Genomic DNA, 408,068 nt, shown 5'->3' with positions numbered 1-408,068 from the left:
GGCGTCGATCATCACGGTCTTCTCTTCGCCGTGGTCAGCCGCCAAACCAATAAGCATTTCGGCGAAGATGCCCTTTTCGCTCCATCGTTTCCAACGATTGTAGAGCGTCTTGTACAGCCCGTATTCACTGGGCGCATCCCTCCACCGTAAGCCATTGCGATTGATGAAGATAATACCACTCAAGACGCGCCGGTCATCGACACGGGGCTTGCCGTGGGACTTGGGGAAGAAGGGTTCAAGACGCGCCATCTGGGCGTCGGATAGCCAGAAAAGATCAGACATGTTCACCGCTCGATTTTCGACCCGTGAATCATGCAACCAGTCGAAAATCAATGGGTCCTGACCCTACAAGAAACCTGTTCATTCAAAGATTTTGACTGATCTTGCCAAGGATCCTAATTTTGATCTCGCCCAGTTCAAATCAACTTCTTCACGTTGGGTGCTATATCAAGAGTTTATGTCCTCCCTATATGATCGCGAGGCAGAAAAGAGAAACAGAAGTGATATCTCTACCAAGAGGAGGAGAACATTTATCGGTGACCTAGCTCTTTGGCTCTGGTTGGATAAAAATGCAAGTATCTCTTTTTCTTCTCACCAAATTCCGAAACAGCTTTATGGTGACATTGAGAGAGACGATGAGGATGACCTTGTGCCTCTTTGTCGTGAATTGCTGGTTGGCTCAATTCTTGAAAAGAAGTCTGGTGATACATTTTATTTTGGTCATCGATCATTTGCTGAGTTTATCGTAGCGGACAGAATGATCAACCGTCCACCAGAGCCAAAAGATCACGAGCGATACTCTGGTGTTTTCCGCGATGGCGTTCGCGAGTTCCTGATAGATTCTGGCAGCGCTGAAAACGTTAAAGCGTGGGCGAAAACCTTCTCCTATTCGACGGGTAGAATATCACAGGCATATATCGATTTCCTATCGGAACCTCACGGCGGGGTAGAGAGTTTTTCCAAGTCGCTTTACAGCAATTCTGTATGGAGAAAAATACTTGAGCCGTTCAAGACGTCTCTAATTCCGAATAGAACGAACTATCACACAGCATTGCAGTCATTGATTGACGCTGAAAGTCTTCCTTGGGCCTGGAGATACTGCTGGCTTACCCAATTGGATGGAGAGGGATGGAGTAACGCCGGTGGAGTCCGCGGTATGGGCTCCACCTCATTTGACCAACAGATTGCGATCAGCTTGCTTAATTCGCTTTTTCATAACATGCGAAAAAATCACAAAAATCTCTTCGTTACAGCAAAACATGTTGGCCTGCGTAAAATTTGTCACGAGGCATTAAAAACCTTTTAATTCGACGGAAGGGCTGAATTCGAGTTATCCCATCGGGTTCTCGGTACAGCTTGTGTTCGTGAGCTTAAGAGATACGGCATCGATTGGGACGGAGATCAAACATGGAGCGAACGATTGTTCACGATAAACACCGACGAAATATTTAAAAGACTATCACGACCTGCGCAAGACAACCTCCTGCTCTATTTGCAAGACGTTAGAAGCTGGAACAGCATCACTGAACGAAATGATGGAAACAACAGTCGGCGGGAGGTTAATCGTCCACAAAAGCCGTCGAAAGGCAAGGCTTTTCATGCTCCGCGCAACCGGGATCGACGTGGGTAACCATGTACGTTCCTTGGAAGGATGTGCACTTCACAGGACTGCGATGCCGAACTATACGGAGTCGACATCAGTATCGCCATCACTATCCACTTGGCTGAGCCGGGATCGAATGCGGAGCGACCGGCTCCAGTCGTCCGTTCCAGTTGACATGAATGTCGGCTCAGGGCCGCCTTGCGGAGCGGATACTTAGATTGAAAATTTCGTAGAGCTATCCCTAGCGACAAACACTTGTCGCCAAGGATGGTTCTTTCGGGAGTTCGAACAGTGCGTAGTTTAGTTTATACTGCTTTAGCGTTTATTTTCAACATCGTCGCGCGTTCTCTGGAGCTCCTTAAGCAGTATTTCCCAACGGCCCAGTTCCCTGAAGAGTGAGTTCGAGCTTATTCCGTTTAGGTGCCGATTTACGAGCGGCGCAGTTCTTTGTCGTTCTTGCATCTCGCTAGATGCTGCCATACGTCGCCGGCTTTCAGGCAAGGACGGGCGGCAGGGCCATTCAGCGGTTCGTCGTTGATGGGCGCGTGTCCGTAGATGTTCGTCAGGGCGTTGCGTTCGGCCCCTGTTAGGCCTTTCATCACCATCGGTCCAAGCAACAGGCTTTCGCTCAGGCATCCGTTGGCGAAGATGACCTCGTGGCGGTCGCAGGAAAAATGTGTCCAGGCGAAGGCTTTCCTGCCGTGCATGTGTCGGATGTGGCGCAAGGCAGCCAAGGATTTTGCCGGAACGAAAGCCTCGGTGTCGAACCGAGAGGCCAACTGTCTGCCGCCGACAAGCATGCGGTGTTGTGGTGACACGATCAGATCTTGTGTCGGCAGTCCGTTGCCCAGCGCACCGGCGGCGATCAGCACGGGCTTGTCAGTCGGTTTTGCGTCCTCCAGCGGATGGGCGCCGCGGTAAAGCCAGCGGATGGGTTGCGGGCCGTTGTCCAGCGTCATCACCAGATCACCAACTTGCAGATCGTCGATCAGGACATCGCCATCGGGCGTGCGGATGACAGTGCCGGGCGCAAAGCAGGCCACACCGGTGTTTTCGGTCGTGAAGCTGGAACTGTCGGCGGATGCGTCGGTGAAGGTGATCGAACCTTTGCCGAACCGGGTGTTGTCGGAATAGTCGGTCTTGCCGCCGTTCAGGTTTGTCGTGTTCGACTGGTTCAGGATGCCATCGTCAGCCTGGTCCGCGTGCAGATCCCAGATATCGTCGTAATAGCCGCTGAGGTCGATGAAGTCGTTGTTTTGGCTGTTCCCGTCCGAGAGGGTGCCGGTGTTGCCGGTGTTGAAATCCGTGATCGTGTCGTGACCGTCGCCTGGCGCATAGTCGAAGGTATCGGTGCCATCGCCACCCGAAAGCTGATCGTCGCCCGTGCCGCCGCTGATCCAATCGTTGCCACCGTCTCCGGCAAGGACATCATTGCCGGCTCCGCCGTCCACAGCGTCGTCGCCGTCACCTCCCGAAATGGTGTCATGGCCTTCATCGCCGCCCAGATAATCGTGGCCATCACCACCAAGCAAACTGTCATCGCCGATACCGCCGACGATCTCGTCGTCGCCCGTGCCACCATCGATCGTGTCGTTGCCGTCATCGCCGCTCAGGGCGTCGTCACCGGCATCGCCCCGGATGCTGTCATTGCCCTCGCCGCCGGTGATCCAGTCACTGCCACCGCCGCCATCGATAAGGTCGTCGCCCGCGCCACCATCGATCATGTCGTCGCCGGCATTGGCGAGGATCGTGTCATTGCCGGTCCCGCCATCGATCTCGTCGTGACCCGCGCCGGCCCGGATGTAATCGTTCCCGCTGCCACCGGTCACGAAGTTGTTTCCGTCGAGCGCGTAGATGGAATCGTCACCGGCATCGCCGTGCATGAAGTCGTTGCCGCCGCGATCCACAAGCAGGTCTGCGCCATCGCCACCCGAAAGGGTATCGTTGCCGGCAGCGCCGTTCAGCGTATCTCTGCCGGCCCCGCCTTGCAGGCTGTCGTCGCCCATGCCGCCGTCAAGCCTGTCATCGCCCGCACCGCCCAGCAGGGTGTCGTTGCCATCCTCGCCATAAAGGCGGTCAGCGTTATCGCCGCCGTCGATCCTGTCGTTACCCGTGCCACCGGAGAGGATATCGTTGCCGGACCCGCCGAAAAGGCTGTCGTTGCCGCCTTGCCCTTCGACGCGGATTCCGGTCGTATCGGCCGTGCCATCCACGATATCGGCCTGATCGGTCAGGACGACCTGCTCGATCTCGGTGAAGTTCAGCGTCGACGCGCCGTCGGTGATCGTTGGCGCCTTGCCGTCGCTGTAGGTGACCGTGACCGGGCCGGTCAGATTGGCCAGGTCGATGGTGTCGTGGTTGAAGCCGCCTTCGCCGCCGATAATGGTATCGCTGCCAAAGCCGTCGTCGATGACAAACGTGTCGCGGCCATCGCCGCCGGACATCAGGTCGTTGCCGCCCCCGCCTTCCAGCCGGTCGTCGCCTGCACCGCCGTCGATCGTGTCTTGACCCTGGCCGCCCTTGATCGTGTCGTCTCCGTCGCGGCCGTCGATCTGCATCCCGGCTGCATCGTCGCGGCCATCGACCAGATCGGAGTGCTCGGTCAGGACGATATGCTCGATCTCCGAGAAGGTCAGCGTCGAGGTGCCGTCGGTAATCGTGCCCGCCTTGTCGCCGGTATAGGTGACGGTAACCGGCGCGGTCAGTGCGCTGAGGTCGATGGTGTCGTGGTTCGCGCCGCCTTCGCCCCCGACAATCGTGTCGCTGCCAAAGCCGTCGTGAACCGCGAAGGTGTCGCTGCCGTCCCCGCCGATGAGGCTGTCGTCGCCGCTGCCGCCGCGCAGGCTGTCGTCGCCGGCCCCGCCATCCAGCCTGTCGTTGCCGTCCCCGCCGCCCAGGGTATCATTGCCGCTGAACGCCGCGATCGTATCGTTACCAGTGCCGCCCTCAAGACTGTCCTGGCGTTTGGTCCCGGCGATGGTGTTGTCGGGAGATTGCTCATATTCCTGCGCATCGAAGCTGGAATAGCTGGCTTCGGCGGCGCCGTTGGGTTGATAGGCTTTGGTCACCTTGTAGTTCGCGCCCGGCTGAATCGGGGCATCCGCCGCATAGCCGACCAGTGTGTTGTCGACATAGATGGCATGGACGGTCACCGTGGCATTGTCCGGGCCGATAAGTTCAAAGGCATGTTCCGCGAAGGCATAGCCGCTGGCGATGGGCGCGCCCGAGTGGCTTGTCACCACCGCCGTTTGCTGCGACCTGTCATCCACGTTGGTCTCGGCCGGATCGCCACTCAGCTTGGGGTCGTCATCGGTTACCGTCATGGTGCGCGCATGGGTCGAGTTCGACCAGTTCGCGTCAAGCCGGAATTCGTCGCCGGCGTTCGGGAACGCCCCGGCAGGGCCGGGAGTGGTCAGATTGGTCACATCCCACGGCGAAAGAAGGGTCACGGTATGGGTGGTCATCGGGTCCCCTGATCAACTGTTCGGCGATATGCACCAGCAGAAATCAGGAGGGACGCTATGCGTTAAATGCGAAGATGCCGTTAATCCTGCATGGCGGGCAGTGCAGGATTCATCGCCAGCCCTGGATCACTGGCCAGAAAAAAGCCGGTTCGCGGCGATCGGCCACGCACCGGCTATATATCGGGGTGGCTGCGACGCCCGTGATCGCGGGCGTTCCCGCCTATGCCGGTTTGCGCGCCAGCATGGTGGCAAACTGCAACTGGGCGCCGTTGTGCATCGTGCCGAGATCCTCGTTGTACTTGAGCATCTCCCACCCCTGGTAAAGCGCGCCGAGCTGGCCTTCGTTCAGGGTGAACGGAAACGCGATCGGGCAGGGGTGCGCCGTCGTATCCATGGCACATACGATCAGGTTGGCACCCCCGGGCACGGTATGGGCCTGCATGTCGGCGATCACTGTCTCCACGCGCCCGGGATCAAGAAACATCAGGGTAACGGTGCAGGAAATGAACCCGAAGTCAGCCTGCAACGCGGCCTGGTTGATGTCGTACACCTGTGCATCGACATTGCCGATGCCTTCCTGCGCGACGATGGATTGCAGCATGCCGATGGCATTGGCGTTGCTGTCCACTGCGGTGACGTTGAAGCCCTGCTCGCCCAGGTACAGGGCGTTGCGGCCGTTCGAGCACCCCATGTCCAACGCGTCGCATGGCGCGATGTGCTGGCACGCGTTGACCACTTCGCTGTGGGGCGGGTTCAGGCCGTGACGGCGGTTCAGATCTGTCATTTCCATCTCCGGTAGGGGCAAGACCTGTTCAAGATGCCTGGCACTGCGGGCATCCAACCGGCCGGCAGCGTGGGTTCATGGACAGAACGTCGATCACGCGTCGGGTATCAAGTCACAAGCGTAACGGCAACCTGCGATCAGGCACCTGCCGCGCAGGCGCGCGCCGGGCGGGTGCGGGAACGACACGGGACGCCCATGCGTTTGGCCGCAAGGAGGACAATCATGACCCTACGCTTTAAACAGATTTTGGCCGACGGGGTCGCCGAATGCTCTTACCTGCTCGGCGACGATTCGGCCCACACCTGCGCCGTTGTCGATCCGCGCCCCGACGTCGACATCTATCTTGAAACCGCGCGCCGCTTCGGCCTTGCCATCACCCATGTCTTCGAAACGCACATCCACGCCGATTTCCTGAGCGGCGCGCGCGAATTGGTGGACAGGCTTGGCGGGCAGGCCCGGTTGCACGTCAGCGCCGAGGCGGGTGCGCAATACGGTTTCGACCATGAACCGGTGCGCGACGGTGACGAATTCACCTTCGGCGACATGCGGATGAAGGCCCGTTTCACCCCCGGCCATACGCCCGAACACATGTCCTATCTCTTGTTCGACGCTGACACCGAGACGCCTTGGGGTGTTCTTTCGGGCGACGCCTTTTTCGTCGACAGCGTGGGCCGCCCCGACCTTCTGGGCAAGGACGAAACCGAGGAACTGGCCGAGCAGCTTTTTCATACCGTGCAGGACGTCTTCATGGCGCTTCCCGATGACGTCATCATCTATCCCTGCCACGGCGCCGGGTCGGCCTGTGGGCCGGACATCGGTGATCGGATGTCATCGACCATCGGGTACGAGCGGCGGTTCAACAGCTATGCGCAGATCAATGATCCGGAGACGTTCAAGCAGGCGATCCTGGGCGACGCGCCTCCGGTGCCGACACATTATCCGCGGACGAAGAAGGTGAACGCGGCCGGACCCGAGGTGTTGCGCAACCTGCCGCGAATCCCGCCGCTGACGGTCGCGCAATTCGGCAAGGCCGCCGAGGCTGACGCGCAGCTTCTGGATGTGCGCGATATGCTGGACTTCGGCGCGGGCCACGTGGGGGGCAGCATCAACATCGGCGCGCGGCCCGAACTGTCGGTTTGGGCGGGCTGGCTTCTTGATCCGGACAAGCCGATCTACCTGGTCCTGCACGATGACCGCGACCTGCCCGATGTCCTGCGCTTGCTCTGGCGCACGGGCTTTACCGACTTCGGCGGCTATCTTGCCGGCGGCATGGCGGCCTGGCGCGAAGCGGGACAGGAATTTGCCCAGATCCCCCAGATTTCGGTGCATGATTTGAAGCGGGCGGGGGATTTGCAACCGCTTGACGTGCGCAAGCCTGCCGAATGGAAGGACGGGCACGTCCCCCACGCCCGTCACGCCTTTCTCGGAGAGTTGCGGAACCGGATGACCGATCTCGAGCGTTCGGCACCCTATGCGACCTATTGCGCCAGCGGTTTTCGCGCCTCGATCGCCGCGAGCCTGCTGAAAAAAAATGGCTTTGATCGGGTGCACAACGTTCCGGGAAGCTGGAAGGCTTGGCAAGCCGCCAACTATGAAGTCGAAAAGCCAAGCTGAGGAGGACAAGATGCAAGATACCGTTCAGATCAATGACCGTTTCACGATTGCCAAGTTCGTGCCCGACGCCGAACAGATCCGGCAGGCGGCGCAGGAAGGCTTCAAATCGCTCGTCAACATGCAGACCCGTGATGAGACGGCGAAGCTGAAAATGAAACCGCAAGAAGAGGGGCAGGAGGCCGAGGACGCCGGGTTGGCATATCTCCATGAGCCGGTGGATGGAGCGGACCTGTCGGACAGCGTGGTTGACGAGTTCCGCCGGAAGGCGGCCGAGTTGCCGGCGCCGATGCTGGTGCATTGCGCGTCGGGCAAACGCTCGGGCGCGATGGTGATGATGCATGTCGGTTGCGAGCAGGGCATGACCGGCGACGAGGTCATCCAGAAGGCCGAAGAGATGGGCTTTGAATGCGACACATCGCAGCTCGAGAACTTCGTGAAGACCTACGTGGACAATCACAACGGACGATGACCCGGGCGTGCAGAAACCGGCCACGCCGCACCCTTGAAACAGGAAACGCCCCGGCATTGCAGCCGGGGCGTTCGGTCTGAAAAAGCGGCCGGGCGGTCAGTTGCCCGCGATCAGACCCAGCGATTCCAGCTTCAGCAGAACCTGGTGGGCGCAGTGATCGACATCCGTGCTTTCCGTCTCGATCCGCAGTTCCGGGTTCTCCGGCACGTCATAGGGGTCGGAAATGCCGGTGAATTCCTTGATCTTGCCCTCACGTGCCAGCTTGTAAAGGCCCTTGCGGTCGCGACGTTCGCATTCCTCGATGCTGGTGGCCACGTGCACTTCGACGAAGGCGCCGAAGGCTTCGACATCCTCGCGCACCGCGCGCCGGGTGGCGGCATAGGGGGCGATGGGTGCGCAGATCGCGATGCCGCCGTTCTTGGTGATCTCCGAGGCGACATACCCGATCCGGCGAATGTTCAGATCGCGGTGTTCCTTCGAGAAACCCAGCTCCGACGACAGGTTCTTGCGCACGATGTCGCCATCCAGAAGCGTCACCGGACGTCCGCCCATCTCCATCAGCTTGACCATCAGCGCGTTGGCGATGGTGGACTTGCCCGAGCCGGAGAAGCCGGTGAAGAACACGGTAAAGCCCTGTTGCGCGCGCGGCGGCTTGGTGCGGCGCAGTTCCTTGACGACTTCGGGGAACGAAAACCACTCGGGGATTTCCAGCCCTTCCTGAAGACGGCGGCGCAGTTCGGTGCCGCTGATGTTCAGGATCGTGACGTTGTCCTTGTCCTCGATCTCGTCCATCGGCTCGTATTGGGCGCGTTCCTGCACCCAGACCATGTGTTTGAAATCGACCATTTCGATTCCCATCTCTTCCTGATGGGTGCGGAACAGGTCCTGGGCGTCATAGGGGCCATAGAAATCCTCGCCGGCGCTGTTCTTGCCGGGTCCGGCATGGTCGCGTCCGACGATGAAATGGGTGCAGCCATAGTTCTTGCGGATCAGGCCATGCCAGATCGCCTCGCGCGGGCCGCCCATGCGCATCGCCAGCGGCAGCAATGACATGGTGGTGGTGGCGGCGGGATACTTGTCGATCACCGCTTCGTAACAGCGCACGCGCGTGAAATGGTCGACGTCGCCGGGTTTCGTCATGCCAACCGACGGGTGGATTAGCAGGTTCGCCTGGGCTTCCTTGGCAGCACGGAAGGTCAGTTCCTGGTGCGCCCGGTGCAGCGGGTTGCGCGTCTGGAACGCCACGACGCGGCGCCAGCCCATCTTGCGGAAATAGGCGCGCAATTCGTTCGGCGTGTCACGGCGGGCACGGAAATCGTAATGCACCGGCTGCTGGATGCCGGTGACGGGACCGCCCAGATAGACCTTGCCGGCCTGGTTGTGCAGATAGTTGACGGCGGGATGGGCGACATCATCGGCACCGAACACACCCTTTGCTTCGGCCGATTTGTTCGGCACCCAGTTGTCGGTGACGGTCATCGTGGCAAGAATCACGCCTTCCTGGTCGCGCAGCGCGATGTCCTGACCGGCGCTCAGCCCCTCGGCGAACTTTTCCGACACGTCCAGGGTGATCGGCATCGGCCACAATGCACCCGACGTCAGGCGCATGTCCTTGACCACGCCGTCATAGTCGGCCTCGCTCATGAAGCCCTTGAGGGGATTGAACCCGCCGTTCATCAACAGCTCGAGATCGCAGATCTGGCGCGGTGTCAGATCCCACGAGACCAGGTCGGCGGCCTCGGACTTCATCTTCTGAGCTGAATCGTAGGAGACGAAAAGCTCGGGAATGGGCACAAGATTGGGATTCTGCATAATGGATCTCGGTCAGGTCAGGGGTAAATGTAAGGGGGCGCGGACGCAGGGGTGCCCTAGCGAAGAAGATCACCGGTTGGCAAGCGCGCCGGAATCGATGTGCCGCGAAATCGGCGAAAAACCCACACAAGGGGCGGGTTTTCGCACGATCTCATCCCGAATGCAGTGCGGCTATGCGATCGCTGCAACGGTGGTGTCGGGCTGTGCCAGGTCTTCTTCGAGGAATCGCTGCGCATCCAGCGCGGCCATGCAGCCCATGCCGGCGCTGGTGACGGCCTGCCGATAGACGTGATCGGTCAGGTCGCCGGCGGCGAAAACACCCGGAATCGATGTTTCGGTGCTGCCGGGTTTGACCACGACATATCCGCCGTTGTGAGTTTCCAGCTGGTCCTTGACCAGTTCGGAGGCCGGCGCGTGACCGATGGCGACAAAGAACCCCGTGCAGCGGACTTCCGTGATCTCGCCGGTCTTGACGTTGCGGGCGCGCACGCCTTCGACGCCCAGCGGTTCCGCCGCACCGATGACGTCCTCGATCTGGTGGTCCCACAGGATTTCCACCTTCGGGTTCGCGAACAGCCGGTTCTGAAGGATCTTCTCGGCGCGCAATTCGTCGCGCCGGTGGATCAGCGTGACCTTCGATGCGAATTTCGTCAGGAACAGCGCCTCTTCCACGGCGGTGTTGCCGCCACCGGCCACCACGACCTCGGCGCCGCGATAGAAGAAGCCGTCGCATGTGGCACAGGCCGACACGCCGAAGCCCTTGAACTTCTCTTCCGACGGCAGGCCCAGCCATTTGGCCTGTGCCCCGGTCGCAAGGATCAATGCGTCGGCGGTATATGTCGTGCCGCTGTCGGTTTCGGCGGTGAACGGTCGTTTGGACAGATCGACCGAGGTGACGTAGTCCGACACGATCTCGGTGCCCATTTCCTTGGCGTGGGCCTCCATGCGCACCATCAAGTCAGGGCCCAGAACCGTTGCATCGCCCGGCCAGTTTTCGACATCCGTGGTGATGGTCAGCTGGCCACCCGGCTGCAGACCCTGGATCAGCACGGGTTCCAGCATGGCGCGGGCCGCATAGACGGCGGCGGTATATCCGGCCGGACCGGAGCCGATGATCAGAACCTTGACGTGGCGCGTCGTGGCCATGGGGTATCCCTTCGTTTTCTGTCGTGGCACGCATATAATGCGCGGCGTCGGGGATCGAAAGCCCCGACAGCGTTGCATACGTCGGAGCAGCGCACGCATTAACGATATTGCGCGCGGTTGAAATATAATTGCGTGTGGTTCAGTTCAGGCGTAAAGATCGCGACTTCACCACCCGGAGGCTTCCATGTCCGTTCACAAGCTGGATTCGATTGATCGCAAGATCCTGGCCGAACTTCAGGCCGACGGGCGCATGACCAATGTCGAACTGGCGCGCCGCGTCGGCATCTCGGCGCCGCCCTGCTTGCGTCGGGTGCGCACGCTCGAGGTATCGGGATATATCCTCGGATATCATGCGCGGGTCGATCCGCGGTCCTTGGGATTCGAGGTGCAGGTGTTCGCCATGGTCGGGCTGCAAAGCCAGGCCGAAGCGGACCTGAGCGCATTCGAGGCGCGCTGCCGCGACTGGCCCCTGGTGCGCGAGTGTCACATGTTGAACGGCGAGGTCGACTTCGTGCTGAAGTGCGTGGCACCCGACCTGTCGACGTTCCAGACCTTCCTGACCGAACAACTGACCGCGGCGGCCAACGTCGCCAGCGTCAAGACGTCGTTGGTGATCCGGGGCGCCAAGGATGAACCGGGCGTTCCCTTCGACGTGGTCGAACGGCGACTGAACCGCGACGCCTGATCGTTCACGACTCCGTCGGGCGCTCGCGTGTGTCCTGTCGCGGAAAGACAAGCCCGCCAAGGTCGGTGTATTGCCGGATATGCGGCAAGAGTCCCATCAGCAACGGTATTTGCGCGGGCTCCAGCCCCGAGCGGCGAAGCGGGCCGGGGTGCATGCTTTCGACTTCGACACCGTTGGCAAGAAACGTGTGATGGCGGGCAAATCCCAGATGGTAGACCATGATCGGCGAGGCCGGTCGCAACAGGAACACGTTTTCGCCGTCAACCAGGTGGTGCACCGGTTCCAGAACGCCCGTCGCGCCATGATCCGCCTGGGCCGAGCCCGAGCGATTCAGGATCCGTGCGCCGCCCCCCAGCATCAGGTCGGGCATGGGACGGCCCAGGCCCAGTGAATCGGCCGCGATGCGAAACATCGACAACGGTGGGGATTCGGTGTTGGCCGCGCCCGGCACGATGGTCAGACTGCCCACCCAATGCAGGACGGACGGGCCGTCCGAGGTGATGATCGTATCCCCCGGCATGAGGTCTTCGACGGCCACGGGCCCATCGAGGGTCGGAGCCAACGTGCCCCGTGCGAAGGCGGAAAACAGCATGTCGAACGCGGGGATCGCGGGCGCCAGGCGCATGGCATCCTGGACCTGTCCGTCATTGTCCAGCCATTGCAGGCTGACGCGCCGGGTCGGGCGTGGCGGCGCGTTCACGGTCGCCGGAGCATTGCGGTTGCGCACGTTCCATTGCGTGCTGACCCGGGGTTGGACGGTCGGGCCAGGTGCGGGACGTGAATACGGCATCGGGATGGACCTTTCGGTTTGACCGCCGTGAATCGGCCCCCACCGAAATTCGCGGCACGGCGACGTTCGACGATGTCAGGCCCACCGCCTTGGCGTAACCGTCCGGGCGGTTTTGCGGGCGGGCATGACGGTGATGGGGTGCCCGCTGCGGCGCGACGGGCCGGACCTTTGGTGGTTCAGGCGGACGCCACGCGGGGCGCCGTGTCGCGCGCCAGACGTGGCGCGGCGTCGGTCTTGGGCCTCTGCCACGGCACCGTCGGCAGCGGTTTCCGGGCTTCCTTCAGCGCACTTTCCAGCCATCGGCGTTTGGGGGGCATGTTGCGTCCTCACTGCTGCGTCACGGCGACAGGTGCCGCCTGGGTTTGCTTGCGTCAGGACGGTTATCGCGCCTGATTGGGGCGGCGGCGTGGCATAATTCAGGTGGGGTCACGGTCTTTTCGCGCAACTGTCACAGCCGGCGGCGGGCGTGGATCACAAGCGGATCGTCGAGATGAGGCGCCCGTAATCGGCCTGTCGCAGATGCACGGACCGGCGATACGAGAAGAACCGGTCGGGGTCGGCATAGGTGCAGTGCCGCGTCCAGGCTGCAAGGGCGATGCCCGCCTTGTTCAGCCGCATCAGCCCGAAACCGGGCAGATCGAAATGCATCCGGTCGCCGCGGCCCTGGGTGAAAAAGCGCGCGTGATCGGGATCGGCGGCGATGAAGGTGTCGACGAAATCCGGCCCGACCTCATAGTTGCGTTGCGAAATCGACGGGCCGATGACCGCGACGATACCGTCGCGCCGGGCGCCGGCGCCGACCATCGCATCGATCGTCGCTTCCAGCACACCGCCAAGCGCGCCTTGCCATCCCGCATGGGCCGCGCCGATCACGCCGCGTTCCGCATCGGCGAACAGAACCGGCTGGCAATCGGCGGTCAGCACCCCCAGCGCCAGGCCCGGGCGGGTGGTGACCATCGCATCGGCCTTCGGCAGCGGGCCATCGTGCGCGCCGTCGACCACGACCACATCGGCCGAATGAACCTGATCGAGACCGATCAGCGCGTCGGGCTGCACCCCCATGGCAGCGCAGACGCGGGCGCGGTTGATCTGCACCACCTCGGCCTGATCGCTTGAGCCGCGGCCACAGTTCAGCCCCGAGAATACCCCCGACGACGCCCCGCCGCGCCGCGTGAAAAAGCCGTGCCGCAGCGGCGCAAGATGGTCGTGGGTGATGGCTTCCAGTGTCATGGCCCTGTTCCCGGTGGCGCCGGTCCGTCCGATCCGAACAATGCCAGCACCTTGAACAATTGTCCCATTTCTTCGGGATGGGTCAACCGCCGATGCGCGGCGATGATCGTATCCGGCGCGCTTGCGGCCAGGCTTTGGGCGCGCTGGGCAATCCCGAGGCGTTCGAGAAACGTGCCTTGGGGGACAATGGCCGCGGCACGGGCCGGCGCGGCGGCGCGCGCCAGGGGGCCAAAGGCGACGTGGGCCGTAAGATCGCACGATCCCGGCGCCTCGAGCGGGCCGACCTGGCGATGTTCGCGCACCGCCTGAAGCGTGTCGCCCAACGACCAGTCGCTGCCGTAGTCGATGATCAGCGCGACGCCGCCGAAGCGGTCGATCCGCTGGCCGATGTCCTGGGCCAGGGCGGTGGCGGGCGCGCAGGTTTCGACCATGCCGCCATCCGGCACGGTATCGGGACGCCCGGTCAGATCGGGTGCCCCGACCGCCGCGGTCAGCCCGAACGCCAGCGCGCCGTCGCGCACGCCAACCACACGTTCGCGCCAGGTGTCGCCGTCGCGCAGGAACTGGCGCACCGGCAGCGCGTCGAAAAATTCGTTCGCCACCAGGAACAGCGGCAGATCGGGCAATCCGGTCACGGCATCGTGCCAGGCGGGGGCGTGATCGCCCAAACGTCGCGCCTGTTCGCCGCGCAGGGGGCGCGACGCTTCGACCAGATGCACCTGCATCGCGGCGTGAAAGCCCGGCACGCCGGCCGTGGCGCGCAGCACGTCGGCCATCAGCGTGCCCCGGCCCGGCCCCAACTCCGCCAGCGCAAAAGGGGTCGGGCGCCCGCGGTCAAGCCAGGCCTGTGCCAGGGAAAGGCCGATCAGCTCGCCGAACATCTGGCTGATCTCGGGGGCGGTGATGAAATCGCCCGCCACGCCCAGTGGATCGCGGGTGGTGTAATAGCCGTGCTCGGGGTGCAGCAGGCAGGCCGACATGTACGACGCCACGCTGATCGGGCCTTCGGCGGTAATCTGGCGGATCAGAAGCTGTTCCAGCGGCGTCATCGACGGGCCGAAGGTCGGATGCGGGCAAACACGATCAGACCGATGCCCAGCGCGATCATCGGCAGCGACAGAAGCTGTCCCATGGACAGGCCGGTTCCGGCGAGTTGCACGACATGGCCCATGGGATTGCCGGAATAGATGAACTGTGCGTCGGCCTCGCGGAAGAACTCGACGATGAAGCGCGCGGTGCCATAGCCCAGCACGAACATGCCCATGATCTGTCCCGGCCGCTTGAGCCATCCGCGCCGATAGACAAGGATCAGCAGCACCATGCCCAGAAGCAACCCCTCGAGTCCCGCTTCGTAGAGTTGCGAGGGGTGGCGCGCGCACAGGCCCTCGACCCCCGGGCAATCCTGCGCCCGCGCACCGGGAAAGACCACGGCCCAGGGCAAATCCGACGGCCGCCCCCACAGTTCGGCGTTGATGAAGTTGGCGATCCGGCCCAGCAACAGGCCGGGCGGGGTGCACAGCGCCATCAGGTCGAACAGGCTGAGCAGCGGGATGCCGCGCCGCGCCGCGAAACCGGCCCCCGCCAGCGCAACGCCCAGCATCCCGCCATGAAACGACATGCCCCCCTGCCAGACCATCGCGATCTCGGCCGGGTTGGCCAGGTAATAGGCAGGTTGATAAAACAGGACAAACCCCAGCCGCCCGCCGATGATGACGCCCAGGATGACCCATGTGATCAGATCGTCCACATCACCGGCCGGCATCGGCGCATGGTCGCGCGGCCACAGCGGGCCGCGTCGCAGGGTCGTCACGGCCAGACGCCATGCCAGCAGGATTCCGACGATATACGCCATGGCATACCAGCGCAGCGCCAGGGTGAAACCACCGATGTCGATCGAGAAGATGTCGGGGCCGATATCGGGGAAGGGCAGGATCATTTGCATGGCGGCAGGAAGGCCGCGATCTGCGCGCGGTGTCAACCTTGAGAATCCTCCGCCGTGCCGCCATATGTTCACAAACTGGAAAGGAACCTTGCCATGCAGACCCGCAACAAGATCGTCGATGACATCTCGCAACTGATGACCAATGCCATGGGCGTCGCCCAGGGCGCGCGAACCGAGGCCGAAACGGCGATGAAGGGCATGATCGACCGCTGGATGGCGGATCGTGATTTCGTCACCCGCGAGGAATTCGACGCCGTGCGCGCCATGGCCCAGAAGGCCCGTGAAGAGAACGAACAGTTGAAGGCCCGGCTGGACGCGATGAGCGCCGACAAGTCATAAGACCGCCCGGCGCTGGCGCTGCACACCGCCGTAGATTGCCTTGTCAGTTGGAAATGTCAGCCGCCAATGCGGCCCAGCCCCGGGGCCGTCACCGAAACCTGCCCCGTTGTCGCGGGCGGCGGAATTGCGCGCAAGCCGTTGAAATCACGCATTTGTGCGCATGTTTTCGCGATTTGGCCGGATTTTGGGCCGAATCATCCCTGTTATCCACAAAAACATCCTTTACAAGTCCGAATCTTTGCGCGCACCATATCTTGTGAGAACGGCGAGGGAACATCGCCGCAACGAGAAAATACACCAAGCTGTGGTGGGGCGGCGGTCCCGAAAACAGCGCGAGCACAGAGGCAGACATCATGTCGTTAGCAGAGCACTATTACGACTCTGACGATCTTCACCCGATCGATATCGTCGAGACACTGGCGGAACATAACGCGTGGGATTTCGACCGCGTCGGAGATGACCAGATCGCCATGGCCGTCGAGGGCCAATGGCGCACCTATTCGATCACGCTGGCCTGGTCGGCGATGGACGAAACGCTGCGCCTGATCTGCACCTTCGAGATGGAGCCGCCCGAAGACCGGCTTTCGGAAATCTACGAGACGCTGAACGCCACCAACGATCATTGCTGGGCGGGCGCCTTCACCTATTGGAATGCGCAAAAGCTGATGGTGTATCGGTATGGCCTGGTGCTGACCGGCGGACAGATGGCGGGCCCCGAACAGATCGACGCGATGATCGCGGCCGCCGTCACTTCGGCCGAGCGGTATTACCCGGCGTTCCAACTGGTCGCATGGGGCAATCGCGCGCCGGCGGACGCGATGCAGATCGCCATGGCCGAGGCTTACGGGCGCGCGTGATTCGGCCGTCTTAACCAAAAGGTTAACAAAAGGTTAACGTGATCGGGGAATCTTGGTATTCTCCGATCCATGCGCCTTGAAATCGAACTTGCGGCGGTCCTGTGCTCCCTCATCCTGGGGGGCGAGACAGAGGTCAGCCACCCCTACAGTGTCGGATATGACCTGCATCGCATCCGCGTGGATTGCGAAACGCCGGATGCCGTCATCGAAGTGGGGCTGGACAAGCGCTCGTCGCTTGACAGCCTGCAACAGGCGCTGTTCGCCGCCTCGCTCACCGGCAAGCGGCCCGTCATCGCGATGATCGACACCGACGGGCGCGAAGGCCCGTTCGAGTTGCGCATCCGCACGGCGGCGGAAATGGCCGGCGTGGATTACACCGTCTATCAGCGCCACGCCCTTATCCGCCTGCAGATGACCTGGTGGTTGCGCACGCTGGGGCGGCAGGCACCGGGAAGCTGACGCCATTCGCGCTTTACCTCGCGGCGTCCCGCGGTAGGGTCGGGCGCAAGGAGGATTCGTTCATGGATATGACTCATGTGCGCGACCGGGGCCTTGTGCTTCTGGGGTGCGGCAAGATGGGATCGGCGCTGTTGCAGGGATGGCTGAACGGCGGATTGCCGGCCGCATCGGTCTGGGTTCTCGATCCCGAGCCGTCGGATTGGCTGCGCACCCGGGAGGGGCTGCATCTGAACGAGGATCCGCCCGCAGACCCCGCGCTGGTGCTGGTGGCGGTCAAGCCGCAGATGATGGGCGATGCGTTGCCGACCCTGCAGGCGATGGGCGGCGGGCCGACCGTGTTTCTTTCGGTCGCGGCCGGAACGCCGATCCGCACGCTCGAGGCAAAGCTGGGCGCGGGCACGCCGGTGATCCGCGCCATGCCCAACACCCCGTCCGCCGTCGGGCGCGGCATCACCGCGCTGGTCGCGAACGACGCGGGGGCGCCATCGCTCGATCTGGCCGATGCATTGATGTCCGCCGTGGGACAGGTCGTGCGGCTGGAGGATGAGGCTGAGATGGATGCCGTGACCGCCGTGTCCGGGTCCGGCCCGGCCTATGTGTTCCACCTGATCGAAACATTGGCGGCCGCGGGCGAAGCCGAGGGCCTGGCGCCCGACCTGGCCCTGCGCTTGGCCAAGGCAACGGTGGGCGGCGCCGGGCAACTGGCCGAGGAGTCCGGCGAAACACCGGCGCAGTTGCGCATCAACGTGACGTCGCCCAACGGAACGACGGCGGCCGCACTCGCGGTGTTGATGAACGAGGATGACGGGTTTCCCGCATTGTTGAAACGGGCGGTGGCCGCCGCCGCCGACCGCGCGCGGGAGTTGGGTGCATGAGCGAGATCACCTATGACGATTTTCAGGCGGTGGATATCCGTGTCGGCGTGATCACCCGTGCCGAACCCTATCCCGAGGCGCGCAAGCCGGCGATCCGGCTGTGGGTCGATTTTGGCGGCGAGATCGGCGAGAAGCGGTCCTCGGCCCAGATCACCCGCCATTACACGCCCGAAGGGCTGATCGGACGCCAGGTTCTGGCGGTCGTCAACTTTCCGCCCCGTCAGATCGGCAAGGTGATGTCCGAGGTTCTGGTGCTGGGGGCCCCGGACGCCGACGGAGAAGTTGTTCTGCTCCGTCCCGACCATGATGTGCCCATCGGCGGGAGGATGTTTTGATGGCCGACCTGTTCATCACCCGCCGCCTGCCCGATGCCGTGCTCGAGCGTGCGGCCGAGCATTTCACGGTGACCCTGCGCGACGACACATCGCCCGTCACGGCGGCCGAGTTTTCCGATGCGCTGGGCCGCTATGACGCGATCCTGCCGACCCTGCGCGATGAATTGACCGCTGACGCCTTTGCCAATGCCGAACGGATCCGATGCCGGCTGCTGGCGAATTTCGGGGTCGGCTATAACCACATCGACGTCGCGGCGGCACGGGCAGCGGGTGTCGAGGTGTCGAACACGCCGGGGGCGGTGACCGATGCCACCGCCGATACCGCCATGGCGCTGATCCTTGCCACCTGCCGTCGCGCCGGCGAGGGCGAGCGGATGGTGCGCGCCGGACACTGGGAAGGGTGGCACCCCACGCAGCTTCTGGGCCAGCACGTCACGGGCCGCACCGTGGGCATCGTCGGGATGGGCCGGATCGGCCAGGCGATCGCGAAGCGGTGTCATTTCGGCTTCGGAATGGACGTGGTGTTCTACAACCGCTCGCAGGTGACGGATCTGCCATTTCCCGCGCGCCAGTTGCAGGGCGTGCAGGAGGTGGCACAGGCCGCGGACATCGTGGTCACCGCGGTGTCGGCAACGCCCCAGACCCACCACATGATCGGCGCCGAGGTGTTCGCGGCGATGAAGCCGACCGGCGTTTTCGTGAACATTGCGCGGGGCGACATCGTCAACGAGATGGCTCTGATCGCGGCACTGTCCGAGGGCCGTATCTTCGGCGCCGGCCTGGACGTCTATGAGTTCGAGCCGGACGTGCCGGAAGAGTTGATCGGCATGGATAACGTGACGCTGTTCCCGCATCTCGGGACGGCGACGCTGGAGGTTCGGACGGACATGGGGATGATGGCGGTCGACAACCTTGTGGCATTCTTCGACGACGGCAGCCTGCCGAACCGGGTGTGACCTGAACGAGGCGCCTGGCGGCGCCGCGCCATGTCCGCGTTTACGCCTTCGGCTGCAACGCGGCTGCGGGCGCTTGTGGCGGGTGTCAGTGCGGGTCGCCCATGGCGTCGCGCCAGTGGCGGCGGCAGAGCGAGACGTAGGTTTCGTTGCCGCCGATCTGGAATTGCGCGCCGGCCTTCGACGGTTTGCCCTCGGCGTCCTTGCGGATGACCATGGTTGCCTTGCGCCCGCAGTGACAGATCGTGCGGACCTCGCGAATCTGGTCGGCCACCGCCATCAGGGTGGCCGAGGCGGGAAAGAGGTTGCCCAGGAAATCGACCCGCAAACCATAGCACATCACCGGGATGCGCAGATCGTCGGCGACGCGCGCGAGTTGCCACACCTGTGCCGGTTCCAGAAAGTGTGCTTCGTCGAGGAACACGCAGTCGATTTTCTTGTCGCTGTCCCGTTGCGTGATGCGACCGAGCAGGTTGTCGCCGGGGGCGAAGGTGTCGGCGCTCTGCGCGATGCCGATGCGGGATTTGATGACGCCCTCGCCGGCCCGGGTGTCCAGCTTGGCGGTCAGCAGATAGGGGGTCATGCCGCGTTCGACGTAATTGTGCGCGGCCTGGAGCAGCAGGGTGGATTTGCCCGCGTTCATGGTCGAAAAGTTGAAATAGAGCTTGGCCATGGGCGCCGAACTAGCCCACGCGCGGCGGGGTGTGCAAGATGTTGATCGGTGCGCCTTGTCGATGTTCGCGGCGTATGACACCGCGCCATCGCGCCCCTGGCGGTTTCAGGCTGAGCTTTGGGTCGTGAAATCGGTCAGGATCCCGGCCAGGGCGGGCCAGTCGGTGAATTCGTGTTCGCCCTGGGCCGGATCGTAGTCGCGATCGCGCAGCACGACGTGACGGACCAGTTGAGCGGCGAAGTAATCATAGCTGCGGGTGCGCACGGCGCCGGCGATCGGCACCTCGGTGGTGGGCGTGAAGCCGGTGCGCATCTCCATCTCGACAAGATAGTCCTTGGCTTCGCGCATACCCTCGGGGAATGCGGCCGACAGGCTGACCGACAGCATGAGGGTGGGGACGCGGTTCAGGTCGTCCTTGCGGGCCGCCAGCAGCACCTCGAATTCGGTGGGGTGGCGGCGTTCGTGAACCGGCGCGGCAAGGATCACGGCATCGGCCCCGTCGATGTCGAGCCGGGCGCTGGGGTTCATCGCGTCCACGGTCGTGACGCTGTGCCCCGCGGCTCCAAGCGTTTCTTCGGCAAAGCGCGCGATCTTGCCGGTCTGGCCTTCGACGGTGGCGTAGAGGATGACGACATGCATGAGCGGCTCTCCTGTGCGGCGGGGCGTTGGAGAAAGACTAGGCAGTGCGCGCGCAAGGGACTTTGCGATGGATCAAGGTCGACGACAGGGCGGGTGGCGTCGCAGGTCGCCAACCGCCCCATGGATGTGAAGACGTCGGCCTGCCGGGTCGTGCGGATGACGGATCATCCGCACACCATAGTTGGCGGGGGGAGCGCCAAACCCTGACCTTGCCGAATTGACGCGATCTGGGGGGCTAAAGTTCGCTCACCCCTGCAACGCCCGCACGTCCAGCTCGCCTTCGTTGCGCGCCTGCATCGCCAGCGCCGCCGCGTGCGAGGCGGCGAGGGTCGTGAAATACGGGATCTTGTCCATCAGGGCGACGTTGCGCATGGTGCGCGAATCATCGACCGCGCGCGCGCCTTCGGTGGTGTTCATGACCAGCGCGATTTCGCCGTCCTTCATGAAATCGACGATCGAGCGGCCGCCTTCATGGACCTTGTTGACCTCGGCCGTTTCGATGCCGTTGGCCCGCAGGAAGGCGGCGGTGCCCTTGGTCGCCGTCAGATCCATGCCGATGGCGATCAGGATGCGGGCGGCTTCGACGAACTGGTCGGTCTTGTCCATGTCCTTGATCGACAGGAAGGCGGTACCGCTGGTCGGCAGGATCACGCCCGCGCCCATCTGGGCCTTCAGGAACGCGCGGGGGAAGGACCGGTCCCAGCCCATGACCTCGCCCGTGCTGCGCATTTCCGGGCCCAGCAGGGTATCGACGCCGGGGAAGCGGGCGAAGGGCAGCACGGCCTCTTTCACCGAGTACCAGGGCATGGCGGGATCGGCCAGGGTCATGGGATCGGCGAAGGGCAGCACGTCGTCGGGGCCGGTGCCGTCGGGATAGGGCGTACGCTGCGGGAAGTTGGCCAGCGGCTCGCCGGCCATCAGGCGGGCGGCGATACTGGCGATGGCGCTGTCGGTGGCCTTGGCGACGAAGGGAACGGTGCGCGAGGCCCGGGGATTGACCTCGAGCACATAGATCACATCGTCCTTGATGGCGAACTGCACGTTCATCAGTCCGACAACGCCCAGTTTCAGCGCCATGGCCGAGGCCTGTTTTTCCATCTCCGCGATGATCTCGTTGGACAGCGAATAAGGCGGCAGGGAACAGGCGCTGTCGCCGGAATGCACGCCGGCTTCTTCGATGTGCTGCATGACGCCGGCGATGTGGGTGTCGGTGCCGTCGCACAGGCAATCGACGTCGATTTCCACCGCGCCCGACAGATAGCTGTCGAGCAGCACGGGGTTGGCCCCCGACACGTTCACCGCGTCGCGGATATAACGGGCCAGGTGGGCGTCGTCGCGCACGATCTCCATGGCGCGGCCCCCCAGCACATAGGACGGGCGGATCACCAGCGGATAGCCGACCTTCTGGGCGATCTCCTGCGCCTCGGCGTCGGAACGGGCGATGCCGTTGACGGGCTGTTTCAGCCCCAGGTCGTTCAGCATGGCCTGGAACCGCTCGCGGTCCTCGGCCAGGTCGATGGCGTCCGGCGTGGTGCCGAGAATGGGAATGCCCGCATCCTGCAAGGCATTGGCCAGTTTCAGCGGGGTCTGGCCGCCGAACTGGACGATGACACCGTGCAGCGATCCGTTCTCCTGTTCGACGCGCAGGATCTCCATCACATGTTCGAACGTCAGCGGTTCGAAATACAGCCGGTCCGAGGTGTCGTAGTCGGTCGACACGGTTTCCGGGTTGCAGTTGATCATGATGGTTTCATAGCCCGTCGCCGACAGGGCATAGCAGGCGTGACAGCAGCAATAATCGAACTCGATCCCCTGGCCGATGCGGTTGGGACCACCGCCCAGGATAACCACCTTCTTGCGGTCGCTTGGCCGCGCCTCGCATTCCACGTCGCCCATGACCGGCGATTCATAGGTGGAATACATGTAAGGCGTCTGTGCCTCGAATTCGGCGGCGCAGGTGTCGATGCGCTTGAACACGGCGGTGACGCCAAGGTTGATGCGCGCGCGGCGCACCTGGTCTTCGTCGCGGCCCGTCAGATGGGCCAGCCGCGCGTCGGTGAACCCCATCATCTTCAGATGGCGCAACCCGTCTTCGGTGACGGGCAGGCCGTCCTTGCGAACTTCGGCCTCGGTGTCGATGATTTCGCGGATGCGCGCCATGAACCAGGGATCGAACTTGGTTGCGGCCAGAATATCTTCATCGGTCAATCCGTGGCGCATTGCCTGGGCGATGATGCGGATGCGGTCCGGCGTCTGGCGCGACAGGGCCGCGATGATCGAGGCATGGTCAGGGGCGCCGGGGATCTCGATCTCATCAAAGCCGGTCAGGCCGGTTTCGAGGGACGCCAACGCCTTCTGAAGCGATTCGTGGATCGTGCGGCCGATGGCCATCGCCTCGCCCACGGATTTCATCGCGGTGGACAGAAGCGGCTCGGAGCCGGGGAATTTTTCGAATGCGAAGCGCGGGATCTTGGTGACGACGTAATCGATCGACGGCTCGAACGACGCCGGGGTGACGCCGGTGATGTCGTTGTCCAGCTCGTCCAGGGTATACCCGACGGCCAGTTTCGCCGCGATCTTGGCGATGGGAAAGCCGGTGGCCTTGGACGCCAGCGCCGACGAGCGTGACACGCGCGGGTTCATTTCGATCACGACCATCCGGCCGTCGGCGGGGTTCACCGCCCATTGCACGTTGGAGCCACCGGTTTCCACGCCGATCTCGCGCAGAACGGCGATCGAGGCGCTGCGCATCGCCTGGTATTCCTTGTCGGTCAGGGTCAGCGCGGGGGCCACGGTGATCGAATCGCCGGTGTGCACGCCCATGGGATCGATGTTCTCGATCGAGCAGACGATGATCGCGTTGTCGGCACGGTCGCGCACGACCTCCATCTCGAACTCTTTCCAGCCCAGCAGCGATTCGTCGATCAGGATCTGGCCGACGGGCGACGCATCCATCCCCGAGCGGCAGAAATGTTCATATTCCTCGCGGTTGTAGGCGACGCCGCCGCCGGTGCCGCCCATGGTGAAGGCGGGGCGGATGATCGCAGGCAGGCCGATCTGTTCGAGCGCATCCAGCGCCAGCGAAACCCCGGCCGCCAGATCCTTCTTGCCGTCCTTCTTCTTGGGGGCGGTGACGATGGTGGCCTTGGGGTTCTCGATCCCGAGACGGTCCATCGCCTCGCGGAACAGCTTGCGGTCCTCGGCCATCTCGATGGCTTCGCGGGTGGCGCCGATCATCTCGACGTTGAATTTCTTCAGCACGCCCATTTCCTCGACCGCCAGGGCGGTGTTCAGCCCGGTCTGGCCGCCCATGGTGGGCAACAGGGCGTCGGGGCGTTCCTTCTCGATGATCTTGGCGACGATTTCGGGGGTGATCGGTTCGATATAGGTGGCGTCGGCCAGGCCCGGATCGGTCATGATCGTGGCCGGGTTCGAGTTGACCAGGATGACCCGATAGCCTTCTTCTTTCAGCGCCTTGCAGGCCTGCGCGCCGGAATAGTCGAACTCGCACGCCTGGCCGATGATGATGGGCCCCGCGCCGATGATCATGACGGACTTGATATCGGTTCTTTTCGGCATGGCCCGGACCCCCAGAGTGCAAATTCTTGGGGGTTATAGGGCTTGTCCGTCCGTACGCAAGGGGTGGTGGCCGGTCAGGGGCGCGGCACCGCGGCAGGTTGCGATCGCAACCGGCCCGTCAGCGACCCGAGGTGGGCCGGGCGCACGACCATGGCCACGGCGAGCAGGGCCATCGCCAGGGCGCCCGTCAGGCTGAGATTGCCGATCATGCTGTCGCCGACCGCCGGCAAGGTTAGCACCGGAATGCTGAGCGGCGCGAAGATCACGATCAGCGAACCGGCGCCCCAGCGTGGCAGGACCGCCGGGGCAAAGGCAACGGCCGCAAGGAAGTGATGCGACCAGGCCAGCGGCGACAGCAGCGACAGCACGATCATCGCGGCCGGCCACAACAGCACCGTGCCATGGCGCGCAAAGGCCCAGCCAAGAGCGCCGAGCGCGCCGATCAGCGCAACCTTGTTCAGCGCACCCCAGAGCGCGCCCTTCGCGACAACGCCGATCAGGCCCACGTCCTCGCCCCAGGATGGAACCGAGATCTGCGGCACCAGGAAATACTCCAACCCCGAGAAGCCACCGATCAGGCTGTCGAGCGAGAACGTCAGCGGCAGGATGATCGCGGTCTGAGAGATGGTGGAAAGCTGGTGCAGGAACGCGGCGTGCAACGGCCAGCCGGTCAACGCGACCGACAGGCCCGCGAGCACGGCACCGACGATTGCGAAACCGGCGACCGCGGCCCATTGACGCCGCGCCAGCAGGAACACCACGAACAGAACCGGAAACACCTTGATCGCGGCGGCGACCGCGAGAAGCGCACCGGCACTGACCTGGTCGTCGGCATGGAGGCGTTCGATCGCCAGCACCGTCAGGAAGGCGACAAGGATCTGCGGCTGGCCCTGGTCCAGTGCGATGGTCCCGATGATCGTGGCGTGAAAGATCAGCGCACCGATGAACAGGAAGATGGACAACCTGACAACACGTCCGGTCGCCCGCCACGCCAGCCAGCTTGTCAGCACACCCAGCACGACGTTCATGACATGCACGATCTGGGTGAAGCCGGCGAAGGTCATCATCTCGGTGACGCGCGCCATGATGGCCGCGGTCAGCGGCGGATAGATGAACGGGAAGATCTGGTTGTCATGGCCCGCGGCCACCGCCATCGGCACCCATTCAAGGGGCGGGCGGATGGTGAACAGCGTTTCCGATGGATAGACCAGATGCGGCACGCCCTCGGCCAGCGACTGACCGGCCAGCCAGAGCGCCAGAAGATCCGCCATGGGCGGATCGCCCAGAAGCGTCAGGACGCACAGCACGCCGACGCCCGCCAGCAACACCAGATCGGTCACGTTCAAGTCAGGTTTCGCCATCACCACCTCCCTGCATGATCGATCCTTGGCAGGTGCCCGTGGCGTGGCCGGGGCAGGTTCGGGGCAGAGTCGTGGCAAATCGGCTGCACTGCCGCCGGCGTCCTCAGCCGCCGGTGTCGCACATGTAATCGCGGGTCAGCGGCACGGCGTCCTTCCTGTGGGTCAGCTGGGTCTGGAACACCACCTGGCGGCCGTGGCGGAAGGTCTGTTCGCATGCCAGCAGATAGAACCGCCACATCCGGCAGAACCGGTCGTCATAAAGGGCGCGGGCCTTTTCGATGTTGGCGCTGAAGCGCTGCTCCCAATGGCGCAGCGTTTCGGCGTAATGCAGTCGCCAGACCTCGACATCGGTGACGTAGAGGTGTTCACGCTCGATCGCCGCAGTCATCTCGGACAGGGCGGGCACATAGCCGCCGGGAAAGATGTATTTCTCGATCCACGGGCTGGTGATGCCGGGCGGGGTGGAACGCCCGATGGTGTGGATCAGCGCGATGCCGTCCGGCGCCAGCAGGTCGTGGACGTGGCGGAAATACTCGCGGAAATGCGGCGCGCCGACGTGTTCGAACATGCCGACCGACACGATGCGATCGAATGTCTGGGTCAGGTGACGGTAATCCTGGATGCGAAAATCCACCTGGCCGTCCAGCCCCGCTGCCCGGGCGCGGGCCGTGGCAACGGCGTGCTGTTCGCGCGACAGCGTCACGCCGACGACCTGGGCGTCGTAATCCCGCGCCAGGGTCAGCCCCATGCCGCCCCAGCCGCAGCCGATGTCCAGCACCCGCATCCCCGGTTCGATCCTGAGCTTTTTGGCGATATGGGCCTTTTTCTGGGCCTGGGCCGCGTCCAGCGTGTCATCCGGATGGCGGAAATAGCCGCAAGAGTATTGCTTGTCGTCGTCCAGAAACAGATCATAGAGTTCGCCGGACAGGTCATAGTGATGCGCCACATTGGCCTGCGCGCGCCCGACCGGGTTCCATTGCCATGCCCATCGCAACCCCTTGCGCGCGCCGATCAGGGGGCGCTGCCACCATGCGGGCCGGCCCGACCACGTGTTGGCCACCGCCGCGTCCATGAAGCCGCGCAAATCGTCGCCCTCAATGATCAGCGTGCCGTCCATGTATCCTTCGCCGACCCCCAGATCGGGGGTGGTGGCGATGCGGCGCAGCAATGTCGGATCGGTTATCGTGACATCGAACGGTGTGCCGGTGCCGTCCCCCACCGTGATCAGGCGCCCGGAAGGCAGCGTGACACGCAGGGTTCCGCGCCGCCACAACTGCCTGAGGAAAGTTTCAAACACCGTTTCCCACATCGGTGCCTCCCGTTGGTTGCATTGCCGACACTTCGATTATCCGCATCCAGACGGCGAAATACAACATTATGCTGGCCGAACGGGTTCCTGCGCGGTGCGCGCTCCCTTGACTTCCCGCCCCATCACGGGTGTATCGGCCCCGAACCCATCGCCCCATGACCGCCCGCCGGAGAACAGCCATGCACGCATTCCGCAGCCATACCTGCGCCGATCTGACCAAAGCGAACGTGGGCGACACCGTGCGCTTGTCGGGCTGGGTCCACCGGGTGCGCGACCATGGCGGCATCCTGTTCATCGATCTGCGCGACCACTATGGCATGACACAGGTGCTGTGCGATCCGGATTCGGCCGCCTTCAAGGACGTCGAGAAGGTGCGCGCCGAATGGTGCATCCGCGTCGACGGCGAGGTGAAGGCGCGCGATGCCGACCTGGTGAACCCCAAGATCCCCACCGGCGAAATCGAGGTCTTCGTGCGCGGCATCGAGGTTCTGGGCGCCGCCGGCGAACTGCCGCTGCAGGTGTTCGGTGACCAGGAATACCCCGAGGAAACCCGTCTGCGGTATCGTTTCCTCGACCTGCGCCGTCAGGATCTGCACGACAACATCGTGCTGCGTTCAAACGTGGTGCGCGACCTGCGCCAGCGGATGTGGGATCAGGGGTTCAACGAATACCAGACACCGATCATCACCGCATCGTCGCCCGAAGGCGCGCGCGATTTCCTGGTGCCGAGCCGCCTGCACCCCGGCAAGTTCTATGCGCTGCCCCAGGCGCCGCAACAGTTCAAGCAATTGATCATGGTGTCGGGCTTCGACAAGTATTTCCAGATCGCGCCCTGTTTCCGCGACGAGGATCCGCGCGCCGACCGCTCGCCCACCGATTTCTATCAGCTCGACCTCGAGATGAGCTTTGTCGAACAGCAGGACGTGTTCGACACGATCCAGCCGGTAATGCAGGGTTGTTTCGAGAAGTTCGGCGGTGGCCGCCCGGTGAACACCGACTGGCCGCAGATCTCGTTCCGCGATTCCGCGCTGTGGTATGGCACCGACAAGCCCGACCTGCGCTGTCCGATCAAGATGCAGGTCGTGTCCGAGCATTTCGCCGGCTCGGGGTTTGCCATCTTCGCCAAGCTGCTGGAACAGGAAGGCACCGAAATCCGCGCCATCCCCGCCCCCAAGGGCGGATCGCGCAAGTTCTGCGACCGGATGAACGCCTTCGCCCAGAAGGAAGGGTTGCCGGGGATGGGGTATATCTTCTGGCGCGATCAGGGCGACGGGATCGAAGCCGCCGGCCCATTGGCCAAGAACATCGGTCCCGAGCGGACCGAGGCGATCCGCCAGCAGCTTGGCCTTGGCGTCGGCGATGCCGCGTTCTTCCTGGGCGGCAAGCCCGCGGCGTTCGAGCGGGTGGCGGGCAAGGCGCGCACGGTGATCGGCGAGGAGCTGGGGCTGACCGATCTGAACCGGTTCGAATTTGCATGGATCGTGGATTTCCCGATGTACGAGGCCGACGAGGAGACCGGAAAAGTGGACTTTTCCCACAATCCGTTCTCGATGCCCCAGGGCGGGATGGAGGCGTTGCAGGGCGATCCGCTGGACGTGCTGGGATACCAGTATGACCTGGCCTGCAACGGCTACGAGCTGGTCAGTGGCGCGATCCGGAACCACAAGCCCGAGATCATGTTCAAGGCGTTCGAACTGGCCGGATACGGCGAAGACGAGGTGCGCAAGCGGTTCGGCGGCATGGTCAACGCGTTCCAGTATGGCGCGCCGCCCCACGGCGGCTGCGCGGCGGGCATCGATCGCATGGTGATGCTGCTGGCGGACGAGGCGAACATCCGCGAGGTCATCATGTTCCCGATGAACCAGCGCGCCGAAGACCTGATGATGGGCGCGCCGAGCGAACCGCAGAACGAACAGTTGCGCGAATTGCGCCTGCGGGTGCTGCCGCCCGAAAGCTGACAGTGACGTGACGGGATGAAAGCGGCGGACCCCGACGGGTTCGCCGCCCCGGTCCGGTTCAATCCTCCAGCGAATCCTTGCGCTTTTCGTCGATCAGCTTGCGTTCTTCCTGCTTGCGCTTGAGAAAGCGGTCGCCGTATCCTTCGATTTCGCTGTCGGGAATGACGTCGCGGGCGCGGGTGAACACGTCCTGCTCCTCTTCGTCGATATGATGCAGGTAATCGTGTTCCAGCGTCTTGAATTTCTGCAGCCATCCCGACGATGACATGTCCATGTCGTTCAGTTCTTCCATCAGGTCATCCAGTTCCTGATGTTCGTGCACCGAATGGCGCGCGGCGTCCTGGCCCCAGGTCTTGGAGATCAGCTTGGAATAGAACGTCTCTTCCTCGGCGGCGGCGTGGGATTTGACGTCGTGATAGAATTTCGACCACGCGCTCTTGCGGCTGTCGCTGTCGCCCGATGTGTCACCGATCGTTTTCAGCAATTCGCGGTGGTCGTCGTGGTCCTGCTTGATGGCGTCATAGATGGATGGCATCCGGCTCTCCTTTGCGGGTGGGTGGGCGCGGCCCGTGGCCGGGGTCCGCGGGAGGATCAGTCCAGGGCGGCCACCATATCGTCGATGATGCCCGAGAAATAGGCGTCAAACCGGGCGTCGGGCTGGCGGATCATGAAATTCTCGGCCACGGGATCGACGGCCTCGGTCGTGCTGCGGGCCAGTTGCTGAATCGTGGCATGGCCGCAGAACGGCACGTAGAATTCGGAATATCCGCCCTCGTGCACCAAAACCACTTTGCCGTCGCACAGGTCATCGGCCAGATCCATCGTGCGTTCGGTCATGGCACGGAAGGTTTCCGCCGTCGCCATCATCCGGGCCAGCGGATCCATCAGCGCCGCGTCGAACCCGCAGGCAACGACGATGGCATCGGGGGCATAGGCGCGCAGGGCAGGCGCCACCAGCCGGTCGAAGGCTTCCAGATACCCCTTGTGGCCGGTACCGGCGGGCAAGGGGATGTTCAGGTTGAAGCCTTCGCCCTTGCCGCGGCCCCGGTCATCGAAGAACCCGGTGTCCTGCGGATAATTCCGGTCCTGATGGATCGAGATCGTCAGCACGTCGTCGCGGTCGTAGAAGATCGCTTCGGTCCCGTTGCCATGGTGCACGTCCCAATCCAGCACGGCGATGCGCTTTGCCTTGCCCTTCGCAAAGGCGTCCTCGATGGCGATGGCGATATTGGCCAGCAGGCAGAAACCGTTGGGCCGCTCGGGCAGGCAATGGTGCCCGGGCGGGCGCGACAGCGCATAGGCGTTGCTCAGCGTGCCATCCAGCACCTGCGCCAGCGCCGCCGTGGCCAGGCCGGCCGACAACGACGCGATTTCGAAACCGCCGGGGCCGAACGGGGTGCGGATGCCGATCTCGCCACCGCCGGAATCCGAGATCCGCTTGAATTCATCAAGGAACGACGTCGGATGGACCCGCAGCAATTGTTCGCGCGTCGCCTCGGGTGCCGATTGGGTCGCCAGTTCATCCCACAGGCCCGTCACCTGCATCATGTTCTTCAGGCGACGCTTGGTTTCGGGGCTTTCGGGCAGGCCGCCGGCCGCCATGGGCTGAACCAATCCGCCCACCGGCAGGTATTGCGCGTAATTGCCGCCGCCGTGCCAGAAACAGCGTTCGTCCCAGAAAAACCCGGTGGTCATGGCTTAGGCTCCTTTGCAATTCCCTCAGCCACCCTAGAATACCCGCATGACAAGTCCAGACCTCAGCCGTCTTGCCGTTCCGGGGGCAAGGATCGCCGTGCGGGTGACGCCACGCGCCGGCCTCACCCGTGTCGTTGATGGCGATCCGGTCAGAATCTACGTCACCACGGTGCCCGAGGACGGCAAGGCCACCGCCGCGGCCATCGAGGTTCTGGCGCGCGCGATGGGGGTGGCCAAGACACGGATCCATCTGGCGCGGGGCGCGAAAAGCCGCGACAAGGTGTTCGGGTTCGACTGAGCGGGCGCGCTCAGCCGTCGTCGCGCAGCCGATAGGCACCTTCGGGCAGGTCCAGCGCCGCGCCGAGATCGCGCAGCATCGCCATCGACAGCGTGATGCGTTGCACGGCCCCGCTGCGCGGATCGACCTGTTCAAGCGTGACGCAATCCTCGAAGGCATTGATCGTCACGTCCTCCTCGCGGTGGGGTGCGGCATCGTCGACCAGGGTCACCACGGTCGCGTCGAAATCGTGTTCTATGGTAAACATCGTTCACAAATCGGAAGGGCCGGGCCCGGTTGCAAGGGCGGATGTCACCGCAATCGGCGGATGCGCCGCCGGTGCATCGCGTAGAGCGCCGGCGCCAGCAGCCGTTCATACAACGCTTCGGACAGGGGGCGCACCATGGGGCGGCGGACCAGTCGCGCCAGCCAGCGCAGTTTCGGCAGCCGGTCCCACAGCGCGGCGAAGGCGGCGACGCCCGACAACAGTTTGCCGTTCTCGATCACATGCAGGCGCCGCGCCGCCGTTTCGGGCGTCAGGCCCCAGGCTGACAGATCGGCAGCGTCGATCCCCTGAAAGGTCAGCGGAAGACCGCGGCTTTCGGCCGTGCGCCGATAGGCGTCGATCTCGCGGCGGCAGACCGGGCAGGTGTGGTTGTAGATGACGATGATGTTTTCGGTCATTGCGTTGACATAAGCGCGAGATCCATGTTGCACAGCAAAAAGTCGCGCCCTGCGGCTGGTTGTCGGGCGCCGAGCGTCTATTGTGCCCCAGCAGCAAGGAGAACGGGCGATGCGTGGTTTTGCGATCCTGATGGTTCTGGCGCTGGCGGCCTGCAACGTCCAGCAACCCGTGGCCGTGCCTCCCGGACCCGTGGGGCAGGTCGTGGCACCCGCACCGGCGCCGCGCCCCGATGGCCGGATGGCGGCGCGCAATTTCATCAGTGTGATCGAAACCGTCGAACCCGTGGCCGAGCGTGAATGCCGGATGCGCACCCGCGGCGTGAATTGCGATTACGTGATCGCCGTCGACAGCCGCCCCGAAAGCCCGCCCAATGCGTTCCAGACCGTCGGCGAAGATGGCCGCCCGATCGTCGGCTTCACCATCGCCCTGATCGCCGAGGCGCGGAATGTCGATGAACTGGCGTTCATTCTGGGCCACGAGGCTGCGCATCACATCGAAGGTCACATCGACCGCGGGCGGCAGTCGGCCTATCAGGGGGCGGTGTTGGCCGGGATCCTGGCCACCGTCGGTGGTGTCGGCCCCGAACAGATCCGCGAGGCGCAGAACATCGGTGCAAGCATCGGCGCGCGCCGATACTCCAAGACGTTCGAACTTGAGGCCGATGCGCTGGGCACGATCATCGCCGCGCGGGCGGGATACGACCCGGTGCGCGGGGCGCAGTATTTTGCCCGCACCCCTGATCCCGGCAATGCGTTTCTGGGAACGCATCCCCCCAACGCGCAGCGGATCGAAACCGTCCGGCGCGTGGCGGCCGGCCTGTAGACTCGTCAACGATTCGAATCTAAGACTGTGGCAAATGACGTAACGTTCTGCATTCGGCTTGGACAGTGTTTTTGAAAGGCGGGTAATGCACGTTCCGATCCCGACATTGTTTCGCCGACCGCTTACAATTCAGGGAAAAAGCGTCACTTGTGCAAAAATTAAGTTGTGAACGCTTCGATACAACTTAGAGTTGTCTCATGCATGACACGAACCGGCCTTGGTCTGGCGAGAGCATGCAAGTCGTAACGAGTGCCCATAGTCCGGGCTTGTAGCGTTCTGCACCGTCACGGTGTCAATCGGCGTGACGGTGCGCCCAGTTTTCGAGGTAGCCATGATTGAAGATCTCAGACTCCACGGCGATCAGATCGGTCGGTTCGGTTCCGTCACGCTCGACCCGTCGGATGGGCCGCACGGCCGGTTGACGGTTCATGATGTGCGGGTTTTCGGTCAGGCCGAGATGGCTTTCATGCTTGAGCAGGAGTGCGCCTCCGATGCTGCGAAACCGGCCCGAACCTATCGGCTGCGCGAGGCCGATGGCGACGTGGTGGCGACCGGGCTGGTTGCGGACGTTCCGATCGATGCCGCCTTGGCCTCGGGGGCCCGCCATATCCTTCTGCGGGCGGGTCGCGAGCGGATCCTGGTCGATCTGAACGGTTTGCCCGGCCGCAAAGCCACGGTCAGCTACGCGGCATCGGGCGAACGCCTGGAATTGCCGGATCTTCGCGGCAAGGTGGCCGCGGTCCGTCGTGTGGCGCAGGTGGAACTGACTTTCGCCGCCGGAACCCGTATCGCCAGCGCCAAGGGCCGCCGCCCGATTGAGGATCTGCGCGCCGGTTCGCTGGTCTGGACCCTTGACCACGGGTTGCGTGCCGTGCGTGACGTGCGCCGCGAGCGGATCAGGTTCGGTGCGGCGAACGGCCATCTTCGGCCGGTCTGTATCTCGGCCTCGGCGCTGGGCCAGGGATGTCCGTCATCCGCGCTGCGCCTTGCCCCCGATCAGCGGGTTTCGGTGACGGGGTGGCGGGCCGAGCTGTTCTTTGGCCGCTCGCAGGCCATGATGCCGGCCAACGCGCTCTTGTCCCTGCCCGGAATCGCGCGGGACGACGAGGTGTCCGACGTCACCTATTGCACCCTCGTCTTCGACGATGCGGCGGTGATCGAGGTCGGTGGCATCCTGGCGGAAGGGACAAGCGTCGGTGTTCAACCCGCGGCCCATCGTCTGGCCCACCGCTCGGGCGCTGTTGCGGGGAACCATTGGCGCGACGACGAAGAACCGCGTGTGATCAACTGGGTCAGCGACTTCGACGAATAGGGCGCAGATCGACGGCGGTGGCGAACCTGGCTGCCACCGTCGACCCCTGGAACGGGGTGGTAGCTCCATGACGCGCAGTGATCCTGCGTCTGTCAGACCAGGCGACCCCAAAGGTCGTATTCATCCGCTTCGTCCACTTCGACCGAAACGATATCACCGGGCTTCAAGGTTTCGAAACCCTCGTCGATGAACAGCGTGCCGTCGATCTCGGGGGCGTCGCCCTTGGTGCGGCAGGTGGCGGCCTCGTCGTCGACGTCATCGACGATGACCTGCATCTGTCGCCCGACCTTTGCCGCCAGCTTGGCCGCGGAAATCCCCTGGGCCTTCTGCATGAACCGGTCCCACCGCTCCTGTTTCACCTCTGGCGCCACATGATCGCTGAGCGCGTTGGATCGTGCCCCGGCGACGTCCTCGTATTGAAAACAGCCGACCCGGTCCAGTTGTGCCTCGTCCAGCCAATCGAGAAGGGTCTGGAATTCGGCCTCGGTCTCTCCGGGATAACCGACGATGAAGGTCGAGCGCAGCGTGATCTCGGGGCAGATCGCACGCCAGGCCGCGATCTCGTCCAGCGTTCGCGCCGCCGCGGCCGGGCGTGCCATGCGTTTCAACGTGGCGGGATGGGCGTGCTGGAACGGGATATCCAGATACGGCAACACCAGCCCCTCGGCCATCAGCGGAATGAGATCGCGCACATGGGGATAGGGATAGACATAGTGAAGGCGCACCCAAGCCCCGAGCGATCCCAGATCGCGCGCCAGATCGGTGATGTGGGCGCGATGGCCCTGGGTTTCCGCGTGCTTCAGATCGACGCCATAGGCGCTGGTGTCCTGGCTGATGACCAGAAGCTCCCTCACCCCGGCCTCCACCAGTCGCTCGGCCTCGCGCAGGACGGCATGGGCCGGGCGCGACACAAGGCGGCCCCGCATGTCGGGGATGATGCAGAACTTGCACTTGTGGTTGCAGCCCTCGGAGATCTTGAGATAGCTGAAATGCCGCGGCGTCAGCGACACGCCGCTGGCGGGCAGCAGATCGATGAACGGATCGGGATCGGGCGGCACGGCGGCGTGAACGGCGTCCAGCACCTGTTCGTATTGATGCGGGCCGGTGACGGCCAGAACCCGGGGATGCGCCCCCGTGATGTATTCGGGATCGGCCCCCAGGCAGCCGGTCACGATGACGCGCCCGTTTTCCGCCAGCGCCTCGCCGATCGTTTCCAGGCTCTCGACCCGGGCCGAATCGAGAAAACCGCACGTGTTGACGATCACCGCGTCCGAACCGGCGTAATCCGGTGAGATGGCATAGCCTTCGGCCCGCAGCCGGGTCAGGATGCGTTCGGAATCGACCAACGCCTTGGGACATCCCAACGAAACCATGCCGATGGTGGGCTGGCGGCGCGGGCGCTTGCCGGCTGGCCGGGCGGGTGCGGGTGCGGCGTCCTGGATACGGGCGCGGGGGGCCAGATCGGGGCGCAGGTCGGGTGGGTTTTGTGACATTGCGCCGCTATATCGCAACTACGGGAGGTTTGGCCATTCCTGACGCAGCGCGCTGATGAAAAATCCGCAGCAGGTGTTGGCGGTGCATGGGCAACCCGCCGTCAGCCACGACCGCCAAACCGCCCGCAGGGCAAATCGCGTGGCGCTTGCGCCGCCTTTGGATCGGTTCGGTTGCGTGTCACCGCAAGATGTTGCGTGCGCCGTCGCGCTTGGACTAGGCTCGCGAAAACGGTGGAGAGTGGCGGATGCGGTGGATTTTCGGGGGGCTCCTGGCCGTTGTTGTCGTCGTCGTGCTGGCATTGGCCGCCCTGTTCCTGGTTCCCGCCGAACGGATCGCCGCGCTGGTGGCCGAGCGATTCGAGACCGCAACCGGCCGCGCCCTGACCATTTCGGGGGACGTGCGGCCGACCCTCTGGCCGGTGCTGGGTGTCACGGCCGATGGTGTCGCGGTGGCCAACGCCCCCTGGTCGGATCGCGGCCCCATGTTTCGGGCGCAACGCCTGAAGGTCGGCGTTGACGCGCTGTCGCTTCTGACCGGTGAGGTTCGCATCACGGAAATCGCCGCAACCGCGCCCGACATCCTGTTGGAGATCGGCCGCGACGGTATCGGCAACTGGACCTTGGGCCGCGTGCAGACCGAAGCGTCGCCCGCGCCCGCGCCGCCGGCAGAGACGACGCCGGCGCGTTGGTCGACCTTCAGTCTCGACAAGGCGGTGCTGCGCCAAGGCAGTCTGCAATTCGTCGATGCACAGGCGGGTGTCGATCGCGTGGTCTCTTCGGTCGATCTGGATCTTGCCGTCCCCGGTGTCGACGGGCGCAGCACCTTCGATCTGCGGGGACTGTCGAATGGTCAGCGTGTCACGGCGAAAGGCCATATCGACGGTTTGGCTGTCTTCTTCGATGGCGGCGCCGTTCCGCTGGCCGTGAACGTCGCTGCCGGTGGCACAAGCCTGTCATTGAACGGTCGGGGTGGTTTGAATCCGCCGGCGCTGGCCGGGCGGCTGGCCGGTGACTTCGGCGACCTGGCCGCCGTCACCCGTGCGCTGGGTATCGCGGATGTCGAATTGCCCACGGGTCTGGGGGCGGAGGCATTCACGGTGCAGGGTGATCTGACCGTCACGCCCGGCACGCTCAACCTGCGCGACACGACGCTGACCCTGGACGCGACCACCTTCCGCGGCGCCGCCGACCTGACGATGGGCGGCGAGCGGCCGGTCCTGAACGCCAAACTTGTCACACCATCCCTGGATCTGTCGCGCACCCTGCGCCGGGTCGATGCGCCACCTGCCGACAAATTCGTCGCCGCCGGTGAACCGGACATCTCCGCCAGCGGCTGGTCGAGTGCGCCCATCGATGTCAGCGCGCTGCATCTGATCGACGCGCGGCTGGCCCTCGTCGCGGACGCCGTGACGCTGGGCGCCACGAAACTGGGGCGTACGGATCTCTTCACCTCGCTGGATCGTGGCCGGGCCGTGGTCGAGATCCGCGAGATCAAGGCCTATGACGGGCGCGTTTCCGGGTCGGTCGTGGTCAATGGGCGCGGCGGATTGTCCAGCCGGGTGGACGTGAATGGGTCAGCCCTGGGCATTTCAGCGTTGCTGTCCGAATTTCTGGGCTTCGATCGGTTGAATGCGCGCGGTGATTTGGCGCTGAACGTTCTGGGTGTCGGCAACTCGATGAAAGCGCTGATGGGCTCGCTTGAGGGCGAGGGCCGTTTTTCGACCTCGGCGGGCGAGCTGATCGGACTGGACCTGGCCGGAATGCTGCGCACGCTGGATCTCAATCACGTCGGCAAGGGGGCGAAGACCATCTTTGACAGGATCTCGGGAAGCTTCACGATACGCGACGGCGTGTTGCGCAACGATGACCTTGCGTTTCTGGCGCCGCTGCTTTCGGCATCCGGTGCGGGGCAGGCGGATATCGGCGAACGCACGCTGGATTACCGGATCGAAGCGCGCCTTCTGGGCGACGACGGTCTGCGCGTCCCGGTGACGGTGCGCGGGCCCTGGGCGGCGCCCAAGGTGCGGCTGGATCTGGAAGCCCTGGCGCGCGAGAACCTCAAGGACGAGGGGCGCGCGCTGGAGGATCAGGCCAAGGCGAAGGTCAAGGAAAGGATCGCCAGGGAACTGGGCGTTCAGATCGGCGAGGATGAGCGGATCGAGGACGTGCTGAAGAAATCGCTCGAGGAGGAGGCGAAGTCGCGCCTGCTGGACCTGTTGCGCGGCAACTGACGCCTAACGTGTCGGCACCGGCGTGTCGCCGCGATAATCATAGAAGCCGCGCCCGCTCTTGCGGCCCAGCCACCCGGCCTCGACGTATTTGGTCAGCAACGGGCAGGGACGGTATTTGGTATCGGCCAACCCGTCGTGCAGCACATTCATGATCGCCAGGCAGGTGTCCAGCCCGATGAAATCGGCCAGTTCCAAGGGCCCCATGGGGTGGTTCGTGCCCAGCTTCATGGCCAGGTCGATGGACGACACGTTTCCGACGCCTTCATACAGGGTATAGACGGCCTCGTTGATCATCGGCATCAGGATGCGGTTGACGATGAAGGCCGGGAAATCCTCGGCCGTCGCGGCCGTCTTGCCCAGCCGCTCGACGACGCCGTGAAGGAGGTCGAAGGTTTCCTTGTCCGTCGCGATGCCGCGGATCAACTCGACCAGTTGCATCACCGGCACCGGGTTCATGAAATGGAACCCCATGAACTTTTCCGGCCGGTCGGTCCGTGACGCCAGCCGCGTGATCGAGATCGACGAGGTGTTCGAGGTCAGGATCGTCGTCGGCTTCAGGTGCGGCACCAGATCCTCGAAAATCGCGTTCTTGACGGTTTCGCGTTCGGTCGCGGCCTCGATGACCAGATCGCTCTGGCCCAGATCGCTGAGCTTCAGCGTCGAGGTTATGCGCGCCATGGCGGTTGCCTTGTCTTCGGCCGTGATCTTTTCGCGCGTGACCTGCCGTTCAAGATTGCCATCGATCAGGGCGCGGGCACGATCCAGCGATTCCTGGCTGATATCGGTCATCAGAACATCATATCCGGCCAGCGCAAACACATGGGCGATGCCGTTGCCCATCTGTCCCGCGCCCACGATGCCGACCCGTTGGATATCCATGTGACTGCCGCTCCTGTTCCGTTCGAGCCGGACTTTAGGGCGCAGGGCCAGCGGGACGCAAGGCGCAAACCCGAGAAGTGTTTGCGTCGAATTGTGCGATTAGCGGATTGGGAAGGAATCGGTGCTAGAAAGACGATGGGTGAGATAAAAATTGGGTGAGTCATGGCTTATGAAAATATGCCAAGGCCGGAGGTGGATTATGCGCCATGCCGGTATGGAAATTCGCGTTTGTCGTTCCGGGGGCCGCGTCAGCGGCTGGATGGCAGGTATATCGCCGTTCTCGGCGGCTCGGAAACCTTCGGAAGATACCTGCGCGATCCCTATCCATCGCTGCTTCAGGCAAAAACCGGGGTCCGCTGTGTCAACTTCGGCTGTGTGAACGCCGGGGTCGATGCCTTCCTGCACGACGAGACGGTGATCGGGGCCTGTCGCAGGGCCGATGCCGTGGTGCTGCAGGTTTGCGGCGCGCGGAATCTGTCGAACCGGTTTTACGGCGTGCATCCGCGGCGCAACGATCGTCTGGTCCGCGCCTCGGCCATGCTGCGGGCGGTGTTCCCCGAGGTGGACTTTACCGAGTTCCACTTCACCGGCCACCTGTTGCGCACGTTGGAAGAGACGTCGCCAACCCGGTTCCGGCTGGTGCGCGATGATCTGCGCCGCACCTGGATCGCGCGAATGAACCTGCTGATGGCACAAATCGGCCGCCCCGTCACAGTGCTGTGGATCGGTCGGCGGGCGCCCGAAGATCCCTGTGACAGCCTGAATGACGGCGAACCTGCCTTCATCGACCGCCGCGCCCTGAACGCGCTGTATGGCCGCATCGACGGTGAAAGCGTGTTCGTGACAGGCCCCGACAGCGGCATCGGTTCGCCCGATGGCAAGACGTTTACGGCCAGCGAAAGGTCGGCGGCGCTGGCGATGCCGGGGCCATCCCTGCACCACCAGATCGCCGACCAACTGGCCAGAACATTGGCGCCACTGCTGCGGGACCAAACGCCGACCCGATACGCCATCTAAGGTGTATCGGACCGGTCCCGGCAACGATCATTCGCCGGTGAAGACACCGCAGGCGATACGGCTTCCGGCGTCACCCGATGGTTGCGAGGCATAGTCGTCAGCCCCCGAGTGGACGATGAAGGCCGCGCCGTCATCGTCCATGACCATATCGGCAATCGACAGGGTGGGATTGAAGTATTCGACGTTCAGCGTGCCGTCGGCGCCGACCGTGGCATTGGGCAGGTCACCCGGATGCGGGCCCGAGGCGGTCATCACGCCATGGTCGACATCACCAGCGATGTGCCCGCCGGCGGATTTGAAATCATCGGCGCTGCAATCCCCGGTTTCGTGCAGATGAATGCCGTGCACGCCTTCGGGCACGCCCGTCAGATCGACGGACACCAGAACCTGCCCCGATGCGGTATCGGCAAGCGTGACCGTTCCGGCAATGCCATCGGGTCCGGACACCTCGGCGGTGGCGGCTGGCGTCATGTCTGTTTGGGCAAAGGCGGGCGCGGCACAAAGTGCGGCGACGGCAAGGATAGGTCTGAGCATGGGATCCTCCTGGAAACGTGTCACCCGTTCAACGTGTCGCCGGCCGGGGTGTTCCGGAAGTGTCGCAAATTCAGACGGGCCCGCCACAGCCGGCGGGCCCGTCCCAAGCAGTATCACAAGCGCTCAGAGCTTGCTTTCAAGCTCCGGCACGGCGTCGAACAGATCCGCCACAAGGCCATAGTCGGCGACCTGGAAAATCGGCGCTTCCTCATCCTTGTTGATGGCGACGATGACCTTGCTGTCCTTCATGCCGGCCAGATGCTGGATCGCCCCCGAGATGCCGATGGCGATATACAGGTCCGGCGCCACGACCTTGCCGGTCTGTCCGACCTGCCAATCGTTCGGCGCGAACCCCGAATCGACGGCGGCACGGGACGCGCCGATGGCGGCACCCAGCTTGTCGGCCAGCTTTTCGACGATGGCAAAGTTCTCTTCGCTGCCGACACCGCGGCCGCCGGACACGACGATTCCGGCGCTGGTCAGGTCGGGCCGGTCGGATTCGGCCACCTTGTCCTCGACCCATTCGGACAGGCCGGGGTTGTCGGCGGGCGTCACGTTCTCGACCGGGGCATCGCCACCGGTTCCCGCCAGTTCAAAGGCGGATGTGCGGATCGACACCACCTTGATCTTGTCCGAGGATTTGACCGTCTGCACCGCGTTCCCGGCATAGATCGGGCGCTCGAATGTATCCGCATCCACGATGGCCGAAACGTCCGTCAGAACCATGACATCCAGCAGGGCGGCGACCCGGGGAAGAATATTTTTGGCGTCGGTGGTCGCGGGCGCCGCGATATGAGAATAATCGCCGGCCAGCGACACCATCAGCGCGGCCACCGGTTCGGCCAGACGGTGGTCATAAAGCGGATCCTCGGCGCACAGCACGCGGCTCACGCCGTCGATGGTCGCCGCTTCCTTTGCGGCCTCGGCGCAGGTCGCGCCACAGCACAGCACCGTGATCTCGCCCAGTGGCGCACATGCGGTCACGGCCTTGGCGGTCGCGTCCATGTTCAGCGTGCCGTCGGTCACTTCGCCCAGAAGAAGAACAGCCATCAGATCACCCCCGCTTCGTCTTTCAGTTTGGAAATCAACTCGTCCACGGATCCGACCATGATCCCGGCCTTGCGCTCGGCCGGTTCGCTGGTCTTCACGACGCTCAGGCGCGGCGTGATGTCGACGCCGAAGTCATCGGGCGTCTTCTCGTCCAGCGGTTTCTTCTTGGCCTTCATGATGTTGGGCAGCGAGGCATAGCGTGGTTCGTTCAGGCGCAGGTCGACCGATACGATGGCCGGCATCTTCACGCGGATGGTTTGCAACCCGCCATCAACCTCGCGGGTGACATTGGCATGATCGCCGTCGATCTCGACCTTGCTGGCAAAGGTTGCCTGCGACCAGCCCAACAGCGCGGCCAGCATCTGACCCGTCGCGTTCATGTCGTTGTCGATGGCCTGCTTGCCACACAGCACCATGCCGACGCCTTCCGCCTCGGCCACCGCCTTCAGGATCTTGGCAACGGCCAGCGGCTCGATATCGCTGTGGACGTCGTCGGTGGCCACCACCAGGATCGCGCGGTCGGCGCCCATGGCCATGGCCGTGCGCAGCGTTTCCTGGCTCTGCTTGACGCCGATGGACACCGCGATCACCTCTTCCACGGCGCCCGCCTCTTTCAGCCGAACCGCTTCTTCGACGGCAATCTCGTCGAAGGGGTTCATCGACATCTTCACGTTGGCCAGATCGACACCGCTGCCGTCCGCCTTCACACGGACTTTCACGTTGTAGTCGATCACGCGTTTGACGGGCACCAGCACCTTCATGGCGTTTCTCCTCAGATTTCGCGCGTCCGCAGACGCCTTCCGTTCCCTGAATACCTAGCGCGCTCCGCGTCGTGGTGACAGCGCAAAATCACACCGCCGGACCCATCCGGCGCACCACCTTCGGCGCGGGCGCCGCGCCCTGCATTTCTTGCCGACGCAAATACTCCCGCCGGAGGCATCCGCACTCGCGTCGGGGCGCGCCCTAACGGTTCGCGCCCGGAACCCAGAGAACATCGGCCTTGCCATCGTCGTTGGAGATGCGCGAGGCGACGAAGAACCAGTCCGACAGCCGGTTGAGGTATTTGACCGCCGCCGGATTCACCGGTTCAACCGACGTCAGTTCGACCGACCGGCGTTCGGCTCGGCGTGTAACGGTGCGGCAAAGATGCAGGTGCGCGGCCAGCGCCGAACCGCCAGGCAGAACGAAGCTGCGCAGCGGTTGCAGGCTGGTATTCATGGCGTCGATTTCCGTCTCCAGCCGCTCGATTTGCGCGGGAATGACGCGCAGGGGGGGGTATTCGGCCGTGGCGTCGTCTTCCATCTGCGGGCGGCACAGGTCGGCCCCCAGGTCGAACAGGTCGTTCTGGATTCGCGCCAGGGCCGCATCGACGTCGCCGGTCGCATGCTGGCGGGCAAGGCCGACCGTGGCATTCACCTCGTCCACCGTGCCATAGGCCTCGACCCGGGCCGAATTCTTGGCGACGCGGGTGCCATTTCCCAAGGCGGTTTCGCCGCTATCGCCGGTTTTGGTATAGATCTTGTTCAGAACGACCATCGGTCAGCCTCCTGTGCCACGGAAAAAGACGAAAACAAGGATCAGAACGATGGCGGCCGCCTGGGCATAGATCCGCCAGCGCATCATCCGGTTCGAGTGCTTTCGGTTGAACTCGCCCCCTTTGCCGAACCCGGCGATGCCCACGGCAAGAATGACCAGCACCAGCAGCGCGGAAACCGCGGCGACGACGAAAAGCGGATCGTTGAACATGGTGCCTCACTCTCGGACTCGGGGTTCGTGTTTCACCTAGCGGGCGACGCCGGAAAAGCGAAGGGGCGCCGTCAATTCATCCGTGCGAAAGGATGCGGTCCATCAGCCTTGCGGGCAGGATCCGGCGGGCCAAGCCCATCGCGTGGGTGGGGCTCGTGACAAAATACCGCGCCTTCGGCGTCGGCGCCTCGAGGGCCGTGATCAGGCGGTCGGTCACGGCGGATGGCGGTTTCTGGAACCGGTCGGCGGCGGGCGCATCATACAAGCGCTTCAACAGGCGGGATTCGTATTGTGCGCGCCGTGGCGATTCGCGCCAGGCGATCCATCGCTCGAAGGGCGGGATGGAGTTCTTGCGGAACGGCGTGTCGATCGGCCCCGGTTCGATCAGCACGATGTGGATCGGCGTGTCGGCCATCTCGATGCGCAGGGTATCGGTCAGACCTTCCAGTGCGAATTTGCTGGCCACATAGGCGCCGCGCCAAGGCGCCGCGACCAACCCCAGGACCGACGAGCAGTTGACGATCCGGCCATGCCCCTGGGCGCGCATGACCGGCAGGGCCCGAACGGTCAGGTCGTGGACACCGAACAGGTTGGTTTCGAACAAGGCGCGCAATCCGTCGCGGGGCAGATCCTCGACCGCGCCGGGCAAGGCGTAGGCGCCGTTGTTGAACAGCGCGTCCAGCGTGCCGCCGGTGGCGTCCAGCACTTCGGCCAGGCCGCTGACGATGGTGTCGGCGTCGGCATAATCGATGCGCGGGCTGGCAAATCCTTCGGCGCGCAGGCTGTCGCAATCCGTCTTTGCCCGGCACGAGGCGAAGACGCGCCACCCGCGGGCCGCGAGGGTGCGCGCGGCATCACGGCCGATGCCGCTAGAACATCCGGTGATCAGGATCGAACGGGGGGCGCCATCTGGCCCGTGGGTTTGCGTCACCCGGCGTCGAGGGGGCTGAGGAACCGGCCGAAGATGAAGCCGCTCTGGCCGTCGTCCGCCGTGCGGATGCGATACCAGCCGTTGGCGGTTTCTTCCAGCATCTCGGCGCGCTGTCCTTCGCGCACGCTGCCCACCACCGAATCCGATGTCGAGGGGCCGGCGCGCAGGTTGACGCGGCTGCCGGTAACGATCCAGAGGTCGTTTTCAGGCGAGGTTGGCGCGGTGGTAGTCCGGGTCGTGCCACCCAGATTGACAGTACGCGGCGGTGCGGCGGCGGGGGCGTCGGGGCTGACGGTCGCGGCCAGGGCGATCTCGATGGCTTTCTGTTCACTGGCCAGCGGCAGATGTTCGCCGGGCTGTTCGGCGGCCGTGGCTTCGTCGATCAGGTTGCCGACGCGGGTCAGCAGACCGGAATCGTCGGAGTTCGTGCGCGTCACCTCGGGCGGGCCGCCGGGATCGCTGCCTTGGGGCAGGTCGGGATTCTGCCCGAAGGCATACATCGTCACCGCGAGTCCCGCGATCAGCAAAAGCGTCAAACGTATCATCCTGCCTGTCCCCGTTGTTTTGCTCTACAATATCACAAATCGAACAACGGTTCCCGATAAAATGTCGTCAAGAGGGCACGGGGTTGCTTTACCCGCAGGGGCCATGCCGCTATCCCCGCACCCATGGACGACATTTCTGACATGCCCGACGCCGCGCCCGACGGCCTGACCGAATCGCTGCGCGATGCGATTGGCGCGCGCTATCTGACCTATGCGCTGTCGACGATCATGCACCGCGCCTTGCCCGATGCGCGCGACGGGCTGAAGCCGGTGCATCGCCGCATCCTCTATGCGATGTCGCGCTTGCGGCTGTCGTCCACCGGCGGCTTTCTGAAATCGGCCAAGATCAGCGGCGACACCATGGGCGATTTCCACCCTCATGGCGACGCCGCGATCTATGATGCCATGGCGCGCCTGGCCCAGGATTTTGCCGTCCGCTATCCGCTGGTCGACGGTCAGGGCAACTTCGGCAATATCGACGGCGACAATCCCGCCGCGTCGCGATACACCGAAGCGCGGATGACCGCGGCGGCCGAGGCCTTGCTGGAGGGGATGGCCGAGAACGCCGTCGATTTCCGCGACAATTACGACGGGCGGTTGCAGGAACCCGTCGTCCTGCCGGCGGCATTTCCGAACCTTTTGGCCAACGGGTCCAGCGGCATTGCCGTGGGCATGGCGACGAACATCCCGCCGCACAACATCCACGAGTTGATCGGCGCCTGTCTGCATCTGATCGAAACGCCCGATGCGCGCGACGACACCCTGCTGAAATACGTGCCCGGCCCCGATTTCCCCACCGGCGGTGTTATCGTCGAGCCGCCCGAGAACATCGCCGAGGCCTATCGCACCGGGCGCGGCGCCTTCCGCCTGCGCTGCAAGTGGGAGATCGAGGAGCTGGGCCGCGGTCAGTGGCAGATCGTGGTGACGGAAATTCCCTATCAGGTGCCGAAATCGCGCCTGATCGAAAAGCTGGCCGAACTGATCCAGACAAAGAAGATCCCGATCTTCGGCGATGTGCGCGACGAATCCGCCGAGGATGTCCGCCTGATCATCGAGCCGAAAAGCCGCGCGGTGGATGCGGATGTGTTGATGAACGCGCTGTTCCGCAATTCGGATCTGGAAACCCGGTTCTCGCTGAACATGAACGTGCTGATCGACGGACGCACGCCCAAGGTCTGTTCGCTGAAGGAAGTGCTGCGCGCATTTCTGGATCACCGGCGCGACGTTCTGCTGCGCCGCTCGCGCTATCGGCTGGCCAGGATCGATCACCGGCTGGAAGTGCTGGAAGGCTTCATCATCGCCTTCCTCAACCTGGACCGCGTGATCGACATCATCCGCTATGACGACGACCCCAAGCGCGCCATGATGTGGGAAGACTGGAGCCGCGCGCATCAGGATCTGACGCCGCGTGCGATGACCGAGGCCGATTACGTCTCGCCCCTGCGCGGTGTCGATATCGACGCCCAGGGCACCGTGGCCGACACCGACGCCACGGACGAGGCAATCGCCGCGCTCGACGGCGAGGCGGGCGATGATCGCAAGGTGCCGCACCGCTATCCCGGCCGCGATCTGAGCGACGTTCAGGTCGAGGCGATCCTGAACATGCGCCTGCGCTCGCTGCGTCGCCTGGAAGAGTTGGAGCTGATCCGCGAACGCGACGCCTTGCAGAAAGAGCGGGCCGACATCGAGGATCTGCTGGCCGACGAGGGCCTGCAATGGAAGCGCATCGCCGAACAGTTGCGCGACACCCGCAAGCAATTCGGCAAGACCGGACCGCGCGGTGGCCGTCTGACCCGGTTCGCCGATGCCGGCGTGGTCGAGGATGTGCCGCTGGAAGCGATGATCGAACGCGAGCCGATCACCGTCGTTTGTTCCCAGATGGGTTGGATCCGGGCGCTGTCGGGCCATATCGCGCTGGACAAGGAATTGAAGTTCAAGGACGGCGATGGCCCGCGCTTCGTGTTCCACGCCGAAACCACCGACAAGATCCTGCTGTTCGGCAGCACGGGCCGGGTGTTCACCATCGCGGCCAGCATGCTGCCCGGCGGGCGCGGCATGGGCGAACCCGTGCGCCTGATGGTGGACCTGCCGAACGAGGCCGAGATTGTCGCGCTGTTCATCCACCGCCCCGGCGCCCGCCTTCTGGTGGCATCGTCCGCCGGGGACGGGTTCGTCGTGGGCGAAGACGACGTGATCGCCCAGACCAGGGCGGGCAAGCAGGTGCTGAACGTGCGCGACGGCGTGCGCGCGGCGATCTGCAAGCGCATCGCGGGCGATCACATCGCCGTGGTGGGCGAGAACCGCAAGATGCTGGTGTTTCCCGTGGCCGACCTGCCGGAAATGGCGCGCGGCAAGGGCGTTCGGATGCAGAGCTACAAGGATGGCGGGCTGTCCGACGCGACGACCTTCGCCCTCGGGGCCGGTCTGACGTGGAAGGATCCCGCCGGCCGCACCCGCACCGAAACGGAACTGTCCGAATGGACCGCCAAGCGTGCGACGTCCGGGCGAATGGCGCCACGCGGCTTCCCCCGCGACAATACCTTCACCTGACCGATGCCGGGCCGTGGGGCCGTGACGATTGCACTGGCCCACGCCCTGCGTTACCACCATCGCTGACGCTGACCGAGGATGCCATTCGATGCCGAACCTTGTCTCCCGCCTGTTTTTCGTCATCGCCCTGTTGGGTCTGGCGGCCTGTTCGAACGTCGATCCCTCTGGGCCGCTGGTGCCGCTGGGCGATTTCCGTCTCGGCTATAACCACGTCATCGCACCCGACGCCCAGGAGGGGCCGTTTTCACGCAACGCCACGGAAGATGAACTGAGCACCGCGCTGGCCGACGCCATCGAGGAACGCTTCGCGCGCTATGACGGCGACGGCTTGTATCATTTCGGCATTTCGATCGGCGGCTTCGTTTTGGCGCAACCCGGCTTGCCGGTGGTCTATACGCCGAAATCGGTGATGATCTTCGACGTGACGGTCTATGACAATGCCACGCAGAAGAAGCTGAACGAGAAACCCTATCGCATCACGGCGTTCGAGGGCTTGCAGAACACCGCGCCACTGATCGGATCGGGCCTGGCGCGCGGCAAGGAAGAACAGCTGCAAAACCTCGCGCGTGAAGGCGCGCGCCAGATCCAGGACTATCTGAAAAAGAACGCCGAGTGGTTCGCGCCCGACCCCGAAACCCCGCGCACGCCGTTCGATCGCACGGCCCAAAAGGCGAAACTGGCCAAGTCGCAGGCCGCCCGCCGTGCCGCACTGGCAGCGGGCGCAGCGGCGGCCAACTGACGCTTGATTTCGATCCCATCGGCGGATAAAGAGCGCGCGATGTTGCAACCGGGCCCGTTTCGGCCCCCCTGACCGACAAGGCGAGGCCACCATGGCAAAGGCAAAATTCGAACGTAACAAGCCGCACGTTAACATCGGCACGATCGGCCACGTTGACCACGGCAAGACGACGCTGACGGCTGCGATCACGAAGTATTTCGGCGATTTCCAGGCCTATGACCAGATCGACGGCGCGCCGGAAGAGAAGGCGCGCGGGATCACGATCTCGACCGCGCACGTGGAATACGAGACCGACAACCGCCACTATGCGCACGTCGACTGCCCCGGCCACGCCGACTATGTGAAGAACATGATCACCGGTGCGGCGCAGATGGACGGCGCGATCCTGGTTGTGAACGCCGCCGACGGCCCGATGCCGCAAACGCGCGAGCACATCCTGCTGGGCCGCCAGGTCGGCATCCCGTCGATGGTCGTGTTCATGAACAAGGTGGACCAGGTCGACGACGCGGAACTGCTGGAACTGGTCGAGATGGAGATCCGCGAGCTGCTGTCGTCCTATGACTATCCGGGCGACGACATTCCGGTCATCCCCGGTTCGGCCCTGGCCGCGATGGAAGGCCGCGATCCCGAGATCGGCGAAGAGGCGATCCGCAAGCTGATGGCGGCCGTCGACGAATACATCCCGACCCCCGAGCGGGCCGTGGACCAGCCGTTCCTGATGCCGGTCGAGGACGTGTTCTCGATTTCGGGTCGCGGCACGGTGGTGACCGGCCGGGTCGAGCGTGGCGTGATCAACGTCGGCGACGAGATCGAGATCGTCGGCATCCGCGACACCCGCAAGACGACCTGCACGGGCGTCGAGATGTTCCGCAAGCTGCTGGACCGCGGTGAAGCGGGCGACAACATCGGCGCGCTGCTGCGCGGTGTCGACCGTGACGGCGTCGAGCGTGGCCAGGTGCTGTGCAAGCCCGGTTCGGTCAAGCCGCACACCAAGTTCGAGGCCGAGGCGTATATCCTGACCAAGGAAGAGGGTGGCCGTCACACGCCGTTCTTCGCCAACTACCGTCCGCAGTTCTACTTCCGCACGACGGACGTGACCGGCACGGTGATGCTGGCCGAGGGCACCGAGATGGTGATGCCGGGCGACAACGTGTCCTTCGGCGTCGAGCTGATCGCCCCGATCGCCATGGAGCAGGGCCTGCGCTTCGCCATCCGTGAAGGCGGCCGCACCGTCGGCGCCGGCGTCGTCTCCAAGATCACCGATTGATCTGACGGTGCGTCCCGGCAATCAGGTGCCGGGACGCACCCGGCAGGACCGCGCGACAGGCCCGATCCGGGCGCGCGGTCTTTGCACGATCAGTGCGATGGTATTTTCCGAGGGCGGCCCGAAGCGGCCGCCCTTTTTCGTCACCCCCGAGACCTGAGACATGTCCGATTTCATTCGTTTCGCCCATGCGCTGGGCCCCGAGCAGAACGGAACGCGGCTGGCCCAGCCGGCCGCGATCTCGGCAGCGCTGGCTGACAGCGAACCGGCGTGGCTGCATCTGGTGGCCGATCATCCGGGGGCCGCGCCCTGGATCGACACGAACCTGGATTATCTCGATCCGTCGATCCGCGCCGCGCTGACACAGCCCGAGACCCGGCCGCGGGCCACGCGGGTGGGTGACGGGCTGTTGGTGGTTCTGCGCGGCATCAACACCGATCCCGGAGCCGACCCCGAGGACATGATCGCGATCCGCATCTGGCTGGATGCGTCGCGAATCGTCTCGTTGTCGCGGCGATCTTTGGCGTCGGTGATGAATGTTTCCGAGAAATTGTCCGACGGGCAGGGGCCGCAGACCTCCGGTCAATTCCTGACGGAACTGATCGAGGAACTGACCGTGCGGATCGAAGGCCAGATCGACGATCTTGACCGGCGGGCGGACAGGCTGGAAGTCTCGGTCGTGGCGGGACCGCAGGAGGGGCAGGGCGAGGCGCTGTCGGACATGCGTCTGGAGATGATCGATCTGCGTCAGTTTCTCGGGCCGCAGCGGGATGCGATCCGCGACATCGTCGCGTCGCCGGCGCCCTGGCTCGACGATGGCGATCTCGCCCGGCTGCGCGAACAGTTGCACCGCATGCTTCGGGTGGTCGAACTGCTGGAAGCTACGCGGGACCGGCTTCAGGCCATTCGAGATGAATTGAACCGGGCGATGGACGAACGGCTTAACCGGAACCTTTATGTCCTGTCGGTGATCTCGGTCGTGTTTCTGCCGCTGGGGTTCCTGACGGGATTGATGGGAATAAACCTTGCAGGAATGCCGGGCGCCAGTTGGCCCCCGGCGTTCTGGATGTTTTCGGCGGGGCTGATCGTGGTCTCCGTCCTCATCGTGTTCGCGTTGTGGTGGTTCCGGCTGGTCAAGCCACGCGATCCACGGTGAGGGGCAGGGATGGGGAGCTTATGCACCCGATCCCCCTAACACGTCAGGCCGCGGATTCATTGACGCCGCCCTTGGTCGCGATTTGCGTCATGTGGCGGTCGCCGTCATAGGTCTTGTCCAGACACTGCTGAAGCACGGCAGCATCACCATCCAGGCCCAGGCGGTTGGCGAAGGCCACCAGGCAGCCGTAGCCGGCCAGCCCGTAGTGCACCATCCGCTGATACTGGGTGATGATCATCGCGTCGCGTGTATCGTCGTCGCCGAACTCCTGATCCAGCGCATGGGCGCGCGCTTCCTTGACCAGCCCTTCCATACCCTTGCAGTGCTCGCCGTTGGGATCGACACCGTGATCGTTGCAGATGCGGGTGATGGCATCCATCCCGTCGCTGATGCCGGTGGTGCCCGCGATCAGGGCCTCGCTCAGCTCCTTGTCGGTGGCGGCGCGCCCCAGCTTTGTCGTCGCTTCCATGGATTGCTTGTTGGCGCTGTAGAGGTCCTGGAGCTGGTCCAGGTAGACGTCCTTGAGGTTGTTCATCGGCATGGTGTGCCTCCGGTTGATTGCTTTGATGCTTGGCGGGTCAACACGACAGCCACGGGCCAAGTTCCGAAGGGAGTTTCGGCGCCGATCTGTCCAAGGGCCCTTGATTTCCGCGCGCAACCGATTTAGGCACATCCCGGTCTAGGGGTTTAGCTCAGTTGGTAGAGCATCGGTCTCCAAAACCGAGGGTCATGGGTTCGAGTCCCTTAGCCCCTGCCAGACCATCCATCACAGTTCGCCGTCATGGTGACTGGAACGTCCGTGTCGCACTTGTTTGCGACGCCGGAGTTGTTTACATGCGGCAGGGCGGGCATCTGCGCGCCCGATCAGCAGCGAGAAAGTTCAGACATGGCCACCAGAACGAATCCCGTTCAGTTTCTTCAGCAGGTGCGCGCCGAAGTGGCCAAGGTCGTCTGGCCGACCCGCCGCGAAGTGCTGTTGACCACGGTGATGGTGTTCATCATGGCGACCATCACGGCGATTTTTTTCTTCGGCGTCGATCTGGTGATCCGCACGGGGTTGAAGGCGGTTCTGGGCATGTTCGGCTGAAATCCATGATCGGCCCTTGAATTCGGGCCTGTGCGGCGTTATCCGAAGCGGCGTTTCCCGAAGCAGGCGTGCCACGATTCGTGCGGCACGCCGATTTGTGTTGGGGCAGGGCGGTGTGATTGCCCGGAATTTAAGACATATCCGGCATGGTGCCGGACAAGGCAAAGGCGACTGGAACAATGGCGAAGCGGTGGTACTCGGTTAGTGTTCTCTCGAATTTCGAGAAGAAGATCGCCGAACAGATTCGCACCGAGGTCGCCGAGAAGGGCCTCGAGGACGAAATCGACGAGGTTCTGGTGCCGACCGAAGAGGTGATCGAGATCCGCCGCGGCAAGAAGGTGCCGACCGAGCGTCGCTTCATGCCCGGTTATGTTCTGGTGCGCATGGAGATGAGCGATCGGGGCTATCACCTGATTTCATCGATCAACCGCGTGACCGGCTTTCTCGGACCGCAGGGGCGGCCGATGCCGATGCGCGATGCCGAGGTGAACCAGATCCTGAACCGCGTCGAGGAAAACGAGAACGCGCCGCGCACCCTGATCGCCTTTGACATCGGCGAAAAGGTGTCGGTGAACGACGGACCCTTCGAAGGCTTCGAGGGCATGGTCGACAGCGTGGACGACGAGAATCAGCGCCTGAAGGTCACGGTGTCGATTTTCGGTCGGGCGACCCCGATCGAGTTGGAATTCACCCAGGTGACCAAGTCATCCTGATGTGCGCCGCCCGGTTCGGGGCGGCGATCGAGGTGGGAGGTGCGGCCGCGGCCGGACCGAACCACCGCAACCCATGATCCTGTCCCGGATCAGTTGTAGGGCAGACCCGGTTCTGCCGCGATAAAGGAGAGGCCAGATGGCCAAGAAGAAGATCGGCAGCCTGAAGCTGCAAGTGAAGGCGGGGCAAGCCAACCCGTCGCCGCCCGTCGGCCCGGCATTGGGTCAGCGCGGCATCAACATCATGGAATTCTGCAAGGCGTTCAACGCCAAGACGCAGGAGCTTGAGCCGGGCGCACCTTGCCCGACGGTCATCACCTATTACCAGGACAAGTCCTTCACGATGGACATCAAGACGCCGCCGGCGTCCTATTTCCTGAAGAAGGCGGCGAAGCTGAAGTCGGGCGGCAAGCTGCCCAGCCGTGAAACCGTCGGCACGATCACCGTCAAGCAGGTGCGCGAAATCGCCGAAGCCAAGATGAAGGATCTGAGCGCGACCGACGTCGAAAGCGCGATGAAGATCATCGTCGGGTCCGCAAAATCCATGGGCATCGAGGTAAAGTAATGGCAAAGCTTGGAAAAAGAATCCGCGCCGCCCGTGAAGCTGTCGCCGACAAGCGCAACCTCAGTGTCGAGGACGCCGTCAAGCTGGTGAAGTCGAACGCCACCGCGAAATTCGACGAGACGATCGAGATTTCGATGAACCTCGGCGTTGATCCGCGGCACGCAGACCAGATGGTGCGTGGCACGGTGACCTTGCCCAACGGCACGGGCAAAAGCGTCCGCGTGGCGGTGTTCGCCCGCGGCGCCAAGGCGGATGAAGCGACCGCAGCCGGCGCCGACATCGTCGGGGCCGAGGATCTCATGGAACAGATCCAGGGCGGCAAGATCGACTTCGACCGTTGCATCGCCACGCCCGACATGATGCCGATCGTCGGCCGTCTGGGCAAGATCCTGGGCCCGCGCAACCTGATGCCGAACCCCAAGATCGGCACCGTGACCATGGACGTCAAGGAAGCCGTCGAGGCGGCCAAGGGCGGTCAGGTCCAGTTCAAGGCCGAGAAGGCCGGCGTGATCCATGCCGGCATCGGCAAGGCATCGTTCGACGAAGCCAAGCTGGCCGAAAACGTCCGCGCCTTCGTGGATGCCGTCGGCAAGGCCCGTCCCACGGGTGCCAAGGGCACCTACATGAAGGGTGTCCACCTGACGTCCTCCATGGGTCCGGGCGTGACCGTCGACGTCGCGAACGCGACCGGCAACTGATGAGATTTGGCGGGCTTCGGCCCGCCAATGGCAGGGCCGTCCGGCCCTGTTCTGTCCGAGACGGAGGGTAGGGGGCAACCCCGCTAAATCCTTCCCGAGATGGGAAGCGAGACGAACTTTCAGGGGGTTTCGACCCTCGGGCGGTTTTGGCCTCGGGACCCGTGATCCGGACCCGATCCTTCGCGCAAGCGGGGGTTAATGAGAGCCGGAGGGGGTGACCCTTCCAAACTTGGAGTGAAACTGTGGATAGAGCCCAGAAAGAGAAAGTGGTCGAGGAACTCGGCCAGATCTTCGAAAGCTCTGGCGTCGTCGTGGTAGCCCACTACGCGGGAATGACAGTTGCCGAGATGCAGGATCTGCGGGCGCAAATGCGCCAGGCAGGCGGATCCGTACGCGTTGCCAAGAACAAGCTCGCCAAGATCGCCCTTGACGGGAAAGCGGTGTCTTCCATCGCCGACCTGCTCACGGGCATGACCGTTCTGTCCTATTCGGAAGATCCGGTGGCTGCCGCCAAGGTGGCCCAGGATTACGCCAAGGGGAATCCCAAGTTTGAGATTCTCGGTGGTGCGATGGGCGAAACGGCACTTGATCCTGCCGGTGTCAAAGCCGTCGCCGCAATGCCGTCGCGTGAGGAGCTTATCGCTTCGATCGTCGGTTGCATCGCTGCGCCTGCCAGCAACATCGCCGGGGCCATTGGCGCGCCTGCAAGCAACATCGCGAGCATCCTCTCGACCATCGAGGAGCGTGGCGAAGCCGCGTAACGCAATTGTCCGAACCGTGTGGGTTGTCAAATCGCACGTTGGAACACATCTGAAAGAACGGAAAGCAAAATGGCTGATCTGAAAAAACTGGCTGAAGAGATCGTGGGTCTGACCCTTCTCGAGGCACAAGAACTGAAAACCATCCTCAAGGACGAGTATGGCATCGAGCCCGCCGCTGGCGGCGCCGTGATGATGGCCGGACCGGCCGACGGTGGTGGCGGTGCGGCTGCTGAAGAGCAGACCGAATTCGACGTGATCCTGAAGAGCGCCGGCGCTCAGAAGATCAACGTGATCAAGGAAGTGCGCGGCATCACCGGTCTTGGCCTGAAAGAAGCCAAGGACCTGGTCGAGGCCGGCGGCAAGGCCGTCAAGGAGCAGGTTTCGAAAGCCGAAGCCGAAGAGATCAAGGGCAAGCTGGAAGCAGCCGGCGCCGAGGTCGAACTGAAGTGATCGTGTCCGCGCCTGCGGGTGCGGCACCGTAAGAAACGGCTGGCTCCGGACATGATCCGGGGCCAGCCGCCCGCGTCTCGGGAAGGGCTGATGCGATCAGCCTTTCCCAAGCCGCGGTTCAGGATCGGGAGGTCACCTGTGGGAAGGTGACCAGGTATTGATCTGAACCCGCTGTTTCGTGAGGGTGTATCGCCGCCGCCCACCGGCGCTGCGCCTGCGAAAAGAAAGGTGCCTACCACATGGCTACGACGTTCCTCGGCCAGAAACGCCTCCGTAAATATTATGGCAAAATCCGCGAAGTGCTGGAAATGCCGAACCTCATCGAGGTTCAGAAATCGTCCTATGACCTGTTCCTGCGCTCGGGCGATCAGGACCAGCCGATGGACGGCGAAGGCATCAAGGGTGTCTTCCAATCCGTCTTTCCGATCAAGGACTTCAACGAGACGGCCGTTCTGGAGTTCGTCAAGTACGAGCTGGAAAAGCCCAAGTATGACGTCGAGGAGTGTCAGCAGCGTGACATGACCTATGCCGCGCCGCTGAAAGTGACGCTGCGTCTGATCGTGTTCGATGTGGACGAGGACACCGGCGCCAAGTCGGTCAAGGACATCAAGGAACAGGACGTCTTCATGGGCGACATGCCCCTGATGACCCAGAACGGCACCTTCGTCGTGAACGGCACCGAACGCGTGATCGTGTCGCAGATGCACCGTTCGCCCGGTGTGTTCTTCGATCACGACAAGGGCAAGACGCACAGCTCGGGCAAGTTGCTGTTCGCCTGCCGCATCATCCCCTATCGCGGATCGTGGCTGGATTTCGAGTTCGACGCCAAGGATATCGTGTTCTGCCGGATCGACCGTCGCCGCAAGCTGCCGGTGACGACCCTGCTCTATGCCCTCGGGCTGGACCAGGAAGCGATCATGGATGCGTATTACGATACCGTGACCTTCACGCTGAAGCAGAACCGCGGCTGGGTGACCAAGTTCTTCCCCGAACGCGTGCGCGGCACCCGTCCGGGGCACGACCTTGTGGATGCCGACAGCGGCGAAGTGATCGCCGAGGCGGGCAAGAAGGTCACGCCGCGGGCAGTCAAGAAGCTGATCGACGACAATCAGGTCAAGAACCTGATGATCCCGTTCGACCAGATCGTCGGCCGGTTCGTGGCCAAGGACATCATCAACGAGGAAACCGGCGCGATCTATGTCGAGGCCGGCGATGAACTGACCTGGGAAGTCGACAAGAACGGCGACGTCACGGGCGGGACGCTGAAGGAATTGCTTGACGCCGGGATCACCGAGATCCCCTGCCTTGACATCGACAACGTCAACCACGGCCCCTACATGCGCAACACGATGGCGGCGGACAAGAACATGGGCCGCGATACCGCGCTCATGGATATCTACCGCGTGATGCGCCCGGGCGAGCCGCCCACCGTGGAAGCCGCGTCGAACCTGTTCGACACCCTGTTCTTCGACCCCGAGCGGTACGACCTGTCGGCCGTCGGCCGGGTCAAGATGAACATGCGTCTGGACCTGGATGCCGAAGACACCGTGCGCACGCTGCGCCGCGAAGACATCGTCGCCTGCATCAAGGCGCTGGTCGATCTGCGCGACGGACGTGGCGACATCGATGACATCGACCACCTGGGCAATCGCCGGGTGCGGTCGGTCGGTGAGCTGATGGAGAACCAGTATCGCGTCGGCCTTCTGCGGATGGAGCGTGCGATCAAGGAACGCATGTCGTCGGTCGAAATCGACACCGTGATGCCGCAGGACCTGATCAACGCGAAACCCGCTGCCGCCGCCGTGCGCGAATTCTTCGGCTCGTCGCAGCTGTCGCAGTTCATGGACCAGACGAACCCGCTGTCGGAAGTGACGCACAAGCGGCGCCTGTCGGCTCTCGGGCCGGGCGGTCTGACCCGCGAGCGCGCCGGTTTCGAAGTGCGCGACGTGCACCCGACCCACTATGGCCGGATGTGCCCGATCGAAACGCCGGAAGGCCCGAACATCGGTCTGATCAACTCGCTCGCGACCTTTGCGCGCGTGAACAAGTACGGATTCATCGAAACGCCCTATCGCGTGGTCAAGGACGGCCAGGTGACGGACGAAGTCCACTACATGTCCGCGACCGAGGAAATGCGTCACACCGTGGCGCAGGCGAACGCCAACCTCGACAGCGACATGAGGTTCGTGAACGAACTGGTTTCGACCCGGCAGTCCGGCGACTACATGCTGGCGCCGTCGGATTCGGTCGATCTGATCGACGTGTCGCCGAAACAGCTGGTTTCGGTCGCGGCATCGCTGATTCCGTTCCTTGAAAACGACGACGCCAACCGCGCCCTCATGGGGTCGAACATGCAACGTCAGGCGGTTCCGCTGTTGCAGGCCGAGGCACCCTTCGTGGGCACCGGCATCGAAGAGGTCGTGGCCCGGGATTCCGGCGCCGCGATCATGGCCAAGCGTGGCGGCATCATCGACCAGGTCGACGCCACCCGCATCGTCGTGCGCGCCACCGAAGATCTCGAGCTTGGCGATGCCGGGGTCGACATCTATGGCCTGCGCAAGTTCCAGCGTTCGAACCAGAACACCTGCATCAACCAGCGTCCGCTGGTGAAGGTGGGCGATACGGTTCAGAAGAACGAGGTGATCGCCGACGGTCCGTCCACCGACATGGGGGAACTGGCCCTTGGCAAGAACGTGGTCGTCGCGTTCATGCCGTGGAACGGTTACAACTACGAGGACTCGATCCTGATTTCCGAGCGGATCACCCGCGACGACGTGTTCACGTCGATCCACATCGACGAATTCGAAGTGGCGGCCCGCGACACGAAACTGGGACCGGAAGAGATCACGCGCGATATCCCGAACGTCGGCGAGGAAGCCCTGCGCAACCTCGACGAGGCCGGTATCGTCTATATCGGCGCCGAGGTCGGACCGGCGGACATTCTGGTGGGCAAGATCACGCCCAAGGGCGAAAGCCCGATGACACCGGAAGAAAAGCTGCTGCGCGCGATCTTCGGGGAAAAGGCAAGTGATGTGCGCGACACGTCCCTGCGTCTGCCCCCCGGCGATTTCGGCACGGTTGTCGAAGTGCGCGTGTTCAACCGTCACGGCGTCGAGAAGGACGAACGTGCGTTGCAGATCGAGCGGGAAGAGGTCGAACGCCTGGCCCGTGACCGGGACGACGAGCTGACGATCCTCGAGCGGAACATCTATGCCCGTCTGCGTGGCATGATCGAAGGCCGGGTCGCGGTGAAGGGTCCGAAGGGCGTCAAGTCCGGCGGCACCATCACGGCGGAACTGCTGGACAACCAGCTGAGCCGTGGCCAGTGGTGGCAGCTTGCCCTCGAGGAAGAGCAGGAAGCCGCCCAGGTCGAGGCGCTGCACACCCAGTTCGACATCCAGAAAAAGGCGCTGGACGCCCGGTTCGAGGACAAGGTCGAAAAAGTGCGCCGTGGCGATGACCTGCCGCCGGGTGTCATGAAGATGGTCAAGGTGTTCGTCGCGGTGAAGCGCAAGCTGCAGCCGGGCGACAAGATGGCCGGCCGTCACGGCAACAAGGGCGTGATTTCCAAGGTGGTCCCGATGGAGGACATGCCGTTCCTCGAAGACGGCACGCCGGTCGATTTCGTGCTGAACCCGCTGGGCGTTCCGTCGCGGATGAACGTCGGTCAGATCCTCGAAACCCACATGGGATGGGCCGCCCGCGGTCTTGCCCTGAAGGTGGACGAGGCACTGGAAGATTACCGCCGCAACGGCGACATGACCCCGGTGCGCGAAGCCATGCGGATCGCCTATGGCGACGACGTGCATGACGAAGTGCTGCACGACATGGACGAGGACCGGATGCTGGAAGCCGCAAGCGCGGTGCGCAAGGGTGTTCCGATCGCCACGCCGGTCTTTGACGGTGCAAAAGAGGCAGACGTGAACGACTCGCTCAAGCGTGCGGGATTCGACACGTCCGGCCAGTCGCGCCTGTTCGACGGCCGCACCGGCGAGGAGTTCAGCCGCAAGGTGACGGTGGGTGTCAAATACCTGCTGAAGCTGCACCACCTTGTCGACGACAAGATCCACGCGCGGTCGACCGGACCCTACAGCCTCGTTACCCAGCAACCGCTGGGCGGCAAGGCGCAGTTCGGCGGACAGCGTTTCGGCGAGATGGAGGTCTGGGCGCTGGAAGCCTATGGCGCCGCCTATACCTTGCAGGAAATGCTGACGGTCAAGTCGGACGATGTCGCGGGCCGCACCAAGGTCTACGAGAGCATCGTCAAGGGCGAGGACAACTTCGAGGCCGGCGTGCCGGAATCGTTCAACGTTCTGGTCAAGGAGGTCCGCGGTCTGGGTCTCAACATGGAACTCCTGGATGCGGAGGAGGACGAGGAATAGGGGCCTTGCCCCGACCCCTCACCTTCGCGCCCATTCCCTTTTCGTAAGGAAAAAAGATGAACCAGGAAATCACAACCAACCCGTTCAACCCGCTGGCGGCCCCCAAGACGTTCGACGAGATCAAGATCTCGCTCGCGTCGCCCGAGCGGATCCTGTCGTGGTCGTTCGGCGAGATCAAGAAGCCCGAAACCATCAACTACCGCACGTTCAAGCCCGAGCGTGACGGGTTGTTCTGCGCGCGCATCTTCGGTCCGATCAAGGACTACGAATGCCTGTGCGGCAAATACAAGCGGATGAAATATCGCGGCGTCGTCTGCGAGAAATGCGGCGTCGAGGTGACGTTGCAGAAGGTCCGTCGCGAGCGGATGGGTCACATCGAACTGGCGTCGCCCGTCGCGCACATCTGGTTTCTCAAGTCGCTGCCGTCGCGCATCGGCCTGATGCTGGACATGACCCTGCGCGATCTGGAACGCGTGCTGTATTTCGAGAACTACGTCGTGATCGAACCGGGGCTGACCGACCTGACCTATGGCCAGATGCTGACCGAAGAAGAGTTCATGGATGCGCAGGACGCGTATGGCATGGATGCTTTCACGGCCAACATCGGCGCCGAGGCGATCCGTGAAATGCTGTCGATGATCGACCTCGAAGCCGAGGCCGACCGTCTGCGCGAGGAGTTGAAGGAAGCCACCGGTGAACTGAAGCCCAAGAAGATCATCAAGCGTCTGAAGATCGTCGAGAGCTTCCTTGAATCCGGCAACCGCCCGGAATGGATGATCCTGACCGTCGTGCCGGTCATCCCGCCCGAGCTGCGCCCGCTGGTGCCGCTGGACGGTGGCCGGTTCGCCACGTCCGACCTGAACGATCTGTATCGCCGCGTCATCAACCGCAACAACCGTCTGAAGCGGCTGATCGAGCTGCGCGCGCCCGACATCATCGTGCGCAACGAAAAGCGCATGTTGCAGGAATCGGTCGATGCGCTGTTCGATAACGGCCGTCGCGGCCGGGTGATCACGGGGGCCAACAAGCGGCCGCTGAAATCGCTGTCGGACATGCTGAAGGGCAAGCAGGGCCGTTTCCGCCAGAACCTTCTGGGCAAGCGGGTCGACTTCTCGGGCCGTTCGGTCATCGTGACCGGACCGGAACTGAAACTGCACCAGTGCGGGCTGCCCAAGAAGATGGCGCTCGAGCTGTTCAAGCCGTTCATCTATTCGCGGCTTGAGGCGAAGGGGCTGAGCTCCACCGTCAAGCAGGCCAAGAAGCTGGTCGAAAAGGAACGTCCCGAAGTCTGGGATATCCTGGACGAAGTGATCCGCGAACACCCCGTCATGCTGAACCGTGCGCCGACCCTGCACCGTCTTGGCATCCAGGCGTTCGAGCCGATCCTGATCGAAGGCAAGGCGATCCAGCTTCACCCGCTGGTCTGTTCGGCCTTCAACGCCGACTTCGACGGCGACCAGATGGCCGTGCACGTTCCGCTGTCGCTGGAGGCGCAGCTTGAGGCGCGCGTCCTGATGATGTCGACCAACAACGTGCTGTCGCCGGCCAACGGCGCGCCGATCATCGTGCCGTCGCAGGACATGATCCTGGGTCTGTATTACATCACGATGCAGCGCGAGGGCATGAAGGGCGAGGGCATGATGTTCTCGGACGTGGACGAGGTGCAGCACGCCCTCGACGCGGGCGAGGTGCATCTGCACGCCAAGGTCACCGCGCGCATTCCGCAGATCGACGAGGAAGGCAACGAGGTGATGCGCCGCTTCGAAACCACGCCGGGACGGATCCGGCTGGGATCGCTGCTGCCGCTGAACGCCAAGGCGCCGTTCGACCTGGTGAACCGTCTGCTGCGCAAGAAGGAAGTGCAGCAGGTCATCGACACCGTCTATCGCTATTGCGGTCAGAAGGAATCGGTCATCTTCTGTGACCAGATCATGACCATGGGCTTCCGCGAAGCGTTCAAGGCGGGCATCTCGTTCGGCAAGGACGACATGGTCGTGCCGGATACCAAGTGGCCGCTGGTCGAAGAGACCCGCGACCAGGTCAAGGACTTCGAACAGCAGTACATGGACGGCCTGATCACCCAGGGCGAGAAGTACAACAAGGTCGTCGATGCCTGGTCGAAGTGTAACGACAAGGTCACCGCGGCGATGATGGAAACCATCTCGACCGCCGGTCGGGATGAAAACGGTGCCGAAAACGAGCCGAACTCGGTTTACATGATGGCCCACTCGGGCGCCCGTGGTTCGGTCACCCAGATGAAGCAGCTGGGCGGCATGCGCGGCCTGATGGCCAAGCCGTCGGGCGAGATCATCGAGACGCCGATCATCTCGAACTTCAAGGAAGGTCTGACCGTTCTTGAATACTTCAACTCGACCCACGGCGCCCGCAAGGGTCTGTCGGATACCGCGTTGAAGACCGCCAACTCGGGGTATCTGACACGACGTCTGGTCGACGTCGCGCAGGATTGCATCGTGCGCCTGCACGACTGCGGCACCGATCGCGCTGTGACCGCCTCGGCAGCCGTCAACGACGGTGAAATCGTGGCCTCTCTGGGCGAACGTGTCTTGGGTCGCGTCGCGGCCGAGGACTTCATCGATCCGGCCACGGACGAGGTGCTGGTCACGCGCAACGAACTGATCGACGAGCGCAAGGCCGACATGATCGAAGCGTCCACTCTCCAGACGGCGCGCGTGCGTTCGCCGCTGACCTGCGAGGCCGAGGAAGGCGTCTGCGCCATGTGCTATGGTCGTGACCTGGCGCGCGGCACGCTGGTCAACCAGGGCGAAGCGGTGGGCATCATCGCGGCACAGTCCATCGGCGAACCCGGCACCCAGCTGACGATGCGGACGTTCCACATCGGCGGCGTCGCACAGGGTGGCCAGGCCTCGTTCCAGGAGGCCGGACAGGAAGGCACGATCGAATTCCGCAACGCCAACCTTCTGGTGAACGATGCGGGCTTTCAGGTGGTCATGGGTCGGAACATGACGATGGTGATCGTCGACGAGCAGGACGTCGAACGGGCCAGCTTCAAGCTGGGCTATGGCACCACGGTCCTGGTCGACGAGGGGATGAAGGTCGAGCGTGGCGCACGCCTGTTCGAATGGGATCCCTATACCCTGCCGATCATCGCCGAAAAGTCCGGCACGGCGCGGTTCGTCGATCTGATCACCGGCCTTTCGGTGCGCGACGATACCGACGAAGCCACCGGCATGACCCAGAAGATCGTGACCGACTGGCGCTCGGCGCCCAAGGGCAACGAGTTGAAGCCCGAGATCCTGATCGCGGGCGAAGACGGCGAGCCGGTGCGCAACGATCAGGGCAATCCTGTCGTCTATACCATGTCGGTTGACGCGATCCTGTCCGTCGAAGACGGGGCCGAGATCAAAGCCGGTGACGTCGTGGCCCGTATCCCGCGTGAAGGCGCGCGGACCAAGGACATCACCGGTGGTCTGCCGCGGGTGGCCGAACTGTTCGAGGCGCGGCGTCCCAAGGACAATGCGATCATTGCGGAAAAGGACGGTTACGTCAAATTCGGCAAGGATTACAAGAACAAGCGTCGCATCGCCATCGTTCCCGCCGAGGGCGAGGGCGAGCCGGTCGAATACATGGTGCCGAAGGGCAAGCACATTCCGGTAGCGGAAGGTGACTTCGTCCAGAAGGGCGACTACATCATGGACGGCAACCCGGCACCGCATGACATTCTTGCGGTTCTGGGCGTCGAGGCGCTTGCCGACTACATGATCGACGAGGTGCAGGACGTCTATCGCCTGCAGGGCGTTAAGATCAACGACAAGCACATCGAGGTGATCGTGCGCCAGATGCTGCAGAAGTGGGAGATCCTGGATTCAGGGGAAACCACGCTGTTGAAGGGCGAACACGTCGACAAGGCGGAATTCGACGAGGCCAACGAAAAGGCCGCGTTGAAAGGTGGACGTCCGGCACAGGGTGAACCCATCCTGCTGGGGATCACCAAGGCGTCGCTGCAGACCCGCAGCTTCATCTCGGCGGCCTCGTTCCAGGAAACCACGCGGGTGCTGACCGAGGCTTCGGTTCAGGGCAAGCGTGACAAGCTGGTCGGCCTGAAAGAGAACGTCATCGTCGGGCGTCTGATCCCGGCAGGGACGGGTGGCGCCACCAAGCAGGTGCGCCGTATCGCGGCCGAACGTGACCTGAAGGTCCTGAAGGCCGCGCAGGCCGAAGCCGAAGCCGCCGCGGCCCTTGCCGCGCCGGCCGAGACGATGGATGCCGGGCCCGACGCCGATCTGGAAATGACGCCGGAAAGCCGCGAAGAATAAGCGCGCGGCCGCAGGAAAACCTTGGAAAACCCCGCTTCGGCGGGGTTTTTTATTGGCGCCCGGATCGGATTTCCGTAAGCGTATCGCCACCCCCACACTTTCGAGCTGACGCTTGATCTGCGATTCAGAGGCTTCTTTGATTTGTGGGGAGTTTCTCGATGGGAGCTACAAGCGAGTTTCTGGCAAGGATGCCGCGCCGGGCTAACGGCAAGCGGAATTGGCCTTCTAAATTGAAGGCGCAGGTGGTGGCGGAGACGTTGATCGAGGGCGAGACGGTCAAGGCGGTTGCCAAGCGGTATGAGTTGATCCCCAGCACGGTGTCTGACTGGCGGCGGATGGCGCGACAGGGCAAGTTGGTTCTGCCCAATTTGGACGGCATGAACTTTGTGCCCGTTGAGATCGAGGCAGCTGCGCCTTTAGCCCGATCTCTGCCTGCCGCGTCCGCCAGCACGATTGATGTGATCAGACACGATGTTACCGTCCGTCTTGATGCGGCAACGCCCGCGGCGCGGATTGCCGAGATCGCGCGGGCCATGGCCACGTGATCATGCCATCCCACACGGTCCGGATCTTTGTGGCCAGCGATCCGGTGGACTTCCGCAAGGGCCATGATGGGCTGGCCGCTTTGGTGCAGAGCCACCTGCGCCAGAAGCCGTTTGATGGGTCGGTCTATGTGTTCCGGGCCAAGCGCGCGGATCGGCTGAAGCTGATCTATTGGGACGGCAGTGGGCTGGTGATGGCATACAAGCGGCTTGAGGATAACAGCTTCACATGGCCCCCGGTCAAGAACGGGGTGATGCGCCTGGAACCGGCCCAGTTTGAGGCGCTGTTTGCGGGTTTGGATTGGCGGCGCGTGCGCCCTTTGGAGGTGGCAGCCCCAGCTGCGGCGGAGTGACTCACGGGGTCGTTTGCGCGGGTCATTCCGCCCTTGTTTTGTTATGAGATGGGGCATGACTGTGCCTGACAAATTGCCCGATGACATTGCCGAACTGAAGGCGATCATCCGTGCGCAGCAGGATCAGAATGCGCGGCTTGAGGCCTTGGTCGCCTCGTTCAAAAAGGCGCTCTTCGGGGCCAAATCCGAGAAGATTGACCCGGCCCAGTATGAACTGGAACTCGAGGATATCGAAACCGCCATCGCGCAGGTGGAAGCCGAGATCGACGCGGACGAGCGGACCGCGCCCGTGCGGCCCCCAAAGCCGCGCCAGACCAATCGCGGATCACTACCCAAACATCTGGAACGGGTTGAGGTGGTCATTGAACCCGAGCGATCCTGCGCCTGCGAAACTGAGCGTCACGTCATTGGCGAGGATGTCAGCGAACGGCTGGACATCATTCCGGCCCAGTTCCGGGTGATTGTCACCCGCCGCCCTAAATACGCTTGCCGGTCCTGCGAGGGCAGGATTGCTCAGGCTCCTGCACCCGCCCACATCATCGCGGGCGGCATGCCAACCGAAGCAACGCTCGCCCATCGCCGCGGGGCACAAACAGAACGATATCGAGCAGCTGCTACCCTGGAATTACTCCAAAACCGTGTGATCGGCGCACCGCTTACGATCGCCCGGCAATACCGATTGTCCTGCCGGCTGCGCCGGTGCTAGATCCCCCGGGGCACCGAGGACACACCATGAGCGATAATCTGCGCGGCGCGCTTTTGATGATGACCTGCATGGTCGCTTTCACATGCAACGATGCGCTGTTGAAAATGGTGCTGGACGACCTGCCGTTGTTTCAGACGCTGTTCCTGCGCGGTCTTCTGACGGCGCTGGCGCTGTTCGCGATCGGATCGGTCGTCGGCGGCCTGTGGCTGCCGCTGCTGCCCCGCGATCGCTGGCTGATCGGGCTGCGCACCATCGCCGAGATCATCGCCGCCTGGCTGTTTCTCAGCGCGCTGTCCAACATGCCGCTGGCCAACGTGTCCGCGATCCTTCAGGTGCTGCCGCTGGTGGTGACGCTGGCCAGCGCGCTGTTTTTCCGTGATCCGCTGGGGTGGCGGCGGCTGGTGGCGATCCTGATCGGGTTTTGCGGTGTCCTGCTGATCGTCCGGCCGGGCACGGACGGGTTCAACACCTATTCACTGTATGCGCTGGCGTCGGTGGTGGCCGTCACCGTGCGCGACCTGTCGGCACGCCGCCTGTCGCGCGGGGTGCCATCGCTGGTGGTGGCTTTCATGACCGCGCTGGGGATCACCGCCGCTTCGGGATTGGCGGCGTTGTTCGAACCCTGGGCGCCGATCGATGCCGAGGCGGCGGGCTTCATCCTGGCGGCCACGGTGTTCGTCATCGTCGGATACCTCTCCAGTATCGCGGCGATGCGGGTCGGCGACGTGGCCGTGGTCGCGCCGTTCCGTTACGTCGGCCTGATCGCGGCGCTGATCCTGGGGTTCGTCGTGTTCGGCGACTGGCCTGCCGTGCCGACGCTGATCGGGGCGGCCATTGTGGTCGGGACCGGATTGTTCACGTTATACCGTGAGCTAAGGCTGGCGCGCCGCGTGCGCCAGGTTGCGGTACTTCCCCCCTCGCGCCCGACATGATGGCCGCCCGGATGGGGCACGGCCAAGACCCGGACCGTCGCTTGTGCGGTCGCGCCTGGGCGCGCCGCTGCTGCCGTTTCGCGGCGGCACCTTGCGCGGTGGCACCGCATGCTGTTGACACCCCCCGCGACTCCTTTTATACGGCGCCCACTTGGAGCGTGCCATGCGTCCACGCGGGGGCTCCGTCACAGAACTGAAGTGGTCATGATCCGGCTGTCGCAGGCCCGATCCTCTGGAAACCCACCGCGTGTTCCCCGTCAGGGCGAGCAGAGCGGTTTTTGCGTTTTGCGGACGCGTGAAGCGCGGAACGATCACCGGGGCGCGCGCCCTACCGAAACTGCCCGTAAGCGACGGGCGCGAACACCGCCTCTGAGGGGCGCAGACCTTAAATGTGTTGCAACACGGGGATAAGACCGGAATGCCAACGATCCAACAGCTGATCCGCAAGCCGCGACAGCCGAAAGTAAGAAGCTCCAAATCCATGCACCTGCAGGGATGTCCGCAAAAACGCGGCGTCTGCACGCGGGTCTATACGACGACGCCGAAGAAGCCGAACTCGGCCATGCGGAAGGTCGCCAAGGTGCGTCTGACCAATGGCTTCGAGGTCATCAGCTATATCGGTGGCGAATCGCACAACCTCCAGGAGCACTCCGTGGTGCTGATCCGCGGCGGCCGTGTGAAAGACCTTCCCGGCGTCCGCTATCACATCCTGCGCGGCGTTCTCGACACCCAGGGCGTCAAGAACCGCAAGCAGCGCCGTTCCAAGTATGGCGCCAAGCGTCCGAAATAATCCGCCGTCATCCTCGGGATTTCCCCGAGGATCTCAAGGCCAGAAGATCCACGGGCCGCCCCCGGGGATGACAGCAAGAGAAAGAGAACCGAAATGTCCCGCCGTCACGCTGCCGAAAAACGCGAAGTCCTGCCTGATGCCAAGTATGGCGATCGGGTTCTGACGAAGTTCATGAACAACCTGATGGTCGACGGCAAGAAATCCGTCGCCGAGCGCATCGTCTACAACGCGTTCGACCGGGTCGAGAGCAAGCTCAAGAAGTCGCCCGTCGAGGTGTTTCACGAGTGTCTCGACAACATCAAGCCGTCGGTCGAAGTGCGTTCGCGCCGCGTCGGCGGTGCCACCTACCAGGTGCCGGTCGAAGTGCGCCCCGAGCGCCGCGAGGCGCTGGCGATCCGCTGGCTGATCGACGCGTCCAAGAAGCGCAACGAGAACACCATGGAAGAGCGTCTGGCCGGTGAACTGGCCGATGCCGTCAACGGCCGTGGTTCGGCCGTGAAGAAGCGCGAAGACACCCACAAGATGGCCGACGCGAACAAGGCGTTCAGCCACTACCGCTGGTAAAAGCGGGCGGCCCCGCGGCCGCCTGTCCCATTCGGTGCGCCCGTGGCGCACAATCCGTCCCATATCCCCAGGAGCAGCTGCAATGCCCCGCGATTATTCCCTCGACCGCTACCGCAACATTGGAATCATGGCGCATATCGACGCCGGCAAGACCACCTGCACCGAACGGATCCTGTTTTACACCGGCAAGAACCACGTTCTGGGCGAAACCCACGACGGTGCGTCCACCATGGACTGGATGGAGCAGGAGCAGGAGCGCGGCATCACGATCACGTCCGCCGCGACGACCACTTTCTGGGAACGTCACATCGACGCCGACGCGGCGCCGATCGAAGGCACGCGCCATCGTTTCAACATCATCGACACCCCCGGCCACGTCGACTTCACCATCGAAGTCGAACGTTCGCTGGCCGTGCTTGACGGCGCGATCTGCGTGCTGGATGCCAACGCCGGTGTCGAGCCGCAGACCGAGACGGTGTGGCGTCAGGCCGACCGCTACAAGGTGCCGCGCATGGTGTTCGTCAACAAGATGGACAAGGTCGGCGCCGACTTCTTCAACTGCGTCGCGATGATCGAGGACCGCACCGGTGCGACCGCCGCGCCGATCCAGATCCCGATCGGATCGGAAAACGACCTGGAAGGCATCGTCGACCTGCTGACCATGGAAGAGTGGGTCTGGACCGGCGAAGACTTGGGCGCGTCCTGGGAGCGTCGCCCGATTCGCGACAGCCTGAAGGCCACCGCCGAGGAATGGCGCGGCAAGCTGATCGAGACCGCCGTCGAAATGGACGACGACGCGATGGAAGCCTACCTGATGGAAGGCACCGAGCCCGACACCGACACCCTGCGGAAACTGATCCGCAAAGGCACGCTGTCGCTGTCCTTCGTTCCGGTCCTGGCCGGCTCGGCGTTCAAGAACAAGGGCATGCAGCCCCTGCTGAACGCCGTCATCGACTATCTTCCGTCGCCGATGGACGTGGTCGACTACATGGGCTTCAAACCCGGTGACGAGACCGAGACGCGGAACATCGCGCGCCGTGCGGACGACGACATGCCGTTCTCGGGTCTGGCGTTCAAGATCATGAACGACCCCTATATGGGCACGCTGACCTTCACGCGCGTCTATTCCGGCAAGCTGGCCAAGGGCGACAACCTGCTGAACTCGACCAAGAACCAGAAAGAGCGTATCGGCCGCATGGTCATGATGCACTCGAACAAGCAGGAAGAGATCTCCGAGGCGTTCGCGGGCGACATCATTGCGCTGGCGGGTCTGAAGGGCACGACCACGGGCGACACGCTCTGCGCGCCGAACGATCCGGTCGTCCTGGAAACCATGACCTTCCCCGATCCGGTCATCGAGATCGCGGTCGAGCCGAAGACCAAGGCCGACCAGGAAAAGATGTCGCTGGGCCTCCAGCGTCTTGCCGCCGAGGATCCGTCGTTCCGCGTCGAAACCGACCTGGAATCCGGCCAGACGATCATGCGCGGCATGGGCGAACTTCACCTCGACATCCTGGTCGATCGCCTGAAGCGCGAGTTCAAGGTCGAAGCCAACATCGGTGCGCCGCAGGTGGCGTATCGTGAGACGATCGGTCGCGAGCTGGAACATACCTACACCCACAAGAAGCAGTCGGGTGGTTCGGGTCAGTTCGCCGAAGTCAAGCTGCTGTTGCAGCCGACAGAGCCGGGCGAAGGCTATTCCTTCGAATCGCGCATTGTCGGTGGTGCGGTGCCGAAGGAATATATCCCGGGCGTCGAAAAAGGCATCAAGTCGGTGCTCGACTCGGGTCCGCTGGCCGGTTTCCCGGTCATCGACTTCAAGGTCGCGCTGCTGGACGGCAAGTTCCACGACGTCGACTCGTCGGTCCTGGCGTTCGAGATCGCAGCGCGGATGTGCATGCGTGAAGGTCTGCGCAAGGCCGGTGCGAAACTGCTGGAACCGATCATGAAGGTCGAAGTGGTCACGCCCGAGGAATACACCGGTGGCATCATCGGTGACCTGACGTCGCGTCGCGGCCAGGTGCAGGGGCAGGACACGCGCGGCAACGCCATCGCGATCGACAGCTACGTGCCGCTGGCCAACATGTTCGGCTACATCAACACGCTGCGTTCGATGTCGTCGGGCCGTGCGAACTTCACCATGCAGTTCGACCATTACGAGCCGGTGCCGCAGAACATCAGTGAAGAAATTCAGGCCAAATTCGCCTGACGGACGGTGCGTGCCCGGCACGCACCCTACCACAACCTGTAGGGTGCGTGCTTGCACGCACCGTTTGAGACAAAAAGGAGCCACACCATGGCAAAGGCAAAATTCGAACGTAACAAGCCGCACGTTAACATCGGCACGATCGGCCACGTTGACCACGGCAAGACGACGCTGACGGCTGCGATCACGAAGTATTTCGGCGATTTCCAGGCCTATGACCAGATCGACGGCGCGCCGGAAGAGAAGGCGCGCGGGATCACGATCTCGACCGCGCACGTGGAATACGAGACCGACAACCGCCACTATGCGCACGTCGACTGCCCCGGCCACGCCGACTATGTGAAGAACATGATCACCGGTGCGGCACAGATGGACGGCGCGATCCTGGTGGTGAACGCCGCCGACGGCCCGATGCCGCAAACGCGCGAGCACATCCTGCTGGGCCGCCAGGTCGGCATCCCGTCGATGGTCGTGTTCATGAACAAGGTGGACCAGGTCGACGACGCGGAACTGCTGGAACTGGTCGAGATGGAGATCCGCGAGCTGCTGTCGTCCTATGACTATCCGGGCGACGACATTCCGGTCATCCCCGGTTCGGCCCTGGCCGCGATGGAAGGCCGCGATCCCGAGATCGGCGAAGAGGCGATCCGCAAGCTGATGGCGGCCGTCGACGAATACATCCCGACCCCCGAGCGGGCCGTGGACCAGCCGTTCCTGATGCCGGTCGAGGACGTGTTCTCGATTTCGGGTCGCGGCACGGTGGTGACCGGCCGGGTCGAGCGTGGCGTGATCAACGTCGGCGACGAGATCGAGATCGTCGGCATCCGCGACACCCGCAAGACGACCTGCACGGGCGTCGAGATGTTCCGCAAGCTGCTGGACCGCGGTGAAGCGGGCGACAACATCGGCGCGCTGCTGCGCGGTGTCGACCGTGACGGCGTCGAGCGTGGCCAGGTGCTGTGCAAGCCCGGTTCGGTCAAGCCGCACACCAAGTTCGAGGCCGAGGCGTATATCCTGACCAAGGAAGAGGGTGGCCGTCACACGCCGTTCTTCGCCAACTACCGTCCGCAGTTCTACTTCCGCACGACGGACGTGACCGGCACGGTGATGCTGGCCGAGGGCACCGAGATGGTGATGCCGGGCGACAACGTGTCCTTCGGCGTCGAGCTGATCGCCCCGATCGCCATGGAGCAGGGCCTGCGCTTCGCCATCCGTGAAGGCGGCCGCACCGTCGGCGCCGGCGTCGTCTCCAAGATCACCGATTGAGGCATTGCCCGGATCGGGCGGCGCGCCGCAGGGGGCGCCACCCGATCCACAGCCGCCGACACACCGGGCCCCGGCCCGCATTAGACGACGAGTTCGAAGTGGGGGTTCCAATCCCGGTGCCTCCACCTCTCAACTTCGAAAGCCGCGAAAGGCAATGACAATGGCAGCCAGCCAAAACATTCGCATTCGGCTCAAGGCGTTCGATTACCGCGTTCTGGACGCCAGCACGCAGGAAATCGTGAACACCGCCAAGCGGACGGGCGCGCAGGTGCGCGGACCCATTCCGCTGCCGAACAAGATCGAGAAATTCACCGTTCTGCGTGGCCCCCACGTCGACAAGAAATCCCGTGATCAGTTCGAAATCCGCACGCACAAGCGCCTGCTGGATATCGTCGACCCGACACCCCAGACCGTGGACGCGCTGATGAAGCTCGACCTTGCGGCCGGTGTCGACGTCGAGATCAAGGTTTAAGGGAGGGCACCGGATATGTTGCGCTCTGGCGTTATCGCAAAGAAAGTCGGCATGACCCGGCTTTTCATGGACGACGGGAAGCAGATTCCCGTGACCGTCCTTCAACTGGACAAGCTTCAGGTCGTCGCACAGCGCACGGCCGAGCGTGACGGCTATACCGCCGTTCAGCTGGGTGCCGGCACGGCCAAGGCCAAGCGGACCTCGCAGGCGATGCGCGGTCACTTCGCGCTGGCCAAGGTCGAACCGAAGCGGAAGATCGCGGAATTCCGCGTCGCCGCCGAGAACATGATCGACGTCGGCGAGGAAATCACCGCCAACCATTACTTCGAGGGTCAGTTCGTCGACGTGGCGGGCACCTCGATCGGTAAGGGGTTCGCGGGCGCAATGAAGCGCTGGAACTTCGGCGGTCTGCGCGCGTCCCACGGTGTGTCGATTTCGCACCGTTCGCACGGTTCGACCGGCCAGTGTCAGGATCCGGGCAAGGTGTTCAAAGGCAAGAAGATGGCCGGTCACATGGGCGCTGCCCGTGTCACCACCCAGAACCTTCAGGTCATCCGCACCGACGCCGACCGTGGCCTGATCATGGTCAAGGGTGCGGTCCCCGGCTCGAAGGGTGGCTGGGTCACGATCAAGGACGCGGTGAAGAAGCCGACGCCCGAGAACGTGATCTATCCCGCCGCGCTGAAGTCCGCCGCCGAAGAAGCCGAACGCCTGGCGCGTGAAGCTGCTGAAGCCGCCGCTGCCGAGGCCGAAGAGGCCGAAAAGGCCGCTGCCGCAGAGGCCGCTGCCGCCGAGGAAGCCGCGCTGAAGGAAGCCGAGGCACAGATCGAATCCGATCGTGACGAAGCCAGCGACCAGAGCGAGACTCTGGACGAGAAGAAGGAAGGCGACCAATGAAACTCGACGTGATCAAACTGGACGGCGGATCTGCCGGATCGGCCGATCTCGACGACGAGATCTACGGTCTGGAACCGCGTATCGACATCCTGCACCGTGTGGTCCGCTGGCAGCGCAACAACGCGCAGCAGGGCACCCACAAGGTCAAGACCCGTCGCGAGACGTCCTATTCGACCAAGAAGATCTATCGCCAGAAGGGCACCGGCGGCGCACGCCACGGTGACCGGAACGCACCGATCTTCCGCAAGGGCGGTATCTATGCGGGTCCGGTGCCGCGCAGCCACGGGCATGCGCTGACCAAGAAGTTCCGCAAGCTGGGCCTTCGTCATGCCCTGTCGTCGAAGATGGCGACCGGGAACCTGGTCATCATCGAGGATGCGGTGCTGGCCGAAATCAAGACCGGCGCACTGGCCAAGCAGGTAAAGAACCTGGGCTGGAAGCGCGCGCTGATCATCGACGGCGCCGAGGTGAACGAGAATTTCGCCCGTGCCGCCGCGAACATCGACGGTCTGGACGTGCTGCCCACCATGGGCGCGAACGTCTATGATATCCTGAAGCGTGACACCCTGGTGATCACGAAGGCGGGTATCGAAGCACTGGAGGCCCGACTGAAATGAGCAAGGCAGAAGCAACCGCGAAGCCGGAGCACTATGACGTGATCCGCAAGCCGGTCATCACCGAAAAGGCCACGATGGCGTCCGAAAACGGGGCCGTTGTGTTCGAGGTGGCGATCGACGCGAACAAGCCGCAGATCAAGGAAGCGGTCGAGACGCTGTTCGGAGTCAAGGTGAAGGCCGTCAACACGACCATCACCAAGGGCAAGGTCAAGAAGTTCCGCGGCCAGCCTGGCCGTCGCAAGGACGTCAAGAAGGCCTATGTGACCCTGGAAGACGGGAACACGATTGACGTTTCCACGGGTCTTTAATACCAGACACCATCGGTTCGGCCCCGGATTCGTCCGGGGCTGAACTTTTTGTCGGATCCGCACCATAAGTGGATCCTCGGGGACCTCCCAAGGGCCCTTCACATCAAGAGCCGGGTCGCAATGACCCGCAAAGCAAACGGAAGACACGAAGCATGGCACTCAAGTCGTATAAGCCGACGACGCCGGGCCAGCGTGGGCTGGTGCTGATCGACCGTTCGGAGCTTTGGAAAGGACGCCCTGTCAAATCCCTCACCGAGGGTTTGAGCAAGCACGGCGGCCGGAACAATACCGGACGGATCACGATGCGTCGCAAGGGTGGGGGCGCCAAGCGTCTTTACCGCATTGTCGATTTCAAGCGGAACAAGATGGACGTCACGGCGACGGTCATCCGCATCGAATATGACCCGAACCGGACCGCGTTCATCGCCCTGGTTTCCTATGACGATGGCGAACAGACTTATATCCTGGCACCGCAGCGTCTGGGCATCGGCGACAACATCGTCGCCTCGGCCAAGGCCGATATCAAGCCGGGCAACGCGATGCCGTTCAGCGGCATGCCGATCGGCACGATCGTCCACAACATCGAGATGAAGCCGGGCAAGGGCGGCCAGATCGCCCGTGCGGCGGGCACCTATGCCCAGTTCGTCGGTCGTGACGGCGGTTATGCACAGATCCGCCTGTCGTCGGGTGAATTGCGCCTGGTGCGTCAGGAATGTATGGCCACCGTCGGAGCCGTGTCGAACCCCGACAACAGCAACCAGAACATCGGCAAGGCCGGACGCAACCGTCACAAGGGCATCCGCCCCTCCGTGCGTGGTGTCGTCATGAACCCGATCGACCACCCGCACGGTGGTGGTGAAGGCCGGACCTCCGGTGGTCGTCACCCGGTCACCCCCTGGGGCAAGCCGACCAAGGGTGCCAAGACCCGAAACAAGAACAAAGCGTCGCAGAAGCTGATCGTCCGCTCGCGTCACGCCAAGAAGAAAGGACGCTAATCCATGACGCGTTCCGTTTGGAAAGGCCCGTTTGTCGACGCTCATGTCCTCAAGAAGGCCGAAACAACCCGCGAGTCGGGCCGCAAGGAAGTGATCAAGATCTGGTCGCGCCGCTCGACGATACTGCCCCAGTTTGTGGGCCTCACCTTTGGCGTCTACAATGGCAAGAAGCATATCCCGGTGAACGTCACCGAGGACATGATCGGCCAGAAGTTCGGTGAATATTCGCCGACCCGCACCTATTATGGGCACGCCGCCGACAAGAAGGCGAAGCGCAAATGAGCAAGGAAAAGAACCCCCGTCGCGTTGCCGACAACGAGGCCCTGGCAAAGGTCCGCATGTTGCGGATCAGCCCCCAGAAGCTGAACCTCGTTGCTGCGATGATCCGTGGCAAGAAGGTTGATCGGGCATTGACCGACCTGACCTTCAGCAAGAAGCGGATCGCGCTGGACGTGAAGAAGTGCCTTCAGTCCGCCATCGCCAACGCCGAGAACAACCACAACCTGGACGTCGATGAACTGATCGTCGCCGAGGCGTGGGTCGGCAAGAACCTGACCATGAAGCGCGGTCGCCCGCGTGCCCGTGGCCGTTTCGGCAAGATCATCAAGCCGTTCGCCGAACTCACGATCAAGGTCCGCCAAGTTGAGGAGCAAGCCTGATGGGAAATAAAGTCAATCCGATCGGCATGCGCCTGCAGGTGAACCGCACGTGGGACAGCCGCTGGTATGCCGACACCAAGGATTACGGTGATCTGCTGCTTGAGGATCTTCGGATGCGCAAGTTCATCCGCAAGGAGGCAGCGCAGGCCGGCATCTCCAAGGTGATCATCGAACGCCCGCACAAGAAGTGCCGCGTCACGATCCACGCAGCCCGGCCCGGTGTCATCATCGGCAAGAAGGGTGCGGACATCGAGACGCTGCGCAAGAAGCTGGCAGGCATGACCAAGTCGGAACTGCACCTCAACATCGTCGAGGTCCGCAAGCCAGAGCTGGACGCCGCCCTGGTGGCCGAAAGCATCGCGCAGCAGCTCGAGCGTCGCGTGTCGTTCCGTCGTGCCATGAAGCGCGCGGTGCAGAACGCCATGCGCATGGGCTCGCTCGGGATCCGGGTGAACCTGTCAGGTCGTCTTGGCGGTGCCGAGATCGCCCGGACCGAGTGGTATCGCGAAGGTCGCGTTCCGCTGCACACCCTGCGCGCCGACATCGACTATGCCGGTTACGAAGCCCAGACCGCCTATGGTATCATCGGGATCAAGGTTTGGATCTTCAAAGGTGAAATCATGGAGCACGATCCGTCGGCGCACGACCGCCGTCATTCGGAGCTTCAGGAAGGCCCCGCCCCCCGTGGCGCCGGCGGCCGGCGTTAAGGAGTAGATCATGCTGCAACCAAAACGCACCAAGTTCCGCAAGGCCCACAAGGGCCGGATCCATGGCGAAGCCAAGGGCGGATCCGACCTGAACTTCGGCACATACGGCCTGAAGGCGATCGAGCCCGAGCGGATCACGGCCCGCCAGATCGAGGCAGCCCGTCGTGCCATGACGCGTCACATGAAGCGTCAGGGTCGCGTCTGGATCCGGATCTTCCCGGACCTGCCCGTCACGTCCAAGCCCGTCGAAGTCCGTATGGGTAAGGGCAAGGGGTCGGTCGATTTCTGGGCCGCCAAGGTCAAGCCCGGCCGGATCATGTTCGAGATCGACGGCGTCAACGAAGACATCGCCCGCGAGGCCCTGCGCCTGGCGGCGATGAAGCTTCCGATCAAGACGCGCACCGTGGTTCGCGAAGACTGGTAAGACTTCGGCGCGTCCCGCTCGCCAGCGCAGGTTGGCCGCGACGTCGCGCGAACCAAGTTGATATCTTCGAACGCCTGCCGGGATCCATTCCGGCAGGCGTTTTCACATGCGGCGTTGCCCACCGCGCTACGCCGTCATGTGGCCGACGAACGATACAAAAGGCCGCCGTGAACCCTATCACGGCGGCCTTTGCATTGGATTATCGCTTGATTGTGCCAATCAGGCGGCCGACAGGCTGGCCCAGATTTCGTCTTTCAGCTTCATGCGCGTTTTGCGCAGTTCCGTGGCATGTTCATCGGTCGTCGGTTCCACGTCGGTCTCGGCGCGATGAACAGCGCGGTTCACTTCGTGATAGCTGTCGCACAGTTTTGCGAAATGCGGATCCGTCGCGCGGAGTTCACGCAATCTCGCCGTATGATCCGGAAATTCTTCGTGCAATTCGTGGGGTGTATGCGACATCTGGGCCTCCATTGGTTCACCCCGACTGATAGGTGCAGCTGGCCGAGGCTGCCATGATCCATATCAATGAAAAGGCGTAACAGAACACTCGCATCGGGGAGCGGACTGGGGTATCAGGCGCCATGACCGATATCGCATCCCTGTTCGTCACCCGCCTGTATCACGCCCAATTGTCCGAACGCGGCAAGCCCATCGACCGTGGCGAGTTGGAGGCGTCGTGCCTGTCGATCGCCGACGACGACGAGGCCGGCCAGGATTGGTGCGAGGAAAACGACTTTCCCGGCTACACCAGCTATGCATCGCTGAGCGATCTCGCGTGGCGGATGCCGATCTTCAAGGCGCTGGTGAAGGTGCTGGACAAGCACGTGGCACGTTTCGCCGAGGATCTTGCCTTCGATCTGGGCGACAAGAAGCTGAAGCTCGATTCGTTGTGGATCAACATCCTGCCCGAGGGTGGGATCCACACCGGGCATCTGCATCCCCATTCGGTGGTCAGCGGCACGACCTATGTGACGATGCCGGAAGGGACCAGTGCCATCAAGTTCGAGGATCCGCGCCTGCCGATGATGATGGCCGCGCCGGGGCGCACCAAGGATGCGCCGCGCAAGCTTCGGCAGTTTCATTACGTCCAGCCGGAGGCGGGCGATGTCCTGCTGTGGGAAAGCTGGTTGCGTCACGAGGTGCCGATGAACATGGCCGAAGAAGACCGCATCAGCGTCAGCTTCAACTACGGCTGGGGCTGACCGCTCAGGGGAACAACTGCGCCATCCGGGCATCGTAATCGGCCCAGGTCATCGACGCCTTGTTGCCGGCGTGGCCGTCATAATACGATTTGCCGGTCGATGTCGGCAGACCCGCCCAGATCTTTGCAAGGTTTTCCATGAACGCGTGTCGGCTGATCCGACCGGCCCCGACATCGTCGAGTCCGGCCTCGCGCAACAGTTCGTCGGCCAGCCGATCCTGTATCGCGGGCGAAAACCTGGTGTCCGCTCCCAGGCCCAAACGGCGGACCAGGCGGCGCAGGGTGGGCGGGATGAACTGGAACTTTCCGATGGCGTGGGGCTGACCGGGCGTCGCGTCGATCCAGGTGTCGATCTGGCCCAAGGTCAATTGGGTCGGGCGATCCGGCGGCTTCACCCGGGCGCCATGTTGTACCGCATCGTATCCGTGACGCCGCGATTCCGCGTGACCGATCAACTGGCGCAGCTTTTCGATCCGACTGCCGTGCAATGCGGGGCCCATGGGGGGCGACAACGCCACCGCCGCCCGCGGCTTGGCGAACAGGCCCGAATCGCCGCGTCCGGTGAACAGGCTTGCGCCGGTGTGTTTCGGCGGTGGCGTCAGCCGGGCTTGCACCAGGGCCCGTGTCGGCGCGAAAATCGACGCCCGCCCGAGGATGCTGACCGCCTCGGCGTGTGATAAGCTGGGCAGAAGCAGGCACAGGGCGAGAAACATCGGAATCGGAGGGACGCGCATCAAATCCTCATCCATGGGAACAGGGCGTGCCCCACTTCTGACCGATTAACGGTTTCCGGACGGTTAAGATTAACCTGATGCCCCGGAAATCGGGCCAATCCGGCGCTTATCGCCGGTATTCGCGGGACAGGGCTTGCGTCGCGCGGCAAGGGGCGTTATGCGGCACGCTCATCATGACTCTCCACCGGAATCAGGGTGACCCTTCGCGGGCCCTCCAGTGATGTTGAAAGGATATGGCGATGGACGCCGCAGAACTGCGTGACAAGACACCCGACCAGCTGAAGGATCAGCTGTCCGCCCTGAAGAAGGAGGCCTTCAACCTCCGCTTCCAGCAGGCCACCAGCCAGCTCGAGAACACCGCGCGCATGCGCACCGTGCGCCGCGACGTGGCGCGCGTGAAGACCATCCTGAACCAGAAAGCCGCCGAAGCGGCCAAGACGGAGGCCTGATCGATGCCCAAACGTATCCTCTCCGGCACCGTGACCAGCGATGCCAACGCCCAGACGATCACCGTCTCGGTCGAACGCCGCTTTACCCATCCGGTTCTGAAAAAAACGATCCGCAAGTCGAAGAAGTATCGCGCCCACGATGCGAACAACACCTTCAAGGCGGGCGACAAGGTGCGCATTCAGGAATGTGCGCCGATGTCGAAAACCAAACGTTGGGAAGTGATCACCGCCTAGGCGATCGTTCCCGTAACATTCGAAACCATGGGGAGAAGGCCTTGAGAGTCCCCCAAAGGTCAGGAGAAACCCAATGATCCAGATGCAGACCAATCTGGATGTCGCTGACAATTCCGGCGCGCGCCGTGTTCAGTGCATCAAGGTTCTCGGCGGTTCGCACCGCCGGTATGCGTCCGTGGGCGACATCATCGTCGTCTCGGTAAAGGAAGCGATCCCGCGCGGTCGCGTCAAGAAGGGCGACGTCCGCAAGGCCGTCGTCGTGCGCACCGCCAAGGAAGTGCGCCGCGAAGACGGCACCGCAATCCGGTTCGACCGGAACGCCGCCGTCATCCTCAACAACAACAACGAACCCGTCGGCACCCGTATCTTCGGGCCGGTGGTGCGCGAGCTGCGTGCCAAGGCCTTCATGAAGATCATCTCGCTGGCTCCGGAGGTGTTGTAATCATGGCTGCGAAACTGAAAAAGGGCGACACCGTCGTCGTGCTGACCGGCAAGGACAAGGGCAAGCAGGGCGAGATCACCGCCGTCATGCCGTCCAAGGGCAAGGCCGTGGTCGCGGACATCAACGTGTCCATCCGCCACACCAAGCAGAGCCAGAACAGCCAGGGCGGCCGCGTCCCCCAGGCGATGCCGGTCGATCTGTCCAACCTCGCCATCGTCGATGGCAATGGCAAGGCAACCCGCGTCGGCTTCCGCATGGAAGACGGCAAGAAGGTGCGCTTCGCCAAGACCACGGGAGACGTGATCTGATGCTGGATACCGCAAACTACACGCCGCGTCTCAAGTCGATCTACAACGACACGATCCGCGCCGCGCTGAAGGAAGAGTTCGGCTACAAGAACGACATGATGATCCCGCGTCTGGACAAGATCGTCCTGAACATCGGATGTGGTGCCGAAGCCGTGCGCGATGCCAAGAAGGCGAAATCGGCCCAGGAAGACCTGACTATCATCGCCGGCCAGAAGGCGCTGACGACGAAGGCGAAGAAGTCGATCGCCGGGTTCCGTGTCCGCGAGGAAATGCCGCTGGGGGCGAAAGTCACCCTGCGCGCCGACCGGATGTACGAATTCCTGGATCGTCTGATCACGGTGGCCATGCCCCGCATCCGCGACTTCCGCGGCGTGAGCGGCAAGAGCTTCGATGGCCGTGGCAACTATGCCATGGGGATCAAGGAACACATCGTGTTCCCCGAGATCAACTTCGACAAGGTCGACGAGAACTGGGGTATGGATATCATCATCTGCACCACCGCCGCCGACGACGCACAAGCCAAGGCGCTGTTGAAGCATTTCAACATGCCGTTCAACAGCTGAGCCTGGGAGAAAACATCATGGCAAAGAAAGCAATGATCGAACGCGAGAAGAAGCGCCAGCGCCTGGTCGAGCAGTATGCCGACAAGCGTGCGGCGCTGAAGGACGTCGCGAACGATGAATCCAAGCCGATGGAAGAGCGTTTCAAGGCGCGTCTGAAACTGGCCAAACTGCCGCGCAACAGCTCGGCCGTCCGTCTTCACAACCGCTGTCAGCTGACCGGCCGTCCCCACGCTTACTATCGTAAGCTCAAGGTCAGCCGTATCATGCTGCGGGAGCTTGGCTATATGGGCCAAATCCCCGGTCTCGTAAAATCCAGCTGGTAAGGAGGGTATGGAATGAACGATCCTCTGGGCGATATGCTGACCCGCATCCGCAACTCGCAGATGCGCGGCAAATCCACCGTCACCACGCCCGCGTCCAAGCTTCGTGCCTGGGTGCTGGATGTCCTGCTGGACGAAGGCTATATCCGCGGCTACGAGAAATCCACGGACCGCAACGGCCACCCGACCATCGAGATCAGCCTGAAGTACTATGAAGGCGCCCCGGTGATCCACGAGATCAAGCGCGTCTCGACGCCCGGTCGCCGTGTCTACGCGGGATCCAAGGATGTTCCGTCGGTGCGTCAGGGTCTGGGTGTGTCCATCATCTCGACGCCGCGCGGCGTGATGTCGGACGCCAATGCACGTCACGCCAACGTTGGCGGCGAAGTGCTCTGCACCGTATTCTGAGGAGAAAGATATGTCTCGTATCGGAAAACGACCCGTCGCGTTGCCCTCGGGCGTCACTGCGTCGCTCTCGGGCCAGAAAATCGAAGTGAAGGGGCCGAAAGGCACCCGCAGCTTCCAGGCCACGGACGACGTGACCCTGACCATCAACGAAGGCGACATCACCGTCACGCCGCGCGGCACGTCCAAGCGGGCGCGCCAGCAGTGGGGCATGACGCGTTCGATGGTGGAAAACCTCGTCACCGGCGTTTCAACCGGTTTCAAGCGCGAGCTTGAGATCCAGGGCGTCGGATACCGTGCTGCCCTTCAGGGCAAGGTTCTGAAGCTGAACCTCGGCTATTCGCACGATGTCGACTTCGAGATCCCGGAAGGCGTGACCGCAACGGTCGCCAAGCCCACCGAGATCGCGCTGGAAGGCATCGACGAGCAGCAGCTTGGACAGGTGGCCGCGAACATTCGCGCCTGGCGCAAGCCCGAACCCTACAAGGGCAAGGGCATCCGCTATAAGGGCGAGTTCATCTTCCGCAAGGAAGGCAAGAAGAAGTAAGGACGCGACAGATGGCAAACAGCAAAAGAGACCTGTTTCTGAAACGCCGCCTGCGCGTTCGGAACAAACTGCGGAAAATGAACCCCGGCCACATGCGCCTGTCGGTTCACCGCAGCAACAAGAACATCAGCGTTCAGCTGATCGACGACGTGAAGGGCATCACGGTGGCTTCGGCTTCTTCCCTCGAGAAGGATCTGGGCATCGTGGGCAAGAACAACGTCGAAGCGGCCGCGAAGGTGGGCACCACCATCGCCGAGCGTGCGAAGAAGGCCGGGGTCGAAAACGTCTATTTCGATCGTGGCGGCTTCCTCTTCCACGGCAAGGTCAAGGCGCTGGCCGAAGCGGCCCGCGAAGGCGGCCTGAAGTTCTGACCCTATCCGCCGCCCCGTCTGGGGCGGCGGCTTTTATACGTGCAGGCGTTCACGCGCCTCGATGATCCGGGAACACCCGTTCACTTGGATCGAACGACACGCCTTCGGGCAGCAATACGGAGCCTTTCATGGCAAGAGATGACAATCGCGGGGGCGGACGCCGCAACCAGCGTGACGAAACACCCGAATTCGCCGATCGCCTCGTCGCGATCAACCGCGTCTCCAAGACCGTGAAGGGCGGCAAGCGTTTCGGTTTTGCCGCGCTCGTCGTCGTGGGCGATCAGCGGGGCCGCGTGGGTTTCGGCAAGGGCAAGGCCAAGGAAGTGCCCGAGGCGATCCGCAAGGCCACCGAGCAGGCCAAGCGTCAGATGATCCGCGTGCCGCTGCGCGACGGTCGCACGTTGCACCATGACACCGCCGGACGCCACGGTGCCGGACGCGTCTTCATGCGCTCCGCCCCCCAGGGTACGGGCATCATCGCCGGCGGACCCATGCGCGCCGTGTTCGAGATGCTGGGCGTTCAGGACGTGGTGGCGAAATCCATCGGCTCGTCCAACCCCTACAACATGATCCGCGCCACGATCGAAGGTCTGGCCGGCGAGGCTTCGCCCCGTTCGGTTGCCCAGCGTCGCGGCAAGAAAGTCGCCGACATCCTGCCCAAGCGGGACGACGCACCCCAATCGTCCGACCAAGTCGTCGAGGAGGCCTGATCCATGGCAAAGACCATCGTCGTCAAGCAGATCGGTTCACCGATCCGTCGCCCCGCCATCCAGCGCGCAACGCTGAAGGGCCTGGGCCTGAACAAGATGCACCGCACCCGCGAGCTTGAGGATACGCCCTCGGTCCGCGGTATGGTTGCCAAGATCTCGCACCTGGTCGAGATCGTCGAGGAGCGCGGCTGAGCCCCGCACCTTCGGCAATACGGAACAATGCAAAGGACGCGCCCATCACCGGGCGCGTCCTTTTGCGTTTGTCGGGCGCTCCGGCCTCGGACTGGCTTGACCGACGGGAATCCCCGGTTAAGGTATAGGTAGGGACAGGAGGGGACAGCTTGGAAGAGGTCGGTGATCCTGAAACCGTTGGTCTGGCGAAATCCGAACGGGTGGCCCAGGCGTTGGCGCGCGAAATCCGCGCCGGTCGTGTCACGCGCGGCGATCAGTTGGACAGCGAAGGCGCCTTGATGCGCCGGTTCGATGTCAGCCGGAACACCGTGCGGCGTGGCCTTCAGATCCTGGCGGGGCAGGGGCTGATCACCACGCGGACCGGGATCGGATCATTTGTCACCTATCGCGGCGATACCATCGACGATCGCAAGGGATGGTCCGTTGCCTTGTCCCATGGACCCGACCGGCTTGAAACCCGCCTGCTGCGGCTGAACCGCGGCGGCTGTGCAAGGGCCGATACCTTCCTGGCGGCGCGCGGCCTGGACACGGCGGGCGACTATCTGTGCATCGATCGGCTGCGGGTATCGCCCGACACCGGGCAGGGCGTGTCGCTTGAGCGGAGCCGTCTGCCATGGCGTGCGGTCTTTGCCGATGTCCCGAGCGACGGTCTGGCCGATGGATCGCTCAGCCGGACGCTGGCGGCGCTGGGTCTGGTGGCTACCACGGGCGAAGAGGTGGCCGGCGTGTTGCCCGCCTTGCCCGCGGCCGATGCCGGCGTGATGAAACGGCCCGCCGAAACCCCCATGCTGCGCCTGCAACGCCTGACCCGGGCGGCGGATGGCACCCTGCTGGAGCATGTCGAAAGCGTGCTGGATCCCGACCGTTTCGGGCTGCGGATGGTGTTCTGATGGATCGCGCCGACATCCTGGATCGTGCCATCGGCGCGCTGTCGGGTGTGGCCCTTGGCGATGCCATGGGCATGCCGTCGCAGACCCTGGATCGCGCGGCGATCCGCGCCGTCTATGGCCGGATCGAAGGCTTTGTCGAACCGATGCCGGATCATCCGGTGTCCCATGGTCTGACAGCGGCGCAGGTGACCGATGACACGGAACAGACGCTGTTGCTGGCCGGTCTGCTGACCCGGCGCGAGGGCTTTGACGCGAACGACTGGGCGCAGGCCCTGTTGGCGTGGGAGGCTGACGTGCGCCGTCGCGGGCTGCGCGATCTGTTGGGGCCGTCCTCGAAGGCGGCGCTTGAGGCTTTGCTGGCGGGCGTGCCCGCGTCCGAAACCGGGCGGTCCGGCACCACCAACGGTGCGGCCATGCGGATCGTGCCGGTGGGGATCGCGACGCCTCACACCGGCAGCTTGCTGATCGATGCGGTCGACTCCGCCTGCCGCGTGACCCACGCGACGGGCGAGGCGATGGCGGGCGCGACGGCCGTCGCCACTGTGGTCAGCCTGGGGGTGGCCGGGGCGCGTTTCGATGACGCGCTGAGCGCGGCGCTGGAGGCTGCGCGCGTCGCCAACGCGCGCGGTGCCGCGGTGGGCGAGCGGGACATGGCCGGACGGATCGCGCTGGCGCTGGAGGTGGCGGAACGGGGCGATGAGGCGGAGCTGGCCGCGCGGATCGGCACCTCGGTCGCCAGCCGCGAATCGGTTGCGGCGGCCTTTGGCGTTGTCCGTCTGGCCGGCGGCGATCCGTGGCGCGCGGCGGTGATCGCGGCGAACATCGGCGACGATACCGACACCATCGGCGCGATTGCCTGTGGCATGGCGGGCGCCTGTGCCGGGGTATCGGCGTTTCCCGATGATCGGCTGACCCAGTTGCAGACCGCGAACGGTTTTGACATGGCCGCCGTGGCGCGCCACCTTCTGGCGGTGCGCGAGAGGGCGGATCCGACATGACCGGCCGGCTGTTCCAGATGTCGGGCATCGTCGTCGACATGGTGTATCGGGTCGATGCCGTCCCGACCCCGGGAACCGAGGCCGACGTCAGATCGGCCGGTCTGTCCGTGGGCGGCGGGTTCAACGCGATGGTCGCGGCGCGACGCGCCGGGCTGGACGTGATGTTCGCCGGAACGCTGGGCACCGGTCCGCTGGCCGACATGGTGCGCGCGGCGCTGAGTGCCCAGGGCATTGCCCACATTGGCGCCGTTCATCCGGGTCTGGACCAGGGATGTTGCACCGTTCTGGTGGATGATGGGGGCGAGCGGACGTTCATCGGCCTGCCGGGCGCCGACGGCTTCGTGACCGCCGCCGATCTGGCCGGGGTGAATCCCGCCCCCGGGGACTGGATCCTGCAATCGGGCTATGCGCTGTCCTATCCGAACAGTGGCGCGGCATTGGCCGATTGGTTGCGACAGCGCCCGGTGGGCGCGCGCGTGGTGTTCGATCCCGGCCCGCGCGTCGCCGCGATTGCGCCGGATATCCTGCGCGCTGCCCTTGGCGCCGCCCTCTGGATCAGCGCAAATGGGGCCGAGGCGGCGGTGCTGACCGGCATCGACGATCCGGCAGAAGCCGCACGGGCCCTTGCCCGTGACCGCAGGCAGGGTGGCGCAGTGGTGCGTGTGGGCGCCGATGGCGCCTGGCTGGCCGAATCTGGCGGCGCACCGCGCCACATCCCTGGCCACCCGGTGAAGGCCATCGACACCAATGGCGCGGGCGATGCCCACATCGGATATTTCATCGCCGGACTTGCCGCCGGACGGCCCGCGCACCGCGCGCTTGAGGCGGCCAATATCGCCGCCGCGCTTTCGACAACCGCAGAAGGGCCGTCAACGGCCCCGCATCCCGCCGAGGTGGACGCGCTGCTGGCGCTTTCCCCTGACCCAACGACCCAACAAGGAGCCGAAACATGACCAGACTTTTCACCACCGCCGCCGCCCTTGCCCTGATCGCGCCCACCCTGCACGCCGCCGAGATCCGGGTGCTGAACTGGCAGGGTTACGGCACCGACATCGAATGGGCCGTGAAGGCGTTCGAAGAGGCGACCGGCAACACGGTGGTCCATGAATACTTCAACTCGGAACAGGAAACGCTGACCAAGCTGCGCACCAATCCGGGCGCCTATGACGTGGTTCTGATCAACTCGTCCTTCACGCCGCAGGTGGTGGCCGAAGACCTTCTGGCGCCCATCGACCCCTCGAAGCTGGAGAATTTCGACGACCTGGATCCGGCGTTCGTCAAGAACAACGGGCTGAATGAAGATGGCGCGCTTTACGGCGTGCCATGGGCGTGGGGCCTGACCGCGATTGCCGTGTCGAACAACGACTTCGACACGCCCCCGACATCGCTGGAAGTCCTGTGGAACCCCGATTGGGCCGGTCGCGTGTCGATCCGCGACGACGCGGTCGAGGCGGTGCAGATCGGCGCGCTGGCCACCGGGCAGGACATCAACGACGTTCAGGATCTAGAAGCCGTGCGTACCAAGCTGGCCGAGCTGATGCCGGCGATCAGCACCTATTGGGGATCGGAAAACGACTGGAACCAATACATGGCGTCGGGCGAATTCGCCGCCGCGACCTATTGGTCCGGCTCGGCGTCACGGTCCATCGGCAAGGGGCTGGACATCACCTTTGTCGTGCCGGACGAGGGCGCGATCGGATGGCTTGACGGCCTGTCGATCCCCAAATCGTCCGAAAACAAGGACGCCGCCTATGCCTTCATCGACTGGATGATCGACCCCGAGTTCTATTCCGGCTGGGACAAGGAAGGCGCGCCCGCCACGGCAAATACCGCCGCCGCCAAGGCATTGCCCGACGACAGCTTCAACAAGGCGGTGCTGGGCGATCCCGAGGTCGTCGCGCGGGTCCAGTTCATGCAGCCCATGACCGACGACAAGCGCGAGGAATACCTCAAGCTGTGGCAAGATCTGAAGGCGGTTCAGTAACATGGCCGGGGGGATTGCACGCACCGACCGTCTGCGGGCCATCGCGCTGCTGTCCCCCGCCTATCTGTGGCTGACGGTGGCGGTGTTCCTGCCGCTGTCGGCCATGGCGTTCTTCAGCATCATCACCGATGTGCCCTTCGGCGATACCGAATGGCACGTCACCGGCGAAAACTATACCGCGTTCCTCGAATCGCCGACCTATGCCCGGCTGCTGCTGAAATCCGTCCTGCTGGGGGTCAAGGTCACCGCGCTGTGCGTGTTGATCGGGTTTCCCTGCGCGTGGGTGCTGGCCAAGATGATCAAGGGCCGCGCGCGCGAGGCGCTGTTCCTGATGGTCATCCTGCCGTTCTGGTCGAACTCGCTGGTGCGGATCTTTTCCTGGGCCATCGTGCTGCGCGGCAACGGCGTTCTGGACAAGACGCTGAGCGCGATCTGGCCCTGGCCCGTCAAGCTGAACCTGCTGTTCACCGAATCCGCCATCGTGATCGGTCTGGTCCATTCATACCTGCCCTATGTCATCCTCACCGCATACCTGGCGCTGCAGGCCATCGACGACAGCCTGATCGAGGCGGCGCGGTCGCTGGGCGCGAAGTGGTGGACGATCCTCTGGCGGATCGTACTGCCGCTGTCTGCCCCGGGCCTGATCGCCGGTGCCGTGCTGGTCTTCGTTCCCGTGGTGGGCAGCTTCATGGAGCCGCGGATCCTCGGCGGTCGCCTCGGCACCTATTACGGCACGGTGATCGAGGATCAGTTCGTCGCCGTCTTCAACTGGCCGCTGGGGGCGGCCCTGTCGTTCATCCTGTTGGCGGTGGTGCTGGCGATCCTGGCCCTGGCCAGCCCGGTCTTGCGAAAGGCGCGGACATGAAGCCGCGCACCCGGTCCCGCGTCACCGGCATCCTTGGCCGTGTCTATCTGGGCGCGATCCTGCTGTTTCTTTACGCGCCGATCCTTGTCATGGCGGCGATGTCGTTCAACGCATCGGAATTCTATCAGCTGCCGTTCACCTTCTCGACCGAGTGGTATGAGCGCGTCTGGCGCAATGACCTGATCCTGAACGCCGCCGCCCGGTCGGTCTGGATCGCCGTTGTCGTGACCGTCGTGGCAACCGTTCTGGGCACCGCGGCGTCGGTGGCGCTGTGGCGGTATGACTTTCGTGGCAAGCGCGCGCTCCAGGTGCTGCTGTTCCCGCCCATCGCGATCCCGTGGCTGATCACCGGCACCGCGATGCTGATCTTCTTCTTCGGCGTCGGCATCGGGCGCGGCACCCCGGCCGTGATCATCGGCCATGTCGCGCTGGCGCTGCCCTATGTGATCGTCGTGGTCACCGCGCGTCTGGCCACCTTCGACCGCACGCTGGAAGAAGCGGCGCGGTCCCTTGGCGCACGGCCCTGGATGGTGACGCGCGCGGTCATGCTGCCGTGGATCGCGCCGGGGGTGATTGCCGGCGCGCTGTTCGCCTTCGCGGTCAGTTTCGATCAGTTCGTGATCTCGTATTTCCTGTCGGAACCCGGCGATTCCACCCTGCCGGTGCTGATCTACACCGCGATCCGCAAGGGCTTCACGCCGGAAATCAACGCGATTTCCACGATCATCATTGCCGTGTCGATGGTGGTCATGTTGATCGCCGCACGGTTCACCAAGTTCGGAGGCGAAAGATGAGCGAAGTCCGGGTCGAGGGCCTGAGCAAGCATTACGGCGCCGCCCGCGCGCTGGACGATGTGACGCTGACCTTTCCCGATGGCGGGTTCTTCGGCCTGCTCGGCCCCTCGGGCAGCGGCAAGACGACGCTGTTGCGTGCCATTGCGGGGTTCGTCGAACCCACTGCCGGTGGCGTGTTCATCGGTGACCGGCCCGTGGTCGATGTGCCGGTCGAAGCGCGTGAGATCGGCATGGTGTTCCAGAACTACGCCCTGTTCCCGAACATGAGCGTGGCCGACAACGTCGCCTTCGGATTGCGGGTGCGCGGCACGGCGCGGGGGGAAATCGACAAGCGGGTGGGCGATGCGCTGGAGTTGGTGCAGCTTGGCCCGTTGGGTGCGCGTCGACCCCATGAATTGTCGGGCGGCCAGCGCCAGCGCGTCGCCATGGCGCGCGCCATCGTCACCCGGCCCCGCGTTCTGCTGCTGGACGAACCGCTGTCGGCGCTGGACAAGGCGCTGCGCGTCGACATGCAGATCGAGCTGAAGCGCATCCAGCGCGAGGTGGGCATCACCACCATCTTCGTCACCCACGACCAGGAAGAGGCGCTGACCCTGTCCGACCGGATCGGCATCCTCAAGGGCGGCCGCCTGATCCGCGAGGGCCGCCCGCAAGAGGTGTATTCCGACCCCGGCGATGTCTTCACCGCCCGCTTTCTGGGCGAGGCGAACGTGATCGAAGGCACCGGCTCGGGCGACTGGCTGGACCTGCCCGGCGCCCGCGTCGCCCGCCCCGAAGGCGCGACCACCATCGCCGTGCGCCCCGAACACCTGAGCGTGACGGTGGATCGGCCGGACGGCCCGAACGCCCTTCAGGCCAGGCTGCGCCAGCGTATCTTCGCGGGGGCCATGGGCACGTGCGTGCTGGACTGGAACGGCCAGATGCTGAAGGCGGTGGCACGGCACGAAGAGTTTTCCGACCTGCCCGAATCCGGCCCCGTCTGGGTGTCCTGGGCGCCGCGCCATGCGCGCGGGCTGAAAGCCGACTAGGCGAACACCACGTCGATCCGGCGGGTCGCGTCGTCGGTCACGTCGGCGGTGTGCAGGATCAGGATGGCGCCATCAGTCGCTGTCTTGAGCGGCCCATCGCCCTGCTGCGCCATTGCCGTTTTGCGCCGGTCCACGCGGATATATCCGGCCGCCGCATCGCGGGGCAGGGTCAGGTGCAACCGGTCGCGGTCGATCCGGACATGGGTGAACCGGCCGCGAATATCGGTTTCCAGCAGCGTGGAACCCTCACGCAGCAGACGCAGGACACCGCCCGCCACATCCACCGTGCACATGCCGCAGGGGGTGGCGACGGGGCCGAGGGTCACGTCATTGCCGTTGCTCAGGCTGAATCCTTCCCACGGCGTCACGTCCGCGACCTCGGCCACCGCCATGGCGGGCATCAGTGCCGACCACGAATAGAAGGTGTCGGTGTCGGGCTGGATCGCCGGATACTCGGGGCCGGGGGCGAAATTCTCGGCCGCATGGCGGTTCGCCTCCCATGGGCCATAAAACAGCGCGTGGCTCTCGCTCGCCAGCGCCGCCGCTTCGGTCGCGCGGTCCATGCGACGCAGGCCCGCCCAGGTGAACCAGTTCATCGGTGGCCACACCCGACCCCGCCAATAGACCTGGTCGCCGAACGCCGGGTCGTCGCGCCGCACCGAAGGCAGGCGCGCGGGGCCGCCAAAGCCCGCGGGATCATGCAGGTGCACCATCAGCCCGTCGATCTGTTCGGGTGTGGGTATGCCCGCGATCATCGGATAAAACGACGTTGGTGCAAGACTGTCCACGAACCGACCGTCCAGCAGGCGGTTGGCGAACACCCGGCGCGCCGGATCCCACAGCCGCGTGCGGATCGCGTCCTTCAGCGCATCGGCCTTCGCGCGCACCGCTGACGCCTGTTCCATCCGTCCCTGCGCGGCCAGCAGATCGCCCAGCATCTCGCCCTCGAGCGCCAGCAGGGCGTTCAAACCAACGTCATAGGAATCCAGCAGACCGGTCGCGGGATCCAGTGTCGCCTGATCGTGCACCGGCGAATTGTCCATCGCGCTTTCGTCCTTGGCGCCCAGCTTGGTGCCGCGATAAAGCCCGTTGCCGATGTCGGACGTGCCATAGCGCACCATCCCCGTGCCGTCGGGGTCACGCATCCGCCACCACCAGTCCCAGCCGCGCAGCAGCACCGGCAGCACCCGCGCGACCAGCGCCGGATCGGGCCAGCGCGCGACGTGCATCGCCAGCACGAACGCTGCGATGGGCGGTTGCGACCTGTCGATCCAGGCGTCGTTGCCGGTCAGCAGGCAGGGCAGGTTGCCCTGTGGCGTCGCCCCGGCGATCACGGCCAGCAGGTTGTCGCGCGCCACCTCGGGTTCCAGCGTCGACGCCAGCAGCGCATTGAACAGCACGTCGTTCAGCCAGACGCCGAAGCCGCCGAACTTGGCCGTGGTCCAGTTGCGCGAAAGGCCGGTATAGGGGCGTCGGTTCACCGGATCGAACAGGGTGTTCCAGCCGATCACGTCGCGCACCGCGTCCAGCGCACCGGCCCCCGCGCCGGTCTGGCCCGGCAGGGTAGCGGGCCGGTCGGGTTGGCGCGCGCGCGCCAGCGTTTCGTCCAGGTCGTCGCCGACGGCGAAGCCGAACCGCGCCGATGCGGCCTCTTCCAGGTTGAACCGCAACGCCAGAAGGGGGGCCGCGTGCTTGCGACTTTCGAGGAAGAAATAGCCGCGGGCCTCAAGCTCATCGGTCAGACCGTCCAGATCCGCGTGCCCTGTCACCATCAGCGGCGCGGGGTCGGGTGCGACGACGCCCCAGCGGTGACCGATGCGGATCATCGCGGCGCCTGCCGTGGTGTCCCAGCGCCATTGACACCCGGCGGGCGCCCCCAGTGCCAGGCAGACCCAGAACCGCAGGCCCCATTCGCCATGGGCGCGGGTCGTCCAGCGGCCCTGGGCCGTAAACGGATCGGGCTTGTCCCATTGCCAATCCAGAACCGTTCCGGCGTGGGTCATACCGGCCTCGATCCGGGCGGCCTCAACGCTGCGCGACCCGAGCCGCAGATCGGGGCCGGCGGGGAAAGCGGTGCTTTTGCCCGTGCTTGCGGCAAAGGCCACAGGTGTCACCGACAGGCCCAGCGGCAGGAACACCATGGCGGCGGGATGATCGGGCGACCATGTGCCAAAGGCACGGTGCGCCGCGATGCCGCCGGATCGGTCGGCCGGCGATCCGGGGTGATCGGGCAGGGGAATCACGCAGCAGACCATGCACTGATGATGGCCGAGGCGGACGCGATTTCGACCTGTTGGTCGAACCGCGTGCGCAGGATTGACAGGGCGGCATCGTGGCCTTCGGGCGATCCGCCGGTCACCGCATCGGCGGCGATGATCACGCGCAGGCCGATGTCGACCGCCTCCATCACCGTGGACAGCACGCAGACATCGGTTTCGACCCCCGACAGGATCAGCGTCGTGATGCCGCGCTGGCGCAAGAGCGGGCGGAACGCCGGGCACGAGAAGACCGAATAGCCGGGCTTGTCCAGCATCGGTGCCGCCGGTGCCACATCGGTCAGGTCGGGCAGGACGTCCAACTGGCCGGGGTCCAGGCGGTCGCGCGTCACGCTGTCCCAGTGGCGATAATATCCGCGCCACATGCCCGGGGCCGTCGCGGCGGACGCGGGCGGGATGAAACGTGCGAAGGCGGCGGTGTCGGGTGCGTGGGTCAACAGCGACAGGATCGGCGGCAGGATCGCGGGAATCGACGTGACCTGCCAGGCCGTCGGTTGAAAGAACAGGTTCTGAACGTCGATCACGACATGCAGGGCGTCGCTGACCCGTCCAAAGGGCAGGGTGTCGGCGGTCAGGGTCATGGTGCGGTCCTCGAGTCGGGGGTGTGGATGGTCATGGATGGAAGAAGACCTCCTCCATCGGCGCCCACCATTCGCCTTTCGCGACGGAATCGAACTTGCGCTGGCAGGGGCCGCAGACCGCCCACCAGTCCTGCGTGACGGGATCCTCGGCCATGCGCGCCGCATCCGCCGCCCAATCGTCGCCGTGGTATTCGAAATGCGCGAACAACAGGTTCTCGGGTTGGCGCAGGTAGATCACGTAATTGCGGATGTTGCAGTCGGTGATCTTCTGCAGGACGGCGGGCCAGGCATCGGCATGGAGCCGCTTGTATTCGTCGATCTTGTCGGGGTGAATTCCGATCACCGCTCCCATCCTGACCATGTCGTTCCCTCTTTCATCCGCCGGTGGGCCCACGCATGCCATGCCGGACCGTTCATCGTTCTGTCCGATGTATGACCCATGCCGAGGGAGTCGGGCAAGGTCGCCGCGGTCCTGTCCGTCGGTCGGACCGCGCGGGCGCTGACATCGGTCCTGCCGTATCCGGCCGAGCGCGCAGAATCAGGTCAGGTGACGTCACCTTGGCCTGTCGTTTTGGAAATTGGTGCGTGCGTGGGCCGCCGGATCGCGGGGGTTGGGCGGGACGGGGCCGTTTGGGGTCTTGAACCGTCATTCCGGCTGGCCTATACGCCCCCGGTGGCGTCATGCGCCATCGATTCATACACGCCGTGGCCGTGCCGCTCCCGTCGCTGGGGGCACGCGTCCGGCAATCAGGAGCAAGCGACATGGTAAAACTGAACGAACTGCACGACAATCCGGGCGCCACCAAGAAGCGCATGCGCATCGGCCGCGGTCCGGGTTCGGGCAAGGGCAAGATGGGCGGACGCGGCATCAAGGGCCAGAAGTCGCGCTCGGGCGTTGCGATCAAGGGCTATGAGGGCGGCCAGATGCCGCTGTATCAGCGCCTTCCCAAGCGTGGCTTCAACGCCCGCAACCCCAAGCATTACGCCGTCGTGAACCTGGGCCTGATCCAGAAATTCATCGACGCCGGCAAGCTGGGATCCGAGATCACCGAGACCGAGCTGGTCGATTGCGGCCTGATCCGTCGCAAGCGCGACGGCATCCGCGTGCTGTCGAAGGGCGAGATCACGACCGCGATCAAGCTGAGCGTCACCGGCGCGTCGAAGTCCGCGATCGAAGCGGTGGAAAAAGCCGGCGGCACCCTGACCGTCGCCGCGCCCAAAGCGGCGGCCGCCGAATAAAAGGTTGTGAGCGGTGATCGTGCCGCTTACATCTTTGCAAGGTAAGTGGCGCCGCGGGTCCGACACCGGATCGCGCGGCGTCTTTCGTCCCGGGAGGGGCGGTGTGATGACAGGTGGCCTCAGGTTCGGACGTCGCGCGTTCGGTGCGCTGACATACCCGTGCTTTCTGTCCTCCCGTCCGTGTTTCCGCGACCCGTCGGCAGGTGCCCCGCGCGCCGCCGCACCGGGCCGCCGCGCAGAACAGTAAAAGGACCGACGTAATGGCATCAGCCGCCGAACAGATGGCCGCGAACATGAGTTGGGGCGCCTTCGGCAAGGCGACCGAGCTTCGGACGCGAATCCTCTTCACCCTCGGGCTTCTCTGTGTCTATCGTCTTGGCACCTACATCCCGGTGCCGGGGATCGATGGCGCCGAGTTGCGCCAGTTCATGGACCAGGCGGCGACCGGTATCGGTGGCATCCTGAACATGTTCACCGGCGGTGCAATCTCGCGCATGGGGATCTTCGCGCTGGGCATCATGCCCTATATCTCGGCCTCGATCATCGTCCAGCTCATGACGGCCATGGTGCCGCAGCTGGAACAGCTGAAGAAAGAGGGCGAACAGGGCCGCAAGAAGATCAACCAGTATACCCGTTACGGCACGGTCCTGCTGGCCACCTTCCAGGCGTTCGGTCTTGCCAAGTCGCTTGAGGCGGGCGGGCTTGTCACCGATCCGGGGCTGTATTTCCAGGCGGCCTGCGTCATCACCCTGGTCGGCGGCACGATGTTCCTGATGTGGCTGGGCGAACAGATCACCCAGCGCGGCATCGGCAACGGCATTTCGCTGATCATCTTCGTAGGCATCATCGCCGAGGTTCCGGCCGCCCTAGCACAGTTCTTCGCATCGGGCCGTTCGGGCGCCATCAGCCCCGCGGTGATCATCGGTGTGATCCTGATGGTGATCGTCGTCATCGGTTTCGTGGTGTTCATGGAGCGCGCGCTGCGCAAGATCCACATCCAGTATCCGCGCCGCCAGGTCGGCATGAAGGTCTATGACGGCGGATCGTCGCATCTGCCGGTCAAGGTGAACCCGGCGGGCGTCATCCCGGCCATCTTCGCGTCGTCCCTGCTGCTGTTGCCGACCACCCTGGCCGCGTTCAACACGCAATCGACCGGCCCGGTCATGTCCACGCTGCTGGCCTATTTCGGCCCCGGACAGCCGCTGTATTTCCTGTTCTTCACGGTGATGATCGTGTTCTTCACCTATTTCTACACGGCGAACGTGGCGTTCAAGACAGATGACGTTGCCGACAACCTGCGCAATCAGAACGGCTTCATTCCCGGCATCCGTCCCGGCAAGAAGACCCAGGAGTATCTCGACTATGTCGTGAGCCGGCTTCTGGTTCTCGGTTCGGGATACCTGGCGGCCGTCTGCCTGTTGCCCGAGGTTCTTCGCGCCCAGTTCGCGATCCCCTTCTACTTCGGGGGAACGTCGGTCCTGATCGTTGTCAGCGTCACGATGGACACGATACAACAGGTGCAATCGCATTTGCTGGCCCACCAGTACGAGGGGCTGATCGAGAAATCGCAGTTGCGCGGCAAGCGGCGCGGCAAGAAAGGAACGGCGAGAAGATGAACATCATTCTGCTCGGACCACCGGGGGCGGGTAAGGGAACCCAGGCGCGCCGGCTGGTCGAAGAACGCGACATGATCCAGCTGTCGACCGGTGACATGCTGCGCGAGGCACGCACCAGCGGCACCGAAATGGGCAAGCGCGTCGCCGAAGTGATGGACCGCGGCGAACTGGTCACCGACGACATCGTGATCGGCCTGATCGAGGAAAAGCTTGAGGGCGACACCCACGGCGGTTTCATCTTCGACGGCTTTCCGCGCACCCTGGCCCAGGCGGATGCGCTGGGCGATCTGCTGAAACGCCACAACACCACGCTGGACGCCGTGATCGAGATGCAGGTCGACGACGAGGCGCTTGTTCAGCGGATCACGGCGCGCTCCACCTGCGCGAACTGCGGCGAGGTCTACAACGACATCACCAAGCCGCAGCCCGCCGACGGCAAATGCGCGGTCTGCGGTCACACCGAATTCAACCGCCGCGCCGATGACAACGAAGATGCGCTGAAGCAGCGGCTGATGGAATACTACAAGAAGACCTCGCCGCTTCTGGGGTATTACTACGCCAAGGGCGATCTTCGCACCGTCAACGGATTGGGCGAAATCGATGAAGTGGCGGCGGCGATCGGCCGGGCCCTGGCCAAATAAGCCGGCGGCCCTTGACCCCCGGCGCGAAGTTTCATAAGTCACGCCATCCCCGACCGGGGAATCGCTGATCCGGGTCGCACCCGGCCGCATCGAACGAAATTCAGGCAAAAGCCCGTGGCCACCGTCGCCTCGGGCTTGCGTTGTGAAAAAAGGTTCCGGCACTACGGAACCGCAACGAAAAGGAAGCATAACTTGGCACGTATTGCCGGCGTCAATATCCCGACTGCAAAGCGGGTTCCAATCGCCCTCACCTATATCACCGGTATCGGCCCCTCGGCCGCGCGGACCATCTGCGACGCGGTCAACATCGATCCGTCGCGCCGCGTCAACGAACTGTCCGACGCCGAAGTCCTGTCGATTCGCGAATACATCGATGCGAACCTGACCGTCGAAGGCGACCTGCGCCGCGAGACGCAGATGAACATCAAGCGTCTGATGGACCTGGGTTGCTATCGCGGCCTGCGTCATCGTCGCAACCTGCCCGTACGTGGCCAGCGGACCCACACCAATGCGCGCACGCGCAAGGGCCCCGCAAAAGCCATCGCCGGCAAGAAGAAATAAGGGAGGACCTGACAAATGGCACGTGATCGTCGCGTTAAAAGGAAGGTCTCCAAGAACATCGCCGCTGGCGTTGCTCATGTGAATTCCTCGTTCAACAACACCAAGATCCTGATTTCCGATGTGCAGGGCAACGCCATTTCGTGGTCGTCCGCCGGCACGATGGGCTTCAAGGGGTCGCGGAAATCCACGCCCTACGCCGCCCAGATGGCCGCCGAGGACGCGGGCAAGAAAGCCCAGGAACACGGTGTGCGCACCCTGGAAGTCGAAGTGCAGGGCCCCGGTTCGGGTCGCGAATCCGCGTTGCGTGCGCTGGCCGCCGCCGGATTCAACATCACCTCGATCCGCGATGTGACCCCGATGGCGCACAACGGCTGCCGTCCGCCGAAACGCCGCCGGGTCTGATCCGACACGAACAATCGCGCAGGCCGTGGATTCCCGTGGCCTGTGCGTTGTCATTTCAACCTCGGGTGTCTGCCGCCGGGGACATGGGCGGCAGACTTGAATTGAGGAGATACGCATGATCCACAAGAATTGGGCTGAACTGATCAAGCCGACTCAGCTTGAGGTGAAGCCGGGCAATGACCGCGCGCGCCAGGCGACCGTGATCGCCGAACCGCTCGAGCGCGGTTTCGGTCTGACGCTGGGCAATGCGCTGCGCCGGATCCTGATGAGCTCGCTCCAGGGCGCGGCCATCACGAGCGTGCAGATCGACAACGTGCTGCACGAATTTTCGTCGATCTCGGGTGTGCGTGAGGATGTTACAGACATCGTTCTGAACCTCAAGGGCGTTGCGATCAAGATGGAAGTAGAAGGGCCCAAGCGCGTTTCGATCTCGGCCAAGGGGCCGCAGATCGTCACCGCCGGCGACATTTCCGAATCCAACGGCATCGAGGTGCTGAACAAGGATCACGTGATCTGTCACCTCGACGACGGCGCCGACCTGTTCATGGAACTGACCGTCAATACCGGCAAGGGTTACGTGTCGGCCGACAAGAACCGCCCCGAAGACGCGCCCATCGGCCTGATGCCGATCGACGCGATCTATTCGCCGGTCAAGAAGGTCAGCTATGACGTGCAGCCGACCCGCGAAGGCCAGGTGCTGGACTACGACAAGCTGACGCTGAAGCTGGAAACCGACGGTTCGGTCACACCGGATGATGCCGTGGCCTATGCCGCGCGGATCCTTCAGGACCAGCTGTCGATCTTCGTCAACTTCGACGAGCCCGAGAGCGCACGCGCGGATTCCGACGACGATGGTCTGGAATTCAACCCGCTGCTGCTCAAGAAGGTCGACGAGCTGGAGCTTTCGGTGCGTTCGGCGAACTGCCTCAAGAACGACAACATCGTCTATATCGGCGACCTGATCCAGAAGACCGAAGCCGAAATGCTGCGCACGCCGAACTTCGGCCGCAAGTCCCTGAACGAGATCAAGGAAGTGCTGTCGGGTATGGGTCTGCACCTTGGCATGGACGTCGAGGAATGGCCGCCGGAAAACATCGAGGATCTGGCGAAGAAGTTCGAAGACCAGTTCTGATTTGATCCACGCGGGGCAGGGTCTGCCTGCCCCGACGACGACCCCGGGCAATTCCGCCCCAACAGAGCGGCAGACACGCATCTGACCGCCGTACAAAGCACAAGTAGGAGACACGAAAATGCGTCACGCACGGGGCTATCGCCGCCTGAACCGCACCCACGAACACCGCAAGGCGCTGTTCGCCAACATGGCCGGATCGCTGATCGAGCACGAGCAGATCAAGACGACCCTGCCCAAGGCGAAAGAGCTGAAGCGGATCATCGACAAGCTGATCACCCTGGGCAAGCGGGGCGATATCCACGCCCGCCGCATGGCCCGCGCCCAGCTCAAGCAGGACATGCACGCCGCCAAGCTGTTCGACGTCCTCGGACCCCGCTATGCCGAGCGTCAGGGTGGATATTGCCGGGTCCTAAAGGCCGGTTTCCGCTATGGCGACATGGCGCCGATGGCGATCATCGAGCTTGTCGATCGCGATCCGGACGCCAAGGGCGCCGCCGACCGGGCCCGCGAAGACGCGGAATGATACCGGCGCCTTCGGGCGGAACGACCGTCGGGCCCGACGGCTTTTCGCACCGCAGGCAGACGCGATAACCTGTGATCTGGCCATCCGCTGGCCAGTCACGTCCCCTCGGTTCGCATGGGGGAGTTGACTGCCTTGTCGGTCGCGCGTGCACGCGTTTGCACCTTGGGGCAATAGCCGTGTTCAATGCGGCGATCCCGCCCTGAAACATCGAGCCCGCGCCCTCCCGCGCCCCTGTTCCAACATCGACATCCACCAAGCGGCTCTCGCAACAGACGTCCGTTTTGTCGGCGCACGTGAACGGGGCTTGGCGCTTGCGCTGCAGCGCGCCCACCGAAGCAGCAGCCCCCCCCCCCGCGCCGCATGCCAACAAATTAAACCTTGAGCGAGACTGCCAGCATCTCGGTCGTTGCGCGCCGTAATGGTGTCGCGCCGAACCTGCTGTATCGTTGACGGCGTCTGATGCTGGAAGAAGGAGCCGTGGCCGTGTCAGGAGACGATGACGTCACCAGCAATCGCGCCGTCCGGCAGATGGAGGATCGCATTCGCGAACTGGAGCGCCAGCTCGGGCGCAAGACGTTGGAGGTCGAGATCCTCGAGGAAGCACTCGACAAGTCACGCTCAAGAAACTGACGTGGCAATTACAGTCGCGGCCCGAGGACGGTTCCTCCCTCTCGGGCATGCAGGCATGCCCTGCCGTGCGCTGGATGAACATCGCGGCCGAAACTGCGGGCGTCTCCAGATCGAACCTGCACGCCCGCGTGACGGGAAGCGCGAAGCCGCGTCGGCGCTATCATAAAGCGCAAGACGGTGAGGGGCGCTGGCCGCAGGCCAAAGGGCGCCGTGAACGTGGTGTCGCTGATCACCGCGCTGGTGGCGGCGCGACCTCGGATATCGTCGCATCACGGCCATCCTGAACCGGCCGTTGCGTGCCACCGGCGCATCGCCCGTAAACCACAAGCGCGTCTACCGCATCATGCGGGCCCAGAACCTGCTGCTGGCGCGCCGCTACAGCGAACGGTCCGATCGCGCCCACAACGGCAAGGTCGCGACCATGCGATCGAACCTGCGTTCGCCAGTGGACGCGAACCAGTGGCGCCTCACTGGCCAATGCTCCGACGGCTTCGGCCCTCTCGGCGATGCAAACATCGCCTGCCGGTCAGCGGTTCACATGCTGGAACGGCGACATCGTGCGCAGCGCGTTCATCATCGACGATGAGCCATTTGTGCGCCATTGGTTCAAGCACAATGGCGAATGACCGCGAGATCATCGCCCGGCACGCCGTGGCTGACGCAGGCATCAGCGGCTCGGACGTGCGCGACATGATACTGGCGGCGGTGGAGGCGCGGTTCGGCGGCCACCGCGCGCCGCACCAGGTCGAGATGCTCGGCGACAATGGCTCGCCCTGCCTCGCCAAGGACACCCGCATCTTCGCCCGCCAGCGCGGCCTGAACCCCTGCTTCACTCCGGTGAAAAGCCCGCAGGGCAATGGCATCTCGGAGGCTTTGGTGAAGACGCTCAAGCGGGACTACGTGAACGTCACGCCGCTGCCAGACGCCGCCACCGTCCTTGGATTGATTGCCGCGTGGTTCGACGACTACAGTCACCACCGCCCCCATTCGGGCCTCGACGGGCTCACCCTGCGGCAGTATCACCAACGGTCAGAAGAAGACCAAACACTGAACAGAGCTAACTCATGAAAGCGGACTCTTGGGGGAGCAGGTCAGCTCCCAAGTCTTTATTGAAGATTTCCATACCCAGTCCCAACAGCTTTGATTCATGTGGGAAGCCTGATGTCCCAAGACGGTGGTAATACAGGACAGTTCGGTACCGAAAAGGTTTTTGAAAACGGTTTCCCGTTCGGGGGGCGCAAGTTTGACGGAGTGCTCGTCAGCACGAACGGTGACGTTTCGTTCATAGATCAGACCATCCCCCATTTGCGGAACGTTCGAGACCACGGATTTCATCAGTCACAGGCGGTGCTCGGCGACGATTTGGTCTAGGCACGCCCTGTCGGAATGGCAGGCCGCAGGAGTGTGACGGCCTGCTATCGCCGCCGTCCTTGGCAGAAATGAATTCGGCCCGGAGAGAATCCGGGCCGAAATCGCGTTCTGGTAGGGCCGGCCTTCAGTAGACGTCGAAGTCCGACACCGTCATCGCGGTCGACAGGCTGTCGATGGTGGTGATCAGTTCGCGACCCGCGGCATCGGACCAGTCCGCATCGTAGTAGACGAAGCTGTCGGTGCCGTTGCTGGCCGCGATATAGGCTTCGACCGCGGCGCCGGTTCCGGATTGCAGTTCGGCACTGCCGCCGTTGGAATACACGACCTGCTGATCGTTGGCCGCGGCCAGATCGCTGAGCATCATGATCGTGTCGAAGTCCATCGCGGACAGATCGCTGTCGCCGCGCGTTGTGGCATCCTCGGACGAATTGGCGAAGCTGATGGCGCCATCGTCCAGCAACGAGATCACGTCCTCGCCCTGGGTGAAGTCGGTGATCCGGTCGGTGCCGGTTCCGGCGTCGAAGTGGAACTCGTCCGCGCCGGCGCCGCCGGTCAGGATGTCGTTGCCGCCAAGACCGCCGAAGATGTCGTCGCCATCATCGCCCGCCAGCGTATCGTCGCCGGTGCCGCCGACGATCAGGTCATCGCCCGCGCCGCCGCCGATGTTGTCGTCTCCGGCGTCGCCGAACAGACGGTCATTGCCGCCCGCGCCGCGCAGGATGTCGTCACCGTCACCGCCATGGGCCTCGTCGTCTGCCATGCCGGTATGGGTGTTCATGAAGCCGTCGTCGCTGTCGGCCCAGGATCCGGTGTGGATCTCGTCGTTGCCCGCCCCGCCGAAGATGATGTCGGACCCATCGGCCGTGGCATCGAAGGTTTCACCGGTGGCGGCCGACGCGCGGCTGTCGGAATCGCCGGTGATGATGTCGTCACCGTCGCCGCCGTTGATCACGTCGTCACCCGCGTCGCCCGCATAGGTGTTGTCGTAATCGGCGGACGTCAGCGCGCCCGACGCGCCGGCATCGGCTGGGTTGGCCGCATTGTTGTCGTCCAGACCCGCATTCAGGATGTCGTCGCCCGAGCCACCGGTCAGAACATCCTGACCGACACCACCTTCCAGCATGTCATCGCCGTTCAGGCCCAACACGAGGTCCGATCCGTCTTCGCCCAGCAGGGTGTCGTCACCGCGACCGCCCTTGATCATGTCATCGTCAGCGCCGCCAGCCACGAAATCATTGCCGTCGCCCGCGAACAGCATGTCATCGCCAACGCCGGAATAGATCACGTCATCGCCGTTGCGGCCGTAAAGCGTGTCGTTTCCGGCCTCGCCGAACATCCGGTCGTCGCCCTGACCACCATAGCCGACATCGTCGCCGTCGCCGCCGACGACGGTGTCGTCACCGTTGCCGCCGCGCAGAATGTCATTGCCCTTAAGGCCGAGGACCATATCGTCGCCATCGCCGGCAACGGCCGTATCGGCGCCGCGTCCGCCCATCAGCGTGTCATTGCCGCTTTGACCGAACAGCAGGTCGTCGCCCACACCGCCCAGGATGCTGTCGTCGCCCGATGCGCCGGCAAGCGTGTCGTCGCCATTGGCACCAAAGTTGGTGTCATCGCCCGGACCGCCGGTGAACCGGTCATCGCCACCCGTCAGCACCGTGACGTTGCTGGCATTGGCGCGTTGGTCTTCCAGGACATCCAGTGCCTGTACCAGATCGACGTTCTCGATCTGCCCGGCGGCGGCGGGCAGGATGCCGACGAACCCGTTCTGGGTGCCGTCCACTTCGCCACCCGTGCCGGCGCCGATGCCCGAGGGAACGGTCACGCCATGCAGCACGATCTCACGCAGTTCCAGCGGAAGGATATCCGCGACGGAATAGTCGTTGCCGGTGACGGGGCTCTGGAAGTTCTGACCGGTCAGAAGATAGCTCTGGATGAAGTTCACCTCGCCGCGGCTGTCCGCAACCGGCATTGCGCCGTCGGCATCGGTCAGCGACAGCAGGATGTCGCCATAGCTCGCGACGCCCTCGAGCACCTCGATCATACCGTCCTGGTCGGTGTCGTCATTCAGGGTCGGCACGCGCGCGTTTGACGGTGCTCCGGATGCGTCGAACGTGCCGTGGATATGCTGGTTCATGGTCTGGTTGGGGGTGAACCCTTGGGCCGAGACCGAAAGATTGAGGTATTGGTTGCCGTCCTCCTCGGTCGAAAGCGCAACAAGGGCGGTGGCGTTCACGCCCGAGTTGTTGAGTGTCGCCAGATCGACGGACCAGATGTCGTCTGCCTGGTTGAGGAAAAGCTCATAGGATGAATAGGATGTATCAAGATGGGCCATGACGATTTACTACCTTTGCTTTCTGTTGCCGCCGTCCTGCTCCCGAGGGGCGCATGTGGACAGTCACGATCCGGGCGAAAGTTTCAGCCGGAGCGATAAAAAGTTAAGAAAGTTCTGCTGATTGATCACCGCCGTGGCGCGGGGCGGGGCATCCGGCGCGAACATGCTGGACAGACGGCACGTGACGCCGCACACTTGGGTGATCAAAGGCAGGATACCCATGCAATTCCAGACTGACACCGGCCCCGTCGATATCGAAATCACCGACCTGATCGTCGCCGGGTGGACCGGGCGCGACACCGCCGCCGTCCAGCATCACATCGACGAACTGGCCGCCATCGGCGTCGCACCCCCGTCGCAGGTTCCGCTGTTCTATCGCACGTCGCGCGGCTTGCTGACCACGGCCACCGAAATCGATGTTCTGGGGCCCGACACCTCGGGTGAGGCCGAGCCGGTGTTGATCCGTCACCGGGGCACGCTGTGGCTGGGGTTGGGGTCGGATCACACCGACCGGCAGCTGGAAACCCATTCGGTCGCCGCATCGAAACAGGCCTGTCCGAAACCTTGCGCGCGCCGCCTCTGGTCCTATGACAGCGTGCGTGACCGGCTGGACGACATCGCGATCCGCGCGTGGATCGAAGAGGACGGGCAGTGGGTGCTTTATCAGCAGGGGACACTGGCGATGATCCGGCCCCTTGCCGACCTGTTGGCGCAGGCGCCGCTTGACGACGGCGGTGCCATGCTGTGCGGCACGTTCAGCGCCATCGGCAGCGTGCGCGCCGCGGCCCGGTTCAAGGCCGAGATGAAAGATCCTGAACGGGACGCGGCGATCTCGTTCTCATACGAGGCACGCGCCCTTCCGATCGTCACCTGAGCGGCGCGCGCCACAAAACCAGCAACGGAGTGGCACGATGGAAGCCTTTGCGAATCCGTGGCGCGGCAGGGGCCTGCCCCGGGATGCCTTGGACGATGCGCCGTTTCCGGCCGACGATCCCCGGGTGCCGCGCGCCCTGCTTGCCAAGTGTCCCAAGGCCGCGGAAACACCGCTGTCTGACGCGCCGGACCTGGCCCGCGATGCCGGTCTGGCGCATCTGTGGATCAAGGATGAACGCGGCCGCATGGGGTTGGGCAGTTTCAAGGCCCTCGGAGCCGCCTACGTCATTGCCCATCTCGCGGACGCGGCGGGCGGCGCGTTGCCCGGACGTACGTTCGTCACCGCAAGCGCCGGCAACCACGGCCTGTCGGTGGCGGCCGGTGCCCGCGTGTTCGGGGCGCGTGCGGTGGTCTACATCGCCCATACGGTGCCCGAAGCCTTTGCCGCCCGTCTTGCCGATCAGGGCGCCGAGGTGGTGCGGGCAGGCGCCGATTATGCCGCCAGCATGGTGGCGGCCGAAGCGGCCGCGGCGGAAAATGGCTGGACCCTGCTGTCCGACAGTTCATGGGCCGGATACATCGATCTGCCGCATCGCCTGATGGAAGGCTATCTGATCCTGTCCGACGAGATCGCAGCACAGATCCCGCAAGTGCCGACGCATATCTTCCTTCAGGCGGGGGTGGGCGGCATGGCGGCGGCGGTGGCGGCCCATGCGCGCCGGATTTGGGGCGCTGCACCGCATATCGCGGTGGTCGAACCGGACCTGGCACCGGCGTTGATCGAAAGCGTGCGTGCCGGTCGCCTGCTCGAAACCACGGGCGCGGTGTCGTGCATGGGGCGGCTGGACTGCAAGGCACCATCGCTGATCGCGCTGGCCGGTCTGGCACGCGATGCCGACAGCTTCCTGACGATCTCGGAAGCCGAAGTGACAGACGCCATGACCCCCCTGGCCAAGGCGGGCTTCGCCACGTCGCCGTCGGGTGGCGCCGGACTGGCGGCCTTGCGGCTGCTGGGTCAGGGCGGCAACGCCGCGCAGCGCGCGCGCGACATCGTCGGGTTGACCGACCGTTCCCGCGTGCTGTGTATCCTCAGCGAAGGCGCGTAAGGCGCGTTGCGGGCGCCTGACCCCTGCACGACCACCCCACCAAAGGCGTTGGCGGTGTGGAATGACGCAATAGCGGTTGCGCGCCACCTGCAGATGCCCGCCAGCCCGCCTCCAGACAAGAAAACACCTGCCCGGGCATCCCCGACAGGTGTTCTTGTCTTGTCGCCGGACCCCGGGCGAAACTGCCGGGGGCCGGTCTGAAACCGCTCAGTCGGCCGCGGCGTCTGCCGCGATCTCTTCGCCGGTTTCCTGGTTCACGATCTTCATCGACAGACGGACCTTGCCGCGATCGTCGAAGCCCAGAAGCTTGACCCAGACTTCCTGGCCTTCCTTCAACACGTCCGAAGGATGGTTCAGGCGGCGGTTCTCGATCTGCGATACATGAACCAGGCCGTCACGCTTGCCGAAGAAGTTCACGAAGGCGCCAAAATCGACCAGCTTGACGACCGTGCCCTTGTAAACCTTGCCTTCTTCCGGCTCGGCCACGATCGAATAGATCATGTCATAGGCCTTCTTGATGGCGTCGGCGTCGGCCGATGCGATCTTGATGATGCCGTCGTCGTTGATGTCGACCTTGGCGCCCGACACTTCCACGATCTCGCGGATGACCTTGCCGCCCGATCCGATGACTTCGCGGATCTTGTCGGTGGGCACCTGCATCGTCTCGATCTTGGGCGCATAGGCCGAGAAGGCCGCGGCGCCGGACAGCGCCTTGTTCATTTCGCCCAGGATGTGGATCCGGCCGTCTTTCGCCTGCGCCAGAGCCTTTTCCATGATGTCGGGCGTGATGCCCGCCACCTTGATGTCCATCTGCAGCGACGTGATGCCGTTTTCCGTGCCCGCGACCTTGAAATCCATGTCGCCCAGGTGGTCTTCGTCACCCAGGATGTCGGTCAGGATGGCATAGCTGCCGTCGTCTTCCAGGATCAGGCCCATGGCCACACCGGCGACGGGCGCCTTCAGGGGCACGCCGGCATCCATCATCGACAGCGACCCGCCGCAGACCGATGCCATGGACGACGAGCCGTTGGATTCCGTGATCTCGGACACCACGCGGATGGTATAGGGGAAATCGGTCGCGGCCGGCAGAACCGCCTGCAACGCACGCCACGCCAGCTTGCCGTGGCCCACTTCGCGCCGTCCCGGAGGGCCGAAACGCCCGACTTCGCCCACCGAATAGGGGGGGAAGTTGTAGTGCAGCAGGAAGTTCGACTTGTAGGTGCCGTGCAGCGCGTCGATCATCTGTTCGTCGTCGCCGGTGCCCAGGGTCGTGATGACCAGGCCCTGGGTTTCGCCACGGGTGAACAGGGCCGACCCATGGGTGCGCGGCAGCAGGCCGGTTTCGGCCACGATGGGACGCACGGTGGTCGTGTCGCGCCCGTCGATCCGCTTGCCGGTTTTCACGACATCGCCGCGCAGGATCGAGGATTCCAGCTTCTTCAGGGCCGAGCCGAGGTTTTCATCGGCCAGCTGCTCTTCGTTCAGCTTGTCCTTGATCGACTGGCGGGCGTTCGCCACGGCGGTCGTGCGGTCCTGCTTGTCGGTGATCGCGAATGCCTTGCGCATCTCGTCTTCGCCGGCGGCCTTCACGGCGTCATACAGCGCCGAGTAATCGGCGGGCTGGAAATCGAACGGCTCTTTCGCACAGTCTTCGGCCAGGTCGATGATCAGGTCGATCACCGGCTGGATCTGGGTGTGCGCAAACTTCACCGCGCCCAGCATTTCCGCCTCGGTCAGCTCGTAAGCCTCGGATTCGACCATCATCACGGCGTCCTTCGTGCCCGCGACGACCAGGTCCAACCGCTGCTCGGGGTTGAGCTTGAGGTTGTGCATGTCGTCGATTTCGGGGTTCAGGACGTAGTCGCCATTGACGAAACCGACGCGACAGGCGGCGATCGGGCCCATGAAGGGGGCGCCCGAAATGGTCAGCGCGGCCGAAGCTGCGATCATCGCGACCATGTCGGGATCGTTGACCAGGTCATGGCTCAGCACGGTGCAGATCACCAGCACTTCGTTCTTGAAACCGGGGACGAACAGCGGGCGGATCGGACGGTCGATCAGGCGGCTGGTCAGGGTTTCCTTCTCGGTGGGGCGGGCCTCACGCTTGAAGAAGCCGCCGGGCACCTTGCCGGCCGCATAATATTTCTCGTTGTAGTGCACGGTCAGCGGGAAGAAATCCTGCCCCGGCTTCTGGGTCTTGGCAAAGGTGACGGCCGCCATGACGCTGGTGTCGCCCAGCGTGGCAATGACGCATCCGTCGGCCTGACGGGCGATCTTGCCGGTTTCCAGGGTGAGGGTCTCTTCCCCCCACTGCATTTCTTTTCGTGTAACGTTGAACATCGGTGTTCCTCAAGTCGGCCCGCGGGCCATTGCGTAGGGGGCGTATTCCCCCTGACTCCGGTATCTTCTATGTCAGGCGCTGGAGTCCGGGCGCCGGCATTCAGATTGGCAGCCCCTACAAGGTTTCGCGGCGGAATGGAAGCCGCGTGATCGTGACCGATTCGGGGTCGCGGTCGGTTGACTTGCCCCATGACCTTTCCATTATTGCCCGATTCGCAACATTCAGGGGGCACCTGCACCATGGCCAACACCGCGCTCGTCACAGGGGCATCGTCGGGGATCGGACGCGAATTCGCCCGTCTGCATGCCAAACGCGGCGGGGACGTCATCGTGACGGCCCGCAACGAAGCGGCGCTGGCGGATCTGAAGGCGGAAATCGAGGCAAAGCACGGCGTGACCGTCCACGTGTTTGCACTGGACCTGGCGGCAGAGGGCGGCGCGCGGGATCTGTATGACCGGATCGTCGCCGCGGGGCTGACGGTCGATATCCTGATCAACAATGCGGGGTTCGGCGGGCAGGGCCTGCATACCGAACGCGATCTGGCCGATGAACACGCCATGATCGACCTGAACGTCAAGGCGCCGGTCGCGCTGACGCGGCTGTTCGGCGCCGACATGGCCCGGCACGGCAAGGGCCGGATCCTGAACGTCGGATCGAGTGCGGGGTTCATGCCGGGGCCATACCAGGCGGTCTATTTCGCCACCAAGGCCTTTGTGCAATCGTTCAGCCAGGCGGTGGATGAAGAGTTGCGCGAAAAAGGGGTGACCTGCACCGTGCTGGCGCCGGGATATGTCGAAACCGGGTTTGCCAAGGCCGCGAACCTGGACGGCACGAAGCTGGTCGCGGGCGGCGGTGCGACCCCGGCGGCCGTTGCGCGCTGCGGCTACAGCGCGATGCTGCGCGGCCGGCTGGTGGCGTTCAACGAAACGCTTCTGTCGGTCGCCATCGGCTGGATCATCCCGCTTCTGCCCCGGCGCACGGTGCTGCGGGTGATTGCCGGGATGCAGCGGAAATGACGCACGGCGCCGGTCTGGAACGCAAAACGCCCGCGCACTGGGGCGCGGGCGTCGGATCGTTGCGGCGGGCTGGCGTCAGCGGCGGATGCCCAGACGCTTGATCAGGTCCTGATACCGGGCCTCGTCCTTGTTCTTGGTGTAGTCCAGCAGCTTGCGGCGCTGGGCGACCATCATCAGAAGGCCACGACGCGAGTGGTTGTCCTTCTTGTGGCTCTTGAAATGTTCGGTCAGCGTGGAAATGCGCGACGTGAGGATCGCAACCTGGACTTCGGGCGAACCGGTGTCGCCTTCCTTGGTCGCGAATTCCTTCATCAGGCGGGTCTTTTCTTCGGGCGTGATCGACATCGGGGTCTCCTTTACGGTGGTTGGTGTGATGGCGCAGGCCGGGATGTCGTCCAGCAAGGCCCTTGGAGATTGGCCGCGATATCGCGACTGCGGGTGCTTAGATCATATCGCCCGGCTTGGAAAGCGGTTTGAGCGATTCCCCGCTTCAGCCGTGAATTGTGACCTCGTGTTGCGGCTCAACCGCGCAATCCCGTTGACGGTCGGGCATTGTTTCCAAGCTGCCCTCAATTCGCCATAAATCCGCCGCAAATCGGCAAATTCCTTTACTTTCAAGGCCTCTATGCCAACTTTCGTTGGGGTGGCGGTGCAGTTGCGCCGGATTTGAGGAGTTTTGAACATGCTTATTCTGGCAGCCGTCTTCGGGGTTCTGGCGATCGGTTTCGTCGTCGACGCCTTTTCGGACGATGACGATAACGAAACGGCGGCCTCGCCGGAGGGCGATCAGGTTCTGACCGGCGGCGACGGCGATGATCTTCTTCAGGGATTCGGCGGCGACGACACCCTCAGCGGCGGCGATGGCGACGACACCCTGCGGGGCGGCGCCGGGCGTGACCTGCTGTTCGGCGAAGCGGGCGATGACGAGCTGCGCGGCGGCAATGGCGACGATACGATGTTCGGTGGCACCGACGACGACCTGATGCGCGGCGGCAAGGGGTCGGACCTGATGGAAGGTCGCAACAATGCCGACACCATGATCGGCGGCGGCGGGTCCGATACCATCGACGGCGGCGACAACCGCGACGACATTTCGGGTGGCGCGGGCGCCGACCTGCTGTCGGGGGGCGAAGGGACCGACACCATGTCCGGGGGCGGCGGCGCCGATACCATCCTGGGCGGTGGCAACGGCGACCTGATGAGCGGCGGTGGCGGCGACGATTCGATGGTCGGCGACGTGGGCGAGGATACCGTCTTCGGGGTCGGCGACGACACGATGTCCGGCGGTAACGGCGACGATACCATGCGCGGCGGTATCTCCGACGACCTGATGACCGGCGATGCCGGCGACGACAGCCTTTTTGGCGAGGTCGGTGACGATACCATGGACGGCGGCATCGGTGACGATGCGCTCGAAGGCGGGTTCGGCGATGATCTGGTGTCGGGCGGGGCCGGCGACGACATGGTGCGCGGCAACCAGGATGACGACACGGTGTTCGGCGGTCTGGGGGCCGATACCCTGATGGGCGGCGCCGGCGACGACGTGATCGTCGGAACCGCGCCGGCCGAAGGAATCGACCTGATCGCGCCGACCGCCGATGCCGATGCTGGCGACAGCATTGACGGCGGCGAAGGCGATGACATTATCTATGCCGGACAGGGCGACACCGTGACCGGTGGCGCGGGGGCCGACACCTTCATCGGTGGCACATGGGCAACGGTCGAGGACAACGCGCCGGTGATCTCGGACTATGACCCGGACGAGGATGCGCTGGTCGTGGCCTATGACCCGGTGCTGTCGCCCGATGCCGTCGTCACCGTGACCTATGCCGAAGATAGCACCGACGCCATTGTCGCGCTGGATGGCGTCACCGTGATGACCGTTGCGAACGCGCCCGATCTGACACCGGACGACATCACCCTGGTCGAACAAACCTATACCGACGCAAGCACCGTCGAGGTCGTGGACGATACGCCGCCCCCGGCCCCCGAACAGCCGGAGGAGGGCGAGGATACCGTTGGCGGTGGCGTGATCGCGCCCAGCTGATCCCGATCGCCGATGCATCGCGACGGCCGCTTTCGGGCGGCCGTTGTCGTTCGCGAAAGAAGGGGTGCGGCCATGGGCTGTCGCGACCATTAACCTCAAATGCATTGTTTTTTCGACACGGGCGGTCAACCCGGCCAGTGTAACACTGGTTGGCAACACAGGTTTCACGGGAGTCGTCGATGTTGGCCGGATTGTTGTTTCTCGGGGTGATCGCCGCATCGGCCATGCCCGACCTGATGGAAATTCTGCGCGGAAGCGCCGACGATACCGACGATGATCCCGACAACGGGGCCGACGGCGACGAAGAGTCCATGCTCGATCATGCCACGCCCCCCGACGACGACCCGGAACAACAGCCGGATGACGGGATCGACCTGTTTGCGGATCCCCGCCCGGGAGTCACGTTGGTCGAGGCGTTCAATCCCGGTGTCGACACGTTGACCGTCACGATCCCCGACAGCGCCCAGGATTTCTCGCTGACCACGGACGACGAGACCAACACGTCGAGCCTGGGGTTTGTCACCGATGACGGGGCCGTCGAAATCCGGTTCGACGGTTTGGATGCCGTGCCGGTGGATGATATCTATCTTCGCGTCAGCGACGCGAGTTCGCCCACCCAGGACGCCGATATCGCCCTGTCCTCGGTCATGGAGGGGATCGAAACGCCCGAAGATCTGGCGCCCATTGTCCTGCAACCGGAAGACCCCGAAGCCGGCGAAGAACCCGCGCCGCCGGCCGACACGGATGCGCCGGCCTTGTCTCCCGAAGATCCCGAGCAGGATGAAGGACCGGCGCCCCCCGCACCCTTTCCCGGCCCCGTGCTGAACCCCGTGATGGATGATGTGGCGCCCGAGCCGGACGCGCTCCGCAACGGCCGGCAGCCGGCCAACGATCCCGGCGATACCGCGGGCTTGCCGGACGGGGAAACGGACGCGCCGTCCGACAGCGACATCCATTGGCTTTACCCGTCCGACACGGGTCCGGACTTCGCCGCGGTCGCGGATTTCAGACCGGGAGAGGACATTCTGCACATCTCGCTCGATCCATCGCAGTCCTCCGAGCAGGGCACGCTGGACATCAGCACATCGGACGACGGGCGCGATGGCGTGGTGCGCATCGACGGCGCGACCGTCGCCATCCTGCTTGGAATGCCCGATATCGGCCCCGGCGACATCATCGTCGATCACCGCACCGACATTTTTGCCTGACGCGCAGACCTTGGCGGCCCTTGCGGTCAAACCGCGAACCTGTAGGCTTCCGGCGCAAGCGCAGACCGGAGTATCTTGATGGCCGATCCGATCCAGACCGCTGCCGAAGCTCTTGAAGCAACGGCAATGCCCCGCGCGCACGCGGTCCACACCGACCCCGAAGCGCGCTGCGCCGAAAACGAGGTGTTGCCCGGCAAGGCCGGACAGAAACCGGTGGATCGAAAAAGCCCGGCGGAATGGGCCTATCAGCGACTGGCGCTCTATATCCGCACGTTCGAGGAACAATTGGACAGCGATCACGAGGTCGCCATGGGGTTTGTCGGTGGCGCGTCGGGCGTGATGCGGATCGAGGGGATGGGATATTACGACCCCGACATCGTCACCTTCTACGGCTCCGACCCGGCCGGGGCCAGAACGCAACTGATCCAGCATGTCGGACAACTGAATGTCATGCTGCGCGCGATCGCCAAGCCCGAACATGCGGACAAGCCAAGCCGCATCGGCTTCCGCCTGACGGCGGACCTGGAAGACGATGGCGCGGATGTGTCGCCGCCTGCAACCTGAAGTCGAAGCCCCGCCGCGACAGTGCGAACGCCCGTGACAGGGCACGCGGAATCGTCTATCCCCGCGATGACACAGTATTATCGAGGATTGCACAAATGGCAGATCACAAGCACGGGACGATGGATGTCGAAGAGCACGAGAAGACCTTCGAGGGTTTCGTCAAGTTCGCCTTCCGAAGCGTTGTCGTCGTCATCGTGACGCTGATCCTTCTTGCGCTCGTCAACGGCTGAACGCGGTTTCATGACTGTTGTCTTGCGCGCCTTCGCGGCGCTGTGCCTTGTCGTGCTTGCCGCCTGTGGCAAGCCCGCTGTCCTGGACCCGATCGAAGAGGTCCAGGCGCGGGCCTACCGCCATCCCGGCCCGGCCTCTTTGACGCTTTACACCGTCATCAACAACACGTCGGGTGCGGGGGCGCATACCGCGCTTCTGGTCAGCGGATCGCAGCGCGCCCTCTGGGATCCGGCCGGCAGCTTCAAGCACCCGCGCGTGCCCGAACGCAACGATGTGCTGTTCGGCATCACCGAAGACGTGCGCAAGGTCTATATCGATTATCACGCCCGCGAATCGCACCGGATCGTGGAACAGGAAGTCACCGTTTCGCCCGAGGTCGCCGAACGTGCCCTGCAACTGATCCAGGCACAGGGCAACGCCGGCGATGCCACCTGTTCCCTGACGACCAGCCGGATCCTGTCGCAACTGCCCGGGTTCGAAGGCTTCCCGGTCAGCTGGTATCCCAACAAGACGCGCGAGGCGTTTGCCCAGCGCACCGGCGTGCAGGGGCGCACCATCACCGACGATGACGTCGACCAGAACCACAGCGGCGTGATCCGCGCGACGCCCGCCGCCCAAGCCGGGTTCTAGGCGGCGTCAGCCCACCAGATACAGCATCGAATACAAGGTCACCGCGCCACCCGCCATCGCCATAAGCGTGTTGCGGGTGGCCAGCCCCAACGCCAGCGCAACCAGCGCGGCGGCGCTGCGCGCAAGGTCGGGCTGGCCGCCGGTCGCGGCGGGCCACAGGACCAGCGGCGCGACCATCCCCGGTATCACCGCGACAGGCGTATAGCGCAGCAGACGCAGCACCAGCGGCGACATGGTGCGCTTCCCGATCAACCCGAGGAACGAGAACCGGATCAGGTAGGTGCCGGCGCCGATCACCAGGATGATGACCCAGATTTCGATGGTGGAATAGATCATCGGCGTCGCTCCGACCAGGTTTCGAACAGCGCGCCGACGACCATCGCACAGGCGGCGGCGATCAGCAGACCCAGACCAGAAGGCACCCAGGTCAACGACAGCGCGACGACAATGGACGTCACCGCCGCCGCCACATGCGCCAGCGTCCTGAGCATCGGCGTGATCAGTGCCACGAACGTGATCGGCAAGGCGAAATCAAGCGCAAAGGCCGGCGGAATCGACGCGCCCACCAGCACGCCGACCAGGGCAAAGGCATACCAGGCTGCCAGAACCGGCGCGGCGGCCCCGACGAAATAGGTCACCTTCTCGGCCAGCGGCATCTCGGGGCGCTTTTCGTATTCCAGCACCGACACGGTATAGGTCTGGTCGGTGTTCATATAGGCGATCAGCGCGCGCTGCCACAAAGGTGCGGCGCCAAGATGCGGCACCAGGGCCGCCGAATACATCGCCATGCGCAGGTTGACCGCCAGGGCGGTGGCCATCACCACCAGCGCGGGGGCGTCGTCGGCCATCAGGCTGACCGCGATGAACTGTGACGCACCGGCCACGACGATGAAGTTGAACCCCATCGCCTGGGTCAGGGTCAGCCCGCTTTCGGCGGCCATCACCCCGAACAACAGCGAGAACGGCGTGACGACCAACAGGAACGGCGCACCGTCCCGGGCGCCGCGCCAGAACGCCGCACGCACCGGATTGCGGACTGCTTCGACTCGCGAAGCCGTCATGTCAGTATTGCTCGGATTGCGATTCATGTCGGTCCTGAAATGTTCTAGGCTCCAACCACCAGTCTCTAGCCGCCCCATACCCGAGGTTCAAATGCCAAATGATCCCTACCTGATCGCGCCCGATCCTACCGGTGGCGGCCTGACGCGCATGGTGCAGGGCGTCGATCATACCGGTGCCGTCGGTCCCGTGTCGGTGGTCGAGGAACGGCCGCTGACGATCTATCTGAACGGGGCCGAAATCGTAACGGCGATGACCATCGGCGATCATCCCGAATACCTTGCGCTGGGGTTCCTGCGCAATCAGGGCATGCTGCGTGACGGTGAAACCGTTCTGGGCATCGACCATGACGACGATCTTCAGGTGGTGGTCGTGCGCACCGACGGCACCACCAGCTTTGAGGAAAAGCTGAAGAAGAAGACCCGCACGTCGGGCTGTGCCGTGGGCACCGTGTTCGGTGACATGATGGAAGGGATCGAGGGGCTGACCCTGCCCGCCGCCGAGGTGCGCACATCTTGGCTCTATGCGTTGGCCGACCGGATCAACCGCACGCCGTCACTGTATCTGACGGCGGGGGCAATCCATGGCACGGTGCTGTGCCGACAGGACGCGCCGCTGGTCTATATGGAAGACGTCGGACGCCACAACGCGGTGGACAAGGTGGCCGGCTGGATGTTCTCGGAACAGGTGCGCGCCGATGACAAGATCCTCTATACCACCGGGCGGCTGACGTCCGAAATGGTGATCAAGACCGCGCTGATGGGCATCCCCGTGCTGGCGTCACGCTCGGGGTTCACCGCCTGGGGTGTCGAGATCGCCAACCGGATCGGGCTGACCCTGATCGGCCGGATGCGGGGGCGGCGGTTCGTCTGTCTGTCGGGCGCCGACCGGCTGGTGCGAGATGCCGACCTTTCGGCGGTACCGGACGAGCCGCGCAAGATGGCCCGCAAGGGGGGCGAGTGATGGAGATCATGGTCGTGCTGATCGGCGGTGCGCTGGCCTTTGTCGGGCTGAGCATCTGTCGCGCCCATTGGTTCCGCCTGGCCGACAGCCTGCATCGGCTGGGCTCCGATGCGCTGCGGCGGCTGGACTGGCCCACCGCCCATCCGTTCAGCAACGTCGATCCCAACGCCGACGGGCAGGGCGGCGCGCTGGGCGTGTTCCCGGTGCGCCGGACCCGGTTGCGGGTTCTGCTGCACGGGCTGCCCGCCGCCGATCTGCCGGCCGATGCGCGCTATCACGAACGGCGGTTTCGGCTCTGGGGGCTGGCTATCCTGATCGGTGTGGCGATTGCCGCGGCGATGATCCATATGATCCTGGGCCTTGCCATCCTTCTGGCGCCCGTCTGCGCGCGGTTGGTCGTGCCGGGATGGCCGGCACTGGAGTTGACGTCATGAAGCAACCCGCAGGTGTGATCCTGGCCGGTGGACTGGCGCGCCGGATGGGCGGTGGCGACAAGGGGCTGTTGCGCCTCGGTGGGCAGACCATCCTGTCGCGTGTGATCGACCGGCTCGAACCGCAGGTGGATGGCCTTGCGTTGAATGCCAACGGCGATCCGGTGCGCTTCGCCGATATCGGCCTGCCCGTGGTCGCCGACAGCATCGACGGCTTCGTCGGGCCGCTGGGCGGCGTCCTGGCCGGGCTGGACTGGGCCGCGGATCGGGGGGCCGACCACATCGTGACCGCAGCCGCCGACACGCCGTTCTTTCCTTGCGATCTGGTCGTGCGCCTGTTGGATGCGGCCGAACGGGGCGCGGTGCCGATCGCCCTGGCCGCGACGCCGGACGGCCGGCAGCCGACGTTCGGCCTGTGGCCCGTCGCCCTGCGCGAGGATCTGCGCGCGGCCCTCGTCGGCGGATTGCGCAAGGTCGTTCTGTGGACGGACCGCCACGGTGCCGCCGAAGCGGTGTTCGATGATGCGCCCGATCCGTTCTTCAACGTCAACACGCCCGAAGATCTCAGCCGGGCGGAGGGCATGATTTGATCGTCTATGGCGTGACCGGCTGGAAGAATGCCGGCAAGACTGGGTTGATGGAACGCTTGGTGGCCGAGTTCACGGCGCGGGGCGTGTCGGTGTCGACGCTGAAACATGCGCACCATGCCTTTGACGTGGACCAGCCGGGCAAGGACACCCACCGCCACCGGACGGCCGGCGCGCGGCAGGTGATGGCCGTGTCCGGCGCGCGCTGGGCCCTGATGACCGAGTTGCGCGAGGCGCCGGAGCCGACGTTGGCCGAACTGCTCGCGCGGCTCGATCCGGTCGACCTGGCGCTGGTCGAAGGTTGGAAGCGCGACCGGCACCCCAAGATCGAGGCGTGGCGCGCCGTCAACCGCCATCCACTGATCGCCGACACCGACGACACGATCCGGGCGGTGGCGTCGGATGCGCCGCTGGAGCTGAACGGACGGCCCCGGTTCGATCTGGACGACACCATCGCCATCGCCGACTTCATCACCCAGGACAGCGGGCTGTGAGAGGGTTCGACACCGTTCTGGTCATCGACTGGTCGGCGGCACAGGGTGTGCGGCGGGTGGAAAAGGACGCGATCTGGATCGGAATCAGCCGTGATGATGTCAGCGAAGATCCGATCCCCATGCCGACCCGCCACGCCGCCGAAGACTGGCTGCGCGCGCGCTTGCACAGCGAGATCGCGGCCGGACGCCGGGTGATGGCGGGATTCGATTTTCCGTTCGGGTATCCGGCGGGCATGGCGCGGATCGTGACCGGCACCGATGATCCCCTACGCCTCTGGGACTGGTTGGCAGAGCGCGTCACCGATGACGAAAAAGGGCGGAACAACAGGTTCGAGGTGGCATCGGCCCTCAACCGCATGTTTCCCGGCATCGGTCCGTTCTGGGGTAAGCCGGACAGGGATGCGTTTCCCGATATCCCCCATGGCGGGCTGGCGCGTCAGGGCCACGGCATGGCCGAGAAACGCGTCTGCGATCGTGCGGCGCGGGCGTCGTCCAGTGTCTGGCAATTGGCGTTTCCGCCGACCGTCGGCAGCCAAGTCTTGATGGGCCTGCCGGTGCTGTCACGCCTGCGACGGATCGACGGTGTGGCCGTCTGGCCGTTCGAGAAATGGCAAGATGCGCCTGCCGTGCTGACCGAGATCTGGCCGGGTCTGATCGAAGACGCCCTGCCCCCGAGGGGAGAGGGGATCCGCGACAGCCACCAGGTGCGGCTGTTGGCCCATGCGCTGGCCGCGCTGCCCGCCGGCGAACTGGCCGCGATGATGGAGGTGCACGCGCCCGAGGAGGGGTGGATCCTGGGCGCGGGGCATCGCGCGCGCCTGACCGATCTGGCGCGCGATGGCCGACCCGACAGCGGGCGGGCCACCGCGCCACCGCCCCTGGCCGACGATTGTTTCGCTTTGCCGCCGGGGATCCACTGGACGCCGGTGAACGAGGCCCTGGCGGTGTTGCGGGATCGTCTGCATCCGGTCGCGGCCATTGAAACCGTGCCGCTGGATCGGGCCGACGGGCGCATTCTGGCCACGGCCCCCCTGGCGCCACGGGCCAACCCGCCGGGCGCAAATGCCGCCGTCGATGGCTATGGCTTTGCCCATGGCGCACTGTCGCCGGGGGCGCAGGATCTTCAACTCGTCGACGGGCGCGCGGCCGCCGGTGCGCCCCATGCCGGCGTCGTGCCCGAAAAGCACGCGGTGCGCATCCTGACGGGGGCACTGGTACCCGCCGGTGTCGACACGATCGTCATGCAGGAAGATTGCACCGTCGCGTCAGGCCGGGTGCGTTTCGCGGCATTGCCGAAGGCAGGCGCCAACACCCGCCGCGCCGGTGAAGATGTCGTGGCCGGCACACCGATCCTGGAGAGCGGGCAAATCTTGCGCCCCCCTGACCTGGCCCTGGCCGCTGCGGTCGGTCAGCGCGATCTGGAGGTTTTTGCCAGGCTGCGGGTCGGTGTGCTGTCGACCGGCGATGAATTGGCCGCGCCGGGCAGTACCGACGATCCGGCCCGCACCTATGACGCGAACCGGCCCATGCTGCTGGCACTGGCAACACGCTGGGGACACGAGGCGGTCGATCTGGGGTGCGTTGGGGATGACCGCGACGCCCTGCGCGCGACGCTGGACGCGGCGCGCGCCCGCGCCGATGTGGTGCTGACGTCCGGCGGTGCCTCGGCGGGGGAAGAGGATCACGTTTCGGCCCTGTTGCGCAAGGCGGGATCGATGCAGGCCTGGCGGATCGCGCTGAAGCCAGGCCGGCCGCTGGCGCTGGGCCTGTGGTCGGGGATGCCCGTGTTCGGTCTGCCGGGCAATCCGGTCGCCGCCCTGGTGTGCGCGCTGATCTTCGCGCGCCCGGCGCTGTCGCGGATGGGCGGCGGCGCCTGGTCCACCCCGGTCGGCTTCGATGTTCCCGCCGGTTTCGCCAAGCGCAAGAAGGCGGGGCGACGCGAATACCTGCGGGCGCGGATCCGCGAGGGCCGGGCCGAGGTTTTCGCATCCGAGGGGTCGGGGCGGATTTCCGGGCTGGCCTGGGCCGAGGGGTTGGTCGAATTGCCCGAACCGGCGATGACTGTCGCACCGGGAGATCCGGTGCGGTTTCTGCCCTATGGCAGCTTCGGCCTCTGAGGGGTGGGCTTGGGCGGCGCCGGAGCCTCCGGCGGGAGTATTTCGGTCAGTAAGAAGACCGGGCGCGCGTTCAGTCGAAGGTGCCGGTGACACGGCCCAGCAACATGAAGGCGCGGGCCGTTCGGGTATCGGTCAGCGCGACGATCTCCGCGTCCGTGGCGGTTTTTTCGAACTCGGAGAAGATGTGGTCGAACTTGCGCAGGAAATGGTGCGCCGCGTCCCGAAAGATCGTGTCGGACCGCATCCGCGCGGAGGACAGCGCCAGCGAGGAGCGGTCGCGGATTCCGCCGAGGCTGGCCACCGGGCGGCCCCGTTCGCCCTGTGCAAACCGGCGCCAGATTTCCGGGCGGGCGCGGTCGGGGCGCAGGTCGTCCATGTAGATGCCATCCTGGCTCAGCAGGGTCAGGATATCCTGTGCCGCCTGGATCAGTTGTGCCGAGCGTCGGTCCTGGAGCGCGCGGCGCAGGGCGCGGAAGCCTTCCTTGTCCTCGGGGCTCTCGGGGAATTGCAGCGCGGAAATGAAATCCTCGCTTGGCAGGGGCGGCGCGGCCTGGTCCTGATGCGTCTCGAGTGCGAGGCTTGGCTGGTGATCGGTGCCGGCTGCGGGGGCCGGGGCCGGCTGTATCGCCGGGTGCGGCACGTTGCGCACGGAAAAGAACGTGGCCAGCGCGGTTTCGGTCTTTTTCTGCGCTTCGGCAATTTCGCCCAGTTTTCGCGTGACTTCGGGCGATGCGCCGGTTTGCCCGGTGTTCAACTGGGCGAGGTAAACCTGGCGGATGCCGTCGATCGCGGTGTGCAGGCGGTCGCATTCCTCGCGCATCGTGCGGGCCGAGCGGGCGGCCGTCGCCGCCACCCAGATCAGCGCCACGGGCATGAAGATCGTCAGGGCGGTCACGATGAAGCGCAGCGCGTCGAATTCGCTCGACGCGCGGGCGAAGACGAAGAAGAACACTCCGGCGGCGGCCAGCCACAGAAGGGTCAACGCGATCGCGATCGCCTCGAAATTGCCCATGCCGCCCTGTCTTGCGGACTTGGCATAAAGGCCGAGGTCGATCCGGCGTTCGGGGTCTGTTCCGGCCATGGTGGTCCTTTCCGAACCGTCGAGTCCGGTCAGCTGTAGACGATCTTGAGGACTTCGTAGCTTTTTTCGCCGCCCGGTGTGCGGACTTCGACGCTGTCGCCCTCGTCCTTGCCGATTAGGGCGCGGGCAAGCGGTGACTTGATGTTCAGCTTGCCGGCTTCGAGGTTGGCTTCGGGTTCGCCGACGATCTGATACGTCTTTTCTTCGTCCGTGTCTTCATCGACCAGGGTGACGCGGGCGCCGAACTTGATCGTGCCGGACATCTTCGAGGTGTCGATGACATCGGCCAGCGACAGGATGCCCTCGATTTCCTTGATTCGCCCTTCGATGAACGACTGCTTTTCCTTGGCCGAATGATATTCGGCGTTTTCGGACAGGTCCCCATGTTCGCGCGCTTCGGCGATCGCGCGAATGATCGCCGGGCGTTCCACGCTTTTCAGCGTCTTGAGCTCCACGTTCAGTGCGGTCTGGCCTGCTTTGGTCAGCGGGATCTTGTCCATGGTAACGGTATCCGGTTGAAAGATTTGGGCAACACTTGGCTGTTAATCCAAGCCTCGGGCACAAAGTCAATAGTGGCCTGCCCGCGAGACGGCTTAGTTTTGCCGAAAACGGGCAGTACGCCGCAAGACGGCACGACAGGAGGCGGTTCAGTATCGGGCCGGGACAGGATGCAGGCATTCGTTCGATTTACCGTGCTGTATTGCGTGTTCGCGGTATCGGTCGTCTATTTCTTTCGGGATGATCCGGGGGAAATCGTCTCGGACGCGATTGCAAGCGTGCCCGGCCTGCTGATGATTTTGCCGCGCAGCGGAATCTGGGCGATCATGCTGTGCGCTGCCGCGATCTTCCTCGTGCCGCGGCAGGGGTTGGCCGGTCGCGTCGGGCGGGCGCTGGTGATGGTCGTGACGGCCTCGGCATTTTTCCTGAGTTTCACGGTGATCAAGACGTCGTTGCCGTTCCTGATACCGTTCTGGGCGGATCCGCCCATGGCCGAGATCGACCGCGTTCTGCATTTCGGCATCGACCCCTGGCGCATCACCCATGCGCTTTTGCCGAACTGGTCGCCGCGCTGGTTTCAGATCTATTACGTGGCAATCTGGCTGATTCCCGCGCTTTATTTCCCGGTTTTCCTGGTGCTGCTGGACAACGACCGGGCGCGCATCCGTGCCTATCTGACGCTGTATGTCTGGGCCTGGGTCGGGATCGGCACCGTTTTCGCGCTGATCTTCATGTCGGCGGGCCCGGTTTTCCATGACCGGCTTCTGGGCGGCACGCGGTTCGCGCCCCTGATGGAGGTGCTGGCCGAAAAGGGGTTTCTTGCCAGCAGCCTTGGCGCGATCCAGTCGCTGCTGTGGGACAATTACGTGTCGGGATCGCAAACCCTCGGCTCGGGCATCTCCGCGTTTCCCAGCGTGCATGTGGCGCTGGCGACGCTGATCGCGCTCTATGTCAGTGAACGCTGGCGGCTTGCCATCGTTCCGATGGTCGTCATGGTCGCCGGCTATCAGATCCTGTCGGTGCATCTGGGCTGGCATTACGCCATCGACGGTTATTTCTCGATCATCACGGTCGTCGCGCTGCGGCTCTGGCTGTGGCGGCGCGCGGCGGCCCCCGGGGCTGCGGCGATGCCTGTGGCACAGAACCGCGGTCGCGCGCTCTGACGGCGGGTCGCGATTGACCCCGCGGGCAGGCTTTGCATAGTCGTCGCAACGGATCCGCCACGGATTGCGACAGTTTCAGGAGGATGGCGCCTTGGCCGAACACGAACGCGAGTCGATGGAATATGACGTTGTGATCGTGGGGGCAGGGCCCGCGGGCCTGTCGGCGGCGATCCGCCTGAAACAGCTTGATGCCGATCTGGATGTCGTGGTCCTTGAGAAGGGGTCCGAGGTCGGTGCGCACATCCTGTCGGGCGCGATTCTGGATCCTTCGGGGCTGGACGCGCTGCTGCCCGAATGGCGCGACATGGGCGCGCCCGTGACGGTGCCCGTGGCGTCCGACGATTTCTACCTGCTGGGCGAGGGCGGCCGGTTCCGCGTGCCCAACATCGCCATGCCCGGCCTGATGAGCAATCACGGCAATTATATCGTGTCCATGGGCAATGTCTGTCGCTGGCTGGCCGAACAGGCCGAGGCGTTGGGCGTCGAGGTCTTTCCCGGCATGGCGTGTTCGGAACTGGTGTTCGGCGACGCCGGCGAGGTGAAGGGCGTCGTCGCCGGGGAATTCGGACGCAACCCCGATGGCAGCGAAGGGCCGGGATACGAACCGGGCATGGAGCTGCACGGCAAATACGTCTTTCTGGGCGAAGGGGTGCGCGGATCGCTGTCCAAGCAGGTGATCGCGAAATACGATCTGGACCGCGATTGCGATGTTCAGAAATACGGCCTCGGCATGAAGGAAATCTGGGAGATCGACCCCGAGAAGCACAGCCCGGGCCGCGTCGTGCACACCATGGGGTGGCCCTTGGGCGGCAATGCGGGGGGCGGATCCTTCATCTATCACCTCGACAACAACCAGGTGTATGTCGGGTTCGTCGTGCACCTGAATTACGAAAACCCCTATGTTTACCCCTACATGGAGTTTCAGCGCTTCAAGCATCACCCGATGGTGGCCAACCTTCTGGAAGGCGGCAAGCGGGTGGCTTACGGGGCGCGGGCGATTTCCGAAGGCGGTTACCAGTCGATCCCGAAAACCGCGTTTCCGGGCGGCGCGCTTCTGGGGTGCGCGGCCGGCCTGGTGAACGTGCCGCGCATCAAGGGCAATCACAACGCGATGCTGTCGGGCAAGCTGGCGGCGGAAAAGGCGCACGAGGCGATCGCCGCCGGCCGCGCGGGCGATACGCTGGACACCTACGAGGCCGATCTGAAAAGCGGGCCGGTGGGGCAGGATCTGAAGAAGGTGCGCAACGTCAAACCGCTCTGGTCGCGCTATGGGCTGGCGGCGTCGCTGGCGGTGGGCGGCATGGACATGTGGACGAACCACCTGGCCAACTTCTCGGTTCTGGGCACGCTGAAGCATGGCAAGACCGACGCCGCGGCGACGGGCAAGAAATACGACTTCAAGCCCATCGATTATCCCAAGCCGGACGGAAAGCTGTCGTTCGACCGGCTGACCAACGTCAGCTTCTCGATGACGAACCACGAAGAAAACCAGCCTTCGCACCTGAAACTGAAAGACCCCGACATTCCGGTCGACGTGAACCTCGCCGAATACGCCGGGCCTTCGGCGCGGTATTGTCCGGCGGGCGTCTATGAGTTCGTCATCGAAGAGGGCAAGCGTCCGCGGTTCGTCATCAACTTCCAGAACTGCGTGCATTGCAAGACCTGCGACATCAAGGATCCCAGCCAGAATATCGTCTGGACCGTGCCGCAGGGGGGCGATGGCCCGAACTATCCCAACATGTAACGCTTGCGTCAGCAGGGCGGCAGTTTTGGCGCCCTGCATGGACAGGTGGCGTCGGCGCGACTAAGTTTCGGGCATCCGCATATCGCGACAGGAACCGACACCATGCCGACACGACTTTCGTTTCGCCGCCTCGCCGTATCCGTTCTTGCCCTGGGCGTCGTGTCGGCCGGGGCTATCACGCCGCATCCTTCCGCGGCGGGGCCGGAGGCGGGCATCAACGCCGGCGCCTACATGGCCGCGCGTCAGGCGTCGATCCATAACGATTTTCAGGCGGCGGCGATGTATTTTTCGCGTGCATTGGCGCGCGATCCGAAGAATCCGGCCATCCTGGAGTTCGCGACCTCGTCCTATCTGGGCCTTGGCGATGTCGCCCGCGCGACCACCATCGCCCGCCAGATGGTGCAGATCGGATTGGAAAACCAGATCGCGAACCTGGTGATCATCGGCGAGGCCGCGAAAGGCGGTGACTGGGGCGATATCCTGAACGACCTCGAGTCGGGTCAGACGGTCGGCCCGTTGTTCGACGGTCTGCTCAAGGCCTGGGCCCTGGTGGGTGACGCCCAGCATGACGCCGCGATGGCGCAGTTCGATACCGTGGCGTCCAGTCCGGGTGTCCGGGCGTTCGGCCTGTATCACAAGGCGCTGGCGCTGGCGTCGCGCGGCGATTACGCTGGCGCCGATGCCATCCTGTCGGATCCGGCAGACGGGGGCATCCCCCTCAGCCGGCGGGGCATTGTCGCCCACGTCCAGATCCTGTCGCAGCTTGATCGCCAGGCCGAGGCGCTGGCGCTGCTTCAGGACGCGTTCGGCGCCAACGTCGACCGCGCGCTGGAAGAGCTGATCGCACGACTGACACGCGGCGAACGCTTGCCGTTCGACGTGACGCCGACGGCCGTCGATGGCGTGGCCGAGGTCTATTTCTCGATCGCGAACGCGCTGCGCGGCGAGGCGTCGGCGAATTACACGCTGCTCTATGCCCGCATGGCCAGCCACCTGCGGCCGGGTCACATCGATGCCAGCCTGCTGACCGCCGGAATACTGGACAATCTGGACCTGCACGATCTGGCGATCGAAGTTTACGCCACCATTCCCGAAACCGATTCCGCATGGGATGCGGCCGAGCTTGGCCGGGCGCGCGCGCTGCGCCGGGGGGGCGACGTGGACGGCGCCATCGGTGTTCTGCGTGATCTGACCCGGGCGCGCCCCGACCTGGCACTGCTTGAGGTGACGCTGGGAGATTTCCTGCGCGAGGAACAGCGATACGCCGAGGCGATCCCGGCCTATGATGCCGCGATCGAGTTGTTCGAGGAAGACGAGCAAGGCCAGTGGATCGTGTATTTCGCCCGCGCCATCGCGCTTGAGCGGCTGGACCGCTGGCCCGAGGCCGAGGCGGATTTTCGCAAGGCGCTGGAATTGAACCCCGATGAACCGCAGGTCCTGAATTATCTGGGGTATTCCTATGTCGAAAAGGAAGGCAACCTGGACGAAGCGCTGGACATGATCCGTCGCGCCGCCGCGGCCCGTCCGCAAAGCGGCGCAATCGCCGACAGCCTTGGCTGGGTCTATTACCGGCTCGGGCGCTATGAGGAAGCTGTCGCGCCGATGGAACGCGCGGTCGAACTGATGCCGGTGGACGCGGTGGTGAATGATCACCTGGGCGATGTCTATTGGGCGGTGGGCCGCGAACTCGAGGCGCGGTTCCAGTGGAAGCGCGCGCTGTCCTTCGTCAAGGCCGACGACCCTGATAACGACGTCGATCCCGATCGCATCCGCCGCAAGCTCGAGGTCGGACTGGACCGTGTGCTCGAGGAGGAAGGCGAGGATCCCCTGAAGGTCGCCAGCGATGGCTGAGGCCTTCGCGCCCGCCAAGATCAACCTGACCCTGCACATCACCGGCCAACGCGACGACGGCTATCATCTGCTGGATTCTCTGGTGATGTTCGCCGATGTGGGGGATCGGATCACGGTGCACGCTGCCGATGAATGGTCACTGAACGTCACCGGCCCCATGGCGGCGGATGTGCCGCGGGGGGCGGACAACCTGGTGTTGCGGGCTGCCCGTCTGATGGGGGGTCGGCCGGCGGCGATCACGTTGATCAAGACCCTACCGACGGCGGCGGGCATCGGGGGTGGATCCGCCGATGCGGCGGCGACCCTGCGCGCACTCCACGCGCTCGATGGCCGGCCCATGCCGGCCGATCCCGCCCGTCTGGGGGCGGATGTGCCGGTGTGCCTGACCGCGCGCGCGTGCCGTATGGGCGGGATCGGCGAACGGATCGCCCCCTTGCCACGGCTTCCGCGGCTGCACGCCGTTCTCGTCAATCCCGGAACCGCCGTGGCCACACCCGATGTGTTCAACAGGCTTGGTCGCAAGAACAACGAGCCGATGCCCGTGCGTTTGCCCGACCTGTCCCGTGCCGACCCCCTGATCGGGTTCCTGGCGTGCCAGCGCAACGACCTTCAGGCGCCGGCCATCGCGTGCTGCCCGGTCGTCAACACCGTGCTCAAGCAACTGCAGACCACGCGCGTTCCGCCCGTTCTGGTGCGAATGTCGGGGTCCGGTGCGACCTGCTTTGGGCTGTATAAAAGCGATGCGGCGGCTGGCGATGCGGCGGATGAGGTGCAACTTGCCCACCCCGACTGGTGGGTGACGGCCTGCACCCTCGCCTGACGGAATGCACCAACCGCGCCGGTCCCGGCGAAGTCCGGGGCCGGCGCAAATGCCGTGGCGCCACCGGCGCCTCGATTGGATCACGCTGTCGGATCAGAGGATGCGCGCGACGACGTAATCGGCAAGGTCGCGCAACATGTCGCGCAACGGATCGTCCGGCATCACGTCCAGGGCGGATTTCGCCGTGTCGATCCATCCCAGCGCGGTAAGCCGGGTGCTTTCCAGGGTGCCATGGGCCTGCAGCAACTCCAGCGCACGTTCCAGATCGCCGTCTTCCTGCTTGCCCTTGCCGATGGTGCGCACCCAGAACGCCCATTCGCCGGTGTCGGCCGCCGCAACGGCGCGGATCACCGGCAGGGTCAGCTTGCGCTCGCGGAAGTCGTCACCGATGTTCTTCCCAATCACGGTCCCGCCGGTCCAGTCCAGAAGGTCATCGACCATCTGAAAGGCGACCCCCAGGGCATCGCCATAGGTGAACAGCGCCGCGATCCGCTCCTCCGATGCGCCGGCGACGATCCCGCCGACCTGGGTGGCGGCCGAAAACAGTGCCGCCGTCTTGCCGCGCACGATCTTCAGATAGGTGTCTTCCAGCGTCGCAAGGTCCTGCGCGGCCGTCAGTTGCAGGACCTCGCCTTCGGCAATCGTGGCCGAGGCATTGGCCAGGATGTCCAGCACCCGCAGGGATCCCGTTTCCACCATCAACTGAAACGACCGCGCAAACAGGTAATCGCCGACCAGCACCGAAGACTTGTTGTCCCACAACAGGTTGGCCGTGGGGCGCCCGCGCCGCTGGCCGCTTTCGTCGACCACATCGTCGTGCAGCAGCGTGGCGGTATGGATGAACTCGACCGTGGCGGCCAGATGGATGTGATAGGGGCCCTCATAGCCTGATAGCCGCGCGGCGGCCAAGGTCAGCATGGGGCGGATGCGTTTGCCGCCGGCTTCGATCAGATGGGCGGTCACCTCGGGGATGCGCGGGGCGTTCTCGCTGGCCATGCGTTCGCGAATCAACACGTTGACTGCTTCCAGCTCGTCGGCCAACGCGGCGGCCAAACGCTCGTGCGGTTTCGCTTCGGCGGTATCCGGGGTCATGGCGTGGCTTCCGTTTCTGACATTCTGCGCGTGTCCGGGGTCGACAAACCGCACGGTCTGTCCTCTAGTCTCTGGCATGAAGGAACTGCTCCGCACCAGCGACCCGACGGTCATTGCCTTTGCCACTGCGCTCCTTGGTGGGGAGGATATAGATTGCTTTGAGATGGACGTCCATATGAGCGTCCTCGAAGGCTCGATCGGGGTGCTGCCGCGCCGCCTGATGGTGCGCGATGCGGATCTGCACCGCGCCCGGTTGGTTCTGCGTGACAACGATATCGAACCGACGGGATGACCGCTGCGCGCCCGGACGCGGTCTGTCGCCATGACGCGCAGGCCATCATCGGGTGAGTCGTGGGGAGGAATCCGTCGCCGCCCATAAATTGCGCAGATGACCCACGCCGCATTGGGCAGACGTCAATAAATAAGAACCGCCGCGCCGTTTTCCAAGATGAACCTCCGGTAGAAACGGGCGCGTTCGAGTTTAGCGACAGTTTGCCGCTTATCCGAGCGAAATACTCTGCCGAAATCCTGCCGATCCGCCAACGAACAGATGACAGATCGCCCGATCTGTGGTGCACTGATCCTGCCCAAGTTTTCACAGGAGGACGACCATGAACCTGAGTTCGCATGTGCAGGAGCTTCGCAAAAAGCACCAGAAACTGTCGGATCAAGTCGAGGCGGCCCAGCGCAGTCCCGCCACGGACGATCTTGCGATCACCGAGTTGAAGAAGAAGAAACTGCATCTGAAACAGCAGATCGAACGTCTCGCCTCGAATTAGGTTCTTTGGGCGCTGGCCCGCGCGGCCAGCGCAGCGCCGCCGGTGATCAACACCGCGGCAATCACGAGGGTCGGTGTCGGATCGGCAATGCCGGCACCGACCAGGAACACTGTCGACAGCACCGGCGCGGCATATGACGTCACGCCCAGCAGTTGGATGTCGCCCCGCTTCATCCCGATGTCCCAGGCGAAAAACGCGCAGCCCACAGGCCCGGCGCCAAGGAGAATGATGGCCAGCCAGCCCGATGTGGCCACCGGCCAGGCCGTCACTTCGGCAAAGACGTGCGCGACGGCCGACAGGATCGCTGCCGCGACGCAGAACATCACGACCGAAACGGTCGGAATGTCGTTCAACGTGCGCGAAATCACGGAATAACCGCTCCAGAACAATGCGCAGAGCAGGGCCAGCGCATACCCCCACATCTGTGGCCCGTCAAAGGCGACTTCGCTGCGCCCGATGATCGCCGCGGCCCCCGCGAATCCCGCCAGCGCTCCAAGGACATGCCCACGCCGCAGGGTTTCGCCAGGCAACAGGCCCGAAAACAGCACGATCAACAACGGCCAGAGATAGGCGATCAGACCCGCTTCGGCCGGCGGAGCGAGCCGCAGTGCCGAGAAATACAGCGCGTGATAGCCGAAAAGTCCAAAAGTGCCGAAGGCATAGACGGTCCACGGAATCCCACGCAGCTGATGCAGCCGGCCGGTCAGGCCAAGCCACAGCAACCCCAGGCCTCCGCCGATCGCGAAGCAGAGCGCGTTGAGTTGAAATGGTGGAACAGGGGCGGATTTGACCGTCAGCAAGGCCAGCAGTGACCACAGAAGGATCGCCGCAAAGCCGACAAGGGTCGCGCGCGTGCGGTTCATGAAGCGTCCCGATGCAGGAGTGGTGTCTGCGGCGCGACCGTCCGTCGACACCGATCATCCGAAGGTGGTGGAAAAAGGCGCGGGCGGGAGAGAGCTCCCGCCCGCCCGTGGGTCAGCGTTCGACGCAGAGCGCGACGCCCATGCCGCCGCCGATGCACAGCGTGGCCAGGCCTTTCTTGGCGCCGGACCGCTTCATCTCGAAAAGCAGGGTGTTCAGAACGCGGCATCCCGAGGCGCCGATGGGATGACCGATGGCGATTGCGCCGCCGTTGACGTTCACCTTCGCCGGATCCCAGCCCATTTCCTTGTTCACGGCACAGGCCTGGGCGGCGAAGGCTTCGTTCGCCTCGATCAGGTCCAGATCGCCCACCTTCCATCCCGCCTTGTCCAGGGCCTTCTGCGATGCATAGATCGGGCCGGCGCCCATGATCGCGGGGTCAAGGCCAGCGGTGGCGTAACTTGCGATGCGCGCCAGCGGGGTCAGGCCGCGCTTTTCCGCTTCCGCCTCGCTCATCAGCAGAACGGCGGCGGCGCCATCGTTCAGGCCGCTGGCGTTGCCGGCGGTGACGCTGCCGTCCTTGGTGAAGGCCGCGCGCAGCTTGGCCATGGCTTCGATCGTGGCGCCGTGCCGGATGTATTCATCGGCGTCCACGGTGATGTCGCCCTTGCGGGTCTTGACGATGAACGGCACGATTTCGTCGGCGAACTTGCCCGCCTTCTGCGCCGCTTCGGCCTTGTTCTGCGAGGCGACGGCGAATTCGTCCTGGGCGGTCCGGTCGATGCCCCATTTCTCGGCGACGTTTTCGGCGGTCTGGCCCATGTGATAGCCGTTGAAGGCGTCCCACAATCCGTCCTTGATCATCGAATCCACGAATGACAGATCGCCCATCTTCTGGCCCTGGCGCAGGTTGGCGACATGGGGCGACATCGACATGTTTTCCTGACCGCCTGCGGCCACGATGGCGGCATCGCCAAGCTGGATGTGCTGGGCGCCCAGGGCGACGGCGCGCAAGCCCGAGCCGCAAACCTGGTTGATGCCCCAGGCGGCGGATTCCTGGGGCAGCCCGGCCTTGATGTGGGCCTGGCGCGCGGGGTTCTGACCCTGACCACCGGTCAGCACCTGGCCGAGGATCGTTTCGCTGACATCGCCCTTGTCGATCCCGGCACGGGCGACGACGGCCTCGAGAACGGCGGCCCCCAGATCGTGCGCAGGGGTTTGGGCGAAAGCTCCGAGAAAGCTTCCGACGGCGGTGCGGCCTGCCGAGACAATGACGACGTTGGTCATGGAAAGATCCCTTTGTTCTGTTGCGTCGATGCGGAAGACCGTCAGACCGGTTCCGCAGATCACGACCAGCGTAGGGACAGACGTGAAAAAGCACAACGGTTCGCGCACATGGCGCGCCGCGCCGCCGTCACGCCGATTTCTGTTGCGATGGTGTCGCCCATCTTGCGCGCACGGTCGGTGCGCCGAAATAATACCCCTGCAGGCAATCCACGCCGAGTTGCGTCAGAAGTGCGGCATCTTCGCCCGATTCGACGGATTCGGCGATTGTCACCATGTCGAAGTGACGGCCGATGGACAGCAGCGCTTTCACCACCGCTTGGTTGTCGGGACTGTGTGCGATGCCGCGGATGAATTGCCCGTCGATCTTGAGGATGTCGAAATACAGATCCTTCAGATACCGCAGCGATGTGAATCCGGCGCCGAAATCGTCGATGGCAAAGCTGATTCCCTGGCGTTGAAGGTCGGTCATGAAGCATTGCACGATATCGGGCATCATGATCGCCGAGCTTTCGGTGATTTCGAGGATCAGACGCTCGCCCGCCGTCGGATCGGCGGTCAGTCCCGCGGTCAGCGTCTCGTTCCAGCGGCGGTACCCTATGGAACGCGCGGACATGTTGATGGCGAGGCGCAGGCGCGGGTATTCGCGCAGGGTCTGCAGGCCCTTTTCAAGCGCCAGGCAATCCAGCCGCCGCCCCATTTCCGTGGTCTCGACGACCGGAATGAAATCTCTCGCGGGGATGATGCGCCCGTTTCGGTCCAGCACCCGGAGCAGGCCTTCGTAGAACGCCGGTCGATCCTGTCGCCCCGACGGAACGACGGGCTGATAGGCCAGCATCACATCCCGCGCGCTGACCGCCCGTTCGACCATGTCGATGACGTCGCGGTCACGCTCGGACACGGCAAAGCTTAGCGGATCATCGGCGTGAAACATCGTGTCGCCGACGACTTTCGGATATTCCTGCTGCATCTCGAACTCCATCCCAGCTGCGAGAACCTTGGCAGATCTGTTCTAACGAGGTATGAAGATTCACATTTTGTTCTAATTGTGTTCAACGGAGCGCCCGATGGTCGCCCCCCGGTGCGAAAGGCGCGAGACATGAATGGAAGGTGCGAATGGTGTGGCGTCGATCCGGTCTATGTGGCGTATCACGACACCGAATGGGGGGTTCCCGAATGGGACAGTCGCGCGCTGTGGGAAAAGCTGGTCCTCGATGGCTTTCAGGCCGGGCTGAGCTGGATCACGATCCTGAAGAAGCGCGATAATTTCCGCCACGCCTTTGCGGGGTTCGACCCGCGGACCATTGCCCGCTGGGGCGAGCCGGACGTCGAACGGTTGCTGCTGAATCCGGGAATCATCCGGCACCGCGGCAAGATCGAGGCGACGATCGGCAACGCCCGCGCATGGTGCGAGATCGAGGAGCGGCAGGGGTTTGACCGGTTCCTGTGGGATTATGTCGATGGGCACCCGGTGCAGAACGCCTTTGCCTCGGGCGCCGAGGTTCCGCCGCAGACACCGCTGTCGGCGAAACTCTCGAAGGATCTGAAGACGGCGGGGTTCCGGTTTTGCGGCCCCACCATCGTCTATGCATTCATGGAAGCGGTCGGCATGGTCAACGACCACATCACGACCTGCCCGCGCCACGGCGAGGTGGCACAGTTGGCCGCGCCGCCTTCCGCGATCTGAGCGCCGGATCAGTTGCTTGCCGCTGCCTCGTCGGTCTTTTCCTCGGACTTGGGCTCAAGGTCGGGATCGCGGGCAAAGGCGGCCGTCGCGTTCGGATCCATCTTCAGGCCCGACGGGTTGTCGTCGGCCTTGCAACTGCCGATGGCCGACCAGTATCCGGCGATCGTGCATTGTTCCAGCCAACCACCGGCAGAACAGATCGTGCTGCCGGTGGCATAATATCCGCCCATATAGCTGCAGTCGGCGGTCGCGGATGTGGCCGATAACGGCAGGGCAAGGGCGAGGGCGGCTAAAATCGTTTTCATCAAAAGTCCTCCCGGGAGGTTGAAATGCTCGGGTCTTGACGCAGGCCCAATATGGCCTGCGCATTTACCATAACATTTTTTCGCCCTCGCGTCGCGTGACAAATGCCGTCATGCGGGCTCAGCCGTCGGCGCCCCCGGTGGCCAGGGCGGTCAGGATGGCGCGGGCGCTGTCGCTGTTCCAGTCGGCGTCACCGCGCAGGCGGGCGATCTCGCGGCCCTCGCGGTCCAGGATCACGGTGATCGGCAGGCCCAGAACGGCCATTTCGCGCGCCACCGCCTGTTTCGCATCCAGCAGGATCGGCAGGGACGTCACGCCCACCTCGTCGAAGAAACGTTCGATGGCGGGCACGGCGTTGCGCCCGGTTGCCAGGGTCACGACCTCGAAATCGTCACTGCCCAGCTGTTTCTGCAAGGCGTCCAGCGCCGGCATCTCATGGCGGCAGGGCGCGCACCAGGTGGCCCAGAAGTTCAGCAGAACAATCTTGCCCTGCCAATCGGCCAGCCGGTGTTCGCCCCCGTCGGGATCGCTGAACGCCTGTGCCGATACGTCCTTCGGTTCGGAATGGAAGTTCAGCTTCTTCATGTCGCCGTCGCGCAGCGCGTTCAGCACATCGACATCGGCAGCATTTGCAGACAGGGCAAGGCCCGTATAAAGCAGCGCGGACAAGACAGCGGATTTCATCACCAAGGGGGCCTCCATGACCGACAAGACATCGAACGCGATGTGGGGCGGGCGCTTTGCCGCCGGGCCGGACGCGATCATGGAGGCGATCAATGCCTCGATCTCGTACGACCAGCGGATGGCGCGGCAGGACATCGCCGGATCGCGCGCCCATGCCGCCATGCTGGCGGCCACGGGCATCGTCACCGATAGCGATGCGGCGGCGATCCGTGAAGGGCTTCTCACGGTGTTGTCAGAGATCGAGGGCGGAACGTTTCAATTCTCGACCGCGCTGGAAGACATCCACATGAACGTCGAGGCGCGTCTAAAACAGATCGTCGGCGAACCGGCGGGACGGCTGCACACCGGCCGGTCGCGCAACGACCAGGTGGCGACGGATTTCAAGCTGTGGGTGCGTGACCAGATGGATGCCGCGATCACGGGCTGCGAGGCGTTGCAGCGTGCCCTGCTGACACAGGCCGAGGCCGGCGCCGATTGGGTGATGCCCGGTTTCACCCACCTGCAGACGGCGCAGCCGGTGACATGGGGGCATCACATGATGGCCTATGTCGAAATGCTGGGCCGGGATGTGTCGCGGTTTCGCGATGCGCGGGCCCGCCTGAACGAATCACCCCTGGGCGCGGCCGCCCTGGCCGGAACCAGCTTTCCCATCGACCGCGAGATGACGGCGAAAGCCCTGGGGTTCGATCGGCCCACCGCCAATTCACTGGATTCCGTGGCTGACCGCGATTTCGCGCTCGAATTCCTGGGCGCAGCGACGATCTGCGCGATGCACCTGTCGCGTTTTGCCGAGGAACTGGTGATCTGGTCATCGGCGCAATTCCGGTTTGTCGCCCTGTCCGACCGGTTTTCCACCGGATCGTCGATCATGCCGCAAAAGAAGAACCCCGACGCGGCCGAGCTGATCCGCGCCAAGATCGGTCGGATCATGGGCGCGCAGGTGGCGTTGTTCACCGTGATGAAGGGTCTGCCGCTGGCCTATTCCAAGGACATGCAGGAAGACAAGGAACAGACCTTCGACGCCGCCGATTCGCTGATGCTGGCGCTGGCCGCGATGGAGGGGATGGTCAAGGACATGACCGCCAACCGCCCGGCCCTGGAAGCCGCCGCCGGGTCCGGGTTTTCCACCGCCACGGATCTGGCCGACTGGCTGGTGCGGGCGTTGAACATGCCGTTCCGCGACGCGCACCACGTCACCGGCGCACTGGTCGCGCTGGCCGAGGGGAAGGGATGCGATCTGCCCGACCTGACGCTGGCGGACATGCAGGGCGTTCACGCGGCGATCACCGAAGACGTGTTCGGCGTGCTGGGCGTGCACAATTCGGTCGCCTCGCGCACCTCCTATGGCGGGACGGCACCGGAGCAGGTGCGCGCGCAGGTGGCGCGCTGGCGCGCGCGGCTTGCCGCCGATTGACGGCCGGCCGCGGCTTGCCCGCGGCGCGGAAACAGGTATCGATGAATGGCGCCGGGACGGATCCCGCCGCGCCCGGACCAGAAGGTGATGACATGCGCACGACCCTATTCCTGACCGCCGCCCTTGCCCTGCTGTCGGCCTGCGGCGCCGACGCGCCGCCGTTCAAGCCGGAGGCCGCGACGCCCGAAAACGGCGTCACGGTCAGCGGCGACGCCCGGATCGGTGTGACGACAACGCTCTGATCCGCACCGCGCCCGGCATCAAGGATGACGCGATGACCCGCATCTCGCCCCTGCGATGGCTTTACCTCGGGCTTGCGATCTGGGGGGCGGTCCATCCGATGTATTGGTTCGTGACCCATATGGTCGAGACCGGCGGCGGATTGTCCGGGCTGATCGACGCCTGGTATGTCAATGCCTCGACCACGGGACTGACCTGGGATCTGACCATCGCCGCCATAACGCTGACGGTCTGGATCCTGGCCGAGGTGGCGGTGCGCCGGAACTGGAGCGCGCTGATCGCGATTCCGGCGACATTCTGCATCGGGGTCAGTTGCGGGCTACCGCTCTACCTGTTTTTGCGCACGCGGGTCGCGCCCTAGTGCCCAAAAGGCGCGCCGGGCGCGATCCGAGGGGGCGGAGCCTCCGGCGGGAGTATTTCGGTCAGTAAGAAGACCCGCGTCGCGCGTTGTGTCCGCCGGTGGGTCTGGTATCAGCAGTCGGGGTGTATTTGGGGGCGGCATGGATCATTTCCTTTATCGTGACGGGCGGTTGATGGCCGAGGATGTCGCGCTGGACGACATCGCGGCGGCCGTCGGCACGCCGTTCTATTGCTATTCCGCCGCCACCCTGACGCGACATTTCCGGCTGCTGGACGACGCGTTGGCGGGGATGGACCACCTGGTCTGTTACGCGATGAAGGCCAATTCCAACCTCGCCGTGCTGAAGCTGCTGGGTGATCTCGGGGCGGGCATGGACGTGGTGTCGGGGGGCGAATACCGCCGCGCGATCGCCGCGGGAATCCCCGGCGACCGGATCGTGTTTTCCGGTGTCGGCAAGACGGCGGCCGAGATGCGTCTGGCGCTGGAAGGCGGGATCCGCCAGTTCAACGTCGAAAGCGAGCCCGAGATGGCGGTTCTGAACGCCGTCGCGCTGGAATTGGGGGTGGTCGCGCCCATCGCCGTGCGGGTGAACCCCGACGTGGACGCCAAGACCCATGAGAAGATCGCGACCGGCCGCAAGGAGGACAAGTTCGGCATCCCCATCTCGCGCGCGCGCGAGGTTTATCGCCATGCCGCCACCATGCCGGGCCTGCAGATCGTCGGCATCGATGTGCATATCGGCAGCCAGCTGACCGATCTGGCCCCGTTCGAGCAGGCCTATCGCAAGCTGGCCGCGCTGACCCTGGAGTTGCGCGCCGACGGCCACGACATCCGGCGGCTGGACCTGGGGGGCGGCCTTGGCATCCCCTATACCCGGTCGAACGAGGTGCCGCCGCTGCCGTCGGATTACGGCGCCATGGTGCGTGACGTTCTGGGCGACCTGGGCTGCGCGATCGAGATCGAGCCGGGTCGCCTGATCGCGGGCAATGCCGGGGTGCTGGTGTCCGAGACGATCTATGTGAAGGAGGGCGAAGACCGCACCTTCCTGATCCTCGACGCGGCAATGAACGATCTGATCCGCCCGGCGATGTATGGCGCCCACCACGACATCGTGCCGCTGAACGAGGCCGCGCCGGGCGCGCCGTCGGTCGTCTATGACGTGGTCGGTCCGATCTGCGAAAGCGGCGATACCTTTGCCCGCCAGCGCCCCATGGCCGAGGTGAAGGCGGGAGAGCGTGTCGCGTTCCGCACTGCGGGGGCTTACGGTGCCGTCATGTCGTCGGAATACAACTCGCGCCCGCTGGTGCCCGAAGTCCTGGTCAGCGGCGATCAATTCGCCGTCATACGCGCCCGCCCGGACTTTGACGAAATGCTGAACCGCGATACCATCCCGAAATGGCTGTGACGCGGGACGATCCCGCGCCAAGGCATCCGAACGGGGTTTCATGAGCGATCCGACCCGAACCAGTCCCGCAATGGCCGCGCTGCGCCGTCCCATGCGGCTGACCCTTGCCGGCCTGTGGGCCGAGCGGATCACGCGATGCTTCTGGCCCGTGTGGTCGGTGCTGATGGCCGCGATCGGTGCGCTGATGCTGGGCCTGCATGACGTGGTGCCGGTCGAGGTGACATGGGGCGCGGGGATCGCCTTGGCGGCGGCCGTTCTGGGGTTGTTCGCAAACGGCCTGCGTCGTTTCGCAATGCCGACATGGGCCGAGGCGCGGGACCTGCTGGATGCGACGTTGCCGGGGCGGCCGATCCAGACCATTGGCGATACGCAGGCGATCGGTGCCGGCGATCCGGCGTCCGAGGCCGTGTGGCGCGCCCATATCGCGCGGATGACGGCGCGGTTGCGGGCGGCGCGTGCCGTTCGTCCCGACCTGCGGATCGCGGCGCGCGATCCGTTCGCGCTGCGCTATGCGGCCCTTCTGATCCTTGCCGTCGCCGTCGTCTTCGGGTCGGTCTGGCGCATCGCCAGCGTCGCCCACCTCGGCCCCGGCGCGGGGCAGGCCCAGGCGGCGGGCCCGTCGTGGGAGGGCTGGATCGAGCCGCCGGCCTATACCGGCAAGCCGTCGCTGTATCTGGCCGACCTGTCCGGCACCGTCGAGGTGCCCCAGGACAGCCGGATGACGGTGCGCCTTTATGGTGAAATCGGCCGCCTGACGCTGGACGAAACCGTGTCGGGTGGCGGAGACGATCCGGCGGGCGGGGAAGGTGTCGGGGCGCCGGAGGTCGCGCAATCGTTCCAGGTGCGCCAGAGTGGACGCGTCGAAATCTCGGGTCCGGGCGGGCGCCGTTGGGACGTGGTGATGCGCCCCGACCTCGGCCCCGCTGTTGCCGCGGTCGGCCCGGCCGAGCGCAAGGCCGATGGCGAATTCCGTCAACCCTTTGCCGCCGAGGATGATTACGGCGTGCAGGCGGGCAAGGCGACGATCACGCTGGATCTTGCGGCGGTCGATCGCACCTGGGGGCTGACGGCGGAGCCCGACGCGCGCGATGCCATCGTCGTCGATCTGGCGATGCCGATCACCGGCAACCGCACCGCTTTCGAACAGGTGCTGGTCGACGATTTCTCGCGCCACCCCTGGGCGAACCTGCCGGTCACGATCCGATTCGAGGTGACGGATGCCCTGGGCCAGATCGGGCAGAGCGCGCCCGTGGCCGAGAACCTGGGCGGTTTGCGGTTCTTCGATCCCATGGCCAAGGCCATCGTCGAGCAGCGTCGCGATCTTCTGTGGGCAAAGTCCAATGCGCCGCGGGTGGCACAGGTGCTGCGCGCGGTGTCGTGGGTGCCGCAAGACGTGTTCCGGTCGCAAACGACGGCGCTGAAGCTGCGGCGCACGGTCGAGCGGCTGGAGACGCACCTGGTCCATGCCAGTTTGTCGGGCGACGTGCAGGACGCCATCGCCGAAGACCTGTGGGCGCTGGCCGAACAGCTGGAATACGGTGATCTGGCCGACGCGATGGAGCGGCTGAAGCGCGCCCGCGAGCGGCTGGAAGAGGCGATGCGCAACGGCGCCTCGGACGAGGAGATCGCGGCGCTGATGCAGGAGCTGCGCGAGGCGACCCAGGACTACATGCAGCAACTGGCCGAGCAATCGGAAGACGGCGATCAGGCGCCCGAAGGCGAGACGCAGGAAATCACCCAGGACCAGATCCAGCAGATGATGGACCGCATTCAGGAGTTGATGGAGCAGGGCCGCATGGCCGAGGCCCAGCAGCTTCTGGAGCAGCTTCAGCAACTGATGGAGAACATGCAGGTCACCCAGGGGCAGGGCGGCGAAGGCCAGCAGGGCGCCGGCGAACGTGCGACGCAGGAGTTGCGCGAGACGCTGCGCGATCAGCAGGATCTGTCCGACGAGGCGTTCCGCGATCTGCAGGAACAGTTCGACCCCGGCGCCGGGCAGGGCGACCGGGGTGAGGCACCGGGGCCGCAGGGCGATGGCCAGAGCGGAACCGGCACGATGCCGGAGGGCCAAGGCCAAGGCCAAGGGCGCGACCTCGCCGACCGCCAGCGCGCGCTGCGCGACGAGCTGAACCGCCAGCGCGGCACCATGCCCGGGGCCGGCACGCCGGAAGGGGACGCGGCGCGCGATGCGCTGGGCCGTGCCGACCGCGCGATGGAGGGGGCCGAACAGGCGCTGCGCGACGGTGACAACGCCGCGGCGCTGGACCGCCAGTCCGATGCCATGGAGGCCCTGCGCGAAGGCATCCGCAACCTCGACGAGGCCGAGGCGCGGACCCAGGGCCAGCCGGGTCAGGAGCAGCGCGGCGAGACCGCGACACGGGGTGACTCCGAAGGTCGGCAGCGCGATCCGCTGGGGCGTGAAGCCGGCGCACAGGGGCAGATCGGCAGCGATCAGCCCTTGCCGCCGGGCGAGGACGTGTATCGTCGGGCCGAGGAATTGCTGGGCGAGATCCGGCGCCGCTCGGGCGATCGCACCCGGTCGGAACAGGAGCTGGATTACCTCAAACGTCTGCTGGATCGCTTCTGAGGCGATGTCGCGGCGCGCGACGCGGGCGGCGGGGTGGACGAAACGACCTCTTAACCGGCCGACTGCGTGCCCAGGAGGCCGTTGAGCTGATCGACAACGCTGCCCATTCCGGCCTGCAACCCATCGAGAACACCATTGGCCATGTCAAGATAGGCACCGACCGCCGGCGCGAGGGCCGGAACCGCCTGGGCCAGCGACGGGCCGAACACGTAAAGCAACGCCAGCACCGCCAGCACGCACAGGACCCCCAGAAAACCGATGCGAAACGCGCTGCGGCCGCTGGTGTCGGGATCGTCGCCACCGTCGTCGGATTCGGCAGTGCTGTGGCGATCCGACGTGGCGGTGAGGGTCGAGTTGATTTCCTCGATGTCGGGCAGCAGTTCACCGCGCGATCCCGACAGGGCGGCGGCAATCGCGGCGTCCGTGTGATCGGCGGGTGCGTCGTCGGCGTGATCGGCGGGTGCGTCGTCGGTCACGGATGCGGCCGGTTGTGTGGCGGGTTCGGCCGGCGCACTGCGGCGCGTCCGCCGTCCGCCGTCTTCAAGGCCCAGGTCGGTCTGGGTTTCCATGGGTCCGGGGGCGTCGCGACGTCGCGCTTCGGCCTCGCGCAGGGCCTCTTCGCGCAGGACGGCGCGTGCGCTGGCATCCAGCGGCCGGGGTTGCGGCGGGGTCACGTCCATGACCGGCCCCGCGGCGGGGACGTCGGTTTCATCTTCATCCGGATCGTCGTCGATATCGTCGCCAATCGCGGGTTCGGGCGCCGGGCGCGGCGGATCTTGCCGGGGCGGGGCGGGTTCGCTCACGCCTTCTGCGTCGGCGATGTTCTCTTCGCTGGACTGGCGGGGCTGAAACCATGCGTGACCGCACGACGAACATTGCACGTCGCGTCCCTCGGGCGGGATCATCGAAACATCGACCTCGTATTGTGCCGCGCAATTCGGGCAGATCAGCCGCATCCCAAGCCCTTTTTCCCTACCCATTTCCGATGTATACAATGACAGGTGTGCGCCGCTTGGCAAGACGACCCGGTGCAGATTGGCGATCGTGGTGTCACATGATTGAAACACCTGCATATGTCAGGCAGAAGGTGTCAATGCCGAAAGAACGCGCGCCCGGGGGCCAACTTGATCGAATTGCATGACGTCAGCTATCGCTATGGCGCCGAAGACCTGCTGTCGAACATCACCCTTAAACTCGCGGCCGGGTCGTTCCATTTCCTGACCGGGCCATCGGGGGCGGGCAAGACGACGCTTTTGAAACTGTGTTACATGGAACTGATGGCGACCAGCGGTCAGGTCACGATCTTCGGACGTCCCGCCGACCGGATCGGGCGCGACGGCGTGGCGCAGGTGCGGCGTCGGGTCGGCGTGGTGCATCAGGATTGCGCGTTCCTGGATCATTTGCCGCTGCTGGAAAACGTCGCGCTGCCGCTGACCGTGTCCGGCCAGAGCACCGAGGCGAACATGCAGGAATTGCGCGACCTTCTCGCCTGGGTCGGCCTGTCGGGACGGACGGGTGCCCTGCCGCCGCAACTGTCGGGGGGGGAACGGCAGCGTGCGGCCCTGGCTCGCGCCGTCGTGATGTCGCCCGACGTGATCCTGGCCGATGAACCCACGGGCAACCTGGATTGGGAGATGTCGCTGCGCCTGTTGACGTTGCTGATCGAACTGAACCGCATGGGCAAGACGATCCTGATCGCGACCCACGATCTGAACCTGATCCGCCAGACCAAGGCCCAGATCGCCGCCCGCGTGCTGCGCATCAAGGACCGGCGGCTGCAACTGGCGGGGGCGGACCTGTGAAGCTTGCTGCCGAAATCCTGTCCGTCATCCAGGGCGATCCGCGCGCCGACCGGGCGGTGCCGCCCTCGGGGTTCACGGCGCAACTGACATTGTTCACCGGCGGCGCCATGGCGTTTCTGGCGGTGTTCGCCCTGGCGCTGGCACTGGCCACCGCGCGGCTGGCCGACCGGTGGTCGGGCGAGTTGGCGCAGACCTCGACCGTGCGGATTTCGGCGCCCGACGCACAGATGGAGGTTCAGACCAAGGCGGCGCTGCGGGTGCTGACCTCGACCCCCGGTGTGAAAACCGCCCGCGCGCTGGATCCGGCCGAGCAACGCGCGCTGCTCGCGCCGTGGTTCGGCCCGGAATTGCCGGTGGAAACCCTGCCGATCCCGCAACTGATCGAGGTGTTCGAGACGGGCGCGGGATACGACGCCGAGGGATTGCGCTTGCGCTTGAAGGCCGAAGCGCCGGGCGCGGTGCTGGACGATCACACCCGTTGGCGCCGCCCCCTGGTCGCGGCGGCGGGGCGGCTGAACCTGATGGCGCTGGCCGCCATGGCGCTGATCGCGGCGACGATGGTGGCGATGATCACTTTGGCGGCCAATTCCGCCCTGTCGGCCAACGCCCAGGTGATCCGCGTGCTGCGCCTGGTCGGTGCGCGCGACAGTTATATCGCGCGGGCCTTCGTGCGCCGCTTTACCCTGCGCGCGCTGGGCGGCGCGGCCGTTGGCACCGCGCTGGCCATGATCGCGGTGTCGCTGTTGCCCGATGCCGAAGTGGCCGGCGGGTTTCTGACCGGTCTGGGGTTCAGCGGGGCCGGCTGGCTGGCGCCCCTGGTGGTGCCGGTTCTGGCGGCGTTCATCGCCTTCTGGTCGACCCGGCTTGCGGCCATGAAAGCCCTGAAAGGGATCACCTGATGACCTATGCGATCCAATGGTTGCGTTCGCTTCTGTTCAACCTTTCGATGTATATCGCGATGCCGCTGATCGGCCTGTTCTATCTGCCATGGGCGCTGTTCAGCCCCCGTGGCGCGCGGGCCGCGTGTCAGGCCTATTGCAACTGGGTGCGGTGGAGCGCGCGCTGGATGATCGGCCTGCACTCCGAAGTGCGGGGCATCGCGCCCGATTATCCCTGCGTGATCGCCGCCAAACACCAGAGCTTCCTGGACATCATCATGATCTTCAACTCGGTTCCCGCCGGCCGGTTCATCATGAAGGACGAACTGCGCTATGCGCCGATCCTGGGATGGTTCGCGCTGCGGATCGGATGTGTGCCGGTCCGGCGCGGCGAACGCGGCCGCGCCATCGCCAAGATGAAGCGCGACGTGGACAAGGGACGGGCCGAACCCGGCCAGTTGATCATCTATTCCCAAGGCACGCGCACGGCACCGGGAAGCCGCGCCCCCTACAAGGCCGGCACGGCAGTTCTGTATCAGCAGTTGGACCAGCCGTGCGTGCCTGCGGCCTGCAACGTCGGGCTGTTCTGGCCGCGGCGCGGGGTCTATCGCAAGCCGGGGGTGGCGGTGGTCGAGTTCCTCGACCCCATTCCGCCCGGCCTGCCGCGGGCGGCGTTCATGACCAGCCTTGAACAGGCCGTCGAAACCCGTTCGGATGCGTTGATGGCCGAAGCCGGGTTCATCGCCAAGGGCGACGACTGACGCCGGTCAGCAGGCCCGATTGCCCCGGATCCACCGCGACGCAATCGGCTGGCAACGGGAACGGGCCCGGGCCCGGGGTGGCGCCGGGCCTGGTGATGATCAGGCCGCCAGGCCCTTCGATCCGATGTTCAGGAACTTCTGGCGCCGCTCGTTCACGATGGCGGCGCGGTCCATGCCCTTCATCTCGTCCAGCATGGCCAGCACGGCCTTGCCCACCGATTCGATGGCGCTGACGGGATCGCGTTGTGCGCCGCCCATGGGTTCGGGGATGATCCGGTCGATGGCGCCCAGCTTCTTCAGATCCTGCGCGGTCAGGCGCAGGGCCTCGGCCGCTTCGCGCATCTTCTCGGCGTCGCGCCACAGGATCGAGGCACAGCCTTCGGGCGAGATCACCGAATAGATCGAATGTTCCAGCATGGCCAGGCGCGAGGCCGTGGCAAAGGCCACCGCACCGCCCGATCCGCCTTCGCCGATGATGACGCTGATCAGCGGCACACCCAGTTGCAGACAGCGCTGGGTCGAGCGTGCAATCGCCTCGGACTGGCCGCGTTCCTCGGCGCCCTTGCCGGGATAGGCACCGGGCGTGTCCACCAGCGACACCACCGGAAGGTTGAAGCGGTCGGCCAGATCCATCAGCCGGATCGCCTTGCGATAGCCTTCGGGGCGGGCCATGCCGAAATTGTGTTCCAGCCGCGAACGTGTGTCGTGGCCCTTTTCATGGCCGATGACCACCACCGGCCGGCCGTCGAGCCGCGCAAGACCGCCCATCACGGCCAGATCGTCGGCAAAGTTCCGATCCCCGGCCAGCGGCGTGTATTCGGTGAACAGATGGTCGATATAGTCGCGGCAATGGGGGCGCGCGGGATGGCGCGCGACCTGGCATTTTGCCCATGGGCTGAGCGTCTTGTAGAGATCCCTGAGGATATCCGCCGCCTTGCGGTCCAGCGCGGCGGCCTCTTTTTCCACGTCCATCTCGCCGTTGGCGCGGCCCATGGCGCGCAGTTCCTCGGCCTTGCCCTCGATTGCCGAAAGCGGCTTTTCGAATTCGAGATAAGTGGTCATCGACGCCCTCCGTGACACGGCCACGTCATCGGTGTGGCCTTGTCCCGTTATATGTCGTCTCCATCGCCAAAGTGCAACGCGCGACCGGTCATGCCTGGCGGCCGATCATGTCGGATTGAGTCACGATTACCTGAGCCTGCCGGATCGACGCGATATCGACCAGGCGGCCCTTGTAGACCGCGGCGCCCTGGCCTTCGGCGCGGGCCTTTTCCATGGCCGCAAGGATCTCGCGCGCCTCGGCGACCGCGGCCTCTGACGGCGTGAACACCTCGTTGGCCAGCGCGACCTGTTTCGGATGGATCGCCCATTTGCCGACCATGCCCAGCGTGGCCGAGCGCAGCGCCTGCGCGCGGAACCCGTCGTCGTCGGAGAAATCGCCAAACGGCCCGTCCAGCGGCAGAACGCCGTGGGTCCGGCACGCCGCGACGATGGCGGCCTGCGCCCAGTGCCACGGATCGGACCAGTATTTCGCGCCGTCCCGGTGCATGTAGTAATTTTCCTGCGTGCCGCCGATGCCCGTGGTCTGCATCCCCATGGACGCGGCGAAATCGGCGGCGCCCAGGCTCATGCTCTGCAATCGGGGGGATGAGGCCGCGATCTCCTCGACATGGGCGATGCCCGCTGCCGTTTCGATGATCACCTCAAGTCCGACGCGCTTGTCATGCCCCTTGGCCGTTTCCACCGCCGACACCAACGCGTCGACGGCATAGACATCTGCCGCGCAGCCGACCTTGGGGATCATCATCAGGTCCAGCCGCCCGCCGGTTTGTTCCAGGATGTCGATCACGTCGCGATACCAGAACGGGGTGTCCAGCCCGTTGATCCGCACGCACAACGTCTTGGACCCCCAATCGATGTCGTTGATCGCCGCGATCACGTTGGCGCGCGCGCTGTCCTTGTCGGCGGGGGAGACCGAATCCTCGAGGTCGATGCACAAAACATCCGCCGCCGATGCGGCCATCTTCTCGAAGATGGCGGGGCGGGAACCGGGGCCGAACAGGTGACAGCGGCTGGGGCGGGCGATGGGGGCGGGTTGGGTGCGGAAGGACATGGCGGCTCGCAATATTATTTCATCGGGCGGTCCTTTGTGGTTAGGTTGTTACGCGCACGCTTGCAATCCCTTCGCCTTCGCGCGCGCAGCATTTTTTCCCGCCGGGCCCCCGGTTGCCGGTTTCTTCCGTTTCCCCCCTTCCGACGAACGTCAAAACCGTTAGGCTCCCCGCGACGAACCCGACGCGAAAGGACGCCGACGTGATCCACACCCCCTATCTGCTGTTTCTTGGCGACGCGCCCGATCATCTGGCCGCGAAGGTGGCGCAGGGCATCCGCGACTGGAACCCCGACGCGGCGCGCGGTCAGTTCCGCCTGCCGGGGTGCGGCGCCGACATGGGATTGCCGGACATGACGCTGGAACAGGCGAAGGCAGCCGGAGTGAAGACCATCGTCGTGGGCGTCGCCAACCGGGGCGGCGTGATTTCGCCGGCATGGAAGGCGGTTCTGAAACAGGGTATCGAGATGGGGTTCGATGTGGCCGCCGGATTGCACAACCTGTTGCGCCACGAACCCGACCTTGCGGCGGCGGCGCAGGCGAACGGGCGCACCCTGCACGATGTGCGTGTCCCGACCGACACCTATCCCATCGCCGACGGGAAACGGCGCACGGGCAAGCGGTGTCTGGCCATCGGCACCGATTGTTCCGTCGGCAAGATGTATACCGGCCTGGCCATGGATGCCGAAATGCGGGCGCGCGGCCTGAAATCGACGTTCCGCCCCACCGGACAGACCGGCATCCTGATCACCGGCAACGGCGTGCCTCTGGATGCGGTGGTCGCCGATTTCATGGCGGGCGCGGTCGAATGGCTGACCCCTGACAACGATGCCGACCACTGGGACCATATCGAAGGGCAGGGCAGCCTGTTCCACGTCTCGTTTTCCGGCGTCACCATGGCGCTGATCCATGGCGGGCAACCCGACGCGATGGTGATGTGCCACGAACCCAGCCGGACCCACATGCGCGGGTTGCCCGACTACGACCTTCCGACGCTTGAGGTGCTGCGCGACACTGCGCTGCCGCTGGCGCGGATCGCCAATCCGAAGGCGCGGATCACCGGCGTGTCGATCAACACCAAGGCCTATGGCGAGGATGAGGCGAAACGGTATCTGGAGGAGGTCGAGGCGCGGATCGGCCTGCCCACGGTCGACCCCTATCGCATGGGGGCCGCGCGCCTGGTCGATGCGCTGAACGCGATCTGAGCGCGTCATCGGCCATGCTGGCCGAAACCACTTTGCAACCACAGGGGATGACCACGCCGTGACATTGACAGTGACCGCCGACACCTTCCAACTGGCCGAGGTCTTCACGATCTCGCGCGGATCGCGCACCGAGGCGAAGGTGCTGACCGCTCATCTGGTCCGCGATGGCGTGAACGGACGGGGCGAATGCGTGCCCTATGCGCGCTATGGCGAGACGCTGGAGATGGTGGCGGCCCAGATAGAAGGTCTTTCGCCCGATATCACCCGCGCGGCGCTGCAATCGGCACTGCCGCCCGGCGCGGCGCGCAACGCCGTCGATTGCGCCCTGTGGGACCATTGGGCGAAATCCACCGGCAAAAGGGTTTGGGAGCTGGCGGGCCTGCCTGCGCCGGGGCCCGAAATCACCGCCTTTACCCTGTCGCTGGACACGCCCGACAGGATGCGGGCGGCGGCGGCGAAACACGCCAAGCGCCCGATCCTGAAGATCAAGCTGGGCACGCCCGATGACATGGCCCGCCTCGAAGCGGTGCGCGAAGGTGCACCGGACGCGGCGATCATCGTCGATGCCAACGAAGGCTGGAGCGCCGAGGTCTACGCCGACCTCGCGCCTCATCTGCTGCGTCTTGGGGTCAAGCTGGTGGAACAACCGTTGCCGGCGGGCGAAGACGGGATGCTGGGTGAAATCGCTCGGCCGCTGCCGGTCTGTGCCGATGAATCCTGCCATGATCGCAACAGCCTGGCCGACCTGAAGGGGAAATACGACCTGGTCAACATCAAGCTGGACAAGACCGGCGGCCTGACCGAAGCGCTGGCCCTGCGCGATGCCGCTCGCGCGGGCGGTTTTGGCGTGATGGTCGGTTGCATGGTCGGCTCGTCCCTTGCCATGGCACCGGCGGTCCTGCTGGCGCAGGGGGCCGCGTTCACCGATCTGGACGGCCCGCTTCTGTTGTCCGAAGACCGCGAAGATCCGTTGCGTTTTGACGATCGCGGCGTGCATCCGCCGCAACCCGAATTGTGGGGCTGACGGGGGCCGGATTCTTTGTTGATGGGCCGACCCGCCGCACGCGCGTCAGGGCTGTACGAATTCGCTTTGCGCATAGCCTTGCAGATACAGCAGGGCGGTCAGGTCGCCGTGGTCGATCCGCAGCCTTGTCTGCGCGGCCACGGCCGGTTTGGCATGCAGCGCAACCCCGGCGCCCGCGGCACTCAGCATCGCCAGATCGTTGGCGCCGTCGCCGACCGCCAGCACATCCCGTGGCGCAAGGCCCCGCGCGGCACAGATCCGGTGCAGCGAGTCGAGCTTGGCCTGTTTGCCGAGGATCGGTTCGCCGACCTCGCCGGTCAGGACGCCGTCCTCTGCGATCAACGTGTTGGCGCGATGTTCATCGAATCCCAGGGTCGCGGCAATGGCCGCCGTGAATGCCGTGAAGCCGCCGGATACCAGCGCCGTATAGGCGCCGTTCGCCTTCATAGTGGCCAAGAGGACCGGCCCGCCGGGCATCAGGTGGATGCGCGTCGCCAGAACCTGGGTGATGACGTGTTCCGGCAATCCCTTCAACAACGCCACGCGCGCCCGCAAAGCCGATTCGAAGTTCAACTCGCCGTTCATGGCGCGCGCCGTGATGTCGGCGACACGGGCGCCGACGCCCGCCTCGTCGGCCAGTTCGTCGATGCATTCCTGGCGGATCATGGTCGAATCCATGTCGGCCAGCAGGATCGCCTTGCGCCGTCCGGCGGCCGGCTGGATCGTGATGTCGACACCGTGGCCCCGCAGATCCTCGCGCACCGCATCGATGTTCGGGGGGCGGTGTTGCACGGGAAACTCCGCCGCCTCATCGGGTGCCAGCCATTGCAGATCACCGCCGCCCCAGGCGTTGCGCAGCGAATCGGCCAGCGCCGGATCGAGTGACGGCGCGGCGGGCGAGGTGATCAGGGTGACGGCGAACATGGTCGGGACCTTCTTCAGATGCGGCGCCTGAAAAGCATGCGGCGGCCCTGTTGGCCAGTGGTGGATGCTCCGCAGGGAGTATTTTCGTCAATGAGAAGCCGGCGCGACTGCCCCGTGGCGCGCGCATTCGCGTCATTTTGTGTCTTGCCGGCTTCGTGATGTGGGGATACTGCGACAGGTGGGACACGCCGCCCCAACGCGGCGCATATATCTGTGAGGATACCACCGATGGCTATCGATACCCCGGCAACGCGGCCGGCCAATCCGCGCTTTTCGTCCGGCCCCTGTGCCAAACCTCCCGTATACGATCTGAACAACCTGTCCGGCGCGCCGCTGGGCCGGTCGCACCGTGCGCCGATCGGCAAGGCCAAGCTGGTGGCGGCGATCGACGGCACGCGCGAGATCCTCGGGGTGCCGGAGGGCTATCGGATCGGCATCGTGCCCGCGTCCGACACCGGTGCCTTCGAGATGGCGATGTGGACGATGCTGGGCGAGCGGCCGGTCGAGATGGTCGCCTGGGAAAGTTTCGGGGCCGGGTGGGTCACGGATGTGGTCAAGCAGTTGAAGATCGAGGCCACGGTGCACGAGGCGCCCTATGGCGAGATCGTCGACATGGCCGCGTTGAATTACGACAATGACGTGTGCTTCACTTGGAACGGCACCACCTCGGGTGTGCGGGTCGCGTCGGGCGATGTGATTCCGGCCGACCGCAAGGGGCTGACGTTCTGCGATGCGACCAGCGCCGCGTTCGCGCAGGATCTGCCGTGGGACAAGCTGGATGTGACCACGTTCTCCTGGCAGAAGGTGCTGGGCGGCGAGGCGGCGCACGGCATGCTGATCCTGAGCCCGCGTGCGGTGGAACGGCTTGAATCCTATGCCCCCGCCTGGCCGCTGCCCAAGATCTTCCGCCTGACGAAGGGCGGCAAGCTGATCGAGGGGATTTTCCGCGGCGAGACGATCAACACGCCGTCGATGCTGTGCGTCGAGGATTACCTGCTGGCGCTGGATTGGGCGCGCACGGTCGGCGGGTTGAAGGGGCTGATGGCGCGGGCGGATGCCAACGCCGCCGCGGTTGCAGAGTTTGTCGGCCGGCACGACTGGATCGATTTCCTTGCCAGGGATCCCGAAAACCGCAGCAACACATCGGTCTGTCTGACGTTTGCCACGCCCGATGGGCTGGACGGCGCGGCCTTTGCCAAGGCGGTCGCCAAGCGTCTGGAGGCGGAAGGCGTCGCGCTGGATGTGGGGGCCTATCGCGATGCGCCTCCGGGGCTCAGGATCTGGTGCGGGGGCACGGTCGAAACCGCCGATGTTGCCGCGCTGATGCCCTGGATCGAATGGGCGTATCACGCCGAACGCGCCGCCGCCTGACCAAAGGGCGCCCGGCGTCTTCGCCGCGGCCCGGAACGGGCCGTGTCCGACCGCCGGGTGCCGTTCCGAATTTCCCTTTTTTCCTGAAGGAGTGCCAGTCATGGCCCCCAAAGTCCTCGTCAGCGACAAGCTGTCCGAAACCGCCGTGCAGATCTTTCGCGATCGCGGCATCGACGTCACCTTCGATCCGTCCATCGGCAAGGACAAGGACAAGCTGTTGTCCGTGATCGGCGAATACGACGGTCTTGCCATCCGCAGCGCCACCAAGGTGACGGCCAAGGTTCTGGAGGCCGCCACCAACCTCAAGGTGATCGGCCGCGCCGGGATCGGGGTCGACAACGTCGAGATTCCGGCCGCCTCGAAAAAGGGCGTGATCGTGATGAACACGCCGTTCGGCAACTCGATCACCACCGCCGAACATGCCATCAGCCTGATGATGGCCGTGGCCCGTCAGATCCCCGAGGCGAACGCCAGCACCCATGCCGGCAAGTGGGAAAAGTCGCGCTTCATGGGGGTCGAGCTGACCACCAAGACGCTGGGCGTGATCGGTGCCGGCAACATCGGATCCATCGTGATCGACCGGGCGCTGGGCCTGCGGATGAAGGTCATCGCCTATGATCCGTTCCTGAGCGAGGAGCGGGCGGTGCAACTGGGCGTGCGCAAGGTCGATCTGGACGAACTGCTGGCCAAGTCGGATTTCATCACCTTCCACGTGCCGCTGACCGACAAGACCCGCAACATCCTGTCGGCGAAGAACATCGCCAAGCTGAAGCCGGGCGTGCGCGTCATCAACTGCGCGCGCGGCGGCCTGGTGGACGAGGCCGCGCTGGCCGATGCGATCCGGTCGGGCCATGTGGCCGGTGCGGGTTTCGACGTCTTCGCCGAGGAACCGGCGACGGACTCGCCGCTGTTCAACCTGCCGGGCGTGGTCGTCACGCCGCACCTGGGCGCCGCGACAACCGAGGCGCAGGAGAACGTGGCGTTGCAGGTGGCCGAGCAGATGTCGGATTACCTGCTGAGCGGCGCGGTGAGCAACGCGTTGAACATGCCGTCGGTGACGGCGGAGGAGGCCAAGGTGATGGGGCCGTGGCTGAAGCTGGCCGGGCACCTGGGCAGCTTCGTGGGCCAGATGACCGATGAGCCCATCGAGGCGGTGAACATCCTCTATAACGGCGTGGTGTCCGAGATGAACACGGCCGCGCTGAACGCCGCCGTCATGGCCGGGGTGATGCAGGCGTCGAACCCCGACGTGAACATGGTTTCGGCCCCGGTGATGGCCAAGGAGCGCGGTGTCGAAATCTCGACCACCACGCAGGAGAAGACCGGCGTCTTCGACGGCTATGTCAAGCTGACGGTCAAGACCGCGACGCGCGAACGCTCCATCGCGGGCACGGTGTTTTCCGACGGCAAGCCGCGGTTCATCCAGATCAAGGGCATCACCATCGATGCCGAGATCGGCGAACACATGCTGTACACCACGAACCACGACCAGCCCGGCATCATCGGCGCGCTGGGCCAGACCATGGGCGAGAACGGCGTGAACATCGCCAATTTCACCCTCGGCCGGTCAACCCGCGGCAAGGATGCCATCGCGCTGCTGTATCTGGATGACCAGCCGCCGCAGGCAGTGCTGGACAAACTGGCCGCGACAGGATTGTTCAAGGCGATCCGCCCCTTGCAGTTCGTCATGGGGTGAGGGTTGACGGGGCGTCCGGTGCGGGCGCCCCGATCTGTGTTTACGGAGGGTGCGATGACGATCTATGCCATTGGCGACATTCATGGCCAACGTGCGATGTTGGAGGCGGCCCACGACCGGATCGCCGCCGACCGGGCCCGGTCCGGCGCGCATGACGCACCGATCGTGCATCTGGGCGATCTGACCGACCGCGGGCCGGACAGCCGGGGCGTTCTGGACCTGCTGATCGACGGGATCGCCGACGGACAGCCCTGGATCGTGCTGAAAGGCAACCACGACCGGATGTTTCAGGAGTTCCTGAACGATCCCGCTTACCGCGATCCGGGGCTGCGTTCGGACCTGCCATGGTTCGATACGCGATTGGGCGGGGCCGAGACCGTGCGATCCTATGGCGTGGACAGCCCCGAGCGGCGTCCGCTGGAGGACGTCCATGCCGAGGCATTGGAGTCGGTGCCGGCGTCGCACCGCGCGTTCATCGCCGATCTGCCGCTGATGCATACGACCGATGAGCTGATCCTTGTCCACGCCGGGATCCGGCCCGGTGTGCCGTTGGCACGGCAGGTCGAGGATGATCTGGTCTGGATCCGCCAGGGTTTCCTGGACGATTCCACCGACCACGGACGTCTTGTGGTGCATGGCCACACCGCGCTGGACGCGCCCGAGCACTTCGGCAACCGCGTCGATCTGGATACGGGAGCGGGATACGGACGGCCCCTGACGGCTGCGGTGTTCGAGGGCCGGTCATGTTTCGTGCTGACCGATTCGGGACGGGTGGCCTTGCGCCCCTGAGCGTCGGATTTCGGCGCGCGGGCGGGATTTCGAGTATTTTCGGCAAGAAAAAGCCGCGATGTCGTGTGACGCCGCGCGGCGGTGTCAGCTGCCCAGGTGGCGTTCGCCGCGGGCGCGGGCCAGTTCGATCTGGCGTTGACGTTCGCGGAACCGCGCGCGGTCGGTCTGGGTGAGGGTATCGGCGCAATGGGGGCAGGCGACGCCGGGCTCGTACGCCGGGTGTTCGCGCTCTGCCGGCGACACCGGATGACGGCAGCCGTGGCACAGCGTGTGATCGCCCTGTTGCAGCCCGTGTTTGACCGCGACCCGCTGGTCGAAGACGAAGCACTCGCCCTGCCAGCGGCTTTCGCTTTCGGGCACGGTTTCAAGGTATTTCAGGATGCCGCCCTTCAGGTGAAACACCTCGGGCACGCCCTGGGCGCGCAGGTAGGCGGTAGATTTCTCGCAGCGGATGCCGCCGGTGCAGAACATGGCGATCCGCTTGCCCTGCAGGCGGTCGCTGTTGGCCTGCCACCAGGCGGGGAAACTGCCAAAGCTTTCGGTGGCCGGGTCGATGGCGCCCTGGAACGTGCCGATGGCCGTTTCATAGGCATTGCGCGTGTCGATCACCACCACGTCGGGCGCGTCGATCAGGGCGTTCCAGTCGGCGGCATCCACGTGGGTTCCGGTGGCGTTCACCGGGTCGATGTCGGGCTGGCCCATGGTCACGATCTCGCGCTTCAGGCGGACCTTCATGCGCAGGAACGGCATGTCGGCGGCGGTGCTTTCCTTCCAGTCCAGATCGGCGCAGCCGGGCAGGGTGCGGATATGCGCCAGCACCGCGTCGATGCCAGCCCGGGTGCCGCCGATGGTGCCGTTGATGCCCTCGGGCGCCAGCAGCAGGATGCCCTTGACGCCGTGGGCGTTGCAGACGTCGGCCAGCGGCGCGCGCAGGCTGGCGGGCGCATCGAGGCGGGTGAAGCGATAGAGGGCGGCAACGGTGAACATGGGGGCGGAATACGCCTTTGGCGGCAGGCCCGCAAGATCGCGGGCTTTCGTTTGTGCGACGCCCGTGTAGGATGCCCCCATCCCAGAGCAGGAGACCGCCGTGCCAGACCTTTCCGCCCTTCTTGTCATCGATGTCCAGAACGATTTCTGCCCCGGTGGCGCGCTGGCCGTGGCCGGTGGCGATGACATCGTGCCGGGGATCAACGCGCTGATGGACGGGTTCGATGCCGTGATCCTGAGCCAGGACTGGCATCCGGCGGGCCATTCGTCGTTCGCCTCGTCCCATCCGGGTCGTGCGCCGATGGCGATGATCGACATGCCCTATGGGGCGCAGGTGCTATGGCCCGATCATTGTGTCCAGGGCAGCAACGGCGCGGCGTTTCACCCCGATTTGCGGGTTGATGGCGATCTGATCATCCGCAAGGGGTTCAATCCGGCGATCGACAGCTATTCGGCATTTTTCGAGAACGATCACACGACCCCCACGGGTTTGGAGGGGTATCTGCGCAACCGGGGGATCGGGCGGCTGACGCTGGTGGGATTGGCGCTGGATTTCTGCGTGAATTATTCGGCGGTGGATGCGGCGCGCCTGGGCTTCGACGTGACGGTGCGGCGCGATCTGTGCCGCGCCATCGATCTTGACGGTTCGCTGGCCGCGGCCGAGGCGGAGATGGCCGCGGCCGGCGTGACCATGGGCTAGCCGGATCGGCGACCGGCGTCGGACCGGGCGCCGACCCGACGTTCCAGTTCGGCGTGCACAATGGGGTCGAAGCCGGGGATCAATCCTTCGTCGAGGGCGTCGAGCAGGGCGCGGCGCCCCCGTTGATAGTGCATTTCATTGTTCTTCTTCACGAACGGCATCCCCATGTGCCGGATCGCCACCAGCGGCACAGAACCGATGTAGTTCTTGGCATCCGCCGCCGCCCCGAGGATGGCGCGCGCCTCGTCTGCCCACGGGCCGGGCGCGTGCGGCAGGGCGCAATGGGCGGCCCTTCGCGATTCGAGTTCAGGGGACATGCAGATGGCAAAGCGCAAAGCATCGTGCAATTCGGCCGGGCCGAGGCGGTCGAGAACCGCGCCAAACCGCGCGCGGGTAAAGACGCCCTGCGCCGGAATGCCCGCCCCGATCAGCCGGTCGGACAGCGCACGTTCGCCGCGCCGCAGGACGATCTCCTTGTTCGACGACAGCTTGTAGTCGGCCCAGAAGCCGGTGAAGGCCGGATGGCCCAGTACTGCGCCCTTGAACATCAGGAAATACGACCCGAGCATCGGCCCGCGCCCCTTGCGGTTGGGCCCGTCGAGCCGCCCGAACATCTGCGCACCCAGGAACTGTGCGGTGCTGGCCTCCATCTCGGGGATGACGGTCTCATTGGCCAGGGTCGGGAACCAGGTGCTGTCGTTCATCATGATCAGGGTGTCCGGGGCGCGGTTCAGGCGCCCGAGATCCTGCACCCCTTCAAGGTAGCCGCCGAAGTCATAGCCGAAGTTGGGCCGCTCGATCAGCCGCCAGGATAGGGCGGCCAGGGTGGTGCGATCGGCGTCGGACAGCGCGCCGTTGCTGACCACCAGCGGCGCGTATCCCCGACGTGCCAGGTGGCGGCAGGTGTCGTGAACGGACCGCGAAACACCGCCCGGCTGAAAGATAACGAAGATGGCAACCTTGGCCGCGCCGGCCAGCGCGCCGTCGGTGATGCGGGTGTTGGCGGCGCGCGTGCGTGCGAACCGCGCCCGTTTCAGCGGTCCGGTGATCCGTTCCGATGCGGCCAGGATCTGTTGGCCTAGCCGGGCGGCCTCGCGGCGGATCTTCCACGGGGGGAGCTTGGATGTCATCGCGCTGTGCCTTTGTCGACCGCTGCGCCCCGTGCTACAGCCGGGGCGCGCGCGCGGCAACCGGAGGGTGACATGGCACGACAATCGGCAGGGATGACCGCTTATCTGGCCTTCGCGGCGGTGTCCGAACCCCTGTGGCGGCTGGCCATGGCGCGCCGGGTGCGGCGCGGCAAGGAAGATGGCGCGCGGGTGGCCGAAAAGTTCGCGCACGACATGGCGGATCGCCCCCCGGGTCCGGTCTTGTGGTTTCATGCGCTCAGCGTTGGCGAGAGTCTGGCGTTGTTGCCGCTGCTGGCGCTGGCCGGGCGCGAGCGGCCCGAGGCGCATATCCTGCTGACCACATCGACCCGCACGTCGGCCGTCGCGCTGGGCCGCGTCGGTCTGCCCCCGCGGGTGATCCATCAGTTCCTGCCGGTTGATTCAGCCGGACCCGTGCGGCGGTTCCTGGACCATTGGAGGCCCGATCGGGCGGTCGTGACCGAGCTTGACCTTTGGCCCGGCCTTCTGCTGGCGGCGCACCGGCGGGGTATTCCGCTGGCCCTGATCAACTCGCGCATATCGCCCGCGAACTTTGCGAAACGGTCGCGCGGGCGGGGGATGTTCCGGGATCTGTTACGTCTGTTCGATATCGTCCTGGTCCAGGATGACGACAGCGCCGAACGTTTTCGCGCGCTGGGTGTGGCCGCCGACCGGGTGCAGGTTCTCGGGTCGCTGAAGGCGGCGGCGGCGCCATTGCCCTGCGACACGCGCGCGTTGCAGCAGTTGCGCGACAATCTTGGCCAGCGGTCTTGTTGGCTTGCCGCATCCTTTTCGCGACGTGAGGTCGATACGCTCTGCGACGGGCAGCTTGCGTTAAGGGACACGCATCTGATGGTTCTCGCGCCGCGCGATCTGTCCGATTCCGAGAGCGCCGAACGCGCCGCACAGGCGCGGGGTCTGAAAACGGCACGCCGCTCGCGCGGCGAGGAAATCGAACCGGATACGAACGTTTATCTGGCCGACACGATCGGCGAAATGGGATTGTGGTATCGTCTGGCGGACGTGGTGTTCATGGGCAACTCGCTGAACGTGCCGGGGCCCGAGCATCGCGGCAAGAACCCGTTCGAGGCGGTCGTGCTGGACCGGCCGGTGTTGCATGGCCCGTCGGTGGGCGATTTTGCCGAAACATATGAGGCTCTGGATACGGCAGGCGCGGCAACTACCTGCGCCGATGCCGATGCCATCGCCGCAGAGGTGCGGCGCCTGGCCGATCCGGCGGTGCGGGCCGCGATGGTTCAGGCCGGTCGCGCCGTCGTCGCCGAACGGCGCGCCGTGCTGGGACGGACCTGGGCGGCGCTGGCGCGGCAGGGGTGATCCGGGGCCGGGCCTAGAGGCCTGCACCCTCGTCAAGACCCAGCATCAGGTTCAGGTTCTGCACTGCCGCCCCCGACGCGCCCTTGCCGAGGTTGTCGAGGATCGCCGACACCACCAGTCGACCGGTCGCATCGTCGCCCAGCACGGCCAGCTCCAACCGGTTGGTTCCGTTCAGCTTCTGCGGGTTCTCGCGCGGCTCGACCTGGTCCAGCGGGCGCACTGTCACGAAACGGCTGGCCTTGTAATGCGCGGCCAGCGCGGCGTGGATGGCGGCCCGGTCCGGGCGCCCCTTCAGAGCGGCGGAATACAGCGGGATCTGCACCACCATGCCCTGGGCATATTGGCCGACCGAGGGCGTGAAGATCGGTGTCATGGTCAGACCGGTGCGGGCTATGATCTCGGGCAGGTGCTTGTGAGTCTGGCCGGTGGCATAGATGAACGGTCCGGGGGGTGTATCGCCTTCGAACTCGGCCACCATGGCCTTGCCGCCGCCGGTGTATCCGGAAATGCCGAAGATCGCACAGGCGGTGTCGGTCGCCATCAGGTCCGCGTCGACCAGCGGCGCCAGCAAGGCGATGGCGCAGGTCGAATAACAGCCGGGGTTCGACACCCGGTCGGCTTTGGCGATGGCGTCGGCCTGGCCGGGCTTCAACTCGGGGAAGCCGTAGGTCCAGCCATCGGCGGTGCGATGGGCGGTCGAGGCATCGATCAGCCGGGTGTCCAGCCCGTCGCACAACGCCACCGCTTCGCGGGCGGCGTCGTCCGGCAGGCACAGGATCGCGACATCCGCGCGCGCGAAGGCATCCTTGCGCGCCGCGGCGTCCTTGCGCTTTGCCTCGGGCAGCGAAATCAATGTCAGATCTTCGCGCTTTGCCAGACGCTCGCGGATCTGCAATCCCGTCGTGCCGACTTCGCCGTCGATGAACACCGTTGCGGCCATGTGGTAACCCCCTTTTGCTGCGCGTGTGGCTTAACGGTCCACGTGGCGATTGCCAAGGCGACCGCAAGGGGTATCGGCGTGATCGCACCGGTCGGGAATGCCCCGACGTGCGTCCCGAACGCCCACAGGCCCGAAGGGCCGGATCGCGTGCGCCGCAGGCGCTCCGTTGTTTCAGACCCGGCTTGCCCCTTGCCCTGCGGTCCACGGATGGGCCAGATGGCGCCGCAGGCCCGCCCCCGTGGCCCGGAAAGGACGAAAGCATGGTCGATATCGCCACCCGCGTCTGGAACCACAAGTGGAAGATCGACCCGATCGTGCGCTCGCTGATCGATACCGACTTCTACAAGCTGCTGATGTGCCAGTCGGTGTTTCGCAACAAACCCGACGTGCGGGTGACCTTCTCGCTCATCAACCGGACCAAATCGATCCGTCTGGCCGACCTGATCGACGAGGGCGAATTGCGCGAACAACTGGATCACATCCGGTCGCTGTCGCTGTCGCGCGGCGAATCTACATGGATGCGCGGCAACACCTTTTACGGCAAGCGGCAGATGTTCACGCCCGAGTTCATGGACTGGTTCGAAACGCTGCGTCTGCCGGCCTATGAGCTGGAAAAACGCGACGGCCAGTATGAACTGACGTTCGAGGGCGCGTGGCCCGAGGTGATGCTGTGGGAAATTCCGGCGTTGTCGGTGCTGATGGAACTGCGCTCACGCCGCGTGCTCGACGACATGGGCCGGTTCGAATTGCAGGTGCTCTATGCCCGAGCGATGACCAAGCTGTGGGAAAAGGTCGAAGGGCTGCGCGATCTGCCGGGGCTGAAGCTGGCCGATTTCGGCACCCGGCGGCGGCATTCTTTCCTGTGGCAGGATTGGTGCGTGCAGGCCATGCAGGAAGGGCTGGGCGACAATTTCACCGGCACCTCGAACTGCCTGATCGCCAAGAACCGCGAGATGGAGGCGATCGGCACCAACGCTCACGAACTGCCCATGGTTTATTCCGCGCTGGCCGACACCGATGCCGAATTGCGCCGCGCCCCCTATGACGTGCTGGCCGACTGGCACGACGAACACGAAGGCAACCTGCGCATCATGTTGCCCGACACCTATGGCACCCCCGGCTTTCTCAGGCATGCGCCCGACTGGCTGGCGGGCTGGACCGGCATCCGCATCGATTCGGGCGATCCGGCGACGGGGGCGGAAACGGCCATTGCATGGTGGAAATCGCGCGGCGAGGATCCGCGCGAAAAGCTGGTGATCTTCTCGGACGGTCTGGACGTGGCCAAGATCCGCCAGTTGCTGCACCAGTTTGCCGGACGGGTCCGGGTGTCGTTCGGGTGGGGGACGTTGCTGACCAATGATTTCCGCGGCCTGGTGCCGGAAGACGCGCTGGCGCCGTTCTCGCTGGTCTGCAAGGCCGTGTCGGCCAACGGCCGCCCGACGGTGAAACTGTCGGACAATCCGAACAAGGCCATGGGGCCGGCGGACGAAATCGAACGCTACAAGCGGGTGTTCGATGTCGGCGAACAGGACGCCCAACGGTTGTTCGTCTGAACGTCGCCGCCTATGCCGACCAGGCGCGCGCCAGGCGCAGCGCCCGCTCGGCATAGGTCCTGCGACGCGGATCGGCGGGCGTCGTGCGCGGCATGATCCAGCCGCAGGACGCCAGCGCACGCAGCAGGGTGAACATGTCGATGTCGTCGTGCCCGCCGCCATACCCGTCGCACAGCGCCGCCGTCAGGTCGGCGCGGTTGGATGCATCGCAATGCTGGATCATCGCGGTGCCCAGATCATAGAGGCGATAGCCGAAACCGCTGTCGTCGAAATCGATGACATGCAGAATGCCGTCGCGCGCCAGCAGGTTTTCCTGCAACAGGTCGGCGTGGATCAGCCCGGTGTCCCACGCCCGTGCCGACAGCCGGGCGCGCAGCGCGTCACGGACCTCGGTCAGGAAATCGGCGTCCCCGTCGCTGAGCGCAGAGTTCTGCCAGAAGCGTCCCCACAGCGGAACATCGCCGGTCAGCCCGTCCAGATCCCAACGGGGGCGTTCGAAATCGCCGGGCGGGGTCCAGGCATCGGTGGCGCGGTGCATGTCGGCGGTCAGCCGGCCCAGCCGGTGATAGAGATCGGCCTGCTGCCCATCGGTGCCCGCGAAGGGTTCGCCGTCGGCACCGATGGGCGCGGCGTCGATCCATGTCACCAGCGACGCGCGCGGCCCGAACGCCGGTTTGCCCAGAAGATCGCCCTCCAGCGTGCGGATCGGACGCGGGCAGGGGATGGCCGCGTCCGCCAGTGCCTCGGTCCAGACCAGTTCCGAGCGGATTGCCGGATCGGTCTGGTATCCCGCACGGTGCAGGCGCAGAGCGGCCCGCTGTCCGTCCGGCAGGGTCACGTCGAACACCGCGTTCTCGCGGTTGCGGATCAGGCGCGGCGTGGCATTGTCGCAGCCCCACAGGCGCAGGGCGGCGATGGCATGGGCCTGGATGTCGTCGGGGGTCATTGCGCGTCCATCACCGATTGCAGGGTGTCGATGGCCAGGTCGATCTCGCCCGCGCGGATCGGCATCGGCGGGCGCATCTTGAGGATGTTCATGTGCCGCCCGATCCGCCCGATCAATATGCCACGGTCCTTCATCGCCTCGACGATCCGGGTGGCAAGTGCCGTCGCGGGGGCGCCGTCTTCTTCCAGCACCAGACCGAAGAACAACCCGTTGCCGCGCACCTCGGTGATGGCCGGGTGGGTGACGGATTTCAGACGGTCCAGCGCATGGGCGCCCATGGCGGCGGCGTGGGGGATCAGCGCGTCGCCCTCGATCACGTCCAGCACGGCGTTGGCGGCGGCGGCCGACACCGGATTGCCGCCGAAGGTGTTGAAATAGCCGAATGCGTTGCGGAACGCGGCCATCACGGGTTCGGTGGCGATGACGCCGGCCACGGGATGACCGTTGCCCATGGGCTTGCCCATTGTCACGACATCGGGCGCGATCCCCAGCCAGTCGTGCCCCCACCATTGCCCGATGCGTCCGAACCCCGGTTGCACCTCGTCGCACAGGATCAACCCGCTTGCCCGCCGGATTTCGCGCGCGGCGGCGTCGAAGAACCCCGGTGCCACGTTGGGCAGACCTTCGTTGGCGAAGATCGGACAGAGCATCATGGCGGAAAAGCCGTGCGGCGTGGATTGCAGATCGGCGATCGCGTCGGCGACATGGGCGGCGAAGGCCGCCGGGTCGGTATCGGATTCCGGCGCCGGAACCAGCCGGACATGGGGGGGATAGCCGCCGATGGGCGGGCGGCGCGTGGACAGCTGGGCCGTGGCCGTGGTGTTGCCATGATAGGTGTTGTCGGTGGCGATGATGCCGGTGTTGCCGGTGACGGCCTGCGCCATGCGCAGCGCGACATCGTTCGCCTCGGACCCCGTGCAGGTCAGCAGACCCTGGGTCAGCCCGTGGCCCAGCGTGCCGCAGATGCGGTCAAGCAGGTCGAGGATGCCGTCGTGCAGATACCGGGTGTGGGTGTTCAGCGTCGCGGACTGACGGGCGATGGCGTCGGTCACATGGGGGTGGCAATGGCCGACGTGGGGGACGTTGTTGTAGCAATCGAGATAGCGCTTGCCGTCGGCGTCCCACAGCCAGACGCCTTCGCCCCGCACAAGGTGCAGGGGCCGGTCATAGAAGGTCGGAACGTTCGGTCCGAGGCGCGCGGTGCGGCGGGCAATGAGATCATCCATGGCAGTGTTTTACCGCAAAGCGCGCAGGGGGCCAGCCCCCCGTCCCTGCGGGACGTCCCCCGGAGTTGATGGGGCAAGAAAAAGACCGGGAGCGCGGCTCAGTCATCGGGCGAGACGTTGCCGCGCAGGGCTTTCACCTCGCCGCGCACCTTCTTGGCCTTCAGGCGGCGTTTCTTGGCGCCGAGGGTGGGGCGGGTGGCGATCCGGCGCTTCGGCGTTTTCGTCGCCTCGAGGATCAGGGCGGCCAGCCGGTCGCGCGCGATGTCGCGGTTGCGGGCCTGGCTGCGGGTTTCGTCGACCTGAAGGATCAGCGCGCCTTCCTTGGTCCAGCGGCGACCGGCCAGCCGGCACAGCCGGGTCTTGACCGGGGGCGGCAGGTTCGGAGAGCGTTCAGCCTCGAACCGGAGTTCGACGGCCGAGGACACCTTGTTCACGTTCTGCCCGCCGGGACCGGAGGCGCGCAGGAAGCTTTCCGTGATCTCCCAATCCTCGATGGTGATCCTGTCGTTTATCCTCAGCATCGTTGGTGTCCGCCTTTCGCAGGCTTCATAACGCGCGCAGCCCCGATGTGGAAACGGGTTCAGGCCGGGGGCGGGGTGAAATATGCATCCTGATCGCCCCAGAAGGCGGCCACGTCGGCGCAGGTCACGCCGTGGGGCCGGTCATGGGCGATGGCGTGGATGTCTGCCGCCAGCATGGCGCAGGCGCGAAACAGCGCGTTGGCAAGGGCACGGGTGTCGGTCGTGCGGGCACGGTGCCGGTCGTGCAGATCGTTCGCGACGCAGATCAGCTCGAACATCACATCGCCCGCCGCCGCTTTGGGATAGCGGTGGATCGCGGCACGGACGACGTGGCGGGGCGTGCCGCCGTCCACAAGCAGGGCCACCACCGCGAATTCCTGGAACGCGGCAGTATCGAGGGGCCGGACCACGGGCCTGGATGTCGTGCGGGGATGCATTTCGGTGTTCTGCACCATCCCTTTGCCAAGGTGTAACAGCTTGTGGCGAAACACCGGCGATGGGCGGATGTTGTCCATTTTTCGCGCCTTGGTTGTTTGCGGCGCGCATTTTATCCGCGAATGGAACCCGCGGTGTGGGGCCGTGAACGGCGTTGGCATTCCCGACAAACGAAAAGGGTCACCGCCGCGCGATGACCCTTCGAACAATGTGGAGATGGGCCCGGTTAGAGCGGGAGCCCAATCATGGATGTTCTGCCCTCAGGATTGCCCTTGGGCGACGGCCCCCATGACTGTTCCGACCTCGATCTCGTTGATCATTCTAGACACTGGACCACCTCCTTTCAGTTGTTGCCGATAGGGGGGAGGGTGGCATGGATTCGTCATATGTCAAACCCATTTACGCGGTTTTCGCCGCAAGCCGGCGCACGATGAGGCGGAAAGGTATCAGGGCGATCACCGCCAGCGCCATCTTGACGCCCCAGTCTGCGGCGGCCAGCGACACCCAGAGCGGCAACGCCGGGCCTGCCCCCAGCAACGGAACCGGGCCGGTGGCCCACGACGTGTCGTTGCCCGGTTCGATGAAGGTCAGCGTGGCCGAGAAGGCGATGGTGAAGAACAGTGCCGTATCCAGGGCCGATCCGATCAGGGTCGACGCCAGCGGAGCGCGCCACCACCGTCCGCCACGCAGGCGGTTGAACACCGCGATGTCCACCAATTGCGCCGTCAGGAACGCCGTGCCGGACGCCAAGGCGATGCGCCCGGTGACCAGCGGTCCGAAATCGCCCGTGATCTGGGTGCCGATCAGCGAGCAGACGACGCCGGTCAGGAACCCCGCGAACACGACGCGGCGCGCAGTGGCGGCGCCATAGACGCGGTTCATCACGTCGGTCACGAGGAACGCCAGCGGGTAGGTGAACGCGCCAAGGGTCAGCCAGTCGCCCCAGAGGAACTGAACAAGGATATTCGAGGCCAGCACGATGGCGGCCATGGCGACGATGCCGGGAAAAAGACGCATGCGGATGTTCCGTTTTGACAAGGGGTTCGGAGACTTGGCCCCGTTTGGGCGGGACGTCCGCTCAATACGCCCGGTGCGGTGCGTTCGCAAGTGTCATGGCATCATTCGATGACGCGGTAATCGACGAATTCGGTATGCTGCACGGCGATGAAATTGTCGTCCGAGATCATCGTCAGCCGGATGGCGCCCGCCGCGTCGCGCCAGACGGCGATGCCTTCGAGGTTGTCGTGCAGCAGGTTGAAGCTGCTGAACAGCGTGTCCTCTTCGGTGACGCCGTGTTCGCCCAGCGTGAACCGGCGCACCCGGCTGGCAAAGCCGAACAGGCCGTCGAACCGCCGCTCCAGCAGGTAGAGCCGCCCGTCGGGGCCGAAATCCGCGCCCACGGGCAGGAAGCTGCCACGTCGGGACAGGGTAAAGGGTTGCGTCCATCGTCCGCCGGCGAAACGATAGACCGGGAACGGCCGGCTGAGCGCGCCCGAGCGTTCGGGCATCGTGTAAAGGGCGCCATCGGGACCGATGGCCAATGCTTCGAGACCGGCGTTCTTTTGCAGTCGGCCAAAGGCCGGCGCGGCGGGCAGCGCGGTGGCCGCATCCCCCGGCGTGTCATAGCGCCAGATCCGGTGTTCGATCTCGAACGACACGAAGATGCGCCCGTCGCGACCGACGGCAATGCCTTCGGCGTCGCGAAAGCGCGGCGCCAACCTGCGGCCGTCGGGGCCCTTTAGGGTGTCGAATGTTCGGGTCGCAACGTGGGTCACCACGCCCTTGGCATCGCGTGTCAGCCGGCCACGGGTGATCCAGCCCCGGTCGGACACGGCGGTGAATTCGGTGCCGCCGGCGTCGAGTTCAAGCGCCGAAAAACCGCCGTACCGGGGATCGGCCACGTCCCAGCGATACCGCCCGACAAACTCGGCCCCCGCCGCGAGGGACGGCAGGGGCAGGCACAGCAGGGCAATCAGGAGCAGGAACGGCGTTTTCAGCGCGACAGCACCGCGTTGCACTGGCGCGGCAGGTCGGCCATCGTCAGCTCGCGCTTCTTCTTCGGTGGTGGCGCGTTCGGATCACGCGGCTTCGGTGGTGGCGGGTTCAGGATGTTGTTCACCCAGTCCTGCGCATCGGCGCACCCGTCACCGGCGGGCTGTGTTGCCTGATCCTCGCAATTCGGGGTGCCGCGCGGGCATTTCAGGCGGACATGGAAGTGATAGTGGTGACCATACCAGGGGCGGATCTTGTTCAACCACGACCGGTCGCCTTTCTCATCGTTGCACATCTTCACCTTTGCGCCGGGGAAGATGAAGATCCGCGCCACGGCCGGATCGCTGGCCGCCGCCTTCAGCAGCTCGTGATGGGCGCGGGTCCAGTTGCCGTTGGTATAGGCGCCGTTGGCGCGGCGCAGGGAGATCGACGAGATGTTCTCGCGGTCCTGGCGCGACAGGTTCAGGTTGTCGGCGGGGCGCAGCCAGATGTCGGCGTCCAACCCGATCTGGTGGCTGGCGTGCCCGGTCAGCATCGGCCCGCCACGGGGTTGCGATATGTCGCCGACATAAAGGCCGTTCCAGCCGGGCAGGGCCGCGGCCTTGCGCGACAGGCGTTGCAGATAGGCGATGGTGTCGGGGTGGCCCCAGTTGCGGTTCCTGGACAGGCGCATCGCCTGCCATGTCGGGCCGGTCTCGGCCAGTTCCGCGCCGCCCGCCAGGCATCCCTTGGAATAGAAGCCGAGCGGTTGCGGGCTTTGCGGTGATCCGGAGCGTTCGGCACCGAACAACTGCTTGGCCAGCCCGCTGCGGGTGACGATATCGCCGGCGAAATCCTGGCTGGACAGGCGGGTGCCGGGGCGATCGCGCCCGCCACAGGCCGCCAGAAGGGACAGGCCCAGCAACGCCACGATCTTGGTTGTGTGTCTCATACTGCTCGATCTCCGTCGGGTTTCACCCAGCGTAGCAGAAACAGCCCCAGCACGAAAAGCCCGATCAGGGGGGTGACGCCGATCTGCTGGCTGGCGCTGGCCCATGTGGCGATGCCGATCAGCAACGGGGCCAGGAACGACGTCGCCTTTCCGGCCAGCGCGTACAAGCCGAACGCCTCGGTCATGCGGGCCGGATTGGCCTGGCGCACCAGCATCGTGCGCGATGCGGATTGCAGCGCGCCGCCCGCCGCCCCGATCCCCGCGCCCAGCACCATGAAGGCGATGTCGGGCAGGCTCGACTCAGGCGCGACGCCGATCCCGAACACCGACGTGCGCGAGATGAAGACGACACCGACGGCAATGCAGGTCAGCACCAGAATGCAGGCCGCGATCACCGGACGCGGCCCGAAGGCGGCATCGGCCCGCCCGCCCAGCCAGGCAAACACCGCCCCGGCCACGATGGCCACGATGCCGAAGATGCCGGTCTGGGTAACGCTCCACCCCAGGACGCCGGCGGCATAGATTCCGCCGAAGACATACATCCCGTTCAGCGCATCGCGATAGACCATCGACGACAGCAGATAGGCGAACAGGCTGCGCGTTTGCGGCAATCGGCGCAGGGTGCGGCCCAGCCCGGCGATCGCGGTGGCAAAGGTGCCGGGGGCGGGGCGCGCGGTGCGCGGATCACGAACCCACAGGAAGAACGGCACCATGAACACCACATACCAGAGCGCAGTAAGCGGCCCGACGAATCGCGTGCCCTCACGCGCGGCCACGTCCAGACCGAAGGGGGGCGTGATGCCGGCCATGGTCGTGCCGGTGAGGGGGTCCGCCTCGAACACCGCCAGCATGATCACCAGCGCCAGCAACCCGCCAAGATACCCGAACGCCCATCCGTTGCCGGACAAACGCCCGATTTCCTCGCGCGTGCCCAGTTCCGGCAGCATGGAGTTGGTGAAGATCGTCGCGAACTCCATCCCGATCAGCCCCAGCGCGAAGAACGTCATCGTGCTGAGCAGGTTGAAATCGTCGGGCGCCGCGAACCACAACCCCGATGCACCGACGACATAGAGGACCGAGAACCCCCAGATCCAGCGCACCCGCCGTCCCGACGTGTCGGCCAGCGCGCCCAGCACCGGCGCCAGCAGCGCGATGGCGATCCCCGCCGCACCGATCCCGAATCCCCAGGCCGATTGCGCTGCGGTTCCGTCGCCCAGCACATCCTTGACGTAGGGGCCGAAGATGAAGGTGAGAAGAAGCGTGTTGTAGGGTTGCGAGGCCCAGTCGAAGAAGAACCATCCCCAGATGCGCTTGCGGTGCGTGGTGTCGGCCATAATCGCTCCTTCTGACAGGCCGATCAAAGCCGGTTCGGCCTGTCAGCGCAATGGTTTGGACCAGGCGGTCGGGGCGGGATCGCCTTCGGCGAGAGTATTTCGGGCAAGAAAAAACCGGGGCGTCAGTGTGGGGCGAAAACCGACCATCCGGTGCGGTCGGCCAGCATTTCCAACGCCCGCGAGGCCAGTTGCGAATTGCCCACCGCGTTCAGGCCCGGTGACCAGCAGCCGATCGATGCCCGGCCCGGCGCCACGGCAAGGATCGCGCCGCCGACGCCGCTTTTGCCGGGCAGGCCGACCCGGAACGCGAATTCGCCCGATCCGTCATAATGTCCGCAGGTCAGCATCAACGCGTTGATCTGGCGGGCCATCCGCCCCGAGATCACCCGCGAACCGCCGGGCGCCAGACAGCCGTCATAGGCCAGGAACCGCCCGGCCAGGGCGAGTTGGCGGGCCGTCATGGCGACCGCGCACTGGTGATAATAGACGCCGAGGGTCATGGCCGGATCGCATGTCAGGTTGCCGAAATCACGCATGAAGTTGGCCAATGCGGTGTTGCGGTATCCGGTTGCTTCCTCGGAACGGGCCACCGTCTCGTCGATCATGATCGTATCGTCGCCCGCCGTGTAGCGGATGAATTCCACGATCAGGCCGATCGCCTCGCGTGGCTCGTATCCCGACAGGACCGCATCGGTGACCGCGATCGCTCCGGCGTTGATGAACGGATTGCGCGGAATGCCCTGCTCGTGTTCAAGTTGCACGATGGAATTGAACGGATCGCCCGACGGTTCGCGCCCGACCCGGCTCCACAGTGATTCGCCCATTTGGCCCAGGGCGACGGCAAGGGTGAACACCTTCGAGACGCTCTGGATCGAAAACGGCGTGTCGGCGTCGCCGGCATTGATCACGTCCCCATCGGGGGTCACCACCGACAACGCGAACTGTTGCGGATCGATGCAGGCCAGCTGTGGAATATACGACGCGACGCGGCCGCGGTCGTCACTTTCGGCCAATTCCTCGGCGATTTCGGTGACGATGACGCGCAGGGCATCGGTGCTGAGTGCGGAATGGGTCATGGCGCGCTGCCTAGCGCAAGACAGGTGGATCGACCACCTGTTTCAGACGTCCCGAGTCAGCATTCCGGCGGCCAGGGACGGCGCGCATCGGCCTCGGCCCAGGCTGCGATCCAGTCGGGCAGGGGGGGCGAGGCCCCGTCATGGCCCAGGGCGGTCGCAGCGCGCGCCATGGGGACGATCCCGTTGCCATCGGTGACGGCGGTGCGCATCAACGCGTTGCTCGTCGCCTCGCCTTTGCGCCACATCGACTGTTCGATATACAGGAACCGCGCATCCCATCCGACAATCCGCGTCCGCATCTCGACCCGGTGAAACAGCCGCACCCGCCGACGATAGCGCACCGACGATCCGGCGACCGTGCCGATCCAGCCCTCGCGCCGCATCACGTTGATCACGCCCAGCCGCTGAAACAGCACCATCCGCCCGAAATCATAGAGCGTCAGCGTGCGCCCGTTGTTCAACTCGCGCCAGACGTCGATGTCCTGCGGCCAGCAGACGTGGTGCGACACGTGGGTGTCGAACAGGCCCAGCGGCGGCGCCTTGCGAAACTTGAGCATTTCCTTGGCAAGTCGGATCACGGGATACATCGCGGGCCTCCATGGTTGCGCCCCGCACCTGTCGTGAACGCCGGGCCCCGTCAAAGAGGACGTTGCGGCACTTGGCCTCCCTTGCCCTGCCCGGGCCGCGCCATTAGGTAACCCGCGACCTTGATGACAGGAACACCGCGCCCATGACCTCGCTCTTTCAAATCCTGATGCTGATTCTCGACGTCGTCTGGTTCATCATGATCGCCCACATCGTGATGTCCTGGCTGATCAACTTTCAGGTGCTGAACACGCGTCAGCCGCTCGTGGCGCAGATCTGGTATGGCCTGAACCGCCTGCTCGAGCCGATTTACGGCCCGATCCGCCGCGTCCTGCCCAACATGGGCGGCCTCGACCTTGCGCCGCTGGTCGCACTGATCGCGATCTACGCAATGCAGATCATCCTGCGAAACAACGCCTCCGCCTTCTACTGATCCACCGGCGGCCCGGCTTTTTCTTGCCGGAAATACTCGCGCCGCAGGCAAGCCCCGCAGGGGCTTTCACTTGTTCCGCGATCGCGGCTGTGGGACAAGGCCGCAGTCACGCAATCCCCCCGCAACAGGTTCCAGCGCCGCCATGTCCGAAGCCAAATCCCTGCTGTCCTCGGTCTTCGGCTTTTCTGATTTTCGCCCGGGCCAGGAGGAAATCGTCGAGGCGGTGACCCGCGGCGAGAACACGCTGGCGATCATGCCGACGGGTGGCGGCAAATCCCTGTGTTTCCAGTTGCCGGCCTTGTGCCGCGAGGGCGTGACCCTTGTCATCTCGCCGCTGATCGCGCTGATGCGCGATCAGGTCCGGGGCCTGCGCGAAGCGGGGGTCGAGGCGGGTGCGCTGACCTCGGCCAACACCGAAGCCGAGCGTGACGAGGTGTTCGAGGCGCTGGAAGCGGGGCGCACCAAGCTGCTCTACATGGCGCCCGAGCGGCTGGCCGCGGGCGGCACCATCGGCATGCTGCGCCGTATCGGTGTGTCGATGATCGCGGTGGACGAGGCCCATTGCGTCAGCCAATGGGGCCATGACTTCCGCCCCGACTACCTGGCCATCGGACGGCTGCGTGAAACCCTCGACGTACCGCTGGCCGCCTTCACCGCCACGGCCGACGAGGAAACCCGCGAAGAAATCGTGCAACGCCTGTTCGCAGGCCAGGCGCCGCGCCTGTTCCTCGGCGGCTTCGACCGGCCCAACATCCATCTGGCATTCGCGCCCAAGAACGGACCGAGGAAGCAGATCCTGACCTATGCGAGCGCGCGCAAGGGGCAGTCGGGCATCGTCTATTGCTCGTCGCGGGCCAAGACCGAAGACATCGCCGCCGCCCTGCGCGCCGAAGGCCACGCCGCCTGTCACTACCACGGGGCCATGGACGCGGACGACCGGCGCGAGGTCGAGCGGCGGTTTTCCCAGGAAGACGGGCTGATCGTGACCGCCACCGTGGCCTTCGGCATGGGCGTGGACAAGCCCGACATCCGCTGGGTGGCCCACGCCGACCTGCCCAAGAGCATCGAGAGCTATTACCAGGAAATCGGGCGCGCGGGCCGCGATGGCGCACCGGCGGAAACCCTGACGCTCTATGGTCCCGACGACATCCGCCTGCGCCGCACCCAGATCGACGAGGGGCTGGCCCCCGCCGAGCGCAAGGGCGCCGATCATGGCCGCCTGAACGCCCTGCTGGGCCTGGCCGAGGCACTGGGATGTCGGCGTCAGAAGCTGCTGGCCTATTTCGGCGAGGACGCCGCGCCCTGCGGCAATTGCGATCTGTGCGACCGGCCGCCCGAGACGTTCGATGCCACCACCCCGGTGCGCATGGCCCTGTCGGCGATCCTGCGCACCGACGAATGGTTCGGCGCCGGCCACCTGATTGACATCGTCATGGGCAACGCGACCGACAAGGTCCGCGCGCGCGGCCATGACGGGTTGCCGACCTTCGGCGTCGGCAAGGAGTATACCAAGCCGCAATGGCAGGCGGTGTTCCGCCAGATGATGGGGCATGACCTGGTGCGCCCCGACCCCGAACGGCACGGCGCGCTGCGGATGACGGAAAACGCACGCCCGATCCTGCGGGGCGAAGCCGGGATCACCCTGCGCCGCGACGTGATCCGCGCCGCGCAATCCGCCCGCCCCGCGGTCCGCGCCATGGTCAACGAGGAAGACGCGCCGCTGTTGTCGGCCCTGAAGGCGAAACGCCGCGCCCTGGCCGAAGCGTTGCGCGCCCCGGCCTACGTGGTGTTCACCGACCGCACGCTGGTGGAAATGGCCGAGAAACGCCCGACGACGCTGGACCAGATGGCGGGCATCGGCGGGGTCGGCGCGACCAAGCTGGAGCGTTACGGCGCGGCCTTCCTCGAGATCATCACGGGGGGCGCGCCGGATCCGGTGCATCCCATGCGCCGCAAGATGGCCGGGCGCAGCGCGGGCGCGGTGTTCGACCGCCTGCACGAGGCGCAGACGGATCTTGCGCGCGGCACCGACGGCACCGAAAAACCGATGTCCTGCACCAACAGCACGCTGAAATGGATCGCCGAACGCCGCCCCGCGACGCTGGATGAGCTGGAACGCGCGCCGGGCATGAGCGCGCCGAAGGTCGAACGTTTCGGCCCCGCGTTCCTCGAGGTGCTGGCCGAAGGTTGAGCCTGGGCCGCAGCCCGCTAGATACCCCAACGACACAGGAGGAGCCGACATGCTCGTGGTGATTTCACCGGCCAAGAAGCTGGATTGGCAGGAAACCGACACGCCGATGACCCGTCCCGATTTCCTGAAGGACGCGGGCACGCTGGCCGGTCACGCGCGGCAACTGACGCTGGGCGGGCTGAAGGACCTGATGGACCTGTCCGACGATCTGGCGCGGCTGAACCGCGACCGCTTTGCTGCCTTCGACAACGACCCCGATCCCGACGCTCTGCGCCCCGCCGCTCTGGCCTTTGCCGGTGACACCTATCGCGGATTGGAGGCGCGCAGCCTCGAGCCGGACGCGATGGACTGGGCGCAGGACCATCTGCGCATCCTGTCCGGCCTTTACGGGCTGCTGCGCCCGCGCGACGGGATCCAACCCTATCGGCTTGAAATGGGCAGCAAGCTCAAGTCGCGCCGCGGCAAGGATCTTTATGCCTATTGGGGCACCACCCTGTCGAAGGCGCTGAATGCACAGGCCGCGGCGGTCGGCGCCGATGTGCTTGTGAACTGCGCCAGTCAGGAATATTTCGGCGCGGTGGATCAAGACGCGCTGAAGCTGCGAGTCATCACGCCGCAATTCATGGAACTGAAGGACGACCGTCCGCGCATCGTCAGCTTTTTCGCCAAGGCCGCACGGGGGGCCATGGCGCGCTTTGTTGTCGAACACCGGCTGACCGATCCCGAGGCCTTGCTGGACTTCGACACCGGGGGCTATGCCCATGCGCCCGAATTGTCCGAACCCGACCGCCCGGTGTTCCTGCGCGATTATCCATCCACCTGATCCGGCAGCGCCGCGGCGCGCACGGCGTCGATCACGGCAAGCAGCCGGGCCTTGGACAGCGGCTTCGTCAGATGGCTGTCGATTCCGGCGGCCCGGCTGTCTTCGACATCGCCCGACAGGGCGTGGGCGGTCATGGCGTGGATCGGGACGCGGTTCAGGCCGTTTGCAGCCTCAAGGGCGCGGATCCGGCGCGTCGCCTCGCGCCCGTCCATCAACGGCATGGAAATATCCATGAAAACCAGGTCGGGCGGTGCGCGGGTAAAGGCCTCGACCACCTCGGCCCCGTTGTTCACCACCGTCAGGTCGAGGTCGGCATCCTTCAACATGCGCTCGAGAACCAGGCGATTGGTCTTGTTGTCCTCGGCCGCCAGAACCTTCAGGCGGGTGGCGTTGGCGGGCAGACGCGGCGAATCGAGTGGCGGAGATGCGGCCGACGGCGGTTTGCCCGCGGCCCCCGCGCCATTCAGCAGGGTCGACATCGCGCGCCGGGTGGCGGGAAAGGCGATTTTTTCCGATGTCCCGGCGACACGCGCGGCCAGGCCGGCATCGACATCGATGATCCGCACCGCGGGCGGCGGTTCGGGCGGGCGGCGCAGCGCAAGGATCACGTCCCGCGCCGCGGGCGATGCGGGCCATGTGCCGCCCGGACAGATCCTCGCCGTCCCGCCCAGCGCTGAAACCTGTCGTGCAAGGGCCGCGCGCACCGGCGTGTCGGGCCCGATGATCCAGATGCCGGCGTCGGGCGAAATCCGGGCCGGCGCGAAGTCGCGACGAAATTCCGCCAGGGGCAGGCGGGCGCTGAAGACGCTGCCCTTGCCGACGCGCGACGTCACGTCGAGAGTGCCGCCCATCAGTCCGACCAGCTCGCGCGCGATGGCCAGGCCCAGGCCGGTGCCGTCAAATCGGCGTGCATGCCCGTCATCGACCTGGTTGAAGACCCCGAACACATGGTCCAGCTTGTCGGCCGGAATGCCGATCCCGGTGTCCTCGACCTCCAGCACGATACAGCCGTCGCCATCGTCCCGGGCCACGCGCACCGTGATGTGACCGTTCTCGGTGAACTTGATGGCGTTGCCGACCAGGTTCGTGACGATCTGGCGCACGCGCCCCTCGTCACCGGTGACGAGGCCCGAAAGATCGGCGGCAAAGTCGATCACGATCGGCAGGCCGGCGTTGCGCGCCACCGGTTGCAGCAGCCGCACCGTGGCATGGAGGCATTCCTCGAGGTCGAAGGGCGCGACCTCCAGCTGCATCTTGCCCGCCTCGATCTTGGAAAAGTCGAGGATGTCGTTGATGATCACCAGAAGCGCCTGTCCCGACGTCTTGATCGTTTCGGCGCACGTCTTCTGTTCGTCGCTCAGTGGCCCCTCGGCCAGCATGTCGATCATGCCGATCACGCCGTTCATGGGCGTGCGTATCTCATGGCTCATGTTCGCGAGGAAGTTGGATTTGGCCCGGTTCGCGGCCTCGGCGCGCGCGCGCTCACGCTCCAATGCGGCCTGTTGCTGTTTTGCGGCGGTGATGTCGATGCGCAGTCCGACGCGGCCGCCATCGGGCGTCACGCGTTCGATGATCCGCAGCCAGCGGTCGTCACCCAGTTGCTGCTCGAGCGTGAAGTCGCCCTGTCGGTGAGCGTTCATCCGCTCTTCCAGCCATTGTTCCTCGCGCCCGACCGCATCCTTGTAATGCCCCGACGCCAGCCCGAGACGCAGGATATCCTCGAACGTGGTGCCGGGCACGATCTGTGCGGCGCTGTCGGGAAACACCGCGCGATAGCGTTCGTTCGACATGATCAGCCTGTCGTCCTGATCGAAGACGACAAAACCGTCGGGCACCGCTTCGATGGCGGCACGGGTGCGCAGGCTTTCGGTCTGGTTGATGCCCAGGGTGACCATCCCGCCATCGGGGGTGCGCCGGTCCAGCAGCTTCACGAATTGACCGTTCCACAGCTTCAAAACCGCCGGTTCCGGTTCGGGGGTGTCCCAGCGTGCCTTGAACGCCCTGCGCCAGGCGTCGGGTTCGCCCTGGGGGTCGACGATGCCCTCGTCGATCAGCAGGTCCACCATCTCGTGAAAGGCGATGCCGGGCGCGATGCAATGCAATCCGTCGAACACCGCCAGATAGGCGTTGTTGGCGACGATCAGTCGGTGTTCGTGATCGAACATCGCGAAGCCGTCGCGCATGGATTGCAGCGCCGCCCACAGCCGGGTTTCCGCGGTATCGGCGGCTGCGCGCGCGCGTTCCAGATCCTCACGCGTCTGGACGAAGTCGCCATGCAGCGATTCCGATTGCGACCGGATTTCCGCGACCTCGTCCCGCTGCTCGATGATCTCGGCGCTCAGCGTGCGGGCGTGATCGGCCAGCTTGCGGTTGGCGGCTTTCAGCTCGCGTTGGCGCATGTCCAGCAGGCGTTCGGCCGCCAGACGCGCACGCCGTTCGTTTTCCAGGATCGAAGACAGGTTCATCGGCAGGTCCCGTGGACGCCGGATTTTCCGGCACGTCATGCGACCCTGCGCCATCCGGGTAAACACGCGCTTAACGCCCGCGACCGGGGGCGCCGCTTGTCCGAATCGTGGCGCTGTGAGACGCTTTGCATCACCCGGTTCCGTGGAAGGTTTCCCCATGCTTCGCATCGTCGTTCTGATCCTGACCCTCGGGGGTCTTGCCTCCGCCGCCACCGCCCAGACCCCGATCCCCGAGCGGCGGCTGAGCGTCAGCCGGGACATCGATTTCTTCGGCGGCGATCTGCGCTCGATCTTCGACACGACGTTCCAGGTGTGCCGCACCGCCTGTCTCAGCGATGGGAATTGCCGCGCCTTCACCTTCAACGAACGCTCGAATGCGTGTTTCACCAAGTCCAGCGTCACCGACCTCAGCCCCTACCAGGGTGCAACGTCGGCCGAGGTGATCGACCGCGACCCCGCCGTCATCGCCCGGTCCCGGACATTGGCCGCAACGCTGGACTTCCTGCGCGACAGCGATCTGGCCGCGGCATTGAGCGAGGCCGAGGATCTGCCCGCCCGTCATCCCGGCACCGGGGCCAGTGCCGTCGATCTGTTGCAAAATGCGCGCGCGGCCCGGGCCGCCGGCAATCCGGGGCGGGCGCTGGCCCTGACGGGCACGGTCGTGGGCATTACCGACGCGGCCGACCTCTGGACGGAATACGGCCGGCTTCTGCTGGCGGTCGAAACCAACAACAGCGCCCAACGCCGCACCTATCGCGAACGTGCGGTGTCGGCGGCGATCAACGGCTATCTGCGGGCCGCATCGGTGGCCGAACAGGTGGCCGCGCTGGGCGTTCTGGCCGATGCGCTGGAGCGCACGAACCGGGGCCGCGACATGATTCCGGCCCTGCGCCTGTCGCAATCGCTGGCGCCGCGCGACGACGTCGCGGCGCAACTGGACGACGCCATCGCCAAGTTCGGTTTCCGAATCGAGGACACGATAGTCGAGAGCGATGCCGCGCGGCCGCGCATCTGCGCGCAATTTAGTGAACCGCTGGTGCAGGCGGGGGTCGATTACGGCCCCTTCGTGCAGACCGACGACAGCGGGCTGGTGGTGCAGACCGAAGGCGCGCGGCTGTGCCTTGACGGGGTCGAACACGGTGAACGTTACCGCATCACGTTGCGCGAAGGCCTGCCTGCGGCGTCGGGCGAAACCCTGGCGAAATCGGTCGCGCTGACCCTTTACGTGCGCGACCGCGCGCCGGTCGCGCGGTTTCCCGGTCGCGGTTACATCCTGCCTGCGGGGGGCGACGTCGCGCTGCCGATCGTCACGGTCAACCTGTCCGAGGTCGATCTGACGCTGTATCGCGTGTCGGACCGCAACCTGATCCGGTCGATCCAGGACGACATGTTCGCGCGCCCGGTGCCGGAATACCGCCAGGGTGAATTTGCCTCTGAAATTGCCGAAAGGATCTGGACCGGCACCGGCGACGTGCAGACCGACCTGAACCGCGACATGACCACCCGCCTGCCCATCGGCGCGGCGGTGGGCGCGCTGGAGCCGGGGATCTATGTGCTGCAGGCCGCGATCCCCGATTCCGACCCCTACGACGACCCCGCCGCGGCGCAGTGGTTCGTGGTTTCGAACATCGGGATTTCGGCGCTGTCGGGCAACGATGGCCTGCGCGTTTTCACCCAGGGCCTTGACGATGCACAGCCGCTGGACGGTGTCGCGTTCACCCTGCTGTCGCGCGCCAACGCGGTGCTGGGGCGCGCCACATCCGATGGCGGTGGCGAGGCGGCGTTCGCGCCCGGCCTGACCCGTGGCACCGGCGCCGCCGCACCCGCGTTGCTTTTGGCCGAACGCGGCGACGACATGGCGTTCCTGCCGCTGAGCGACCCCGAGTTCGACCTGTCGGATCGCGGCGTCGAGGGGCGCCCGCCCGCCGGGCCAGTGGACGTGTTCCTGACCACCGACCGGGGCGCCTATCGCGCGGGCGAAGTCGTGACCGCCACGGCCCTGCTGCGCGATCCCGATGCCGAGGCGATCGAGCGGCTGCCCCTGACCGCGATCCTGCACCGCCCCGACGGCAAGGAATATGCGCGCATCCTGTCCGAAGATGCGCCCGCCGGGGGGCACGTCCTGACCTTTCCCATCGGCGCGGACGCGGCGCGCGGCACGTGGCGGCTGGACGTGTTCGTCGATCCCGATGTGCCGCCCTTGGCCAGCACGACCCTGCTGGTCGAGGATTTCCTGCCCGAACGGATCGATGCCGACCTGTCGCTGCCCGAGGGCGCGCTGTCGGCGAATGCGCGCACGCCGCTGACGGTCGACGCGCGTTATCTGTTCGGCGCGCCCGGTGCCGACCTGGGGGTCGAGGCCGAAGTGCGCGTGACACCCGCCACCGCCGTCGACGGCTTTCCCGGTTATCGGTTCGGACGCCACGACGATCCGGTGAACGCGCTGACGCGGTATCTCGATTCGACCCGCACCGATGCGTCGGGGCGCGCGGTCCTGCCGGTGGACCTGCCCCAGGGCCTTGCCACCGACCGACCGCTGGACGCGCGGATCATCGCCCGCGTCACCGAAGGGTCGGGCCGCCCCATCGAGCGTGAGATCACGCGCGCGGTCGCCGCCACCACGCCGATGATCGGCATCAAGCCCGCCTTCGACGGCCCGTTGTCCGAAAACACCGAGGCGTCGTTTCAGGTGGTGGCGATCAACACCAGCGGGCCGATGCCCGCGCGCTGGACCGTTAACCGGATCGAAACGGAATACCAGTGGTATACCCTGAACGGCCAATGGGAATGGGAGGAGACGACCCGCCGCACCCGCATCGCCACGGGCGAAATGACCTTGGGCACCGATCCCGTCACCGTGTCCACCCCCGTCGAATGGGGCCGCTACGAGGTGCGCATCGAACGGCTGGGCGGTGAATATGTCGCCTCGTCCATGGGGTTCGATGCCGGATGGTATGCGGCCGGCGATGCCGTCGCCACGCCGGACGTTCTGGAATTGTCGCTGGATCGCGAAAGCTATGACGTCGGCGATACCGCGCAGTTGCGGATCGTGCCGCGCACCGGCGGGATGGCGCGGATCACCGTGATGTCGGATCGGGTCATCTCGACCGAAACCATGGCGGTGGAGGCGGGCGAGACCGTGATCCCCGTTCCGGTCACCGAAGACTGGGGCGCGGGGGCCTATGTGACGGCCACCGTGCTCAGCCCGGCGGATGGGGCGGGGGCCGCTCCGTCGCGGGCGCTGGGGCTGGCCTATGGCGCCGTCGATCCGGGGGCAGGGCGGCTGACGGCGACCTTCGACGTGCCGGGCGAGGCGAAACCGCGCCAACCGTTCGAGGTCGCGCTGAAGGTCGACGGCGCGGCCGAGGGCGACACCGCCCATGCCGTTATTTCGGCCATCGACGTGGGAATCCTGAACCTGACCGGGTTCGAGACGCCGGATCCGGCGGACTATTATTTCGGCCAGCGCAAGCTGGGCGTGGCGATCCGCGACGTTTACGGACGGCTGATCGACGGGACGAACGGCGCGCTGGGCGCCGTGCGCTCGGGCGGCGACGGGGCGGCGGGCATGCGGATGCAATCGCCGCCGCCGACCGAAAAGCTGTTGGCGTTCACCACCGGCCCCCTGACCGTGGGCGCCGACGGCTATGCGCGCACCACCTTCGATCTGCCGGCGTTCAACGGCACGGTGCGGCTGATGGCGGTGGTGTGGTCCGCAAACGGGGTCGGCAGCGCCGAACAGGATGTCCTGGTGCGCGACCCGGTGGTCGTCAACGCCAGCCTGCCCAGGTTCCTGGCCCCCGGCGATCAGTCGCGGATGCGGCTTGAGGTGACCCATGCCACCGGACCCACGGGAGATGTTGCCGTGCGGCTGGGGGGTGCGGGCCTGTCCATCGGCACCGCCGCGCTGCCGGCGCGGTTCGATCTGGCGCAGGGCGAGACGAAAACCTTCAGCGTGCCGCTTGGCGCATCCGAGGCGGGCGATTACACGGTCGAGCTGACCCTGACCACGCCCGACGGTTCCGATCTGACGCGCAGGTTCACCTTGCCGGTGCGCGCCAACGATCCCGAGGTGCAGACCACAAGCCGGTTCGACCTGGCGGCGGGCGATACCTTCACCTTCTCGCACGACGTGTTCGCGGGGCTGCGTCCGGGCACCGGCACCGCCACCCTGACCGCCGGTGCACTGGCGCGGTTCAATTCGCCTGGCCTGCTCGAGGCGCTGGACCGTTACCCCTATGGCTGCACCGAACAGGTGACGTCGCGGGCGATGCCGCTGCTGTATCTGTCGTCGGTGGCCCGGGCCATGGGCTTTGGCACCCGCGATCAGCTGGATGAACGTATCGCCCAGGCGGTAACCCGCGTTCTGGACAACCAGACGCCATCGGGCAGCTTTGGCCTGTGGCGCCCGGAGTCGGGTGACTTCTGGCTGGATGCCTATGTCACCGACTTCCTGTCGCGGGCGCGGGCGCGCGGCATCGAGGTGCCGCAGAACGCCTGGCGCAGCGCGCTCGACAACCTGCGCAACAGGGTGAATTACGCGCCGGATTTCGACGATGGCGGCGAAGACATCGCCTATGCGCTGCACGTTCTGGCGCGCGAGGGCGCGGCGGCGATCGGCGATCTGCGCTATTATGCGGATGTGAAGGCGGCGGACCTGGCAACGCCCCTTGCAGCGGCGCAACTGGGCGCCGCGCTGGCCGCTTACGGTGATCCGACGCGGGCCGACGCGCTGTTCGCCCAGGCCGGGCGGATGCTGGCGCAGCCGCAGGACACGACCCGCCGCTATCGCGCGGATTACGGCACCCGGTTGCGCGACAGTGCCGCCGTTCTGACCCTGGCGGTCGAGGCGGGCAGCGATGCCATCGACCGTGACGCCCTGATCGACACGGCCGCCCCCCTGCAGGGTGGCCCCGAACGGTCGACGCAGGAGGCGATGTGGTCGCTGATGGCGGCCAACGCGCTGATCGGCGATGCGGCGCGCGACGGGCTGACGGTGAACGGCGAAGCGCCGGACGGCCCGCTGATCCGCGTGATCGAGGCGGATACGGCCACCGCGCCGGTCGAAATCGCCAACACCTCGGACCGGGCGGCGACGCTGACCCTGACCACCTTCGGCGTGCCCGAGGTGCCCCCGGCCAAGGGCGGCGACGGCTATGCCATCGAGCGGACGCATCTGGACATGGACGGCAACCCCGTGACGCTGGACGATGTGGCGTCGGGCACCCGTCTGGTCACCGTCCTGACGGTGCAACCCTTCGCCGACACCCGCGCCCGCCTGCTGGTGGTCGATCCGTTGCCCGCCGGCTTCGAGATCGACAATCCCAACCTGATGCAATCCGCCGACACCTCGGCGTTCGACTGGCTCGATACCTTGCAGGACGTGGAAACCGCCGAATTCCGCACCGACCGCTTCATGGCGGCTGTGGACTGGCGCAGCGATGCGGCGTTCCGCCTGGCCTATGTCGTGCGGGCGGTGTCGCCGGGACGGTTCCACCATCCCGCAGCCAGCGTCGAGGACATGTATCGGCCACGCTATCGCGCCAACACCGACGCGGGTCAGGCCACGGTCCGCGAATGAAGGGCAGCATCAAGGCGCGCGCCACCTGGGAGGCGCTGGAGCGTCCGGGCGGCGACACCTGCCGCCTGATCGCCGAACCGGACGGCTGGATGCTGGTGGGACATGCGTGGTTCCGCCAACCCGGGTGCGATGCACGGCTGGACTATGTCGTGCGCTGCGACCGTGACTGGCTGTCGCAGAGTGCCGATGTCACTGGCACCGTATCAGGCGAAACGGTCGGTTGGCGATTGTGCCGCGATGCCGAAGGCTGGATGCTGAACGATGTGCCGGTCGCGAACACTGCGGGATGCCACGACGTCGACCTCGGGTTCACGCCCGCGACGAACCTGTTGCCGGTGCGCCGTCTGGGGTTGCAGGACGGCGTGGCACACCGGGTCGATGCCATCTGGCTGCGCGTGCCCGAGGGCCGGGCCGAGGTGCTGCGCCAGAGTTACGAGCGGGTGGATCACCGTAATATCCTGTATCGTTCGCCCGGGTACGAGACGCGGCTGGAACTGCACCCCTCGGGCTTCGTCACCCTCTATCCCGAGGGGTGGCAGGGTGACGTCGATGCGGGCTGAGAGGGTTCTATTCGCGTTGGCCGTCGCGTTGTTCTGCATCGGTGCGGCGCGTGACGGGATCGACGCCTGGATCGACCGCACCGATTTGCCCTCACTGGCCATCGAGACAGGGACCGAGGTGCGCGACCGCCACGGCGACCTGTTGCGCGCCTATGTGGTGGGCGACGGGCGCTGGCGTCTGGCGACCGGGCTGGATGCCGTCGATCCGACCTATGTGAGCATGCTGATCGCCTATGAGGACAAGCGGTTCCGCCGTCATGCCGGGGCCGATCCATGGGCGATCCTGCGAGCCGGTGCGGATGCGGTTCTGCACGGCGGTGTGCGTTCGGGGGCGTCCACGCTGACCATGCAGGTCGCGCGCCTGCTCGAGGATGGGCCGACCGGCGCCTGGGGCGGCAAGCTGCGCCAGTTACGCGTCGCGCTGGCGCTGGAGCGGCGGTTGGGCAAGGACGCGATCCTGACCCTGTATCTGAACCGCGCGCCCTTTGGCGGCAACATCGAAGGGGTGCGGGCGGCCGCCCTGACGTGGTTCGGCAAGGAGCCGCGCCGCCTGACCCCGGCCCAGGCGGCACTGTTGGTCGCGCTGCCGCAATCGCCCGAAACCCGCCGCCCCGACCGCCATCCCGCCATGGCGCGCAGCGCACGCGACCGGGTGCTGGACCGGCTGGCCGGGGCAGGGGGGCTGTCGCCGGATGCGGCCATCGCCGCGAAACGCGAACCGATCCCGACCGAGCGGCGCGCCTTTCCCGCGTTGTCGCCCCATCTGGCCGACCGGTTGACCGGCGATGCGCCCGGCGCGCCCGTCATCGCCACGACGCTGGAGCGCCCGCTTCAGGGCGCGCTGGAAAGCCTCGCCCGTCAAGCGCTGCGCGGGCGGGGCGACCGGTTGTCCATCGCGATCATGGTGGCGGACCATACGACGGGTGACATTCTGGCACAGGTCGGATCGGCCGATTACGACAACGATCCGCGACAGGGCTTCGTGGATATGACCCGCGCCCTGCGCTCGCCGGGATCGACGCTGAAACCGCTGGTCTATGGTCTGGCGTTCGACCGCGGCCTGGCCCACCCCGAAACCCTGATCGATGACGTGCCGACGGCCTTCGGCCCCTATGCGCCACAGAATTTCGACGGTCAGTTTCGCGGCACCGTCCGGTTGCGCGAAGCCTTGCAGATGTCGCTGAACATTCCGGTGGTGAAACTGACCGAGGCGCTGGGCCCCGCGCGCCTGACCGACGCGCTGCGCCGGGCTGGCACCGATGTGGTGGTGCCGGGCGGGCGGCCTGGCCTTGCGGTCGCGCTGGGTGGGGCCGGTGTGACGCTGGAGGGGATGGTGCAGCTTTACGCGACGCTGGCCAATGGCGGGCGGCGGGTCGATCTGCGCGCGACGCCGGACACCGTGGCGCCCGGTGCGGCCGTGATCTCGCCCGAGGCGGCGTGGCATGTCGGAGATATCCTGTCGGGCCTTGCGCCGCCGCCGGGTGCGCCGCGCAACGGATTGGCCTACAAGACCGGCACCTCCTATGGCCACCGCGATGCCTGGGCGATCGGCTGGGACGGGCGGCATGTCGCGGGGGTGTGGATGGGACGGCCCGACGGCACCCCGGTGCCGGGGGCCTTCGGTGGCGATCTGGCCGCGCCGGTGCTGTTCCAGACCTTCGCGCGGATCGCACCCACGCTGACGCCGCTGGCCCCACCGCCGCCCGCAACGCTGATGACCGGCACCGCCGATCTGCCCGCGCCGCTGCGCCGGTTCCGGGGTCCGGCGGAAATCCGCAGCCAGGCAGGATCGCCACCCCCGGTGATCGCGTTTCCGCCTGACGGCGCGCGGATGCGGATCGACAAGGGGCAGCTGACCATCAAGCTGCGCGACGGGCGCGCGCCGTTCACCATCCTGGCCGATGGTGTTCCGGTGGCCGTGCAGTCAACTGAACGCGAAACGCGCATCGACGTCGCCGCACCTGGGTACATCACCCTGTCGGTGATCGACGCCGCCGGAAAATCCGCGCGCAGCCAAGTACGGCTCGACGATACCGGTGGCGGCTGAAACAACCCCGGTGGCCCTAAAGCGCGCGCGCCTCATCGATCAGCATGACCGGAATGCCGTTGCGGATCGGATAGGCCAGGTTCGCCGCCTTCGATACCAGCTCCATCCGCTCGGCGTCGAACGACAGGGGCGCGCGGGTCTGAGGGCAGACCAGGGATTCCAGCATCTTGCGGTCGTAACCCGGATTGTTCATTGCATCATCTCGCTGCTTTCACCGCCCCGCATGGCAAATTCGATCAACGTCACAAGGGTTTCGCGCCGGGTGGTCAGCGACGGCGCCTCAAGCAGGGCCTGCTTGTCCTCGGGTTCGAACGGGCACAGCATGGACAGCGAATTGATCAGCAGTTCATCCTCGGCCTCGTTCAGCGACTCCCAATCGGTCTTCAGATCCTCGGCCTCGAAAAACCGGCTGAGCAGGTGCAAGAAGGCATGCCGGTCGAAATCGGCATCCCGTTCGGTGCTGCCCAGATCGCGGTCGAACCCGTCCCAGGATATGTCGCACCGGCGATAGGGCGCGAAACCGCTGGCATCGCCACGGATCCGAAACCGCGAGACGCCGGCCAGCGTGATCATGTAACGCCCGTCCTCGGTTTCCGAGAACGCCGTCACCCGTCCGGCGCAGCCGATGGAATGAAGCCGCGTCTCGTCCGAGCCGGGCACATCGCGCGGTTGCACCATCCCGATCAGCCGGTGATCCGTTTTCAACGTATCATCCAGCATCGCCAGGTATTTCGGCTCGAAAATATGCAGTGGCAACCGCGCCCGGGGCAGCAAAAGCGCGCCGGGCAGCGGGAAAACCGGAATGGTTCCGGGAAGATCCTTGGAATGCATCATGACCGACGATCTAGACCGCGGTGCGGCCCCGGCAATCGTTCAGACGAAGATCATCGACGAGAGTTTGCGCCGGCCCGACAGCGCCAGTGGATCCTTGGGGGGCAGCGCGTCGAAGATCGTGAAAAGCTGTGTCTTGGCGGCGCCATCGTTCCAGTCGCGGTCGCGGCGGAACAGTTCCAGAAGCTCGCGCACCGCGCCTTCGGCATCGCCCCCCGCATGCATGGCGTTGGCCAGATCGAACCGCGCCTGATGGTTGTCGGGATCGGCTTCGACCGCGGCGCGCAGATCATCGATCGGGCCGGCGTCGATCGCCTGGCGCGCCAGTTGCAACTGTGCATGGGCGGCTTCCAGTTCGGGGGCATGGGCAATCGAGGCGTCGGCGCCGTTCAGGATCGCTTCGGCCTGGTCCAGATCGCCGAGCGCGATGTGCGCCCGCACCATGCCGCCGTAGGCGCCGGCGTTGTTCGGATCTTCGCCCAGGATCGCGGCAAAGGTCTGGGCCGCGTCCGTTGCCGCCCCCTCGGCCAGCATGGCCTCGGCCGCTTCCAGCGCCTCGGCCAGGCCGGCGGCGGCATCGCCGCCACCCCCCGCATCGACACATTTCTTGACGAAGGCGTCGATCTCGGACTGCGGCAGCGCGCCCTGGAACCCGTCCAGCGGCTGACCCTTGTAAAAGGCATAGACGGTCGGAATGGATTGAATCCGCAGTTGCCCGGCGATGTTCTGGGCCTCGTCGACGTTGACCTTGACCATCTTCACCGCCCCCTTGGCGGCGATCACGGCCTGCTCCAGCATCGGGCCCAGGGTCTTGCAAGGCCCGCACCAGGGCGCCCAGAAATCGACGATCACCGGCACGTCCTGGCTGGCTTCGACAACATCGGCCATGAAGCCGGCTTCGGTCGTGTCCTTGACAAGGTCGGCGGCGGCGGGGGCGGCGGTCTGTCCAAGTTCCAGCATGATCCGGTCCTTTTCGTGTGGATGCAGGGCAAAGTTGCAGCTTAAATGGCGTAATCACCCCGCTGTTACAAGGCCACCGGCGCGTCCGCCTGGAGATCGAAGGTGGCGAAGACCGGCGCGTGGTCGCTGGGCTGTTCCCAGCCGCGCACCGGCCGCAGCACGCGGCTGTTGTGCGCCGCGTTTGCGATATCGGGGGTCGCCCAGACGTGATCCAGGCGCCGCCCCTTGTCCGCCGCGTCCCAGTCGGGCGACCGATAGGACCACCACGAATACAGCCGACCTTCGGGAATGTCGGCGCGGGTGACGTCGACCCATTTTCCGGCCTCTTGGGCGTCGGCCAGGTGTTCCACCTCGATCGGCGTGTGGCTGACCACCTTCAGCAACTTCTTGTGATCCCACACGTCGTCCTCGCGCGGCGCGATGTTCAGATCGCCCACAAGGATCGCGCGTGCGGGGGCCTCGGCGCGGAAGGCGTCGCGCATGTCTGTCAGGTAATCCAGCTTCTGGCCGAACTTCTGGTTGATCTCGCGGTCCGGCTTGTCGCCACCGGCGGGCACATAGAAGTTGTGGATCGTCACACCGTTGTCCGACTGCCCGGCAATGTGGCGCGCGTGGCCCAATCCGGCGTGATCCAAGGCCGATACCTCGCGGATCGGCAGACGCGACAGGATAGCAACGCCGTTATATCCTTTCTGGCCGCGCGCGATCATGTGCGCATAGCCCAGCTCGCGAAACCGCTCGACCGGGATCTTGTCCACCGGCGACTTGCATTCCTGAAGGCAGAGGATGTCCGGCGTCTCTTCCTCCAGCAGACGCGCGACCAGACCTTCGCGCAGACGGACCGAATTGATGTTCCAGGTGGCAAGGGTAAAGGACATGGAGGTTCCTCGTGATGGAAGCAGCGGTGTCGGCTCTATGCCGCGTCGGGCCCGAAGTCGCCACCCCGGGCGCGCCACCGACAGGTAAAAGAGCGCTCCGCGCGGGAGTATTTCCGTCAATGAGAAGCCAAGGGCATGTATTTCTCACTGACCGAAATACTCCCGCCGGAGGCATCCTGGAATAACGGCCAGGCACAACGGCGATCGTGGAACGGTGTCGCTGCGGCCGGCGCGGGGCCGATCAGCCGCCGGCGCGGGTGCCTGACTTGCCAAAGCCGCCCCGCGATGCCGCGGTGGCGCGGGTCATCGGCGCCTTGCCCATGGTCGTGGCCGGCTTGGCAAAGCTGGAAGGTGCCAGTTTCGCCTTGCCCTGGTTGCCCGAATAGCTCGACGCGCCGGATGGGGTCGAGAACTTGCCGTCGGCGGTGCGATACATCGGCTGCGATCCAGCCATGCCGCCACGCCCGCCGATCATGTTGCCGATCAGATAACCCGCGAGCAGGGGCATGAAGATGCTGCCCGATCCGCCGTTCGACACCTGTTCGGCTTCCGAGCCACAGTTGCCCTTGCCGTGCTGTTCCTCGCACACGGCCACGCTGTCATAACGGGGTGCGGTTTCGACGTGCAGCTCCTGGGCCTCGGCGAAGGCTTCGTCGCAGGCGGCGCGGTCCAGCAACCCGCCATCGTCCGCCGCCGCCTTGCAACTGGCAAGGTCGGGATAGGCCTGGGCGTCGATCTGTTCTTCCTGGCAACCGGCCAGCGCGAAGGCGGCGGCACCGACGATGGTGAGGGCGACGGTTCTTGAACGGGCTCGCATGGCGGGTGTCCTTTCAGTCTCGGATGAAATGCGGTTTGAACCGTGACAGGTCCTGGGTGATGCGCGCGCGATCCTCGCGCAGGCCCATGCCGGCGCAGGCTTCACCCACGATCCACGCGCCGATCACGGGATGGAAGCCGCCGAATTGCGACAGCGGCGCATAGGCCTGAACGATTTTCGGGTGCGCGTCGTAGTCGGTGTTGGGGGCGGTTTCGGTGACTTCGCCGTTTTCGACGATCCGCACCGATGCCCCTTCGCGCGAGAACAGGGGCTTGGTGACGTATCCCCGGGCCAGCGTTTCGCGGGCGGCGTCGAAACCGGGGGCGTCGCAGGCGGCGCCGCCCAGGCCGTCGGCCACGTCCGCCTCGAAAAACGCGGGCAGCAGGTTGGGGTGGTCCGGGAACATCTGCCAGAGCACCGGCAGCAGCCCCTTGTTGGACACCAGCGCCTTCCAAGCGGGTTCGATCATCAGGCAGCCGGACCCGGCGATGTGCAGGGCGTAATCGTCGCGCAGCAGATCCTCCCATGGATACAGCTTGAACAGGGTTCCGATCACGCGATCCTCGTCGTCGAGGAATTGGCCCTCGTCGCTGAGCGCCATCTTCTCCAGATCGAAATAGTGCGCGCCCAGCCCCGCCTCGCGGGCGGCCCATCCCATGGCCTCGACCATGGCATAGTCTTCGGGATTGCCGCCCATGGCGGTGAAGTGAAGATCGCTGCCGGGGCGGAACGTCTCGCGGAAACGTTCGATCAGCGCCTCGTGGATGCCGTTGAACTGGTCGTCGCCGTCCTCGAGTACGCCGGCGGCGAGCTGATCTTCCAGCCAGGCCCACTGGAACGACGCGCTTTCATACAGCGAGGTCGGCGTGTCGGCGTTGTATTCCAGCATCTTCGCGGGGCCGGTGCCGTCATAGGCGAAATCGAACCGGCCATAGATTTCCGGCTCGCCCGCCTCCCAGGAGGCCGCGATCATGTCGCGGTGCGGCTCGGGGATGCCCAGCTTTTCCATCAACTCCTGGCTTTGCACGATGTCGGCCACCGCCGCGCGGCACATTCCGTGCAGCTCGGTCGCCGGATCCTCGATGTCGTTCTCGACCTCGGCCAGGGTAAAGCGATAGGCGGTGCTTTCGTCCCAATAGGGTTCGCCGTGCATGTCGGCGAAGGTGAACCCGACCTCTTCGGCCTTGGCGCGCCAGTCGGGACGTTCGGGAAGCGGGATCTTCTGCATGCACATACCTCGGGTTGTCCGACCCTATGTAGGGGGGAACGCGCGGGATCGCCAGCACGGGAAAAGGCCATGGGGCAGAAGGCGCGATGACCCTCTGCCCCCGACAGGCGACGACCGGCTGGAGATGTGCGATTGAACCGGCCGCCGCGTTCCGTGCAGCCCCGCCACGGGCGGGGCCGAAACCTCAGACCTGGTGCCAGCCGAACCGGCCCAGGCAGTGCGGATCATATCCGGCGACCGGGCCGCGACGCCCATGATAGACCGCGCTGCATTGCCGTGGCAGCCGGTTGACATCGCCGCGCATCGATCGCTCGAGACAGGAGCTTGACAGGAAATCCCGGGTATCCCAGCGCGTCTGGACATGGCGCAGGCAAGCGCGCGGCACCTGTTTGGGACCGAAGAAAACCTGATGGCCGTCCCGGTTCTTCGTGTGGCGCTTGTCACGCAGGCCGAAATGCTTGCCGCGTGGCGGCTCATAGCGGTCGGGCGCCGGTGCATGGGTCTGGGCCTGCGCGGCCTGTTTGCGGTCATGCTTCTGATCCGCCTTGTAGGCCAGCCCGATGATCGCGACGGCGGCCGCACCCGCAAGAAGGCGTCCCAGTTGATCGTTGTTCGCGGCCCGGGCACCGGTGGCGCCGATCGGGCCCATGGCCAGGGCCGCGGCCAGCAGGGTGGCGATCACGGGGTGTCTCATGGCGTTTTCCTTTCCGTTGCGGGTGGGCGGTCTGGCAGGGTCGATCGCCGTTGTCTTGCTGCCCCCAACCTGTGTCGTGCCCGGCCCGACAGGCAATATCGCGGGGGCGTTATCGCATAACCGCCGCCCAAACCCCTGTTGTCATTGAATGTCGCGTTCATTCCGGCCAAAGCTGTTGCGACCGCCCCAGCAAGAGGTGCCGCCCGCCATGCGCCCGTTTCTGCCCCTTCTCGCCGTGCTGACCCTTGCGGCCACGACGTCCCAGGCCGCCTGCTTTGCCGATTACAAGGCCAAGCGCGACAACCCGCTCAAGCTGCACTACGGTGTGGTCGAACTGCCCGACACCGCTTGTGTCAGCCGCGCCAGTGCGGCCGACGCCATCGCCCGGCGGATCGCGCCCGACGGGTGGCAGTTGCTGACCGTGATGCAGATTTTCGACCGTTCGGGCCTTGATCAGAGGAAAGCCAGTGCCGGCGCCTATTTCCTTCGCTACTGACACGCGCCGCTCGACCGGGCGCTTGGTGATCTTCGGCATTGCCGCCATTGTCGCGATCCTGCTGGTCGCGGCGGTCCTGCTGTTCGTCAACCTGCCCGACGCCAACGCCTTCAACGCGCGGGTCGAGCGGATCTTCACCGAAAACGACGCGCTGACGGCGGGAGGAGAGTTGCGCCTGCTGGAAATCCTGGCGCAATCGGGCACGACATTTTCCGATGTGCTGACCAGCTATCGCATGGTGATCTTCGTGTTGCTGGTGTTCGCCACCGCCCTTCTGATCGCGGCGCTGGTGTTTCTCGTCATGATCATCGCTTTGAACCGGCGCATGGGCGAAATCGAGCGCGCGGGAATCCAGGTGTCGTCGCTGCTGATCTCGCGCGAGGAGCGGGTGGTCTATCTGAACAACATGGAATTCAAGCTGACCGAGGCGGCCATCGAAACCCTGTCGGTGCTGGCCGAGGCGCGGATGGACGACGACGTGCTGTCGGGCGCGGAAATCGAGGCGGTCATATCCGGCCGCGACACCGCCGATTGCGATGAAGCGGCGGGCGCCACCCGGATCAAGCGGTTGCGCGACGCCCTGGGCAACCAGATGGTGAGCGAGCTTCTGGTCAAGACGATCGCGCGGCGCGGTTACATGCTGTCGATCGACAAGGGCGTGATCCGGGTGATCTGACCGCACGCGGGGGTTATCAAACGGCCGGCGGATTGCTAGGTGAGGACCATTCCGCAACCGCCGAGGGCCGAAGATGCGCGATATCGAAACCGCGCATGCATGCGGAACCTCTGACGAGACCTCGCCGATGCTGTCGGATCACGCCGTGCGGCGCCGCGGATGGCGACGGGTCTTCGTGGCGGGGGGCGAACCCGATCTGGTGCATTACGACATCGCGACACCCCATTGGCAGGGGCCGCCCCTGTCCATCGCGATGCTGTCGGATTTCCACACCATCCGCCCCTGGAGCACGCTGACGGGCCTGCACCGACTGGTGGCGCGGGTCAACGCCCTGCCGGTCGACATGATCGTGCTTCTGGGCGATTACATCGCGGCCCGCCCGACGCCGGGATTTGCCTGTCCGGTGACCGACACCGCCGCCGCGCTGGCGGGCCTGCGCGCGCCGCTGGGGGTGCATGCGATCCTGGGCAACCACGACTGGCGCGACGACGATCTGGCCCGCGCGTCGGATTACCGCGAATCGGGCGTGCTGAATGCGCTGCGCGATGCCGGAATCCCCGTGATGCTGAACGATGCCGTCGAACTGAACCACCAGAGCTTTCCGTTCTGGATCGTCGGCTATGACAGCCAGCAGGGCCATCGCCATTGGCGCGACGGCACCTCGCGCCACGATCCCGACCGGGCCTTTCGCGACGTGCCCACCGCCGCGCCCGCGATCCTGCTGGCCCATGAACCCGATTGCTTCGCGATGAACGAGACGCGCGCTTTGCTGCAACTCAGCGGGCATACCCACGGCGGGCAGGCGAACTTCTTCGGCTGGCGTCCGCTGACCCCGTCGGAATATCCCGACCGCTATGCCTATGGGCACATCCGCGAGCGGGGACAGCACCTGGTGGTGTCGGGGGGCATCGGCTATTCCCACGTGCCCATGCGGCTGGGTGCGCCACCCGAGGTGACGCTGGTCACGCTGAAAGCCGATGCGGCCTAGCGCCTAGAGCGTCTTGCCGCGCAACAGTTTCGGCACGTCGCCGGTCAATCCCGCCGCCTCGCGCATGAACGTCCGGCGCAGGCCGGGCAGGGCGTTGACCGCTCCCATGCCAAGGTTGCGGATCCCGCGCAGCAGCGGGCTGTCGTTGGAAAACAGCCGGTTGAAGCCGTCGGTCGCCATGGCCAGCGTCACGATGTCGAACCGCCGCCAGCGCTGATAGCGTTCCAGAACGTCGGTTGCGCCGATATCCTCGCCACGCCGCGCCGCGTCGGTCAGGACTTCGGCCAGGGCCGCCACATCCTTCAGGCCCGCGTTCAGGCCCTGACCCGCGATGGGGTGTAGCCCGTGGGCCGAATCGCCCGACAGCGCCACGCGCGGCGCGATCATCGTATGGGCCAGCGACAGCGACAGCGGATAGGTGAACCGTGCACCCACAAGGCTGATTTCACCCAGGAAATCACCGAACCGGGGGCGCAGAAGGTCAAGATAGGCGGCATCGTCCAGCGCCGTGATCCGCGCTGCGTTGGCGGTGCGTTCGGTCCAGACGATGGAACTGCGGTTGCCGGAAAGGGGCAGGATCGCCAGCGGCCCCTCGGGCATGAAGAACTGGTGCGCGATGCCGTTGTGCGGCTTTTCGTGGCCGACGGCGGCGACCAGCCCGCTTTGGCCGTAATCCCATCCCACATGGGTGATCCCGGCGCGCTTGGCGGTGCCGCTGCCGCGCCCGTCACAGCCGATCAACAGCGCCGCGGACAGGGTTTCGCCATTGTCCAGGGTCACGGTGATGCCGGTCGCATCGGCGGCTTGTGCCACGACGGCACACCCGGAAAGTGCCGTGATCCCCGGCAGACCGTCCATCGCGTCCAGCAGGGCAGGGCGCAGGTGGCGGTCTTCGACCATGTGGCCCATGGGGTCGTGACCGATTTCCGCATGGCTGAATTCCAGCACGAAGGGCGAGGGGCCTTCGCCGGCGCGCCCGTCGCTGACCTTGATGTCCAGGATCGGTTGTGCATCGTCGGCCAGCGCGTCCCACAGCCCCAGCGCGCGCAGCATCCGGCAGGACGCCTGCGACAGCGCATAGGAGCGCCCGTCAAACCCCGGCGCGGCCCGCACGTCGCGCGGGCGCGGATCGATCACGGTGACGGCAAATCCCGCCTGCGCCAGGGCAAGGGCCAGGGCCGCGCCGTTCAGACCGCCACCGGCGATCACGATGTCGTCGTGTTTCTCCATGCCTCCAGATATGCGCCGTCGCATGCCATTGTCCATGCGCGCTTGTGCCGCTAGCACTGTAATCAGCATTTTTACCGGAGGACCGTGGATGTCGAAACAATGGCTGGGCCTGAGCGCGGGCGATCTTGGACGCGGCATAGCCGCCGGCGACATCCTGCCGTCCGATTTGTGCGAGACTTTCCTGTCGGCCATGGCCGAACACGAGTTCACCGACCGCATCTATGCCCGCACGACGCCCGATCGCGCCCGCGCCGAAGCGGCGGCGGCGGATGCACGGGCCAAGGCCGGGCGGCGTCTTTCCCCGCTGGACGGTGTGCCGATCAGCTGGAAAGACCTGTTCGATACCGCGGGCGTCGGCACCGAGGCGGGGTCGGGATTGCTCCGGGGACGGGTGCCCGATCAGGATGCCATCGTGCTGCGCAACGCCACCGCCATGGGAACGGTGTGCCTTGGCAAGACGCACATGACAGAACTGGCGTTCTCGGGGCTGGGGCTGAACCCGGTCACGCAATCCCCGCCGTGCTTCAACGATCATGACGCGGTGGCGGGCGGATCGTCGTCCGGTGCCGCCACTTCGGTGGCGTTCGGGCTGGCCGCCATCGGGATCGGATCGGACACCGGCGGATCGGTGCGGGCGCCCGCCAACTGGAACGATCTCGTGGGGTTGAAGACGACCTCGGGGCGGTTGCCGATGGACGGCACGGTGCCGCTGTGTCCGCGGTTCGATACCATTGGACCGTTGACGCGCACCGTCGAGGACGCGGCACTGATGCTGGCGGCGTTGGAGGGCACGGCACCGGTCGACCTGACCGGCACGTCGCTGGTCGGCACGCGGATGATGGTTCTGGAAACCTCGGCGTTCGAGGATCTCGATCCCACGGTCGCTGCGGCCTTCGACGACGCGGTGGTCCGGCTGGCCGATGCGGGCGTCGCCATCGAGCGGCAGGAAATCCCCGAAGTGGCCGAGGCCATGGCCCTGTCCGGCGTCCTGTTCGCGCCCGAAGCCTATGGCGTCTGGGGCAAGGCCATCGAGGCCAATCCCGACGCCATGCACGATCAGGTGCGCGAGCGGTTCCGCGGCGGCAAGGCCGTGTCGGCGCCCGATTACGTCGCCGCATGGCGCACCATCGACCGCTGTCGGCTGGCCTATGGCGCGCGCACGGCGGCGTTCGACGCGGTGCTGATCCCGACCTGTCCGATCCTGCCGCCGAACCTGAAAAGGCTCGAGACCGATGGCGACTATTTCGTCAAGTCCAACCTGATGACTTTGCGAAATACCCGGATCGGCAACCTGATGGGTCTGGCGGCGCTCAGCCTGCCCACCGGCACACCGTCGGCGGGAATAAGCCTGATGGGACGGCCCATGGGCGAACATCGGCTGTTGCGGATCGGCCACGCCGCCGAGGCGGCGCTGACCTAAAAGCCACAGGCGCGCGGCCAAGCCACGGGGCGGGCGGGAAAATCTGGACGCCCCGCGGCGCGCATGGGTATCCTTGGGGCAAAGGGGCGACACGACCCCAGACCCGAGGCAAAAATGCAGTTTCCCCAGCGGTTTTCGAACCTGCCAGAATACGCGTTCCCGCGTTTGCGGCGCCTGTTGGACGTTCATCCGTCCGGCGGCACGCCCGTGCACATGACGATCGGCGAGCCGCGCCATGCCTTTCCGGCGTGGATCACCGATATCATTGCCGAAAATGCGGCAGGATTCGGGAAATATCCGCCCAACGAAGGCGCAGCCGAATTGCTGGGCGCGATCGGCGACTGGATCGGCACGCGCTATGGCGTTCCGGTCGATGCCGACCGCCAGGTGATGGCGCTGAACGGCACGCGCGAGGGGTTGTTCAATGCCGCCATCGCGCTGTGCGCCGAAGCGAAGGGCAGCGCGCGGCCCGTCGTGCTGACGCCGAACCCGTTCTATCAGGTCTATGCCGTGGCCGCCCTCGCCGTCGCGGCCGAGCCGATCTATGTGCCCGCCACCGCCGAAACCGGGTTCCTGCCCGATTATGCGGCATTGCCGCCGGCGGTGCTGGACCGGTGCGCGATCGCCTATCTGTGTTCGCCGTCCAACCCACAGGGCGCGGTGGCATCGCGGGCCTATTGGGAAGCGCTGATCCGGCTGGCCGAGAAGCACGATTTCCGCATCTTCGCCGACGAATGCTATTCCGAGATCTATCGCGGCGACGCCCCCCTTGGTGCGATGCAGGTGGCCCACGAGATGGGCGCCGACCCCGAGCGGGTCGTGATCTTTCATTCGCTTTCCAAGCGCTCGAACCTTCCGGGGCTGCGGTCGGGGTTCGCGGCGGCGGGTCCGCAGACGATGACGGCCCTGCGCCAATTGCGCGCCTATTCCGGCGCGCCCCTGCCGTTGCCGTTGCAGATGGCGGCGGCGGCGGTGTGGCGCGACGAGGATCACGTGCGCGAGAATCGCGCGCTTTATCAGCGCAAGTTCGATATCGTGGACCGCGTGTTCGACGGGATCGACGGCTGCGGCGCGCCGGACGCGGGGTTCTTCCTGTGGCTGCCGGTCCCCGACAGCATCGGCGACGGCGAGGCGGCGGCCGTCAAGCTGTGGCGCGAGACGGGCGTGCGCGTCCTGCCCGGTGCCTATCTGTCGCGCGATGTCGGCACCGAAAATCCCGGCAGGGATTACATACGAGTGGCCCTTGTGGCCGAAGAAGACGAGATGCAGCGCGGGCTGGAGCGGCTTCGCGACTGCATATTCCGGTAAAGACGAGGTAGGTAAATGGCGTATCAGACCAGACAGCGGGACCCCCTTTTCGACAGCAACACCCAGGCCGCGCTTGAGCGTCGGGGCAAGGAACTGCTGGGGATGACGCTGATCGGGGCCGGTCTGGTGACGGCCCTGATCCTCGGCTCGTATGTGCCGGACGATCCTTCGTGGTTCTCGGTCACGGACCAGCCGGCGCAGAACCTGCTGGGCCGGTTCGGGGCGTCGATTGCCGCGCCTCTGTTCAACATCGTCGGCTGGGGCGCGTGGGGTTTCGCGCTGGTCCTCGCCGTCTGGGGCATCCGCTTCATGACCCACACCGGCGAGGATCGCGCGACCGCGCGGCTGATCTTCGCGCCGGTCGGCATCGCGCTGGCCGCGGTCTATATCTCGACCCATCAGCCGCCCGCGGGCTGGACCCATTATTTCGGCCTTGGCGGGCTGTTCGGCGACACGATTCTGGGGGCGGTCCTGGGCGTGGTGCCGGTGCAGGCGACATTCGGGCTGAAGCTGATGGCGTTCTTCATGGCGATCGCGACCATTGCCATGGGACTGTTCGTGCTGGGCTTCACCCGCCCCGAGGTGCGCGCGGTCCTGACGTTCGGCCTGCGCTCGCTCGTGCGGTGTTATGACATGACGCTGACGGCGTTCGGCTATGGCGTCAGCGGTCTGGGCAGGGGCGCCGTGGTCAGCATGCGCGCCGCACAGACGGCCGGCGCCACGATGGCCGAACGCCGCGCCGCCGCCCGCGCCGCCGCCGACGAACAGGCGATGCTCGACCGCCGGATGCTCGAGGTCGAGCCGGCGGCCGAAACGCGCCGCACGCCGGTTCTGCGGGCCGAGCGCAGCGCGCCGCCGCCCGACGCATACGACGTGTTCGACGACGATTTCGATGCGCAGCCCGAGGCGAAGCCATCGCTGATCGCGCGCCTGCCGGGGTTGTTCCGCCGTTCCGCGCCCGCCGCCGCCGAGCAGGGGCCGTGGCAGGATGAAGACGGCTTCTCGTTCGATGAGCCCGCGCCCGGCGACGACCGCATCAAGGCCAAGATCGCCGATGTCATCAAGGCACGCGTTCGCGCGCGCCCGATCCTGACGGCGGGGGCAGGGGTGGCCGCCGGACACGGCGTTCGGGCCGAACCGTTGCTGAAGGGCCGCCATCCCCGTGGGCCGCAGCCGATGATCCTGAACACCGCGCCGCGGGTGGCCGCGTTGCCCGATGAACCGCCGTTGACGGCCCAGACCGCCGGCGCCACGCCGGCGCTGGACCGGGAATTGGCAGCGCGCGACATGCCCGAGCCCGAGCTGGTGGCGCCGGAACCGATCCGCGAGCCGGTGTTCAGCCACACCGCCGAAGCCCCCCGCGTCGAACGTGGCGCAGCACCCGTCGTCGCCCCGCCCGTGCCGACACCGCCAAAGGCCGTCGTGCAACACGCGGTCAAGAAGCCCGTCAAGCTGTCGGCCCAAGCCAAGGCCGAAGCACAGCCCGCGCTGGAATTCGACGAAAAGCTGGCGCAATACGAACGCCCGCCGCTGTCGCTGTTGACCAGCCCCGACACCATCAAGCGCCACCACCTGTCCGACGAAGCGCTGGAAGAGAACGCGCGGATGCTGGAATCGGTGCTGGACGATTACGGCGTGAAGGGCGAGATCGTTTCGGTCCGCCCCGGCCCGGTCGTCACGATGTACGAACTGGAACCGGCACCGGGCCTGAAGGCCAGCCGCGTGATCGGCCTGTCCGACGACATCGCACGATCCATGTCGGCGCTGTCGGCGCGTGTGTCGACCGTGCCGGGACGCAGCGTAATCGGCATCGAACTGCCCAACGAGAACCGCGAGATGTGCGTGCTGCGCGAGATCCTGGCCGCGCAGGACTTTGGCGATTCGCAGATGCGCTTGCCGCTGGCGCTGGGCAAGGATATCGGCGGCGATCCCATCGTGGCGAACCTGGCCAAGATGCCCCACCTTCTGATCGCCGGGACCACCGGGTCGGGCAAATCGGTGGCGATCAACACGATGATCCTGTCGCTGCTCTACAAGCTGACGCCCGAGGAATGCCGCCTGATCATGATCGACCCCAAGATGCTGGAATTGTCGGTCTATGACGGCATCCCGCACCTGTTGTCGCCCGTCGTCACCGACCCCAAGAAGGCGGTCGTCGCCCTGAAATGGGTCGTCGGCGAAATGGAAGATCGGTATCGCAAGATGTCGAAGATGGGCGTGCGCAACATCGAGGGCTATAACGGCCGGGTGCGCGACGCGCTGGAAAAGGGCGAGATGTTCTCGCGCACCGTGCAGACCGGGTTTGACGACGACACCGGCGAGCCGACCTTCGAAACCGAGGAAATCCAGCCCGAGATCCTGCCGTTCATCGTCGTGGTCGTCGACGAGATGGCCGACCTGATGATGGTCGCGGGCAAGGAGATCGAAGCTTGCATCCAGCGTCTGGCACAGATGGCCCGGGCGTCGGGCATTCATCTGATCATGGCAACCCAGCGCCCGTCGGTGGACGTGATCACCGGCACGATCAAGGCGAACTTCCCCACCCGGATCTCGTTCCAGGTGACATCGAAGATCGACAGCCGCACGATCCTGGGCGAACAGGGCGCCGAACAGCTTCTGGGCATGGGCGACATGCTGTACATGGCGGGCGGGGCAAGGATCACGCGCGTTCACGGCCCGTTCTGTTCGGACGAGGAGGTCGAGGAAATCGTCAACTACCTCAAGGGGTTCGGTCCACCCGCATATATGTCCGGTGTGGTCGAGGGGCCCGACGAGGAATCCAGCAGCAACATCGACGCGGTGTTGGGCCTGGGCAGCGGATCCGACACCGAGGACGCGCTGTATGACACGGCCGTGGCCATCGTCATCAAGGACCGCAAGTGTTCGACCTCGTACATCCAGCGCAAGCTGGCCATCGGGTACAACAAGGCCGCGCGCCTGGTGGAACAGATGGAGGACGAGGGGGTCGTTTCATCGGCCAACCACGTCGGCAAACGCGAGGTTCTGGTGCCAGAACAGCACTGATCCCGAACGGTGCAGACATGAAAAGGCCCGGTGCGCAGAACGCACCGGGCCTTGTCTTTCGCGATACAGGCGCCGGATCAGACGGGCGCGTTGGATCCGATGAACCAGGCGTCCTTGTCGATCTGACGGCTGACTTCGGTGAACAGATCCTCGGTATCCGCATCGCCCGCGTCGCTGGCCTCTTCGATGGCCTTGCGGACCTTTTCACCCACGGCCAGGAACCGCTCTTTCAGGGCGGCGACGTGATCGTTCACGGCTTCCATGTCTGTGGGATAGGGATCCATCGACGTCTTGCTGGCCGCGACATCCAGCGTGCCCTTGGCCTGGCCACCCAGGATTTGGGCGCGTTCCGCCATCAGGTCGGTGCTGTCGTTCAGCCGCGCGGCGACCTCGTCCAGCAATTCATGCACACCGATGTATCCCGGACCCTTGAGGTTCCAGTGCGCCTGCTTGACGGCCATCGACAGGGCAATCGTGTCGACAAGCCGGGCGTTCAAGAGATCGATCATCTTGTGGCGGGTCTGGTCGTTCAGGCCGGATACGAATGCTTCTGGCATGGATGTCTCCTTGTAATTCACCGCGCACGGGTGGTGCGCTTTCGGTGGCAACGAAGTAAGGCCGGTTTGGTTCCACCGGGTCAATCGTGCCTGTCATTGCATAACGGTGGCACGACGTCGCACCCATGCCTATATCCCACTTCATGAAACCGATGAGGATGACATGCTGAACCGACGCACCTTCATAGCCGGAACCACGGCTTTGGCCACCTTCGCGCTGGCCGGTCCCGCCGCGGCGGCGAAAATCCCGCTGGATACCCTGTCGCGGTATCTCAACGCGCTGCAGACAGCGACGTCCGATTTCACCCAGATCAACGACGACGGGACGATTTCGACGGGAACGATCTATATCTCGCGACCGGGACGGATGCGGTTCGATTACAATCCGCCCGAACGCACGGCGGTTCTGGTCGGTGCCGGATCGGTCGCGGTGTTCGACGGAAAATCCAACGCCAACGGCCCCGAGCAATACCCGCTGAGCCGCACGCCCCTGTCGATCATTCTCGAAAAGAATGTGGATCTGGGGCGTCGCAACATGGTTGTCGGACACCGTGAGGACGGTGTGAAGACCATCGTTACCGCGCAGGATCCCGAGAACCGCGATGCCGGCCGGATCGACCTGGTATTCACCGGCAACCCGGTGCAGCTGCGCCAGTGGATCATCACCGACAACGGCGGCACCACCACAACCGTGGTGCTGGGTGCGCTGAAGACGGGCGGAAGCCTGCCGTCGCGGCTGTTCAACATCGCGCTAGAGGCGGAAAAGCGAAAGGGGTGATGCACCCCCTTTCCGGCCATGCCCGCAGGCGTGGCCGGGATCAGGCCTTGCCGCAGGATCGCAGCTGGGCGTCATAGGTGACGGCCCGGCTGGCGACCCTGTCGGACACCGTCAGCAGCCACGGCTTGGCGTTATAGCTGCCGCGCGAAAACCCGCCGCGCCCTTCGTGATAGGCCAGATACTGATTCTTGGCGTCCCACTTGGGGATTCCGAGCCGGGTCGCACTTTCGTGCATGTACCAGCCCATGAAATCGGTCGCATCGTCGATGTCATCACGCTTGGCGCGGCGCTGGCCCTGCTTTTCGCGGTATTCGTCCCAGGTGCCGTCCAGCGCCTGGGAATAGCCGAACGCCGAGGATTGCCGCCCCATCGGAATGATTCCCAACGCATATTTATGCGGTGTGCGGGCGTCGCCGATGAATTTGCTTTCCTGATGGATCGTCGCCATCTGCACGGCCACGGGCACGCCCCATTTCCGTTCGGTGCGCTTCATCGCGCGCAGGTAATTTGGCCGTTCCGCGACGATGTCGCAGGCGTCTTCAAGGTTTCGGGGCGCCGAATAGTCGCGACCGCCGCAGCTGGCCACGAACATCAATAGAATCAAGGCGCGAAGGGATCTGCTCATCTGCCTCTCGCTTTTGTATCTTGTTTTGCGACAGATTAGCGGAAACAGCGCCAATGGTGAAACGAAAAGTCCTGCGGGTTCAGGGGACAAACGCAAGTGTGACCCGCGGGGCAGCACCGACACCGCGCCAAGCCGTGACGATCCGGCGGGCCAGGACGCAGGCGGGGGCGAGGGCCACATCGGGCGGTCGATTTCGTCGGTGCAGCGTCTGTGGCATGCGCGAAGGGCAGGCGGGGCGGTCGTCGTTCCACACGGCGGGTCAAGGCAGGGCAGTCGCGGGCGCCAATTTATCCCGACCCCGCGGTGGTCAGTCAGGCCATTGAAGTGAAAGGATTATTTCAGGTGCATCGGTTTGGCCAGGCCATGGAGTGTTCCAGGCAAACGCCTCCGGCTATCACTTTCGCGCGGTCAGTTGATCGCCCGCTGTCACGGTGCTCGGCCCACCGGCGTCCGTGCGTTGGCCAAGTTCAAAAGGGGAACAAGAGCGCATTCGGCGGAGGCCCTTGGACGGACCGCGATCCCTCACGCCGCTGCCGCCCCCAAGGGTTGCATCTATCAGAACGGGGTGGGATACGCGGCGCCACTGTCGGGATCGCGTTCACAGACTGTTTCCCGATCGTTTGGCCTGTTGCAAAGGCCGAACCGCTTCTGCCACATTGTCGACACAAACGAAGGGGATGCCATAATGATCAAGACACGGGCCAAATATCATCTCGGCCAGGTCGTGCGTCATCGCAAACATCCGTTCCGGGGTGTCGTCTTCGATGTCGATCCGACCTTTGCCAATACCGATGAATGGTATCATGCCATCCCCGAGGACAGCCGCCCGGCAAAGGATCAGCCGTATTATCATCTGCTGGCCGAAAACGATCAGAGCTATTACGTGGCCTATGTGTCTGAGCAGAACCTGATCGCCGATTATTCAGGCAAACCGGTGGATCATCCCGATCTGCCCGACCTGTTTGGCGACTTCCACGACGGATCGTATCCTCTGGAATTCCAGATGAACTGATCCCGGGCGCTTTCAGGACGGATCGGTCGGTTCGACCGGCGCCCCGCTGTCGCGCCAGCCCTTGAAGCCGCCTTCCAGTTCGGCAACCTTTTCGAACCCCATTTCCATCAATGTCACTGTCGACAGCGCCGAGCGTGCCGCCGCGGCGCAGAACAGGATCAGCGTCTTGTCGGTGGCCAGCACCGGCCGGTGATAGGGGCTGGCCGGATCGAACCAGAATTCCAGCATGCCGCGCGGCACGTGGATCGCGCCGGGCACCCGACCGTCGCGCGCCAGTTCGCGCGGATCGCGGATGTCGATCATCACGGCTTCGCCGGCTTCCACCCGGGCACGGGCGTCGGAAATCGACAGGGTCGTGATGCGGCGTTTGGCGTCGGCCACCATTTCCGAGACGGGTTTGATCGGCATTCAGCAGCGCTCCCTTTCAGTATCCCAATGCGCAGCCGTCCTTGCGGGGGTCCGAGGCCCCCTCGAGGACGCCGCTGTCGTGAATGCGGATCGCCTGGGCGCCGCCGATCGGAACATCCGGGGTGGAAACCCTGTGCCCGCGACCGGCCAGATCGGCGCGCACGGCGTCGGAATATCCGCGCTCGACCTTCAGGTCGCCGTTGTCGGAAAAGCAGCGTGGCAGATCGATGGCGGTCTGCGGATCCATGCCGAAATCGGTCACGTTGGACAGGAACCGGGCGTGGCCCTTGGGTTGATACCCGCCCCCCATGACACCGAACGGCATGGTGACGCGACCATCCTGCTTCAGCATCGCCGGGATGATCGTATGCATCGGCCGCTTGCCACCTGCCGCTTCGTTCGGGTGACCCTGCTCGAGGGTAAATCCGGCGCCACGGTTCTGGAACAGGATGCCGAACCTGTCCGACGCCAAGCCGGCGCCGAAGCTGTGGAAGATCGAATAGATCAGCGAAACCGACATGCGGTCGCGGTCGACCACGGTGATATAGACGGTATCCTTGTGCACCGCTTCGGACGTGGCGGCAGGCGTGTCCATCGCGCGTTTGGGGTCGATCAGCGCCGCCAGGCGCTCGGCGGTTTCGGGGGCCAGCATGTGCGCCAGTCGCGTCATGTGATCGGCGTCGGCCAGGAAGCGGTTACGCGCGTCATAGGCCAGCTTGCCGGCCTCGGCTTCGACATGGGCGCGGTCGGCGCCGGCGGGATCCATCGACGCCAGGTCGAAATGCGACAGGATGTTGGTCATCAGGATCGCCGTGGCGCCATGGCCGTTCGGCGGATGCTCGACCAGATCGACGCCGTTGTAGGTGCCGCTGATCGGGTCGGTGTAATCGCACGCGGTGGCGGCGAAATCGTCCAGGGTGTGGGTGCCGCCCATGGCGTTCAGGCTTGCCACCATGTCTTCTGCGACTTCGCCTTCGTAAAAGCCCGCGCGCCCTTCCATGGCGATGCGGCGCAGCACCTCGGCCTGTTTCGGGGCGCGGAACATCTGGCCGGGCACGGGCGCCTTGCCGTTCAACAGATAGGTGTCGCGCGCGGCGCCCTGCACCCGGTGTTCGGCGATCTTCCAGTCGAAGGCCGTGCGCGGCGCCACCGGCACGCCCGCTTCGGCGTAATGGATCGCCGGGGCAAGCGCGGCGGCAAGGCCCAGTTTTCCGTAATCCTTCGACAGGCGGCAAAAGGCATCGATGGCGCCGGGCAGGGTGACCGATTCGACCCCGTCCAACGGCACGGTGGACAACCCCCGATCGCGCAGGGCAGCGGCCGATAGGCCGGCGGGCGCGCGCCCCGATCCGTTCAGCCCGATCACATCGTCGCCGCCCGGCGGTGATATCAGGACGAAACAATCGCCGCCGATCCCGGTCATCTGCGGCTCGCAAATGCCCAGGACCACGGCCCCCGCGATGGCGGCGTCGACGGCGTTGCCGCCGGCCTCCATCATCTGCACGGCGATCTTGGCCGCCAAAGGGTGAGAGGTGGCGCAGACGCCGTTCTCGGCGAAAACCGCTGAACGGCCGGGCAGGTGAAAGTCGCGCATGAAATCGGTTCCTCGGTCCCAGTGTAGCGGCCAGACTAGGGCGGCGAAACGCAATTGCAATGGCGTTCTGGGGCGAGGGGTGACTGGTATGCGGTCCGGTCTTGCGAAGGCAAAGCCCCGGCGTCGGGCACTGGTGGGGGCTTGTTACACGCGACGCCGGGAGAAGCTTGAGCAGCTACACCTGTGGTATCGCCGATCATTGGGGCGCGGTTACGAAAGGATTGCGGCTGTTTTCGGGCAATGGGGAAAATTGCGAGTGATGCAGCCTTTCGCGCCGCGGGCGCGCCAGGGCAGACCGGGACACTTGTCTGCCAAGGTGCAGGGCGCGTCAGTTCTTGCGCAACACCTGAGCCGTCTCGATCCGGAAGGTCAGCATGTTGCGGTTGCCGTCACGCATATAGTTCAATTCACGCGACAGATGGTGTATCAGATACCAGCCAAAGCCGCCCTCGGGCTGGTCTTTCGTCGCGCAATGCGATTCGGGCAGCGGGCCGGGGGGCAGGTGCATTCCCGGCATCGGATCACCCCGATCGACGACACGACAGCGCAATCCGCTTGTGTTCTGACTGAGGTGCAGTTCGATCAACCCCTGTGGTTCGTCGCGATAGGCATGTTTCGAGACGTTGTTCAGAACCTCGGCCAGCACCAATTCGATGGTCGAGCGATCGTCGTCGGACAGATGCATGGCGCCAAGGCCCGCCATCGTGTTCTGCAGGGCTGCACGCACGTTCATCTTGTCACAGGGAAAGACCAGACGCAGTTCGACGGATTTCTGGTGTGCAGGGGGCGATGTTTCGGCCCGACCGGTCCTGCCGCGGATCGTTCGGTCAGCACGCATGGGCCGACCTTGTGGTATCAAGGGGTGGGTTGCCGCGGGTTTCGCGCGCGCTTGCGATATCGTCGTGGATGACGAAGATGCTGTCCATCCGCGTCAGGCGGAACACCTTCTGGACGGCCGGGTTCAGCCCCGCCAGTTCCAGCCGCCGTCGGCTGCCCAGCTGTTTCATCGCACCGATAACCGCGCCGAGGCCGCTGCTGTCGAGAAACCGCACATGCCCGAGATCCAGCACCACGCGCGCCGGTGCGTCCTGCGTCAGGTCGCGCATCCGTTCCTTGAAATCCAATGCAACGGCTGCATCGACCCGATCCTCGCCCACCGTCACGATAAGAAGGTCGCCGTCAATTTCTGTGTTCAGTTGCATCCCAATGTTCCTTTCGGCACGTTGGAACACGCTAGCCGATCAATCCTTACCATCCGGTAAGCGCGACGCGGCGATCCGAACAAACTGGACAAACTGTCATGCGGGCCAATTATCCCGAACTCGCCAAGACCATTGCAAGCCTGACCGAGGGCGAAACCGATGCCGTTGCCCTGATGGCGACGATCGCATGCGAGGTGCACCATGCCGATGACGGCTTTCACTGGACGGGTTTCTACCGTGTCACGGGGCCCGAGACCCTGAAGATCGGGCCGTATCAGGGGGGTCACGGGTGCCTTGTCATTCCGTTTTCGCGGGGGGTTTGTGGCGCGGCGGCGCGCACGGGGGAAATTCAGCGTGTCGCGGACGTCAACGCTTTCGCGGGACATATCGCATGCGCCGCGACGACGCGATCCGAACTGGTGATACCCGTGCATGATGGCCGCGGCAGGTTGATCGCCGTCTTCGATATCGACAGCGATCTTCCCGATTATTTCAGCGCGGCGGACGCCGAGATGTTGCAGAGCATCCTGGACGCGACCTTTGCGCAGGTCGCGTCCTAGGGCGCGGCGCCGATCAGTCGGTGGACCAGCCGGATACGGCCTTGATCTCCATGAACTCGGCCAGGCCATAGGCCCCGCCCTCGCGGCCGTTGCCCGACTGCTTGTAGCCGCCGAACGGGGCGCCGGCGCCGCGTGACTTGCCGTTCATCTCGACCATGCCGGACCGCAGTTGGCGCGCGATGCGGTTGCGACGCGCGCCGTCTTCGGTCTGGACATAGTTGGTCAGACCATAGGGCGTGTCGTTGGCGATCTCTACGGCCTCCTCTTCGGTGTCGAAGGGGATGATCGACAGGACCGGGCCGAAGATTTCCTCGCGGGCGATGGTCATGTCGTTGTTGACGTCGGCGAACACGGTCGGGCGCACGAAATAACCCCGGTTGGTGTGTTCGGGACGGCCCGTGCCACCGGCGACCAGGCGCGCACCCTCGTCGATGCCCTTCTGGATCAGATCCTGCACCTTGTCCCACTGCTGCTGGCTGACCAGCGGGCCGATGTGCGATCCCTTTTCGGAAGCCGGCCCGACCGCCGTATCATTGGCCACCCGGGCGGCGGTTTCCACAGCCTTGTCATACACCGAACGCTCGACCAGCATCCGGGTCGGCGCGTTGCAGGACTGGCCGGTGTTGTTGAAGCAATGGGCGGCACCCCGCGCCACGGCCTTGTCGTCGGCATCGGCGAAGATGATGTTGGCCCCCTTGCCGCCCAGTTCCAGGTGGACGCGCTTGAGCGTGTCGGCCGCGGCCTTGGAGATGGCGATGCCGGCCCGGGTCGAGCCGGTGAACGAGATCATGTCGACGTCGGGATGGGTCGAAAGCTGGGTGCCGACGCCTGCGCCGTCGCCCTGCACCATGTTGAACACGCCCTTGGGGAAGCCCGCCGCCTCGACGATCTCGGTAAAGACGATCGACGACAGCGGCGCGATTTCGGACGGCTTCAGCACCATGGTGCACCCGGCGGCCATGGCGGCCACGGCCTTGAGCGTGACCTGGTTCATCGGCCAGTTCCAGGGCGTGATCATGCCGACGACGCCGATCGGCTCCATCAGGATGCGGTCGTTCGGGGCATGATCACCCAGCATCCGGTCGAATTCGAATTCGTCCATCGCCTTGAGGAAGTTCTGGGTGTGGAAGGTTCCGGCGCCGACCTGTGCGGCGCTGGCCATGTCGATGGGAGCGCCCATCTCGGTGCTGATCGCCTGGGCCATGTCGGGGGCGCGGTCCTGATAGATCTTCAGGAGCTTCTCGATCAGGGCGCGGCGTTCGGCGGGCGGTGTCGCGGCCCAGCCGGCAAATGCGGCGCGGGCGGCGGCGACGGCGGCATCGGTGTCGGCCTGATCGCCGAGCGCGATGGTCGTCACGACCTCTTCGTTCGAGGGGTTCAGCACCTCAAGCGTGCGGTCGCTTTTCGGCGCCACCCAGGCGCCATCGATGAAGAATTGCTGATCGTGTGACATGAAGTTTCCTCTCGCATACGGGCATACCGCGTTCCGTTGATATGAAAGCCCTGGAACAGGTGTTCGCAAGGTGTGATCGTGAAAGAACGGCCGTTCTTTGTTGTCGGGGGGCTGTTTTTCCCGGCCCGGCCCGCACCTATCTTTCACCTTGGACCCGAAAACAGGAGTTATCCATGGCCCTTCGCATCAATGACACCGCCCCCGACTTCACCGCCGACACCACCGAAGGCGAGATCCGCTTTCACGACTGGATCGGTGACGGCTATGCGATCCTGTTCAGCCATCCCAAGGATTTCACGCCGGTCTGCACCACGGAATTGGGCATGATGGCGGGCATGGCGGACGAGTTCGCCAAGCGGAACGCCAAGATCATTGGCATTTCGGTCGATTCGATCGAGGATCATCACAAGTGGAAGGCCGACATCACCGCCTATACCGGCAACGAGGTGTCCTATCCGATGATCGGCGATCCCGAGATGAAGGTGGCCAAGTTGTATGACATGCTGCCGGCCGAAAGCTCGGGCGTGCCCGGAGAGCGGACCCCGGCGGACAACCAGACGGTGCGCACGGTCTTCGTGATCGGCCCCGACAAGAAGGTGAAGCTGTCGCTGACCTATCCCATGACGACCGGGCGCAATTTCGACGAGATCCTGCGCGCGTTGGATTCGATCCGGCTGACGGCCGAGCACAAGGTGGCGACACCCGCAGGCTGGAACCAGGGCGACGACGTGATCCTCACGGCCGGGGTGTCGGATGAAGAGGCGAACGAGAAGTTCGGCGGATTTGAAAAGAAGCTGCCGTACCTGCGGACGACCAGGCAGCCGGGATAAGGCACTGTCGGGCGGGGTGACCGCGCGTTCCGCGACGCCCACCCGCCCGCCCCCGGACTCGCCCGCCGCAGGGCTTGGCGCTTGTGATCACCAGTGGTGCCGGGCTTTCCGAGACGTCAGCGCCGGTTCGCTCAGACGGGCGCTCTGGCTTGCCGTCGCCGGTGGCGGATTGGTTGCCCGGTGACAGACCCGGCGCGTGTGCGCTAAAGTCTAGTATCGGCGCAGGGTCTGACCGATCTGCAACTTGGGTTCGAGTTCGATCCGTTGACCGGTTTCGGTCAATTCGCCCGACGTGCGCTCGGCGACGATGCGGGCGGCGGCGCGTCCGATTTCGCGACGCTCGGCGTCCATCGTTGCCAGCTTGATCGGCAGGCCGTCCAGAAACTCGACCCCGTTGAAGGCGGCCATGCCCAGTTGTCCCGGCACGTCGATGCCTTTCTCAAGGCACCACAGCAATCCTCCGGCGCCGATCATATCGTTGGAATAATAGAGGAAATCGAGGTTCGGATCGCGTTCCAGGATCGCCTGCGTCATCTCGCGCCCCTTTAGAAGCGCCGAGCCGCCGGAATAGAACTCCTGTTCGACAACCTCGAGGCCGGTCTTGGCCAAGGCTTCGGTGAAGCCTTCAAAGCGTTTGCGCGCCCGGTGATCCAGCGGCATCTTGGTGCCGAGAAAGCCGATCCTCTCATACCCCTGCTTGACGATGGCACGCGCCATTTCGCGTCCAGCCCGACGATGCGAGATGCCGACGACGGCATCCACGGCCTCGCCGTCGACATCCATGATCTCGACCACGGGAATGGCACTGGCGCGCAGCATGGCGCGCGCCGCGTCGGAATGTTCGAGGCCGGCGATGATCACGCCCGACGGCCGCCACGAGAGCATCTCGTACAGAACGGCCTCTTCGCGTTCCGGGCGATAGTTGGTGATGCCGACCACCGGTTGCAGCGAGGTCTTCTCCAACACCTCGCTGATGCCGGTCATCACCTCGGGGAACACCATGTTCGACATCGACGGAATGATGACCGCAACAAGGTTCACGCGTGACGAGGCCAGCGCGCCGGCGATCTTGTTGGGCACGTATCCCAATTGTTTGGCGGCCAGAAGCACCTTGTCGCGAGTCTTCTTGCTGACGTCGCCGCGGTTGCGCAACACGCGGCTGACGGTCATTTCGCTGACGCCCGACACCTCCGACACATCGCGCAGGGTCAGGTGGCGTCGTGGCGGGGCAGGGGGCGTTTCACGCACGGGGTGTCCTTTGCTGTCCATGGGACTAAAACCGAAATGGCGGGCGGGGCCAAGCGCTTTGCGGTGCCATGGAATGTCGATGGAGGACGCGATGAAGATCCTGATGATCGGGCACGGTGCGATCGGGCGCCATGTCGGGGCCGCCCTGAAGGGACATGTCGCCCAGGTGCTGTGCCGACCGGGGCGCGAGGCGGCGGCGCGTGCCGATGTCGGTGCGCCGCAGGCGATGTCGACGTTTGATCCCCAATCGGGGACGATCGACCTTGCGATCGAATGCGCCGGCCATGGAGCGTTGCTGCAGCATGGTCCGCCCATCCTGGCGGCGGGGATCGATCTGATCGCGGTGTCGGCCGGTGCGCTGGCCGATCCATCCGCCGAGGCCGCCCTGCGCGAGGCCGCGCGGCAGGGCGGCGGCCGCTTGCACCTGGCCAGCGGAGCGGCCGGTGCGTTCGATGCCCTGCGCGCGGCCCGCGAGGGCGGCCTGGACGACGTCCTGTATCGCGGGCGCAAGCCACCGGCAGGCTGGAAGGGATCGCCGGCGGAAAGCGAGCTGAACCTTGATGCGTTGCGCATGCCGACGGTGCATTTCAGCGGATCGGCGCGGATGGCGGCCCGCCTGTATCCGCAGAACGCCAATGTCGCCGCCGGCATCGCACTGGCCGGCATCGGGTTGGACCGCACGCGTGTCGAACTGGTTGCGGACCCGTCCCTGACCCGCAATGTGCACGAGATTTCCTTTCGCGGTGCCTTTGGGTCGGCGACGTTCGAAATCCAGGGAAACGCGATCCCGGGCGCGCCCAAATCATCGGCATTGACCGCGATGAGCCTGATTGCCGAAGTCCGCGGCCGGATGCCGTCGGGATGACCCGCCGGCGGTCGCGGCGCGTCCGGTTCCGCTTGGCCGGATGACGGTATCTTGGTGACCCCGGCGTGATTCGAACACGCGGCCTACGGTTTAGGAAACCGTTGCTCTATCCAGCTGAGCTACGGGGCCGTTCAAGACCGCTCCTGCGAACGGTTTGGCCCCCGTCCTAGCCGCTCGCGGATCAGGAAATCAAGACGCAATCACGCCATAGGGTCGCGCGCCGTGCGACGATGCCGAGCGCGCAGCGCCGTGAAACACTACGCTGGGTGCACTGGTCCGCAGTTCAAGATCCGACACCCGTGCCAGATTGTTGCCACCGCACAAGCCATCAAGCTGATACGCCACGCGTTCCCACCAACCCGGGTGTCTGCGTCGTCCGGATGGCCATGTTACACGCGTCAATTCAAGGGCGCATGCTTGTATGTGGAGGGTAAGAGTTTATCCGGTACGATACCATCTCGAGCGGATAAGTGGCAGCCCGTAGGGGAATCGAACCCCTCTTTCCAGGTTGAAAACCTGGCGTCCTAACCGATAGACGAACGGGCCACTCTCTGTGGCCGGTGTCTAGGCAAAGTGGCTGGGCGTGGCAAGAGCAATTCTTGTCTTTTCGGGACGTTTTTTTCGTCGGCCCTCACGTCAGGGCGGCGTCATCGAGGCGGAGCTGGACGCGGGTGCGGCCGTTCCATTGGTTCAGTTCCAGCCGGCCGGCAAGGTGGAACCGCCCGCCGCGTCCGGCTTCGATTGCCGGGCCGAGGGGGCCGTCGTAGGCGCTGAAGGCGATGGCGTCCAGGCGCGGTCCCATGCCGTCGGAAAAGCTCAGCTTGAGGTGGCTCTCGCCGACGCGGCGGGCCGAGTGAATCGCGCAATCGGGAAAGGCAAAGCGGGGGGCGGGCGCACCCATGCCGAAGGGGCCGGCCTGTTCGATCAGGGCGACCAGCTCGGGCGTGGCGGCGCCGGGCATCAGCACCCCGTCAAGGTGCAGGCTGCGCACGCCGCCCGCCCCGGCCCCCTGGCGCTCCAGCAGTTCGGACAGCCTTGCCATGGCGGCATCAAGCCGTGACTGATCCACCGTCAGACCAGCGGCCATGCGGTGACCGCCGCCCTTCAACAACAGCCCTTCCGCCGCCACCTTGTGAATGGCCGCGCCAAGGTCGATGCCCGACACCGACCGGGCCGAGCCCTTGCCAATGCCGTTTTCCAGGCCGATCACGACCGCAGGACGGTTCGTCGCCTCTTTCAGGCGGGCGGCGACGATTCCGACGACCCCGGGATGCCAGCCTTCGCCGGCGGCCCAGACCAGCGGGCCGTCAACGCCGCGCGTTTCGGCCTGAGCCATGGCGGCGGCGCGCACCGCGGATTCGATATCGCGGCGTTCGGTGTTCAGCTGGTCCAGCCGTTCGGCCATGGCGCGGGCCTCGTGCGGATCGTCGCACGACAGCAGCCGCGCGCCAAGGTCGGCGGCACCGATTCGCCCGCCGGCATTCACCCGTGGCCCCAGCAGGAACCCCAGGTGATAGGATGTCGGCGCCGTGTCCATGCGCGCCACATCGGCCAGGGCGGCCAGGCCGGGGCGCGCCCGCCGTGCCATGATGGTCAGCCCCTGACGCACCAGCGCGCGGTTGACGCCGATCAGCGGCGCCACGTCGGCCACCGTGGCCAGTGCCACGAGGTCCAGCATCGCCATCAGGTCGGGCCCCGTGATGCCGTCCGCGCGCAGGCGGCGGTTGGCCTCGACCAGCATCAGGAAAACGACGCCCGCCGCACAGAGATGGCCCAGATCGCCGGATTCATCCTGCCGGTTCGGATTGACCACCGCGGCGCAGGCGGGCAGGGTTTCACCGCCAAGGTGGTGATCCAGAATGATCACGTCCGCCCCCTTGGCGGCGGCGACGGGGCCGTGGGACAGGGTGCCGCAGTCGACGCAGACGATCAGGTCGTGATGTGCCGCAAGGTCGGCCATGGCGGCATCGTTCGGGCCGTATCCTTCGTCGATCCGGTCGGGGATATACAGGGTCGCCTGCCGCCCCATATCGCGCAGCCAACAGATCAACAGGGCGGCCGAGGCGCCTCCGTCGACGTCGTAATCCGCGAAGATCGCGATCTTCTCACGGTCCTTGACGGCGGCCAGGAACCGCGTCGCCGCCGATGCCATGTCGCGCAGCGTCAGCGGATCGGGCAGCAGGTCGCGCAACGCGGGGGCCAGAAAGCCGGGCACCTCGGGGGTCGTCACCGCACGCCGGGCCAGAACCGCCGCCAGCGCGGGCGGCACGCCGGCCTCCTGCACAAGGGCCTGGGCGTGACGGTCTTCATCGACCGTCGGACCCTGCCAGATGCGTCCGGAGATCGAGCCGGAAACGCCAAGAAATGCGGGACTGGAATGGTCGCGGGGCATGTTATCCACATGTTGGGTCGGGGTGGCGTTTCGCTACCACATCTCAGGGCCGTGGGCCAGTGCGCGGCGCACGGCATCCCGGCTGTGCGCGGCCGTGAACGATTCGTCCAGCCGGTGACGCGCTGCAAAGGCCGGCATCTGCGCCGATTCACCGCAGATCCGTTCGCGCGAGTTGCGATCCCGGTCAAACGTGCCGCACTTGTTCCCTTCGGCCCGGCGCGCTAAGCCCGCGGAACACAGGAACGAGGGTGCCATGGCGGACAAATACGCAGAACAGGAGCGCGAGAAATCGCGCCGGGTGGGTGCTTTGGGTCAGCTTTGGCCGTTCCTGCACCCCTATCGCCTGCTTTTGCTGCTGGCGCTGGGATCGCTGATCCTGACCGCCTGTGTGTCGCTGATCCTGCCGCTGGCCGTGCGCCGGGTGGTGGACGGGTTCGACACCTCGGCTGTTCGCCTGCTGGATCAGTATTTCTTCGCGGCGCTGGCGATTGCCGGGCTTTTGGCCGTCGGCACGGGGATGCGGTATTACTTCGTCACGCGGCTGGGGGAACGGGTGGTTGCCGATATCCGCAAGGCGGTGTTCGACCGCGTCATCTCGATGAGTCCCGCGTTCTATGAACGGATCATGACCGGCGAGGTGCTGAGCCGGATCACCACCGACACCACGCTGATCCTGTCGGTCATCGGCTCGTCCGTGTCGATCGCGTTGCGCAACCTGCTGATCCTGATCGGTGGTCTGGTAATGCTGTTCATCACGTCGCTGAAGCTGACGTTGATGGTCATGCTGATCGTTCCGGCGGTCATCATCCCGATCATCGTGCTGGGCCGGCGGCTGCGTGTGCTGAGCCGGGAAAACCAGGACTGGATCGCGGCATCGTCGGGATCGGCGTCCGAGATCCTGCTGTCGGTGCAGACCGTCCAGGCGTTTACCCATGAACGCATGAGCAGCCGGGCGTTTTCGGACGTGACCGAGAAAAGCTTTGACGCCGCGCGCCGCCGGATCGGCACGCGCGCCATCATGACGGTGATCGTGATCGCGCTGATCTTTTCGGGGATCGTCGGCGTCCTGTGGATGGGTGCGCGCGATGTGCGGGCCGACTTGATGACGGTGGGCGAGCTGGTTCAATTCGTCATCTACGCGGTGATGGTTGCGGGCGGTGTCGCGGCACTGTCGGAAATCTGGGGCGAATTGCAGCGCGCGGCGGGCGCCACCGAACGGCTGGTCGAACTGCTGGATACGCTGGACAGCGTCAGCGACCCCGAAACGCCAAAGGCGCTGCCGGTGCCGGTGAAGGGCGCGATCAGCTTCGATGACATCGTGTTCCATTACCCGGCGCGTCCCGACGCGCCTGCGCTGAACGGTGTGTCGCTCGAGGTGACACCGGGCGAAACCGTCGCGCTGGTCGGCCCGTCCGGCGCCGGCAAGACGACGATCATCCAGTTGCTGCTGCGGTTCTATGACCCGGATGGCGGCGCGATCCGGCTGGACGGCATCGACCTGCGCGACATGGAGCGCGCGACGTTCCGCGCGCACATGGCGCTGGTGCCCCAGGATCCGGTGATCTTTGCCGCCTCGGCGCGCGAGAACATCCGGTTCGGCCGTCCCGATGCCACCGACGACGAGGTCGAGGAAGCCGCGCGCACCGCCGCGGCGCATGACTTCCTGACGCTGTTGCCCGAAGGTTATGACACCTATGTCGGCGAACGCGGCGTGATGCTGTCGGGCGGCCAGAAGCAAAGGATCGCCATCGCCCGCGCCATCCTGCGCGACGCGCCCGTGCTGTTGCTGGACGAGGCGACCAGCGCGCTGGATGCCGAATCCGAACGCGCGGTGCAGGCCGCCGTCGACAAGCTGAGCGAAGGTCGCACGACGCTGGTCGTGGCACACCGTCTGTCGACCGTGAAAAAGGCCGACCGCATCGTGGTGCTGGAAGACGGCGCCATCGTCGCAAGCGGCACCCATGACGCCCTGGTGGCCGAGGGTGGACTTTATGCGCGGCTGGCCCGGTTGCAGTTCACCGACGGTCTGGCGGCCGAATGACCGGACGGCAGGCGCGGCGTGACGTCGCGTCTGTCACATCGCGCGCCTTGCGATACGTGCGATTTGTGAGCATCCTGCCCGGATAACGATGCGCCGGCGCGAACGCCGGTCAAGGGAAGGAGACCGCGCCATGCGCCAGTTTGCCGGATTCGAGGACCGCAAAGCCATCGAAGACGAGATGCCGTGGAGCGCGCGCGACCTGCCCACCACCATGCACGACTTCATGGCCGATGTCGCGGGCCGGCACGGGGCGCGTCCGGCGATCACCTTTCAGTTGCAGTCGGGGTTCAAGGATCCGGCAAAGACCCTGACGTGGTCCGATCTGCACGGGCAGACCACGCAGGCGGCGAACCTGTTTCGGGAACTCGGCGTGGGGCAGGGCGATGTCGTGGCCTTCGTTCTGCCGAACTGCCTCGAGATCGCGACGTGCCTGATCGGCGGTGCCATCGCGGGCATCGCCAACCCGATCAACCCGCTGTTGGACGCCGAACAGATTGCCGCCATCCTGCGCGAGACGAAAGCCAAGGTCTTGGTGACGCTGAAGGCGTTCCCAAAGACCGACGTGGCGCAGAAGGTGGCCGAGGCGGCGCGGCTGGCGCCGAACGTGCAGACCATCCTCGAGGTCGATCTGAACCGCTATCTGACCCCGCCCAAACGCTGGATCGTGCCGCTGATCCGGCCGAAGAACCCGGTTGCCCACAAGGCCCGCGTGATGGATTTCGCGGCCGAAGTCGCGAAACGTCGCGCCGACGCGCTGACCTTCGAGGACCCCAAGGAGGATCGCGTCGCCGCCTATTTCCACACCGGCGGCACCACCGGGATGCCGAAAGTGGCGCAGCACACGATTTCGGGCATGGTCTATAATGGCTGGCTGGGCGAACGGTTGCTGTTCTCCGAAACCGACAACGTGATCTGCCCGCTGCCGCTGTTCCATGTCTTTGCCTGCCATGTGATCCTGATGGCGATGATCCGGTCGGGCGGGCACGTGGTGTTCCCGACGCCGCAGGGCTATCGCGGCGAGGGCGTGTTCGACAACTTCTGGAAGCTGATCGAACGCTGGAAGATCACCTTTGTCATTGCGGTTCCGACCGCGATTTCGGCGCTGATGCAACGTCCGGTGGATGCCGATGTCTCGACCATCCAGCAGGCGTTTTCCGGTTCTGCGCCGTTGCCGGTCGAACTTTACAAGCGGTTCGAAAAGGCGACAGGCGTGGCGATCTGCGAGGGGTATGGCCTGACCGAGGCGACCTGTCTCGTGTCGATCAACCCGGTGCACGGCGTCAAGAAGGTCGGCTCGGTCGGCATCCCGTTTCCTTATACCGAGGTCAAGATCCTGCGCCACACGCCCGATGGCGTGGTCGAATGCCCGACCGACAGCGTGGGCGAGATCTGTGTCGCCAACCCCGGTGTCTTCGTCGGATCGACCTATACCGAGAGCGACAAGAACCACGAACTGTTCCACCAGGACCGGTTTCTGCGCACCGGCGATCTGGGGCGCATCGACGAGGACGGCTATATCTGGATCACTGGCCGCGCCAAGGATCTGATCATCCGTGGCGGCCACAACATCGACCCCGCCGAGATCGAAGAGGCCTTGGCCGGCCACGAGGCCGTGGCGATGGTCGGCGCCATCGGCCAGCCCGACGCCCATTCCGGCGAACTGCCCTGTGCCTATGTCGAACTGGTGGCCGGTTCCGATTGCACGGTCGAAACCCTGATGCAGCATGCGCGCGACCATATCCACGAACGCGCCGCGGTGCCGAAGTACATCGAAATCCTGGACGAACTGCCCAAGACCGCGGTGGGCAAGGTGTTCAAGCCCGGCCTGCGCCGCCTTGCCATCACCCGGGTGTTCGATGCGGCGCTGGACAAGGCAGGATCGAAGGTGCGCGTCGCCGAAGTGGTCGAGGACAAGCGCCGCGGCCTCGTGGCAAGGCTGTCCGGCCGCACGGGCGCCGACGAAGAGCTTGTCCAGCGCATCCTGGGGGAATTCACGACGCCTTGGGACTGGGCCTAGCGCGCGAGCGCCCAACCTTCGCGGGTCAGCCACTCGGTCACGGCCGGACGCACCGATTGCGCCCCCGAAGCGAAGCCGTCGTCGATCACCGCCTTCACCTCGTTCAGGTCGACCCGACGCAACAGCGATTTGACCGGGCCGATCGACGCGGGACGCATCGACAGCGTTCTCAGCCCCATGGCGGCGAAACACATCGCCTCGACCGGGCGGCCCGCGTCTTCGCCACAAAAACTCAGCGGTGTGCCGACTTCGGCGCAGCGGTCGATGATATGGGCGATGATTCCCAAAAAACTGACGTTCAGCGTGTCATACCGGCGGCGCACCCGTTCGTTTTCGCGGTCGGCGGCAAAGAAGAACTGCTTCAGGTCATTGCCACCGATCGAAATGAAATCGGCCATCTCGAAGAACTGGCGCGGTGCAAAGGCCAGGCTGGGCGTTTCCAGCATCGAACCGATCTTCCACGACGATGGCAGGACATGGCCCAGCTTGTCCTCGCGTTCCAGCTCGCGCAGCATGAAGTCGCGCGCGGCGCGAAACTCGTCGAACTGGGCGACGAAGGGAAACATCACCGACAACGGCCGCCCGGCGGCAGCGCGGATCAGCGCCTGAAGCTGCATCCGCATCATGCCGGGCATGTCCAGTCCGACCCGGATCGCCCGCCATCCCAGGGCGGGGTTCGGCTCGTCCTGGGGTTTCATGTAGGGCAGCACCTTGTCCGACCCGATATCGAGGGTGCGGAAAATCACCTCGCGCCCCTTGGCGGCGTCGAGGACGCGGGAATAGAGCGCGGCCAATTCGCCGCGCCGGGGAATATGGCTTCGGATCAGGAACTGCAACTCGGTGCGGAACAGGCCGACGCCTTCCGCGCCGGACCCTTCCATCGATGGCAGGTCGGCCATAAGCCCGGCGTTCATGGTCAGCCGGATGGTGGTGCCGCATTTTGCCTGGGCGGGCTGGTTGCGCAGCGATGCATACCGCTCCTGCGCATCGGTCTGCATCGCCAGCTTGTCGCGAAACGCCTTCAGGACATTGTCTTCGGGGCGCAGATGCACGATGCCCTGGTCGCCGTCCACCAGGATCCGGTCGCCGTTCAGGGCATCGGCGGTGATCCGTTCGGCCTGGATGACCAGCGGAATTGCCAGTGCCCGCGCCACGACGGCGGCGTGCGATCCCACCGATCCCTGTTCCAGAACGACCCCGCGCAGCGCCCGCCCGTATTCCAGCAATTCGCCGGGGCCGATGTTGCGGGCCACCAGGATCGGATCGTCCGGCATGGCCGCGCCGGTTTCGTTGCCCTGACCGGTCAGGATTCGCAGCAGGCGGTTCGACAGATCGTCTAGGTCGTGCAGGCGTTCGCGCAGATAGGCGTCGGGCACACCGCGCAGGCGGGCGCGGGCGTCGGATTGTTCCTTTTCCACCGCGGCCTCGGCGGACAGACCGCGCGCGATGTCCTCTTCCATCCGGCGCAGCCAGCCGCGGGAATTGGCGAACATCCGATAGGTTTCCATCACCTGGCGGCTGTCCTTGTCCACCCCCATGGCGACGCTCAGCATGTCATCGACCGACAGGCGCAGGGTGTCCACCGCTTCGCGCAGGCGTTCGGTCTCGCGCACCGGATCGTCGGCGATGGGGTTGGTGATGACGACACGCGGCTCGTGCAGGAAGACGTGCCCGATGGCGGTGCCTTCCTGGCCGACGGTGCCACGGAACATCTCGGGGTTCTTGTGGCGGGCCGACAGGGCCGCGCCGTCACCGACGAACACGCCCAGTTCCGTCATCTCGGCCAGAACCATGGCGACAACTTCCAGGGCATAGACCTCGTCGTCGGAATAGCGGCGGGCATCCTTGCTTTGCACGACGAGGACACCCAGCCGTTCGCCCAGCCGTTGGATCGGCACGCCCAGGAACGACGAATAGATCTCTTCGCCGGTTTCGGGCATGAACCGGAATCCGGGCTCCTGTGGCGCATTCGCCGATTTGACCGGCCGTCCCGTGCGGGCCGCCCGCCCGACCAGGCCTTCGCCCAGGCGCATCCGGGTCTTGTGCACCGCCTCGCGCTTCAGGCCCTGCGTCGCGCACAACTCAAGCGTGTCGGCGTCGCGAAACAGGTAGATGGAACAGACTTCGGTATTCATCGAGGTCGCAGTGAGATGCGTTATGCGGTCCAGCCGCTCCTGGCCCGCACCTTCCTCGGCCAGCGCCTCGCGCAGGCGGCCGAGAAGTTTGCGGCTTTCGCTTTCGGTGCTTTCGTCCATCAGCTGCGAAGTCTCCGTCATGGGCGCATATGCGTTATACACGAGTGACGCGCCAGGGGAACAATCGCCTGTCATCCGGGGCCGGGCGATCGGCGAGGACAGGGTGTCGCGGTTGGTTGCGCGCCGATCACGGGCGGGGGTGGTATCCGCGAATACATCCTGGGGTGGAACCGACGCGTCGCGTCAGACCTTGGGCGCCGGCCGCTTGCCGGTCAGCGGCCGCCCGACACGTCCAGAATCGCGCCCGTGGCATAGGACGCCCCGTCGCCCAGCAGCCAGACGATGGCTTCACCGACTTCGGCTGCTGTGCCGGGCCGTTGCATGGGGATCTGCGGCGCCAGGCGTTGCGCACGGTCCGGCGCGCCGCCGCTGGCGTGAATGTCGGTGTCGATCAGGCCGGGGCGGATGGCGTTGACGCGGATGTTTTTCGGCGCCAGTTCCCTGGACAACCCGAGGGTCAGCGTGTCGATGGCGCCTTTCGATGCGGCGTAATCGACGTATTCGCCCGGCGATCCCAGGCGCGCCGCGACCGACGAGATCAGAACCAGGGACGCCGACGCCTCATCGGTCGGGCGCGCCAGGCGGCGGGCCGATTCGCGCGCACAGATCAGCGCGCCCAGGACGTTGGTGTCGATCACCTGCCGCATCCGCGCCACGGTCATGTCGGCCAGCTCCAGACCCGGCGCCACGATCCCGGCGTTGACGACCACACCGTCGATCCGGCCGAAGGCGGCTTCGGTCGCGTCGAACAGCGCGATGGTCGCCGCTTCATCCGTTGCGTCGCCGCGATGGGTGATCGCCTGGCCGCCGGCCGCGCGCACATCGTCGGCGGTGCGGTTCGCCATCGCATCGTCGGAACGGTAATTGATCGCCACGTTCCACCCCTGCGCGCCGCACAGCAACGCCGCGGCGCGTCCGATCCCGCGCGAAGCGCCGGTGATGATGATCGTCTTGGCGTTGGCGGTCATGGCATGCCTTTCACGGTCGGGTCCGGGCGGTCAGGCTTTCTCAAGCTCGAAACAATCGTGCAGCGCCTGCACCGCCAGTTCCATGTATTTGCGTTCGATCAGGACCGAGATCTTGATTTCCGACGTGGTGATGACCTTGATGTTGATGTTCTCGTCCCGCAGGCTCTGGAACATCCTGGCGGCAACGCCGGCATGGCTGCGCATGCCGATGCCGACGACCGACACCTTCGCCACTTCCTTGTCGGCCAGCAGTTCGGTGTAATCGATCTTGCCCGCAGCCTTCGCGTCCGACATGGCGCGGTCGGCGCGCGACACCTGGTCGACGGGACACGAAAAGGTCATGTCGGTGCGACCCTCTTCCGAGATGTTCTGAACGATCATGTCGACGTTCACCCCCGCATCGGCCAGCGGGCCGAAGATGGCGGCAGCGATGCCCGGCTTGTCGGCCACCGAGATCAGGGTCACTTTCGCCTCGTCGCGGGAATAGGCGACGCCGGCCACGGCCTTGGATTCCATGATTTCCTCCTCGTCGCAGACCAGAGTGCCCGCGGTTTCATCATATTCGTCAAAGCTGCTCAGCACACGCAGTTTCACCTTGAACCGCATGGCCAGTTCGACCGACCGGGTCTGCAGCACCTTGGCCCCGAGCGACGCCAGCTCCAGCATTTCCTCGAACGCGATACGCTCGAGCTTGCGGGCCTTCGAACTGATCCGCGGGTCGGTGGTATAAACGCCATCGACGTCGGTATAGATGTCGCAGCGCACCGCCTTGTGGGCAGCGGCAAAGGCAACCGCCGTCGTGTCCGACCCGCCGCGTCCCAGCGTGGCGATGCGGCCTTCGGGGCTGATCCCCTGGAAGCCGGCGATCACCGCCACCTTCATCCCTTCGGCGAATTTCGCATCCAGGTTGGCGGTGGGAATGTCGAGAATCCGGGCGGCACCATGGGCGCCATCGGTCAGAACCGGCACCTGCCAGCCCTGCCAGCTTCGCGCCGGGATATCCATTTCCTGCAACGTCAGCGCCATCAGACCGGCGGTGACGTTTTCGCCCGACGATACGACCGCGTCGTATTCGCGCGCGTCATAGAAGGGCGAGGTTTCGTTGACCCAGCCGACCAGTTCGTTGGTCTTGCCCGACATGGCGGACACGATCACGATCACTTCGTGGCCGTTCGCCACCTCGCGTCCCACCCGTTTCGCCACCCGCTTGATCCGGTCCAGCGTCGCGACGGAGGTGCCGCCGAATTTCATCACAAGTCGGGTCATGGTCGGGCCTCTGGCTGTCGATGCGGCGGTGTTTAGGGCGTCGGTGTCAGGCTGGCAAGGGCATCAACGCAAAGGTGGCGTGCGATACAGCGTCACCTTCAGCCCGCCGTGGGGCACCGGCCCGTCCGGCTTGGCAAATGGCAGGCGCGTCGCCTTGGCCAGTTGCGGCTCGTTGGTGATCAGGCCGACGCGCCAACCCTTGAAACGGGACAACAGGCGGTCCCCCATCTGCCCGTGCAGCGCCAACAGCAGCTTGCGGTTGCCGATCCGTCCGCCATAGGGCGGATTGACGATCATCAGGCCGGGAGGGCCGTCGGGCGGTTCGACCCCGTCCACCGACAGATTGCTGAATTCGGTGATATGGGCCACGCCGGCGCGTTCGGCGTTGGCCCGGCTCATCCGCACGGCGCCCGCGTCGCGGTCGGATCCGTGAAATCGCAGATCGGTCGCGCGGGGTGTCACGCCCGATTTCAGCGCCGTCCAGGCATCGGCGTCGAAAGTCGCCAGATGCTCGAAGGCAAAGGCGCGGCTGCGTCCGGGGGCCAGGCCGCGTGCGATCTCGGCGGCCTCGATGACGAAGGTGCCCGACCCGCACATCGGATCGACCACGGGTTCGCTGCCGTCATAGCCGCACTGGCGCAGGAACATCGCGGCCAGCGTCTCGCGCATGGGGGCCTTGCCCACCGCTTCCTTGTGGCCGCGCTTGTGCAGCGATCCGCCCGACGTGTCGACGCTGATCAGCACGTTGTTGTCGTCGATCCGCACCTTCACGGTCACGGGCGCGTCGGCGGCTATGACGGCGCCGAACTCCTCGCGCAGGGCCGTCTCGATGCGCTGTTGCGCGGCCCCCGCATGATAGATCTTCGACTTCTGACAGGTCACCTCGACCCGCACCGGCACATCGGCACGCAGCACGTCGCCCCAGGCAAACCGGCGCGACCGCTTGTCCAGTTGCGCCAGGTGAAACGCCATGAACTGCCCGATCCGCGCCAGAACCCGGCCCGCGCCGCGCAATTCCAGGTTGGCGCGCCAGACATCGTGCCAGCCGCCGCTGATCGTCACCCCGCCGGCAACGGCGCGCGGCGCGGCAAAGCCCCGCTCGGCCACTTCGGCCAACAGAACGGGTTCCAGCCCGGGCGGTGCGGCAAGGAAAATCTCGAACGGTTCAGTCATTGCGCCGGGATAGCCGTGTTCGCCACCATGTGCGAGACGATTCGCGGCTTCCGATCGAAGCGCCCCGTCGTTCGCATGCCCGTCTCCCGCCGCCTGGACTGTCAGCAGGGTCTGTCGGAAACTCCTTGGGACGACGTGATCACGCGGCGTTTCAGTTCGTCTTGCGGCGCGGAATGAACGGCAGGGGCGCCACGCCGATGCCGTCGTCGATCAGCGCGCGCGCCTGTTCCGGCCGCGCCTCGCCATAGATGGCACGCTCGGGGCTTTTGCCGTCGTGAATGGCGCGCGCCTCGCGCACGAAGTCGGAGCCGACATAATGCGCCGAGCTTTCGATCTTGTCGCGCAGGGCGGCGATGGCCTTGCGCGCCTGTTCCGCGCTGGGGCCGGAAGGCGCCGTGCGCGCCGCACTGACACGGGGCGCCATCAGCGATTTCTCGATCTTCGTGTCCCCGCAATCGGGACAGCTCAGCTGTCGGGCGCGGTGCAGTTTTTCAAACGCCTCGCCCGAGGCGAACCAGCTTTCAAAGGCGTGGTCATGGGCGCAACGCAGTGTGAAACGGATCATTGTCGGTTCCCGGTTGTATTGAACCAACCTAAGCATCCGGCGGGCTTCGGGCAATATGCCCTGTCGTGTGGCGTTCGGGGGCACCGGTGCAGCGCCGGCGGCCCGATGCCCTTGCCACGCGCCTTCGGCCGGCCGCGGTCGTCGTGCTCCCTTGACCGGGGCCGGCATGCTTCTAGAACCATTCCCATGCAAGCCGATCCAAACGCCGGCGCAGATCTTCAGGCGCCACCGGTGCCGCGGTTCATCGGCTCGAACATTTACCGCAATTCCAGCTATGGCCGGATGCATCCGTTGCGGGTGCCTCGGGTGCCGACCGTCATGGACCTGACCCGCGCCATGGGGTGGGTCGCGCCCGGCCAATACCTCAGCAGTCCGCGCGCGCGTCCCGCCGCGCTGCACGCGTGGCACGATCCCGCCTATGTCGCGGCGTTGCAGCAGGCCGAAGCCGACGGCGCGGTCAGCGATGCGGTGCGGGCGCGCTTCCACCTCGGAACGGCGGCAAACCCGGTCTATCCCGAGGTGTTCCGCCGCCCGGCCACCGCTGCCGGCGCGTCGATCCTGGCCGGTCAGCTGCTGCGCGACGGTGGCGTGATCCACAGCCCCGGCGGCGGCACGCACCACGGTCTGCCCGACCGGGCCAACGGGTTCTGCTATCTCAACGACGCGGTTCTGGCCGTGTTGTCGCTGCGCCATGCCGGGGCGTCGCGCGTGGCCTATGTCGACATCGACGCGCATCATTGCGACGGGGTGGAACATGCGTTCGCCTGTGACCCCGACACACTCCTGGTGTCCGTGCATGAGGAACGCCGCTGGCCGTTCACGGGGGCACTGACCGATCGCGGCGCCGGTCAGGTCTGGAACCTGCCGGTGCCGCGCGGCTTCAACGATACCGAAATGCGCGCGGTGTTGGACCGGCTGATCCTGCCGCGCGTGGCCGGTTTCCGCCCCGATGCCATCGTTCTGCAATGCGGCTCCGACATGCTCGAGGAAGATCCCCTGTCGCGGCTCTCACTCTCCAACAATGCGCATTTCGACGTGGTGCGCGCGCTGCGGCCGCTGTCGGCGCGGTTTCTGGTGCTGGGGGGTGGTGGCTATAACCCGTGGTCGGTCGGGCGCTGCTGGTCGGGTGTCTGGGCCACGTTGAACGGTCACGAGATCCCCGACCGCCTGCCGCCCGACGCCGAAGCCGTCCTGCGCGGATTGCACTGGAGCGGACATCGCCATGGCAAGGCGCCGCCCGATCACTGGTTCACGACCCTGCGCGATGCGCCGCGCGAAGGGCCGGTGCGCCCCGCGATCACCGACCGCTTGCGCAGCCTCGACGCCCGCGCCGCTTCCTGGGTCTGAAACCCCGGCCTCCCGCACCGACCGCCCCGAATATCCAACGCCGGGCTTCTTACTGACCGAAATACTCCCGCCGGAGGCTCCGCCCGTCCGGCACGCACGAGGTTCGCAAGGGCGCGCCCCGATATCGAACGTGCGCCGACCCGGCGCTGGCCAGCGTGCGCAACAGCCCGCGATCAGGGCGCGGATGTCTGCCCCGCCAGAACCTGTGCGAAGCGGTCGGTGTCGATGTTGCCACCGCACAGGATCACGCCCACCTTGCGGCCCGCCATCCGGTCACGCTCCTGCATCAGCGCGGCCAGAGGCGCCGCGCCGGCCCCTTCGGCGGCGTTGTGGGTGTCGCTGAAATAGACGCGGATCGCCGCGGCCACCTCGGCGTCCGATACGGTGACGAAGCGTTCGGCGCCGGGTCCATAGATGTCCAGCGCCGCCTGAACCGGCACGCGCACGGCGATGCCGTCGGCGAAGGTGGCGGCGGTTTCGGTTTCGACCAATCGACCCGCGCGGGCCGACAGCATTGCCGTCGGTGCATTTTCCGACACCACCGCGACCACTTTCGCCTTCGACCCCAGCGCATCACGCGCGGCCAGCACGCCGCAGATGCCCGAGCCGCAGCCGATGGGCACATAGACGGTGTCAAGATCGGGGTGCGCCGTGAACAACTCAAACCCGTAGGTCGCGACACCCCGAACCAGTTCGCGGTGGAACGACGGCACCTGATACAGCCCCTCGGCCTGCGCGACGCGCGTCGCTTCCTCGCGGGCGGTGTCGAAGTCGTCGCCATGCTCCACCACCTCGGCGCCGAAGGCCCGCATCGCCGCATTCTTCTCCACCGAATTGCCGCGCGGCACATAGACCACGGCCCGCAGCCCGGCCCGCGTCGCGGCCAGCGCCTGACCCTGGCCATGGTTGCCGCGGGTGGCGGTGATGATGCCGGTCACATCGGGGTGTGTGCGGGTCAGCCAATCCATGAACGTCAGCGCGCCGCGAATCTTGAAGGCGCCGGTGGGAGTGTGATTTTCATGCTTGACCACCACGTCGCATCCGACCCGTTGCGACAGCAGGGGCCAGGTGTATTGCGGCGTCGGCGGCATGCTGCGGTGCACCAGCGTGCAGGCGGCGTCCAGTTCGGGGCGGGCGAACATGCGCGCTCTCCTCATTTTGCGTGGCATCCGGGGGCGAACGCCCGTATCTCTGGGCACGACAATCACGGAAGCAGGCGCAATGTTCAACGGCAAGACCATCCTCATCACCGGCGGCACCGGCAGCTTCGGCAAGAAGTATGTCGAACACATCCTGCGCGATCATGCGCCGAAGAAGGTCATCATCTTCTCGCGGGACGAGTTGAAGCAGTTCGAGATGCAGCAGACGTTCAACGCGCCCTGCATGCGGTATTTCATCGGCGACGTGCGCGACGGCGCGCGCCTGATGGAGGCGATGGAGGGCGTCGATTTCGTGATCCACGCCGCCGCGCTGAAACAGGTGCCGGCCTGCGAATACAACCCGTTCGAGGCGGTCAAGACCAACATCCACGGCGCGCAGAACGTCATTCAGGCCGCATTGGCGGCCGAGGTCGACCGCGTGATCGCGCTGTCCACCGACAAGGCCGCCAACCCGGTGAACCTCTATGGCGCGACGAAACTGGCGTCGGACAAGCTGTTCGTGGCCGCCAACAACATGGTCGGCGCGCGCCGCACCCGGTTCGCCGCCGTGCGCTATGGCAATGTCGTCGGCTCGCGCGGGTCCATCGTGCCGTTCTTCCAGAAGCTGATCGCCGATGGCGCAACCGAATTGCCGATCACCCATGCCGACATGACCCGCTTCATGATCACGCTGGACCAGGGGGTGCAGTTCGTGCTGACCAATTTCAGACGGATGCAGGGCGGAGAGATCTTCGTGCCCAAGATCCCGTCGATGAAGATGACCGATCTGGCCAGCGCCATGGCACCCGACCTGCCGCAGAAGATCGTCGGCATCCGTCCGGGCGAAAAGCTGCACGAGGTCATGTGTCCGGCCGATGACAGCCACCTGACCCTGGAATTCGACGATCACTTCGTCATCAAGCCGACGATTTCCTTTGCGTTCGATGCGGATTTCTCGACCAACCGCCTGGGCGAAAGCGGCCAGCCGGTGGCGCAGGGGTTCGAATACAACTCGGGCGGCAACACCGAATGGCTGAGCGCCGAGGACTTCCTGACCATGGCGAACGCGGCATGATCCCCTATGGGCGGCAAGAGATCACCGATGCGGACATCGCCGCCGTGGTGGATGTGCTGCGGTCCGATTTCCTGACCCAGGGGCCGCAGGTGCCGGCGTTCGAGGCGGCATTGTGCGCCGCCACCGGTGCGCGCCACGGCGTCGCCGTCAACTCTGCCACCTCGGCGCTGCACATCGCGTGCCTTGCGCTGGACCTCGGGCCGGGCGATCTGCTGTGGACGTCGCCCAATACCTTTGTCGCCTCGGCCAATGTCGGGCATCTGTGCGGCGCGGATGTCGATTTCGTCGATATCGACCCCGAGACCTTCAACATGTGCCCCAAGGCGCTGGCGGCGAAGCTGGACACAGCCAAGGCGGTCGGGCGGCTGCCCAAGATCGTGATGCCGGTGCACATGTGCGGGCAATCCTGCGACATGGCGGCGATCGGCGCGCTGGCACAGAAGTATGGGTTCCGTGTGATCGAGGACGCGAGCCATGCCATCGGTGGGCGGTTCGGCGCGCAACCGGTGGGCGCCTGCGCATATTCCGACATCTGCGTGTTCAGCTTTCATCCGGTCAAGATCGTGACGACGGCCGAAGGCGGTGCGGCGATGACGAACGATCCGCGACTGGCCGCGCGGATGGAACGCCTGCGCAGCCACGGCGTGACCCGCGATCCGGCCCTGATGCGCGGCGCGCCGGACGGCGCCTGGTACTACCAGCAGATCGAGCTGGGCCTGAATTATCGCATGACCGAGTTGCAGGCGGCGCTGGGCGTGGCGCAGATGACGCGGTTGACTGTTTTTTTGGCGCTGCGAAACCGTCTTGCAGCACGCTATGATGCGCTGCTTGCAGACCTGCCGGTCGTGCTCCCGCAGCGTGCCCGCAATGTCTATTCGTCGTTCCACCTCTATGTGATCCGCGTCGTGCCGGAACGTCGGCGCGCAGTGTTCGATCACATGCGCGCAGCGGGGATCGGCGTGAACGTGCATTACATTCCTGTCCATACCCAGCCCTATTGGCAAAGCCACGGCTTTGCGCCCGGCGATTTCCCGAACGCTGAAACCTATTACGCGGCGGCGATTTCGATCCCGCTCTATGCCGGGCTGAGCGATGCGGATCAGGACATTGTCGTGGCGGAGCTGACGAAGGCGCTGGCGTGAGTGTTTGCCTGATCCCCGCACGGGGCGGATCCAAACGGATCCCCGGCAAGAACATCCGCGATTTCGCCGGCCGCCCGATGATCGCCTGGTCCATCGCAGCGGCACGGGCGGCAGGGTGTTTCGAGCGGATCATCGTGTCGACCGACGACGACGCCATCGCCGACGTGGCACAGGCAGAAGGTGCCGAGGTGCCGTTTCGCCGGCCCGCGAAGCTGTCGGACGATCACGCCACAACGCTCGATGTCATCGTGCATGCCCTCGACTGGCTGGAGGGGCAGGGGGCGTTGCCCGATGCGCTGTGCTGTCTTTATGCCACCGCGCCCTTCGTGCGGGCCGACGACCTGTGCGCGGGTGCCGGATTGCTGGGCGATGCGCTTTTTGCCGTGCCGGTGACGGCGTTTTCCTTTCCGATTCAGCGGGCGGTGCGGATCGAGAATGGCCGGTTGGCGATGTTCGATCCGGCGCAATATGCCGTCCGCTCGCAGGATCTGGAACCGGCCTTTCACGACGCCGGCCAGTTCTATTGGGGGCGCAGCGACGCCTGGCGCGCGCGGGTGCCGCCGTTCGGGCCGGATACGGCACCGATCCACCTGCCCGCCTGGCGGGTGCAGGACATCGACACCGAAGACGACTGGCGCCATGCCGAGCTGATGTTCGCAGCGCTGACCGCCGCCGACTGAGCGTTTGCCGAACGGAGCGCCTGCGGCGCACGCGATTGTTTGCGCCGCCTTCGGCGTCGCGGTGCCTGCGGCGCGAGTATTTCCGGCAAGAAAAAGCGCGCGGCGTGTCAGGTTTTCCGGGGTTCGGTCAGTTGGCGCGCGAGGTCGCTGATCGCCTGGTCTTCCTTGTAGATCTCGGCCAGGATGCCGGCCGCTTCGTCCGGCGAATGGCGGAACGCGAGGCGCAGGATGTCCATCCAGTTCTTGTTGTTCTTGGTGCGCACGGCTTCGATCTGGTCGATGATGGCGTCATAGTCGGTCATGGTGCGGTGTCCTTCAGCAATGTGGGGCGGGTGGTGTGCCATTCCTCTGCGGTTATGCCCAGAAGGTGGACGTCGTGAAAGACCCCGTCGCGCAGGACATGGGCGCGGCGGATGCCTTCGGCGGCGAAACCGAAGGTGCGGTGCAGGGCGATGACCGGCGTGTTCCAGGCGATCACCTCGCAGTTCAGCTTGTTCAGGGCCAGCGGACCGAAGGCATGATCGAGCGCGCGCAATTCCAGGGCGCGGCCCAATCCCTGGCCGCGCACGGCCGCCGTCAGGTAGAACGCCCAGTCGGCGCGGCGATGGACGGGGTCGATGGCGCTATAGGCCAGCGCGCCGATCAGGGTGGTGTCGCGGCGCACCAGGAACAGGCGGCGGGAGGCGTCGCCGCGCACGCCGTCCAGCCAGCGCGCGTGTTCGTCGGCCCCGATCGGCGCATGGGAATACATGTTGGCGCGCACGCCGTCTTCGTTGCGGATGTCGCGCAGTGCGTGCGCCTGGTCTTCGGGCGCATCTGCGAGGGGGCACAGGTCGAGCTTGCCGGCGCGCGCGAGAAGGGATGTCATGGCGTTGGCTTTCGGACGGAGGCCCGCGGGGGCACGGTGCGTGTCATGGTGTTGGGCGCGGCAGATAGGGACGCAACGCGGCAACGGTCAGATCGGCCGCGCCGGTGTGGTGGGTGGTGAAGGCGCGGGCGGCGCTGGTCATGCGGGCCAGATCGGGATCGCCCGACAGCAGAGCCGCGGCGCGGTTGCGCAGGGCCGCGGCGTTGGCCAGGCTCTGGAATGCGCCCGCCCTTGTTGCGGCATCGGCGGCGAAGCGGATGCCGAAGATGCTGGGCCCCATGAGCACCGGTTTGCCCTGGGCCAGCGGCTCCATGATGTTGTGGCCGCCGTGATCGACCAGCGATCCGCCGACGATCACGAGGTCGGCCAGGGCGATATAGAAGTCCATCTCGCCAAGGGAGTCGCCGATCAGGATGTCGCAGTCGTGGGGCAGGGGGCCCGCAAGGTCGCGGTCGAGGGCGGCCGAGCGCCGGGCGCGGTTCCAGCCGGAGGTGCGGCAGATCTCTGCCACGGCATCGAAGCGGCCGGGACTGCGCGGCACCCAGACGATGCGCGGTGCGGGGGCGAGGCGATGCAGATCCGCGATCAGGGCGGCGAAGTCCGGCTCTTCCCCCTGGACCGAGCTGGTGATGGTCACGACTTGACGCCCCGCGCCCCATGTTTCGCGCAGACCGGTGGCGGCGCGGGTCTGCTCGGCGCTGACCGGTTGGTCGAACTTCAACTCGCCCACGACGCGAACGCGGTCGGGCGCCACGCCGATGTCGCGGAAGCGGGCGGCAAAATCGTCGGTCTTGGTGCAGATCACATCGAACAGGCGATAGAGTGCCAGCCGCGCGCCGCCGGTCCGCGCCCGGTCGCGCGCGATCGAGCGTGACACCAGGTTGCCGTTGATATGGGCGAGCGGCACCCCGGCCCGGGCGGTTTCGATCAGCATGGCGGGCCAAAGCTCGATCTCGACGACGATCAGCAGCGCGGGGCGCACGCGCGACAGGAACTGCCGCACGGCCCAGAACAGATCGAGCGGGGCGTAGTGTGACACGACACGCGGATCGTCGCCGAACATCCGGTGTGCCGTTTCCAGGCCCGCCGGGGTGGAATGGGCCAGCGCGATGTGATGGCCCATGTCCAGCAGGCGTTCGATCACCGGCCCGGCGGCACGGGTTTCACCGGCCGAGGCGGCGAAAACCCAGATCGAACCGGCCGGGATCCGTGGCCAGAGGCCGAGCCGGTGCGCGAACCCGCGGCGATAGGCCGGTTCGCGTCGGCTGCGCCAGAGCAGGTGCAGCACGGCGAGGGGCAGCAGAAGATGCACGGCGATCTGCCACAGCCCATAGACAGCGCGAAACCGCAGGCTGTGTCTAGCGCGGCTCAAGATCATCGCCGGTGATGGGGGTGCCCTGACGCACCGCACGCGACAGCCGTGCCTCGATCAGGCGTTCGGGGCGGTTCGCGGGCCAGCCTGCGCCGGGGCGCACGAAGCGGTAATCGCCCACAGTCAGGGTGTGGCCGGCCGGCAGGTCGCGCAGGGCGAAGGCCGAGCGGCGCCCCGAAGCCTTGGAGACCTGTTCGGCATCGGTCGTGCGTTTCAGGCCGCTGCCGCGCAGGGTGTGGATCTCGGACACGCCGGTGGCGATCTCGGCCATGATGGCGGGCGTGGCCGAGAACCGGTGGTCGGGGCCTTCGCGTGTGGGATCGTTGGTATAATGTTTTTCGATGGCGACCGCCCCCATGGCGGCGGCGGCCAGCGGCGCGCGGGACCCGATGGTGTGGTCGGAAAATCCGACCATGCGCCCGAAGGCATCGCCCATCGCCGTCATGGCACGCAGGTTGATCTGTTCGGGCGGCGCCGGATAGCTGGAACAGCAATGCAGCAGGACGACGGGGCCGGAACCGGCGGTGTCCAGCACGTCCAGCGCATGGGCGACCTCGTCCATCGTCGCCATGCCGGTGGACAGGATCACCGGCTTGCCGGTGCCGCCGACGGCGCGCAGCAGATCGTCGAAGGTCATCTCGAAGCTGGCGATCTTGTAGACGGCGCAGCCGAGACCTTCGATGAAGTCCAGATCCCGCGGATCATAGATCGAGGTGAACGGCAGCAGGCCGCGTTCGCGGGCGCGGGCGAACAGCGGCGCGTGAAACTCCATCGGCATCCCGGCGCTGGCGTAGAGGTCGTGCAATGTCGCACGGCCCCAGACCTTGTCGATCCGCATCGAGGGGTGATCCGAGGCCAGCGTCAGGCTGTCGGCGGTATAGGTCTGAAGCTTGAGACAATCCCAGCCCGCGTCGGCGGCGATGTCCACGAGCGAAAGCGCCTGGTCCAGATCGCGGTCGTGATTGGCGCTGACTTCGGCAATCAGAAGCGGTTTCGCCTCCGGGCCGATCCGTTTGCCTTCGAGTATCAGATCGTCCATCGCGCGGCCTTTTGATCATCGGGTCCGGTGCGCCTCTCTCACTGTGGGTGGTTGCACCTGTCCCCCGACATGGCCATTTTTCGCCGGATCGGCAAGGGCGGGGATGGCGCCACACTGCCCCACTGTGGCGATTGACACGGTTGCCCAGTCTGACGCTTTATGTCAAAGCAGATGGAACGCCAATGAACCGAAGAGTTTAGTCCATGACCGACTTCGCCGCGCGCCGCACGATGATGGTGGACACCCAGATCCGCCCGGCCGATGTGACCAAATTTCCGATCATCGAAGCGATGCTGACGGTCCCCCGCGAGAATTTCGTTCCCTCTGCCCGCCGCGAGGCGGCCTATGTCGGCGAGAACATCGATCTGGGCGACAACCGCGTGATCCTGGACCCGCGCACCCTGGCCAAGATGCTGGATGCGTTGAACGTGCAGCCCGATGAACTGGTGCTGGATGTGGGATGTGCGCACGGCTATTCCGCGGCGATCCTGGCGCGGTTGGCCGAAGCCGTCGTCGCCGTCGAGGAAGACGACGCCCTGGTGGCCGAGGCGATCGCTAACCTCAGCCAGCAGAACGCCGATAACGTCGCCGTGGTGGAAGGGGCCCTTGTCGGGGGCGCGCCCCAGCATGGCCCCTACGACGTCATCATCGTTCAGGGCGGCGTGCACGAGGTGCCCGATGCCCTGCTGGACCAGTTGAACATCGGCGGTCGAATCGCGTGCCTGTTCATGGACGGTGCGCTGGGCGTGGCGCGGGTCGGGTATCGCTATGACACCGGGCTGAACTGGCGCGATGCCTTCAACGCAAGCGCGCCTGTGCTGCCGGGATTCCGGCGCCAGCCCGCATTCGTATTTTGAACGTCCGATCACGTCAGTCGTCGGCAGGGAGACCGCTATGAAATCGTTTACCGTGGCAAAAACCCTGGGGCGCGTGGCATTGATGGCGACGCTTGTTGTCGGTGCGGCACAGCTTCGTGCCGAAAGCCTGACCGATGCCTTCATCGCGGCCTACAAGCACAACGGCCTGCTGGAACAGAACCGCGCCACGTTGCGTGCGGCCGACGAAGACGTGGCCCAGGCCGTGGCGCTTTTGCGGCCGGTGATCAACTACGCGGCGGGAATCTCGTCGCGCTATCCGCAGCAATCCGTCGATGAACTGACCGCGTCACTGGAATTGTCGGCCGAATTGCTGCTGTTCGATTTCGGCGCGACCCGGCTTGGGATCGATGCCGCCAAGGAAACCGTGCTTGCCACCCGCGAGGCCCTGATCGCCGCCGAACAGACGGTGTTGCTGAACACGGTCCAGGCCTATATGGCCGTGCGCCGCGACGCGGCATTCGTGAACCTGCGCCAAAGCAACAACCGCCTGATCGACCGCGAGCTCAAGGCCGCCCGGGACCGTTTCGAAGTGGGCGAGGTCACACGCACCGATGTCGCCATCGCCGAATCGCGCCTGGCTGGCGCGCAATCGGGCCTTGCGGCGGCGCGGGGCAACCTGGCGCAGTCGCGTGAATTCTATCGCCGCGTCGTCGGCTCGTACCCCGAGAACCTGGCACCGCCGCCAACCCCGCCGCAAACCGCGAAATCGCTTGAGGCGGCGATCGCCGTGGCGCGGCGCACCCACCCCGACATCCGACAGGCCATGCGCCTGGTCACCGTGGCGGATATCGGCATCGCCCGCGCCGAGGCAGCGATGCGCCCCACCGTGCGGGCCCGCGCCAGCATCGGCCTTGACCAGGGGCTGAACGACTCGCGCTCGCTGGGGGTGACGCTCAGCGGTCCGATCTATCAGGGTGGCGCGCTCAGCTCGGCCTATCGTCAGGCCCAGGCCCGGCGCGACCGCAGCCGCGCGACACTGCACCTGACCCAACACCAGGTCGAAGAGGCGGTGGGGAATGCATGGGCGCTGATCGCCGTTTCACGCGCCAGCCTGTCGGCCAGCGACGAACAGGTCCGTGCCGCAACCGTGGCCTTCCGCGGCGTGCAGGAGGAAGCGACACTGGGCGCGCGCACCACGCTTGACGTGCTGGACGCCGAACAGGAGCTGCTGGATGCGCGCACTACGCGGATTTCCGCCGATACCGACCGGTATACCGCGATCTACAGCCTGCTGGCCACGATGGGTCTGCTGACGGTCGAACATCTGGGGCTGGGCATCGTGACTTATGATCCTGCGGCCTATTACAATGCCGTCCGCACGGCGCCGACCCACAAGGTCAGCCCGCAAGGCAAGAAGCTGGACCGGATCTTGCGCGGCCTCGGCAAGCAGTAAGGCAAGGCCAACCATATACCGTTCCTAAACCTCTTATGTGCTCTAACAGTTGTGTGCGTGGCAACGAGGGCGTAGGTTGTGATCGAGCAGCGAGAGGCAGATCGATGTCCGATTCAGTGACGAATGTCGAAATCGAGGACGTGCTGTCCTCCATCCGGCGTCTTGTTTCCGTCGACGCCAGCCGTACGCCCCCAAGAAACGATGCGAAATCCGCCCAGACCTTCAGCGCGCCGGACCGGGCGACGCCCCAAGCCCCGCGACCGCCCCGTGGCGAAAAGCTGGTGCTGACGTCGGATCTGCGCGTGAAACCGGGCGATCCGAGGCGGATGCCACCGCGCACGGATACCGACACCCTCAAGCAGCGCATTGCCGAGCTTGAGGCGGCGGTGAATGCCCAATCGACCGAGTTCGAACCCGACGGCAGCGAGGACACGTCGCAACACCGGCCGTCGTCGATCCCACACAGGACCGCGCGGCCGTCCGAAACGGCGGTTCTTCCCCTGTCGAGTGACGGTATCGTCGATGTCGGTGCATTCGTGTTGCAGGATGATATGCGCACGGCCGAGGCGCCAAACCTGTCTGGCGAACGGGCCGACGAGACGGACGAGCCTGAAGGCGCGGCCGAGGATGCGCCCACCTGGTCCGAGATTTCAGCATCGCTGAGCGATGAGACATTGATGGCCCACCTAGAGGCCGCACAGGGCGCGGATGCGTTTGCCGCGGATCGTGCCGCCGATGCGAACGAAGCCGCGCAGGCCAGCGATGACGATGCCGGGGTTTCGCACCCCGAAAGCGGCCATGATGCCGGTCAACCGCAGGATGACAGCGCCGAACGGACGTTTGCCGAGGTGCTGGACGCGGAACATCACCGCGCGCATCCGTTCAATGCGTCGGGCATGGCCGACGATCTGGCGCACGCAGGCGGGAACGACCTGTCGCTGGACGATGAAGATACGCTGATCGACGAAGAAGCGCTGCGCGAGATGGTATCCGAGATCGTGCGTCAGGAACTTCAGGGTGCTCTGGGCGAACGCATCACCCGAAACGTGCGAAAACTGGTCCGCCGCGAGATCATGCGCGCCATCTCGATTCGCGATTTCGAATAGGCCGTCAGGTTCGGGACTGAATGCGCTGTGCCAGGGTCAACAGGCGGTCGATATCCATGTGACGTTCCAGATGATCCGCAAGGTTGTCCAACGTCTCGTCCACCAGACCGTCGTAGGAAACGCCGCTTGCCGGCGCACCCAGATCGGCCAGAAACGCGTTGCGAAAGCCATCGGCCGCGAAAAGTCCGTGCAGATAGCAGCCCATGATGCGTCCGTCGGCGGATTGCGCCCCCTCTGGACGACCGTCCAGGTCCAGCCATGGGCGCGCGCAATCCGGGCCCTCGGTGGTGCCGAGGTGAATCTCGTAACCGGTCACGGCCGTGCCGCTGGCGCGATGATGCGCGGTGCCCAGGGCCAGCCGCTTGGCGGGTTCCATATGGGTGGTGACGTCCAGAAAGCCCAGGCCGGCAACGCTGCCCGGCGGTCCTTCGAGCCCGATGTCGTCGATGATCCGGCGTCCCAGCATCTGGTACCCGCCACATATGCCGAGAACCCGACCACCGCGCCGCACATGGGCGTGCAGATCCACGTCCCATCCCTGTCGCCGGAAATGTGCCAGATCCGCGATTGTCGATTTTGAACCCGGTATCAGGATCAGATCGGCATTGCCCGGCAGGGGGTGGCCCGGCATCACGATTTCGACCGAAACAGAAGGATGCGCCGACAGCGGATCCAGATCATCGAAATTCGCGATGCGACTCAGGCGGGGCACGGCGACCCGGATGCCGCCGCCGGGACGCGACGCGATGTCCAGGATATCTTCGGCAGGCAGGCGCCAGGCCTCGGCAAACCACGGCAACACCCCGAGGGACGCCCAGCCGGTGCGCCCGACGATCTCGCGCAACCCGTCGTCGAACAGGCTGATATCCCCACGAAACTTGTTGATCAGGAACGCCTTGATGCGGTCGCGGTCGCCATCGGAAAGAACGGCATGGGTGCCGACGCATTGCGCGATGACGCCACCACGATCGATGTCGCCCACCAGCACGACGGGAACATCGGCCGCCTCGGCGAACCCCATGTTGGCGATGTCGCCCGCCCGCAGGTTTATCTCCGCCGGGCTGCCGGCGCCCTCGATCAGGATGAGGTCAGCGGATCGGGCCAGGCCATGAAAACTGTCCAGCACGGCGGGCATCAGCTCGTGCTTGCGCTTGCCGTAATCGCGTGCGCGCAGGGTGGCAAAGCGCTGGCCGCGCAGGATGACCTGCGCGCCGGTGTCCGTTTCGGGCTTCAGCAGGACGGGGTTCATGTCGATGACCGGATCGCGGCCCGCTGCGCGCGCCTGCAACGCCTGTGCGCGGCCGATTTCGCCGCCATCGACCGTGACGGCAGCGTTGTTGGACATGTTCTGCGGCTTGAACGGCGCAACCGACAGACCGCGGCGCAGGCAGGCGCGGGCGAGCCCGGCGACGATCATGGATTTGCCGACGTTCGATCCGGCCCCCTGGATCATGATCGCCTTCGTCATTCCACCATCCCGTTGTGCGCCTTGGCAGGCATGGTCGGCATGTCAGGCCGGTGAAAGGACACCGGTTGTCGCAAAAGAAAACACGCCGCCTTGACGGGCGGCGCGTTTTTCAATCGGTCGACAGTCGTTCAGGCGGCTTCGGCCTGGGCGGCGTTGCGGCGTTCGCTTTCTTCACGCGACAGTGCAACCGAGGTGCGGATGCCCTTGCCGACAAATTCCATCAGACCATTCACGACACGTTCGTTCGGATCGATTCCAGCGCACGACAAGACCTCGCGGCCGTCGCGCGACCGCGCCCAGCGGGCGATCTGCTCGGGGCCGTTGCCGTATTTCTTGTCATCGGCAATGGCGTCATCAAGCGCAGCCAAAACCACGGCAGCGAACAGTTTACGTGCCCGGTTGCCTTGCTCATGGTTGAAAGCTGTGCCATCAACGAAATCTGACATCTCGTCGTCCCCTTGTATCTAGCGCTTGCGTTTTCGATGTTGGAGCCCTTATGGACGCCATGGCGTTGATTCTGGTTCCCTGATTTGGCATAGCCCCTATGCGTTCGGTGCATGCCTGACGTCGTGTCGCCGCTGGATGCGGCGTCTTGCCACGCGGATCCCGACAAGATATAGGCGTCAACGCACCGCTATCAACCTTTCGCCATGGTTTCGACATATGCCCAAAATCAACGGTAACGAAATTCGCCCCGGAAACGTCCTTGAACACAACGGCGGTTTGTGGGCGGCCGTGAAGGTCGATCATGTCAAGCCGGGCAAGGGCGGTGCCTTCGCGCAGGTCGAGATGAAGAACCTGCGCAACGGTTCCAAGCTGAACGAACGGTTCCGCTCGGCCGACAAGGTCGAACGTGTCCGGCTGGAGCAGCGCGATCAACAGTTTCTTTACGAAACCGATGGTATGCTGGTCTTCATGGACAGCGAAACCTTTGAACAGATCGAACTTCCCGCCGAATTGCTGGGCGAACGCCGTCCGTTCCTTCAGGATGGCATGACGATCCACATCGAATATCATGAATCCGAGGCGCTGAACGCGACGTTGCCCCAGAAGGTCACTTGCAAGGTCGTCGAGACCGAGCCTGTAGTGAAAGGCCAGACCGCCGCCAACAGCTTCAAGCCCGCGATCCTCGACAACGGAGTCAAGGTGATGGTGCCGCCCTTTGTCGGACCGGACGAGGATATCGTCGTCAACACCGATACCATGGAATACGCCGAGCGCGCCTGACACGGGCCTGCCGGCGGCTTTTTCCACCTGCTCCTGCGCTGCAACCTTTGCAGGTTGCGGAACCCGTTAGTCGGGCAGGGTGAGGGTGGCCTGATCCGCCTGCATCACCCCCCGGGCGCGATCAAACCTGAGGTATGCGATGCCGAGGCCGCCGGCCTGGCTGAACAGCGTGCCCGCCGGTTTGCCGTCCGCCGTGATCGCCGTGCCGACCGGTGCTTCGCCCGTGACTTCGACCGTCGCCAATCCCTTCTTCAGTTCGGTCTTGTGTTTCATGCGGGCGGTCACCTCCTGCCCGACGTAACATCCCTTGCGGAAATCGACGCCGTTCAGACGCTCGAACCCGGATTCGAGAATATAGCTGTCGTTGGGGACCAGTTCGATATCCGATTCCGGTATGCAATGGGTACAGCGCAAGGCGGTCCAATCCGTGTCGTCCGAGGTGAAGCCGTCGCCATAACCACGCCATCCCATTGCCGTGTGCCGCGGGTCGGCCATGGCGCCGTCGGGGGCCGGCCCGGTGCCGCGATGCACGGGCAGGTCGATCCCGTCGATGGTGATCTTGCGACGCAAACGATACATCGTCAGGCGCTGCGCCAGTCCCTGGGCCAGCGGTTCGGCCACGTCCAGCATCAAGGCGCCGTCGCGTTCGAACATGAAGAAATCCGCCAGGTATTTGCCTTGCGGCGTCAGTATGGCGGAATAGACAAGGGTGCCCGGGGTGGTCGGCACCTCGTTCGTCACCAGGCCCTGCAGGAAATCGTGACGTTCCTCGCCGCCGATGGCGATGATCTGTCTGGCATGTTCGGTCATGGTGGCTTTCTCCGGTTGTCTTGCGGGGTATATAGGCGGCGAACGCTGCCTTGCCCATGGTCCCGCCGATGCCCGCGCCCCTGACCGTCGTGATCCCGACCCTGAACGCCGCCGAAACACTGGGCGATGCGGCCGCGTCGCTGATCGCGGGGGTGCAGGGCGGGCTGATCGGGCGTCTGGTCGTGTCGGACGGCGGATCGACCGATGCGACCCACGCCGTGGCCGAGGCTTTGGGCGCCGTGATCGTGACCGGAGCGGCGGGGCGGGGCGGGCAGATCGCGCGCGGGATTGCGGCCGTGCCGGGCGGTTTCGTGCTGGTGCTTCATGCCGATACCCATCTGTCCGGCGAATGGGTGACGGCGATCGAGCGGCACATGCACGACCACCCGACGGACGGCGGTTATTTCCGGTTGGCGTTCCGCGCCGAAGGCTTGGCGCCGCGCTGCGTGGCCGGTTGGGCGAACCTGCGCGCGCGGCTGTTCGGGCTGCCTTACGGCGATCAGGGATTGCTGGTGTCCGTTGACGTTCTGGCAACGCTTGGCGGCTATCCTGAGCTTCCCTTGATGGAGGATGTGGCCATGGCGCGCGCGTTGCGCGGACGATTGCGGATGCTGGATGCGGTTGCGCGAACCGATGCCGGGAAATATCGCGCCCAGGGATGGCTGCGGCGGGGCGGGCGAAACCTGTGGACGTTGGGGCGGTATCTGTGTGGCGCTGATCCCGCCCGTCTGGCCGCGTCTTACCGGCGTCGGTGATCGGTCTCGAAACCGGGCGGCGGCGACTCTTCCCTGGCGGCGCTGTCCCGGTCGAATTGCAGGCGGTGCAGGTCGGCATAGATGCCATCACGCGCCATTAATTCGTCATGGGTGCCCTGATCGACGACACGACCGCGGTCCATCACGACGATGCTGTCGGCGTTGCGGATCGTGGCAAGACGGTGGGCGATGACCAGCGTGGTACGCCCCTGGCTGAGCCGTTCCAGCGCCGTCTGGATGATCTTTTCCGACTGGGCGTCCAGCGCCGATGTCGCCTCGTCCAGCAGCAGGATCGGCGTGTCGCGCAGCAGGGCGCGGGCGATGGCGACGCGCTGGCGCTGACCGCCCGACAGGTTCGATCCGCGTGGCCCGGCCTGGCTTTCAAGGCCATCGGGCAGTTGTTTCAGAAAATCCGCCACATGGGCAAAGCGCAGCACGTCCTGCAAGCGATCCTCGGGGATGTCGGTGCGGCCCAGCAGGATGTTCTCGCGGATCGTCTCGTCGAACAGCAATGCGTCCTGCGTCACGACCGAGATCTGGCCGCGCAAGTCCGACAGCGACAGCGCACTAACCGGCGTGTCGCCCAACCGGGCCGTGCCCGATTGCGGCTCGACCAGGCGGGTCAGCACGTTGAACACGGTGCTTTTGCCCGCCCCCGATGCGCCGACCAGCGCGGTCGTCTTTCCCGCCGCGGCGCGGAAGGACACGCCGTCCAGCACCGGGTCGGAGTCATAGGCGAAGCGCACGTCATCCAGCACGATATCGGCATCGCCCGCGTCGATCCGCACCGGCGCGGCGGGCGTGACGATGGTCGGGCGCAGATCGAAGATGTGATAGAGCCGCTCAAGCGATGCGGCAGCGATCTGGAACGTGCCGGTCAGCCCGCCCAGACGGCGCAGCGGCTGGAACGCCAGTGCCATGGCGGTGAAGAACGACATGAATTCGCCCACCGTCTTTTCGCCCGATATGATCTCGCGCCCGCCAAGGACCAGAACGCCGAAAAAGCCGATGCCGGTCATGATGTCGATCATCCCGGGCAGCATCGAGGTGCCCGCCGTGGTCTTGATCTGGGCGATCACGATGCGATCGACGACAGCGCGGAAACGATCCTGTTGATAGTCTTCCATGCGGTTCAGCTTGATCGCGTTGATGCCGTGGAACACCTCGTCCAGCCGGGTCGACCGGTGCGTGGCATGGTCGCGCATCTGGCCGGTCTTGCGGCGGACGTATTTCTGCAGGCTGCGGGTCGGCAGGATCAGCATCGGGATGCCGATCAGCGCGGTCAGGGTCCAGACCCAGTCGACCGACAGCGCGACCACCACCAGCGAGGCCAGCGCGACGACATCGCGCCCGATGCCCTGGATCAGCACCTGCCAGATGTTCTGCACCGCGCTGGTGTCGCCCTGCACGCGCTCCATCAGGTAGCCGGGGGCGTTCTTCTGGAAATAGGTCGAATCCAGCGTCATCATGTGGCCCAGCAGGTCGATCTGCATGTCGGTCGACGACCGTTGCGCCACCCGCACCAGCAGCACGCGATAGATGACGCCCGACACCGCCCGCACCACGAACAGCGCCAGAACCGCGGTGCCGACCCACCACAGGGCGGCGGTGTTGCCGTCGATGAACACCAGGTCGAACATCGGCTGCAGCATGTAGGACAACAGCCCGACCGTGGAGCCTTCCACCACCATCATCACGAAGGCGACGGCGATCCAGCGCCAGTGCCGCCCGACATAATCGCGCCACAGCCGCCCCATGAGGGCGGTCGAAGAAGGGCCGGCGGTGGTCTGTGTGGTGTCGTTCAAGAAAGCGTCCCGGTTGCCTGTCGCCCTTGGGTATCCTGTGCGCGCCGGATTGGAAAGCGGCACACGCCCACACCGGCAACCCGCGATCTGCATTGACCCGGCCCGCGGGCGGCGCAATACCTTATGGCATCTTCACTTCGGGAGCCGACGATGAGCCTTTCCAACGGTCGCACTTACCTTGCCATTCCCGGTCCGTCGGTCATGCCCGACGCGGTTCTGAACGCGATGCACCGCGCCGCGCCCAACATCTATGCCGGCGAACTGCCCGAGATGATGCCGGAGCTGATGGCCGATCTGAACCGCGTTGCGCGCTCGACCTCGCATTGCGCGATCTACATCTGCAACGGCCACGGCGCGTGGGAGGCATCGCTGGCCAACGTCGTGTCGCGCGGGGACGAAGTTCTGGTGCTGGCCACCGGCAATTTCGCCCTCGGCTGGGCCGAAACGGCGCGGCGGATGGGGCTGGAATGCACCGTGCTGGACCACGGCCGCCGCTCGACCATCGATTACGACCGGCTGGCGGAAACCCTGAACGCGGACAGCGCGCACCGCTTCAAGGCCGTCCTGATGGTGCAGGTCGACACGGCCACGTCGATCCGCAACGACGTGCCGGCGGTGCGCGCGGCGCTGGATGCCGCCGGGCATCCCGCGTTGTTCATGGTCGATTGCATCGCCTGCCTGGGCGTGGACGATTTTCACATGGATGCCTGGGGCGTCGACGTGATGATCACCGCGTCGCAGAAGGGGTTGATGACACCGCCGGGCATCGCCTTCGTGTTTTTCAACGACAAGGCGGACCGGGCGCGCGACAAGGTCGAATTCATCAGCCAGTATTGGGATTGGCGCCCGCGCGCCTTTCCCGATCAGTTCTATGAACGCTTCGCGGGCACGGCGCCGACGCATCACCTGTACGGATTGCGCGCGGCGCTGGACATGATCCACACCGAGGGTCTGGACAACGTGTTGGCCCGCCACGCCAAGCTGGCGCGCATGGTCTGGGCCGCGTTCGAGGTCTGGGGTCAGGAGGGCCCGGTCGAGTTGAACGTCACCGACCGCGCGCTGCGCTCCCATGCCGTGACGGCTGTGCGGATCGGCGACCCCCATGGCGAAACGCTGCGCCAGTGGCTGATCGAAAACACCGGCGTCACGCTGGGCATCGGCATCGGCATGGTGGACAAGGGCGCGCCCGGCGCCGACGGCTTCTTCCGCGTCGGCCACATGGGCCACGTCAATGCGCACATGGTCATGGGCGTGCTGGGCAACATCGATTCCGGGCTCAAGGCCCTGGGTCTGCCCCACGGGCGCGGTGCTTTGGAGGCGGCAAGTGCCGTTTGCGCCGAAGCCTGATGGAAACATCGCGGCCGCGGGGGTCCGGATCGGCCGGACCAGCCCGCGGCGGTGACCTCAACCGCCGCTGCTGTCGATCTCGATGGTATAGCTGTCGGCGTTGATGGTCGAACTCACGACGATCTGCCCCTGCAGGCCGCCGGGACCGGAAAACAGGACACGGCCGGTGTCCATCGCCGCGGTGTCGACCTGAAAGCCGTTGCTGGCCAGATCGTCGGCCCAGACCTGCAACAGATCTGACGGATCCTGATCGACCTCGGTCTTGAGCATGTGGGTGCTTGAGCCGATGCTGTGGTTGCTCTGCATGTCATGGCCTTCGGGCAACACGATGCCCTCGGGAAGCCAGTCGGGCTGATCGGCAAGTGCGGGGCTGGCCAGGAAAGCGATAAGGCACCCGGCAAGGGCGGATTGCAGATACGTCATTGTTTTGTCCTTCGGCGAGCTCGGTCGGTTTGCCCAATACCTTGGCCAGACCACTACCGGTGTCAATGAATGGCGCGCCACCGGGTTCCGCCGGGCAAGGTTTGCACCGGACGCGGCGGATCGCCGCCAAAAGCGGTGGCTCGGGTTCAGCCGGCCACGATCACATCGGTCTTCCAGCCCCGGCATCTTGCCGCGAGGTCCGCGGACAGGGGGCGGTCGGTGAAAAAGGTGTCGATCTCTTTCAGGGTGGCGATCCGGGCAGGGGCCGAGCGTTTGAACTTGGAATGATCGGCGATGAGCATCCGATGCCGCGACCGGGTCAGGATCGTCTGGCTCACCCCGACCTCCTGCGCGTCGAAATCCAGTATATCGCCGTCGTCGTCCATGGCCGAACAGCCGATGATGCCGAAGTCGAACTTGAACTGGGCGATGGCGCTGGTGGTGATGTTGCCGATCAGCCCGCCGTCGGACTGGCGCAGCGATCCGCCCGTGACGATCACGTCGCAATCGGGATTGTGCGACAGGATGTTGGCCACGTTCATGTTGTTGGTCACCACCAGAAGGTTGCGGTGGTGCATCAGTTCGGTTGCGACGGCCTCGGTGGTGGTGCCGATGTTCAGGAAAACGGCGCAATCCTCGGGGATCCGGGCGGCGCAGGCACGGGCGATCGCGGTCTTGGCGTCGGCGTTCAGGTTGCGTCGTTCCTCGTATCCGATGTTCGTCGTGCCCGACGGCAGGACTGCACCGCCATGCACCCGTTCGAGGCGCCCCGCCTCGGCCAGATCGGCAAGATCGCGGCGGATGGTCTGAAGGGTGACGCCGAAATGCGACGACAGCCCCTCGACGGTGACCTTGCCGTCGCGGCGCGCGATTTCCAGGATTTCGGGATAGCGGATCGCCTGTGACATGGGGCCTCGTCTTCGCATCATCCCGGCCGGGATGGGGGAAAGGCAACTGTGTGTTTTTTTTCGTTTTGGCGCAAGACCGTGGTCGGAGCCGAGCGATTTGCGCGGAAACGAGCGCGGTTTTGATGGGATGCGGGACTTGCGGGTGGTTCAAGCAACTGAAACAAAACGGCAAAATCAGATACGAACAAAAACGAAAATAAGTGTTGTTCTTTTTTGCGTCATTTGCTTTGATGAGGCAACGGTAACGAAGGATTTGGGAGGATCCGGGTGAGCGAGCGGGAGGACATCTGCGATCTGCTGATCATCGGCGGCGGCATCAACGGCTGCGGCATCGCGCGCGATGCGGCGGGGCGTGGCCTGTCGGTCGTGCTGGCCGAGATGTCGGATCTTGCCTCGGCCACCTCCTCGGCCTCGACCAAGCTGTTCCATGGCGGGTTGCGGTATCTGGAATACTTCGAATTCAAGCTGGTGCGCGAAAGCCTGATCGAGCGTGAGACGCTGTTGCGCGCCATGCCCCACATCTCGTGGCCGATGCGGTTCGTGCTGCCGATCCATCCCGGCATGCGGTTCGAAAGCGACACCCCCACCAGCCGCATCCTGAACACGGTGATGCCATGGATGAAAGGGCGGCGGCCCGCCTGGTTGATCCGGCTTGGGCTGTTTCTCTATGACAGCATGGGTGGTCGCAAGATCCTGCCCGGCACGCAGACCCTGGACCTGACGACGGCGCCCGAGGGGCGCGCGCTGGCCGATCGTCATGCCAAGGCGTTCGAGTATTCCGATTGCTGGGTCGAGGATTCGCGCCTGGTGGTGCTGAACGCGCGCGATGCCGAAACCCGCGGCGCCACGATCCTGACGCGAACGCGCGTCGTGTCGGCGGCGCAGCAGGACGGGACGTGGCAAGTCACCCTGACCGATACCGAAACCGGCATCACCCGGACGCAGCGCGCGCGCATGATCGTCAACGCCGCCGGTCCGTGGGTGGGCGATATCATCAACCACACCGTGCGTCAGAACACCGACGACGGTGTGCGCCTTGTGCGTGGCAGCCATATCGTGACGCGCCGCCTGTTCGAGCACGACAAATGTTATTTCTTCCAGGGCAGCGACGGGCGCATCGCCTTCGCCATTCCCTACGAGACGGACTTTACCCTGATCGGCACCACCGATCAGGACCACGACGATGCCGATACGCCCCCCGTCTGCACACCCGAAGAACGGCAGTATCTGGTGGATTTCGTCAACGGCTATCTCAAGGATCCGATTTCGACCGACGACATCGTGTGGACCTATTCGGGGGTGCGCCCCCTTTACGACGACGGCGCCACCTCGGCCACGGCGGCAACGCGCGATTACACGCTGAAGGTGGACCACAGCGCCGGCGCGCCGGTTCTGAACGTCTTTGGCGGCAAGATCACGACCTATCGCCGGCTGGCCGAAAGCGCGCTGAAGCTGGTGGCGCGGGAATTTCCGGGGCTGGCGGGCGACTGGACGGCGGGTGTCGCGCTGCCCGGCGGGGATTTTCCGGTGGACGGGGTGGCGTCGCTGATCGACGCCCTGCGCCGCGACCACGGGTTTCTGGACGAACGCTGGGCGCGCCGCCTGGTGCGCGCCTATGGCACCGACGCGCGTGTCCTGCTGGACGGGGTGAAAGATGGTGCTGGCATGGGGCGCGATTTCGGCGCTACGCTGTGCGCAAGGGAGATCGACTGGCTGATGGATCGCGAATACGCGCGCACGGGCGAAGACGTGCTGTGGCGGCGCACCAAGCTGGGCCTGCGCCTGTCGCCCGAGGCGGCGGCCGCGGTCGACGACTATATCACGCGGCGCCGCGCGGATCGCGCGCAGGCTGCGGCGGAATAAGCGGGGGAACGACGCATGACGCTGAAACTGGAAGGTCTGACGCATGTGGTGAGCGGTCAAACGCACATCCACGAGACGTCGCTGACCCTGGAAAAGGGCACGATGAACGTGCTGTTGGGGCCGACGTTGTCGGGCAAGACCACGTTGATGCGGCTGATGGCGGGGCTGGATGCGCCGACCACAGGGCGCGTGATCTGGAACGGCGAAGACGTGACCGGCCAGCGGGTACAGGACCGCAAGGTGGCGATGGTGTATCAGCAGTTCATCAATTACCCCTCGATGACGGTCTATGACAACATCGCATCGCCCATGAAGCTGATGGGGATCGGCCGCGACGAGATCGACCAGCGGGTGCGCGACACCGCCGCCCTGATGCGCCTGGCGCCGATGCTGGATCGCAAGCCCTTGGAATTGTCGGGCGGACAGCAGCAGCGTTGTGCGCTGGCCCGGGCCCTGGTCAAGAACGCGGGGCTGGTGTTGCTGGACGAACCGCTGGCCAACCTCGATTACAAGCTGCGCGAGGAATTGCGCGCCGAGATCCCGAAGATCTTTGAAAAATCCGGCTCGATCTTCGTCTATGCCACCACCGAACCGGAAGAGGCACTGTTGCTGGGCGGCAATTGCGCGACCCTGTGGGAGGGGCGCGTGACCCAGTTCGGCCCGACATCCGATGTCTATCGCAAGCCTCAGGATGCAACGACGGCGCGGGTGTTTTCCGATCCGCCGATGAACTTCCTGACCCTCGAGAAGCGGGGCGAGAGCCTGCGCCACGACAAGGGCGAACTGGCGGCCGATGCCTTGGCGCCGGGGTTGGCCGACGGTCGGTATCTGGCCGGGTTCCGTCCCAATCACCTGAAGCTTGAGCCGTCAGAGGGCGCGATCCGCTTCGATGCGACGCTGAACGTGACCGAGATCACCGGCTCGGAAACCTTCGTGCATCTCGAACACGGCGGCGAACGCTGGGTCGGGCTGATCCACGGGGTGCGCGATCTGAAACCCGGACAGCCGCTGGCGGTCTATCTCGATCCGTCGCGGATCTATCTTTTTGCCGACGATGGCACGCTTGTCGCGTCGGCCGCCTATGCGGAGGCTGCGTAATGGCCCGGATCACGCTTGATAACCTCGCCCATTCATACCTGCCCAATCCCGCGTCCGAGGATGATTTCGCCCTGAAAGAGCTGAACCATGACTGGACGGATGGCGAAGCCTATGCCCTGCTGGGCGCGTCGGGCTGTGGCAAGTCGACGTTGCTGAACATCATCTCGGGCCTGCTGATCCCGTCGCAGGGGCGCGTATTGTTCGACGGCGAGGACATGACCACCGCCGCGACCGCGGATCGCAACATCGCGCAGGTGTTCCAGTTTCCGGTCGTCTACGACACCATGACGGTGCGCGAGAACCTGGCGTTTCCGCTGAAGAACCGCAAGCTGGACAGCGCCGAGATCGCGCGCCGGGTGCAGAAGGTCAGTGCCATGATCGGCATGGACGCCGAGCTTGACCGCAAGGCGCGCGGCCTGACGGCGGATGCAAAACAGAAGATTTCACTGGGCCGGGGCATGGTGCGCGAGGACGTGAACGCGCTGCTGTTCGACGAGCCCCTGACCGTGATCGACCCGCACATGAAGTGGGAGCTGCGCACCCAGCTGAAGAAGCTGCACGACGATTTCGGCCATACGATGATCTATGTCACCCACGACCAGACCGAGGCGCTGACCTTTGCCGACAAGGTGGTGGTGATGCATGACGGCCGGGTGGTGCAGATCGGCACACCCCAGGATCTGTTCGAACGGCCCGCCCACACCTTCGTCGGCTATTTCATCGGTTCGCCGGGGATGAACCTGTTCAACGCCACGCTGGACGGCACGCGCGCCCGGATCGGCGATGCGACGGTGGATCTTGGCGCCCATTACGCGGCCAGCGGCAAGATCCAGATCGGTGTGCGGCCCGAATTCATCCGTCTGCAGGCGGGCGGCGACGGCATCCCGGCGCGGATCGACCGGATCGAGGACGTGGGCCGCCACAAGATCGTGCGCCTTGACGTGGGCGGCACCGAGGTCAGCGCCATCGCGAACGAAGGCGACGCGATCCCCGCCGACGTCGACCGCATCGGCTTCGCCCCCGAGGGGATCAACGTCTATGCCGACGACTGGCGCGTCGAGGCCACGCAGAACGTTCCCGGAAAGGACGCAGCATGAACAAGACCGTCAATCAGAAGGCATGGTTCCTGGTTCTGCCGGTGCTGGTGCTGGTGGCGTTTTCGGCGGTGATTCCGCTGATGACCGTGGTCAATTATTCGGTTCAGGACACCTTCGGACAGAACGTGTTCTTCTGGGCGGGTCTGGATTGGTTCAAGGACATGCTGGCATCCGACCGGATGTGGAGCGCGCTGGGCCGTCAGCTGATGTTTTCCGCCATCATCCTGGCGATCGAGGTTCCGCTGGGCATCTATGTCGCCCTGCACATGCCCAAGAAGGGCTTCTGGTCGTCGTTCTGCCTGGTGCTGATGTCGCTGCCGCTGCTAATCCCGTGGAACGTGGTCGGCACAATCTGGCAGATCTTCGGACGCGTCGACATCGGCCTGCTGGGCTATACGCTGGATGCGATGGGGATCAACTACAACTACACCCAGAACACCATCGATGCCTGGGTCACGGTGATCGTCATGGACGTGTGGCACTGGACGTCGTTGGTGGCGCTTCTGGCCTTTGCCGGCCTGCGCTCGATCCCCGATGCCTATTACCAGGCGGCCAAGATCGACCAGGCCAGCCGCTGGGCCGTGTTCCGCTATATCGAGCTGCCCAAGATGGCGGGGGTTCTGATGATCGCGATCCTGCTGCGGTTCATGGACAGTTTCATGATCTACACCGAACCTTTCGTCGTCACCGGCGGCGGGCCGGGCAATGCCACCACGTTCCTGTCCATCGACCTTGTGAAGATGGCGCTGGGTCAGTTCGACCTGGGACCGGCGGCGGCCTTCAGCCTGATGTATTTTCTGGTGATCATGGCGATTTCGTGGGTGTTCTACACCGTGATGACCACCATCGACGCACGCGAGGGAAAGTGACATGACCGACACCGCAACCCCCGATCTTAACCCCGCAGACAGCGAAATGGTCATCCAGAAACCGCGCACCAGCACGCGCCGGTTCCGCCCCTCGGGTTCAGCCGTCGTGATGTTCCTGTATCTGCTGTTCCTGATGCTGCCGATCTATTGGCTGCTGAACATGAGCCTGAAGACCAACACCGAGATCCTGAGTTCGTTTTCCCTGTGGCCGCGCAACCTGACCCTGGCGAATTACGAAAAGATCCTGACCGACCCGAGTTGGTACATGGGATATGTCAATTCGCTGATCTATGTGGTGATGAACACGGTGATCTCGCTGGCCGTCGCGCTGCCCGCCGCCTATGCGTTCAGCCGCTACAGCTTCATGGGCGACAAGCATCTGTTCTTCTGGCTGCTGACCAACCGGATGGCGCCGCCCGCCGTCTTTGCCCTGCCGTTCTTCCAGTTGTATTCCAGCATCGGGTTGTTCGACACTCATATCGCCGTGGCCTTGGCCCATTGCCTGTTCAACGTGCCGCTGGCGGTCTGGATTCTCGAAGGCTTCATGCGCGGCGTGCCGAAAGAGATCGACGAGACGGCGTATATCGACGGCTATTCCTTCCCGCGCTTCTTCATCAAGATCTTCATGCCCCTGATCGCCAGCGGAATCGGCGTCGCGGCGTTCTTCTGCTTCATGTTCTCATGGGTCGAACTGCTGCTCTCGCGCACCCTGACCTCGGTCGATGCCAAGCCCATCGCCGCCACGATGACCCGCACCGTGGGCGCGGCAGGGGTCGACTGGGGCGTGCTGGCCGCCGCCGGCGTGCTGACGATCGTGCCGGGGGCCTTGGTGATCTACTTTGTCCGCAACTACATCGCGAAGGGCTTTGCCCTGGGGCGGGTGTGACGATGAAGGCATTTGTATCAATCCTGTTGGGTCTGGCGCTTTGCGCCACGCCCCTGGCGGCCACTGCCGACGATGATCAGTATGGCGCAGGATGTCTGTTGACCAAGCTTGACCCGAATGGCGACGGCTTCCTGTCCATCCGACGCGGTCCGTCCTCGAAACAGGCCGAAATCGCACGGGTCCGCAACGGCGACACGCTTTTTTTCGACCATCGCACCTGCAAGGGCAAATGGTGCTTTGCAGAGGAAGGGATCGTGAAGGGCAATAGAACAAACGTGAATGGCTGGTTCTACACCGCCTGGTGCGAGATTTATCCATGAGGAGAACCCATCATGCTTGACTGGATGGCCTGGACATGGCCCACGGCGGCCTTCTTCGGCATCATCGCGCTGCTGCTGATCACGTTTTCGATCCTCGCGGTGAAATTTCCCGAGACGCCACGCCGCGGCATCATCGGCGTCGCCACCACGCGGGGCGACCGGTTGTTCATCACCTTGCTTGGTTCAGCCTTCATCAACCTGATCTGGCTGGGTCTGGCGCTTGGTCCGCAATACCTTGCGCTGCTCGTCTGCCTTGTCTTTGCCGCAGCGGTGTTCCGCTGGGTCTGAGGCAGGTCAATCCCGACCTCGCGGCGGTGCCGTGGGGTCGGGCGTTCGAAACGTTCTGACTATGGGAGGAAACCACATGAACGTTCTATTGAAATCTTCCACCGCCCTGGGCCTTGCCCTCGGCCTGGTGGCCGGACCGGCGTTCGCCGACATGGAGGCCGCGAAGAAGTTTCTCGATGAAGAAATCGGCGAGGTGACAACCCTGTCGCGCGCCGATCAGGAAGCGGAAATGCAGTGGTTCATCGACGCCGCCAAGCCCTTCGAGGGCATGGAGATCAACGTCGTGTCCGAAACCATCACCACCCATGAATACGAGTCCCAGGTTCTGGCACCCGCATTCACGGCAATCACCGGCATCAAGATCACCCACGACCTGATCGGTGAAGGCGACGTGGTGGAAAAGCTGCAGACGCAGATGCAGTCGGGCGAGAACATCTATGACGCCTATGTCAACGACTCCGACCTGATCGGCACACACTGGCGTTATGGCCAGGTGCGCAACCTGACCGACTTCATGGCCGGCGACGGGGCCGATGTGACATCGCCCACGCTGGACCTGGACGATTATATCGGCACCCAGTTCACGACCGCGCCCGACGGCAAGCTGTATCAGCTGCCCGACCAGCAGTTCGCGAACCTTTACTGGTTCCGCTACGATTGGTTCAACAACGAGGAATTCAAGGCGGAATTCAAGGAAAAGTACGGCTATGACCTGGGCGTTCCGGTCAACTGGTCGGCCTACGAGGACATCGCCGAGTTCTTCACCGGCAAGACGATCGACGGCCAGGAAGTCTATGGCAACATGGATTATGGCAAGAAGGATCCGTCGCTGGGATGGCGTTACACCGATGCGTGGATGTCCATGGCCGGGATGGGCGACAAGGGTGAACCCAACGGCCTGCCGGTCGATGAATGGGGCATCCGCGTCAACGAGAACTCCCAGCCGGTCGGCGCCTGCATGGATCGTGGCGGCGCGACGAACTCGCCCGCGGCCGTCTATGCCGTGAACAAGGCGATCAAGTGGCTGCAGGAATACTCGCCCCCGTCGGCCGCCGGCATGACCTTCTCCGAGGCCGGTCCGGTCCCCGCACAGGGCAACATCGCGCAGCAGATGTTCATGTATACCACGTTCGTCGCGCCCCTGGTGGCGTCGGATGCGGTGATGAACGAGGACGGAACGCCTAAATGGCGCCTCGCCCCGTCGCCCCACGGCGTCTATTGGGAAGAGGGCATGAAGGTCGGCTATCAGGACGTGGGATCCTGGACCATCATGAACTCGACCCCGCTGGACCGCGCCAAGGCCGCATGGCTCTATGCGCAGTTCGTGACGTCCAAGACCGTGGATGTGAAGAAGGCCGACGTGGGCCTGACCTTCATCCGCGAATCGACCGTGAACTCGGATCACTTCACCGAACGCGCGGACAAGCTGGGCGGTCTGGTCGAATTCTACCGTTCGCCCGCCCGCACACAGTGGTCGCCCACGGGCACCAACGTGCCGGACTATCCCAAGCTGGCGCAGCTTTGGTGGCAGAACATCGGTGACGCGATGTCGGGTGCCAAGGATGCCAAGGGCGCGCTGGATCAGCTCTGCGCCGACATGGAGGACGTGATGTCGCGTCTGGAACGTGCCGGCATCCAGGGCGATCTGGGTCCGAAGCTGAACGAGGAAGAATCGGCCGAATACTGGCTTGAGCAGCCGGGCGCACCCAAGCCTGCCCTCGAGAACGAGGACGAAGAGCCGAAGACCGTCAGCTATGACGAACTGGTGAAATCCTGGAATCAGTAAGGATTCGGGACAGGCTCTTTCCTTCAGGGGCCGGGGAGAGCGCGCAGTCATTGCGCGCTCTCTTTTCGTTTCGGGGGCCAATTGCCGCGCTGCGGGCCACCGATCAGGCCGGAATCCGATGTTCTTGCGGGTGCAGGACCGGTTCGCCTTCGCAATCCAAGTGCGATATGTCAAAGCACCGGTTCAACTTGCGTGATAGACGGAACCCGGCGGGCGTGGTGGCGAAACGGTTTCGCGCCGCGCGATCAAGACGGGCAAGGTCGGACCCATGGGTGCGGCCGTCATCGGAGTAAAAGTGTGAACCGGCCGGAAACCCACATGCAACCCGACAGCCCGCGTGTGGACATGGCCGATGGCCGCCTTGTGCTGAGCGGTGATCTTCTGATCGGAACGGTCGCCGATCTGTCATGCGATACCGACGGGGCGCATGGCGTCGATATCGAACAGGTCGCGCGCATGGACACGGCGGGCGCATGGTTCGTCCTGGATCTTGCGGCGCGGATGGGCGACGCCCCGGTAAGCGGCGCCAGCGACGTGCAGACCCTGCTGCTTGATACGGTGCGCGACAACATGCCCACGGGCGCCCCCGACGCCGAGCCGCGCCAGACCATCGCCGATCGCTTCGAAGGTGTCGGGCGCAAGGTCCATGACGGCTGGCGGATCGCGGTGGAGATGACCGGTTTCCTGGGCCAGGTTGTCGCAACCTTGGCCAGCCTGGTGATCCATCCGCGACGGCTGCGCCTGACCTCGCTTGTGCACCACATGCAGGAGGTCGGGTTGAACGCCGTGCCCATCGTCGCGCTGATGTCGTTCCTGATCGGCATCGTCCTGGCCTTCCAGGGGTCGTCGCAGCTGCGCCAATTCGGGGCCGAGGTGTTCGTCGTCGATCTGATCGCCATCTCGATCCTGCGCGAACTGGGCATCCTGTTGACCGCGATCATCGTCGCCGGGCGCTCGGGTTCGGCCTTCACCGCCGCCATCGGGTCGATGAAGATGCGCGAGGAGGTCGACGCCATGCGCACGCTGGGCCTCGAGCCGGTGCAGATCCTGGTGGTGCCGCGGGTGCTGGCGCTGATCCTGACGCTGCCGCTGCTGGGGTTCATCGCCGACATCTCGGGCCTGGTGGGCGGCGCGATCATGTCGTGGATCGAACTGGGCGTGTCGCCGTCGGTGTTCCGCTCGCGGCTGGTGGCGGATATCGACCTGTGGCAATTCGGCGTCGGCATCATCAAGGCGCCGTTCTTTGCCCTGATCATCGGCGTCATCGGCTGCTATGAGGGGCTGAAGGTCGGCGGCAACGCGGAATCGCTGGGCCGGCTCACGTCGACATCGGTGGTCGTGTCGATCTTCCTTGTCATCGTGGCGGATGCGCTGTTTTCGGTGTTCTTTGCCCTGGTGGGTGTGTGATGGCGGATCCGCAGAACAATGCCGGTCACGATACCGACCCGATCATCCGCGTGCGCGGGCTGGTCAAGAAGTTCGGCAAGCATACCGTCCATGACGGCGTCGATCTGGATGTGCGGCGGGGCGAAATCATCGGCATCGTCGGCGGATCGGGCACAGGCAAGTCCGTGCTGTTGCACCAGATCGTCGGCCTGCTGAAACCCGACGCGGGCCGGATCGAGGTGTTTGGCCAAAGCGTGCGCGACACCTCCGATGACGAATACCGTGCGCTGCGCCGCCGCTGGGGCGTGATGTTCCAGGACGGCGCGCTGTTTTCATCGCTGAGTGTGCGCCAGAACGTCGAGGCGCCCATGCGCGAACAGCTGGACCTGCCCGAGGATCTGCGCCGCACTCTGGCGGGCATCAAGGTGCGCATGGTCGGCCTGCAGGACAGCGCGCAGGACAAGTATCCGTCGGACCTGTCGGGCGGCATGCGCAAACGTGCGGGTTTCGCGCGGGCTATCGCGCTGGATCCGGAGATCGTGTTCCTGGACGAACCGACGGCGGGTCTTGACCCGATCGGCGCCGCCGCCTTCGATACGCTGATCGGACGGTTGCAGGCGGCGCTGGGTCTGACCGTGTTCATGGTGACGCATGATCTGGACTCTCTGCATGCCATCTGCGACCGCATTGCGGTGCTGGCCGAAAAGAAGGTTCTTGCGGTCGGCACCATGGCCGACATGCTGGAAGTCGATCACCCTTGGGTGCGCGAGTATTTTCACGGACCAAGGGCACGCGCCGCGTTGGCCGGCGGCGACAAGAACGAGGTGCGATGATGGAAACCCGCGCGAACTTCATCCTGATCGGGGCGCTGACCCTCGCGGGGATCCTGGGCATCCTGGGGTTCATGGTCTGGCTGGCCAATGTGCAGCTTGACCAGCAGTTCAACCGCTACGGCATCCTGTTCGACGATGTGTCGGGGCTGGACGGGTCGGGCGACGTGCGCTTCAACGGGATCTCGGTCGGTCGCGTGATCGAGCGGCGGTTCTATGACCCCGATCCCTCCAAGGTCTATGTCCAGATCGAGGTCGATGCCGCCACCCCCGTGCGCGAGGATACCATCGCACAACTCAGCTCATCGCCGGTGACGGGCGTGTCCTATATCGCGCTGTCGAACACCCGGGCCGTTGCGGGGCCGCTCGACGCGCCGCCGGGCGAGGTGCCGCTGATCACGGCGAAACCCTCGACATTGCAGCAACTGGTCGACAACGCGCCGGGCCTGATCGACGAGGCGACCACCCTGCTCGAGCAGTTCACCAAGATCGCCGGGCCCGAAAACCAGGCCCATGTCGCGGCCATCCTGCGCAATCTGGAAGTGGCTTCGGGCGGTCTGGAACAGGCCTTGACGGATTTTTCCGACATCACCGGCACGGTCAGCGAAGCCACCGCGAAGATCGGCGATTTCACCGACCGCCTGGACGTGATCGGCGCCGCGACGCAGACCACGCTGGGCAATATCGACACGACGCTGAATTCGGCCACCGACGCCTTTGACGCGGCCGAGGGCGCCATCACGTCCTCGACCGCCGCCATCGACAGCGCGGGGGCGCTGTTCGCCGATGCCGAAACGCTGATGCGCGATGATGTGCCCGGCATCGTGGCGCAGATCTCCGACACGGTGGATGCGCTGAACGCCGCCATCGTCGATCTGGCGGCCCGTTCGGGCAACACGTTGGACGGGTTCGCCCGCACGACCGCGCTTCTGGATGCGCGCCTGACCGAGTTGGAAGGCACGCTGAGCGAGGCGGAAACCGCCTTTGTCGCGGTCACCGAAGCGTCGGACAGTTTCGATGCACTGGTCGATGGCGACGGTGCGCTGCTGGTGTCCGAGGCGCGCGTCGTGCTGGCCGATGCCGGGCGCGCCATCGCCACCATCGAGACGGTGATCGACGACGACGTGCCGGCGGTGGTGGCCGATATCCGTTCTGCGGTCGCCAGCGCGTCGGCGGCGGTCGATCGGGTTGCGGCGGACGTGACCGGCGCGACCGGCCGGCTGGAACCCCTGACCGCCGACGCCCAGGCGTCGCTGACGGCGGCCACCGCGTTGTTCGACCGCGCGCAAAGCTCGCTGACCCTGCTGGACGGCGCGTTGGTGTCGGCCAACGATACCTTGCTGTCGGCCGATTCCGCCTTTGATGCCGCGACGGACATCATGTCGACGAATCTTGAACCGACGCTGGACGACATCCGCGCCACTGCCGCCCGGATCCGCAGCGCCGCCGATCAGGTTGCCGACGACGTGCCGGGGATCACCGCCGATCTGCGGGCGCTGATCGAACGCGCCAACGCCGTCGTGCGGCAGGTGCAGGGCGTGGTGGCCGACGCCGCGCCCGGCATCGCCACTTTCACCGGCAGCGGCCTCAGCGAACTGACCTCGCTCAGCGCCGAGGCGCGCGGCCTGGTCCAAAGCCTGAACCAACTCGTGCGGAGGATCGAACGCGATCCGGCGCGTTTCCTTCTTGATGACCGCGTTCCCGAATACCGGAGATGACATGCCACATCCAATGATCCTGACCCGACGCGCGGCCCTTCTTGGGGCGATCGCAACCCTTGGTGGATGCAGCGCGCTGTCGTCGCTGAACAAGGCCGCGACGCCGCTGGACACCTATGATTTGGTGCCTGTGCCGGGCTCTACCACCGGCCGGCGATCGGGGCGCACGATCCTCGTGGCGCGCCCCACGGCGCCCGCTGCCATCGCCACCGACCGGATCGTGGTCAAGCCGGATGCGCTGGCGATCACGTACCTGCCCGACGCGCGCTGGGCCGATGAACTGCCGGCGGTGATGCAATCCCTGCTGGTGCGGTCCATCGCGGGCACCGGGCGGGTCGGGTATGTCGGCCCCGGCGAAGGCGGGCCGGTGCCCGATGTCGCCCTGTTGTCGCGGATCGACGCCTTTCAGGTCGAGGTGGCGCAACCCGGCTTTTCCGTCGTGGTGGACCTCAGCGTGACCCTGGTGCGCGATCGCGACCAGAGCGTGATCGCGACACGGGTGTTCCGCCGGACGGCCGCGGCCACGGATGATCTGCCGACGGTGCTGATCCCGGTCTTCCAGACCGCGTTGGATGCGATACTGCCCGAGATCGCCGATTGGGTTGCCGCGACGGCCTGACCCTCAGGCGTCGCGCGCCGGGGGCAGGGGAGACGGGCGGCGCGATCGGTCGTCGCCCACGATGCGGTCCGCCATCAACAGGGCGATGCCGCGCGTCGTGTCGAACGCCGACAGCACGATCGTCAGCATCGAGGTCAGCGGCACGGCCAGCAACGCGCCCGGCAACCCCCAGAGCGCAGACCAGATCGCCAGCGAGACAAGCACGACGAACGGCGACAGGTTGACGCGCCGCCCGATCATCCGCGGCTCGACGATGCTGCCGACGGCCATCTGCGCCGAGGTCAGCAGGACCGCGACAAGAAGCGTCCATTCAAGATTGCCGAACTGCAACGCCGTCAGCGCCACGGGAAACGCCACCCCCACCAGTGACCCGAAATAGGGGATATAGTTCAGCAGGCCGATGGCCAGCGCCCAGAACAGCGGAAAATCGACATCCACCGCCCAGAGAATAACGAACGACACCGTGCCCAGCAGGACGTTCACCAGCGTCTTGATCGCCAGGTAGTCGCCGATCCTGCGGTTGATGTCGCGGATCATCGTCTCGGCCCGTTCGGCGCTTTCGGGATCGCGCAGCGCCGCCGACAGCTTGGCCGCGAAACCGCCGCGTTCGGCCAGCAGGAACGCGGCATAGATCACCACCAGGAACAGCCAAGCGCCGATGTTGGTGATGTTCAGCAGGGCTGTGTTGACCAGGCTCTGCACCGAGAACCGGCCGAAGGTCGCATCGCGGATCGTCTGCCAGTCGGGCCGCTCGTCCAGCCCGACCAGGTCGGCGACCCGCGCGACCATCCGTTCGATGTTGGCCTGATAGGTCGGCGCCTCGCGCAGGATGCGGCCGACCGTATCGACCACGACACCGGTAAAGATCGTGACCACGACCGCAAAACCCAGCAGCACGATCGCCTGTCGCGCGGCAGGGGGCAGGCGCCCGATCACCGGCACCCGGCCCAGGGCGTCCGATGCGCTGAGCAGGACGTAGACCGCGATGACGGCCGCGAGGATCGGCAGCAGAACAGGCTTGCCGATATAGATCAGGAATCCGGCAAGCACGACCAGCAACGCCGAATTGACCAGAGTGGCAAGGGGCGGCGGACCTGCGGTCATGCGTTGCGTTTCCCGTCGGTGGTCGCGGCTTTGGGCGGCAGGGCCCCGGTGCGGCGGGACCACGGGCCATGGCGGCGAGTATGCTTGCCACCCGCGGCAAGGTCAACGCATTGCGTGGCGCCGCGACGGGGCGACATCCGCGGTGCAAGGCGACCGGCCGGCTGCATGCGCGGGCGGGCCGACCTCGCGGAATAACACGGCCGGACATTGTATCGCGTCTGCGGAAAGCTAGGGTATGCGGCAGACCGGTTGCGATCCGAAGGAAAAGCACCCCATGGCCGACATCGTCACGATCCGAAACCTGACCAAGACCTATGGCGACGGCTTCGAGGCGCTGAAGTCGGTCAACCTGGGGATCCGCAAGGGCGAGATCCTGGCCCTTCTGGGGCCGAACGGGGCAGGCAAGACGACGCTGATCTCGACCGTCTGCGGCATCACGCGGCCGACCTCGGGCACGATCACCGTGCGCGGGCACGACACGCTGAAGGATTTTCGCGCCGCGCGACGGCTGATCGGGCTGGTGCCGCAGGAAATCTCGCTTGAGCCGTTCGAGCGGGTGATGAACACGGTGCGCTTCTCGCGCGGGTTGTTCGGCGGAGGGCGCGACGATGCCCACCTGGAACGGGTGCTGCGGCAGCTGTCGCTGTGGGACAAGCGCGATGCGCGCATCCTCGAGCTTTCGGGCGGCATGAAACGGCGCGTGCTGATCGCCAAGGCGCTGAGCCATGATCCCCGCGTGCTGTTCCTGGACGAACCCACCGCCGGCGTGGATGTCGAATTGCGCCGCGACATGTGGCGCGTGGTCGAGGGGTTGAAGGCCGACGGCGTGACGATCATCCTGACGACCCATTACATCGAAGAGGCCGAGGCGATCGCCGACCGCATCGGCATCATCGCCGGGGGAGACATCCTACTGGTCGAGGAAAAGGCGGCGCTGATGCAGCGCATGGGGCAGAAACAGATGGAAATCCAGTTGCAGGATCCCGTGACAGAGGTGCCTGCCGCGCTTGCCGATTTCGATCTGCAGATCGGCGGCGACGGCACGCTGATCTATACCTATGACGCCCAGGGCGAACGCACCGGGATCACGCGGCTGTTTTCGGCGCTGCCCGACGCGGGGTTGGTCCTGCGCGATGTGCAGACGCGCCAGTCGTCGCTGGAGGATATCTTCGTCAACCTGGTGAACGGGGACGCGGCATGAACATCGGGGCGATTCGCGCGATCTATGTGTTTGAAATGGCGCGCACCTTCCGCACCCTGCTGCAGAGTATCGTGTCGCCGGTGCTGTCCACCTCGCTTTACTTCGTGGTGTTCGGTGCCGCCATCGGCAGCCGCATCGACCAGGTCGAGGGTGTCAGTTACGGCGCGTTCATCGTGCCGGGGCTGATCATGCTGACGGTGCTGGTGCAATCGGTGAACAACGCGGCCTTCGGGATCTATTTCCCGAAGTTCATCGGCACGATCTATGAACTGCTGTCGGCCCCGGCGTCGTTCGTCGAGATCACGGCCGGCTATGTCCTGGCCGCGGCGACCAAATCGCTGGTGATCGGACTGATCATCCTGGCGACGTCGTTCTTCTTTGTCGATCTGACGATCCTGCATCCGGTCTGGATGCTGGCGTTCCTGGTCCTGACCTGCCTGTCGTTCAGCCTGTTCGGCTTCATCATCGGCATCTGGGCGCAGAATTTCGAACAGCTGCAACTGGTGCCGCTGCTGGTGGTCACGCCGTTGGTTTTTCTGGGCGGATCGTTCTATTCGATCGCGATGCTGCCGCCGTTCTGGCAGACCGTGACGCTGTTCAATCCCGTCGTCTATCTGGTGTCGGGCTTTCGCTGGGCGTTCTTTGGTGCGTCGGACGTGCCGGTTCTGGCCAGCCTGGCCGCCATCGTCGTGTTCACCGTCGCGTGTATCGCGGTGATCGCGCTGATTTTCCGCACCGGGTGGCGGATCCGGAAATGAACGTGCCGTTACGCAACATCGGTGCCGCGCCGGGTTGCACGGCCTTGTTGCGGGTGGTGTGGAACTCTATGTGCAGCCCATGAAGCGTTTCATCCCATTCATCGCCAAGCCGCCCGTCGTTGCCGTGATCCGGCTTCAGGGCACGATCGCCAGTGGCGGACGCGGCAGCCTGAACGATGCAGGTCTGGCCGGAATGATCGAAAAGGCGTTTCGGCGCGGCAAGCCCGCCGCCGTCGCCCTGTCGATCAATTCACCGGGCGGCAGCCCCGTGCAATCGTCGCTGATCGCGGCCCGCATCCGCCGACTGTCGGACGAGAAGGGCGTGCCGGTCCATGGATTTGTCGAGGATGTGGCGGCCTCGGGCGGCTATTGGCTGGCCACGGCGGCCGATCGGATCTGGGTGGACGAGACGTCGATCGTCGGCTCGATCGGCGTGATCTCGGCCAGTTTCGGTCTGGATCAGTTGATCGAACGCCACGGCATCACGCGCCGCGTCTATACCGCCGGCCAGTCAAAATCGATGCTGGACCCGTTCCAGCCCGAAAAGGCCGAGGATGTCGCGCGCCTGCGCACCTTGCAGGACCGGATTCACGCGCGGTTCATCGAACAGGTCAGATCGCGCCGGGGTTCCCGGTTGCCCGAAGGCCGTGACCTGTTCACCGGCGATATCTGGGTCGGACGGGACGCCATCGATGTCGGGCTGGTTGACGGCATCGGCCACCTGGTGCCGAAGATGAAGGAACTGTTCGGCGACAAGGTCAGGTTCGTCGGCTACAGCCAGCGCCGCCCGTTCCTGTCGCGGTTCGGCCTGTCGCTGGGCGAAGCGGCGATCGGGGCGCTGGAAGACCGCGCCGCCTATGCCCGGTTCGGGCTGTAGCGGATGATCAAGGTCGTCAGTCTTTTCCTGATCGGGATGCTTGTCCTGGCCATGTTCGGCAAACTGCGGTTTCCGGGGCAGAAACGATTGCAATCGATGAAATGCGAGCGTTGCGGACGCTATCGCATCGGGTCGGGGCCCTGCGCCTGCGGCAAGGGAAAGGGCTGAGATGGAATTTGCGCTGGCCGCACTTGGCCTTGTGATACTGCTTCTGGCGGGCGACGCGTTGGTGCGTGGCGCGGTCAACATGTCGTTGCGCCTTGGTGTGCCGGCGCTGATCGTGTCGCTGACCGTGGTCGCCTTTGGCACCTCGGCCCCCGAACTGCTGATTTCCATACAGGCGGTGCTGCGCGGCGCGCCCGGTATCGCGCTGGGCAACGTGGTGGGGTCGAACACCGCCAACATCCTGATGGTGCTGGGCGTGCCGGCGATCCTGGCCGCGATGCACATGAAGAACTGCGACACGCGCAAGTCCTATGTGATGATGCTGGTCGCGTCGGTGCTGTTCATCGCCCTGTGTTTCTTCGGCCCGCTGACATGGTGGCACGGTGTGATCCTGCTGGCGGCGCTGGCGGTGATGCTGGGCGATCAACTGCGCGAGGCACTGGCGCACCGCCGTGCCGGCCTGGCCGTCACCACGGACGAGGTAGAGGGCGCTGATCCGGAAATGCGCTGGTGGAAGATCCTGTTGTTCCTGGCCCTGGGGCTGGTCGGTCTGCCTTTGGGGGCCGACCTTCTGGTGGACAGCGCCACGGTCATTGCCCAACGCTTTGGCGTCAGCGACACGGTGATCGGCCTGACGCTGGTGGCAATCGGCACGTCATTGCCCGAGCTTGCGACCACCGTCGTGGCGGCACTGCGTCGGCAGGCGGACGTGGCGATGGGCAACGTGATCGGTTCGAACATGTTCAACCTGCTGGCCATCATCGGCGTGACCACATTGATCGGGCCGATTGACGTGGGGGCGGAATTCCTGCGCTTCGATCTGTGGGTGATGTTGGCGGCGTCGCTGGTGTTGGCGCCCTTCGTCTTCCTGCGCTGGAGCGTGACGCGGACATGGGGCGTGGTCTTCTGCGCGTTCTACGGCGTCTACCTCTATGTCCTGATCGTCGGCGGCGGAACCTGATCCGGAGCTGTGGCATGAACGATAGACGACGCGCCCTGGTCACGGGCGGGGGCAAGCGGCTGGGCCGTGCCATGGCGCTGTATCTGGCCAGCCGTGGATATGACGTGGCGGTGCATTACAACACCTCGTCCACGGCCGCGGATGAGGTGGCGCAGGACATCTGTGCTAGGGGGCAGGCGGCCTGCACCCTGGGGGCCGACCTGCTGGACGAGGCGGCGACCACGGCGCTGGTCGGGCGTGCGACCGACGCCCTGGGCGGCGCGCCCGATGTTCTGGTCAACAATGCGTCGATCTTCGAATACGACACCTTGGCCGACGCCACCCGCGACACGTGGGACCGGCACATGGGCAGCAACCTGCGCGCGCCGTTCGTTCTGACCCAGGCCATGGCGCGGGTCGCGCGCGATCCGGTAACCGACACCAATGGCGAACCGCGGGCCCGGTCCCTGGTCGTGAACATGATCGATCAGCGGGTGCGCAAGCCGACGCCCGAGTTCATGACCTATACGCTGGCCAAGATGGCGCTGTGGGCGTTCACCCAGACGGCGGCCCAGGCGTTGGCGCCGCGGGTGCGGATCAACGCCATCGGTCCGGGCCCGACGCTGAGGGGCGGCCGACAGGATGCCACCGCCTTCGCGCGCCAGCGCGCGGCGACGATCCTGGAGCGTGGGGCGAACCCCGACGACATCGTTGCGGCCTTGGGATATTTCCTCGATGCGCCCGCTGTCACGGGCCAATTGCTGTGCGTGGATGGTGGTCAGCACCTGGCCTGGCAGACGGCGGATGTGCTTGGCGTGGAATGAGACTCGTCAACGTTTCGGCCTTGACGCGACGACACTTATGCACGCGCCGCCCAGCCATCACGGGACTGTTAGGAATTCGTCAGTGTTTCCATATGCTTGCATACAGATAAATAAAAAGATAAGGTATTTCAGGAACTTGACGGGGAGCCTAAAAAATGGGCAATCCGATGATCCCGCCGGATTCAAAGGGAAATTGCGCCTTGGGCGAAACTTCTCCGCAAGGTTATCCACAGGTTTGGTGGGTATGTTTCGCCTTGCGCTTTCCGGATCCGGCCCCGATCTGAAACGTGACCCGATTCCGGTGAGGCCATGACCGATACGACCGACCGCCCGACAGGCCACGCCTGTGTTCAATCCTATCTCAAGACGCTCGACAATTCGCCGGGCGTCTATCGCATGCTGGATGCCAAGGGCGCCGTTCTGTATGTCGGCAAGGCGCGCAACCTGAAGAAACGGGTCAGCAATTACGCCAACCCGAACGGCCATTCGGCCCGGATCGACCGGATGATCCGCAGCACCGCGTCGATGATGTTTCTGACCACCCGGACGGAAACCGAGGCGCTGTTGCTGGAACAGAACCTGATCAAGCAGTTGAAGCCCAAGTTCAACGTGCTGCTGCGCGACGACAAGTCGTTCCCGAACATCCTGGTCACCGGCAACCACGCCTATCCGCAGATCAAGAAACACCGCGGCGCGAAGAAGGAAAAGGGCAGCTATTACGGCCCCTTCGCCAGCGCGGGCGCGGTGAACCGCACCCTGACCCAGTTGCAGCGCGTGTTCCTTTTGCGCAACTGCACGGATTCGGTGTTCGACTCGCGCACGCGCCCCTGCCTGCAATACCAGATCAAGCGCTGCTCGGCGCCCTGCGTTGGTTATATCTCGCACGAGGATTACGGCACGTTGGTGAAGGACGCCGAGCGGTTCCTGCAAGGCAAGTCCACCAAGGTGCAGACCGAACTGGCCCGCGAGATGGAGATCGCCAGCGAGGCGATGGAATTCGAACGCGCCGGCGCGCTGCGCGACCGGATCCGCGCTCTGACCCAGGTGCAGGCGGGGCAGGGGATCAACCCCCAGGGCGTGGCCGAGGCCGACGTGATCGCGCTGCACATGGAAGGCGGGCAGGCCTGCGTTCAGGTGTTCTTCATCCGCGCCAACCAGAACTGGGGCAACTACGATTACTATCCGCGCACCGGGTCTGGCGCCGGCCCGGCCGAGGTGATGGAGGCATTCATCGGCCAGTTCTACATCAACCGCGAACCGCCACCGCTGTTGTTGTTGTCGGACGGGATCGAGGAAGCCGAGCTGATGGCCGGCGCATTGTCGGACAAGATCGGCCGCAAGGTCGAGATCAGCGTGCCGCAGCGGGGCGAGAAGGCCGAGCTGGTTCAGGGCGCGCTGCGCAATGCCCGCGAAAGCCTGGCGCGCACCATGGCCGAAACCGCGACCCAGGCCCGGCTGTTGCAAGGTCTGGCCGAGGCATTCGATCTGCCCGCGCCGCCCAAACGGATCGAGGTTTACGACAACTCGCACATCCAGGGCGCCAATGCCGTTGGCGGGATGATCGTCGCGGGGCCCGAAGGCTTCCTGAAAAGCCAGTATCGCAAGTTCAACATCAAGGACACGAGCCTGACTCCGGGCGACGATTTCGGCATGATGCGCGAGGTGATGACGCGTCGGTTCTCGCGCCTGCTGAAGGAAGATCCCGACCGCACGTCGGGCACCTGGCCCGACCTGTTGCTGATCGACGGCGGCCAGGGGCAGGTGTCGGCCGTGCGTCGAATCATGGAGGAGATGGGCGTCGGCGACATCCCCATGGTGGGCGTCGCCAAGGGCGAGGACCGCGATGCCGGCAAGGAGGAGTTCCACCGCACCGGCAAACCGCCCATGGCGTTGCGTCATAACGACCCGGTGCTGTATTTCATCCAGCGCATGCGCGACGAGGTGCACCGTTTCGCCATCGGCGCGCACCGTGCGAAACGCAGCAAGGCCGTGGGGGCCACCCCGCTCGACGATCTGCCGGGCGTCGGCGCCATGCGCAAGCGCGCCCTTCTGACCCATTTCGGATCGGCCAAGGCGGTGGCCCGGGCCGACTTGAAGGATCTGAAGGCGGTGGACGGCATCTCGGACAACCTGGCCGAGACGATCTATGCGTTTTTCCACGAGAAGGGATAACGCCGACCCTTGTCCCTGTTCCGGTGCGGCGGATATCCGCACAGAGCCGCCAATCGCCCGGTTTCAGGCTGTTCGCTCGCCGTCGGGCACGCAAATCGCGCCGGGTCGTCACCGAAGGACGCGCGGGGAACGATCAGACAATCCTCCGCGGCATCTTCCAACCTCCGCGCCAACAAGCTATCCCTGCGCCATGAGATGGACCGTCCCGAATATACTGACGCTGATGCGTCTGTTGGCCGCGCCCGGCGTTGCGGTCATGTTCCTGTATTTCGCGCGTCCGCTGGCCGACTGGTTCGCGCTGATCCTGTTTGCCGCGGCGGCGGCGACCGACTGGATCGACGGATACCTGGCGCGGGCCTGGGGGCAGGAAACCAAGTTCGGCACGATGCTGGATCCGATCGCGGACAAGGCGATGGTGGTGATCGCGCTTCTGGTCATCACCGGGTTTTCCGGCATGGACCCCTGGATCCTGCTGCCGGCCACCGTGATCCTGTTCCGCGAGGTTTTCGTGTCGGGCCTGCGCGAGTTCCTGGGGGATACCGCCGGCCTGTTGAAGGTGACGAAACTGGCCAAGTGGAAGACGACGGCGCAGATGGTGGCGATCGCCGTGCTGTTCGTGCCGGGGATCGTGACGCATCACATCATCGACCGGACCATCGGCATGGACCCCGATACCATCGCCGGCATCATGGACGGCACCATCGAGGACGTGGTCGGTCTGCACTGGCTCGAAGCCGCGCGCAACACGTTCTGGTGGATCGGCACCGCGCTGCTGTGGGTTGCCGCGTTGTTGACGCTGATGACCGGCTGGGATTACTTCCGCAAATCGCTGCCGTTCCTGAAAGAGGAGCCACGCCCATGATCGATGTCGTCTATTTTGCCTGGGTGCGCGAACGCATCGGCCTGCCACGTGAAACTGTCGACACCGACGCGACGACGGTGGCCGGCCTGGTCGCCGAACTCAGCGCGCGCGAAGATCGCTATGCCATGGCGTTTTCCGACCTGTCGGCGCTGCGTGTGGCCGTGGATCAGGAGTTGACGGATTTCGACGCCGCGCTGGACGGCGTGCGCGAAGTGGCGTTCTTCCCGCCGATGACCGGCGGCTGAAATGTCGGTGCGTGTGCAATCCGACCCGTTCGATCCGGGCGCCGCGCTGAACGGCTTTGTGTCCGCACAGGCCAACGCGGGCGCGGTGGTCAGCTTTTCGGGCATCGTGCGTGATCGCCCCGAAGGCGGTTTGCAGCACATGGAGATCGAACATTACCCGGCCATGACGGCGGGTGCGATCAGCGCCATCGTGGATCAGGCCGTGGCGCGGTTCGGGCTGGACGATGCACTGGTGATCCATCGGCACGGGATCTTGAAGGTGGGCGAGGTGATCATGATGGTCGCGACGTCGGCGCGCCATCGCGCCGATGCCTTTCAGGGGGCCGAGTTCCTGATGGATTACCTGAAGTCCCGCGCGCCGTTCTGGAAGAAGGAAGTGACCGGCGACGGCGCGTCCTGGGTCGCGGCACGCGACGTGGACGAAGCGGCGCTGGACCGCTGGTGATTCCCGCCACCCGGCGATGATCGCGGCTTGCGGCGGATGGCCGTCGTACGCCCCGACGAAGGTGCCTGGCCTGTCGCAAGGTGCCAGCCGTTCCACCGATACGCAGCCGTGCACCCTTTCGGCCCGTCAGGCGCGCGGAATCGGGCCGGTCTCGTTGCCTGTCACGGATCCGCCTGCGACAGCACCTTCAGCGCCTCGGCGTGAACCTCGCGGTTGGCGGCGGCGATCACGCGGCCCCCTTGATGGGCGGGCCCGCCGCGCCAATCGGTGACGATACCGCCCGCGGCCTCGATCACCGCCATCGGACCCTGGATGTCATAGGCGTTCAGCCCCGCTTCGATCACCAGATCCGCCTGGCCACAGGCGATCAGCGCATAGGCATAGCAATCCATGCCGTATCGGGTCAGGCGGGCCTGGCGTGCGACGCCCTGGAACGCCGCGCGTTCCGTGTCGCTGCCGACCTCGGGGAAGGTGGTGAACAGGATCGCGTCCGACAGGGGGCGCGGGGGGCGGGTGGCCAGGGGCACACGTCCGCTGGGCCCGTCGCACCAGGCCTGGCCAAAACCGCCGAAAAAACGTTCGCGGATATAAGGCTGATCGATCACGCCCAGGGCGGGGCCGGAATCGTCGCCGACCGCGATCAGCACGCCCCAGGTCGGCGCCCCGGCCAGAAACGCGCGGGTGCCGTCGATCGGGTCCAGGACCCACGTCAGGCCGGATGTGCCGGCGTGATGGCCGAACTCTTCGCCAAGGATGCCATCTTCGGGCCGCCGTTGCGCCAGGATGTGCCGCATGGCGGTTTCGGCCTGTCGGTCGCCTTCGGTGACCGGGTCGAAGCCCGCCGGGTTCTTGTTGTCACTGACCAGGCCGGACGTGCGGAAATGCTGCAGTGTGACCGGTCTGGCGGCCTCGGCCAGCGCCGTGGCGCAATCAATCAATTGGGTCTCAAGGGTGGGATCGAAACGTTTCATCGTCGTCCTCCTGCGCCGCGCATTCGCGGTTTCGGCTAAGCTGCCGGGCAGGAGGCGTCAAGGCGCCGCTTCAGGCGACTTCCGACAGAACGCGCGCCAGTTCGAACAGCCGGCGCCGCTGGTTTTCCGGGATGGCGTAATACGAGCGGACAAGTTCCAGGGCTTCCTTGTCTGCCAGGATGTCGCCGGGAACGGTCCCGGTCGGCTGCGGCGATTTGCCGTCGTCGCCATCCATGCCCTCGAAGAAGAACGCGACGGGAACGTCAACGGCATCGGCGATATCCCACAAGCGCGATGCGCTGATGCGGTTCATGCCGGTTTCGTATTTCTGGATTTGCTGAAACTTGATTCCGACCTGCTCGGCCAGCTGCTGTTGCGTCATCCCGAGCATCCAGCGCCGGTGGCGAACCCGTTTGCCGACATGCACATCCACGGGGTGTTTCATCTACTTGCTCCTAACCTTGCGCTTGTATGCCAATGAACAAGCCTTCGCCTTGCAACTCAACCTAGCTTTAAGGACAGGTTTGGGGTCAGCAGTGATAAAAACGAACAAAAACAAAGTGGTGAATCCCGCACCACCTTTGGTTGCGGGGCTTTCGCGGCAAATAAACTCGCCTTTTGCGTGTATTTGGTGGCGAATCCCTCTGGTTGTTCCACCCCTGTCGGGTCTCTCGCTAAGGGGGGCGAATCCTTGTAACACCGTCGCGAACCCAACGGAGAGTGACAGGATGGATGCCTTTCAGATCACGTCGTTTGACGCACCGCCGGCAATCCGGTCCGTCCAGCCCGCGCCGCCGGGCCCGGGCGAGGTCGCGTTGCGGATCGCGGCCTGCGGTCTGAACTTTGCCGATCTTCTGATGGCCGAGGGCAAGTATCAGGAACGTCCGCCGCTTCCCGCAACACTGGGGATGGAAGTGGCCGGCACCGTCACGGCGACCGGTCCCGGCGTTCGCGGTTTTGCACCGGGCGACCGGGTGGCGGTGTTCGCCGGTCATGGCGGTCTGGCGCAGGCGGGAAACTTTCCTGCTGACCGCTGCACGCATCTGCCCGATGCAATGCCGTTCGACGTGGCCGCGGCGTTCCAGATCGCCTATGGCACGGCCCATGTCGCACTGTCCCACCGCGCGCACCTGCGGGCCGGCGAAACCCTGCTGGTGCTGGGGGCGGCGGGGGGTGTCGGGCTGGCCGCGGTCGAGATCGGCAAGGCGATGGGCGCCCGGGTGATCGCCAGCGCGCGCGGGGCGGCCAAGCTGCAGGTGGCGCGCGCCGCCGGGGCCGACCATGCAATCGACAGCGACGCCCCCGATCTGCGCGGTGCGCTGAAGGATCTGGGCGGCGTCGATGTGGTCTTCGACCCCGTGGGCGGCGATCCGTTCCGCGCGGCCATGCGCGCCTGCAACCCCGATGGCCGCATCGTCATCGTCGGTTTCGCCAGCGGCGACGTTCCGCAGGTGCCCGCCAATCACCTGTTGGTCAAGAACATCACCTTGCTGGGGTTCTACTGGGGCGGCTACATGGCCTTCGCACCGCAGATCGTCACCGACAGCCTGACGCGGCTTTACGGCTGGTATGGCGAAGGGCGTCTGCAGCCGCACATCTCGGCGCGCTACCCGCTGGCCCAGGCAGGCGAGGCGCTGGAGTTCCTGCGCGCGCGCCGGTCCACCGGCAAGGTGGTGGTCGTCGTCGACGGCTAGCCGCCACAGGGTCAAGGGCGCGATCCCTTGGGGACAAGGGGCGCGATCCCGCCATATGCTGCGTGCGCACCTTGACACTCAGGCCGTAAGAGCAACAGGATATGCGCCGATCCCCGAAACAAGGTCCGTTCCATCCGTGCGATTCACCCGGCTCAAACTGAATGGCTTCAAGTCCTTCGTCGATCCCACCGACCTGGTGATCTCGGACGGGCTGACCGGTGTTGTCGGCCCGAACGGGTGCGGCAAGTCCAACCTGCTCGAGGCGCTGCGCTGGGTGATGGGTGAAAACCGCGCCTCGGCCATGCGCGGCGGCGGAATGGAGGACGTGATCTTCGCCGGTGCCGCCTCTCGCCCTGGCCGCAACTTTGCCGAAGTCGTGTTGCATATCGACAATTCCGACCGGCGCGCCCCCGCGGGGTTCAACGATTCCGACACGTTGGAAGTGACCCGCCGCATCACCCGCGACGCCGGATCGGCCTACAAGGCCAACGCCCGCGACGTGCGGGCACGCGACGTTCAGATGCTGTTCGCCGATGCCTCGACCGGCGCCCATTCGCCGGCGCTGGTGCGGCAGGGGCAGATTTCGGAACTGATCAACGCGCGCCCCAAGGCGCGGCGCCGCATCTTGGAAGAAGCGGCCGGGATCTCGGGGCTGTATCAACGCCGTCACGAGGCTGAACTGAAGCTGAAGGGGGCCGAGGCCAACCTTCTGCGGGTCGATGACGTCGTCGAGCAACTGGCCGCGCAACTGGCCCAGTTGACGCGGCAGGTGCGCCAGGCCCGCAAGTACCGCGACATCGGCGTCGAACTGCGCCAAGCCGAGGGCTTGCTGCTGTATCGCCGCTGGCGCGAGGCCGATGTAGCGCAACGCGCGGCGGCCGACGACCTGCGCGCCTGTGCCGAAGGCGCCACCACCGCGGCCCGTCACGCCCAGACCGCCGAAACCGCGCGGGTTCATGCCGAAGACGCCCTGCCTGCCCTGCGCGAAGAGGAAACGATTGCCGCCGCCGTGCTGCAACGGCTTGAGGTCGAACAGGCCGCGCTGGACGACCGCGACAGCCGCGCGCGCGACCAGATCGCGACCCTGACCGCCCGGATCGACCAGTTGCACAAGGACAGCGCCCGCGAGGACGCGCTGAACCGCGATGCGGACGAAACGATTCAGCGCCTCGACGCCGAGGCCGCGGCGCTGAACCAGGCCGGCACGGGGCACGAGGCCGCGCTGGAGAAGGCCGCCGAAGCCGCGCGCGAGGCCGGCGACATCCTGGCCGCGCGCGAAGCCGATCTGTCGGCCAGGACCGAAGACATGGCACGGCTGTCGGCCCGCCATCAATCCGCCCATCGCCTGCGTGACGACACGCTTCGTGCCGCCGAACGTGCCGAACAGGCCGCCCGGACCGCCCGCGACACGGTGGGTGCGGCACAGGAGGCGGTGTCGCGGTCCGAAGCCGCATTCACCGCCGCCAGCGAAGCCCAGCGCGCGGCCCAGGATCTGGCCGCCCGTGTCGAAGAGGCCCTGCAACAGGCCGACCACGCCCGCGGCGAGGCGCAATCGCGCGAGGCCGACGCCCGGGGCGAACGGTCGCAGGCCGAAGGCGAGCTGGGCGCGCTCCGGGCCGAGGCGGGTGCGCTGACCAAGCTGGTGGCCCGCGACGCGACCGAGGGGGGGCAGGTGCTGGACCTGCTGTCGGTCGCCGATGGATACGAGGCGGCGCTGGGGGCGGCGCTGGCCGATGATCTGCGCGCACCGGAAATCGCGGACGGCGTGTCGGGCTGGGTCTGCCTGCCGGCCTATGAAAACGTGCAACCCTTGCCCGACGGCGTCGCACCTCTTGCCGATCACGTCACCCTGCCGCCGGTCCTGTTGCGGCGCATGGCGCAGGTCGGCATTGTCGCGCGCGATCGTGGCGCTGCCCTGCAACCTCTGCTGCGGCCCGGTCAGCGGCTGGTGTCGATGGAAGGCGACCTGTGGCGGTGGGACGGCCTGCGCGCCGGGGCGGAAGACGCGCCCAGCGCCGCCGCCCTGCGCCTGAAGCAGCTGAACCGCCTCGAGGGTCTGACACGGGACGTCGCGCGCGTTTCGGCCCATGCCGACGCGGTGGCGCAGACCCACGAGGCGCTGAAGCGCCGCCTCGTCGATCTGACCCGGGCCGACCGTGATGCCCGCGAGGCCCGGCGCGCCGCCGACGCAAAGGTTGCCGAAAGCGCGCGCGCCTGTTCGCGGATCGAGGCCGACCGCACCATCGCCCAGGGCCGTCTCGACAGCGCGCGCCACGCCGTCGCCCGCCACGAGGAAGAAGCGACAGCCGCCCGCGCCCGTCTGGCCGACGCCGAGGCCGCCGTCGCGGACCTCGAAGACCTGTCGGACGCGCGCGCGGCGCTTGAAGACGTGAAGCTGACCGTGGAAGCGGCCCGCCTGACCATGCTGCAACGCCGCTCGGCACATGATGAGCTGCGGCGCGACGGCGAAGCGCGGGCAAAACGCGCCGAGGCGGTGCAAAAAGAGGCCGACGGCTGGCGCAGGCGGCTGGAGACGGCGGGCCGGCGAATGGCCGAACTCTCTGCCCGCCTGGCCGAATCGCAGGATGAACTGGCCGAAGCCCAGGCAATTCCCGATGCAATCGCATCACAGCGCGACGCGCTCGGCGGGCGTATCGCCGCCGCCCGCGACCGCCGCCGGACCGCCGCCGACGCCCTGGGCGCTGCGGAAGCCGCGCTGCGCGACGCCGCCACCGCCGCCCGTGATGCCGAACGCGCGGCCGGCCAGGCCCGCGAGGCCCGCGCCGCCGCCGAAGCGCGGGCGGACGCCGCGCGCGCCACCACCGAACAGGCCGAAGAGCGCATCGTCGAAGCGTTGGACGTCACGCCCGATGCCCTGTTGCAGGTCCTGGATGTGGACCCCGACAAGATGCCGCCTTCCGACCGGATCGAATCCGAAGTTGCCCGCCTGAAACGCCAGCGCGACGCGCTGGGCGCGGTGAACCTGCGGGCAGAGGAGGACGCGGGCGCCGTGCAGGAAGAACATGATCTGCTGATCAGCGAGAAAGCCGACCTCGAAGCGGCGATCCGCACGCTCAGAACGGGTATCGCCGGCCTGAACCGCGAAGGCCGCGAGCGTCTGCTGACCGCCTTCGAACAGGTCAACGCCAACTTCTCGATGCTGTTCACGCACCTGTTCAACGGCGGCGACGCAAAGCTGGAGCTGGTCGAATCCGACGATCCGCTGGATGCCGGGCTTGAAATCATGTGCCAGCCGCCGGGCAAGAAGCTGTCGACGCTGTCGCTGCTGTCGGGGGGCGAACAGACGCTGACGGCGATGGCGCTGATCTTCGCGGTGTTCTTGGCCAACCCGGCCCCGATCTGCGTGCTCGACGAGGTCGACGCGCCGCTGGACGACGCCAACGTCACCCGGTTTTGCGATCTGCTGGACGAGATGTGCCGCCAGACCGAAACCCGGTTCCTGATCATCACCCACCATGCCGTCACCATGGCGCGCATGGATCGCCTGTTCGGCGTCACCATGGGCGAACAGGGGGTCAGCCAACTGGTTTCGGTCGATCTGAAACGCGCCGAAGCCATGGTCGCCTGAATGCCAACGTCCGACCGGCGCCGCTCTTGCCCCCGGTCCGCAGCTTCTTGCCGATCCAAATACTCACCCCCGACCGCGCCGCCAGCGCGACGCGCGCGGTGGTCAGAGCCGCTGCAGCAACTCGGCCGTCGGCCAGGCATCGGCGGGCAATCCCAGCCGGACCTGTTCCTTCTGCACCGCCTCGCGGGTCTTTTCGCCCAAAATGCCGTCGATGCCGCCCACGTCATGGCCCAACTCCACCAGCCGCTCCTGCAGGCGGATCATCTGGGCGTCCGACAGGCCGGGTGCGGGGGTTCCGGCGGCATAGACCTGGGCCCCTTCCAGCCGGGTGGCGAAATAGGCGGCGGTGGTGACATAGACGAAGCTCTGGTTCCATTCGAAGAAGACATCGAAGTTGGGATAGGCCAGAAAGGCCGGTCCATTGCGCCCCTGGGGCAACAGCAGCGCGGCGGGCATGTCGTCGGGGCCGAGGGGGCCGTTGCGGGGGGTGACCCCCAGGGCGCGCCAGTCGGCGACCGGTGCCCGGTGGTCCAACCCGGTTCGCGTCCAGTCCAGATCGCGCGGCGCGGTGACCTCGTGCAGCCAGGGTTCGCCGGCGCGCCAGCCGAGATCGCGCAGCATGTTGGCCCCGCTCATCAGCGCGTCGGGCACGCTGGTCTTCAGGGTAACATGCCCGTCGCCGTCGCCGTCGACACCGTTTTCCAGAATATCGCGGGGCAGCATCTGGACCATGCCGATCTCACCGGCCCAGGCGCCCGTGGTGGTGCGCGGATCCAGGTCACCGTTCTCGAACAGGGTGAGGGCGGCAAAGATCTGGGGGCGGAACAACTCGGGGCGGCGGCAATCGTGGGCCAGCGTGACCAGTGCGTTGACCGTGTTGAAATCGCCCTGGACCGCACCGAAGTCGGTCTCGAGCGCCCAGAACGCCAGCAGCACACCGGGGCTGACGCCGTATTCGGCCTCGATCCGATCGAACGTCGTGGCCCATTTGCGCAGGTTCGCGCGCCCGTTGTCGATGCGGTTCTGGCTGATCACGCGGCGCGAGAACTCGACGAAGGGCAGTTGGAACACGCCCTGGGACGCGTCGGCGCGCAGCGTGCGGGGATCCTGGAGGACACCATCGAAGAAAGCGTTCACGGTGTCTGCGGGATGCCCCATGGCCTGGGCTTCAGCCTTCAGATCGCTGACGAAACCGTCAAAGTCGCCGCCGCAGGGCACGCCTGTCTGGGCATCAGCCACAAGCGGAAGAACGGCAAGCAGGGCGGTGGCGATGGCGTGGCGCATGGGGGGTATCCTTGGGTTTTGCGCCGGAAGCTATCACGTCGGACGGGTCAGGCAACCGTCGACAGGACGGCGATGGCCAAAACCGCGGCCCAGGTGCGCCACAGGTGACGCACGGCGGCGTCGATGTCGTCGGCGTCGGGGTCGCGCCGGCCGCCCGGATGGACGAAGGGAAAGTCCCGCATCCTGCCGTCATAGCTGCGCGGACCGGCCAGGGCCACGTCCAGCGCGCGGGCCATGGCCGCCTCGGGCCAGCCGGCATTGGGCGAACGGTGCTGCGCGGCGTCGCGCCGGATCGCCGGCATGGCGCGCAACTGTCCGGACGTGATGGCGATCAGCACGGCGGTCAGGCGGGCCGGCACCAGGTTCGCCAGATCGTCGAGCCGCGCCGCGGCCCAGCCGAATGCCGCGTGGCGCGGCGTGCGATAGCCGATCATCGAATCCGCTGTATTGATGACCTTGTAGACCACCAGCCCCGGCAATCCGGCGACGAGGAACCAGAAGGCGGGCGCGACGACGCCGTCCGACATGTTCTCGGCGGCCGATTCGATGGCGCTGCGCGCGACGGCCGAGGTGTCCATGGCGGCCGTGTCGCGGCTGACGATCATGGCGACCGCCTTGCGACCGTCGCCAAGACCCTGGCGCAGGCCGGTGGCGACGGCAGTGACATGGTCGACCAGCGATCTCTGCGCCAGCAGGATCGCGGCCACCAGAAGCTCGGGCAGCGGGCCAAGCGGGATCCAGGCGATGATCCGGGCCACGGCGAAGGCTGCCAGGCACAGGAGCGCGATGGCCAGAACGCCACGGGCGCGGCGGTGGTCGCCGCGGTTCAGGCCATCGTCGGCGGCCTGCACCGCGCCCCCCATGATCACGGCGGGGTGGGGAATTCGCGACCAGAGCCAGCGGGGTTCGCCCATCAGCGCGTCGAGGATGAGGGCGCCGGTCAGGATCATGGCCGCCGGGCGGCGCTCGGCTGCGCCATCGCCCCGCCCACCGTCCCGTCGATCGCGCCCCGGGCGGCGTTCAGTGCATCCCCGAGGTGGTCACGATGGTGGGAGGCGGGCAGACCGACGCGCAGCCAGCCGGGCGCATAGGGGAAAACGCGTGTCAGCACGTGCCGTTCGGCCAGCGCCCCATGCCAGGCCTGTGCATCGCGCGTTTCGATCAGCCGGAACAGCGGGCAGTCGCCGGTGCCGGTCAATCCCACGTCCGACAGCATGGTGTCGAGGATCGCGGCCTCGCGATGCAAGGTGTCACGGGTCCGGGCCGCCCAGGCGTGATCGCGCAGGGCCGCGGTGCCGATGGCCAGTGCGGGGCCGGCCACGGGCCACGGGCCGAGTCGTTCGCGAAGCCGGTCGATCAAAGCGGGCGCGCCGATGGCAAAGCCCAGCCGCAAGCCGGCCAAACCCCAGAACTTGCCGAAGCTCTTGAGCACGGTTACGCCGGTGCCGGCGCGTGCGACGAGGCTGCGCGCGGGCGCCGTGTCGCAGAAGGATTCATCGACGATCAGCGGGCCCGGCATGGCCGGATCGCAGTATTCCCCGGTCGGATTGTTGGGATGCACCACCACCCGCAGCGGTGCTCCGGGCGTTGCCGGGGTGTCGTCGACCTGCCAGCCGGCGGTGCGGAAGGCGGCGGCGTGTTCGTTGTAGGTGTCGGGCCGGATCGCCACCCGATCCCCGCACAGCGCGTGGGGCAGTTGTGCGATCAGCGCCGACGCCCCCGGCGCGGCCAGCACCGATGCCGTATCCGGAACCTGCCAGAACCGGCGCGCGGCGTCTTCCAGCGCGGTCTGAGCGCCGTGGTCGGGAAGTGCGTTCCAGGCCTCGGGCGGCAGGGACGGCAGGGGATAGGGGGACGGATTGATCCCGGTCGACAGGTCGATCCACTGGGCGCGCGCGCCACCCCACCGGGCGGCGGCGGCGTCGATCCCGCCGCCGTGATCGCGCGTGGCGCCGGTCATTCCCGGCCCGCGTCGGGCAGGGGCGGATGGCGGGTCACGAAATGCCCCTTCACGCCCTGGGGCCAGGTGCGGAACGGCACCTGCCCGCTGTCCGAGGCAGCGTGCAGCGCGGCATAATCGGCGATGGCAGCCGCCGCTTCGGCGGTCGGCGTGAAACGGCCGAGGGTATAGGCGATCTTGCCGGCGCCCTGGACCGCCACGTTGCAGCCGTGGGTGCAGCCCATCAGGCAGGAGGTGCGCCGGGTCCGCACGTCGGCGCGAGGCTCGGCCTCGACCAGGACGGCCAGGCGTTCGCCGTCGCGTGGCATGCCGCCTTCAGGGTCGCGCCCGTCGACGCGGCAGGTGTCGCAGATCGTGATCCAGGTGGTCATCTCTCGTGGCCTTCCGTATGGCATCGTCCCGCGATATCAACGATCGTGTCCCGACCTTCGCGCGCCCAGGCGGGTGAAACCATCGGTGCGCGGGACATTGCAAGCGGATTATTGCTATTTGTCACGGTAGATGGAAATTGCGGGGCGATTCAGTCCGGCCTTGTGCTAGGACCATGAAGCGCGCGGTGTCGTCCGCGCCGCAATAGGCCGCGATCGTGGCGGGGGGTCGGATGAGAGTTCTTATCGTCGCGGAGAATCGCGACCTCGCCGCCATCTGGGGGGCCTCCCTTGAACGGATGGGCGCTGTCGTGAAGATCGAATCGACCCAGGCGCTGGCGATCCGGGCGCTGCAGGGGAGTGTCTTCGAGATCGTGATCCTGAGCCTGACGCTGAGCGAAGGATCGTCGCTGGCCGTCGCGGATTTCGCCAGCTATCGCCATCCCGATTGTCGGATCATTCCCGTCACATCGTCGTCCTTCTTCTCGGATGGATCGGTGTTTCAACATATTCCAAATGCCTGCACCACGCTTGGCCTGTCGACTCCGCCCGAGGACGTGGCGGCGATCGTCGAGCATTACGGCGCCACGCAGCCGCCCGTGCCTGTGCCGAGCGACGAGTCAGGCAGCGCGCGATAACAGGATCTGAATGTCGGCCACGTTGGTGCCGGTGGCCCCCGTGATCAACAGGTCCCGCGCGGCGGACAGGGCCGCGTTGCTGTCGTTGTCGGCGAGCAGGCCGTCGGCATCCAGCCCGGCCCGTCCGATCCGCGCCCAAGTGCCTGCATCCGCGAACCCGCCCGCCGCATCGGTGGGCCCGTCGCGCCCGTCGGTGCCGCCGCTGAGCAGGGTCCAGTCGCGCGACGATCCGGCCTGCGCCGCACGCTCGGCCATCCGCAGGGCCAGTTCCTGGTTGCGCCCGCCGCGGCCGGTGCCGGTCAGACGCACCGTCGTCTCGCCACCCCAGAGCAGGGCGGTGGGCGGTGCATCGGCGGGCAGATCCAGCAGCGCCCGGTGGATCGCCGCCGCCGCGTCGGTCACGTCGCCGGTCAACCGGTCCGAGACGATGCGGGTGTCGAACCCGGCGGCGCGGGCCGAATCGGCGGCCGCCTCGAGCGATTGGCGGTTCGATCCGACAAGGCGGTTGTCCGCCGTGATCGGGGCCGCCGGCGGGATATCGGCCGACAGATGATTGCGAATCGCGGCCGGCAGGGAATCCCACAGACCTGCATCGCGCAGCGCGCGTGCGGCGCCGGCACGATCGCTTAGCGGTGATACGGTCGGCCCCGATGCGATGGCGCGCAGGTCGTCGCCGATCACGTCCGACAGGATCAGTGCCGTAACCGGTGCCGGGGCCGCCGCCTGCACCAGTCCGCCGCCCTTCAGGCGCGACACCTGCTGGCGGATCGCGTTCATCGCGACGATGTCCAGCCCGCTGCTCAGCAGGGCGCGGTTCAGGGCGATCTTGTCGTCCAGGCTGACACCATCGACCGGCGCCGGCACCAGCGCCGATCCCCCGCCCGAGATCAGGGCAAGCACCCGGTCGTCCGCACCCGCGCCCGCCAGCAGATCGAGCACCGCGCGACCCGCCGCCAGCCCCGCCGCGTCGGGCACGGGATGGCCCGCGCGCAAAATCCGCGCGCCGGGGCAGGGGGCGGTGTTGTCGTGATGGGTGACGACCAGTGCCTCGGTCGCGCCGGCGGTCATGGCCAATGCCGCCGACATCATCGCCGGCGCGGCCTTGCCGATGGCGATCAGGATCGTGCGGCCGGCAGGCGGGGTCAGGGGGGTGTCGCGCAGTGCACGGGTGACGGCGGCGCCGGGGTCGGCGGCGGCCACGGCGGCGTCGAAAAAGGCCCGTGCGGCGTCGCGCAGCGGCAGGGTCGAAGGGTCTGGCACGGTGTCGGCTCCTTTCGGGATGCGCAAGACAGACCTTGCAGGGCGGGTGCTGTCAAGGCGGTCGGCCTTGCCGCGGTCCTTGCCCTCTGCTTTGCTGGCCGCGTCCCAGAAAGGAAATCCCATGGCACGCTATACCGGATCAGACCTCTGCGCCCTGTCCGCGACCGATGCGGTCGCCCTGTTGAAGTCCCGCAAGGTGTCGCCGGCTGAACTGGTCGCCGCCGCCGTCGCGCGCCATGCCGCCGTCGATCCGGCGGTGAATGCCATGCCGACCCTGTGCGCCGGGCGGGCCGAAGCGGCGGCGGCGGGTAAGCAGGGGGCGCCGCTGCACGGTCTGCCGCTGGCGATCAAGGATCTGACCCCGGTGGCGGGGGTGCGCACGACCTTCGGCACGCCGGGATATGCCGATTTCGTGCCCGAGGTGTCTGACCCCATCGTCACCCGGATCGAGGACCGTGGCGGCATCGTCATCGGCAAGACCAACACGCCCGAAATGGGCGCGGGTGCCAATACCTTCAACGCCGTGTTCGGGATGACCCGCAACCCGTGGGACACGGCGAAGAACGCCGGCGGATCATCGGGGGGTGCGGCGGCGGCGCTGGCCTCGGGGCAGGTGTGGCTGGCCCATGGCAGCGATCTTGCCGGATCGCTGCGCACGCCGGCCGCCTATTGCGGGGTCGTCGGAATGCGCTGTTCACCCGGTGTCGCGGGGGGCGGATCACCCACCAACCTGTTCAGCGCGATGAGCGTGCAGGGCCCCATGGCGCGCGACGTGCGCGATTGCGCGCTGTTCCTCGACGCCATGGCCGGTCGCGCGCCGGCCTGGCCGCTGTCGCGCGACGCACCGGCCATGCCGTTTGCCGACAGCGTGGACGTCGATCCCGGTCATGTGCGCATCCTGTTCTCGCCGACCATGGGCGGGTTCGCCCCTTGCGATTCGGTGATGGAGGGCGCCTTGCGTGCCGCGCTGGGTCGGTTGGGCGCGCAATTCGGCGTGGACGAGGGGTTTCCCGACTTCGACGGGCTTGAGCAGACCTATCTGACGCAGCGCGCCATGGTCTGGGCGACGGGACCGGGCCGCTTGCCATCCGAGGTGCAGGCCCGGTTCAAGGCGACCCTGCGCGACAACATCGCCATGGGGCAGACAATGGATATCCAGCGTGTCTATGACGCTGCGATTTCGCAATCGGCGCTGCACAACCGGGTCAGGGCCGCGTTCGAGCGTTGCGATGTCCTGGCCGCGCCGGTGGTCGGCCTGATGCCGCGCGCGGTCGAGGAGGAATATCCGCCCATGGTGGGCGATGCCCCGGTAAGGGATTATGTCGACTGGCTGAGGTTCTCGTTCCTTGCGACGACGCTGGGCCTGCCGGCGCTGTCGCTGCCGGTGGGGTTCGTCGACGGGATGCCGGTGGGCCTGCAACTGATCGGCCGCCCGTTCGAGGAAGCACATCTGTTGCAGGTGGCGCACCGGATCGAAGCCGAGTTGGGATTGCCCCGCGCGCCGATCGATCCGGTGGTGCGTTAGGGAACGCCGCTGGCGCGGCGTGCCTCCGGCGGGAGTATTTCGGTCAGTAAGAAAGGGATAGCCGCGCTCAGCCCAAGCCGGCGATGCGACCGAGGACCACGGCCGCCAGCAGGCCATTGCCCGAGAGATAGCCGGCATCACCCGCGCCGGAGACGCCGCAGGCCGCACCGCCGGCCGCATAGAGGTTGGGGAAGGGCGCATCCGCCGCATCCAGCACCCGCGCATCGGCCCCGACCACCAGTCCGCCCTGGGTGTGGAACAGCGCGCCGGTGACCCGGACGCCGTGGAATGGTGCCGCCAGCGGTGGGATGTCGAAGGTGCGTCCGAACGGATCGGCGCCCTTGTGGCAGGCCGCCACCGTCGCCGCGAGCGCATCGGCGGGCAGTTTGAAGGCGACGGCCAGATCGGCGAGGCTGCCCGCGGTTTTGATCGCGCCCTGTGCTTCGGCGTCGCGGAAGTCCTGGAACTGGCGGGCGATGGCGGCGATGCGGGCGTCGAACACCGACACCGCCGTGCCGCCCGGTTGCGCCAGCACCGCGCGGGCCGCTTCGGAATAGCCGTGGCTTTCGTCGTGGAACCGTTGACCGGCGGCGTTCAGCTGGATGCCGCCGGCCGTCATCGTCGCCCATGTGATCAGGATGCCGTGGGGGTGTGCGACGTTGCCATGCCCCTGGTAAGCGCCGAGATGGCGGGTCTGCGCGCCCAGCGCCTCGCCCCAGTCCAGCGCATCGCCGGTGTTGCCGTCGTGGCCGAACCACAGCGCGCCTTCGATGTCGGGCATGTGGCGGGCCACCCGGGCGCGGTTGCCGCCGTATCCGTTGCACGCCAGGATCAGGCGGTCGCAACCGATATCCTCGCGCATGTCACCGCGCAGGGTGGAAATGCCGCGCACCCGAGGCCCATCGGCATACAGGCGGTCGGCGCGGGTGTCGCAGAGGATGTCGATGCCCTCCGCCTCGCAGGCCGCGCGCAGGGCATCGACCAGTTCGCGGCCCGAGCGTGAGGGCAGGCCGTGCATCCGCCGCCGCGCATGGCCCGGATAGTCGAAATCGTCGACCAGCGAGAAGGGCAACCCATGATCGCGCACCAGCCAGTCGATGACATCGCCGGCACCTTCCGCCAGCAGAGCGACCAGAGCGGGGTCGTTTTCACCATCGGCCTTGGCCTGGATGTCGGCCGCGAACCGGGCGGGCGTATCGTCGATTCCCGCCGCGCGCTGGATCGCCGTGCCGGCCGCCGGGATCAGCCCCGCCGACAGCGCGGTCGAGCCTGACGGCACCGGGTCACGTTCGACCACCAGCACCTGTTGTCCGGCCTCGTGGGCGGACAGGGCGGCGATCAGACCACAGGCGCCCGCCCCGACGATCAGGGTCTGCACCGAGATGGGGAACGACGCGGGGGGCGCGCAGACCGTCATTTGCCGTCGAACCGCTTGCCGCTGGCCAGCATCGCGTCGGTGCCGATCACGCCGTTCAGGCCGTCGAAATCGAACATCCGGTCGGAAAATGGCCGGTTCGATCCGTGGGCGCGCAGCGAGGCATAGTAATCCTGCGCGGTCTTCGCCAGCGCGCGCACGATGCCGCCTGGAAAGATCACCAGCGAGAACCCGAGGCGTTCGAGATCGCCCGCCGCCTGAACCGGGGTCGCGCCGCCTTCGACCATGTTGGCCAGCAGGGGAATGCGCCCGCCGAACTCGGCGGCGATGCGCGACAACTCGTCGCCTGATCGGGGCGCCTCGATGAACAGGACGTCAGCGCCGGCGTCGACATAGGCACCGGCGCGGTCGACGGCGGCGGTGAATCCCTCCACGGCGATGGCGTCGGTGCGGGCGACGATCAGGGTGTCCGCGCTGGCGCGGGCGTCGGCCATGGCGGCGATCTTGCCGGCCATTTCCGCCTTTGAGATCAGCGATTTGTCGGCAAGGTGGCCACAGCGTTTGGGATAGGTCTGATCTTCGATCTGCAGGGCATTGGCCCCGGCGCGTTCATAGGCCCGCATCGTGCGCTGCGCATTCAGGGCGTTGCCGAACCCGGTGTCGGCGTCGATCACCACCGGGATTTCGACCCGGTCGCGGATCAGGGCCATGGTGTCGGCCATCTCGCTCATCGTGCTCAGCCCGATGTCGGGGCGGCCCAGGCGGGTATAGGCGACGGCGGCGCCCGAGAGATACAGCGCCTCGAACCCGGCATCGGCCGCCAGGCTGGCCGTCAGCCCGTCATAGACGCCGGGCGCGATCAGGATTTCCGGACGGGACAGGCGCGCGCGCAGGGTCATTCTGCCGCCCCGATCATGGCCAGCGCATCGGCGCAGGTGACAATCTGTGTGACCGACCCCAACGATGTCAGCGTGGCCGCGTGAACATCCGTCTTGAACGCGGCACAACCGTCGGACAACAGGACCGTGCGGATGTCGCGCAGGTGGGCGTCGCGCACGGTCGAGGCGACGCCACCGTTGGTGACGATGCCGCCGACGATCAGCGTGTCGATCTTCAGCGCGCGCAGGATATATTCCAGCCGGGTCTGGTAGAACGCGGAATAGGCGACCTTTTCGACGGTGTAATCGGCTGGGGCCAGGGTATCGACCAACTGGTGCCCGAAACGCCCCGGTGCGAAATCGCCGCGGGTCAGGAATGGGCGCAGCGTCTTCAGGTGCGGCGAGATCAGCGGCTCGCCCCCCGGGCCGGGCACCAGCGTGAACTGCGCCGACACATAGGTGCCGCCTTTGGCCCGCAGCGCCGATACCAGCGGCGCGATGCGGGTCGGCAGCGCCTTGATCGCCTCGGCCCCTTGCCCGGCACGGCCATAGGCGCCGTCGGGGTGCAGGAAATCGTTTTGCAGATCGATGGTCAGAAGGGCCGTGCGGGCGGGTTGCAGGGGGGTGTCGGTCATGCCTTTTCCTCGATGATGACGTTGCCGAAGGCGTCGACGGTGCCGCGCAACCAGGGTTCGATCAGGATCGTCGTGTCGGGCTGCTCCAGGATCGCGGGGCCGTCGATGACCGATCCCACCGGCAGGTCCAGCCGGTCATGGATCGCGGTATCGTGCCAGGTATCGACGAAATGCACCTGGCGGCGGGCCTTGACCACCGGCGCGCCCGTGGTGGTCGGCGCCAGCGAGGCGAGGTCGAACCGGGGCCGTCGTCCGATCACCGCCGTGCGCAGGTTGATCACCCGCCGCACGCCGCGCTCCAGAACCCGGCCATAGGTCGCGCGATAGGCGGCATCGAAGGCGTCGCGGATCGCCGCGCGGGTCGGCGACACCACGCGCCCGTGTTCGATGGCGACGGGCAGGGGCACGGCCACGGAGTGGGTCTGCCCGGCATAGGCCATGTCCAGCTCGAACGTGGTTTCCTTGGCCTCGAACGGGCTTGCGGCCTTGTCCAGCATCGCCATGCCTGCGTCGTGATGGGCCTGCATCAGCGCGGTCAGCATGTCGGTGTCCACCGTGTCCGCCAGCGCATTCACGGTCTGCACGAAATCCTGCCGCATGTCGGCGATGACGCACCCCATGGCTGAGGTCACACCGGGATAGCGCGGCACGAGCGCACGGCCGATCCCCGCCTCGCGCAGCATCGCGCCCGCGTGCAGCGCGCCGCCACCGCCGAAAGGCATGAAGGCAAAGCGTTTCGGATCGAAGCCGCGTTCCACCGACACCAGCCGCACCGCCCCGGCCATGCGCGAATTGGCGACGCGCAGGATCGCCTCGGCCGCCATTTCCGTGCTCAGGTTCAGGGGCTTGCCGACGTGGGTATCGATGGCCCGCGCGGCTGCGTCCACATCCAGTGCATCCAGACTGCCGATGGGGCTGTTGGGGTCGATGCGTCCCAGCACCACGTTGGCGTCGGTCACCGTGGGCCGGTCGTTGCCCCGGCCATAGGCGACCGGGCCGGGGTCTGACCCGGCGCTTTCGGGGCCGATGTTCAGCAATCCCCCCTTGTCGACCCATGCGATGGATCCGCCGCCCGCGCCGATGGTCGCGATCTCGATCATCGGGGTGCGGATCACCATGCCGAAATCGATGCTGGTCTGGGCCGCCAGCATCGATTTGCCCCCGGCGATCAGCGCGACATCGAACGATGTGCCGCCGACATCGCCGGTGATCACGTCGGGAAAGCCCGCGTTGGCGGCGATGTATCCCGCCGCGATCACCCCGGCCGCGGGGCCGGACAGGGCGGTGCGCACGGGCAATGCGCGGGCGGTGCCCACGTCCATCACGCCGCCGTTGGATTGCACGATCATGAACTCACCGGCGAACCCGCCATCCTTCAGCGCGGATTCCAGCCGTTCGAAATATCCCGACACCTCTGGTTGCAGATAGGCGTTCAGCGCCGTGGTCGAAAAGCGCTCGAACTCGCGGATTTCCGGCAGGATCTCGGACGAGGCGGCGACGTGTTCGTTCGGCCAGAGCGCACGCACCGCCGCCACCGCCGCCCGTTCGTTGTCGGGATTGGCATAGGAATGGGCGAACAGCACGGCGATGGCCTTGCATCCCTGATCCAGCAGCGTTTTCGCCGCTGCGCGCACCGCATCCAGATCGACGGGTGTCAGGATGGTCCCGTCGGCCAGCGTGCGTTCCGCCACCTCGATGCGCAGATCGCGGGGGGTGACGGGGGTGAAATCGCCGCGCAGACCCCAGGTGCGGGGCCGGTCGCGGCGGCGCATTTCCAGAACGTCGCGCAGCCCCTCGGTGGTGATGACGCCGATCTTCGCGCCCTTTCGTTCCAGCAGGGCATTGGTGCCCGCGGTCGTGCCGTGGACCACGACCGATATGTCGGACAGGTCGGGAATATGGACGCCGAGGCCGGCCAGGAATCCACCCGCCTGATCGGGGCGCGTGGTCGGCACCTTGGCGATATGGGCGCGCCCATTGTCGCTCAGCACGAAGATATCGGTGAACGTGCCGCCCACGTCGACGCCTGCAATCACGCTCATCGTGCGGCCTCCCATGCGGTGCCATAATCGCGGGTTGCCGCGTCGGGGGTGACCAGCCCCTGTGCCACGTCGCGCGCAACCGCGTCGGGATCGCGCCCGGATGCGGGGCCATAGCCGCCGCCCCCCGGTGTTTCCAGGCGCACGCGCTGGCCCTTGCGCAACGCGATGCCGCGCATTTTCGAGGTCAGTTCGGGGTGATGCCAGCCGTCAGCCTGTTCGTACGAGAACACGTTCAGCGCCGCCGCAGCGCCCCCGGCCACGCCGTTTGGGGCATGGCGGCCGCGTTCGCCAAACAGAAACGCCTCGGCCTTGTCGGCCAGAAGTTCGATCTCGTACACCGCACCCAGACCGCCGCGATGTTGCCCCGCGCCCGCCGAATCCGGGCGCAGCGCCCATTGGCGGAACACCACGGGATAAGCCGCCTCGAGGATCTCCATCGGCGGGATGGTCGCGGTGGAAATCGGCGCGTTGCCGTGGTTCAACCCGTCGCTGTCGGTCGATCCGCCATGGCCGCCGCCATAGAACGAGAACATCACGAATTGCGAGCCGTCGTCGCGCTTGCCCGCGATGGAGAGCGCGTTGATCGTGCCATAGGCGTTGGCGACCACCCGGTCCGGGGCGGCACCGGCGGCGGCGGCGAAGATCACGTCAATCATCCGCAGGATCGTTTCGGTATAGCCGCCCACCGGCGAGGGAAACGGCGCCGACAACAGCGATCCGTCCGGCACGATCACGTCGATGGGGCGCATCACCCCGGCGTTGGCGGGCAGCGACGGAAAGATGTGCTTGATCGCCACATAGGCGGTGGCGACGGCGGTGGGCCGCGCGATGTTCACCGGCCCCGCCGTGCGATCCGCCGTGCCGGTGAAATCCAGCGTCAGGCGGTCGCCCCGGATTTCCAGAGCCACGCGGATCGGCAGGGCGACGTCAGTGATGCCGTCGTTGTCCAGCCAGTCCTCGGCCTGCCACCGGCCATCGGGCAGGGCCGACAGTTCGGCGCGCATCAGGGTTTCGGCACGATCCTGCAACGCCGACAGCGCGGCGGTGACGGTGTCGCCGCCATATGAGTCGAGCAATTCGTCCATCCGCCGTATGCCAAGGTCCAGCGCGCCCAACTGGCCATTCAGATCGCCCATGGCCGATTGCGGCAGGCGGGTGTTGCGCATCAGGATGTCGATGATGTCGCCCTGCATCTCGCCGCCGCGGCAGATGCGGACGGGGGGCAGGATGAACGCCTCGGCAAAGGCATCCGTCGCGCCGGGGTTGTAGTTTCCGGGCACCGCGCCGCCCAGATCGTGCCAATGGCCCACCGACGCCAGCCAACAGAACAGGCGGCCGTCGCGGAAATAGGGCCGCACCAGTCGCATGTCGTTCAGGTGCGTGCCGCCCATGTGCGCGTCGTTGAAGATCCAGATGTCGCCGTCCACCGGCCCGCCCTGTTCGGCGGCCTTGTCGATCACCGCCTTCACCGCGAAGGCCATGACCCCGACAAAGATCGGCAGACCCGATTTGCCCTGCACCAGGGTTTCGCCCGTTTCGGCATGATACAGCCCGTGGGACGCGTCGTGCGCTTCGGCGATGATCGGGTTGAAGGCGGCGCGAAACAGGGTCGCGTCCATTTCATCGGCGATCTGTTCCATCCGGCCGGCCAGGACCGCCAAGGTGATGGGGTCGATCCCGCTCATCGCGCGCGCACCTCGGCCATGTCGTTCCAGACGTCCTGTCGGACGATCCGCTCACCCTCGATCTCGAACCGGTCGATGAAGCGGATTCCGTCGAAGGGTGCGCCGTCGGGCCATTCCCCCGACAGGGTGCCCCGGCAATAGACGATGCCGTCCGACACGTCGAAGCCATCATAGGTTTTCTTGACGAAAGCATAGCGCGGGCGCGACCATTCGATCAGCGTTTCAAGGTCGTGAATCGGGCCGGTGCCGGGGAAATACATGACGAACCGGTCGTCCAGGCAGGCGCGTGCCACCGTCAGGTCGCGTGCCTCCATCGCGGTCAGGAATCGGCGCACAAGGGTTTCGGGAGCGGTTGCGTCGTTCTGGGCATCCATGGGGCAGACCTTTCACATGTATTATATGTAATACAGCTTGGATGATATAAAAAATCAACAACAGATGTCACTGCGCACATAAATTATTGCTTTTCGGTGAGGCGCGGATATGGTCGAGGCATGATGCAGGAGCTCCATATGCGCGATCACGCGGCGCCACGGCTGCCCGAGGGGGGCAAATCGCGCCGGGTCTATCTGTTGCTGCGCGACGAAATCGCCGGGGGTCACCTGCCCGAGGGCGCGATGCTGCCCGGCGAACAGCGGTTGGCCGACCGGCATGGCGTGTCGCGGGTGACGGTGCGGCGCGCGCTGGATGCGCTGGCCCGCGACGGCATGATCGAAAAGCGCGGCGGTGCCGGGTCGGTGGTGCGCGGTCCGGCGACGGCGGGGGCCATCGCCGCCGACATGACAACCCTGATCCCGCAGATCGTCGCCATGGGCCGGCAGACCACCGCGCGGCTGCTGTCCTTCGCCTATGGCCCCGCGCCGCATCCGGTGGCCGAGGGGTTGGGATTGCGCGAAGGCGACAGGGTGCAGACGGCGGTGCGCGTGCGCAGCGCCGAGGGCGTGCCGTTCTCGCATCTGACCACCAATGTGCCCGAAAACATCGCGCAGAATTATTCCGAATCCGATCTGGCCACGACGCCGCTGTTCGCGCTTTTGGAACGGGGCGGTGTGGTGATCGGCGGCGCGCGGCAATCGGTGACGGCGGCGCTGGCGGCGCCGGATGTGGCCGACGCGCTGGGCGTGGCGACGGGATCGGCGCTATTGTCGCTGACCCGCGTGGTGCAGGATGCCGATGGCGGCGGGGTGGAATACCTTTCGGCGCTGTATCGGCCGGACATGTTCCGCCTTGAAATGGCGCTGGCCCGGGTCGGCAAGGGCGCCGCGCGCCATTGGGAGCCGGTGATCGCGCCCGTCGGAGCCGCCCCATGAAGACGCTGTTCGCCAAGGTCTGGGACCGTCACGAAGTGCTGCGCCGCGATGATGGCGTGTCGCTTCTGTTCGTCGACCGGCACCTGGTGCACGAGGGGTCGCACCACGCGTTCCGCAAGCTGGCCGACCGTGGGCTTGCCGTGTCGCGTCCGGATCTGACCTTCGGTGTCACCGATCATTACGCGCCCACCCGTCCCGGCCATGCAACCGACGCGATTCGCGGCATGATGGCGGGCCTTGTCGAAAATACCGCGCGCCATGGCATCCGCTGTTTCGGGCCCGATGATCCGGGGCAGGGGATCGTGCATGTGATCGGGCCGGAACAGGGGCTGACCCTGCCCGGTCTGGTGATCAACTGCGGCGACAGCCACACCTCGACCCACGGCGCGTTCGGCGCCATCGCCTTCGGCATCGGCGCGACCGAGGTGGCCCATGTTCTAGCGACCCAGACCGTGTGGCAGAAGCGCCCGCCGGTGATGAGGCTGACCATCGACGGCACGCTGGCGTCGGGTGTCACGGCCAAGGATGTCGCGCTGGGCTGGATCGCGCAACTGGGGGCCGACGGGGCGCGGGGCCATGCGGTGGAATACGCCGGATCGACGGTGCGCGCCATGTCGATGGAGGCACGGATGACCCTGTGCAACCTGTCGATCGAGGGCGGCGCCCGCTGTGGCATGGTGGCCCCCGACGCGGTGACGCTGGAATATATCCGGGGCCGCGCCTTTGCGCCTGGTGCGGATCTGTGGGATGCGGCCTGCGCCGACTGGCTGTCTCTGGCGACCGATCCGGATGCGGCCTTTGACCGTGACGTGACGCTGGATGCGTCGACGATCGCGCCGCTGGTGACATGGGGCACCTCGCCCGAGGATGCCTTGCCGATCACCGCCGACGTGCCCGCGCCCAAGGATGATCATGCCCGCGATGCGCTGGCGTACATGGGGCTGACCGCCGGCCGCCCGCTGGCGGGCACGCCGATCGACCGGGTGTTCATCGGTTCCTGCACCAACGGCCGCATCGAAGACCTGCGCGCCGCCGCCGCCGTGCTGTCGGGACGCCGCGCCAGGGTGCCGGGCATGGTGTCGCCGGGATCGGCCGCCGTGAAGCGCCAGGCCGAGGACGAAGGGCTGGACCGGATCTTTGCCGATGCGGGGCTGGAGTGGGTCGATCCCGGCTGTTCCATGTGCGTCGGCATGAACGGCGACACGGTGGCAAGGGGCGAACGCTGTGCCTCGTCCACCAACCGCAATTTCAAGGGCCGCCAGGGGCAGGGCGCACGAACGCACCTGATGAGCCCGGCCATGGTCGCCGCCGCCGCCCTGACCGGGGCGCTGGCCGATGTGCGCCCCTTGCTGCGGGGGCGGACATGACCGGCTGGCGCGCATTCACCGGTCGCGCGGTCGTGTTCGCCCACGACAATGTCGATACCGATCAGTTGATCCCGGCACGGTTCATGTCGGCGCCCCGGGCGCAAGGCTATGGCCGGTTCCTGCTGCACGACCATCCCGACCGCGACACCCTGTCGGGCGCCGAGATCGTGATCGCCGGGCGCAACTTCGGCTGCGGCTCATCGCGCGAGGCGGCGGTCTATGCCCTGGTCGACGCCGGAATCCGCGCCGTCATCGCCCCCGGTTTCGGCGATATCTTCGCCGCCAACGCCGTGAACAACGGGTTGCTGCCGGCCGTGGTGGCCGATACCGCCGCCCTGCGCGCGGCCGTGGATGCGGGCGGCGAAATCGCCATCGATCTGGAAAAGGGCACGCTGAGCGCGGGAGAGATCACCGAAACCTTCACGCTGGACGCCGCGGCGCGTGACAAGATCGTCAACGGCTGGGACGACATCGACCTGACCGCCAGCCACACCGACACCATCGCAACCTTCATCAAAACCTATCACGGGACATACCCGTGGAGCCGACCCAACCCAAAGGGAGAACCCACATGCGCCTGACCTTCACATCGTTCCTTGCCGCCACCGCCCTGGCCACCCCGGCCCTTGCCATGGACACGCTGACCGCCGTCCACGCCTTTCCGAAAACCCTGATCTATACCCAGAGCTTCCTGGAATTCGTCGACAAGGTGAACGCGGCCGGCGAAGGCGTGGTCGAAATCCAGGTGCGCGGCGGCCCCGAGGCCATCGGCATGTTCCAGCAGGCCGACGCCGTGCGCGACGGCATCGTCGACATGGTCTATACGCCGGGATCGTTCTATGGCGGCGCGCTGCCCGAGAAGGATGCGCTGGTCACGTCGAACCTGACCGCCATCGAGACCCGCGAAAACGGCGGTCTGGACCTGATCGACGAGATTCACCAGGAAAAGATGAACGTCAAATACCTGGGCTGGTTCGATTCCGGCGTCACCTATAACCTGTGGATGCGCAACGAGCCGAAGCTGGACGCCGATGGCAATCTTGACGTCGCGGGCCTGAAGCTGCGCGGCAATGCAGTCTATAACGCGTTCTTCACCGATTACCTGGGTGCACAGGTGATCGACCTGCCCACCACCGACGTCTATTCCGGTCTTGAAACCGGCGTGGTCGACGCCTCGGGCTGGACCCAGATCGGCCTGATCGACCTGAAATGGAACGAATTCTTGAACTACCGGGTCGAGCCCAGCTTCTTTTCCACCGATCTTGGCGTGATCATCAACCTCGACAAGTGGAACAGCCTGTCGGACGAGGCGAAACAGATCCTGACCGACACGGCGATCCAGCACGAGAAGGACAGCGTCGAGGCCCTGCGCAAGAAGCGCGACGCCGACTTCGCCGAACTGGAAGAGGGCGGCATGAAGGTCGTCGCCCTGGAAGGCGACGCGGCCCAGCGCTACATCGACGCCGCCCGCTCGACCACGTTGAACCGGATGAAGGAGTTGATGGCCGAAAGCCCCCAGGGCGACGGCAACTACGACGAACTGGTCGATCTGTTCTACGACGCCGACAAGTGATCGCTCGCCGGGGGCGGTGCGCCCCATCGCCTCCGGCGCGGCCACATCGCGCAAACCGGTCACCGAGCTTCGAAAGGGTGCCATGCCGCTTCTGATCCGTGCCTATACCGGGCTGCTCTACGGGATGGCGGCCATCGCCGGGGCCACCCTGGTCTGGCTGATGATCGCCGTCATCCTGTCGGTAGTGATGCGCAATGTCGGGCTGCAACCCTTTGCGTGGCTGTTCACGTCCACCGAATACGGCATCCTGTATCTGACGATGCTGGGCGCGCCTTGGCTGGTGCGCGAAAAGGGGCATGTGCACATCGAACTGGTCACCGCCGCCCTGCAGCCGACGTTGCAGGCCATCGTCAGCCGCCTGGTCGCCGCGCTTTGCGTGATCGTGTCAGGCATCTTGGCGTGGAAAGGGGCCGAGCTGTGCCTGACCAACATCGCACGCAACGATTTCGACGTGCGCGCCTATTACTTTCCGCGCTGGATCCTGACCATCGCCTTTCCGATCTCGTTCACCCTGATGGCGGTCGAATTCGCCCGCTTCGTCTTTGGTGACGATCTGTTGCACGCCGGTGAGGCGGGGATTCACGAATGATGGAATGGTATGACGCGCTGGCGATCCTGCTGGGCACCATCGTCTTTCTCATGGCGCTGGGCATGCCGGTGGCGCTGGCATTTCTCGCGGCCAACCTGGTCGGCGCCTACCTGTTCATGGGCGGCACGCGGGGCTTCTCGCAACTCTTGAACAACGGGCTGGGGTCGCTGACCACCTTTGCGCTGGTGCCGATCCCGCTGTTCCTGCTGATGGGCGAGGTGTTCTTTCACACCGGCCTTGGCGGACGGATGTTCAACGCCATCGACCGGCTGCTGGGCAAGCTGCCGGGGCGGCTGTCCTATGTCACGGTGCTGGGCGGCACGGGGTTTTCCACCCTGTCGGGCAGTTCCATGGGGTCCACCGCGCTGCTCGGCTCGCTCATGGTGCCGGAAATGACCCAGAGGGGTTACAAGAAACACATGTCGATCGGCCCGATCCTGGGCACCGGCGGCCTTGCCATCATCATCCCGCCTTCGGCACTGGCGGTCCTGCTGGCGACGCTGGCGCAGATCGACGTCGGCGCGTTGCTGATCGCCGGGGTGATCCCGGGCCTGATCCTGGCGACGTTCTATATCGTGATGATCTGGTTCCAGTGCCGGATCGACCCCGACGCCGCCCCCGCCTACGAGGTCGAGACGCTCACCCTCGGGGCCAAGCTGATGCTGCTGATGCGTGATGTGGTGCCGATGATCGGCGTCATGGTCGTGATCGTCGCGATGATGGTCGGCGGCATCGTCACCCCGTCGGAAGCGGCGGCGTTCGGCGCGCTGGGCGTGCTGATCCTGGCGGTCGTCTTCCGCTGCCTGACGTGGGTGTCGATGAAGCGGTCGGTGATCGGCGCGCTCAAGGTCACGCTGATGGCCTATCTGATCGTCTTCGGCTCGGCCACGTTCTCGCAACTGCTGGCGTTCAGCGGTGCGTCGTCGGGGCTGATCGGCTGGGCCACGTCCTTCGACGTCGCGCCGACCGTCATGCTGCTGATCATGTTCGGCGTGCTGCTGATCCTGGGGATGTTCATGGAGCAGATCTCGATCATGCTGCTGACGATTCCGATATTCTTTCCGCTCGCAAATTCGCTGGGGTTCGATCTGATCTGGTTCGGCCTGATCATGCTGCTGGCGCTGGAGATCAGCTTTACCACCCCGCCGTTCGGCCTGCTGCTGTTCGTGATGAAAGGGGTGGCCCCCAAGGGCACGACCATGCGCGACATCTATCTGTCGGCCATGCCCTTCATCGGCTGTTCGCTGGCGGTGGTGGTTCTGCTGATCCTGTTCCCGCCCCTTGCGACCTGGCTGCCGGGGCGCTGATCCCCTGCTTTCTGCCGATCCGAATACTCATGGCGCTTCGGGCCGCCAGGCTCTCGCAATTCGCGTCGGCGGGTGGCATACCGTCACGTAAACCCATCACGCCCGGAGCTTCCGCCCATGACCCGCATCCTGCACGCCCTGTCCGACATCTCGGCCGATTACGACGCGCTGTTCTGCGATCTCTGGGGGTGCGTGCACAACGGCATCACCGCCTTTCCCGCGGCGGTCGCGGCGTTGCAGGCGTTCCGCGCCAAGGGTGGCACGGTGATCCTGCTGACCAACGCGCCGCGCCAGCGCGCCATGATCGAGCCGCAGATCACGCGCATGGGCACCCCGCGCGACGCCTGGGATGCCATCGCCACCTCGGGTGATTCCGCGCGGCTGGCCATGTTCAGCGGGGCGGTGGGCGACAAGGTGTTCTTCATCGGCCAACCCCATGACGATGTCTTCTTCGACCCGATCCGGATCCTCGACGATCCGGTCGCGATCACCCGTGTGCCGCTGGAACAGGCCACCGGCATTGTCTGCTGCGGCCCAGAAGACCCCTTTGCTGACCCCGAGGTGATGCGGCCGCAGTTCCTTTATGCGCGCGAGAAGGGTCTGAAGCTGTTGTGCGCCAATCCCGATATCGTCGTCGACCGCGGCGACACGCGGGAATGGTGCGCCGGGGCGCTGGCGGCGCTCTATACCGAAATGGGCGGCGAGAGCCTGTATTTCGGCAAGCCCCATCCGCCGGTCTATGACCTGGCCCGCCGCCGCATCGCCGAGCTGGGCCGCGACATTCCCGATTCCCGGATTCTGTGCATCGGTGACGGCATCCACACCGACATCCGCGGCGCCCAGGGCGAGGATCTGGATTCGCTGTTCATCTCGGGCGGTCTGGCGGCGGCGGCGACGAAGACCGCCGATCACCCCGATCCCGAGGCGCTGAAGCTGTATCTGGACGGCGAACAGCAGGAGCCGACGTTCACGATGGGCTTCCTGCGCTAGGCCGGACCCCCTTGCACCCGGCGGGGGGCGGCATTATCCCGCCCCCATGCGGATCATCCGGGATTATCAGTTCATTGCCGATCAGGATCGCGGCGCCAGCGTGGCGATCGGGAACTTCGACGGCGTGCACACCGGCCATCGCAGCGTGATCGACATCGCGCGCCGCGAGGCGACGCGCCTGGGCGCCCCCCTGGGCATTCTGACGTTCGAGCCGCATCCGCGCGAATTCTTCGCGCCCGACGCGCCGCCGTTCCGCCTGATGAACGCCGAATCCAAGGCGAACCGCCTGGCCAAGCTGGGCATCGACAAGCTTTACGAGGTGGCATTCAACGCCGCACTGGCGGCCCTGTCGCCGCGCGCCTTCGCGCAGGGGGTGATCGCCGATGGCCTGGGCCTGTCCCACGTCGTCATCGGGTCCGATTTCCGCTTCGGGGCCAAGCGTGCCGGCACCGCCGAGGACATGCAGCGTTTCGGGGCCGAGATGGGCTTTGGCGTGACGGTCGCCGATCTGTTGCAGGCCGCGACCCGCACGGTGTCGTCGACCCGGATCCGCGATGCGCTGAGCGAGGGGCGCACGCGCGACGCCGCCGAGATGCTGGGCCACTGGCACCGCATCGAGGGCGAGGTGATCCGCGGCCACCAGCGCGGCCGCGATCTGGGCTATCCCACCGCGAACATGAGCATCGCGGGCCTGCATCCGCCGAAATTCGGCGTCTATGCCACCCGCGCCGACATTCTGACGGGCCCCTATCGCGGCGCCTATGACGCGGTGTCGTCCATCGGCGTGCGGCCGATGTTCGGGGAAAACCAGCCCAACATCGAAACCTTCATCTTCGACTTCAAGGGCGATCTCTATGGCGCGCACCTGTCGATCGCGCTGATCGAACGGTTGCGCGGCGAGGAAAAGTTCGACAGCCTTGATGCCCTGATCGCCCAGATGGACCGGGACAGTGCCCGCGCCCGGGCAATCCTGGCCGCGACATGAAGGATCATCCGCCCCGCAAGCCCGACGACGATCCCATCGACCGCGAAGGCCTGCGGGATCGGTTCTGGGAACGCGTGCCGCTGAAGAACCTCGCGCCGCGGGAATGGGAGGCGCTGTGCGACGGCTGTGGCAAATGCTGCCTGAACAAGCTGGAGGACGAGGACACCGGGCGGGTCGAACTGACCCGCGTGGCCTGTCGCCTGCTGGATGGCGACACCTGCCGCTGCGCGCAATATCCGATCCGTCACCAGTTCGTGCCGGAATGCATCTCGCTCAGCCCCGGCAACATCGCGCGACACGCCTACTGGATGCCGAAAACCTGTGCCTATCGCCTGCTTTACGAGGGCAAGCCGCTGTTCGACTGGCATCCGCTGATATCCGGCACGCCGCAATCGGTGCACGATGCGGGCGTGTCGGTGCAGGGCTGGACGGTGCCTGAATTCGAGGTGCCCGAAGAAGACTGGGAAGACCATATCATCGAGGAGCCGACCTGATGTTTTTTGCCTCTGACAATGCAGGCCCCGCCCATCCAAAGGTGATGCAGGCCATGGTGGATGCCAATACCGGGTATATGGGTTCCTATGGCGCCGATCCGATCATGGACCGGGTGCGCACCAAGGTGCGCGACGTGTTCGAAGCCCCCGATGCGGCGGTTTACCTGGTCGCCACCGGCACCGCCTGTAACGCGCTGTTGCTGGCCACGCTTTCTCGGCCCTGGCAGGCGATCTTCTGCACCGATGTCGCCCACGTCGAACAGGACGAATGTGGCGCGCCCGAATTCTTCACCAATGGCGCCAAGCTGTCGCTGATTCCCACCACCGACGGGAAAATGACGCCGGACGGTTTGCAGGACGCCATCGCGCGCCATCCGGCGGGCGTGGTGCATGGCGTTCAGCCCGGCCCGGTCAGCATCACCCAGATCACCGAAAGCGGCACGCTCTATACCCTGTCGGAAATCGGCGCGCTGTGCGACGTGGCGAAGGCCCACGATCTGCCCGTGCATCTGGACGGTGCGCGCTTCGCCAATGCGCTGGTGTCGCTGAATGCCTCGGCCGCCGACATGACATGGCGCGCCGGTGTCGACGCGGTCAGCTTCGGCGGCACCAAGAACGGCCTGCCGGGGGTCGAGGCGGCGGTGATCTTCGATCCGGCGCTGGCGTGGCAATTCGAATTGCGCCGCAAACGCGCCGCGCATCTGTTTTCCAAGCACCGGTTCCTGTCGGCGCAGATGGACGCCTATCTGACCGACGATCTGTGGCTCGACATGGCGCGGCAGGCGAACGCGAACTGTGCGCGCCTGGCCGATGGGTTGCGTGATGCGGGAATCGCGCTGGCGTATCGTCCGGGCGGCAACATGATCTTTGCCCACCTGCCCGATGCGGTGCATGAACGTCTGCAGGCCGCAGGGGCGATGTATTACACGTCACGTCCCAATGGCCCGGACGGGCCGGGCCACGTGACCGCGCGGCTGGTCTGCGACTGGTCCCTGCCGACCGAGGACATGGACCGGTTCCTGAGTCTGCTCAAAGGGTGAAGCGGCGGATCATGGCGGCTGCTATCCTTTCGGGGTGGGTCAGGGCAACCATGTGTCCGGCCTTTGGGATGATCGTTTCCGATGCATCGGACAGGCGCGCCATAAGCGCCCGGTGAACCGCCCCGATCACCGGCGGGCTTGCGCCGCCCCGCACCAGCAGGACCGGCGCGGTGATGCCTTCGATCCGCCCCGGTGTCAGCAACCCGCCGCTGTCGTCCTCGATACCCGGTGCGCCTGCCACGATCAGAGGCACGCGGTCGGCCATGGCCTGTTGGCGGCGGGGCGAAAGGCTGTCGAACGACGCGGCCCCGCCCCAGACGGCGGTGAAGGCGCGGGCCGCCTGCATCGGGTCACCCGCCCCGACTGCCGCGACGAAGGGCGCGAAGGCGCGGTCGTGCCCAGCGATTTCAGGGGCGTGGTCTGCACGGGCGGCGGCGAAGAACACCGGCTCGATCAGCGTCAGGGTGCGCACCAGATCGGGGCGTTCCACCGCCAGGCGCAAGGCCACGGTCGCGCCGAACGAATGGCCGATCAGGTCGGTCGGCCCGTCACAGAAAGCCGCCGCGATGTCGGTGCAGGCGACGTGATAGTCCCCGCCGCCCGGCCAGTCGGCGCTTTGGCCGTGGCCCGGCAGATCGAAGGCGGTCATTGCCAAGGGCAGGGCCTGCGCCAATCCCTCCCACGGGCCGGAATGGCCCAGCGCACAGTGCAGCGCCAGCGCGCGGCGTCGGCCGCTGCCCCATGCGCGCGAAAAGACACGGAATCCGGCCCGCGTGTCGAGCGGCATCAGCCCTCCAGATGCCGGTCGAGCTGATCCAGACGGTCGTAGCCCCAGAATCTCTCTCCGTCGTCCAAAACATAGAAGGGCGCGCCGAAGACGCCGGCCTTCACCGCCTGTTCCAGGTTGGCGGCGTAGGTTTCGGCCCCTGCCAACAACCCGCTGTCGGCCAGTGCCGGATCGAACCCCGCGCGCGTCAGGCAATCGCGGATCACGGTGTCGTCGGCGACATCGCGGTCCTCGGCCCAGCACGCGCGGGTCAGCGACGCCACCAGTGCACCCAAATCGCCACCCCCGGCGTTCTGCGCCGCGATGATCGCATAGGAGGCGGGCGCCATGTTGGTGGGCCAGTGGGCCGGCGTCCGGTTCAGCGGCACGCCCAGCATCCGGGCCGAGCGTTCGAGATCCATCAGCCGATACTCCTGGCGCGACGGATGCCGATCCTTCGGCGGCTGTCCGCCGGTGCGCGCGAACAATTGCATGATATCCAGCGGTTTGTAGGTAATCGTGGCCCCGTGTTTCGCAGCGATCTCCTCAAGCCGCTGGCCGGCCAGATAGGTGTAGGGGGAAATCACCGCCAGGTAATAGTCGATGTGCGCCATTGTGATCACTCCCGCAGGTCTGAGGTTTGCCCCACGCTACGCCCATGCTAAGCGAAGTCAACGCGTCGAATCCCCGGCCGCTGCCACCTTGGGACCCCTGAACATATGCCTTCCATGATCGAACCGAAACTCATCTCGGGCAACGCCAACCGTTCCCTCGCCACGGCCATCGCGCGCCGGATGTCCATGCATCGCGGTATCGGGGTCAGCCTTGTGGATGCCCGGGTCGAGCGGTTCAACGATGCCGAGATCTTCGTCGAGGTGTTCGAGAACGTGCGCGGCGAGGACATGTTCATCATCCAGCCCACCAGCAATCCCGCCAACGACAACCTGATGGAGCTGTTGATCATCACCGACGCGCTGCGCCGGTCCTCGGCGGCGCGCATCACCGCCGTGATCCCCTATTTCGGTTATGCCCGTCAGGACCGCCGCACCAAGGCGCGCACGCCGATCACCGCGAAACTGATCGCCAACATGATGGTCGAGGCGGGGATCGAACGGATCCTGACGATGGACCTGCACGCCGCACAGATCCAGGGGTTCTTCGACATTCCGGTCGACAACCTCTATGCCGCGCCGGTGTTCGCGCTGGACATCCAGCATCAGTTCCGCGGCCGCCTTGGCGAAGTGACGGTGGTCTCGCCCGACGTCGGCGGCGTGGCCCGGGCGCGTGAACTGGCGCAGCGGATCGGCTGTCCATTGTCCATCGTCGACAAGCGGCGCGAGAAGGCGGGCGAAATCGCGGAAATGACCGTGATCGGCGAAGTGGCCGGCCAGACCTGCATCATCGTCGACGACATCTGCGACACCGCCGGAACCCTGTGCAAGGCGGCGGAAGTGCTGATCGAGGCGGGCGCGAAAGAGGTGCATTCCTATATCACCCACGGCGTGCTGTCCGGCCCGGCCGTGGGGCGGATCACCAATTCGGTGATGAAAAGCCTTGTCATCACGGATTCCATCGAACCCACCGAAGAGGTTCGGGGCGCTGCGAACATCCGCATCGTGCCGACTGCGCCGATGTTCGCGCAGGCGATCCTGAACATATGGAACGGCACCTCGGTATCGTCCTTGTTCGATCCCAACACGCTGGGCCCGATCTATGAGGGCATGTATTCCCGCTGAACGTCGATCGGCGCGTTACAGCTTCTGGTTGAATTTTGCGCGTGCAGATTCCCGCTTCGGTCGCGATTTTTTTATTGACGCAACGTCAATTTGATCGTCTTCTAACTGGTATAGCGGGCGGACCAGCAAGACTGTCACGATAATCAACCGCGCCGTCCGCCTGTCTCGCGACACCAGGGAGGTGCATTGATGCGATTGATATCCACGACACTTGCGGCGGGTTTCGCCACGGTCCTTTCGGCAGGGGTGGCCATGGCCGAATTCCCCGAACCCAAGGAAGGCATGTTCGTCATCAAGGACTTCGAATTCGAGTCCGGTGAAGTCCTTCCCGAGATGAAGGTCGCCTACATGACCATTGGCGACCCGTCGGGGGCGCCGGTGCTGATCACCCATGGCACCACGTCGTCGGGATCCTCGATGCTGGGCGAAAAGTTTGCCGGATCGCTCTATGGCCCGGGTCAGCCGCTCGATGCCGAAAAGTATTTCCTGATCCTGGTCGACGCCATCGGATCCGGCAAAAGCTCGAAACCCTCCGACGGAATGCGTGCGGAATTTCCCGAGCAGACGTTGATGGACATGGTGAATGCCCAGAAGATGCTGTTGGAGGATGGTCTGGGCATCGATCACCTGCATCTCAAGATCGGGTTCTCCATGGGCGGGATGCTGTCGTGGACCTGGGCCACCGAATACCCCGACTTCATGGATGGCGTCGTGCCCATCGCGTCGCTGCCTGGCCCCATGGCCGGCCGCAACTGGATGATGCGGCGGATGGTGATCGACGCCGTGCGCGATGATCCGGCGTGGATGGGCGGCAATTACGAAGAACAGCCGCCGATGCTGCGTTACATGTCCGCATGGTTCGGCATGGCGACCTCGGGCGGCAACCTTCGGCTGCAGGAACTGGGGGCCACGAACGAAATGGCCAGCGCCTATGTCGATGAACGCAAGGCCGAACAGAAGGTCGGTGATGCGAACGACACGATGTACATGTGGAACGCCTCGCGCAATTTCGACCCGACACCGAAACTGGGCGACATCAAGGCCAAGGTGCTGTTGATCCTGTCGCAGGACGACGAACGCAACCCCACCGAACTGCCGATGCTGGAGGAAGGGATGGCGAAGATCCCCGACGGCCAGGTGTTCATCGTGCCGGAATCCGCCGAAACCTCGGGGCATGGCACGACCTATACGTCGGCCTATTATGCCGACGAACTGGGTGCCTTCATGAAGACGCTGCCCAACGCCCCCGAGTGATCGGACGGCCCGAAACGACAGGATGCGTCGGCCCCTCGGCCGATGCATCCAGCCGGTCGAACCGCGCACCGCGAACGGCACGCGCGGTGCGATGATGGAATGAGTATTTGGATCAATGAGAAGTCAGACGGACAGCGGCTTCTCATTGACCGAAATACTCCCGCCGGAGGCGCCCCACGGCACGGACACGCGTGTCGGGGTGAGAAGGCGGCACGCGCTTGCGAAAGCCGCCGATCTTCCGTCCCGGGACGGCTGCGAACATTCGTGCCTTGATCGTCGTGATTCCGTCGCAGGTGCACCCCCCGAAAGGTGATTGCTGACGTGATGTCGCGTCACACTGACCGGGCCCACGCGCGGCCGGTCCGGAGTTCTAACGTCTTGCATCGGCGTCGGGCAGGCATCGACCTTCGATCAGAAAGCACCGGTCGTGACCCCCATTCCACGCAAGAGGCCCGGAACGCGGTTCCGGGCCTCTTTTCGTTCAGTATGGCGTAGCCTTACTTCAGGCCGATACGGTCGATGAACGCCTTGTGGGCTTCGACGATCTTCTTGGTTTCGGGCGAACGGGTGGCCCAGTCTTCCCAGGCGGTGCGTGCGGCCTGGCGGAAGGTGGCGCGGTCTTCTTCCGACCAGTTGTAGACCGTCACGCCCTTTTCGGGCAGTTCGGCCAGCGCTTCGCCGTTCTCGACGATGGCAAGCGCGATCTGATCAAGCCCCAGCGCCTTTTCGGCGACCGTCAGGATCGCGCGGTGCGCTTCGGGCATTGCCTCCCAGACGTCGGTGCGGCAGGCCAGATGGTCGGCCGACATCGAGTGGAACCCGGGGAACGTCGTGTGCTTGGCGATGTCATAGATCCCCATGCCGACGTTGTTGGCAAGGCTCGAGGCATCGGCGCCGTCGATGATCCCGGTTTCCAGCGCGGTGAAGATCTCGGTGAAATCCATCACGATCGGCTTGGCGCCCAAGTTGGCGAAGATTTCCGATTCCATGCCCGGGGGCGAGCGGAACTTGAAGTTCTTCAGCGACTCGACGCCCGGGATCGGCTTGGTCGAGTTCAGGGATTCCTGGCCGCCGACGTGGCTGCCGACAAAGGTCATGCCCTGTTCGTTGTAGAGTTCGTTGATGGCTTCCGAACCACCGCCGAAGTGGATCCATGCCTGCCACTGCATCGGCGTGTCATAGCCGCCCATGGTGTCGGCGACGAACTGGAATGCCGGGTTCTTGCCGGTCTGATACGACCCGTTGGTCATGTCGCAGTCCAGGATGCCGGTCGCGGCGGCGTCGAAGGTTTCGGCCGATTTGACGACAGCGGCGGAATAGAACATCTCGATGTCGATGTCGCCACCGGACATGGTTTCGACGTTCTTGACGAACTCGGCGATCAGGCGACCGGTCGTGGATTCCGGCGAGTTGTGGTTCTGGATCCGCAGGGTCGTGGTCTGCGCCGTGGCGGCGGTGGCCAGCGCGGCAAACCCGATGGCGGCGCCCGTCGCGCGGAGCGTGGTTTTCAGTGTCATACGCATGTTGTTCTCCCGATAGCGTAAGATGGCCCGGTGATGTTCCGGGCCGGGGTGGGGGCGGCGGATTGTCCGCGTGCCCCCGGTTTATCCTCGCGGTGAATCGCGGTGATATGGTGCGGTGGCGGCCTCTGGCCCTATTTCAGACCGATGCGCGCGATGAACTCCTTGTGCGCGTCGACCATTGCACGGGTTTCCGGCGACCGTGATGCCCAGTCTTCCCATGCCGTCCGGGCGGCCGCGCGGAACGTGGCGCGGTCATCCTCGGACCAGTCATAGATCGTCACGCCTTTTTCAGGCAGCGTTCCCAGGGCTTCGCCGTTCTGGATCAGCGTGTCCATCAACAGGTCCATGGCCAGCGTCTTGTTCGCCACCTCGATGATGCGCTTGTGCGCGTCGGGCAGCGCGTCCCAGACGTCCTGGCGGCAGGCCAGATGGTCGGACGACATCGAGTGGAAGCCGGGATAGGTCGTGTGCTTGGCGATGTCGTAGATGCCGATGCTGACGTTGGTCGCCAGGGTCGAGGCGTCGGCGCCGTCGATGATACCGGTTTCCAGGGCGGTGAAAATCTCGGTGAAATCCATGACGATGGGCTTGGCGCCGAGGTTGGCGAAGATCTCCGACTCCATGCCCGGGGGCGAGCGGAACTTGAAGTTCTGCAGATCCTCCGGCCCCCGCAGCGGGGTGGTCGAGCTGAGCGATTCCTGACCGCCGAGGTGCGCGCCGATGTAGTGCATGTCGTAGTCGGCATAAAGCTCGTTGATCGCTTCCTTGCCGCCGCCCAGGTGGACCCACGACAGATACTGCATCGGCGTGTCATAGCCGCCCATGGTGTCGGCGACGAACTGGAACGCGGCGTCCTTGCCGGTCTGATATGACCCGTTGGTCATGTCGCAATCCAGGATGTTGTTGCGGGCCGCGTCGAAGGTGTCGTTCGGCTTCACCACGGCGGCGGAATAGAACATCTCGATGTCGATATCGCCGCCTGACATGGTTTCGACGTTGTCGACGAACTTGGCGATGTTCTTGCCATAGGTGCTTTCGGCCGAGTTGTGCGACTGGATCCGCAGCTTGCTTTGTTGCGCCACCGCCGTCGTCGCCAGCGCGGCAAGGCCGACGGTGGCCATCAGAGTGATTTTAAGTGTCCTACGCATGTGTTCCTCCCGGTTGCGTAAAGCGGTCCGGTGATATCCGGACCTTTATTATGGGCCGACGATTAGCTGCCGGTTCCCATTTCATCCTCGCGATAGATCGCGATGATTTCGTCGAACGACGCTTCGGCCTGAAAGCCCAGCTTTTGCGCCCGCGTCGTGTCGAAGTTCTGCGGCCAGCCGGCGACGATGCCGGCGATGGTGGCGTCGGGTTCGTCGCGGATCAACGCGGCCGTCTCTTCTCCGGCGGCGCGGCGCAAGGCTTCGATCTGTTCGGCAACGGTGGCCGACAGGCCCGGCATCGTCAAGGCGCGCTTGTGGCCCATGGGGGCGGTGTCCATCGTGCAGGCGTGCAGCAGGAAACCGACGGCGGCGCGGGGCGAGGCGAAGAAATGGCGCACGTCGCGGTCCACCGGCAGCACGGCTTCCTTGCCGTTCAGGGGTTCGCGCAGGATACCCGAGAAGAACCCCGATGCGGCCTTGTTGGGCAGGCCGGGGCGGATGCAGATCGTCGGCAGGCGCAGCGCGATGCCGTCGAAGAAACCGCGCCGCGTGTAATCCTCGAGCAGCAGTTCACCGATGGCCTTCTGGGTGCCATAGCTGGTCAGGGGCGTGAGGTTGAAACTGTCGGGGATGAGATCGGGGAACGGCGCGCCGAACACCGCCAGCGATGACGTGAACACCATGCGCGGGGTATAGCCGTCGGCGTTGTGGGCGTGGCGCACCGCCTCGAACAGATCGCGGGTGCCGTCCAGATTGATGGCATAGCCCTTGTCGAAATCGGCCTCGGCCTCGCCCGAGACGATGGCGGCAAGATGCACGATTATGTCCGCGCGCGCCTTGACCAGCGTTTCGGCGGCGCCTTTCTGCGACAGATCGATGCTCATCACATCGGGCTGAAAGGGCAATCCGTCGGGCGCGGTGGGTTCAACCACATCCACCAGTGTCAGCGCGGTGGGTTGGGCGGTGCCGGGCCAGCGCCCCTGGGCAATGGCGTCGGCCAGTTTGCGGCCGATCATTCCGGCGGCGCCAATGATCATTACGTGCATGGTTCGGATCCTTCGCGGGTCAGGTGGGATGGCGCAGCAGGATGCGCGCGGTTGCATGGGCCGACAGCGTCAGCGTGCCGGTCTCGTCGTCTGTCTCGTGGTCGCTCATCCGGTCCATGAAGGCCGGGTCCGTCGCGGCGGCGGTAAAGCTGTCGGCGTCCAGAACGGCGATCCCGGCACCGGCCGCGATCGAGACGTCGACCGGATCGGCGGTCTTGTTGGCCACCCAGATCTCGATCCCCTCGCCGGTGTCGGCGGCCAGCCCGGTCAGCGGACCGGCGGCGGGCAGGTCCAGCGCGCGCATTTCCTGTCCGGCCAGACGACGCAGGCCGCGCAGGACGTGGAACACGGGAAAGAGGTCGCCATCGTCAAAGCCCGGTTGCGGAAAATCCGCGGGCGCGGCAATGGCACCGAACGCCCCGGTCGGCGCGCCAAGCGCGATGGCGGCCGCACCGCCGGCGGCGAAGTCGGCAAAATATCCAAGGTTCCACACCGCGCCGAACAGCCCGCGCTGGCGGGGGTCGTTGATGTTCATCGCCTGGCGGATGTTGTCGGGATTGTCCTTGGCCGCTTCGCCGTAGGGGTTGTCGCGCACGCCGATGGCCGACGGGCCCACCGCCCAGGGCGTGTTCGCCGCGATGACCTTCGCGGTCAGGGCGATGGCCGGATGGGCCTCGTGGGTTTCCATCACCGACCGGTCGTCGCCCGCGTGGACCATGGGCGAGGTCGTGAAACTGACGAGGTCCAGATGCGACACCGGCGGACGCTTGCGGTTCAGCTCGGTGAAATAGCTGAACATGCCGCCGCCGATCCGCGCCTCGGGAAAGGCCGCGCGGGTGGCATCGTAAAGGGTCGCCGCATCGGGCGTTTCCGGCCATTCGCTGCCCGGCAGGGTGCATTTCATGTCGGGTGCCGGCGATACCAGAACCGTTTCGAAGGGATCGCCCAGGTCTGCGGCAAGCGCGCCCAGATGCGCCACCTCGGCGGTTGCGCCCGCGTCGTCGGTGGCCACGATCACCGCTTCCAGCCAGGCGTTACACCCGAGGGCGCGTACGATGTCCAGTTGCGCGGCCAGTTCGGCCTTGCCGTGCCCGGCGCGCGGATCGTGGTGCAGGATAAGATAGGCGGGCGCGAGATCCTTCAGCCGGTCGATCCCGCCTTGGGTGCCGGCCACATCCTCGGGGCGCAAACCCATGCCCAGCGGCGGCACGACACCGTGTTTCGCGCCCGGCGCGATCTTCGCGCTGTCGGTCGCGGTGCCGCCCGTGGTGTCGCCCGACACGGTGACGGTAATTGTCTGGTCGATCTGTTCGCCCGGCTCGATCCGATAGGGCCAGGGCAGGGCCAGCGGGCGCACATAGGTCTTGTAGGAGGCATCGGACCAGTTGCGCTGATCCTCCATCTCGTAGGTGTCGCCTTCCATTAGGCATGTCACGCGCAGGCCCGAGGGCGCGGTATGGCTCAGCGCGCGCAGATCCATCATCGGCTGAAGCGGATCGATTTCGGCGGGGAAGGTGCCCGGCTCGACCGTGCCGTCGGTGCGCGTGATCTCTACCGGTTCGCCCGCGATCCCGTCGATGGGGTGCAGAATGACGAACCCGGTGCGGTTGGTCAGGAAGCCGCCGTCGCTGTGCCCGGTGCCGTGAAAGGTCAGCGTGCCGTCGGCGCGCCCCTCGATCCGGGCGTCATAGGCAAAGCTCTGTTCGTCGTCCGCCGCGATGGCCGAAAAGGTGACGGTGAAACGATCATCGCTTTCCTCGACCTCGAGGTCAGATATCTTCGGATTGTAGGTGCCCCAATCCTTGTCGCGCACGATGAACGACACGGCGCGCAGCACCTCGGCCCCGTCCCAGCGGATATAGCGCAGGTTGCCCGCGACCAGTTCGGCGCTCAGCTTGCCTGCGCGCAGGACGCGGGGCGGTTCGACCGCCTCCTCGGTGCCGAACAGGCGGATGGCGTGGGATGGTTCGCTCATGGTGTCCCCTTTCATCGTGTGGAGCGCCAATTGATCAGGCGTTCGGCCAGCAGGGCCAGGATGATGATGCTGCCGATGGCCGAGCCCTGCCAGAACGGCGACACTCCCATGAGGTTCAGACCGTTGCGGATCATCACCATGATCAGAACGCCCAGCAGCGTGCCGATGATCGATCCCCGCCCGCCATAGAGCGACGCGCCCCCGATCACGACGGCGGCGATGGCGTCCAGTTCCAGCTGGTTGCCCGCCAGCGGATCGGCCGACATGATCTGTGCCAGCGAAAACGTCACCGCCACGGCCGACAACGCGCCCGACACGACGTAGGGCAGGATGGAATAGAACGTGGTGGACAGGCCCGCCGCCCGCGCCGCCTCGGCGTTGGAGCCGACGGCATAGATCGTGCGCCCGCCCTTGGTATAGGTCAGGTAAAGCCACGCGGCGGCGTAAAGCGCGATCAGAAACAGAACGTTGGCCGGAATCCCGAGGAACGACGAATAGACGATGTTCTGCAAATCCGGTGGCAGTCCCGACAGCGACCGTTGCCCCGACAGGATGAACGACAGCGATCGCCCGATCGCCATGACGCCCAGTGTGACGACGAAGGGCGCCAGCCCGAAGATCGCGATCAGCACCCCGGAAAACAACCCGATCAGCGCGCCGGCCCCCACCGCGATGGGAATGGCCAGCACGATGGGGTATTCCTTCAGCGCCAGCGCAAGGACCACGCCGCACAGCCCGAAGATCGCCCCCACCGACAGGTCGATCCCGCCGGTCAGGATCACGAAGGTCATGCCGACGGCGACGATGCCGATCACGACCGATTGGTCCATGACGTTGAACAGGTTGCGCTGGGTCAGGAAATACGGCGACAGCAGCGACAGCGCGATGGCCAGGACCAGCGCGAGGCCCAGCATCCGGAATTCCAGGCTGTGCAGGATCGTGTTCAGCACACTGGGACGTTTGGTGTCGGTGGTGGCCAAGTTTCAGCTCTCCTGTTCGGGGCGGGTCAGGCGTGCCACCCGCGTCTTGATGGCATCGATGTCGGGCAGGGCGTCGGCCTGCACCGTCAGGCCGATCCAGCCCAGGTCGTGCCCGCGCCGGTCCTTCAACTGGATCAGCGCGGTGGCGATGCCGTCGGCGTCCGGCGTGAACGTGTCGTTCCGGGCGGCCAGGGCGGCCGGAATCGCGGTGTCTTCGGCGCGCACGGCCTGGCCGGGCTCAAGGCCCGTCTTGGGGCCGTCGGGATGCGTGACGGCGGCAAGGCAGATCAATTCGTCGCCGTCGATCAGGGTCCAGAACGCCTGACCCTTGTGGGCGTCGGACAGGTCGCGCAGCACGGCGGTGTTGCGTTCGGTCGATGTGCGCGGCGCGGCCAGCAGGGTCAGCTTTTCTTCGCTCAGCTTGTCCTTGGGCAGATCGGCGATGGTGAACCCGTCCGACACCACCACGATGCGTTCGCAGATGCCCAGCAATTCCTCGAAGTCCGACGAGATCACGACGACGGCGACCCCGGCATCCGCGACCTCCTGTAACAGCTTGTAGATCGACGAACGGGTGCCGATGTCGACGCCCTTGGTCGGCTCGTCCAGGATCAGGATGCGCGGTTCGATCAGCAGCCAGCGGGCGATGATGATCTTCTGCTGCATGCCCCCGGAATAGTTCAGCAGGCTTTGATCCAGCCGGTCGGCGGGCAGGCCCAGCTGTCCGATCAGGGTTTCCATTTTCTCGCGCACGGCGGAAAATCCGCGCCCGAACCCCTTGTGCCGCCCCATCTGGGCCAGCAGCAGGTTCTCGCGCACCGACAGGTCGGGCACGATGTTCTGGGCGCGTCGGTCTTCCGCGACAAAGCCCAGGCCGTGGCGGACCGCCTCGGCCGGGCGTCTGGGGTGCACCTGCGTGCCGTTGACGAAAATCTCGCCGCCCTGGCGCGCGCGCAGACCGAAAATCGCTTCGGCCGCTTCGCTGCGCCCGGCGCCGACCAGACCGCCAAGGCCCAGGATTTCGCCACCCCTCACCGAAAACGAGATGTCGCGCACCCAGGGTTCGGCCTTGAGGTGCTTGACCTCGAACACCGGTGCGTCGGTCATGGCATAGCCGTCGCGGCGCACGTCATAGATCGCACCGATGTCCTTGCCCACCATGTGGCGGATGATGTCGTTCTGGGTCAGATCCGCCGTCGCCACGTCTTCGGCCACGGTCGTGCCCTCGCGCAGGATCGTGACGCGATCGGTGATCGCGAACACCTCTTCCAGACGATGCGACACGAAGGCCAGCGCGCGGCCGTCGTCGCGCAGCTTGGCCATGATGTCGAACAGGCTGTCGACCTCGGTCGGGGACAGCGAGGCGGTGGGTTCGTCGAAGATCACCAGCCGCGCATCCAGCGCCAGCGCCTTGGCGATTTCGACCAACTGGCGTTGGGCCGCCGACAGGGTGCGCACCTCGGCATGCAGGGGCAGGGCGTGATCGTGGCCCAACGACAACAGGATTTCCGTGGCCCGCGCGCGCAGCTTGCCAAAGGACAGCCGGCCGGGCCGGGCCAGATCGGGCAGGAAGATGTTTTCCAGCACGTTCATGTCGGGCGCCAGGCTGGTTTCCTGCGCGACAAGGGCGATGCCGCTGTTGAAGGCATCGCGCGTCGACGTGATGGCAAAGGGTTTGCCGCCCAGGGTCAGTTCGCCGCCGGTGGGCGCGATGTGGCCGGAAATGATCCGCGACAGGGTGGACTTGCCCGCACCGTTGGCGCCCAGCAGGCCGCAAACCTCGCCGGGGCGCAGGTCGATCGAGGCATCCACCAGCGCCTTGGTGCTGCCGAACGTCTTCGACACGCCGCGGGCGGACAACAGCGGCGCCGCGCGTGTTTCGGTGTCATGGTGCGTCATTGCGGCCTCGCCGATCGGGCGACCCCGTGGGGGGCCGCCCGGAGTTGCGTCACTCGATTTCGTTGGCGAAAACGGTTTCCTTGATCGTCGGCAGCATCTCTTCGATGTTGTCCGAGGTCACGATCAGGATCGGCACGGTGATCTCCTTTTCGGGGGTGCCACCGTCCAGATGTTCGACCATCGCCTCGGCCGAGCGTACGCCCATCAGATAGGGCTGCTGCATCCCGGCCACGACGATGTCGCCCGATTGCAGAAGCGGCACGAATTCGGGGATGCCGTCGAACGCGCCAACCAGGACTTCGCCGGTCATGCGGGCCGATTTGATCGCCTGAAGCGCGCCCAGCGTGGGGCCGTCGGTCTGGACGAACATGCCGGTCATGTCCGGGTTCGACGTGATCATGTCCTGGGTGAACTTGAACGTCTCGTCGGCGGTATAGGCCTGCATCTGCTGCAACCCGGCGTCCTTGGTGATGCCGGCGTCGGCCATCGCGTCCTTGAAGCCCTTGGTGCGGGCCTGCCCGTTCAGACGGGCCTGCGAGATGCCGATGATCCCGACCGATCCGTCTTCCTTGCCGTCCGCCTTCATCGCTTCGGCCAGCGCCTTGCCGACGCCGTTGGCGCCCTCATAGTTGTTCGATCCGATCAGCGAGACGTATTCGCCGCTGTCGGTGCCGATGTCGGCGATCACCACGGGGATGCCCGCGTCCTTGGCCAGGGTCAGGATGGCGGGGGCGGTCGAACTGTCGGTGGGCGACAGCACGATGCCGGCGACACCGCGCGCCACGGCGTCCTGCGCGTTCTGCAACTGGGTCTGCGGATCGTTGGTGGAATCCAGCGCCGAGAAGCCATAGCCGTTTTCCTCGGCCACGGATTTCACGCCTTCCGAGACATAGCGCCAGAACGCCAGATCGAGGCCGGGCGTCATGTAGACAAGCTCGCCCTTGTCCTGGGCCTGCGCGAAGGGTGCGCTCAGTGCCAACGTGGCACAGGCGGCTGCGGCAAGTCCGAATATGCGTCGTTTCATCATGTGGTCTCCTCCCAGAGTGCGACCGCTTTGGTGCGGTCCGTTGAAGTGTCAGGCCGTGGCGCCGGGTTTGTCGGCGGCCAGGAAGGCCTTGGTCGTCTTGTAGATCCGCATTTCGTGATGCCCGAAGGCGATCGCGGCGGCCTCTTCGTCGTGCGCTTCGAGGGCAGCGAAGATATCGTGGTGATCGGCGATGCTGGCCTGGATGGAGCCGGCGCGCGCGACGATGCGGCGGCGGTATTCCAGCAGGTAATTGTAAAGATCGGTCGCCATGTCGGCCAACAGCGGGTTGCCGCAGGCGCGATAGATCAGCAGGTGAAATTCCCGGTCGCACAGCAGAAACCGCACCGGATCGTCCAGGCAATCGGCCTGCGCCTTCAGCGACCTGCGCAACTGGCCCAGGGTGCGTTCGCCGATCTCGCGCGCCGCGTCGCGCACCACCTGGCGTTCCACCAGCAGACGGGCGGCATGAACGGATTCGAGGTCATAGCTCTGGACCGCGCGGGCATGGGCGGTCTGCACCGCAAACCCGCCGAGGTCGGATTTCGCAACCGTCGTGCGTGCACCGTGGGCGACCTTCAGGATGCCGTGGGCCGCAAGGATCTGAACCGCGCCACGCACGGTTTCGCGGCTGACCGACAACGCCGAGGCCAATTCGCGTTCGCCGGGCAGTTCGTCACCGACCGAAAGCACCCCCGAGGCGATCAGCGCGGCCAGCTTTCCGGCGATCACGTCGCGCACGGTCGAGCGTGACACGGACCCGATCAGACCGGTCTGGCCTGCCAGATCCTGTGCGTTGGTCTGCACCATATCCGCCGCTGCCTCCCGTCAGTGGTTGATTGACCATACCAGTATGCCGGATCCCATGCGAAATCAATCCCGTTTCGGTGTCGGCGCCGGGCGGATACACCCGGCGCCGATGGGTCAGCCGCGGCCGATGAACGGCATCTTGGTGGCCATCACGGTCATGAATTGCACGTTGGCCGACAGGGGCAGGCTGGCCATGTGGGCCACGGCATCGGCGACGTGCTGGACGTCCATGACCGGTTCGGGCTTGATCGACAGATCGGCCTGGGCCACGCCGCCGCCCATCTTCGATGTCATCTCGGATGCGGCATTGCCGATGTCGATCTGCCCGCAGGCGATGTCATAGGGGCGACCGTCCAGCGACAGGCTGCGCGTCAGGCCGGTGATCGCGTGCTTGGACGCGGTATAGGGGGCCGACCCGGGCCGCGGCACATAGGCCGAGATCGACCCGTTGTTGATGATCCGCCCGCCCTGGGGATCCTGATCGCGCATCATGATGAACGCGCCGCGGGCGGCGATGAAGGCGCCGTTGACGTTGACGTTGATCGTGTAAAGCCAGTCTTCCACCGGGACATCGCCGACCGGCTGATTCTTGACGTTGACGCCGGCGTTGTTGAACAGCACGTCCAGCCGCCCGTGGTCGGCCTTGATCTTTGCGAACAGCGCGTCGGCCTCTTCGGGTTTCGTGATGTCGCAGGGAATCGCGCTGCCCTTGCCCATCATCTGAACGGTTTCGTCCAGGGGTTCGGGCCGGCGTCCGGTGACGATGACATGGGCGCCGCGTTTCGCCAGTTCCAATGCGCAGGCCCGGCCCACGCCTGAGCCGCCTCCGGTCACGAGTGCGATCTGTGTCATCTTCGGGTCTCCTCCAGGTTACTTTGCCGCACCTTCGCCGAGCGATGATCCTGCGTCAAGCATGGCTCAAAACTTGACGAGGTCGGATAATTTCAAGATTCTCGGCGAATCAGACGTCCTGCGTCCTGCGATGGGCGGCCAGCGCCATCAATCGCCGGTCGCGCCATGCCCCGCGTGCGCCCAGATCCTGGGCCGGCAGCGTCTGGCGGCGCTCCGCCTCGACCCGCTTGATCAGATCCGCGCTCCAGGGTTGCGGATCGGTGCGATCGCGGGCCACCGATAGATACAGTCCACCCAGCCGTTCGGCGTAATCGGCAATGCCGCCCGGCGCGTTCAGGTCTATGGTTTCAAACGGTCCCATGAATGACCAGCGCAGGCCAAGACCTTCGGACACCGTGGCGTCCAGATCGGCCAACGAACAATATCCTTCGTCATACAGCGCCCAGGCCTCGCGCAACAGCGCCCCCTGAAGCCGGTTCAGAACGAACCCCTCAAGCTCGCGGTTGACCCGGATCGGATGCTGATCGACGCGGTGCATCAGGGCGTGCACGGCCTCCACCGTTTCGGGCAGGGTCCAGGGGGCGGGGACGACCTCGACGATGCGGGCCAGGTAGGGCGGGTTGACCGGATGCGCCACCAGGCAGCGGGGCGCGATGCCCAACCCTTCGGTAAAGGCCGAGGCGGGGATGCCAGAAGAGGACGAGCCGACGATGGTATGATCGGCCAGAACGGTGTCGAGCCGTTCATAGAGTTCGCGCTTGACCTCGACCCGTTCCAGCACCGATTCCTGGATGTAATCGACATCGCCCGCCGCGTCGCCCAGGTCGGCGTGGCACGAGACGCGGGCGATCACCGCGTCGGGATCGTCGATCAGCCCGGCGTCGTGCAGATCGTCCAGTGACCGGCGCATCAGGTCCGGCACCGCGGTCAGCCGGTCGGCATCGCGGTCATGGACCCGCACGGTCAGACCGGCCCGGGCGAAGACGATCGCCCAGCCGATCCCGACCAGCCCCGCGCCGACGATGGCGATGCCACCGTCGCCCATGGTTTTCCCGCTCATTTCACGAAGGACTCTGCCCCGTCGGCGAGGCAGATTTCGCTGATCCGCAGACCTTCGTCGGAGATGCGGCAGGGGAAGGTGTCGGCCAGACCTTCCTCGTGGATCGGGATGACCCGGTGGGCGTCATAGCCGGTCTGCTTCATCATCTCTTCGGTCGCCAGCAGCAGGTTCATCTGTGACCCCAACGCCAGGCCGACGGGGGTGTACATCTCATCCACACCGACGACCGAGCCGTCGTTCTTGATGTTGGTGAACTGATAGACCAGATCGCCGGCCAGAACCCATGTGTCGTCCGACTGGGCCTTGCCGTCGTTGCGCACGGTGACCCACATCGACCCGAAGGTGTGGCTGTCCTTCGCCAGATGCAGATCGATCCCCGGCAGCACGTTTTCGACCGACCCTTCGACGGTGCGCAAACGCCCCTGTGCGGCAAGATTCACGCCACGCAGCACGTCCGACGGATCGACCGCGATCATCATCCATTTCAGACGGTCGGGCAGGGACATGGCCCAGACCCATTTCTCGATCTCCTCGCGCTGGATATAGAAGGTGGCGTTCGGAAAATCCTCGACGTTGCCGAAGTGGTCGAAGTGGGCGTGGGTGACGAAGATGGTGTCCACGTCCTCGGGGGTCAGGCCCATCTCGGCCAGCACGACCTTGGGTGAGCGCCAGTTCTCCACGCCGAACTTTTCGGCCAGATGCTGACCGTAATCCTTGTGGTTGTATCCGACATCCACCAGCGCGACATGGTCGGCGCTGCGGATCAGGACATAACAATAAGGCAGTTTCACATAGCCTTCGTTGTGCGCGCCATAAAGCACGCCGCTTTTGTGGTATTCCGGCACATAGCTGTATTCCAGAACGTGGATTGAATAATCGGCCATATCGGTCTCTCCCTTCGATGGTGTTCTCGGTCTCAGGCGGTGGGCTTGCGCACCGCGCAGCTGCAACAGGCGTTGTCGAAATCGACCGGAGTGATTCCGGCGTCCGGTTCGGCCGTGGCGATCAGCAGGCGCTGCGCCTCGGCCAGGTGGCGCAGAACATCGCGCCTGGCGTGTTCGTCGCCCGACATCCGCGCGGCCATGCGTTCGATCCCGCGTGCCGCGGCCGCAAGCTGTGCCGCCAGGTTGTCCAGCGCCGCGTGATGGCGGCGCGCGGTTTCGGGCACCGTTACGGATGCCACGGTATCCTGCGCCTCGGCCAGTTGGTCGCGGGCGATCGTGTACATCCCGTGATCCAGATGCAGGCCCGGGCCGCCGCCGTCGCGCGTCAGCGCCAGCAGGAAGATGCCGGAAAGCTGCGCCATGACCCGGCCCAGCACGCCGTAGGCGGGGGCGATGGTGGCAAGATAGCGATCGGTCGCAGGATCGGTCCCGGTTGCGGGGTGCAGATCGCCAGCCGCTCCGGCCTGTGGCAGATCCCAGACATCGCAGGTGGCGTCGTGCAGACGTTGTGTGCCGGTCATGTCCGCTCCTCGTTCAGACGGGCCGAGCCGCGCACCATCAGGCGGCCGGGCAGAAAATGCTTTTCGGGCGGGGCGGTCGCGGAATCGCGGATCCGCCCGATTTCCGACATCACGCGGTCGATCATCGCGTTCATCGGCTGGCGCACGGTGGTCAGATCGTGGGACGGCCAGCTTGCCATGGCGATGTCGTCGAATCCGATGACCGACAGATCGTCCGGGATCGACAGGCCCAGCGACCCGCGCGCCGCATCCATGGCGCCGATGGCGATGATGTCGTTGGCGCAGAACACGGCGTCGATGGCGCCGGTGCGCGCGATCAGCGCCTGCACCCCGGTGTATCCGGTTTCATAGGTGAAATCGCCGCCCGCATGGACGGCGGGTGGGGCCAGCCCCGCCTCGGCGCAGCCCCGGGTGAAGCCGCGCCGCCGATCCGCGTTGGTCGATGCGGTTGCCAGCCCTTCGATGAAGGCCAGCCGCCGGTGGCCCGACGCCGCCAGACGATGGGCCACCATGCGCCCCGCCTCGAAGTTGTCGCAGCACACCGAACTGGCCGCCGCCCCGTCGACATAGCGGTTGAACAGGATCACCGGCGTGCGGCTTTCGGCGAAATTGTCCAGCGCGCCCGAGGTCATCGTCGCCGCCAGGACGACCGCCACATCGGGGTTCAGCTGGCGCAGGGTGGGCAGGGCGCGTTCCACCTGTTCGTCACCATCCGAGGTGAACAGCAACGTGTGCATCTGGCGATCCTGAAGCGCGCGGGTCAGGTTGACCATCACTTCGGGATAGAACGGGTTGATGATGTTGTTGGCGAAGACGGCGACGATGCCGCTTTTGCGGGTGATCAGGCCACGTGCGAACAGGTTCGGGCTGTATCCCATGTCGGTCGCCTTTTGCAGCACGCGGCGGCGGGTGTCCGCCGCGATGCCGGGGTCGTTGCTGATCGCGCGCGATACGGTGGCGATCGACACCCCCGCCTCGCGCGCGATGTCCTTGACGGTCACGCGGGACGGGCGGGCGGCGTCGGCCCCGTTTTGCGTGTCCGTCATGCCCTTCATTCGTCGGCGTCGCGCGCCGGGGCGCCTTCACCGTAGGGCACGTTGATGCCGCCATAACGCCGCACCCGGATGTTGCACTGCTCGGCGTGGCCGACAAAGCCTTCCAGGATGCACAGGCGCGATCCGTATTCGCCGATCTTCACCGCCGCCTCGTCGGTCGTGATCTTCTGATACGAGTGGGTCTTCAGGAACTTGCCGACCCACAGACCACCGGTATAGCGCCCGGCCTTCTTCGTCGGCAGGGTGTGGTTGGTGCCGATCACCTTGTCACCGTTGGCAACGTTCGTGCGCGGCCCCAGGAACAGCGCGCCGTAAGCGGTCATCTTGTCGAGGAACCAGTCGTCGCGCTCGGTCATCACCTGCACATGTTCCGATGCCAGATCCTCGGCGGCTTCCAGCATCTCGTCATAGGTGTCGCACAGGATCATCTCGCCGTAATCCTCCCAGCTTTTGCCGGCGGTGTCGGCGGTGGGCAGTATCTTCAGGATGCGCTCGATCTCGGCCATGGTCCCCTCGGCCAGCTTGCGCGAATTGGTGATCATCACGGCGGGCGAATTGTATCCGTGTTCGGCCTGGCCCAGCAGGTCGGTGGCGCAGAGTTCGGCGTCGACGGTTTCATCGGCGATCACCAGCGTTTCGGTGGGGCCGGCGAACAGGTCGATGCCGACGCGGCCGAACAGCTGGCGCTTGGCTTCGGCGACAAAGGCGTTGCCGGGGCCGACCAGCATGTGCACGGGGTTGATGGTTTCGGTGCCCAGCGCCATGGCGCCGACGCCCTGGATGCCGCCCAGCACATAGATTTCATGGGCGCCGCCGAAATGCATCGCGGCGATCACGCCGGGGTTCGGCTTGCCGTTGAACGGCGGGGTGCAGGCGACGATGCGCGGCACACCGGCGACGGCCGCCGACACGACCGACATGTGGGCACTGGCGACCATGGGGAACTTGCCGCCGGGGACATAGCAGCCGACGGATTGCACCGGGATGTTCTTGTGGCCCAGGATCACGCCGGGCAGCGTCTCGATCTCCAGATCCAGCATCGTGTCGCGCTGGGCCTGGGCAAAGTTGCGCACCTGTTCCTGTGCGAACTTGATGTCGGCCACCTCGCGCGGGGTCAGTTGCGCGATCAGGTCGTCGATCTCGGATTGCGACAGGCGGAAATTCTTGGGCGAATAATCGTCGAACTTTTCGGACAGCGCGCGCACAGCCTTGTCGCCATTGTCCTCGATGTCCTTCAGGGTCGCCTCGACGGTCTGGCGGACCTTCGTGTCGTCGTCGTTCCGGTCAGCTTCGGAGCGACCGCGCTTGAGATATTCGATGGTCATGGTCTGGGTTCTCCTTGGAATGGACCGGGGTGAAGGGGGCCCGCGCCGGTTGCGCGGCGCGGGCCGGACGATCAGGGCTGAACGGTCGCCTCGATCTTGGTCAGGTCATACTGGTTGTCGGGCGCTTCACAGCTGCGGCAGTTGATGCCGGGCATGTCGGGCGCACGCTTGACCGCGCCTTCGGGCAGCGGCTGGATCGTCGCGCCTTCGGTCGGGTTGCCGTCCAGCGCCGATGTCAGCGACAGTTCGGGCAGCAGTTCGGGATTGAACACTTCGGACACGAACGAGCTTGGCACCTTGTCTTCGCCGAAGACGTTGCAGCCGTCCTCGAACGTGTCGCCTTCGCACATCTTGACCGCATCGGCGGGCACCCAGGGCAGGGGGTATTCGATGTTGCGCTCGCCCTCGGGCAGCGGCTCGCGCTCACCGTTGAGGATTTCCATCATGATCTTGAACGCAAATCCCGATTGCGCCGGGGCCGAGCCTGACGACACACCGGCCAGACCCTTGGCCTGCATGTCGGGATTGGCCAACGCCAGGCGGAAGCCGGCCGAGTTTTCGCCGGTCACCGGCACCAGACGGTTCTCGTCGGCCTGAAGCAGCGCCTGGATCACGCCGTATTCGCCGGCCTGCGCCCAGACGCCATCGACGTCGGGGTGGGCGGCCAGCGCCTTGGCGGTTTCCTGCTGGGTCGTGCGGTCGTCCCAATAGCTGTAGTATTCCGAGACGATCTCGATTCCCGGATACTGGTTGAAGATGTGCATCGCTCCGTCGGTGTGGCGTTCGTCGACCGAGTTGCCGGGCACGCCGCGCGACAGGAAGATCTTGCCCTTGCCGCCCAGTTCATTGACCAGCGCCTGTGCCGTGTTCTCGCCGAAGCCGCCCGACAGGAAGCTGATGTTGTAGGCGCATTGTTCGGTCACGGTGCCGTCGTACATGAAGAACAGCACGTCTTCCTGACAGCCCCGGCGCACCACCCGGTTCAGCGCGTTGGACGAGATCGGAAAGCTGACGATGCCGTCGGCGCCGTTGGCGATCATGCTCTCGTAATCCGAGATCTGCGCCTGCGGATCGGTGCCCGAGATCACCTCGACCAGTTCGACGGTCTCGTTGTAGGGCGGCGTCTTGGCCAGCGCCTTCACGATGTTGGCCGCCTCGGATTGCCACGCGTTGCCCGAATAGCTGAGCGACAGATAGATCAGCCATTTGCCGTCTGCCGTCTTGGCATCCGCCGCACCGGCCGACAGCATCGTCGTGCCGGCCAGGGCCGCAAGGGCCAGGGTCTTGAGCTTGTTGGTCACTTTCATCGTTTCCTCCCTGAAAGTCGTCGTTGGTCGTTCGTGGTGTTCAGTCCTTGCGCACCAGCACGGCGCGCAGGCTGTCGAACACGGTGTCGCGCAGCAGGATCAGCGCCAGCAGGATCACCGCGCCCTCCATGATGGTTTTCCAGCCCTGTCCGATGCCCAGCGCGCTGAGGATCGTGGCCAGCGTCGTCAACAGCATCGCGCCGCCGACCGTGCCAAGGAACGTGCCCTTGCCGCCCAGGATCGACGATCCGCCGACCACCACCGCGGCGATCGAGGGCAGCAGGTAATCGTCGCCCATCCGCAAGGTCGCGCCGTTGGCATAGCTGGCCAGCAGGATCCCGGTGAACCCGGCGCAGGCGGCCGAAATCGCATAGACCGACACCGTCAGGCGGCGCGACGGCAGGCCGGCGACATAGGCCGCTTCGGGGTTGTTGCCCACCGCCGTCAGCTTGCGCCCGAACGGCGAGAAGGATTGCACCAGCGTGCCCATGGCGGCAAAGGCGATCAACAGCCAGACAGGGGCGGGGATGCCGATGAACCGCGACCCCATGAAATCGTTCAGGACCGGCGCCGGAAAGCCGCGCGGCGTGCCGCCGGTGAAGCCCAGGCACAGGGAATAGACGATGATCCCGACGGCCATGGTCATGATGAACGGCGGCACGTTGAACACCGTCACGCCGATCCCGTTGACGACGCCGATCAGCGCGCAGGCCAGAAGGATCGCCGGAATGACATAGAACAGCCCGGCATTGCTGCCGTCCATCAGGGCCGCCGACAGCACGCCCCCCACGGTGATCACCGACGCGATCGACAGGTCCAGACCGCGCACGAGGATCACCAGACCCTGACCGAAGGCGCAGAATACAAGGAACGACGACAGATACAGGATCGTCTCGAGTTGCGAGAGGCCACCGAACGATGGGCTGACCAGACGCGAGGCGACGATCATCAGCGCGACGATGCCATAGATCGTTGCGACGGTGACCACGGTCGGGCTGATCCGCTGGGCCTTGCGGGTGTCTTCCAGCGGGATCGCGGTCTGATCGGACATCATGCGCCCCTCCGGTTGCTGGCCGCGTGATGGACGGCGGCGGAAAACAGGACGGCGGTGATCATGATCATCCCCTGGATGACGCCGGTGTAGAACGATGAAACCCCCATCGCGAACAGCACCTTCTGCATCAGCATCAGGGTTGCCGCGCCGAACAGCGACGCCGTGACGCCGCCGCGCCCGCCGCCGAATGCCGTGCCGCCAAGGGCGACGGCGGCGAAGGTCAGCAACAGGAACGGCTCACCGGCCGAGGGATTGCCGGTCGAGGTCTGGGCGGCCAGCATATAGGCCGCCAGCGCATAGAACGCCCCGGCCCAGACGAACGAGAAGAACTCGGTCCGCTGCACGTTGATGCCCGACAGGGCGGCCGCCTTGCGGTCCTGGCCCACGGCCAACAGGTTGCGGCCCGCGTCGGTGCGGCTGTAGATCGTCCAGAACACCACGCCCAGCGCGGCGATGACCAGCGCATAGGGCACGCGGTCGGTCAGCGAGGCGGTCAGCTCGTAGACCATGAAATCCGACACCATTCCGCCGGGCGCCTTCAGGATCAGCAGCGCGATGCCCTGGCAGATGATCATGGTCGCCAGCGTCGCCGCGATGGCCTGGATGCGCAGGTAGGCGACGATGATGCCGTTGATCGCCCCCACCGCCATGCCCAGCGCCACGGCAAGCGCCAGCAGCGCCAGCGCGCCGCCCGGCCCCTCCATCGGGGTGGTGGCGATCACCACGTTGACCAGCGATATGGTGCCCGCCACCGACAGATCGAACCCGCCCTGAAGGATGACAAAGGTCGCACCGGCCGCCGCCAGCATCAGCGGCAGGGAATTGTTGAACAGGGATTCGATGGAATAGGCCGACAGCGCCGAGGGCTGCACGGCGACATAGACCACGGCCATGACCAGGTAGATCACGATGATCAGGAACGCGCTGTCGGCGATATGGCGCAGGGTGACGCGGCGCGCGGCGCGGGTTTCGGCAACGCTGGGGTGGGTGGCGTCGGTCATCACGAGGCCTCCCGCAGGGGGGTGGGCGGCGTTCGGGCCGGGCCGTGGGCCGCGGCCAGAAGCCGTTCCTCGGTCATGTCGGCGCGCGACACCTCGGCCGAGACCTGGCCGTTGTAAAGCACGACACAGCGGGTCGAAAGCTGGACCAGTTCGGTCAGTTCGGAAGAATAGAACAGGATCGTGCCGCCGTTGGCGACGAAATCATCCATCATCGCATAGATCGACTGTTTCGTGCCGACATCGACGCCGCGCGCCGGATCGAACAGGATCAGGATCTTGGCCCCGGTCATCAAGGCGCGCGCCAACAGCACCTTCTGCTGGTTGCCGCCCGACAGGTTGCCGACCTCGAACCCCAGATAGCGCGGCGACAGCGCGACGCGTTCGGCCGATTTTGCCGCGCGGTTGCGTTCAAGGCGGGCGTTGACGAAAGCGCCGGTGCTGCGGGATGCGAAATCGGCCATGACGATGTTGGTGGCCGCGGTCAGGTTGTCGAAGATGCCGTCGGCCTTGCGCTCTTCCGGCACGAAGGCGATGCCGGGGGCCGTGCGCTGTGCCTTGCCGGGGGTGCCCAGCGGCGCCGACCGGCCGCCGACGATGATGTCGCCCGACGCCCGCTTGCGCACCCCGCCCAGCGCCTGGAACAGATCCTGCTGGCCCTGACCTTCCAGCGCGGCGACGCCGACGATCTCACCGGCGCGCAGGGTCAGGTTCAGACCCTTGATGGCGCCCACATGCAGATCGCGGGTTTCCAGCAGGATGTCGCCGGTGGCGGTTTCGGTTTCCGAGCGGGGTGCGGCGGGGGCATGGCCCACCATCATGGCAAAGATCCCGGCATCGTCCACACCAGCCAGATCGACGGTTTCGATGCTGGCGCCGTTGCGCAGGATCGTGGCGCGCTGACAGATCTCGCGGACCTCGCTGAGACGGTGCGAGATATACATCACCGCGACGCCGCGTTCGGTCAGGCGGCGGATCTGGCGGAACAGCCACGACGTGTCGGGCAGGGCGGCCGTGGGTTCGTCCAGCACCAGAAGGCGGGTGGCGTGCGACAGGGCGCGGGTGATCTCAATCCGCTGGCGCTGGGCCAGCGGCAGGTCTTCGATCATCGCGTCGGGGGCGATATCGGTGATCTCCCATTCGGCCAATATGGCCGCCGCGCGCTGCATGATCGAAGCGCGGCGTTCCGGCCAGAACCGGCCGCGCGACACCTTCGGCAACAGCAGGTTCTCGGCCACGCTGAGATGCGGGATCAGGCTGAGTTCCTGGAACGCGGTCGAGACACCGGCGCCGCGGGCCGCAAAGATCGATGCCGGCGTGTGGGGCGCGCCGTCCAGCAACATCGTGCCGTCATTGGGTTGAACCACGCCGGACAGGATCTTGACCAGGGTCGATTTTCCGGCGCCGTTTTCCCCGAGGATCGCGTGAACCTCACCGGCGCGGATACCCATCGTGACCCCGCCCAGCGCGACGGTCGCGCCATAGCGTTTCGCCAGATCCTGCACTGCCAGCAGTTGACCCATATTCCCTCCCAGGATCCGGTATCGTCGCCCAAACGGGCATTGGAAGCGTTTCCAGTGGCATTGGAAACGTTTCCAAACGATGCAGATTGTGATCGGTCCTGTCAAGCGCGGGATGCAGGGCTGCCTTGCATTCCACGCTGGGCGCCATGCGTTGAGGAAAATCAGGGCCTTGCGCGCAGCAGGAATGATGCGCCATGCGGCACTGATCTGGGCAAGTGCGAAAACCCGTGGTGGAATGGGGCGATTCGTGCCGGATCGCCGATGGCGCGGTCCCGGCGATTTGCATATTCGCAATTTGATGCGGCTGCTTGATTTGCATTATGCAAATATGCCTGATGGCGCTTTTCGTGGAACGGCACCTCGCCTATGCTGCCACCAGCCCAGAGGGAGACGGCGCGATGAAAGACATCCTGCAACAGCTTGAGGACCGCCGCGCCGAAGCGCACAGGGGCGGGGGCGAAAAGCGCATCGCGGCGCAGCACGCCAAGGGCAAGCTGACCGCGCGCGAGCGGGTCGAACTGTTGCTGGACGATGGCAGCTTCGAGGAATTCGACACCTTCGTCACCCATCGTGCCACCGATTTCGGCATGGCCGACCACAAGGTGCCCGGCGACGGCGTGATCACCGGCTGGGGCACGGTCAATGGGCGACAGGTCTATGTCTATTCGCAGGATTTCACCGTTCTGGGCGGATCGCTGAGCGAAACCCACGCCCAGAAGATCTGCAAGGTGATGGACATGGCGGTGCGCAACGGCGCGCCGGTCATCGGGCTGAACGATTCGGGCGGTGCGCGGATCCAGGAAGGGGTCGCATCGCTGGGCGGTTATGCCGAGGTGTTCCAGCGCAACGTGCTGGCGTCGGGCGTGGTGCCGCAGATCAGCGTGATCATGGGGCCGTGCGCGGGCGGCGCCGTCTATTCGCCCGCCATGACCGACTTCATCTTCATGGTGAAGGAAAGCAGCTATATGTTCGTGACCGGCCCCGACGTGGTCAAGACCGTCACCAACGAGGTCGTGACCGCCGAGGAGCTGGGCGGCGCGATCACCCACACCCGCAAGTCCAGCGTCGCCGACGCCGCGTTTGAAAATGACGTGATCGCATTGACCGAGGTGCGGCGGCTGATCGATTTCCTGCCGTCCAACAACCGCACCGGGGTGCCGCGCCGGCCGTTCTTCGACGATCCGCTGCGCCTGGATCACAGTCTGGACACCCTGATCCCCGACAACCCCAACAGCCCCTATGACATGACCGAGCTGATCATCAAGCTGGCGGACGAGGGCGATTTCTTCGAGATCCAGGAGGAGTTCGCGAAGAACATCCTGACCGGGTTCATCCGGCTGGAAGGGCGCACCGTGGGCGTGGTGGCGAACCAGCCGATGGTCCTGGCCGGCTGCTTGGACATCGACAGCAGTCGCAAGGCGGCCCGGTTCGTGCGGTTCTGCGACGCGTTCGAGATCCCGATCCTGACCCTGGTCGACGTGCCCGGCTTCCTGCCCGGCACGGGACAGGAGTTGGGCGGCGTGATCAAGCACGGTGCGAAATTGTTGTTCGCCTATGGCGAGGCGACGGTGCCCAAGGTGACGGTGATCACCCGCAAGGCCTATGGCGGTGCTTATGACGTCATGGCGTCCAAGCACCTGCGCGGCGATCTGAACTATGCCTGGCCCACCGCCGAGATCGCGGTGATGGGGGCCAAGGGCGCGACCGAGATCCTGTATCGCAGCGAACTGGGCGAGCCCGAGAAGATCGCGGCGCGCACGGCAGAATACGAAAAGAATTTTGCCAACCCCTTCAAGGCCGCCGAGCGGGGCTTCATCGACGAGGTGATCCTGCCTCATTCGACCCGCAAGCGCATCTGTCGCGCCTTCGCGTCGCTGCGCGGCAAGCGGCTGAGCAATCCGTGGAAGAAGCATGACAACATTCCGCTCTGACGCCGCCGTTGGATGCGAGGGCTGCGCGCCCTCGCGCTCCGCGGAGTATTTACAGCAAGAAAAAGCGGGGCGGGGAACCCGGGCCGGTGCGATGCGGTTCGCTCTGAAAGGAGAATGCCATGACCAAGGATCACGGACCGTCCGTGAAGGACGACGAAACCTACGAAGCCCTGCGCGAGGATGGCGCGAGCAAGAGCAAGGCGGCGGCGATCGCCAATGCCCAAGCGGCGGACGATCAGCATCCGTCGAAGAAGGGTGGCAAGGCACCGCCCTACGAGGAGTGGACCCGCGACGAACTGTACGACCGGGCGCAGGAACTGGACATCGACGGGCGGTCGGACATGAACAAGGACGAATTGATCGAGGCCTTGCGAAACACCTGATCGCGGGCGCCCTTGCGATGCTGGCCTGTGCCGGGCCCGTTTGGGGCGCGGTGGACCAGCCGATCGCGGTGCCGTCGCGCACGGCCGTCGTGTTCCATGACATCCTGCGCGCGGCACCCGGTATCGGGCTGACCTATCGGTTCCGGTTCGTGGCGCCGGGTATCGCGGCGGGGGTGTCTTTCGACGATGCGGTGACAGACATGGCGCACCTGTGCGAAACCTATGCCTTGCCGCGACTCAGCGAGATCGGGCCGGTTCCGGCGCAGGTGATCATATCGGTTTCCGACCAGCCCGTGGTGTTCGGCGAAATCACGCCGGAGGTGACGCAATACTTCGAGGGCTATCGACCTGAGGGCGACCGATGCGTTTGGGAAGGTTTTTGATTTGAAACAAGGGTTTGGCATGCATTTTTCGTTTTCTTCGCAGGCTGATGCAGGGCTGCCACAGGGCGACGACTTGCATCGCTCCCCATATCATTCCTCCGCGGGATCGTTTATGTGCTGGTCAGGTTTCCATGCGGAGACCCGAACTTCGCAGCGAGGGCAGGCGGGCCGGAACGGCCCCTCGGCCCGAAAATCAAGTAGGAGATACGGATGTCCAAGAGCATCGCAGCAGTCATGGCCCTCGGCCTCATCACCCTCGTGTCCGCCTGTGCACAGCAGCAGGAAGAAGTCGTCTATGCCGACCCTGCTCCCCTCACGGTCGAGCCGACCTATACCGGCAAGTACAAGTAAGCCCTATCCGGAGCGGGCTTTCGGGCCCGCTCCGACCCTGTCTGGCCGATCCGACCCGAGGATCGCGCCATGATCAAGCATCGCGGCTTTCCGGGCCGCCTTCCGGGCACCGATTTTCAGTTCACCGTGCGGCGCGCCAACCCGAAAGGCGCCACGCCCATCGTCGAGCGGCGCCGTTATCCCGATCGCCGGGCGGCGGACAAACGCGCCGACGAGGCGTTTCTTCTGGCGCTGTGCCAGCAGTTCGGTGAAGACCCGTTCGAGCGCGGCAACCTGGATGCCGGGCGATTGTCGTGGCTGTTCGGCCGCGAGGTCGTGGCGGCCGAGGATCCGTTCGATCCCACAAGCTATGAAGCCCTGTTGCGTGTCGATTTTGCCAGGGCGCAGGCGTCCTTTCCTGACATTTTCATCGAATGATCGGCGAACTTCAGCCATCGGTTCCGTCTTTTGTGCGGAAATCGGCCGCTGGCCAAAGGGATGCCCGCGGGATGTTTGCAGCGTCCGCAAACCACGCCAGTATCGAAGCCGAGGCTGTAGCGTTCAGCATCCGCCGCAGCCTCGCAAGTCGATCCAGTTACCCTTCCCCTTGGCGGTTCGATCCTGAACGGATCGAGCCGCCTTTTTGCGTGGTTTCACGAACGATCGGAACGATGCCGCCGATGGGTGGGCGGGCCTTTGCCAATCGCGCGGGCGATGGCCAACTGCCTCTGGTTGTGGAACCTTTGTTCGGGCTAGGACCTGTTCCAGGAACGGAAACTCCCAACGTAGGCAGATTGACATGCAAAAGATCACACTTATCGCGATTGCAGCGACGCTTGGACTTGCGGCGTGCAACAACGCGGACCTCAACCGTGCCGCCATCGGTGGCGCAGGGGTGGGGGCCGCGACCGCCATTGCGGGCGGCAACGTGGCAACCGGCGTTGCGGCCGGGGCGGCCGCCGGTGCGCTGTGCGACGATGTCGTGCCCGAGCTTTGCCCGCGCTGATCACACCGATCCGGCCGATCCCGGCCATGTTACGATGACACCTGACGCCATCCGTGCACCGCGCCCGGATGGCGTTTTGCGTTTGCGCCCACAGAAAGGGACCGTCCGATGTTCAAGAAGATCCTGATCGCCAACCGGGGTGAGATCGCCTGCCGCGTCATCAAGACCGCGCGCCGCATGGGCATTGCCACGGTGGCGATCTATTCGGATGCCGACCGCGGCGCGTTGCACGTGCGCATGGCGGACGAGGCGGTGCATATCGGCCCGGCGCCCGCCAACCAATCCTATATCGTGATTGACCGGGTGATCGAGGCAGTGCGCGAATCGGGCGCCGACGCGGTGCATCCGGGGTACGGTTTCCTTTCTGAAAACAGCAAGTTCGCCGAGGCGCTGGCCGATATCGGGGTTGCCTTCATCGGCCCGCCCAAAGGCGCGATCGAAAAGATGGGCGACAAGATCACGTCCAAGAAGATCGCCGCCGAGGCGGGCGTGTCCACGGTTCCGGGATACATGGGTCTGATCGCGGACGGCGACGAGGCGGTGAAGATCTCGGGCGAAATCGGGTATCCGGTGATGATCAAGGCCTCGGCCGGAGGCGGCGGCAAGGGGATGCGCATCGCCTGGGAGGAAGGCGAGGTGCGGGAGGGCTTCCAGAGTTCCAAGAACGAGGCCGCGAACAGTTTCGGTGACGACCGGATCTTCATCGAGAAGTTCGTGACCCAGCCGCGGCATATCGAAATCCAGGTGCTGGCCGACAGCCACGGCAACACCCTGTATCTGAACGAGCGTGAATGTTCGATCCAGCGGCGCAACCAGAAGGTCATCGAAGAGGCGCCGTCGCCGTTCCTGGATGCCGACACGCGCCGCGCCATGGGCGAACAGGCCTGCGCGCTGGCTGCCGCCGTGGGATACACCAGCGCCGGGACGGTGGAATTCATCGTCGACGGGGATCGCAACTTCTATTTCCTGGAAATGAACACGCGCCTGCAGGTCGAACATCCGGTGACCGAACTGATCACCGGGATCGATCTGGTCGAACAGATGATCCGCGTCGCGAACGGCGAGGCGCTGTCGATGGCGCAGGATGATATCGCGCTGAACGGCTGGGCCATCGAATCGCGGCTGTATGCCGAAGACCCCTATCGCGGGTTCCTGCCGTCCACCGGGCGGCTGACCCGATATCGCCCGCCCGCCGAGGTGGCCGGGGCCGATCACGCGGTGCGCAACGACACCGGTGTTTTCGAGGGCGGCGAGATTTCGATGTTCTATGACCCGATGATCGCCAAGCTGTGCACCTGGGCGCCGAACCGCGCCGCGGCCATCGAGGCGATGCGGGTCGCACTGGACAGTTTCGAGGTTGAGGGGATCGGCCACAACCTGCCGTTCCTGTCGGCCGTCATGGATCACCCCAAGTTCATTGCCGGCGAGGCGACGACCGCCTTCATCGCCGAGGAATATCCCGACGGGTTCGAGGGCGTGACGCTGGACGATGCGGCCCTGCGCCGGGTGGCGGCCGCCGCGGCGGCGATGTATCGCGTGGCCGAAATTCGGCGCACCCGCGTGTCGGGCCGGATGGACAACCACGAACGCAAGGTCGGCGACGATTGGGTGGTCCGCCTTCAGGGACAGGACTTCGCCGTGCGGATCGCGGCGGACCGCAACGGCGCCGACGTGCGCTTCGACGACGGCGCCGTCCTGCGGGTCGCGTCGGACTGGACGCCGGGGCAGACCCTCGCGCGGCTGGACATCGACGGCGCGCCGCTGATCCTGAAGGTCGCCAAGATCACCCATGGCTTCCGCCTGCGCACCCGGGGCGCCGATCTGGATGTGCGGGTCATGTCGCCGCGACAGGCCGAACTGGCCGCCCTGATGCCCGAGAAGAAGGGGGCCGATACATCAAAGATGCTGTTGTGCCCGATGCCCGGCCGGGTGGTCAGGATCGACGTGGCGGAAGGCGATACGGTGCAGCAGGGCCAGGCACTGTGCACGGTCGAGGCGATGAAGATGGAAAACATCCTGCGCGCCGAAAAACAGGGCGTCGTGACCAAGGTGAACGCTGCCGAGGGCGACAACCTGGCCGTGGACGCCGTCATCATGGAGTTCGAATGACGCCGATGCCGTGCGCACATAGACCGAAGGGCGGCGGCACGACCCGCCGGCGCGGAGCGGGCGGGCGCGGGATCGCTCAGTCGCCCAGCGGGCGTTCGTTCATCTCGCGCTGGCGCATCGGCATCTTGTCGATCGAACGGGTCAGCTCGCGCACATCCCAGGGCAGGGGCTTGCGCAGCTTGATCTGCCCATCCTTGCCGATCAGCGCCAGCATGAACGCACGCGGCCGCAACTTGCGACGCACCGCCGACGGATCCGATGGATCGGTATCGGTGATCAGCACCACGTCACGGTTGGCCAACGCATCGGGGCGCGCCAGAAGCAGGTTCATCTGGTCGCGAAAGGCCGGATCCTCGGGCGAATTGGCAAAGACGATCACCGGTCGCGCCACCCAGCGAAAATCCTCCAGATCCACCTCGGCCCCGTCGAGGATGATCGTGGGATCATCACGCCAACGCTCCAACGGGGTGTTTGCCACGGCCTGTTCCTCGGCGATCGGGATGACGGTTTGCTGCGCGGCACCCGGCACCGCCAACAGGGCGACCGTCAGAACGGCAAGAATGTTACCGGTGACGGGTCTGGATGGTGTTCGCATGGGCTCTCCTCTTCTGTCACAATATAGGGCGCGCAGACGCGAAAACACAGTGGCAGCGGGCCATCCGGGTGCGACATCCGGCCCCCGCCCCATCCCCGTTTCCCGAAAGGACACCGCATGAGCGATTGGAAAGCCACCGCCGAACGTGAACTGAAGGGCAAGCCGCTGGATGATCTGACCTGGCACACCGCCGAAGGCATCGCCATCGCCCCGGTGCATGATGCCACCGACACCGAAAACCTGCCCCACATGGGCACGATGCCGGGCCAGCCGCCCTATACCCGCGGCCCCAAGGCGACGATGTATGCCGGACGCCCCTGGACCATCCGCCAGTATGCCGGCTTTTCCACCGCCGAGGAAAGCAATGCCTTCTATCGTCGCGCATTGGCGGCCGGGCAGCAGGGCGTCTCGGTCGCCTTCGATCTGGCAACCCACCGGGGTTATGACAGCGATCATGAGCGAGTCGAGGGCGACGTGGGCAAGGCCGGCGTCGCCATCGATTCCGTCGAGGACATGAAGATCCTGTTCGACGGTATCCCGCTGGACCAGGTTTCGGTCAGCATGACCATGAACGGCGCGGTGATCCCGGTTCTGGCATCCTTCATCGTCGCCGGCGAGGAACAGGGCGTGGACCGCGCCCAGCTGTCGGGCACGATCCAGAACGACATCCTCAAGGAATTCATGGTCCGCAACACCTATATCTATCCGCCGGAACCATCGATGCGGATCGTTGCGGATATCATCGAATACACCGCCGCCGAAATGCCGCGCTTCAACTCGATCTCCATCAGCGGCTATCACATGCAGGAGGCCGGCGCGAACCTGGTGCAGGAGCTGGCCTTCACCCTGGCGGACGGCAAGGAATACGTGCGCACCGCCGTGGCGCGCGGCATGGACGTGGACGCCTTCGCCGGCCGCCTGTCGTTCTTCTTCGCGATCGGCATGAACTTCTTCATGGAGGCGGCAAAACTGCGCGCGGCCCGGTTCCTGTGGCACAAGATCATGCAGGATTTCGCGCCGAAAAAGCCCGGATCGTCGGTGTTGCGCACCCATTGCCAGACTTCGGGCGTGTCGCTGGCCGAACAGGATCCCTACAACAACATCGTGCGCACGGCGTACGAGGCGATGAGCGCGGTGCTGGGCGGCACCCAGTCGCTGCACACCAATTCCTTCGACGAGGCGATCGCCCTGCCCACCGATTTCTCGGCCCGTATCGCGCGCAATACCCAGTTGATATTGCAGCACGAAACCGGCGTCACCAACGTTGTCGATCCGCTGGCCGGGTCGTATTACGTCGAAAAGCTGACCGCCGACCTGATCGCCGAGGCCGAGAAACTGATCGCCGAGGTGGACGATCTGGGCGGCATGACCAAGGCGGTGGCGTCCGGCATGCCGAAACTCAGGATCGAAGAGGCGGCGGCGAAGAAACAGGCGCGCATCGATCGCGGCGACGAGGTGATCGTGGGGGTCAACCGCTTCCGGCTGGAAAAGGAAGACGACCTGGACATCCGCTCGATCGACAACGCGGGCGTGCGCACCTCGCAGATCGCGCGGCTGGAAAAGATCCGCGCACGCCGTGACGGCGATGCCTGCACTGCGGCGTTGCAGGTGCTGGAAAACGGCGCCTGGGACGGCACCGGCAACCTCTTGGCACTGGCTGTCGATGCCGCACGCGCCCGCGCCACGGTGGGCGAGATCAGCAAGGCCATGGAAAACGCCTTTGGCCGCCACCGCGCCGAGGTCCGCACATTGGCCGGCGTCTACGGTGCCGCCTACGACGGCGACGCCGGCTTTGCCGCGATCCAGAAGGACGTCGAGGATTTCGCCGATGAGGAAGGCCGCCGCCCCCGGATGCTGGTGGTCAAGATGGGTCAGGACGGGCACGATCGCGGCGCCAAGGTGATCGCCACCGCCTTTGCCGATATCGGCTTCGACGTCGATGTCGGCCCCCTGTTCCAGACCCCCGAAGAGGCGGCGCAGGACGCGATCGACAACGACGTGCATGTCATCGGCATCTCGTCGCAGGCCGCCGGTCACCGCACCCTTGCCCCCAAACTGATCGCGGCGCTGAAGGCGGCGGGCGCCGACGATATCCTGGTGATCTGTGGCGGCGTGATCCCGCAGCAGGATTATGCCTTCCTGCGCGACGCGGGCGTCAAGGCGATCTTCGGGCCGGGCACGAACATCCCGGCGGCGGCCCGGGATATCCTGCAGTTGATCCGCGCCGCGCGCGGCTGAGCTGGCGCAGGGGCCATGTTTGCCCGCGCCACCTCTTTGCGCATGGCAGGGGCGGCCTGACGACGCGAACGCGGATGGCAAGCGGAATGCCAGCCCTCGGGTTTTTGCGGGTCGGGGCCGTGGTCGACGTGCCGGTGTTCGCGCTGATGGCGTTCGCCTTCCCCGGCCCCGGTCTGATGCCGCTCATGATGGTGGGCTGACGGGTCTGCCCCCGGCCTTTCGATGATCACCTCGTTGACGGCGTGGCGTCCGATGCCGATCAGCGGGTGCTGGCCGATACGATTGCGCACATCGTGCTGGCACTCTGCCTCTGGCCGCCGTCCGCCTACTGCTGTTGGGCAATGGGCCGGGGGTGGTGCTGGGCATCGGTTTCGGGCCGGTGCGGTTGGCGTTCTGGATCGGGTATCGGCGCGCACCGGCCTTGCGGGTCTTCGGGTTTGCGGCGACATTCGGGCCGACCGCCGGCGCGGTAATCTTCGCGCTGGGACGATGGATTGCCTGAAGGAACATCACATGGAACTGGATCATCTCGCGATCTCGGCGGCCACGCTGGCCGACGGCGCCGCCTATGTCGAAAATCTGTTCGGCGTGACCCTCGCCCCCGGCGGCGTGCATGACGCATTGGGCACGCACAACCGGCTGCTGTCGCTGGGCCCGGATCTGTATCTCGAGGTGATCGCGGTAAACCCCGAAGGCCGCGCCCCCGGCCGCCCCCGCTGGTTCGATCTGGACCGGTTCACCGGCGCGCCGCGCCTGACCAACTGGATCTTGCGGTGCGGCGATCTGCCGTCGGCCCTGGAACAGGCCCCCGACGGCACCGGATCCATCATCGAGCTGCAGCGCGGCGATCTGCGCTGGCGCATGGCGGTGCCGGAAACGGGTGTGCTGCCGCTGGACGGGATCGCGCCCGCGCTGATCGAATGGCAGGACGGCGGCCACCCGGCAGGCCGGCTGCCCGACAGCGGCTGCCGGCTGACAAGCCTGCGTGTGTGCCACCCCGATGTCGCACGGATAAGTCGGGCCTACGGCGCCATCGGCCGCACCGAGATGGTCGAAGGTCCCCCGGCGTTGGAAGCGGTGTTCGAGACGCCGAAGGGGCGTGTGCTCCTTACTGACCGAAATACTCCCGCCGGAGGCTCCGACCCCGCGGCGATCGCCACCTCGAGATGATCGCGCAACGGATGATCCTCCCGATCATGCTGCTGACCCCAGGGCACCGCCGCTGCCTCGGTGTGAAATGGACGGTGGCCGGTGCAATGCATCCTGACACCGCCCGACTGCCGGGCTAGGGTGTCGCCCATGTCGATCTGGACCCGCATCGCCGACGCCCTGTCTGCCCTGGCCGGAGGAGAAGGCCTGAGCGCGGTCTTCGACCGGCTGCGCACGCCGCCCGAACGCTCGGTCGCGTTCACCATCGCCGTGATCGCGCTGGGGGCCAAGATGGCCAAGGCCGACGGCAAGGTGACGAAGAACGAGGTGACGGCCTTCCGCGAAGTGTTCTTCATCGCGCCCGACGAAGAGGAAAACGCCGCCCGGCTGTTCAACCTGGCCCGCACCGATGTTGCGGGATTCGAGGATTACGCGCGTCGGATCGCCCGCATGTTCGCCGGGCGCGACGGACACGCCGTGCTGTCGGACCTGGTCGAGGGGCTGTTCCACATCGCCATGGCCGATGGCGATTACCACCCGGCCGAGGATGATTTCCTGCACCGTGTCGCGCGCATCTTCGGTCTGCCCGAACCGCAGTTCCGCGCCCTGCGCGCGCGGTTCGTGCCGGGCGCGCGGCCCGATCCCTATGACCTGCTGGGGGCGACACCCGACATGCCGCTGGAGCGGATCAAGGCGCGCTGGCGGGCCCTGGTGCGCGACAGCCATCCCGACCGGATGATTGCCCGCGGTGTCCCCGAGGAAGCCGTGCGCCTGGCCGAAAAGCGGCTGATCGCCATCAATCGCGCGTGGGAAGAGATCAGCACCGGCCAGGTGCCCTGAATGCGGATCGCCACCTACAACGTCGAATGGTTCGATTCGCTGTTCGACGATCACGGGGAACTTCTGGAGGATGAGGGCTGGTCCGGACGCCGCGACATCACGCGTGCGGCCCAGATCGCGGCGCTGGGGCGCGTGTTCACCGCTTTGGACGTCGATGCCGTCATGGTGATCGAAGCGCCCGACACCAGCCGGCGCCGCGATGGCGCGCGGGCGCTGGAAACATTCGCGGAAAGGTTCGGATTGCGCGCGCGACAGGCGTTGATCGGCTTTGCCAACGACACCCAGCAGGAAATCGCGCTGTTGTATGATCCGGACGTGGTAACCGCGCTGCACGATCCCAGCGAACTCGGAGCGCCGCGGTTCGATCAGGCTTTCGCGATCGATCTGGATTCCGACGCCGCGCCGGATACCGTTCGCTGGTCCAAGCCACCGCTCGAGGTCCTGTTCGAGGCCGAGGGTGAAACGCTGCGTCTGATCGGTGTGCATGCGAAAAGCAAGGCGCCCCACGGGGCCCGCACCCCGGCGGAAGCGACGCGCATGGCCATCGCCAATCGCCGCAAGGCGCTGGCCCAATGCATCTGGCTGCGTCAGCGGGTAGCGGCCCATTTGGACGCGAAGGAACCGTTGATCGTGCTGGGCGATTTCAACGACGGTCCCGGCCTGGATGAATATGAAAAGCTGTTCGGGCGGTCGAGCGTGGAAATCGTTCTGGGCGAGGGCACGGCAACCCGGCTGCATGATCCCCATGCCGCACGGATCCTGTCGCGCCGGGCGGCGGCCGCGCCCACGTCCGCGCGGTTCTGGATCCAGCCCGAAAAGCGATGGCTGCAAGCCCTGCTGGATTACATCATGGTGTCACCCGACCTGGCCGCGCGATGCCCCGTGTGGCGCATCTGGCATCCGTTCGAGGACCAGGACTGCTTCGCCGACATCCCGCTGCGCGATGCGTTGCTGGTGGCTTCCGATCACTTCCCGGTGACGTTGGATTTGTGATCGCGGGCCGTCCCATGCTAGGGTGCCATCCATGAGACGCGTACTTCCCTTGCTGGTCTGCATGACCCTTGCCACGCCGCTGCACGCGGACGACGGCGAGATCGGCAAGGGCGTCGATCTGCTGGGCGAAGGCGCGCGCACGCTGTTGCGCGGGCTGATCGACCGGGTGGATCCGGCGATGCGGGACCTGGCCGAACAGCTTGGCGCGCTGAACTGGCAAGGTCTGGGGATCGAGGATCTGGATGATTACCAGGCGCCCGAGGTGCTGCCGAACGGCGATATCATCCTGCGTCGCAAACCGGACGCCCCCGCGGCGCCGGCTCCGGGCGATGACGTGACACCCCTCCCGGGCGATGAAATCGAGATCTGAGCGCGCGCTGCGACACCGGATGCGCGCTGCGCGGGCGTATTTGCGTCGGTAAGACGTCAGCGGTTACGCGACATCCGGCGCGGGTTTGTTTCCGCCCCTCTGCCGCTTGACCTGGCTTTCGGCACCGAGGGCCGAAACAAGGCTGAGGAAACGCGATTGCGCGACCTCGCCGAACAGGTCGAACGCATGATCGTTCAGCCACAGTTCCAGCACCTTCTTCTTGGGGAACCAGCGCAGTTCGCCCAGAGACCCGGGCTTTTCGGCCGAGAACATCGCACCGAACCGCATGGCGCGGCCCAAGACCTCGGCCTGCGCGGCTTCCTTCTCGCTCAGCAGGTCGATCATCGGTTCGAAGCGCGAGCCGGAGCGGGAGTTCTTGTAGCGGTGCAACAGTGACAGGCCCAGGAATACCCGTTCGGGGTGGGTCAGGGCGCCAAGGTTCGCGCGGGTCGCGTTATCGAAGCAGGCCTCGTGGCGATAGTCGGGGTGCGCGCGCCAGCTGACGTCGTGCAGCAGGCAGGCGGCGCGCACGATGCGCTGGCGCCGTGCATCGTCGCCCTTGAACAGCGGCTGGATGAACTGGAACAGCGCCCGGCCGAAGCCCGGCATCCGCGCGTCCTTCTGTTCGGCAAAGCGGCACGCCTCGATCAGGGGATCACGGTCGCGCAGCATCTTGGGCATCTGTTCGAACAGCATGCCTTCGCGGATGCCATAGCTGGAGATCGCGATGTCGCGGGGTTTGAACCGGCGCACCAGCTGTTTCAGCACCATCGCCGCCAGCGGCACCAGGGCCATGCGCGATTCGCCGATGCCGGTCATGGCGCGCAGATCCGCCACCGTGTTGTCTTCGATGAACTGGATGGTTTCGGAGATGCCCTTGATCGTCATGCGGTATTCATGCTGCACGATCAGGGGATAGTTGCGGCGCGCCATGTCGATGCGTGCGATCGCCCGCCAGGATCCGCCCACCAGGAACAGGCGCTTGTTGTCGACGCCCATCTCCTCGACCAGCCGATCCAGTGTCGTGGCGATTTCGGTCTTGATGCCCTTCTTGCCGCCTTTGACACCCTGAAGGCGCAGGGGGCCGAGGCCCGAGCTGACGCGTTTGCCGACCTGGCCGTCGAAGATCTGCGCCAGCTCCATCGACGATCCGCCGATGTCGCAGACCAGACCATAGGCGCCGGGCCAGCCCAGCAGCACGCCCTGCGCCGACAGGCGCGCCTCTTCGCGGCCGTCGACGACCCACATCTTCAGGCCGGTCTCGCGCTGGACCTCGGCGCGGAATTCCGGGCCGTCCGATGCCTCGCGCACGGCCGCGGTCGCCACGACGGTCAGCGGCATGGCCCCCATGCCTTCGGCCAGCCGGCGGAACCGTTTCAGGGCGGCCAGCGCCCGCACCCGGCCTTCTGGGTTCAGCCGGCCGGTTTCGGCAAAGCCCGCGCCGAGGCCGGCCATGACCTTTTCGTTGAAGAAATACGCCGGGCTTCGCGCGGCGCCGTCGAAAACGACCATCCGAACCGAGTTCGATCCGACATCGACCACCCCGACGCGGCTGAGGGCGCGTGCGGCCGGATCGTCGAACAGGGGGCGGCCGAAGAGCCCGTGGTCTTCGGTGTGGTCCTGAAGGCCATCGTCCATCGTGTCTCTCCGGTGGATCGTTCCGTTGTGCGGACCCTGCCCCGACGGGGCGTGAAGGTCAACGATGACGCCGCCCCGGGGTCAGTCGGGCACGACCATGACGCGGATGTCGCCCGGTGCGGCGGGTTCGGTGATCGCGGCGGCCGCCCGGGACAGGGGAACGGTGCGGCTGACCAGTGGCGCAAGGGACAACCGGCCCGATGCGATCAGGTCGGCCGCGCGCCCCTGGGTGAACGGGTTGAGGAAGCTGGTTTTCAGGTCGATTTCGCGGAACAGCAGATCGAAGGGTTCGATCGACACCTGTGCCCTTTGTGCCAGGACGCCAAGCACGACGATCCGGCCTCCGCGCGCCGTCAGTGCGGGCGCCGCGACCACGGTATCGGGCACGCCGGCACATTCCAAAACCAGATCATAGCCGGCCGGGCACTCGGCCAGCGCCGCTTGCGGCGTTGCGGCGGTGTGGGACGCGCCCATGGTTTCGGCCAGCGCCCGCTTGTCGGGCGAACGGGTCAGCAGCGACACATGGGCGCCCGCCAGCCGGGCCAGTTGCACGCAGAGCAACCCGATCACGCCGCCGCCGATCACCAGCACCCGTTCGCCCGGCAATGGGGCGCCGCGGTCGACGCCGTGGATGCAGCAGGCCAGGGGTTCGGCCAGCGCGCCCAGCGCCGGATCCAGCGATGGCGGCAGAACGAAGGCGCGGTGGGCCGGGATCGCGACCTGTTCGGCGAAACCGCCATCGCGGTGGATGCCGATGGCGCAGAGGTTTTCGCACAGGTGGATCCGCCCGCGCGTGCATTGAGCGCAGGTTCCGCAAGCGATGTTGGGGTCGCAGGTGACGCGGTCGCCCGGGGCGATGTGCGTCTCCCCATCGCCGATGGCGGTGACGATACCGCAGAATTCGTGGCCGAGTGTCACCGGCGGCGTGCAGGGAAATTCGCTCCGGAACAGGTGGCGGTCGGTGCCGCAAATGCCCGCCGCCTCGATCCGGACCGTGATTTCGCCGGGGCCGGGCGCGGGCGCTGCCACGTCGTCAAGACGCAGATCGCCGGGTGCGTGCAGTCGCAGTGCTTTCATCGTTCAACGCCCCCTGGTTCGCCCAAATCATCCCGCCTGTGGTGGAAGCGGTCAAGCCCCGGGTGGTTTTCCGCGCGGCGGTCAGTATTCCGAATGGGTCAGGGCGGGCACGTCAGCGGCACCTGCAGATCCGCGGCCCGACAGTGATGGGTTTTCCATGAAAAAGCGGTGGCAGTTGAAACCGGTGCCGCCGCTGGTCCGCTCGGCCGAGCCGTCGGGCGCCAGAAGCCAGCTTTGGGCGGTGTCGGCCATGTTCGCCGCCATCACCTGTGACACGATCTGGGCCTTGACGGTGGGGTTGGTGCATTCGACCAGGGTTTCGACACGGCGCACCAGGTTGCGGCCCATCCAGTCGGCCGACGAGATGTAGACGCGCGCTTTCCTTGACGGCAGCTCGTGGCCGTTGCCGAAACAGACGATGCGCGAATGTTCGAGGAACCGGCCGACGATGGATTTGACGCGGATGTTCTCGGACAGGCCCGCGATACCGGGGCGCAAGCCGCAGATGCCGCGCACGACAAGGCTGATCTTTACCCCCGCACCCGACGCGGCATAAAGCGCGTCGATCACATCGGCATCGACCAGCGCGTTCATCTTGGCCCAGATCATCGCCGGCTTGCCGGCCGCGGCGTTCCTGGCCTCGTTCTCGATCCGCTCGATCAGCGTGTCCTTCAGCGTCAGTGGCGATATGGCGAGGTTTTCCAGCATGTCGGGCTGGGCATAGCCCGAGAGATAGTTGAACACGCGGGTGGCATCGCGCCCGAGCGCCGCATCGCAGGTGAACAGCGACAGGTCGGTATAGAAGCGCGCGGTGATCGGGTGATAATTGCCGGTGCCATAGTGGGTATAGGTCACCAGTTTGGCGCCCTCGCGGCGCACCACGGTCGAGATCTTGGCGTGGGTCTTGAGGTTCATGAACCCATAGACGACATGGGCGCCCGACCGTTCCAGCCGCCGCGACTGGGCGATGTTCGCCGCCTCGTCGAAGCGGGCCTTCAGTTCAACCAGCGCGGTGACGGATTTGCCCTGTTCGGCGGCGTCGCAAAGTGCCTGCACGATGGGTGAATCGCGCGACGTTCGATACAGGGTCTGCTTGATCGCCACCACGTCGGGATCGTTGGCCGCCTGGGTCAGGAAGCGCACCACCATGTCGAAGGTTTCATAGGGGTGGTGCAGCAGCATGTCCTTCTGGCGGATCGCCGCGAACATGTCGCCGTCGTGGTCCTGGACCCGTTCGGGGATGCGCGGATTGAACGAGGGCCACAGCAGATCGGGGCGTTCGTCGAGCACCAGTTCGGCAAGGTCGGACATGCCGATCATGCCGCCCATTTCGAACACCTCGTCCTCGCGCACCGGCAGTTCGTCCATGATCAGGCGGCGCAGGGCACCGGGAGCCCCGGGCGAGATGGTCAGGCGCACGACCTCGCCACGCCGCCGCCGTTTCAGCGCGACCTCGAATTCGCGCACCAGATCCTCGGCCTCGTCCTCAAGCTCCAGATCGCTGTCGCGCAGCACGCGGAAGGTGCAGGAATCCTTTTCCGCATACCCGGGATAAAGCGACGAGATCCTGAGCAGCAGCAGTTCTTCCAGCGGCAGGAAGCGTTGGGCGCCGTCGGGGGCGGGCAGACGGATGAAGCGGGCGATCTGTTGCGGGATCGGCAGCAGCGCGCGCAGCTTGCGCCGGTCGCTCTTGCGTTCCAGTTGCAGCGCCAGCGTATAGCCGGTGTTGGGAATGAACGGAAACGGATGCGCCGGGTCGATCGCCAGCGGCGACAGGATCGGGAACACCTGATCCAGGAACACCTGCTCGAGGAACGCGAGATCCGAGTCGTCCAGCTGGTCGCGCGTCAGGATGAACAGGTTTTCCTTTTCCAGCGTGGCCTTCAGATCCAGGTACATCTGTTGCTGGCGTTCGATCAGGCGGCGCGCATCCATGTCGATCATCGTCAGCTGTTCGCCCGGCGTGCGCCCGTCGGTGCCCGGCGTGGTATTGCCGGCCTGGGCCAGTTCGCGCAGGCCGGCGACGCGGACGGTGTAGAATTCATCGAGGTTGGTGGCGCTGATCGACAGGAACCGCAGACGCTCCAGCAGCGGCACACGGGGATTTGCCGCCTCTTCCAGCACCCGCCAGTTGAAGGCCAGCCAGCTGAGTTCGCGATTGAAGAACCGATCGGGTCCGGTCAGATCCACATCGTCGCCGGGTGTCACCGGGTCGGGAAACGGCGCGGCAAGAAAATCGGTGAGGGTCATGGGCGCATCCTGACGGCTGAAAGTGAAGCAAGTATGACTGTGGTCCGGTTCAATCCCCATCCGTGCCGGGCTGTTCCAGAACCCGCCCCGCCAACGGCCGGGTGATCGCGCGCTGTTCGGTCAACGAGACGGAATCCAGCGCCCGCACCACGTCACGCGCCGCCTGGAACGACCGGTCGATTCGCAACCCGAGATACGAGATCACGGCAGGATCCACGTCAAGCTGGCGGTCGGCGAATTGCTTGGCGATGACGGCCGCCAGCAGCGAATCGTCGGGCGGCTCGAGCGCGGCGACCCCGGTGCCCTGCATCCGGCTGGCCAGGTCCGGCAGGCCCAGCCGCCAGCGGGCGGGGGCCTCGCGTCCCGTGACCAGCAACGTGCCGCCTTCGGCCAGGCACAGGTTGTGCAAATGAAACAGCGCGCGTTCGGCCGCCGCGTCGCCGGCGATGTCTGGCACATCCTCGACCACCACGGGGCCGGCGGCCAGCGCGGGGATGTCGGCGTCGGCCAGATCGCGCGCGGCGATGATGCGCGCGCCGGTGGCGGCGGCAAAGACATGGGCCAGATGCGTCTTGCCGGATGCGGCAGGCCCGACCAGCGCCATCTTTCGTTGCGGCCAGGCGTCAGGGGCATCGAGCATCGACAACGCCAGCCGGTTGGCATCGGAGACGAAGAAATCCTCGCGCCCCAATGCCGTCACCGATGGCAGATCGAAGATCAGCTGGCGTCCCATCGACCTCACTCCGCGCCGTTGTCGGGGGCGGTTCCGTTATAGAGGGTGCTGTGGCGATAGCGGTCAAGCGCATAGCGCACCAGCACCCCCAGCGCCGCCGCCAGCGGCACCGCGACCAGCAGGCCGACAAAGCCGAACAACGCTCCGAAGGCCGACAGCGCGAAGATCAGCCAGACGGGATGCAGGCCCACGGACGAGCCCACCAGTTTCGGCGTCAGGATATTGCCCTCGATGAACTGGCCCGACTGGAAGATGGCATAGACCAGGACGATCCACATCCAGTCGCCCCAGAACTGAAACAGCGCCAGGCCGATGGCCAGACCGCCGCCGACCAGCGCGCCGACATAGGGAATGAAGGTCAGGAACCCCGCGATCGCCCCGACGACCAGGCCGAACTGCAAGCCGACCAGCATCAGGCCGACGGCGTAATAGACGCCGAGGATCAGGCAGACCAGGCCCTGACCGCGCAGGAAACCGGCCAGCGTCCGGTCGATCTCGCGCGCGAGATAGCGCACGGTATCGACATGTTCGCGCGGCAGCAGCGCGTCGATCTTGGCGACCATGTTGTCCCAGTCCAGCAGCAGGTAGAAAGCCACAACCGGCACGATCACGACCAGGACCAGAACGTTCAGAACGCCCGACACCGACGCCAGCAAACGGTTCATCAACTCGCCGCCGCGCGCCTGGATCGCCTCACCGACCCCGGCCAGGGATTTGCGCAGCACCGATCCGTCGTCGATGATGCCGGGGAAACGGTCGGTCAGGAACGCCTGCAGGTTGTTGGCGATCTTTGGCGCGGATTCGATCAGCCCTGCGGCCTGGTTGATCAGCGTCGGAATGACCGCCAGCGCCAGCACGACGAAAAGCAGGATGGCGATGATGGTGATCACCGTGGTCGCCATCGCCCGGCTCAGCCCCAGCTTCTGCAACCGGTCCGCCAGCGGGTCGAGCAGATAGGCGATGCCGCCGCCCAGAAGGAACGGCAGGATCACATCCCCCAGCCACCACAGCAGGAACAGGAACACCGCCGCCGCGATGCCCCAGTATTTCATCTGATCGCGAACGGGCAGGGCCATGGAATCCTCGGGGTTGGACCTGACCTTTGTCCCTTATGCGGGGTATGCGCGCAAGGGCTCGCAATGGGGGGCTTCATCGCCGTTCGGACACACGCGGGTGCCGGCGGGCGCCCACGGCGGATGCGGCCGCATCGAAGAAGGTCGCGGCGCATCGTTGCCGGGCGTGCGATGGTGATTACTTCGGTGACCGATGGCACGCCGAACCCGACCGGGCGCAACCACTGTGAAGATCTGATTCGGGCAACCGACGCTTGCCCGGCACCGACGGATCGCCTACCAACCGACGCAGCCCAACATGCACCAAGGACCGACCCCATGCGCCTGACCCGCTATTTCCTGCCTGTGCTGAAAGAAACGCCGTCCGAGGCACAGATCGTCTCGCATCGCCTGATGCTGCGGGCGGGGATGATAAAGCAGGCCAGCGCGGGCATCTATTCGTGGCTGCCGCTGGGCTTCAAGGTGTTGAAGAACATCGAGAACATCGTTCACGAGGAACAACAGAAGGCGGGCCACATCCCGCTGTTGATGCCGACGATCCAGTCCGCCGACCTGTGGCGCGAATCCGGCCGTTACGAGGCATACGGCGAGGAGATGCTGCGCATCACAGACCGTCACGACCGTGAAATGCTGTTCGGTCCCACCAACGAGGAACTGATCACCGACATCTTCCGCGCGAACGTCAGCAGCTACAAGGATCTGCCGCTGACGCTCTATCATATCCAGTGGAAGTTCCGCGACGAGGTGCGGCCGCGGTTCGGCGTCATGCGGGGGCGCGAGTTCCTGATGAAGGACGGCTACAACTTCGATCTGACCCGCGAAGACGCGCTGCACTCGTATAACCGGCACCTGGTGACCTACCTGCGCACCTATGAGCGGATGGGATTGCAGGCGATCCCGATGCGTGCCGATTCCGGGCCGATCGGCGGCGACGACACCCACGAATTCCTGGTGCTGGCCGACACCGGCGAATCCGAGGTGTTTTATGATTCCGAGATCACCGATCTGAAATTCGGCGACCGCGCCATCGATTATGATTCGCACGCGGAATGCCAGGGCGTGCTCGAGGAATTCACCTCGCGCTATGCCCGCACCGACGAAACCCACGACGAAGCCCTGTTCGCCGAAATCCCGGAAGAGCGCCGGCGCAGCGCGCGCGGCATCGAGGTCGGGCAGATCTTCTATTTCGGCACCAAGTATTCCGACGCCATGGGCGCCACCGTCAGCGACAGCGAAGGCAACCGCGTTCCGGTCCACATGGGCAGCCACGGCATCGGCGTGTCGCGCCTGGTCGGCGCGATCATCGAGGCCAGTCACGACGACAAGGGCATCATCTGGCCCGAAGGCGTCACGCCGTTCCATGTCGGGATCGTCAACCTGAAACAGGGCGACGGCGAGGCCGACGCCGCCTGCGAGTCGCTCTATGGGCAGTTGAACGCCATGGGGCTTGAGCCGCTTTACGACGACCGCAACGAACGCGCGGGCGGCAAGTTCGCCACCATGGACCTGATCGGCCTGCCGTGGCGCATCACCGTCGGGCCGCGGGGCCTGAAGAACGGGGTGGTCGAGCTGACGTCGCGCCGCACCGGTGTCTCGGAAGAGTTGACGCCGGACGCCGCCTTGGCGAAAATTGCCGCGATCTATGGAAAGGCGGGGTAGCCACGCCGCCTGGACACCTTGATTGCCCGGGTTCGCGTGCCACGTAGTGGGCAATCCGCAACACGGAGGCTGACATGACCCGCACGACCATCCTGTCCACGCTGATCCTTTTCCCGACGATCGCCCTGGCGGCCCCGGTCGAACAGGGGCCGAAAAACGTGCCCGGTTTCGAGCCCGCGTTCGAAAACCAGACCCGCGCCCCCGCCATGGACAGCGGCATAACGCTGAACGTCGAAACCATCGCATCCGGGTTGAACCACCCCTGGGGCATCGAAGTGCTGCCCGATGGCGGTTACCTGGTGACCGAGCGGATCGGTCGCCTGCGCCATATCGCGGCAGACGGAACGGTGGGCGCGCCCATCGCCGGCCTGCCCGAGGTGCTGGCCGAGGGGCAGGGGGGGCTTCTGGATGTCGCGCTCAGCCCGGATTTCGCCGCCGACCGCACGATCTTCCTGACCTATGCCAAACCGCTGGGCGATGGCATGTCGGTCACCGCCGCCGCCCGCGCGATCCTGCCCGAGGCGATGGACGCCTTGCAGGACGTGACCGAGATTTTCGCCCAGACGCCGCCGTCCCCCACCACCATGCATTACGGCAGTCGCATCGTGCCCGACGGCGACCACCTGTTCATCACCACCGGTGAACATTCGTCCCTGGCCGAACGCGGCAATGCCCAGGATCTGGCCAAGACCTATGGCAAGATCGTGCGCGTCAATCGGGATGGCACCCCGGCCGAAGGTAATCCATTTCCCGCCGATGACGATGCACTGCCCGAAATCTGGTCCTATGGTCATCGCAACATCCAGGGCGCGGCGATCCATCCCGACACCGGGCAGCTCTGGGGGCTGGAACATGGGCCGAAGGGCGGTGATGAACTGAACCTGATCAAGCCGGGCGCGAACTATGGCTGGCCGCTGGTCAGCTATGGCATCCGCTATTCCGGCCAACCCGTCGGCACCGGAGAACATTCGGCCGACGGGATTACCGAGCCGCGGTATTACTGGGATCCGGTGATCGCGCCGGGCGGATTTGCGTTCGTGACCGGCGACATGTTCGCCGACTGGCAGGGCGACGTGATCGCGGCATCCCTGCGCCCCGGCGGTATCGTGCGCCTGACACTGGACGGCGATACGGTCACGGGTGAAGAACGCTTCCTGCGCGCCGAGCTGGGTCGGGTGCGCGATATCGAGATCGCGCCCGACGGCGCGATCCTTGCGCTGACCGATCAATCCGACGGCCGGCTTGTCCGTCTGACCCCCGCTGCACGAGCCGCACAGTGAAACACTGTCTGTTCCCGGGGGCCGGATGCTGACAACGATCTTGACCGCACTGTTCATCCTCGTCGCCCTCGCGCTGGTGGCGCTGACGGTGCTGCCGATCACCGACACCCGGCTGTGGTGGGTGCGCGCGATGGTCTTTCCGCGGATCCATTACATGCTGATCATGGTGCCGGTCATCGCCTTGGCCTTGTGGTGGCGGCCTTTCGGCTGGCCAGTGGTGGCGGGCGCCGTGGCGCTGTGTCTGGTCTATCAGGGGTGGCGCGTGTTGCCCTATACGCCGCTGGTGCGCCGCGAAGTCCACTTCGCGCCGAAGTCCGAAGCCCGGCCCCGGTCAGGTTCATGGCGGCCAACGTGCTGATGGAAAACGACCGTTACGCCGATCTGGCAAACGAAATCGCCCGCGCCGATCCCGACGTCCTGTTCCTGATGGAAACCGACGCGGACTGGAGTGTCGGGCTCTCCGAACAACTCGACCGCTATCCGACCGTGCTGCGCCATCCGAAAGACAATCACTATGGCCTGATCCTCGCGACCCGGCTGAAGGTGCGCGACATGCGGGTGCGGTATCTGACGGCGGATGACACGCCGACCGCGTTCGCCGAACTGGAAACCCCGGACGGCCAGGTGTTCCGCTTTGTCGGCATGCATCCGCAACCGCCCGTGCCCGGTGTCGACACCGAAGAACGCGACGCCCAGATCGCCTATGCCGCGCGCTTCGCGCGTGACGCGTCGCTGCCCGTCGTCGTCATGGGGGATTTCAACGCCGTCGCATGGTCCGACGTGTCCGAAAGCTTCAAGACCGTGGGCGAATACCTGGACCCGCGGGTCGGTCGCGGCCCGATTCCCAGCTTCGATGCGACGAACCGGCTGATGCGGTTTCCCATCGATCAGATGTATGTCACCGAAGACGTCGCGGTGGTGCAGTTCGGTCGCGGCACACCGTTCGGGTCCGATCATTTCCCGATGCTGGCCGACCTGTCGTTCGACGCCGATCTCGCCGCGCGCTACAATCGCCCCAAACCGCCCTTCAGTGCCGAACGCGAGCGCCAGATCCGCCGGATGGTGGATGCCCATGCCGAGAACCTGAAGTCGGTGCACGGTGCGCCGCAGGCGGATACGCTCTAGCGGCCATCGCACGCCGCGCCCTGCGGCGGGTATCTCGGCGTCGGCCCGCCGCATCGCGGGCGCGTGCCCTTGACCCCGCCGCGCGCAGCGGCGACATAACCGGCGCACCCTGGAAAGGACGTCTTGTGGCAGGTACAACCGCGCCGTTTTCGCGTTTCGAATGGATGATCGCCTGGCGCTACCTGCGGGCGCGCCGCGCCGAGGGCGGCGTCAGCGTCATGACCTGGATCAGCCTTGTCGGCATCACGCTGGCGGTCTTTGCGCTCATCGCGACGCTGGCTGTCCGATCCGGCTTTCGCGAGGAATTCGTCGACACGATCCTGGGCGCCAACGCCCATGTGACGATCTACAACAGCAGCTATCAGGACGAAAACGGCCAGATGACCCGCGTCATCACCGATTTCACGGAAATGGCCGAACGCGTGGCGCAGGTGCCCGGCGTGCTGCGGGCGGCGCCTCTGGTCAAGGGCCAGGTCATGGCATCGCACCGCGGCACGAGTTCGGGGGGCGAGGTGTTCGGCATCAAGGCCGCCGATCTGGCGACCATCCCGCGCATCGTCAACCCGATCGAGGCCCAAGGCAGTCTGGCGGATTTCGAACAGGGCATCGCCATCGGCTCAGGGATGGCGCGGGAACTGGGCATCGGGCTGGGCGACAACCTCAAGCTGATTTCGCCCGACGGCGCCAAGACGGCCTTCGGCACCTCGCCGCGGGTGTCGTCCTATCCGGTGGTCTATATCTTCACCGCCGGCCGCTATGACATCGACCGCACCCGCATCTACATGCCGTTCGATGTCGCCCAGACCTATTTCAACCGCGAAGGTGTGGCCGACGAGCTTGAGGTGATGCTGGACGATCCCGAGGCGGTGGCCGATATCGCCTGGCCGATCCTTCAGGCGGCGGGCGACCGCGCTCTGGTCTGGACGTGGCGCGATGCGTCCGGCGCGTTCCTGCGCGCGCTGGATATCGAGGACAACGTGATGTTCATCATCCTGTCGATCCTCGTGCTGATTGCCGCGATGAACATCATTTCCGGGCTGATCATGCTGGTCAAGAACAAGGGCCGCGACATCGGCATCCTGCGCACCATCGGTCTGACCGAAGGTTCGATCCTGCGGATCTTCTTCATCTGCGGCTCGCTGACCGGGCTGGTCGGCACGCTGGCGGGGGTGATCCTGGGCTGCGCCTTCGCGGTCTGGATCGATCCGATCTTCTCGGCCGTGAACTACCTGTCGGGCGGTGGCGTCTGGGATCCGTCGATCCGCGGCATCTATGCGCTGCCGGCCAAGCTGGAACTGGCGGATGTGCTGTCGGCGATGGCGCTGGCGCTGGGCCTGTCGTTCATCGTCACCATCTTCCCGGCCCGCCGCGCCGCGCGGATGAACCCGGTCGAGGCGCTGCGCTATGAGTGATCCGATCCTGCACCTCGACACCCTCGAAAAGGTCTACAACCGCGGCGCGGTGAACGAGGTGGCGGTGCTGACCGGCGCATCGCTGAGCGTGCAGCGCGGCGAGGTGGTGGCCGTGATCGCCCCTTCGGGTGCCGGCAAATCCACCCTGCTGCATATCGCGGGCCTGCTTGACACGCCCGACAGCGGACGTGTCCTGCTGGGCGGCGAAGACATGACCGGTCTCGGCGAACGCCGCCGCACCCGCGCACGCCGCGCCGACATCGGTTTCGTCTATCAGTTCCACCACCTGCTGCCCGAATTCACGGCGCTGGAAAACATCACGCTGCCGCAACTGGCGTCAGGCATCGACCGTGCGACCGCCGATGCCTATTCGATGGACCTGCTCGACCGCGTCGGCGCCGCGCCGCGCGCCCACCATCGCCCCTCGGCATTGTCCGGCGGCGAACAGCAACGCGTCGCCCTGTGCCGGGCGTTGGCGAACAAGCCGCGCCTGCTGCTGGCCGACGAACCCACCGGCAACCTCGATCCGACCACGTCGGACCGGGTGTTCGCCGCACTGATGGAACTGGTGCGCGAAACCGGCCTGTCGGCGGTGATCGCGACCCACAATCTGGATCTGGCCGCCCGGATGGACCGCACCCTGCGCCTTGAAAAGGGCCGCCTGATCTGACGCGCCCGGCCGGTATTTCTTACTGACGGAAATACTCCCGCCGGAGGCATCCGCCCTTGCGACCCCCGGTCCGGTCGCAAGGGCAGGACGACAGGTAACGCGCCGGATGTTCGCCGCCGCCTGCATTGGCGCTATACATTCGGGGCCGAAGGCGATATGCGCCTTGGCTTGCATGGCCCCGTGCCGCCGGATGTTCCGGTCGTTGGCCCGCCGCACCCCGAACAGCAGATGTGATTGCCGTGATCCAGACACTTTCCGACGCCCTTGCCGCCCGCGGCTATGACACCCTCACCCCCGTTCAACAGGCCGTCACCGATGCCGCGCTGGACGGTGCCGACCTGTTGGTGTCGGCACAGACGGGATCGGGCAAGACCGTGGGCTTCGGTCTTGCCATCGGCCCGACGCTGTTGGACGACGACGGCCGCTTCGGTGCCGCCGATGCACCGCTGGCCCTGATCATCGCCCCCACGCGCGAGCTTGCGTTGCAGGTCAAGCGTGAGCTGATGTGGCTCTATGCCAATACTGGCGCGGTCGTCACCTCCTGTGTCGGCGGCATGGACATGCGCGACGAACGCCGCGCGCTGGACCGGGGCGCGCACATCGTCGTCGCCACGCCGGGCCGGTTGCGCGACCACATCATGCGCGGATCGCTGAAGATGGACGCCCTGCGCGCCGTCGTTCTGGACGAGGCCGACGAGATGCTGGACCTCGGTTTCCGCGAGGATCTGGAATTCATCCTGGGCGAAGCGCCGGAAACCCGCCGCACCCTGCTGTTCAGCGCCACGGTGCCCAAGGCCATCGCGACGCTGGCAAAGAATTACCAGAAGGACGCCGTGCGCGTCTCGACCACCGCCGAGAAATCGCAACACTCGGACATTTCCTATCAGGCGATGACCGTGGCCCAGCAGGACGCCGAGAACGCGATCATCAACGTGCTTCGCTTCTTCGAGGCGCCCAACGCGCTGGTGTTCTGCAACACCCGCGCCATGGTGAACCGGTTGACCACCCGCTTTTCCAACCGCGGCTTTTCCGTCGTCGCGCTGTCGGGTGAGCTGACCCAGAACGAACGCACCCACGCCTTGCAGGCGATGCGCGACGGCCGGGCCCGGGTCTGTGTCGCCACCGACGTAGCCGCGCGCGGGATCGACCTGCCGAACCTCGAACTGGTCATCCACGCCGAATTGCCCAGCAATTCCGAAACGCTGCTGCATCGCTCGGGCCGCACCGGCCGGGCAGGGCGCAAGGGCGTGTCGGCGCTGATCGTGCCACAGAAGGTCAGGAAGAAGGCCGAACGGCTGTTGCAGGGCGCCAAGGTCAAGGCCGAATGGACCGTGCCGCCCTCGGCCGACGACGTGCGCGCCAAGGACGAAGAGCGCCTGCTCGAGGATCCGATCTGGGACGAGGATATCTCGGAAGAGGAAGCGATCTTCGCCGAACGCCTGCTGGACATGCACGCGCCCGACAAGATCGCCGCCGCCTACATGCGCCTGTTCCGCACCCGCCAGTCGGCCCCCGAAGACCTGTCCGACCCCGGCGCCCCGCCGCCGCCCCGCGCACCGTTCGGCCCGTCAGTGTGGTTTTCCATCGCGGTCGGCCGGTCGCAGAATGCCGAACCCCGCTGGCTGCTGCCGATGCTGTGCAAGGCGGGCGGATTGTCCAAGGACGATATCGGCGCGATCCGGATTCAGCATAACGAAAGCTTCGTCGAGATCACGCAGGCCAGCGCCGATGGATTCCTCAGGGCCATCGGTCCCGCGATGACGCTGGAAGGCGGCACCGCGCTGAAAAAGCTGGACCGCGCCCCGGAATTCGCGCCGCGCGGTCCCCGCCCCGAAGGCGGCGCGCGTCCCGACCGGGCCGAGCGGCCCGACCGCCCGGCCAAGCCGCGCTGGCAGCCCGACAACCCCGACACGGCGGACGCCGAGGCGAAACCGGCCGAGAAATACCGCGCGCCAAAGCCCGTCGAGATGGAAGCGCCGAAACCCGACGCTGCGATAAAGCCGAAACCATCGACGGATGCGCCAGCAAAACCCAAGGCCGCATATGCCGCCAAACCTGACAACAAGGTGAAGAAGCCCTGGAAGAAGGCCGACAAGCCAGAAGGCAAAGCGCCCCGCGCCGCGGGTGCGAAATCGTGGGACAAACCCGCGCGTCCCGCCGATGGCAAGCCCTGGGAAAAATCCGACAAGCCGCGCAAGCCAAAGCCGGCGGGCAAACCCTATGCGCGGCCCGAGGCCGCCGGCGGCAAACCTGCGGCGAAACCCGCAGCCGACGCGCGCGATCCGTCCAAGCGGTTCGTGCCGCCGGGCGCCAAGGCTGGCAAGCCCGGTCCCCGGGCGGGTAAGCCGGGCGGAAAACCCTTTGGCAAACCGATGGGCAAGCCCGGCGCGAAACCCGGTGGCAAGGCGTTCGGTGTCCGCCCGGGCAAAGGCCCCGACAGCACACCGCGCCGCAAGGGGTAGGGACAGACCTGCACGACGGGGTGCGCGGTCGGCCTTCGATCTCCGGCCGCCGCCCGCTTTTCGCGCCAGTGCGCTCGGGGACGTGCGCGTCACCGCTAGCCCTTGGTGCAGCCTTGGGTTAGACGGGGCGCAACGCGCACGAAAGCAGGCAGGTCATGGCACGCATCCTCATCACATCGGCAATTCCATACATCAACGGGATCAAGCACCTCGGCAACCTGGTGGGCAGCCAGATGCCCGCCGACCTCTATGCCCGTTACATGCGCCAGCGCGGCCACGAAGTGTTGTTTCTCTGTGCCACCGACGAACACGGCACCCCCGCCGAACTGGCCGCTGCCAAGACGGGCGAGCCTGTCGCGGACTACTGCGCGCGCATGTGGGGCGTGCAGAAAGAGCTGTCCGACGGCTTCCGGCTGTCCTTCGACAAGTTCGGGCGGTCATCCTCGCCACAGAACCACCGCCTGACCCAGCATTTCGCCGCCATGCTGGACCAAGCGGGGCTGATCCGCGAAGTGTCGGAAAAGCAGGTCTATTCCATTGCCGACGGGCGTTTCCTGCCGGATCGTTATATCGAGGGTACCTGTCCGAACTGCGGCTATGACCGGGCGCGGGGCGATCAATGCGAAAACTGCACCAAGCAGTTGGATCCGACCGACCTGATCGATCCGCGCTCGGCGATTTCCGGCTCGACCGACCTCGAGGTGCGCGAGACGAAACACCTGTATCTGATGCAGAAGAACCTGCGCGGCGAACTGTCGGACTGGATCGATTCCAAGACCGACTGGCCGGTCCTGACCACCTCGATCGCGCGCAAGTGGCTGAACGACGGCGATGGCCTTCAGGACCGTGGCATCACCCGCGATCTGGACTGGGGCGTGCCGGTGCAAAAGGGCGACGATCCCTGGCCGGGGATGGAGGGCAAGGTGTTCTATGTCTGGTTCGATGCCCCCATCGAATACATCGCCTGTGCGGGTGAATGGGCGGCCGAACAGGGGCTGGATGACGCCGCATGGGAACGCTGGTGGCGCACGACCCGCGGCGCCGACGACGTGCGCTATGTGCAGTTCATGGGCAAGGACAACGTGCCGTTCCACACCCTGTCGTTCCCGGCGACCATCATGGGCGCCAACCGGATCGAAGGGCAGGACTGGAAGCTGGTCGATTACATCAAGTCGTTCAATTACCTGAACTACGAAGGCGGGCAGTTTTCCACCTCGCAGGGGCGCGGCGTGTTCATGGACCAGGCGCTGTCGATCCTGCCGTCGGATTACTGGCGCTGGTGGCTGTTGTCCCATCCGCCCGAATCCTCGGACACCGAATTCACCTGGGAGAATTTCCAGGCCTCGGTGAACAAGGATCTGGCCGATGTTCTGGGCAATTTCGTCTCGCGCGTGACCAAGTTCTGCCGCTCGAAATTCGGCGAGGTCGTGCCCGAGGGCGGGGCGTTCGGCGAGGCCGAAACCGCCCTGATCGCCGACCTGACCACCCGCGTGCGCGCCTATGAGAGGCACATGGAAGCCATCGAGATCCGCAAGGCCGCGGCCGAGTTGCGCGGCATCTGGGCCGCGGGCAACGAATACCTGCAACTCAACGCGCCCTGGACGGTGTTCAAGACAGACCCCGACCGCGCCGCCGCGATGGTGCGCCTGTCCCTGAACCTGATCCGCCTCTACGCGATCCTCTCGCGCCCCTTCATCCCCGACGCCGCGGCCGAGATTTCAGAGGCAATGGGCGTGGAGGACGCCGGATGGCCCGACGACGTGGCAGCTGCACTCGAGGCGCTGCCCGCCGGTCACACGTTCACCGTGCCCGATGTGACGTTCAGGAAGATCACGGACGAGGAGCGGGAGACATGGAAGGCGCAGTTTTCAGGGGTGCGGGGGTGACGTCGAGACAGCGTATAACCCGCGTATGAAGTTCGACGTGATCGCTCCGCTCCCTCAAATGAACGCGTTGGGCGCATAATTCCAAGCACCGTATTATGGCGGCTGCGGCGTAAGCGTCAGGCGGCGCGTGCGCGCACGCACGCCGAACGCGCTTGCCAGTTTTCATCCAAACGAACTTAAAAACGAGCGAATAACAAAAGATAATCCTTGAACCGATGGAATTATTAAAGCAAGGGCGCCGACTAAAATAAGCGCCGCACACAAAATTCGAAAATGTAAGTTTGCGTAATCAAGTATTAAAAATAAATGACCGGATATTTCCTTGATGAATTGCTCTTTTTCTATCTCTTGCTTCCCGGCATTTTGTGGCCCGAGGTAGCGTTCGGTGCCTGCGTTTACCAATCCATTCGGCGACACTTGCGGCTGATCCAAATAAAACATCAAATTCCAGTTTTGAACCGTTCCTGTATCGTGCCATTCCCTGAAAGCCTCGGGATTTGGTTGTCCATAAGGATACGATATTTCACGTAAATAACTTCCAGAAATCGAATAATAATAGGGTGGTTTTTGGTGAAATTTGAATAAGGAAGATCTAACGGTTTCGGTTAGAGTCGCCAGCGTTTCACCAGAGGCAACAACGCTCGTCGGGCCTCTAAATTCCTTTATAAATTTTGGACAGCCTATTAAGTAAAGAATATAAGTTACAAAAAACAATACCGCTGAGAAATAGTAATAGTACCAAGTGAAGGGAAATTGAAGCAATAACGTAAGGTATTCGGCTTCTGAAAATGGTCCGAAAGTTAGGCGTTCTGGAGCATTGTTGAAGATTTTCGCAAGTGTCGGAACGATAAGAAGCCAGACGTATAGGCGTCGAATGGCTGAATGGTCAATTACCGTTCGAATACTCCTCCAGCTGGGAGCTGCTATATCGAACCAATTATAACGCGGTTCAAGCGACCTCAGACGTTTCTCACCCATCCATCTTCAGCGCATTGATGAACGCCTGCTGCGGGATCTCGACCTTGCCGAACTGGCGCATCTTCTTCTTGCCGGCCTTCTGCTTGTCCAACAGCTTGCGCTTGCGGGTGGCGTCTCCGCCATAGCATTTGGCCGTCACGTCCTTGCGCATCGCCGACAGGGTTTCGCGGGCGATCACCCGGCCGCCGATGGCAGCCTGGATCGGGATCTTGAACATGTGGCGGGGGATCAGCTCTTTCAGCTTTTCGCACATGGCGCGGCCGCGGCCTTCGGCGCGGTCGCGGTGCACCATCATCGACAGGGCGTCGACGGGTTCGTCGTTGACCAGCACCGACATTTTCACCAGCGCGTCGGCGCGATAGCCGATCATCTGGTAATCGAACGACGCATACCCTTTGGTAACGCTTTTCAGCCTATCGTAGAAATCGAACACAACTTCGTTGAGGGGGAGGTCATAGACAGCCATGGCACGCGACCCGGCATAGGTCAGGTCCAACTGGATGCCGCGCCGGTCCTGGCACAGCTTCAGCACGTCGCCCAGGTATTCGTCGGGCACCAGGATCGTCGCCTTGATGCGCGGCTCTTCGATGCTTTCGATGTTCGCCGGGTCGGGCATGTCGGCGGGGTTGTGCAGTTCGATCACTTCGCCGTCGCGCATGTGGATGTTATAGACGACCGAGGGCGCCGTCGTGATCAGGTCGATGTCGTATTCCCGCTCGATCCGGTCGCGGATCACCTCGAGGTGGAGCAGCCCGAGAAAGCCGCAGCGGAAGCCGAAGCCCAGCGCGGCCGAGGTTTCCATCTCGAACGTGAAGGAGGCGTCGTTGAGGGCCAGCTTCTCGATCGCGTCGCGCATGTCCTCGAAGTCGTTGGCGTCCACGGGGAACAACCCGCAGAACACCACCGGAATCGACGGCTTGAAGCCGGGCAGGGCGGTCTCGCAACCCTTCTTTTCGGTCGTGATGGTGTCGCCGACGCGGGTGTCACGCACCTGCTTGATCTGCGCGGTCAGGAACCCGATTTCGCCGGGGCCCAGTTCGGCGACGTCCACCATGGCCGGGCGATAGACGCCGACCTTGTCGATCTCGTACAAGCCGCCGGTCTTCATCATGCGGATCTTCTGCCCCTTCTTCAGGATGCCGTCGATCACCCGGACGATGACCACGACGCCCAGGTAGGGGTCGTATTTCGAATCGACCAGCATCGCCTTCAGCGGCTTGTCGGGGTCGCCTTCTTTCGGGGCGGGCAGGCGGTGCACGATGGCTTCCAGCACGTCGGGAATGCCGATGCCGGTCTTGGCCGAAATCTCCACGGCGTCCGAAGCGTCGATGCCGATGACGTCCTCGATCTGTTCCTTGACCCGCTCGGGCTCCGAGGCGGGCAGGTCGATCTTGTTCAGCACCGGCACGATCTCGTGATCCGCGTCGATGGCGGTATAGACGTTGGCGAGGGTCTGCGCCTCGACCCCTTGCGTCGCGTCTACCACCAGAAGCGAGCCTTCGACCGCACGCATGCTCCGCGACACCTCGTAGGCGAAATCGACGTGGCCGGGGGTGTCGATCAGGTTCAGGATATAGGTGTTGCCGTCCTTGGCCGGATAATCGATGCGGACCGTGTTGGCCTTGATCGTGATGCCGCGCTCGCGTTCGATATCCATCGAATCGAGCATCTGTTCCTTCATGTCGCGTTCGGCCACCGTGCCGGTCAGCTGGATCAGCCGGTCGGCAAGGGTGGATTTGCCATGGTCGATGTGCGCGACGATGGAGAAATTTCGGATCAGGGAAAGCTTGGTCATCGGGGCGGTGTCCGGTGCTGGGTCAGCTTATTGGAATGGCGCGCGGAGCGCAATTTTGCAAGGGGAATACAGGGCAACCCGTGCCCCCGGCCGCGCCAGTTTATCCCGTCGGGCGCGGAGGGAACAGCCGCGGTTCGCGCAAGACGGCGGTTTCGGGTGAAACGGACGCCGCCCCCCATGACGAAACGATCCGCGCCCATGTCCGCCGGGTTGTTACCACGTAAACCCGGCGGCGTTTGCGGTATCACCACGGTCTGTGCGACGCCGCGCTGTCAGATCGGGGTTCGCGGGCCGGTCAGGCAACGCTGCCCCAGGGCCCGTGGAAATCCTTGCCGTCGTTGTCCAGGCGTTCAAAGCCATGGGCGCCGAAGAAGTCGCGCTGGCCCTGGATCATGTTCGCGGTCGAACGCGCGGTGCGCGTCATGTCGAACCAGGTCAGGGCCGCCGACAGGGCCGGGACCGGCAGGCCGTGGGCCAAGGCGGTCGCAACCGTATGACGCAGGGCCGGGGTGTGCTTGACGATCAGGTCGCGGAAGAACGGCGCGAAGATCAGGTTGTCGTCGGGCTGATCCGTCAGGGCCGTCGCCATGTCGTTCAGCATCGACGAACGGATGATGCAGCCCTCGCGCCAGACGCGCGCGACTTCGGGCATGGGCAGGTTCCAGTCGAACGTCTTGCTGGCCGCGTGCAACAGGTCGAAGCCCTGGGCATAACACATGATCTTGCCGGCGATCATCGCGCCTTCCAGGGTGTCGACCGACAGGATGTCGGTGGTCAGGCCCACGGGGGCTGCGCCGAACACGTCCTGTCCGCGCTGGCGCAGGGGCAGTTTCGCGCTGACGTTTCGGGCGGTGACCGCCGCTTCGATCACCGGGATGGGGGCGCCCAGGTGCTGGGCCTCGATCACGGTCCAGCGGCCGGTGCCCTTCTGACCGGCGCGGTCCAGGATCACGTCCAGCATCGGCTTGCCCGAGTCGGGGTCGATGGCATCGGCGACCTTGCCAGAAATCTCGATCAGATAGGATTGCAGCGGGCCGTCGTTCCAGCGCGCGAAGACATCGCCACATTGTTCGGCCGACCAGTTCAGCCCGTCCCGGAACACGCCGTAGATTTCGGCGATCATCTGCATGTCGGCATATTCGATGCCGTTGTGCACGGACTTGACAAAATGGCCCGCGCCCGCTTCGCCCATCCAGGTGGCGCAGGGGGTGCCTTCGTAATCCGCGGCGATGGCCTTGAGGGTGTCTTCGACCATGGCCCAGGCCGGCTTGGGCCCACCGCCCATGATCGACGGGCCATGGCGTGCGCCCTCTTCCCCACCGGACACGCCGATGCCCAGAAACGGCACGCCCGCTTCGACGGCTTCGGCCGCGCGCCGGTTGGTGTCGTGAAAGTTCGCGTTGCCCGCGTCGATGATCAGGTCCTGGTCGTTCAGCAGGGGGCGCAGGGCGGCGATCTGCTGGTCCACCGGTTCGCCCGCCTGCACCATCAGGATGATCGCGCGGGGGCTTTGCATCGCCTCGACGAACCCTTCCAGCGTGTCCGCCGGGATCAGCTTGTCCGCCAGATCGGGGGTGTGTTGCCGGGTATGGGCGATGAAGTCGTCGGTCTTGGCCTGGGTGCGGTTATACACCGCCAGCGGCTCGGCCTTTTCCGCGATGTTCAGGGCCAGGGCGCGGCCCATGGTTCCCAGGCCCAGCAGGCCGATGCGTGGTTTGCTCATGGTGTCTGAACCCCTTGACGGTTGAGTGTGATGGAATAGAGGCTGGTCGTTGCAGTGATGAACAGCCGGTGCTTGGCGCGGCCGGATGAATTCAGACGCTTGCCTCGAAAACTGTCGGCGATCACGCTGATGCTGCCGTCCCATTCGGTGCGCGTGGCACGCCGCGTGCCATGCTCGCACGACACCAGCCGCCCTTGCCGGTCGCGGGTGTGGCCGTTGGCGTAATTGCTTGGCGCACGATGGGTCGAGATCGCGCCGGCATCGTTCCGGCGCAGGATCCGGTTGTCGGGAATGTCGGAAAACAACAGGCAATCCGCATCGCCGAACCACACCGGCCCTTCCACCCCGTCGAACCCCGTTGCCCACCGTTTCAGAGGCGCGTTGCCGAGGACATAGGTGTCGAACACGGGATCGTCGCTGTGAAAGAAGGTCATTTGTCGGTCCGCTCTGGCACTGTGCGTGCTCCATTGGTAGCGTCAGCGCGACAAAGGTTAAAGAGCGAAGGAACAACCTATGGTATTCAGTGAGCAGACAACCCGCCTGACCCACACCGGCGTGATGGCCATGCTGTCGGCCGCGGTCGACAAGGCCGAAAAGATGGGCCAGCCCCAGTGTATCGTGATCGTCGACGCCAGCGGTGTCGAACTGGGCAGCCTGCGTATGAGCGGCGCAAAATACCTGTCGTTCAAGAGCGCGCGCACCAAGGCCCGCACCTCGGCCTCGATCTCGGCCCCCAGCGCCAATGTGCCCGAAGCGATCCGCGACCGCATCGTGTCGGCCACCCAGAACAACATCACGTCGCTGCCCGGCGGTCTGCCGATCATGATCGGCGGCGTTCTGGCCGGCGGCATCGGCATCGGATCGGGCACCAGCGCACAGGACGTCGAGGTTGCCAACGCCGCCCTGTCCGCGATCGGTGCGACGACCTTCGAATAAGGCGCGACGGATCAGCCGGAAAAGGCGATCTGCACCTTCATGGCCTGCGACCGGTCGCCGGCCAGTTCGAACGCGGCCGTGGCATCGGCCATGCCCATGGTGTGGCTGATCAGCGGTTTGACATCGATCAGCCCCTTGCGCATCAATTCCACCCCGGTGAAGAATTCGGGGTGGAAGCGGAACGATCCCTTCAGCGACAGTTCCTTGGCGGTGATTGCCTGAACCGGCAGGGTCATGTCGCCGCCCATGCCGACCTGCACGATGGTGCCGCTGGGTTTCATGGCGGGCACCGCACCGGCCAGGGCCTGTGGGCTGCCGGTGCATTCCAGCAAGACGTCGAACTGTCCCTTGTCGTGGGTCCAGGGCGCCAGACCATCGGGCGTGGTGGCGACGTTCACGGTGGCGTCGGCGCCGTTCGCGGCCGCGATGCCCAGCGTGAAATCGGCCAGATCGGTGGCGACGATTTCCGCTGCCCCGGCCCGGCGCGCGGCCAGGATGCAAAGTAACCCGATCGGTCCGCATCCGGTGACCAGCACCCGCTTGCCCAGCATCTCGCCGGCCTGCCGCGTGGCGTGCAGACAGACGGCCAACGGTTCGGCCATCGCTGCCTCGCCCGCGCTCAGCCCGTCGGCGGGGGCGCATTGGCTGGCGTCGGCGACCAGCGTCTGGCGGAACGCCCCCTGGATATGGGGAAACGGCATGGCCGAGCCATAGAACCGCATGTTCAGGCAATGATTCTGCGCGCCCTCCTGGCAGAACCGGCAATGACCGCAGGGCCGCGAGGGCGAAACGGCAACCAACTGCCCCTCGCGCAGGTCGCTGACACCGTCACCCAGCGCCGTGATGACCCCCGATACCTCATGTCCCAGGATCATAGGTTCTTTCAGACGCACGGTGCCAAAGCCGCCGTGGTTGTAATAATGCAGGTCCGATCCGCAGATTCCGCCGGCCGCCATGGCGATCAGAACCTGCCCCGGACCGGGCGTCTCGTCGGGGCGCGTCTCGAGCCGAAGATCCTTGGGCCCGTGGGCAACGATGACTTGGGATGCGGACATGGGGCGGCCTCCGGCGCAGGTTGACAGGGTTTGTTATCGTTATCATAAAAGCCGGTGAACCCGGATGTCGAGATCCAAAGAGGAGAGTGTCATGGTCAGCGGAGTCGATCTTTTCCGTCTTGAAGGCAAACGCGCATTGGTCACCGGATCATCGCAGGGCATCGGTTATGCGCTGGCCGAAGGGCTGGCGGCGGCGGGCGCCGAAATCGTGCTGAACGGCCGCGACGAGGCCAAGCTGTCGGCCGCGGCGGACCGGCTGCGCGACGCCGGCGCAACGGTTCACACGCTGGCCTTCGACGTGACCGACGCGGGGTCCGTGGCCAGCGCGATCGACGGCTTCGAAAAGGACAGCGGTGCGATCGACATCCTGGTGAACAACGCCGGCATGCAGCACCGCACGCCCCTGGAAGATTTTCCGCCCGATGCCTTCGAACGCTTGATGAAGACCAACGTGACCTCGGTATTCCTGGTCGGGCAGGCCGTCGCGCGCCACATGATCGGGCGCGGCGCGGGCAAGATCGTGAACATCGCATCGGTCCAGACCGCCCTGGCGCGCCCCGGCATCGCGCCCTACACCGCGTCCAAGGGCGCGGTCGGCAACCTGACCAAGGGCATGGCGACCGATTGGGCAAAACACGGGTTGCAGTGCAACGCCATCGCGCCGGGATATTTCGAGACACCCCTGAACCAGGCGCTGGTCGACGACCCCGAGTTCACGGCATGGCTGGCCAAGCGCACCCCCGCCGGCCGCTGGGGCCGCGTCGAGGAACTGGTCGCCGCCTGCATCTTCCTGTGCGGGCCCGGCTCCAGCTTTGTCAACGGTCACACCCTGTTCGTGGACGGCGGGATTTCCGTGTCGCTCTGACGGATCGGCGGCGCGGCCATGGACATCGCCGCGCCAGGCGCTACTCCTTCCGCGATGCGAAAAAGGAGAGCGTGATGAAACGACTGAAGCTGGGCGATACCGGGATCGAGGTGTCGGAATTCTGCCTTGGAACAATGACCTGGGGCAGCCAGAACACCGAGGCCGAAGGCCACGCCCAGATGGATCGCGCATTGGCGGCCGGCTGCGACTTCTGGGACACGGCCGAGATGTATCCGGTCAACCCGGTGGCGAAAGAGACCGTCGGTGACACCGAAAGCATCGTCGGCTCATGGATCGCAAGGACCGGGCGGCGCAGCGACGTTGTGCTGGCCACCAAATGTTCGGGCTACAACGAAAAATTCGTGCGCGAGGGGCAACCGGTGACGGGCGCCACCCTGCGCGCTGCGCTGAACGGATCGTTGCAACGGCTGAACACGGATTACGTCGATCTGTATCAGTTGCACTGGCCGAACCGTGGATCCTATCACTTCCGCCGGATCTGGAACTATGATCCGACGGCGCAGGTGACGACCGAAATCGAAGACAACATGGCCGACGTGATGCAGACGCTCAGGGCGCTGGTGGACGAGGGCAAGATCCGCGCCTTCGGCCTGTCGAACGAAACCGCCTGGGGCACGATGAAATGGAACGCGGCGGCGGCGGCCACCGGCGGGCCCCGCGTCGCGTCGATGCAAAACGAATACTCGCTGCTGTGCCGCGCATACGACACCGACATGGCCGAGACGGCGCATAATGAAGATGTCACTTTGCTGGCATATACGCCCTTGGCGGCCGGGCTTTTGAGCGGGAAGTATCAAAAAGGCGACATTCCCTCGGGATCACGGATGAGCCTCAACCCCGATCTCGGCGGGCGCAAGACCGACCGCGCGGCGGCGGCGGTCGATGCCTACCTGGCGGTCGCGGCCAAGCATGGGCTGAACCCGGCGCAGATGGCCCTGGCGTGGACCCGCACACGGCCGTTCACGACGATCCCGATTTTCGGCGCGACGTCGCTTGCGCAACTGGATCTGGCCTTGGGGGCGGCCGACGTGACCCTGTCGGACCACGTTCTCGACGATATCGCGGCAACCCACAGGTTGCATCCGATGCCGTTCTGAAACCAAGCCCGTTTTTTCTTGCTGAAAATACTCCCGCCGGAGGCGTCTTCCGCTGCAACATGCAACGGGTTCGCCTTCGGCGAGAGTATTTGAGGCAAGAAAAAGCCCGATGGGCGATCAGCCCACCATGCCGACAATGTCATAGGTGCGTTTCAGAACCGGCGCAGTGATTTCACGGGCGCGGCTGGCGCCACGGTTGAGAATCGCGTCGATCTCGGCCGTGTCCTGCATCAGGCGCGCCATTTCTTCCGAAATCGGGGCCAGCTTGGCAACTGCAAGGTCGGCGAGCATCGGTTTGAACTGTCCGAACTGCTGACCGGCGACCTGGGCAATCGCGTCTTCGGCGCTGATATCGGACAGGCCTGCGAAGATGTTCACCAGGTTGCGCGCGTCGGGTCGATCCTTCAGGCCGTCCAGCGTTTCGGGCAGGGGCTCGGGGTCGGTCTTGGCCTTGCGGATCTTCTTCGCGATGGCATCGGCATCGTCGGTCATGTTGATGCGGCTGGCATCGGACGGGTCGGACTTGCTCATCTTCTTGGTGCCGTCGCGGAGCGACATGACGCGGGTCGCGGCACCCTCGATGACCGGCTCGGTGATCGGGAAGAAGTCGACACCGTAGTCGTGGTTGAACTTGGCCGCGATGTCGCGGGTCAGCTCGATATGCTGTTTCTGATCCTCGCCCACGGGCACGTGGGTGGCGTGATAGATCAGGATGTCTGCGGCCATCAGCGCGGGATAGGCGAACAGGCCGAGCGATGCATTCTCGCTGTTCTTGCCGGCCTTGTCCTTCCACTGGGTCATGCGTTGCATCCACCCCATGCGCGCCACGCAATTGAAGATCCACGCCAGTTGCGCGTGTTCGGGCACCTGGCTCTGATTGATCAGCACGGATTTCTCCGGGTCGACCCCGGCGGCGATGAACCCGGCGCAAAGCTCGCGCGTGTTGCGGCGCAGGGTTTCAGGGTCGTGAAGCTTGGCCGTGATCGCGTGCAGGTCGACCATGCAATACACGGTTTCCACCGGCTGGCCGTTCAGACCGCGGTCCTGCATGTCGACAAAGCGCTTGATGGCACCGAGGTAATTGCCCAGCGTCAGGCCGCCCGACGGCTGGATGCCGGAAAAGACGCGCGGCGTGAAACCGGTCCGCTGGGTCTGTTCGGTCATGGTACGTGCTCCGTCTGGATATTCCGTTCGGCTTCGCTTACCCATGGGGCCGTTCCCCGTCAAGGAAGGCCCCCCGATGGATCCAGATCGCAACGCATCGCCGGTCAACCCGCTGCCGCCCATGGTGGTGACACTGGCCCTGGCCATCTTCGGCATCGAGGTGGTGATGCAGCTTGCCTCGCGCGGGATACTGGGGGGAGCTGCCGGGGTCGGCTGGCGGCTCGAGGCGCTGAACCGGTTCGCCTTTGCGCCGCAGATCCTTCAGCAGATGATGGAGCTGGGGCAATATCCGCCGGACCAGGTGATGCGCTTTGTCACCTATCCCTTCGTGCATCAGGATTTCACCCATGTCCTGTTCGTGCTGGTGTTCCTGCTGGCCCTGGGCAAGATGGTGGCCGAGGTGTTTCACCCGCTTGCCGTTCTCGTGGTGTTCTTCGGCGCCGCGATCGCGGGGGCGTTGTGCTACACCTTCCTGCAAGGATCGCCCATTGCACTTTATGGTGGCTATCCGTCTGTCTATGGGCTGATCGGATCCTATACCTTCCTTTTGTGGACGGGGCTGGGCGCGCAGGGCCAGAACCGGATGCGGGCGTTCACACTGATCGGGTTCCTTCTGGGCATCCAGCTGATCTTCGGGGTCCTGTTCGGGGGCGGCAATTTCTGGGTGGCGGAAATGGGTGGCTTCGTTGCGGGTTTCGTGCTGTCGTTTGTCGTCAGTCCCGGCGGGTTCGTGCGGGTGCGCAACCGGCTTCGCCAAAGATAGGGACATCAGATGCGACAGACATGGAGATGGTTCGGCCCTGCCGACACGGTCAGCACGGCCCAGATGCGGCAGGCCGGGGTCGAAGGGGTGGTATCGGCGTTGCACCACCTGAAACCCGGCACCGCCTGGTCGGCGGACGAGATCGCCAAGCGACAGGCCCAGATCGCGGCGCTGCCCGGCGGCGGCGCCTCTGGCCTGGCGTGGGAGGTGGTCGAAAGCGTTCCGGTCAGCGAGGCGATCAAGACCCAGGTCGGCGACTGGCGCGCGCATCTGGATGCCTATCGCGAGACGCTGGAGAAACTTGCCGGCGCCGGCATCGAAACCGTGTGCTACAACTTCATGCCGGTGCTGGACTGGACGCGCACGGCGTTGCGCGCGCCCCAGTCCCATGGCGGCACGGCGATGCTGTTCGATCTCGAGGATTTCGCCGCCTTCGATCTGTTTGTCCTCGAACGCCCCGGTGCCTTTGACGATTACCCCGAACCCTGCATTTCGGCGGCCCGCGAAAAGGCGTCGAAGATGCACGCCACCGAAAAGCAGGCATTGCAGGACAACATCGTCGCGGGATTGCCCGGCGCCAACGATGCCTGGACGCTGGACGAGGTGCGCGATCACCTGGGGCGTTACGCCGATATCGGCGCCGACCGCCTGCGCGCCAACCTGATCGATTTCCTGTCCGAGGTGGTGCCCACGGCCGAACGTCTTGGCCTGCGGTTGTGCTGTCACCCTGACGATCCGCCGTTTCCGTTGCTGGGGTTGCCGCGGGTGATGTCGTCGCTTGCCGATTACCGGACGGTGCTGGAGGCCGTCGACAGCCCGGCCAATGGCGCGACCCTTTGCACCGGATCGCTGGGCGTGGCGCCCGATTTCGATCCGGTTGCCTTTGTCGACGCGCTGGGGCAGAAGATCCACTTCGCCCACCTGCGCAACACGAAACGGATCGCGCCCGCCCATGGCGCGCGGTCCAGCTTTTTCGAGGCCGCGCATCTGGAGGGTGACACCGACATGATCGCCACCATCCGCGCGCTTGTGCGTGAGGAGAAGCGGCGCCGCACCGAAGGCCGCGCCGATTGGCAGATTCCCATGCGCCCCGATCACGGTCAGGACCTGCTGGGCGATCTCGATGTGCGGGGGATGCCCGGCTATCCGCTGATCGGGCGGATGCGCGGGCTGGCCGAATTGCGCGGTGTCATGGCGGCGGTGTCGGCCGAATAGGCCCCTGACGGGTCTTGCCCCGCGCGACGCCGCGCCCCACATCCAGTCAGGATCGTCTGGAGCGGGCGCGGATGGAAATCGTTCTTGGATCGTTGATCGAATATGTCCACGGGAACCTGCGGCGATACCCGTCCGTGAAATGGCTGCTGATCGGGCTTCTGACGGGTTTCGGGTGGTGGCTTGTAATTATCGAATGGGGGATGCTGGGCACCTGAAGGCCCGGCGTCGCCCGGCGGTTGCGTTCCGCCAGCGATGTCCGGGCCGTCCGCGCGAACGGCCCGTCCGTTTCGTTTCAGCTCAGCTCCTTGACCCGCGCCAGGGCGGCTGACAGCCGCGCGTGCTCCTCGGTCTTGACCGCGGCTTGCGCCTCGGTTTCCTCGACCACCTCGGGGGTGGCGTTTGCGCGGAACTTGGGGTTCTTCAGCCGTCCCTGAAGGCCCGACAGCTCCTTGTCGACCTTGGTCAGCGATTTTTCCAGCCGCGCCTGTTCCGCCTTGGCGTCGATGATCCCCGCAAGGGGCAGGGCAAAGGTGCCGCCCGCAACCGGTATCGTCGCAGCACCCTTTGGCGCTTCGGCGGCATCGGTCAGATTCTCGATCCGCGCCAGCTTGCGGATCAGCGGCGCGTTGTTGTCCCACGCCCGGCGTCCGGCGTCGTCGGAGTCAAGGCGCAGCAGATCGACGGTCAGCCCGGCGGGCACGTTCATTTCCCCGCGCACCGACCGGATGCCTTCGATCAGCGAAATCACCCAGTTCATCTCGGCGTCTGCGTCGGCGTCGATCAACTCATCGCCATAGGTCGGCCAATCGGCGTGGACCAGCATCTTGTCCCGCTTGCCCTGACCCCAAAGCTCTTCGGTGATGAACGGCATGATCGGATGCAGCAGGATCACGCATTGATCCAGCACCCAGGCCAAAGTTTCGCGGGTTTCGCGCTTTTCCGCGTCGGTGCCGTCCAGCAACAGGGGCTTGGACAGTTCCAGATACCAATCGCAGACCTTGCCCCAGACAAAGACATACAGCGCATTGGCCGCGTCGTTGAAGCGATAGCCCGACAACGCCGCGTCAACCTCGGCCCGGACCTTGGCGGTTTCCCCGACGATCCACTTGTTGACGGCCTGCGTCGGTTTCAGATCGGCGGTGGTGACGGTGCCGAACGGCACATTGTTCATCTCGGCAAAACGGAAGGCATTCCACAGCTTCGTGCCGAAGTTGCGGTTGCCGGCGATGCGCGCCGTCGACAGCTTCAGATCGCGCCCCATGGACGCCATCGCCGTCAGGGTGAAACGCACGGCATCGGCGCCGTATTCATCGATCAGGTCCAGCGGATCCAGGACGTTGCCCAGCGATTTGGACATCTTCTTGCCCTTCTCGTCACGGACAAGGGCATGGACATAGACGGTATCGAAGGGTTTCTGCCCGACCACGGCATATTGCATCATCATCATCCGGGCGACCCAGAAGAAGATGATGTCGAACCCGGTGATCAGCACGTTGGTCGGGAAGTATTTCTGCAACTCGGGCGTCTGTTCGGGCCAGCCCAGCGTGCCGAGCGGCCAAAGCCCCGAGGAAAACCAAGTGTCCAGAACATCGGGATCGCGCCAGACCGGATAGACCAGCTTTGTCGGATCCTGGCTGACGTTGTATTCGGCCAGCGAAACCGCCAGGCGGTGGATGGCGGTTTCACGATCCGCCACCTCGATTACCCTGGCGACGTGGAGCGGATGGGGAAGCGACGCCAGATCGTCCTGAAAACGGCCGGTGACCGCCGCAAGATCCGCGGCACAATGGCGGCGATGGCCGGAATGAACCAGATGGTCCTTGGTCAGCAACGACATCAGTTCGACTTCGTCCAGCGCGTTGTCGCCTTCGTCATCGTGGAAACTGGACGTATGCAGGTCGAGGCCATACCAGACCGGTATCTGATGCCCCCACCACAGCTGTCGCGAGATGCACCAGGGTTCGATGTTCTCCAGCCAGTTGAAATACACCTTGCGGTCCTGTTCGGGCAGGATCGTCACCTCGCCCGAGCGCACGGCGTCGATGGCCGGCTGAACGATACGGGCGGTATCGACGAACCACTGATCGGTCAGCATCGGTTCGATCACGACCTTCGATCGGTCGCCGAACGGCTGCATTATCTTCTTGGCCTCGACCAGGGGCACCCAGTCGCCGCCTTCGGGCGCCATGCAGACGGCGCTGTCATCGCCTTCGGGAGCGGCGCGGACCATGACGGCCAGACCTTCGGCGGTGATGTCCGCGACGATCCGCTCGCGGGCCTCGAACCGGTCCAGCCCGCGATAGGCTTCGGGAACCAGGTTGATGTCGGACACGTCCGGCACCGGCTGTTCGCTCGGCGACTGGAACCGGCCTTCGGTGGCGTGATGCATCTCGACCCACTCGCGCGCATGGGCGCCGGCGCGGACGGCCGAGTCTTCATAGGACAGACCATCGGTGCGCATCGCGCCCCTGGTGTCCAGCAGGGAATAGAGCGGGATACGGTTGCGCTGGGCCACGGCGTAATCGTTGAAGTCATGGGCGCCGGTGATCTTGACCGCGCCCGAGCCGAAGGCGGGATCGGGATACTCGTCGGTGATGATCGGAATCTGGCGGCGATGCTCCTTCGGCCCCACCGGAATTTCGCAAAGCTTGCCGACGATCGACGCATACCGCGTATCGGTCGGATGCACCGCCACGGCGCCATCACCCAGCATCGTTTCAGGGCGGGTGGTGGCGATCGAGATGTAATCGCGGGTCTCGATCAGAAGGATATTCCCGTCCTCGTCCTTCTCGACATATTCATAGGTTTCACCACCGGCCAGCGGATACTTGAAATGCCACATGTGGCCGTCGGTTTCGATATTCTCGACCTCGAGATCGGAAATCGCGGTCTCGAACTTGGGATCCCAGTTGACCAGCCGTTTGCCGCGATAGATCAGCCCCTTGTCGTGCAGATCGACAAAGACCTTGATGACCGCATCGTGAAAATTGCCTTCTTCGCCTTCGGGCGCGCCGGGGGCGCCCGACATGGTAAACGCCTCGCGCGACCAGTCACAGGATGCACCGAGGCGCTTCAACTGGCCGATGATGGTGCCGCGCGACTTGACCTTCTGCTCCCAGACGCGGGCGGTGAAGGCCTCGCGCCCCATCTCGCGGCGCGTCGGCTCGCCATGCTCGGCCATGTCGCGCTCGGTCACCATCTGCGTGGCGATGCCCGCGTGATCCGTGCCCGCCTGCCACAACGTATCGAACCCGCGCATCCGGTGCCACCGCACAAGGATATCCTGCAGCGTGTTGTTGAATGCGTGCCCCATATGCAGCGACCCGGTCACGTTCGGCGGCGGGATCATCACGCAGAACGTTTCGGCGCGCGAGGCATTGGCGCCCGCCGTGAAACATCCCGCATCTTCCCAGGCGTCATAAAGCCGGCTCTCGGCGGCAGCTGCGTGAAAGGTCTTTTCCATGGGCATTGTCGCGCCTCCTTCTGGCTTGGCAGTTTGCTTAGCGAAGGTCGCGCCCAAGGGAAAGACCGATGCGCGCGACGGAGCGTCGGACGCGCTGCGCGCGTGAGTATTTTCAGCAAGAAAAAGCGAGGAGATTCACTGCGCGTTAACCTTAACGCGCCAAGGTCGGTCGTGCGGAACAGGCTGGAGAGCCGATGGCCGTGCAAGGAAAAGCCGCCCCACTGCCAGGAGGATATCCGTTCGGTGGGGCGCACCTCCTCCTGGCTTTTTCTTGCCGGAAATACTCATCCGCCGTCGCAATGTCGCAAAACGCTCGCGAGGGTCCACGCGGCCGGCAGCAGGAACCCATCTGCCCGCACGGCAAATGGCGCGCGCCGCAGGCGCTCATTCAGGGAAATCACACGGCCCGGTCGAACTTTGTGGACAGGTGGATCAGGCTCTCGGTCCCACGTATTCCGCTGACATTTGCGATCGTGTTCAAGACCTCGTCCAGGGCCTCGGTGGTTTCTGCGGCGACCTGAAGGATCAGGTCGACCCGGCCCGACGTGGTGTGCAGGGCTTCGACCTCCGGGATCGTCTTCAGCTTCGCCTGCACCGCCGCGCCGGATCTGAGGTCGATACTCACCAGGACCGTTGCGCGAATCCGCGTCCGCGTGATCGCCCGGCCCAGCTTGACCGTGTATCCGCCGATGACCCCGGTCCGCTCCAACCGTTCGATCCGCGCCTGTACGGTCGAGCGCGCCACCTTGAACCGGCGCGCCAGGCGCGATGTCGAGGTGGAACTGTCGGCCGCGAGGGCCGCGAGAAGGCGTTGGTCAAGCTCGTCCATCATTCTGCCCGATCATTTCGTCATTTTCACCATCATACCGCACAATTCAACTCTTTCCATCGGTCAAATCCGCGATCATATGCACACTCGAAACTCAGGAGATAAGGGCGCGTTGTATCGTACCTGGCCTGGTGTGGTGAACCTTTCCCCAAGGCGCATCCCAACCGGTGACACGGGCAAGAGAACGCAGCGCACAACCCGACTGAGGAGACCGACATGGGCCTTTCCAAGACCATCTGGACGACACCGACCGAATACCTGAGCCGCGAACAACCGGAAGATCCGGTGCTGTTCTTCGCACCCATGGTGTTGCAGACGACGGCCAGGCGTTTTCTCGACGGTTTCCCGGGTCTCGTGACCTATGCGGTCAAGTCGAACCCGGACGAGATGGTGATCGCCAATCTCGCCGCCGCCGGGATCCAGGGCTATGATGTCGCCTCGATCTGGGAGATCGAGCTGATCCGGCGTGCCGCCCCCGGTGCCGCGATGCATTACCACAACCCGGTCCGGTCGCGTTCCGAGATCCGGCGCGCCGTCGAACTTGGTGTGACCTCCTATTCGGTCGACAGTCAGTCGGAACTGGCGAAATTGATGGAGATCGTTCCGGTCGGCGCCGAAATCTCGGTCCGCTTCAAGATGCCGGTCGCCGGCGCCGCCTATGATTTCGGCGCCAAGTTCGGAGCCACCGAGGATGACGCCGTTGCCCTTCTGGCGCAGGTGAACGAGGCCGGCTACATCGCCTCGCTGACGTTCCATCCGGGCACCCAGTGCACTGATCCGATGGCATGGGACAGCTATATCCGCACCGCGGCGTCCATCGCGTCGCGCGCCGGGGTCGCCATCGCGCGCCTGAATGTCGGCGGTGGCTTCCCGTCGCACCGGCTGAACGAGGTCGCGCCGATGCTCGAGCAGATCTTCGAGCTGATCGACCGCGTCACCGGCGAAGCCTTTGGCGACGCACGCCCCGATCTCGTGTGCGAGCCGGGCCGCGGTCTGGTGGCGGAATCCTTCAGTCTGGCCACCCAGGTGCGGGCGATCCGCGACGATGCCCACGTGTTCCTGAATGACGGAATCTATGGCGGCTTGGCCGAACTGCCGCTGATCGGGATCATCGACCGAACCGAGGTGCGCGGACCCGACGGCGCCCTGCGTCAGGAGCCGGGGCGCGGGCGCATCGTGTTCGGCCCGACCTGCGATTCGGTCGACCGCTTGCCGGGCGAGCTGTCGTTGCCCGGTGACATGGCCGAAGACGATTACGTGGTGTTCCACGGCATGGGCGCCTATTCGACGGCGACCGTCACGCGGTTCAACGGCTTCGGCAACTTCCAGCTGGTGACCGTGATGGGGCTCAAGGGCTGAGCCATCCGGCTTGATCGGGCATGGTGGCGGGGCTGGACATGGCCCCGCTTGCCGCTAGTGTTCCCCACGTCACATCACGCGGGGGAATACCATGGACAGTTTCGGCAAATCGCAATCCGTCGCCCGGGTCGAGGACGTTCGTTTTCTCACCGGTCAGGGGCGCTATGTCGATGACATCGCGCCGGAAAACGCGTTGTTCGGTGTGGTGTTCCGCTCGCCGGTTGCCCATGCCACCATCGACGCGCTGGATGTCGACGCGGCGCGCGAGGCCCCCGGCGTCAGGATGGTGCTGACCGCGGACGATGCCGAACGGCTGGGGGTCCGGCTGGGCATGGAGTTCACCCAGGTCACCAACCGGGACGGCACCAAGGGTGCCGGCCCGCAGCGCCCGTTCCTGGCCCGCGGCAAGGTGCGGTTCGTGGGTGAACCCCTTGCCTTTGTCGTGGCCGACACCCTGTCGCAGGCGCGGGATGCGGCCGAACTGATCGGGTTCGACTATTCCGACCTGCCGGCAAAGATCGACGTGGCGCCCGGCGGCGCGACGCTGCACGACGAAGCGCCCGACAACCTGGTCTTCGACTGGGCCACGGGGGATGAGGCAGCGACCGAAAAGGCGTTTGCCGCGGCCGCCCATACCGTCAAGTTGCGCATCGACGACAACCGGATCATCTGCAATTCCATGGAACCACGCGGGGCCTATGCCGAGTGGGAAAACGACCGTCTGCACCTGTGTTTCGGGGGGCAGGGGGTCTGGGGGCTGAAATCCGACCTGTCGGATGCCTTCGCCCTGCCCGAAGAACAGGTGCGCGTCACAAACCCGGACGTGGGCGGCGGATTTGGCATGAAGGGGTTCGCATATCCCGAGTATTTCATGGTCGCGGCCGCAGCCAAGGCGCTGGGCGTGCCGGTGCGCTGGATGTCCGACCGCACCGAAGCCATGCTGAGCGACAACGACGGCCGGGACCTGGTCAGCGAGGCCGAACTGGCATTCGATGCGGATCACCGGATCACCGCCTATCGGATCGGGTCGGTTTGCAACATGGGGGCGTATAATTCGACCTTTGCCCAGTTGATCCAAACCGAGCTGTTCTCGCGGGTTCTGACCGGAGTCTATGATATCCAGACCGTCTGGATGCATGCGACGGGGATCTTCACCAACACCGCCTGCGTCGACGCCTATCGCGGGGCGGGTCGCCCCGAGGCGATCTTTGCGCTGGAACGGATCATCGATTACGCCGCCCGCGAATTGGGCGTCGATCCGTGGGAACTGCGGCGCAAGAACTTTATCCCGGCCGACCGCTTCCCCTATGACACCGCGACCGGCGAAACCTATGACGTGGGCGATTTCGCGCGCGTGCTGGGCGCGGCCGAGAAGCACGCGGACCGGGCCGGGTTCGCGGCGCGCCGGGCGGAGTCGCAAAAGGCGGGCAGGCTGCGGGGGCAGGGGGTGTGCTGTTACATCGAATCGATCCTCGGCGATCCGTCGGAAACCGCCGAAGTCGAGTTTTGCGACGATGGCACCGTTCTGATCTATGTCGGCACGCAGTCCAACGGGCAGGGCCACGAGACGGTGTTTGCCCGTTTCCTGTCGGACCAGACCGGCATCCCGATGGCGGCGATTTCCGTGGTGCAGGGCGATTCCGATCGCATCGCCACCGGTGGCGGCACGGGCGGGTCACGGTCCGTGACGACGCAAAACTCCGCCACGCTGGCGACCACGGCCAAGATCATCGCCGGCTTTTCGCAATTTCTGGCAGATGACCTGGGCGTCGATGTCGGCAAGGTCGCCTTCGATGACGAACGCTTCCGCGTCGATGGCAGCAACGAAACCCCGACCATGCTGGAGGTCGCCGAAATGGCCCGTGCCAAGGGGCGGGCCGATCTGCTGAAGGTGCGCGAGACGGCGACGCTGCCGGGGCGGTCGTTCCCCAACGGCGCCCATGTCGCCGAGGTCGAGATCGACCCCGAGACCGGCACCGTCACCGTCGAGCGCTATACCGTCGTCGATGATTTCGGCAACCTGATCAACCCGATGTTGGCCGAAGGACAGGTGCACGGTGGCGTCGCGCAGGGGATCGGCCAGGCGATTCTCGAGCGCGTGGTGCATGACGAGGCAGGCCAGTTGCTGACCGCGACCTTCATGGATTACGGCATGCCACGGGCCGACACCATGCCGATGATCGCCTTCTCGACCGAACCCGTGCCGTCCACCGCGAACGTGCTGGGCATGAAGGGCTGTGGCGAGGCGGGCACCGTCGGCGCGCTGGCCGCCGTGGCCAACGCGGTGCTGGACGCCGTGTGGGACAACGGCATCCGTCAGGTCGACATGCCGTTTACGCCGCACCGGATGTGGTCGGTTCTGAGCGATCAAGCGGGGCGGATTGCGGCAGAATAACGAACCCCACCACCGGATCCGCCACACCCCGCTGGCGACCACGCGCGGGCCTGTCGATCATGTCGTGATCATCGACGGCACCATGTCGTCGCTGCAACCGGGGTGCGAGACGAACGCCGGGCTGACGTGGAAACTGCTCAGCGAACAGGGCGTGCACGCCGGTCTTTCCGTGCGCTACGAGGAAGGCATCCAGTGGCGCACCTGGCAACACGTGCGCCACGTGATCACCGGCAAGGGGCTGAACAGGCAGATCCAGACGGCCTATGGCGCGCTGGCGTCGCGGTATCACGCGGGCGATCGGATTTTCCTGTTCGGCTATTCGCGCGGTGCCTACGCCGTGCGGTCCCTGGCCGGAGTGATCGACAGGGTCGGCCTTGTGCGGCGCGGATCGGCCACGGCGCGCACGATCAACCAGGCGTATCGGCTGTATCGCGATCAGGCCAATGGCGCGGCTTTGGCCGCGTTCCAGTCGGCCCATTGTCATCCCCACACCGAGATCGAGATGATCGGTGTCTGGGACACCGTCCGCTCGCTGGGGCTGAGCGCGCCGATCCTGTGGCGCTATTCGCAACCGCACCATGCGTTCCACAATCATGCGCTGGGTCACAGCGTGCGCAGCGGTTTCCAGGCGCTGGCCCTGGACGAGACGCGCCGCGCCTATGCCCCGGTTCTGTGGCAGTCGGACCCGGAATATCCCGGCACCCTGGTGCAGATGTGGTTTCGCGGCAGCCATGGCGATGTCGGCGGGCATCAGTTGTGTTGTGCCCAATGTCGCCCGCTGGCGAATATCCCACTGGTCTGGATGCTTGAGCGCGCCGAGGAGCGGGGCCTGCCGCTGCCTGCCGGGTGGCGTGGCCGGCTGCCCTGCGACGTGGATGCGCCGTCGGCCGGGACGATGGGCGGGTGGGGACGGCTGTTTCTGAACCGCGCGCCCAGGTTGATCGGCGCCGACCCAAGCGAGACGGTGCACCCCAGCGCCGCCGACGACCCTAAGGCAGCCGTTTTTCGAAACGGATGATTTCGAGCATGAACGGCCCGGCCGCGGTTTCCATCGGTTCGCGGCGCCGCCCCACGTCGCGCCAGCCGCATTTGGCATAAAACCGCGCCGCCCGATCGTTGCCGACCCCGCAGGCCAGCCAGGCGTCGGTGATGCCGCGCGCGTGCAGGCGGTGTTCGGCCTCGGCCATCATGGTCCGGGCCACGCCGCGGCCCTGTGCCGCGGGGGCGACGTAGAATTGATAGACCTCAGCGCCTTCCAGCATGACGAACCCCGCCAGCGCGCCGTCGTGTTCGGCGACGAAACAGCCGCACAGGTGGGCGGCGACCCGATCCGCGAAACTGTCGCGCGTGCGCAGCCGGATCAGCGCGGCGGGCGCCGTCGCCCCATGGCCCTGATGCCAGCCGGCGTCCCAGAGATCGGTGATCGCCGCAATATCGCCCGTGACAGCGGCGCGGAAGGTCACGCTCACGCGCGGACCGCCATGATCAGGCAGGTGGTGGACCCCGTCGCAAACAGCGTCTCGCCGTCGGCGCTGCGGATTTCGCCGTGGGCGACGCCGGTGGAGCGCCCCGAATGATCGCACCACCCGGTCGCGAGGATTTCCGTCCCAAGGGGAATCGCGCGAACGATGTTCACCTTGTATTCCAGCGTCGTATAGACCGATCCCTGCGGCACCCGGGTCATCACGGCGCAGGCCATGCAACTGTCCAGCAAGGTGCCATACCAGCCGCCGTGAACGGTGCCCACAGGGTTGCAGTGATCGAAGGTCGGCGTGCCGCGAAACACCACGCGGCCGTCTTCGACGGTGTCGACCCCATAATTCAGCAGCCGCGCCAGTGGCGGCGAGGGCAGGGCGCCGTCGCGCACGGCCTGCATGAATGCAAGGCCCGACATTGATGTGACACGGTCACGGTCGGGCAGGTCGTCGGGGCTGTCGGCAAATCGCAGCATGGCGGATCCTTCTGTCGGGTCCGCGCCAAAGTGGCCCGATCAGGCGACATTCTCAAGCTGAACCGCAGGGGACACGCCAAGGGCATGGGCCACGTCGCGGGTCAGGTGCGGCTTGTTCAGGGTATAGAAGTGCAGGTCTTCCACCCCCTCCTCGATCAGGGCGCAGCACAGCTCGGTGCACAAGGCGGTGGCCAGCAGGTCTTCGCGTCCGTCACGGGCCGCGGTGGCAAAGGAATCGTCCAGCCACGCCGGAATCGGAGTGCCGCAGCGCGTGGCGAATTTCCGCACGCCCGACCAGTTTTCAATCGGCAGGATGCCGGGGATGATCGGCGCGTCGATGCCCGCGGCGGCACAGCGGTCGCGGAACCGCAGGAACGTCTCGGCCTCGAAAAAGAACTGCGTGATCGCCGAATGGGCGCCCGCGTCGATCTTGCGCTTGAGGTATTCGACATCGGCATTGTCGCTCGCGGCTTCGGGGTGGCGGTCGGGATAGGCGCCGACGCGGATGGTGAAGTTGCCGGTGTCGGCCAGCGCCTCGATCAACTCGACCGATGATGCGAACCCGTCCGCGTGCGCCTTGAATCCGCCCGATCCCTTGGGGGGATCACCACGCAGCGCGACCAGTTCGCTGACGCCCGCCTTGGCATAGCTGTCGGCGATAGCCAGGGTTTCGGCGCGTGTCGCGTCCACGCAGGTCAGGTGCGCCGCGACGTTCAGCCCGTAATTGCGCCCGATGGTCGTCACCGCCTCATGAGTCAGATCGCGGGTGGTGCCGCCCGCGCCATAGGTCACCGACACGAAGGTCGGGTCCAGCGGCGCCAAGGTCTGCACCGTGTCCCAAAGCCGGAACGACGCGGCCAGCGATTGGGGCGGGAAGAATTCGAAGGACACGCGCGGGGTTTTCATCGGGAAGTTCCTGTCTGGGTTGGCTCTCTTGTGTCACGATTGCGAATGTGAGACCAATTCATAATCCTCATCAACATCATGAGTTGCGCGGCATATGCATATCGAGTTCCGGCATCTTCGCACGATCAAGGCCATCCATGACGCTGGCGGCGTGGCCCGTGCGGCGGACAAGCTGAACATCACACAAAGCGCGCTGTCCCACCAGGTCAAGGGGCTTGAGGATCAGGCGGGGGTCGAATTGTTCGTGCGCCGCTCGAAGCCGCTTAAGCTGTCGGCGGCGGGAATGAAGCTGCTCAGGCTGGCCGAACGCATCCTGCCCGAGATCGCCGCGATCGAGGATGAATTCGCCGGTCTGATATCAGGCAAGGCGGGGCGGCTGCACATCGCCATCGAATGTCACGCCTGCTTTGAATGGCTGTTTCCGGTGCTGGAAAAATTCCGCCACGCCTGGCCCGATGTCGATGTCGATATCCGCCCGGGCCTGGCCTTCGGAGCGTTGCCTGCGTTGCAGAAGGAACAGGTGGATCTGGTCGTCTCGTCCGACCCCGAACAGATTGCCGGCGTCGATTTCACGCCCTTGTTCGATTACGAGCCGGTCTTCGTCGCCTCGGCCAACCATCCGCTGGCGCGCAAGGATTTCGTCGTGGCCGAGGATTTCCGCGATGAAACCCTGATCACCTATCCGGTCGACCGGTCACGCCTTGACGTGTTCACCGAACTGCTGACACCGGCCAAGGTCGAACCGCGCGCCATCCGGCAGGTCGAGCTGACAGCCGTGATCCTGCTGCTTGTGGCGTCGAACCGGGGGGTGGCGGTGTTGCCCGACTGGGTGGTGCGCGAGGTGCGGTATCATTCCGACTACGTCACCCGCCGCGTCACCGAAACCGGATTGACCAAGCGGCTGTATGCCGCCACCCGCAGCGACGACACGACGCTGCCATGGATGTCGCATGTCCTGCGGTTGGCGCGCACCGAACCGGTCAAGCTGCAACGCCGGGACTGACGGATCACCCGATCCTGAATTGACGCCACCGCGCCGCGCCGTGCAAATGCGCGTGCGCAATCCCGCAGCACGAAGGGCAGATTGATGAAACTCTATTTCCACACGGCGCCGAACCCCATGAAGGTGGCACTGATGCTCGAAGAACTGGGGCTGTCCTATGACGTGGTCGGTGTCGACACCCGCAAGGGTGAACAGCACACCGAGGATTTCAAGGCCCTGAACCCCAACGCCAAGGTGCCGGTGCTGGAAGACGATGGCGCGGTCGTCTTCGATTCGGGGGCGATCGTGCTCTGGCTGGCGCAGAAGCACGGCAGGTTCCTGCCCACCGGCGATCACGCCATGGCCGAATGCCTTTCGTGGTATTTCTTCCTGACCACGGGCGTGTCGCCGTTTTCGGGCCAGGCGGTGCATTTCACCCGGGTGCACAAGGATTCGGAGTATGCCACGCGCCGCTATACCCGCGAGATCGCCCGCCACTACCGCGTGCTGGACGACCGGCTGGCCACATCGCCGTTCATCGGCGGCGCAGAATACGGGATCTGTGACATCAACGCCTGGGCCTGGGTCCGCATGGCCGGCTTCGTGATGGAAGCCGACGGGGGGCTGGCGAACTATCCCAACGTGCAGGCGTGGTTCGACAAGGTCGACGCCCGTCCCGCCGCGGCCCGCGCCCGCGACCTGCAGGCCGCCCACACCTTCAAGACCGAGAACGACGAGGCAGCGATGCGCGCAATGTTCCCGCAGAACTTCTGATCCCGGATGCGGGGTGGGCTTGGCAAAACCCGCCCCCTCGTCTAGGACGCGAATTCAGTTTTGAAAGGCGGACCGGGCGATGCAGGGCAGTGCGAATCTGAACGTGATGATCAAGGCCGCGCGCAAGGCGGGTCGGTCGTTGGTCAAGGATTTCCGCGAGGTCGAGAACCTCCAGGTGTCCACCAAGGGGGCCGGCGATTTCGTCTCGCGCGCCGACATCGCCGCCGAGCAGATCATCAAGAGCGAATTGATGAACGCGCGGCCGAACTATGGCTGGCTGGCCGAGGAAAGCCCCGAAGAACCGGGCAACGACCCGACCCGCCGCTGGATCGTCGATCCACTGGACGGGACCACGAATTACCTGCACGGCCTGCCGCACTGGTGCATTTCCATCGCGCTGGAACACAAGGGCGAGATCGTCGCGGCCGTGATTTTCGACCCCGCAAAGGACGAGATGTTCATCTCCGAAAAGGGCGGCGGCGCCTGGATGAACGAAAGCCGGATCCGCGTTTCGGGCCGCCGGTCACTGATCGAATCGATCTTTGCCACGGGCATCCCCCAGGCCGGCTCGCCGGCTCTGCCCGAGGTTCTGCGCGAACTGGGGCGCGTCATGCCCGCCACGGCCGGCGTGCGCCACTGGGGCGCGGCGGCGCTGAACCTTGCCTATGTCGCCGCGGGCCGGTTCGATGGCTATTGGGAACGGCGCATGAAGCCCTGGGACGTGGCCGCCGGCCTGCTGATCTGCCGCGAGGCGGGCGCCCTGGCGGTGCCCTTGCGCGACGGCCGCGACATCGTTGCCGACGGCGAGATCATCTGCGCCAACGAGGCGCTGTTTGACGGCTTGGTCAAGGTGGTCCGCGGCTGATCCGCCGTCGCGGCCGGGGTTTTCCCGGACGGTGACGCCGGATCCTGCCTCGCGAAAAGGACGGTCGCACTCGCGTTATCCCGCGCGCCCTTGCCGTGGCGCGATCATCGCCTGCGCCGAACCCGCGGAACCGAGGTCGCCACGTAACGATACTGCGCATCGGCATGGGGCGGGCGCCCGGCGGTGCGGCGCCAGAAGTCCGGCCCGCCCCTGCGCCACCACATCGGCGCCACCAATGCCAGGCCCGCCAGAAAACCGCCCGCGTGCGCCCAATAGGCGACGCCGCCCTCGGCGCCCGGCATCGACAACCCCGAAAACATCTGAAGCGCGAACCAGATGCCCAGCACCACCCAGGCCGGGATCGGAATGATGCGAAAAAAGATCACGATGATGATCAGGACGTCGATCCGCGCCCTCGGAAACAACAGCAGATATCCCCCCATGACCGCAGCGATCGCACCCGAAGCGCCCACCATCGGCACGTCCGACAGCGGCTCGGTCATGTTTTGTGCCAGGCCCGCGACGATCCCGCCCGCGAGATAGAACCCGAGAAACGGCAGATGCCCCAGTTCGTCTTCCAGGTTGTCGCCGAAGATCCACAAGAACAGCATGTTGCCGCCAAGGTGCAGGAAACCGGCGTGCAGGAACTGCGATGTCAGGAAGGTCAACGGATCCGCGATCGAGGGAATCAGCGCGAACTGAACATAGAAGGACTCGAGCGCGAACGGATTTCCGGCAAGCGACAGCATGTAGATGAATACCACCACGTTCGCCGCCACCAGTGCATAGGTGACGTATGGCGTCCCAAGCGACGGGTTATGATCGCGGATCGGAAACATGCGGCGAACGGTTGCCCGGGTTGTGCGTTCGCGTCAACCGACATGGGCTTCTTACCGATCGAAATACTCCCGCCGGAGGCATCCGACCTCTCGCCGGGTGCCCGGTGCAAGGGGGGCCTCCGGCGGGAGTATTTTTGTCAATGAGAAGCCGGACGTGATCCTTCCGGGGCGTGGCGAGCGTCGTTCAGGCGGTCCCGGCCTCGGCCAGCAGGGCCGCGTTGCCGCCTGACGCCGTGGTGTCGACGCAGAGGTGGCGTTCGTGGGTGCAATCGTTCGCCGTGATCTCGGCGGTGATCAACGGCACGATCGCCCCGTCGCGCCGCGCGAGGGCTACGGCCATGGCGCGCCCCTGTTCGGCGTCGCCCCACCAGACGACTCCGCCCAGGTTGGGCAGGCTGGCCAGGGCTGCGGGATCGACCCGCCCGCCCGGGGACACGGGGGTGCCGCCGTGGGCCATGACGGCCTTCATCTGGGCGCGGCGCGCGGGTTCACCGGGTCCGGCGCACAGGATGGGTGCGCGGGGGTGTGCCGTCAGCCGGTTGGTCTCGCCCGTGGGGCCGGGAAGCTCCACCGGGCGCAACCGGGTCGAGGCGGCCGCGGCACTGAGCGTGGCAGACAGCTCTGCAAGGTCGGCCGCCTGTGCGTCGCTGTCGGTCGCGGCGTCCGCCGGGCCGGGCCGGGTGAAGCGCGGCACATAGGAGGGACCGCCCGCTTTCGGCCCCGTGCCCGACAATCCTTCGCCGCCGAAGGGCTGCGAGCCGACGACCGCGCCGATCTGGTTGCGGTTGACATAGATGTTGCCGGCGTGGATCCGGTCGGTGATGTGTTGCACCCGCGTGTCGATCCGGGTGTGCAACCCGAACGTCAGGCCGTATCCGGTGGCGTTGACGGCGGCGATCACCTGGTCGATCTCTTCCGCGCCGAAGGTGGCGATGTGCAGCACCGGGCCGAAGATCTCGCGCTTCAGGGCGCCGATGCCGGGAACCTCAATCACCGTGGGCGCGATGAAGTGACCGTCTTTCGGGGCGTGCAGCTGTTTCAGAAGGCGGCCTTCGGCGCGGGCTTCGGCGATGTGCTCGTTGATTGTCGCCTTGGCCGCCGCGTCGATCACCGGACCGCTGTCGGTGGACAGGTTCCAGGGATCGCCCAGCGTCAGTTCCTCCATCGCGCCGAACAACATGCGCTTGAAATCCTTGGCGATGTCTTCTTGCACGTAGAGGCAGCGCAGGGCCGAGCACCGCTGGCCCGCCGACTGGAACGACGACATGATGACGTCGCGCACCGCCTGTTCCAGCAGCGCGGTGGAATCCACGATCATCGCGTTCAGGCCGCCGGTTTCCGCGATCAGCGGGGCGCCGGGATCCATGTGTTCGGCCATGGCCGCGCGGATCTTCAGCGCCGTGGCGGTCGATCCGGTGAAGGCCACGCCGTCGACGCGCGAATCCGAGGTCAGCGCGGCGCCGACACCGCCTTCACCCGGCAGCAGTTGCAGTGCGCTGGCCGGCACGCCCGCCTCGTGCATCAGTTTCACCGCGGCGTGGGCGATCATCGGCGTCTGTTGTGCGGGCTTTGCCAGCACCCCGTTGCCCGCCGCCAGCGCCCCGGCGATCTGACCCGAGAAGATCGCAAGCGGGAAGTTCCAAGGCGAGATGCAGGTGAAGATGCCCCGGGCGGGCTGGCTCAGGCCGGGGATCTGCGAGGCGTAGTAGCGCAGGAAATCCACCGCCTCGCGCACTTCTCCGACGCAGTCGGGCAGGGATTTGCCCGCCTCGCGTGCCAGCAACGCGAAGAGTTCGCCGTAGTTTTCCTCGTAAAGATCGGCAATGCGGTTCAGGACACGGGCGCGCTCATCGGCTGGCGCGTCCCATGGCGTGGCGGCGGCCAGCGCCGTTTCGATGTCGTCCCGTGATGCGTTGCGCACGCTGCCGATGGTGGCGCCGGTTGCGGGGCTGACCATCGGCGTCGCGGGGTCGGGGGCGCAATCGCCCGCGATCAGCGGCGCGGCTTCGGGCGTGGCATCGGCAAAGGGCGCGCGGGCCGCTTCGATCCTGGCCAGCGTCGCCGCGCTGGACAGATCCCAGCCCTTGGAGTTGGGGCGGGCAGGGGCATACATCTGGGTGCCGGGGCGGACGTTGGCCTTGCGGTGGATTTCGGTGAAGGGATCGGTGGCGACCACTTCGGGTTTCACGTCTTCATCGACGATCTGGTTCACGAAGGACGAGTTCGCACCGTTTTCCAGCAGGCGGCGCACCAGATAGGCCAACAGGTCGCGGTGTGCACCGACCGGTGCATAGATGCGGCAGCGGGTCTTTTCGGCGTCCAGCACGATGTCGTGCAGCCGTTCACCCATGCCGTGCAGCCGCTGGAATTCGAACGCGGACTTGTCGTCGGCCATGTGCAGGATCGCGGCAACGGTGTGGGCGTTGTGGGTGGCGAACTGGGGATAGATCCGGTCGGTCATGTTCAACAGCTTGCGGGCACAGCCGATATAGCTGACGTCGGTGGCGGGTTTTGCGGTGAACACCGGGAACGACGGCATCCCCAGGGTCTGGGCGTGCTTGATTTCGGTGTCCCAATAGGCGCCCTTGACCAGCCGCACCATGATCTTTCGGTCCAGCCGCGTCGCCAGTTCGTAAAGCCAGTCGAGCGTCGGTCCCGCCCGCAACCCATAGGCCTGCACCACCACACCGAACCCGTCCCAGCCGGCCAGGTCTGTATCGGCCAGCACCTTTTCGATCACCTGCAACGACAGTGTCAGGCGATCGGCCTCTTCGGCGTCAATGTTCAGCCCGATGCCAAGGCGGGCGGCCTGCCGCGCCAGCGCGCGCACGCGCGGCACCAGTTCGTCCAGCACGCGGTCGGTCTGGGCCACCTCGTACCGCGGGTGCAGCGCCGACAGCTTGATCGAGATGCCGGGATTGGTGCGGATGTCGCCCTTGGTGGCGGCCGTGGCCATGGCGTCGATGGCGCGGGCATAGGCGGTGGTGTAGCGCGACGCATCCTCGGCGGTGCGCGCCGCTTCGCCCAGCATGTCATAGGAATAGGTATAACCGCGCTCCTCCATCTTGGCCGCACGCGCCATCGCCTTTTCCATGTCCTCGCCCAGCACGAACTGGCGGCCCATTTCCTTCATCGCGCGGCCCACGGCGGTGCGGATCACCGGTTCGCCCAGCCGCTTGATCGCGCTGCGCAGGGTGCCGGCCAGTCCGGGGCGGTCCTTTTCCAGAACCTTGCCGGTCAGCATCAGTCCCCAGGTCGAGGCGTTGACCAGCGACGACGACGATTGCCCGAGGTGCGAGCCCCACTTGGACGGTGCGATCTTGTCCTCGATCAGATCGTCGATCGTGGTGGCGTCTGGCACGCGCAACAGCGCCTCGGCCAGGCACATCAGGGCGATGCCTTCGTTGGTGGACAGGCCGTATTCCGCCAGGAAAACCTCCATCAGGCCCGGCTTGGCCGAACTGCGGATCTGGCGCACCAGGTCGGCCCCGCGATCCGCGATCTGTCGGCGATCCGACTCGGACAGGGCCGCGGTGTCGATCAGTCCGGCCAGCACCGCATCGGCATCGGCGTATTTTTCGGCGGAAAAGGGCAGGTCGGGGGTATGGGTGGTATCGCGCGGCATCGTCGTCTCCCAGCGATGGTGTGCATTTTTTCCGATACTAGCGCGAATTGCCAATGACTGTTGCCCGTAAATCGGCAAAACTCGGGAAAGGCGCCCGATTTGCGCAGGAAAGACAGGCCGAATGAACGACTACATCCTTGACCGATTCGATCGCGCGATTCTCGCGGTGCTGGCCACCGACGGGCGGATCAGTGTCACCGACATGGCGCGTCGGATCGGTCTGTCGAAATCACCGACCCAAGCGCGGCTGAAACGACTGGAATCCGAAGGGGTCATCACCGGCTATCGCGCCCTGTTCGACCCCGTGCGCCTGAGACGCGAACACGTCGCCTTTGTCGAGGTCAAGCTGACCGATACCCGCGAGGCGGCGCTGGCGGCGTTCAATGCCGCGGTCGTGACCATCGGCGAGATCGAGCAATGCCACATGATCGCGGGGGCATTCGATTACCTGTTGAAGGTGCGCACGGCGGACATGGTCAGCTATCGCGCGGTCTTGGGCGATCGGATATCCCAACTGCCCCATGTCGCGCATACCTCGACCTATGTCGCGATGGAGGCGGTGAAGGACGCCGCGGTCTGATCCGGGTAAAGAAATTCTTGTGGCGGAAGACCGGGGCAATTAAGAACGGGCCCGAGGCGGGTGTAGCTCAATGGTAGAGCGAGAGCTTCCCAAGCTCCAGACGAGGGTTCGATTCCCTTCACCCGCTCCAATCCCCTTTGCATCTGACGCTTTGTTCGTCATGCGTCGGTCTCGGGCGCCTGTTCCAGGGCCAGCCGTGCGGCGCGCCATCCCGACAGGTGGTGGGCGCGCAGGATCTCGCGCAGAAGCGGCCCCTCGCGCCGGACAAGGGCATCCAGAATCTGGGTATGCTCCAGAACCGCGCGCTCCCAGCGCGCCACGTCGTGGTTGCCGGCAAAGCGAAACCGTCTGATGCGCGCGGATTCACCGGCATAGACCCGCGACAAAGCTTCGTTCTGGGCGGCATCGATGATCTTCTGGTGAATTTCCTGGTTCAGGTGGAAATACGTCATCAGCTCGCGCTTTTCATAGGCCGCGACCATCTGGTCGTGGAGGTGCGAGATCTCGTCGATGGCCTCGGGGGTTGCGCGTTTCACCGTGCGCTCGGCCCCGATGCTTTCCAGGCCGATCAGGATCTCGAGCGAATCCTCGACCGCTTCCAGCGTCAGCGCCACAACCGTCGCACCGGCGTTGGGTCGGATTGAAACCAGGCCCTCGCCTTCGAGAACCTTGAAGGCTTCGCGCAGCGGCGTGCGCGAGATCTGGAGCTTTTCGACCAGCACCCGTTCGCTGATTCGGCTGCCGGGCTTGAGCTTGCCGCTCACGATCAGGTCGCGGACATGGTCGGCCACGAAAACCGAACGCTGCCCGCGGGGCGGCTCACTGACAGGGGGGCGGTCTTCCATGGGATCCTCCGATTTCAGGCAGTTAAACCGGCCCCGCCCGAAATTCAAACAATGGTTTGACGGATGCGGTTTTGCATGCAATGTTCCGCTCATACGGTGAATATCGTGCTGATAGATCATAAAAGATCATTTTTGCATGCAAAGCCGGGATGATCTTGGGCCGACAACCCCGTTTCGGGGCTGGCGACGAACGAACGGAACGTACGGATGAATTACCATACCTATTTTGACCGCAAGGGGCGCACGGTCGAGTGCTGCATCGTCGGAACCGGCGGTTTCGGCCGCAGCTTCCTGGCGCAGGGGTTGGTTGTTCCGGGGTTGTCGGTGCGGGTTGCCGTCGATGTAAGCGGTGACGTCGCCGCCGAAAGCCTGCGCAGTGTCGGCATCGCGCCGGACCGGATCCGTATCTGTCACGACGCCGAAGCCGCCGCACGGGCCTGGACGGACGGTGCGTTCATTGCCGCCGGGACGTGCGACATCGTCATGGACCTGCCGGTCGATGTCGTGGTCGAGGCGACCGGCGATCCGGTGGTCGGGGCGCGTCACGCGCGGTTGGCGATCGAGGCGGGCCATCATGTCGCGATGGTGTCGAAAGAGGTCGACAGCGTCGTAGGGCCGGGTCTGGCGGCCATGGCGCGCGATGCCGGCGTGATCGTGACGCCGGTGGACGGCGACCAGCCCAGCCTTCTGATCGGGCTCATCACATGGGCCCAGGTTCTGGGGCTCGAGATCGTGGCGGCCGGAAAATCCAGCGAATACGACATGATCCATGATCCCGACGCCGGGACGATCACCTGCGATGGCGTCTCGTATGACGTGCCGGATTTTGCCGGGCTCGAGGTGCTGGGCGAAGCGGATTGCGCCGATATGGTCGCGCGCCGCACCCGTGCCGCGGCCGCGTTGCCGCAACGGGCGGTGCCCGACCTGTGCGAGATGACCGTGGTGGCCAACGCCTGCGAAATGCTGCCCGACCGGCCCGATCTGCATTGCCCGATCGCGCGGATCGACGAGGTGCCGTCGATCCTGTGCGAGGTGGGCGACGGCGGGATCCTGTCGCGTGGCGGCGTGCTGGACGTGTTCCATTGCCTGCGCCGCCCGGACGAGATCAGTTTTGCCGGCGGCGTATTCGTCGTCGTGCGCTGCAAGGATGCCGAAACCTGGGAGATGCTGCGCGCCAAGGGTCACGTCCTCAGCCGGAACGGCCGGACGGCGATGATCTATCTGCCGCGTCACCTTCTGGGGATGGAGGCCGCAACGAGCATTTTCGAGGTCGCGCTGAACGGCGTGTCGTCGGGGGCGCAGGTGCCGCATCACCACGCCGATCTGATCGCGGTTGCCGATCGTGATTTCGATGCCGGTGCGCATCTGGCCATGGGCGGCCATCACCATTCGATCGACGGCGTGTCGTCGCGGATCGTGCCGGCGGGTCCGTTGGACGACGACAGTGCCGCACCCTTCTATCTGGCGTCGAACTGCCGTTTGCGCGCGGCCGTCAAGGCCGGCCAACCCATCAGGATGCGCGACCTTCATATCGATCAGGACAGCCCGCTTGTCGCTCTGCGCGCGCTTCAGGATCGAAGGTTCGCCGTGAAAGACGAAGATGCAGTAAACCCAAGGGAGGAAAGACATGCATAATTCTATCCGTAAACTTGTCGTCGGGCCGGTCATGGCCGCCATGGCGCTTGCTGCGCCCGCTCTGGCCCAGGACAGCGACTTTCAGCCGGAAAAAATGACCGCCTTCGTTGCGGCAGGTGCCGGGGGCGGAACCGACAACTTCACCCGCACGATCCAGCCGATGCTGGAAGAGCGTCTGAACACGAAGATCACGGTCATCAACCTGCCGTCCGCGTCGGGCGTCCTGGCGCACCAGCGCACGGCCAACAGCAAGCCGGACGGCACGTCGCTGGACTTTGCCTCGTCGACCTTCATCACCAGCCGTGCGGCCGGGCAGAACCCCGTCGGCCTGGACAAGCTGACGCCGGTGGCGCGGATGCAGTCGGACGTGATGATGCTGGTCGTCAATCCCGAGAAGCATGAGACGCTTGAGGATTTCATGGCCTATGCCCGCGAAAACGGCGACAAGGTGGTCATCGGCGGCACCCACGCAGCCAGTGTCGACCGGATGGCGTTTCTGGGCCTGAACGAACAGAGCGGGCTGAACCTGAACTACATTCCCTACGACAACGAAGGCAGCGCCGCTGCCAGCCTGCTGGGCGGTAACGTCGACGGCATGATGAACGAGATCAGCGCCATCCAGGGTTACATGGAATCGGGCGAGATGAAACCGATCCTGGCCTTCGCCGCCGAACGGCTCGAGGCTTATCCGGACATCCCGACCACGGTCGAAAACGGCTGGGATCTGACCTTCGGCAACGAACGCGGCGTCTTCATCAACGCCGAAACCGACCCCGCGATCATTTCGGCCATCGAGGCGGCGTTCAAGGATATCTTCGACTCCGAGGAATATCAGACCTATGCCAAGCGCTCCAACCTGGACGTGCGTCCCGGCTGGCTGGGCAGCGACGACTATCGTGCCGCGCTCGAAAAGGACCTCGCGTTCTTCGAAAAGCTGATGGAAGACATGTGATCTGATCCCGCGGCCAGGCCCGCGTCCGACGTCTCGGGCGCGGGCCTGGCCCGTCAATTCCGAACCCGGGTCATCGCTGATCCGGATCTTCAGCAAGGGTCCAAGTCATGACTGCACGCCTGTATGCGTTTGCCACCGCCACGGCCGTGATCGGGCTGTATCTGCTCTGGCAGGCGATCCAACTGCCGGGCGGGGCCGAGGTGACGACCCTGATCGGGCCGCGCACGTGGCCCCTGGGAATCCTGATCATCATGCTGGCGCTGGTCGCGGTCATGTTCGTGCTGCTTTTCGCCAGGGGTGCGCATTTCTTCGTGCCGGGCGAGATGTCGGAGGCGGACGCCGACACCGGCACAGGCACCGACATGGCCGCCGATGGTCCGGTTGTGCATCCGTGGCGCCACATCATCGTTCTGGCGCTGACGATCGCCTATACCGTCGCGATGCAGTTCACCGGCTATCTGTTGGCGACAGCCGTGTTTGCGATTGCCGTCAACATCGTGTTGGGAGAGCGTCGGCCGCTTCGGATCGGTCTGACGACCGTGGCCGCCACCGCGCTGGTCGCACTGGGCTTTGACCGCCTGCTGAGCATTCCGCTTCCCTGACACACCCTGAACATCCGCCGGAAAGGGCCCGCAATGTTTCAAGATCTTCTCGGCGGCTTCGGGGTCGTCCTGCAACCGATCAACCTTCTGATCCTGACCTCGGCCGTGCTGATCGGCTTTGTCGGCGGGGCCCTGCCGGGGATCAGCGGCGTCATCCTGGTGGTCATCCTGTTGCCGGTGACCTATTCGATGGAACCGACCGGGGCGTTCATGCTGTTGACCGCGATCTATGCGTCCAGCGTGTTCTCGGGCCTGATCACCGCGATCCTCTATCGCGCGCCCGGCACGCCCGAGGCCGTGATGACCGCCATCGACGGCTATCCGATGACCCAGCGGGGCGAGGCCGGCAAGGCATTGGGCATCGGCATCCTGTCATCGGCCGTGGGTGGCATGTTCGGCACGATCGTGCTGGTCGTGGCGACGCCGTTTCTGGCCGACATGGCCTTGCGTTTCTCGTCGCCCGAATTCTTCGCCCTGGCGGTTCTCGGGCTGACGGTTGTCGCATCCCTGGGCGGCAACCTGCTGTTGGGCCTGATCGGGGTCTGCATCGGACTGATGGTCGCGTCGGTCGGTATCGACCCGCTGACCGGCACGATCCGGTTCACGTTCGGCAGCCTGCATCTGATGGGCGGGGTGAACCTCATTCCCGTGATCATCGGCCTGTTCGCCATCTCCGAAGTGCTGAAGCGCTGTCAGGAGGGCGATGTCCACCTGGCCGCCAAGTCGTTCAAGATCAAGATCCTGGACTGGCCGGTGATCCGCCAGATCCGCACGACGATCATCCGGTCGTCCATCCTGGGCACGGCGATCGGGATCCTCCCCGGCATCGGCGCCTCGACCGCCGCCATGGTCAGCTATAGCGAGACGGTGCGCTGGTCGAAGGATCGCAGCCGTTTCGGCAAGGGCGCGCCGGAAGGCATCGCCGCGCCCGAAGCGGCGAACAACGCCGCCGCCATGGGCGCGCTTGTGCCATTGTTCGCGCTGGGCATCCCCGGTTCGGGCACGACGGCGGTGATCCTGGGGGCGTTCATCGTTCACGGCCTGACGCCGGGGCCGACCTTCATGGCGGGCAACAGCGATCTGATCTATGCGGTGTTCGTCGGCCTGTTGCTGGTGAACGTGATGATCCTGGTGTTTTCCAAGCCCTTCATCGCGGTCCTGTCCAAGGTGTTGGACGTTCCCTATTCGGTGCTGGGGCCGATCATCGTGATCTGCTGCGTGGTGGGCACCTATTCGGTGCAGAACTCGATGATGGATGTCTGGCTGATGCTGGGCTTCGGCGTCGCGGGCTTTCTCCTGGAAAAGATCGGCTTTCCGCTGGTGGCGATCATCCTCGGGGTGGTCCTGGGGCCGATTGCCGAAAGCGAGTTGCGCCGGTCGCTGGCCCTGTCGCAGGGCGATCCGTCGATCTTCGTGACCCGACCGATCAGCGCGATCCTTTTGCTGATCGCGGTGGCGTTGGTGGCCGGCACGATCGTGGCGCCGATCCTGCGGCGCAGGCGCGCCCGGTTCGGCGGCGGGGCATAGGGTAAATCAAGGCGGCGGGCGCCGTTGCCCGCCTCAGGCCGGGGCGCCCAGCAATGCCTCGGCCGTGGCCCAGCAGGTGACAAGATGGGTGGCGAAACCGCCCCGGATCGCGGCGCGGATCGGCGCCACCTTGTCGGGACCCGACGACACCAGAAGCCCCATGTCCTTGCCCGGCATGGTCGGAAGCTCGACCCCGATCATGCGGTCGTCCATTTCGCCGGGGATCGGTATGCCGTCGCCGTCGATGAACCGGCCGCACAGCACCGCCTGCGCACCGCGTGCGACATAATCGGCCAGCAGGTCGGGGGTGACGACGCCGTTCTTCACGATATGGCTGTTCAGCGTGCACGATCCCGCGGCGAACAACGTCTTGTTGCAGGTGGCGATGGCAGCCAGCTGTTCGGCGATCACGGGTTCAGCCCGCAAGCGGGCGGCCAGGTCGGCGTCGCCCACGATCAGGGGCGCGTGCAAGTTGACGCAACCCGCGCCGAACCGACGCGCCAGGTTGGCCGAGCAGGTTTCCGCCGCAAAGCCCAGCGGTGTGGCGCGTGACCCAACCATCTGCACGATGGTCAGATCGGGCAGCGACATGCGTTCGGCGGCCTCGGACACCAGAAATACCGTTTCACCCCAGCTGACGCCCAGCCGATCACCGGGCGCCATCAGGTCGGGCAGCCAATCGGCGCAGGCCCGCGCGGTGCGACGCAAGGCGTCGGCCCGGTCGCCGGCGCCCGGCGGCACCACAAGCGCACCGGTCAGGCCGAAATGCGCAACCAGATCACGGGCCAACGAATGGGTGCCGAATGCCTCGGGCGTCAGGGATACGCGGACATGCCCCTTGCGCCGCGCTTCGGACAGATAGTTGGCGACGGTCGCGCGCGACACGCCAAGGCGTCGCGCGATGTCGTTCTGGTTCAGGTCGTCGTGGTAATACAGCCACGCCGCTTCGGTGATCTGGCCTTCGATCCGGGCGCGCGACCGCCGTTCCACGGTGTCAGGACGCCGCGCGAAATTCTGGGAACATCTCCAGCATCGCGGTTTCCTCGGCGTCGACCACGCCACGTTCGGTGATCAGCCCGGTGATCAACCGCGCCGGCGTGACATCGAACGCCGGGTTGCCGCCGGGGGTGCCGTCGGGCGTCACCTGAACCTCTGCCAGTTTGCCGGCGTCGTTGCGGCCCCAGATGTGCGTGATCTCGCGCTCCTTGCGGTCCTCGATCGGGATCTCGGCCACGCCATCGGACACCGTCCAGTCAATGGTCGGTGAGGGCAGGGCGACGTAAAACGGCACGTTGTTGTCACGGGCCGCCAGTGCCTTGAGATAGGTGCCGATCTTGTTGCACACGTCGCCGCGCCGCGTGGTGCGGTCGGTGCCGGTGATGACCATGTCGACCTGGCCGTGCTGCATCAGATGGCCGCCCGCGTTGTCGGTGACATAGGTGTGGGGGATGCCGTGGCTGTTCAGCTCCCACGCCGTCAGCGCGCCCTGGTTGCGGGGGCGTGTTTCATCGACCCAGACGTGGATCGGAATCCCCGCCTCGTGGGCGTGATACATCGGGCTGGTCGCGGTGCCCCAGTCGACGGTCGCCAGCCAGCCGGCGTTGCAATGGGTCAGGATGTTGACCGGTTCGCCCTTCGGCTTCTTCGCCGCGATGGCCTTGATGATCTCAAGCCCGTGGCGACCAATGGCGCGGTTGATCTCGACATCCTCGTCGGCGATCTCGTGCGCCAGTTTCAGCGCGGCCGCCGCCCGTTCGCTTTCGGGCAGCGGTTGCAGATGGCTGCGCGCGCGGTTCAGCGCCCAGCGCAGGTTGATCGCGGTGGGCCTTGTGTCGTGCAGATACTCCCACGCCTTTTCCATGGCGTCGTCCGATGGATCCAGCTTCATCTGCAACGCCATGCCGTAAGCCGCCGTCGCCCCGATCAGCGGGGCGCCGCGCACGCGCATCTCGACGATGGCATCGGCGAATTCTTCCATCGTGTCGACGGATTGCGTCACGAAATCATGGGGTAACCAGCGTTGGTCGATGATCTCGAGCTTTTGCGTCTCGTCGTTCCACCAGAGTGACCGATAGGGGGTGCCGTTGACTTTCACAGGAAGTTCTCCTCGTTGTGGCGGCGGGCGATGGCGCCGATGCGGCCGGGCAGATCAGTGTCGAACCGCGACAGAACCAGTTCACGTCCCATCATCAGGTTGCGCGCCTCAAGCGGGGCGCGAATGGCCGGATCCTCGATATCCTCGAAGTCGGCGTTATGGGCCAGCGACAGACAACGGCGGTGCATCTCGATGCCCGCGATGCCCATGGCGTCGGCCCAGAGGTCTTTCAACACCCGGTCACAGGCGGGGGTCGAATCGTGGCCTTGATCCTCGAACAGCGTCGCCGGATACAACATGCCGGTGCGTTCGCTGGACCAAAGGTGGCGGAATTCGGTGTTGAAGCGGTCGCGCGTGCCGTCGATCACCGACAGGATCCAGCCCTGCATGTCGGCGCAGGCGGTTTCGTCGCGGTGGCCCGGCTGGCTGAAATACGCCATCAGAAGGTTGGCGATCAGCATGCCGATATCAAAGCCCAGCGGGCCATACTGCGCGAATTCGGGGTCGATCACCTTGGTTTCCGCGTCGGTGCACATCAGCGATCCGGAATGCAGATCGCCATGCACCATGGTTTCGGTGTTCGAGGCGAAGGCCTGCAACATGCGCTGGGCCTCGATCTTCAGGGCGACATCGCCACGCAACCGGGCAATGACACCGTCCAGGCCGGGCGTGTGATGGTTCATCTCGGCGGCGAAATAGGGATCGGTAAAGACCAGCGCTTCGGTGATGGCCGGGATCGCGACGTTGCCCGCGAAGATGGCGACATCGGCCTTCTTCGCGCCGCTGTCCATCGACAGTTCCGAACCCCGAAAGGCGGTGCGCGCGCAGAAATCGCCCAGGAAATCGGCCAGCCCGGCGACCGTTTCGCCGCGAATCAGCTTCTGGCGCAGAATTGTGTGGGGCGACAGGAACTCCATCACGATCAACGCCTGATCGGGGTCGAAATGATAGATTTCGGGCACCGAACCGGGATCGCGGACGGCCTGCCGGCTCAGCGCCTCGTGTTCGAAATAGGCGCGATACAGGGGCAGGGGCCAGGAATCGCCGACAAGACGCACATAGGGCAGGGCCTGCTTGACGATCACGCTGGCGTCTGCGCCGTCGACGATGAACACCAGGTTCAGGTTGCCGTCGCCCACTTCGCGCACGCCCCAGTCTTCGGGGGCGTTCCCAAGGCGTTTCGCGACATCCGCAATGGCGCCGATGCGCGCCCGCAAGCTGTCTTCGCTCAGTGGTTCATAGTCGTTTCTGGCCGTCATGGACCTTCTCCCGTCAGTGCCGCCTGGCGGAAGGACAAAGCAAAATGCGACAATTGTCAATCTAGTTGACATTTGCCAATCGCTGCATACGGTTGCCGCAGTGGAGAACCGGATGACATCAGCCTGCGACATCATAGGAATAAGCAAGTCCTTCGGCCCGAACCGGGTTTTGCGCAACATTTCGCTGCACCTTCCGGCGGGACAGGTGACCGTCCTGATGGGCGCCAACGGTGCGGGCAAATCCACCCTCGTCAAGGTGCTGAGCGGAGTTCACAAGCCGGACGCCGGTACATTGCGTCTGAACGGGGCGCCCTATGCGCCCGACGGGCCGCGCGATGCGATTGCGCAGGGTGTCGTCACCGTGCACCAGTCCATCGCCGATGGCGTCGTGACGGGGCTGGACGTGGCGTCGAACCTGCTGCTGGACCGGCTTGCCGATCCGGGGCACGGCGTTTTCGTGCGTCGCGCGGCCCTGCGGCGCGAGGCGCAGGAGGTCGCCCGCCTGATGGGGCTGGATCTGGACGTGACCGCCCCGATGGCCGACCTGGGCCTGGCGGACCGGCAGATGATCGCGATCGCCCGCGCCATGGCGAAATCGCCCCGGGTTCTGATCCTGGACGAGCCGACATCGTCGTTGTCCGCGACCGAGGCCGAGCGGCTGTTCGCCCTGATCGACCGGTTGCGCGAAACCGGTGTGGCGATCCTCTATATCTCGCACCGGGTGTCGGACATCCGCCGCATTGCCGACCGGATCGTGTCGATGCGCGACGGGCAGGTGTCGGGCACCTTCGACACGGCACCGCTGGATTACGAAGGCGCGGTCACGGCGATGCTGGGTCACGCGATGACCGACGTGAGCCTGTCCGACGCCACCCGCGGCGCCCCCGTTCTCGAGCTGCGCGGGTTGCAGTTGCAGCCCGGCGCCACAGGCATCGACCTGACCGCCCACAAGGGCGAGATTGTCGCAATTACTGGGTTGTTGGGCAGCGGAAAAACAAAACTTGCCGGTATATTGTTCGGTTTGTTCAAGTCCGCGGGTGGCGAGGTGCGGCTGGACGGAGCGTCCTACTGTCCCGGCGGCCCCGGCGATGCCATCGCCAAGGGCGTGCACCTGTGCCCCAAGGACCGCGCCGACAACGCGGTGGTGCCGTCTTTCGATCTGACCGGCAACATGACCCTGCCGTTCCTGCGGCGGTTTTCGCGCCTGTCGTTCCTGCGCGGCCGCGAACAGCGCCGCGCGACGGCCGGGATGATCGAAACGCTGGGTGTCGTCTGTCAGTCCGAGGGCGACGATATCGGGTCGCTGTCGGGGGGCAATCAGCAAAAGGTGATGGTGGCGCGCTGGCTGCTGGAACCCTGCCGCGTTCTGGTGCTGGACGAACCGTTCCAGGGCGTCGACATCAAGGCCCGCCGCGACATCGGCGCCCATATCCGCGCGACGGCGGCCGAACGCGCGACCCTGGTTTTCGTGTCGGAACTGGACGAAGCACTGGAAATCGCGGACCGCATCGTCGTGCTTCACGAATACGAAATGGCGGGCGTGCATGACAGCCGCACCGCCGATCTGTCTGCCATCATCGCCCAGGTTTCGGGCGGAACGACCGGAGCGCATCCATGACCCGCATCGCCATCAAATACGGCTTCCTTGCGCTTCTGGCGGGATTGCTGATCTATTTCAGCGTCTTCGCCGACGGATTCTTCGGCCCGCGCAGCGCGGTCTTCATCTTTCAGTCGGTGGCGATCACCGGCATCCTGGCCCTGGGCGTGACCTGCACGCTGGTGGTGGACGGGTTCGACCTGTCCATCGGGTCGGTCGCGACGTCGGCGCTGATGCTGTCGTCCTATTCCATGGTGGTGCTGGAACAGCCCGCCATCGTCGCCGTCGCGCTGTGTCTGGCGATGGGGGCGTTCGTGGGGCTGGTGAACGGCCTGCTGATCGTCAAGTTCAAGGTACCGGACCTGTTGGCGACCCTTGGCATGATGTTCCTGCTGATCGGTGTCCAGCGCATCCCGACCGAGGGGCGTTCGATTTCGACCGGCATGACCCTGCCCGATGGCTCCACTGCCGAGGGCACATTTTCCGCCGCTTTCCTGTGGCTGGGGCGGCACCGCTTCGATTTCGTGCTGCCGAACCTGATCCCGATGCCGGTGGTGGTGTTCGTGGTGGTCGGCCTGCTGATCTGGATCTTCCTCAGCTTCACGCGCCATGGGCGGATGATGTATGCCATCGGGTCCAACGCCCGGGCCGCCGGACTGGCGGGCGCCAACGTCGAGCGGTACAAGGTGGCCGCCTACATGATCTCGGGCGTTCTGGCGTCGATCGGGGGCATCCTGTTGGCCGGACGGCTGGGCCGCGGTGACATCGCGTCGGGCAACAACCTGTTGCTGGATGCGGTGGCGGCGGCGCTGATCGGTTTCGCGGTGCTGGGCGCGGCCAAGCCGAACGCCTTCGGCACGGCGGTCGGGGCGCTGTTCGTCGGGATCCTGTTGCAGGGTCTGACGATGATGAACGCGCCCTATTACACGCAGGATTTCGTCAAGGGCGCGGTTCTTGTCGTCGCGCTCGTCTTCACCTTCGCCCTGTCAAACCGGATGAAAACAAAAGGCTGACGGGCGAAGTCCAAACGCATGGTTCAATCGGGAGGATACCAAATGACCATCATCAGACGCAGCTTTCTTCATCTCATGGGCGCCACGGCGCTGACCTTCGCGGGCGGGGCCGCCATGGCCCAGGACATGCCGGCGCCCTTCGACAATGCCGCCGACGTCAAGATCGCGCTGGTGCGTTACCTGTCTACCGGCGACTTCTTCCAGGCCTATCTGTCGGGCGTCGAAAAGCAGGCCGCCGCGCTGGGCGTCGATCTGCGCGTCCTCGACAGCCGCCAGGACGCGGCGTTGCAGGCCGACATGGTGGATCAGGCCATCGCGCTGGGCGTGGACGGGATCATCATTCAGCACGGGCTGACCGAATCGATCAAGGAAGTCGCGCAGCGCGCGCTGGACGCGGGCATCAAGGTCGTCGCCTTCGATGTCGACGTCGAGAACGAGGCGATCCCCCAGATCGAACAGTCGGACTACCAGCTGGGCAAGCTGGCGCTGGACCAGGCGATCGAGGACAACGGCACCGAATGGCAGGCGGGTTACGTCTATGTGCCCGGCATCGCCCCGCTGGATCGTCGCGACGTGGCCTGGCAAGAGGTGAAAGAGGCGAACCCCGGAATCGAGGAGGTCGCGCAGTTCGGCACGCTGGACAACCCCATCGCCAACTCGGTCGCCAACCAGGCGCGTTCCGTGTTGCAGGCGAACCCGAACATCACCGTCATGTTCGCGCCCTTCGATGAATTCGCCAAGGGCGTGAAGATCGCGGTGGACGAGGCCGGGTTGACCCAGGACATCAAGATCTATTCGGCCGACATCTCGACCGCCGACATTTCCGCCATGCGCGAACCCGACAGCGCCTGGGTGGCCACCGTCGCCACCAACCCCGCCGTGGTGGGCGAGGTTTCGGTGCGCACGCTGGCGATGATGCTGGCCGGGGAAGAGCCGGGCGCGTCGGTCGTCGTGCCGCCCACGCTGATCACCCAGAAGATGCTGAACGACGGCGATATCAGCAACATGGAAGAACTGGGCGCTTCGGTTCCGTCGTTCGCCCATGCCGACGTCGCAATGCCCGACTGGATGCCGATGCCCGAGCGGTGATCGATTGGGTCCGGCGCGCGTATGCCGCCGGACCCGCCCGCGCGGTCGGGGCAAGCCCCCGGCCGCGGCCCCCGCCTGACGCGAGGCCGGGGCTTGCATCTTGCCCTGTCCTGGCCGACAAGAACGGCGTTCTCGGGGCGGGGCGCAATTCCCCACCGGCGGTAAGCGGTTTCACCCGCAAGCCCGCGAGCGCCTTTCGCTGGAAAGGGTCAGCAGATCGGGTGCAACTCCCGAGCCGACGGTCACAGTCCGGATGAAAGAGAGCATGCCTGACGACCGGCCCCAGGGGGCCGGGCGGACGTCGTGCAATCGCCTCTCACGGAACGGGATATGAGAGGATTGCATCGATGCCCCCACGTTTCGCTTTCATCAAGGCCCGTTGGCACGCCGATATCGTCGACCGCGCCCACGAGGGTTTTACCGCGCTGATCCCGGCGGCCCAGATCGATACCTTCGATGTTCCGGGCGCGTTCGAGATGCCGCTGATGGCGCGCGACCTGGCGGCGAGCGGACGCTATGCCGCCGTGATCTGCGCCGCCTTCGTGGTCGATGGCGGAATCTACCGGCACGATTTCGTCGCCGCGGCGGTGGTGGACGGGCTGATGCGGGCCGGGCTGGACACCGGGGTGCCGGTGCTGTCCGTCTCGCTGACGCCGCACCAGTATCAGGAAACCGCGCACCACGACGCGATCTTCCGGGCGCATTTCGTCGAAAAGGGGCGCGAAGCCGCGCAGGCGGCGCTGGGCATCCTGGACGCCCGCGCCGCCGCCGGTCTCTGATCGCGCGTCAGAAGCGGGCGCGCAGGTTCTTCAAACCCGACAAGAGCAACGCCATGTCGACACCGACCGCGGTAAAGGTGGTGCCCAGTTCGATGCAGCGGGCGTTCTGGGCATCGTCCAGCGACAGGAAGCCGGCCGGCATCCCCAGCTCTTTCAGGCGGGCGATGGCATGTTCCACGGCCCCGACCACATCGGGATGCCCGGTGTTGCCGGGGTGACCCATGGACGCGGCAAGGTCGGCCGGGCCGATGAACACGCCGTCCACCCCTTCGACACCCGCGATGGCATCGAGGTTTTCGATCCCCTTGGCGGTTTCCACCTGCAACAGCAGGCACAGCGGATCGGATGCGCCGGTGCCGTATCCTTCGACCTGGCCATACCGGCTGGACCGGGTCAGCCCCGCGTAACCGCGCAGACCCCGCGGGCCATAATGCATGGCGTCAACCGCCGCCTGCGCCTCGGCCCGGGTTTCGACATAGGGCACAAGAAGGGTTTGCGCGCCGATGTCCAGCAGGCGCTTGATGACGGCGGTGTCGTTGGCAACGGGCCGGACGATGGCCGAGGTTTCGGGATAGGCGGCGATGACCTGAAGCGCGCGCATCACATCGGCGTCGGACAACGGCGTATGTTCCGCATCGATCAGCACCCAGTCGAACCCCGCACCTGCCAGTGCCTCGATCACCGTGGGTTCGGCAATCGAGTTCCAGATCCCGAGCTGGGACTTGCCGGCCTTGATGGCGGATTTGAACGCGTTCTGGGGTTGTTTCATGGTCATGGCCCTTTCGTTGGCGGTTCCGGTGTCAGTAAATCGCGACGGTCTGTCCGCTTGCGGCCGAGGCGTGGACCGCTTCGATCACGCGCTGGTTCGCCAGGCCGTCGGCCGCGGACACCAGCGGTTCGGCTTCGCCCCGGATCACGGCGGCGAACTGGCGGACCTGGCGGACCAGCGGGTCGTCCAGATCGGTGACCGGGCGGCTGGTGGCGATGGGTTTCATCCACGACCGCTCGTGCGGCTGATGCCAAAGCACGGCGTCGGGCAGCGACAACGCTCCATGGGTGCCCGCGATCCACGTGCAGGATTCGCCGGTGGCCGGATAGGCGGGGTTTTCACGGGCCGTCAGCTCCCAACTCAGCGGGGCGACCACCGTGTCCGAAACGCTGAGTGTGCCCAGCGCGCCATTGGCAAAGCGCAGCAGGATCGCGGCGGTTTCCTCGATCCCGTGGCCGCGCACGGTGCCGTCGGTCATGGCGTGCACCGCTGCGATGTCGCCCACAAGATGGCGCAGGACGTCGATATCATGGATCAGGTTCATGTAGATCGGGCCGGCGCCGGGCGCGCGTCGCCATGGGATGTCGAAATACGGATCGGGCTTGAACAGCCATACAGCGCCTTGCACCGCCGTGATGCGGCCCAGGCTTCCCGCGTCAATGGCGGCCTTGGCGGTGGTGATCCTGGGATTGTGGCGTCGGTGATGGCCGACCGCGACGGCCACGCCGGCCGTTTCGGCGGCGGCAACCACCGCTTCGGCGCCCGCGATGTCGATCGCCAGCGGTTTTTCCACAAGGCACGGCAACCCGGCCGCGATACAGCGCAGCGCCTGTTCGACATGCAGGGCGTTGGGCGTCGCCAGAATGACCCCGTCGCAATCCGCTGCGGCGATCAGATCGCCGAGCGTCCGGTAATGCGGAACGCGGTGGCGTGCCGCCGTGACGCCCGCCGCGTCGCAAGGGTCGACGATGGCGGCCAGTGTCACGTCGTCGGCGCCCATCAACGCCGCGGCATGGCGCAGGCCGATCACGCCCAGACCGGCAACGGCAATCCGCACGGTCATGATGTCATCCGTTTACCAGGGTTCCCATCCGGCGCAGGGCCAGGCCATATCCTTCGATGCCGAAGCCCGCGATGACGCCATCGGCGCGCAGCGAAACATACGAATGATGGCGGAAGGACTCGCGCTTGTGCACGTTCGAGATATGCACCTCGAACACGGGGCCTTCAAAGGCGTTCAGCGCATCCAGCACCGCCACCGAGGTATGGGTCAGCGCGGCAGGGTTGATGATGATCCCGGCGGCCACATTGCGGGCCTCGTGGATCCAGTCGACGATCTGGCCTTCCCAGTTGCTTTGCAGCAAACGGATCTCAAGCCCGAGGGGCCGGCCGATTTCGGCGCACTGCGATTCGACATCGGCCAGGGTCTCGCGGCCATAGATCTCGGGTTGCCGCAGCCCCAGCAGGTTCAGGTTGGGACCGTTCAGGATAAAGATTTTCTTCATGGTTTGGCGTCCAGGGCAGGCGCGTGCCGATTCCCGGCGGGGCGGCGCACGAAACATGGCCGCCGCGGCGACCGTCAATAAACAAGAGTGACCGCGCGTCGCACCGTCGCGCGCAACCTTGCGTCAGTCATCCGCCGCTTGCAAGGGCACGCGGGCCGGGTCGCGCCGCGCTCAAGGTCTGTTGGCGCGTCCGTCGGGCAGGTCGATGCGCGCCACCTGTTCGGCGATGGGATCGGTGGACAACGGATGCAGGCTGGAGGAATAGCGCGCCGGATCGCCCATCGGCTGCCATGCGCCGCCAAAATACACTTCGAGCGCGGAAAAGCGCGACTTGTAGCCCATCTTGGCGCTGCCGGGCACCCAGTAGCCCAGGTAAACATAGGGCAGACCGGCGTCGCGGGCGATGCGGACATGATCGAGAATCACGTAGGTGCCGAGGCTGGCCGCGATGTCGTCGGGATCGTAGAAGGAATAAACCATGCTCAGCCCATCCGACAGCACGTCGGTCAGGCAAACGGCCGACAGATCGGGTCGTCCGCCGTCGGGATCGCGGCGGGTATATTCCACCACCCGACTGCGGATCGGCGTTTCCTCGATCATCGCGGCGAATTCGAAGATATCCATGTCGGCCATGCCGCCGGTGGCATGGCGGCTTTCCAGGTAACGGCGGAACAGCGCGTATTGGTCTTCGGTCGCCCAGGGCGACGTGGCCTTGCGGATCAGGTCGGCGTTGCGGTTCATCAGCTTGCGCTGGGTGCGCGACGGTTTGAAATCGGCAACCCGGATGCGCGCCGAAATGCAGGCCGAACATTCGGCACAGGACGGGCGATACAGCACGTTCTGCGACCGCCGGAACCCCTGCTGCGACAGGGAATCGTTCAGGGTTTCGGCATGCTCTCCGGTCAGGGCGGTGAACAGTTTGCGTTCCATCCGCCCGTCCAGATACGGACATGGTTGAGGAGCCGTCACATAGAACTGCGGCGCGATGGGAAGGGTGTGGCGCATGGGTTTCCGAAATGTTGCTGGACGAAATCTAGCGCCGGAAGCCGTATCCGCCAACCCCTTCCGCGCGGGTCAGTCCGCGGCCGCCCTGTTGATGGCCGCTGTGCCAAGGACATGATCGGTCAGGCCCTGGGCGCGAGCCGTCGTCAGCATCAGCACGATGGACACCAGTTGCGCCGGAAAAACGGTGACGCTGGCGGTATAGCCGACCGTGTGCAGGAACGCGGCGGGGAGGTCGAACATCTGGCCCCGGGCGGTGCGAAACTCGATCGCCATGACGCGCATCCCCGGCGTCGCCGACCGGTTGGCCAGCGAAACGGTGCGATACATGAAGCTGATGACCATGAAGATCAGCGGGAAGAAGAACAGCCCGAGGAACAACGTGAACGGCAAGACCAGCACCGAAAGCAATCCGATCAGCAGGATGTCGATCAGCCACGCGAAAAAGCGCTTGGACGGAACGTCGGCATAGAATGCGCCCTGGGTGTCCGGATCGGGCAGGCCGGAATATGCGGTTTGAGTCGGATACATTGTGGCCTCTCTGGCGATCTTCGGTGCGGCCCGCCCGGGGGATCCCGGAAGGGCCAATGTGGCTCAGGCGTCGGTCGGCGCGTTGTCCGACCGGTCGGCGGCGCGGGCACGGTCGTTCATGAACTGGTCGAACTCGGCCTTGTCCTTGGCGTCACGCAGACGTTCCAGGAAGGATTGGAACGCGTTCTGTTCTTCCTCGAGGCGGCGCAGCGTGTCGGCCTTGTAGGCGTCGAACGCGCTGTTGCCGGAACTGCGGAACGCGCTGGTGGCGCTGCGTCCGCGCGACATCGTGCACATTGCCTTGGAATTCGAAAACATGCGTTTGCTCCATATCATATAGGCAAGAAGGGCCAGCCCGACGGGCCAGAACAGGATGAAACCGGCAACCATGGCCGCGATCCACGCGAATTTTCCGCGGTCGTCAAGCCAGGCTTCGGTGCGCGCAAACCACGACAGGCGCGGTGTGGCGGGGGTATCGGCGTAAATGCTCATCGGTGTCTCCGGTATGGCGTGGTTGCTATGGCGTATGTGAATGGCTTTCACATTATCCAGATCGGAATGCGGGGGCAGATCTTCAAGGGGCAATGTGAAGGTAATTTACATAATGTCGATCATGTCGTGAAATCAGAGGCTTGCGCGCCGGTAACGCGTATAAGATCGGCCGGTGCGATCGAAAATACGTGATGCGGCGTCCCCGCAGCGGCCCAAACCAGGGGAAAGCGCGACAGATTTCGGTCGAAAAACGTGCGGATCGGCGTCAAGTGCCCGACTGGCGACACGCCACCAATGGCAAAACCGGTGATGTCGCGAACCCGTGCCGCATCGGCCCGCGCCAGCGATGCGCCGACCAGGGCTTCGGCCTTCGCCATTTTCACCGCGCGACCGCCGGCCGTGATGAACAGGACCAGGGCATCGGCGCCGCTGTCGTGCAGCACGACACATTTGGCGATCTGGTCGGGGGCGCATCCGATCGCGTCGGCCGCCTGCTGTGCCGTGCGGGTCTGGGCGTCCATCTCGACGACATCGCTTGCGACACCCGCGGCCTTCAGGGCTGCTTTCACGCGGTTCAGACTCTTGCTCATTCCTGGCTCCTTCGGTTGTGGCGCAGCGGGGCGCGACCTGCCGGTCGCGACGTCTTCGCACCCCCTTGACCGTGCCGCGCCGGCCCACGACTGTCACGCCATGACCTTCGCATCGCTTCTGACCCGTTGCCCGCGCCCCTTCGATCCCGATCGCGGGGCCGAGGGTGCGGCGCCCTTCGATGATCTTGCCCCCGAACTGCGCGATCTGCTGCGGGGTGCGGCGGGGTGTTCGCCGTATCTGAAGGATCTGATGCTCGCCGACGCCGCGTGGTTGCGCACCACCCTTCAGGGCGACCCCGACAAGGCGCTGAGCGATGTGCTGGACACGGCCCGCGGCCTTGAGGATGCGGATGTGGGGCCGGGCCTGCGCGAGGCCAAGGGGCGCGTGGCACTTCTGGCGGGGCTGGCGGATCTGGGTGGCGCCTGGGATCTGCACCGAATCACCGGCGCGCTGAGCGACCTGGCCGACATCGCCGTGGCGCGGGCGTTGCGGGTGGCGATCAAGGCCGAACTGGCGCGCGGCAAGCTGCCCGGCCAGGACGACGGCGCGCTGGACAGTGCCGCGGGAATGGTCGTGCTGGCCATGGGCAAGATGGGCGCGCACGAGCTGAACTATTCCTCGGACATCGACCTGATCTGCCTGTTCGACGAAAGCCGTTTCGATCCCGCCGACTATATGACCGCCCGCGCCTCGTTCGTGCGGGCGACGCAGAAGATGGCGCGCCTGCTGTCGGACCGCACGGCGGGGGGATACGTGTTCCGCACCGACCTGCGGCTGCGCCCCGATCCCTCGACGACGCCGGTCTGCGTCGCCATGGAAACCGCCGAGCGGTATTACGAAAGCCTGGGGCGCACCTGGGAAAGGGCGGCGCACATCAAGGCGCGGCCTTGCGCAGGCGACATCGCGGCAGGTGACGCCTATCTCGACCGACTGCGCCCGTTCGTCTGGCGGCGCCATCTGGATTTTGCCGCGATCGAGGACGCCCACGCCATGCGGTTGCGAATCCGGTCGCACAAGGGGCTGAGCGGCGAGCGTCCGCTGGAAGGCTATGACCTCAAGCTGGGGCGCGGCGGCATCCGCGAGATCGAATTCTTCACCCAGACCCGCCAGATCATCGCCGGCGGGCGCGATCCCGATCTGCGGGTGCGCGGCACCTGTGAAGGATTGGCGCGCCTGGCCGATGCGGGATGGGTGCCGGGCGACACCGCCAGCGCGTTGCAGGCGGATTATGCCGCCCTGCGCGAGGCTGAACACCGGGTGCAGATGGTGAACGATGCCCAGACGCACGCGCTGCCCGCCGACGCCGAAGGGTTCGCCCGTCTGGCGGCGATGATGGACCGCGACCCCGACGATCTGCGTTCTGCGCTGAGCGAACGGTTCGACCGGGTGGCCGACCTGACCGATGCGTTCTTCGAACCCGCCCCCGAACGCTCCGAAACGCCCGATCTGACCGAGGATCAGGCCGCCATCGTCGCCCGCTGGCGCAGTTATCCGGCCCTGCGTTCGAACCGCGCGCAGGAGATCTTCACCCGCCTGCGCCCCGACCTTCTGGCGCGGCTGGCGCAGAGCGCCGACACCGACCGGGCGCTGATCCATCTCGACGGGTTCCTTGCCGGTCTGCCCGCCGGCGTGCAGGTCTTCGCCCTGTTCGAGGCGAACCCGACCCTGATCGACCTGATCGTCGACATCGCCGACACCGCACCCGACCTGGCGAAATACCTGTCGCGCAACGCCGAGGTGTTCGATGCCGTCATCGGTGGCGCGTTCTTTTCCGACTGGCCCGGGCGCGCGGCGCTGTGCCGGGATCTGGCCGAACGGCTGGACGACGGGACCGACTATGAAGCACGGCTTGATCTGGCGCGGGCCTGGGCGAAGGAATGGAAGTTCCGCATCGGGGTGCATCACCTGCGCGGGCTGATCGACGCGGCCACGGCCGGCGCGAAATACGCGGACGTGGCCGAGGTGATCCTTGGCGCCGTCTGGCCGTTGGTCGAAGCCGAATTCGCCGAAAAGCACGGGGCGCCGCCGGGTCGGGGGGCGGCGGTGCTGGGCATGGGATCGTTGGGGGCGGGGCGGCTGAACGCGGGGTCTGACCTGGACCTGATCGTGATCTATGACGCGGCCGGGGTCGAGGCGTCGGACGGCCGCCGGCCGTTGGCCGCGCGACAGTATTACGCCCGCCTGACCCAGGCCCTGGTCACGGCGCTTTCCGCGGCGATGGCCAACGGCAAGCTTTACGAGGTCGACATGCGGCTGCGCCCGTCGGGGCGGCAGGGGCCGGTGGCGACGGCCTTGGCGGCGTTCCGCAGTTATCAGCTGGAAGAGGCATGGACATGGGAGCATCTGGCCCTGACCCGGGCGCGCCCGGTCGCGGGCAACGCGGCGCTGGGCGATGAGATCGAATCGTTTCGCCGCGAACTTCTGGCACGGCCGCGGGTGGCAGGCGCGGTATGGCGCGACGTGTCGGACATGCGCGAACGCCTGGCCGGCGCAAGCGACGCACAGGGCCCGTGGGATGCGAAGGCCGGGCAGGGGCGGCTGAAGGATATCGAGCTCTTCGCCTCGGGGGTGGCCCTGCTGGCGGCGGATCCGGCGCGCGATCCGGGCGCGCAGATGCAAGCGGGCGTTGCCGCCGGCGTGATCGCGGCGGAAACCGCCGATCTGCTGTGCGCCGCCCATGACCTGTTCCGGTCGATCCACATGGCGTCGCGGCTGCTGGCGGCGGGCGTTCTCGATCCGGCGCACCTGGGGGCCGGGGGGCGGGCCGTTCTGCTGCGTGATACGCAGGCGGAAGATCCCGACGCGCTGGCGCAGCTGATGACGCAAAGGGCGAAGGCTGCCGCGGCCTGCATCGCGGAGGTGCTTGGCAAGGGCGCGTCGGCGGCTTAGGCCAATGCCAAGGATTGAAAGGAAGCATTGCCATGGACAGCGCCGCCACCGACCCCAAGGGACTGATTCGCGAAAGTTACCGGATCGAGGGGATCACAGGATACGAATGCCGGTCGATCTTTGTCGACTGGGCGCTGTCGCTTCCCGAAGGGATGACCGCCGGGCGTGCGATCCCGGCGTTGCTGGAACAATACGCCGCCGATCATCCCGGTCATCCGATGAACGAGGTGTTGCGCGGCGGGCTTGACGCCTCCGACGACGACAAGCCGGCGCGCCGCGGTGGCCGGGCCGCGCGGGTGCCGCCCGGAACATGACCGACGGGGCGCAATCTGACGGCTGCTAGGCGCTCAGCGCGGCCGCCTCGCGGGCCAATGCCTCGATTCCCGCCCAGTCCTTTGCCGTCACCAGGTCTTTCGGCGCGACCCAGCTGCCCCCGACGCAGAGCGTGTTGGGCAAGGCCAGATATTCCCGCGCGTTTTTCAACGACACGCCGCCGGTCGGGCAGAACGACACCTGAGGGATCGGCGCACCCATGGCTTTCAGCGCGGGCACGCCGCCGTTGGCTTCGGCGGGAAAGAACTTTTGCGTGGTATAGCCGCGTTCGAGAAGGCGCATCGCCTCGGACGCGGTGGCGGCGCCGGGCAGCAGCGGCAGGTTGGCCTCTTCGCAGGCGGCCAGCAATCGGTCTGTCGCGCCCGGCGACACGCCGAACGTTGCGCCCGCGTCCACGGCCGCCTGCACATCTGCGGGGGTCAGCAACGTGCCGGCACCGACCACGCCGCCCTCGACCCGCGCCATTTCGCGGATCGCATCCAGCGCGGCGTCGGTGCGCAAGGTCACCTCGAGCGCGGGCAATCCGCCCCGCACCAGCGCGGTGGCCAGATCGAAAGCGCACGCCGCGTCGTCGACCACCAGCACGGGAACGACAGGGGCGAGGCGACAGATTTCGGCGGCCCGGCGGGAAGCGTCTTGGGGGGTCATGGTGTCCCTTTCGAGTGAAATGTTGATCTTGCGTAACGAAGCCGTGCGGCCAAGTCTAGCTGACACACGCCCGCCGCGGACGGACGGCGATCCCTGTCCGGCCATCCGCCGCGATCTCGCCTTCCGGTGGATTTCCTTAACAGTCTGTTAATTGTTTTGTCACTTGATCGGTCAAGTTGGTGCTCGCAGGATCGTGATTGGCGTGCCCTTCGGATGTTCGGGCCGGTTCTTGCGGGTCCTTGGCCCGGTACCGGAACGGTGGACGTGATGTCGGATGCGGTCGAAAACACAGGGAGAGAAAGATGAGAAAAGCCATGGTTTCGCGTTTTGCGCGGTTGGGGGTTGCGGCGCTCGGGGTTGCGGTGCTGGCCAATTGCCAAAGCTCGACAACGGCGCCGGGCGGCGCGGGTGGCGGTGGTGGTGGTGGCGGTATGCTTGGCCCCACACAATTCGACACGAATTACAGTAACTTCAATGGCCTGGTGCCGACGACCGATCTGCCGTCATCCGGCGTCGGCAGCTATGCGGGCGCGGTCAAGGTGGATTCGATCGTGCCGGGAACGACCGGAACCGCAATGGCCGACGTGTCTTTCGACGTCAACTTTGGCACGCCGGGCGGCGGTGCGATCACCAATGGTGTCGCCAACAACTTCCGAGGCACGGTCGATGGCCAGGATTTCGCCTATGATGGTGAGTTGCGGACAGGCAACCGATATCCGACGGCGTTGGCCGTGACCACGGATCAGGACCTGGGCCCGCTTCCCGGTGGCGTGGGCATTCCCGGCGGCATTCCGGCGTTCCGGTCCGGCAGTGTCGTGATTCCGATGTACGGCCGCTATGACACGGCCGACCAGGAGAGCGAGATCCTGCTTTCCTTGACGGGTGAGTTCAAGGGTGCCGGCGCGCAGTCCGTTGGCGGCGGTGCCATCGTGCAGCAGATCACCAACAACAGCGTGGCCGAACAGGCCGGTACCGGTGACTGGTACGCGCATCGCAACTGAGCGTTCGCCGCGGCGCGGTTCCGCGCCGCGGCAGCCCATGAAGTCAGCCGGTCGCGTCCCGGTTCGCGATCTTGGCGCAGATCACCTCGTGGGCGCTGTTGATATCCGCCCGAAGCGCCGCCGCCGCCGCTTCGGGATCACTGCCCGCGATCGACTCGAAAAGCTGGCGGTGCTGTCGATTCGAAATCCTGTAATGGCCGGTCCGTTGAAGCAGGTGAAACTGCGGGTTGATCCTCAGCCAGAGGTTCGAGACTATTTCGAGCAGCAGCGGCGAGCCGGCCTGCCGGTAGATGGCGAAATGAAAATCATAGTTTGCGTGGATGAACTCCTTGGCCTGGCCGGCCGCCTCGGCCTTTTCCATCGCCGCCAGGATTTGCGACAACCGGCCGATGAATGCGGCGTCGGTCGCGGCGGTGGCCCAGCGCACGGCGGTTGCTTCGACGTCTAGCCGGACCCGCCGCAGGTCGTTCAGATCCTCGACCCCCATGCGTGGCACGCCGATCGATCGCCCCGACACCACCGTCAACGCGCCCAGCGCCATCAGCCGTGATATCGCCTCGCGGACGGGCATCGGGCTGACGTCCAGCGCCTTGGCAATGCTGGCGACGGTCACCGACGCGCCCGGCGCAAGTTCGCCCTGCAAGATCAGGTCGCAAAGCTGTTGATGCACCTGCGATTGCAGCGATTCCCGCCGAAGTGGCGTCACTTTTTCGAGCATTGGTTTCAATCCTTTGTCGCTGTTTCTGCCATACACCAATGTCCGGGGGAAAACAGCTTTTGACTTTTGATCAAAGATATAAGATCGTTCCGGTCACGAACGACGATCCGGGAGGGGGTCGCAATTCAATGGGAGGTCACATGTACAAGAATTTTCTGACGGGCGCGGTCTGCGCCTCGGCCATGGTTGCCGGAACGGCCCAGGCGCAGGACGCGCCCTATGACATCTACCTGTCGATGAGCTACATCGGGAACGACTGGCAGGCCGAAGCGTCGAACATGGTCAAGGCGCTGGCCACCAGCAGCGATTACGCCGACAAGGTGAATTTGCAGGTGCAGGTCGCAGGCCCCAACGCCCAGCGCCAGATCCAGCAGATCAACGCCATGGTCCAGGCCGGGGCGGATGCCATCGTCGTCTATCCGATCTCGCCCACCGCCCTGAACAATGTGGTCAAGAGCGCCTGCGACCGGGGCGTGGTCGTCATCGCCTATGACGGCGAAATAACCGAGCCTTGCGCCTATAACGTGACGATCAACCAGGCCGAAGCGGGCCGCAAGACCGCCGAATGGCTGGTCGAGAAACTGGGCGGCGAGGGCGACATCATCGCCGTGACCGGCGTGCCGGGAACGTCGGTCGACACCGCCCGCACCACCGCCGCCATGGAGGTGTTCGATCAGCACGAGGGCATCAACGTCATCGGCGAAGCCGTCGGCATGTGGAGCCAGGCGGTCGCGCGCACCGAGCTGAACAAGCTGATGGCGACCCGCAACTGGAGCGATATCGACGGGCTGTGGATGCAGGTGGGGTGCTATACCGCCAACGCGATGCAGATCGAGGCGGGCATTGCCCCGGAAGACGTTCTGCCCTGTGCTGGCGAAGGCTCGAACGGTGGGCGGATCCAGATGCTGCCGGCCGGAACCGAGGTCGAAGGCGCATCAAGCCCCTATATCCCCATGGGCGCGCCGCGCATCTCCTATGCCGCGCCGCCCTATTCCGGCGCGATGGCGCTGAAGCTGGCGGTCGACATCCTTGACGGCAAGGAGGTCGAAAAGCTGACAGAACTGCCGCTGCCTCTGGTGACCAACGAAACCGTCACACTGTGCGAAACCGGCAGCTGGGAAGAGCAGAAGGCCGGATGCAACGCCTTCCAGCCCGGCATGGTGTCGAACCCCGGTTGGTTCGCGTCGATCTTTGCCGAAGACCTGCCGCAGCTTGGCCTGAACGCGGCCCTTGTCGGACAGCCCGAAAACTGAGCCTGTCCTTCGGTCTCCGGCGTCGTCTTGGCGTCGGAGATCGCGCAATTCATCCAGATGCGGAAGAGGCCAGATGTCCTCCACACACGAAACCGCGCCGGCGGTCGAGGTCGCGGGGCTGACCAAGGCCTATGGCCCGACCGTCGCCAACAGCGACGTCAGTTTCTCGGTCGCGGCGGGAACGGTCCATGCCCTGCTGGGCGAAAACGGCGCAGGCAAGTCGACCACTATGAAACTGCTGTCGGGGCTGGTTCGCCCCGATTCCGGCACGATCCACATCCGCGGGCGCGAAGTGCGCCCGAAGAACGCCCGCGATGCCCATGCCAGCGGTGTGCAGACGGCGTTTCAGGAACTGACGCTGGTGCCGGACCTGACCGTGCTGGACAACATGCTGTTGCCGCGCGCGCCCTTGACCCCGCTGGCCACGCTGAACCGAAGGAAAGTGCACCGCGAGGTAAGCGCGCTGTTTGCATCGCTGGACCTGGCGGTCGATCCAGGGACGCTGGCCGCCGATCTGAACCTTGCCACCCGGCAGAAGATCGAAATCGCCCGCGCGCTGTATCGGCGTCCGACGATCCTGTTGCTGGACGAACCGACATCGGCGTTGTCGGGCAGCGATGTCGACTGGTTGGGCCGCATCATCGCGGATGCCAAGCGGCGGGGGATCACGGTGATCTTCATCTCGCACCGCCTGCCCGAGGTGCGTTCGTTCTGTGACACCATGACGATCCTGCGCAACGGCAAGTCGGTCCGCTCGGCCCGGGTGGACGAGCTGAGCGATGACGAGGTGGTCGAGATGATCATCGGCCGGTCGATCGAAAACGCCTTTCCGCCGCGCCGCCCGGTGCGTGCGCGCACCGGCGAAACGCCCGTGCTGGCGACCCGGGGGATGGCGGCGGGGGCCAAGCTGCGCGGCATGGACCTGGCGTTGCACAAGGGCGAGATCCTGGGCATCGCCGGGTTGCAGGGCATGGGGCAGGAGGCGCTGTTTCCCGCCTTGTTCGGTGAAGAACCCGTGACCGCGGGCCACATGGAACTGGACGGTGCGCCGTTGCACCTGCGCTCGGCGGCGGATGCGCTGGATCCGTCTGTGGCCATCGGCCTTGTGCCCGAGGATCGCAAGACCGAAGGCTTGTTCCTGAAACTGGTCGGACGCCAGAACGCGACCCTGCCGGTGCTGGGGCGGTTCCATCGCGGCCCGCTTTTGAACGGCGCGGCCGAATCCCGCGCGGCCGCCGGGGCCTTCGACGCGGTCGAGGTTGACGCGCGCGCGCATTACCTGCCCGCCGGGGCCTTTTCCGGCGGCAACCAGCAGAAAATCGTGATCGCCAAATGGCTGGTGGCGCAGAGCCGCATCCTGTTGCTGTTCGATCCGACCCGCGGCATCGATGTCGGCACCAAACAACAGCTTTACGCCCTGTTTCGCGCCTATGCCGATGCGGGCGGCGCGATCCTGTTCCATTCGACCGAGATTCCCGAACTTGTTCACCTGTGTGACCGAGTCGGGGTGCTTTACGAGGGCCGGCTGAGCCGCTGGCTGGAGGGCGACAAGCTGACCGAGAATGCGATCATGCAGGAAACGCTGGGCGGAACCGATCCGCTGGCGCGGGGCAATACGGCGGAGGTGAGCCGATGACCGACCCGACGACCGATACCGCCCCCGACCGGCGCGGCGCGATCGCGCGTGGTTTGCGAAGCGTGCGCCGGGGCCAGGCGGTGATCGTTGCCGCCCTGGTGTTCCTTGGCCTTTTGTGGCTGAACGCCGCGCTCAGCCCCTATCCGCTGAGCTATTTCGACATCTCGTTCCTGGCCAGCGGCGGCGCCACGACGGCGATCGCGGCGGTGGGGCAGACCCTGGTGATCCTGTCAGGCGGGTTCGATTTGTCGGCCGGGGCGGTGGTTTCGCTGGTGAACGCGGTGCTGGCAACCAACATGGATCCCGCCAACATGCAAGCCTCGGCGCCGCTCTGGACGCTGGTGGGCATCCTCATCGGGGCCGGTGTGGGGGCGGTCAACGGTTTCTTCGTGGCGGTGATGCGGCTGCAGCCGATCGTCGTGACCCTGGCGGTGATGTTCATCGTGCAGGGCATCACCCTGCTGGTGATGGACACGCCGGGCGGTTTCATCGCGCCGACGCTGGGCGCCTTTTACCTGGGCGACGCGATCCCCAACTTGCTGCCCGCGCCGGTGGCGGTTCTGGCAGTTCTGGTCGTGCTGTGGTTCTGGCTGAAGCGGACCTCCTATGGCGTGACGCTCTATGCCGTGGGCAGCGATCCCGAGGCGGCCCATGCCACCGGGCTGCGCACCCGCACCACCACCTTCGTGACCTATGTTCTGGCCGGTGGACTCTATGGGCTGGCGGGCGTGTTCGTCAGCGCGCAGACCGGGTCGGGCGATCCGCTGGTCGGCAACGCGCTGCTGCTGCCGACCTTCGCGGCGGTGGTCATCGGCGGCACGCGGCTGGGCGGTGGCAAGGGCGGCATCGTCGGCACGATCCTGGGCGCCTACGTCCTGATGATCGTGGTCAACCTGTTGTTGTCGCTGAACGTTTCGGCCTATTACGCAACCATCGCGGAAAGCGCCGTTCTGATGATCGCGGTGCTGGCCGGTTCGCTTTCCGCCGACAGCGTCCTGTCGCGCCGGTTGCGCGATCTGATGGCCGCGATTGGTGCGCGCCGAGCCGGACGGCTGGTCAGCCAACGCCCGCGTGAGGATCGCCGACTTGCCTTCACCGAACCCGCGGCCGAGACGCCACGGTTGCGTTTTCTACAAAGGCACGGGCACACCCTGCGCCATGCCTTGCCGGCGTGGATCTGCCTTGTGGTGGTGCTGATCGTCACGCAACTGGTTCTGGGCAACGTGTTCGGCAATCAGCATTACTGGAACTCGCTGTTGGTGCTGTCCAGTTTCCTGGCCATCCTTGCACTGGGGCAGGGGGCGGTGATCCTGACCGGCGGTCTGGACCTGTCGCTGCCTTGGGGGATCGCGCTTTCGGGCGTGTTGCTGACCGGGCTTGTGGGCGGCAACGACGCCGCGCTGTGGACGGCCATTCCGGTGGTGATGCTGGTGGCGGTGGGCGTCGGATTGCTGAACGGGCTGGGGGTGGTCGCGCTGGGCCTGTCGCCCATCGTGGTCACCCTGGCGATGAACGGCGTGCTGCAAGGTGTCGCGCTGATCTGGTCGGGCGGCACGCCGGCGGGTTTCGCGCCGCCCGCCCTGCGGTGGCTGATGACGGCCAAGGTTGCCGGATTCACGCCTGTCGTGCTGCTGATGGTGGTTTTCGTCGCCTTCGCGATCCTGTTGCTGGGGCGCACGGCCTTTGGCCGCCGCATCTATGCCGTCGGCAACAGCGAGGTCGCCGCGCGGCTTTCGGGGGTTCGCACCGGGCGTGTCATCATCTCGGTCTATGTGCTGTCCGCGCTTTGTGCGGCCTTGGTGGGCATCCTGCTTGCCGGGTTTTCGGGCCAGGCCAGTCTGGGCATGGGCGACGATTACCTGCTGCCCTCGATCGCGGTCGTGGTGGTGGGTGGTGCCCTGATCACCGGGGGCCGGGGGCATTATGCCGGGATGCTGGGCGGCGCGCTGTTGCTGACGGCGATGCAGACGCTGCTGGCCGGAACCGCGCTGCCCATCGCGTTCCGCGCGGTTTTCTTCGGGCTGGTCATTCTTGCCGCCGTCATCGCGCTTCGGGATTGAAGGAGAGAAAGACATGAAAGACATGAAACTGCCCGGCCTTGCGGGTCTGCGTATCGCCATCACTGCCGGCGCCGGGGGCATCGGGATCTGCATCGCGCGGGCGCTGGTGAAACAGGGGGCGCGCGTCGCGATCTGCGACGTGGACGCCACCGCGCTGGACGCTGCCGCGAACGAACTGGGGGCCGAGGTCGCCGTCATCGCCGACGTCTCGGACGAGGCGCAGGTTGCCGCCTTCTTCGAGCAGGTAAAGACCACGATGGGCGGGCTGGACGCGCTGGTGAACAATGCGGGCATCGCCGGACCCACCGGCGGCGTTGACGAGATTTCGCTGGCCGACTGGAAGCGCTGCATCGACATCTGCCTGACCGGTCAATTCCTGTGCACGCATTTCGCGGTGCCCATGCTGAAGACCGCGGGCGGGGGCGCCATCGTCAACATCTCGTCCGCGGCGGGACGGTTCGGATATGCATACCGCACGCCCTATTCCTCGGCGAAATGGGGCATCATCGGCTTTACCCAATCGCTGGCCAAGGAACTTGGCCCGTCGAACATCCGCGCCAACGCGATCCTGCCGGGCATCATCGAAGGGCCGCGCATGGAAGGCGTCATCGCGGACCGTGCGAAACAGACCGGCGTCAGCCATGAGCAGATGAAGGCCGATTACCTCGAACGGATCTCGCTGCGGCGCATGACCCCGCCCGAGGACGTGGCCGACATGGCCGCCTTCCTGATCTCGGACGCCGGGCGCAACCTGTCAGGGCAGAGCTTTCCGGTGGACGGCAACGTGGAGGCCTTGTGATGACCGCGCCGGCACCTGTCGCCTGCGTCGGATCGGGGCTGATCGGACGTTCGTGGGCCATGGTCTTTGCGCGGGCCGGTCACGAGGTCCGGTTGTGGGATGCACGGCCCGACGCGCCCGACGCCGCCCGTGCCTTCTGCGCCGATATGCTGCCCGAACTCGAACGGCGCGGCCTGATCGACGGATCGGCGCAAGACGCTTTGGCGTTGATCCGTCCGACCGCGACATTGGAGGCGGCGCTGGACGGGGCGCTGCACGTGCAGGAAAGCACGTTCGAGGATATCGACGTAAAGCGCGAGATCTTTGCGACGCTTGACGCCCTTGCCGGATCGGACACGGTGCTTGCCTCATCTTCATCCGCGCTGTTGCCATCCGCCATCTCGGAGGGGTTGAAAGGCCGACACCGCGTGATGGTGAACCACCCGATCAACCCCGCCTACCTTGTGCCGGCGGCTGAACTGGTGCCCGCCCCCTGGACCGATCCCGCGCTGGTCGAACGCACGGCCGACATGCTGCGCCGGGCCGGGATGAAGCCCATCGTCATGGCGCGTGAAATCGACGGGTTCGTGATGAACCGGATGCAGGGCGCATTGCTGCACGAGGCGTTCCGACTGGTCGCGGGCGGATTTGCCAGCGCCGAGGATGTCGATATCGGCATCCGCGAAGGCCTGGCCCTGCGCTGGTCCTTCATGGGGCCGTTTGAAACCATCGACCTGAACGCACCCGGCGGTGTGCGCGACTATGTCGAACGCTACGCCGGAATTTACGACGACATGGCCGCACAGCCCGCCGCCGATTGGCGCGGTGAGGTTCTGGACCGGATCGAAGCCGACCGCCGCGCCATGCTGCCGAAAGACGGGCTTGCAGAACGACAGGCCTGGCGCGACCGTCGGCTCATGGCCCTTGCCGCGCACAAGCGCAGCGTTACCGAAGAAACAGGAGAATGACCCCATGGCAGCCCCCGAAAAGGTAATCATCACCTGCGCCGTAACCGGCGCGATCCACACCCCGACCATGTCGGACCACCTGCCGATCACGGCAGATGAAATCGCCGCCGCGGCCATCGGCGCCGCCGAAGCCGGGGCCGCCATCCTGCACCTGCACGCCCGCGACCCCGAAACCGGCAAACCCGACCAGAGCGCCGAGGCTTTCGAACCCTTCCTCGGCCGGATCAAGCAGGCGACCAACGCCGTGGTCAACATCACCACCGGCGGATCCCCCTACATGACGGTGGACGAACGCACCAAGCCGGCGGCCAAATGGCAACCCGAGGTGGCGTCGCTGAATATGGGGTCGATGAACTTCGGCTTCTTCCCGCTGCTGGCGAAATACAAGGAATTCAAGCACGAATGGGAACGCGAGCACCTGGAAGGGTCGCGCGACCTGGTGTTCCGCAATTCGTTCAAGGACATCGAATATGTGCTGGAAACCTGCTATGGCAACGGCACCCGGTTCGAGTTCGAATGCTACGACATCTCGCACCTCTACAATCTGGCGCATTTTGCTGACCGCGGATTGGTCAAGCCGCCGTTCTTCGTGCAATCGGTGTTCGGCCTGCTGGGCGGCATCGGCACCCATCCCGAAGACGTGATGCACATGAAGCGCACCGCCGACCGGCTGTTCGGCAAGGATTACCGCTGGTCGGTTCTGGGGGCCGGCAAGGATCAGTTCCGCATCGCCACGCAAGCGGTGTCCATGGGCGGCAACATCCGTGTCGGCCTGGAAGACAGCATCTGGATCTCGCGCGGCAAACTGGCCGAAAGCAATGCCCAACAGGTCACCAAGGCGCGCAACCTGGTCGAGGGCCTGGGCCTGGAGATCGCGACGCCCGACGAAGCGCGCGAAATGCTGTCGCTCAAGGGTGGCGACGCGGTGGGTTTCTGAACCGGAACGGAAAGGACAGGACATGCAGATCGACGTATTGCTGGATGTGAAGACGACGCTGGGCGAAGGCCCGGTCTGGGACGTGGAACAGCAGCGGCTCTATTTCATCGACTCGATGGATGGACGGGTGTTCCGCTGCACCGCCGACGGGACCGAACTGCGCGCTTGGGATGTGCCGGGCAAGATCGGGTCGATGGCCTTGCGCAAGGATGGCAAGGGCGCGATCGTGTCGCTGGACAAGGGGTTCTGGCTCCTCGACTTCGCCACGGGCGATTGCGAACTGCTGCACGATCCCGAACCCGACATGGACACCACGCGGATCAACGACGGCAAATGCGACCGCGCCGGACGTTTCTTCGCCGGGTCCATGGACACGATGGAGGAGGGGCCGAAAGGCGCGCTGTATCGCGTCGATCCCGACCTGAGCGTGACCCGCGTGGAAGACGGGATCATCTGCTCGAACGGTCCGTGTTTCAGCCCCGACGACAAGACGTTCTATTTCACCGACACCTGGACCGGCGAAGTCTGGGCCTATGACTATGACATCGCCAGCGGCGCCATCTCGAACCGGCGCACCTTCGTCAAGGTCGACACATCGAACGGTGGCGCGGCGGACGGCGCGACGGTGGATGCCGAGGGCTGCTATTGGATGGCGTTGGTCTATGACGGGCGGTTGTGCCGTTTCGCGCCCGACGGAACGCTCGAGCGCGAAATTCAGATGCCCGTCAAGAAAGTGACCTCGGTGCAATTCGGCGGGCCGGATCTCGACGTGCTTTACGTCACCTCGATGGCCAAGCCCCCCTTGCCCCGCTTCCCCGGCGACGGCGTCCAGCGCGGCAGCCTGTTCAAGATCACCGGCCTCGGGATCAAGGGCGTGCCCGAACCGCGCTTCGGCGGCTGAGACAAAGTCACTGCGCAGATCCCGATCGACCGGCATCTGCGCAGTGACTGTGGCGAACGGAAGAACAACCGAGGTTGACGGACAGACGTCACCCGCCGACGCGGGCTATACCCGACGGCAAAGCGGGCTTGCCGCAACGGAAATTGTAAAGAAATGGTGCAGGTAGAGGGAGAGAACTTGAACTCCCTCTTCGACATCTTGTAGGAATGGGAAACCATTCTAAAGACTTGTGATTTTCCTAACACCGTAACTCAGGACAACGATCCGGGGTGCGGTGATGAGCATTACGGAACGTGATTTCAACAAGGCAGCGGCCAAGCCGGTAGGCAAGCGGGAAGCCCCTTTCTCGCTAAGGCTCAGCTTTGAAGAAAAAACCGCGCTGCGGGATGCGGCGAACGGTGTGCCGCTCGGGGCTTACATCAAAGCCAAGCTCTTCGACGAAGACCTGGAGAAGGTGCGCCGCCGAAACACTAAGCTACCCCCCGAAATTCGGACACTGACATAAGCTACGATATGCAGTCTGCTGATCTTCAACACCAAGGAGATTACAGATGTCTAAACGCAAGCAGCATGCGCCGGAGTTCAAGGCGAAGGTCGCGCTGGAGGCCTTAAAGGGCG

General features: G+C 65.3%; 389 protein-coding genes, 4 tRNA genes, 2 pseudogenes and 1 riboswitch. Of the genes and pseudogenes, 229 read left to right on the top strand and 166 right to left on the bottom strand.

Going from position 1 to position 408,068, the window contains the following annotated elements:
* Positions 1-282: transposase (locus tag CFP68_RS07055; RefSeq protein ID WP_145953409.1), on the bottom strand; the 282-nt coding region annotated here is incomplete at its 3' end.
* A 91-nt stretch (positions 283-373) separates the two neighbouring features.
* On the opposite strand from CFP68_RS07055, the gene CFP68_RS17865 reads away from it, so the two are divergent.
* A complete protein-coding gene (locus CFP68_RS17865) occupies positions 374-1,306 on the top strand; it encodes a hypothetical protein (RefSeq protein WP_145953408.1) in 933 nt (310 codons plus the stop codon).
* Between the two features lie 725 nt (positions 1,307-2,031).
* On the opposite strand, the gene CFP68_RS18415 is transcribed toward CFP68_RS17865, so the two are convergent.
* Together CFP68_RS18415 and tehB are read right to left on the bottom strand one after the other, a co-directional pair.
* Entirely contained in the window at positions 2,032-5,067 is a 3,036-nt protein-coding gene (locus tag CFP68_RS18415) for a Hint domain-containing protein (RefSeq protein ID WP_099826184.1), read from the bottom strand.
* A 220-nt stretch (positions 5,068-5,287) separates the two neighbouring features.
* Entirely contained in the window at positions 5,288-5,851 is a 564-nt protein-coding gene (gene tehB, locus CFP68_RS07040; RefSeq protein WP_099826227.1) for a tellurite resistance methyltransferase TehB, read from the bottom strand.
* A 222-nt stretch (positions 5,852-6,073) separates the two neighbouring features.
* Between tehB and CFP68_RS07035 the strand changes: the two genes are divergently transcribed.
* Together CFP68_RS07035 and CFP68_RS07030 are read left to right on the top strand one after the other, a co-directional pair.
* On the top strand, positions 6,074-7,465 hold the full coding sequence (locus CFP68_RS07035; RefSeq protein WP_099826183.1) for an MBL fold metallo-hydrolase: 1,392 nt from the start codon (positions 6,074-6,076) through the stop codon (positions 7,463-7,465).
* Positions 7,443-7,934, top strand: a complete 492-nt coding sequence (locus CFP68_RS07030; RefSeq protein ID WP_241523985.1) for a protein tyrosine phosphatase family protein — start codon at positions 7,443-7,445, stop codon at positions 7,932-7,934. Before CFP68_RS07035 ends, CFP68_RS07030 begins: the two co-directional genes overlap by 23 nt.
* 96 nt (positions 7,935-8,030) lie before the next feature.
* Here CFP68_RS07030 and CFP68_RS07025 read toward each other — a convergent pair whose 3' ends face one another.
* Positions 8,031-9,746, bottom strand: a complete 1,716-nt coding sequence (locus CFP68_RS07025) for a bifunctional sulfate adenylyltransferase/adenylylsulfate kinase (protein ID WP_099826181.1) — start codon at positions 9,744-9,746, stop codon at positions 8,031-8,033.
* Between the two features lie 171 nt (positions 9,747-9,917).
* Entirely contained in the window at positions 9,918-10,892 is a 975-nt protein-coding gene (gene trxB / locus CFP68_RS07020; protein ID WP_099826180.1) for a thioredoxin-disulfide reductase, read from the bottom strand.
* Positions 10,893-11,076: 184 nt separating this feature from the next.
* Here trxB and CFP68_RS07015 point away from each other — a divergent pair, with 184 nt between their 5' ends.
* Entirely contained in the window at positions 11,077-11,577 is a 501-nt protein-coding gene (locus CFP68_RS07015; protein WP_099826179.1) for an Lrp/AsnC family transcriptional regulator, read from the top strand.
* A gap of 4 nt (positions 11,578-11,581) precedes the next feature.
* Here CFP68_RS07015 and CFP68_RS07010 read toward each other — a convergent pair whose 3' ends face one another.
* From CFP68_RS07010 to lgt, 5 genes are all read right to left on the bottom strand, one after another.
* Positions 11,582-12,367, bottom strand: coding sequence for a Hint domain-containing protein (locus CFP68_RS07010; protein WP_099826178.1), 786 nt, complete (start codon positions 12,365-12,367; stop codon positions 11,582-11,584).
* Positions 12,368-12,543: 176 nt separating this feature from the next.
* Positions 12,544-12,684 carry a hypothetical protein gene (locus CFP68_RS18075; RefSeq protein WP_158234139.1) on the bottom strand — a complete coding sequence of 47 codons (141 nt, stop codon included), beginning with the start codon at positions 12,682-12,684 and terminating at the stop codon, positions 12,544-12,546.
* 154 nt (positions 12,685-12,838) lie between these two features.
* Positions 12,839-13,597, bottom strand: coding sequence for a peptidoglycan editing factor PgeF (pgeF, locus tag CFP68_RS07005; protein WP_099826177.1), 759 nt, complete (start codon positions 13,595-13,597; stop codon positions 12,839-12,841).
* Positions 13,594-14,646, bottom strand: a complete 1,053-nt coding sequence (locus CFP68_RS07000) for a class I SAM-dependent methyltransferase (RefSeq protein ID WP_099826176.1) — start codon at positions 14,644-14,646, stop codon at positions 13,594-13,596. The genes pgeF and CFP68_RS07000 overlap by 4 nt, the downstream gene beginning before the upstream one ends.
* Positions 14,643-15,539 carry a prolipoprotein diacylglyceryl transferase gene (gene lgt, locus CFP68_RS06995; protein WP_099826175.1) on the bottom strand — a complete coding sequence of 299 codons (897 nt, stop codon included), beginning with the start codon at positions 15,537-15,539 and terminating at the stop codon, positions 14,643-14,645. Before lgt ends, CFP68_RS07000 begins: the two co-directional genes overlap by 4 nt.
* Positions 15,540-15,632: 93 nt before the next feature.
* Here lgt and CFP68_RS06990 point away from each other — a divergent pair, with 93 nt between their 5' ends.
* From CFP68_RS06990 to CFP68_RS06965, 6 genes are all read left to right on the top strand, one after another.
* Complete coding sequence (locus CFP68_RS06990) at positions 15,633-15,878, top strand: accessory factor UbiK family protein (protein WP_099826174.1); 246 nt, start codon at positions 15,633-15,635, stop codon at positions 15,876-15,878.
* A gap of 353 nt (positions 15,879-16,231) precedes the next feature.
* Positions 16,232-16,735, top strand: a complete 504-nt coding sequence (locus tag CFP68_RS06985; RefSeq protein ID WP_099826173.1) for a type III secretion system chaperone family protein — start codon at positions 16,232-16,234, stop codon at positions 16,733-16,735.
* A 69-nt stretch (positions 16,736-16,804) separates the two neighbouring features.
* Positions 16,805-17,194, top strand: a complete 390-nt coding sequence (locus CFP68_RS06980; RefSeq protein ID WP_099826172.1) for a hypothetical protein — start codon at positions 16,805-16,807, stop codon at positions 17,192-17,194.
* Positions 17,195-17,256: 62 nt separating this feature from the next.
* Complete coding sequence (gene proC / locus CFP68_RS06975; protein ID WP_099826171.1) at positions 17,257-18,069, top strand: pyrroline-5-carboxylate reductase; 813 nt, start codon at positions 17,257-17,259, stop codon at positions 18,067-18,069.
* Positions 18,066-18,404, top strand: a complete 339-nt coding sequence (locus CFP68_RS06970; protein ID WP_099826170.1) for a tRNA-binding protein — start codon at positions 18,066-18,068, stop codon at positions 18,402-18,404. Before proC ends, CFP68_RS06970 begins: the two co-directional genes overlap by 4 nt.
* Positions 18,404-19,360 (top strand): 2-hydroxyacid dehydrogenase, encoded by a 957-nt coding sequence (locus CFP68_RS06965; RefSeq protein ID WP_099826169.1) that lies wholly within the window; start codon positions 18,404-18,406, stop codon positions 19,358-19,360. The genes CFP68_RS06970 and CFP68_RS06965 overlap by 1 nt, the downstream gene beginning before the upstream one ends.
* 85 nt (positions 19,361-19,445) lie before the next feature.
* On the opposite strand, the gene CFP68_RS06960 is transcribed toward CFP68_RS06965, so the two are convergent.
* From CFP68_RS06960 to CFP68_RS06940, 5 genes are all read right to left on the bottom strand, one after another.
* Positions 19,446-20,030, bottom strand: coding sequence for a thymidine kinase (locus CFP68_RS06960; RefSeq protein ID WP_099826168.1), 585 nt, complete (start codon positions 20,028-20,030; stop codon positions 19,446-19,448).
* A gap of 105 nt (positions 20,031-20,135) precedes the next feature.
* Positions 20,136-20,669: a flavodoxin domain-containing protein gene (locus tag CFP68_RS06955; RefSeq protein ID WP_099826167.1), complete on the bottom strand. Its 534-nt coding sequence runs from the start codon at positions 20,667-20,669 to the stop codon at positions 20,136-20,138.
* Positions 20,670-20,915: 246 nt separating this feature from the next.
* Positions 20,916-24,248, bottom strand: coding sequence for a carbamoyl-phosphate synthase large subunit (gene carB / locus CFP68_RS06950; protein ID WP_099826166.1), 3,333 nt, complete (start codon positions 24,246-24,248; stop codon positions 20,916-20,918).
* 74 nt (positions 24,249-24,322) lie between these two features.
* Positions 24,323-25,609 carry a glycosyltransferase family 87 protein gene (locus tag CFP68_RS06945; RefSeq protein WP_099826165.1) on the bottom strand — a complete coding sequence of 429 codons (1,287 nt, stop codon included), beginning with the start codon at positions 25,607-25,609 and terminating at the stop codon, positions 24,323-24,325.
* A 103-nt stretch (positions 25,610-25,712) separates the two neighbouring features.
* A complete protein-coding gene (locus CFP68_RS06940; protein WP_099826164.1) occupies positions 25,713-26,918 on the bottom strand; it encodes an SAM-dependent methyltransferase in 1,206 nt (401 codons plus the stop codon).
* A 179-nt stretch (positions 26,919-27,097) separates the two neighbouring features.
* On the opposite strand from CFP68_RS06940, the gene aspS reads away from it, so the two are divergent.
* Positions 27,098-28,876: an aspartate--tRNA ligase gene (gene aspS, locus CFP68_RS06935; RefSeq protein WP_099826163.1), complete on the top strand. Its 1,779-nt coding sequence runs from the start codon at positions 27,098-27,100 to the stop codon at positions 28,874-28,876.
* 58 nt (positions 28,877-28,934) lie between these two features.
* On the opposite strand, the gene CFP68_RS06930 is transcribed toward aspS, so the two are convergent.
* Both CFP68_RS06930 and CFP68_RS06925 read right to left on the bottom strand, forming a co-directional pair.
* Positions 28,935-29,411, bottom strand: coding sequence for a hemerythrin domain-containing protein (locus tag CFP68_RS06930; protein WP_099826162.1), 477 nt, complete (start codon positions 29,409-29,411; stop codon positions 28,935-28,937).
* A gap of 56 nt (positions 29,412-29,467) precedes the next feature.
* The gene (locus CFP68_RS06925) at positions 29,468-30,571 is read right to left on the bottom strand and encodes a class II histone deacetylase (protein ID WP_099826161.1); all 1,104 of its coding nucleotides are present in this window, start codon (positions 30,569-30,571) and stop codon (positions 29,468-29,470) included.
* Positions 30,572-30,617: 46 nt separating this feature from the next.
* Here CFP68_RS06925 and CFP68_RS06920 point away from each other — a divergent pair, with 46 nt between their 5' ends.
* Positions 30,618-30,869 carry a DUF167 domain-containing protein gene (locus tag CFP68_RS06920; RefSeq protein WP_099826160.1) on the top strand — a complete coding sequence of 84 codons (252 nt, stop codon included), beginning with the start codon at positions 30,618-30,620 and terminating at the stop codon, positions 30,867-30,869.
* Between the two features lie 10 nt (positions 30,870-30,879).
* On the opposite strand, the gene CFP68_RS06915 is transcribed toward CFP68_RS06920, so the two are convergent.
* Entirely contained in the window at positions 30,880-31,116 is a 237-nt protein-coding gene (locus CFP68_RS06915) for a hypothetical protein (protein WP_099826159.1), read from the bottom strand.
* A gap of 44 nt (positions 31,117-31,160) precedes the next feature.
* A complete protein-coding gene (locus tag CFP68_RS06910; protein WP_099826158.1) occupies positions 31,161-31,532 on the bottom strand; it encodes a thiol-disulfide oxidoreductase DCC family protein in 372 nt (123 codons plus the stop codon).
* A 109-nt stretch (positions 31,533-31,641) separates the two neighbouring features.
* Here CFP68_RS06910 and CFP68_RS06905 point away from each other — a divergent pair, with 109 nt between their 5' ends.
* Together CFP68_RS06905 and CFP68_RS06900 are read left to right on the top strand one after the other, a co-directional pair.
* Positions 31,642-32,355, top strand: coding sequence for a M48 family metallopeptidase (locus CFP68_RS06905; RefSeq protein ID WP_099826157.1), 714 nt, complete (start codon positions 31,642-31,644; stop codon positions 32,353-32,355).
* 331 nt (positions 32,356-32,686) lie between these two features.
* Positions 32,687-33,667 carry a Hint domain-containing protein gene (locus CFP68_RS06900; RefSeq protein ID WP_099826156.1) on the top strand — a complete coding sequence of 327 codons (981 nt, stop codon included), beginning with the start codon at positions 32,687-32,689 and terminating at the stop codon, positions 33,665-33,667.
* 92 nt (positions 33,668-33,759) lie between these two features.
* Here the strand turns inward: CFP68_RS06900 and rimO are convergent, their stop codons facing one another.
* Positions 33,760-35,160 carry a 30S ribosomal protein S12 methylthiotransferase RimO gene (gene rimO, locus CFP68_RS06895; protein ID WP_099826155.1) on the bottom strand — a complete coding sequence of 467 codons (1,401 nt, stop codon included), beginning with the start codon at positions 35,158-35,160 and terminating at the stop codon, positions 33,760-33,762.
* A 245-nt stretch (positions 35,161-35,405) separates the two neighbouring features.
* Between rimO and CFP68_RS06890 the strand changes: the two genes are divergently transcribed.
* A complete protein-coding gene (locus CFP68_RS06890) occupies positions 35,406-37,391 on the top strand; it encodes an AsmA family protein (RefSeq protein ID WP_099826154.1) in 1,986 nt (661 codons plus the stop codon).
* Positions 37,392-37,394: 3 nt separating this feature from the next.
* Here CFP68_RS06890 and CFP68_RS06885 read toward each other — a convergent pair whose 3' ends face one another.
* The gene (locus CFP68_RS06885; RefSeq protein WP_099826153.1) at positions 37,395-38,270 is read right to left on the bottom strand and encodes a 3-hydroxybutyryl-CoA dehydrogenase; all 876 of its coding nucleotides are present in this window, start codon (positions 38,268-38,270) and stop codon (positions 37,395-37,397) included.
* A gap of 162 nt (positions 38,271-38,432) precedes the next feature.
* Between CFP68_RS06885 and CFP68_RS06880 the strand changes: the two genes are divergently transcribed.
* Positions 38,433-39,287, top strand: a complete 855-nt coding sequence (locus tag CFP68_RS06880) for a DUF6473 family protein (protein ID WP_099826152.1) — start codon at positions 38,433-38,435, stop codon at positions 39,285-39,287.
* Between the two features lie 27 nt (positions 39,288-39,314).
* Here the strand turns inward: CFP68_RS06880 and CFP68_RS06875 are convergent, their stop codons facing one another.
* The 7 genes from CFP68_RS06875 to CFP68_RS06845 form a co-directional block, all read right to left on the bottom strand.
* Positions 39,315-39,821 carry a superoxide dismutase family protein gene (locus tag CFP68_RS06875; RefSeq protein WP_099826151.1) on the bottom strand — a complete coding sequence of 169 codons (507 nt, stop codon included), beginning with the start codon at positions 39,819-39,821 and terminating at the stop codon, positions 39,315-39,317.
* A 123-nt stretch (positions 39,822-39,944) separates the two neighbouring features.
* The gene (locus CFP68_RS06870) at positions 39,945-40,871 is read right to left on the bottom strand and encodes an electron transfer flavoprotein subunit alpha/FixB family protein (RefSeq protein ID WP_099826150.1); all 927 of its coding nucleotides are present in this window, start codon (positions 40,869-40,871) and stop codon (positions 39,945-39,947) included.
* On the bottom strand, positions 40,871-41,632 hold the full coding sequence (locus CFP68_RS06865) for an electron transfer flavoprotein subunit beta/FixA family protein (protein WP_099826149.1): 762 nt from the start codon (positions 41,630-41,632) through the stop codon (positions 40,871-40,873). Before CFP68_RS06865 ends, CFP68_RS06870 begins: the two co-directional genes overlap by 1 nt.
* Before the next feature lie 202 nt (positions 41,633-41,834).
* Positions 41,835-42,407 (bottom strand): cob(I)yrinic acid a,c-diamide adenosyltransferase, encoded by a 573-nt coding sequence (locus CFP68_RS06860; RefSeq protein ID WP_099826148.1) that lies wholly within the window; start codon positions 42,405-42,407, stop codon positions 41,835-41,837.
* A gap of 3 nt (positions 42,408-42,410) precedes the next feature.
* Positions 42,411-42,617 carry a twin transmembrane helix small protein gene (locus CFP68_RS06855; RefSeq protein WP_099826147.1) on the bottom strand — a complete coding sequence of 69 codons (207 nt, stop codon included), beginning with the start codon at positions 42,615-42,617 and terminating at the stop codon, positions 42,411-42,413.
* Positions 42,618-42,693: 76 nt separating this feature from the next.
* Entirely contained in the window at positions 42,694-43,548 is an 855-nt protein-coding gene (locus tag CFP68_RS06850) for an SDR family NAD(P)-dependent oxidoreductase (protein WP_099826146.1), read from the bottom strand.
* Entirely contained in the window at positions 43,545-44,093 is a 549-nt protein-coding gene (locus CFP68_RS06845; RefSeq protein ID WP_099826145.1) for an SH3 domain-containing protein, read from the bottom strand. The genes CFP68_RS06850 and CFP68_RS06845 overlap by 4 nt, the downstream gene beginning before the upstream one ends.
* Before the next feature lie 123 nt (positions 44,094-44,216).
* Between CFP68_RS06845 and CFP68_RS06840 the strand changes: the two genes are divergently transcribed.
* From CFP68_RS06840 to CFP68_RS06825, 4 genes are all read left to right on the top strand, one after another.
* On the top strand, positions 44,217-46,643 hold the full coding sequence (locus CFP68_RS06840; protein ID WP_099826144.1) for a DNA topoisomerase IV subunit A: 2,427 nt from the start codon (positions 44,217-44,219) through the stop codon (positions 46,641-46,643).
* Between the two features lie 88 nt (positions 46,644-46,731).
* Positions 46,732-47,382 carry a hypothetical protein gene (locus CFP68_RS06835; protein ID WP_099826142.1) on the top strand — a complete coding sequence of 217 codons (651 nt, stop codon included), beginning with the start codon at positions 46,732-46,734 and terminating at the stop codon, positions 47,380-47,382.
* Between the two features lie 91 nt (positions 47,383-47,473).
* Entirely contained in the window at positions 47,474-48,649 is a 1,176-nt protein-coding gene (gene tuf, locus CFP68_RS06830) for an elongation factor Tu (RefSeq protein WP_099826125.1), read from the top strand.
* A gap of 160 nt (positions 48,650-48,809) precedes the next feature.
* Positions 48,810-49,802 (top strand): zinc transporter ZntB, encoded by a 993-nt coding sequence (locus CFP68_RS06825; protein WP_099826141.1) that lies wholly within the window; start codon positions 48,810-48,812, stop codon positions 49,800-49,802.
* Positions 49,803-49,845: 43 nt separating this feature from the next.
* Here CFP68_RS06825 and CFP68_RS06820 read toward each other — a convergent pair whose 3' ends face one another.
* On the bottom strand, positions 49,846-50,343 hold the full coding sequence (locus CFP68_RS06820) for a ferritin-like domain-containing protein (protein ID WP_099826138.1): 498 nt from the start codon (positions 50,341-50,343) through the stop codon (positions 49,846-49,848).
* A 140-nt stretch (positions 50,344-50,483) separates the two neighbouring features.
* On the opposite strand from CFP68_RS06820, the gene CFP68_RS06815 reads away from it, so the two are divergent.
* From CFP68_RS06815 to rplP, 26 genes and pseudogenes are all read left to right on the top strand, one after another.
* Positions 50,484-50,559 (top strand) — tRNA-Trp (locus tag CFP68_RS06815).
* A 129-nt stretch (positions 50,560-50,688) separates the two neighbouring features.
* On the top strand, positions 50,689-50,889 hold the full coding sequence (secE, locus tag CFP68_RS06810) for a preprotein translocase subunit SecE (RefSeq protein ID WP_099826137.1): 201 nt from the start codon (positions 50,689-50,691) through the stop codon (positions 50,887-50,889).
* A 179-nt stretch (positions 50,890-51,068) separates the two neighbouring features.
* A complete protein-coding gene (gene nusG, locus CFP68_RS06805) occupies positions 51,069-51,602 on the top strand; it encodes a transcription termination/antitermination protein NusG (RefSeq protein ID WP_099826226.1) in 534 nt (177 codons plus the stop codon).
* 136 nt (positions 51,603-51,738) lie between these two features.
* Complete coding sequence (rplK, locus tag CFP68_RS06800) at positions 51,739-52,164, top strand: 50S ribosomal protein L11 (protein WP_099826136.1); 426 nt, start codon at positions 51,739-51,741, stop codon at positions 52,162-52,164.
* A complete protein-coding gene (rplA, locus tag CFP68_RS06795) occupies positions 52,164-52,862 on the top strand; it encodes a 50S ribosomal protein L1 (RefSeq protein ID WP_099826135.1) in 699 nt (232 codons plus the stop codon). The genes rplK and rplA overlap by 1 nt, the downstream gene beginning before the upstream one ends.
* A 242-nt stretch (positions 52,863-53,104) precedes the next feature.
* Positions 53,105-53,623 (top strand): 50S ribosomal protein L10, encoded by a 519-nt coding sequence (rplJ, locus tag CFP68_RS06790; RefSeq protein ID WP_099826134.1) that lies wholly within the window; start codon positions 53,105-53,107, stop codon positions 53,621-53,623.
* A gap of 69 nt (positions 53,624-53,692) precedes the next feature.
* The gene (gene rplL / locus CFP68_RS06785) at positions 53,693-54,073 is read left to right on the top strand and encodes a 50S ribosomal protein L7/L12 (protein ID WP_099826133.1); all 381 of its coding nucleotides are present in this window, start codon (positions 53,693-53,695) and stop codon (positions 54,071-54,073) included.
* 239 nt (positions 54,074-54,312) lie between these two features.
* A complete protein-coding gene (gene rpoB, locus CFP68_RS06780; protein ID WP_099826132.1) occupies positions 54,313-58,455 on the top strand; it encodes a DNA-directed RNA polymerase subunit beta in 4,143 nt (1,380 codons plus the stop codon).
* 56 nt (positions 58,456-58,511) lie between these two features.
* Complete coding sequence (rpoC, locus tag CFP68_RS06775; protein ID WP_099826131.1) at positions 58,512-62,750, top strand: DNA-directed RNA polymerase subunit beta'; 4,239 nt, start codon at positions 58,512-58,514, stop codon at positions 62,748-62,750.
* 158 nt (positions 62,751-62,908) lie between these two features.
* Positions 62,909-63,295, top strand: coding sequence for a transposase (locus tag CFP68_RS06770; protein ID WP_241523984.1), 387 nt, complete (start codon positions 62,909-62,911; stop codon positions 63,293-63,295).
* 2 nt (positions 63,296-63,297) lie between these two features.
* A complete protein-coding gene (tnpB, locus tag CFP68_RS06765; RefSeq protein WP_099826130.1) occupies positions 63,298-63,645 on the top strand; it encodes an IS66 family insertion sequence element accessory protein TnpB in 348 nt (115 codons plus the stop codon).
* A 55-nt stretch (positions 63,646-63,700) separates the two neighbouring features.
* Positions 63,701-64,222, top strand: a pseudogene (locus CFP68_RS06760) (transposase domain-containing protein); the annotation flags it as partial.
* A gap of 155 nt (positions 64,223-64,377) precedes the next feature.
* On the top strand, positions 64,378-65,283 hold the full coding sequence (locus CFP68_RS06755; RefSeq protein ID WP_099826129.1) for a DMT family transporter: 906 nt from the start codon (positions 64,378-64,380) through the stop codon (positions 65,281-65,283).
* Positions 65,284-65,701: 418 nt separating this feature from the next.
* Positions 65,702-66,073, top strand: a complete 372-nt coding sequence (gene rpsL, locus CFP68_RS06750) for a 30S ribosomal protein S12 (protein ID WP_099826128.1) — start codon at positions 65,702-65,704, stop codon at positions 66,071-66,073.
* A 93-nt stretch (positions 66,074-66,166) separates the two neighbouring features.
* A complete protein-coding gene (gene rpsG / locus CFP68_RS06745) occupies positions 66,167-66,637 on the top strand; it encodes a 30S ribosomal protein S7 (protein ID WP_099826127.1) in 471 nt (156 codons plus the stop codon).
* Between the two features lie 82 nt (positions 66,638-66,719).
* Positions 66,720-68,846, top strand: a complete 2,127-nt coding sequence (gene fusA / locus CFP68_RS06740) for an elongation factor G (protein WP_099826126.1) — start codon at positions 66,720-66,722, stop codon at positions 68,844-68,846.
* A gap of 87 nt (positions 68,847-68,933) precedes the next feature.
* Positions 68,934-70,109 carry an elongation factor Tu gene (gene tuf / locus CFP68_RS06735; RefSeq protein WP_099826125.1) on the top strand — a complete coding sequence of 392 codons (1,176 nt, stop codon included), beginning with the start codon at positions 68,934-68,936 and terminating at the stop codon, positions 70,107-70,109.
* A gap of 160 nt (positions 70,110-70,269) precedes the next feature.
* Positions 70,270-70,581, top strand: a complete 312-nt coding sequence (rpsJ, locus tag CFP68_RS06730) for a 30S ribosomal protein S10 (RefSeq protein WP_099826123.1) — start codon at positions 70,270-70,272, stop codon at positions 70,579-70,581.
* A gap of 15 nt (positions 70,582-70,596) precedes the next feature.
* Positions 70,597-71,478: a 50S ribosomal protein L3 gene (gene rplC / locus CFP68_RS06725; protein WP_099826121.1), complete on the top strand. Its 882-nt coding sequence runs from the start codon at positions 70,597-70,599 to the stop codon at positions 71,476-71,478.
* Positions 71,475-72,095, top strand: a complete 621-nt coding sequence (gene rplD / locus CFP68_RS06720; protein ID WP_099826120.1) for a 50S ribosomal protein L4 — start codon at positions 71,475-71,477, stop codon at positions 72,093-72,095. The genes rplC and rplD overlap by 4 nt, the downstream gene beginning before the upstream one ends.
* Positions 72,092-72,403, top strand: coding sequence for a 50S ribosomal protein L23 (locus tag CFP68_RS06715; protein ID WP_099826117.1), 312 nt, complete (start codon positions 72,092-72,094; stop codon positions 72,401-72,403). The genes rplD and CFP68_RS06715 overlap by 4 nt, the downstream gene beginning before the upstream one ends.
* A 152-nt stretch (positions 72,404-72,555) precedes the next feature.
* Positions 72,556-73,398, top strand: coding sequence for a 50S ribosomal protein L2 (gene rplB / locus CFP68_RS06710; RefSeq protein WP_099826115.1), 843 nt, complete (start codon positions 72,556-72,558; stop codon positions 73,396-73,398).
* Between the two features lie 3 nt (positions 73,399-73,401).
* On the top strand, positions 73,402-73,680 hold the full coding sequence (rpsS, locus tag CFP68_RS06705; RefSeq protein WP_099826113.1) for a 30S ribosomal protein S19: 279 nt from the start codon (positions 73,402-73,404) through the stop codon (positions 73,678-73,680).
* Positions 73,677-74,057, top strand: coding sequence for a 50S ribosomal protein L22 (gene rplV / locus CFP68_RS06700; protein WP_099826110.1), 381 nt, complete (start codon positions 73,677-73,679; stop codon positions 74,055-74,057). The genes rpsS and rplV overlap by 4 nt, the downstream gene beginning before the upstream one ends.
* Entirely contained in the window at positions 74,057-74,764 is a 708-nt protein-coding gene (rpsC, locus tag CFP68_RS06695) for a 30S ribosomal protein S3 (RefSeq protein ID WP_099826107.1), read from the top strand. Before rplV ends, rpsC begins: the two co-directional genes overlap by 1 nt.
* A gap of 10 nt (positions 74,765-74,774) precedes the next feature.
* A complete protein-coding gene (gene rplP, locus CFP68_RS06690; RefSeq protein WP_099826104.1) occupies positions 74,775-75,188 on the top strand; it encodes a 50S ribosomal protein L16 in 414 nt (137 codons plus the stop codon).
* 219 nt (positions 75,189-75,407) lie between these two features.
* Here rplP and CFP68_RS06685 read toward each other — a convergent pair whose 3' ends face one another.
* Positions 75,408-75,647, bottom strand: a complete 240-nt coding sequence (locus CFP68_RS06685; RefSeq protein WP_099826224.1) for an HP1242/YdcH family protein — start codon at positions 75,645-75,647, stop codon at positions 75,408-75,410.
* 122 nt (positions 75,648-75,769) lie between these two features.
* Here CFP68_RS06685 and CFP68_RS06680 point away from each other — a divergent pair, with 122 nt between their 5' ends.
* Complete coding sequence (locus CFP68_RS06680; RefSeq protein WP_099826102.1) at positions 75,770-76,390, top strand: TIGR02466 family protein; 621 nt, start codon at positions 75,770-75,772, stop codon at positions 76,388-76,390.
* Between the two features lie 4 nt (positions 76,391-76,394).
* Here the strand turns inward: CFP68_RS06680 and CFP68_RS06675 are convergent, their stop codons facing one another.
* Positions 76,395-77,123 (bottom strand): lysozyme family protein, encoded by a 729-nt coding sequence (locus tag CFP68_RS06675; RefSeq protein WP_241523983.1) that lies wholly within the window; start codon positions 77,121-77,123, stop codon positions 76,395-76,397.
* A 239-nt stretch (positions 77,124-77,362) separates the two neighbouring features.
* Here CFP68_RS06675 and rpmC point away from each other — a divergent pair, with 239 nt between their 5' ends.
* The 18 genes from rpmC to CFP68_RS06585 all read left to right on the top strand — a co-directional run bounded on the left by rpmC (position 77,363) and on the right by CFP68_RS06585 (position 88,223).
* Positions 77,363-77,572, top strand: a complete 210-nt coding sequence (gene rpmC / locus CFP68_RS06670; RefSeq protein WP_099826222.1) for a 50S ribosomal protein L29 — start codon at positions 77,363-77,365, stop codon at positions 77,570-77,572.
* A 3-nt stretch (positions 77,573-77,575) separates the two neighbouring features.
* On the top strand, positions 77,576-77,806 hold the full coding sequence (rpsQ, locus tag CFP68_RS06665) for a 30S ribosomal protein S17 (protein ID WP_099826099.1): 231 nt from the start codon (positions 77,576-77,578) through the stop codon (positions 77,804-77,806).
* Positions 77,807-77,879: 73 nt separating this feature from the next.
* Positions 77,880-78,248, top strand: coding sequence for a 50S ribosomal protein L14 (gene rplN / locus CFP68_RS06660; RefSeq protein ID WP_099826097.1), 369 nt, complete (start codon positions 77,880-77,882; stop codon positions 78,246-78,248).
* 2 nt (positions 78,249-78,250) lie between these two features.
* Positions 78,251-78,556, top strand: a complete 306-nt coding sequence (gene rplX, locus CFP68_RS06655) for a 50S ribosomal protein L24 (protein WP_099826095.1) — start codon at positions 78,251-78,253, stop codon at positions 78,554-78,556.
* Positions 78,556-79,119: a 50S ribosomal protein L5 gene (rplE, locus tag CFP68_RS06650; protein WP_099826093.1), complete on the top strand. Its 564-nt coding sequence runs from the start codon at positions 78,556-78,558 to the stop codon at positions 79,117-79,119. Before rplX ends, rplE begins: the two co-directional genes overlap by 1 nt.
* A gap of 17 nt (positions 79,120-79,136) precedes the next feature.
* Positions 79,137-79,442, top strand: a complete 306-nt coding sequence (rpsN, locus tag CFP68_RS06645) for a 30S ribosomal protein S14 (protein ID WP_099826091.1) — start codon at positions 79,137-79,139, stop codon at positions 79,440-79,442.
* Between the two features lie 12 nt (positions 79,443-79,454).
* Entirely contained in the window at positions 79,455-79,847 is a 393-nt protein-coding gene (gene rpsH, locus CFP68_RS06640; RefSeq protein ID WP_099826088.1) for a 30S ribosomal protein S8, read from the top strand.
* 10 nt (positions 79,848-79,857) lie between these two features.
* A complete protein-coding gene (gene rplF, locus CFP68_RS06635; protein ID WP_099826086.1) occupies positions 79,858-80,391 on the top strand; it encodes a 50S ribosomal protein L6 in 534 nt (177 codons plus the stop codon).
* An 11-nt stretch (positions 80,392-80,402) separates the two neighbouring features.
* On the top strand, positions 80,403-80,762 hold the full coding sequence (gene rplR, locus CFP68_RS06630) for a 50S ribosomal protein L18 (protein ID WP_099826083.1): 360 nt from the start codon (positions 80,403-80,405) through the stop codon (positions 80,760-80,762).
* 128 nt (positions 80,763-80,890) lie between these two features.
* Positions 80,891-81,472, top strand: a complete 582-nt coding sequence (gene rpsE, locus CFP68_RS06625; RefSeq protein WP_099826081.1) for a 30S ribosomal protein S5 — start codon at positions 80,891-80,893, stop codon at positions 81,470-81,472.
* Positions 81,473-81,475: 3 nt separating this feature from the next.
* Positions 81,476-81,664: a 50S ribosomal protein L30 gene (rpmD, locus tag CFP68_RS06620; RefSeq protein ID WP_099826078.1), complete on the top strand. Its 189-nt coding sequence runs from the start codon at positions 81,476-81,478 to the stop codon at positions 81,662-81,664.
* A gap of 149 nt (positions 81,665-81,813) precedes the next feature.
* Complete coding sequence (locus CFP68_RS06615; RefSeq protein WP_099826075.1) at positions 81,814-82,554, top strand: GntR family transcriptional regulator; 741 nt, start codon at positions 81,814-81,816, stop codon at positions 82,552-82,554.
* Positions 82,554-83,552, top strand: a complete 999-nt coding sequence (locus CFP68_RS06610; RefSeq protein ID WP_099826072.1) for an ADP-ribosylglycohydrolase family protein — start codon at positions 82,554-82,556, stop codon at positions 83,550-83,552. The genes CFP68_RS06615 and CFP68_RS06610 overlap by 1 nt, the downstream gene beginning before the upstream one ends.
* Positions 83,549-84,505, top strand: a complete 957-nt coding sequence (locus CFP68_RS06605; RefSeq protein ID WP_099826069.1) for a PfkB family carbohydrate kinase — start codon at positions 83,549-83,551, stop codon at positions 84,503-84,505. The genes CFP68_RS06610 and CFP68_RS06605 overlap by 4 nt, the downstream gene beginning before the upstream one ends.
* On the top strand, positions 84,502-85,536 hold the full coding sequence (locus tag CFP68_RS06600) for an ABC transporter substrate-binding protein (protein WP_099826066.1): 1,035 nt from the start codon (positions 84,502-84,504) through the stop codon (positions 85,534-85,536). The genes CFP68_RS06605 and CFP68_RS06600 overlap by 4 nt, the downstream gene beginning before the upstream one ends.
* A 1-nt stretch (position 85,537) precedes the next feature.
* Positions 85,538-86,401 carry an ABC transporter permease gene (locus CFP68_RS06595; RefSeq protein WP_099826064.1) on the top strand — a complete coding sequence of 288 codons (864 nt, stop codon included), beginning with the start codon at positions 85,538-85,540 and terminating at the stop codon, positions 86,399-86,401.
* Positions 86,398-87,195 carry an ABC transporter permease gene (locus CFP68_RS06590; RefSeq protein WP_099826061.1) on the top strand — a complete coding sequence of 266 codons (798 nt, stop codon included), beginning with the start codon at positions 86,398-86,400 and terminating at the stop codon, positions 87,193-87,195. Before CFP68_RS06595 ends, CFP68_RS06590 begins: the two co-directional genes overlap by 4 nt.
* On the top strand, positions 87,192-88,223 hold the full coding sequence (locus CFP68_RS06585; protein WP_099826058.1) for an ABC transporter ATP-binding protein: 1,032 nt from the start codon (positions 87,192-87,194) through the stop codon (positions 88,221-88,223). The genes CFP68_RS06590 and CFP68_RS06585 overlap by 4 nt, the downstream gene beginning before the upstream one ends.
* Here the strand turns inward: CFP68_RS06585 and CFP68_RS06580 are convergent.
* The 3 genes from CFP68_RS06580 to CFP68_RS06570 are packed head-to-tail and all read right to left on the bottom strand — an operon-like array spanning position 88,220 to position 91,441.
* Positions 88,220-90,466, bottom strand: coding sequence for an MGH1-like glycoside hydrolase domain-containing protein (locus tag CFP68_RS06580; RefSeq protein ID WP_158234138.1), 2,247 nt, complete (start codon positions 90,464-90,466; stop codon positions 88,220-88,222). The two genes, CFP68_RS06585 and CFP68_RS06580, sit on opposite strands and share 4 nt — an antisense overlap.
* Positions 90,463-91,080, bottom strand: coding sequence for a cysteine hydrolase family protein (locus tag CFP68_RS06575; protein WP_099826053.1), 618 nt, complete (start codon positions 91,078-91,080; stop codon positions 90,463-90,465). Before CFP68_RS06575 ends, CFP68_RS06580 begins: the two co-directional genes overlap by 4 nt.
* 31 nt (positions 91,081-91,111) lie before the next feature.
* Positions 91,112-91,441 (bottom strand): L-rhamnose mutarotase, encoded by a 330-nt coding sequence (locus CFP68_RS06570; RefSeq protein WP_099826051.1) that lies wholly within the window; start codon positions 91,439-91,441, stop codon positions 91,112-91,114.
* A gap of 401 nt (positions 91,442-91,842) precedes the next feature.
* On the opposite strand from CFP68_RS06570, the gene rplO reads away from it, so the two are divergent.
* The 8 genes and pseudogenes from rplO (at position 91,843) to CFP68_RS18410 (ending at position 98,892) form a co-directional block, all read left to right on the top strand.
* On the top strand, positions 91,843-92,319 hold the full coding sequence (gene rplO, locus CFP68_RS06565; RefSeq protein WP_099826049.1) for a 50S ribosomal protein L15: 477 nt from the start codon (positions 91,843-91,845) through the stop codon (positions 92,317-92,319).
* Positions 92,320-92,579: 260 nt separating this feature from the next.
* Entirely contained in the window at positions 92,580-93,935 is a 1,356-nt protein-coding gene (secY, locus tag CFP68_RS06560) for a preprotein translocase subunit SecY (protein ID WP_099826045.1), read from the top strand.
* Positions 93,932-94,576, top strand: coding sequence for an adenylate kinase (locus CFP68_RS06555; RefSeq protein WP_099826042.1), 645 nt, complete (start codon positions 93,932-93,934; stop codon positions 94,574-94,576). Before secY ends, CFP68_RS06555 begins: the two co-directional genes overlap by 4 nt.
* Before the next feature lie 192 nt (positions 94,577-94,768).
* Positions 94,769-95,137, top strand: a complete 369-nt coding sequence (gene rpsM / locus CFP68_RS06550) for a 30S ribosomal protein S13 (RefSeq protein WP_099826039.1) — start codon at positions 94,769-94,771, stop codon at positions 95,135-95,137.
* A 15-nt stretch (positions 95,138-95,152) separates the two neighbouring features.
* Positions 95,153-95,539 carry a 30S ribosomal protein S11 gene (gene rpsK / locus CFP68_RS06545; protein ID WP_099826036.1) on the top strand — a complete coding sequence of 129 codons (387 nt, stop codon included), beginning with the start codon at positions 95,153-95,155 and terminating at the stop codon, positions 95,537-95,539.
* Positions 95,540-95,654: 115 nt separating this feature from the next.
* Complete coding sequence (locus tag CFP68_RS06540) at positions 95,655-96,671, top strand: DNA-directed RNA polymerase subunit alpha (protein ID WP_099826033.1); 1,017 nt, start codon at positions 95,655-95,657, stop codon at positions 96,669-96,671.
* Positions 96,672-96,789: 118 nt separating this feature from the next.
* Positions 96,790-97,194 carry a 50S ribosomal protein L17 gene (gene rplQ / locus CFP68_RS06535; protein ID WP_099826031.1) on the top strand — a complete coding sequence of 135 codons (405 nt, stop codon included), beginning with the start codon at positions 96,790-96,792 and terminating at the stop codon, positions 97,192-97,194.
* 378 nt (positions 97,195-97,572) lie between these two features.
* A pseudogene (locus tag CFP68_RS18410) lies at positions 97,573-98,892 on the top strand (integrase core domain-containing protein).
* Between the two features lie 427 nt (positions 98,893-99,319).
* Here CFP68_RS18410 and CFP68_RS06520 read toward each other — a convergent pair.
* Positions 99,320-101,530, bottom strand: a complete 2,211-nt coding sequence (locus CFP68_RS06520; protein ID WP_099826026.1) for a calcium-binding protein — start codon at positions 101,528-101,530, stop codon at positions 99,320-99,322.
* A gap of 220 nt (positions 101,531-101,750) precedes the next feature.
* Between CFP68_RS06520 and CFP68_RS06515 the strand changes: the two genes are divergently transcribed.
* A complete protein-coding gene (locus CFP68_RS06515) occupies positions 101,751-102,404 on the top strand; it encodes a DUF2848 domain-containing protein (protein ID WP_099826024.1) in 654 nt (217 codons plus the stop codon).
* Positions 102,405-102,441: 37 nt separating this feature from the next.
* Positions 102,442-103,509 carry a pyridoxal-phosphate dependent enzyme gene (locus CFP68_RS06510; protein ID WP_099826022.1) on the top strand — a complete coding sequence of 356 codons (1,068 nt, stop codon included), beginning with the start codon at positions 102,442-102,444 and terminating at the stop codon, positions 103,507-103,509.
* A 207-nt stretch (positions 103,510-103,716) separates the two neighbouring features.
* On the opposite strand, the gene pnp is transcribed toward CFP68_RS06510, so the two are convergent.
* Complete coding sequence (gene pnp / locus CFP68_RS06505; RefSeq protein WP_099826020.1) at positions 103,717-105,849, bottom strand: polyribonucleotide nucleotidyltransferase; 2,133 nt, start codon at positions 105,847-105,849, stop codon at positions 103,717-103,719.
* Positions 105,850-106,089: 240 nt separating this feature from the next.
* Between pnp and CFP68_RS06500 the strand changes: the two genes are divergently transcribed.
* A complete protein-coding gene (locus CFP68_RS06500) occupies positions 106,090-106,866 on the top strand; it encodes an SDR family NAD(P)-dependent oxidoreductase (RefSeq protein WP_099826019.1) in 777 nt (258 codons plus the stop codon).
* A gap of 75 nt (positions 106,867-106,941) precedes the next feature.
* Here CFP68_RS06500 and rpsO read toward each other — a convergent pair whose 3' ends face one another.
* Entirely contained in the window at positions 106,942-107,211 is a 270-nt protein-coding gene (rpsO, locus tag CFP68_RS06495; protein ID WP_099826221.1) for a 30S ribosomal protein S15, read from the bottom strand.
* Between the two features lie 337 nt (positions 107,212-107,548).
* On the opposite strand from rpsO, the gene CFP68_RS06490 reads away from it, so the two are divergent.
* The 5 genes from CFP68_RS06490 to CFP68_RS06470 all read left to right on the top strand — a co-directional run bounded on the left by CFP68_RS06490 (position 107,549) and on the right by CFP68_RS06470 (position 111,546).
* The gene (locus CFP68_RS06490; protein WP_099826018.1) at positions 107,549-108,913 is read left to right on the top strand and encodes a calcium-binding protein; all 1,365 of its coding nucleotides are present in this window, start codon (positions 107,549-107,551) and stop codon (positions 108,911-108,913) included.
* 179 nt (positions 108,914-109,092) lie between these two features.
* Positions 109,093-110,121 carry a hypothetical protein gene (locus CFP68_RS18570; RefSeq protein ID WP_099826016.1) on the top strand — a complete coding sequence of 343 codons (1,029 nt, stop codon included), beginning with the start codon at positions 109,093-109,095 and terminating at the stop codon, positions 110,119-110,121.
* 78 nt (positions 110,122-110,199) lie between these two features.
* Positions 110,200-110,685, top strand: coding sequence for a DUF6173 family protein (locus CFP68_RS06480; RefSeq protein WP_099826014.1), 486 nt, complete (start codon positions 110,200-110,202; stop codon positions 110,683-110,685).
* A gap of 95 nt (positions 110,686-110,780) precedes the next feature.
* Entirely contained in the window at positions 110,781-110,915 is a 135-nt protein-coding gene (locus tag CFP68_RS06475) for an aa3-type cytochrome c oxidase subunit IV (protein WP_099826012.1), read from the top strand.
* Positions 110,916-110,925: 10 nt separating this feature from the next.
* On the top strand, positions 110,926-111,546 hold the full coding sequence (locus CFP68_RS06470) for a hypothetical protein (protein ID WP_099826010.1): 621 nt from the start codon (positions 110,926-110,928) through the stop codon (positions 111,544-111,546).
* 6 nt (positions 111,547-111,552) lie between these two features.
* On the opposite strand, the gene CFP68_RS06465 is transcribed toward CFP68_RS06470, so the two are convergent.
* Both CFP68_RS06465 and CFP68_RS06460 read right to left on the bottom strand, forming a co-directional pair.
* Positions 111,553-111,882: an AzlD domain-containing protein gene (locus tag CFP68_RS06465; RefSeq protein WP_099826008.1), complete on the bottom strand. Its 330-nt coding sequence runs from the start codon at positions 111,880-111,882 to the stop codon at positions 111,553-111,555.
* Positions 111,879-112,607: an AzlC family ABC transporter permease gene (locus CFP68_RS06460; RefSeq protein ID WP_099826006.1), complete on the bottom strand. Its 729-nt coding sequence runs from the start codon at positions 112,605-112,607 to the stop codon at positions 111,879-111,881. Before CFP68_RS06460 ends, CFP68_RS06465 begins: the two co-directional genes overlap by 4 nt.
* 91 nt (positions 112,608-112,698) lie before the next feature.
* On the opposite strand from CFP68_RS06460, the gene CFP68_RS06455 reads away from it, so the two are divergent.
* The 5 genes from CFP68_RS06455 to CFP68_RS06435 are packed head-to-tail and all read left to right on the top strand — an operon-like array spanning position 112,699 to position 117,197.
* A complete protein-coding gene (locus tag CFP68_RS06455) occupies positions 112,699-113,568 on the top strand; it encodes a formate dehydrogenase accessory sulfurtransferase FdhD (RefSeq protein WP_099826004.1) in 870 nt (289 codons plus the stop codon).
* Positions 113,568-114,002, top strand: a complete 435-nt coding sequence (locus tag CFP68_RS06450) for a hypothetical protein (protein WP_099826002.1) — start codon at positions 113,568-113,570, stop codon at positions 114,000-114,002. Before CFP68_RS06455 ends, CFP68_RS06450 begins: the two co-directional genes overlap by 1 nt.
* Entirely contained in the window at positions 113,999-114,589 is a 591-nt protein-coding gene (mobA, locus tag CFP68_RS06445; RefSeq protein WP_099826000.1) for a molybdenum cofactor guanylyltransferase MobA, read from the top strand. The genes CFP68_RS06450 and mobA overlap by 4 nt, the downstream gene beginning before the upstream one ends.
* A complete protein-coding gene (mobB, locus tag CFP68_RS06440) occupies positions 114,586-115,080 on the top strand; it encodes a molybdopterin-guanine dinucleotide biosynthesis protein B (protein ID WP_099825998.1) in 495 nt (164 codons plus the stop codon). Before mobA ends, mobB begins: the two co-directional genes overlap by 4 nt.
* Positions 115,077-117,197, top strand: a complete 2,121-nt coding sequence (locus CFP68_RS06435) for a molybdopterin-binding protein (protein ID WP_099825996.1) — start codon at positions 115,077-115,079, stop codon at positions 117,195-117,197. Before mobB ends, CFP68_RS06435 begins: the two co-directional genes overlap by 4 nt.
* A gap of 70 nt (positions 117,198-117,267) precedes the next feature.
* Here the strand turns inward: CFP68_RS06435 and CFP68_RS06430 are convergent, their stop codons facing one another.
* Entirely contained in the window at positions 117,268-118,278 is a 1,011-nt protein-coding gene (locus CFP68_RS06430) for a hypothetical protein (RefSeq protein ID WP_099825994.1), read from the bottom strand.
* A gap of 29 nt (positions 118,279-118,307) precedes the next feature.
* Positions 118,308-118,778 carry a transcription elongation factor GreA gene (gene greA / locus CFP68_RS06425; protein ID WP_099825992.1) on the bottom strand — a complete coding sequence of 157 codons (471 nt, stop codon included), beginning with the start codon at positions 118,776-118,778 and terminating at the stop codon, positions 118,308-118,310.
* 168 nt (positions 118,779-118,946) lie between these two features.
* Between greA and CFP68_RS06420 the strand changes: the two genes are divergently transcribed.
* From CFP68_RS06420 to CFP68_RS06405, 4 genes are all read left to right on the top strand, one after another.
* Entirely contained in the window at positions 118,947-119,939 is a 993-nt protein-coding gene (locus tag CFP68_RS06420) for a phosphatase PAP2 family protein (RefSeq protein ID WP_099825990.1), read from the top strand.
* 91 nt (positions 119,940-120,030) lie between these two features.
* Positions 120,031-121,683 carry an electron transfer flavoprotein-ubiquinone oxidoreductase gene (locus tag CFP68_RS06415; RefSeq protein ID WP_099826220.1) on the top strand — a complete coding sequence of 551 codons (1,653 nt, stop codon included), beginning with the start codon at positions 120,031-120,033 and terminating at the stop codon, positions 121,681-121,683.
* 102 nt (positions 121,684-121,785) lie between these two features.
* Positions 121,786-123,534, top strand: coding sequence for a tetratricopeptide repeat protein (locus CFP68_RS06410; RefSeq protein ID WP_099825988.1), 1,749 nt, complete (start codon positions 121,786-121,788; stop codon positions 123,532-123,534).
* On the top strand, positions 123,527-124,354 hold the full coding sequence (locus CFP68_RS06405) for a 4-(cytidine 5'-diphospho)-2-C-methyl-D-erythritol kinase (protein ID WP_099825985.1): 828 nt from the start codon (positions 123,527-123,529) through the stop codon (positions 124,352-124,354). The genes CFP68_RS06410 and CFP68_RS06405 overlap by 8 nt, the downstream gene beginning before the upstream one ends.
* Before the next feature lie 93 nt (positions 124,355-124,447).
* Here CFP68_RS06405 and CFP68_RS06400 read toward each other — a convergent pair whose 3' ends face one another.
* Positions 124,448-125,446, bottom strand: a complete 999-nt coding sequence (locus tag CFP68_RS06400; protein WP_099825983.1) for a polyprenyl synthetase family protein — start codon at positions 125,444-125,446, stop codon at positions 124,448-124,450.
* 76 nt (positions 125,447-125,522) lie between these two features.
* On the opposite strand from CFP68_RS06400, the gene CFP68_RS06395 reads away from it, so the two are divergent.
* Together CFP68_RS06395 and CFP68_RS06390 are read left to right on the top strand one after the other, a co-directional pair.
* Entirely contained in the window at positions 125,523-125,738 is a 216-nt protein-coding gene (locus CFP68_RS06395; protein ID WP_099825981.1) for a putative signal transducing protein, read from the top strand.
* 319 nt (positions 125,739-126,057) lie between these two features.
* On the top strand, positions 126,058-126,225 hold the full coding sequence (locus CFP68_RS06390; RefSeq protein ID WP_099825979.1) for a YdcH family protein: 168 nt from the start codon (positions 126,058-126,060) through the stop codon (positions 126,223-126,225).
* Here the strand turns inward: CFP68_RS06390 and yddG are convergent.
* The 3 genes from yddG to CFP68_RS06375 form a co-directional block, all read right to left on the bottom strand.
* Entirely contained in the window at positions 126,222-127,088 is an 867-nt protein-coding gene (gene yddG / locus CFP68_RS06385) for an aromatic amino acid exporter YddG (protein ID WP_099825977.1), read from the bottom strand. The two genes, CFP68_RS06390 and yddG, sit on opposite strands and share 4 nt — an antisense overlap.
* A gap of 112 nt (positions 127,089-127,200) precedes the next feature.
* On the bottom strand, positions 127,201-128,373 hold the full coding sequence (locus CFP68_RS06380; RefSeq protein WP_099826219.1) for an acetyl-CoA C-acetyltransferase: 1,173 nt from the start codon (positions 128,371-128,373) through the stop codon (positions 127,201-127,203).
* 127 nt (positions 128,374-128,500) lie between these two features.
* Positions 128,501-129,340, bottom strand: coding sequence for an EAL domain-containing protein (locus CFP68_RS06375; protein ID WP_241523980.1), 840 nt, complete (start codon positions 129,338-129,340; stop codon positions 128,501-128,503).
* Between the two features lie 129 nt (positions 129,341-129,469).
* On the opposite strand from CFP68_RS06375, the gene CFP68_RS06370 reads away from it, so the two are divergent.
* Positions 129,470-130,057 (top strand): DNA-3-methyladenine glycosylase I, encoded by a 588-nt coding sequence (locus CFP68_RS06370; protein WP_099825972.1) that lies wholly within the window; start codon positions 129,470-129,472, stop codon positions 130,055-130,057.
* Positions 130,058-130,065: 8 nt separating this feature from the next.
* On the opposite strand, the gene CFP68_RS06365 is transcribed toward CFP68_RS06370, so the two are convergent.
* Entirely contained in the window at positions 130,066-130,362 is a 297-nt protein-coding gene (locus CFP68_RS06365) for a hypothetical protein (protein ID WP_145953406.1), read from the bottom strand.
* A gap of 118 nt (positions 130,363-130,480) precedes the next feature.
* Positions 130,481-131,044 carry a TlpA disulfide reductase family protein gene (locus CFP68_RS06360; RefSeq protein ID WP_099826218.1) on the bottom strand — a complete coding sequence of 188 codons (564 nt, stop codon included), beginning with the start codon at positions 131,042-131,044 and terminating at the stop codon, positions 130,481-130,483.
* Between the two features lie 16 nt (positions 131,045-131,060).
* Between CFP68_RS06360 and argH the strand changes: the two genes are divergently transcribed.
* The 5 genes from argH to CFP68_RS06335 all read left to right on the top strand — a co-directional run bounded on the left by argH (position 131,061) and on the right by CFP68_RS06335 (position 137,051).
* A complete protein-coding gene (gene argH, locus CFP68_RS06355; RefSeq protein WP_099825968.1) occupies positions 131,061-132,458 on the top strand; it encodes an argininosuccinate lyase in 1,398 nt (465 codons plus the stop codon).
* Positions 132,459-132,550: 92 nt separating this feature from the next.
* Positions 132,551-132,700 carry an argininosuccinate lyase gene (locus CFP68_RS06350; protein ID WP_099826217.1) on the top strand — a complete coding sequence of 50 codons (150 nt, stop codon included), beginning with the start codon at positions 132,551-132,553 and terminating at the stop codon, positions 132,698-132,700.
* Between the two features lie 41 nt (positions 132,701-132,741).
* Complete coding sequence (locus CFP68_RS06345; RefSeq protein WP_099826216.1) at positions 132,742-133,059, top strand: DUF2834 domain-containing protein; 318 nt, start codon at positions 132,742-132,744, stop codon at positions 133,057-133,059.
* A 139-nt stretch (positions 133,060-133,198) separates the two neighbouring features.
* A complete protein-coding gene (gene lysA / locus CFP68_RS06340) occupies positions 133,199-134,464 on the top strand; it encodes a diaminopimelate decarboxylase (protein ID WP_099825966.1) in 1,266 nt (421 codons plus the stop codon).
* Between the two features lie 40 nt (positions 134,465-134,504).
* A complete protein-coding gene (locus CFP68_RS06335) occupies positions 134,505-137,051 on the top strand; it encodes a DUF4175 domain-containing protein (protein ID WP_099825963.1) in 2,547 nt (848 codons plus the stop codon).
* A 50-nt stretch (positions 137,052-137,101) separates the two neighbouring features.
* Here CFP68_RS06335 and CFP68_RS06330 read toward each other — a convergent pair whose 3' ends face one another.
* Positions 137,102-138,007, bottom strand: a complete 906-nt coding sequence (locus tag CFP68_RS06330; protein ID WP_158234137.1) for a zinc-ribbon domain-containing protein — start codon at positions 138,005-138,007, stop codon at positions 137,102-137,104.
* 168 nt (positions 138,008-138,175) lie between these two features.
* Between CFP68_RS06330 and CFP68_RS06325 the strand changes: the two genes are divergently transcribed.
* Genes CFP68_RS06325 through CFP68_RS06315 form a run of 3 tightly spaced genes read left to right on the top strand, consistent with a single transcriptional unit; the run spans position 138,176 to position 140,492 of the window.
* Entirely contained in the window at positions 138,176-138,853 is a 678-nt protein-coding gene (locus CFP68_RS06325; RefSeq protein WP_099825957.1) for a cell division ATP-binding protein FtsE, read from the top strand.
* Positions 138,850-139,752 carry a cell division protein FtsX gene (locus tag CFP68_RS06320; protein ID WP_099825954.1) on the top strand — a complete coding sequence of 301 codons (903 nt, stop codon included), beginning with the start codon at positions 138,850-138,852 and terminating at the stop codon, positions 139,750-139,752. The genes CFP68_RS06325 and CFP68_RS06320 overlap by 4 nt, the downstream gene beginning before the upstream one ends.
* Positions 139,752-140,492, top strand: a complete 741-nt coding sequence (locus CFP68_RS06315; protein WP_099825951.1) for a lysophospholipid acyltransferase family protein — start codon at positions 139,752-139,754, stop codon at positions 140,490-140,492. Before CFP68_RS06320 ends, CFP68_RS06315 begins: the two co-directional genes overlap by 1 nt.
* A gap of 99 nt (positions 140,493-140,591) precedes the next feature.
* Here CFP68_RS06315 and CFP68_RS06310 read toward each other — a convergent pair whose 3' ends face one another.
* Positions 140,592-141,554, bottom strand: coding sequence for an acetyl-CoA carboxylase carboxyltransferase subunit alpha (locus CFP68_RS06310; protein ID WP_099825949.1), 963 nt, complete (start codon positions 141,552-141,554; stop codon positions 140,592-140,594).
* An 88-nt stretch (positions 141,555-141,642) separates the two neighbouring features.
* Complete coding sequence (locus tag CFP68_RS06305; protein WP_099825946.1) at positions 141,643-142,605, bottom strand: L-malyl-CoA/beta-methylmalyl-CoA lyase; 963 nt, start codon at positions 142,603-142,605, stop codon at positions 141,643-141,645.
* A 200-nt stretch (positions 142,606-142,805) separates the two neighbouring features.
* Between CFP68_RS06305 and dgcN the strand changes: the two genes are divergently transcribed.
* Both dgcN and dgcA read left to right on the top strand, forming a co-directional pair.
* Positions 142,806-143,807, top strand: coding sequence for an N-acetyltransferase DgcN (dgcN, locus tag CFP68_RS06300; protein ID WP_099825943.1), 1,002 nt, complete (start codon positions 142,806-142,808; stop codon positions 143,805-143,807).
* Positions 143,808-143,865: 58 nt separating this feature from the next.
* Positions 143,866-144,831, top strand: coding sequence for an N-acetyl-D-Glu racemase DgcA (gene dgcA / locus CFP68_RS06295; protein ID WP_099825941.1), 966 nt, complete (start codon positions 143,866-143,868; stop codon positions 144,829-144,831).
* Positions 144,832-144,876: 45 nt separating this feature from the next.
* Here dgcA and serB read toward each other — a convergent pair whose 3' ends face one another.
* A complete protein-coding gene (gene serB, locus CFP68_RS06290) occupies positions 144,877-145,755 on the bottom strand; it encodes a phosphoserine phosphatase SerB (protein WP_099825939.1) in 879 nt (292 codons plus the stop codon).
* A gap of 228 nt (positions 145,756-145,983) precedes the next feature.
* Between serB and CFP68_RS06285 the strand changes: the two genes are divergently transcribed.
* The 3 genes from CFP68_RS06285 to CFP68_RS06275 all read left to right on the top strand — a co-directional run bounded on the left by CFP68_RS06285 (position 145,984) and on the right by CFP68_RS06275 (position 149,611).
* Positions 145,984-147,126, top strand: a complete 1,143-nt coding sequence (locus CFP68_RS06285) for a phosphoserine transaminase (RefSeq protein ID WP_099825936.1) — start codon at positions 145,984-145,986, stop codon at positions 147,124-147,126.
* 100 nt (positions 147,127-147,226) lie between these two features.
* Positions 147,227-148,822 (top strand): phosphoglycerate dehydrogenase, encoded by a 1,596-nt coding sequence (serA, locus tag CFP68_RS06280; protein WP_099825934.1) that lies wholly within the window; start codon positions 147,227-147,229, stop codon positions 148,820-148,822.
* Positions 148,823-148,876: 54 nt separating this feature from the next.
* Complete coding sequence (locus CFP68_RS06275; RefSeq protein ID WP_099825931.1) at positions 148,877-149,611, top strand: metallophosphoesterase; 735 nt, start codon at positions 148,877-148,879, stop codon at positions 149,609-149,611.
* A gap of 84 nt (positions 149,612-149,695) precedes the next feature.
* On the opposite strand, the gene trhO is transcribed toward CFP68_RS06275, so the two are convergent.
* Positions 149,696-150,598, bottom strand: a complete 903-nt coding sequence (gene trhO / locus CFP68_RS06270) for an oxygen-dependent tRNA uridine(34) hydroxylase TrhO (RefSeq protein ID WP_099825928.1) — start codon at positions 150,596-150,598, stop codon at positions 149,696-149,698.
* Between the two features lie 100 nt (positions 150,599-150,698).
* Here trhO and pncA point away from each other — a divergent pair, with 100 nt between their 5' ends.
* Positions 150,699-151,298, top strand: coding sequence for a bifunctional nicotinamidase/pyrazinamidase (gene pncA, locus CFP68_RS06265; RefSeq protein ID WP_158234136.1), 600 nt, complete (start codon positions 150,699-150,701; stop codon positions 151,296-151,298).
* On the opposite strand, the gene CFP68_RS06260 is transcribed toward pncA, so the two are convergent.
* Entirely contained in the window at positions 151,295-152,428 is a 1,134-nt protein-coding gene (locus CFP68_RS06260; protein ID WP_158234135.1) for a rhamnan synthesis F family protein, read from the bottom strand. The genes pncA and CFP68_RS06260 overlap by 4 nt on opposite strands.
* Before the next feature lie 72 nt (positions 152,429-152,500).
* Between CFP68_RS06260 and CFP68_RS06255 the strand changes: the two genes are divergently transcribed.
* A complete protein-coding gene (locus CFP68_RS06255) occupies positions 152,501-153,781 on the top strand; it encodes a 3-deoxy-D-manno-octulosonic acid transferase (RefSeq protein ID WP_099825921.1) in 1,281 nt (426 codons plus the stop codon).
* 13 nt (positions 153,782-153,794) lie between these two features.
* Here the strand turns inward: CFP68_RS06255 and argC are convergent, their stop codons facing one another.
* A complete protein-coding gene (gene argC / locus CFP68_RS06250) occupies positions 153,795-154,721 on the bottom strand; it encodes an N-acetyl-gamma-glutamyl-phosphate reductase (RefSeq protein ID WP_099825915.1) in 927 nt (308 codons plus the stop codon).
* Positions 154,722-154,981: 260 nt separating this feature from the next.
* Here argC and pncB point away from each other — a divergent pair, with 260 nt between their 5' ends.
* The gene (pncB, locus tag CFP68_RS06245; protein WP_099825910.1) at positions 154,982-156,274 is read left to right on the top strand and encodes a nicotinate phosphoribosyltransferase; all 1,293 of its coding nucleotides are present in this window, start codon (positions 154,982-154,984) and stop codon (positions 156,272-156,274) included.
* Between the two features lie 10 nt (positions 156,275-156,284).
* Here the strand turns inward: pncB and CFP68_RS06240 are convergent, their stop codons facing one another.
* The 10 genes from CFP68_RS06240 to CFP68_RS06195 all read right to left on the bottom strand — a co-directional run bounded on the left by CFP68_RS06240 (position 156,285) and on the right by CFP68_RS06195 (position 165,322).
* Complete coding sequence (locus CFP68_RS06240) at positions 156,285-157,220, bottom strand: phosphotransferase enzyme family protein (RefSeq protein WP_099825906.1); 936 nt, start codon at positions 157,218-157,220, stop codon at positions 156,285-156,287.
* Positions 157,217-158,446: an aspartate aminotransferase family protein gene (locus tag CFP68_RS06235; RefSeq protein WP_099825903.1), complete on the bottom strand. Its 1,230-nt coding sequence runs from the start codon at positions 158,444-158,446 to the stop codon at positions 157,217-157,219. The genes CFP68_RS06240 and CFP68_RS06235 overlap by 4 nt, the downstream gene beginning before the upstream one ends.
* Before the next feature lie 98 nt (positions 158,447-158,544).
* Positions 158,545-158,967, bottom strand: coding sequence for an alternative ribosome rescue aminoacyl-tRNA hydrolase ArfB (arfB, locus tag CFP68_RS06230; protein ID WP_099825900.1), 423 nt, complete (start codon positions 158,965-158,967; stop codon positions 158,545-158,547).
* Positions 158,968-159,026: 59 nt separating this feature from the next.
* Positions 159,027-159,482: a hypothetical protein gene (locus CFP68_RS06225; RefSeq protein ID WP_099825895.1), complete on the bottom strand. Its 456-nt coding sequence runs from the start codon at positions 159,480-159,482 to the stop codon at positions 159,027-159,029.
* Between the two features lie 319 nt (positions 159,483-159,801).
* On the bottom strand, positions 159,802-160,419 hold the full coding sequence (locus CFP68_RS06220; protein WP_099825890.1) for a queuosine precursor transporter: 618 nt from the start codon (positions 160,417-160,419) through the stop codon (positions 159,802-159,804).
* Between the two features lie 101 nt (positions 160,420-160,520).
* Entirely contained in the window at positions 160,521-161,420 is a 900-nt protein-coding gene (locus CFP68_RS06215) for an esterase-like activity of phytase family protein (RefSeq protein ID WP_241523979.1), read from the bottom strand.
* Positions 161,396-162,325 (bottom strand): penicillin-insensitive murein endopeptidase, encoded by a 930-nt coding sequence (gene mepA, locus CFP68_RS06210; protein ID WP_099825884.1) that lies wholly within the window; start codon positions 162,323-162,325, stop codon positions 161,396-161,398. The genes CFP68_RS06215 and mepA overlap by 25 nt, the downstream gene beginning before the upstream one ends.
* Positions 162,322-163,659, bottom strand: a complete 1,338-nt coding sequence (locus tag CFP68_RS06205; RefSeq protein ID WP_099825881.1) for an MFS transporter — start codon at positions 163,657-163,659, stop codon at positions 162,322-162,324. Before CFP68_RS06205 ends, mepA begins: the two co-directional genes overlap by 4 nt.
* 122 nt (positions 163,660-163,781) lie before the next feature.
* A complete protein-coding gene (locus CFP68_RS06200; RefSeq protein ID WP_099825875.1) occupies positions 163,782-164,735 on the bottom strand; it encodes a glutaminase in 954 nt (317 codons plus the stop codon).
* Positions 164,736-164,791: 56 nt separating this feature from the next.
* Positions 164,792-165,322: a thioesterase family protein gene (locus tag CFP68_RS06195; protein ID WP_099825870.1), complete on the bottom strand. Its 531-nt coding sequence runs from the start codon at positions 165,320-165,322 to the stop codon at positions 164,792-164,794.
* 143 nt (positions 165,323-165,465) lie between these two features.
* Between CFP68_RS06195 and CFP68_RS06190 the strand changes: the two genes are divergently transcribed.
* From CFP68_RS06190 to yaaA, 3 genes are all read left to right on the top strand, one after another.
* Positions 165,466-165,753 (top strand): YggT family protein, encoded by a 288-nt coding sequence (locus CFP68_RS06190; protein WP_099825867.1) that lies wholly within the window; start codon positions 165,466-165,468, stop codon positions 165,751-165,753.
* A gap of 142 nt (positions 165,754-165,895) precedes the next feature.
* A complete protein-coding gene (gene recQ, locus CFP68_RS06185) occupies positions 165,896-167,944 on the top strand; it encodes a DNA helicase RecQ (RefSeq protein ID WP_099825862.1) in 2,049 nt (682 codons plus the stop codon).
* Between the two features lie 49 nt (positions 167,945-167,993).
* Positions 167,994-168,767, top strand: coding sequence for a peroxide stress protein YaaA (yaaA, locus tag CFP68_RS06180; RefSeq protein WP_099825859.1), 774 nt, complete (start codon positions 167,994-167,996; stop codon positions 168,765-168,767).
* Here yaaA and CFP68_RS06175 read toward each other — a convergent pair.
* Complete coding sequence (locus CFP68_RS06175; RefSeq protein ID WP_099825855.1) at positions 168,752-171,232, bottom strand: PAS-domain containing protein; 2,481 nt, start codon at positions 171,230-171,232, stop codon at positions 168,752-168,754. The genes yaaA and CFP68_RS06175 overlap by 16 nt on opposite strands.
* A 157-nt stretch (positions 171,233-171,389) precedes the next feature.
* On the opposite strand from CFP68_RS06175, the gene CFP68_RS06170 reads away from it, so the two are divergent.
* From CFP68_RS06170 to pbpC, 3 genes are read left to right on the top strand one after another with little or no spacing between them, the layout of a single operon-like run.
* Positions 171,390-176,813 carry an alpha-2-macroglobulin family protein gene (locus CFP68_RS06170; RefSeq protein WP_099825852.1) on the top strand — a complete coding sequence of 1,808 codons (5,424 nt, stop codon included), beginning with the start codon at positions 171,390-171,392 and terminating at the stop codon, positions 176,811-176,813.
* Positions 176,810-177,373 carry a putative glycolipid-binding domain-containing protein gene (locus CFP68_RS06165; protein ID WP_099825846.1) on the top strand — a complete coding sequence of 188 codons (564 nt, stop codon included), beginning with the start codon at positions 176,810-176,812 and terminating at the stop codon, positions 177,371-177,373. Before CFP68_RS06170 ends, CFP68_RS06165 begins: the two co-directional genes overlap by 4 nt.
* Positions 177,363-179,420: a penicillin-binding protein 1C gene (gene pbpC / locus CFP68_RS06160; RefSeq protein ID WP_099825841.1), complete on the top strand. Its 2,058-nt coding sequence runs from the start codon at positions 177,363-177,365 to the stop codon at positions 179,418-179,420. Before CFP68_RS06165 ends, pbpC begins: the two co-directional genes overlap by 11 nt.
* A gap of 16 nt (positions 179,421-179,436) precedes the next feature.
* Here pbpC and CFP68_RS06155 read toward each other — a convergent pair whose 3' ends face one another.
* The 7 genes from CFP68_RS06155 to CFP68_RS06125 form a co-directional block, all read right to left on the bottom strand.
* Positions 179,437-179,613, bottom strand: a complete 177-nt coding sequence (locus CFP68_RS06155; protein ID WP_099825837.1) for a Trm112 family protein — start codon at positions 179,611-179,613, stop codon at positions 179,437-179,439.
* On the bottom strand, positions 179,610-180,254 hold the full coding sequence (locus CFP68_RS06150; RefSeq protein ID WP_099825832.1) for an LON peptidase substrate-binding domain-containing protein: 645 nt from the start codon (positions 180,252-180,254) through the stop codon (positions 179,610-179,612). Before CFP68_RS06150 ends, CFP68_RS06155 begins: the two co-directional genes overlap by 4 nt.
* A 39-nt stretch (positions 180,255-180,293) precedes the next feature.
* On the bottom strand, positions 180,294-181,211 hold the full coding sequence (gene trxA, locus CFP68_RS06145; RefSeq protein ID WP_099825828.1) for a thioredoxin: 918 nt from the start codon (positions 181,209-181,211) through the stop codon (positions 180,294-180,296).
* Positions 181,212-181,276: 65 nt separating this feature from the next.
* Positions 181,277-182,089, bottom strand: a complete 813-nt coding sequence (locus tag CFP68_RS06140) for an exodeoxyribonuclease III (RefSeq protein ID WP_099825824.1) — start codon at positions 182,087-182,089, stop codon at positions 181,277-181,279.
* A gap of 241 nt (positions 182,090-182,330) precedes the next feature.
* Complete coding sequence (locus tag CFP68_RS06135) at positions 182,331-182,906, bottom strand: DUF1190 domain-containing protein (RefSeq protein ID WP_099825821.1); 576 nt, start codon at positions 182,904-182,906, stop codon at positions 182,331-182,333.
* A gap of 13 nt (positions 182,907-182,919) precedes the next feature.
* Positions 182,920-184,134 (bottom strand): glutathionylspermidine synthase family protein, encoded by a 1,215-nt coding sequence (locus CFP68_RS06130; protein ID WP_099826213.1) that lies wholly within the window; start codon positions 184,132-184,134, stop codon positions 182,920-182,922.
* A gap of 184 nt (positions 184,135-184,318) precedes the next feature.
* Positions 184,319-184,828, bottom strand: a complete 510-nt coding sequence (locus CFP68_RS06125; RefSeq protein ID WP_145953405.1) for a hypothetical protein — start codon at positions 184,826-184,828, stop codon at positions 184,319-184,321.
* Positions 184,829-185,036: 208 nt separating this feature from the next.
* Between CFP68_RS06125 and CFP68_RS06120 the strand changes: the two genes are divergently transcribed.
* The 3 genes from CFP68_RS06120 to CFP68_RS06110 all read left to right on the top strand — a co-directional run bounded on the left by CFP68_RS06120 (position 185,037) and on the right by CFP68_RS06110 (position 186,988).
* A complete protein-coding gene (locus CFP68_RS06120) occupies positions 185,037-185,324 on the top strand; it encodes a hypothetical protein (protein WP_099825815.1) in 288 nt (95 codons plus the stop codon).
* Entirely contained in the window at positions 185,296-186,000 is a 705-nt protein-coding gene (locus CFP68_RS06115) for a winged helix-turn-helix domain-containing protein (RefSeq protein ID WP_099825811.1), read from the top strand. The genes CFP68_RS06120 and CFP68_RS06115 overlap by 29 nt, the downstream gene beginning before the upstream one ends.
* Before the next feature lie 73 nt (positions 186,001-186,073).
* Positions 186,074-186,988: a metallophosphoesterase gene (locus CFP68_RS06110; protein ID WP_099825808.1), complete on the top strand. Its 915-nt coding sequence runs from the start codon at positions 186,074-186,076 to the stop codon at positions 186,986-186,988.
* A gap of 3 nt (positions 186,989-186,991) precedes the next feature.
* On the opposite strand, the gene CFP68_RS06105 is transcribed toward CFP68_RS06110, so the two are convergent.
* Positions 186,992-188,254 (bottom strand): FAD-dependent monooxygenase, encoded by a 1,263-nt coding sequence (locus CFP68_RS06105; RefSeq protein WP_193825214.1) that lies wholly within the window; start codon positions 188,252-188,254, stop codon positions 186,992-186,994.
* Positions 188,255-188,306: 52 nt separating this feature from the next.
* On the opposite strand from CFP68_RS06105, the gene CFP68_RS06100 reads away from it, so the two are divergent.
* The 3 genes from CFP68_RS06100 (at position 188,307) to CFP68_RS06090 (ending at position 193,970) form a co-directional block, all read left to right on the top strand.
* Complete coding sequence (locus tag CFP68_RS06100) at positions 188,307-189,638, top strand: amidase (protein ID WP_241523978.1); 1,332 nt, start codon at positions 188,307-188,309, stop codon at positions 189,636-189,638.
* A gap of 114 nt (positions 189,639-189,752) precedes the next feature.
* The gene (locus CFP68_RS06095) at positions 189,753-190,946 is read left to right on the top strand and encodes an aminotransferase class I/II-fold pyridoxal phosphate-dependent enzyme (RefSeq protein WP_099825798.1); all 1,194 of its coding nucleotides are present in this window, start codon (positions 189,753-189,755) and stop codon (positions 190,944-190,946) included.
* 15 nt (positions 190,947-190,961) lie between these two features.
* Positions 190,962-193,970 carry a DNA translocase FtsK gene (locus CFP68_RS06090; RefSeq protein WP_099825795.1) on the top strand — a complete coding sequence of 1,003 codons (3,009 nt, stop codon included), beginning with the start codon at positions 190,962-190,964 and terminating at the stop codon, positions 193,968-193,970.
* Positions 193,971-194,047: 77 nt separating this feature from the next.
* On the opposite strand, the gene dps is transcribed toward CFP68_RS06090, so the two are convergent.
* The gene (dps, locus tag CFP68_RS06085; protein WP_099825790.1) at positions 194,048-194,527 is read right to left on the bottom strand and encodes a DNA starvation/stationary phase protection protein Dps; all 480 of its coding nucleotides are present in this window, start codon (positions 194,525-194,527) and stop codon (positions 194,048-194,050) included.
* Between the two features lie 163 nt (positions 194,528-194,690).
* On the opposite strand from dps, the gene CFP68_RS06080 reads away from it, so the two are divergent.
* Positions 194,691-195,305 (top strand): LolA family protein, encoded by a 615-nt coding sequence (locus tag CFP68_RS06080; protein ID WP_099826212.1) that lies wholly within the window; start codon positions 194,691-194,693, stop codon positions 195,303-195,305.
* Between the two features lie 40 nt (positions 195,306-195,345).
* Here CFP68_RS06080 and CFP68_RS06075 read toward each other — a convergent pair whose 3' ends face one another.
* Positions 195,346-195,930 carry a transglycosylase SLT domain-containing protein gene (locus CFP68_RS06075; protein ID WP_099825784.1) on the bottom strand — a complete coding sequence of 195 codons (585 nt, stop codon included), beginning with the start codon at positions 195,928-195,930 and terminating at the stop codon, positions 195,346-195,348.
* A 685-nt stretch (positions 195,931-196,615) separates the two neighbouring features.
* Between CFP68_RS06075 and hspQ the strand changes: the two genes are divergently transcribed.
* Entirely contained in the window at positions 196,616-196,942 is a 327-nt protein-coding gene (gene hspQ, locus CFP68_RS06070) for a heat shock protein HspQ (RefSeq protein ID WP_099825779.1), read from the top strand.
* Between the two features lie 12 nt (positions 196,943-196,954).
* Here the strand turns inward: hspQ and CFP68_RS06065 are convergent, their stop codons facing one another.
* The 4 genes from CFP68_RS06065 to CFP68_RS06050 form a co-directional block, all read right to left on the bottom strand.
* Positions 196,955-197,350 (bottom strand): rhodanese-like domain-containing protein, encoded by a 396-nt coding sequence (locus CFP68_RS06065; protein WP_099825777.1) that lies wholly within the window; start codon positions 197,348-197,350, stop codon positions 196,955-196,957.
* 16 nt (positions 197,351-197,366) lie between these two features.
* Entirely contained in the window at positions 197,367-198,944 is a 1,578-nt protein-coding gene (locus CFP68_RS06060; RefSeq protein WP_099825772.1) for a gamma-glutamyltransferase family protein, read from the bottom strand.
* Positions 198,945-199,272: 328 nt separating this feature from the next.
* Positions 199,273-199,782: an ATP-binding protein gene (locus tag CFP68_RS06055; protein WP_099825768.1), complete on the bottom strand. Its 510-nt coding sequence runs from the start codon at positions 199,780-199,782 to the stop codon at positions 199,273-199,275.
* On the bottom strand, positions 199,772-200,146 hold the full coding sequence (locus tag CFP68_RS06050) for an STAS domain-containing protein (RefSeq protein WP_099825766.1): 375 nt from the start codon (positions 200,144-200,146) through the stop codon (positions 199,772-199,774). The genes CFP68_RS06055 and CFP68_RS06050 overlap by 11 nt, the downstream gene beginning before the upstream one ends.
* Before the next feature lie 98 nt (positions 200,147-200,244).
* On the opposite strand from CFP68_RS06050, the gene CFP68_RS06045 reads away from it, so the two are divergent.
* Positions 200,245-200,706, top strand: coding sequence for a GAF domain-containing protein (locus tag CFP68_RS06045; RefSeq protein WP_099825763.1), 462 nt, complete (start codon positions 200,245-200,247; stop codon positions 200,704-200,706).
* A 13-nt stretch (positions 200,707-200,719) separates the two neighbouring features.
* Here CFP68_RS06045 and CFP68_RS06040 read toward each other — a convergent pair whose 3' ends face one another.
* Entirely contained in the window at positions 200,720-202,159 is a 1,440-nt protein-coding gene (locus CFP68_RS06040) for an aldehyde dehydrogenase family protein (RefSeq protein ID WP_099825760.1), read from the bottom strand.
* Between the two features lie 173 nt (positions 202,160-202,332).
* On the opposite strand from CFP68_RS06040, the gene CFP68_RS06035 reads away from it, so the two are divergent.
* Positions 202,333-202,989 (top strand): peroxiredoxin, encoded by a 657-nt coding sequence (locus CFP68_RS06035; RefSeq protein ID WP_099825758.1) that lies wholly within the window; start codon positions 202,333-202,335, stop codon positions 202,987-202,989.
* 210 nt (positions 202,990-203,199) lie between these two features.
* Here the strand turns inward: CFP68_RS06035 and CFP68_RS06030 are convergent, their stop codons facing one another.
* A complete protein-coding gene (locus CFP68_RS06030) occupies positions 203,200-204,237 on the bottom strand; it encodes a LacI family DNA-binding transcriptional regulator (RefSeq protein ID WP_241523977.1) in 1,038 nt (345 codons plus the stop codon).
* A 79-nt stretch (positions 204,238-204,316) separates the two neighbouring features.
* Between CFP68_RS06030 and CFP68_RS06025 the strand changes: the two genes are divergently transcribed.
* Positions 204,317-205,102, top strand: coding sequence for an aspartate dehydrogenase (locus tag CFP68_RS06025; protein ID WP_241523976.1), 786 nt, complete (start codon positions 204,317-204,319; stop codon positions 205,100-205,102).
* A 52-nt stretch (positions 205,103-205,154) separates the two neighbouring features.
* On the opposite strand, the gene CFP68_RS06020 is transcribed toward CFP68_RS06025, so the two are convergent.
* The 3 genes from CFP68_RS06020 to recJ form a co-directional block, all read right to left on the bottom strand.
* A tRNA-Arg gene (locus CFP68_RS06020) sits at positions 205,155-205,231 on the bottom strand.
* A gap of 342 nt (positions 205,232-205,573) precedes the next feature.
* A tRNA-Glu gene (locus tag CFP68_RS06015) sits at positions 205,574-205,648 on the bottom strand.
* Positions 205,649-205,733: 85 nt separating this feature from the next.
* Positions 205,734-207,494, bottom strand: coding sequence for a single-stranded-DNA-specific exonuclease RecJ (gene recJ, locus CFP68_RS06010; protein WP_099825753.1), 1,761 nt, complete (start codon positions 207,492-207,494; stop codon positions 205,734-205,736).
* Between the two features lie 253 nt (positions 207,495-207,747).
* On the opposite strand from recJ, the gene CFP68_RS06000 reads away from it, so the two are divergent.
* Both CFP68_RS06000 and CFP68_RS05995 read left to right on the top strand, forming a co-directional pair.
* The gene (locus CFP68_RS06000) at positions 207,748-209,535 is read left to right on the top strand and encodes an ABC transporter transmembrane domain-containing protein (protein ID WP_099825748.1); all 1,788 of its coding nucleotides are present in this window, start codon (positions 207,748-207,750) and stop codon (positions 209,533-209,535) included.
* A 130-nt stretch (positions 209,536-209,665) separates the two neighbouring features.
* Positions 209,666-211,552 (top strand): acyl-CoA synthetase, encoded by a 1,887-nt coding sequence (locus CFP68_RS05995; RefSeq protein WP_099826210.1) that lies wholly within the window; start codon positions 209,666-209,668, stop codon positions 211,550-211,552.
* Here CFP68_RS05995 and ptsP read toward each other — a convergent pair.
* The 5 genes from ptsP to CFP68_RS05970 form a co-directional block, all read right to left on the bottom strand.
* Positions 211,549-213,807: a phosphoenolpyruvate--protein phosphotransferase gene (ptsP, locus tag CFP68_RS05990; protein ID WP_099826209.1), complete on the bottom strand. Its 2,259-nt coding sequence runs from the start codon at positions 213,805-213,807 to the stop codon at positions 211,549-211,551. The two genes, CFP68_RS05995 and ptsP, sit on opposite strands and share 4 nt — an antisense overlap.
* Positions 213,808-214,019: 212 nt before the next feature.
* The gene (locus CFP68_RS05985) at positions 214,020-214,775 is read right to left on the bottom strand and encodes an SDR family oxidoreductase (protein ID WP_099825745.1); all 756 of its coding nucleotides are present in this window, start codon (positions 214,773-214,775) and stop codon (positions 214,020-214,022) included.
* A gap of 30 nt (positions 214,776-214,805) precedes the next feature.
* Positions 214,806-216,041, bottom strand: a complete 1,236-nt coding sequence (locus tag CFP68_RS05980) for an aspartate kinase (RefSeq protein WP_099825742.1) — start codon at positions 216,039-216,041, stop codon at positions 214,806-214,808.
* Positions 216,042-216,104: 63 nt separating this feature from the next.
* Positions 216,105-217,214, bottom strand: coding sequence for a THUMP domain-containing class I SAM-dependent RNA methyltransferase (locus CFP68_RS05975; protein ID WP_099825738.1), 1,110 nt, complete (start codon positions 217,212-217,214; stop codon positions 216,105-216,107).
* A gap of 151 nt (positions 217,215-217,365) precedes the next feature.
* On the bottom strand, positions 217,366-217,779 hold the full coding sequence (locus CFP68_RS05970) for a DUF1178 family protein (RefSeq protein ID WP_099825735.1): 414 nt from the start codon (positions 217,777-217,779) through the stop codon (positions 217,366-217,368).
* A gap of 186 nt (positions 217,780-217,965) precedes the next feature.
* Between CFP68_RS05970 and CFP68_RS05965 the strand changes: the two genes are divergently transcribed.
* A complete protein-coding gene (locus tag CFP68_RS05965) occupies positions 217,966-219,126 on the top strand; it encodes an arginase family protein (RefSeq protein ID WP_099825733.1) in 1,161 nt (386 codons plus the stop codon).
* Between the two features lie 173 nt (positions 219,127-219,299).
* Here CFP68_RS05965 and CFP68_RS05960 read toward each other — a convergent pair whose 3' ends face one another.
* Entirely contained in the window at positions 219,300-220,268 is a 969-nt protein-coding gene (locus tag CFP68_RS05960; RefSeq protein WP_099825730.1) for a threonine dehydratase, read from the bottom strand.
* A gap of 79 nt (positions 220,269-220,347) precedes the next feature.
* Here CFP68_RS05960 and pseB point away from each other — a divergent pair, with 79 nt between their 5' ends.
* The 3 genes from pseB to pseF are packed head-to-tail and all read left to right on the top strand — an operon-like array spanning position 220,348 to position 223,162.
* Positions 220,348-221,340 carry a UDP-N-acetylglucosamine 4,6-dehydratase (inverting) gene (gene pseB / locus CFP68_RS05955; RefSeq protein WP_099825728.1) on the top strand — a complete coding sequence of 331 codons (993 nt, stop codon included), beginning with the start codon at positions 220,348-220,350 and terminating at the stop codon, positions 221,338-221,340.
* Positions 221,337-222,482, top strand: coding sequence for a UDP-4-amino-4,6-dideoxy-N-acetyl-beta-L-altrosamine transaminase (gene pseC, locus CFP68_RS05950; protein ID WP_099825725.1), 1,146 nt, complete (start codon positions 221,337-221,339; stop codon positions 222,480-222,482). Before pseB ends, pseC begins: the two co-directional genes overlap by 4 nt.
* The gene (pseF, locus tag CFP68_RS05945; RefSeq protein ID WP_099825722.1) at positions 222,479-223,162 is read left to right on the top strand and encodes a pseudaminic acid cytidylyltransferase; all 684 of its coding nucleotides are present in this window, start codon (positions 222,479-222,481) and stop codon (positions 223,160-223,162) included. The genes pseC and pseF overlap by 4 nt, the downstream gene beginning before the upstream one ends.
* 107 nt (positions 223,163-223,269) lie before the next feature.
* Here the strand turns inward: pseF and CFP68_RS05940 are convergent, their stop codons facing one another.
* From CFP68_RS05940 to CFP68_RS05925, 4 genes are read right to left on the bottom strand one after another with little or no spacing between them, the layout of a single operon-like run.
* Positions 223,270-223,464, bottom strand: a complete 195-nt coding sequence (locus CFP68_RS05940; RefSeq protein WP_099825719.1) for a hypothetical protein — start codon at positions 223,462-223,464, stop codon at positions 223,270-223,272.
* Positions 223,461-224,030, bottom strand: a complete 570-nt coding sequence (gene pseH / locus CFP68_RS05935) for a UDP-4-amino-4,6-dideoxy-N-acetyl-beta-L-altrosamine N-acetyltransferase (RefSeq protein WP_099825716.1) — start codon at positions 224,028-224,030, stop codon at positions 223,461-223,463. Before pseH ends, CFP68_RS05940 begins: the two co-directional genes overlap by 4 nt.
* Positions 224,031-224,073: 43 nt before the next feature.
* A complete protein-coding gene (locus CFP68_RS05930; protein ID WP_158234134.1) occupies positions 224,074-225,402 on the bottom strand; it encodes a 3-deoxy-D-manno-octulosonic acid transferase in 1,329 nt (442 codons plus the stop codon).
* Positions 225,389-226,441: an N-acetylneuraminate synthase family protein gene (locus tag CFP68_RS05925; RefSeq protein ID WP_099825711.1), complete on the bottom strand. Its 1,053-nt coding sequence runs from the start codon at positions 226,439-226,441 to the stop codon at positions 225,389-225,391. The genes CFP68_RS05930 and CFP68_RS05925 overlap by 14 nt, the downstream gene beginning before the upstream one ends.
* A 203-nt stretch (positions 226,442-226,644) precedes the next feature.
* Here CFP68_RS05925 and CFP68_RS05920 point away from each other — a divergent pair, with 203 nt between their 5' ends.
* The 3 genes from CFP68_RS05920 to CFP68_RS05910 all read left to right on the top strand — a co-directional run bounded on the left by CFP68_RS05920 (position 226,645) and on the right by CFP68_RS05910 (position 229,818).
* A complete protein-coding gene (locus tag CFP68_RS05920) occupies positions 226,645-227,298 on the top strand; it encodes a protein-L-isoaspartate O-methyltransferase family protein (protein WP_099825708.1) in 654 nt (217 codons plus the stop codon).
* 37 nt (positions 227,299-227,335) lie between these two features.
* A complete protein-coding gene (locus CFP68_RS05915; RefSeq protein ID WP_241523975.1) occupies positions 227,336-228,712 on the top strand; it encodes a TolC family outer membrane protein in 1,377 nt (458 codons plus the stop codon).
* Between the two features lie 104 nt (positions 228,713-228,816).
* Positions 228,817-229,818, top strand: coding sequence for a hypothetical protein (locus CFP68_RS05910; protein ID WP_099825705.1), 1,002 nt, complete (start codon positions 228,817-228,819; stop codon positions 229,816-229,818).
* A 4-nt stretch (positions 229,819-229,822) separates the two neighbouring features.
* Here the strand turns inward: CFP68_RS05910 and CFP68_RS05905 are convergent, their stop codons facing one another.
* Together CFP68_RS05905 and CFP68_RS05900 are read right to left on the bottom strand one after the other, a co-directional pair.
* Positions 229,823-231,286, bottom strand: a complete 1,464-nt coding sequence (locus CFP68_RS05905) for a cobyric acid synthase (RefSeq protein WP_099825702.1) — start codon at positions 231,284-231,286, stop codon at positions 229,823-229,825.
* Between the two features lie 128 nt (positions 231,287-231,414).
* Positions 231,415-231,732: a DUF6280 family protein gene (locus tag CFP68_RS05900; protein ID WP_099825699.1), complete on the bottom strand. Its 318-nt coding sequence runs from the start codon at positions 231,730-231,732 to the stop codon at positions 231,415-231,417.
* A 217-nt stretch (positions 231,733-231,949) separates the two neighbouring features.
* Here CFP68_RS05900 and efp point away from each other — a divergent pair, with 217 nt between their 5' ends.
* Positions 231,950-232,513: an elongation factor P gene (gene efp, locus CFP68_RS05895; protein ID WP_099825696.1), complete on the top strand. Its 564-nt coding sequence runs from the start codon at positions 231,950-231,952 to the stop codon at positions 232,511-232,513.
* A gap of 66 nt (positions 232,514-232,579) precedes the next feature.
* On the opposite strand, the gene ygfZ is transcribed toward efp, so the two are convergent.
* On the bottom strand, positions 232,580-233,323 hold the full coding sequence (gene ygfZ / locus CFP68_RS05890) for a CAF17-like 4Fe-4S cluster assembly/insertion protein YgfZ (RefSeq protein ID WP_099825694.1): 744 nt from the start codon (positions 233,321-233,323) through the stop codon (positions 232,580-232,582).
* Between the two features lie 68 nt (positions 233,324-233,391).
* On the opposite strand from ygfZ, the gene CFP68_RS05885 reads away from it, so the two are divergent.
* A complete protein-coding gene (locus CFP68_RS05885; protein WP_099826207.1) occupies positions 233,392-234,078 on the top strand; it encodes a glycosyltransferase in 687 nt (228 codons plus the stop codon).
* Here CFP68_RS05885 and CFP68_RS05880 read toward each other — a convergent pair.
* Positions 234,063-235,835 carry an ABC transporter ATP-binding protein gene (locus tag CFP68_RS05880; protein WP_099825691.1) on the bottom strand — a complete coding sequence of 591 codons (1,773 nt, stop codon included), beginning with the start codon at positions 235,833-235,835 and terminating at the stop codon, positions 234,063-234,065. The two genes, CFP68_RS05885 and CFP68_RS05880, sit on opposite strands and share 16 nt — an antisense overlap.
* A gap of 198 nt (positions 235,836-236,033) precedes the next feature.
* Between CFP68_RS05880 and CFP68_RS05875 the strand changes: the two genes are divergently transcribed.
* Complete coding sequence (locus CFP68_RS05875; protein WP_099825688.1) at positions 236,034-237,230, top strand: pyridoxal-phosphate-dependent aminotransferase family protein; 1,197 nt, start codon at positions 236,034-236,036, stop codon at positions 237,228-237,230.
* Positions 237,231-237,287: 57 nt separating this feature from the next.
* On the opposite strand, the gene CFP68_RS05870 is transcribed toward CFP68_RS05875, so the two are convergent.
* Together CFP68_RS05870 and CFP68_RS05865 are read right to left on the bottom strand one after the other, a co-directional pair.
* Positions 237,288-237,653: a hypothetical protein gene (locus CFP68_RS05870; RefSeq protein ID WP_099825685.1), complete on the bottom strand. Its 366-nt coding sequence runs from the start codon at positions 237,651-237,653 to the stop codon at positions 237,288-237,290.
* A 146-nt stretch (positions 237,654-237,799) separates the two neighbouring features.
* Positions 237,800-238,561: a DeoR/GlpR family DNA-binding transcription regulator gene (locus CFP68_RS05865; RefSeq protein WP_099825682.1), complete on the bottom strand. Its 762-nt coding sequence runs from the start codon at positions 238,559-238,561 to the stop codon at positions 237,800-237,802.
* 267 nt (positions 238,562-238,828) lie between these two features.
* Between CFP68_RS05865 and glpD the strand changes: the two genes are divergently transcribed.
* From glpD to CFP68_RS05805, 12 genes are all read left to right on the top strand, one after another.
* Entirely contained in the window at positions 238,829-240,424 is a 1,596-nt protein-coding gene (glpD, locus tag CFP68_RS05860) for a glycerol-3-phosphate dehydrogenase (protein WP_099825680.1), read from the top strand.
* Between the two features lie 15 nt (positions 240,425-240,439).
* A complete protein-coding gene (locus tag CFP68_RS05855) occupies positions 240,440-241,522 on the top strand; it encodes an ABC transporter ATP-binding protein (RefSeq protein WP_099825678.1) in 1,083 nt (360 codons plus the stop codon).
* Complete coding sequence (locus CFP68_RS05850) at positions 241,522-242,619, top strand: ABC transporter ATP-binding protein (protein ID WP_099825676.1); 1,098 nt, start codon at positions 241,522-241,524, stop codon at positions 242,617-242,619. The genes CFP68_RS05855 and CFP68_RS05850 overlap by 1 nt, the downstream gene beginning before the upstream one ends.
* Entirely contained in the window at positions 242,616-243,488 is an 873-nt protein-coding gene (locus tag CFP68_RS05845) for a carbohydrate ABC transporter permease (RefSeq protein ID WP_099825674.1), read from the top strand. Before CFP68_RS05850 ends, CFP68_RS05845 begins: the two co-directional genes overlap by 4 nt.
* Before the next feature lie 46 nt (positions 243,489-243,534).
* Positions 243,535-244,374 carry a carbohydrate ABC transporter permease gene (locus CFP68_RS05840; protein WP_241523986.1) on the top strand — a complete coding sequence of 280 codons (840 nt, stop codon included), beginning with the start codon at positions 243,535-243,537 and terminating at the stop codon, positions 244,372-244,374.
* 2 nt (positions 244,375-244,376) lie between these two features.
* Entirely contained in the window at positions 244,377-244,694 is a 318-nt protein-coding gene (locus CFP68_RS05835; protein ID WP_241523974.1) for a hypothetical protein, read from the top strand.
* A gap of 12 nt (positions 244,695-244,706) precedes the next feature.
* On the top strand, positions 244,707-244,982 hold the full coding sequence (locus tag CFP68_RS05830) for a DUF2160 domain-containing protein (protein ID WP_099825670.1): 276 nt from the start codon (positions 244,707-244,709) through the stop codon (positions 244,980-244,982).
* A gap of 76 nt (positions 244,983-245,058) precedes the next feature.
* On the top strand, positions 245,059-246,768 hold the full coding sequence (locus CFP68_RS05825) for an ABC transporter substrate-binding protein (protein WP_193825213.1): 1,710 nt from the start codon (positions 245,059-245,061) through the stop codon (positions 246,766-246,768).
* A gap of 318 nt (positions 246,769-247,086) precedes the next feature.
* The gene (locus tag CFP68_RS05820; RefSeq protein ID WP_099825668.1) at positions 247,087-248,175 is read left to right on the top strand and encodes an ABC transporter permease; all 1,089 of its coding nucleotides are present in this window, start codon (positions 247,087-247,089) and stop codon (positions 248,173-248,175) included.
* Positions 248,175-248,987, top strand: a complete 813-nt coding sequence (locus CFP68_RS05815; RefSeq protein ID WP_099825666.1) for an ABC transporter ATP-binding protein — start codon at positions 248,175-248,177, stop codon at positions 248,985-248,987. Before CFP68_RS05820 ends, CFP68_RS05815 begins: the two co-directional genes overlap by 1 nt.
* Entirely contained in the window at positions 248,984-250,702 is a 1,719-nt protein-coding gene (locus CFP68_RS05810; protein ID WP_241523973.1) for an MlaD family protein, read from the top strand. Before CFP68_RS05815 ends, CFP68_RS05810 begins: the two co-directional genes overlap by 4 nt.
* Position 250,703: 1 nt before the next feature.
* Positions 250,704-251,321 carry an ABC-type transport auxiliary lipoprotein family protein gene (locus CFP68_RS05805; protein ID WP_241523972.1) on the top strand — a complete coding sequence of 206 codons (618 nt, stop codon included), beginning with the start codon at positions 250,704-250,706 and terminating at the stop codon, positions 251,319-251,321.
* Positions 251,322-251,324: 3 nt separating this feature from the next.
* Here CFP68_RS05805 and CFP68_RS05800 read toward each other — a convergent pair whose 3' ends face one another.
* Positions 251,325-252,425 (bottom strand): AI-2E family transporter, encoded by a 1,101-nt coding sequence (locus CFP68_RS05800; protein ID WP_099826204.1) that lies wholly within the window; start codon positions 252,423-252,425, stop codon positions 251,325-251,327.
* A gap of 274 nt (positions 252,426-252,699) precedes the next feature.
* Between CFP68_RS05800 and CFP68_RS05795 the strand changes: the two genes are divergently transcribed.
* From CFP68_RS05795 to CFP68_RS05755, 10 genes are all read left to right on the top strand, one after another.
* Positions 252,700-253,626 (top strand): ABC transporter ATP-binding protein, encoded by a 927-nt coding sequence (locus CFP68_RS05795; RefSeq protein ID WP_099826203.1) that lies wholly within the window; start codon positions 252,700-252,702, stop codon positions 253,624-253,626.
* On the top strand, positions 253,623-254,384 hold the full coding sequence (locus CFP68_RS05790; RefSeq protein ID WP_099825659.1) for an ABC transporter permease: 762 nt from the start codon (positions 253,623-253,625) through the stop codon (positions 254,382-254,384). The genes CFP68_RS05795 and CFP68_RS05790 overlap by 4 nt, the downstream gene beginning before the upstream one ends.
* Before the next feature lie 79 nt (positions 254,385-254,463).
* Positions 254,464-255,261 carry a S49 family peptidase gene (locus CFP68_RS05785; RefSeq protein ID WP_099825657.1) on the top strand — a complete coding sequence of 266 codons (798 nt, stop codon included), beginning with the start codon at positions 254,464-254,466 and terminating at the stop codon, positions 255,259-255,261.
* Positions 255,262-255,264: 3 nt separating this feature from the next.
* Positions 255,265-255,429: a hypothetical protein gene (locus tag CFP68_RS18195; RefSeq protein WP_169961458.1), complete on the top strand. Its 165-nt coding sequence runs from the start codon at positions 255,265-255,267 to the stop codon at positions 255,427-255,429.
* Between the two features lies 1 nt (position 255,430).
* Positions 255,431-256,387: a calcium/sodium antiporter gene (locus CFP68_RS05780; RefSeq protein WP_099825654.1), complete on the top strand. Its 957-nt coding sequence runs from the start codon at positions 255,431-255,433 to the stop codon at positions 256,385-256,387.
* A 14-nt stretch (positions 256,388-256,401) separates the two neighbouring features.
* The gene (locus CFP68_RS05775; RefSeq protein WP_099825652.1) at positions 256,402-257,190 is read left to right on the top strand and encodes an SDR family oxidoreductase; all 789 of its coding nucleotides are present in this window, start codon (positions 256,402-256,404) and stop codon (positions 257,188-257,190) included.
* Between the two features lie 309 nt (positions 257,191-257,499).
* On the top strand, positions 257,500-259,362 hold the full coding sequence (gene uvrC, locus CFP68_RS05770; protein ID WP_099825650.1) for an excinuclease ABC subunit UvrC: 1,863 nt from the start codon (positions 257,500-257,502) through the stop codon (positions 259,360-259,362).
* Positions 259,363-259,552: 190 nt separating this feature from the next.
* Complete coding sequence (pgsA, locus tag CFP68_RS05765) at positions 259,553-260,224, top strand: CDP-diacylglycerol--glycerol-3-phosphate 3-phosphatidyltransferase (protein ID WP_099825647.1); 672 nt, start codon at positions 259,553-259,555, stop codon at positions 260,222-260,224.
* Positions 260,224-260,469, top strand: a complete 246-nt coding sequence (moaD, locus tag CFP68_RS05760; RefSeq protein ID WP_099826202.1) for a molybdopterin converting factor subunit 1 — start codon at positions 260,224-260,226, stop codon at positions 260,467-260,469. The genes pgsA and moaD overlap by 1 nt, the downstream gene beginning before the upstream one ends.
* 1 nt (position 260,470) lies before the next feature.
* Entirely contained in the window at positions 260,471-260,914 is a 444-nt protein-coding gene (locus CFP68_RS05755; protein ID WP_099825644.1) for a molybdenum cofactor biosynthesis protein MoaE, read from the top strand.
* Positions 260,915-261,075: 161 nt separating this feature from the next.
* Here CFP68_RS05755 and CFP68_RS05750 read toward each other — a convergent pair whose 3' ends face one another.
* Positions 261,076-261,885 carry an inositol monophosphatase family protein gene (locus tag CFP68_RS05750; protein ID WP_099825641.1) on the bottom strand — a complete coding sequence of 270 codons (810 nt, stop codon included), beginning with the start codon at positions 261,883-261,885 and terminating at the stop codon, positions 261,076-261,078.
* Between the two features lie 70 nt (positions 261,886-261,955).
* Positions 261,956-262,330 carry a helix-turn-helix domain-containing protein gene (locus CFP68_RS05745; RefSeq protein ID WP_099825638.1) on the bottom strand — a complete coding sequence of 125 codons (375 nt, stop codon included), beginning with the start codon at positions 262,328-262,330 and terminating at the stop codon, positions 261,956-261,958.
* Positions 262,331-262,613: 283 nt separating this feature from the next.
* On the opposite strand from CFP68_RS05745, the gene CFP68_RS05740 reads away from it, so the two are divergent.
* Together CFP68_RS05740 and smc are read left to right on the top strand one after the other, a co-directional pair.
* Positions 262,614-263,579 (top strand): NADPH:quinone oxidoreductase family protein, encoded by a 966-nt coding sequence (locus CFP68_RS05740; protein ID WP_099825636.1) that lies wholly within the window; start codon positions 262,614-262,616, stop codon positions 263,577-263,579.
* A gap of 136 nt (positions 263,580-263,715) precedes the next feature.
* Entirely contained in the window at positions 263,716-267,168 is a 3,453-nt protein-coding gene (gene smc, locus CFP68_RS05735) for a chromosome segregation protein SMC (protein ID WP_099825633.1), read from the top strand.
* A gap of 102 nt (positions 267,169-267,270) precedes the next feature.
* On the opposite strand, the gene CFP68_RS05730 is transcribed toward smc, so the two are convergent.
* Genes CFP68_RS05730 through CFP68_RS05715 form a run of 4 tightly spaced genes read right to left on the bottom strand, consistent with a single transcriptional unit; the run spans position 267,271 to position 270,783 of the window.
* On the bottom strand, positions 267,271-268,452 hold the full coding sequence (locus CFP68_RS05730; protein WP_099825630.1) for a lytic murein transglycosylase: 1,182 nt from the start codon (positions 268,450-268,452) through the stop codon (positions 267,271-267,273).
* Between the two features lie 47 nt (positions 268,453-268,499).
* Positions 268,500-269,402: an adenosylcobinamide-phosphate synthase CbiB gene (gene cbiB, locus CFP68_RS05725; RefSeq protein ID WP_099825628.1), complete on the bottom strand. Its 903-nt coding sequence runs from the start codon at positions 269,400-269,402 to the stop codon at positions 268,500-268,502.
* A complete protein-coding gene (locus CFP68_RS05720; RefSeq protein ID WP_099825626.1) occupies positions 269,399-270,412 on the bottom strand; it encodes an aminotransferase class I/II-fold pyridoxal phosphate-dependent enzyme in 1,014 nt (337 codons plus the stop codon). The genes cbiB and CFP68_RS05720 overlap by 4 nt, the downstream gene beginning before the upstream one ends.
* Positions 270,409-270,783: a DUF1636 family protein gene (locus CFP68_RS05715; RefSeq protein WP_099825624.1), complete on the bottom strand. Its 375-nt coding sequence runs from the start codon at positions 270,781-270,783 to the stop codon at positions 270,409-270,411. Before CFP68_RS05715 ends, CFP68_RS05720 begins: the two co-directional genes overlap by 4 nt.
* A gap of 230 nt (positions 270,784-271,013) precedes the next feature.
* Between CFP68_RS05715 and CFP68_RS05710 the strand changes: the two genes are divergently transcribed.
* Positions 271,014-271,418, top strand: coding sequence for a response regulator (locus CFP68_RS05710; protein ID WP_099825621.1), 405 nt, complete (start codon positions 271,014-271,016; stop codon positions 271,416-271,418).
* Here the strand turns inward: CFP68_RS05710 and CFP68_RS05705 are convergent.
* Entirely contained in the window at positions 271,401-272,678 is a 1,278-nt protein-coding gene (locus tag CFP68_RS05705; RefSeq protein ID WP_241523971.1) for a glycerate kinase type-2 family protein, read from the bottom strand. The two genes, CFP68_RS05710 and CFP68_RS05705, sit on opposite strands and share 18 nt — an antisense overlap.
* Positions 272,679-272,799: 121 nt before the next feature.
* Here CFP68_RS05705 and CFP68_RS05700 point away from each other — a divergent pair, with 121 nt between their 5' ends.
* Positions 272,800-274,203 (top strand): amidase, encoded by a 1,404-nt coding sequence (locus CFP68_RS05700; RefSeq protein WP_099825617.1) that lies wholly within the window; start codon positions 272,800-272,802, stop codon positions 274,201-274,203.
* A gap of 67 nt (positions 274,204-274,270) precedes the next feature.
* Here the strand turns inward: CFP68_RS05700 and CFP68_RS05695 are convergent, their stop codons facing one another.
* From CFP68_RS05695 to CFP68_RS05670, 6 genes are read right to left on the bottom strand one after another with little or no spacing between them, the layout of a single operon-like run.
* Positions 274,271-275,620, bottom strand: coding sequence for an FAD-dependent oxidoreductase (locus CFP68_RS05695; RefSeq protein ID WP_099825615.1), 1,350 nt, complete (start codon positions 275,618-275,620; stop codon positions 274,271-274,273).
* A complete protein-coding gene (locus CFP68_RS05690; RefSeq protein WP_099825613.1) occupies positions 275,617-276,477 on the bottom strand; it encodes an isocitrate lyase/PEP mutase family protein in 861 nt (286 codons plus the stop codon). Before CFP68_RS05690 ends, CFP68_RS05695 begins: the two co-directional genes overlap by 4 nt.
* Positions 276,474-277,091: a cysteine hydrolase family protein gene (locus CFP68_RS05685; protein ID WP_193825212.1), complete on the bottom strand. Its 618-nt coding sequence runs from the start codon at positions 277,089-277,091 to the stop codon at positions 276,474-276,476. Before CFP68_RS05685 ends, CFP68_RS05690 begins: the two co-directional genes overlap by 4 nt.
* Positions 277,088-279,133: a hydantoinase/oxoprolinase family protein gene (locus CFP68_RS05680; protein WP_241523970.1), complete on the bottom strand. Its 2,046-nt coding sequence runs from the start codon at positions 279,131-279,133 to the stop codon at positions 277,088-277,090. The genes CFP68_RS05685 and CFP68_RS05680 overlap by 4 nt, the downstream gene beginning before the upstream one ends.
* A complete protein-coding gene (locus CFP68_RS05675) occupies positions 279,130-280,818 on the bottom strand; it encodes a hydantoinase B/oxoprolinase family protein (RefSeq protein WP_099825609.1) in 1,689 nt (562 codons plus the stop codon). The genes CFP68_RS05680 and CFP68_RS05675 overlap by 4 nt, the downstream gene beginning before the upstream one ends.
* Positions 280,815-281,192 (bottom strand): nuclear transport factor 2 family protein, encoded by a 378-nt coding sequence (locus CFP68_RS05670; RefSeq protein WP_099825607.1) that lies wholly within the window; start codon positions 281,190-281,192, stop codon positions 280,815-280,817. Before CFP68_RS05670 ends, CFP68_RS05675 begins: the two co-directional genes overlap by 4 nt.
* Positions 281,193-281,330: 138 nt before the next feature.
* On the opposite strand from CFP68_RS05670, the gene CFP68_RS05665 reads away from it, so the two are divergent.
* From CFP68_RS05665 to CFP68_RS05620, 10 genes are all read left to right on the top strand, one after another.
* Positions 281,331-282,128, top strand: a complete 798-nt coding sequence (locus CFP68_RS05665; protein WP_099826200.1) for a GntR family transcriptional regulator — start codon at positions 281,331-281,333, stop codon at positions 282,126-282,128.
* Positions 282,125-283,495 (top strand): 3-isopropylmalate dehydratase large subunit, encoded by a 1,371-nt coding sequence (gene leuC / locus CFP68_RS05660; RefSeq protein WP_099825605.1) that lies wholly within the window; start codon positions 282,125-282,127, stop codon positions 283,493-283,495. Before CFP68_RS05665 ends, leuC begins: the two co-directional genes overlap by 4 nt.
* A complete protein-coding gene (gene leuD, locus CFP68_RS05655; protein ID WP_099825603.1) occupies positions 283,492-284,076 on the top strand; it encodes a 3-isopropylmalate dehydratase small subunit in 585 nt (194 codons plus the stop codon). Before leuC ends, leuD begins: the two co-directional genes overlap by 4 nt.
* The gene (gene dctP / locus CFP68_RS05650; RefSeq protein WP_099825601.1) at positions 284,067-285,068 is read left to right on the top strand and encodes a TRAP transporter substrate-binding protein DctP; all 1,002 of its coding nucleotides are present in this window, start codon (positions 284,067-284,069) and stop codon (positions 285,066-285,068) included. Before leuD ends, dctP begins: the two co-directional genes overlap by 10 nt.
* Before the next feature lie 82 nt (positions 285,069-285,150).
* Positions 285,151-285,657, top strand: a complete 507-nt coding sequence (locus CFP68_RS05645; RefSeq protein ID WP_099826199.1) for a TRAP transporter small permease — start codon at positions 285,151-285,153, stop codon at positions 285,655-285,657.
* Entirely contained in the window at positions 285,657-286,964 is a 1,308-nt protein-coding gene (locus CFP68_RS05640; protein ID WP_099825598.1) for a TRAP transporter large permease, read from the top strand. The genes CFP68_RS05645 and CFP68_RS05640 overlap by 1 nt, the downstream gene beginning before the upstream one ends.
* A gap of 117 nt (positions 286,965-287,081) precedes the next feature.
* Complete coding sequence (locus CFP68_RS05635) at positions 287,082-287,954, top strand: TIGR01459 family HAD-type hydrolase (protein ID WP_099825596.1); 873 nt, start codon at positions 287,082-287,084, stop codon at positions 287,952-287,954.
* Between the two features lie 46 nt (positions 287,955-288,000).
* A complete protein-coding gene (locus tag CFP68_RS05630) occupies positions 288,001-288,939 on the top strand; it encodes a bifunctional riboflavin kinase/FAD synthetase (protein WP_099825593.1) in 939 nt (312 codons plus the stop codon).
* Positions 288,936-289,433, top strand: coding sequence for a YcgN family cysteine cluster protein (locus CFP68_RS05625; protein WP_099825590.1), 498 nt, complete (start codon positions 288,936-288,938; stop codon positions 289,431-289,433). The genes CFP68_RS05630 and CFP68_RS05625 overlap by 4 nt, the downstream gene beginning before the upstream one ends.
* Complete coding sequence (locus CFP68_RS05620; RefSeq protein ID WP_099825588.1) at positions 289,433-290,473, top strand: threonine aldolase family protein; 1,041 nt, start codon at positions 289,433-289,435, stop codon at positions 290,471-290,473. The genes CFP68_RS05625 and CFP68_RS05620 overlap by 1 nt, the downstream gene beginning before the upstream one ends.
* Here the strand turns inward: CFP68_RS05620 and CFP68_RS05615 are convergent.
* Positions 290,463-291,260, bottom strand: a complete 798-nt coding sequence (locus CFP68_RS05615) for an alpha/beta fold hydrolase (protein ID WP_099825586.1) — start codon at positions 291,258-291,260, stop codon at positions 290,463-290,465. The genes CFP68_RS05620 and CFP68_RS05615 overlap by 11 nt on opposite strands.
* On the bottom strand, positions 291,260-291,853 hold the full coding sequence (locus CFP68_RS05610) for a 2-hydroxychromene-2-carboxylate isomerase (protein ID WP_099825584.1): 594 nt from the start codon (positions 291,851-291,853) through the stop codon (positions 291,260-291,262). The genes CFP68_RS05615 and CFP68_RS05610 overlap by 1 nt, the downstream gene beginning before the upstream one ends.
* A gap of 105 nt (positions 291,854-291,958) precedes the next feature.
* Between CFP68_RS05610 and CFP68_RS05605 the strand changes: the two genes are divergently transcribed.
* Both CFP68_RS05605 and CFP68_RS05600 read left to right on the top strand, forming a co-directional pair.
* Positions 291,959-292,975: a ribose-phosphate pyrophosphokinase gene (locus tag CFP68_RS05605; protein ID WP_099825581.1), complete on the top strand. Its 1,017-nt coding sequence runs from the start codon at positions 291,959-291,961 to the stop codon at positions 292,973-292,975.
* A gap of 189 nt (positions 292,976-293,164) precedes the next feature.
* Positions 293,165-294,229, top strand: coding sequence for an alpha/beta fold hydrolase (locus CFP68_RS05600; RefSeq protein WP_099825579.1), 1,065 nt, complete (start codon positions 293,165-293,167; stop codon positions 294,227-294,229).
* Between the two features lie 497 nt (positions 294,230-294,726).
* Here CFP68_RS05600 and CFP68_RS05595 read toward each other — a convergent pair whose 3' ends face one another.
* From CFP68_RS05595 to CFP68_RS05510, 18 genes are all read right to left on the bottom strand, one after another.
* Positions 294,727-295,752 carry a TRAP transporter substrate-binding protein gene (locus CFP68_RS05595; RefSeq protein WP_241523969.1) on the bottom strand — a complete coding sequence of 342 codons (1,026 nt, stop codon included), beginning with the start codon at positions 295,750-295,752 and terminating at the stop codon, positions 294,727-294,729.
* A 131-nt stretch (positions 295,753-295,883) separates the two neighbouring features.
* Positions 295,884-296,900 carry a TRAP transporter substrate-binding protein gene (locus CFP68_RS05590; protein WP_099825575.1) on the bottom strand — a complete coding sequence of 339 codons (1,017 nt, stop codon included), beginning with the start codon at positions 296,898-296,900 and terminating at the stop codon, positions 295,884-295,886.
* Between the two features lie 62 nt (positions 296,901-296,962).
* A complete protein-coding gene (gene denD, locus CFP68_RS05585; RefSeq protein ID WP_099825573.1) occupies positions 296,963-297,946 on the bottom strand; it encodes a D-erythronate dehydrogenase in 984 nt (327 codons plus the stop codon).
* 19 nt (positions 297,947-297,965) lie between these two features.
* Positions 297,966-299,921 carry a D-apionate lactonase family protein gene (locus CFP68_RS05580; RefSeq protein WP_145953404.1) on the bottom strand — a complete coding sequence of 652 codons (1,956 nt, stop codon included), beginning with the start codon at positions 299,919-299,921 and terminating at the stop codon, positions 297,966-297,968.
* 11 nt (positions 299,922-299,932) lie between these two features.
* A complete protein-coding gene (locus tag CFP68_RS05575; protein WP_206601893.1) occupies positions 299,933-300,901 on the bottom strand; it encodes an ABC transporter permease in 969 nt (322 codons plus the stop codon).
* Between the two features lie 3 nt (positions 300,902-300,904).
* Positions 300,905-302,800, bottom strand: coding sequence for a sugar ABC transporter ATP-binding protein (locus CFP68_RS05570; RefSeq protein WP_099825566.1), 1,896 nt, complete (start codon positions 302,798-302,800; stop codon positions 300,905-300,907).
* A 49-nt stretch (positions 302,801-302,849) separates the two neighbouring features.
* On the bottom strand, positions 302,850-303,827 hold the full coding sequence (locus tag CFP68_RS05565) for a substrate-binding domain-containing protein (protein WP_206601892.1): 978 nt from the start codon (positions 303,825-303,827) through the stop codon (positions 302,850-302,852).
* A 48-nt stretch (positions 303,828-303,875) separates the two neighbouring features.
* Positions 303,876-304,634: a FadR/GntR family transcriptional regulator gene (locus CFP68_RS05560; protein WP_099825564.1), complete on the bottom strand. Its 759-nt coding sequence runs from the start codon at positions 304,632-304,634 to the stop codon at positions 303,876-303,878.
* Between the two features lie 114 nt (positions 304,635-304,748).
* Positions 304,749-305,486 carry an SDR family oxidoreductase gene (locus CFP68_RS05555; RefSeq protein ID WP_099825562.1) on the bottom strand — a complete coding sequence of 246 codons (738 nt, stop codon included), beginning with the start codon at positions 305,484-305,486 and terminating at the stop codon, positions 304,749-304,751.
* A gap of 109 nt (positions 305,487-305,595) precedes the next feature.
* Positions 305,596-306,546 (bottom strand): 3-hydroxyacyl-CoA dehydrogenase, encoded by a 951-nt coding sequence (locus CFP68_RS05550; RefSeq protein ID WP_241523968.1) that lies wholly within the window; start codon positions 306,544-306,546, stop codon positions 305,596-305,598.
* Positions 306,543-307,430 carry an N-acyl homoserine lactonase family protein gene (locus tag CFP68_RS05545; protein WP_099825559.1) on the bottom strand — a complete coding sequence of 296 codons (888 nt, stop codon included), beginning with the start codon at positions 307,428-307,430 and terminating at the stop codon, positions 306,543-306,545. Before CFP68_RS05545 ends, CFP68_RS05550 begins: the two co-directional genes overlap by 4 nt.
* Positions 307,431-307,462: 32 nt before the next feature.
* Positions 307,463-308,011 carry a hypothetical protein gene (locus tag CFP68_RS05540; RefSeq protein WP_099825557.1) on the bottom strand — a complete coding sequence of 183 codons (549 nt, stop codon included), beginning with the start codon at positions 308,009-308,011 and terminating at the stop codon, positions 307,463-307,465.
* Entirely contained in the window at positions 308,008-309,057 is a 1,050-nt protein-coding gene (locus CFP68_RS05535; protein WP_158234133.1) for a LacI family DNA-binding transcriptional regulator, read from the bottom strand. The genes CFP68_RS05540 and CFP68_RS05535 overlap by 4 nt, the downstream gene beginning before the upstream one ends.
* Before the next feature lie 5 nt (positions 309,058-309,062).
* Positions 309,063-310,391, bottom strand: coding sequence for a histidinol dehydrogenase (gene hisD, locus CFP68_RS05530; protein ID WP_099825553.1), 1,329 nt, complete (start codon positions 310,389-310,391; stop codon positions 309,063-309,065).
* A gap of 71 nt (positions 310,392-310,462) precedes the next feature.
* A complete protein-coding gene (locus CFP68_RS05525) occupies positions 310,463-311,698 on the bottom strand; it encodes a sugar ABC transporter substrate-binding protein (RefSeq protein WP_099825551.1) in 1,236 nt (411 codons plus the stop codon).
* 40 nt (positions 311,699-311,738) lie between these two features.
* Positions 311,739-312,749 carry an ABC transporter permease gene (locus tag CFP68_RS05520; RefSeq protein ID WP_206601891.1) on the bottom strand — a complete coding sequence of 337 codons (1,011 nt, stop codon included), beginning with the start codon at positions 312,747-312,749 and terminating at the stop codon, positions 311,739-311,741.
* Complete coding sequence (locus tag CFP68_RS05515) at positions 312,749-313,753, bottom strand: ABC transporter permease (RefSeq protein ID WP_099825546.1); 1,005 nt, start codon at positions 313,751-313,753, stop codon at positions 312,749-312,751. The genes CFP68_RS05520 and CFP68_RS05515 overlap by 1 nt, the downstream gene beginning before the upstream one ends.
* Positions 313,753-315,273, bottom strand: coding sequence for a sugar ABC transporter ATP-binding protein (locus CFP68_RS05510; protein ID WP_099825544.1), 1,521 nt, complete (start codon positions 315,271-315,273; stop codon positions 313,753-313,755). Before CFP68_RS05510 ends, CFP68_RS05515 begins: the two co-directional genes overlap by 1 nt.
* 398 nt (positions 315,274-315,671) lie before the next feature.
* Here CFP68_RS05510 and CFP68_RS05505 point away from each other — a divergent pair, with 398 nt between their 5' ends.
* From CFP68_RS05505 to CFP68_RS05480, 7 genes are all read left to right on the top strand, one after another.
* Positions 315,672-317,204 carry an acyl-CoA carboxylase subunit beta gene (locus tag CFP68_RS05505; RefSeq protein ID WP_099826195.1) on the top strand — a complete coding sequence of 511 codons (1,533 nt, stop codon included), beginning with the start codon at positions 315,672-315,674 and terminating at the stop codon, positions 317,202-317,204.
* A gap of 119 nt (positions 317,205-317,323) precedes the next feature.
* Entirely contained in the window at positions 317,324-317,587 is a 264-nt protein-coding gene (locus tag CFP68_RS05500; RefSeq protein WP_099825542.1) for a DUF7218 family protein, read from the top strand.
* Between the two features lie 17 nt (positions 317,588-317,604).
* Complete coding sequence (locus tag CFP68_RS05495) at positions 317,605-317,970, top strand: DUF6497 family protein (protein WP_099825540.1); 366 nt, start codon at positions 317,605-317,607, stop codon at positions 317,968-317,970.
* Between the two features lie 210 nt (positions 317,971-318,180).
* The gene (locus CFP68_RS18190; protein WP_169961457.1) at positions 318,181-318,321 is read left to right on the top strand and encodes a hypothetical protein; all 141 of its coding nucleotides are present in this window, start codon (positions 318,181-318,183) and stop codon (positions 318,319-318,321) included.
* Positions 318,322-318,390: 69 nt separating this feature from the next.
* Complete coding sequence (locus CFP68_RS05490; protein WP_099825538.1) at positions 318,391-318,738, top strand: hypothetical protein; 348 nt, start codon at positions 318,391-318,393, stop codon at positions 318,736-318,738.
* A 361-nt stretch (positions 318,739-319,099) separates the two neighbouring features.
* Positions 319,100-319,306: a hypothetical protein gene (locus CFP68_RS05485; RefSeq protein ID WP_169961456.1), complete on the top strand. Its 207-nt coding sequence runs from the start codon at positions 319,100-319,102 to the stop codon at positions 319,304-319,306.
* Positions 319,307-319,414: 108 nt separating this feature from the next.
* Complete coding sequence (locus tag CFP68_RS05480) at positions 319,415-321,415, top strand: acetyl-CoA carboxylase biotin carboxylase subunit (RefSeq protein ID WP_099825536.1); 2,001 nt, start codon at positions 319,415-319,417, stop codon at positions 321,413-321,415.
* A 76-nt stretch (positions 321,416-321,491) separates the two neighbouring features.
* Here CFP68_RS05480 and CFP68_RS05475 read toward each other — a convergent pair whose 3' ends face one another.
* Positions 321,492-322,010 (bottom strand): DUF4174 domain-containing protein, encoded by a 519-nt coding sequence (locus tag CFP68_RS05475; RefSeq protein ID WP_099825534.1) that lies wholly within the window; start codon positions 322,008-322,010, stop codon positions 321,492-321,494.
* Positions 322,011-322,127: 117 nt separating this feature from the next.
* On the opposite strand from CFP68_RS05475, the gene scpA reads away from it, so the two are divergent.
* The 5 genes from scpA (at position 322,128) to CFP68_RS05450 (ending at position 327,600) form a co-directional block, all read left to right on the top strand.
* On the top strand, positions 322,128-324,248 hold the full coding sequence (scpA, locus tag CFP68_RS05470) for a methylmalonyl-CoA mutase (RefSeq protein WP_099825532.1): 2,121 nt from the start codon (positions 322,128-322,130) through the stop codon (positions 324,246-324,248).
* Positions 324,249-324,761: 513 nt separating this feature from the next.
* Positions 324,762-325,418, top strand: a complete 657-nt coding sequence (locus tag CFP68_RS05465; RefSeq protein WP_099826193.1) for a VOC family protein — start codon at positions 324,762-324,764, stop codon at positions 325,416-325,418.
* A gap of 129 nt (positions 325,419-325,547) precedes the next feature.
* A complete protein-coding gene (locus CFP68_RS05460) occupies positions 325,548-326,237 on the top strand; it encodes a molecular chaperone DjiA (protein ID WP_099825530.1) in 690 nt (229 codons plus the stop codon).
* Positions 326,238-327,230: an endonuclease/exonuclease/phosphatase family protein gene (locus CFP68_RS05455; RefSeq protein ID WP_099825528.1), complete on the top strand. Its 993-nt coding sequence runs from the start codon at positions 326,238-326,240 to the stop codon at positions 327,228-327,230.
* A 31-nt stretch (positions 327,231-327,261) separates the two neighbouring features.
* Positions 327,262-327,600 (top strand): AAA+ family ATPase, encoded by a 339-nt coding sequence (locus CFP68_RS05450; protein WP_241523967.1) that lies wholly within the window; start codon positions 327,262-327,264, stop codon positions 327,598-327,600.
* Between the two features lie 63 nt (positions 327,601-327,663).
* On the opposite strand, the gene CFP68_RS05445 is transcribed toward CFP68_RS05450, so the two are convergent.
* From CFP68_RS05445 to CFP68_RS05425, 5 genes are all read right to left on the bottom strand, one after another.
* On the bottom strand, positions 327,664-329,238 hold the full coding sequence (locus CFP68_RS05445; protein ID WP_099825523.1) for a Ppx/GppA family phosphatase: 1,575 nt from the start codon (positions 329,236-329,238) through the stop codon (positions 327,664-327,666).
* 81 nt (positions 329,239-329,319) lie between these two features.
* Positions 329,320-330,315: a zinc-dependent alcohol dehydrogenase family protein gene (locus tag CFP68_RS05440; RefSeq protein ID WP_099825521.1), complete on the bottom strand. Its 996-nt coding sequence runs from the start codon at positions 330,313-330,315 to the stop codon at positions 329,320-329,322.
* Positions 330,316-330,396: 81 nt separating this feature from the next.
* Entirely contained in the window at positions 330,397-332,565 is a 2,169-nt protein-coding gene (locus CFP68_RS05435) for an RNA degradosome polyphosphate kinase (protein WP_099825518.1), read from the bottom strand.
* 49 nt (positions 332,566-332,614) lie between these two features.
* Positions 332,615-333,298, bottom strand: a complete 684-nt coding sequence (locus CFP68_RS05430; protein WP_099825515.1) for an HdaA/DnaA family protein — start codon at positions 333,296-333,298, stop codon at positions 332,615-332,617.
* Positions 333,299-333,303: 5 nt separating this feature from the next.
* The gene (locus CFP68_RS05425) at positions 333,304-334,374 is read right to left on the bottom strand and encodes an AI-2E family transporter (protein ID WP_099825513.1); all 1,071 of its coding nucleotides are present in this window, start codon (positions 334,372-334,374) and stop codon (positions 333,304-333,306) included.
* 315 nt (positions 334,375-334,689) lie between these two features.
* Between CFP68_RS05425 and proS the strand changes: the two genes are divergently transcribed.
* From proS to metG, 8 genes are all read left to right on the top strand, one after another.
* Positions 334,690-336,030: a proline--tRNA ligase gene (gene proS, locus CFP68_RS05420; protein ID WP_099825511.1), complete on the top strand. Its 1,341-nt coding sequence runs from the start codon at positions 334,690-334,692 to the stop codon at positions 336,028-336,030.
* A 74-nt stretch (positions 336,031-336,104) separates the two neighbouring features.
* Positions 336,105-337,310: a PQQ-dependent sugar dehydrogenase gene (locus CFP68_RS05415; RefSeq protein WP_099825508.1), complete on the top strand. Its 1,206-nt coding sequence runs from the start codon at positions 336,105-336,107 to the stop codon at positions 337,308-337,310.
* A 25-nt stretch (positions 337,311-337,335) separates the two neighbouring features.
* The gene (locus CFP68_RS05410) at positions 337,336-337,668 is read left to right on the top strand and encodes a hypothetical protein (RefSeq protein ID WP_099825506.1); all 333 of its coding nucleotides are present in this window, start codon (positions 337,336-337,338) and stop codon (positions 337,666-337,668) included.
* Positions 337,650-338,435 carry an endonuclease/exonuclease/phosphatase family protein gene (locus CFP68_RS05405; protein WP_099825504.1) on the top strand — a complete coding sequence of 262 codons (786 nt, stop codon included), beginning with the start codon at positions 337,650-337,652 and terminating at the stop codon, positions 338,433-338,435. The genes CFP68_RS05410 and CFP68_RS05405 overlap by 19 nt, the downstream gene beginning before the upstream one ends.
* A 125-nt stretch (positions 338,436-338,560) precedes the next feature.
* Positions 338,561-339,847: a lipoprotein-releasing ABC transporter permease subunit gene (locus CFP68_RS05400; RefSeq protein WP_099825501.1), complete on the top strand. Its 1,287-nt coding sequence runs from the start codon at positions 338,561-338,563 to the stop codon at positions 339,845-339,847.
* A complete protein-coding gene (locus CFP68_RS05395; RefSeq protein ID WP_099825499.1) occupies positions 339,840-340,517 on the top strand; it encodes an ABC transporter ATP-binding protein in 678 nt (225 codons plus the stop codon). The genes CFP68_RS05400 and CFP68_RS05395 overlap by 8 nt, the downstream gene beginning before the upstream one ends.
* Positions 340,518-340,756: 239 nt before the next feature.
* Positions 340,757-342,979, top strand: coding sequence for a DEAD/DEAH box helicase (locus tag CFP68_RS05390; RefSeq protein WP_099826192.1), 2,223 nt, complete (start codon positions 340,757-340,759; stop codon positions 342,977-342,979).
* Between the two features lie 155 nt (positions 342,980-343,134).
* Positions 343,135-344,865 carry a methionine--tRNA ligase gene (metG, locus tag CFP68_RS05385; protein WP_099825497.1) on the top strand — a complete coding sequence of 577 codons (1,731 nt, stop codon included), beginning with the start codon at positions 343,135-343,137 and terminating at the stop codon, positions 344,863-344,865.
* 162 nt (positions 344,866-345,027) lie between these two features.
* Here the strand turns inward: metG and CFP68_RS17825 are convergent, their stop codons facing one another.
* From CFP68_RS17825 to CFP68_RS05370, 4 genes are all read right to left on the bottom strand, one after another.
* On the bottom strand, positions 345,028-345,843 hold the full coding sequence (locus CFP68_RS17825) for a hypothetical protein (protein WP_145953403.1): 816 nt from the start codon (positions 345,841-345,843) through the stop codon (positions 345,028-345,030).
* On the bottom strand, positions 345,836-347,638 hold the full coding sequence (lepA, locus tag CFP68_RS05380; RefSeq protein ID WP_099825495.1) for a translation elongation factor 4: 1,803 nt from the start codon (positions 347,636-347,638) through the stop codon (positions 345,836-345,838). The genes CFP68_RS17825 and lepA overlap by 8 nt, the downstream gene beginning before the upstream one ends.
* Before the next feature lie 295 nt (positions 347,639-347,933).
* Positions 347,934-349,361 carry an NADP-dependent phosphogluconate dehydrogenase gene (gndA, locus tag CFP68_RS05375; protein ID WP_099825493.1) on the bottom strand — a complete coding sequence of 476 codons (1,428 nt, stop codon included), beginning with the start codon at positions 349,359-349,361 and terminating at the stop codon, positions 347,934-347,936.
* A complete protein-coding gene (locus CFP68_RS05370; protein ID WP_099825490.1) occupies positions 349,358-349,795 on the bottom strand; it encodes an SMP-30/gluconolactonase/LRE family protein in 438 nt (145 codons plus the stop codon). Before CFP68_RS05370 ends, gndA begins: the two co-directional genes overlap by 4 nt.
* A gap of 79 nt (positions 349,796-349,874) precedes the next feature.
* On the opposite strand from CFP68_RS05370, the gene CFP68_RS05365 reads away from it, so the two are divergent.
* Complete coding sequence (locus CFP68_RS05365; RefSeq protein ID WP_099825488.1) at positions 349,875-350,297, top strand: GlcG/HbpS family heme-binding protein; 423 nt, start codon at positions 349,875-349,877, stop codon at positions 350,295-350,297.
* Between the two features lie 11 nt (positions 350,298-350,308).
* Here CFP68_RS05365 and CFP68_RS05360 read toward each other — a convergent pair whose 3' ends face one another.
* Positions 350,309-351,352 (bottom strand): L-idonate 5-dehydrogenase, encoded by a 1,044-nt coding sequence (locus CFP68_RS05360; RefSeq protein ID WP_099825486.1) that lies wholly within the window; start codon positions 351,350-351,352, stop codon positions 350,309-350,311.
* Between the two features lie 64 nt (positions 351,353-351,416).
* Between CFP68_RS05360 and CFP68_RS05355 the strand changes: the two genes are divergently transcribed.
* On the top strand, positions 351,417-352,217 hold the full coding sequence (locus CFP68_RS05355) for an SDR family oxidoreductase (protein WP_241523966.1): 801 nt from the start codon (positions 351,417-351,419) through the stop codon (positions 352,215-352,217).
* 74 nt (positions 352,218-352,291) lie between these two features.
* Entirely contained in the window at positions 352,292-353,335 is a 1,044-nt protein-coding gene (locus CFP68_RS05350) for an aldo/keto reductase (RefSeq protein ID WP_099825482.1), read from the top strand.
* 117 nt (positions 353,336-353,452) lie between these two features.
* On the opposite strand, the gene trpS is transcribed toward CFP68_RS05350, so the two are convergent.
* Entirely contained in the window at positions 353,453-354,499 is a 1,047-nt protein-coding gene (gene trpS / locus CFP68_RS05345) for a tryptophan--tRNA ligase (RefSeq protein WP_099825480.1), read from the bottom strand.
* A gap of 76 nt (positions 354,500-354,575) precedes the next feature.
* On the opposite strand from trpS, the gene CFP68_RS05340 reads away from it, so the two are divergent.
* From CFP68_RS05340 to CFP68_RS18070, 3 genes are all read left to right on the top strand, one after another.
* On the top strand, positions 354,576-355,262 hold the full coding sequence (locus tag CFP68_RS05340) for a rhomboid family intramembrane serine protease (RefSeq protein WP_099826191.1): 687 nt from the start codon (positions 354,576-354,578) through the stop codon (positions 355,260-355,262).
* A 9-nt stretch (positions 355,263-355,271) separates the two neighbouring features.
* Positions 355,272-356,477, top strand: a complete 1,206-nt coding sequence (uxuA, locus tag CFP68_RS05335) for a mannonate dehydratase (RefSeq protein ID WP_099825477.1) — start codon at positions 355,272-355,274, stop codon at positions 356,475-356,477.
* A 71-nt stretch (positions 356,478-356,548) separates the two neighbouring features.
* Complete coding sequence (locus CFP68_RS18070) at positions 356,549-356,692, top strand: hypothetical protein (RefSeq protein ID WP_158234132.1); 144 nt, start codon at positions 356,549-356,551, stop codon at positions 356,690-356,692.
* A gap of 77 nt (positions 356,693-356,769) precedes the next feature.
* Here the strand turns inward: CFP68_RS18070 and CFP68_RS05330 are convergent, their stop codons facing one another.
* Entirely contained in the window at positions 356,770-359,946 is a 3,177-nt protein-coding gene (locus tag CFP68_RS05330; RefSeq protein WP_099825475.1) for a valine--tRNA ligase, read from the bottom strand.
* Positions 359,947-360,337: 391 nt separating this feature from the next.
* A complete protein-coding gene (locus tag CFP68_RS05325) occupies positions 360,338-360,769 on the bottom strand; it encodes an Lrp/AsnC family transcriptional regulator (RefSeq protein ID WP_099826190.1) in 432 nt (143 codons plus the stop codon).
* A gap of 216 nt (positions 360,770-360,985) precedes the next feature.
* On the opposite strand from CFP68_RS05325, the gene CFP68_RS05320 reads away from it, so the two are divergent.
* The 3 genes from CFP68_RS05320 (at position 360,986) to CFP68_RS05310 (ending at position 365,541) form a co-directional block, all read left to right on the top strand.
* Positions 360,986-362,128, top strand: a complete 1,143-nt coding sequence (locus CFP68_RS05320) for a type III PLP-dependent enzyme (RefSeq protein WP_099825472.1) — start codon at positions 360,986-360,988, stop codon at positions 362,126-362,128.
* Between the two features lie 91 nt (positions 362,129-362,219).
* On the top strand, positions 362,220-364,523 hold the full coding sequence (locus CFP68_RS05315) for a xanthine dehydrogenase family protein molybdopterin-binding subunit (RefSeq protein ID WP_099825469.1): 2,304 nt from the start codon (positions 362,220-362,222) through the stop codon (positions 364,521-364,523).
* On the top strand, positions 364,510-365,541 hold the full coding sequence (locus CFP68_RS05310; RefSeq protein ID WP_241523965.1) for a DUF2235 domain-containing protein: 1,032 nt from the start codon (positions 364,510-364,512) through the stop codon (positions 365,539-365,541). The genes CFP68_RS05315 and CFP68_RS05310 overlap by 14 nt, the downstream gene beginning before the upstream one ends.
* Here the strand turns inward: CFP68_RS05310 and CFP68_RS05305 are convergent.
* The 3 genes from CFP68_RS05305 to metF are packed head-to-tail and all read right to left on the bottom strand — an operon-like array spanning position 365,513 to position 367,380.
* The gene (locus CFP68_RS05305) at positions 365,513-365,992 is read right to left on the bottom strand and encodes a GNAT family N-acetyltransferase (RefSeq protein WP_158234131.1); all 480 of its coding nucleotides are present in this window, start codon (positions 365,990-365,992) and stop codon (positions 365,513-365,515) included. The genes CFP68_RS05310 and CFP68_RS05305 overlap by 29 nt on opposite strands.
* Positions 365,989-366,471 (bottom strand): PaaI family thioesterase, encoded by a 483-nt coding sequence (locus tag CFP68_RS05300; RefSeq protein ID WP_420915816.1) that lies wholly within the window; start codon positions 366,469-366,471, stop codon positions 365,989-365,991. Before CFP68_RS05300 ends, CFP68_RS05305 begins: the two co-directional genes overlap by 4 nt.
* Positions 366,472-366,513: 42 nt before the next feature.
* A complete protein-coding gene (gene metF / locus CFP68_RS05295) occupies positions 366,514-367,380 on the bottom strand; it encodes a methylenetetrahydrofolate reductase [NAD(P)H] (RefSeq protein WP_099825464.1) in 867 nt (288 codons plus the stop codon).
* Between the two features lie 94 nt (positions 367,381-367,474).
* On the opposite strand from metF, the gene CFP68_RS05290 reads away from it, so the two are divergent.
* The 3 genes from CFP68_RS05290 to CFP68_RS05280 all read left to right on the top strand — a co-directional run bounded on the left by CFP68_RS05290 (position 367,475) and on the right by CFP68_RS05280 (position 370,001).
* Complete coding sequence (locus CFP68_RS05290) at positions 367,475-368,383, top strand: LysR family transcriptional regulator (protein ID WP_099825461.1); 909 nt, start codon at positions 367,475-367,477, stop codon at positions 368,381-368,383.
* An 84-nt stretch (positions 368,384-368,467) separates the two neighbouring features.
* Complete coding sequence (locus CFP68_RS05285; RefSeq protein WP_241523964.1) at positions 368,468-369,136, top strand: glutathione S-transferase family protein; 669 nt, start codon at positions 368,468-368,470, stop codon at positions 369,134-369,136.
* A 79-nt stretch (positions 369,137-369,215) separates the two neighbouring features.
* Positions 369,216-370,001 carry an inositol monophosphatase family protein gene (locus CFP68_RS05280; protein WP_099825455.1) on the top strand — a complete coding sequence of 262 codons (786 nt, stop codon included), beginning with the start codon at positions 369,216-369,218 and terminating at the stop codon, positions 369,999-370,001.
* Positions 370,002-370,105: 104 nt separating this feature from the next.
* Here the strand turns inward: CFP68_RS05280 and CFP68_RS05275 are convergent, their stop codons facing one another.
* Together CFP68_RS05275 and putA are read right to left on the bottom strand one after the other, a co-directional pair.
* On the bottom strand, positions 370,106-370,840 hold the full coding sequence (locus tag CFP68_RS05275; RefSeq protein ID WP_099825453.1) for a rhomboid family intramembrane serine protease: 735 nt from the start codon (positions 370,838-370,840) through the stop codon (positions 370,106-370,108).
* A gap of 184 nt (positions 370,841-371,024) precedes the next feature.
* Complete coding sequence (putA, locus tag CFP68_RS05270; RefSeq protein WP_099825451.1) at positions 371,025-374,465, bottom strand: bifunctional proline dehydrogenase/L-glutamate gamma-semialdehyde dehydrogenase PutA; 3,441 nt, start codon at positions 374,463-374,465, stop codon at positions 371,025-371,027.
* 121 nt (positions 374,466-374,586) lie between these two features.
* On the opposite strand from putA, the gene CFP68_RS05265 reads away from it, so the two are divergent.
* Both CFP68_RS05265 and CFP68_RS05260 read left to right on the top strand, forming a co-directional pair.
* Entirely contained in the window at positions 374,587-375,045 is a 459-nt protein-coding gene (locus CFP68_RS05265; RefSeq protein ID WP_099825449.1) for an Lrp/AsnC ligand binding domain-containing protein, read from the top strand.
* Positions 375,046-375,101: 56 nt separating this feature from the next.
* Positions 375,102-375,175 (top strand) — tRNA-Gly (locus tag CFP68_RS05260).
* Between the two features lie 28 nt (positions 375,176-375,203).
* Here CFP68_RS05260 and CFP68_RS05255 read toward each other — a convergent pair.
* Positions 375,204-375,890 carry a GntR family transcriptional regulator gene (locus CFP68_RS05255; protein WP_099825447.1) on the bottom strand — a complete coding sequence of 229 codons (687 nt, stop codon included), beginning with the start codon at positions 375,888-375,890 and terminating at the stop codon, positions 375,204-375,206.
* A gap of 207 nt (positions 375,891-376,097) precedes the next feature.
* Between CFP68_RS05255 and CFP68_RS05250 the strand changes: the two genes are divergently transcribed.
* The 4 genes from CFP68_RS05250 (at position 376,098) to CFP68_RS05235 (ending at position 380,606) form a co-directional block, all read left to right on the top strand.
* A complete protein-coding gene (locus tag CFP68_RS05250) occupies positions 376,098-377,525 on the top strand; it encodes an NAD(P)H-dependent oxidoreductase (RefSeq protein WP_099825445.1) in 1,428 nt (475 codons plus the stop codon).
* Positions 377,518-378,477 carry a tripartite tricarboxylate transporter substrate binding protein gene (locus tag CFP68_RS05245; protein ID WP_099825443.1) on the top strand — a complete coding sequence of 320 codons (960 nt, stop codon included), beginning with the start codon at positions 377,518-377,520 and terminating at the stop codon, positions 378,475-378,477. Before CFP68_RS05250 ends, CFP68_RS05245 begins: the two co-directional genes overlap by 8 nt.
* Before the next feature lie 107 nt (positions 378,478-378,584).
* Positions 378,585-379,079 carry a tripartite tricarboxylate transporter TctB family protein gene (locus CFP68_RS05240; protein ID WP_099825441.1) on the top strand — a complete coding sequence of 165 codons (495 nt, stop codon included), beginning with the start codon at positions 378,585-378,587 and terminating at the stop codon, positions 379,077-379,079.
* A gap of 33 nt (positions 379,080-379,112) precedes the next feature.
* Positions 379,113-380,606, top strand: coding sequence for a tripartite tricarboxylate transporter permease (locus tag CFP68_RS05235; RefSeq protein ID WP_099825439.1), 1,494 nt, complete (start codon positions 379,113-379,115; stop codon positions 380,604-380,606).
* A gap of 33 nt (positions 380,607-380,639) precedes the next feature.
* Here CFP68_RS05235 and CFP68_RS05230 read toward each other — a convergent pair whose 3' ends face one another.
* The 3 genes from CFP68_RS05230 to mtnK are packed head-to-tail and all read right to left on the bottom strand — an operon-like array spanning position 380,640 to position 383,960.
* Complete coding sequence (locus CFP68_RS05230) at positions 380,640-381,596, bottom strand: sugar-binding transcriptional regulator (protein ID WP_099825437.1); 957 nt, start codon at positions 381,594-381,596, stop codon at positions 380,640-380,642.
* Positions 381,597-381,600: 4 nt separating this feature from the next.
* On the bottom strand, positions 381,601-382,701 hold the full coding sequence (mtnA, locus tag CFP68_RS05225) for an S-methyl-5-thioribose-1-phosphate isomerase (protein WP_099825435.1): 1,101 nt from the start codon (positions 382,699-382,701) through the stop codon (positions 381,601-381,603).
* Positions 382,698-383,960, bottom strand: coding sequence for an S-methyl-5-thioribose kinase (gene mtnK / locus CFP68_RS05220; protein ID WP_099825432.1), 1,263 nt, complete (start codon positions 383,958-383,960; stop codon positions 382,698-382,700). The genes mtnA and mtnK overlap by 4 nt, the downstream gene beginning before the upstream one ends.
* Before the next feature lie 112 nt (positions 383,961-384,072).
* Between mtnK and CFP68_RS05215 the strand changes: the two genes are divergently transcribed.
* From CFP68_RS05215 to CFP68_RS05200, 4 genes are all read left to right on the top strand, one after another.
* Positions 384,073-385,578 (top strand): sugar ABC transporter ATP-binding protein, encoded by a 1,506-nt coding sequence (locus CFP68_RS05215; protein ID WP_099825430.1) that lies wholly within the window; start codon positions 384,073-384,075, stop codon positions 385,576-385,578.
* Complete coding sequence (locus CFP68_RS05210) at positions 385,575-386,570, top strand: ABC transporter permease (protein ID WP_099825428.1); 996 nt, start codon at positions 385,575-385,577, stop codon at positions 386,568-386,570. Before CFP68_RS05215 ends, CFP68_RS05210 begins: the two co-directional genes overlap by 4 nt.
* A 42-nt stretch (positions 386,571-386,612) precedes the next feature.
* Positions 386,613-387,659, top strand: coding sequence for a substrate-binding domain-containing protein (locus CFP68_RS05205; protein WP_099825425.1), 1,047 nt, complete (start codon positions 386,613-386,615; stop codon positions 387,657-387,659).
* Between the two features lie 124 nt (positions 387,660-387,783).
* Positions 387,784-387,928: riboswitch (FMN riboswitch) on the top strand.
* Between the two features lie 78 nt (positions 387,929-388,006).
* Positions 388,007-388,438, top strand: coding sequence for a 6,7-dimethyl-8-ribityllumazine synthase (locus CFP68_RS05200; protein WP_099825421.1), 432 nt, complete (start codon positions 388,007-388,009; stop codon positions 388,436-388,438).
* A 7-nt stretch (positions 388,439-388,445) separates the two neighbouring features.
* Here the strand turns inward: CFP68_RS05200 and CFP68_RS05195 are convergent, their stop codons facing one another.
* The 7 genes from CFP68_RS05195 to CFP68_RS05165 form a co-directional block, all read right to left on the bottom strand.
* Positions 388,446-389,213: an HpcH/HpaI aldolase family protein gene (locus CFP68_RS05195; protein WP_338152800.1), complete on the bottom strand. Its 768-nt coding sequence runs from the start codon at positions 389,211-389,213 to the stop codon at positions 388,446-388,448.
* A gap of 25 nt (positions 389,214-389,238) precedes the next feature.
* Positions 389,239-390,270 (bottom strand): Gfo/Idh/MocA family protein, encoded by a 1,032-nt coding sequence (locus tag CFP68_RS05190; protein WP_099825418.1) that lies wholly within the window; start codon positions 390,268-390,270, stop codon positions 389,239-389,241.
* 4 nt (positions 390,271-390,274) lie between these two features.
* A complete protein-coding gene (aroQ, locus tag CFP68_RS05185) occupies positions 390,275-390,712 on the bottom strand; it encodes a type II 3-dehydroquinate dehydratase (RefSeq protein ID WP_099826186.1) in 438 nt (145 codons plus the stop codon).
* A 171-nt stretch (positions 390,713-390,883) separates the two neighbouring features.
* Positions 390,884-391,717 (bottom strand): arginyltransferase, encoded by an 834-nt coding sequence (locus CFP68_RS05180; protein ID WP_099825416.1) that lies wholly within the window; start codon positions 391,715-391,717, stop codon positions 390,884-390,886.
* A gap of 69 nt (positions 391,718-391,786) precedes the next feature.
* Complete coding sequence (locus tag CFP68_RS05175; protein WP_099825414.1) at positions 391,787-392,245, bottom strand: RDD family protein; 459 nt, start codon at positions 392,243-392,245, stop codon at positions 391,787-391,789.
* 63 nt (positions 392,246-392,308) lie between these two features.
* Entirely contained in the window at positions 392,309-392,737 is a 429-nt protein-coding gene (locus CFP68_RS05170; RefSeq protein WP_099825411.1) for a DUF2852 domain-containing protein, read from the bottom strand.
* Positions 392,738-392,856: 119 nt separating this feature from the next.
* The gene (locus tag CFP68_RS05165) at positions 392,857-393,327 is read right to left on the bottom strand and encodes a YbaK/EbsC family protein (RefSeq protein WP_099825409.1); all 471 of its coding nucleotides are present in this window, start codon (positions 393,325-393,327) and stop codon (positions 392,857-392,859) included.
* 100 nt (positions 393,328-393,427) lie between these two features.
* Between CFP68_RS05165 and CFP68_RS05160 the strand changes: the two genes are divergently transcribed.
* Together CFP68_RS05160 and CFP68_RS05155 are read left to right on the top strand one after the other, a co-directional pair.
* Positions 393,428-396,217 (top strand): [protein-PII] uridylyltransferase family protein, encoded by a 2,790-nt coding sequence (locus CFP68_RS05160; protein ID WP_099825407.1) that lies wholly within the window; start codon positions 393,428-393,430, stop codon positions 396,215-396,217.
* 32 nt (positions 396,218-396,249) lie between these two features.
* Positions 396,250-396,531 carry a hypothetical protein gene (locus CFP68_RS05155; protein WP_099825405.1) on the top strand — a complete coding sequence of 94 codons (282 nt, stop codon included), beginning with the start codon at positions 396,250-396,252 and terminating at the stop codon, positions 396,529-396,531.
* A gap of 25 nt (positions 396,532-396,556) precedes the next feature.
* Here the strand turns inward: CFP68_RS05155 and eda are convergent, their stop codons facing one another.
* Complete coding sequence (gene eda / locus CFP68_RS05150) at positions 396,557-397,198, bottom strand: bifunctional 4-hydroxy-2-oxoglutarate aldolase/2-dehydro-3-deoxy-phosphogluconate aldolase (protein ID WP_099825401.1); 642 nt, start codon at positions 397,196-397,198, stop codon at positions 396,557-396,559.
* Between the two features lie 302 nt (positions 397,199-397,500).
* On the opposite strand from eda, the gene CFP68_RS05145 reads away from it, so the two are divergent.
* The gene (locus tag CFP68_RS05145; protein WP_145953401.1) at positions 397,501-398,199 is read left to right on the top strand and encodes a hypothetical protein; all 699 of its coding nucleotides are present in this window, start codon (positions 397,501-397,503) and stop codon (positions 398,197-398,199) included.
* Positions 398,200-398,242: 43 nt separating this feature from the next.
* Here CFP68_RS05145 and CFP68_RS05140 read toward each other — a convergent pair whose 3' ends face one another.
* Positions 398,243-398,917 carry a GntR family transcriptional regulator gene (locus CFP68_RS05140; RefSeq protein ID WP_099825396.1) on the bottom strand — a complete coding sequence of 225 codons (675 nt, stop codon included), beginning with the start codon at positions 398,915-398,917 and terminating at the stop codon, positions 398,243-398,245.
* Positions 398,918-399,057: 140 nt separating this feature from the next.
* Between CFP68_RS05140 and CFP68_RS05135 the strand changes: the two genes are divergently transcribed.
* The 8 genes from CFP68_RS05135 (at position 399,058) to CFP68_RS05100 (ending at position 407,955) form a co-directional block, all read left to right on the top strand.
* Entirely contained in the window at positions 399,058-400,170 is a 1,113-nt protein-coding gene (locus CFP68_RS05135; RefSeq protein WP_099825394.1) for a sugar ABC transporter substrate-binding protein, read from the top strand.
* Positions 400,171-400,243: 73 nt separating this feature from the next.
* On the top strand, positions 400,244-401,806 hold the full coding sequence (locus CFP68_RS05130) for a sugar ABC transporter ATP-binding protein (protein WP_099825392.1): 1,563 nt from the start codon (positions 400,244-400,246) through the stop codon (positions 401,804-401,806).
* Positions 401,803-403,866, top strand: a complete 2,064-nt coding sequence (locus CFP68_RS05125) for an ABC transporter permease (RefSeq protein ID WP_099825390.1) — start codon at positions 401,803-401,805, stop codon at positions 403,864-403,866. The genes CFP68_RS05130 and CFP68_RS05125 overlap by 4 nt, the downstream gene beginning before the upstream one ends.
* 13 nt (positions 403,867-403,879) lie before the next feature.
* The gene (locus CFP68_RS05120) at positions 403,880-404,665 is read left to right on the top strand and encodes an SDR family oxidoreductase (RefSeq protein ID WP_099825388.1); all 786 of its coding nucleotides are present in this window, start codon (positions 403,880-403,882) and stop codon (positions 404,663-404,665) included.
* Positions 404,665-405,612 carry a 3-hydroxyacyl-CoA dehydrogenase gene (locus tag CFP68_RS05115; protein ID WP_099825386.1) on the top strand — a complete coding sequence of 316 codons (948 nt, stop codon included), beginning with the start codon at positions 404,665-404,667 and terminating at the stop codon, positions 405,610-405,612. The genes CFP68_RS05120 and CFP68_RS05115 overlap by 1 nt, the downstream gene beginning before the upstream one ends.
* 4 nt (positions 405,613-405,616) lie before the next feature.
* On the top strand, positions 405,617-406,549 hold the full coding sequence (kce, locus tag CFP68_RS05110; protein WP_099825384.1) for a 3,5-dioxohexanoate:acetyl-CoA acetone transferase: 933 nt from the start codon (positions 405,617-405,619) through the stop codon (positions 406,547-406,549).
* A gap of 22 nt (positions 406,550-406,571) precedes the next feature.
* Positions 406,572-407,450, top strand: coding sequence for an SMP-30/gluconolactonase/LRE family protein (locus tag CFP68_RS05105; protein ID WP_099825382.1), 879 nt, complete (start codon positions 406,572-406,574; stop codon positions 407,448-407,450).
* Between the two features lie 277 nt (positions 407,451-407,727).
* The gene (locus CFP68_RS05100; protein WP_099825379.1) at positions 407,728-407,955 is read left to right on the top strand and encodes a hypothetical protein; all 228 of its coding nucleotides are present in this window, start codon (positions 407,728-407,730) and stop codon (positions 407,953-407,955) included.
* Positions 407,956-408,068: the final 113 nt, after the last annotated feature.

It is taken from the genome of Oceaniglobus indicus (genome assembly GCF_002751875.1).
In the GTDB taxonomy this organism is placed as follows: domain Bacteria; phylum Pseudomonadota; class Alphaproteobacteria; order Rhodobacterales; family Rhodobacteraceae; genus Oceaniglobus; species Oceaniglobus indicus.
This window is presented reverse-complemented; position numbering and strand designations above follow the sequence as displayed.

What these genes read in the sequence shown, in the direction of transcription:
- CFP68_RS18415 (WP_099826184.1), bottom strand. Translation starts at nt 5,067, where the DNA reads ATGACCACCCATACCGTGACCCTTCTTTCGCCGTGGGATGTGACCAAT.
- tehB (WP_099826227.1), bottom strand. Translation starts at nt 5,851, where the DNA reads ATGACAGATCTGAACCGCCGTCACGGCCTGAACCCGCCCCACAGCGAA.
- CFP68_RS07035 (WP_099826183.1), top strand. Translation starts at nt 6,074, where the DNA reads ATGACCCTACGCTTTAAACAGATTTTGGCCGACGGGGTCGCCGAATGC.
- CFP68_RS07030 (WP_241523985.1), top strand. Translation starts at nt 7,443, where the DNA reads ATGAAGTCGAAAAGCCAAGCTGAGGAGGACAAGATGCAAGATACCGTT.
- CFP68_RS07025 (WP_099826181.1), bottom strand. Translation starts at nt 9,746, where the DNA reads ATGCAGAATCCCAATCTTGTGCCCATTCCCGAGCTTTTCGTCTCCTAC.
- trxB (WP_099826180.1), bottom strand. Translation starts at nt 10,892, where the DNA reads ATGGCCACGACGCGCCACGTCAAGGTTCTGATCATCGGCTCCGGTCCG.
- CFP68_RS07015 (WP_099826179.1), top strand. Translation starts at nt 11,077, where the DNA reads ATGTCCGTTCACAAGCTGGATTCGATTGATCGCAAGATCCTGGCCGAA.
- CFP68_RS07010 (WP_099826178.1), bottom strand. Translation starts at nt 12,367, where the DNA reads ATGCCGTATTCACGTCCCGCACCTGGCCCGACCGTCCAACCCCGGGTC.
- CFP68_RS18075 (WP_158234139.1), bottom strand. Translation starts at nt 12,684, where the DNA reads ATGCCCCCCAAACGCCGATGGCTGGAAAGTGCGCTGAAGGAAGCCCGG.
- pgeF (WP_099826177.1), bottom strand. Translation starts at nt 13,597, where the DNA reads ATGACACTGGAAGCCATCACCCACGACCATCTTGCGCCGCTGCGGCAC.
- CFP68_RS07000 (WP_099826176.1), bottom strand. Translation starts at nt 14,646, where the DNA reads ATGACGCCGCTGGAACAGCTTCTGATCCGCCAGATTACCGCCGAAGGC.
- lgt (WP_099826175.1), bottom strand. Translation starts at nt 15,539, where the DNA reads ATGCAAATGATCCTGCCCTTCCCCGATATCGGCCCCGACATCTTCTCG.
- CFP68_RS06990 (WP_099826174.1), top strand. Translation starts at nt 15,633, where the DNA reads ATGCAGACCCGCAACAAGATCGTCGATGACATCTCGCAACTGATGACC.
- CFP68_RS06985 (WP_099826173.1), top strand. Translation starts at nt 16,232, where the DNA reads ATGTCGTTAGCAGAGCACTATTACGACTCTGACGATCTTCACCCGATC.
- CFP68_RS06980 (WP_099826172.1), top strand. Translation starts at nt 16,805, where the DNA reads ATGCGCCTTGAAATCGAACTTGCGGCGGTCCTGTGCTCCCTCATCCTG.
- proC (WP_099826171.1), top strand. Translation starts at nt 17,257, where the DNA reads ATGGATATGACTCATGTGCGCGACCGGGGCCTTGTGCTTCTGGGGTGC.
- CFP68_RS06970 (WP_099826170.1), top strand. Translation starts at nt 18,066, where the DNA reads ATGAGCGAGATCACCTATGACGATTTTCAGGCGGTGGATATCCGTGTC.
- CFP68_RS06965 (WP_099826169.1), top strand. Translation starts at nt 18,404, where the DNA reads ATGGCCGACCTGTTCATCACCCGCCGCCTGCCCGATGCCGTGCTCGAG.
- CFP68_RS06960 (WP_099826168.1), bottom strand. Translation starts at nt 20,030, where the DNA reads ATGGCCAAGCTCTATTTCAACTTTTCGACCATGAACGCGGGCAAATCC.
- CFP68_RS06955 (WP_099826167.1), bottom strand. Translation starts at nt 20,669, where the DNA reads ATGCATGTCGTCATCCTCTACGCCACCGTCGAAGGCCAGACCGGCAAG.
- carB (WP_099826166.1), bottom strand. Translation starts at nt 24,248, where the DNA reads ATGCCGAAAAGAACCGATATCAAGTCCGTCATGATCATCGGCGCGGGG.
- CFP68_RS06945 (WP_099826165.1), bottom strand. Translation starts at nt 25,609, where the DNA reads ATGGCGAAACCTGACTTGAACGTGACCGATCTGGTGTTGCTGGCGGGC.
- CFP68_RS06940 (WP_099826164.1), bottom strand. Translation starts at nt 26,918, where the DNA reads ATGTGGGAAACGGTGTTTGAAACTTTCCTCAGGCAGTTGTGGCGGCGC.
- aspS (WP_099826163.1), top strand. Translation starts at nt 27,098, where the DNA reads ATGCACGCATTCCGCAGCCATACCTGCGCCGATCTGACCAAAGCGAAC.
- CFP68_RS06930 (WP_099826162.1), bottom strand. Translation starts at nt 29,411, where the DNA reads ATGCCATCCATCTATGACGCCATCAAGCAGGACCACGACGACCACCGC.
- CFP68_RS06925 (WP_099826161.1), bottom strand. Translation starts at nt 30,571, where the DNA reads ATGACCACCGGGTTTTTCTGGGACGAACGCTGTTTCTGGCACGGCGGC.
- CFP68_RS06920 (WP_099826160.1), top strand. Translation starts at nt 30,618, where the DNA reads ATGACAAGTCCAGACCTCAGCCGTCTTGCCGTTCCGGGGGCAAGGATC.
- CFP68_RS06915 (WP_099826159.1), bottom strand. Translation starts at nt 31,116, where the DNA reads ATGTTTACCATAGAACACGATTTCGACGCGACCGTGGTGACCCTGGTC.
- CFP68_RS06910 (WP_099826158.1), bottom strand. Translation starts at nt 31,532, where the DNA reads ATGACCGAAAACATCATCGTCATCTACAACCACACCTGCCCGGTCTGC.
- CFP68_RS06905 (WP_099826157.1), top strand. Translation starts at nt 31,642, where the DNA reads ATGCGTGGTTTTGCGATCCTGATGGTTCTGGCGCTGGCGGCCTGCAAC.
- CFP68_RS06900 (WP_099826156.1), top strand. Translation starts at nt 32,687, where the DNA reads ATGATTGAAGATCTCAGACTCCACGGCGATCAGATCGGTCGGTTCGGT.
- rimO (WP_099826155.1), bottom strand. Translation starts at nt 35,160, where the DNA reads ATGTCACAAAACCCACCCGACCTGCGCCCCGATCTGGCCCCCCGCGCC.
- CFP68_RS06890 (WP_099826154.1), top strand. Translation starts at nt 35,406, where the DNA reads ATGCGGTGGATTTTCGGGGGGCTCCTGGCCGTTGTTGTCGTCGTCGTG.
- CFP68_RS06885 (WP_099826153.1), bottom strand. Translation starts at nt 38,270, where the DNA reads ATGGATATCCAACGGGTCGGCATCGTGGGCGCGGGACAGATGGGCAAC.
- CFP68_RS06880 (WP_099826152.1), top strand. Translation starts at nt 38,433, where the DNA reads ATGGCTTATGAAAATATGCCAAGGCCGGAGGTGGATTATGCGCCATGC.
- CFP68_RS06875 (WP_099826151.1), bottom strand. Translation starts at nt 39,821, where the DNA reads ATGCTCAGACCTATCCTTGCCGTCGCCGCACTTTGTGCCGCGCCCGCC.
- CFP68_RS06870 (WP_099826150.1), bottom strand. Translation starts at nt 40,871, where the DNA reads ATGGCTGTTCTTCTTCTGGGCGAAGTGACCGACGGCACGCTGAACATG.
- CFP68_RS06865 (WP_099826149.1), bottom strand. Translation starts at nt 41,632, where the DNA reads ATGAAGGTGCTGGTGCCCGTCAAACGCGTGATCGACTACAACGTGAAA.
- CFP68_RS06860 (WP_099826148.1), bottom strand. Translation starts at nt 42,407, where the DNA reads ATGGTCGTTCTGAACAAGATCTATACCAAAACCGGCGATAGCGGCGAA.
- CFP68_RS06855 (WP_099826147.1), bottom strand. Translation starts at nt 42,617, where the DNA reads ATGTTCAACGATCCGCTTTTCGTCGTCGCCGCGGTTTCCGCGCTGCTG.
- CFP68_RS06845 (WP_099826145.1), bottom strand. Translation starts at nt 44,093, where the DNA reads ATGATACGTTTGACGCTTTTGCTGATCGCGGGACTCGCGGTGACGATG.
- CFP68_RS06840 (WP_099826144.1), top strand. Translation starts at nt 44,217, where the DNA reads ATGGACGACATTTCTGACATGCCCGACGCCGCGCCCGACGGCCTGACC.
- CFP68_RS06835 (WP_099826142.1), top strand. Translation starts at nt 46,732, where the DNA reads ATGCCGAACCTTGTCTCCCGCCTGTTTTTCGTCATCGCCCTGTTGGGT.
- tuf (WP_099826125.1), top strand. Translation starts at nt 47,474, where the DNA reads ATGGCAAAGGCAAAATTCGAACGTAACAAGCCGCACGTTAACATCGGC.
- CFP68_RS06825 (WP_099826141.1), top strand. Translation starts at nt 48,810, where the DNA reads ATGTCCGATTTCATTCGTTTCGCCCATGCGCTGGGCCCCGAGCAGAAC.
- CFP68_RS06820 (WP_099826138.1), bottom strand. Translation starts at nt 50,343, where the DNA reads ATGCCGATGAACAACCTCAAGGACGTCTACCTGGACCAGCTCCAGGAC.
- secE (WP_099826137.1), top strand. Translation starts at nt 50,689, where the DNA reads ATGGCCACCAGAACGAATCCCGTTCAGTTTCTTCAGCAGGTGCGCGCC.
- nusG (WP_099826226.1), top strand. Translation starts at nt 51,069, where the DNA reads ATGGCGAAGCGGTGGTACTCGGTTAGTGTTCTCTCGAATTTCGAGAAG.
- rplK (WP_099826136.1), top strand. Translation starts at nt 51,739, where the DNA reads ATGGCCAAGAAGAAGATCGGCAGCCTGAAGCTGCAAGTGAAGGCGGGG.
- rplA (WP_099826135.1), top strand. Translation starts at nt 52,164, where the DNA reads ATGGCAAAGCTTGGAAAAAGAATCCGCGCCGCCCGTGAAGCTGTCGCC.
- rplL (WP_099826133.1), top strand. Translation starts at nt 53,693, where the DNA reads ATGGCTGATCTGAAAAAACTGGCTGAAGAGATCGTGGGTCTGACCCTT.
- rpoB (WP_099826132.1), top strand. Translation starts at nt 54,313, where the DNA reads ATGGCTACGACGTTCCTCGGCCAGAAACGCCTCCGTAAATATTATGGC.
- rpoC (WP_099826131.1), top strand. Translation starts at nt 58,512, where the DNA reads ATGAACCAGGAAATCACAACCAACCCGTTCAACCCGCTGGCGGCCCCC.
- CFP68_RS06770 (WP_241523984.1), top strand. Translation starts at nt 62,909, where the DNA reads ATGGGAGCTACAAGCGAGTTTCTGGCAAGGATGCCGCGCCGGGCTAAC.
- tnpB (WP_099826130.1), top strand. Translation starts at nt 63,298, where the DNA reads ATGCCATCCCACACGGTCCGGATCTTTGTGGCCAGCGATCCGGTGGAC.
- CFP68_RS06755 (WP_099826129.1), top strand. Translation starts at nt 64,378, where the DNA reads ATGAGCGATAATCTGCGCGGCGCGCTTTTGATGATGACCTGCATGGTC.
- rpsL (WP_099826128.1), top strand. Translation starts at nt 65,702, where the DNA reads ATGCCAACGATCCAACAGCTGATCCGCAAGCCGCGACAGCCGAAAGTA.
- rpsG (WP_099826127.1), top strand. Translation starts at nt 66,167, where the DNA reads ATGTCCCGCCGTCACGCTGCCGAAAAACGCGAAGTCCTGCCTGATGCC.
- fusA (WP_099826126.1), top strand. Translation starts at nt 66,720, where the DNA reads ATGCCCCGCGATTATTCCCTCGACCGCTACCGCAACATTGGAATCATG.
- tuf (WP_099826125.1), top strand. Translation starts at nt 68,934, where the DNA reads ATGGCAAAGGCAAAATTCGAACGTAACAAGCCGCACGTTAACATCGGC.
- rpsJ (WP_099826123.1), top strand. Translation starts at nt 70,270, where the DNA reads ATGGCAGCCAGCCAAAACATTCGCATTCGGCTCAAGGCGTTCGATTAC.
- rplC (WP_099826121.1), top strand. Translation starts at nt 70,597, where the DNA reads ATGTTGCGCTCTGGCGTTATCGCAAAGAAAGTCGGCATGACCCGGCTT.
- rplD (WP_099826120.1), top strand. Translation starts at nt 71,475, where the DNA reads ATGAAACTCGACGTGATCAAACTGGACGGCGGATCTGCCGGATCGGCC.
- CFP68_RS06715 (WP_099826117.1), top strand. Translation starts at nt 72,092, where the DNA reads ATGAGCAAGGCAGAAGCAACCGCGAAGCCGGAGCACTATGACGTGATC.
- rplB (WP_099826115.1), top strand. Translation starts at nt 72,556, where the DNA reads ATGGCACTCAAGTCGTATAAGCCGACGACGCCGGGCCAGCGTGGGCTG.
- rpsS (WP_099826113.1), top strand. Translation starts at nt 73,402, where the DNA reads ATGACGCGTTCCGTTTGGAAAGGCCCGTTTGTCGACGCTCATGTCCTC.
- rplV (WP_099826110.1), top strand. Translation starts at nt 73,677, where the DNA reads ATGAGCAAGGAAAAGAACCCCCGTCGCGTTGCCGACAACGAGGCCCTG.
- rpsC (WP_099826107.1), top strand. Translation starts at nt 74,057, where the DNA reads ATGGGAAATAAAGTCAATCCGATCGGCATGCGCCTGCAGGTGAACCGC.
- rplP (WP_099826104.1), top strand. Translation starts at nt 74,775, where the DNA reads ATGCTGCAACCAAAACGCACCAAGTTCCGCAAGGCCCACAAGGGCCGG.
- CFP68_RS06685 (WP_099826224.1), bottom strand. Translation starts at nt 75,647, where the DNA reads ATGTCGCATACACCCCACGAATTGCACGAAGAATTTCCGGATCATACG.
- CFP68_RS06680 (WP_099826102.1), top strand. Translation starts at nt 75,770, where the DNA reads ATGACCGATATCGCATCCCTGTTCGTCACCCGCCTGTATCACGCCCAA.
- CFP68_RS06675 (WP_241523983.1), bottom strand. Translation starts at nt 77,123, where the DNA reads ATGCGCGTCCCTCCGATTCCGATGTTTCTCGCCCTGTGCCTGCTTCTG.
- rpmC (WP_099826222.1), top strand. Translation starts at nt 77,363, where the DNA reads ATGGACGCCGCAGAACTGCGTGACAAGACACCCGACCAGCTGAAGGAT.
- rpsQ (WP_099826099.1), top strand. Translation starts at nt 77,576, where the DNA reads ATGCCCAAACGTATCCTCTCCGGCACCGTGACCAGCGATGCCAACGCC.
- rplN (WP_099826097.1), top strand. Translation starts at nt 77,880, where the DNA reads ATGATCCAGATGCAGACCAATCTGGATGTCGCTGACAATTCCGGCGCG.
- rplX (WP_099826095.1), top strand. Translation starts at nt 78,251, where the DNA reads ATGGCTGCGAAACTGAAAAAGGGCGACACCGTCGTCGTGCTGACCGGC.
- rplE (WP_099826093.1), top strand. Translation starts at nt 78,556, where the DNA reads ATGCTGGATACCGCAAACTACACGCCGCGTCTCAAGTCGATCTACAAC.
- rpsN (WP_099826091.1), top strand. Translation starts at nt 79,137, where the DNA reads ATGGCAAAGAAAGCAATGATCGAACGCGAGAAGAAGCGCCAGCGCCTG.
- rpsH (WP_099826088.1), top strand. Translation starts at nt 79,455, where the DNA reads ATGAACGATCCTCTGGGCGATATGCTGACCCGCATCCGCAACTCGCAG.
- rplF (WP_099826086.1), top strand. Translation starts at nt 79,858, where the DNA reads ATGTCTCGTATCGGAAAACGACCCGTCGCGTTGCCCTCGGGCGTCACT.
- rplR (WP_099826083.1), top strand. Translation starts at nt 80,403, where the DNA reads ATGGCAAACAGCAAAAGAGACCTGTTTCTGAAACGCCGCCTGCGCGTT.
- rpsE (WP_099826081.1), top strand. Translation starts at nt 80,891, where the DNA reads ATGGCAAGAGATGACAATCGCGGGGGCGGACGCCGCAACCAGCGTGAC.
- rpmD (WP_099826078.1), top strand. Translation starts at nt 81,476, where the DNA reads ATGGCAAAGACCATCGTCGTCAAGCAGATCGGTTCACCGATCCGTCGC.
- CFP68_RS06610 (WP_099826072.1), top strand. Translation starts at nt 82,554, where the DNA reads ATGGATCGCGCCGACATCCTGGATCGTGCCATCGGCGCGCTGTCGGGT.
- CFP68_RS06605 (WP_099826069.1), top strand. Translation starts at nt 83,549, where the DNA reads ATGACCGGCCGGCTGTTCCAGATGTCGGGCATCGTCGTCGACATGGTG.
- CFP68_RS06600 (WP_099826066.1), top strand. Translation starts at nt 84,502, where the DNA reads ATGACCAGACTTTTCACCACCGCCGCCGCCCTTGCCCTGATCGCGCCC.
- CFP68_RS06595 (WP_099826064.1), top strand. Translation starts at nt 85,538, where the DNA reads ATGGCCGGGGGGATTGCACGCACCGACCGTCTGCGGGCCATCGCGCTG.
- CFP68_RS06590 (WP_099826061.1), top strand. Translation starts at nt 86,398, where the DNA reads ATGAAGCCGCGCACCCGGTCCCGCGTCACCGGCATCCTTGGCCGTGTC.
- CFP68_RS06585 (WP_099826058.1), top strand. Translation starts at nt 87,192, where the DNA reads ATGAGCGAAGTCCGGGTCGAGGGCCTGAGCAAGCATTACGGCGCCGCC.
- CFP68_RS06575 (WP_099826053.1), bottom strand. Translation starts at nt 91,080, where the DNA reads ATGACCCTGACCGCCGACACCCTGCCCTTTGGACGGGTCAGCGACGCC.
- CFP68_RS06570 (WP_099826051.1), bottom strand. Translation starts at nt 91,441, where the DNA reads ATGGTCAGGATGGGAGCGGTGATCGGAATTCACCCCGACAAGATCGAC.
- rplO (WP_099826049.1), top strand. Translation starts at nt 91,843, where the DNA reads ATGGTAAAACTGAACGAACTGCACGACAATCCGGGCGCCACCAAGAAG.
- secY (WP_099826045.1), top strand. Translation starts at nt 92,580, where the DNA reads ATGGCATCAGCCGCCGAACAGATGGCCGCGAACATGAGTTGGGGCGCC.
- CFP68_RS06555 (WP_099826042.1), top strand. Translation starts at nt 93,932, where the DNA reads ATGAACATCATTCTGCTCGGACCACCGGGGGCGGGTAAGGGAACCCAG.
- rpsK (WP_099826036.1), top strand. Translation starts at nt 95,153, where the DNA reads ATGGCACGTGATCGTCGCGTTAAAAGGAAGGTCTCCAAGAACATCGCC.
- CFP68_RS06540 (WP_099826033.1), top strand. Translation starts at nt 95,655, where the DNA reads ATGATCCACAAGAATTGGGCTGAACTGATCAAGCCGACTCAGCTTGAG.
- rplQ (WP_099826031.1), top strand. Translation starts at nt 96,790, where the DNA reads ATGCGTCACGCACGGGGCTATCGCCGCCTGAACCGCACCCACGAACAC.
- CFP68_RS06520 (WP_099826026.1), bottom strand. Translation starts at nt 101,530, where the DNA reads ATGGCCCATCTTGATACATCCTATTCATCCTATGAGCTTTTCCTCAAC.
- CFP68_RS06515 (WP_099826024.1), top strand. Translation starts at nt 101,751, where the DNA reads ATGCAATTCCAGACTGACACCGGCCCCGTCGATATCGAAATCACCGAC.
- CFP68_RS06510 (WP_099826022.1), top strand. Translation starts at nt 102,442, where the DNA reads ATGGAAGCCTTTGCGAATCCGTGGCGCGGCAGGGGCCTGCCCCGGGAT.
- pnp (WP_099826020.1), bottom strand. Translation starts at nt 105,849, where the DNA reads ATGTTCAACGTTACACGAAAAGAAATGCAGTGGGGGGAAGAGACCCTC.
- CFP68_RS06500 (WP_099826019.1), top strand. Translation starts at nt 106,090, where the DNA reads ATGGCCAACACCGCGCTCGTCACAGGGGCATCGTCGGGGATCGGACGC.
- rpsO (WP_099826221.1), bottom strand. Translation starts at nt 107,211, where the DNA reads ATGTCGATCACGCCCGAAGAAAAGACCCGCCTGATGAAGGAATTCGCG.
- CFP68_RS06490 (WP_099826018.1), top strand. Translation starts at nt 107,549, where the DNA reads ATGCTTATTCTGGCAGCCGTCTTCGGGGTTCTGGCGATCGGTTTCGTC.
- CFP68_RS18570 (WP_099826016.1), top strand. Translation starts at nt 109,093, where the DNA reads ATGTTGGCCGGATTGTTGTTTCTCGGGGTGATCGCCGCATCGGCCATG.
- CFP68_RS06480 (WP_099826014.1), top strand. Translation starts at nt 110,200, where the DNA reads ATGGCCGATCCGATCCAGACCGCTGCCGAAGCTCTTGAAGCAACGGCA.
- CFP68_RS06475 (WP_099826012.1), top strand. Translation starts at nt 110,781, where the DNA reads ATGGCAGATCACAAGCACGGGACGATGGATGTCGAAGAGCACGAGAAG.
- CFP68_RS06470 (WP_099826010.1), top strand. Translation starts at nt 110,926, where the DNA reads ATGACTGTTGTCTTGCGCGCCTTCGCGGCGCTGTGCCTTGTCGTGCTT.
- CFP68_RS06465 (WP_099826008.1), bottom strand. Translation starts at nt 111,882, where the DNA reads ATGATCTATTCCACCATCGAAATCTGGGTCATCATCCTGGTGATCGGC.
- CFP68_RS06460 (WP_099826006.1), bottom strand. Translation starts at nt 112,607, where the DNA reads ATGACGGCTTCGCGAGTCGAAGCAGTCCGCAATCCGGTGCGTGCGGCG.
- CFP68_RS06455 (WP_099826004.1), top strand. Translation starts at nt 112,699, where the DNA reads ATGCCAAATGATCCCTACCTGATCGCGCCCGATCCTACCGGTGGCGGC.
- CFP68_RS06450 (WP_099826002.1), top strand. Translation starts at nt 113,568, where the DNA reads ATGGAGATCATGGTCGTGCTGATCGGCGGTGCGCTGGCCTTTGTCGGG.
- mobA (WP_099826000.1), top strand. Translation starts at nt 113,999, where the DNA reads ATGAAGCAACCCGCAGGTGTGATCCTGGCCGGTGGACTGGCGCGCCGG.
- CFP68_RS06430 (WP_099825994.1), bottom strand. Translation starts at nt 118,278, where the DNA reads ATGGCCGGAACAGACCCCGAACGCCGGATCGACCTCGGCCTTTATGCC.
- greA (WP_099825992.1), bottom strand. Translation starts at nt 118,778, where the DNA reads ATGGACAAGATCCCGCTGACCAAAGCAGGCCAGACCGCACTGAACGTG.
- CFP68_RS06420 (WP_099825990.1), top strand. Translation starts at nt 118,947, where the DNA reads ATGCAGGCATTCGTTCGATTTACCGTGCTGTATTGCGTGTTCGCGGTA.
- CFP68_RS06410 (WP_099825988.1), top strand. Translation starts at nt 121,786, where the DNA reads ATGCCGACACGACTTTCGTTTCGCCGCCTCGCCGTATCCGTTCTTGCC.
- CFP68_RS06405 (WP_099825985.1), top strand. Translation starts at nt 123,527, where the DNA reads ATGGCTGAGGCCTTCGCGCCCGCCAAGATCAACCTGACCCTGCACATC.
- CFP68_RS06400 (WP_099825983.1), bottom strand. Translation starts at nt 125,446, where the DNA reads ATGACCCCGGATACCGCCGAAGCGAAACCGCACGAGCGTTTGGCCGCC.
- CFP68_RS06395 (WP_099825981.1), top strand. Translation starts at nt 125,523, where the DNA reads ATGAAGGAACTGCTCCGCACCAGCGACCCGACGGTCATTGCCTTTGCC.
- CFP68_RS06390 (WP_099825979.1), top strand. Translation starts at nt 126,058, where the DNA reads ATGAACCTGAGTTCGCATGTGCAGGAGCTTCGCAAAAAGCACCAGAAA.
- yddG (WP_099825977.1), bottom strand. Translation starts at nt 127,088, where the DNA reads ATGAACCGCACGCGCGCGACCCTTGTCGGCTTTGCGGCGATCCTTCTG.
- CFP68_RS06380 (WP_099826219.1), bottom strand. Translation starts at nt 128,373, where the DNA reads ATGACCAACGTCGTCATTGTCTCGGCAGGCCGCACCGCCGTCGGAAGC.
- CFP68_RS06375 (WP_241523980.1), bottom strand. Translation starts at nt 129,340, where the DNA reads ATGCAGCAGGAATATCCGAAAGTCGTCGGCGACACGATGTTTCACGCC.
- CFP68_RS06370 (WP_099825972.1), top strand. Translation starts at nt 129,470, where the DNA reads ATGAATGGAAGGTGCGAATGGTGTGGCGTCGATCCGGTCTATGTGGCG.
- CFP68_RS06365 (WP_145953406.1), bottom strand. Translation starts at nt 130,362, where the DNA reads ATGAAAACGATTTTAGCCGCCCTCGCCCTTGCCCTGCCGTTATCGGCC.
- CFP68_RS06360 (WP_099826218.1), bottom strand. Translation starts at nt 131,044, where the DNA reads ATGAAATCCGCTGTCTTGTCCGCGCTGCTTTATACGGGCCTTGCCCTG.
- argH (WP_099825968.1), top strand. Translation starts at nt 131,061, where the DNA reads ATGACCGACAAGACATCGAACGCGATGTGGGGCGGGCGCTTTGCCGCC.
- CFP68_RS06350 (WP_099826217.1), top strand. Translation starts at nt 132,551, where the DNA reads ATGCGCACGACCCTATTCCTGACCGCCGCCCTTGCCCTGCTGTCGGCC.
- lysA (WP_099825966.1), top strand. Translation starts at nt 133,199, where the DNA reads ATGGATCATTTCCTTTATCGTGACGGGCGGTTGATGGCCGAGGATGTC.
- CFP68_RS06335 (WP_099825963.1), top strand. Translation starts at nt 134,505, where the DNA reads ATGAGCGATCCGACCCGAACCAGTCCCGCAATGGCCGCGCTGCGCCGT.
- CFP68_RS06330 (WP_158234137.1), bottom strand. Translation starts at nt 138,007, where the DNA reads ATGCGGCTGATCTGCCCGAATTGCGCGGCACAATACGAGGTCGATGTT.
- CFP68_RS06315 (WP_099825951.1), top strand. Translation starts at nt 139,752, where the DNA reads ATGACCTATGCGATCCAATGGTTGCGTTCGCTTCTGTTCAACCTTTCG.
- CFP68_RS06310 (WP_099825949.1), bottom strand. Translation starts at nt 141,554, where the DNA reads ATGACCACTTATCTCGAATTCGAAAAGCCGCTTTCGGCAATCGAGGGC.
- CFP68_RS06305 (WP_099825946.1), bottom strand. Translation starts at nt 142,605, where the DNA reads ATGTCCTTCCGCACCCAACCCGCCCCCATCGCCCGCCCCAGCCGCTGT.
- serB (WP_099825939.1), bottom strand. Translation starts at nt 145,755, where the DNA reads ATGTTCGCCGTCACCCTGATCACCTCGCCCGCCGCGCCGTCACTCGAT.
- CFP68_RS06285 (WP_099825936.1), top strand. Translation starts at nt 145,984, where the DNA reads ATGGCTATCGATACCCCGGCAACGCGGCCGGCCAATCCGCGCTTTTCG.
- serA (WP_099825934.1), top strand. Translation starts at nt 147,227, where the DNA reads ATGGCCCCCAAAGTCCTCGTCAGCGACAAGCTGTCCGAAACCGCCGTG.
- CFP68_RS06275 (WP_099825931.1), top strand. Translation starts at nt 148,877, where the DNA reads ATGACGATCTATGCCATTGGCGACATTCATGGCCAACGTGCGATGTTG.
- trhO (WP_099825928.1), bottom strand. Translation starts at nt 150,598, where the DNA reads ATGTTCACCGTTGCCGCCCTCTATCGCTTCACCCGCCTCGATGCGCCC.
- CFP68_RS06260 (WP_158234135.1), bottom strand. Translation starts at nt 152,428, where the DNA reads ATGACATCCAAGCTCCCCCCGTGGAAGATCCGCCGCGAGGCCGCCCGG.
- CFP68_RS06255 (WP_099825921.1), top strand. Translation starts at nt 152,501, where the DNA reads ATGGCACGACAATCGGCAGGGATGACCGCTTATCTGGCCTTCGCGGCG.
- argC (WP_099825915.1), bottom strand. Translation starts at nt 154,721, where the DNA reads ATGGCCGCAACGGTGTTCATCGACGGCGAAGTCGGCACGACGGGATTG.
- pncB (WP_099825910.1), top strand. Translation starts at nt 154,982, where the DNA reads ATGGTCGATATCGCCACCCGCGTCTGGAACCACAAGTGGAAGATCGAC.
- CFP68_RS06240 (WP_099825906.1), bottom strand. Translation starts at nt 157,220, where the DNA reads ATGACCCCCGACGACATCCAGGCCCATGCCATCGCCGCCCTGCGCCTG.
- CFP68_RS06235 (WP_099825903.1), bottom strand. Translation starts at nt 158,446, where the DNA reads ATGGATGATCTCATTGCCCGCCGCACCGCGCGCCTCGGACCGAACGTT.
- arfB (WP_099825900.1), bottom strand. Translation starts at nt 158,967, where the DNA reads ATGCTGAGGATAAACGACAGGATCACCATCGAGGATTGGGAGATCACG.
- CFP68_RS06225 (WP_099825895.1), bottom strand. Translation starts at nt 159,482, where the DNA reads ATGGACAACATCCGCCCATCGCCGGTGTTTCGCCACAAGCTGTTACAC.
- CFP68_RS06220 (WP_099825890.1), bottom strand. Translation starts at nt 160,419, where the DNA reads ATGCGTCTTTTTCCCGGCATCGTCGCCATGGCCGCCATCGTGCTGGCC.
- mepA (WP_099825884.1), bottom strand. Translation starts at nt 162,325, where the DNA reads ATGAGACACACAACCAAGATCGTGGCGTTGCTGGGCCTGTCCCTTCTG.
- CFP68_RS06205 (WP_099825881.1), bottom strand. Translation starts at nt 163,659, where the DNA reads ATGGCCGACACCACGCACCGCAAGCGCATCTGGGGATGGTTCTTCTTC.
- CFP68_RS06200 (WP_099825875.1), bottom strand. Translation starts at nt 164,735, where the DNA reads ATGACCCATTCCGCACTCAGCACCGATGCCCTGCGCGTCATCGTCACC.
- CFP68_RS06195 (WP_099825870.1), bottom strand. Translation starts at nt 165,322, where the DNA reads ATGTATCCCGTGATCCGACTTGCCAAGGAAATGCTCAAGTTTCGCAAG.
- CFP68_RS06190 (WP_099825867.1), top strand. Translation starts at nt 165,466, where the DNA reads ATGACCTCGCTCTTTCAAATCCTGATGCTGATTCTCGACGTCGTCTGG.
- recQ (WP_099825862.1), top strand. Translation starts at nt 165,896, where the DNA reads ATGTCCGAAGCCAAATCCCTGCTGTCCTCGGTCTTCGGCTTTTCTGAT.
- yaaA (WP_099825859.1), top strand. Translation starts at nt 167,994, where the DNA reads ATGCTCGTGGTGATTTCACCGGCCAAGAAGCTGGATTGGCAGGAAACC.
- CFP68_RS06175 (WP_099825855.1), bottom strand. Translation starts at nt 171,232, where the DNA reads ATGAACCTGTCTTCGATCCTGGAAAACGAACGGCGTGCGCGTCTGGCG.
- CFP68_RS06170 (WP_099825852.1), top strand. Translation starts at nt 171,390, where the DNA reads ATGCTTCGCATCGTCGTTCTGATCCTGACCCTCGGGGGTCTTGCCTCC.
- CFP68_RS06165 (WP_099825846.1), top strand. Translation starts at nt 176,810, where the DNA reads ATGAAGGGCAGCATCAAGGCGCGCGCCACCTGGGAGGCGCTGGAGCGT.
- pbpC (WP_099825841.1), top strand. Translation starts at nt 177,363, where the DNA reads ATGCGGGCTGAGAGGGTTCTATTCGCGTTGGCCGTCGCGTTGTTCTGC.
- CFP68_RS06155 (WP_099825837.1), bottom strand. Translation starts at nt 179,613, where the DNA reads ATGAACAATCCGGGTTACGACCGCAAGATGCTGGAATCCCTGGTCTGC.
- CFP68_RS06150 (WP_099825832.1), bottom strand. Translation starts at nt 180,254, where the DNA reads ATGATGCATTCCAAGGATCTTCCCGGAACCATTCCGGTTTTCCCGCTG.
- trxA (WP_099825828.1), bottom strand. Translation starts at nt 181,211, where the DNA reads ATGCTGGAACTTGGACAGACCGCCGCCCCCGCCGCCGCCGACCTTGTC.
- CFP68_RS06140 (WP_099825824.1), bottom strand. Translation starts at nt 182,089, where the DNA reads ATGTCCTTTACCCTTGCCACCTGGAACATCAATTCGGTCCGTCTGCGC.
- CFP68_RS06135 (WP_099825821.1), bottom strand. Translation starts at nt 182,906, where the DNA reads ATGCGAGCCCGTTCAAGAACCGTCGCCCTCACCATCGTCGGTGCCGCC.
- CFP68_RS06130 (WP_099826213.1), bottom strand. Translation starts at nt 184,134, where the DNA reads ATGCAGAAGATCCCGCTTCCCGAACGTCCCGACTGGCGCGCCAAGGCC.
- CFP68_RS06125 (WP_145953405.1), bottom strand. Translation starts at nt 184,828, where the DNA reads ATGAGACACCCCGTGATCGCCACCCTGCTGGCCGCGGCCCTGGCCATG.
- CFP68_RS06120 (WP_099825815.1), top strand. Translation starts at nt 185,037, where the DNA reads ATGCGCCCGTTTCTGCCCCTTCTCGCCGTGCTGACCCTTGCGGCCACG.
- CFP68_RS06110 (WP_099825808.1), top strand. Translation starts at nt 186,074, where the DNA reads ATGCGCGATATCGAAACCGCGCATGCATGCGGAACCTCTGACGAGACC.
- CFP68_RS06105 (WP_193825214.1), bottom strand. Translation starts at nt 188,254, where the DNA reads ATGGACAATGGCATGCGACGGCGCATATCTGGAGGCATGGAGAAACAC.
- CFP68_RS06100 (WP_241523978.1), top strand. Translation starts at nt 188,307, where the DNA reads ATGTCGAAACAATGGCTGGGCCTGAGCGCGGGCGATCTTGGACGCGGC.
- CFP68_RS06095 (WP_099825798.1), top strand. Translation starts at nt 189,753, where the DNA reads ATGCAGTTTCCCCAGCGGTTTTCGAACCTGCCAGAATACGCGTTCCCG.
- CFP68_RS06090 (WP_099825795.1), top strand. Translation starts at nt 190,962, where the DNA reads ATGGCGTATCAGACCAGACAGCGGGACCCCCTTTTCGACAGCAACACC.
- dps (WP_099825790.1), bottom strand. Translation starts at nt 194,527, where the DNA reads ATGCCAGAAGCATTCGTATCCGGCCTGAACGACCAGACCCGCCACAAG.
- CFP68_RS06080 (WP_099826212.1), top strand. Translation starts at nt 194,691, where the DNA reads ATGCTGAACCGACGCACCTTCATAGCCGGAACCACGGCTTTGGCCACC.
- CFP68_RS06075 (WP_099825784.1), bottom strand. Translation starts at nt 195,930, where the DNA reads ATGAGCAGATCCCTTCGCGCCTTGATTCTATTGATGTTCGTGGCCAGC.
- hspQ (WP_099825779.1), top strand. Translation starts at nt 196,616, where the DNA reads ATGATCAAGACACGGGCCAAATATCATCTCGGCCAGGTCGTGCGTCAT.
- CFP68_RS06065 (WP_099825777.1), bottom strand. Translation starts at nt 197,350, where the DNA reads ATGCCGATCAAACCCGTCTCGGAAATGGTGGCCGACGCCAAACGCCGC.
- CFP68_RS06060 (WP_099825772.1), bottom strand. Translation starts at nt 198,944, where the DNA reads ATGCGCGACTTTCACCTGCCCGGCCGTTCAGCGGTTTTCGCCGAGAAC.
- CFP68_RS06055 (WP_099825768.1), bottom strand. Translation starts at nt 199,782, where the DNA reads ATGCGTGCTGACCGAACGATCCGCGGCAGGACCGGTCGGGCCGAAACA.
- CFP68_RS06050 (WP_099825766.1), bottom strand. Translation starts at nt 200,146, where the DNA reads ATGCAACTGAACACAGAAATTGACGGCGACCTTCTTATCGTGACGGTG.
- CFP68_RS06045 (WP_099825763.1), top strand. Translation starts at nt 200,245, where the DNA reads ATGCGGGCCAATTATCCCGAACTCGCCAAGACCATTGCAAGCCTGACC.
- CFP68_RS06040 (WP_099825760.1), bottom strand. Translation starts at nt 202,159, where the DNA reads ATGTCACACGATCAGCAATTCTTCATCGATGGCGCCTGGGTGGCGCCG.
- CFP68_RS06035 (WP_099825758.1), top strand. Translation starts at nt 202,333, where the DNA reads ATGGCCCTTCGCATCAATGACACCGCCCCCGACTTCACCGCCGACACC.
- CFP68_RS06025 (WP_241523976.1), top strand. Translation starts at nt 204,317, where the DNA reads ATGGAGGACGCGATGAAGATCCTGATGATCGGGCACGGTGCGATCGGG.
- recJ (WP_099825753.1), bottom strand. Translation starts at nt 207,494, where the DNA reads ATGCCCCGCGACCATTCCAGTCCCGCATTTCTTGGCGTTTCCGGCTCG.
- CFP68_RS06000 (WP_099825748.1), top strand. Translation starts at nt 207,748, where the DNA reads ATGGCGGACAAATACGCAGAACAGGAGCGCGAGAAATCGCGCCGGGTG.
- CFP68_RS05995 (WP_099826210.1), top strand. Translation starts at nt 209,666, where the DNA reads ATGCGCCAGTTTGCCGGATTCGAGGACCGCAAAGCCATCGAAGACGAG.
- ptsP (WP_099826209.1), bottom strand. Translation starts at nt 213,807, where the DNA reads ATGGACGAAAGCACCGAAAGCGAAAGCCGCAAACTTCTCGGCCGCCTG.
- CFP68_RS05985 (WP_099825745.1), bottom strand. Translation starts at nt 214,775, where the DNA reads ATGACCGCCAACGCCAAGACGATCATCATCACCGGCGCTTCGCGCGGG.
- CFP68_RS05980 (WP_099825742.1), bottom strand. Translation starts at nt 216,041, where the DNA reads ATGACCCGACTTGTGATGAAATTCGGCGGCACCTCCGTCGCGACGCTG.
- CFP68_RS05975 (WP_099825738.1), bottom strand. Translation starts at nt 217,214, where the DNA reads ATGACTGAACCGTTCGAGATTTTCCTTGCCGCACCGCCCGGGCTGGAA.
- CFP68_RS05970 (WP_099825735.1), bottom strand. Translation starts at nt 217,779, where the DNA reads ATGATCCGTTTCACACTGCGTTGCGCCCATGACCACGCCTTTGAAAGC.
- CFP68_RS05965 (WP_099825733.1), top strand. Translation starts at nt 217,966, where the DNA reads ATGCAAGCCGATCCAAACGCCGGCGCAGATCTTCAGGCGCCACCGGTG.
- CFP68_RS05960 (WP_099825730.1), bottom strand. Translation starts at nt 220,268, where the DNA reads ATGTTCGCCCGCCCCGAACTGGACGCCGCCTGCACGCTGGTGCACCGC.
- pseB (WP_099825728.1), top strand. Translation starts at nt 220,348, where the DNA reads ATGTTCAACGGCAAGACCATCCTCATCACCGGCGGCACCGGCAGCTTC.
- pseC (WP_099825725.1), top strand. Translation starts at nt 221,337, where the DNA reads ATGATCCCCTATGGGCGGCAAGAGATCACCGATGCGGACATCGCCGCC.
- CFP68_RS05940 (WP_099825719.1), bottom strand. Translation starts at nt 223,464, where the DNA reads ATGACCGACTATGACGCCATCATCGACCAGATCGAAGCCGTGCGCACC.
- pseH (WP_099825716.1), bottom strand. Translation starts at nt 224,030, where the DNA reads ATGACATCCCTTCTCGCGCGCGCCGGCAAGCTCGACCTGTGCCCCCTC.
- CFP68_RS05925 (WP_099825711.1), bottom strand. Translation starts at nt 226,441, where the DNA reads ATGGACGATCTGATACTCGAAGGCAAACGGATCGGCCCGGAGGCGAAA.
- CFP68_RS05920 (WP_099825708.1), top strand. Translation starts at nt 226,645, where the DNA reads ATGACCGACTTCGCCGCGCGCCGCACGATGATGGTGGACACCCAGATC.
- CFP68_RS05915 (WP_241523975.1), top strand. Translation starts at nt 227,336, where the DNA reads ATGAAATCGTTTACCGTGGCAAAAACCCTGGGGCGCGTGGCATTGATG.
- CFP68_RS05910 (WP_099825705.1), top strand. Translation starts at nt 228,817, where the DNA reads ATGTCCGATTCAGTGACGAATGTCGAAATCGAGGACGTGCTGTCCTCC.
- CFP68_RS05905 (WP_099825702.1), bottom strand. Translation starts at nt 231,286, where the DNA reads ATGACGAAGGCGATCATGATCCAGGGGGCCGGATCGAACGTCGGCAAA.
- CFP68_RS05900 (WP_099825699.1), bottom strand. Translation starts at nt 231,732, where the DNA reads ATGTCAGATTTCGTTGATGGCACAGCTTTCAACCATGAGCAAGGCAAC.
- efp (WP_099825696.1), top strand. Translation starts at nt 231,950, where the DNA reads ATGCCCAAAATCAACGGTAACGAAATTCGCCCCGGAAACGTCCTTGAA.
- ygfZ (WP_099825694.1), bottom strand. Translation starts at nt 233,323, where the DNA reads ATGACCGAACATGCCAGACAGATCATCGCCATCGGCGGCGAGGAACGT.
- CFP68_RS05885 (WP_099826207.1), top strand. Translation starts at nt 233,392, where the DNA reads ATGCCCGCGCCCCTGACCGTCGTGATCCCGACCCTGAACGCCGCCGAA.
- CFP68_RS05880 (WP_099825691.1), bottom strand. Translation starts at nt 235,835, where the DNA reads ATGGGGCGGCTGTGGCGCGATTATGTCGGGCGGCACTGGCGCTGGATC.
- CFP68_RS05875 (WP_099825688.1), top strand. Translation starts at nt 236,034, where the DNA reads ATGAGCCTTTCCAACGGTCGCACTTACCTTGCCATTCCCGGTCCGTCG.
- CFP68_RS05870 (WP_099825685.1), bottom strand. Translation starts at nt 237,653, where the DNA reads ATGACGTATCTGCAATCCGCCCTTGCCGGGTGCCTTATCGCTTTCCTG.
- CFP68_RS05865 (WP_099825682.1), bottom strand. Translation starts at nt 238,561, where the DNA reads ATGTCACAGGCGATCCGCTATCCCGAAATCCTGGAAATCGCGCGCCGC.
- CFP68_RS05855 (WP_099825678.1), top strand. Translation starts at nt 240,440, where the DNA reads ATGACGCTGAAACTGGAAGGTCTGACGCATGTGGTGAGCGGTCAAACG.
- CFP68_RS05850 (WP_099825676.1), top strand. Translation starts at nt 241,522, where the DNA reads ATGGCCCGGATCACGCTTGATAACCTCGCCCATTCATACCTGCCCAAT.
- CFP68_RS05845 (WP_099825674.1), top strand. Translation starts at nt 242,616, where the DNA reads ATGAACAAGACCGTCAATCAGAAGGCATGGTTCCTGGTTCTGCCGGTG.
- CFP68_RS05840 (WP_241523986.1), top strand. Translation starts at nt 243,535, where the DNA reads ATGGTCATCCAGAAACCGCGCACCAGCACGCGCCGGTTCCGCCCCTCG.
- CFP68_RS05835 (WP_241523974.1), top strand. Translation starts at nt 244,377, where the DNA reads ATGAAGGCATTTGTATCAATCCTGTTGGGTCTGGCGCTTTGCGCCACG.
- CFP68_RS05830 (WP_099825670.1), top strand. Translation starts at nt 244,707, where the DNA reads ATGCTTGACTGGATGGCCTGGACATGGCCCACGGCGGCCTTCTTCGGC.
- CFP68_RS05825 (WP_193825213.1), top strand. Translation starts at nt 245,059, where the DNA reads ATGAACGTTCTATTGAAATCTTCCACCGCCCTGGGCCTTGCCCTCGGC.
- CFP68_RS05820 (WP_099825668.1), top strand. Translation starts at nt 247,087, where the DNA reads ATGCAACCCGACAGCCCGCGTGTGGACATGGCCGATGGCCGCCTTGTG.
- CFP68_RS05815 (WP_099825666.1), top strand. Translation starts at nt 248,175, where the DNA reads ATGGCGGATCCGCAGAACAATGCCGGTCACGATACCGACCCGATCATC.
- CFP68_RS05810 (WP_241523973.1), top strand. Translation starts at nt 248,984, where the DNA reads ATGATGGAAACCCGCGCGAACTTCATCCTGATCGGGGCGCTGACCCTC.
- CFP68_RS05805 (WP_241523972.1), top strand. Translation starts at nt 250,704, where the DNA reads ATGCCACATCCAATGATCCTGACCCGACGCGCGGCCCTTCTTGGGGCG.
- CFP68_RS05800 (WP_099826204.1), bottom strand. Translation starts at nt 252,425, where the DNA reads ATGACCGCAGGTCCGCCGCCCCTTGCCACTCTGGTCAATTCGGCGTTG.
- CFP68_RS05795 (WP_099826203.1), top strand. Translation starts at nt 252,700, where the DNA reads ATGGCCGACATCGTCACGATCCGAAACCTGACCAAGACCTATGGCGAC.
- CFP68_RS05790 (WP_099825659.1), top strand. Translation starts at nt 253,623, where the DNA reads ATGAACATCGGGGCGATTCGCGCGATCTATGTGTTTGAAATGGCGCGC.
- CFP68_RS05785 (WP_099825657.1), top strand. Translation starts at nt 254,464, where the DNA reads ATGAAGCGTTTCATCCCATTCATCGCCAAGCCGCCCGTCGTTGCCGTG.
- CFP68_RS18195 (WP_169961458.1), top strand. Translation starts at nt 255,265, where the DNA reads ATGATCAAGGTCGTCAGTCTTTTCCTGATCGGGATGCTTGTCCTGGCC.
- CFP68_RS05780 (WP_099825654.1), top strand. Translation starts at nt 255,431, where the DNA reads ATGGAATTTGCGCTGGCCGCACTTGGCCTTGTGATACTGCTTCTGGCG.
- CFP68_RS05775 (WP_099825652.1), top strand. Translation starts at nt 256,402, where the DNA reads ATGAACGATAGACGACGCGCCCTGGTCACGGGCGGGGGCAAGCGGCTG.
- uvrC (WP_099825650.1), top strand. Translation starts at nt 257,500, where the DNA reads ATGACCGATACGACCGACCGCCCGACAGGCCACGCCTGTGTTCAATCC.
- pgsA (WP_099825647.1), top strand. Translation starts at nt 259,553, where the DNA reads ATGAGATGGACCGTCCCGAATATACTGACGCTGATGCGTCTGTTGGCC.
- CFP68_RS05755 (WP_099825644.1), top strand. Translation starts at nt 260,471, where the DNA reads ATGTCGGTGCGTGTGCAATCCGACCCGTTCGATCCGGGCGCCGCGCTG.
- CFP68_RS05750 (WP_099825641.1), bottom strand. Translation starts at nt 261,885, where the DNA reads ATGAAACGTTTCGATCCCACCCTTGAGACCCAATTGATTGATTGCGCC.
- CFP68_RS05745 (WP_099825638.1), bottom strand. Translation starts at nt 262,330, where the DNA reads ATGAAACACCCCGTGGATGTGCATGTCGGCAAACGGGTTCGCCACCGG.
- CFP68_RS05740 (WP_099825636.1), top strand. Translation starts at nt 262,614, where the DNA reads ATGGATGCCTTTCAGATCACGTCGTTTGACGCACCGCCGGCAATCCGG.
- CFP68_RS05730 (WP_099825630.1), bottom strand. Translation starts at nt 268,452, where the DNA reads ATGCGCCACGCCATCGCCACCGCCCTGCTTGCCGTTCTTCCGCTTGTG.
- cbiB (WP_099825628.1), bottom strand. Translation starts at nt 269,402, where the DNA reads ATGATCCTGACCGGCGCCCTCATCCTCGACGCGCTGATGGGCGAACCC.
- CFP68_RS05720 (WP_099825626.1), bottom strand. Translation starts at nt 270,412, where the DNA reads ATGACCGGCGCCACGCGCGATCACGGCGGCGGGATCGACGCCGCCGCC.
- CFP68_RS05715 (WP_099825624.1), bottom strand. Translation starts at nt 270,783, where the DNA reads ATGACCACCTGGATCACGATCTGCGACACCTGCCGCGTCGACGGGCGC.
- CFP68_RS05710 (WP_099825621.1), top strand. Translation starts at nt 271,014, where the DNA reads ATGAGAGTTCTTATCGTCGCGGAGAATCGCGACCTCGCCGCCATCTGG.
- CFP68_RS05700 (WP_099825617.1), top strand. Translation starts at nt 272,800, where the DNA reads ATGGCACGCTATACCGGATCAGACCTCTGCGCCCTGTCCGCGACCGAT.
- CFP68_RS05695 (WP_099825615.1), bottom strand. Translation starts at nt 275,620, where the DNA reads ATGACGGTCTGCGCGCCCCCCGCGTCGTTCCCCATCTCGGTGCAGACC.
- CFP68_RS05690 (WP_099825613.1), bottom strand. Translation starts at nt 276,477, where the DNA reads ATGACCCTGCGCGCGCGCCTGTCCCGTCCGGAAATCCTGATCGCGCCC.
- CFP68_RS05685 (WP_193825212.1), bottom strand. Translation starts at nt 277,091, where the DNA reads ATGACCGACACCCCCCTGCAACCCGCCCGCACGGCCCTTCTGACCATC.
- CFP68_RS05680 (WP_241523970.1), bottom strand. Translation starts at nt 279,133, where the DNA reads ATGAGCGTGATTGCAGGCGTCGACGTGGGCGGCACGTTCACCGATATC.
- CFP68_RS05675 (WP_099825609.1), bottom strand. Translation starts at nt 280,818, where the DNA reads ATGAGCGGGATCGACCCCATCACCTTGGCGGTCCTGGCCGGCCGGATG.
- CFP68_RS05670 (WP_099825607.1), bottom strand. Translation starts at nt 281,192, where the DNA reads ATGGATGCCCAGAACGACGCAACCGCTCCCGAAACCCTTGTGCGCCGA.
- CFP68_RS05665 (WP_099826200.1), top strand. Translation starts at nt 281,331, where the DNA reads ATGCGCGATCACGCGGCGCCACGGCTGCCCGAGGGGGGCAAATCGCGC.
- leuC (WP_099825605.1), top strand. Translation starts at nt 282,125, where the DNA reads ATGAAGACGCTGTTCGCCAAGGTCTGGGACCGTCACGAAGTGCTGCGC.
- leuD (WP_099825603.1), top strand. Translation starts at nt 283,492, where the DNA reads ATGACCGGCTGGCGCGCATTCACCGGTCGCGCGGTCGTGTTCGCCCAC.
- dctP (WP_099825601.1), top strand. Translation starts at nt 284,067, where the DNA reads ATGCGCCTGACCTTCACATCGTTCCTTGCCGCCACCGCCCTGGCCACC.
- CFP68_RS05645 (WP_099826199.1), top strand. Translation starts at nt 285,151, where the DNA reads ATGCCGCTTCTGATCCGTGCCTATACCGGGCTGCTCTACGGGATGGCG.
- CFP68_RS05640 (WP_099825598.1), top strand. Translation starts at nt 285,657, where the DNA reads ATGGAATGGTATGACGCGCTGGCGATCCTGCTGGGCACCATCGTCTTT.
- CFP68_RS05635 (WP_099825596.1), top strand. Translation starts at nt 287,082, where the DNA reads ATGACCCGCATCCTGCACGCCCTGTCCGACATCTCGGCCGATTACGAC.
- CFP68_RS05630 (WP_099825593.1), top strand. Translation starts at nt 288,001, where the DNA reads ATGCGGATCATCCGGGATTATCAGTTCATTGCCGATCAGGATCGCGGC.
- CFP68_RS05625 (WP_099825590.1), top strand. Translation starts at nt 288,936, where the DNA reads ATGAAGGATCATCCGCCCCGCAAGCCCGACGACGATCCCATCGACCGC.
- CFP68_RS05620 (WP_099825588.1), top strand. Translation starts at nt 289,433, where the DNA reads ATGTTTTTTGCCTCTGACAATGCAGGCCCCGCCCATCCAAAGGTGATG.
- CFP68_RS05615 (WP_099825586.1), bottom strand. Translation starts at nt 291,260, where the DNA reads ATGCCGCTCGACACGCGGGCCGGATTCCGTGTCTTTTCGCGCGCATGG.
- CFP68_RS05610 (WP_099825584.1), bottom strand. Translation starts at nt 291,853, where the DNA reads ATGGCGCACATCGACTATTACCTGGCGGTGATTTCCCCCTACACCTAT.
- CFP68_RS05605 (WP_099825581.1), top strand. Translation starts at nt 291,959, where the DNA reads ATGCCTTCCATGATCGAACCGAAACTCATCTCGGGCAACGCCAACCGT.
- CFP68_RS05600 (WP_099825579.1), top strand. Translation starts at nt 293,165, where the DNA reads ATGCGATTGATATCCACGACACTTGCGGCGGGTTTCGCCACGGTCCTT.
- CFP68_RS05595 (WP_241523969.1), bottom strand. Translation starts at nt 295,752, where the DNA reads ATGCGTATGACACTGAAAACCACGCTCCGCGCGACGGGCGCCGCCATC.
- CFP68_RS05590 (WP_099825575.1), bottom strand. Translation starts at nt 296,900, where the DNA reads ATGCGTAGGACACTTAAAATCACTCTGATGGCCACCGTCGGCCTTGCC.
- denD (WP_099825573.1), bottom strand. Translation starts at nt 297,946, where the DNA reads ATGCACGTAATGATCATTGGCGCCGCCGGAATGATCGGCCGCAAACTG.
- CFP68_RS05580 (WP_145953404.1), bottom strand. Translation starts at nt 299,921, where the DNA reads ATGAGCGAACCATCCCACGCCATCCGCCTGTTCGGCACCGAGGAGGCG.
- CFP68_RS05570 (WP_099825566.1), bottom strand. Translation starts at nt 302,800, where the DNA reads ATGACGCACCATGACACCGAAACACGCGCGGCGCCGCTGTTGTCCGCC.
- CFP68_RS05565 (WP_206601892.1), bottom strand. Translation starts at nt 303,827, where the DNA reads ATGATGAAACGACGCATATTCGGACTTGCCGCAGCCGCCTGTGCCACG.
- CFP68_RS05560 (WP_099825564.1), bottom strand. Translation starts at nt 304,634, where the DNA reads ATGGTGCAGACCAACGCACAGGATCTGGCAGGCCAGACCGGTCTGATC.
- CFP68_RS05555 (WP_099825562.1), bottom strand. Translation starts at nt 305,486, where the DNA reads ATGACACAGATCGCACTCGTGACCGGAGGCGGCTCAGGCGTGGGCCGG.
- CFP68_RS05550 (WP_241523968.1), bottom strand. Translation starts at nt 306,546, where the DNA reads ATGAGCGGGAAAACCATGGGCGACGGTGGCATCGCCATCGTCGGCGCG.
- CFP68_RS05545 (WP_099825559.1), bottom strand. Translation starts at nt 307,430, where the DNA reads ATGGCCGATTATTCAATCCACGTTCTGGAATACAGCTATGTGCCGGAA.
- CFP68_RS05540 (WP_099825557.1), bottom strand. Translation starts at nt 308,011, where the DNA reads ATGACCGGCACACAACGTCTGCACGACGCCACCTGCGATGTCTGGGAT.
- CFP68_RS05535 (WP_158234133.1), bottom strand. Translation starts at nt 309,057, where the DNA reads ATGACGGACACGCAAAACGGGGCCGACGCCGCCCGCCCGTCCCGCGTG.
- hisD (WP_099825553.1), bottom strand. Translation starts at nt 310,391, where the DNA reads ATGACCATCGAATATCTCAAGCGCGGTCGCTCCGAAGCTGACCGGAAC.
- CFP68_RS05525 (WP_099825551.1), bottom strand. Translation starts at nt 311,698, where the DNA reads ATGAAAGTGACCAACAAGCTCAAGACCCTGGCCCTTGCGGCCCTGGCC.
- CFP68_RS05520 (WP_206601891.1), bottom strand. Translation starts at nt 312,749, where the DNA reads ATGTCCGATCAGACCGCGATCCCGCTGGAAGACACCCGCAAGGCCCAG.
- CFP68_RS05515 (WP_099825546.1), bottom strand. Translation starts at nt 313,753, where the DNA reads ATGACCGACGCCACCCACCCCAGCGTTGCCGAAACCCGCGCCGCGCGC.
- CFP68_RS05510 (WP_099825544.1), bottom strand. Translation starts at nt 315,273, where the DNA reads ATGGGTCAACTGCTGGCAGTGCAGGATCTGGCGAAACGCTATGGCGCG.
- CFP68_RS05505 (WP_099826195.1), top strand. Translation starts at nt 315,672, where the DNA reads ATGAAAGACATCCTGCAACAGCTTGAGGACCGCCGCGCCGAAGCGCAC.
- CFP68_RS05500 (WP_099825542.1), top strand. Translation starts at nt 317,324, where the DNA reads ATGACCAAGGATCACGGACCGTCCGTGAAGGACGACGAAACCTACGAA.
- CFP68_RS05495 (WP_099825540.1), top strand. Translation starts at nt 317,605, where the DNA reads ATGCTGGCCTGTGCCGGGCCCGTTTGGGGCGCGGTGGACCAGCCGATC.
- CFP68_RS18190 (WP_169961457.1), top strand. Translation starts at nt 318,181, where the DNA reads ATGTCCAAGAGCATCGCAGCAGTCATGGCCCTCGGCCTCATCACCCTC.
- CFP68_RS05490 (WP_099825538.1), top strand. Translation starts at nt 318,391, where the DNA reads ATGATCAAGCATCGCGGCTTTCCGGGCCGCCTTCCGGGCACCGATTTT.
- CFP68_RS05485 (WP_169961456.1), top strand. Translation starts at nt 319,100, where the DNA reads ATGCAAAAGATCACACTTATCGCGATTGCAGCGACGCTTGGACTTGCG.
- CFP68_RS05480 (WP_099825536.1), top strand. Translation starts at nt 319,415, where the DNA reads ATGTTCAAGAAGATCCTGATCGCCAACCGGGGTGAGATCGCCTGCCGC.
- CFP68_RS05475 (WP_099825534.1), bottom strand. Translation starts at nt 322,010, where the DNA reads ATGCGAACACCATCCAGACCCGTCACCGGTAACATTCTTGCCGTTCTG.
- scpA (WP_099825532.1), top strand. Translation starts at nt 322,128, where the DNA reads ATGAGCGATTGGAAAGCCACCGCCGAACGTGAACTGAAGGGCAAGCCG.
- CFP68_RS05465 (WP_099826193.1), top strand. Translation starts at nt 324,762, where the DNA reads ATGGAACTGGATCATCTCGCGATCTCGGCGGCCACGCTGGCCGACGGC.
- CFP68_RS05460 (WP_099825530.1), top strand. Translation starts at nt 325,548, where the DNA reads ATGTCGATCTGGACCCGCATCGCCGACGCCCTGTCTGCCCTGGCCGGA.
- CFP68_RS05455 (WP_099825528.1), top strand. Translation starts at nt 326,238, where the DNA reads ATGCGGATCGCCACCTACAACGTCGAATGGTTCGATTCGCTGTTCGAC.
- CFP68_RS05450 (WP_241523967.1), top strand. Translation starts at nt 327,262, where the DNA reads ATGAGACGCGTACTTCCCTTGCTGGTCTGCATGACCCTTGCCACGCCG.
- CFP68_RS05445 (WP_099825523.1), bottom strand. Translation starts at nt 329,238, where the DNA reads ATGGACGATGGCCTTCAGGACCACACCGAAGACCACGGGCTCTTCGGC.
- CFP68_RS05440 (WP_099825521.1), bottom strand. Translation starts at nt 330,315, where the DNA reads ATGAAAGCACTGCGACTGCACGCACCCGGCGATCTGCGTCTTGACGAC.
- CFP68_RS05435 (WP_099825518.1), bottom strand. Translation starts at nt 332,565, where the DNA reads ATGACCCTCACCGATTTTCTTGCCGCGCCGTTTCCCGACCCGGTGACA.
- CFP68_RS05430 (WP_099825515.1), bottom strand. Translation starts at nt 333,298, where the DNA reads ATGGGACGCCAGCTGATCTTCGATCTGCCATCGGTGACGGCATTGGGG.
- CFP68_RS05425 (WP_099825513.1), bottom strand. Translation starts at nt 334,374, where the DNA reads ATGGCCCTGCCCGTTCGCGATCAGATGAAATACTGGGGCATCGCGGCG.
- proS (WP_099825511.1), top strand. Translation starts at nt 334,690, where the DNA reads ATGCGCCTGACCCGCTATTTCCTGCCTGTGCTGAAAGAAACGCCGTCC.
- CFP68_RS05415 (WP_099825508.1), top strand. Translation starts at nt 336,105, where the DNA reads ATGACCCGCACGACCATCCTGTCCACGCTGATCCTTTTCCCGACGATC.
- CFP68_RS05410 (WP_099825506.1), top strand. Translation starts at nt 337,336, where the DNA reads ATGCTGACAACGATCTTGACCGCACTGTTCATCCTCGTCGCCCTCGCG.
- CFP68_RS05405 (WP_099825504.1), top strand. Translation starts at nt 337,650, where the DNA reads ATGGCGGCCAACGTGCTGATGGAAAACGACCGTTACGCCGATCTGGCA.
- CFP68_RS05395 (WP_099825499.1), top strand. Translation starts at nt 339,840, where the DNA reads ATGAGTGATCCGATCCTGCACCTCGACACCCTCGAAAAGGTCTACAAC.
- metG (WP_099825497.1), top strand. Translation starts at nt 343,135, where the DNA reads ATGGCACGCATCCTCATCACATCGGCAATTCCATACATCAACGGGATC.
- CFP68_RS17825 (WP_145953403.1), bottom strand. Translation starts at nt 345,843, where the DNA reads ATGGGTGAGAAACGTCTGAGGTCGCTTGAACCGCGTTATAATTGGTTC.
- lepA (WP_099825495.1), bottom strand. Translation starts at nt 347,638, where the DNA reads ATGACCAAGCTTTCCCTGATCCGAAATTTCTCCATCGTCGCGCACATC.
- gndA (WP_099825493.1), bottom strand. Translation starts at nt 349,361, where the DNA reads ATGAGCAAACCACGCATCGGCCTGCTGGGCCTGGGAACCATGGGCCGC.
- CFP68_RS05370 (WP_099825490.1), bottom strand. Translation starts at nt 349,795, where the DNA reads ATGACCTTCTTTCACAGCGACGATCCCGTGTTCGACACCTATGTCCTC.
- CFP68_RS05365 (WP_099825488.1), top strand. Translation starts at nt 349,875, where the DNA reads ATGGTATTCAGTGAGCAGACAACCCGCCTGACCCACACCGGCGTGATG.
- CFP68_RS05360 (WP_099825486.1), bottom strand. Translation starts at nt 351,352, where the DNA reads ATGTCCGCATCCCAAGTCATCGTTGCCCACGGGCCCAAGGATCTTCGG.
- CFP68_RS05355 (WP_241523966.1), top strand. Translation starts at nt 351,417, where the DNA reads ATGTCGAGATCCAAAGAGGAGAGTGTCATGGTCAGCGGAGTCGATCTT.
- CFP68_RS05350 (WP_099825482.1), top strand. Translation starts at nt 352,292, where the DNA reads ATGAAACGACTGAAGCTGGGCGATACCGGGATCGAGGTGTCGGAATTC.
- trpS (WP_099825480.1), bottom strand. Translation starts at nt 354,499, where the DNA reads ATGACCGAACAGACCCAGCGGACCGGTTTCACGCCGCGCGTCTTTTCC.
- CFP68_RS05340 (WP_099826191.1), top strand. Translation starts at nt 354,576, where the DNA reads ATGGATCCAGATCGCAACGCATCGCCGGTCAACCCGCTGCCGCCCATG.
- uxuA (WP_099825477.1), top strand. Translation starts at nt 355,272, where the DNA reads ATGCGACAGACATGGAGATGGTTCGGCCCTGCCGACACGGTCAGCACG.
- CFP68_RS18070 (WP_158234132.1), top strand. Translation starts at nt 356,549, where the DNA reads ATGGAAATCGTTCTTGGATCGTTGATCGAATATGTCCACGGGAACCTG.
- CFP68_RS05330 (WP_099825475.1), bottom strand. Translation starts at nt 359,946, where the DNA reads ATGCCCATGGAAAAGACCTTTCACGCAGCTGCCGCCGAGAGCCGGCTT.
- CFP68_RS05325 (WP_099826190.1), bottom strand. Translation starts at nt 360,769, where the DNA reads ATGGACGAGCTTGACCAACGCCTTCTCGCGGCCCTCGCGGCCGACAGT.
- CFP68_RS05320 (WP_099825472.1), top strand. Translation starts at nt 360,986, where the DNA reads ATGGGCCTTTCCAAGACCATCTGGACGACACCGACCGAATACCTGAGC.
- CFP68_RS05315 (WP_099825469.1), top strand. Translation starts at nt 362,220, where the DNA reads ATGGACAGTTTCGGCAAATCGCAATCCGTCGCCCGGGTCGAGGACGTT.
- metF (WP_099825464.1), bottom strand. Translation starts at nt 367,380, where the DNA reads ATGAAAACCCCGCGCGTGTCCTTCGAATTCTTCCCGCCCCAATCGCTG.
- CFP68_RS05290 (WP_099825461.1), top strand. Translation starts at nt 367,475, where the DNA reads ATGCATATCGAGTTCCGGCATCTTCGCACGATCAAGGCCATCCATGAC.
- CFP68_RS05285 (WP_241523964.1), top strand. Translation starts at nt 368,468, where the DNA reads ATGAAACTCTATTTCCACACGGCGCCGAACCCCATGAAGGTGGCACTG.
- CFP68_RS05280 (WP_099825455.1), top strand. Translation starts at nt 369,216, where the DNA reads ATGCAGGGCAGTGCGAATCTGAACGTGATGATCAAGGCCGCGCGCAAG.
- CFP68_RS05275 (WP_099825453.1), bottom strand. Translation starts at nt 370,840, where the DNA reads ATGTTTCCGATCCGCGATCATAACCCGTCGCTTGGGACGCCATACGTC.
- putA (WP_099825451.1), bottom strand. Translation starts at nt 374,465, where the DNA reads ATGCCGCGCGATACCACCCATACCCCCGACCTGCCCTTTTCCGCCGAA.
- CFP68_RS05265 (WP_099825449.1), top strand. Translation starts at nt 374,587, where the DNA reads ATGAACGACTACATCCTTGACCGATTCGATCGCGCGATTCTCGCGGTG.
- CFP68_RS05255 (WP_099825447.1), bottom strand. Translation starts at nt 375,890, where the DNA reads ATGGAAGACCGCCCCCCTGTCAGTGAGCCGCCCCGCGGGCAGCGTTCG.
- CFP68_RS05250 (WP_099825445.1), top strand. Translation starts at nt 376,098, where the DNA reads ATGAATTACCATACCTATTTTGACCGCAAGGGGCGCACGGTCGAGTGC.
- CFP68_RS05245 (WP_099825443.1), top strand. Translation starts at nt 377,518, where the DNA reads ATGCATAATTCTATCCGTAAACTTGTCGTCGGGCCGGTCATGGCCGCC.
- CFP68_RS05240 (WP_099825441.1), top strand. Translation starts at nt 378,585, where the DNA reads ATGACTGCACGCCTGTATGCGTTTGCCACCGCCACGGCCGTGATCGGG.
- CFP68_RS05235 (WP_099825439.1), top strand. Translation starts at nt 379,113, where the DNA reads ATGTTTCAAGATCTTCTCGGCGGCTTCGGGGTCGTCCTGCAACCGATC.
- mtnK (WP_099825432.1), bottom strand. Translation starts at nt 383,960, where the DNA reads ATGACGGCCAGAAACGACTATGAACCACTGAGCGAAGACAGCTTGCGG.
- CFP68_RS05215 (WP_099825430.1), top strand. Translation starts at nt 384,073, where the DNA reads ATGACATCAGCCTGCGACATCATAGGAATAAGCAAGTCCTTCGGCCCG.
- CFP68_RS05210 (WP_099825428.1), top strand. Translation starts at nt 385,575, where the DNA reads ATGACCCGCATCGCCATCAAATACGGCTTCCTTGCGCTTCTGGCGGGA.
- CFP68_RS05205 (WP_099825425.1), top strand. Translation starts at nt 386,613, where the DNA reads ATGACCATCATCAGACGCAGCTTTCTTCATCTCATGGGCGCCACGGCG.
- CFP68_RS05200 (WP_099825421.1), top strand. Translation starts at nt 388,007, where the DNA reads ATGCCCCCACGTTTCGCTTTCATCAAGGCCCGTTGGCACGCCGATATC.
- CFP68_RS05195 (WP_338152800.1), bottom strand. Translation starts at nt 389,213, where the DNA reads ATGACCATGAAACAACCCCAGAACGCGTTCAAATCCGCCATCAAGGCC.
- CFP68_RS05190 (WP_099825418.1), bottom strand. Translation starts at nt 390,270, where the DNA reads ATGACCGTGCGGATTGCCGTTGCCGGTCTGGGCGTGATCGGCCTGCGC.
- aroQ (WP_099826186.1), bottom strand. Translation starts at nt 390,712, where the DNA reads ATGAAGAAAATCTTTATCCTGAACGGTCCCAACCTGAACCTGCTGGGG.
- CFP68_RS05180 (WP_099825416.1), bottom strand. Translation starts at nt 391,717, where the DNA reads ATGCGCCACACCCTTCCCATCGCGCCGCAGTTCTATGTGACGGCTCCT.
- CFP68_RS05175 (WP_099825414.1), bottom strand. Translation starts at nt 392,245, where the DNA reads ATGTATCCGACTCAAACCGCATATTCCGGCCTGCCCGATCCGGACACC.
- CFP68_RS05170 (WP_099825411.1), bottom strand. Translation starts at nt 392,737, where the DNA reads ATGAGCATTTACGCCGATACCCCCGCCACACCGCGCCTGTCGTGGTTT.
- CFP68_RS05165 (WP_099825409.1), bottom strand. Translation starts at nt 393,327, where the DNA reads ATGAGCAAGAGTCTGAACCGCGTGAAAGCAGCCCTGAAGGCCGCGGGT.
- CFP68_RS05160 (WP_099825407.1), top strand. Translation starts at nt 393,428, where the DNA reads ATGACCTTCGCATCGCTTCTGACCCGTTGCCCGCGCCCCTTCGATCCC.
- CFP68_RS05155 (WP_099825405.1), top strand. Translation starts at nt 396,250, where the DNA reads ATGGACAGCGCCGCCACCGACCCCAAGGGACTGATTCGCGAAAGTTAC.
- eda (WP_099825401.1), bottom strand. Translation starts at nt 397,198, where the DNA reads ATGACCCCCCAAGACGCTTCCCGCCGGGCCGCCGAAATCTGTCGCCTC.
- CFP68_RS05145 (WP_145953401.1), top strand. Translation starts at nt 397,501, where the DNA reads ATGAGAAAAGCCATGGTTTCGCGTTTTGCGCGGTTGGGGGTTGCGGCG.
- CFP68_RS05140 (WP_099825396.1), bottom strand. Translation starts at nt 398,917, where the DNA reads ATGCTCGAAAAAGTGACGCCACTTCGGCGGGAATCGCTGCAATCGCAG.
- CFP68_RS05135 (WP_099825394.1), top strand. Translation starts at nt 399,058, where the DNA reads ATGTACAAGAATTTTCTGACGGGCGCGGTCTGCGCCTCGGCCATGGTT.
- CFP68_RS05130 (WP_099825392.1), top strand. Translation starts at nt 400,244, where the DNA reads ATGTCCTCCACACACGAAACCGCGCCGGCGGTCGAGGTCGCGGGGCTG.
- CFP68_RS05125 (WP_099825390.1), top strand. Translation starts at nt 401,803, where the DNA reads ATGACCGACCCGACGACCGATACCGCCCCCGACCGGCGCGGCGCGATC.
- CFP68_RS05120 (WP_099825388.1), top strand. Translation starts at nt 403,880, where the DNA reads ATGAAAGACATGAAACTGCCCGGCCTTGCGGGTCTGCGTATCGCCATC.
- CFP68_RS05115 (WP_099825386.1), top strand. Translation starts at nt 404,665, where the DNA reads ATGACCGCGCCGGCACCTGTCGCCTGCGTCGGATCGGGGCTGATCGGA.
- kce (WP_099825384.1), top strand. Translation starts at nt 405,617, where the DNA reads ATGGCAGCCCCCGAAAAGGTAATCATCACCTGCGCCGTAACCGGCGCG.
- CFP68_RS05105 (WP_099825382.1), top strand. Translation starts at nt 406,572, where the DNA reads ATGCAGATCGACGTATTGCTGGATGTGAAGACGACGCTGGGCGAAGGC.
- CFP68_RS05100 (WP_099825379.1), top strand. Translation starts at nt 407,728, where the DNA reads ATGAGCATTACGGAACGTGATTTCAACAAGGCAGCGGCCAAGCCGGTA.